General features: G+C 61.4%; 451 protein-coding genes, 1 tRNA gene, 20 pseudogenes, 2 riboswitches and 1 other annotated feature (2 of these 475 only partly in view). Of the genes and pseudogenes, 265 read left to right on the top strand and 207 right to left on the bottom strand.

All coding sequences use genetic code 11. The features are described 5' to 3' along the window. From N2A41_RS13920 to N2A41_RS13900, 5 genes are all read left to right on the top strand, one after another. Positions 1-479 carry the 3' portion of a thymidylate synthase gene (locus tag N2A41_RS13920; RefSeq protein WP_260109049.1) on the top strand. Its footprint begins 316 nt before the window's first position, so the window shows 479 of its 795 coding nt (coding positions 317-795); its start codon lies beyond the left edge, outside the window; the stop codon is at positions 477-479. A gap of 13 nt (positions 480-492) precedes the next feature. Then, complete coding sequence (locus N2A41_RS13915) at positions 493-1,011, top strand: dihydrofolate reductase (RefSeq protein ID WP_260109048.1); 519 nt, start codon at positions 493-495, stop codon at positions 1,009-1,011. A gap of 148 nt (positions 1,012-1,159) precedes the next feature. Next, positions 1,160-2,239: an FtsH protease activity modulator HflK gene (gene hflK / locus N2A41_RS13910; protein ID WP_017965047.1), complete on the top strand. Its 1,080-nt coding sequence runs from the start codon at positions 1,160-1,162 to the stop codon at positions 2,237-2,239. Positions 2,240-2,242: 3 nt separating this feature from the next. Further along, positions 2,243-3,211, top strand: coding sequence for a protease modulator HflC (gene hflC / locus N2A41_RS13905; protein ID WP_017965046.1), 969 nt, complete (start codon positions 2,243-2,245; stop codon positions 3,209-3,211). 207 nt (positions 3,212-3,418) lie between these two features. After that, positions 3,419-5,155, top strand: coding sequence for a Do family serine endopeptidase (locus N2A41_RS13900; RefSeq protein WP_260109047.1), 1,737 nt, complete (start codon positions 3,419-3,421; stop codon positions 5,153-5,155). 15 nt (positions 5,156-5,170) lie between these two features. Here N2A41_RS13900 and N2A41_RS13895 read toward each other — a convergent pair whose 3' ends face one another. The 3 genes from N2A41_RS13895 to serB are packed head-to-tail and all read right to left on the bottom strand — an operon-like array spanning position 5,171 to position 6,669. Then, positions 5,171-5,458 (bottom strand): BrnA antitoxin family protein, encoded by a 288-nt coding sequence (locus N2A41_RS13895; RefSeq protein WP_260109046.1) that lies wholly within the window; start codon positions 5,456-5,458, stop codon positions 5,171-5,173. After that, the gene (locus N2A41_RS13890; RefSeq protein WP_170276428.1) at positions 5,436-5,729 is read right to left on the bottom strand and encodes a BrnT family toxin; all 294 of its coding nucleotides are present in this window, start codon (positions 5,727-5,729) and stop codon (positions 5,436-5,438) included. Before N2A41_RS13890 ends, N2A41_RS13895 begins: the two co-directional genes overlap by 23 nt. 40 nt (positions 5,730-5,769) lie before the next feature. Further along, positions 5,770-6,669 carry a phosphoserine phosphatase SerB gene (serB, locus tag N2A41_RS13885; protein ID WP_260109045.1) on the bottom strand — a complete coding sequence of 300 codons (900 nt, stop codon included), beginning with the start codon at positions 6,667-6,669 and terminating at the stop codon, positions 5,770-5,772. On the opposite strand from serB, the gene miaA reads away from it, so the two are divergent. Then, positions 6,668-7,564: a tRNA (adenosine(37)-N6)-dimethylallyltransferase MiaA gene (gene miaA, locus N2A41_RS13880; RefSeq protein WP_260109044.1), complete on the top strand. Its 897-nt coding sequence runs from the start codon at positions 6,668-6,670 to the stop codon at positions 7,562-7,564. The two genes, serB and miaA, sit on opposite strands and share 2 nt — an antisense overlap. Here miaA and pdxR read toward each other — a convergent pair. Next, positions 7,561-9,069, bottom strand: coding sequence for a MocR-like pyridoxine biosynthesis transcription factor PdxR (pdxR, locus tag N2A41_RS13875; protein WP_260109043.1), 1,509 nt, complete (start codon positions 9,067-9,069; stop codon positions 7,561-7,563). The two genes, miaA and pdxR, sit on opposite strands and share 4 nt — an antisense overlap. Positions 9,070-9,221: 152 nt before the next feature. On the opposite strand from pdxR, the gene N2A41_RS13870 reads away from it, so the two are divergent. Both N2A41_RS13870 and N2A41_RS13865 read left to right on the top strand, forming a co-directional pair. Further along, complete coding sequence (locus N2A41_RS13870; RefSeq protein WP_162116005.1) at positions 9,222-9,836, top strand: LysE family translocator; 615 nt, start codon at positions 9,222-9,224, stop codon at positions 9,834-9,836. A gap of 20 nt (positions 9,837-9,856) precedes the next feature. Next, the gene (locus N2A41_RS13865; protein ID WP_260109042.1) at positions 9,857-10,783 is read left to right on the top strand and encodes a dihydrodipicolinate synthase family protein; all 927 of its coding nucleotides are present in this window, start codon (positions 9,857-9,859) and stop codon (positions 10,781-10,783) included. On the opposite strand, the gene N2A41_RS13860 is transcribed toward N2A41_RS13865, so the two are convergent. Further along, entirely contained in the window at positions 10,768-12,822 is a 2,055-nt protein-coding gene (locus N2A41_RS13860) for an ATP-binding protein (protein ID WP_260109041.1), read from the bottom strand. The two genes, N2A41_RS13865 and N2A41_RS13860, sit on opposite strands and share 16 nt — an antisense overlap. A gap of 323 nt (positions 12,823-13,145) precedes the next feature. Between N2A41_RS13860 and N2A41_RS13855 the strand changes: the two genes are divergently transcribed. Beyond that, positions 13,146-14,936: an acetolactate synthase 3 large subunit gene (locus N2A41_RS13855; protein ID WP_170276434.1), complete on the top strand. Its 1,791-nt coding sequence runs from the start codon at positions 13,146-13,148 to the stop codon at positions 14,934-14,936. 16 nt (positions 14,937-14,952) lie between these two features. Beyond that, entirely contained in the window at positions 14,953-15,525 is a 573-nt protein-coding gene (ilvN, locus tag N2A41_RS13850) for an acetolactate synthase small subunit (RefSeq protein ID WP_003560902.1), read from the top strand. A gap of 36 nt (positions 15,526-15,561) precedes the next feature. Here the strand turns inward: ilvN and N2A41_RS13845 are convergent, their stop codons facing one another. Continuing rightward, positions 15,562-16,410: an aldo/keto reductase gene (locus N2A41_RS13845; RefSeq protein WP_260109040.1), complete on the bottom strand. Its 849-nt coding sequence runs from the start codon at positions 16,408-16,410 to the stop codon at positions 15,562-15,564. A 152-nt stretch (positions 16,411-16,562) separates the two neighbouring features. On the opposite strand from N2A41_RS13845, the gene N2A41_RS13840 reads away from it, so the two are divergent. Then, positions 16,563-17,156, top strand: coding sequence for a LysE family translocator (locus tag N2A41_RS13840; RefSeq protein WP_222386256.1), 594 nt, complete (start codon positions 16,563-16,565; stop codon positions 17,154-17,156). Here the strand turns inward: N2A41_RS13840 and N2A41_RS13835 are convergent. After that, a complete protein-coding gene (locus N2A41_RS13835; protein WP_260109039.1) occupies positions 17,148-17,624 on the bottom strand; it encodes a DUF2269 family protein in 477 nt (158 codons plus the stop codon). The genes N2A41_RS13840 and N2A41_RS13835 overlap by 9 nt on opposite strands. Beyond that, the gene (locus tag N2A41_RS13830; RefSeq protein ID WP_260109038.1) at positions 17,624-18,898 is read right to left on the bottom strand and encodes an SDR family oxidoreductase; all 1,275 of its coding nucleotides are present in this window, start codon (positions 18,896-18,898) and stop codon (positions 17,624-17,626) included. The genes N2A41_RS13835 and N2A41_RS13830 overlap by 1 nt, the downstream gene beginning before the upstream one ends. Positions 18,899-18,995: 97 nt before the next feature. Between N2A41_RS13830 and nthA the strand changes: the two genes are divergently transcribed. The 3 genes from nthA to N2A41_RS13815 are packed head-to-tail and all read left to right on the top strand — an operon-like array spanning position 18,996 to position 20,660. Next, a complete protein-coding gene (gene nthA / locus N2A41_RS13825; protein WP_260109037.1) occupies positions 18,996-19,649 on the top strand; it encodes a nitrile hydratase subunit alpha in 654 nt (217 codons plus the stop codon). Next, positions 19,646-20,305, top strand: coding sequence for a nitrile hydratase subunit beta (gene nthB / locus N2A41_RS13820; RefSeq protein ID WP_162116013.1), 660 nt, complete (start codon positions 19,646-19,648; stop codon positions 20,303-20,305). Before nthA ends, nthB begins: the two co-directional genes overlap by 4 nt. After that, complete coding sequence (locus N2A41_RS13815; RefSeq protein WP_170276441.1) at positions 20,292-20,660, top strand: nitrile hydratase accessory protein; 369 nt, start codon at positions 20,292-20,294, stop codon at positions 20,658-20,660. The genes nthB and N2A41_RS13815 overlap by 14 nt, the downstream gene beginning before the upstream one ends. 3 nt (positions 20,661-20,663) lie before the next feature. On the opposite strand, the gene N2A41_RS13810 is transcribed toward N2A41_RS13815, so the two are convergent. From N2A41_RS13810 to N2A41_RS13800, 3 genes are read right to left on the bottom strand one after another with little or no spacing between them, the layout of a single operon-like run. After that, on the bottom strand, positions 20,664-21,446 hold the full coding sequence (locus N2A41_RS13810) for an anti-sigma factor family protein (protein WP_170276442.1): 783 nt from the start codon (positions 21,444-21,446) through the stop codon (positions 20,664-20,666). Then, positions 21,443-21,958 carry an RNA polymerase sigma factor gene (locus N2A41_RS13805; RefSeq protein ID WP_260109036.1) on the bottom strand — a complete coding sequence of 172 codons (516 nt, stop codon included), beginning with the start codon at positions 21,956-21,958 and terminating at the stop codon, positions 21,443-21,445. The genes N2A41_RS13810 and N2A41_RS13805 overlap by 4 nt, the downstream gene beginning before the upstream one ends. Positions 21,959-21,992: 34 nt before the next feature. After that, positions 21,993-22,373 (bottom strand): COG4315 family predicted lipoprotein, encoded by a 381-nt coding sequence (locus N2A41_RS13800; RefSeq protein WP_260109035.1) that lies wholly within the window; start codon positions 22,371-22,373, stop codon positions 21,993-21,995. Between the two features lie 147 nt (positions 22,374-22,520). On the opposite strand from N2A41_RS13800, the pseudogene N2A41_RS13795 reads away from it, so the two are divergent. Further along, positions 22,521-22,712, top strand: a pseudogene (locus N2A41_RS13795) (MarR family transcriptional regulator); the annotation flags it as partial. Positions 22,713-22,830: 118 nt separating this feature from the next. After that, the gene (locus N2A41_RS13790) at positions 22,831-23,319 is read left to right on the top strand and encodes an RrF2 family transcriptional regulator (RefSeq protein ID WP_260109034.1); all 489 of its coding nucleotides are present in this window, start codon (positions 22,831-22,833) and stop codon (positions 23,317-23,319) included. 15 nt (positions 23,320-23,334) lie between these two features. Here the strand turns inward: N2A41_RS13790 and N2A41_RS13785 are convergent, their stop codons facing one another. The 4 genes from N2A41_RS13785 to N2A41_RS13770 all read right to left on the bottom strand — a co-directional run bounded on the left by N2A41_RS13785 (position 23,335) and on the right by N2A41_RS13770 (position 26,798). Beyond that, complete coding sequence (locus N2A41_RS13785; RefSeq protein WP_260109033.1) at positions 23,335-24,816, bottom strand: mechanosensitive ion channel family protein; 1,482 nt, start codon at positions 24,814-24,816, stop codon at positions 23,335-23,337. 193 nt (positions 24,817-25,009) lie between these two features. Continuing rightward, positions 25,010-25,426, bottom strand: coding sequence for a cupin domain-containing protein (locus tag N2A41_RS13780; protein ID WP_162116020.1), 417 nt, complete (start codon positions 25,424-25,426; stop codon positions 25,010-25,012). A 69-nt stretch (positions 25,427-25,495) separates the two neighbouring features. Then, entirely contained in the window at positions 25,496-26,251 is a 756-nt protein-coding gene (locus tag N2A41_RS13775) for an SDR family oxidoreductase (protein ID WP_260109032.1), read from the bottom strand. 67 nt (positions 26,252-26,318) lie between these two features. Further along, positions 26,319-26,798 (bottom strand): carboxymuconolactone decarboxylase family protein, encoded by a 480-nt coding sequence (locus N2A41_RS13770; RefSeq protein WP_260109031.1) that lies wholly within the window; start codon positions 26,796-26,798, stop codon positions 26,319-26,321. A gap of 132 nt (positions 26,799-26,930) precedes the next feature. Here N2A41_RS13770 and N2A41_RS13765 point away from each other — a divergent pair, with 132 nt between their 5' ends. Then, positions 26,931-27,854 carry a LysR family transcriptional regulator gene (locus N2A41_RS13765; RefSeq protein ID WP_260109030.1) on the top strand — a complete coding sequence of 308 codons (924 nt, stop codon included), beginning with the start codon at positions 26,931-26,933 and terminating at the stop codon, positions 27,852-27,854. Between the two features lie 73 nt (positions 27,855-27,927). Beyond that, entirely contained in the window at positions 27,928-29,055 is a 1,128-nt protein-coding gene (locus N2A41_RS13760; RefSeq protein WP_018074216.1) for an ATP-dependent DNA helicase, read from the top strand. Positions 29,056-29,190: 135 nt separating this feature from the next. Here the strand turns inward: N2A41_RS13760 and N2A41_RS13755 are convergent, their stop codons facing one another. Beyond that, positions 29,191-29,883, bottom strand: a complete 693-nt coding sequence (locus N2A41_RS13755) for a MerR family transcriptional regulator (protein ID WP_162116024.1) — start codon at positions 29,881-29,883, stop codon at positions 29,191-29,193. A gap of 450 nt (positions 29,884-30,333) precedes the next feature. On the opposite strand from N2A41_RS13755, the gene N2A41_RS13750 reads away from it, so the two are divergent. Next, a complete protein-coding gene (locus N2A41_RS13750) occupies positions 30,334-31,086 on the top strand; it encodes a pyridoxine 5'-phosphate synthase (RefSeq protein ID WP_260109029.1) in 753 nt (250 codons plus the stop codon). A 214-nt stretch (positions 31,087-31,300) separates the two neighbouring features. On the opposite strand, the gene N2A41_RS13745 is transcribed toward N2A41_RS13750, so the two are convergent. Beyond that, positions 31,301-32,206, bottom strand: coding sequence for an SDR family oxidoreductase (locus N2A41_RS13745; protein ID WP_260109028.1), 906 nt, complete (start codon positions 32,204-32,206; stop codon positions 31,301-31,303). Positions 32,207-32,330: 124 nt separating this feature from the next. Here N2A41_RS13745 and N2A41_RS13740 point away from each other — a divergent pair, with 124 nt between their 5' ends. Continuing rightward, on the top strand, positions 32,331-32,747 hold the full coding sequence (locus N2A41_RS13740; RefSeq protein ID WP_162116027.1) for a winged helix-turn-helix transcriptional regulator: 417 nt from the start codon (positions 32,331-32,333) through the stop codon (positions 32,745-32,747). A gap of 9 nt (positions 32,748-32,756) precedes the next feature. On the opposite strand, the gene N2A41_RS13735 is transcribed toward N2A41_RS13740, so the two are convergent. From N2A41_RS13735 to N2A41_RS13720, 4 genes are all read right to left on the bottom strand, one after another. Beyond that, on the bottom strand, positions 32,757-33,965 hold the full coding sequence (locus N2A41_RS13735; RefSeq protein WP_170282635.1) for an MFS transporter: 1,209 nt from the start codon (positions 33,963-33,965) through the stop codon (positions 32,757-32,759). A 110-nt stretch (positions 33,966-34,075) separates the two neighbouring features. Then, entirely contained in the window at positions 34,076-34,699 is a 624-nt protein-coding gene (locus N2A41_RS13730) for a TetR/AcrR family transcriptional regulator (RefSeq protein WP_260109027.1), read from the bottom strand. A gap of 60 nt (positions 34,700-34,759) precedes the next feature. Next, positions 34,760-35,677 carry a bifunctional helix-turn-helix transcriptional regulator/GNAT family N-acetyltransferase gene (locus tag N2A41_RS13725; protein ID WP_170255031.1) on the bottom strand — a complete coding sequence of 306 codons (918 nt, stop codon included), beginning with the start codon at positions 35,675-35,677 and terminating at the stop codon, positions 34,760-34,762. Positions 35,678-35,907: 230 nt separating this feature from the next. Continuing rightward, positions 35,908-36,627, bottom strand: coding sequence for an aspartate/glutamate racemase family protein (locus N2A41_RS13720; protein WP_260109026.1), 720 nt, complete (start codon positions 36,625-36,627; stop codon positions 35,908-35,910). A gap of 157 nt (positions 36,628-36,784) precedes the next feature. Between N2A41_RS13720 and N2A41_RS13715 the strand changes: the two genes are divergently transcribed. The 5 genes from N2A41_RS13715 (at position 36,785) to N2A41_RS13695 (ending at position 42,803) form a co-directional block, all read left to right on the top strand. Then, on the top strand, positions 36,785-37,249 hold the full coding sequence (locus tag N2A41_RS13715) for an Lrp/AsnC family transcriptional regulator (RefSeq protein WP_170276453.1): 465 nt from the start codon (positions 36,785-36,787) through the stop codon (positions 37,247-37,249). A 27-nt stretch (positions 37,250-37,276) separates the two neighbouring features. After that, complete coding sequence (locus N2A41_RS13710; RefSeq protein WP_260109025.1) at positions 37,277-37,822, top strand: PH domain-containing protein; 546 nt, start codon at positions 37,277-37,279, stop codon at positions 37,820-37,822. Positions 37,823-37,936: 114 nt separating this feature from the next. Next, positions 37,937-39,202, top strand: coding sequence for an NAD(P)/FAD-dependent oxidoreductase (locus N2A41_RS13705; RefSeq protein WP_260109024.1), 1,266 nt, complete (start codon positions 37,937-37,939; stop codon positions 39,200-39,202). A gap of 439 nt (positions 39,203-39,641) precedes the next feature. Continuing rightward, positions 39,642-41,591, top strand: coding sequence for an elongation factor G (locus tag N2A41_RS13700; RefSeq protein WP_260109023.1), 1,950 nt, complete (start codon positions 39,642-39,644; stop codon positions 41,589-41,591). A gap of 129 nt (positions 41,592-41,720) precedes the next feature. Beyond that, positions 41,721-42,803 (top strand): acyltransferase family protein, encoded by a 1,083-nt coding sequence (locus tag N2A41_RS13695; RefSeq protein ID WP_260109022.1) that lies wholly within the window; start codon positions 41,721-41,723, stop codon positions 42,801-42,803. A gap of 44 nt (positions 42,804-42,847) precedes the next feature. On the opposite strand, the gene N2A41_RS13690 is transcribed toward N2A41_RS13695, so the two are convergent. After that, positions 42,848-43,894 (bottom strand): NAD(P)-dependent alcohol dehydrogenase, encoded by a 1,047-nt coding sequence (locus N2A41_RS13690; protein ID WP_011652713.1) that lies wholly within the window; start codon positions 43,892-43,894, stop codon positions 42,848-42,850. Between the two features lie 204 nt (positions 43,895-44,098). Here N2A41_RS13690 and N2A41_RS13685 point away from each other — a divergent pair, with 204 nt between their 5' ends. After that, complete coding sequence (locus tag N2A41_RS13685; protein ID WP_260109020.1) at positions 44,099-45,007, top strand: AraC family transcriptional regulator; 909 nt, start codon at positions 44,099-44,101, stop codon at positions 45,005-45,007. A gap of 93 nt (positions 45,008-45,100) precedes the next feature. Here the strand turns inward: N2A41_RS13685 and N2A41_RS13680 are convergent, their stop codons facing one another. Together N2A41_RS13680 and N2A41_RS13675 are read right to left on the bottom strand one after the other, a co-directional pair. Continuing rightward, the gene (locus N2A41_RS13680; RefSeq protein WP_222383997.1) at positions 45,101-45,466 is read right to left on the bottom strand and encodes a DUF4087 domain-containing protein; all 366 of its coding nucleotides are present in this window, start codon (positions 45,464-45,466) and stop codon (positions 45,101-45,103) included. A 23-nt stretch (positions 45,467-45,489) separates the two neighbouring features. Then, positions 45,490-45,969 carry a hypothetical protein gene (locus N2A41_RS13675; protein ID WP_260109019.1) on the bottom strand — a complete coding sequence of 160 codons (480 nt, stop codon included), beginning with the start codon at positions 45,967-45,969 and terminating at the stop codon, positions 45,490-45,492. Between the two features lie 140 nt (positions 45,970-46,109). Here N2A41_RS13675 and N2A41_RS13670 point away from each other — a divergent pair, with 140 nt between their 5' ends. From N2A41_RS13670 to N2A41_RS13655, 4 genes are all read left to right on the top strand, one after another. After that, entirely contained in the window at positions 46,110-46,775 is a 666-nt protein-coding gene (locus N2A41_RS13670) for a TetR/AcrR family transcriptional regulator (RefSeq protein ID WP_018074237.1), read from the top strand. A 49-nt stretch (positions 46,776-46,824) separates the two neighbouring features. Further along, the gene (ilvC, locus tag N2A41_RS13665) at positions 46,825-47,844 is read left to right on the top strand and encodes a ketol-acid reductoisomerase (protein ID WP_026154226.1); all 1,020 of its coding nucleotides are present in this window, start codon (positions 46,825-46,827) and stop codon (positions 47,842-47,844) included. Positions 47,845-48,145: 301 nt separating this feature from the next. After that, on the top strand, positions 48,146-49,207 hold the full coding sequence (locus tag N2A41_RS13660; protein WP_260109018.1) for a polysaccharide pyruvyl transferase family protein: 1,062 nt from the start codon (positions 48,146-48,148) through the stop codon (positions 49,205-49,207). 115 nt (positions 49,208-49,322) lie between these two features. After that, positions 49,323-50,624: a Coenzyme F420 hydrogenase/dehydrogenase, beta subunit C-terminal domain gene (locus N2A41_RS13655; RefSeq protein ID WP_260109017.1), complete on the top strand. Its 1,302-nt coding sequence runs from the start codon at positions 49,323-49,325 to the stop codon at positions 50,622-50,624. Here N2A41_RS13655 and N2A41_RS13650 read toward each other — a convergent pair. From N2A41_RS13650 to N2A41_RS13640, 3 genes are read right to left on the bottom strand one after another with little or no spacing between them, the layout of a single operon-like run. Next, positions 50,598-51,572, bottom strand: a complete 975-nt coding sequence (locus N2A41_RS13650; RefSeq protein WP_017964997.1) for a beta-xylosidase — start codon at positions 51,570-51,572, stop codon at positions 50,598-50,600. The two genes, N2A41_RS13655 and N2A41_RS13650, sit on opposite strands and share 27 nt — an antisense overlap. A gap of 32 nt (positions 51,573-51,604) precedes the next feature. Next, positions 51,605-52,204, bottom strand: coding sequence for a histidine phosphatase family protein (locus N2A41_RS13645; protein WP_170255044.1), 600 nt, complete (start codon positions 52,202-52,204; stop codon positions 51,605-51,607). Further along, positions 52,201-53,304 (bottom strand): inositol-3-phosphate synthase, encoded by a 1,104-nt coding sequence (locus N2A41_RS13640; RefSeq protein ID WP_260109016.1) that lies wholly within the window; start codon positions 53,302-53,304, stop codon positions 52,201-52,203. The genes N2A41_RS13645 and N2A41_RS13640 overlap by 4 nt, the downstream gene beginning before the upstream one ends. 146 nt (positions 53,305-53,450) lie before the next feature. On the opposite strand from N2A41_RS13640, the gene N2A41_RS13635 reads away from it, so the two are divergent. Then, entirely contained in the window at positions 53,451-55,199 is a 1,749-nt protein-coding gene (locus N2A41_RS13635) for a hypothetical protein (protein WP_260109015.1), read from the top strand. A gap of 29 nt (positions 55,200-55,228) precedes the next feature. On the opposite strand, the gene N2A41_RS13630 is transcribed toward N2A41_RS13635, so the two are convergent. The 8 genes from N2A41_RS13630 to N2A41_RS13600 form a co-directional block, all read right to left on the bottom strand. Further along, positions 55,229-55,972, bottom strand: coding sequence for a TIGR04290 family methyltransferase (locus tag N2A41_RS13630; RefSeq protein WP_162116044.1), 744 nt, complete (start codon positions 55,970-55,972; stop codon positions 55,229-55,231). A gap of 25 nt (positions 55,973-55,997) precedes the next feature. Beyond that, positions 55,998-56,123, bottom strand: coding sequence for a hypothetical protein (locus tag N2A41_RS33425; RefSeq protein ID WP_441005661.1), 126 nt, complete (start codon positions 56,121-56,123; stop codon positions 55,998-56,000). A 388-nt stretch (positions 56,124-56,511) separates the two neighbouring features. Then, positions 56,512-57,099 (bottom strand): class I SAM-dependent methyltransferase, encoded by a 588-nt coding sequence (locus N2A41_RS13625; RefSeq protein WP_260109014.1) that lies wholly within the window; start codon positions 57,097-57,099, stop codon positions 56,512-56,514. After that, complete coding sequence (locus N2A41_RS13620; protein WP_260109013.1) at positions 57,089-57,424, bottom strand: type II toxin-antitoxin system RelE/ParE family toxin; 336 nt, start codon at positions 57,422-57,424, stop codon at positions 57,089-57,091. Before N2A41_RS13620 ends, N2A41_RS13625 begins: the two co-directional genes overlap by 11 nt. Next, positions 57,408-57,659, bottom strand: a complete 252-nt coding sequence (locus N2A41_RS13615) for a ribbon-helix-helix domain-containing protein (RefSeq protein ID WP_260109012.1) — start codon at positions 57,657-57,659, stop codon at positions 57,408-57,410. Before N2A41_RS13615 ends, N2A41_RS13620 begins: the two co-directional genes overlap by 17 nt. Before the next feature lie 118 nt (positions 57,660-57,777). Next, positions 57,778-58,155 carry a type II toxin-antitoxin system VapC family toxin gene (locus tag N2A41_RS13610; protein WP_017964989.1) on the bottom strand — a complete coding sequence of 126 codons (378 nt, stop codon included), beginning with the start codon at positions 58,153-58,155 and terminating at the stop codon, positions 57,778-57,780. Continuing rightward, positions 58,155-58,364: an AbrB/MazE/SpoVT family DNA-binding domain-containing protein gene (locus N2A41_RS13605; protein ID WP_017964988.1), complete on the bottom strand. Its 210-nt coding sequence runs from the start codon at positions 58,362-58,364 to the stop codon at positions 58,155-58,157. Before N2A41_RS13605 ends, N2A41_RS13610 begins: the two co-directional genes overlap by 1 nt. 347 nt (positions 58,365-58,711) lie before the next feature. Then, the gene (locus N2A41_RS13600; protein ID WP_260109011.1) at positions 58,712-59,809 is read right to left on the bottom strand and encodes a branched-chain amino acid aminotransferase; all 1,098 of its coding nucleotides are present in this window, start codon (positions 59,807-59,809) and stop codon (positions 58,712-58,714) included. Positions 59,810-60,076: 267 nt separating this feature from the next. Between N2A41_RS13600 and N2A41_RS13595 the strand changes: the two genes are divergently transcribed. Next, positions 60,077-61,297 (top strand): aminotransferase-like domain-containing protein, encoded by a 1,221-nt coding sequence (locus N2A41_RS13595; protein WP_260109010.1) that lies wholly within the window; start codon positions 60,077-60,079, stop codon positions 61,295-61,297. Positions 61,298-61,599: 302 nt separating this feature from the next. Here the strand turns inward: N2A41_RS13595 and N2A41_RS13590 are convergent, their stop codons facing one another. The 4 genes from N2A41_RS13590 to N2A41_RS13575 form a co-directional block, all read right to left on the bottom strand. Beyond that, on the bottom strand, positions 61,600-62,643 hold the full coding sequence (locus N2A41_RS13590) for a DUF2278 family protein (RefSeq protein ID WP_260109009.1): 1,044 nt from the start codon (positions 62,641-62,643) through the stop codon (positions 61,600-61,602). Between the two features lie 205 nt (positions 62,644-62,848). Beyond that, entirely contained in the window at positions 62,849-63,904 is a 1,056-nt protein-coding gene (locus tag N2A41_RS13585) for an aldo/keto reductase (protein ID WP_260109008.1), read from the bottom strand. Between the two features lie 99 nt (positions 63,905-64,003). Further along, positions 64,004-65,140, bottom strand: coding sequence for a CASTOR/POLLUX-related putative ion channel (locus tag N2A41_RS13580; protein WP_260109007.1), 1,137 nt, complete (start codon positions 65,138-65,140; stop codon positions 64,004-64,006). A 45-nt stretch (positions 65,141-65,185) separates the two neighbouring features. Beyond that, positions 65,186-65,902: a hypothetical protein gene (locus tag N2A41_RS13575; RefSeq protein WP_260109006.1), complete on the bottom strand. Its 717-nt coding sequence runs from the start codon at positions 65,900-65,902 to the stop codon at positions 65,186-65,188. Between the two features lie 206 nt (positions 65,903-66,108). Here N2A41_RS13575 and N2A41_RS13570 point away from each other — a divergent pair, with 206 nt between their 5' ends. Genes N2A41_RS13570 through N2A41_RS13560 form a run of 3 tightly spaced genes read left to right on the top strand, consistent with a single transcriptional unit; the run spans position 66,109 to position 69,828 of the window. After that, a complete protein-coding gene (locus N2A41_RS13570) occupies positions 66,109-67,086 on the top strand; it encodes an ABC transporter substrate-binding protein (RefSeq protein ID WP_260109005.1) in 978 nt (325 codons plus the stop codon). Between the two features lie 7 nt (positions 67,087-67,093). Then, positions 67,094-68,788 carry an ABC transporter permease gene (locus tag N2A41_RS13565; protein WP_260109004.1) on the top strand — a complete coding sequence of 565 codons (1,695 nt, stop codon included), beginning with the start codon at positions 67,094-67,096 and terminating at the stop codon, positions 68,786-68,788. Beyond that, positions 68,776-69,828, top strand: a complete 1,053-nt coding sequence (locus N2A41_RS13560; RefSeq protein WP_260109003.1) for an ABC transporter ATP-binding protein — start codon at positions 68,776-68,778, stop codon at positions 69,826-69,828. Before N2A41_RS13565 ends, N2A41_RS13560 begins: the two co-directional genes overlap by 13 nt. Positions 69,829-69,848: 20 nt before the next feature. On the opposite strand, the gene N2A41_RS13555 is transcribed toward N2A41_RS13560, so the two are convergent. Continuing rightward, positions 69,849-70,211, bottom strand: coding sequence for a DUF4189 domain-containing protein (locus N2A41_RS13555; RefSeq protein ID WP_170260731.1), 363 nt, complete (start codon positions 70,209-70,211; stop codon positions 69,849-69,851). Positions 70,212-70,389: 178 nt separating this feature from the next. Between N2A41_RS13555 and N2A41_RS13550 the strand changes: the two genes are divergently transcribed. From N2A41_RS13550 to N2A41_RS13530, 5 genes are all read left to right on the top strand, one after another. Continuing rightward, positions 70,390-71,499 (top strand): endonuclease/exonuclease/phosphatase family protein, encoded by a 1,110-nt coding sequence (locus N2A41_RS13550; protein WP_260109002.1) that lies wholly within the window; start codon positions 70,390-70,392, stop codon positions 71,497-71,499. Continuing rightward, a complete protein-coding gene (locus tag N2A41_RS13545; protein ID WP_260109001.1) occupies positions 71,496-72,266 on the top strand; it encodes an NUDIX hydrolase in 771 nt (256 codons plus the stop codon). The genes N2A41_RS13550 and N2A41_RS13545 overlap by 4 nt, the downstream gene beginning before the upstream one ends. A gap of 164 nt (positions 72,267-72,430) precedes the next feature. Next, complete coding sequence (locus N2A41_RS13540) at positions 72,431-73,342, top strand: PhzF family phenazine biosynthesis protein (protein WP_260109000.1); 912 nt, start codon at positions 72,431-72,433, stop codon at positions 73,340-73,342. A 204-nt stretch (positions 73,343-73,546) separates the two neighbouring features. After that, positions 73,547-73,622: transfer RNA gene (locus N2A41_RS13535), tRNA-Lys, on the top strand. A 141-nt stretch (positions 73,623-73,763) separates the two neighbouring features. Next, complete coding sequence (locus tag N2A41_RS13530; protein ID WP_260108999.1) at positions 73,764-74,060, top strand: hypothetical protein; 297 nt, start codon at positions 73,764-73,766, stop codon at positions 74,058-74,060. A gap of 189 nt (positions 74,061-74,249) precedes the next feature. Here the strand turns inward: N2A41_RS13530 and N2A41_RS13525 are convergent, their stop codons facing one another. Then, positions 74,250-74,690, bottom strand: coding sequence for a hypothetical protein (locus N2A41_RS13525; protein WP_260108998.1), 441 nt, complete (start codon positions 74,688-74,690; stop codon positions 74,250-74,252). A 149-nt stretch (positions 74,691-74,839) separates the two neighbouring features. Between N2A41_RS13525 and N2A41_RS13520 the strand changes: the two genes are divergently transcribed. Continuing rightward, on the top strand, positions 74,840-75,142 hold the full coding sequence (locus N2A41_RS13520; protein WP_260108997.1) for a hypothetical protein: 303 nt from the start codon (positions 74,840-74,842) through the stop codon (positions 75,140-75,142). Positions 75,143-75,381: 239 nt separating this feature from the next. On the opposite strand, the gene N2A41_RS13515 is transcribed toward N2A41_RS13520, so the two are convergent. Further along, positions 75,382-75,714: a hypothetical protein gene (locus N2A41_RS13515; RefSeq protein WP_260108996.1), complete on the bottom strand. Its 333-nt coding sequence runs from the start codon at positions 75,712-75,714 to the stop codon at positions 75,382-75,384. 390 nt (positions 75,715-76,104) lie between these two features. On the opposite strand from N2A41_RS13515, the gene N2A41_RS13510 reads away from it, so the two are divergent. Continuing rightward, a complete protein-coding gene (locus N2A41_RS13510) occupies positions 76,105-76,920 on the top strand; it encodes a sulfurtransferase/chromate resistance protein (RefSeq protein ID WP_260108995.1) in 816 nt (271 codons plus the stop codon). A 1-nt stretch (position 76,921) separates the two neighbouring features. Next, a complete protein-coding gene (gene chrA, locus N2A41_RS13505; RefSeq protein WP_260108994.1) occupies positions 76,922-78,343 on the top strand; it encodes a chromate efflux transporter in 1,422 nt (473 codons plus the stop codon). Here the strand turns inward: chrA and N2A41_RS13500 are convergent. Next, on the bottom strand, positions 78,340-79,671 hold the full coding sequence (locus tag N2A41_RS13500) for a hemolysin family protein (protein WP_017964969.1): 1,332 nt from the start codon (positions 79,669-79,671) through the stop codon (positions 78,340-78,342). The two genes, chrA and N2A41_RS13500, sit on opposite strands and share 4 nt — an antisense overlap. A 164-nt stretch (positions 79,672-79,835) precedes the next feature. After that, positions 79,836-80,219, bottom strand: a complete 384-nt coding sequence (locus N2A41_RS13495; RefSeq protein WP_162116162.1) for a VOC family protein — start codon at positions 80,217-80,219, stop codon at positions 79,836-79,838. 436 nt (positions 80,220-80,655) lie between these two features. Between N2A41_RS13495 and N2A41_RS13490 the strand changes: the two genes are divergently transcribed. Beyond that, positions 80,656-80,967 (top strand): RcnB family protein, encoded by a 312-nt coding sequence (locus N2A41_RS13490; RefSeq protein ID WP_170260723.1) that lies wholly within the window; start codon positions 80,656-80,658, stop codon positions 80,965-80,967. 67 nt (positions 80,968-81,034) lie between these two features. On the opposite strand, the gene N2A41_RS13485 is transcribed toward N2A41_RS13490, so the two are convergent. The 3 genes and pseudogenes from N2A41_RS13485 to znuA form a co-directional block, all read right to left on the bottom strand. After that, positions 81,035-81,220: a hypothetical protein gene (locus tag N2A41_RS13485; protein WP_260108993.1), complete on the bottom strand. Its 186-nt coding sequence runs from the start codon at positions 81,218-81,220 to the stop codon at positions 81,035-81,037. Further along, positions 81,217-82,421, bottom strand: a pseudogene (gene zigA / locus N2A41_RS13480) (zinc metallochaperone GTPase ZigA). Before zigA ends, N2A41_RS13485 begins: the two are co-directional and overlap by 4 nt. A gap of 146 nt (positions 82,422-82,567) precedes the next feature. Then, the gene (gene znuA, locus N2A41_RS13475; RefSeq protein WP_311202870.1) at positions 82,568-83,581 is read right to left on the bottom strand and encodes a zinc ABC transporter substrate-binding protein ZnuA; all 1,014 of its coding nucleotides are present in this window, start codon (positions 83,579-83,581) and stop codon (positions 82,568-82,570) included. 102 nt (positions 83,582-83,683) lie between these two features. Here znuA and N2A41_RS13470 point away from each other — a divergent pair, with 102 nt between their 5' ends. The 3 genes from N2A41_RS13470 to N2A41_RS13460 are packed head-to-tail and all read left to right on the top strand — an operon-like array spanning position 83,684 to position 85,834. After that, positions 83,684-84,631 (top strand): ATP-binding cassette domain-containing protein, encoded by a 948-nt coding sequence (locus N2A41_RS13470; protein ID WP_260108992.1) that lies wholly within the window; start codon positions 83,684-83,686, stop codon positions 84,629-84,631. Continuing rightward, a complete protein-coding gene (gene znuB / locus N2A41_RS13465; RefSeq protein WP_170260719.1) occupies positions 84,624-85,439 on the top strand; it encodes a zinc ABC transporter permease subunit ZnuB in 816 nt (271 codons plus the stop codon). The genes N2A41_RS13470 and znuB overlap by 8 nt, the downstream gene beginning before the upstream one ends. Then, the gene (locus N2A41_RS13460) at positions 85,436-85,834 is read left to right on the top strand and encodes a Fur family transcriptional regulator (RefSeq protein WP_260108991.1); all 399 of its coding nucleotides are present in this window, start codon (positions 85,436-85,438) and stop codon (positions 85,832-85,834) included. The genes znuB and N2A41_RS13460 overlap by 4 nt, the downstream gene beginning before the upstream one ends. Before the next feature lie 275 nt (positions 85,835-86,109). Here the strand turns inward: N2A41_RS13460 and N2A41_RS13455 are convergent, their stop codons facing one another. Further along, on the bottom strand, positions 86,110-87,411 hold the full coding sequence (locus tag N2A41_RS13455) for a hypothetical protein (RefSeq protein ID WP_260108990.1): 1,302 nt from the start codon (positions 87,409-87,411) through the stop codon (positions 86,110-86,112). 192 nt (positions 87,412-87,603) lie between these two features. Here N2A41_RS13455 and N2A41_RS13450 point away from each other — a divergent pair, with 192 nt between their 5' ends. Both N2A41_RS13450 and N2A41_RS13445 read left to right on the top strand, forming a co-directional pair. Beyond that, positions 87,604-88,179 (top strand): transglutaminase-like cysteine peptidase, encoded by a 576-nt coding sequence (locus tag N2A41_RS13450; RefSeq protein WP_260108989.1) that lies wholly within the window; start codon positions 87,604-87,606, stop codon positions 88,177-88,179. A gap of 87 nt (positions 88,180-88,266) precedes the next feature. After that, positions 88,267-88,665: an ester cyclase gene (locus N2A41_RS13445; protein WP_260108988.1), complete on the top strand. Its 399-nt coding sequence runs from the start codon at positions 88,267-88,269 to the stop codon at positions 88,663-88,665. Between the two features lie 31 nt (positions 88,666-88,696). On the opposite strand, the gene N2A41_RS13440 is transcribed toward N2A41_RS13445, so the two are convergent. Continuing rightward, positions 88,697-89,068 (bottom strand): hypothetical protein, encoded by a 372-nt coding sequence (locus N2A41_RS13440; protein ID WP_260108987.1) that lies wholly within the window; start codon positions 89,066-89,068, stop codon positions 88,697-88,699. Positions 89,069-89,509: 441 nt separating this feature from the next. Between N2A41_RS13440 and N2A41_RS13435 the strand changes: the two genes are divergently transcribed. Together N2A41_RS13435 and N2A41_RS13430 are read left to right on the top strand one after the other, a co-directional pair. Then, the gene (locus N2A41_RS13435; RefSeq protein ID WP_032992435.1) at positions 89,510-89,911 is read left to right on the top strand and encodes a hypothetical protein; all 402 of its coding nucleotides are present in this window, start codon (positions 89,510-89,512) and stop codon (positions 89,909-89,911) included. A gap of 226 nt (positions 89,912-90,137) precedes the next feature. After that, a complete protein-coding gene (locus N2A41_RS13430) occupies positions 90,138-90,848 on the top strand; it encodes a methyltransferase family protein (RefSeq protein WP_260108986.1) in 711 nt (236 codons plus the stop codon). Positions 90,849-91,207: 359 nt separating this feature from the next. Here the strand turns inward: N2A41_RS13430 and N2A41_RS13425 are convergent, their stop codons facing one another. Further along, positions 91,208-91,738, bottom strand: coding sequence for a gamma carbonic anhydrase family protein (locus N2A41_RS13425; RefSeq protein WP_017964956.1), 531 nt, complete (start codon positions 91,736-91,738; stop codon positions 91,208-91,210). A 10-nt stretch (positions 91,739-91,748) separates the two neighbouring features. Then, positions 91,749-92,444 (bottom strand): fumarylacetoacetate hydrolase family protein, encoded by a 696-nt coding sequence (locus tag N2A41_RS13420; protein WP_260108985.1) that lies wholly within the window; start codon positions 92,442-92,444, stop codon positions 91,749-91,751. A 290-nt stretch (positions 92,445-92,734) separates the two neighbouring features. On the opposite strand from N2A41_RS13420, the gene N2A41_RS13415 reads away from it, so the two are divergent. Continuing rightward, the gene (locus N2A41_RS13415) at positions 92,735-93,499 is read left to right on the top strand and encodes a nucleotidyltransferase domain-containing protein (protein WP_222384031.1); all 765 of its coding nucleotides are present in this window, start codon (positions 92,735-92,737) and stop codon (positions 93,497-93,499) included. Between the two features lie 48 nt (positions 93,500-93,547). Here the strand turns inward: N2A41_RS13415 and N2A41_RS13410 are convergent, their stop codons facing one another. Together N2A41_RS13410 and N2A41_RS13405 are read right to left on the bottom strand one after the other, a co-directional pair. Continuing rightward, positions 93,548-95,530: a CHASE2 domain-containing protein gene (locus N2A41_RS13410; RefSeq protein WP_222384032.1), complete on the bottom strand. Its 1,983-nt coding sequence runs from the start codon at positions 95,528-95,530 to the stop codon at positions 93,548-93,550. Beyond that, positions 95,530-99,243 (bottom strand): FecR domain-containing protein, encoded by a 3,714-nt coding sequence (locus N2A41_RS13405; RefSeq protein ID WP_260108984.1) that lies wholly within the window; start codon positions 99,241-99,243, stop codon positions 95,530-95,532. The genes N2A41_RS13410 and N2A41_RS13405 overlap by 1 nt, the downstream gene beginning before the upstream one ends. A 123-nt stretch (positions 99,244-99,366) precedes the next feature. Here N2A41_RS13405 and N2A41_RS13400 point away from each other — a divergent pair, with 123 nt between their 5' ends. Continuing rightward, positions 99,367-99,906, top strand: coding sequence for a Pycsar system effector family protein (locus tag N2A41_RS13400; protein ID WP_017964951.1), 540 nt, complete (start codon positions 99,367-99,369; stop codon positions 99,904-99,906). Between the two features lie 73 nt (positions 99,907-99,979). On the opposite strand, the gene N2A41_RS13395 is transcribed toward N2A41_RS13400, so the two are convergent. Together N2A41_RS13395 and N2A41_RS13390 are read right to left on the bottom strand one after the other, a co-directional pair. Further along, positions 99,980-100,468 carry a RidA family protein gene (locus N2A41_RS13395; RefSeq protein ID WP_260108983.1) on the bottom strand — a complete coding sequence of 163 codons (489 nt, stop codon included), beginning with the start codon at positions 100,466-100,468 and terminating at the stop codon, positions 99,980-99,982. Next, entirely contained in the window at positions 100,462-101,187 is a 726-nt protein-coding gene (locus N2A41_RS13390; protein WP_260108982.1) for an SDR family NAD(P)-dependent oxidoreductase, read from the bottom strand. Before N2A41_RS13390 ends, N2A41_RS13395 begins: the two co-directional genes overlap by 7 nt. Positions 101,188-101,380: 193 nt before the next feature. Here N2A41_RS13390 and N2A41_RS13385 point away from each other — a divergent pair, with 193 nt between their 5' ends. Together N2A41_RS13385 and N2A41_RS13380 are read left to right on the top strand one after the other, a co-directional pair. After that, positions 101,381-102,283, top strand: coding sequence for a LysR family transcriptional regulator (locus tag N2A41_RS13385; RefSeq protein ID WP_260108981.1), 903 nt, complete (start codon positions 101,381-101,383; stop codon positions 102,281-102,283). 113 nt (positions 102,284-102,396) lie between these two features. Then, positions 102,397-103,172 (top strand): annotated as a pseudogene (locus N2A41_RS13380) (DUF1194 domain-containing protein). An 8-nt stretch (positions 103,173-103,180) separates the two neighbouring features. On the opposite strand, the gene ampC reads toward N2A41_RS13380, so the two are convergent. Beyond that, positions 103,181-104,338, bottom strand: coding sequence for a class C beta-lactamase (gene ampC / locus N2A41_RS13375; RefSeq protein WP_260108980.1), 1,158 nt, complete (start codon positions 104,336-104,338; stop codon positions 103,181-103,183). Positions 104,339-104,461: 123 nt separating this feature from the next. Between ampC and N2A41_RS13370 the strand changes: the two genes are divergently transcribed. Continuing rightward, on the top strand, positions 104,462-105,346 hold the full coding sequence (locus N2A41_RS13370; protein ID WP_162116085.1) for a LysR family transcriptional regulator: 885 nt from the start codon (positions 104,462-104,464) through the stop codon (positions 105,344-105,346). 140 nt (positions 105,347-105,486) lie between these two features. On the opposite strand, the gene N2A41_RS13365 is transcribed toward N2A41_RS13370, so the two are convergent. After that, entirely contained in the window at positions 105,487-106,176 is a 690-nt protein-coding gene (locus N2A41_RS13365) for a VOC family protein (protein ID WP_162116086.1), read from the bottom strand. Between the two features lie 257 nt (positions 106,177-106,433). After that, entirely contained in the window at positions 106,434-106,868 is a 435-nt protein-coding gene (locus N2A41_RS13360; RefSeq protein WP_222384036.1) for a 6,7-dimethyl-8-ribityllumazine synthase, read from the bottom strand. A 78-nt stretch (positions 106,869-106,946) separates the two neighbouring features. Continuing rightward, a riboswitch (FMN riboswitch) is annotated at positions 106,947-107,088 on the bottom strand. A 245-nt stretch (positions 107,089-107,333) separates the two neighbouring features. Here N2A41_RS13360 and N2A41_RS13355 point away from each other — a divergent pair. Next, positions 107,334-107,780, top strand: a complete 447-nt coding sequence (locus tag N2A41_RS13355; RefSeq protein ID WP_017964945.1) for an SRPBCC family protein — start codon at positions 107,334-107,336, stop codon at positions 107,778-107,780. Between the two features lie 120 nt (positions 107,781-107,900). After that, positions 107,901-108,212 (top strand): GCG_CRPN prefix-to-repeats domain-containing protein, encoded by a 312-nt coding sequence (locus N2A41_RS13350; protein WP_222384037.1) that lies wholly within the window; start codon positions 107,901-107,903, stop codon positions 108,210-108,212. 111 nt (positions 108,213-108,323) lie between these two features. Here N2A41_RS13350 and N2A41_RS13345 read toward each other — a convergent pair whose 3' ends face one another. Then, entirely contained in the window at positions 108,324-108,548 is a 225-nt protein-coding gene (locus N2A41_RS13345; RefSeq protein ID WP_162116089.1) for a hypothetical protein, read from the bottom strand. 236 nt (positions 108,549-108,784) lie between these two features. On the opposite strand from N2A41_RS13345, the gene N2A41_RS13340 reads away from it, so the two are divergent. From N2A41_RS13340 to N2A41_RS13330, 3 genes are all read left to right on the top strand, one after another. After that, on the top strand, positions 108,785-109,900 hold the full coding sequence (locus N2A41_RS13340) for an adenylate/guanylate cyclase domain-containing protein (protein ID WP_222384038.1): 1,116 nt from the start codon (positions 108,785-108,787) through the stop codon (positions 109,898-109,900). A gap of 70 nt (positions 109,901-109,970) precedes the next feature. After that, on the top strand, positions 109,971-110,615 hold the full coding sequence (locus tag N2A41_RS13335) for an ArsR/SmtB family transcription factor (protein ID WP_222384039.1): 645 nt from the start codon (positions 109,971-109,973) through the stop codon (positions 110,613-110,615). Continuing rightward, positions 110,612-111,841 (top strand): MFS transporter, encoded by a 1,230-nt coding sequence (locus tag N2A41_RS13330; RefSeq protein ID WP_260108979.1) that lies wholly within the window; start codon positions 110,612-110,614, stop codon positions 111,839-111,841. The genes N2A41_RS13335 and N2A41_RS13330 overlap by 4 nt, the downstream gene beginning before the upstream one ends. On the opposite strand, the gene N2A41_RS13325 is transcribed toward N2A41_RS13330, so the two are convergent. Next, positions 111,828-112,763, bottom strand: coding sequence for a LysR family transcriptional regulator (locus N2A41_RS13325; RefSeq protein ID WP_170282596.1), 936 nt, complete (start codon positions 112,761-112,763; stop codon positions 111,828-111,830). The genes N2A41_RS13330 and N2A41_RS13325 overlap by 14 nt on opposite strands. A gap of 194 nt (positions 112,764-112,957) precedes the next feature. Beyond that, a complete protein-coding gene (locus N2A41_RS13320; protein WP_260108978.1) occupies positions 112,958-113,881 on the bottom strand; it encodes a phytanoyl-CoA dioxygenase family protein in 924 nt (307 codons plus the stop codon). 97 nt (positions 113,882-113,978) lie between these two features. On the opposite strand from N2A41_RS13320, the pseudogene N2A41_RS13315 reads away from it, so the two are divergent. The 3 genes and pseudogenes from N2A41_RS13315 to N2A41_RS13305 all read left to right on the top strand — a co-directional run bounded on the left by N2A41_RS13315 (position 113,979) and on the right by N2A41_RS13305 (position 116,552). After that, a pseudogene (locus N2A41_RS13315) lies at positions 113,979-114,801 on the top strand (AraC family transcriptional regulator). 198 nt (positions 114,802-114,999) lie between these two features. Then, complete coding sequence (locus N2A41_RS13310) at positions 115,000-116,106, top strand: AI-2E family transporter (RefSeq protein ID WP_260108977.1); 1,107 nt, start codon at positions 115,000-115,002, stop codon at positions 116,104-116,106. Next, the gene (locus tag N2A41_RS13305; protein WP_260108976.1) at positions 116,103-116,552 is read left to right on the top strand and encodes a potassium channel family protein; all 450 of its coding nucleotides are present in this window, start codon (positions 116,103-116,105) and stop codon (positions 116,550-116,552) included. The genes N2A41_RS13310 and N2A41_RS13305 overlap by 4 nt, the downstream gene beginning before the upstream one ends. Before the next feature lie 96 nt (positions 116,553-116,648). Here N2A41_RS13305 and N2A41_RS13300 read toward each other — a convergent pair whose 3' ends face one another. Further along, positions 116,649-117,671, bottom strand: coding sequence for an LLM class flavin-dependent oxidoreductase (locus tag N2A41_RS13300; RefSeq protein WP_260108975.1), 1,023 nt, complete (start codon positions 117,669-117,671; stop codon positions 116,649-116,651). A gap of 148 nt (positions 117,672-117,819) precedes the next feature. Between N2A41_RS13300 and N2A41_RS13295 the strand changes: the two genes are divergently transcribed. Next, a complete protein-coding gene (locus tag N2A41_RS13295; RefSeq protein ID WP_311202869.1) occupies positions 117,820-118,614 on the top strand; it encodes a class I SAM-dependent methyltransferase in 795 nt (264 codons plus the stop codon). Positions 118,615-118,739: 125 nt separating this feature from the next. Here the strand turns inward: N2A41_RS13295 and N2A41_RS13290 are convergent, their stop codons facing one another. The 3 genes from N2A41_RS13290 to N2A41_RS13280 all read right to left on the bottom strand — a co-directional run bounded on the left by N2A41_RS13290 (position 118,740) and on the right by N2A41_RS13280 (position 121,843). Further along, positions 118,740-119,621, bottom strand: a complete 882-nt coding sequence (locus N2A41_RS13290; protein ID WP_260108973.1) for a transglutaminase-like domain-containing protein — start codon at positions 119,619-119,621, stop codon at positions 118,740-118,742. Positions 119,622-119,693: 72 nt separating this feature from the next. Beyond that, positions 119,694-120,407, bottom strand: a complete 714-nt coding sequence (locus tag N2A41_RS13285; RefSeq protein ID WP_222384047.1) for a DNA helicase — start codon at positions 120,405-120,407, stop codon at positions 119,694-119,696. 284 nt (positions 120,408-120,691) lie between these two features. Then, entirely contained in the window at positions 120,692-121,843 is a 1,152-nt protein-coding gene (locus N2A41_RS13280; protein ID WP_222384048.1) for an ROK family transcriptional regulator, read from the bottom strand. Positions 121,844-122,050: 207 nt separating this feature from the next. Between N2A41_RS13280 and N2A41_RS13275 the strand changes: the two genes are divergently transcribed. The 6 genes from N2A41_RS13275 to N2A41_RS13250 all read left to right on the top strand — a co-directional run bounded on the left by N2A41_RS13275 (position 122,051) and on the right by N2A41_RS13250 (position 128,163). Continuing rightward, a complete protein-coding gene (locus tag N2A41_RS13275; protein ID WP_222384049.1) occupies positions 122,051-123,358 on the top strand; it encodes an extracellular solute-binding protein in 1,308 nt (435 codons plus the stop codon). A gap of 114 nt (positions 123,359-123,472) precedes the next feature. Then, positions 123,473-124,363 carry a carbohydrate ABC transporter permease gene (locus N2A41_RS13270; protein ID WP_026154219.1) on the top strand — a complete coding sequence of 297 codons (891 nt, stop codon included), beginning with the start codon at positions 123,473-123,475 and terminating at the stop codon, positions 124,361-124,363. A 4-nt stretch (positions 124,364-124,367) separates the two neighbouring features. Continuing rightward, positions 124,368-125,285: an ABC transporter permease subunit gene (locus N2A41_RS13265; RefSeq protein ID WP_222384051.1), complete on the top strand. Its 918-nt coding sequence runs from the start codon at positions 124,368-124,370 to the stop codon at positions 125,283-125,285. Between the two features lie 2 nt (positions 125,286-125,287). Next, positions 125,288-126,394: an ABC transporter ATP-binding protein gene (locus N2A41_RS13260; RefSeq protein WP_260108972.1), complete on the top strand. Its 1,107-nt coding sequence runs from the start codon at positions 125,288-125,290 to the stop codon at positions 126,392-126,394. Between the two features lie 111 nt (positions 126,395-126,505). After that, a complete protein-coding gene (locus N2A41_RS13255) occupies positions 126,506-127,336 on the top strand; it encodes a glycerophosphodiester phosphodiesterase family protein (protein WP_017964925.1) in 831 nt (276 codons plus the stop codon). Continuing rightward, complete coding sequence (locus tag N2A41_RS13250; RefSeq protein ID WP_162116105.1) at positions 127,333-128,163, top strand: inositol monophosphatase family protein; 831 nt, start codon at positions 127,333-127,335, stop codon at positions 128,161-128,163. Before N2A41_RS13255 ends, N2A41_RS13250 begins: the two co-directional genes overlap by 4 nt. A 256-nt stretch (positions 128,164-128,419) precedes the next feature. On the opposite strand, the gene N2A41_RS13245 is transcribed toward N2A41_RS13250, so the two are convergent. Then, the gene (locus N2A41_RS13245; RefSeq protein ID WP_260108971.1) at positions 128,420-128,896 is read right to left on the bottom strand and encodes an RNA ligase family protein; all 477 of its coding nucleotides are present in this window, start codon (positions 128,894-128,896) and stop codon (positions 128,420-128,422) included. 389 nt (positions 128,897-129,285) lie between these two features. Here N2A41_RS13245 and N2A41_RS13240 point away from each other — a divergent pair, with 389 nt between their 5' ends. After that, complete coding sequence (locus tag N2A41_RS13240) at positions 129,286-130,032, top strand: SDR family oxidoreductase (RefSeq protein ID WP_162116106.1); 747 nt, start codon at positions 129,286-129,288, stop codon at positions 130,030-130,032. A 194-nt stretch (positions 130,033-130,226) separates the two neighbouring features. Beyond that, entirely contained in the window at positions 130,227-130,868 is a 642-nt protein-coding gene (locus N2A41_RS13235; protein ID WP_260108970.1) for a metallophosphoesterase family protein, read from the top strand. Between the two features lie 95 nt (positions 130,869-130,963). Here the strand turns inward: N2A41_RS13235 and N2A41_RS13230 are convergent, their stop codons facing one another. Further along, positions 130,964-131,317: a hypothetical protein gene (locus N2A41_RS13230; RefSeq protein ID WP_222384055.1), complete on the bottom strand. Its 354-nt coding sequence runs from the start codon at positions 131,315-131,317 to the stop codon at positions 130,964-130,966. A 5-nt stretch (positions 131,318-131,322) separates the two neighbouring features. Beyond that, positions 131,323-132,132, bottom strand: coding sequence for a DUF899 domain-containing protein (locus tag N2A41_RS13225; RefSeq protein WP_260108969.1), 810 nt, complete (start codon positions 132,130-132,132; stop codon positions 131,323-131,325). Positions 132,133-132,251: 119 nt separating this feature from the next. On the opposite strand from N2A41_RS13225, the gene N2A41_RS13220 reads away from it, so the two are divergent. The 3 genes from N2A41_RS13220 (at position 132,252) to N2A41_RS13210 (ending at position 135,308) form a co-directional block, all read left to right on the top strand. After that, positions 132,252-133,472 carry a helix-turn-helix domain-containing protein gene (locus N2A41_RS13220; protein ID WP_260108968.1) on the top strand — a complete coding sequence of 407 codons (1,221 nt, stop codon included), beginning with the start codon at positions 132,252-132,254 and terminating at the stop codon, positions 133,470-133,472. A 49-nt stretch (positions 133,473-133,521) separates the two neighbouring features. Beyond that, on the top strand, positions 133,522-134,178 hold the full coding sequence (locus N2A41_RS13215; protein WP_260056377.1) for a Vgb family protein: 657 nt from the start codon (positions 133,522-133,524) through the stop codon (positions 134,176-134,178). Between the two features lie 215 nt (positions 134,179-134,393). Next, entirely contained in the window at positions 134,394-135,308 is a 915-nt protein-coding gene (locus tag N2A41_RS13210) for a phosphotriesterase family protein (RefSeq protein ID WP_260108967.1), read from the top strand. Between the two features lie 127 nt (positions 135,309-135,435). Here N2A41_RS13210 and N2A41_RS13205 read toward each other — a convergent pair whose 3' ends face one another. Continuing rightward, on the bottom strand, positions 135,436-135,990 hold the full coding sequence (locus N2A41_RS13205; RefSeq protein ID WP_260108966.1) for a GNAT family N-acetyltransferase: 555 nt from the start codon (positions 135,988-135,990) through the stop codon (positions 135,436-135,438). 87 nt (positions 135,991-136,077) lie between these two features. On the opposite strand from N2A41_RS13205, the gene N2A41_RS13200 reads away from it, so the two are divergent. Then, complete coding sequence (locus N2A41_RS13200) at positions 136,078-137,823, top strand: sensor histidine kinase (RefSeq protein WP_260108965.1); 1,746 nt, start codon at positions 136,078-136,080, stop codon at positions 137,821-137,823. A gap of 10 nt (positions 137,824-137,833) precedes the next feature. Next, positions 137,834-138,235, top strand: coding sequence for a response regulator (locus tag N2A41_RS13195; RefSeq protein WP_017964915.1), 402 nt, complete (start codon positions 137,834-137,836; stop codon positions 138,233-138,235). Positions 138,236-138,560: 325 nt separating this feature from the next. Here N2A41_RS13195 and N2A41_RS13190 read toward each other — a convergent pair whose 3' ends face one another. Further along, on the bottom strand, positions 138,561-139,970 hold the full coding sequence (locus tag N2A41_RS13190; RefSeq protein WP_260108964.1) for an aminotransferase-like domain-containing protein: 1,410 nt from the start codon (positions 139,968-139,970) through the stop codon (positions 138,561-138,563). 90 nt (positions 139,971-140,060) lie between these two features. Between N2A41_RS13190 and N2A41_RS13185 the strand changes: the two genes are divergently transcribed. Continuing rightward, positions 140,061-140,924: a DMT family transporter gene (locus tag N2A41_RS13185; protein WP_222384061.1), complete on the top strand. Its 864-nt coding sequence runs from the start codon at positions 140,061-140,063 to the stop codon at positions 140,922-140,924. A gap of 191 nt (positions 140,925-141,115) precedes the next feature. On the opposite strand, the gene N2A41_RS13180 is transcribed toward N2A41_RS13185, so the two are convergent. Further along, positions 141,116-141,451: an antibiotic biosynthesis monooxygenase family protein gene (locus N2A41_RS13180; protein ID WP_062943321.1), complete on the bottom strand. Its 336-nt coding sequence runs from the start codon at positions 141,449-141,451 to the stop codon at positions 141,116-141,118. Between the two features lie 445 nt (positions 141,452-141,896). Here N2A41_RS13180 and N2A41_RS13175 point away from each other — a divergent pair, with 445 nt between their 5' ends. Further along, positions 141,897-142,631, top strand: coding sequence for a phosphotransferase family protein (locus tag N2A41_RS13175; RefSeq protein ID WP_260108963.1), 735 nt, complete (start codon positions 141,897-141,899; stop codon positions 142,629-142,631). A gap of 80 nt (positions 142,632-142,711) precedes the next feature. Here the strand turns inward: N2A41_RS13175 and N2A41_RS13170 are convergent, their stop codons facing one another. The 3 genes and pseudogenes from N2A41_RS13170 to N2A41_RS13160 form a co-directional block, all read right to left on the bottom strand. Continuing rightward, positions 142,712-143,239 carry a cupin domain-containing protein gene (locus N2A41_RS13170; RefSeq protein ID WP_170260678.1) on the bottom strand — a complete coding sequence of 176 codons (528 nt, stop codon included), beginning with the start codon at positions 143,237-143,239 and terminating at the stop codon, positions 142,712-142,714. Positions 143,240-143,351: 112 nt separating this feature from the next. Then, positions 143,352-143,738, bottom strand: a pseudogene (locus tag N2A41_RS13165) (cupin domain-containing protein). Between the two features lie 428 nt (positions 143,739-144,166). After that, entirely contained in the window at positions 144,167-145,384 is a 1,218-nt protein-coding gene (locus tag N2A41_RS13160; protein WP_260108962.1) for an ROK family protein, read from the bottom strand. Positions 145,385-145,579: 195 nt separating this feature from the next. Here N2A41_RS13160 and N2A41_RS13155 point away from each other — a divergent pair, with 195 nt between their 5' ends. The 5 genes from N2A41_RS13155 to N2A41_RS13135 all read left to right on the top strand — a co-directional run bounded on the left by N2A41_RS13155 (position 145,580) and on the right by N2A41_RS13135 (position 152,148). Beyond that, the gene (locus N2A41_RS13155; RefSeq protein WP_170255102.1) at positions 145,580-146,854 is read left to right on the top strand and encodes an ABC transporter substrate-binding protein; all 1,275 of its coding nucleotides are present in this window, start codon (positions 145,580-145,582) and stop codon (positions 146,852-146,854) included. A 201-nt stretch (positions 146,855-147,055) separates the two neighbouring features. Continuing rightward, positions 147,056-147,940: a carbohydrate ABC transporter permease gene (locus N2A41_RS13150; protein ID WP_162116119.1), complete on the top strand. Its 885-nt coding sequence runs from the start codon at positions 147,056-147,058 to the stop codon at positions 147,938-147,940. After that, positions 147,940-148,791, top strand: a complete 852-nt coding sequence (locus tag N2A41_RS13145) for a carbohydrate ABC transporter permease (protein ID WP_260108961.1) — start codon at positions 147,940-147,942, stop codon at positions 148,789-148,791. The genes N2A41_RS13150 and N2A41_RS13145 overlap by 1 nt, the downstream gene beginning before the upstream one ends. Before the next feature lie 58 nt (positions 148,792-148,849). Next, complete coding sequence (locus N2A41_RS13140; protein ID WP_260108960.1) at positions 148,850-149,995, top strand: ABC transporter ATP-binding protein; 1,146 nt, start codon at positions 148,850-148,852, stop codon at positions 149,993-149,995. Positions 149,996-150,009: 14 nt separating this feature from the next. Next, on the top strand, positions 150,010-152,148 hold the full coding sequence (locus N2A41_RS13135; RefSeq protein WP_260108959.1) for a beta-galactosidase: 2,139 nt from the start codon (positions 150,010-150,012) through the stop codon (positions 152,146-152,148). Positions 152,149-152,497: 349 nt separating this feature from the next. Here N2A41_RS13135 and N2A41_RS13130 read toward each other — a convergent pair whose 3' ends face one another. From N2A41_RS13130 to N2A41_RS13095, 8 genes are all read right to left on the bottom strand, one after another. Beyond that, positions 152,498-153,148, bottom strand: a complete 651-nt coding sequence (locus tag N2A41_RS13130) for a hypothetical protein (protein ID WP_260108958.1) — start codon at positions 153,146-153,148, stop codon at positions 152,498-152,500. Between the two features lie 213 nt (positions 153,149-153,361). Then, on the bottom strand, positions 153,362-153,700 hold the full coding sequence (locus tag N2A41_RS13125; protein WP_222249534.1) for a slr1659 superfamily regulator: 339 nt from the start codon (positions 153,698-153,700) through the stop codon (positions 153,362-153,364). 7 nt (positions 153,701-153,707) lie between these two features. After that, on the bottom strand, positions 153,708-154,268 hold the full coding sequence (locus tag N2A41_RS13120; protein WP_222384070.1) for a slr1658 superfamily regulator: 561 nt from the start codon (positions 154,266-154,268) through the stop codon (positions 153,708-153,710). 3 nt (positions 154,269-154,271) lie between these two features. Then, positions 154,272-156,635, bottom strand: a complete 2,364-nt coding sequence (locus N2A41_RS13115) for a SpoIIE family protein phosphatase (RefSeq protein WP_222331649.1) — start codon at positions 156,633-156,635, stop codon at positions 154,272-154,274. Beyond that, on the bottom strand, positions 156,635-157,807 hold the full coding sequence (locus tag N2A41_RS13110; RefSeq protein WP_260056361.1) for a class I SAM-dependent methyltransferase: 1,173 nt from the start codon (positions 157,805-157,807) through the stop codon (positions 156,635-156,637). Before N2A41_RS13110 ends, N2A41_RS13115 begins: the two co-directional genes overlap by 1 nt. After that, on the bottom strand, positions 157,804-158,295 hold the full coding sequence (locus N2A41_RS13105; protein WP_162116128.1) for a hypothetical protein: 492 nt from the start codon (positions 158,293-158,295) through the stop codon (positions 157,804-157,806). Before N2A41_RS13105 ends, N2A41_RS13110 begins: the two co-directional genes overlap by 4 nt. 55 nt (positions 158,296-158,350) lie before the next feature. Further along, positions 158,351-160,003, bottom strand: a complete 1,653-nt coding sequence (locus tag N2A41_RS13100) for a putative bifunctional diguanylate cyclase/phosphodiesterase (protein WP_222331651.1) — start codon at positions 160,001-160,003, stop codon at positions 158,351-158,353. 222 nt (positions 160,004-160,225) lie between these two features. Continuing rightward, positions 160,226-161,104: a LysR substrate-binding domain-containing protein gene (locus tag N2A41_RS13095; protein WP_017964894.1), complete on the bottom strand. Its 879-nt coding sequence runs from the start codon at positions 161,102-161,104 to the stop codon at positions 160,226-160,228. Positions 161,105-161,234: 130 nt separating this feature from the next. Between N2A41_RS13095 and N2A41_RS13090 the strand changes: the two genes are divergently transcribed. Next, positions 161,235-161,621: an ectoine synthase gene (locus tag N2A41_RS13090; protein ID WP_162116130.1), complete on the top strand. Its 387-nt coding sequence runs from the start codon at positions 161,235-161,237 to the stop codon at positions 161,619-161,621. Positions 161,622-161,739: 118 nt separating this feature from the next. On the opposite strand, the gene N2A41_RS13085 is transcribed toward N2A41_RS13090, so the two are convergent. After that, on the bottom strand, positions 161,740-162,213 hold the full coding sequence (locus tag N2A41_RS13085; protein ID WP_260056359.1) for a DUF4168 domain-containing protein: 474 nt from the start codon (positions 162,211-162,213) through the stop codon (positions 161,740-161,742). 315 nt (positions 162,214-162,528) lie between these two features. Here N2A41_RS13085 and N2A41_RS13080 point away from each other — a divergent pair. Beyond that, positions 162,529-162,671: pseudogene (locus N2A41_RS13080) on the top strand (GFA family protein); the annotation flags it as partial. A 217-nt stretch (positions 162,672-162,888) separates the two neighbouring features. After that, on the top strand, positions 162,889-163,332 hold the full coding sequence (locus N2A41_RS13075; protein ID WP_260108957.1) for an SRPBCC family protein: 444 nt from the start codon (positions 162,889-162,891) through the stop codon (positions 163,330-163,332). A 37-nt stretch (positions 163,333-163,369) separates the two neighbouring features. On the opposite strand, the gene N2A41_RS13070 is transcribed toward N2A41_RS13075, so the two are convergent. Both N2A41_RS13070 and N2A41_RS13065 read right to left on the bottom strand, forming a co-directional pair. Next, positions 163,370-164,296 (bottom strand): hypothetical protein, encoded by a 927-nt coding sequence (locus N2A41_RS13070; RefSeq protein ID WP_170255109.1) that lies wholly within the window; start codon positions 164,294-164,296, stop codon positions 163,370-163,372. Between the two features lie 133 nt (positions 164,297-164,429). Next, positions 164,430-164,603: a hypothetical protein gene (locus N2A41_RS13065; protein WP_017964889.1), complete on the bottom strand. Its 174-nt coding sequence runs from the start codon at positions 164,601-164,603 to the stop codon at positions 164,430-164,432. A 104-nt stretch (positions 164,604-164,707) separates the two neighbouring features. On the opposite strand from N2A41_RS13065, the gene N2A41_RS13060 reads away from it, so the two are divergent. The 3 genes from N2A41_RS13060 (at position 164,708) to N2A41_RS13050 (ending at position 165,628) form a co-directional block, all read left to right on the top strand. Then, a complete protein-coding gene (locus N2A41_RS13060; protein WP_260056357.1) occupies positions 164,708-165,133 on the top strand; it encodes a hypothetical protein in 426 nt (141 codons plus the stop codon). An 83-nt stretch (positions 165,134-165,216) separates the two neighbouring features. Then, complete coding sequence (locus N2A41_RS13055; protein WP_017964887.1) at positions 165,217-165,417, top strand: hypothetical protein; 201 nt, start codon at positions 165,217-165,219, stop codon at positions 165,415-165,417. Between the two features lies 1 nt (position 165,418). Continuing rightward, positions 165,419-165,628 (top strand): hypothetical protein, encoded by a 210-nt coding sequence (locus N2A41_RS13050; RefSeq protein ID WP_017964886.1) that lies wholly within the window; start codon positions 165,419-165,421, stop codon positions 165,626-165,628. 84 nt (positions 165,629-165,712) lie between these two features. Here the strand turns inward: N2A41_RS13050 and N2A41_RS13045 are convergent, their stop codons facing one another. Beyond that, complete coding sequence (locus N2A41_RS13045) at positions 165,713-166,597, bottom strand: SDR family oxidoreductase (RefSeq protein ID WP_260108956.1); 885 nt, start codon at positions 166,595-166,597, stop codon at positions 165,713-165,715. 91 nt (positions 166,598-166,688) lie between these two features. Here N2A41_RS13045 and N2A41_RS13040 point away from each other — a divergent pair, with 91 nt between their 5' ends. The 5 genes from N2A41_RS13040 to N2A41_RS13020 all read left to right on the top strand — a co-directional run bounded on the left by N2A41_RS13040 (position 166,689) and on the right by N2A41_RS13020 (position 170,353). Beyond that, on the top strand, positions 166,689-167,513 hold the full coding sequence (locus N2A41_RS13040) for a helix-turn-helix transcriptional regulator (RefSeq protein ID WP_260108955.1): 825 nt from the start codon (positions 166,689-166,691) through the stop codon (positions 167,511-167,513). Between the two features lie 217 nt (positions 167,514-167,730). Beyond that, the gene (locus N2A41_RS13035; RefSeq protein WP_162116136.1) at positions 167,731-167,913 is read left to right on the top strand and encodes a hypothetical protein; all 183 of its coding nucleotides are present in this window, start codon (positions 167,731-167,733) and stop codon (positions 167,911-167,913) included. A 38-nt stretch (positions 167,914-167,951) separates the two neighbouring features. Further along, complete coding sequence (locus N2A41_RS13030) at positions 167,952-168,077, top strand: hypothetical protein (protein ID WP_017964882.1); 126 nt, start codon at positions 167,952-167,954, stop codon at positions 168,075-168,077. Positions 168,078-168,338: 261 nt separating this feature from the next. Then, positions 168,339-169,877, top strand: coding sequence for an Ig-like domain-containing protein (locus N2A41_RS13025; protein WP_170255112.1), 1,539 nt, complete (start codon positions 168,339-168,341; stop codon positions 169,875-169,877). Positions 169,878-170,074: 197 nt separating this feature from the next. Further along, positions 170,075-170,353, top strand: coding sequence for a hypothetical protein (locus N2A41_RS13020; protein WP_017964880.1), 279 nt, complete (start codon positions 170,075-170,077; stop codon positions 170,351-170,353). A 123-nt stretch (positions 170,354-170,476) separates the two neighbouring features. Here N2A41_RS13020 and ftsZ read toward each other — a convergent pair whose 3' ends face one another. Next, complete coding sequence (gene ftsZ / locus N2A41_RS13015) at positions 170,477-171,496, bottom strand: cell division protein FtsZ (RefSeq protein ID WP_017964879.1); 1,020 nt, start codon at positions 171,494-171,496, stop codon at positions 170,477-170,479. Positions 171,497-171,931: 435 nt separating this feature from the next. Between ftsZ and N2A41_RS13010 the strand changes: the two genes are divergently transcribed. The 4 genes and pseudogenes from N2A41_RS13010 to N2A41_RS12995 all read left to right on the top strand — a co-directional run. Beyond that, on the top strand, positions 171,932-172,396 hold the full coding sequence (locus N2A41_RS13010; RefSeq protein ID WP_260108954.1) for a hypothetical protein: 465 nt from the start codon (positions 171,932-171,934) through the stop codon (positions 172,394-172,396). 4 nt (positions 172,397-172,400) lie between these two features. After that, positions 172,401-172,694, top strand: a complete 294-nt coding sequence (locus N2A41_RS13005; RefSeq protein WP_260108953.1) for a hypothetical protein — start codon at positions 172,401-172,403, stop codon at positions 172,692-172,694. Positions 172,695-172,811: 117 nt separating this feature from the next. Beyond that, positions 172,812-174,092: a bifunctional sulfur transferase/dioxygenase Blh gene (gene blh / locus N2A41_RS13000; RefSeq protein WP_260108952.1), complete on the top strand. Its 1,281-nt coding sequence runs from the start codon at positions 172,812-172,814 to the stop codon at positions 174,090-174,092. 39 nt (positions 174,093-174,131) lie between these two features. After that, a pseudogene (locus tag N2A41_RS12995) lies at positions 174,132-174,323 on the top strand (hypothetical protein); the annotation flags it as partial. On the opposite strand, the gene N2A41_RS12990 reads toward N2A41_RS12995, so the two are convergent. After that, positions 174,320-174,817: an HIT family protein gene (locus N2A41_RS12990; RefSeq protein WP_260111052.1), complete on the bottom strand. Its 498-nt coding sequence runs from the start codon at positions 174,815-174,817 to the stop codon at positions 174,320-174,322. The pseudogene N2A41_RS12995 and the gene N2A41_RS12990 sit on opposite strands and share 4 nt — an antisense overlap. Positions 174,818-175,042: 225 nt before the next feature. Here N2A41_RS12990 and N2A41_RS12985 point away from each other — a divergent pair, with 225 nt between their 5' ends. From N2A41_RS12985 to N2A41_RS12950, 8 genes are all read left to right on the top strand, one after another. Beyond that, positions 175,043-175,966 carry an MYG1 family protein gene (locus N2A41_RS12985; RefSeq protein WP_260108951.1) on the top strand — a complete coding sequence of 308 codons (924 nt, stop codon included), beginning with the start codon at positions 175,043-175,045 and terminating at the stop codon, positions 175,964-175,966. 198 nt (positions 175,967-176,164) lie between these two features. Continuing rightward, the gene (locus N2A41_RS12980; RefSeq protein WP_260108950.1) at positions 176,165-176,554 is read left to right on the top strand and encodes a c-type cytochrome; all 390 of its coding nucleotides are present in this window, start codon (positions 176,165-176,167) and stop codon (positions 176,552-176,554) included. Positions 176,555-176,716: 162 nt separating this feature from the next. Further along, positions 176,717-177,535 (top strand): cytochrome c oxidase subunit II, encoded by an 819-nt coding sequence (locus N2A41_RS12975; RefSeq protein ID WP_017964870.1) that lies wholly within the window; start codon positions 176,717-176,719, stop codon positions 177,533-177,535. A gap of 65 nt (positions 177,536-177,600) precedes the next feature. After that, the gene (gene ctaD / locus N2A41_RS12970) at positions 177,601-179,370 is read left to right on the top strand and encodes a cytochrome c oxidase subunit I (protein ID WP_170280784.1); all 1,770 of its coding nucleotides are present in this window, start codon (positions 177,601-177,603) and stop codon (positions 179,368-179,370) included. Further along, complete coding sequence (locus N2A41_RS12965; protein WP_260108949.1) at positions 179,367-180,080, top strand: cytochrome c oxidase subunit 3; 714 nt, start codon at positions 179,367-179,369, stop codon at positions 180,078-180,080. Before ctaD ends, N2A41_RS12965 begins: the two co-directional genes overlap by 4 nt. An 11-nt stretch (positions 180,081-180,091) precedes the next feature. Further along, complete coding sequence (locus N2A41_RS12960; RefSeq protein ID WP_170276504.1) at positions 180,092-180,811, top strand: heme-copper oxidase subunit III family protein; 720 nt, start codon at positions 180,092-180,094, stop codon at positions 180,809-180,811. Between the two features lie 7 nt (positions 180,812-180,818). Further along, a complete protein-coding gene (locus N2A41_RS12955; RefSeq protein WP_170262336.1) occupies positions 180,819-181,184 on the top strand; it encodes a cytochrome C oxidase subunit IV family protein in 366 nt (121 codons plus the stop codon). Between the two features lie 28 nt (positions 181,185-181,212). Beyond that, a complete protein-coding gene (locus N2A41_RS12950; protein ID WP_260108948.1) occupies positions 181,213-181,941 on the top strand; it encodes a molybdate ABC transporter substrate-binding protein in 729 nt (242 codons plus the stop codon). Positions 181,942-182,133: 192 nt separating this feature from the next. Here N2A41_RS12950 and N2A41_RS12945 read toward each other — a convergent pair whose 3' ends face one another. Beyond that, a complete protein-coding gene (locus N2A41_RS12945; protein WP_260108947.1) occupies positions 182,134-183,171 on the bottom strand; it encodes an AraC family transcriptional regulator in 1,038 nt (345 codons plus the stop codon). 121 nt (positions 183,172-183,292) lie between these two features. On the opposite strand from N2A41_RS12945, the gene N2A41_RS12940 reads away from it, so the two are divergent. The 3 genes from N2A41_RS12940 to N2A41_RS12930 all read left to right on the top strand — a co-directional run bounded on the left by N2A41_RS12940 (position 183,293) and on the right by N2A41_RS12930 (position 186,979). Next, positions 183,293-184,744 carry an APC family permease gene (locus N2A41_RS12940; RefSeq protein ID WP_260056348.1) on the top strand — a complete coding sequence of 484 codons (1,452 nt, stop codon included), beginning with the start codon at positions 183,293-183,295 and terminating at the stop codon, positions 184,742-184,744. Continuing rightward, positions 184,741-184,914 (top strand): hypothetical protein, encoded by a 174-nt coding sequence (locus N2A41_RS12935; RefSeq protein WP_017964862.1) that lies wholly within the window; start codon positions 184,741-184,743, stop codon positions 184,912-184,914. The genes N2A41_RS12940 and N2A41_RS12935 overlap by 4 nt, the downstream gene beginning before the upstream one ends. Positions 184,915-184,990: 76 nt before the next feature. After that, on the top strand, positions 184,991-186,979 hold the full coding sequence (locus N2A41_RS12930; RefSeq protein WP_260108946.1) for a primary-amine oxidase: 1,989 nt from the start codon (positions 184,991-184,993) through the stop codon (positions 186,977-186,979). 200 nt (positions 186,980-187,179) lie between these two features. On the opposite strand, the gene N2A41_RS12925 is transcribed toward N2A41_RS12930, so the two are convergent. Further along, complete coding sequence (locus N2A41_RS12925) at positions 187,180-187,815, bottom strand: cysteine hydrolase family protein (RefSeq protein ID WP_018074382.1); 636 nt, start codon at positions 187,813-187,815, stop codon at positions 187,180-187,182. A gap of 295 nt (positions 187,816-188,110) precedes the next feature. On the opposite strand from N2A41_RS12925, the gene N2A41_RS12920 reads away from it, so the two are divergent. The 3 genes from N2A41_RS12920 to N2A41_RS12910 all read left to right on the top strand — a co-directional run bounded on the left by N2A41_RS12920 (position 188,111) and on the right by N2A41_RS12910 (position 191,119). Then, the gene (locus N2A41_RS12920; protein ID WP_170255125.1) at positions 188,111-188,536 is read left to right on the top strand and encodes a pyridoxamine 5'-phosphate oxidase family protein; all 426 of its coding nucleotides are present in this window, start codon (positions 188,111-188,113) and stop codon (positions 188,534-188,536) included. A 279-nt stretch (positions 188,537-188,815) separates the two neighbouring features. Continuing rightward, positions 188,816-190,336, top strand: a complete 1,521-nt coding sequence (locus N2A41_RS12915) for an FAD-dependent monooxygenase (protein ID WP_260108944.1) — start codon at positions 188,816-188,818, stop codon at positions 190,334-190,336. 201 nt (positions 190,337-190,537) lie between these two features. Then, positions 190,538-191,119, top strand: a complete 582-nt coding sequence (locus N2A41_RS12910) for a dienelactone hydrolase family protein (RefSeq protein WP_260108943.1) — start codon at positions 190,538-190,540, stop codon at positions 191,117-191,119. Between the two features lie 25 nt (positions 191,120-191,144). On the opposite strand, the gene N2A41_RS12905 is transcribed toward N2A41_RS12910, so the two are convergent. After that, positions 191,145-191,519, bottom strand: coding sequence for a VOC family protein (locus N2A41_RS12905; RefSeq protein WP_222291277.1), 375 nt, complete (start codon positions 191,517-191,519; stop codon positions 191,145-191,147). Positions 191,520-191,526: 7 nt separating this feature from the next. Beyond that, positions 191,527-191,703, bottom strand: coding sequence for a hypothetical protein (locus tag N2A41_RS12900; protein ID WP_018485750.1), 177 nt, complete (start codon positions 191,701-191,703; stop codon positions 191,527-191,529). A 256-nt stretch (positions 191,704-191,959) separates the two neighbouring features. Here N2A41_RS12900 and N2A41_RS12895 point away from each other — a divergent pair, with 256 nt between their 5' ends. Together N2A41_RS12895 and N2A41_RS12890 are read left to right on the top strand one after the other, a co-directional pair. Next, entirely contained in the window at positions 191,960-192,940 is a 981-nt protein-coding gene (locus N2A41_RS12895; protein ID WP_260108942.1) for an SDR family oxidoreductase, read from the top strand. A gap of 262 nt (positions 192,941-193,202) precedes the next feature. Beyond that, a complete protein-coding gene (locus N2A41_RS12890; RefSeq protein WP_260108941.1) occupies positions 193,203-194,261 on the top strand; it encodes a helix-turn-helix domain-containing protein in 1,059 nt (352 codons plus the stop codon). Between the two features lie 29 nt (positions 194,262-194,290). On the opposite strand, the gene N2A41_RS12885 is transcribed toward N2A41_RS12890, so the two are convergent. Then, the gene (locus N2A41_RS12885; protein WP_260108940.1) at positions 194,291-194,701 is read right to left on the bottom strand and encodes a DUF4260 domain-containing protein; all 411 of its coding nucleotides are present in this window, start codon (positions 194,699-194,701) and stop codon (positions 194,291-194,293) included. Between the two features lie 543 nt (positions 194,702-195,244). Between N2A41_RS12885 and N2A41_RS12880 the strand changes: the two genes are divergently transcribed. From N2A41_RS12880 to N2A41_RS12850, 7 genes and pseudogenes are all read left to right on the top strand, one after another. Beyond that, entirely contained in the window at positions 195,245-196,384 is a 1,140-nt protein-coding gene (locus N2A41_RS12880; RefSeq protein ID WP_260108939.1) for an efflux RND transporter periplasmic adaptor subunit, read from the top strand. Then, a pseudogene (locus tag N2A41_RS12875) lies at positions 196,381-197,050 on the top strand (ABC transporter ATP-binding protein). Before N2A41_RS12880 ends, N2A41_RS12875 begins: the two are co-directional and overlap by 4 nt. Then, the gene (locus N2A41_RS12870; RefSeq protein WP_260108938.1) at positions 197,050-198,189 is read left to right on the top strand and encodes an ABC transporter permease; all 1,140 of its coding nucleotides are present in this window, start codon (positions 197,050-197,052) and stop codon (positions 198,187-198,189) included. Before N2A41_RS12875 ends, N2A41_RS12870 begins: the two are co-directional and overlap by 1 nt. Positions 198,190-198,193: 4 nt before the next feature. Continuing rightward, positions 198,194-199,411, top strand: a complete 1,218-nt coding sequence (locus tag N2A41_RS12865) for an ABC transporter permease (RefSeq protein WP_260108937.1) — start codon at positions 198,194-198,196, stop codon at positions 199,409-199,411. Between the two features lie 138 nt (positions 199,412-199,549). Beyond that, positions 199,550-200,521 (top strand): DMT family transporter, encoded by a 972-nt coding sequence (locus tag N2A41_RS12860; RefSeq protein ID WP_222291260.1) that lies wholly within the window; start codon positions 199,550-199,552, stop codon positions 200,519-200,521. Between the two features lie 522 nt (positions 200,522-201,043). Further along, positions 201,044-202,531, top strand: a complete 1,488-nt coding sequence (locus N2A41_RS12855) for a right-handed parallel beta-helix repeat-containing protein (RefSeq protein WP_260108936.1) — start codon at positions 201,044-201,046, stop codon at positions 202,529-202,531. Between the two features lie 435 nt (positions 202,532-202,966). Further along, positions 202,967-204,460 carry a right-handed parallel beta-helix repeat-containing protein gene (locus tag N2A41_RS12850; protein WP_260108935.1) on the top strand — a complete coding sequence of 498 codons (1,494 nt, stop codon included), beginning with the start codon at positions 202,967-202,969 and terminating at the stop codon, positions 204,458-204,460. 67 nt (positions 204,461-204,527) lie between these two features. Here N2A41_RS12850 and N2A41_RS12845 read toward each other — a convergent pair whose 3' ends face one another. From N2A41_RS12845 to N2A41_RS12835, 3 genes are all read right to left on the bottom strand, one after another. Continuing rightward, positions 204,528-204,809 carry a nodulation protein gene (locus N2A41_RS12845; RefSeq protein WP_130785932.1) on the bottom strand — a complete coding sequence of 94 codons (282 nt, stop codon included), beginning with the start codon at positions 204,807-204,809 and terminating at the stop codon, positions 204,528-204,530. A 183-nt stretch (positions 204,810-204,992) separates the two neighbouring features. Further along, positions 204,993-205,637 carry a DUF1109 domain-containing protein gene (locus N2A41_RS12840; RefSeq protein WP_260108934.1) on the bottom strand — a complete coding sequence of 215 codons (645 nt, stop codon included), beginning with the start codon at positions 205,635-205,637 and terminating at the stop codon, positions 204,993-204,995. Next, positions 205,634-206,182 carry a sigma-70 family RNA polymerase sigma factor gene (locus N2A41_RS12835; RefSeq protein WP_260108933.1) on the bottom strand — a complete coding sequence of 183 codons (549 nt, stop codon included), beginning with the start codon at positions 206,180-206,182 and terminating at the stop codon, positions 205,634-205,636. Before N2A41_RS12835 ends, N2A41_RS12840 begins: the two co-directional genes overlap by 4 nt. Positions 206,183-206,413: 231 nt before the next feature. Here N2A41_RS12835 and N2A41_RS12830 point away from each other — a divergent pair, with 231 nt between their 5' ends. From N2A41_RS12830 to N2A41_RS12820, 3 genes are all read left to right on the top strand, one after another. Next, positions 206,414-206,683 (top strand): pentapeptide MXKDX repeat protein, encoded by a 270-nt coding sequence (locus tag N2A41_RS12830; RefSeq protein ID WP_260108932.1) that lies wholly within the window; start codon positions 206,414-206,416, stop codon positions 206,681-206,683. An 84-nt stretch (positions 206,684-206,767) separates the two neighbouring features. Continuing rightward, positions 206,768-207,610 carry a cytochrome b/b6 domain-containing protein gene (locus N2A41_RS12825; protein ID WP_260108931.1) on the top strand — a complete coding sequence of 281 codons (843 nt, stop codon included), beginning with the start codon at positions 206,768-206,770 and terminating at the stop codon, positions 207,608-207,610. Beyond that, positions 207,607-208,383, top strand: coding sequence for a molybdopterin-binding protein (locus N2A41_RS12820; protein WP_260108930.1), 777 nt, complete (start codon positions 207,607-207,609; stop codon positions 208,381-208,383). The genes N2A41_RS12825 and N2A41_RS12820 overlap by 4 nt, the downstream gene beginning before the upstream one ends. An 84-nt stretch (positions 208,384-208,467) precedes the next feature. On the opposite strand, the gene N2A41_RS12815 is transcribed toward N2A41_RS12820, so the two are convergent. Further along, complete coding sequence (locus N2A41_RS12815) at positions 208,468-209,241, bottom strand: dioxygenase family protein (protein ID WP_260108929.1); 774 nt, start codon at positions 209,239-209,241, stop codon at positions 208,468-208,470. A gap of 333 nt (positions 209,242-209,574) precedes the next feature. On the opposite strand from N2A41_RS12815, the gene N2A41_RS12810 reads away from it, so the two are divergent. Continuing rightward, the gene (locus N2A41_RS12810; protein ID WP_260108928.1) at positions 209,575-211,158 is read left to right on the top strand and encodes a Na+/H+ antiporter; all 1,584 of its coding nucleotides are present in this window, start codon (positions 209,575-209,577) and stop codon (positions 211,156-211,158) included. A gap of 98 nt (positions 211,159-211,256) precedes the next feature. On the opposite strand, the gene N2A41_RS12805 is transcribed toward N2A41_RS12810, so the two are convergent. After that, a complete protein-coding gene (locus N2A41_RS12805) occupies positions 211,257-213,158 on the bottom strand; it encodes a potassium transporter Kup (RefSeq protein ID WP_260111051.1) in 1,902 nt (633 codons plus the stop codon). 339 nt (positions 213,159-213,497) lie between these two features. Between N2A41_RS12805 and tyrS the strand changes: the two genes are divergently transcribed. Beyond that, positions 213,498-214,775 (top strand): tyrosine--tRNA ligase, encoded by a 1,278-nt coding sequence (gene tyrS / locus N2A41_RS12800; RefSeq protein ID WP_441005711.1) that lies wholly within the window; start codon positions 213,498-213,500, stop codon positions 214,773-214,775. Between the two features lie 124 nt (positions 214,776-214,899). On the opposite strand, the gene N2A41_RS12795 is transcribed toward tyrS, so the two are convergent. Then, complete coding sequence (locus N2A41_RS12795; protein ID WP_260108927.1) at positions 214,900-216,216, bottom strand: MFS transporter; 1,317 nt, start codon at positions 216,214-216,216, stop codon at positions 214,900-214,902. A 190-nt stretch (positions 216,217-216,406) separates the two neighbouring features. Here N2A41_RS12795 and N2A41_RS12790 point away from each other — a divergent pair, with 190 nt between their 5' ends. The 4 genes from N2A41_RS12790 (at position 216,407) to N2A41_RS12775 (ending at position 219,750) form a co-directional block, all read left to right on the top strand. Further along, complete coding sequence (locus N2A41_RS12790; RefSeq protein WP_017964831.1) at positions 216,407-217,306, top strand: LysR family transcriptional regulator; 900 nt, start codon at positions 216,407-216,409, stop codon at positions 217,304-217,306. Between the two features lie 339 nt (positions 217,307-217,645). After that, positions 217,646-218,815: an MFS transporter gene (locus N2A41_RS12785; protein WP_260108926.1), complete on the top strand. Its 1,170-nt coding sequence runs from the start codon at positions 217,646-217,648 to the stop codon at positions 218,813-218,815. Positions 218,816-218,992: 177 nt separating this feature from the next. Then, positions 218,993-219,325 (top strand): hypothetical protein, encoded by a 333-nt coding sequence (locus N2A41_RS12780; protein ID WP_260108925.1) that lies wholly within the window; start codon positions 218,993-218,995, stop codon positions 219,323-219,325. A gap of 2 nt (positions 219,326-219,327) precedes the next feature. Beyond that, positions 219,328-219,750: a TIGR02594 family protein gene (locus N2A41_RS12775; RefSeq protein WP_170255150.1), complete on the top strand. Its 423-nt coding sequence runs from the start codon at positions 219,328-219,330 to the stop codon at positions 219,748-219,750. A 168-nt stretch (positions 219,751-219,918) separates the two neighbouring features. Here N2A41_RS12775 and N2A41_RS12770 read toward each other — a convergent pair whose 3' ends face one another. Beyond that, complete coding sequence (locus tag N2A41_RS12770; protein ID WP_017964828.1) at positions 219,919-220,704, bottom strand: class I SAM-dependent methyltransferase; 786 nt, start codon at positions 220,702-220,704, stop codon at positions 219,919-219,921. A gap of 303 nt (positions 220,705-221,007) precedes the next feature. Between N2A41_RS12770 and N2A41_RS12765 the strand changes: the two genes are divergently transcribed. Then, positions 221,008-221,586 (top strand): hypothetical protein, encoded by a 579-nt coding sequence (locus N2A41_RS12765; protein WP_260108924.1) that lies wholly within the window; start codon positions 221,008-221,010, stop codon positions 221,584-221,586. A gap of 275 nt (positions 221,587-221,861) precedes the next feature. Here the strand turns inward: N2A41_RS12765 and N2A41_RS12760 are convergent, their stop codons facing one another. Beyond that, complete coding sequence (locus tag N2A41_RS12760; RefSeq protein WP_260108923.1) at positions 221,862-222,182, bottom strand: low molecular weight protein tyrosine phosphatase family protein; 321 nt, start codon at positions 222,180-222,182, stop codon at positions 221,862-221,864. A 77-nt stretch (positions 222,183-222,259) separates the two neighbouring features. After that, positions 222,260-223,663 (bottom strand): pyridoxal phosphate-dependent decarboxylase family protein, encoded by a 1,404-nt coding sequence (locus N2A41_RS12755; RefSeq protein ID WP_260108922.1) that lies wholly within the window; start codon positions 223,661-223,663, stop codon positions 222,260-222,262. A 315-nt stretch (positions 223,664-223,978) separates the two neighbouring features. Between N2A41_RS12755 and N2A41_RS12750 the strand changes: the two genes are divergently transcribed. The 3 genes from N2A41_RS12750 (at position 223,979) to N2A41_RS12740 (ending at position 225,993) form a co-directional block, all read left to right on the top strand. Continuing rightward, entirely contained in the window at positions 223,979-224,335 is a 357-nt protein-coding gene (locus N2A41_RS12750) for a PT domain-containing protein (RefSeq protein WP_260108921.1), read from the top strand. A gap of 134 nt (positions 224,336-224,469) precedes the next feature. Then, positions 224,470-224,976, top strand: coding sequence for a GNAT family N-acetyltransferase (locus tag N2A41_RS12745; protein ID WP_170280810.1), 507 nt, complete (start codon positions 224,470-224,472; stop codon positions 224,974-224,976). 96 nt (positions 224,977-225,072) lie between these two features. Further along, complete coding sequence (locus N2A41_RS12740; RefSeq protein ID WP_260108920.1) at positions 225,073-225,993, top strand: ornithine cyclodeaminase family protein; 921 nt, start codon at positions 225,073-225,075, stop codon at positions 225,991-225,993. Between the two features lie 15 nt (positions 225,994-226,008). On the opposite strand, the gene dapB is transcribed toward N2A41_RS12740, so the two are convergent. Next, entirely contained in the window at positions 226,009-226,833 is an 825-nt protein-coding gene (dapB, locus tag N2A41_RS12735) for a 4-hydroxy-tetrahydrodipicolinate reductase (protein WP_260108919.1), read from the bottom strand. Positions 226,834-226,920: 87 nt separating this feature from the next. Next, positions 226,921-227,136 (bottom strand): hypothetical protein, encoded by a 216-nt coding sequence (locus N2A41_RS12730; RefSeq protein ID WP_260108918.1) that lies wholly within the window; start codon positions 227,134-227,136, stop codon positions 226,921-226,923. A 192-nt stretch (positions 227,137-227,328) separates the two neighbouring features. Between N2A41_RS12730 and N2A41_RS12725 the strand changes: the two genes are divergently transcribed. The 3 genes from N2A41_RS12725 to N2A41_RS12715 all read left to right on the top strand — a co-directional run bounded on the left by N2A41_RS12725 (position 227,329) and on the right by N2A41_RS12715 (position 229,688). Further along, positions 227,329-227,715 carry a VOC family protein gene (locus N2A41_RS12725; protein ID WP_260108917.1) on the top strand — a complete coding sequence of 129 codons (387 nt, stop codon included), beginning with the start codon at positions 227,329-227,331 and terminating at the stop codon, positions 227,713-227,715. 223 nt (positions 227,716-227,938) lie between these two features. Further along, positions 227,939-228,943, top strand: coding sequence for a carbon-nitrogen hydrolase family protein (locus N2A41_RS12720; protein WP_222384110.1), 1,005 nt, complete (start codon positions 227,939-227,941; stop codon positions 228,941-228,943). A 271-nt stretch (positions 228,944-229,214) separates the two neighbouring features. After that, entirely contained in the window at positions 229,215-229,688 is a 474-nt protein-coding gene (locus N2A41_RS12715) for a VOC family protein (RefSeq protein WP_162117388.1), read from the top strand. A 64-nt stretch (positions 229,689-229,752) separates the two neighbouring features. Here the strand turns inward: N2A41_RS12715 and N2A41_RS12710 are convergent, their stop codons facing one another. Further along, entirely contained in the window at positions 229,753-230,154 is a 402-nt protein-coding gene (locus N2A41_RS12710) for a GFA family protein (protein WP_020486097.1), read from the bottom strand. Between the two features lie 238 nt (positions 230,155-230,392). On the opposite strand from N2A41_RS12710, the gene N2A41_RS12705 reads away from it, so the two are divergent. From N2A41_RS12705 to N2A41_RS12690, 4 genes and pseudogenes are all read left to right on the top strand, one after another. Next, the gene (locus N2A41_RS12705; protein WP_260108916.1) at positions 230,393-232,273 is read left to right on the top strand and encodes an ABC transporter ATP-binding protein; all 1,881 of its coding nucleotides are present in this window, start codon (positions 230,393-230,395) and stop codon (positions 232,271-232,273) included. Between the two features lie 88 nt (positions 232,274-232,361). Then, positions 232,362-233,003, top strand: coding sequence for a glutathione S-transferase family protein (locus tag N2A41_RS12700; protein ID WP_260108915.1), 642 nt, complete (start codon positions 232,362-232,364; stop codon positions 233,001-233,003). A 113-nt stretch (positions 233,004-233,116) separates the two neighbouring features. Next, a pseudogene (locus tag N2A41_RS12695) lies at positions 233,117-233,218 on the top strand (demethoxyubiquinone hydroxylase family protein); the annotation flags it as partial. Positions 233,219-233,295: 77 nt separating this feature from the next. After that, positions 233,296-234,141, top strand: a complete 846-nt coding sequence (locus tag N2A41_RS12690) for an endonuclease/exonuclease/phosphatase family protein (protein WP_260108914.1) — start codon at positions 233,296-233,298, stop codon at positions 234,139-234,141. A 28-nt stretch (positions 234,142-234,169) separates the two neighbouring features. On the opposite strand, the gene N2A41_RS12685 is transcribed toward N2A41_RS12690, so the two are convergent. From N2A41_RS12685 to N2A41_RS12670, 3 genes and pseudogenes are all read right to left on the bottom strand, one after another. After that, on the bottom strand, positions 234,170-234,946 hold the full coding sequence (locus N2A41_RS12685) for a phosphodiester glycosidase family protein (RefSeq protein ID WP_260108913.1): 777 nt from the start codon (positions 234,944-234,946) through the stop codon (positions 234,170-234,172). Between the two features lie 22 nt (positions 234,947-234,968). After that, positions 234,969-235,882: pseudogene (gene ubiA, locus N2A41_RS12680) on the bottom strand (4-hydroxybenzoate octaprenyltransferase). Then, entirely contained in the window at positions 235,879-236,100 is a 222-nt protein-coding gene (locus tag N2A41_RS12670) for a hypothetical protein (RefSeq protein WP_017964811.1), read from the bottom strand. The pseudogene ubiA and the gene N2A41_RS12670 overlap by 4 nt, the downstream one beginning before the upstream one ends. Between N2A41_RS12670 and N2A41_RS12665 the strand changes: the two are divergent. Then, a pseudogene (locus N2A41_RS12665) lies at positions 236,099-236,475 on the top strand (VOC family protein); the annotation flags it as partial. The gene N2A41_RS12670 and the pseudogene N2A41_RS12665 sit on opposite strands and share 2 nt — an antisense overlap. A 47-nt stretch (positions 236,476-236,522) precedes the next feature. Here N2A41_RS12665 and N2A41_RS12660 read toward each other — a convergent pair. Then, entirely contained in the window at positions 236,523-237,353 is an 831-nt protein-coding gene (locus tag N2A41_RS12660; RefSeq protein WP_260108912.1) for a class I SAM-dependent methyltransferase, read from the bottom strand. 132 nt (positions 237,354-237,485) lie between these two features. Between N2A41_RS12660 and N2A41_RS12655 the strand changes: the two genes are divergently transcribed. Then, positions 237,486-238,076: a TetR/AcrR family transcriptional regulator gene (locus N2A41_RS12655; RefSeq protein ID WP_260108911.1), complete on the top strand. Its 591-nt coding sequence runs from the start codon at positions 237,486-237,488 to the stop codon at positions 238,074-238,076. Between the two features lie 89 nt (positions 238,077-238,165). Here N2A41_RS12655 and N2A41_RS12650 read toward each other — a convergent pair whose 3' ends face one another. Continuing rightward, positions 238,166-238,339 carry a hypothetical protein gene (locus N2A41_RS12650; RefSeq protein ID WP_003540843.1) on the bottom strand — a complete coding sequence of 58 codons (174 nt, stop codon included), beginning with the start codon at positions 238,337-238,339 and terminating at the stop codon, positions 238,166-238,168. Between the two features lie 331 nt (positions 238,340-238,670). Next, entirely contained in the window at positions 238,671-239,882 is a 1,212-nt protein-coding gene (locus N2A41_RS12645) for an argininosuccinate synthase (RefSeq protein ID WP_260108910.1), read from the bottom strand. 124 nt (positions 239,883-240,006) lie between these two features. Between N2A41_RS12645 and N2A41_RS12640 the strand changes: the two genes are divergently transcribed. Further along, positions 240,007-240,474, top strand: coding sequence for an Lrp/AsnC family transcriptional regulator (locus N2A41_RS12640; protein WP_260108909.1), 468 nt, complete (start codon positions 240,007-240,009; stop codon positions 240,472-240,474). 17 nt (positions 240,475-240,491) lie between these two features. Here the strand turns inward: N2A41_RS12640 and N2A41_RS12635 are convergent, their stop codons facing one another. Beyond that, positions 240,492-240,860 carry a hypothetical protein gene (locus N2A41_RS12635; RefSeq protein ID WP_162117380.1) on the bottom strand — a complete coding sequence of 123 codons (369 nt, stop codon included), beginning with the start codon at positions 240,858-240,860 and terminating at the stop codon, positions 240,492-240,494. 123 nt (positions 240,861-240,983) lie between these two features. On the opposite strand from N2A41_RS12635, the gene N2A41_RS12630 reads away from it, so the two are divergent. Beyond that, positions 240,984-241,418, top strand: coding sequence for a MarR family winged helix-turn-helix transcriptional regulator (locus N2A41_RS12630; RefSeq protein ID WP_260108908.1), 435 nt, complete (start codon positions 240,984-240,986; stop codon positions 241,416-241,418). A gap of 107 nt (positions 241,419-241,525) precedes the next feature. Here N2A41_RS12630 and N2A41_RS12625 read toward each other — a convergent pair whose 3' ends face one another. Continuing rightward, positions 241,526-241,957 carry a nuclear transport factor 2 family protein gene (locus N2A41_RS12625; protein WP_170276543.1) on the bottom strand — a complete coding sequence of 144 codons (432 nt, stop codon included), beginning with the start codon at positions 241,955-241,957 and terminating at the stop codon, positions 241,526-241,528. Positions 241,958-242,316: 359 nt separating this feature from the next. On the opposite strand from N2A41_RS12625, the gene N2A41_RS12620 reads away from it, so the two are divergent. Then, the gene (locus N2A41_RS12620; protein WP_222384275.1) at positions 242,317-243,168 is read left to right on the top strand and encodes a class I SAM-dependent methyltransferase; all 852 of its coding nucleotides are present in this window, start codon (positions 242,317-242,319) and stop codon (positions 243,166-243,168) included. Here N2A41_RS12620 and N2A41_RS12615 read toward each other — a convergent pair. Continuing rightward, positions 243,150-243,960: pseudogene (locus N2A41_RS12615) on the bottom strand (hypothetical protein). The gene N2A41_RS12620 and the pseudogene N2A41_RS12615 sit on opposite strands and share 19 nt — an antisense overlap. A 143-nt stretch (positions 243,961-244,103) precedes the next feature. Here N2A41_RS12615 and N2A41_RS12610 point away from each other — a divergent pair. Further along, positions 244,104-244,979, top strand: coding sequence for a bifunctional helix-turn-helix transcriptional regulator/GNAT family N-acetyltransferase (locus N2A41_RS12610; RefSeq protein ID WP_222384118.1), 876 nt, complete (start codon positions 244,104-244,106; stop codon positions 244,977-244,979). Between the two features lie 139 nt (positions 244,980-245,118). Here N2A41_RS12610 and N2A41_RS12605 read toward each other — a convergent pair whose 3' ends face one another. Continuing rightward, the gene (locus N2A41_RS12605; RefSeq protein ID WP_017964800.1) at positions 245,119-246,150 is read right to left on the bottom strand and encodes an aldo/keto reductase; all 1,032 of its coding nucleotides are present in this window, start codon (positions 246,148-246,150) and stop codon (positions 245,119-245,121) included. Positions 246,151-246,288: 138 nt separating this feature from the next. Here N2A41_RS12605 and N2A41_RS12600 point away from each other — a divergent pair, with 138 nt between their 5' ends. After that, positions 246,289-246,906: a TetR/AcrR family transcriptional regulator gene (locus N2A41_RS12600; protein WP_260108907.1), complete on the top strand. Its 618-nt coding sequence runs from the start codon at positions 246,289-246,291 to the stop codon at positions 246,904-246,906. A gap of 69 nt (positions 246,907-246,975) precedes the next feature. Here N2A41_RS12600 and N2A41_RS12595 read toward each other — a convergent pair whose 3' ends face one another. Next, on the bottom strand, positions 246,976-247,629 hold the full coding sequence (locus N2A41_RS12595; protein ID WP_170255165.1) for an O-methyltransferase: 654 nt from the start codon (positions 247,627-247,629) through the stop codon (positions 246,976-246,978). A gap of 88 nt (positions 247,630-247,717) precedes the next feature. On the opposite strand from N2A41_RS12595, the gene N2A41_RS12590 reads away from it, so the two are divergent. Next, the gene (locus N2A41_RS12590) at positions 247,718-248,362 is read left to right on the top strand and encodes a TetR family transcriptional regulator (RefSeq protein WP_222384120.1); all 645 of its coding nucleotides are present in this window, start codon (positions 247,718-247,720) and stop codon (positions 248,360-248,362) included. Between the two features lie 136 nt (positions 248,363-248,498). Here N2A41_RS12590 and N2A41_RS12585 read toward each other — a convergent pair whose 3' ends face one another. After that, positions 248,499-249,140: a dihydrofolate reductase family protein gene (locus N2A41_RS12585; protein ID WP_222384121.1), complete on the bottom strand. Its 642-nt coding sequence runs from the start codon at positions 249,138-249,140 to the stop codon at positions 248,499-248,501. 90 nt (positions 249,141-249,230) lie between these two features. On the opposite strand from N2A41_RS12585, the gene N2A41_RS12580 reads away from it, so the two are divergent. Next, positions 249,231-249,752, top strand: coding sequence for a winged helix-turn-helix transcriptional regulator (locus N2A41_RS12580; protein ID WP_222384122.1), 522 nt, complete (start codon positions 249,231-249,233; stop codon positions 249,750-249,752). A 21-nt stretch (positions 249,753-249,773) separates the two neighbouring features. Here N2A41_RS12580 and N2A41_RS12575 read toward each other — a convergent pair whose 3' ends face one another. Genes N2A41_RS12575 through N2A41_RS12565 form a run of 3 tightly spaced genes read right to left on the bottom strand, consistent with a single transcriptional unit; the run spans position 249,774 to position 252,396 of the window. Then, the gene (locus tag N2A41_RS12575) at positions 249,774-250,577 is read right to left on the bottom strand and encodes an ABC transporter permease (protein ID WP_260108906.1); all 804 of its coding nucleotides are present in this window, start codon (positions 250,575-250,577) and stop codon (positions 249,774-249,776) included. Positions 250,578-250,579: 2 nt separating this feature from the next. After that, on the bottom strand, positions 250,580-251,380 hold the full coding sequence (locus tag N2A41_RS12570; protein ID WP_260108905.1) for an ABC transporter permease: 801 nt from the start codon (positions 251,378-251,380) through the stop codon (positions 250,580-250,582). Further along, positions 251,377-252,396, bottom strand: a complete 1,020-nt coding sequence (locus N2A41_RS12565; protein ID WP_260108904.1) for an ABC transporter ATP-binding protein — start codon at positions 252,394-252,396, stop codon at positions 251,377-251,379. The genes N2A41_RS12570 and N2A41_RS12565 overlap by 4 nt, the downstream gene beginning before the upstream one ends. A 157-nt stretch (positions 252,397-252,553) precedes the next feature. On the opposite strand from N2A41_RS12565, the gene N2A41_RS12560 reads away from it, so the two are divergent. After that, positions 252,554-253,096 carry an NADPH-dependent FMN reductase gene (locus N2A41_RS12560; protein WP_017964791.1) on the top strand — a complete coding sequence of 181 codons (543 nt, stop codon included), beginning with the start codon at positions 252,554-252,556 and terminating at the stop codon, positions 253,094-253,096. A gap of 14 nt (positions 253,097-253,110) precedes the next feature. Here the strand turns inward: N2A41_RS12560 and N2A41_RS12555 are convergent, their stop codons facing one another. Beyond that, positions 253,111-253,257, bottom strand: coding sequence for a hypothetical protein (locus N2A41_RS12555; protein WP_168724812.1), 147 nt, complete (start codon positions 253,255-253,257; stop codon positions 253,111-253,113). 139 nt (positions 253,258-253,396) lie between these two features. On the opposite strand from N2A41_RS12555, the gene N2A41_RS12550 reads away from it, so the two are divergent. From N2A41_RS12550 to N2A41_RS12540, 3 genes are all read left to right on the top strand, one after another. Next, positions 253,397-254,068: a response regulator transcription factor gene (locus tag N2A41_RS12550; protein WP_017964789.1), complete on the top strand. Its 672-nt coding sequence runs from the start codon at positions 253,397-253,399 to the stop codon at positions 254,066-254,068. Then, complete coding sequence (locus N2A41_RS12545) at positions 254,068-255,435, top strand: sensor histidine kinase (RefSeq protein ID WP_222384126.1); 1,368 nt, start codon at positions 254,068-254,070, stop codon at positions 255,433-255,435. The genes N2A41_RS12550 and N2A41_RS12545 overlap by 1 nt, the downstream gene beginning before the upstream one ends. 182 nt (positions 255,436-255,617) lie before the next feature. Next, a complete protein-coding gene (locus tag N2A41_RS12540) occupies positions 255,618-256,517 on the top strand; it encodes a DUF3313 domain-containing protein (RefSeq protein ID WP_260108903.1) in 900 nt (299 codons plus the stop codon). A 132-nt stretch (positions 256,518-256,649) separates the two neighbouring features. Here the strand turns inward: N2A41_RS12540 and N2A41_RS12535 are convergent, their stop codons facing one another. Further along, entirely contained in the window at positions 256,650-257,237 is a 588-nt protein-coding gene (locus tag N2A41_RS12535; RefSeq protein WP_222384276.1) for a GNAT family N-acetyltransferase, read from the bottom strand. 178 nt (positions 257,238-257,415) lie between these two features. Next, entirely contained in the window at positions 257,416-257,892 is a 477-nt protein-coding gene (locus tag N2A41_RS12530; RefSeq protein ID WP_260108902.1) for a BA14K family protein, read from the bottom strand. Between the two features lie 182 nt (positions 257,893-258,074). Here N2A41_RS12530 and N2A41_RS12525 point away from each other — a divergent pair, with 182 nt between their 5' ends. Then, a complete protein-coding gene (locus N2A41_RS12525; RefSeq protein ID WP_260108901.1) occupies positions 258,075-258,947 on the top strand; it encodes a hypothetical protein in 873 nt (290 codons plus the stop codon). Positions 258,948-259,259: 312 nt separating this feature from the next. On the opposite strand, the gene N2A41_RS12520 is transcribed toward N2A41_RS12525, so the two are convergent. The 3 genes from N2A41_RS12520 to N2A41_RS12510 form a co-directional block, all read right to left on the bottom strand. Further along, entirely contained in the window at positions 259,260-259,469 is a 210-nt protein-coding gene (locus N2A41_RS12520; protein ID WP_222384277.1) for a hypothetical protein, read from the bottom strand. A 192-nt stretch (positions 259,470-259,661) separates the two neighbouring features. Further along, on the bottom strand, positions 259,662-259,898 hold the full coding sequence (locus tag N2A41_RS12515) for a hypothetical protein (RefSeq protein WP_260111049.1): 237 nt from the start codon (positions 259,896-259,898) through the stop codon (positions 259,662-259,664). Between the two features lie 87 nt (positions 259,899-259,985). After that, complete coding sequence (locus N2A41_RS12510; protein ID WP_027689170.1) at positions 259,986-260,822, bottom strand: alpha/beta fold hydrolase; 837 nt, start codon at positions 260,820-260,822, stop codon at positions 259,986-259,988. Positions 260,823-261,400: 578 nt separating this feature from the next. Between N2A41_RS12510 and N2A41_RS12505 the strand changes: the two genes are divergently transcribed. Next, complete coding sequence (locus tag N2A41_RS12505) at positions 261,401-262,357, top strand: S1C family serine protease (RefSeq protein ID WP_260108900.1); 957 nt, start codon at positions 261,401-261,403, stop codon at positions 262,355-262,357. 37 nt (positions 262,358-262,394) lie between these two features. On the opposite strand, the gene dusA is transcribed toward N2A41_RS12505, so the two are convergent. The 7 genes from dusA to uvrB form a co-directional block, all read right to left on the bottom strand. Next, complete coding sequence (dusA, locus tag N2A41_RS12500) at positions 262,395-263,396, bottom strand: tRNA dihydrouridine(20/20a) synthase DusA (RefSeq protein ID WP_260108899.1); 1,002 nt, start codon at positions 263,394-263,396, stop codon at positions 262,395-262,397. Positions 263,397-263,606: 210 nt separating this feature from the next. Beyond that, entirely contained in the window at positions 263,607-263,819 is a 213-nt protein-coding gene (locus N2A41_RS12495) for a cold-shock protein (protein ID WP_003540801.1), read from the bottom strand. Between the two features lie 759 nt (positions 263,820-264,578). Beyond that, on the bottom strand, positions 264,579-265,046 hold the full coding sequence (locus N2A41_RS12490) for a DUF3828 domain-containing protein (protein WP_222384133.1): 468 nt from the start codon (positions 265,044-265,046) through the stop codon (positions 264,579-264,581). Between the two features lie 220 nt (positions 265,047-265,266). Continuing rightward, positions 265,267-268,062, bottom strand: a complete 2,796-nt coding sequence (locus tag N2A41_RS12485) for a metal-binding protein (RefSeq protein WP_260108898.1) — start codon at positions 268,060-268,062, stop codon at positions 265,267-265,269. A gap of 380 nt (positions 268,063-268,442) precedes the next feature. Further along, positions 268,443-268,829, bottom strand: a complete 387-nt coding sequence (locus N2A41_RS12480) for a GNAT family N-acetyltransferase (RefSeq protein ID WP_260108897.1) — start codon at positions 268,827-268,829, stop codon at positions 268,443-268,445. Positions 268,830-268,893: 64 nt separating this feature from the next. Further along, complete coding sequence (locus N2A41_RS12475; RefSeq protein WP_222384136.1) at positions 268,894-269,202, bottom strand: hypothetical protein; 309 nt, start codon at positions 269,200-269,202, stop codon at positions 268,894-268,896. 98 nt (positions 269,203-269,300) lie between these two features. Next, entirely contained in the window at positions 269,301-272,339 is a 3,039-nt protein-coding gene (gene uvrB / locus N2A41_RS12470; RefSeq protein WP_260108896.1) for an excinuclease ABC subunit UvrB, read from the bottom strand. Positions 272,340-272,686: 347 nt separating this feature from the next. On the opposite strand from uvrB, the gene N2A41_RS12465 reads away from it, so the two are divergent. Continuing rightward, a complete protein-coding gene (locus N2A41_RS12465) occupies positions 272,687-273,994 on the top strand; it encodes an IS4 family transposase (protein ID WP_017963437.1) in 1,308 nt (435 codons plus the stop codon). A 156-nt stretch (positions 273,995-274,150) separates the two neighbouring features. Here the strand turns inward: N2A41_RS12465 and N2A41_RS12460 are convergent, their stop codons facing one another. Next, positions 274,151-275,941, bottom strand: coding sequence for a glycoside hydrolase family 15 protein (locus tag N2A41_RS12460; protein ID WP_260108895.1), 1,791 nt, complete (start codon positions 275,939-275,941; stop codon positions 274,151-274,153). A 247-nt stretch (positions 275,942-276,188) separates the two neighbouring features. Between N2A41_RS12460 and N2A41_RS12455 the strand changes: the two genes are divergently transcribed. The 4 genes from N2A41_RS12455 (at position 276,189) to N2A41_RS12440 (ending at position 278,168) form a co-directional block, all read left to right on the top strand. Beyond that, positions 276,189-276,530, top strand: a complete 342-nt coding sequence (locus tag N2A41_RS12455) for a hypothetical protein (RefSeq protein ID WP_170255184.1) — start codon at positions 276,189-276,191, stop codon at positions 276,528-276,530. A 190-nt stretch (positions 276,531-276,720) separates the two neighbouring features. Then, positions 276,721-277,041, top strand: coding sequence for a DUF982 domain-containing protein (locus tag N2A41_RS12450; RefSeq protein WP_170255185.1), 321 nt, complete (start codon positions 276,721-276,723; stop codon positions 277,039-277,041). A gap of 136 nt (positions 277,042-277,177) precedes the next feature. Next, the gene (locus N2A41_RS12445; protein WP_026154197.1) at positions 277,178-277,567 is read left to right on the top strand and encodes a hypothetical protein; all 390 of its coding nucleotides are present in this window, start codon (positions 277,178-277,180) and stop codon (positions 277,565-277,567) included. A 223-nt stretch (positions 277,568-277,790) separates the two neighbouring features. After that, on the top strand, positions 277,791-278,168 hold the full coding sequence (locus N2A41_RS12440; protein WP_162117354.1) for a hypothetical protein: 378 nt from the start codon (positions 277,791-277,793) through the stop codon (positions 278,166-278,168). A 115-nt stretch (positions 278,169-278,283) separates the two neighbouring features. Here N2A41_RS12440 and N2A41_RS12435 read toward each other — a convergent pair whose 3' ends face one another. Continuing rightward, positions 278,284-279,081: a class I SAM-dependent methyltransferase gene (locus tag N2A41_RS12435; RefSeq protein ID WP_260108894.1), complete on the bottom strand. Its 798-nt coding sequence runs from the start codon at positions 279,079-279,081 to the stop codon at positions 278,284-278,286. Positions 279,082-279,153: 72 nt separating this feature from the next. Further along, the gene (locus N2A41_RS12430; RefSeq protein ID WP_260108893.1) at positions 279,154-279,921 is read right to left on the bottom strand and encodes an adenylate/guanylate cyclase domain-containing protein; all 768 of its coding nucleotides are present in this window, start codon (positions 279,919-279,921) and stop codon (positions 279,154-279,156) included. A 940-nt stretch (positions 279,922-280,861) separates the two neighbouring features. On the opposite strand from N2A41_RS12430, the gene N2A41_RS12425 reads away from it, so the two are divergent. From N2A41_RS12425 to N2A41_RS12405, 5 genes are all read left to right on the top strand, one after another. Then, positions 280,862-281,650, top strand: a complete 789-nt coding sequence (locus N2A41_RS12425) for a DUF899 domain-containing protein (RefSeq protein ID WP_260108892.1) — start codon at positions 280,862-280,864, stop codon at positions 281,648-281,650. A gap of 280 nt (positions 281,651-281,930) precedes the next feature. Further along, complete coding sequence (locus N2A41_RS12420) at positions 281,931-283,688, top strand: phospholipase D-like domain-containing protein (protein WP_260108891.1); 1,758 nt, start codon at positions 281,931-281,933, stop codon at positions 283,686-283,688. 197 nt (positions 283,689-283,885) lie between these two features. Then, positions 283,886-284,263: a response regulator gene (locus N2A41_RS12415; protein ID WP_017964764.1), complete on the top strand. Its 378-nt coding sequence runs from the start codon at positions 283,886-283,888 to the stop codon at positions 284,261-284,263. A gap of 81 nt (positions 284,264-284,344) precedes the next feature. Continuing rightward, positions 284,345-284,605, top strand: coding sequence for a hypothetical protein (locus N2A41_RS12410; RefSeq protein WP_260108890.1), 261 nt, complete (start codon positions 284,345-284,347; stop codon positions 284,603-284,605). A 141-nt stretch (positions 284,606-284,746) separates the two neighbouring features. Beyond that, positions 284,747-284,802: a sequence feature (sul1 is cis-regulatory element that is thought to sense ions involved in sulfur or methionine metabolism; They are found in Alphaproteobacteria), on the top strand. 70 nt (positions 284,803-284,872) lie between these two features. Beyond that, positions 284,873-286,339 carry a SulP family inorganic anion transporter gene (locus N2A41_RS12405; RefSeq protein ID WP_260108889.1) on the top strand — a complete coding sequence of 489 codons (1,467 nt, stop codon included), beginning with the start codon at positions 284,873-284,875 and terminating at the stop codon, positions 286,337-286,339. A gap of 16 nt (positions 286,340-286,355) precedes the next feature. On the opposite strand, the pseudogene N2A41_RS12400 reads toward N2A41_RS12405, so the two are convergent. Further along, positions 286,356-286,490 (bottom strand): annotated as a pseudogene (locus N2A41_RS12400) (LysR family transcriptional regulator); the annotation flags it as partial. 223 nt (positions 286,491-286,713) lie between these two features. On the opposite strand from N2A41_RS12400, the gene N2A41_RS12395 reads away from it, so the two are divergent. From N2A41_RS12395 to N2A41_RS12380, 5 genes and pseudogenes are all read left to right on the top strand, one after another. Then, complete coding sequence (locus N2A41_RS12395) at positions 286,714-287,517, top strand: class I SAM-dependent methyltransferase (protein WP_260108888.1); 804 nt, start codon at positions 286,714-286,716, stop codon at positions 287,515-287,517. Between the two features lie 525 nt (positions 287,518-288,042). Beyond that, a complete protein-coding gene (locus N2A41_RS12390; protein WP_222384145.1) occupies positions 288,043-289,293 on the top strand; it encodes an MFS transporter in 1,251 nt (416 codons plus the stop codon). A gap of 222 nt (positions 289,294-289,515) precedes the next feature. Further along, positions 289,516-289,584: pseudogene (locus tag N2A41_RS33420) on the top strand (DMT family protein); the annotation flags it as partial. Positions 289,585-289,803: 219 nt separating this feature from the next. Next, complete coding sequence (locus N2A41_RS12385) at positions 289,804-291,315, top strand: DUF1800 domain-containing protein (protein ID WP_260108887.1); 1,512 nt, start codon at positions 289,804-289,806, stop codon at positions 291,313-291,315. Between the two features lie 112 nt (positions 291,316-291,427). After that, positions 291,428-292,612 carry a DUF1501 domain-containing protein gene (locus N2A41_RS12380; protein ID WP_222279206.1) on the top strand — a complete coding sequence of 395 codons (1,185 nt, stop codon included), beginning with the start codon at positions 291,428-291,430 and terminating at the stop codon, positions 292,610-292,612. 273 nt (positions 292,613-292,885) lie between these two features. Here N2A41_RS12380 and N2A41_RS12375 read toward each other — a convergent pair whose 3' ends face one another. Then, the gene (locus N2A41_RS12375) at positions 292,886-293,473 is read right to left on the bottom strand and encodes a hypothetical protein (protein ID WP_017964756.1); all 588 of its coding nucleotides are present in this window, start codon (positions 293,471-293,473) and stop codon (positions 292,886-292,888) included. Positions 293,474-293,492: 19 nt separating this feature from the next. Then, a complete protein-coding gene (locus tag N2A41_RS12370; RefSeq protein WP_170262013.1) occupies positions 293,493-293,879 on the bottom strand; it encodes an acyl-CoA thioesterase in 387 nt (128 codons plus the stop codon). 290 nt (positions 293,880-294,169) lie between these two features. Here N2A41_RS12370 and N2A41_RS12365 point away from each other — a divergent pair, with 290 nt between their 5' ends. The 6 genes from N2A41_RS12365 (at position 294,170) to N2A41_RS12340 (ending at position 301,433) form a co-directional block, all read left to right on the top strand. Continuing rightward, positions 294,170-295,987: a methyl-accepting chemotaxis protein gene (locus N2A41_RS12365; protein ID WP_222279208.1), complete on the top strand. Its 1,818-nt coding sequence runs from the start codon at positions 294,170-294,172 to the stop codon at positions 295,985-295,987. A gap of 663 nt (positions 295,988-296,650) precedes the next feature. After that, positions 296,651-298,219: a peroxidase family protein gene (locus N2A41_RS12360; RefSeq protein ID WP_260108886.1), complete on the top strand. Its 1,569-nt coding sequence runs from the start codon at positions 296,651-296,653 to the stop codon at positions 298,217-298,219. Between the two features lie 185 nt (positions 298,220-298,404). Beyond that, positions 298,405-299,712, top strand: a complete 1,308-nt coding sequence (locus N2A41_RS12355; RefSeq protein ID WP_260108885.1) for an extensin-like domain-containing protein — start codon at positions 298,405-298,407, stop codon at positions 299,710-299,712. Positions 299,713-299,852: 140 nt separating this feature from the next. Continuing rightward, entirely contained in the window at positions 299,853-300,200 is a 348-nt protein-coding gene (locus N2A41_RS12350) for a CAP-Gly domain protein (RefSeq protein WP_222336138.1), read from the top strand. Between the two features lie 383 nt (positions 300,201-300,583). Continuing rightward, positions 300,584-300,709, top strand: a complete 126-nt coding sequence (locus N2A41_RS12345; protein WP_260108884.1) for a hypothetical protein — start codon at positions 300,584-300,586, stop codon at positions 300,707-300,709. A 103-nt stretch (positions 300,710-300,812) separates the two neighbouring features. Next, positions 300,813-301,433, top strand: coding sequence for a hypothetical protein (locus tag N2A41_RS12340; protein WP_260108883.1), 621 nt, complete (start codon positions 300,813-300,815; stop codon positions 301,431-301,433). 26 nt (positions 301,434-301,459) lie between these two features. Here the strand turns inward: N2A41_RS12340 and N2A41_RS12335 are convergent. Then, positions 301,460-302,259, bottom strand: a pseudogene (locus N2A41_RS12335) (class I SAM-dependent methyltransferase). Positions 302,260-302,531: 272 nt separating this feature from the next. Here N2A41_RS12335 and N2A41_RS12330 point away from each other — a divergent pair. Continuing rightward, positions 302,532-302,927, top strand: a complete 396-nt coding sequence (locus N2A41_RS12330) for an Ohr family peroxiredoxin (RefSeq protein WP_222279214.1) — start codon at positions 302,532-302,534, stop codon at positions 302,925-302,927. A 117-nt stretch (positions 302,928-303,044) separates the two neighbouring features. After that, positions 303,045-304,106 carry a DUF3095 family protein gene (locus N2A41_RS12325; RefSeq protein ID WP_222279216.1) on the top strand — a complete coding sequence of 354 codons (1,062 nt, stop codon included), beginning with the start codon at positions 303,045-303,047 and terminating at the stop codon, positions 304,104-304,106. Positions 304,107-304,144: 38 nt separating this feature from the next. Here N2A41_RS12325 and N2A41_RS12320 read toward each other — a convergent pair whose 3' ends face one another. Then, positions 304,145-304,558 (bottom strand): NUDIX hydrolase, encoded by a 414-nt coding sequence (locus tag N2A41_RS12320; RefSeq protein WP_222279217.1) that lies wholly within the window; start codon positions 304,556-304,558, stop codon positions 304,145-304,147. A 231-nt stretch (positions 304,559-304,789) separates the two neighbouring features. Here N2A41_RS12320 and N2A41_RS12315 point away from each other — a divergent pair, with 231 nt between their 5' ends. Further along, complete coding sequence (locus N2A41_RS12315; protein WP_222279219.1) at positions 304,790-306,091, top strand: epoxide hydrolase family protein; 1,302 nt, start codon at positions 304,790-304,792, stop codon at positions 306,089-306,091. Positions 306,092-306,123: 32 nt separating this feature from the next. Here the strand turns inward: N2A41_RS12315 and N2A41_RS12310 are convergent, their stop codons facing one another. Beyond that, positions 306,124-306,630, bottom strand: a complete 507-nt coding sequence (locus N2A41_RS12310) for a MarR family winged helix-turn-helix transcriptional regulator (RefSeq protein ID WP_170262006.1) — start codon at positions 306,628-306,630, stop codon at positions 306,124-306,126. A 314-nt stretch (positions 306,631-306,944) separates the two neighbouring features. Here N2A41_RS12310 and N2A41_RS12305 point away from each other — a divergent pair, with 314 nt between their 5' ends. Then, positions 306,945-307,724, top strand: coding sequence for an alpha/beta fold hydrolase (locus N2A41_RS12305; RefSeq protein WP_222279599.1), 780 nt, complete (start codon positions 306,945-306,947; stop codon positions 307,722-307,724). A 129-nt stretch (positions 307,725-307,853) separates the two neighbouring features. Here the strand turns inward: N2A41_RS12305 and N2A41_RS12300 are convergent, their stop codons facing one another. Continuing rightward, positions 307,854-308,336, bottom strand: coding sequence for a methyltransferase family protein (locus N2A41_RS12300; RefSeq protein ID WP_222279221.1), 483 nt, complete (start codon positions 308,334-308,336; stop codon positions 307,854-307,856). 219 nt (positions 308,337-308,555) lie between these two features. Here N2A41_RS12300 and N2A41_RS12295 point away from each other — a divergent pair, with 219 nt between their 5' ends. Continuing rightward, a complete protein-coding gene (locus tag N2A41_RS12295) occupies positions 308,556-308,948 on the top strand; it encodes a VOC family protein (protein ID WP_163881872.1) in 393 nt (130 codons plus the stop codon). A 201-nt stretch (positions 308,949-309,149) separates the two neighbouring features. Further along, the gene (locus N2A41_RS12290) at positions 309,150-310,514 is read left to right on the top strand and encodes a chloride channel protein (protein ID WP_260111041.1); all 1,365 of its coding nucleotides are present in this window, start codon (positions 309,150-309,152) and stop codon (positions 310,512-310,514) included. A gap of 68 nt (positions 310,515-310,582) precedes the next feature. Here the strand turns inward: N2A41_RS12290 and N2A41_RS12285 are convergent, their stop codons facing one another. The 13 genes from N2A41_RS12285 to N2A41_RS12225 all read right to left on the bottom strand — a co-directional run bounded on the left by N2A41_RS12285 (position 310,583) and on the right by N2A41_RS12225 (position 322,388). After that, complete coding sequence (locus N2A41_RS12285) at positions 310,583-311,575, bottom strand: dihydroxyacetone kinase subunit DhaK (protein WP_260111040.1); 993 nt, start codon at positions 311,573-311,575, stop codon at positions 310,583-310,585. A gap of 51 nt (positions 311,576-311,626) precedes the next feature. Beyond that, positions 311,627-312,034, bottom strand: a complete 408-nt coding sequence (locus N2A41_RS12280) for a hypothetical protein (RefSeq protein ID WP_010001912.1) — start codon at positions 312,032-312,034, stop codon at positions 311,627-311,629. Position 312,035: 1 nt separating this feature from the next. Next, a complete protein-coding gene (locus N2A41_RS12275) occupies positions 312,036-313,613 on the bottom strand; it encodes a putative PEP-binding protein (RefSeq protein ID WP_260111039.1) in 1,578 nt (525 codons plus the stop codon). Further along, on the bottom strand, positions 313,597-313,953 hold the full coding sequence (locus tag N2A41_RS12270) for an HPr family phosphocarrier protein (protein ID WP_170255213.1): 357 nt from the start codon (positions 313,951-313,953) through the stop codon (positions 313,597-313,599). Before N2A41_RS12270 ends, N2A41_RS12275 begins: the two co-directional genes overlap by 17 nt. After that, positions 313,953-314,351 (bottom strand): dihydroxyacetone kinase phosphoryl donor subunit DhaM, encoded by a 399-nt coding sequence (gene dhaM, locus N2A41_RS12265; protein WP_170255214.1) that lies wholly within the window; start codon positions 314,349-314,351, stop codon positions 313,953-313,955. The genes N2A41_RS12270 and dhaM overlap by 1 nt, the downstream gene beginning before the upstream one ends. Next, positions 314,348-314,968 (bottom strand): dihydroxyacetone kinase subunit DhaL, encoded by a 621-nt coding sequence (gene dhaL, locus N2A41_RS12260; protein ID WP_162117328.1) that lies wholly within the window; start codon positions 314,966-314,968, stop codon positions 314,348-314,350. Before dhaL ends, dhaM begins: the two co-directional genes overlap by 4 nt. 46 nt (positions 314,969-315,014) lie before the next feature. Then, a complete protein-coding gene (locus N2A41_RS12255; RefSeq protein WP_170261997.1) occupies positions 315,015-316,658 on the bottom strand; it encodes a dihydroxyacetone kinase subunit DhaK in 1,644 nt (547 codons plus the stop codon). Between the two features lie 53 nt (positions 316,659-316,711). After that, positions 316,712-317,719, bottom strand: a complete 1,008-nt coding sequence (locus N2A41_RS12250) for an ABC transporter ATP-binding protein (RefSeq protein WP_162117326.1) — start codon at positions 317,717-317,719, stop codon at positions 316,712-316,714. Next, positions 317,712-318,809 carry an ABC transporter ATP-binding protein gene (locus tag N2A41_RS12245; protein WP_260111038.1) on the bottom strand — a complete coding sequence of 366 codons (1,098 nt, stop codon included), beginning with the start codon at positions 318,807-318,809 and terminating at the stop codon, positions 317,712-317,714. The genes N2A41_RS12250 and N2A41_RS12245 overlap by 8 nt, the downstream gene beginning before the upstream one ends. A 3-nt stretch (positions 318,810-318,812) precedes the next feature. Continuing rightward, positions 318,813-319,025: a hypothetical protein gene (locus N2A41_RS12240; protein WP_162117324.1), complete on the bottom strand. Its 213-nt coding sequence runs from the start codon at positions 319,023-319,025 to the stop codon at positions 318,813-318,815. Continuing rightward, positions 319,022-319,975 (bottom strand): carbohydrate ABC transporter permease, encoded by a 954-nt coding sequence (locus tag N2A41_RS12235; protein ID WP_170255216.1) that lies wholly within the window; start codon positions 319,973-319,975, stop codon positions 319,022-319,024. Before N2A41_RS12235 ends, N2A41_RS12240 begins: the two co-directional genes overlap by 4 nt. Beyond that, complete coding sequence (locus N2A41_RS12230; protein WP_260111037.1) at positions 319,972-320,940, bottom strand: carbohydrate ABC transporter permease; 969 nt, start codon at positions 320,938-320,940, stop codon at positions 319,972-319,974. Before N2A41_RS12230 ends, N2A41_RS12235 begins: the two co-directional genes overlap by 4 nt. Before the next feature lie 122 nt (positions 320,941-321,062). Further along, complete coding sequence (locus N2A41_RS12225; RefSeq protein ID WP_260056265.1) at positions 321,063-322,388, bottom strand: ABC transporter substrate-binding protein; 1,326 nt, start codon at positions 322,386-322,388, stop codon at positions 321,063-321,065. A gap of 570 nt (positions 322,389-322,958) precedes the next feature. Here N2A41_RS12225 and N2A41_RS12220 point away from each other — a divergent pair. The 5 genes from N2A41_RS12220 (at position 322,959) to N2A41_RS12200 (ending at position 329,532) form a co-directional block, all read left to right on the top strand. Continuing rightward, positions 322,959-324,404: an MFS transporter gene (locus tag N2A41_RS12220; protein WP_260056264.1), complete on the top strand. Its 1,446-nt coding sequence runs from the start codon at positions 322,959-322,961 to the stop codon at positions 324,402-324,404. 277 nt (positions 324,405-324,681) lie between these two features. After that, on the top strand, positions 324,682-325,746 hold the full coding sequence (locus N2A41_RS12215) for a sensor histidine kinase (protein WP_222384163.1): 1,065 nt from the start codon (positions 324,682-324,684) through the stop codon (positions 325,744-325,746). 228 nt (positions 325,747-325,974) lie between these two features. After that, complete coding sequence (locus tag N2A41_RS12210) at positions 325,975-326,526, top strand: DUF924 family protein (protein WP_017964725.1); 552 nt, start codon at positions 325,975-325,977, stop codon at positions 326,524-326,526. A gap of 92 nt (positions 326,527-326,618) precedes the next feature. After that, positions 326,619-329,153: a mechanosensitive ion channel family protein gene (locus tag N2A41_RS12205; protein WP_222279248.1), complete on the top strand. Its 2,535-nt coding sequence runs from the start codon at positions 326,619-326,621 to the stop codon at positions 329,151-329,153. A 112-nt stretch (positions 329,154-329,265) separates the two neighbouring features. Continuing rightward, entirely contained in the window at positions 329,266-329,532 is a 267-nt protein-coding gene (locus N2A41_RS12200) for a hypothetical protein (RefSeq protein ID WP_017994411.1), read from the top strand. Positions 329,533-329,553: 21 nt separating this feature from the next. Here the strand turns inward: N2A41_RS12200 and arsK are convergent, their stop codons facing one another. Genes arsK through N2A41_RS12165 form a run of 7 tightly spaced genes read right to left on the bottom strand, consistent with a single transcriptional unit; the run spans position 329,554 to position 333,944 of the window. After that, positions 329,554-330,792, bottom strand: a complete 1,239-nt coding sequence (gene arsK / locus N2A41_RS12195) for an arsenite efflux MFS transporter ArsK (RefSeq protein ID WP_222279250.1) — start codon at positions 330,790-330,792, stop codon at positions 329,554-329,556. After that, positions 330,789-331,514, bottom strand: a complete 726-nt coding sequence (gene arsH / locus N2A41_RS12190; RefSeq protein WP_222279252.1) for an arsenical resistance protein ArsH — start codon at positions 331,512-331,514, stop codon at positions 330,789-330,791. The genes arsK and arsH overlap by 4 nt, the downstream gene beginning before the upstream one ends. Beyond that, positions 331,489-331,917 (bottom strand): arsenate reductase (glutaredoxin), encoded by a 429-nt coding sequence (arsC, locus tag N2A41_RS12185; RefSeq protein WP_260111036.1) that lies wholly within the window; start codon positions 331,915-331,917, stop codon positions 331,489-331,491. The genes arsH and arsC overlap by 26 nt, the downstream gene beginning before the upstream one ends. Beyond that, a complete protein-coding gene (locus N2A41_RS12180; protein WP_170280871.1) occupies positions 331,914-332,621 on the bottom strand; it encodes an aquaporin in 708 nt (235 codons plus the stop codon). The genes arsC and N2A41_RS12180 overlap by 4 nt, the downstream gene beginning before the upstream one ends. Further along, positions 332,618-333,061, bottom strand: coding sequence for an arsenic resistance N-acetyltransferase ArsN2 (gene arsN2 / locus N2A41_RS12175; RefSeq protein WP_222384168.1), 444 nt, complete (start codon positions 333,059-333,061; stop codon positions 332,618-332,620). Before arsN2 ends, N2A41_RS12180 begins: the two co-directional genes overlap by 4 nt. Beyond that, positions 333,061-333,591, bottom strand: a complete 531-nt coding sequence (locus tag N2A41_RS12170) for an arsenate reductase ArsC (protein ID WP_222384169.1) — start codon at positions 333,589-333,591, stop codon at positions 333,061-333,063. The genes arsN2 and N2A41_RS12170 overlap by 1 nt, the downstream gene beginning before the upstream one ends. Continuing rightward, the gene (locus tag N2A41_RS12165) at positions 333,588-333,944 is read right to left on the bottom strand and encodes an ArsR/SmtB family transcription factor (RefSeq protein WP_222384170.1); all 357 of its coding nucleotides are present in this window, start codon (positions 333,942-333,944) and stop codon (positions 333,588-333,590) included. The genes N2A41_RS12170 and N2A41_RS12165 overlap by 4 nt, the downstream gene beginning before the upstream one ends. A gap of 42 nt (positions 333,945-333,986) precedes the next feature. Here N2A41_RS12165 and N2A41_RS12160 point away from each other — a divergent pair, with 42 nt between their 5' ends. Next, a complete protein-coding gene (locus N2A41_RS12160; RefSeq protein ID WP_222384171.1) occupies positions 333,987-334,511 on the top strand; it encodes a DUF6428 family protein in 525 nt (174 codons plus the stop codon). 102 nt (positions 334,512-334,613) lie between these two features. Here the strand turns inward: N2A41_RS12160 and N2A41_RS12155 are convergent, their stop codons facing one another. Beyond that, complete coding sequence (locus N2A41_RS12155) at positions 334,614-335,597, bottom strand: squalene cyclase (protein ID WP_260111047.1); 984 nt, start codon at positions 335,595-335,597, stop codon at positions 334,614-334,616. A 373-nt stretch (positions 335,598-335,970) separates the two neighbouring features. On the opposite strand from N2A41_RS12155, the gene N2A41_RS12150 reads away from it, so the two are divergent. The 4 genes from N2A41_RS12150 to N2A41_RS12135 all read left to right on the top strand — a co-directional run bounded on the left by N2A41_RS12150 (position 335,971) and on the right by N2A41_RS12135 (position 339,273). Next, on the top strand, positions 335,971-336,801 hold the full coding sequence (locus N2A41_RS12150) for a response regulator (RefSeq protein ID WP_032985103.1): 831 nt from the start codon (positions 335,971-335,973) through the stop codon (positions 336,799-336,801). 186 nt (positions 336,802-336,987) lie between these two features. Next, positions 336,988-338,319 (top strand): diguanylate cyclase, encoded by a 1,332-nt coding sequence (locus N2A41_RS12145; protein WP_162117308.1) that lies wholly within the window; start codon positions 336,988-336,990, stop codon positions 338,317-338,319. A 170-nt stretch (positions 338,320-338,489) separates the two neighbouring features. Next, positions 338,490-338,936: a CBS domain-containing protein gene (locus N2A41_RS12140; protein WP_260111035.1), complete on the top strand. Its 447-nt coding sequence runs from the start codon at positions 338,490-338,492 to the stop codon at positions 338,934-338,936. A 19-nt stretch (positions 338,937-338,955) separates the two neighbouring features. Next, complete coding sequence (locus N2A41_RS12135) at positions 338,956-339,273, top strand: hypothetical protein (protein WP_222279266.1); 318 nt, start codon at positions 338,956-338,958, stop codon at positions 339,271-339,273. A gap of 67 nt (positions 339,274-339,340) precedes the next feature. Here N2A41_RS12135 and N2A41_RS12130 read toward each other — a convergent pair whose 3' ends face one another. The 7 genes and pseudogenes from N2A41_RS12130 to N2A41_RS12100 all read right to left on the bottom strand — a co-directional run bounded on the left by N2A41_RS12130 (position 339,341) and on the right by N2A41_RS12100 (position 346,746). After that, positions 339,341-340,360 carry a GlxA family transcriptional regulator gene (locus N2A41_RS12130; protein WP_003540607.1) on the bottom strand — a complete coding sequence of 340 codons (1,020 nt, stop codon included), beginning with the start codon at positions 340,358-340,360 and terminating at the stop codon, positions 339,341-339,343. Positions 340,361-340,655: 295 nt separating this feature from the next. Then, entirely contained in the window at positions 340,656-340,856 is a 201-nt protein-coding gene (locus N2A41_RS12125) for a hypothetical protein (protein WP_260111034.1), read from the bottom strand. Positions 340,857-341,184: 328 nt separating this feature from the next. After that, complete coding sequence (locus N2A41_RS12120; protein WP_222294705.1) at positions 341,185-341,832, bottom strand: MarC family protein; 648 nt, start codon at positions 341,830-341,832, stop codon at positions 341,185-341,187. A 108-nt stretch (positions 341,833-341,940) separates the two neighbouring features. Further along, positions 341,941-342,339: a hypothetical protein gene (locus N2A41_RS12115; RefSeq protein WP_170280875.1), complete on the bottom strand. Its 399-nt coding sequence runs from the start codon at positions 342,337-342,339 to the stop codon at positions 341,941-341,943. A gap of 51 nt (positions 342,340-342,390) precedes the next feature. Continuing rightward, the gene (locus N2A41_RS12110; RefSeq protein ID WP_260111033.1) at positions 342,391-344,547 is read right to left on the bottom strand and encodes a mechanosensitive ion channel family protein; all 2,157 of its coding nucleotides are present in this window, start codon (positions 344,545-344,547) and stop codon (positions 342,391-342,393) included. A 50-nt stretch (positions 344,548-344,597) separates the two neighbouring features. Then, positions 344,598-344,769 (bottom strand): annotated as a pseudogene (locus N2A41_RS33390) (alpha/beta hydrolase); the annotation flags it as partial. 156 nt (positions 344,770-344,925) lie between these two features. Then, on the bottom strand, positions 344,926-346,746 hold the full coding sequence (locus tag N2A41_RS12100; RefSeq protein ID WP_260111032.1) for an adenylate cyclase: 1,821 nt from the start codon (positions 346,744-346,746) through the stop codon (positions 344,926-344,928). A 147-nt stretch (positions 346,747-346,893) separates the two neighbouring features. Between N2A41_RS12100 and N2A41_RS12095 the strand changes: the two genes are divergently transcribed. The 3 genes from N2A41_RS12095 to N2A41_RS12085 all read left to right on the top strand — a co-directional run bounded on the left by N2A41_RS12095 (position 346,894) and on the right by N2A41_RS12085 (position 349,447). After that, positions 346,894-347,154, top strand: coding sequence for a hypothetical protein (locus N2A41_RS12095; RefSeq protein WP_260111031.1), 261 nt, complete (start codon positions 346,894-346,896; stop codon positions 347,152-347,154). Between the two features lie 165 nt (positions 347,155-347,319). Continuing rightward, complete coding sequence (locus tag N2A41_RS12090) at positions 347,320-348,429, top strand: HlyD family secretion protein (protein WP_222294700.1); 1,110 nt, start codon at positions 347,320-347,322, stop codon at positions 348,427-348,429. Continuing rightward, positions 348,419-349,447, top strand: a complete 1,029-nt coding sequence (locus N2A41_RS12085) for a DUF2955 domain-containing protein (protein ID WP_222387315.1) — start codon at positions 348,419-348,421, stop codon at positions 349,445-349,447. The genes N2A41_RS12090 and N2A41_RS12085 overlap by 11 nt, the downstream gene beginning before the upstream one ends. A gap of 356 nt (positions 349,448-349,803) precedes the next feature. On the opposite strand, the gene N2A41_RS12080 is transcribed toward N2A41_RS12085, so the two are convergent. The 5 genes from N2A41_RS12080 to N2A41_RS12060 form a co-directional block, all read right to left on the bottom strand. Beyond that, positions 349,804-350,331, bottom strand: coding sequence for a CYTH domain-containing protein (locus N2A41_RS12080; RefSeq protein WP_222387316.1), 528 nt, complete (start codon positions 350,329-350,331; stop codon positions 349,804-349,806). Between the two features lie 273 nt (positions 350,332-350,604). Next, positions 350,605-350,937 (bottom strand): hypothetical protein, encoded by a 333-nt coding sequence (locus tag N2A41_RS12075; protein ID WP_222387317.1) that lies wholly within the window; start codon positions 350,935-350,937, stop codon positions 350,605-350,607. 103 nt (positions 350,938-351,040) lie between these two features. Then, positions 351,041-351,886: a polyphosphate kinase 2 gene (gene ppk2, locus N2A41_RS12070; RefSeq protein ID WP_222387318.1), complete on the bottom strand. Its 846-nt coding sequence runs from the start codon at positions 351,884-351,886 to the stop codon at positions 351,041-351,043. Between the two features lie 6 nt (positions 351,887-351,892). Further along, positions 351,893-353,611: a SulP family inorganic anion transporter gene (locus N2A41_RS12065; RefSeq protein WP_222294693.1), complete on the bottom strand. Its 1,719-nt coding sequence runs from the start codon at positions 353,609-353,611 to the stop codon at positions 351,893-351,895. A 199-nt stretch (positions 353,612-353,810) separates the two neighbouring features. Then, positions 353,811-354,275: a hypothetical protein gene (locus tag N2A41_RS12060; protein ID WP_222294691.1), complete on the bottom strand. Its 465-nt coding sequence runs from the start codon at positions 354,273-354,275 to the stop codon at positions 353,811-353,813. 760 nt (positions 354,276-355,035) lie between these two features. Between N2A41_RS12060 and N2A41_RS12055 the strand changes: the two genes are divergently transcribed. The 5 genes and pseudogenes from N2A41_RS12055 to N2A41_RS12035 all read left to right on the top strand — a co-directional run bounded on the left by N2A41_RS12055 (position 355,036) and on the right by N2A41_RS12035 (position 358,225). After that, positions 355,036-356,448, top strand: a complete 1,413-nt coding sequence (locus N2A41_RS12055; RefSeq protein WP_222294689.1) for a DUF3300 domain-containing protein — start codon at positions 355,036-355,038, stop codon at positions 356,446-356,448. A gap of 20 nt (positions 356,449-356,468) precedes the next feature. After that, entirely contained in the window at positions 356,469-357,425 is a 957-nt protein-coding gene (locus N2A41_RS12050) for a DUF2950 domain-containing protein (protein WP_260111030.1), read from the top strand. 81 nt (positions 357,426-357,506) lie between these two features. Next, a complete protein-coding gene (locus tag N2A41_RS12045; RefSeq protein WP_017964693.1) occupies positions 357,507-357,740 on the top strand; it encodes a DUF2171 domain-containing protein in 234 nt (77 codons plus the stop codon). A gap of 51 nt (positions 357,741-357,791) precedes the next feature. Then, positions 357,792-358,000: pseudogene (locus tag N2A41_RS12040) on the top strand (DUF2945 domain-containing protein). 39 nt (positions 358,001-358,039) lie between these two features. After that, positions 358,040-358,225: a DUF3008 family protein gene (locus tag N2A41_RS12035; protein ID WP_003560205.1), complete on the top strand. Its 186-nt coding sequence runs from the start codon at positions 358,040-358,042 to the stop codon at positions 358,223-358,225. Positions 358,226-358,262: 37 nt separating this feature from the next. Here the strand turns inward: N2A41_RS12035 and N2A41_RS12030 are convergent, their stop codons facing one another. Beyond that, positions 358,263-358,982: an MgtC/SapB family protein gene (locus N2A41_RS12030; protein WP_222387322.1), complete on the bottom strand. Its 720-nt coding sequence runs from the start codon at positions 358,980-358,982 to the stop codon at positions 358,263-358,265. A gap of 284 nt (positions 358,983-359,266) precedes the next feature. Here N2A41_RS12030 and greA point away from each other — a divergent pair, with 284 nt between their 5' ends. Continuing rightward, on the top strand, positions 359,267-359,749 hold the full coding sequence (gene greA, locus N2A41_RS12025; RefSeq protein WP_260111029.1) for a transcription elongation factor GreA: 483 nt from the start codon (positions 359,267-359,269) through the stop codon (positions 359,747-359,749). Positions 359,750-359,841: 92 nt separating this feature from the next. On the opposite strand, the gene N2A41_RS12020 is transcribed toward greA, so the two are convergent. Beyond that, the gene (locus tag N2A41_RS12020; protein WP_260111028.1) at positions 359,842-360,735 is read right to left on the bottom strand and encodes a LysR family transcriptional regulator ArgP; all 894 of its coding nucleotides are present in this window, start codon (positions 360,733-360,735) and stop codon (positions 359,842-359,844) included. A gap of 100 nt (positions 360,736-360,835) precedes the next feature. On the opposite strand from N2A41_RS12020, the gene N2A41_RS12015 reads away from it, so the two are divergent. Continuing rightward, positions 360,836-361,444, top strand: a complete 609-nt coding sequence (locus tag N2A41_RS12015) for a LysE/ArgO family amino acid transporter (RefSeq protein ID WP_222387325.1) — start codon at positions 360,836-360,838, stop codon at positions 361,442-361,444. Between the two features lie 107 nt (positions 361,445-361,551). On the opposite strand, the gene N2A41_RS33325 is transcribed toward N2A41_RS12015, so the two are convergent. Then, positions 361,552-361,740, bottom strand: coding sequence for a hypothetical protein (locus N2A41_RS33325; RefSeq protein WP_311202848.1), 189 nt, complete (start codon positions 361,738-361,740; stop codon positions 361,552-361,554). 73 nt (positions 361,741-361,813) lie between these two features. Between N2A41_RS33325 and N2A41_RS12010 the strand changes: the two genes are divergently transcribed. Continuing rightward, the gene (locus N2A41_RS12010) at positions 361,814-362,755 is read left to right on the top strand and encodes a LysR family transcriptional regulator (protein ID WP_018074580.1); all 942 of its coding nucleotides are present in this window, start codon (positions 361,814-361,816) and stop codon (positions 362,753-362,755) included. A gap of 99 nt (positions 362,756-362,854) precedes the next feature. After that, on the top strand, positions 362,855-363,010 hold the full coding sequence (locus N2A41_RS12005; RefSeq protein ID WP_003540537.1) for a hypothetical protein: 156 nt from the start codon (positions 362,855-362,857) through the stop codon (positions 363,008-363,010). 74 nt (positions 363,011-363,084) lie between these two features. On the opposite strand, the gene N2A41_RS12000 is transcribed toward N2A41_RS12005, so the two are convergent. Both N2A41_RS12000 and N2A41_RS11995 read right to left on the bottom strand, forming a co-directional pair. Further along, the gene (locus tag N2A41_RS12000) at positions 363,085-363,462 is read right to left on the bottom strand and encodes a hypothetical protein (protein ID WP_260111027.1); all 378 of its coding nucleotides are present in this window, start codon (positions 363,460-363,462) and stop codon (positions 363,085-363,087) included. A 20-nt stretch (positions 363,463-363,482) separates the two neighbouring features. Further along, positions 363,483-364,484 carry a glycine betaine ABC transporter substrate-binding protein gene (locus N2A41_RS11995; protein ID WP_017964684.1) on the bottom strand — a complete coding sequence of 334 codons (1,002 nt, stop codon included), beginning with the start codon at positions 364,482-364,484 and terminating at the stop codon, positions 363,483-363,485. Positions 364,485-365,120: 636 nt separating this feature from the next. On the opposite strand from N2A41_RS11995, the gene N2A41_RS11990 reads away from it, so the two are divergent. The 3 genes and pseudogenes from N2A41_RS11990 (at position 365,121) to N2A41_RS11980 (ending at position 368,537) form a co-directional block, all read left to right on the top strand. After that, the gene (locus N2A41_RS11990) at positions 365,121-366,575 is read left to right on the top strand and encodes a cobyric acid synthase (RefSeq protein WP_260111026.1); all 1,455 of its coding nucleotides are present in this window, start codon (positions 365,121-365,123) and stop codon (positions 366,573-366,575) included. Between the two features lie 247 nt (positions 366,576-366,822). After that, positions 366,823-367,119: pseudogene (locus N2A41_RS11985) on the top strand (SDR family oxidoreductase); the annotation flags it as partial. Between the two features lie 158 nt (positions 367,120-367,277). Beyond that, positions 367,278-368,537, top strand: a complete 1,260-nt coding sequence (locus N2A41_RS11980) for an adenylate/guanylate cyclase domain-containing protein (protein WP_260111046.1) — start codon at positions 367,278-367,280, stop codon at positions 368,535-368,537. Between the two features lie 4 nt (positions 368,538-368,541). On the opposite strand, the gene N2A41_RS11975 is transcribed toward N2A41_RS11980, so the two are convergent. Further along, positions 368,542-370,332: a chloride channel protein gene (locus N2A41_RS11975; protein ID WP_260111025.1), complete on the bottom strand. Its 1,791-nt coding sequence runs from the start codon at positions 370,330-370,332 to the stop codon at positions 368,542-368,544. Between the two features lie 259 nt (positions 370,333-370,591). Further along, a riboswitch (cobalamin riboswitch) is annotated at positions 370,592-370,988 on the top strand. A 536-nt stretch (positions 370,989-371,524) separates the two neighbouring features. Here N2A41_RS11975 and cobU point away from each other — a divergent pair. The 4 genes from cobU (at position 371,525) to cobO (ending at position 377,942) form a co-directional block, all read left to right on the top strand. Further along, complete coding sequence (gene cobU / locus N2A41_RS11970; protein WP_260111024.1) at positions 371,525-372,049, top strand: bifunctional adenosylcobinamide kinase/adenosylcobinamide-phosphate guanylyltransferase; 525 nt, start codon at positions 371,525-371,527, stop codon at positions 372,047-372,049. 4 nt (positions 372,050-372,053) lie between these two features. Further along, entirely contained in the window at positions 372,054-373,103 is a 1,050-nt protein-coding gene (cobW, locus tag N2A41_RS11965) for a cobalamin biosynthesis protein CobW (protein ID WP_260111023.1), read from the top strand. A gap of 4 nt (positions 373,104-373,107) precedes the next feature. Next, positions 373,108-377,223, top strand: coding sequence for a cobaltochelatase subunit CobN (gene cobN / locus N2A41_RS11960; RefSeq protein ID WP_260111022.1), 4,116 nt, complete (start codon positions 373,108-373,110; stop codon positions 377,221-377,223). A 68-nt stretch (positions 377,224-377,291) separates the two neighbouring features. Then, entirely contained in the window at positions 377,292-377,942 is a 651-nt protein-coding gene (gene cobO, locus N2A41_RS11955; RefSeq protein WP_222387331.1) for a cob(I)yrinic acid a,c-diamide adenosyltransferase, read from the top strand. Between the two features lie 5 nt (positions 377,943-377,947). Here the strand turns inward: cobO and N2A41_RS11950 are convergent, their stop codons facing one another. The 3 genes from N2A41_RS11950 to N2A41_RS11940 all read right to left on the bottom strand — a co-directional run bounded on the left by N2A41_RS11950 (position 377,948) and on the right by N2A41_RS11940 (position 379,806). Beyond that, positions 377,948-378,742, bottom strand: coding sequence for a helix-turn-helix domain-containing protein (locus tag N2A41_RS11950; RefSeq protein ID WP_260111021.1), 795 nt, complete (start codon positions 378,740-378,742; stop codon positions 377,948-377,950). Next, positions 378,742-379,155, bottom strand: coding sequence for a nuclear transport factor 2 family protein (locus N2A41_RS11945; RefSeq protein WP_017988609.1), 414 nt, complete (start codon positions 379,153-379,155; stop codon positions 378,742-378,744). The genes N2A41_RS11950 and N2A41_RS11945 overlap by 1 nt, the downstream gene beginning before the upstream one ends. A gap of 63 nt (positions 379,156-379,218) precedes the next feature. Beyond that, complete coding sequence (locus N2A41_RS11940) at positions 379,219-379,806, bottom strand: TSUP family transporter (RefSeq protein ID WP_260111020.1); 588 nt, start codon at positions 379,804-379,806, stop codon at positions 379,219-379,221. A 99-nt stretch (positions 379,807-379,905) separates the two neighbouring features. Here N2A41_RS11940 and N2A41_RS11935 point away from each other — a divergent pair, with 99 nt between their 5' ends. The 8 genes from N2A41_RS11935 to N2A41_RS11900 all read left to right on the top strand — a co-directional run bounded on the left by N2A41_RS11935 (position 379,906) and on the right by N2A41_RS11900 (position 386,797). Next, on the top strand, positions 379,906-380,325 hold the full coding sequence (locus tag N2A41_RS11935; protein WP_260111019.1) for a cobalamin biosynthesis protein: 420 nt from the start codon (positions 379,906-379,908) through the stop codon (positions 380,323-380,325). A gap of 70 nt (positions 380,326-380,395) precedes the next feature. Further along, the gene (locus N2A41_RS11930) at positions 380,396-381,349 is read left to right on the top strand and encodes a nucleoside hydrolase (RefSeq protein WP_130754025.1); all 954 of its coding nucleotides are present in this window, start codon (positions 380,396-380,398) and stop codon (positions 381,347-381,349) included. A gap of 186 nt (positions 381,350-381,535) precedes the next feature. Continuing rightward, entirely contained in the window at positions 381,536-382,375 is an 840-nt protein-coding gene (gene cobA, locus N2A41_RS11925) for a uroporphyrinogen-III C-methyltransferase (RefSeq protein WP_260111018.1), read from the top strand. Next, positions 382,372-383,679, top strand: a complete 1,308-nt coding sequence (locus tag N2A41_RS11920; protein ID WP_260111017.1) for a cobyrinate a,c-diamide synthase — start codon at positions 382,372-382,374, stop codon at positions 383,677-383,679. Before cobA ends, N2A41_RS11920 begins: the two co-directional genes overlap by 4 nt. Next, a complete protein-coding gene (locus tag N2A41_RS11915) occupies positions 383,676-384,740 on the top strand; it encodes a threonine-phosphate decarboxylase (protein WP_260111016.1) in 1,065 nt (354 codons plus the stop codon). The genes N2A41_RS11920 and N2A41_RS11915 overlap by 4 nt, the downstream gene beginning before the upstream one ends. Next, complete coding sequence (gene cbiB / locus N2A41_RS11910; RefSeq protein ID WP_260111015.1) at positions 384,737-385,717, top strand: adenosylcobinamide-phosphate synthase CbiB; 981 nt, start codon at positions 384,737-384,739, stop codon at positions 385,715-385,717. The genes N2A41_RS11915 and cbiB overlap by 4 nt, the downstream gene beginning before the upstream one ends. 298 nt (positions 385,718-386,015) lie before the next feature. Beyond that, positions 386,016-386,216, top strand: coding sequence for an ECs_2282 family putative zinc-binding protein (locus N2A41_RS11905; RefSeq protein WP_018074603.1), 201 nt, complete (start codon positions 386,016-386,018; stop codon positions 386,214-386,216). Positions 386,217-386,365: 149 nt separating this feature from the next. Further along, positions 386,366-386,797 carry a L,D-transpeptidase gene (locus N2A41_RS11900; protein ID WP_222387544.1) on the top strand — a complete coding sequence of 144 codons (432 nt, stop codon included), beginning with the start codon at positions 386,366-386,368 and terminating at the stop codon, positions 386,795-386,797. Between the two features lie 69 nt (positions 386,798-386,866). Here N2A41_RS11900 and N2A41_RS11895 read toward each other — a convergent pair whose 3' ends face one another. Further along, entirely contained in the window at positions 386,867-387,589 is a 723-nt protein-coding gene (locus N2A41_RS11895; protein WP_260111014.1) for a Crp/Fnr family transcriptional regulator, read from the bottom strand. Positions 387,590-387,998: 409 nt separating this feature from the next. Here N2A41_RS11895 and N2A41_RS11890 point away from each other — a divergent pair, with 409 nt between their 5' ends. The 7 genes from N2A41_RS11890 to N2A41_RS11860 all read left to right on the top strand — a co-directional run bounded on the left by N2A41_RS11890 (position 387,999) and on the right by N2A41_RS11860 (position 394,469). Continuing rightward, complete coding sequence (locus N2A41_RS11890; protein WP_003540486.1) at positions 387,999-388,277, top strand: acyl carrier protein; 279 nt, start codon at positions 387,999-388,001, stop codon at positions 388,275-388,277. A 204-nt stretch (positions 388,278-388,481) separates the two neighbouring features. Beyond that, complete coding sequence (locus N2A41_RS11885; protein WP_003540474.1) at positions 388,482-388,964, top strand: 3-hydroxyacyl-ACP dehydratase FabZ family protein; 483 nt, start codon at positions 388,482-388,484, stop codon at positions 388,962-388,964. Next, entirely contained in the window at positions 388,961-390,166 is a 1,206-nt protein-coding gene (locus N2A41_RS11880) for a beta-ketoacyl-ACP synthase (protein WP_260111013.1), read from the top strand. Before N2A41_RS11885 ends, N2A41_RS11880 begins: the two co-directional genes overlap by 4 nt. A gap of 12 nt (positions 390,167-390,178) precedes the next feature. Continuing rightward, positions 390,179-391,465 carry a beta-ketoacyl-ACP synthase gene (locus tag N2A41_RS11875; protein WP_260111012.1) on the top strand — a complete coding sequence of 429 codons (1,287 nt, stop codon included), beginning with the start codon at positions 390,179-390,181 and terminating at the stop codon, positions 391,463-391,465. Positions 391,466-391,522: 57 nt separating this feature from the next. Continuing rightward, positions 391,523-392,551: a zinc-binding dehydrogenase gene (locus tag N2A41_RS11870; protein ID WP_138390969.1), complete on the top strand. Its 1,029-nt coding sequence runs from the start codon at positions 391,523-391,525 to the stop codon at positions 392,549-392,551. A gap of 4 nt (positions 392,552-392,555) precedes the next feature. Then, positions 392,556-393,491: a lipid A biosynthesis lauroyl acyltransferase gene (locus N2A41_RS11865; protein ID WP_260111011.1), complete on the top strand. Its 936-nt coding sequence runs from the start codon at positions 392,556-392,558 to the stop codon at positions 393,489-393,491. A 261-nt stretch (positions 393,492-393,752) separates the two neighbouring features. After that, on the top strand, positions 393,753-394,469 hold the full coding sequence (locus tag N2A41_RS11860) for a PAS domain-containing protein (RefSeq protein WP_260111010.1): 717 nt from the start codon (positions 393,753-393,755) through the stop codon (positions 394,467-394,469). 54 nt (positions 394,470-394,523) lie between these two features. Here the strand turns inward: N2A41_RS11860 and N2A41_RS11855 are convergent, their stop codons facing one another. The 3 genes from N2A41_RS11855 to N2A41_RS11845 form a co-directional block, all read right to left on the bottom strand. Next, on the bottom strand, positions 394,524-394,886 hold the full coding sequence (locus N2A41_RS11855; protein ID WP_017964658.1) for a VOC family protein: 363 nt from the start codon (positions 394,884-394,886) through the stop codon (positions 394,524-394,526). Next, positions 394,887-395,285: a polyketide cyclase gene (locus N2A41_RS11850; RefSeq protein WP_018480786.1), complete on the bottom strand. Its 399-nt coding sequence runs from the start codon at positions 395,283-395,285 to the stop codon at positions 394,887-394,889. A 70-nt stretch (positions 395,286-395,355) separates the two neighbouring features. Continuing rightward, complete coding sequence (locus tag N2A41_RS11845; protein ID WP_260111009.1) at positions 395,356-395,994, bottom strand: AraC family transcriptional regulator; 639 nt, start codon at positions 395,992-395,994, stop codon at positions 395,356-395,358. Between the two features lie 210 nt (positions 395,995-396,204). Here N2A41_RS11845 and gndA point away from each other — a divergent pair, with 210 nt between their 5' ends. The 5 genes from gndA (at position 396,205) to N2A41_RS11820 (ending at position 400,355) form a co-directional block, all read left to right on the top strand. Further along, positions 396,205-397,656 carry an NADP-dependent phosphogluconate dehydrogenase gene (gene gndA / locus N2A41_RS11840; RefSeq protein WP_260111008.1) on the top strand — a complete coding sequence of 484 codons (1,452 nt, stop codon included), beginning with the start codon at positions 396,205-396,207 and terminating at the stop codon, positions 397,654-397,656. 85 nt (positions 397,657-397,741) lie between these two features. Continuing rightward, positions 397,742-398,500 (top strand): carbon-nitrogen hydrolase family protein, encoded by a 759-nt coding sequence (locus N2A41_RS11835; protein ID WP_260111007.1) that lies wholly within the window; start codon positions 397,742-397,744, stop codon positions 398,498-398,500. Positions 398,501-398,513: 13 nt separating this feature from the next. Beyond that, on the top strand, positions 398,514-399,008 hold the full coding sequence (locus tag N2A41_RS11830; protein ID WP_260111006.1) for a GNAT family N-acetyltransferase: 495 nt from the start codon (positions 398,514-398,516) through the stop codon (positions 399,006-399,008). Between the two features lie 56 nt (positions 399,009-399,064). Beyond that, positions 399,065-399,574 carry a GNAT family N-acetyltransferase gene (locus N2A41_RS11825; RefSeq protein WP_260111005.1) on the top strand — a complete coding sequence of 170 codons (510 nt, stop codon included), beginning with the start codon at positions 399,065-399,067 and terminating at the stop codon, positions 399,572-399,574. Positions 399,575-399,737: 163 nt separating this feature from the next. Beyond that, a complete protein-coding gene (locus N2A41_RS11820; RefSeq protein ID WP_260111004.1) occupies positions 399,738-400,355 on the top strand; it encodes a class I SAM-dependent methyltransferase in 618 nt (205 codons plus the stop codon). A 48-nt stretch (positions 400,356-400,403) separates the two neighbouring features. Here the strand turns inward: N2A41_RS11820 and N2A41_RS11815 are convergent, their stop codons facing one another. The 3 genes from N2A41_RS11815 to N2A41_RS11805 are packed head-to-tail and all read right to left on the bottom strand — an operon-like array spanning position 400,404 to position 402,689. Then, positions 400,404-400,949: an AAA family ATPase gene (locus N2A41_RS11815; protein ID WP_260111003.1), complete on the bottom strand. Its 546-nt coding sequence runs from the start codon at positions 400,947-400,949 to the stop codon at positions 400,404-400,406. Positions 400,950-400,964: 15 nt separating this feature from the next. Continuing rightward, positions 400,965-402,041, bottom strand: coding sequence for a D-alanine--D-alanine ligase family protein (locus N2A41_RS11810; RefSeq protein ID WP_260111002.1), 1,077 nt, complete (start codon positions 402,039-402,041; stop codon positions 400,965-400,967). 33 nt (positions 402,042-402,074) lie between these two features. Further along, the gene (locus N2A41_RS11805; RefSeq protein ID WP_260111001.1) at positions 402,075-402,689 is read right to left on the bottom strand and encodes a C39 family peptidase; all 615 of its coding nucleotides are present in this window, start codon (positions 402,687-402,689) and stop codon (positions 402,075-402,077) included. A 601-nt stretch (positions 402,690-403,290) separates the two neighbouring features. On the opposite strand from N2A41_RS11805, the pseudogene leuS reads away from it, so the two are divergent. After that, positions 403,291-405,807, top strand: a pseudogene (gene leuS / locus N2A41_RS11800) (leucine--tRNA ligase). A 58-nt stretch (positions 405,808-405,865) separates the two neighbouring features. On the opposite strand, the gene N2A41_RS11795 reads toward leuS, so the two are convergent. After that, positions 405,866-406,909: a LacI family transcriptional regulator gene (locus tag N2A41_RS11795; protein ID WP_260111000.1), complete on the bottom strand. Its 1,044-nt coding sequence runs from the start codon at positions 406,907-406,909 to the stop codon at positions 405,866-405,868. A 453-nt stretch (positions 406,910-407,362) separates the two neighbouring features. Between N2A41_RS11795 and N2A41_RS11790 the strand changes: the two genes are divergently transcribed. The 11 genes from N2A41_RS11790 (at position 407,363) to N2A41_RS11740 (ending at position 421,546) form a co-directional block, all read left to right on the top strand. Beyond that, positions 407,363-408,598 (top strand): ABC transporter substrate-binding protein, encoded by a 1,236-nt coding sequence (locus tag N2A41_RS11790; RefSeq protein WP_222387532.1) that lies wholly within the window; start codon positions 407,363-407,365, stop codon positions 408,596-408,598. 182 nt (positions 408,599-408,780) lie between these two features. Next, entirely contained in the window at positions 408,781-409,686 is a 906-nt protein-coding gene (locus tag N2A41_RS11785; protein ID WP_018480776.1) for a carbohydrate ABC transporter permease, read from the top strand. Then, complete coding sequence (locus N2A41_RS11780) at positions 409,679-410,623, top strand: carbohydrate ABC transporter permease (protein ID WP_222387531.1); 945 nt, start codon at positions 409,679-409,681, stop codon at positions 410,621-410,623. Before N2A41_RS11785 ends, N2A41_RS11780 begins: the two co-directional genes overlap by 8 nt. Positions 410,624-410,627: 4 nt before the next feature. Then, positions 410,628-411,719 (top strand): ABC transporter ATP-binding protein, encoded by a 1,092-nt coding sequence (locus tag N2A41_RS11775; protein WP_170255704.1) that lies wholly within the window; start codon positions 410,628-410,630, stop codon positions 411,717-411,719. A gap of 231 nt (positions 411,720-411,950) precedes the next feature. Next, positions 411,951-414,410, top strand: coding sequence for a beta-mannosidase (locus N2A41_RS11770; RefSeq protein WP_260110999.1), 2,460 nt, complete (start codon positions 411,951-411,953; stop codon positions 414,408-414,410). A gap of 37 nt (positions 414,411-414,447) precedes the next feature. Further along, positions 414,448-415,209: a sugar phosphate isomerase/epimerase family protein gene (locus N2A41_RS11765; protein WP_017964640.1), complete on the top strand. Its 762-nt coding sequence runs from the start codon at positions 414,448-414,450 to the stop codon at positions 415,207-415,209. Positions 415,210-415,218: 9 nt separating this feature from the next. Further along, positions 415,219-416,352, top strand: a complete 1,134-nt coding sequence (locus N2A41_RS11760) for a Gfo/Idh/MocA family protein (RefSeq protein ID WP_170261114.1) — start codon at positions 415,219-415,221, stop codon at positions 416,350-416,352. Between the two features lie 311 nt (positions 416,353-416,663). Further along, positions 416,664-417,695 (top strand): L-glyceraldehyde 3-phosphate reductase, encoded by a 1,032-nt coding sequence (gene mgrA / locus N2A41_RS11755; RefSeq protein ID WP_162117694.1) that lies wholly within the window; start codon positions 416,664-416,666, stop codon positions 417,693-417,695. A 96-nt stretch (positions 417,696-417,791) separates the two neighbouring features. Then, complete coding sequence (locus N2A41_RS11750; RefSeq protein ID WP_260110998.1) at positions 417,792-419,405, top strand: glycoside hydrolase family 43 protein; 1,614 nt, start codon at positions 417,792-417,794, stop codon at positions 419,403-419,405. A 456-nt stretch (positions 419,406-419,861) separates the two neighbouring features. Further along, the gene (locus N2A41_RS11745) at positions 419,862-420,788 is read left to right on the top strand and encodes an ABC transporter ATP-binding protein (protein WP_222387524.1); all 927 of its coding nucleotides are present in this window, start codon (positions 419,862-419,864) and stop codon (positions 420,786-420,788) included. After that, positions 420,785-421,546: an ABC transporter permease gene (locus tag N2A41_RS11740; RefSeq protein WP_018074633.1), complete on the top strand. Its 762-nt coding sequence runs from the start codon at positions 420,785-420,787 to the stop codon at positions 421,544-421,546. Before N2A41_RS11745 ends, N2A41_RS11740 begins: the two co-directional genes overlap by 4 nt. Before the next feature lie 283 nt (positions 421,547-421,829). Here the strand turns inward: N2A41_RS11740 and N2A41_RS11735 are convergent, their stop codons facing one another. From N2A41_RS11735 to N2A41_RS11725, 3 genes are read right to left on the bottom strand one after another with little or no spacing between them, the layout of a single operon-like run. Continuing rightward, positions 421,830-422,531 (bottom strand): TIGR02281 family clan AA aspartic protease, encoded by a 702-nt coding sequence (locus N2A41_RS11735; protein WP_260110997.1) that lies wholly within the window; start codon positions 422,529-422,531, stop codon positions 421,830-421,832. Further along, complete coding sequence (locus tag N2A41_RS11730; protein ID WP_260110996.1) at positions 422,528-422,746, bottom strand: DUF1289 domain-containing protein; 219 nt, start codon at positions 422,744-422,746, stop codon at positions 422,528-422,530. The genes N2A41_RS11735 and N2A41_RS11730 overlap by 4 nt, the downstream gene beginning before the upstream one ends. An 18-nt stretch (positions 422,747-422,764) precedes the next feature. Next, positions 422,765-423,547 (bottom strand): adenosylcobinamide-GDP ribazoletransferase, encoded by a 783-nt coding sequence (locus N2A41_RS11725; RefSeq protein WP_222359281.1) that lies wholly within the window; start codon positions 423,545-423,547, stop codon positions 422,765-422,767. Positions 423,548-423,704: 157 nt separating this feature from the next. Here N2A41_RS11725 and cobT point away from each other — a divergent pair, with 157 nt between their 5' ends. Then, positions 423,705-424,721, top strand: a complete 1,017-nt coding sequence (gene cobT / locus N2A41_RS11720) for a nicotinate-nucleotide--dimethylbenzimidazole phosphoribosyltransferase (RefSeq protein ID WP_222387521.1) — start codon at positions 423,705-423,707, stop codon at positions 424,719-424,721. A 139-nt stretch (positions 424,722-424,860) separates the two neighbouring features. Next, positions 424,861-425,250: a diacylglycerol kinase gene (locus N2A41_RS11715; RefSeq protein ID WP_260110995.1), complete on the top strand. Its 390-nt coding sequence runs from the start codon at positions 424,861-424,863 to the stop codon at positions 425,248-425,250. A 105-nt stretch (positions 425,251-425,355) separates the two neighbouring features. On the opposite strand, the gene N2A41_RS11710 is transcribed toward N2A41_RS11715, so the two are convergent. After that, entirely contained in the window at positions 425,356-426,891 is a 1,536-nt protein-coding gene (locus N2A41_RS11710) for a sensor histidine kinase (protein ID WP_260111045.1), read from the bottom strand. Between the two features lie 106 nt (positions 426,892-426,997). On the opposite strand from N2A41_RS11710, the gene N2A41_RS11705 reads away from it, so the two are divergent. The 5 genes from N2A41_RS11705 to N2A41_RS11685 all read left to right on the top strand — a co-directional run bounded on the left by N2A41_RS11705 (position 426,998) and on the right by N2A41_RS11685 (position 431,881). Further along, positions 426,998-427,555: a thermonuclease family protein gene (locus N2A41_RS11705; RefSeq protein WP_260110994.1), complete on the top strand. Its 558-nt coding sequence runs from the start codon at positions 426,998-427,000 to the stop codon at positions 427,553-427,555. 4 nt (positions 427,556-427,559) lie between these two features. Then, positions 427,560-428,192: a uracil-DNA glycosylase family protein gene (locus N2A41_RS11700; protein WP_017964626.1), complete on the top strand. Its 633-nt coding sequence runs from the start codon at positions 427,560-427,562 to the stop codon at positions 428,190-428,192. 69 nt (positions 428,193-428,261) lie between these two features. Then, positions 428,262-428,750, top strand: a complete 489-nt coding sequence (locus tag N2A41_RS11695; protein ID WP_003540387.1) for an Lrp/AsnC family transcriptional regulator — start codon at positions 428,262-428,264, stop codon at positions 428,748-428,750. 715 nt (positions 428,751-429,465) lie between these two features. Next, positions 429,466-430,533, top strand: coding sequence for a porin (locus tag N2A41_RS11690; RefSeq protein ID WP_260110993.1), 1,068 nt, complete (start codon positions 429,466-429,468; stop codon positions 430,531-430,533). Between the two features lie 451 nt (positions 430,534-430,984). Next, positions 430,985-431,881, top strand: coding sequence for a LysR substrate-binding domain-containing protein (locus tag N2A41_RS11685; protein WP_260110992.1), 897 nt, complete (start codon positions 430,985-430,987; stop codon positions 431,879-431,881). A gap of 144 nt (positions 431,882-432,025) precedes the next feature. Here the strand turns inward: N2A41_RS11685 and N2A41_RS11680 are convergent, their stop codons facing one another. Beyond that, positions 432,026-432,709, bottom strand: coding sequence for a DNA alkylation repair protein (locus tag N2A41_RS11680; protein ID WP_260110991.1), 684 nt, complete (start codon positions 432,707-432,709; stop codon positions 432,026-432,028). Further along, entirely contained in the window at positions 432,706-433,575 is an 870-nt protein-coding gene (locus tag N2A41_RS11675) for an NAD(P)-dependent oxidoreductase (RefSeq protein ID WP_260110990.1), read from the bottom strand. The genes N2A41_RS11680 and N2A41_RS11675 overlap by 4 nt, the downstream gene beginning before the upstream one ends. A gap of 207 nt (positions 433,576-433,782) precedes the next feature. Here N2A41_RS11675 and N2A41_RS11670 point away from each other — a divergent pair. The 10 genes and pseudogenes from N2A41_RS11670 to N2A41_RS11625 all read left to right on the top strand — a co-directional run bounded on the left by N2A41_RS11670 (position 433,783) and on the right by N2A41_RS11625 (position 440,902). Continuing rightward, positions 433,783-434,102 (top strand): annotated as a pseudogene (locus N2A41_RS11670) (hypothetical protein). Positions 434,103-434,303: 201 nt separating this feature from the next. Next, a complete protein-coding gene (locus tag N2A41_RS11665) occupies positions 434,304-435,269 on the top strand; it encodes an aliphatic sulfonate ABC transporter substrate-binding protein (RefSeq protein WP_260110989.1) in 966 nt (321 codons plus the stop codon). 370 nt (positions 435,270-435,639) lie between these two features. Next, positions 435,640-436,830, top strand: a complete 1,191-nt coding sequence (ssuD, locus tag N2A41_RS11660) for an FMNH2-dependent alkanesulfonate monooxygenase (protein ID WP_017964620.1) — start codon at positions 435,640-435,642, stop codon at positions 436,828-436,830. A gap of 86 nt (positions 436,831-436,916) precedes the next feature. Continuing rightward, on the top strand, positions 436,917-437,753 hold the full coding sequence (gene ssuC, locus N2A41_RS11655; protein WP_260110988.1) for an aliphatic sulfonate ABC transporter permease SsuC: 837 nt from the start codon (positions 436,917-436,919) through the stop codon (positions 437,751-437,753). A 10-nt stretch (positions 437,754-437,763) separates the two neighbouring features. Beyond that, positions 437,764-438,591, top strand: a complete 828-nt coding sequence (locus N2A41_RS11650) for an ABC transporter ATP-binding protein (protein ID WP_017964618.1) — start codon at positions 437,764-437,766, stop codon at positions 438,589-438,591. Positions 438,592-438,841: 250 nt separating this feature from the next. Further along, entirely contained in the window at positions 438,842-439,165 is a 324-nt protein-coding gene (locus tag N2A41_RS11645; RefSeq protein WP_017964617.1) for an ArsR/SmtB family transcription factor, read from the top strand. Then, positions 439,162-439,572 carry an SRPBCC family protein gene (locus N2A41_RS11640; protein ID WP_017964616.1) on the top strand — a complete coding sequence of 137 codons (411 nt, stop codon included), beginning with the start codon at positions 439,162-439,164 and terminating at the stop codon, positions 439,570-439,572. Before N2A41_RS11645 ends, N2A41_RS11640 begins: the two co-directional genes overlap by 4 nt. Positions 439,573-439,629: 57 nt before the next feature. Further along, a complete protein-coding gene (locus tag N2A41_RS11635; protein ID WP_017964615.1) occupies positions 439,630-439,851 on the top strand; it encodes a hypothetical protein in 222 nt (73 codons plus the stop codon). An 11-nt stretch (positions 439,852-439,862) separates the two neighbouring features. Continuing rightward, on the top strand, positions 439,863-440,333 hold the full coding sequence (locus N2A41_RS11630) for a DUF1801 domain-containing protein (protein ID WP_017964614.1): 471 nt from the start codon (positions 439,863-439,865) through the stop codon (positions 440,331-440,333). A 101-nt stretch (positions 440,334-440,434) separates the two neighbouring features. Continuing rightward, on the top strand, positions 440,435-440,902 hold the full coding sequence (locus tag N2A41_RS11625; protein ID WP_017964613.1) for a DUF1801 domain-containing protein: 468 nt from the start codon (positions 440,435-440,437) through the stop codon (positions 440,900-440,902). Positions 440,903-440,956: 54 nt separating this feature from the next. Here the strand turns inward: N2A41_RS11625 and N2A41_RS11620 are convergent, their stop codons facing one another. The 4 genes from N2A41_RS11620 to N2A41_RS11605 all read right to left on the bottom strand — a co-directional run bounded on the left by N2A41_RS11620 (position 440,957) and on the right by N2A41_RS11605 (position 443,401). Then, complete coding sequence (locus N2A41_RS11620) at positions 440,957-441,433, bottom strand: SRPBCC family protein (RefSeq protein ID WP_017964612.1); 477 nt, start codon at positions 441,431-441,433, stop codon at positions 440,957-440,959. Beyond that, entirely contained in the window at positions 441,430-441,771 is a 342-nt protein-coding gene (locus N2A41_RS11615; RefSeq protein ID WP_260110987.1) for an ArsR/SmtB family transcription factor, read from the bottom strand. The genes N2A41_RS11620 and N2A41_RS11615 overlap by 4 nt, the downstream gene beginning before the upstream one ends. Then, positions 441,768-442,454, bottom strand: coding sequence for a glutathione S-transferase family protein (locus tag N2A41_RS11610; RefSeq protein ID WP_017964610.1), 687 nt, complete (start codon positions 442,452-442,454; stop codon positions 441,768-441,770). Before N2A41_RS11610 ends, N2A41_RS11615 begins: the two co-directional genes overlap by 4 nt. Positions 442,455-442,582: 128 nt before the next feature. Further along, the gene (locus tag N2A41_RS11605; RefSeq protein ID WP_026154181.1) at positions 442,583-443,401 is read right to left on the bottom strand and encodes a class I SAM-dependent DNA methyltransferase; all 819 of its coding nucleotides are present in this window, start codon (positions 443,399-443,401) and stop codon (positions 442,583-442,585) included. A 132-nt stretch (positions 443,402-443,533) separates the two neighbouring features. Between N2A41_RS11605 and N2A41_RS11600 the strand changes: the two genes are divergently transcribed. Further along, positions 443,534-444,259 carry a DUF2270 domain-containing protein gene (locus N2A41_RS11600; RefSeq protein WP_017964608.1) on the top strand — a complete coding sequence of 242 codons (726 nt, stop codon included), beginning with the start codon at positions 443,534-443,536 and terminating at the stop codon, positions 444,257-444,259. 60 nt (positions 444,260-444,319) lie between these two features. Here the strand turns inward: N2A41_RS11600 and N2A41_RS11595 are convergent, their stop codons facing one another. From N2A41_RS11595 to N2A41_RS11580, 4 genes are all read right to left on the bottom strand, one after another. After that, entirely contained in the window at positions 444,320-444,586 is a 267-nt protein-coding gene (locus tag N2A41_RS11595) for an usg protein (protein ID WP_017964607.1), read from the bottom strand. 220 nt (positions 444,587-444,806) lie between these two features. Continuing rightward, on the bottom strand, positions 444,807-445,637 hold the full coding sequence (locus tag N2A41_RS11590) for an ABC transporter permease (RefSeq protein ID WP_017964606.1): 831 nt from the start codon (positions 445,635-445,637) through the stop codon (positions 444,807-444,809). Beyond that, entirely contained in the window at positions 445,634-446,440 is an 807-nt protein-coding gene (locus tag N2A41_RS11585) for an ABC transporter permease (RefSeq protein WP_017964605.1), read from the bottom strand. The genes N2A41_RS11590 and N2A41_RS11585 overlap by 4 nt, the downstream gene beginning before the upstream one ends. A 113-nt stretch (positions 446,441-446,553) precedes the next feature. Continuing rightward, positions 446,554-447,327: a transporter substrate-binding domain-containing protein gene (locus N2A41_RS11580; protein WP_017964604.1), complete on the bottom strand. Its 774-nt coding sequence runs from the start codon at positions 447,325-447,327 to the stop codon at positions 446,554-446,556. A 330-nt stretch (positions 447,328-447,657) separates the two neighbouring features. On the opposite strand from N2A41_RS11580, the gene N2A41_RS11575 reads away from it, so the two are divergent. After that, a protein-coding gene (locus N2A41_RS11575; RefSeq protein WP_260110986.1) for an OmpA family protein crosses the window boundary here: on the top strand, positions 447,658-448,017 show its 5' portion. The gene runs 1,869 nt beyond the window's last position; the window shows 360 of its 2,229 coding nt (coding positions 1-360); the start codon lies at positions 447,658-447,660; its stop codon lies beyond the right edge, outside the window.

Genomic DNA, 448,017 nt, shown 5'->3' with positions numbered 1-448,017 from the left:
GCGGCCATATCGACCAGATCGCCAATCTGATCAAAGGCATTGTCAACAATCCGAATTCGCGCCGCCACATCGTTTCGGCCTGGAATCCGGCCGAAGTGGACGAAATGGCGCTACCGCCCTGCCATTGCCTGTTCCAGTTCTATGTGGCTGACGGCAAGCTTTCCTGCCAACTCTACCAGCGCTCGGCCGATATCTTCCTCGGCGTGCCCTTCAACATCGCCTCCTATGCGCTGCTGACGATGATGGTGGCTCAGGTGACCGGGCTGAGGTCCGGCGATTTCGTCCACACGCTCGGCGACGCCCATCTCTATCACAACCATTTCGACCAGGCGAAGCTGCAGCTGGCGCGCCGGCCGAAACCGCTGCCGTTCATGCGCATCAATGCTGATGTGAAGGATATTTTCGGTTTCAACTTCGACGATTTCGAGCTGATCGGCTACGAGGCCGATGCCAGCATCAAGGCGCCGATCGCCGTCTGATCCGGGATATTTCATGGCTGACATCCGCAGGACCATTATCGCCGCCGTCGCCCGGAACGGCATTATCGGCCGCGATGGCGACATGCCGTGGCGGCTTTCCAGCGATCTCAAGCGCTTCAAGGCGCTGACATTGGGCAAGCCTGTGGTGATGGGCCGCAAGACCTACGATTCGATCGGCAAGCCGCTGCCGGGACGGCCGAACGTCGTCATCTCGCGGCAGGCGGCGATAGACCATGCTGATGTCAGCATGACACATTCGCTGCCCGAGGCGATAAAGGCGGCCGAAAGGCTGGCGCTCGAAACCGGCGTCGACGAGATCTGCATTCTCGGCGGTGGGCAGGTTTATGCCCAGGCGATCGGTCTTGCCGACCGGATGTGCATCACGCATGTCGAGGCCAATCTTGACGGAGACGCGTCGTTTCCCGCGATCGATCCCGACATCTGGCAGGCAGGGGAGGCGATCGCGGTTCCGGCCAGCGAAAAGGACAGCTATCCCACGCGTTTCGTCGTCTACGAACGCCGGCAGGCCTGAAAATGAACTATTTTCCAATTAAATTGACCAAGTTTCTCACGCTGCGTTGAAAGCCGATGCGGCGATACCTATAACGGTCACCAACGCGTCCGCCGGTCAGCCCCCACGGTTTCGGATGCGTGGAGACTTAACGAACAACGAGGTTTTGATGCCCTGGAGCAATCAGAATGGCGGCGGCGGCCCTTGGGGCGGCGGCGGCGGTAATAATCAGGGACCATGGGGACAGGGGCCGAACCGGCCGCGCGGTGGCGGCAAGGGCGGACCGCCCGATCTGGAAGATATCATCCGGCGCGGCCAGGACCAACTGCGCAACATCATTCCCGGCGGCTTCAACGGCGGCGTGGCGGTGATCGTCGCGGCGATCGTCGCCGTCTTTTGGCTGATCCAGTGCATCTACGTCGTGCAGCCGGACGAACGCGGCGTCGAGCTGCGGTTCGGCAAGCCGAAGGAAGAGATTTCGATGCCGGGCCTGCATTTCCACCTGTGGCCGATGGAAACCGTGGAGACGGTCAAGGTGACCGTGCAGCAGCTGAACATCGGGGCGACTTCGGCATCGTCTTCGAATGGCCTGATGCTGTCCAGCGACAAGAGCGTCATTAACGTGCAGTTCGCCGTCTTTTACACGGTGAGTGACCCGAAGGCCTATCTCTTCAATGTCGAAAATCCGGCAGAGACCCTGCAGCAGGTTTCCGACAGTGCCATGCGTGAAATCGTCGGCCGGCGTCCGGCGCAGGACGCCTTCCGCAGCAATCGCCAGCCGATCGAAGTGGATGTGCTCAATATCCTGCAGGACACGATGAACCGCTATGGCGCAGGCGTGACCGTAACCGGAGTGACGATCCAGAACGTGGCGCCGCCGCGCGAAGTCGCCGATGCCTTCGAAGAAGTGCAGCGTGCCGGCCGTGACCGTGACAGCACGATCGAAGAGGCCAACCGCTACACGAACCAGAAGCTCGGCCAGGCGCGAGGCGATGCGGCGCGAATCCGTGAAGATGCCGCCGCCTACAAGGACCGTGTCGTGAAGGAGGCGGAAGGTGAAGCGCAGCGTTTCACTGCGATCAACGACGAATATTCCAAGGCGCCCGACGTGACCCGCAAGCGGTTGTACCTCGAAACGATGGAGCAGGTGCTGAAGAATTCCAGGAAGGTCATCATCGACGAGAAGCAGGGTGTCCTGCCCTATCTGCCGCTCAATGAGCTCGGCAAGCCGGCGCAGCAGGGAGGTTGAGTCATGACATCGAACAGACTTCCCATCGTTTTCCTCATCCTTGCCATCGTGCTGGTCGGGCTCTATTCGTCCATCTTCGTGGTGAATGCGCGCGAGCAGGCCATCGTCGTCCGTTTCGGCCAGATCCAGACGGTCAAGACCGAGCCTGGCATTTACTTCAAGCTGCCCTTCGGCTTCATGGACGCCGACCGGGTTCAGCTGGTCGAAAAGCAGGCGCTGCGGCTCGATCTCGACAATATCCGCGTTCAGGTCCAGGACGGCCAGACCTTCGATGTCGATGCCTTCGTGATCTATAACATCTCGGATGTTCGCCGCTTCCGCGAAACGGTATCGGGCGATCGCGAAGCCGCGGAAGCGCGGTTGAGAGCGCAGCTCGATTCATCGCTTCGCCGCGTCTACGGTCTGCGTGACTACAATGCGGCGCTCTCGGAAGAGCGTGTCGCGATGATGCTGGAGATTCGCGACGATCTGCGCACCGATGCCGAAAATCTCGGGCTGCATATAGACGACGTTCGCATCCGCCGCACCGACCTTTCGCCGGAGGTCGCGCCGAACACCTATAATGCCATGCGTTCGGAACGCCTCGCCGAGGCGGAGCGTATCCGTGCGGAGGGCAATGAGGAAGGCCAGCGGCGCCGGGCCATCGCCGACCGTCAGGTCGTCGAGCTCACCGCAGGCGCGCAGCGCGATGCGGAAATCCTTCGAGGCCAGGGCGATGCGGACCGCAACCGCGTCTTCGCCGAAGTCTTCAGCAAGGATCCAGCCTTCTTCGAGTTCTATCGCTCGATGGCGGCTTATTCCTCTGCCCTCTCGTCGCAGGACACGACGCTGGTGCTGTCGCCGAATTCGGAATTCTTCCGCTATTTCGACAATGCCGCCGGCAGTTTGCAGCCGCCGGCAAATCCTGCCGCACCGGCTGCGGTAACTCCCGGCGCGGCTGCTCCCGCAGCTCCCACCCAGCCGGCGAACTAACGGCAAGGGATGTCATTCGCATCCCGACGATCATGGAAGGGCTGGCCCGAGTGCCGGCCCTTTTTTCGTGGAATGGTCGAGATAATTTGGCTTTTGCGAGGCCACGTCACATTGCACGGGGATTTCGCGAAAAGGTGATTTCGCCCTCCATCATTCCGCCTTATGCTGGTGCTCAATGTGCGCATGTACCCCCTATGAGGAAGCTTGATGGCCCCCACGATTCGCTCGCCCTTCAGACGAACGCTCGCGCTTATGGCCAGCGCTGCAATTCTTGCGCATGCCGGCATGAACGGGGTCGCGTACGCCCAAACCGCACCTCAGACGACCACACCCGGGGTTACGACACCCGCTCCGGCTGCTCCTGAAACGACCGCTCCTACACCCACACCGCCGGCCGCGGCTGCTCCCGCACCGCAGCAGGCCGCCCCGATCCAGGCCGTCGTGCCCAACAGCGGTCCGGCTTCGGTCGCCGACCTCGCAGAGGGGCTGCTCGATGCCGTGGTCAACATCTCGACCTCGCAAAATGTGAAGGACGACGAGGGTGCAGGCCCGGCGCCGCGCGCGCCCGACGGCTCACCTTTCCAGGAATTCTTCAACGATTTCTTCAATAAGCAGCAGGGCAACAAGGGCGGCAACCACAATGTCAGTTCGCTTGGCTCAGGCTTTGTCATCGATCCAGCCGGCTATATCGTCACCAACAATCACGTGATCGAGGGTGCCGACGATATCGAGATCAATTTCGCCAATGGTACGAAGCTCAAGGCGAAGCTGATCGGCACCGATACGAAGACCGATCTTTCGGTGCTGAAGGTCGAGCCGAAGACGCCGTTGAAATCGGTGAAATTCGGCGATTCCAGCACGATGCGTATCGGCGACTGGGTGATGGCGATCGGCAATCCGTTCGGCTTCGGCGGTTCGGTGACGGTCGGCATCATTTCCGGGCGTGGCCGCAACATCAATGCCGGTCCCTATGACAACTTCATCCAGACGGATGCGGCGATCAACAAGGGCAATTCCGGCGGTCCGCTTTTCAACATGAAGGGTGAAGTGATCGGCATCAATACGGCGATCATTTCGCCGAGCGGCGGCTCGATCGGCATCGGCTTCTCGGTGCCATCGGAGCTTGCTTCCGGCGTCGTCGACCAGCTACGCGAATATGGCGAGACGCGGCGCGGCTGGCTCGGCGTGCGTATCCAGCCGGTGACCGACGATATCGCCGACAGCCTGGGGCTCGACACAGCAAAGGGCGCGCTGGTCGCCGGCGTCATCAAGGGTGGCCCCGTCGACGACGGCTCGATCAAGGCGGGTGACGTCATTTTGAAATTCGACGGCAAGACTGTCAGCGAAATGCGCGATCTGCCGCGTGTCGTGGCGGAAAGCACGGTCGGCAAGGAAGTCGACGTGGTGGTGCTGCGCGACGGGAAGGAGCAGACCGTCAAAGTGAAACTCGGCCGGCTCGAGGACAGCGATCAGGCGGCGACATCCGACGATTCAGCGCCCGACGGCTCGCAGGATAACGGCGTGATCACCCCGGATCCCGGTGAGAACAACGACATGGACCAACCTGACACCGGCGATCAGGCCCAACCAGCGCCGGGTGCGCCCGACCAGCATAAGCGCCAGGTGTCGCCGGATGCGGCAACGCCGAAGAACGTGCTCGGGCTGTCGCTGTCGCTGTTGAGCGCCGAGACGCGCAAGGCCTTCGGCATCGCCGAGAGCGTCGACGGCGTCGTCGTGACAGAGGTGACGCCCGGCTCCGCTTCCGCCGAAAAGGGGCTGAAGCCCGGCGATGTGATCGTCGAGGTGGCGCAGGAGTTCATGAAGTCACCGGATGCGGTCGCCGCCAAGGTGCATGCGCTGAAACAGGAAGGCCGCCGCAATGCCCAGCTGATGATCGCATCGGCGAATGGCGATCTGCGGTTCGTGGCGGTGCCGATGGAGTAAGGAAAAAAGGAGCGGTCAGCCGCTCCTTTTTTGATCCTTAGCGACGTGAGTGCGCAACGCGGCGTTGATGTCCGTCTGGTAGCCACGGCCGCCCGCATGGCTCTTGAACCAGTCTAGGATATCGGCATCCAGACGGATGGTAACCGATTGCTTCAGCGGCCGGTACAAATCGCCCTTGCGAGCTAGGCGCCACTGTTCATCGGTGATCTCAGGAATGTCGCCGGTGTCGATATCCTCGTCGGGAAGCTTCTCCAGTGCCCGAAGTTCGGCGAGCTGCGCGTCAGTCAAAGGTCGATTGCTCATATCGTCTTCTTTCGTGAGATGTCGCCTTTCGAGCGCTGATCACTCGAACGGTCTCTTCATCCTCGGCACCGAAGATGACATGGACGGCGACCAGTACAGTCACAAAACCCACGGCGCCGATCGCCAGCCATCTTTGTTCGCCGTCATGGGCCGCGTCTGGAATGAGAAGATACTGCGGATCATCCCAGATCAAGCACGCCGTCTCGAAGGAGACGCCATGCTTGGCCTTGTTGATTCGGTTTTTCTCGTCGTTCCATTGAAACCGCGGCATGTCATATCCAATAAAATTGTACGTACAAATTTGTAAAACATCAAGAGGCTATCGGGAAAACAAATTCGGTCTTCCGGTAGCCCTGGATGTAGAGCAGGGCGGTCAGGTCGCCGTGGTTGATTTGAATCCGCGCTTGAGCAGCGACGGTGGGCTTGGCGTGGAGGGCAACGCCGGAGCCGGCCAGTTGCAGCATGCCGAGATCGTTGGCGCCGTCGCCGACGGCGATCGCTTCTTCCGGCGAAATGCCGAGGCGGGCCGAAATCTCATTCAGCGCATCGACTTTCGCCTGCTTGCCGAAGATCGGTTCGGCGACGAAGCCGGAGAGAATGCCGCCGTCTTCGAGCAGCGTGTTGGCGCGGTTCTCGTCGAAACCGAGGGTGGCGGCGATGCGGCTGGTGAAAACGGTGAAACCGCCGGAGACAAGCGCGGTGTAAAGGCCTTTCGACTTCATGGTGGCGATCAGTTCCGGGCCGCCCGGGGTGAGCGTGATGCGCTTGGCGATCACCTCGTCGACGACGGATATCGGCAGGCCCTTCAGCAGAGCGACACGCTCACGCAGGGCAGGCTCGAAGGCGATCTCGCCGTTCATGGCGCGGGCGGTAATGATCGCGACCTTCTCCTTCAGACCGACTTCGGCGGCGAGTTCGTCGATGCATTCCTGGCCGATCATCGTCGAATCCATGTCGGCGATCAGCAGCTTCTTGCGGCGGGTCTCCTGCTCCTGGATGACGAGGTCGATGGGCGCGCTTGATATGACGGCAAGGATATTGGCCTCGGCCGCTTGCATGTCCGTGCCGTCACGCAGCGCGATATCGCAGGCGATGCCGTCGGCCAGCCAGTAGAGACCGGAAGCGTTCACGGCCTTGGCCGCCTGCTCGGCGATTTCGGGTGTCAGCACGGGATTTGACGGATTGGCAACAAGCGTGGCAACGAGGGCCATGATGGAAAACCTTCTGAGCTCAGTGAACGCGATCCTGATAACCGGGCCGACCGCCAGCGGCAAGTCCGCGCTCGCCGTCGAATTGGCCAGGCGCCATGACGGCGCGGTTGTCAACGCCGACAGCATGCAGGTCTACGACACGCTGCAGGTGCTGACCGCGCGGCCGTCGGAGGAGGAGATGCAGGGTGTGCCGCATCATCTGTACGGCCACGTGCCGGCAGGTGCGACCTATTCCACAGGCGCCTGGCTGCGCGATGTCGCAGCACTGCTGCCGGTGCTGAGGACCACGGGGCGGCTGCCGGTCTTCGTCGGCGGCACCGGGCTTTATTTCAAGGCACTAACCGGCGGCCTCTCCGATATGCCCGAGATACCCGAGGCGCTGCGGGACGAACTCAGGACGCGGCTGTTGCAGGAGGGACCGGACGGGCTGTATGCGGAGCTCGCCGAAGCCGATCCCGCTATGGCGGCAAGCCTCAACCGACAGGACGGGCAGCGCATCGTCCGGGCGCTCGAAGTGATGAAGGCGACAGGACGGTCGATCGCCGATTTCCAGGGGCGGTCGGGGCCGGAGGTCATCGACGCGGCTGAGGCCCGCAAGATCGTCGTGCTGCCGGACAGGGCAGTGCTGCATCAGCGCATCAACAAGCGTTTCGAGAAGATGCTGCAGCAAGGCGCAGAAGAAGAGGTGAGGGCGCTGCTCGCGCTCGGCCTGCCGGCCGATGCGCCTGTGATGAAAGCAATCGGCGTGTCGCAGATTGCGGCGATGGTCAGGGGCGAGATGACGCGCGAGGAGGTGCTGGAGAAGGGGGCTGCGGCGACGCGGCAATATGCCAAGCGGCAGATGACATGGTTTCGCAACCAAATGGACGATAGCTGGGAGCGGCTGACAGTTTAGGTTTCAGTTTGTTGCGGGCCTCCTGCTTGAGACATCTGCTGGCTCAGCAGATTGACGAGTCCGCCAATCGCCGCCTGCAGCTGTTCCGGCAGAAATCCGCCGAAGCCCAGCATCAGGCCGGGGCGCGCCGGCCGCGTGGCATACATCGGGGAGATCGCACGCACGGCGAGGCCGGAAGACAGGGCGCGGGCTGCGAGTTGCACGTCGTCGACCTCCTCGGGCAGCCACAGAAGAATATGCATGCCCTGGTCGCTCTCCTGGACGCGGCACCCCTCAGGCAAGGCCCGATCGAGCGCCGAGAGCAGAACAGCGCGGCGTTCGGCATAGAGGCCGCGGATGCGCCGGATATGCGCTTCGAAATAGCCTTCCCGCATATAAGCCGCCAGAACGTGCTGTTCGCCGGTCGGCGAATGCCGGTCGAGAATAGCTCGGGCGCCGGCAAAGGCTTCTGCGAGCGGAGAAGGGGCGATGACGTAGCCGAGGCGCAGGGAAGGAAAGAGCACCTTGCTGAAGGTGCCGAGATAGATGACGCGTGACGGACGCAATCCCTGCATCGAGGGAAATGGGTGTCCGGCATAACGCAGCTCACTGTCGTAGTCGTCCTCGACGATCCAGGCGCGATTTTGATCGGCCCAGGCGATCAAGGCATTGCGCCGCGCCATGCTGAGCGGCATCCCGATCGGATATTGGTGCGAAGGGGTGACGAATGCGGCGCGGGCCTGCGGACATAGTTCGAGGCCGCGTTCCACGTTCATTCCCTGTGCATCGACCGGCAGGCGGTGCATCCGTACGCCGAGATCGTCGAGCACTGCCGTCAAGCCGGGATAGGCCGGGTCCTCGGCCCATACCGGATCGTCGCGCGAGAGAAGGACCCGGCCCGCCATATAGAGGCCTTGCTGGGTGCCTGACGTGACGATGACCTGTTCCGGCTCGCAATGAACGGCCCGCGCGCGCCGGACGTGGTCGGCAATGGCAAGCCTGAGTTCGAGCAAGCCCATAGGATCGTGATAACCCGAGGGTGCGGCCTGTCGCGACGCGCGCACGCGGTTGCCGAGACGGCGCCAGTTGTCGTCGGGCGCAATACCGCAAGCCGGGACGGCGATGGCAAAGGGAACGGGCGGGTGCGGGGTGAGCGCACGGGCGATGGCGATCAGCCGGGCAGCCTGGGAAGGCAAGTCGACAGCATCCGCGATTGATGGCACTGCCGGCGCGGGCGGGAGCGCCGGCGTTGCGTCCATCAGATGAGCGGCAATACGAGTTCCGGATCCGACCCGCGCTTCGAGATAGCCTTCGGCGGTCAGCTGATCGAACACCTCGACGACAGTGCCGCGCGCGATCTTCAGCGAAGCCGCAAGACTCCGCGTCGAAGGAAGGCGTTCGCCTGGCCTCAGCTCACCGCAGGCGATTGCATTCCGCAAGGCCTGGGCAAGCTGACGGCTGACATTGGCCATTCGATCGATCGCGTTGAGCGATGGGATTTCGATGGTGCTGCGCCGTTTGGACATTTCAAAATGGTCCATAAAAATTATTCAAAATGGAGCTTCATGGTGGACCAATTTTAAAAGAAAAGGAAGCGGATTGGCGACTTCCCGAGGGCGTATTTTTCGTCTTCGGCGTGGTGCCGTGCGCGAGCGCAAACTTCTGGAAAATAACGCAAATGCAGGATCTTCTCGTCGTCTACATTGCCTACGCAATCGCTGCGGGCAGTCCCGGACCAAGCAACATGGCCATCATGAATATGGCGATGCGGCAAGGGCGTCGACCCGCGCTCGCCCTTGCCGCCGGGGTTATAACGATGTCGACATGCTGGGGGCTGGTCGCGGTCACCGGCATCTCGACACTTCTGGTCCGCTATGCTCATGCCCTGTTGCTTCTCAAGATCGGAGGCGGGTTGTACCTTCTCTGGCTCGCCTGGAGGGCGGCCCGCTCGGCCGCCGTCCCTGATAGACCGGCAAGCGAGGTCGTTCGACCCGCCGCGCAACTCGGCACACTCTATCGTCGCGGCGTTCTGATGCATCTCGGCAATCCGAAGGCGGTTCTGGCCTGGGTGGCGATCATGTCGCTCGGCCTGAAGCCCGGCGCTTCGCCGGAGATGGCCGTCACGGCTTTCGGTGGGTGCGTGCTGCTCGGGATCTCGATATTTGCCGGCTATGCCGTGCTCTTCTCGACGGCGCCGATGGTGCGCGGTTACGCCCGTGCGCGGCGGTGGATCGAAGGCAGCCTCGCCGTCTTCTTCGCGGGCGCCGGATCGCGCCTGCTGTTCTCACATTGACCGGATTTCAGGATCGCATCATGTCTGTCGCCTCTCCGTTTCATGGCCTTTCGGCTTTTCCGCCAACGCCCGCCGATAGGGATGGCCGGGTCGACACCGAAGCTCTCTGCCGACTGCTGGAACAACTGTGCGATACAGGCGTCGCTTCGATAGGCCTTCTCGGCAGCACCGGGATCTACGCCTTTCTCACATGCGAGGAGCGACGGCGAGCCGTCGAGGCCGCGGTCGAGTGCGTTCGCGGTCGTGTTCCCCTCGTCGTCGGTGTCGGTGCTTTGAGGACAGACCACGCCCGGAGCCTTGCGAGGGATGCCGAGGCCGCTGGTGCAGATGCGCTTCTGCTTGCGCCGGTGTCCTACACGCCGCTTACTCACGACGAAGCCTACGAGCATTTCCTTGCGGTCACCGAGGTGGCGAAGCTGCCGCTTTGCATCTACAATAATCCCGGGACGACCCACTTCACCTTCAGCCGAGACCTTCTGCAGCGCCTGTCTGACATCGAGACGATCAGGGCGGTGAAGATGCCTCTGCCAGTTGACGGCGATTTCGAAGGCGAACTGGCGACACTGCGTGAGAAGACTAAGCTTGCGATCGGCTACAGCGGCGACTGGGGCGCTGCCGAAGCGCTGCTTTCAGGTGCCGACGCCTGGTACAGCGTTATCGGCGGAGTGCTTCCGCGCGTCGCCCTTGCCCTGACCAGGGCCGCGATTGCGGGCGAGGGCGGCGAAGCGCGTCGGCTCGATGCTCTTCTCGAGCCGCTCTGGCAAACGTTCAAGGCGTTCGGAAGCCTTCGTGTGGTCTACACGCTGGTCGACCTTCTTTCACTCACCGGGGCAGAGCTCCCACGCCCTCTGTTGCCGCTCGGGCCGATGGACCGGCAACGGGTGCTCGAGGCCGTCGAGCCACTGATCGCCCTGGAGAGCGAGCTGAAACCTCAATCCTTGTTGTAGAGACTGCTCAGCGGTTTTTTCAGAATGCTTTCGCGCAGCGATGTGCCGGGCTCCCGGCGGGAGACTGCGGGCTGATCCGCCGGCGGTGCCGGCCGGGCAAAGACCGGCTCATCGCGGCGCATCTCACGGCGGAGCGCGTCTAGCCTGGGATCGATCGCGGGTGACGTGGCGGGGTCCAGCCGCGGCGTTTGCGGCAGCAGTTCGCGGCGGTAGGATTCGAGCGGTGCGGAGGCGGGCGGCGCGGAGGCGGGCGGCGCGGCGGAAGAGACAGGAGGCGTGTATTGCTTCGCGTCGAGATCCTCGTCGGTTGGATCAGCGTCGTCGAAGTCTGCCGCGGACGCGGCATAGCTCTGCTGGAAATTCGAAATGTCGGGTCCGACGGTCACGGCCCGCATGCGGGTGACGATCTTGCGCAGATCGACCGTATCCGGATCTTCCTCGCTGTTCTTGCTGTTGGCGCTGCTCGCCTTCGGCAGGAGCTTTTCGTCGACGCGGGAAAAGCGCATGCGCATCGGCACGCTGATCGCCTCGCCGAAGGCGATCGCTTCGCCGTTGCCGATCGAGGAGATGAAGCTCGTCGTCGAGATCGACGAATTCGGAATGGCCGAGCGGATGATTTCCTGGTCTCGGTCGTTGGCAAGGCGCATGGCAAAGAGCGTCGAACATTGCGACAGGATCGTCTGATCGAGCTCGCCCGGCCGCTGGGTGATGATGCCGAGCGAGACGCCGTATTTGCGGCCTTCCTTGGCGATGCGGGCGATCGCCTGGCGGGTCGGCACGAAGCCGAGGCTTGGATCGGAGGGGATATAGCGGTGCGCTTCCTCGCAGACGACGAGCATGTGGATCGCGCCGTCGCTCCACAGCGCCACCTCGAAGGCCATGCGGCAGAGTACGGAGGCGACAGAATTGACGACCTCGGAGGGGATGCCGGCAAGCTGGAAAGTGCAGATCGGCCGGTTCTCGCCGGGGATGCGGAAGATCTGCGCGATGGTTTCGGTGATCGTGTCGCTGATCGTGTTGTTGGAGAACATGAAGTGATACCGCGGATCGTTGATCGCAGCGATGAGACGCATCTTCAGCGACCGCAGGAAGGGCTTTTCCGAGCGGCCTTCCAGGCGGCCGATGCGCTCGTCGATCAGCGCCAGCAGATCGGCCATGCGGTAGGGAACCGGCGTGTCGGCAGTGATCGAGCTCTTTTCCGTCGTGCGGCGCACCAGCGAGTTGTCGCTGCCGCGGAACGCACGCTTGGCCTCCGGCATGATATCGCGCAGCATGTCGAGCTCTTCAGGCACCGGCGGGCGGCCGCGAAACACGACCTCGGCAAATTCCTCCAGCCGCATCAGCCAGAAGGGCAGGTCGAGCGTATCGGTATCGATGGTGACGGCGTGCTCGGGAAAGGCGGCGGCAAATTCGTTATGCGGATCGAGGATCAGGACGCGCAGCTTCGGATCCGCCGCGATCGCCTTGTGCAGGAGCAGCGACACGGCCGTCGACTTGCCGACGCCGGTCGAGCCGACGACGGCGAAATGCTTGGAGAGCATCGTGGGGATGTGGATCGCCGCATCGATGCCTTCGTCCTGCGTCAGCTTGCCAATGACGGCGGTCGTACCTTCGCCGGCATCGTAGATGCGCATCAGGTCGGCGGATCGGATGCGGTGGGCGATGGCGCCGAGATAAGGATAACGCGAGATGCCGGTCGAGAATTCCTCGCGCCCGTCCTCGTCGACACGGACTTCGCCGAGCAGCTCGGTTTCGATCTTGAAAATATTGTCTTCGCCTTCGCCCCAGGCATGGCTGCCGGTGTTCATCTGATAGACGAGTGCGACGACGCGGTTGCGGCCGACACTGATCGAAATCAGCCGCCCCACGGACCAGAGTTCGGTCAGATCGGTGCCGCCTTGTTCGGCGACGGCGGCAATCGTCGCCCGCGAACCGCTGCATGCGACGACGCGGCCGAGAAAGCGATTTCCCGGCGTATGGCCATCGCGGCGATCGTGCTCGCCTGCCTTGCCAGACATGCGCAAGTCGTTGTTGAGCAAAGGGCTACTCCCTGCGGTAGCGTAAAAGAATAAAGTCGATCCTTTAACAAATCCTTCATCCTATCGATTTTCGGGGATGCAGGCGGGGGGCAGTTTTTTATTGCGGCATGCGTTGACGCTGCGAAATTTTCTGTCTATCACTTCCGACCATGAAAATCGCAACGGCTCTTATCGTGGTGGGAAAGCGCATGGGCAGGATGGTGTAACCATCCGGCGATAGCCACCCATGCGCTAGATGACAGGCTCCTCAGGGGCCTTTTTTTATGCCCGAAATTCGGGCTTCCGGCCACAAACGCAATCCCAGCATCAAACGGAACAGATAGATGAGCACGGACAATCAGGCGGCAGGCAATCGGATGACGGGGGCGGAGATCGTTCTCAAGGCGCTGAAGGACAACGGCGTCGAACATATTTTCGGCTATCCCGGCGGCGCGGTCCTGCCGATCTACGACGAGATCTTCCAGCAGGAAGACGTCAAGCACATCCTCGTCCGACACGAGCAGGGCGCCGGCCATGCAGCCGAAGGCTACGCCCGCTCCACCGGCAAAGTCGGCGTCATGCTGGTCACCTCTGGCCCAGGCGCTACCAATGCGGTCACGCCGCTTCAGGACGCGCTGATGGATTCGATCCCGCTCGTCTGCCTGACCGGCCAGGTTCCGACCTCGCTGATCGGCTCCGACGCCTTCCAGGAATGCGACACGGTCGGCATTACCCGCCCCTGCACCAAGCACAACTGGCTGGTCAAGGACGTCAACGAGCTTGCCGCCGTCATTCACGAGGCCTTCCGCATTGCCCAATCCGGCCGTCCGGGCCCTGTCGTCGTCGATATTCCGAAGGACGTGCAGTTTGCGACCGGCACCTACACGCCTCCCGCCGACTACACGATCCAGAAGAGCTACCAGCCGAAGATCCAGGGCGACCTCAACCAGATCCATGCGGCAATCGAGCTGATGGCGAATGCGCGCCGTCCCGTCATCTATTCCGGCGGCGGCGTCGTCAATTCCGGCCCCGAGGCTTCCAAGCTGCTGCGTGAGCTGGTCGAACTCACCGATTTCCCGATCACCTCGACGCTGATGGGCCTCGGCGCCTATCCCGCTTCGGGCAAGAACTGGCTGAAGATGCTAGGCATGCACGGCTCCTACGAGGCCAACATGGCGATGCACGATTGCGACGTCATGGTCTGCATCGGCGCGCGTTTCGACGACCGCATCACCGGCCGTCTCAATGCCTTTTCGCCGACCTCGAAGAAGATCCATATCGATATCGATCCATCCTCGATCAACAAGAACGTCCGCGTCGATATCGGCATCCGCGGCGATGTCGGCCATGTCCTCGAAGACATGGTCCGCCTGTGGCGGGCGCTGCCGAAGAAGCCGGAAAAGGGTCGCCTGGACGACTGGTGGACCGATATCGCCCGCTGGCGGGCACGCAACTCCTTCGCCTATACGAAGAGCAATGATGTCATCATGCCGCAATATGCGCTGGAGCGGCTCTTCGCCCACACCAAGGACCGCGATACCTACATCACCACCGAGGTCGGCCAGCACCAGATGTGGGCGGCACAGTTCTTCGGTTTCGAGCAGCCGAACCGCTGGATGACTTCGGGCGGCCTCGGCACGATGGGCTACGGCCTGCCGGCAGCACTCGGCGTGCAGATCGCCCATCCCGACAGCCTCGTCATCGACATTGCCGGTGACGCCTCGATCCAGATGTGCATCCAGGAAATGTCGGCGGCGATCCAGCACGATGCGCCGATCAAGATCTTCATCATGAACAACCAATATATGGGCATGGTGCGCCAGTGGCAGCAGCTGCTGCATGGCAATCGTCTTTCCAACTCCTACACGGAGGCGATGCCCGATTTCGTCAAGCTGGCGGAAGCCTATGGCGCCGTCGGCCTGCGCTGCGAAAAGCCGGAAAATCTCGACGACACCATTCTGGAGATGATTGAGGTCAGGAAGCCGGTCATTTTCGATTGCCGCGTCGCCAATCTCGCCAACTGCTTCCCGATGATCCCCTCGGGCAAGGCTCATAACGAAATGCTGTTGCCGGACGAAGCCACCGACGAAGCGGTCGCCAATGCGATCGATGCCAAGGGCCGCGCGCTCGTCTAAAAGAGGAAACATCGCCATGAACGCACACCTACAGCCCACGGGCTCCGCCTATTTCATCTCGCCGGAAACGGCGGCCGTCGAAAGCCACACGCTTTCGGTTCTCGTCGACAACGAACCGGGCGTTCTTGCCCGGGTTATCGGCCTGTTCTCCGGCCGCGGCTACAATATCGAGAGCCTGACCGTCTCCGAGACCGAGCATCAGGCGCATCTTTCCCGCATCACGGTGGTCACACGCGGCACGCCGCAGGTGCTGGAGCAAATCAAGGCGCAGCTCGAGCGAATCGTGCCGGTGCATCGCGTGGTCGACCTGACGGTGCGTGCCCGCGAACTCGGCCAGGATCGGCCGATCGAGCGCGAAGTGGCGCTGGTCAAGGTGATCGGCGAGGGCGAGATGCGCGCCGAGACGCTGCGCCTTGCCGATGCCTTCCATGCCAAGGTGGTGGATGCGACGGTCGGTCACTTCATTCTGGAGATCACCGGCAAATCGTCGAAGATCGATCAGTTCGTGGCGATCATGAAGCCGCTTGGCCTCATCGAGGTGTGCCGTACCGGCATTGCGGCGATGAACCGCGGCGTGCAGGGCATGTGAACCCGGCACTGCAACGGTGTTTAAAGCCGCTGGAGGTCAGAGCATCTCCAGCGGCTTTTTTCGTGCGGGCGGCGGAAAGGCGGCGTCGAGGGCATCCCAGTCGTCGTCGGTGATATCAAGCGAGACGCAGTCGCGGTTTTCCGCTGCGCGTTCGGCATTTGCCGTCTTTGGAATGACGATGACGCCGTCGCGTTCCAGCAGGAAGGCGAGGGCCAGTTGGGCGGGCGTTGCCTGATAGGCCTTGGCGATGTGGATCAGCTTGGGATGGTGCAGGATGCTTCCCTGGTCGATCGGCGAATAGGCCATGATGGGAATGCCGCGGCTCTGGCACCAGGGCAGCAAATCGAATTCGATGCCGCGGCGGGAAAGGTTATAGAGCACCTGGTTGGCGGCGACGTTGGCGCCATTGGGCACTCCAAGCAGTTCCTCCATGTCGTCGGTGTCGAAATTGGAGACGCCCCAGGCACCGATCTTGCCCGATGCCTTCAACGTTTCGAAGGCCGCGACGGTCTCTGTGAGCGGATAATTGCCGCGCCAGTGCAGCAGATAGAGATCGATGCGATCGGTGCCCAGCCGTTCTAGACTGCGCTCGCAGGCCTCGATCGTACCATGCAGGCTGGCATTCCAGGGATAGACCTTGCTGACGATGAAGACCTCGTCGCGCCGGCCCCTGATCGCCTGGCCGACGATCTCCTCGGCGCCACCGTCGCCGTACATTTCGGCGGTGTCGATCAGCGTCATGCCGAGATCGATGCCGGCCTTGAGGCTTTCGATCTCGGCCTTGGCATGGCCGGCATCCTCGCCCATGGCCCAGGTGCCCTGGCCGAGCGCCGGCACCTCGGTGCCGTTCGGGAATGTGATCGATGGAATCGGGTCGTCCTGCATGGTTTTCTGTCCCTTTGACAGGAGATTGGGCCGTGTCGCCATCTTTCAAGTAATCCTGTCACCATGACAATGATGTAATGGCATCGATGGTTTAGGACAGTTATGCTGACCTAAATAAACAGGCCGCAGGAAAGCTGGCTTCGGGAGGTCGCATGCCGCTGGATACATTTCTCGCCCTCGTTCTCTTCGCCTTCACGACCTCGATCACGCCGGGGCCGAACAATATGATGCTCTTCGCATCGGGCGTGAATTTCGGTTTCCGCAGGACGATCCCGCATATGTTTGGCATCGGCGTCGGGTTCTTTTCGCTGCTCATCGGCGTCGGCTTCGGGCTCGGCGCGCTGCTACACACGGTGCCCGTAGTCTATACGGCGCTGAAGTTTGCAGGCGGCGCCTATCTCGTCTGGATCGCCTGGAAGATCGCTACCTCGCGCTCGCTCAGCGAAGGCAGCACTGGCGTCGAGCCGATGTCGTTCGTCGCGGCGGCGGCCTTCCAGTGGGTCAATCCGAAAGCCTGGGTGATGGCGGTCACCGCGATGGCGACCTATACCAATCCGCAACTCTACCTCGCGAGCGTGCTGATCGTCGGTCTCGCTTTCGCGGCAGTCAATGTGCCCAGCGTGTCGACCTGGGCCGGCTTCGGCTCGGCGCTCAGGGAATGGCTTTCGGATCCCGTGCGACTGAAATGGTTCAATATCAGCATGGCAGTGCTGTTGGTGCTAAGCCTCTGGCCGATGCTAAAATAGAGCGATCGACGGCTTTGTCAGCATCAGCCAGAGAATGCCGATGATGGCTGAGAAGGCCGGAAAGCCGAAAGCAAACCAGATGCGGTAGAGGCTGAAATAGGCCGGCGGCAGGGCTTTTCCCGCCGCTGCTGCGGCGCGGGCAAGATCGCGCAGCCGGATCTGGATCCAGACGACGGGCAGCCAGAACAGGCCGGTCACCACATAAAGCAGCACCGACAGCGCAAGCCAGCCCTCCGACAGCTCCCAGCCGATCGACCGGGCCAGCAGATAGCCGGTCACCGGCTGGAGAATGGCTGCGGTGGCGGTGAAGAGGGTGTCGGCGACCACCACCGTTGCCGCAACATGGGCGATCAGCTTGGGATCGCGTGTCCGGTGCGCCATCGCCATGAAGAAGGCGATGCCGGCGCCGGTGCCGAAGAGCATGGTTGCGCCGACGACATGGGCAAGCAGCAGCCATTCCTCAAGCATCAGCGTTCATCCAGGGTGGCAAGTGCGATGAGTGTCAGCAGCATCGACGGCAGCACCTTGACGAGTGGACCGAGCGGATCGAGCCAGAGGGCGGGTTCGAGCAGGCTGGCGCCGGCAAGATAGGCGAACGACACGGCCAGCATCCCGAGAAGGGCACGGTTCGCCAGCGGGCGAAGGAGGACGGCAGCGCCGAGAGCGATGTCGATCAGGCAGGTTGCAAGCGTCAGCGCCGTTGCTGCGGGCTCAGGCATGAACGGCAGGAAATGCGCGGACGTATTCTCCAACGCCAGCAGCGGGATCAAACCTGAGAGCAGCCAGAAAGCGGACAGGCCCGATATGACGAGCGGCTTCAGAAGATAGAGCCTGGCAAACCAGAGATCCTGTACGCCGGAGGGATTGGCCGCGAGCGTTGCTGCCGCGGGTGTCAAGGCAAGGCCGCCCCCTTTTTTCGAGCTCCGCACGCCTTCGGTTATGACAGTCATCGCCGTCGAGCGCAGCGGCGAACGCCAGCCGAGCAATCCTGATAGATCGGCAAGCCACGTCACCGGGCCGGCAAGCCAGCCGGGAAGAGCAAACACGCGGGCGGGCGGCAGGCCGAGCCACTGGCGGTGAAGGCTGACGAGATCGGCGAGCGTCAGAACTTCGTTGGCGGCAAGATCGACATCGCCGGAGATGCCGCCGGAGACCGCCCGCGACACGGCTTCCGCCACATCGTCCACAGAGAGTGTTTCGACCGGACTTTCGGCATGAACCAGTGGCAGCACCAGGGGAAAGGCGGCAAGCGCCCGCAGCAGCGCCGAACCGCCGTGGGCATTGCGGCCGAGAACGAGGGCAGGGCGCAGGATGAGGTGAGGCAGACCGCTTGCCGCCAGCGCCTCGTCGGCTCGCCGCTTGGTGGCGAGGAAGGGAAGATCGCTCGCGGCTCCCGCCGTCTTTGCCGATATCTGCACGATCAACGGGCGCGATGAGCCTTTTGCGGCGGAATAGAGCGCCAGCATCGCCTCTGCCTGCGTGCCCGACAGATCATCCGACAGGCCGTCCTGCAGGGCGCCGGCGCAATTGACGACGACATGCTGGTCCTTGAGGATCTCGTCCCAATCCGTCGCTTTCGTCATGCGCGAGAGATCTGCGCGTCGCCAGTCGATCGCTGGCTGTTTCAGGCGTGCACGCGTGGGATTGCGGCCGAGGCCAGTCACGGCGTGGCCGTCGGCAACGAGCCGGGCCGCGACGACGGAGCCTATGAAGCCGGTGGCGCCGAGAATCAGAATGTTCATGGCAGGAGATTAGCGGAAAAGCGTGAGTGGCATAGGAGGGCTTGGCGGGCGTGTGGTGTATGATAGAAGTAGCGGGCAGTTTCGGGAGGGCTTCGCCTTGCACGACCATGACGACGACCATGCTCACGGAGATGAGCACGCCCACGGGCACGATCATGACAACCATTATTCCGACATGCAGGCGCGGGTGAAGACGCTGGAAACGCTGCTGACGGAGAAGGGGCTGATCGATCCGGCGGCAATCGATGCGATCGTCGAGACCTACGAGACAAAGGTGGGACCGAGAAACGGCGCCCATGTCGTCGCCAGGGCCTGGAGCGATGCCGATTTCGCCGACTGGCTGAAGCGCGATGCGACGGCGGCCATCGCCAGCCTTGGTTATGCCGGCCGACAGGGCGAGCATATGCGCGCCGTCTTCAACACGGCCGAGACCCATAATCTCGTCGTCTGCACGCTCTGCTCCTGTTATCCCTGGTCGGTGCTTGGCCTGCCGCCGGTCTGGTACAAGGCGCCGGCCTATCGCTCGCGCGCCGTCATCGATCCGCGTGGCGTGCTGGCCGAATTTGGGCTGACGCTGCCGGAGGACAAGAAGATCCGCGTGTGGGATTCGACGGCGGAGCTGCGTTACCTCGTCATTCCCGAACGGCCCGGAGGGACCGACGGAATGGACGAGCAGACGCTTGCGGATCTCGTGAGCCGCGATGCGATGATCGGCGCGGCCGTGGTCCGCCAGCCGGAGAGCGCCACATGAACGGACCGCACGATCTCGGCGGGCAGATGAGCTTTGGTCCTGTCGCGCCCGAACAGGACGAGCCTTATTTCCATGCCGAATGGGAAAAGCGGGCGCTCGGCATCACGCTTTCCTGCGGCGCGTTCGGCGCATGGACGATCGATGAAAGCCGGCATGCGCGGGAGAATATTCCGCCGGCTGATTATCTCGCTGCCAGCTACTACGAGATCTGGATCCGCGGCATCGACAAGCTGCTCGAACGGCACGGCTTTGCGACGCGCGCGGAATTGCTGTCCGGCCATGCGCAGCAGGCGGGGGCGGTTCCAAAACGCGTGCTGAAGGCGGACATGGTGCCCGGCGTTCTGGCAAAAGGCGGCCCTTGCGATCGTCCTGTCGAGACCGCGCCGCTCTTCGTGGTCGGTGAGACGGTGAAGACCAAGAATTTCAATCCGGTCACACATACGCGCCTGCCGCGTTATGCACGCGCCAGGACCGGAATGGTCGAGGCGGTGCAAGGCTCTTTCGTCTTTCCCGACGATAATGCCCATGGCAAAGGCGAGAACCCGCAATGGCTTTACACGGTGGTCTTCAGCGGCGGCGAGCTCTGGGGCGAGGGTGCCGATCCATCACTGACGGTATCGATCGATGCCTGGGAGAGCTATCTTGAGCCGGCATGAGATATCGCCGCTCTCGCAATCACCCGGGCTGCCGAGGTCGCCGGAGGGCGAGCCGGTTTTTCCCGAGCCATGGGCTGCCGAAGCTTTTGCCATGACCGTGCACCTGCATGCAAACGGCCTGTTCAGCTGGAGCGAATGGGCTGAGGTGCTTTCCGCGCAATTGCACAAGCCTGGCCGGGCCGAAGATGGCAGCGACTATTTTGATTGCTGGGTGGCGGCACTCTCCAAACTCATCGTCGACAACGGCATCGCCGATACGGAAACGATCCTGGCCCTGCAGCAGAGCTGGCAGCGGGCGGCAGAAGCGACGCCGCACGGCCGGCCGATCGAGCTCAGCAACGATCCCTCGCGCTGATCCTCACGACGGGAATTGTCGGTAGCACTCCTCAGCTACCTCCCGCAGCGTCTCGCGGGAGATTTCGCCGGTGACGGCGTAGCCGAGTTCGCCGTCGATCCAGTAGAAGGTCTCGAGATTGTCGGATGAGGCGAAGCGGAAACTGGTCGTGCGATTTTCCGTGTTGCGGCCGACCAGGACGGTCAGTCGCTCGCCGGCTTGGTTTTCATACATGAACATGGCGCCCGGCCTGCCATCGACCGGCAACAAGCGGCCGCCGACCAGCTTGAAGCCGAGCGACTGCAAATTCGGGATCTTGAGATTCTCTATCGCCAGGCGTTTGCCGAGCCAAGTGGCGAGATGGGCCTCCTCGTTGGCGAAGACTTCGACGGGGTGGCGAACCTCGGTGGCATAGACCATGAAGGCGGTCTCAGCCTGTTTCGGCAGGGTTTCGGAGGCGGCAAGCTGCAACTCCGGTTTTTCCAGAAGGGCCGGACCATAGTGACCGCTGACGGCGCCGAGCGCGAAGACGAGGAGGGCGGCTGCGGCGATCGCGGCGCGTTTCCGCCCGGAAGAGATGCCGCGCGGCGGCGAAACAAGGAGAGCGTCGGTTTCCTTTGTTTTTTCATAGCCTGCAAACAGCGATCGGATGCCTGTATTCTGCGCCTGCCATTCGGCGACCATCGCCGCCTCGTCGGGATTGTCGGCCAGGAAAGCCTCGATGCGGGGGCGTGCCGTTTCCGGCAGCTGGCCGTCGGCATAGGCGTGGAGGTCGGCTTCGGTGACGCTCGGATTGGTCTCGTTCATTTCGGTCTCCGGAGCGTAATGATATTGTCGGCTTTCAGCCGCTCGGCGACACGCTGGCGGGCGCGCGACAGGCGAGACATGACGGTGCCGATGGGGATATCGAGCGCGTCTGCGACCTCGCCATACGTGTATCCCTCAATGACCACGAGCATCAGCACGGCGCGGTGTTCCTCCGAAAGGCTGTTCAGCGCATCGTCCAGCCGCGCGCGCTCCTGCGGATCGGCCGACACTTCAGGCGCGGCCAACTCAACTGCGGCGTCGAGTTCGACGAGGCTGTCGCGCGCCTTGCCGCGCCGGCCGTTGCGATAGAGATTAGTCATGATGGTCAGGACCCAGCCGCGCAGGTTGAGGCCGCGCCACTGGCCGCGGCGCGTGAGAACCTTCTCGACGCAATCCTGGAGCAGGTCCTCGCCATCGGCATCCGAGCGCGTCAGGCTGCGCGAATAGCGCCTGAGCGAGGGCAGGAGGGCCAGGATCTGGCCCTCAAAGGTTTCGGGTGCGGGTGTTTTCACGCCAGCAACTCGCTTGTGATCGGGATCTTGGCGATCAAGGCTTGGCGAGATCCCAGTTGCCGCCGACGCCATCGCCGGTGATGTCGCCCATCTTCTTGTCCTTGACCCAGAAATAGAGCGGCATGCCGTCCTTGGCCCATTGCTTCTTGCCATCCTTGCGCTCGATGATCGAATATGCACCATCGGCCTTGGCATCGGAAGCCGCCATCAGCGGAGGCCAGTTCTTGGCGCAATCGCCGTTGCAATTGGAAACGCCCTTCACGTCCTTCTTGAAGGTGTAGAGCGTCATGCCGTTTTCGCCGGCAAGCACCTTGCCCTTTTCGGATTCGACGGTCTTGACAGGAGGGGCGGCGAAAGCAGCAGTCGCGGCAAAGGCGGCGGCAGCCACGACGGACAGGAATTTCACGGGTTTCATGATGTCTCTCCTCAGATTGGGCACGCAATCTTGCGATACCTGAGATGAGACACGAGGCGCGGTGGTTTTATTCCAGGCGCAGCAAATGTTTTCACGGCGGGCGAGGTAGGCCGAAGCCCGTTTCACCCGCGCATGTCCCGTCGGGCGCTCGAGACGGAGCCGATGGCGATCCTGGGCGGGCCTTCCGGCTGTCGAACCTGGTGCGTCCCAGCATCGAGGCGACATTTGCCGATTTTGGCCTCGACCGCGGCGAATTCGACGTGATCGCAACGCTTGCCGTTCCGGACCGCCTTACCTGATGACCGCGACGAGATGTATTCGGCGCTGATGATCTCGTCGAGTGTCATCGTTCAAGGAGCAAGACGCTGCTTTTGCAGGTCATTTACATCGGGCCGGTTTTCGGATATGATATGTCCTTAATTCCATTGGCAGAACCAGCCATCACACGAGTTGCTGAATGATCCTGAAAAGCCAGGTCGAGTGGGCGCTTCACTGCTGCGCCATTCTCGCGGGCCTGCCAGAGGGCAGGTATCTTTCGACCAAGGCGCTCGCTGAGCTTCATGGCCTGCCGAAGGAATATCTCTCCAAGGCGCTGCAGAGCCTTTCGCAGGCGTCGCTGGTCGAGACCACGCTCGGGCCGAGCGGCGGCTACCGGCTTGCCCAGGCTCCGTCGGAGATCAATTTTCTTGAGATCGTTGAGGCGGTCGAGGGGAAGGCGCGCAGCTTCACCTGCACGAACATCCGGGAAAACAATCCCTGCCGGCCGGCCAGTTATTGCGACAGCAAGCCCTGCGCGGTCGCCCGCATCATGTGGGAAGCCGACGAAGCCTGGCGCGATACTCTGAGGCGCGTGCGGCTTTCCGATCTGGTCGGCACCTTGTCCGAGGAAGTGCCGGCCGACATTTGGCGGAGCACGTTCGAATGGGTGCTCAAGCGCGCCGGCTGAGCGGGGTACTGGTCTCTATGCCTTGAAGATAGTCCTGATGGCTTTCAGGATGGCATGGGCCCTGCGGGCATGTTCCGGGGGCAAGGAGGTGCTATTGCGGAATCGCTCGGCGCGGCTGGCGAGGTGGTCGGCGATTTCTTCCGCCAGCGCCGGACGTTCGCTTAGTAGCGGCGCGAAGGCCTCCTGGTTGATCTCATAGGCGGTAACGGGGGTTAGAGCCTCCAGTGTGCACACTTCCTGCATGCCGGCGAGCAGTCCGGTCTCGCCAAAAAAGTCGCCCGGCGCGAGCCGTCCGCGTTCCTCGCCTGCGTTCCTCGCCGCGATGATGCCGGCGCGCACCATCATCAGTGAGGGCAGCATTTCGCCCTCGCGCACGATGACGTCACCCTTGCGGAACTGTCGGACAGCCGTGATATCGGCGAGTTTTGCCTTTTCATCCGATGTCAGTGTCGTAAAGACCGGAATGGCCTCGATCAGTTCGCGTGGTGTCACGCGGGGTGGGCGCGCGTCCTCTTCCGTCGGGAGGCCGGTCGTGACGATCGCGGCGCTGGCCGGAGCGGCGAGGAGCAGGCTGGCGGATTTGCAATGGCGGTAAACGAGATCGAGCACCTCGCTTCGCGCAATGGCGCGCCGGTTCGGGCTCGTCACCCTGAAATAGAGATCGATTTCCAGCGCAGCGGCATCAAGTCCCTTGAGCGCGACCACCGGCGGCGGCTCGCGCAAGATCGAATTGCAGCTTGCCAACGCCGCTTCCATAACGCGCTGGATCGCTTCGGGCATGCGCGTCGGTGCAACGCGGACGGTGAGAGTCAGCAGATGGGTTTCGTCGGGCCGGCTGATGTTGGTCAGTCCGAGCTTCGCCAAAAAACTGTTCGGCAGAACGACGACATTGTTGGCACCGGTCAGGATGTGTGTGGCGCGCCAATTGCTTTCGACGACGCGTCCCTCCGTGCCGTCGCTGAGAAGGATCCAGTCGCCGATGACATATGGCCGGCCGAGTGTCAGGGCGATGCCGGAGAAGACGTCGGCGAGCGTATTCTGAAGCGCCAGACCGAGAATGATGGCGACCACGCCCGAGGTGGCAACGAGGGTTCCGATCGGCACGCCAAAGACGAAGGCCAGAACCGACAGAGCCATACCGATATAGACGACGCCGATGACGAGATCCTGGAGCAGGCGGGCCTCCCGCGGATTGCCCTCCAGCACCAGATACAGCCTGATGAAACCGATGACGGCCCATGCCAGATGGATCCACCAGAGCGATTTGGCAACAATGACGAGCAAAGCCTGCGGATCCTCGGACTCATATCCTTGAAACCGGTGGGGTTCGATGCCGCTGACGACAAGGATCAGCGTCATCACCGCAAAGAAGAGGATCTGCACCACCAGCCGCGTCGTCGGCCGTTGGCGGGAAAGGAAGTACCAGACGGCGATACCGGCAAAGCCGACTGTTATCAGGGATATCAAAGGCTTGCCGAAGAGCACGTCGTGAATCATCTCTCAGTCTCCGGGATGGCGGGCGGCACATGATTCAGTATGTCGGCCGCCCGCGCAAGCATCGGCCGGCGCGAATGACCAGCGCATCGGCCCGAAAATCGGAATCAATTTTCGGAAACTCGATGCGGGGATTGAAAGTGTTACAGCCTTCTTTGCGCGTCTGGTAAGAGGCGCGGCGCTGCAAGACGGATCGTCAGTTCTTCAGCGGGTAGGTCAGCTCTTTCTGGCTGGTGTCGACGACGAAGACGGCGAGCAGGCGGGCGGGCTTGGTGTCGCTGCCGTTGGCGCTGACACCATGGCGGTCGCCCGGCATTTCGGAGAAGCTCTCTCCGGCCTGGTAGACCTTGACCGGCCCATCATTGACCTGGCTGCGGATCGAGCCTTCGAGCACGGTGGCGTAGATGAAGGCCGTATCGGGATGGGTGTGGCCTTCGGAGAAGCCGCCCGGGCCATATTCGACCAACACACCCTTGATGCTTTTACCCGGTACGTTCGGAAGTTCGTGCTCATAGACGAGCGTGACCTTGGCAGCCTTGTTACCGTCCTCGGCGGCAGCGCCGGTGAACGCCAGGCAAGCAAGAGCGGCGGCGAGGAAATGTGATCTGATCATTGGAATCTCCACGGTTGATAGGGTTGAGCCGGGCGCAGCCGCGTGGCCGCGTCCTCAGGGCAAGTCGGATCACTTCGGCTGGGCGGACTTCGCAAACCACTGCTCGACGGTGATCGAGCCGAGCCGCGGGTCGTTGTCGGAAACGAGCGACTGGTCGTTGAGTCTCGCGCCGAAATATTTCGCCTCGGCATCGGCCTCGACGGTGCGCGGGTCCTTCATGGCCTTCAAATACCGGGCGACGAGTTCGCTGAGGCGCGCCCGTTCCGGACCTGATATCTCGATCGTCGCATTAGCGGGCGATGCCAGAGCCACATCCGCCATGACGTCGGCGACGTCGTCGGAAACGATCGGCTGAATGTAGGCGGGCGACAGGCGGACAGTCTGGCCGACCGTGCCCGATTGCACGATGCCGGCAAGGAATTCCATGAACTGCGTCGAATGGACGATGGTGTAGGGAATTCCCGATGCCTTGATCAGTTTTTCCTGGGCGAGTTTGCCGCGGAAATAGCCGCTTTGCTGCAGACGCTCGGTGCCGACGACGGAGAGAGCGATATGATGCTTGACGCCGGCGAGTTTTTCGGCGGCGAGAAGATTGTGGCCCGAGGTCTCGAAGAATTCGAGCACGGCCTTGTCCTCGAAGGACGGCGAATTGGCGAGGTCGAGCACGACTTCGGCGCCTGAGAGCGCCTCCGCCAGTCCTTCTCCGGTGATCGTGTTGACGCCGGAGTTCGGTGAGGCTGCGATCACTTCGTGGCCGCGCTTGCGCAGGCGTTCGACAGTCTTTGAACCGATGAGGCCGGTTCCGCCGATGACAACGATTTTCATAACAGATCTCCGTTCGCTGCCGCGGCGCGGCAGCGTAAAGGTGAATCTTCTCAATAAATTGCCTGGGTTAGTTCAGGCCAGCCTTATCGAGGCCGTAAGCCTTGTCGGCCGCGCCGGGTACGGTCTTGAAGCCGACATTGACGCGGTTCCAGGCGTTGATGGCCATGACGACAAAGGTCAGGTCCGAGATTTCTTTCTCGGAAAGCTGGCCGCGCACCCGTTCGTAAATTTCGTCGGGAACGCCGCCTTCGGGCAGCTTCGTCAGGGCTTCGGTCCAGGCAAGGGCTGCGCGCTCGCGGGGGATGAATAGGGTCGATTCCCGCCAGATGGCGATGTGATAAAGCCTGAGTTCGGTCTCGCCGAGGATCTTGGCCTGCTTCACATGCATGTCGAGGCAAAAGCCGCATCCATTGATCTGCGAAGCGCGGATCTCGACGAGGGCCTGCAGCTTCTCGTCGATCACGCTGCCCTTCAGCGCCATGCTGAATTCCATGAATTTCTTGAAAAGCTCGGGGGACTGCTGGGCGTAGTTCAGTCGCTGGGTCATGTAACTTCTCCTCTAATTAAGGATATTAAATATCCTTATGGATAGAGGATATCCTTAATTGCTGGACTGTAAAGCCATTCTCGCTTAGTCTGGCTGCATAAAGCCTATGCGCAAAAGTATGAGGGGCAGGGGATGGATATCGTTTCGGCATTGCGGACCTTTCAGCGCGTCGTGGAGACGGGGTCGTTCTCGGCGGCGGCGCACGATCTCGACGTGACGCAGCCGGCGGTCTCGCGACAGGTCGCAGCCCTCGAAGGCCATTTCGCCACCCGCCTCCTGCATCGCACGACGAGCGGCCTGTCACTGACGGCAGAGGGGGAGCGGATGTTGCCGATGGCGCTGCGGATTCTCGAAGCGATTGAGGAGCTTGGCGATGCGGCCGGATCGGACGGCGCCATGGCCTCGGGAAAGGTCAGGCTCAGCGTTCCAGCACCACTCGGCCTCTATCTCAGCGAGCGGCTCGGCGATCTTCTCGCCGCCCATCCAAAGCTCTCCCTCGAACTCATCTTCAGGGAGCAGGGCTCGGATATGATCGAGGAGCGCCTGGATCTCGAAGTGCGCTTGGGCCAGGTCGCCGACAGCAGCCTCGTCTGCCGGCGGATCGGCTGGACGACCGCCTTCCTCGTTGCATCTCCCGCTTATCTCGCGCGCAGGGCGGCTCCCCGCGCACCGAAGGAGATCAAGGACCATGAATGCCTGTGCTACAACAGGGCAGGTGAGGCCAATAGCTGGTCCTTCTCGAACGGTTCGGAAGACATATCGGTCCGGATCTCACCGCGGCTGACCGCCTGCAATGCCGTCGCCATTCACCGGGCAGCCCTTGCTGGAGCGGGTCTTGCGGTACTTTCGCACATCATCGCTATGCCCGATATCGCTGCCGGCCGGCTGGTCCCCGTAATGAGGGATTTCCAGCCGAGCCGGCTGCCGGTTACCGTCGTCTATCCCTCGCGGCGCAACATGCCGCTGCGCGTCAAGACGGTTCTGAATTTTCTCACCGAGGCTATGGGGCAGGACCCGTCGATGTGCGCCAGTGGCGCGGACCGGCAGTGGAACTGATGATCGTCCGGCCGGGCGATTTGCCGTTTTCCGCCTTGCCTAAAGCTCGCGAATCCTGCCAAGTCCTGCGGTCATGCAATTTGCGCCGCAACAAGATGAAGCCCTGAAGGCTGTTTCGAAATGGCTGAAGGAAGGGCGCTCGCCGCTCTTTCGCCTGTTCGGCTATGCCGGCACGGGAAAGACGACGCTTGCCAAGCATTTTGCCGAAAATGTCGATGGAGACGTGCTGTTTGCCGCCTTCACCGGCAAGGCGGCGCAGGTGCTGCGCTCGCGCGGCGCCTCGAACGCCCGGACGATCCATTCGCTGATCTACCGGCCGCGCGGCGAGGAGGCGGTGGAAGACGAGGAAACAGGCAAGACCTCGATCGCGCCGATGTTTTCGATCAACCGGCAAAGCCCGGTCGCCAAGGCGGCGCTGATCATCGTCGACGAATGCTCGATGGTCGACGAGGCGCTCGGCAAGGATCTGATGAGCTTCGGCACGCCAATCCTGGTGCTCGGCGATCCCGGCCAGCTGCCGCCGGTCACAGGCGGCGGCTACTTTACCAATCAGGAGCCGGACTACCTGCTCACCGATATCCACCGGCAGGCGCGCGACAATCCGATCATCAAGCTCGCCATGCAGGTGCGCGAAGGCAATGAAGTGATGTACGGCGATTACGGTACGGCCAAGGTGATTTCGAAAAATGAGGTGACTCAGCAGCTGGTCCTCGATGCCGACCAGGTGCTCGTCGGTACCAACAGGACACGACGGCGCTACAATCAGCGCCTGCGCGAACTGAAAGGCTTCAATGCCGATTATCCCCAGACCGGCGACAAGCTCGTCTGCCTGCGGAACGATCCGGCCAAGGGCCTGCTCAACGGCTCGCTCTGGCAGGTGATGACCTCATCCAAGGAAACGACGAAGCCCGGCATCAATCTGCTGGTCCGCCCCGAAGACGATGACATGGATCGGGGAGCCGCCAAGATCAAGCTGCTGAAACAGGCCTTCGAGGACGTCGAGGGCGAGATCCCCTGGAACACCCGAAAGCGCTATGACGAGTTCGACTACGGCTACGCGCTGACCGTTCACAAGGCACAGGGTTCGCAATGGAATGATGTCGTGCTCTTCGACGAGAGCTGGGCGTTTCGCGATACACGGGAACGCTGGCTTTACACTGCGATCACGCGCGCGGCGGAGACGCTGACGATAGTCCGCTGACCCTATCACTCCGGCGATCCCGATCAAATCGATGATCCCGTTCACACTCGTGAACCCGGGCGCACGCGCGACCAGATCGCATCTGCTGATCGGACAGAAGAAAGAGGAGATGGTGGCGGCCGTCGGGGGCGTGATTCAGGCCTGCACGATGCCGAGCAGAACTGCCTTGGCGATGGCCTGGAAGCGGTTGTTGGCGCGGAATTTCAGGATGATTCCGGCCTCCAGGTCACGGGTTTCGTCATGCTTCAGGTCGAGCGCCCGGGCGATGCGCTGGGTGGAATAACCCTCCGCCATCAGTTCCAGGCAACGCCGCTCCTGTGCGGTCAGGCTGGCACTGTCCTGATTGTCGTTCAGCGGCGGATCCTCGATGCTGCCGTCGAAATCAAGGAGGTCACCGACCTGCTGGAGCTGGCGGTGCAGCGTCGACATCTCGGCCGTCAGCTCGCGCTTGCGCACCTGCAGGGCCTCGCGGAACATCGCTTCGGCCGTTTCCTGCGAATCGGCGTTGCGGAGTTCGTCCATCAGTTCCTGGATGACGGCGATCGGCATGCCGGTTTCGCGGCAGACTGTAATGACGGCCATGCGCATCACGTCGTCCTGGCCATAGACCCGCATCAGGCCGATGCGATTGGCTGAAATCAACCCTTTCTCTTCATAAAAATGCAGTGTCCTGTGCGTGACGCCGAATGCGTTTGCCATGTCGGCAATGGGCACCGGACCGTCCGGTAGATCCGGCGGTAGCGCGGCCGAAGGCAGGAACCGGTATTTCGACCGGGCCTCCGAAGCGATACCGGCGGTGGCAAACAGGCGTTTGGAACCGTCTGGCATGAACCCTCCTGGGGCATGTTGTTGCACCTCATGCGGTTTTGCCAGTTGCTTCCCGTGCGCGGCGAGTGGGGTTTCCTCTAGGCGTTCTTCTCAGTGGGAAAGAAGCAGTACGCGGCGTACTCTACGCGATACGATGTCCACGTTATGCGTGAACAATCTTTTTTATAAGTGCTAAAAATAATCTCTTTTAAATGGGATAGCAACTTTACCGGCATATTTTGCCGGGTTCTTGGGTGTGTTGCACAAAAACATGTGCTGCACTGCGGGATCCCGCGGTCCTCTTCAAAGATGACGGGATTTACTGTCTGCGGTAAGCGTGCGGCAAATGCTCAGCGTAATTTCGGTGCCCATCAGCGATCGGCATCGCATCCATTTGTGAATCTCGTTGGCCATCGCGGAGCACTTGGCTTAAAAGCAGGTCTCCCATTTCCGTGACCGATGGATCTCGCCATGCCCGCCAAGCTCTCCGTGAACCTAAACGCCGTCGCCATGCTGCGCAACCGGCGCGATCTGCCCTGGCCAAGCGTCGAAGCGCTCGGGCGCATCGCACTCGCGTCCGGCGCCAGTGGCCTGACGGTGCATCCGCGCCCCGACCAGCGGCACATCCGCTTCTCCGACCTGCCTGTCATCCGCAACCTGATCGACGACGAATTCCCCAAGGCCGAGTTCAATATCGAGGGTTATCCCACAGAGGAATTTTTCGAACTCTGCGCAGGCGCGGCACCCGAGCAGGTGACGCTGGTGCCTGACGATCCCGCGCAGGCGACCTCCGATCACGGCTGGGATTTCCGCAAGCATCGGGCGTTCCTGACCGATGCCGTCGCGCGGCTGAAGACGATGGGATGCCGGGTGTCGTTGTTTGCCGACGGTGACGGGGACGCACAGGCGGTTGAGATCGCCAAGGCGGTCGGCGCCGATCGGATCGAACTCTATACCGGCCCCTACGGCGGCTGCTTCGATGCACCGGAGCGGGCGGCCCCGATCCTGGAAGCGCTTGGACGGACGGCGGATGCAGCCCTCACAATCGGCCTTGCCGTCAATGCTGGTCACGATCTGACGGTCGAAAACCTGCCGGCGCTGGTCAGGCGCATTCCCGCTCTTGCCGAGGTCTCGATCGGCCATGGGCTGACCGCCGATGCGTTGGAATACGGGATGGCGGAAACGGTGCGCCGCTTCTGCCGGGCCTGCGGGCAGGCGGTTTGAGGACTCGATTGCTGGCCACCCCCCTCTGCCCTGCCGGGCATCTCCCCCACAAGGAGGGAGATCAGCAGGAGACTGGATCATTGCTCCCTCTCTACCGTATCGGAGCAGACGTGCGGTAGCTGTCTGGGGAAGCCGTCACTCCCATCCAATCTCCCCCCTTGTAGATGCCCGGCAGGGCAGAGGGGGGCAACGCAAGCCACTGCCCGTAAATCCCTCAGTGCCCGCCAACTCCAGCGGCCGTCAGCGCCGCCTTGTGTTCCACGAAGAAATCTTTCAGCGGCTGCGGCTGTTTGCCGGTCAGCTTGGTGAAGTCTTCGGTGACGATGTCGAACTTGCCGGCGCGGGTGTTGGCGTCGGCAGAAACCAGCATGTCGGCGACAAAACCGGGGAGGCCGGCGCCGCGCATGCCCTGGCCGAGCTGTTCGTCATTGACGTCGATCACTTCGAGCGGCTTGCCGGCGACGTCGGAAACGATGGCGGCGATCTGCCGGCTGTCCAGCGACTGCGTGCCGGTCACCGTATAGGTGGCGCTCTCGGATGTGCCGGAGGCAAGGGCCGCGGCGATCGCCAGGGCGCAGTCGTCACGCGAGATGGTCGAGATCTTGCCGTCGCCCGTGGCGCTGTACCATTTGCCGCCCTGCAGGTTGTGCGGCATGCCGTGCAGGTAATTGTCGTGATACCAGGCGTCGCGGATGATCGTATGGGCGACACCGCTTGCCTTGATGGCGTTTTCGCTGCCCAGATGATCGGGCGCGAAGGTGACGAGCGAATTGTCCGGCGCCGGCATCGAGGTATAGGCGATGTGCTTGACGCCTGATTTGACTGCTGCCGCGACGGCACCCTTGTGCTGGGCGAGACGCTTGCCGGGGGTGTCGAGCGCATCGGTGCTGATAATCAACAGTCGATCGACGCCGGCGAAAGCCGTCTCCAGGCTTGCCGCATCGTCGAAATCGGCCTTGCGGATAACGACGCCCTTGTTTTCCAGATCGGAAAGCTTTTCCGGCTGGCGCGTTGCCGCGACGATGTTGCCTGGAGCGACCTTGTAGGTCTCGATGAGGTGATGGATGACACGCTGGCCGAGCTGTCCGGCGGCGCCGGTGACCAGGATGGTTTCGCTCATACGTCGGGTTCCTTCTATGTTTCAGAGGTGGTCTCAAAAAGAGAGTAACACTAGAATAGGAATTGACTTCGCGGTGTAAAGGAGGCAGTTTTTCGGCTGTACGTTACTAAAAGGGAACCAGCAGATGAGTGGCGCAGTCCTCAGTCTGAAGAACAGGATGCCGGGGACGCGGCGCGAGATCGATCTTGCCGGTCTTGATTTCGGCAATTGCCCGGTCAGGGACATGATGCAGCAGATCGGCGGCAAATGGTCGACTCTGCTGCTCGATGTGCTGGCGGATCGGCCTTATCGATTCGGCGAGTTGCGGCGGATGATACCCGATATTTCGCAACGCATGCTGACGCAGACGCTGCGCGACCTGCAGAGAGACGGTTACATCCACCGCGAGGTTTTCCCGACCAAGCCGCCGAGTGTGGAATATTCGATGACCGAACTCGGCCGCTCGCTGTACCAGACGCTGGCGCAACTGTTGAACTGGGCGGAAGCGAACCATGATGCCGTTCGCGCCGCCCGTTCTCAGTTCGATTCCGTCGACAAATAGGCCGGCTTCTTACTCGCCGCGTCCTTCCGTCAGGAACAGCAGGAAGGCCAGCGCCGGGAAGCAGAAGCCGATCCAGGCCGTCATCGTCCAGCCGCCGGTCGCATAGGCCCAGCCGCCGAGTGCTGAGCCCAGGGCGCCGCCGGCAAAGAAGGTCGCCATGAACAAGCCGTTGAGCCGGCTGCGGTGTTCCGGGTTCAGCGCATAGATGGCGCGCTGGCCGCAGACGAGATTGGTCGTTACGCCGAAATCGAGAAGGATCGCTGCTGCCGACAGGAGCAGCAAAGCGCCAAGCGAGCCATCGCCGGCGAAATGGCTGATCAGGAAGGCGGCCATGCCGAGCAGCATGGCGAGCGTCGAGGCGATCTTTGTCATGCCGCGGTCGGCAAGCCTGCCGGCGATCGGCGAGGCGACGGCGCCGGCAGCACCTGCGAGGGCGAAGAGGGCAATGCCGTTCTGCGTCAGGCCGAAGGCCGGGCTTGCAAGCAGCAGCGGCGTCGTCGTCCAGAACAGGCTGAAGGCACCGAACATGCCGGCCTGATAGAGCGCCCGGCGCTGCAGCACGCGCGAGGTGAGCGCCAGATGGCCCATAGAAGCGAGCAACTCGCCATAACGCAGTTTCGTCTTCGGCACGCGAACCGGCAGGTTGATGCGCAAGACGACGGCGAGCACGAGCATGAGCGCTGCGGTGACGTAGTAGACCACGTGCCAGGAGGAGGCCTCGGCGACGAAGCTTGCGAAGGGGCGGGCGAGCATGATGCCGCAGAGCAGGCCGCTCATGACATTGCCGACGACTTGGCCGCGCGTGGCATCCGGCGCCATGTTGGCAGCGAAAGGAACCAGGACCTGAACTGCGACAGATGAAAGACCGATAGAGAGCGAAGCGACGAGGAAGGCCGCGGGCGTCGACGACAGCGCCGCGCCGATGAGCGCGACAGCGGAGACGGCGATCAGCATCAACACCAGACGGCGGTTTTCGGTGAGATCGCCGAGCGGCACGATCAGCAGCAGGCCGAGGCCGTAGCCGATCTGCGTTAACGTGACGATCAGGCCGGTGGCGGCAGGCGTGAAGCCGAGATCGGCACTGATCGGGCCGGCCAGCGGCTGGCCGTAATAGAGATTGGCGGCCACCAGCCCGCAGGCGGCGGCGAAAAGGAAGGTTAGCCAAGGGGATAGCGCCCTGGGAATGGCCCTATCCGGCGTGGTGGCTGAAATGCTCATCAGAAACTCCGGTATTCAAAGATTGAAAGGATTGAATGCAAAAATGCTGGCTGCGGCCACCCGATCCTTGACCGAATACCGGTATTTCTCTCGTCCACGATGTGGACTGTTCAGGTCACGAGCTTCATCGCGGCCTCGGCCGCGGACAGCATCTCTTCCCTGCTGCGTCCTGTTTTGCCGATGACGCGCAGGCCCTTGGTAAAGCAGAGGAAGGCGAGGGCGGCGGCATCGGGGTCTGCCGTCTTCGGAATGCTGCCGTCTGCCTGGCCGATGCGGATGAGATCGGCCATCAGCTTTTCGTCCGCGGTAAAGGCAGTCACGACGTGGGCAGCGGCTTCCTCGTCAAGCAGGGCGAAGTCGTTGGCGCCGCCGACGACGAGACAGCCTTTGCGGCCGGCCTCGCCATAGGAGACCTCGGCATAATACATCACCATCTGGAAGACCTTCTCGCGACCGGTCTTCGCAGACGCGATCATCGCTTCCAGGCGCCGTCGGCCGAGTTTTCGATAATGGGCGAAAGAAGCCAGAAAGATGCCGCGCTTATCCTTGAATGCCTTGTAGATGCTCCCCGAAGCAAGGCCCATTGCTTCGGTCAACTCGCTGATGGAGGCGGCGTGATAGCCGCGTTCGGAAAAGACGCGGAGCGCCGCATCCAGTGCTGCTTCCATATCGAACTCGCGCGGACGGCCACGGCTGCGGGTCTTTGCTTCTGGTGTGAGATTGGCAACGGTCATAGCGCCTAATTAGGGAATGAACGTTTCCAAATCAAGTGAAATTTCTGCGACGCAGCAAATTCAGAGATCGAGCACCCAGGTCTGGCCGTTCGCTTCGGGGCCGAACATGCGATGTCTCTCCTCGGAGACAAGGCGGAATCCCGCCTTGACGTAGATGGCGCGGGCGGTCTCCAGCATATCGTTGGTCCAGAGCGAAAGCTCGCGGTAGCCCTTCTGTTTTGAGAAGCGGATGCATTCATCGACCAGCAGCTTGCCGAGACCGAGGCCGCGGGCTGATTTGTCGACATAGAGCAGGCGGAGCTTGGCGACGCCGTCGCCGCCATTGGTGATGAGCACCGAGCCGACATTGACGCCGCCGCGCTCGGCGATCCAGCAATATTCTTTGACCGGATCGAAATTGGCGAGGAATTTGCCGGCGACCTCGGCGACCAGCGCCTCGAAGCGCAGATCCCAGCCATATTCCTCGGCATAGAAGCGGCCCTGGCTCTGGACGATCCAGCCGATATCGCCGGACCGGTGAGCGCGGATGATTGCCGGCGCAGGTTTTGCCGCCGGGTCGAGCAGGGCGCGAATCGTGCACATGGCGGAGACGGCCGCCTCCGGCTCGCCGCTCGCCAGGCGGTCGAAACGGGCGGCGATCTGCGCATTGGAGCGCCGGCCGAGTTCCTCGAACGTCTCGCGTCCCTGGTCGGTGACAATGATGACCTGGCTGCGAAGATCGGCCGGATCGGGGCTGGTCTCGATCAACCCCTCGGCGCGGAAACGCTTGAGAATGCGGCTGAGATAGGCCGGGTCGAGCTGCAGGTCGCGGACAAGTGCGGCGGCGCTGACGCCATCATGCGAGCCGAGCTCGAAGAGGATGCGGGCATCGGTCAGCGTGAAGGGGGTGTCGAGATAGGCCTTGTTCAAGAGGCCGAGGAAGTTCGTATAGAACCGGTTGAAATCGCGAGCGGTTTCGATGAGCGATAGGCTAGACATGATGATCTCCAAATGGAGATCCTGGTCAGACTGCTGACGAACCGTGTGCTCTTCACTCGGCGTCATCCTCGGCCTTGTGCCGAGGATCTGCTGCACCGGCTGCAGATGCTCGGGACAAGCCCGAGCATGACGAAAGAGCAGTTGACCGACTTTGTCAGCGGCCCGGCAAAGATCTCCAGACGAAGATCTTGTCTGACATTTATTGGACTGAGTCAACTAATTTGACGATATCAGGCGGCTTCCTCTTCTGTTGTCTCGTCCATTCCCAGCGCGAAATCGACAGCCGCCCGCGCATGGATCGCTGTGGTGTCGAAGCCCGGCAGCGGCAAATGGTCGGGGTCGAGGATCAGGCAGATCTCGGTGCAGCCGAGGATGATGCTGTCGGCGCCGTTATCAACGGCGCGAGCGATGACATCGAACAGTTTTTGACGCGAACTGTCGAGCACCTTGCCGGCGCAGAGTTCGTTGAAGATAATATCGTGCACGGTGGTGCGGTCGCCGGCATCGGGCACCATGATGTCGAGGCCGAGGCCCTTCATCCGGTCACCGTAGAAGCCGTGCTCCATCGTGTAGCGGGTGGCAAGCAGCAGCGGGCGCTTACAGCCGCTCGCATGCAGCGATTTTGCCGTCTCGTCGATGATGTGGATCAGCGGCACGGAGATCTTGTCTGCGACCTTGTCGGCGATCAGGTGCATGGTGTTGGTGCAGATGAGGATGCAACGGGCACCGGCGATCTGCAGGCGCAGCGCCACATCGCCGAGGCGCGAGGCGGCCATATCCCAGTCGCCGGCCTTCTGGAGCGCGACGATCTCTTCGAAATTGACCGAATGCAGGATGAGTTCAGCCGAGGCGAGGCCACCCTTGCGGTCGCGCACCATCTCGTTGACGAGGCGGTAATAGACCGCCGAACTTTCGAAACTCATGCCACCGATCAGTCCGATCATTTCCATTTCTACAAGCTCCCATGCTTCTCAACTGTCGGGAATGATGCCGCGATTCCGGCGCGACGTGTTTGCGTTGTTTGTCATCTCTGTGAAATATGTGATATTATTTTGCGTGGATTTACGAGTTTATGCAAAAATTCGGCGAGAGGTTCAGTTTAGACACATGCTTGACGATCGCGATAGGCGCATTCTCGACATGCTGCAGAAGGATGCAGGCATATCCGTGACCGATCTTGCCGAGCGTGTGGCGCTTTCGGTTTCGGCCTGCTCCCGGCGCATCCAGCGGCTGGAGGAGAGTGGCCATATCGCCCGGCGCATCGTCGTGCTCGATCGGGAAAAGATGGGCGTGCCGACGACGCTCTTCGCACTGGTCAAGACGGCGCACCATTCCGATGAATGGACGGAGACCTTCCGCCGGATCATCGGCGACATCCCCGAAATCGTCGAAGCGCACCGCCTGACCGGCAACCATGATTACATCCTGAAGATCGTGCTGCCGCGCGTCGAGCATTACGACGTGATCTACAAGCAGATTGTCCGCAAACTCGAACTCTTCGACGTTTCGGCATCGATCTCGATGGAAGAGTTGAAGCATGGAACGGCGATACCCGTGGGTTATGCACGGTGAGCCGGTGTTTTTAAGAGCTGCAATCATATGGGCAATGGCAATATCAATCGTGATTTCATGCGGGGGGAAAAGCTTCTCTGGTCAGGGCGTCCCGCACAGGGATTTTTCCTGACATCACGAGATCGCCTCCTCATTCCGTTTTCGCTTCTCTGGGGCGGTTTTGCGAATGTTCTCGCATTTGCCGCCGTCATTGGGGACGGGCCGGTTTCTACGAAATTGTGGCTTAGTCTGTTTGCGCTGATGGGCCTCTACATCATCGCGGGACGTTTTTTCGTCGATGCTGCCGCGCGGGCGAGGACGGAATACATGGTAACCGACAGACGCGTCATCATTCGCAGAAGCGGGTTCTTTCGGAATTTATACACCAGCGGGCATGAACTTCTGCCCTCGATCAGCTTTGAAGAGGGCACCCGCGGCAGGGGTACGATCAAGTTCGGCGTCCGGTCCAACCGACGGATGAGCGGCTGGACGCCGGCCCTTGCCAATGAACCTCAGCTTTTGGGGATCGACAATGCACAACACGTTTACAGCATTCTGCAAAAAGCGAGGTCGGACTGCAGGCGAAGCCAATAAACCCTGCGCCGTCGACTATCGGCGGCGCAGGGCAGGCATGCCGAAACGGCAGTTGCAACCATCGCGGCGAAGGCCACATTGGCTTTGAGCGAAAATGGCGCAAAGGGGTAGGTCATGAGCGATCATCATGTCGTCGTTGTCGGCGGTGGTTTCGGCGGGTTGCAGCTCGTCAACGGGTTGAAGAGTGCCGGCGTCAAGATTACGCTGGTCGACCGGCGCAATCACCATCTCTTCCAGCCGCTGCTCTATCAGGTGGCGACCACCATTCTCTCCACCTCGGAGATCGCCTGGCCGATCCGCCGCCTCTATGCCGACCGGCCTGACGTGACGGTGCTGCTCGGAGAGGTCACCGACGTGGACAGCGGTGCGAAGACGGTTTCCTTACGCAACGGCATGACTCTTGGTTACGATACGCTGGTGCTGGCGACCGGGGCGACGCATGCCTATTTCGGCCATGACGAATGGGAGCCGGTGGCGCCCGGCCTGAAGACGCTGGAGGATGCGACGACGATCCGCCGGCGCGTGCTGCTCGCCTTCGAGCGAGCGGAGATGGAGAGCGATCCCGCTGCACGCGACGCGCTGCTGACCTTCACCATCGTCGGGGCCGGGCCGACCGGCGTCGAGTTGGCCGGCATCATTGCCGAGCTCGCGCATTTCACGTTGCCCAAGGAGTTCCGCAACATCGACACGCGCAAGACCCGCGTCGTGCTGGTCGAGGCCGGCCCGCGGGTGCTGCCGACCTTCGCCGAGGAGCTTTCGGCCTATGCGCAGAAGGCGCTGGAAAAACTCGGGGTCGAGATCCATCTCGGCAAGCCGGTGACCGAGTGCAACGCCCACGGCGTGAAGATCGGCGAGACCTTCGTTGCCAGCCGGACGATCGTCTGGGCAGCCGGCGTCACCGCCTCGCCGGCGGCGCAATGGCTTGGCGTGCCGGCCGACCGGGCAGGGCGCGTCATCGTCGAAAAGGATCTGAGCGCGCCGGGCCTGCCCGATGTCTTCGTCGTCGGCGATACCGCATCGGTCATGCGCGAGGACGGCAAGCCGGTGCCGGGCATTGCGCCTGCCGCCAAGCAGCAGGGCGGTTACGTCGCCAAGGTGATCCGCGCCCGCCTGTCCGGCAAACCGGCGCCGGCGCCTTTCCGCTATTGGCATCAGGGCAGCCTGGCGACGATCGGCAAGAGTGCGGCGATTATCGATTTCGGCCGGATCAAGCTGAAGGGCTGGATCGCCTGGTGGATCTGGGGACTTGCTCATATCTACTTCCTGATCGGCACTCGCTCGCGCTTCTCCGTCGCCTGGAGCTGGCTGTGGATCTATCTGAGCGGCCAGCACAGCGCGCGGCTGATTACACAGCGGGAGACGATGCGGGAGGAGGGGTAAACTCTCTTTCGGGTCATGTTGGGGACAGCAGGAGAGGGCATGCCGCGGGGGCACCCCCCTCTGTCCTGCCAGGCCTGGGGTCGAGACGCGTGGCTCGACCCGTCCTTCGAACCCCCCACAGGTGGGGAGATCACAAGTGGCATGACCTTCCTGCATCTTGAATGTAAAGCCGAGCTGAATCGCTGATTGTTTGGGAAGCCGTTTGCGCGCAGTCAAGAGGGGGGCGGCCACGGCACGCCGGTCCAGGAAACCAGCCACGCGTGAACGTCATACGCCCAAGCTTGACATATCTCCCGACACGCCTCTACCATTCCGCCCGCGCCTCCGAAGAACACCGGGGGTTCTGCATCCAGCCGTCGCCATCACCAGGTAGAGGTTCCAATGCGCCGATTCACTTCTCACGAAAATCACATTCGAAATTCTGAGAAGTTGGTGGTTCATGCGCACTTTGAATCTGGGCATCCTCGCCCACGTGGATGCAGGCAAGACTAGCCTTACCGAAAGACTGCTTTTTGACGCCGGCGTCATCGACAAGCTCGGCAGCGTTGATATCGGCAATACACAGACGGACACTCTCGAGCTCGAACGGCAACGCGGCATCACGATCAGGACCGCGGCGGTGTCGTTCACGGTCGGCGACAGGATTGTCAATCTCATCGACACGCCCGGTCACCCGGATTTCATCGCCGAGGTCGAGCGGGTGCTCGGGTTGCTGGATGCCGCGGTCGTCGTCGTTTCGGCGGTCGAAGGCGTGCAGGCCCAGACGCGGGTGCTGGTGCGGGCGTTGCGGCGGCTTGGCGTTCCCTTCATCTTCTTCGTCAACAAGGTCGATCGTCTCGGCGCCCAATATGAGGACGTGCTGAAGGCTCTTGCCAGCCAATTGCTCGTTCGCCCCATCGCCATGTCTTCCGTCATCGATGCCGGCAGCAGGCTTGCCAGAGTGGAGGCGTTGGCCCCCGGATGCGAACCGCTTTTCACGCCGCTCTGCGAAGCACTCGCGGAGAATGACGAGGCGCTGCTGGACGACTACGTCTTGGCGCCCGATCGCCTGACGGCGGATAGGCTTGGACGCTGCCTGGCCGATCAGGTCGCGAGCGGTCTGGTGCATCCTGTCTTCGCAGGTGCGGCAACGACTGGCGTCGGCGTGCCGGCCCTGACATCGGCCATCGCGACGATATTGCCCGGCCGGCGCCTCGATCCGGACGGGCCGATTGCCGGAAAAATCTTCAAGATCGAACGCGGTTGGGGTGGTGAAAAGCTGGCCTATATGTATCTGACGTCGGGCACGGTCCGGCTCCGGCAACATCTGGATTTGCCCAAAGGCCCGGAAAGAGTGACCGCGATCGAGGTTTTCGAGGCTGGCCGGGTTCATGGCGCCGCAAGCTTCCGCGCCGGGCAGATCGCGCGCATCAGCGGCCTTGCCGGCGCCCGTATCGGGGATGCAGTGGGCGGCGACCTGCTCGCGGGTGGGCGGCCGCAGTTTGCCCCGCCCAGCCTCGAAACCCGCGTCCTTGCCCGGCGGCCCTCCGACAAGGCGGCCCTCTGGCTGGCGCTGAACCAGATGGCGGAGCAGGACCCGTTGATCAATCTGCGCCGGAACGATGATGCCGACGAAATCTTCGTATCGCTCTATGGCGAGGTGCAGAAGGAGGTCGTCCAATCGACCCTGCTGACGGATTTCGGTCTCGAGGCTGGGTTCGAGGAAAGCACCGTCATCTTAGTGGAAAGGCTTGCAGGAACCGGGCAAAGCCTGCAGGTCCTCTTCAAGGAGCCCAATCCCTTCCTGGCAACCGTCGGCCTGCGCGTCGAGCCGCGCCCTCCCGGGGCGGGCAACAGCTTCGCGCTCGAAGTGGATGTCGGCCAGATGCCTGTAGCCTTCTATCGAGCGGTCGAGGAGACCGTGTTCGAAACCCTGAAGCAGGGGATTTTCGGCTGGCAGGTTATTGATTGCCACGTGGCGATGACGGCAGCTCGGCACAGCTCGCCTGTAAGCACCGCCGCCGATTTCCGGCAACTCACGCCTTGGGTGCTGGCAGATGCACTGTCGGCCGCGCAAACCGTCCTATGCGAACCGATCGACCGCTTTCATCTCGAAGCGCCCGCGGAGAGCTTGAGCGGTGTGCTCACTTTGCTTGCGAAATCGGCAGCGGCGATGATGGATTCGGCGATCGCCGATGGCGTCGCCCGGCTCGAGGGCACCGTGGCGTCTCAGGTGATCCAAAGCGTTCAGCAGCAATTGCCGGGCCTGACAAGCGGGGCCGGAACCATGGAAACCTCTTTCGATCACTACGCCCCGGTTGCCGGCCAGCCGCGCTTGCGTGAGCGCTCCGGCCCCGATCCGTTTAACGGTGCCGAATATTTGCTGCGTCTGCGGGGTGTCCCCATTTGAGTACAGCCCTGATCTGGAGGTGGTTCGGCGGTGTATAGTGAGCGTTGATGCACGGTTATTCCCTCGCCAAATGTCTTCGCATCGAATAATGGTAGCTCGCGGGCTTGGAATAGAGCGTGAGATTTTTGCATGACAAGTGACGTAGCAGCTGAGGGAAAGCATCGTTTCTGGATGCTCGATCTGTTGCGTGGGGCATCTGCAATACTTGTACTCGTTTATCATTCCAGCAACGCGTTTCCCGTTGCTTATGCCGCTGTCGATCTTTTCTTCATGTTAAGCGGCTTCGTTTTGGCGGAAAGATACAGCGAGAGCCTGCTACAGGCGGGCGGCCGCCGAGACTTCATCAATCACCGCATTGCCCGACTGTATCCCGTCTACTTCGCCTGCACATTGCTGGGCGCTGTTTCGGTTTTCCCATTGATTGGCCATCTCGAAAACTGGAGCATCAACACTTTTGCCGTTTCCTCCGTTACCAGCCTGCTCATGCTTCCGGCGCCGTCTGACACCGTCCTCGGCATTCTGCCCTTGAACGGACCGGCATGGTCGTTGTTTTTTGAAGTCGTGGCCAACGTGGTCTTTCTTGTTACTGCGGCGCGTCTCCGAGTGGCTGTTTTCATCGTCGCGCTGTCAGCGCCAGCATTCGTCCTTGCTTTATGGCACTTTCGGTACCCGCCGGGCTCCGTCTGGGGCGATATTCTCGGAGGCTTTCCACGGGTGCTGGTATCTTTTTACGGCGGCGTACTTATCAGTCATCTTTGGCGACGAGGCTTCCGCATCAGGCTTGCCGCCTCGGCCAGTTTGATTCTGGTGGCCGCGCTCACGGCGCTTTATTCGGGGTTCATCCTCACCGAGAGGAAATACTATCTGCTTCTGATATTTATCGCTCACCCCATGATCATCTGGTTCGGCTTGGGGCTGGCAAGAAACGCGCGGCTCGGACGCTTCGCCACCTGGATGGGTGAAATTTCCTACCCGCTCTACCTCGCGCACGTACCGCTACTGATCTTGCTCGCAACGTTCGGAGTGGGTGATTGTTTTGCTCTGCGCAATTATCTCGGGCTCGGAAATACCTCGTGGGGTGGCGAATGCAGCCGAGACGCTCTTTCCTTGGCCGTGTTCCTCTTGCCGTTGTCATTATTGGCGGCGCACCTCATCGCCATCTGGATCCAGTCGCCTGGCCGTAGGTTTTGGCTTCGCTGGAGGCCGATCTAGTCGCCTGTCCGGCGGCGGCTCCCGAAGGAGTCGCCGCCCATTCTTCAAGCCGCCAGCGAGGCGATGTCGATGACGAAGCGGTAGCGGACGTCGCTTTTCAGGACGCGTTCATAGGCTTCGTTGACCTGCTGGATGTTGATCTTCTCGATCTCGGAGACGATGTTGTGCTCGCCGCAGAAGTCGAGCATTTCCTGGGTTTCCTTGATCGAACCGATCATCGAGCCTGATATGCTCTTGCGGCCGGGGATGATCGAGAAGGCATGCACGGGGATCGGGTTTTCCGGGGCGCCGACCACCACGAAGGAACCATCCACCTTCAGCAGGCCGAGATAGGCATTCCAGTCGATCTCGGCGCTGACGGTGCAGATGATCAAGTCGAAAGTCCCGGCGAGCTTCGTGAATGTTTCCGGGTCGTTGGTGGCGTAATATTCCTTGGCGCCGAGCTTCAGCCCATCTTCCTTCTTGGAAAGGCTCTGGGAGAGAACGGTGATATCGGCGCCCATGGCGGCGCCGAGCTTGACGCCCATGTGGCCGAGGCCGCCCATGCCGACGATCGCAACCTTCTTGCCGGGGCCGGCATTCCAGTGGCGCAGCGGCGAGTAGAGCGTGATGCCGGCGCAGAGCAGCGGCGCGGAGGCATCGAGGGGCAGATTGTCCGGAATGGACATGACATAGCCTTCCCGAACGACGATCGAGTCGGAATAGCCGCCCTGGGTGCGTGTCTTCCGGTCGGCTTCGAAGTCATTGTAGGTGCCGGCGAGCCCCGGCATATACTGTTCCCGATCAAGGTCGCGCTCGGCGCAGCCGATGCAGGAATCGACGAAGCAGCCGACGCCGACGCGATCGCCGACCTTGAATTTGGTCACATCGGAACCGACGGCCGAGACGATGCCGGCGATCTCATGGCCCGGCACGATCGGATAGACGGCGTTCTTCCATTCGTTGCGGACAGTGTGGATGTCCGAGTGGCAGATGCCGGCAAACTTGATGTCGATAACGACGTCGTCGGGGTTCGGGTTGCGGCGTTCGAAGGTGAAAGGGGTCAGCGGCTTGGAAGCGTCGGTCGCGGCGTAGCCTCTTGCAATAGGCATGGGAACCATCCTTTTCGATTGTGGTGGGGGTTGAAAGAGATGGTGGACTATTGCCCGGAACGGCGGCAGAGAGTTAGAGCGATCCTCTCAGCTTTTTGCACGATCCTGCAAAAGTGAGGCGCCGGCCTGTTTGTGAAATGGCCAAGGCACTCTAGATAAGAGCGGTATCGCCGGCGTCAGACAATTGACAGAAAGAGTTGCCGCATGACTTTGCCCTTCAGCCCCTATCAGGAAATTGTCGATATCGCGATGCGCTTCGCGGCTGGTGACGGCGAGTTTGCGACTGATATCGGCAATCTTCACATCAGCCGTCGGTCCAAGCCCAGCGATCCGCTGCACAGCAGCTACCGGCCCTGTTTTGCCTTTGTCCTGCAGGGCGCCAAGAGCTTGCGCCTCGGCACGGAACTTATCAGCTACGGGACTGGCGACTATCTGCTGACCTCGCTCGACCTGCCGGTCGCCTGGCGCGTCACGGAGGCAAGCCCTGAGGTTCCGCATGTCTGCCTGGGGTTGGCAATCGACTCGGAAAAACTGCTGGAATTGCTCAGCCGGATCGATATTCCGCGCCCAGCCGCCGATACTGACGGACAGCGCGGGATGGCGGTGAACGTCGCTCCACCGGAGCTCCTGGATGCTGCCGTCCGCTTGCTGCGCTTGCTCGATCGTCCAGGCGACATTCCTGCCATGGCGCCGCTGATCGAGCAGGAAATCCTCTACCGGGTGCTGACCGGGCCGGATGGCGCGCGGCTGATCAATATTGCCACTGCAGACAGCCACAGCAACAGGGTCGCGCGCGCCGTCGCATGGCTGAAGGAGAATTTCGCGCGGCCACTGCGCATCGAAGACCTTGCCGACCGCGTCAGCATGAGCGTGTCGTCCTTCCATCATCACTTTAAATCGGTCACGGCGATGACGCCGGTGCAGTATCAGAAGCAGCTTCGCCTGCACGAGGCACGCCGGCTGATGCTCGTGGAGCGCCTCGATGCGGGCACGGCCGGCCACCGCGTCGGATATCAAAGCCCGTCGCAGTTCAGCCGTGAATACAGCCGCCTCTACGGCGCCTCGCCAGCTCGCGATGTCGACGGCGCCCGCGACGTCATGGCGGCGGAATAGAGGCCGCGCGCGGCGGCAGGACCCCAAGACGTTCCGTCACTTTGAAACGGCGCATACCCGAAAACCGTATCCGGCTTTCGGGTGAGGCGCTGGTTAGCCGGGGAATTTCAGGGCCCTGTCGGCACGGCATTTGGCGAGCTTTAGCTGGCGGAAGGAGAGGATGCGCGTGATGCGGTCCTTGCCATCCGTTTCCACACTCACGCAGGCGCAGGCGTAGCCGTAAGTACCGTTGGTTCTGACATAATCATGTTCGGAGATGTCGGGGATCAGCTCCATGCCTTCGACCTCGCCGGCATCGTCGCCCTGGGTCATGATCGTCCAGGTGTTCTCCGCGTCCTCCAGCCACCAGTTGGCGGGCGTCGGATTCTCGATCCAGCCGCAGCGGGTCTCGGCGGCCCGCGCATTGGCTGCGACGACAAGAGCTGCAATCATGACCGCGGCGGCTATTTGGTATTTCATCGGCTTTTCCTCATCGCCGGATTTTAATTGTTGATCGCGATGATCGCCCAATGGCTCGCCTCGCAGCTGTTGTCCTCACAGACCGCGCCCATCCAGACGGCGCCACCGGCCAGCATGACGCCGTCGCTATTGACGAAGAGATCCTCGTATTGCTGGCGCCCGACGGCGCGGCGCGTTCCCGGCGTCACGAGATCGTCGAAATTGTCGATGAAATCCTCAGCGTTCTCGACATCGTAGGTCTCGCCGTTGGCCTTGATCGTCAGCGGGTATTCGGCAAGGCCGGCGATGGTCTCGGCGTCGCCTGAGCGCATCGCCTTGACAAGCTGGCGCAGCGGCCGGTCGAAGCCCGCGGCATCGCCGTGCAGTTCCTCGATGCGGTTATAGACGTCGCTGTTGGACTGCGCGAAAGCGCCTGAGCCGCCAAGGAGAATTGCTCCGAGTAGGAGAAGAGCTGCAGACAGGCGTGACATCGAAGCCTCCGGGCAAATGGTATAGCGCGACATTATGCGATCGCCGAGGATTCGCGCCTATCCAATTCTGGTGTTTCATCGCGGTTTCCCCTATTAAAAAATCAATCAGGACTTCTTGACGAGCTGATCGGTTTATCGCATAAACCTCACGAACCGTACTGTACGGTACGTATATGGGAGCCATGATCGTGTCCGTCGATACCGCAGAGCCGAGCGAATTTTCGCCGCGCCAGAACGCCGTTCTGGAGCAGGCGTTGCAGTTGCTCGTCGATGGCGGCGAGAAGGCGCTGACGACTTCGGGTGTGGCGCGCGCCGCCAATTGTTCGAAGGAAAGCCTCTATAAATGGTTCGGTGATCGCGACGGGCTGCTGTCTGCGATGATCGCCTACCAGGCGAGCAAGGTGCGCACCTTCGAGCGCAACGGCGAGCGGCTGACGGCGGCGAGCCTGCACGACCATGTCGTCATTTTTGCGCGTGACTTGCTGGAAGTGCTCGCCGGCGACGTCTCGCTGGCGCTGAACCGGCTGGCGATCGGCCAGTCGAACCGCGACGGCTCGAAACTCGGCAAGCTGCTGCTCGAGCGCGGCCGCCGCCAGATCGACCGGCGCGCCATGGCGCTGATCGATGCCGGGAAGCGGGCGGGGCTCCTGCGTTTTTCCGATGCCGACGAGGCTTATCACACGCTTTACGGCCTTGTTGTTTCCGACCTGCATGTGCGCATGCTGCTCGGCGAACCGGGCCTCAAGGATACCGCGCGCCAGGCGGAGAGGGCGGTGACCGCCTTCCTCAGGCTCTATGGCACGGACAAGGTTCTGGCGGAGATGCCGGTTCTCGGCTGATTCCGCTTTAATGACAGTCAACAAGACAAGCAAAGGGAAGGAACTTCAAATGCGCGTCTATTACGATCGTGATGCCGATCTCAACCTCATCAAGGCCAAGAAGGTCGCCATCATCGGCTACGGTTCGCAGGGCCGTGCCCATGCGCTGAACCTCAAGGACAGCGGCGCCCAGAACGTCGTCATCGCGCTGAAGGCCGGTTCGCCGACCGTCAAGAAGGCCGAAGCCGACGGCTTCAAGGTCATGACGGTTGCCGAAGCTGCCGCCTGGGCAGACCTGATGATGATGGCCACCCCGGACGAACTGCAGGCCGACATCTATAAGGCTGACATCGCCGGCAACATCCGTGACGGTGCAGCCATCGCCTTCGCTCACGGCCTCAACGTTCATTTCGGCCTCATCGAGCCGAAGGCTTCGGTCGACGTCGTCATGATCGCACCGAAGGGCCCGGGCCATACGGTTCGCGGCGAATACCAGAAGGGCGGCGGCGTTCCCTGCCTCGTTGCCGTTCACCAGAACGCGTCCGGCAATGCGCTTGAACTGGCGCTCTCCTACGCCTGCGGTGTCGGCGGCGGCCGTTCCGGCATCATCGAAACCAACTTCCGCGAAGAGTGCGAAACCGACCTGTTCGGCGAACAGGTCGTTCTCTGCGGCGGTCTGGTCGAGCTCATCCGCGCTGGTTTCGAAACGCTGGTTGAAGCCGGTTACGCGCCTGAGATGGCCTATTTCGAGTGCCTGCACGAAGTGAAGCTCATCGTCGACCTGATCTATGAAGGCGGCATCGCCAACATGAACTACTCGATCTCCAACACGGCCGAATGGGGCGAATATGTCTCCGGTCCGCGCATCATCACCGCCGAGACCAAGGCCGAGATGAAGCGTGTCCTCAAGGACATCCAGACCGGCAAGTTCACGTCCGATTGGATGCAGGAATACCGCGCCGGCGGCTCGCGCTTCAAGGGCATCCGCCGCCTGAACGACAGCCACCAGATCGAGGAAGTCGGCGCCAAGCTGCGCGGCATGATGCCCTGGATCGGTAAGAACAAGCTGGTCGACAAGTCGGTCAACTAAGCGGTCCTGTGACATAAAATGAGAAAGTCGGAGTGAAAGCTCCGGCCTCCAGACTGCTGACAACCCCCGGCTGAGCTGGGGGTTATCTACTTCATCGCGACATGCAGAAGAAACGGCTCCCGAACAGGCGGCAATCGCGCACCGGCTGGTCACGTCACGCCGCGACAGGTTCCGGTTCGATGCGAATTGGCGCTCTCAGGAGAACTTCTCGTCGCGGACCAAGAGGCGAGCTTCGGTTTGTTGGGAACGGAACTGGAACTGAACGGTTATCGGAGGGTATTCGATATGCTTCAGGGACCAAATGCTTAAGGTCGGGATTCTTACCTTTCATCGCTGCATAAACTACGGCTCCTATTGGCAGGCACGCTGTCTGGCCGAAGGCCTCGCGTCCATGGGAGTCGAAGCCGTTCTCCTGGAACACATGTCCGATCGCGTGAACCGCGCCGAATGGCAATGCGCGCTGCAACCGCTGCTTCCTGTTGCAACGCCGAAGGAAGACCACCCGCTCTATAAAGCGAAGATCCGGAAATTCTTTCACTCCTTTGCCACCTTACCTCTTTCATCGCCTTTTCCCTTGGAGAATCCGGCCGCAATGGACGAGTTTTCGCTCGTCGTCGTCGGCAGCGACGAGGTGTGGAACCTTCGCCATCCCTGGTATGGCGGGTATCCAGTGTTTTATGGTGAGGGCCTGCGATGCGGGCGCACTATCTCCTATGCCGCGACATTTGGAAGTCTGGCATCGTCGGAGCGGCTGGAGGGTTGGGCGGAAAAGTTGCGAAAGTTTTCTCATATTTCAGTCCGGGATCTCCATTCGGAGCGGATCATCCGCGAGACGTTGGGACGGGAGCCAGAACTCGTTCTCGACCCGTGTCTGCAATTTCCGCAGATGAAGACTGCGAGCAGAGATGACGGGGATGCGGCATCTTATATAGCCGTTTACGGGCACAGTTTTCCAACCTGGTTCCAAAATGCGGTGCGCCGGTGGGCAGGAGATCGGGGCTACCCGCTCGTCAGCATCGGCTATCGGAACGATTGGGCCGACGAGCAATGGATCGATGCCGGGCCGGAGGACTTCGCCAGGTTCATATCCGACGCTAAGGCTGTCGTGACGAACTTCTTTCATGGGTGCGTGTTTTCGCTTGTCAACGAAAAGCCGTTTGCATGCGTCCTCTCCGATTATCGCTCCAACAAGATTCGCGATCTGATGCAGCTTGTCCGCGCCGAGCATCATGTCCTCACCGAGGATATGATTCCATCGCATCTAGATGTTATTCTTGATAACCCACTTCCCGCGGCTATCTCGCAACAAATAACTTCCTTGCGTCATAGATCCACCGCCTATCTCAGCCATGCCTTGCAATAGCTCCCAGCAGCAGGATCATCTCACTGCGGGCATCGGCCCCGGGGATATTGCGGCCTCCGGCCTCTGCATCGGCTGCGGCTCCTGCGTCGCAAAGTCAGCACGGCCTGATGTGCGCATGGGACTCGACCGATACGGGCAGATGAAGCCCACAGCCCCACGGACTTGGTTGCAGGGCGGTGATGAAGAGTTTGCCCGAATTTGCCCGTTTTCGCCAATGGCTCGCGACGAGGACGAATTGGCGGCCGAATATTTTCCCCGCGCGAAAAACCAAGACCCTCTACTGGGTCGTTTCGAGGCTGCTTTTGTCGGCCATGTCGAGGAAGGGGAATACCGTTCGAAGGGCAGTTCCGGGGGCATGGTCACCTGGGTGGCGGCGGAGCTGCTGCGCCTGGGGCTGGTTGACGGTGTGGCTCACGTCAAGGAGAGCGATGATCCGCTGTTGGAAGGGCGCCTGTTTCATTATTTGCTGTCACGCAATCTGCAGGAACTTCAGGCCGGCGCCAAATCTCGATATTATCCAGTCGAACTTTCCGGAGTGCTTCAGTCCATTCGCGAGGCGCCCGGCCGGTATGCCGTGGTTGGTATTCCCTGTTTCATCAAGGCGGTGCGACTAGCCTGTGCCGATGACCCAATATTGAAGGAGCGCATTGCCTTCACGCTTGGGCTGTTTTGCGGCCATATGAAAAGCGCGCGCATGGCTGAAAGCTTCGCGTGGCAGATGGGTGAGGATATCGGAAAGGTTAAACGGCTCGACTACAGGATAAAGTCCCCGGATCGACCTGCGAATTGGTATCGGACGCAACTGACACTCGAAAACGGAGATACGCGTGCCCAAGACTGGTGGCATCTGGCCGATGGGGACTGGGGGGCGGGCTTTTTTCAGAATTCCGCCTGCAATTTCTGCGACGACGTCGTTGCGGAAACGGCCGATATCGCTTTCGGGGATGCCTGGAAGGAGCCCTATTCCTCGGATGGACGCGGGACGAATGTGGTTATCGTCCGCTCAAAGGCCCTTCTGGATGCGATCTTTGCGGGGATAGATGACAAGAGGATCGCACTGTCTCACGTCGACGCCGATTTTGTTGTAGCGACCCAAGCTGCGGGATTCCGTCAGCGTCGCGAGGGCCTCTCATTCCGTTTGACCTGGCCACGTAAGGGTATGCGCCCGCGCAAACGTGTCCGTGCCGGCAGCCATAGTCTGTCTTCGCAGCGCAAGGCGGTCTACATCATGCGCTACTGGATCAGCTTTTGGAGTCACCGGGTCTTTTCAATCGCCCGTTTCCTACGCAGCCCCAGACTTTACATCCTGTGGGCTCGTGCGGCCTTGGCATGCTATCAGGGGGTGGCTTATTCCCGAGGGCCGATCGGCAGGATAGCCCGGAGCCTGGGTTTAGCCGGCTCCGAGGGACGCACGTGATTCGAGGCCCAGCAATCGGGCAGCTGACTTGGCAACGCGTGACATATGTCCGCTTTCCTGGCGCGGTGCGTAGCGCTCAACCATTTCCTCGCAGAACCCGGCAAATTCTTCGGGCACCAGAGGCGGACTCGTATGGTGCGGCGCGATACCTCTATGCTCGGGCGTGAAGCAGAATGTCGCCGTTACGTCGAAGTCTTCGAGGGCACGCATCTGCCGGTCGAACCAGTCGAGGGCATTGGGCCGGAATCGGTCCGCCCAGGAAAGCCCGGTGCGCACAGATTTTACTCCCAAGCGCTTCATCCAGGCGGCGGCTTCATCCAGCCGCGGGTCTTCGAAGTGGAACCATTGCACCAGCCCGAAATCCGGCGTGTGTTTGGCAAACTCCTCAAGCGCCGGTTTGGGCGTTCCGTCTTCACGCAGAATGCCCATATAGTAGTGCCGGTAATAGGAGGAGCCTTCGGCTTCGCGATGACGGGTGGTTGCCTCCCATGATCGGGGGAGGTCGTAGAGGCTGTACCATTGCAAGCGCTCGACTTTACCCTTGAGCAACTCGGCAGTTCGTTGCAAACCCCACAACTGCACTTCCTCGGCGCCGAATGTCGAGACACCCACTTCGCTGACCCAGATCGGCAGATCGGTGACAGCGCGAATTTCGTTGATCTTCTCCGGCCACTCATGGATCTGCCAGAGGTTCCAGTCGAGCGGGAATCCATGCAGCGCGACGGCATCGAGGTGATCGAGCACGCCGTAATTTTTCATGCGGCTGATGAAGAGGGGGTCGATTGGAGATATCCCGCCGAGTACCTTCGTCAGTTCCGGATTCTTGGCTCCGATGGCATCGGCGGCGAGGATTGCCATTTGCGCAAATAGGCTCCATTCAGGATCGATTTCCGGATCCCAGTGCGATTTGTTGTTCGGCTCGTTCCAGATCATTGCAGCTTCGATCATTTGACTTCCCCGGGCAGGATTTAACGAACGGGTTATAAGGTCACTTCGTTGAGCGTCATCACTTTTGCACCCCAGTCACCGATCACAACTGTCGTGACGGAGGCGGGCGCAATATCAAATCTGGGCCAAGCATCGATCGGCAATCCCAGGACGTGACTCACACCCGCCTTGATGACATCGGCATGAGAGACCAGAGCTATTCGGTTTTTGTCACCGCCGCTGGCCAAAGTCTCCATTAGGCCGAAGATCCGAGTTTGAACGTCCAGCATCGTCTCGCCTCCTGGCGTGCGGGTGAGGCTACGTGTGGTATTCCACCGCCGCCACAGAGGATCGTCATTAAGGACTTCGAACGTCTTTCCGGACCAGTCGCCGAAATTCACCTCGTCCAAAGCATTGTCTGTTTGCGGTAGAGACAGACCACAGGCCGATGCGATACCTTCTGCCGTCTCCCGTGTACGTTCGCGCGGGCTGGTGTAGATCTCAGTGATGTCCTCGCGGCGCAGCCTCTGCCCGAGACCCTGAACTTGCGAGCGGCCGGCTTCGCCAAGCGAAATCCCGGCCGTACAGCCGGCCAGGAAATTCCCGACATTGTCGTGGGCGGCGTGGCGGACCAGGAAGAACGTTACCGTCATTCCGCGGCCCCGCGCAAAACATCCTCCAGGTCATCGATGAAATCCTGCGTTCGCCGGCGGGCCTCGTAATCAGTGAACTGCTGCGGCGGCGATTTCATGAAATAGCTCGACGGCCCTGTCAGGGCTCCGCCAACGCCTCGGTCGAGGGCCAATTTCGCGCAGCGTATCGCATCGATGACCACGCCAGCGGAATTGGGGGAGTCCCACACCTCAAGCTTGAGCTCTGCGTTGAGCGGCACGCCGCCGAAAGTGGTGCCTTCAAGCCTGATATAAGCCCATTTCCGATCGGTGAGCCAAGGGACATGGTCGCTCGGTCCGACATGTACATCGTCTGCTGGAAGCGGAATATCCAATTGGCTGGTGACCGACTGGGTCTTGGAGATCTTCTTCGATTCCAGCCGCTCGCGTTCCAGCATATTGAGAAAATCGGTGTTTCCGCCGAAATTGAGCTGATAGGTGCGGTCCACACGGACGCCCCGTTCGCGGAAGAGATTCACGAGCATTCTGTGGACGATCGTTGCCCCCACCTGGCTCTTGATATCGTCGCCGATGATCGGCAGCTTTCGGGCAGCGAACTTCTGCTGCCATTCCGGTTTGGAGGCTATGAATACCGGAATGCAATTGATAAAGGCGCAACCTGCCGCCAGCGCCTGTTCGGCGTACCACTTCGTTGCCTCTTCCGAGCCAACGGGAAGATAGGAAATTAGCACTTCCGTCTGGCTTTGCCTGAGGATTTCCGCCACGTTCGCTGAAGGCTCGGTCGATTCCTCGATCCGATCCCGAAGATACTTCCCTATCCCATCCATCGTCCTGCCGCGCCTTACCTCCACGCCAATCGGAGTGACATCTGCAAAACGGTGAGTGTTGTTCGGCTCGGCGTAGATCGCTTCCGCGACATCTCGCCCTACCTTTGAAGCGGCAACATCGAAGGCGCAGGATATCTCAATATCGTGCACATGATAGCCGCCGAGATCAGTATGCATGAGGCCTGGAACCGGCTCGTTTTCCCGGGCGTTATCATAGTATGTAAGTCCTTGAACCAATGACGAGGCGCAATTGCCAACTCCCACCAATCCAACGCGAATGGATTTCGAACGCATGGTTCCCTCCAGGGGCTGCTTTCTGAGGCATCTACAAAGCTAACAAGCGGGAGCCGCAACGGTTCCCAGTTCTTCCGATTTTTTCAATTGCGACTAACGATCATCCAGCCAGTTCGGGCAGGCAACGTGGCAAAGAGGAGGACCGGATGCTGGTCTATGGCGATGTCGAGCACATCGAGAGCGCAGCAGCGGTGCGCGCATCGATCAGAGGATTGATGATGGCGTGTATCGAAATGCAGCCAAGCCGTCAGCGCCACGAAACTCTAGTCCAGGCGTTCATCCTGACCGGAGAATTGGTCCAGGCACTGGCCGATCTAGAATTCGGGAAAAAAGGCGCCGACGATGTGTCCGAGCTTCAGGACGCCGGCGCGAAACTTTTGCTCATGCAGGCGCGGGAGGTCATGCAGTCGTGGCGAGACGGATTTGCCGGGATTTTGTCCTTTCCAAAAGATTGGACAGCCAAACTCGAATCTTTAGACAGCACCGATCCGGTACGGATGAAGCGGGCAGAGGGCTACGCCTTTTATGCTTTGTATCCCGAGAGCTATATCGAAGCGGCTTCGATCTCGAAACTAACGCCTCAGACGGTCGTCATCGGGATACGGAGCATCGGGACCGGACTGGCGGCCATGGTTTCCGCAGCCTTGGGTGCCGAGCCTGCCTATTCGCTGCGGCCGACGGGCCACCCGTTCGAGCGGCAGGTAAATGCTACGCCCGATTTTTCCAAGCGCATCCTTGCCCATCCCGATACCGATTTTGCTATCGTCGATGAGGGGCCGGGGCTATCGGGGAGTTCGTTCGGCTGTGTCGGGGACTGGTTGCAGGCAAATGGCGTGGCGTCCGGTCGGCTTCACTTTTTCCCAAGTCACGCCGGTGAGCCGGGTCCGCATGCGAGCAAGACGCATCTGACCCGTTGGCGAGACCGACCACGCCATGTCGTCAGCTTCGATGATCTTACTCTGAAGGCCCAAGACCCAAAACATCGGCTGCACACATGGGCGGCCGATGTCGTTAGCGTTGCGAGATCGTCGTGGCGGGATCTGTCCGGTGGCGCATGGCGCGGCGTTCGGTATCGCGATCCTTCGCATTGGCCGCCGAGCCACATGCAGATGGAAAAACGCAAGTTCCTGATGGAAGCCGAAGGAGAAGCCTGGCACGTCAAGTTTGCCGGGCTTTGCGGGAGCGACGTGGACAAGGCGCGCAGAGGCTCTTTGCTGAGCGAAGCCGGCTTTATTCCGAGGATTGTCGGCACCTGTTACGGATTCATCATCGAAGAATGGATAGATGGAACGCCCCTCGACAATAGCGGTGTAGGCAGGCGCCACATGGTGGATCACCTCGGACGTTATCTTGGTTTTCGGGCCCGTCACCTCCCGGCACGAAACGGCGGCGCGTCGATCCAGAAACTTTGCGAAATGGCAATTTTCAATATCGCGGAAGCGGCAGGATCGAACACAGCAGAAATATTGAGGCGCGCAATAGGCATGCCCGAGCGGCTAGCCGGACGATTGCGACGGGTCGATACGGACAACCGGCTTCACCCATGGGAATGGCTGACGAGCACCACCGGGCGGATCATAAAAACGGATGCGCTCGACCACAATGCGGCCCATGATCTGATTGGGTGCCAGGACATCGCCTGGGACGTCGTGGGTGCTTGCGTGGAGTTCGAACTGTCGAGCAAGGAGCGCGAACGTCTTGCCGATCTCGTCGCTCGGCAAGCGGATTGCGACTTGCGCGACGATGTACTCAGGTTTTTTGAGGCTTGTTATCTCGGTTTTCAGATAGGACTGTGGTCGCAGGCTAGGGGCAGCGTCGACTGCGCCGAGACAGCGCGCATTGAACGCACCATCAAACGTTACCTGGACCGCCTGCCCCAATTGATCGATATTTGACTGCAGAAGCGGTTTGGACCTGAATTTCTTCAGCAAAGTGCCGGAGGCGGTTCCGCCATGGGATGGCGCGTCCCATGTTCCACCAGATAAACTTCCCGTTCCGGATTTGCACGAATGACAAAGCCAGTGCTTCTCAGCATCGCTTCGACCGCCGCCTTGTTCGGAATGAACCAATTGGTGGGGTCGCCGGCGTAACGTTCTTCCACGAAATAAAGCTTCGGAAAGCCGCGCTGCTCAAATATTGTCGCGTCGGAGAAGTCGTAATTTTCCTCGAGTGCCGCGACTTCCTCTTCACCCCGCTGCATGCATTGAAACAGCATCTTTCCGCCGACAACATGCTCATGCAGAAGGTCGAGTGCCAGTAGCGGATGCCGCAGGTGATAAAGGACACCCATGAAAAGGACCAGGTCAAATCTCTCCCTGAGTTTTTCCACCTCGTACACCGACATCAGCTTGAACTCGATATCCTCACCTGTCTCTCTGGCTGCGAACTCAGCTTGCCTGAGATAATGCGGGTCGGAATCGATTCCGACGACCCGCCCGGCATTTCTCCTTTTCATTTCAAGCGAGTAGAACCCGGCGTTGCAGCCGATGTCCAGAACGCTGCATCCGTTGAGATCTTCAGGCACAACCTGCTGAAAGTGTGCCCATTTGAAGGACGGATAGTCACCGAGGAAATGATCCGGCGCGGTTTGAACGCCGTTAATTCGCAGATTGTGAAACCATGGCCTCAGGGCTGCGATGTCGCTTTCCAGTCGAGCTTTCTCATTCATTCCTTACTCCAATCCGCAGCGTCGATCATTCCTTAGAATGCGCCGCCGAGATGTGTGTTCGGTTGCGCTTGAATTTTCTAACAGCCGACCGTATCTGCTCAACGGACCGAGGGCCGATCCCCGAGAGTTTGAGAAGTTCGGCGTTCTTCATGTCTGCCAATTGGCTCATTCGGTGAATTCCGCTTCTGGCGAGCGAACGGGCAATCCATCCTGGGAGACAGGTGGTCAACAAGAGATCTTTGGTATCTCCCCGTCCAATCCTCGTCCGCTTTTGAGATACCTGCGGCATGTTCAGCTATAGCCGGCTTCGTCAGATTGTGATCGAACCCCCTTGATGGTTTTCGGTTCCCGCTGAAGAAGAAAAATCCGACGATCGTGCGCGAGTTTCTCGATGTCTCAGCCGACACGAAACGACTGGGAGCCAACACACTCAAGGAGAAGGGTTTGTTCTCTATTGACGGAGGGGGAGCGGCGTTTTCACCTGAAATCGCGACGGCGCCAAGAACTGCGTGCCGAACATAGGGCGGAAGCTCTGGCCTTTATCGTTGCGCGCCCACCACGAGCCAGCGGGTCGGCTTGCCGTCATAGCCGCCGCCGTCGCTTTCGCTGATGGCGATATTCCGCCAGCCGCCCTTCGTCAAAAGCTCCGACAGCCATTCGGCTGAGGGGTAGTTGTAATAACGACCGAAGCCGTCATGGCCTTCCGCATCGCCTGCCTTGAATGTCGCGTGAATGATGCCGCCAGTCCTCAGGGCACGCCGGATGCGGGCGAAGACGGCGGGCAGCTCGGGCCTCGGGACGTGGAGAAGGCTTGCCTGTGCCCAGACTCCGTCGAAGGCGCTATCGGCGTCGAGCTCTTGGAACAACATGACCCTGATCGGCCTGCCGATCAGCACTTCGGCCTTTCTTGCAAGCTCGGCCGAGCCATCCGTCGGCGTCACGTCGAAACCGTGCGCCAGCATGTAGGCGCTGTCCTGCCCGCCGCCGCAGCCGAGTTCGAGGATGGCCGCACCCGGCGCAAGCCCAGCGAGAAAGGCATCGAGCTGCTGCTTTGGCAGGCCGCGCGCCCGGTTGGCGTAGGTCTCGGCATTTTCCTCATAGAAGTAAAAGGTGCGCTCAAGAGGCATGCTGTTCGGCCGATCGCGGGCGTTGGTTGGATTGAAGATGTCTTTCGGGAAGCCGGTCCGCGTCGATGATGTCAATGACGACCATCCCTGCCGATGTCACCCGGTAGAAGGCGACGTGGCGCATGTGGAGGAGGCGGCGAAGGCCGACGCCGAGTTCGTCGCACTCTTCTCCCATGGAGGGAGCATGGGAAAGAAGCACGAAAATCCTGTCCCAGTCGAGAAGATAGGCGTCTGCCTGCGCCTCGCCGAAGTTGAGGCAAGCATATTCGTCGATGCCTGATAGCACCGCGTCCGCCTTTCGGGTCAGCCTATAGGCTATTGTCACGCAGCTTCGCCTTCGTTTCCGACAGGATGTCGGGAATGCGTCGATCGCTCGGGCCGCTTTCCTCAGCCTGTCTCAGGATGTTGCGCAGTTCGTCGTCGTCAAGCTTGTGATGGAGCTGGTCCTTCAGAATGAGCTCTGTCAGGAATGCGTCAGCACTGCTGTATCTGCCGCTTGCGACACGGTTTTCGACGTATTCCGCCAGATTATCCGGAAGCGAGATCGTCATTTTCGCCATTGGATTCGGTGCCGCCTGCACATGCCGGTTTTCAGCCATTCCAGATGCCAGATTATCATTTCCCGGTTTGTGATAGAACCGTTGTGCCCAGCCGTCGAGGGCTTGGGTCACATGCGGATCAGTCTTTTTTATCGATATAGATGACGCGTTCGAGATCCTTGAAATGGGCATCGCAGGTCAGGATATCGGCATCGTGGCGCTCCGAGGTTGCATAAATGATCGCATCGGCGGTGGCGAGTTTATGGGCTGCCGATATTTCGGCAGCACGGCGAGCAAGCGTCGTGTCGAGAGAAACAACCATGCATGTTGCGGTATAAGCGATGAAGCTGTCGACGGCTTCCTCGTCCTTTTCGCGTGCCAGCCATTTGGAAAGCTCGAGCTGCACGATCGTCGGAACGATGCATTGATCGCGTTCCGGGATTTCGGCCTGCAGCTGGATTCCAGCAGCACTTTTCGTCAGCCATTCTATCCATGCGGAGCTGTCGATCACGCGCATCAGAAACGGTCGTTCCGGTCGCGGTAGTTTGTCTTGTCTGCACCTTCGGCGATGCCGCGAAGATCGGCAAGCGTCGGGACCGGCATTAGCAATACGCCTTTGCCTTTGGGAATGAACACGAATTCCTGTCCCGCCGACCAGTGTTGTTGTTCGCGCACTTCCTTGGGAATGGAGATCTGGAATTTTGTAGAGAGGGTTGCGGTTGCCATTCTTGCCTTTCCTCTATCGATTAATAGATAGTAAGAAATCACTTGGCATCGGTCAATGGCGAACCGTTTTGGCGTCGGTACTATTTCTGTCGCCAAATGGGAAGTTGACGATGGTTTTTCCCGGCTGACTTGGCCCCAAAAAACCGGGCGGCGTCCGTTTCGAAAGCGATCCGCGGATTGCTTAATGGCTGTCGGCTCGAAGAACATACGTAATGTATCGTGCAGATCGAAACGAACTCCGACGAGGGCGGAATAGATCGCCAGCCCGACGGCTTTTCCGGGCGAGGCGGAAAGCGGCGTCCACCATGTCGGTGCTGACGCCGCCGTTGGTGTGGAACGTCCGGATTTCAGGCCGGGATGAGGCGCGTCCAGCCGTGCTCATCGTTCGTTACGCCCTTCTGCAGACTGACGAGCTGCTGGCGCAGTTCGCTGGTCAACTTGCCGGTGTGTCCGTCTCCGACTGGAAATTCGCCGCCGGCATGTCGAACCAGGCCGATGCCCGCCAGGACCGCGGCAGTGCCGCAAGCGAAGGCTTCGGCGAGCCTGCCACTGGCAGCGTCGTCTTGCCATTCCGCGAACGAGTAGGGGCGCTGCTCGACGCGCAAGCCCCTTTCTTCGGCGAGTACGATCACGGAGGCCCGGGTGATGCCCGGCAGAATCGTGCCGCCAAGGGGCGGGGTCACTACTGATCCATCGTTCATCACGAAGAAGATGTTCATGCCGCCGAGTTCTTCGACCCAGCGGTGCTCTGCGGCGTCCAGGAAGACGACCTGATCGCAACCCTTCTTCGACGCCTCGGCTTGCGCCACGAGGCTGGCTGCGTAGTTTCCGCCGCATTTTGCCGCACCCGTGCCGCCGCTGGCTGCACGGGTGTATTCGGTCTCGACCCAAAGGGAGACGGCCTTCGCGCCGCCCTTGAAGTAGGCGCCGACCGGAGAGGCGATGATGCAGAAGATATATTCCTGAGCCGGACGAACGCCGAGAAACGCCTCGTTGGCGAACATGAAGGGGCGAATGTACAGGCTGGCGTCGCCGGACGGAATCCAGGCCTTGTCGACGCGGACCAGTTCTTCGACCGCCTTCAGGAAGAGTTCTTCCGGCACGGGAGGCATCGCCATGCGGTTTGCCGACTGCATGAAGCGGCGGGCGTTCTCTTCAGGCCGAAAGAGCAGGATCCGGCCATCATCTGCCTTGTAGGCTTTCATGCCTTCAAAAATTTCCTGAGCATAGTGCAGCACGGCGCTTGCAGGATCGAGCTCCAGAGGACGCCTCGGCGTAACCTTCGCATCATGCCAGCCCTTGTCGGCAGTCCATCGTGCCAGGACCATATGATCCGTGAAGACCTTGCCGAAGCCGGGCGTCGCCAGTGCCTTTATGCGGTCGGCGTCGGAGACGGGAGACTTGTGGAGTTCGATTTTGATTTCAGGAGGGGTCGTCGCGGTCATTGCTGGCACCTTGATAGTACATTGAATAGTGGCGGCGACACTACTGCCGCCGGGCTGGTCTTGGAAAGGTCTGAATCGGCCGGTTTCGGCTTTGATCAGCGGAATAATCGCTTGATGGGGCTGACATCGAGCAGCAAATTCTGGATCGAGCGCCTTGATATCGGATGGCGTCTACACTTGTCACCGTGACAAGAAAATAGGTCAGTATTATTGACATAATTTCCGCGGCATGATTTGTCGGCGGTATAGAAAATACGAGGAAACTCCATGCTGAACTGGGACACCATGTTTGCGTCGCGCTCGTCGCGCATGCGCGCATCCGAAATCCGCGAGCTCTTAAAGCTTCTCGACCGGCCCGACATCATCTCCTTTGCCGGCGGCATTCCTGATCCGGCGCTGTTTCCGGATCGGGAATTCAAGCAGGCCTATGCCGATATCTTCGACGGCGCCGCCGTCAATTCGGCGCTGCAATATTCGGTCAGCGAGGGCTACAAGCCGCTGCGCGAATGGCTGGTCGGGCAGATGGCGGCTCTCGGCATCCCTTGCGAGCTCGACAATGTCTTCATCGTGTCCGGTTCGCAGCAGGGTCTCGATTATCTCGGCAAGCTCTTCCTGTCGCCTGATGACACCGCACTCGTGACATGGCCGACCTATCTCGGCGCGCTGCAGGCCTTCAACGCCTATGAACCAGCCTACGACCAGCTGACGCCGAACGGTAATCGGACGCCCGAGTCCTACCGCGCGGCCGCTTCCGCTGCCGGCGGCAAGGTGAAGTTCGCCTATCTTTCCGCCGACTTCTCCAACCCGACCGGCGAGACCGTCGATCTCGACGGCCGCAAAAAGGTCTTGGCACTGGCAGAAGATCTCGACATCGCCCTCATCGAGGATGCGGCCTACCAGTCGCTGCGTTACGACGGCGATCCGATCCCGCCGATCCTGGCGCTCGAGATCGCCGAGAAGGGCCATATCAACGATACGCGCACGATCTATTGCGGCAGCTTCTCGAAGACGCTGGCACCCGGTCTTCGCGTCGGCTTCATCGTCGCAAACGCGCCCGTCATCCGCAAGCTGGTGCTGATGAAGCAGGCGGCCGACCTGCATTCTTCGACGATCAACCAGATGACGATATCAGATGTCGCCGAGCGCGGCTTCGATGCGCAGGTCGCCAAGATCAAGGCCGCCTACAGCAAGCGCCGCGACTGCATGCTGGCCGCACTTGACAAATACATGCCGGAAGGCACCAGTTGGACGAAGCCGGAGGGCGGCATGTTCATCTGGATCACGCTGCCCGAGGGCATGGACGGCGCCAAGCTGCTGGCGAAATCACTCGAAACCGCCAAGGTCGCCTTCGTGCCCGGCAAGGCGTTCTTCGCCGATGGTTCAGGCGCCAACACCTTCCGAGTCAGCTTCTCCTGCGCCAACGAGCAGATGATCGAAGACGGCATCGGCCGCCTGAGCGCGCTGATCTCGGCCGAAATCGGCGGCTGACGTGAGAGGTTGAGGAGAGGGCGTGCCGTGCGGCCCCCTTCCGACCCTTCGGGCCCCCTTCTCCGCTGGGGAGAAGAGGAAGCAAGCCGTAAGCTTTCGCTTCCATAACGAACGCTTTCGAGGAGGCGAGGCGTTGCCGCGAATCTCTTCTCCCCAGCGGGGAGAAGGTGGCGGCAGCCGGTTGAGGGGGTGAGCGGCAGAGAGCCGCGAATGCACTGAGCGCAGGCGAAGAGCAACATGTGGCACAAGCCATACAGCTCCATAGGCTCCCCGTTTTGCAAACCAGGCAGCCAGGGCGCCGATCAGAAGATCGTCGTCCAACCTTCGTTCGCCGTCTCGCTCTTGCCGTAGCCGACCCGGTCGGCCACGGCGCCGTCGGCATTGCGCAGGATGATGTCGCCGCCCCTGTTGGCAAGCTGCGGGCCGCCGGCTGCGGCATCGAGCGCTATGGTGCGCAACTCGCCGGCGCTAAGCGATCCCGACAGCGTCTGGCTCCTGCCGTTTTCGTCCTCCAGCTTCCAGCCGTCGAGCGATGCCTCCATGTCGGAGCGGTTGATGATCGTTACCGTTTCGGCCTCGGTGCCGCCTTCGCCGTTCACCGGGTTGATCAGCGCGGCGACGATGCGCAGCGACGAGGCGACGATCGGCTGCGGCCGGCGTGTGCCTTCGCCGCGGCCCTGGCCGCCGCGGCTGTCGGAAAGCGGATGACCGGTCATCGCATCGGTGTTCCAGTTCTGCGACTGGAAGCAGAGGAAGATCGCCGCCCATTCGTCGGTATCGTTGAAATGGACGAGCAGGGCGCCATCCTGGTTCGGCCCGTTGGTGGCCTTGAAGCTGCCGCCGTCGCCCTGGTTCATGTGGATGTCGTGGATGCCGTTGCCCGGTTCGAAGTCGAAATATTGGTCCGGCTTGTTGTTCTCAGGCCCCCAGGCCTCGCCGAAGGCGTAGAAGTGTACGTCGGAATCGACAATGCCCTCCTGGACGATCGGCTCGATGAAGTCACGCAGGTCGTTCTTCGGGCCGGTGAGCTGAAAGGGCGCGACATTCATGTCCTCGCGCTCGATCAGCCCGCCGCGGACATAGTCGATGGCAAGCTCCGGACGGTCCTTGCGGATGTCGGTCAGGCCCATCGGCAGGGCTTCGAGCGCCTCGGTCAGCGCCGGGTGCTTGAAATCGACGATATTGGCGTAGAGCAAGTCGTGTGGCGATTCCTTGGAGCGGACGTTGAGCGCGATGCGGTAGCTGACGCCGTTCGCCTCAATGCGGATCTCGATGTGCGGATCGTTGTCGTCGTCAAGAGCGAGTGCGCTCGCCGTACCCTTCAGGACGTTGTAATTCTTCAGCATGGAGAACCTCGCGGGAGTGGCGGGGTCTTACGATAACACGGCGAAAGCGCATCTTTTGTGACGGCTAAAGTATGGCGCGATCTTTCAGATTCGCCTGCCACACTTTAGGTCTTTGATTGAGCATGTCGCGGTCGCAAAACCGCTGCATACTTTTGCGCGACATGCTTTGTCTTCCGCCGTGCAACGCCGGATCCGCTATCGCCTATTACTGGAGATGCGGGCCGAAAAGCTCCAGGTCGGCTTCACCAAGCCTGTCGCTAACCGTGTTCAGCTGATGCCAATAGGGATAGATCACCGGCGGCAAGCTGACCGCGTCGAGGCGCTTGCGTTCGTCGTCCGTGAGTTTCAGCTCGGCAGCGGCGATGTTGTCGCGGAACTGGGCTTCGGTGCGGCCGCCGATGATGACCGAGGTCACGGCCTTGCGGCCGATCAGCCAGGCGAGCGCCACCTGTGCCGCCGAAACGCCGCGCTCTTCGCCGATCGCGACCAACGTCTCGACGATATTCCAGAGCCGGTTCTCGTCGCGGATCGGCGGTTCGGTCCAGCCGGCGAACTGGCGCGTGCCTTCGGGCGCTGCCTGGTTGCGGCGATGCTTGCCGGAGAGCAGGCCGCCGGCGAGCGGGCTCCAGACCAGCACGCCGAGTCCCTGATCGATCGAGATCGGCAGCAGCTCGTATTCGGCGTCGCGCGCCTCCAGCGTATAGTGGATCTGCTGGCTGACGAAGCGCTGGTACCGGTGCTCGTTGGCGATGCCGAGCGCCTTCATGATGTGCCAGCCGGAATAATTCGAGCAACCGACGTAACGCACCTTGCCCTGCCTGATCAGGGTGTCGAGCGCTTCCATCGTCTCTTCCAGCGGCGTCTGGCCGTCCCATTCATGCACTTGGTAAAGGTCGATGACATCGGTTTTCAGGCGCTTGAGGCTCGCCTCGCATTCGCGGATCAGGTGGTAGCGCGACAGGCCCTGGTCGTTCGGGCCGTCGCCCATGCTGAAGCGGGCCTTGGTGGCGAGCAACACGCCCTGCGGTCGCTTGCCGCCGAGCACATCGCCGATGATGTTTTCGCATTCGCCCGATGAATAGGCATTGGCAGTGTCGATCAGGTTGATGCCGGCATCGATGCATATGTCGATCATCTTGCGCGCCTCGGCGACGCCGAGGTCGCCGACGGTCTTTGCCCAGCCGACGCCACCGAAGGTCATCGTGCCCATGGTCAAAGTCGAGATCTTCAGGCCGGAACGGCCGAGCAGACGATATTCCATTGAAATTCCTCCCTCATCGAAATGTGAGTGACGTAGCGCAAAGCACGGCAATGGCAAATTGCCGCGCGTTCACGCCTGCGTGAACTCTCACACGCGGGTTCACTGGCGGGCGAGGATGATCAGGCGATCGGCCTCGGCAAAGGCCAGAAGATCCGATTTCCCGGGATTGACGACGACGCCGGAAAGATTGCGGGCGTCGGCTTCTCCCTGCCGCTGCCGTTGATAGCCGATCGCGACCTCGCCGCGGCGTAGCGCCGCAAGGCAGATCGTATAGAAGGTCAGCGGCTTGTCGATCGAAACGTAGTCGGTGACCGGGCGCATGTAGATTTCCGAGCCGTCCTCGTCGAGCAGTTCGTCGAAGATCGCCGCCATCTGGCCGTTCTCGGAGGCCTGCGCCAGCATCAGGCTGACGAGCTTGTTGCTGACGACGAAATCGTCGGCGCGGGTTACGGCGGCAAGCTCACGGTTGCGCACGTCGATCATCTCGCTGACGATGCCGATGTGGCGGCCGGTCTTCTCGGCGATCCGGCGTAGCTGCAAAAGGGTGACGAGCGTGCGGGTGTCGGCGGGTTGTGCGGCCATGTGGTCGGAGTAGCCAAGCACAAGCACGTGGTCGTAGCCGGGAATATCGAGGTCGTCGAGTTCGGCGCGGCTGCTGGTGTCGGTGACGCGGCAGGTGACCGCCATGTTGTCGCTTGCAAACGTCAGGCCACGAACCTCCTCCTCGATATCGGGCGTATCGGCGGCGATGGTGAGTTGCGAACCCGGGGCGACATAACGCGACAGCTCGCGGGCGATGATCGGGCCGCGGCGGTTCCAGCCGAGCATCAGCGTGCGCTCCGCCTTTGCCTCGCGTGTCACTGGAGCCCGGATCGCCTCCTTGTCGACACGCATCTCGGCGGCGGCGCTTTTGATCGCGGCATCGTCTTCGGCGATGATGATGGCGCGCTCGCCGGGCAGGAAGTTGCGGTTTGCCGGCGGGTTGAGATGGACCGCGCCCTCGTTGTCGCAGAAGCCGATCGGCGTCGAGGTCTCGTACATCATCACCGCGGCGCCGAAGCTTTTACCGGAGAGTTCGGGCTGCTCGAGCGTATAGATCTCACAGCCTTCGAAATCGAGCAGTTCGGAATAGACGCCTGACAGGCCCGACTGGCGGCTGGAATGGGCGACAATGCGCGAGATCAGGTCGTCGGCAAGCACCAGTTGCAATTCCTTGCCGCCGACGATGCGCGCCACCTCGGCATTCCTGGTGTCGCGGATTTCGGCGGCGATCTGGTAGGGCTACTTGCGGCGGCCGGGATCGTTGACGAGGGCGAGCACCGTCTTGATGACTTCGGAATCGGCATGGTCGCCTTCCGGCGACAGCACGATGATCGAGCGCGAGGTGTGCGGATTGACGATGCTGATGTCGTAAAGATCAGTCGGATCGCCGCTGCGGCAGATGATACGGGTGTTCCTGAGATTTTCGATCTTGTCGGCAAGCTCGTCCTCCATCTCCACCTTGTCCTTGGCGGCCATGATGACAATGCGCGGGCGGCGCCGGCTGGTGTTGGCAATGACGAGTTCGGAGATGACGTCGAAGATTGAGGGCGACCAGTTGAAGATGATCGTATGGTCGTTTTCGAGCACCTGCGAGCGGCCCTTGCGCAGGTCATCCAGCTTTTCCTCGATGCCGGAACTCAGCACGCCGATCAGGGCCGAGAAGACGAAGATGCCCGATATGGTGACGACAAGGGAGACGCCGCGGAAGGGCCAGCCGATATCACCGCCCATCGTGCCGGCGTCCATAGTGCGCATCAGCGATTCCCAGGCACCCTCGACGAAGCTCATATGCTCGCCGCCGTCGGGCGCAATACCGGTCAGCGCAAGCAGCAGACCTGCAGCGATGATGACAACCAGCGATATCACCGCCAGCCAGCCGATCAGGGCGATCGGGCCGGCGGCCATGCTCTTGTCGAACTGGTAGCGCAGGCGCGCGCGCCAGGGTGTCCGTCTCATTCTTGCCATCCCCTCGAATCGGCCCGGATCGGGCCGCGTCCATAGGCGATTCCAGAAATCGAGGGGGCGATCAACTGTATTGTCGGCAGGGCAGGCGAACCACCAAGGAAGGTTGTGGGAATGGGCCGCGTCGGCTGCGGCGCGCTGTCACATGTCTGTCAACGACCCCTAATAAGGGAGGGGTATCGAAATCGAGGATCTTCCCCATGAAAACCATCGTTTCCGCCGCAGCGCTTCTCGCCGCGAGCCTGTTTGCCATTCCGGCGTCCGCCGCAAACCTCGTTCTCTATACCAGCCAGCCGAACGAAGACGCACAGGCGACGGTCGACGGCTTCATGGCTGCCAATCCCGATATCAAGGTCGACTGGGTTCGCGACGGCACGCCGAAGATCATGGCCAAGCTGCAGGCCGAGATCCAGGCCGGCAACCCGGTTGCCGATGTTCTGCTGATTGCCGACGTGGTGACGCTGGAGCGCCTCAAGCAAGATGGAAAGCTCATGGCCTACAAGTCGCCGGAAGCCGCAGGGTACGACGCCGCCCTCTACGACGCCGACGGTTACTACTACTCGACCAAGCTGATCACGACAGGCATCATCTACAATACCTCGGCCGCGATGAAGCCGGCGAGCTGGAAGGACTTGACCAAGCCGGAAGCCAAGGGCCTCGTCACCATGCCGAGCCCGCTTGCCTCGGGTGCGGCCCTCATCCACGCCCAGACGCTCGCCGCCGTTCCCGGCCTTGGCTGGGACTTCTACAAGTCGCTCGCGGAAAACGGCGCAATCGCGGCCGGCGGCAACGGCGCCGTGCTGAAGTCCGTCGCCTCGGGTGAGAAGGCTTACGGCATGGTCGTCGATTACCTGCCGATCCGCGAGAAGGCCAAGGGCGCTCCGGTCGAGTTCGTCTTCCCGAGCGAAGGCGTTTCGGCCGTCACCGAGCCGGTCGGCATCCTTGCCAGCACCAAGAACGCCGATGCCGCCAAGACGTTCGTCGATTACGTGCTCTCCGAAAAGGGCCAGGAAGGCTTCCTGAAGCTCGGCTACATCCCGGCCCGCAACGGCATGAAGCTGCCGGAAGGCTTTCCGGCGCGAGACACCATCAAGATCCTGCCGATCAAGGCGCCCGAAGCGTTGAAGAATACCGATGAGGATCTCAAGACCTTCTCGGGCATCTACCGCTCGAACTGATCCTTTCATGCACGGATACATCAAAACCGGAAACAGCCAGCCCGCCTGGCTGTTTCCTTTTGTCGTCATCATCGTCCTGATGCTCAGCGTGCTGCCGCTCGCCCGTCTTGCCATGGTCGGGATCGCGGCTTTCGCCAATGGCGGCGTGATGACGGTTCTGAGCGAAGCCTCGCTCTGGTCCGCAACCTATTACACGATCGTCACTGCCATTTTGGGCACGATCATCTCGCTTGTCATCGGCTGCCTCTTTGCTTTCCTGCTGACGCTGACCGATATCCGCGGCAAGGGGCTGCTCAGCTTCTTCTTCGTGCTGCCGATGATGATCCCGCCGCAGGTGACGGCGCTGGCCTGGGTGCAGATGTCAGGCCCCTCCAGCCCGCTGTTGAAGGCGCTGCACATCGCTCCGCCGCTCGGCTCGCCGCAGCCGCTCTATTCGGTGGGCGGCATCGCGCTGCTTAATGGCGTGCAGCATGCGCCGCTGGTCTATCTGGCGCTCCGAGCCGGGCTGATGACGCTGCCGCGCGACGGGGTCGAAGCCGCGCGGCTTTCCGGCGCTTCCAGCCTGCGGGTTTTCCGCGACATCATTCTGCCCCTGTCGCTGCCCGGCATCATCGCGGGTGCGGCGATCTCCTTCGTCTCCTGCACCGGCAATTTCGGCATTCCCGCCATTCTGGGCATTCCGGCCTCGATCTTCACGCTGCCGACGTTGATCTTCACCAAGTTTTCCGCCTTCACCAGCCGTACCTTCGGCGACGTCGCCGTGCTCTCGGCAATCATCGCCAGCATCTCGGTCGTCGGGTTGATGATCCAGGACCGGGCGCTGCGCGACCGCGACTACCGCGTCATCGGGTTATCCGGGGCGAGTGCGGCCTTCGAACTCGGCGCCTGGCGCCTTGTTTTCACACCGCTCGTATGGGCGATCCTGTTCTTCATGCTGGCAGCACCCTTCTTCGCGCTTGTCGCCGGCGCGCTGGTGCCGGCCTATGGCGTGCCGCTCACCTTTAAAACCATGTCGCTGCATGCTTTTGAGGAGATCCTGTTTCGGCAGGCGGTGACGCGCACCGCCTTCATCAACTCGCTGTCACTTGCCGGCGCGACCGCGCTTTGTCTCCTCGTGGTGACGATGCTTGCGGCCTATGCGCTGGCACGACGCAGGGATCTGGCTTCCCGCATCGTCTCGAGCCTGATCGAGATACCCTATTCATTGCCCGGTATCGTCATCGCGGTCTGCTTCATCCTGGTGTTCGCAGCACCGATTCCAATCCTGCACGTCTCGCTCTACGGCACGATCTGGATCATCCTGATCGCCTATTTCTCCTCCTTCTTTGCCGTCAGCCTGAAGCCGGTGGTCAGCGCCTTCCACCAGCTCGATCCGGCGCTGGAAGAGGCGGCGCGGCTTTCCGGGGCCGGCTTCTTCCGCCGGCTTTTCGATATCATCGTGCCGCTGATTGCGCCCGCCGCCGGCGCATCGGTCATCCTCGTCTTCCTGATCGCCTGCAACGAGCTGACGATCTCGGCGCTGCTCTGGTCGGCCGGCACGCAGACACTCGGCGTCGCCATCTATAATCTCGACGACAGCGGCAGCTCCGACCTTGCCTCGGCGCTTTCGGTGCTCGTCGTCCTCATGGTCATCGTGCTGATGTTGCTGCTCGAACTTTTGGCGAAACGGCTGCCGAAAGGAGTGGTCCCATGGCGAGGCTGACCCTCAACCAGCTCGGCAAGGATTTTGGTACAGGTCGGGCCGCCGTCAGCGGTTTTTCGCTCGAGGTGCGCGAGGGCGGCTTCCTGGCGCTGCTCGGGCCTTCCGGCTGCGGCAAGACGACGGTACTGCGCATGATCGCCGGTTTCGAGACGCCGAGCGACGGCTCCATCCATCTCGGCGAGCGATTGCTTGCCGATGCCGCGCAGTCGCTGCCGCCGGAAAAGCGCAACATGGCGATGGTCTTCCAGTCTTATGCGCTTTGGCCGCATATGAGTGTCGCCGACAATGTCGGCTATCCCCTCAAGGTGCGCGGCATTTCGGGCGAGGCCTACCGAACGAAGGTGCGCGACGCGCTCGGCATCGTGCGGCTTGCCGACTATGCCGAACGGCCTCCAGCCGATCTCTCCGGCGGCCAGCGCCAGCGCGTCGCGCTCGCCCGCTGCCTGGTGACATCACCCGACGTGGTGCTGCTCGACGAGCCGCTCGCCAATCTCGACCGGCATCTGAAACAGGAGATGGAGGAGACTTTTCGCGAGTTCCACCAGCGCTCGGGCGCAACGATGATCTACGTCACCCACGACCAGAGCGAGGCAATGGCGCTCGCGACCGACGTCGCCGTCATGTCGGAAGGGGGGCTGCTGCAGGTGGCGGCTCCCGTCGAGATCTACGCGCGGCCGGAAGGACGCATCGTCGGCGGGCTGATCGGGCGAGGCGCGATCGTGTCGCTGCCGCGTGCTGCTGGTGACAACAGGGCGCTGGATTGGCAGGCGCTGGAGCCGATGTTTGCTGGCACTGTTACCAGGGCAGCCAACGGCGACAGGGTCGATGTCCTCGTCCGGCCGGAAGATGTTATGGTCTCCGGCGAGAATACCGCCGGCGAGGGGATCGCGGCGATGGTCGAGTCCGTGCTCTTCGAGGGCGAGCGTTATGCGCTGAAGCTCGTCCTCACCGACAATCAGGTGCTGCGGGCCTATGCCCGTTTTCCCGTCCGGACGGGTGACAGCCTCAGGCTATCGGTACGCGCGGCGTGGCGGCTTTGAGACGCCGTGCCCCGCCAAAATCATTCGCTGCCGGAACATTGCCAGCGGATGACGCGGCAGCCGCCGGTTTGCCGGTTGCAGCTGCCGATCGCCTGGCGCTGGGCCTCGCGGCCATCATAACCCCAGCCGGAGCCCCAGCCGCTGCGACGGCCGACGGCTACCGCGCCGCAGCCGTTTCGGAACCAGATAGCGATGCGACAATCGTTGGCGCTGCTGTCGCAATTGCGTCGGGCAACGGTTTCTGCGTCGCCGCGAGTGTCATAAGCATAGGACCAGCCGGTGGCGCTCGTCGAGGGCGAGTAGGCGATGGCGCCGTAGGTGTCGGCAAGGGCCGCGCCGGCGAGGGACGTCAGAACCGCAAACGATGCAAGAACCCGCTTCATGAAATGCCCCGCGCCGGAATGATGATTGCCCTCTGCGGAGAACTATGTCAGCAGCCTAAGTCACAGGCAATCGCCTTCGGGGCTGTAAGCGGGGTGGTTGTCCGCATATTTCTTGGCTCCGCCATCTTTTCCTGCGGCTTCTGCTGGTTAAGTTACTCCCCGCAACCGGATCCTTCCCATGTCGCTTCGCCTGGCCACCTTCAATGTCGAAAATCTGCTGACCCGTTTCGATTTTACCGGCTTCCGCAACCAGTTACGCCAGGATCGCGTCATCAAGCTTTTCCAGGTGTCGAGCGAGGGCGTCTATCAACAGCTCGAGCAGGCCCGGGTGATTGCCGCCGCCGACGATACCCGGCAGATGACGGCGCTCGCGATCGCCGATGCTGACGCCGATATCCTCTGCCTGCAGGAAATCGACAACATGGCTGCCCTTCAGGCCTTCGAATACGGCTATCTCTTCCGCATGGTCGGAAACGGCTACCGCCAAAAATACCTGGTCGAGGGCAATGACAGCCGCGGCATCGATGTTGCCGTCTTGATGCGTGAGGAAACGCGCGACGGCCAGAAGATCGAGCTCAGGGATATCAGAAGCCATGCGATGACGACCTATCGCGACTTTGATCTCTTCGACGAGGACGTGGCGCTCACCAACCGTATCGACGACAAGATCTTCAAACGCGATTGCCTGGAGCTCGATCTTCTGATCGGCGGCCGGCCGTTTTCGCTCTACGTCGTGCATTTCAAGTCGATGGGCAATCCGCGCGACGGGCTGGACGGGCGGCAATCGACCATGCCGATCCGCCGCGCCGAGGCGCGCGCCGTGCGCCGCATCATCGAGGATCGCTTCGGTGCGGAGCAAGCCGGCACGAAGAGCTTCGCCATCTGCGGAGACATGAATGACTATCAGGAGCGTGTCGACGTCATCGGCCGCCGGGGCACGGGCTATCGCTTCGGACATCACAACGAGTCCGAAAGCGCGCTCGACGTTTTCAGTAGCGACGGCTTTGCCGAAAATGTGGTGCGCCGCCGGGAACCTCTCGACCGCTGGACGCTCTATCACGCTCGCGGGCCACAGGAGCAGTGGCTTTGCCAACTCGACTATCTCTGGCTTTCGCCAGCACTTGCCGCCCATAATGCCGGCCGCCTGCCCGAAATCATCCGCAGCGGCCAGCCCTACCGCACCATCTTCCCGCCGGGGCAGGAGGTGGAGCGTTATCCGCGCACCGGCTGGGACAGGCCGAAGGCGTCCGATCACTGCCCTGTCGTCATGACACTAGATCTCCCATGAAAACGTATTTGAACATGAATTTTCCGAATACCGATTTTTCCGATTTCGCCGGCTGGCCCCCGGAAGCCACGGTCTTCCCGATCGCCGGCGTGGATCTGCGCATCCTGCCCAGTCCCCATCCCTTCGCGGTCGCCGAACAAGCGGCGATCCGGGAGAACTGGGCCAGGGAGACGGCCGCCAATCCGGCGCTGTTCGATGGGCGCATGGTGTTTCAGCAGCGGCTCTCGCTCAATGAAAACGGGATTGCGGGCGAGGGCCACGTCATTCCCTTTTCCGCCTTCATGTGGTGGCGCCGGCAGCCGCAGCGTCAGGGCGGCATTCACATCTTCGCCTATCCGGTGCTGGAAACCTCGGACGGTGCGCTTGTGGCGATCCGTATGGGCGCCCATACAGCCAATCCCGGCCAGGTCTATTTCGCCGCCGGCTCGCTGGAACCGGAGGATATCGTCGACGGGCGCTGCGACATCGAGGCAAACATGCGCCGCGAGGTCCATGAAGAAACCGGATTGGATCTTAGCCGTTCGGTGGCGGGGCAGGGGCTCTTCGCCAGCCATTCCAACCGGACGGTGACGCTGTTGCGGCTCTTCCGCTTCGATATGACGGCGGACGAGATGGTCGAACGGATCGAGAGTCACATGCTCGTCGCCGAGGACAAGGAGATCGCGGGTGCAGCGGCGATCCGCTCGGCCGATCACTCGGCGCACCCCTATAATATCGCCATGCTGCCCGTGATCGACTGGTATTTCGGCAAGGCCGAGCGGAGTTGATGTATCCCCCCAAAGCCATGTAGCGTTTCGGGATAACGACATGCATCACCTAAAGATCGAAAGCGCGTCATGTGATTCCGGTTGACGTGACGCGTTTTAGCGCCTTGCACTCGTTCGCCCGGTCGGGCAGGTTGGCGGCGCGATGACGATTCAAGGAGGCCGATGTGGCGCGAAGCTACAGCGTCTATGACGTGTTCACCGATCGAAAGCTTGCGGGCAACCCGCTGGCGGTGATCTTCGACGGAGACAATCTCAGCGACGAGGCGATGCAGGCAATCACCCGGGAGATCAATCTCTCGGAGACAGTCTTCGTGCAGCCTTCGACCAACCCCGCCTATGCGGCGCGTCTGAGGATATTCACGCCTGGGCGCGAGCTGCCCTTTGCCGGCCATCCGACGGTCGGCACGGCGGTGGCGCTGGCTGAACGGGTGCACGGTGCTGCGACGCGCGATCTCGTCACGGTGCTCGAGGAAAATGTCGGGCCGGTGCGTTGCGCGGTGCGGCTGAGAGAGGGTGAGGCGAGCTTTGCCGAATTCGACCTGCCGCGGAAATCGCAGCCCGCCAGCATGCCGCTCGACAAGCTCGGGATAGCCGATGCGCTGTCGCTGAAGGTGACCGAGATCAGCTTCGAAAATCACGTCCCGTCGGTCTGGAGCGCCGGCGTTCCCTTCCTGCTCATTCCGGTGCACGACGTCGGAGCCACGCAGCGAGTGGAATTCGATCCGCAACTCTGGGAAAAGATTGTGCCCTTCGTCGATGGCGCGCTTGCCTCGGCCTATGTCTATTGCCGCGGCGGCGTCAACCACGTGGCGAAGTTCCATGCGCGCATGTTCGCAAGCGGCATGGGTATCGCCGAAGACCCGGCCACCGGCTCGGCGGCGGCCGCACTCTCCGGCGCGATCCACCATTTCGACCGGCTGACGGACGGGCATCACCCGATCATGATCGAGCAGGGGGTCGAAATGGGCCGGCCGTCCTTCATCCACCTGCATATCGATGTCGACGCGGGAGCGATCTCCAACGCGCGGATCGGCGGCCAGGCGGTACGGCTGGCCAGCGGCACGCTCGACCTTTGATTTCACTGGCGCTGAGGACGCTCTATCACTTTGAATCGGCGCATAATCCTTCCCAAAAATCGATTCCGATTTTCGGGCTTCTGCGCTGTATTTCAGCCATGCCGAAAAATCTTCGCGATTAACCAAAGAAATTTCGCCTATGCGCTGGACAAGCCTGCCGATCCTGTTTATACGCCCCGTCACACCGCGCAGCCAAGCGCGAACGGGTGATTAGCTCAGTTGGTAGAGCAGCTGACTCTTAATCAGCGGGTCGTAGGTTCGAGCCCTACATCACCCACCAAATCTCTTGAAAAGATAGATGTATTGAAATCAGGCCGGATTTTCCGGCCTGCTGGAAGCGGGCGACATTGCTAGCCTTGCCCAAATGACTGGTCGCAGTGATCTGTGCGCGCTAGTTTCCCTCACACACTGGGAGGGTCCCATGAGAAGCGTCATTCTAGTCGTTGCCTTGTCTCTGCCGTTACCGGCCTTTGGCGCAGGCGTCATGAACGTCAAAGCGAGCGAGCATAGTTGCAGCGAGCTTGCTCAGATCATTCGCCAGAACAAAAAGGTCTTTGTTCGCATGGGTTTCGGCGGCCGCAGTTTCCGTTATCCGCCCGCCCAGTGCAGTATGGGTGACAAGCGCACCACGACCAGTTTGCGCGATGGCGAGGGAAAGCAATGCATCCTTGATTATTCCTGCGTCTTCGACCCCGCGTCGCCTTATAACTTTCCCTAGAACGGGATGATTTTAGGCCGGGTCGGCCTGAAATCCGAATCCTTTTCTAGATTAAAGAGTTAAAGCAGGATGTCGTCCGAAAACTGCTCACACTTTTCGGCATCATGCTCTGGACGCTTCCGTTGTGAGAGGGAGCGAGCGGGAAGTGCGGGCGGCGGTCAACTTCAGACGGCGCCAACCGAGGTCACGTCAATCGCTGCCGCTCAGTTTCATGCCGGCGAGCCAGAGAGCGGCGACGATGAAAAACGACAGTACCGCCATCATTGCTATGGGCGGTGCGTATTCCTGGAAGGAATGCGAGGCGTTTAGTCTGATGACGTAAACAATCACAACCACAAGTTTGATCGCGATCAGCAGGGCCAAGGTCGCGTTTTTGGCGTAACGCGTGGTTTTCGGCCAATCGAAGCTTCTGGCGGGTGGCGCATCGACCTTCTGTGCTGGAACGGTCCTTGTCCGCTCCGGCTCTGGCAATGCAAGGTGTCTACGCCCAAACGTCGGTTTCATGGCCGGCAGCATAGACCAAACATCTTGATGGATCGGGGATGCGGCAACATCCTTGTGGAGTAGCGAAGGAGTGTCCCGTCCACCTGGATTCGCTGTCTCAAAGAGCCCGCGCGGTTGGTCGCTCATCCGACAATTTCTGTTTCGACACACGCCGTTATCGAGCGTGCCGGGAGGCAAAGGGGCAGGGCTGCTCAGATGTATAATTCGGAAGGTTTGCGGACTGGCGGCATCGGGTGCGATGCCTTAACTTCGCTCTATCACATTCAGGAGTTTCCATGAAAAGCGTTGTTCTGGCCGTCGCACTGCTGTTTCCGTCCGTCGCTCTTGCCGTCGAGGCGGCGGAGGTCAATGCCAGGGATCACAGTTGCGAAGAGCTTGCGCAGATCATCCGCAAGGACAAGGCAATTTTTGTGCGGATGGGCTTTGGCGGTCGCAGCTTCCGCTATCCGCCGGCCAGGTGCAATCTCGGCGACAAGTATGACACCGCAAGGGTGAGGGATGCCAATGGCAAGCTTTGCCTCCTCGACTACGAGTGCGTGTACGATCCGCAGTCTTTCTATAACAGGATTCCCAGATAATCCCGATCAGGCGTTGCCAGTACGGCTGTTGGTATGGATGACGAGGTCAAGAAAAAAAGGCCGGGCGAAATTCGCACCGACCTTCCTCGATCAGTCTCGATAACGGCTGCCAGTACCTCCGTGGTCAGCGGTCAGAGACAGATTCAGCATCCCGTAAATAGGGTTTGCTTAAATATCTTCAAGCGCTCGCGGCAGAAAAGAAGCCGGCACTGGGCCGGCTTCTGCTGGCCGGGCAGCGATTACTGCTGTGCCGGGGCAGCCGGCGGCGGAGTGGCCGGTGCTGGTGCCGGTGCGGGCGTTGCTGGTGCCGGTGCGGGCGTTGCGCTGTTATTGGTCGGAGCGATCGGCTTGGCCGGCGCCGGCTCGGATTGGGTCGTGGAGGCTGTCGTGTCCGGCGATGTGCCGGGGGTGCCCCACTGCGAATAGGCGAATGCAGCGACAGCGATCACGGCCAATGCAGCGACCCAGACAATCCACGTATTACTGCTGCGCGCGCTCGGCGTGGTGCGCAGATCCAAATTTGAGTTCAGCGGGCGGTTCGGGTCGTTGGCATTATTGGGGTCGTACGTCATGGTACTTTCTCCTCTTTCGGTCAGAGAAGAATGCCGAAGCGGGCTTTTTGTTCCGTTCTGGGCCGAAGCGCTTGTACTGATTGGGTTTTCGTACCTTCATTCGCGCTCTTCACTGGCACTTCGTGCATTCGCGGCTTTGCCACTCACCTCTCATCTGCCCGCCGGCTCGCCTGGAGGCGACCGGCAAAGACCGGGTGGAAGACCTGCCGGCTGATCGGGTGCCGTGGTGGATGGCAGGCCGCTGCCGCGGACGGCAAGCCGCCATGGCGCAATGCGCTTGACACGATGGGGTCTGTTTGCGCATGGTTCAGACATGGGGTCGCGATCACCCCACGAGGCGTCATGCTGAAGAATCGCGTCCAGTAAAACCGATCAACGGAGGGACGCGTCATGCCGTCATTTCTAGAAATCTCACCTGAAAAGCTCAGCCGCCTCATCGGGACGCCTGGGGCTCCCGTCATTATCGACGTGCGCACGGAGGAGGACTTCGCGCTCGATCCACGCCTGGTGCCGGGCTCGATCCGGCGCGCCTATGCCGATGTCGTGTCCTGGGTTGGCGGCGTCAATGCCGAAGCCGTCGTCGCGGTCTGCCAGAGAGGCGGCAAGCTCAGTCATGGTGTTGCCGCCTATCTCCGCCATGTCGGGATCGACGCGGAAAGCCTCGAAGGTGGCTTCGAGGCGTGGATCGTGGGCGGACCGGCCGTGCCAGAGGAAAAGCTGCCGCAACGCGACGCTGAGGGGCGCACCGTCTGGGTGACGCGGGCGCGGCCGAAGATCGATCGCATCGCCTGTCCCTGGCTGATCCGGCGCTTCATAGATCCGAATGCCGTGTTCCTGTTCGTGCCGGCGCCCGAGGTTTTGGCCGTCGGCGAGCGTTTCGCGGCGACGCCCTTCGATATCGAGGATGTGTTCTGGAGCCATCGCGGCGAATTCTGCACTTTTGACGTCATGATCGAGGAGTTCGGGCTGGCTTCGGAACCGCTTCTGCGCCTGGCGCGTATCGTCAGGGCGGCGGATACCGCAAGGCTCGACCTCGCCCCTGAGGCGGCGGGACTGCTTGCGGCATCGCTCGGCCTCTCCAGGATGTATTCCGACGATCTGGAGCAACTCGAGGCCGGGATGCTTCTCTACGACGCTTTTTTCCGCTGGTGCCGCGATGCGACCGAGGAAACCCACAATTGGCCGGCGCCAAAGAAGAGGGTATGAGATGGTTGAGATGACGGATAGTGCGCCCGGCGGCAAAATGGCGGAGGACGACGCGGGAGAGGAGCATCATCACGGCGTCTCGTTTGGCGAGGCCTTCAGGGTGTGGCTGCGCGTCGCCGCCCTGAGTTTTGGCGGCCCCGCCGGCCAGATCGCCGTCATGCACCGGATCATCGTCGACGAGAAGCGATGGCTCGGTGAGCACCGTTTTCTGCATGCGCTGAACTATTGCATGCTGCTTCCCGGACCCGAGGCGCAGCAGCTCGCCATCTATATCGGCTGGCTGATGCATCGGACAGTGGGCGGTCTCGTCGCCGGCCTGCTGTTCGTACTGCCTGGGTTCCTGTCGATCCTTTGTCTCAGCTATATCTACGCGGCTTACGGCAACGTCGGCATCGTCGCCGGCCTGTTCTTTGGGCTGAAGGCAGCGGTGCTCGCCGTCGTCGTGCAGGCCGTGATCCGCATCGGCGGCCGGGCGCTCAAAAATCGCGTCATGGTCGGTATCGCGGCCGCGGCCTTCATCGCCATCTTCTTTCTCCATGTCCCGTTCCCGCTGATCGTGCTCGCCGCCGGCATTGCCGGCTTCCTCGGCGGCAGGTTCGGGCTTGCCGCCTTCCGGACGGGCGGCGGCCACAAGGCGGGAAGCGGCCCGACACTGTCGGACGCGGAGTCGGCGCTTGGCGAGGGCATACCGGCGCATGCGCGCCCGAATCTTGCATGGTCGCTGCGCATCTCGGCCGTGCTGCTTGCCCTCTGGCTCGCTCCGCTCGCAGCGCTTTACGCCACCTTCGGTGCTGACAACGTCTTTACCGAGATCGGCCTGTTCTTCAGCAAGATGGCGGTCGTCACTTTCGGCGGGGCCTATGCCGTGCTTGCCTATGTCGCGCAGGAAGCCGTGCAGCATTTCGGCTGGCTGAAACCGGGCGAGATGCTGGATGGTCTCGGCATGGCCGAGACGACGCCGGGGCCGTTGATCATGGTCGTCCAGTTCGTCGGCTTCATGGGCGCCTACCGCGATCCGGGAGCCTTGAATCCGATGCTTGCTGCAACGCTTGCGGCGGTCCTGACGAGCTGGGTCACCTTCGTGCCGTGTTTCCTCTGGATCTTCCTCGGCGCGCCATTCATCGAAAAACTGCGCGGCAACATCGCGCTCGCCGGCGCGATGTCGGCCATAACAGCCGCGGTGGTCGGGGTCATCCTCAACCTCGCTATCTGGTTTGCTTTACACACGCTGTTTGCCGAGGTTGCGATCGTCCACCTTGGCGGCTTGCGGCTCGATATCCCCGAGCTGCAATCGGCCGTGCCGGCGGCAATGGCGCTGTCTGCCGCCGCCGCTATCGCGATCTTCCGTTTCAAGGCCTCCGTGATCGCGACGCTGCTAGCCTGCGCGGCCGCAGGGATGCTCTGGACGCTGGCGGTCGGCTAGGCCTCCACCCCATCCGCGGAAATGCGCGTCGCGAGCATCTTGTCGATACGCATGCCGTCCATGTCGAGAACCTCGAAGCGCCAGTTGTCGAAGACGAAGGTCTCGCCGGCTTCGGGGATGTGCTGGAGCTGATGCAGGGCGAAACCCGCCAGCGTATGGAAATCGGCGTCCGGACGATCGCGCAGGCCGAGCCGTTCGAAGGCGTCGAAGGCCGGCATCATCGCGTCGATCAAGAGCGACCCGTCTTCCCTGACGACGATGTCGGGCTCTTCGTTGGATCCCGGCAGGTCGCCGGCGATGGCTTCGAGCAGGTCGGTCTGGGTGACGATGCCTTCGAGGCTGCCATATTCGTCGATGACGATGGCGAGGCGAACGGGTGAGGCCTTGAAACTGTCGAGCACGCGGACGACCGAGGTGCCCTCATGCAGCACCAGCGGCTGCTTGATCACCTCCATTGGCCGGATCTTGCCGCCGTCGAGAACCTGGTCGAGAAGGTCCTTCTTCAACACCATGCCGATCGGCTCGTCGATCGAGCCGCGGGCGACCAGCAATTGTTCGTGACTGCATTCGCGGATGGTCTTCAGGATCTCGGCCTCGCTGTCGTCGGCGTCGAACCATTCGATATCGAGGCGCGGCGTCATGATGTCGGAGATCGGCCTGTCACCGATGTTGAACACCCGCTCGACGAGCTGCTGCTGCACCTGGTTGAGAAGGCCGGCCTCCTGGCTCTCGGCAACCAACAGCTTGAGCTCCTGCGGCGAATGGAACGACGATTCGCCGGTTCCGGCTCGAAGACCCACACCCCGCAGCACGAGGTTGCCCATGCCGTTCAGAACAAAGATCGCCGGCTTGAATAGCACCAGGAACAGACCGAGCGGACGCACAACGGCAAGCGAAGTGGCTTCGCTGCGTTGAAGCGCCAGGCTCTTCGGTGCGAGCTCGCCGAGCACGATATGAAGTGCTGTGATGATGACGAAGGCGATGACGACGGCAACAGTATGCGCGCCCGCCGTCGCCCATTGCCCAGGCAGCCATGATAGCAGCGGCTCGATCAGGTGGGCAAGCGCCGGTTCGCCAACCCAGCCGAGGGCAAGCGACGAGATGGTGATGCCGAGCTGGGTGGCTGCAAGATTGGAGTCGAGATTATCGACGGCGCGCTGAAGTGCCGAGGCGTTCATGCGGCCTGCCGCAGCGAGTTCGGCGACGCGGCTACGCCTGACCGACACCAGGGCGAATTCGGCGGCAACGAAGAAGCCATTGGCGGCGACGAGAAGAAACACGGCTAGTATCCCGATATAGTCGGAGAGCCCGCCGGCGGAATCGGACATGTTTTCCCTGCCTTCGAGTTGATGGGAGTCCGAAACTACACGCTCGCACACTGGTGGCAAGGCGTTCCAGCCAGCCTCGCGGCGAGAGACCGTGATCGAAATACTGCGTCGGTTTGCGGATGACCGCAAATGCGTGGCAACCCGCATGACCGGCGTCGCGCCATTCACCGCTTGGGTGGTTCGAAGAGCTCGATCGGGTTTCCGGCCGGATCATCGACCAGGATCTGCTTGCCGCCTATGCCCTGCACGATCTCGTTGCGGAAACGCGCGCCGGCCTGACGCAGCGCGGCGACTTCTGCTTCCAGGTCCTTGACCTCGATCTGGATGCGATTCCAACCGCCGGGCTCCGGCTTTCGCCCATCTGGCATTGCTTGAGATGCTCCGCCAGGTCCCGTCATGCCGCTGACGAACAGACGAAAACCGTCTCTGGTCAGGATGGCGAAACTCGGCGCGGGGCGAAGTGCGACGGAGAAGCCGAGATGTCTCGTGTAGAATTCCACCGCGGCGTCGACGTCGTCGACGATGTAGCGCATGCTGATACCAGGCATGTTTTCCTCCATTGTGGTCTTCGTTGTCTTGATCTGATCGTCCCCTCGCGGGGGATATCCAGAACTCTCCTGTTTCTTGGATGCGTCGGTTCGAAACTCGATTATGCGCCCGTTTCAAGTTTTTTTATGCATCTCGTTATGCCAAATCGCCGAGCGCCTTTGGGCGAGACCAGATCGAATCGAGAGCATGCCGCCCGCCGCCAGCAGCGGGACAACCCTCCACGGCCGCGCCTTCCAGGCTATGAGCAGCAAAAGCCGAAGGCTTCACAGGACGAAGCCAGCCTGCCGCGCCAGATCATCGTGTATAAGTCTAATCTAAAGTATAAGCTTCGACATGTAGCTACTGGATTCCATTACAAAAGTTTAATTTCTATTTCAGTTTCGGTTCATCTTCTCGGCCCTAGTTTGCCCCGGTGTCCAACACGAGGAACCCCACATGAAAAAGATTTTTGCAGCCCTTCTTTCCGCCTCCTTCCTTCTTTCCCCGATGATTGTTTCCCAGGCTAGCGCCGACGATCATCGCCGTCCCCCCGTCGTCGTGCAGAAGAAGGTAGTCGTCCGGTCGCACTGGAAAAAGGGATACCGCGTCAATACCAGCGAGCGTCGACGGTTCTCCGATGTCAACGACTATCGCCGCTACCGGCTGGCGCCACCGCCACGCGGTTATCGCTGGGTCAGGGCCGATCACGACTACCTGCTGATCGGCGTCACCAGCGGCATTATCGCCAGCGTTATTGCCGGTCGCTGATCGGCAGATGAACGGGAAGAGGGCGGCTTCGACCGCCCTTTTCGTTTGCCGGCAGGCGAATCTCTCGTCAGAAGGGCTTCCTGAAGGGAACGATGCGCTCGGCGAGGCTTCGGAACAGGCTGCCGGATCGTCGTTGCCGATCGGGCCGTTCGCCTGTCGCCTCGACGGTTTCGGGATGAAGCCCTTCGATCGGCGGTAGCGGCTCGCATTCGGTGCAGACGCAGAGCGTGCGTTTGATTGCCTTCGCCTTCATGTCGCCTGCCTGTTCCAGTTGGCGAAAGGATCGGGCAGGTCGCGCCAGCGCTCGGGCACGAAGGCATCTGTCCTGATAAGACAGGCGTCGAGTTCCTTCCTGATCCAGGCTTGGTCCATCGGATCGGCACCGATGAAGACGATTTCCTGGCGGCGGTCGCCCCAGACGGGGTCGAGATAGGGGCCGATGGCGTTCATGAAGGTCGGCCCCTCGGGCCACTGCTCGGACGGTACGGAGGCCCACCAGAGGCCCATCTTGCCGGTGCGGACGATCGCGCCCGCCTGGCTGATCTCGCCGACGTGATGCGGGCGGGTCGCCAGCCAGAAGAAGCCTTTGGCGCGCACCACGCCCGGCCATGCCGTGTCGAGAAAGGCCTGCAGCTTGGCCGGATGGAAAGGGCGTTTTTCGCGGTAGACGAAGGAGCGGATGCCGTATTCCTCTGTCTCGGGCATATGATCCTTGAAACCGTGCAGTTCCTTGTACCAGAGCGGATGGGTTTCGGCCCTGTCGATGTCGAAGCGGCCGGTGCCGAGCACCTCCCGCAACGCCACTTGGCCGAAGTCCGCCTCGATCAGCCGCGCATCGGGATTGAGGCCGATGATGATCTTGCGGGCGGCGTCGCGTTCCTTTTCGCTTGCCGTGCCGATCTTGTTCAGCACCACGACGTCGGCGAATTCGATCTGCTCGACCAGCAGGTCGACGATGTTTCTGTTGTCGCCGTCACCGGCCGTTTCTCCGCGGTCGGCGAGGAAATCGGCCGAGGCATAATCGGCAAGCAGATTGACGGCGTCGACGACGGTCACCATGGTGTCGAGCCTTGCGACGTCGGAAAGGCTTTGGCCATTCTCGTCGCGAAATTCGAAGGTGGTGGCGACGGGCAGGGCTCGGCGATGCCGGTCGATTCGATCAAGAGGTAATCGAAGCGGCCCTGATCGGCGAGCTGGCGCACCTCTTTCAGCAGATCGTCGCGCAGCGTGCAGCAGATGCAGCCATTGGTCATCTCGACCAGCTCTTCCTCGGTGCGGGAGAGATTGGCGCCGCCGTCGCGCACCAGGGCAGCATCGATATTCACCTCGCTCATATCGTTGACGATGACGGCGACGCGTAAGCCCTCGCGATTGCTCAGCACGTGGTTGAGCAGCGTCGTCTTGCCGGCGCCGAGGAAGCCTGAAAGCACCGTGACGGGAAGTCTGTTGTCCATAAGAACCTCATAGGGTTTGTCTTTATGTTATATCATTACGTTCGGTGCGCCGAAAAAAGGCGGAACGGGGTTGTCCGCCTTTTCCGCCTCAGCTCTCTCCGGAGCGTCGCGTGTCCGATAGGACGCGCGGAGCGGCGCATGAAGGTTCATGCGCTGGAGAGACAATCCTTCATGCTGTTGGCGATGCCGCGCATGAGGGTGAAGTAGAGATCGGGGCCGGCCTTCAGTGTTGCCGCTTCGGGATCGAGCACGCCTGACTTGGCGCGCGTGCCTTCGATGACGACATTGACGAGGCGCGGCTCGAACTGCGGTTCGGCAAAGACGCAGGTGGCGCCGAGTTCACCGACCTTGCGGTGGATTTCCGAAACACGCTCGGCGCCGGGAATAGTTTCCGGGCTGACGGTGATCGAGCCGGCGACGCGGATGCCATAGCGGTGCTCGAAATACTGGTAGGCGTCGTGGAAGACGATGAAGGGCTTGCCCTTGACCGGGGCGACGGTGGCGGTGATTTCCTTGTCCAGCGCCGTCAGCCTGTCGTCCAGCGCCTTGGCGTTTGCCTGATAGGTCAGCGCATTGGCGGGATCGGCGGCAACCAGCGTCGTGGTGATCTCGCTGGCCATCGCCTTGGCGTTCATCGGATCGAGCCAGAGATGCGTGTCGAATGTGCCATGCTCGTGATCGTCGTGGTCAGCGTCGGGGCTATGCGCGGCGTCGGCTTCATGATGCTCGTCACCATCATCATGCGCTTCGAAGGCGCCGCCCTCACGGAAAGGCAGCTTGACGAGGCCGGGGGCGTTATCGAGTTCGGCGATGCTGGCATCCCGACCCAGCGCCTGCAGCGGCTTTTCGAGAAAGGCCTCGAGGCCGGGGCCGACCCAGAAGATCACCTTGGCATCCTGCAAAGCGCGAGCATTCGACGGCTTCAGATTGTAGGTATGCGGGGAGGCGGCGCCATCGACGATCAGCTCCGGTTCGCCGACACCCTGCATGATCGCCGACACCAGCGAATGGATCGGTTTGATCGAGGTGACGACGACAGGCGCGTCAGCTGCTCGCATAGTGCCGGCGAAGAGAAGGGCGGGGATCGCCAGGACCGGGATTGCGAGGGCCGGCATTCTGAGGGCCAAGATTTTAAGGGCAGGCCCCAGGGCGCGTTTCATCAATATGCTCCGCTTGAATTGCAGTTGTTATGTTATTACATCAATTGCGTTATGCTATAACGTGTGCAATAGCAGGACGCAACAGCACTTTCGGAAAATTTGATGCTCTCTCCCGCAAAGACCCCCGCTGGTATCCGGGCCGAACCGCTGGTTTCGCTTGAAAATGTCGGCATCCTGCGTAATGGCCGCTGGCTGGTGCGTGGCGTCGATTTTTCCGTCTCGCGCGGCGAGATCGTCACGCTGATCGGGCCAAACGGCTCGGGCAAGTCGACCAGCGCCAAGGCAGCGATCGGCGTGTTGAAACCCGACGAGGGCAGGGTGGAGCGCAACGCCGGCCTCAAGGTCGGTTATGTCCCGCAGAAGCTCACGATCGACTGGACGCTGCCGCTTTCGGTGCGCCGGCTGATGACGCTGACCGGGCCGCTGCCGGAGCGCGACATTCTTTCGGCACTCGAATCCGCCGGCATCGCCCATATGCTCGATGCCGAGGTGCAGCATCTCTCCGGCGGCGAATTCCAGCGGGCGCTGATGGCGCGCGCTATTGCCCGCAAACCCGATCTGCTGGTGCTCGATGAGCCGGTGCAGGGGGTCGATTTTTCCGGCGAGATCGCTCTCTACGACCTGATCAAGTCGATCCGTAACGCCACCGACTGCGGCATCCTCTTGATCTCGCACGATCTCCACGTCGTCATGGCCGAGACCGACACCGTCATCTGTCTCAACGGCCATGTCTGCTGCCGCGGCACGCCTGAATCCGTCAGCCGCAGCCCGGAATATGTGCGCCTGTTCGGCAGCCGGGCGGCGCAGACGCTTGCCGTCTACAGCCATCACCACGATCATACGCATCTGCCTGATGGGCGCGTGCAGCATGCCGACGGCACGGTGACGGATCATTGCTTCCCCGATGACGGTCATCATCATGAACATGGCCATACCGGTCATGAGCACCATCACGGTCATCCCGGGCATTACCATAGCCATGACCCCGGGCATGCCGAACATGACCACGCCCATCCGCACACGCATGCGGAGGGAGAGCGCCATGCTTGACGATTTCTTCGTGCGCGCCATCCTTGCCGGCGTCGGCCTAGCGCTGACGACAGGGCCGCTCGGCTGCTTCATCATCTGGCGGCGTATGGCTTATTTCGGCGATACAATCGCCCATTCGGCGCTGCTCGGCGTCGCACTGTCGCTGCTCTTCGAACTCAACCTGACACTGGCCGTCTTTGCCGTTGCCGCGCTCGTGTCGGTGCTGCTGCTCTTCCTGCAGAAACGCCAGGCGCTGTCGGCCGATGCGCTGCTCGGCATTCTCTCGCATGCCACACTGGCGATCGGCCTCGTCATGGTCGCCTTCATGAGCTGGGTGCGGATCGATCTCATCGCCTTCCTGTTCGGCGATATCCTTGCCGTTTCCACCACCGACATCGCGCTGATCTGGGGCGGCGGGCTGTTTGTGCTCGTGGCAATGGCCTGGCTCTGGCGGCCACTCTTGGCGGCAACCGTCAATGCCGAGCTCGCCGAGGCCGAGGGGCTGAAGCCGGAGCGGGCGCGGCTGTTTTTCATGCTGCTGATGGCCGTCGTCATCGCCATTGCCATGAAGATCGTCGGCATCATGCTGATTACCTCGCTGCTGATCATTCCGGCGGCTGCGGCGCGGCGCTTCTCTGCGACGCCGGAGATCATGGCGGTATTCGCCTCATTGATCGGGGCCGCCGCCGTTGTCGGCGGGCTCTTCGGCTCGCTCACCTACGACACACCTTCCGGCCCCTCGATCGTGGTCGCGGCGCTGATCCTCTTCATGCTCAGCCTGCTTCCCGTCAGGCGCCACCGCGCGGTTATGCAAGGACAAGGCTCATGACGACACCGCAATTGACCAAGAACCAGTCGCTGGTCTTCGACGTGCTTGAAAAGGCCGAAGGGCCGCTCAGCGCCTACACCATCCTCGACAAGCTGCGCGACCACGGTTTTCGTGCACCCCTGCAGGTCTACCGGGCGCTGGAGAAGCTGCTCGAATACGGCGTCGTGCACCGGCTCGAAAGCATCAACTCCTTCGTTGCCTGCGCCCATCCGGGCGACGACTGCCACAGCCACGGCATCGTCGCCTTCGCCATCTGCGAAAGCTGCGGTCAGGTGATGGAGTTCCACGATCACGAGGTCGACCACCGGCTGATGGGCTGGGTGCGGGGGCAGAAGTTCAAACCAGCGAGGACGACGATCGAGATTCGCGGTTTGTGCAAGGCTTGTGCGGCGTAAGCGGCCACTTTATCCGTCGGCGCCCTATCCTAACTCACCGACGGGACTTTGACGGGGCGCCATCATCTCCACCCTCATTGCTGTGACATCCCTCGGGTCGAAGCTGAAGCTCGGGGACAGGAATGAGCGAGGGCGGGGAGGCGGCGTGCCCGAGGGTGACCATCCACGCGTTGGTTTCCTCGCATTCTTTGCTGCCGATCGATACACAAATCAATGATTCAAAAAGGTGAGGCCGCGAGAACGGCCTCACCTTTTGCATTTCTGTGCGGATAAGCTTAATCCGGCTTGGATTCAGAGCCGCCCTTGCCGGAGCCGCCGTTATCGCTCTTGCCGGAGCCGCCATTGTCGCTCTTGCCGGAGCCGCCATTGTCGCCCTTGCCGGCGCCGCCGTTATCGCTCTTGCCGGAGCCGCCGTTATCGCTCTTGCCGGAGCCGCCATTGTCGCCCTTGCCGGCGCCGCCGTTATCGCTCTTGCCGGAGCCGCCGTTATCGCTCTTGCCGGAGCCGCCGTTATCGCTCTTGCCGGAGCCGCCGTTGTCGCTCTTGCCGGAGCCGCCATTATCGCTCTTGCCGGAGCCGCCATTATCGCTCTTGCCGGAGCCGCCATTGTCGCTCTTGCCGGAGCTGTCATTGTCGCTCTTGCCGGAGCTATCATTATCGCTTTTGCCGGAGCCGCCGTTGTCGCTCTTGCCGGAGCCGCCGTTGTCGCTCTTGCCGGAGCCGCCGTTATCGCTCTTGCCGGAGCCGCCATTGTCGCTCTTGCCGGAGCCGCCATTGTCGCTCTTGCCGGCGCCGTTATTGTCGCTCTTGCCGGGGCCGTCATTGTCGCCCTTGCCGGGGCCGTCATTGCCGCCCTTGCCGAGGCCGTCATTGCCGCCTTTGCCGGGACCGTCGTTGCCGCCCTTGCCGGGACCATCGTCGTTGCCACCCTTGCCCGGGCCGTCATTGCCACCCTTGCCGTGCCCGTGATCTTTTCCGCCCCCGTCGTGGCCGTGATGATCGCGGTCCTTGCCGTCGTGATTGTCTTTCCCACCGTCGCCACGGCCGTCCTTGCCGTGCCCGTGATCTTTCCCGCCCTTGCCGCCGCCGTGATGATCATGGCCCTTGCCGTGATCGTCCTTTCCGCCATTGTCGCCGCTGCCGCTGCCGCTGCCGCTGCCGCTGCCGCTGCCGCTGCCGCTGCCGCTGCCGCTGCCGCTGCCGCTGCCGCTGCCGCTGCCGCCGCCATTGCCATTGCCGCTGCCGTCGCCATTGCCGCTGCCGGCATCGTCGCCGTTCCCGTTCCCGTTGCCGTTGCCATCGCCATTGTCATTATCGCCAGCATTCCCATTGCTGGCGAGTGAACCGGTGCTGGATGTCTTCTTGCCGCTGCCAATGTTTTGGTTGCCGCGATCGTTATCGTTCGGATTGAACCTGCTATCGGACCGAATTGCACTGGTCGGCATGCACAGCCTGTATTCGAGTGTACCGCGAACTGCGGCCTTGCAATTAACGACTGCCGGGGCTGCCGTTGCCAAGCTGCTGCTTGCCAGAAGGGAAGCAACGGCGATGCTGAATTTCGCTGCTCTGCTGATCATTTCAATCCATCTCCGAAGGTTAACCGAATGTTAATGGGGAGAACTCCTACACTAACAATCAATTAACACGAAGAATAGATAATGGTTAATCTGTCTCAATCGTTTAATACAGTTAAATTCGCAAGTATAAAATTTTACTAAATTTTTATTCTACCTATGTTATCGTCTCACGACAAATAAAAGGAATCGGCTATGAAGCGCCTCTTTTCGCTCGCTGGCTTTTTATTCATTCTTCTGCATTTTCAAGCCGTTGCGGGATCATCGCTTCCCGCAACGCGAAGCATCGGCGCACCCGTGGGATTCGCCGCAGCCTGCGCCAAGTACAAGTGGCTGTGCGGCAGGATGGCGACGCAACAGCTGAACGATCAGGCAGGCATGGCGCTTCTGCAAAAGGTCAATCGCGCCGTAAATGGACGTATCATTCCCGCGGAAGATAGCCCGTCTTCCCGAAATAGGGATGTCTGGTCTCTGCCGGTTGCCGGCCATGGCGATTGTGAGGACTACGCTCTCCAGAAGATGAAGGACCTGATCGAAGCTGGTTTTCCATCGAACAGGTTGGCGCTTTCCGTGGTGATTGGACCGCAGGATCAAAACCATGTCGTTCTCATTGCCCGGACGGACGGCGGCGATTATGTGCTCGACAATCTGACTAGCGCCGTGCGGCTCTGGCGCACGACAGGCTATACGTTTCTGGCCACTCAGGATTTCCAATCGCGAACGGGCTGGCGGGTGACGCTTGCTGGTCCCCGTGCAGGCGAGTTCTCTTGAACTGAGAGTATCGAGGCGACGCGTTCGCCGCTGGCCGGCGCAGATCCCGGCGCTATCTTTGCCGGAGTACAAGCCAGGGACGATCGCGTGACGAAGACCGAACTCGCGGAGATATACCGCGGCTACATCGCCTGCCTGAACAGGCAGGACTGGCCCAATCTCGGGCAGTTCGTCGGCGACGATGCAGTTCATAACGGCCGGCGCCTCGGGCTGCCGGGTTATGCCGCTATGCTCGAGCGGGACTTCGATGAGATTCCCGATCTCTATTTCAAGGTGCTGATGCTCCTTTGCGATCCGCCATACATCGCCTGCCGGCTCGGCTTCAATTGCAGGCCGAAGGCAAAATTCCTCGGCCTCGATGTAAACGGCAGGCGCCTTTCCTTCACCGAGAACGTCATCTACGAATTTCGCGGCGGCAAGATCGTCGAGGTCTGGTCGGTCATCGATAAGGCGGCGATCGAGTCCCAGCTTGCGGGCTCGAATTGATCGCGCGGACGGTTTCCGGTCTGCGTTTCGATCAGATGATGGCGACGCGTTCGCCGAAGGGCGTGTCGTCGTCGAAATTGCGGGTGCCGATCCGATCGCTTTCGCCTGACAACACCGGCTGTTCCGCCTGTTCGCCGGCCTCTTCCCCGTCTTCCGATGCCGCATGCCCGTCCCGCTTTTGCGGATGCTGCTCGTGATCGACGATCAGATCCGCGTGCGGGACGATATCGCTTGCGGCTTCCTTCTCCACGGCCCTCTTCGCTGCCAGCTGATCGGCCGTGATCTGCGACTGGCGGGCAGCGACCCAGGCATTGTCGGGTTCGGAGCCGATCGAGGTGCTGGTGCCGACCTTGGTAGCTTCGGACCGGGCGGTGGCGGAGATGGGATTGATCGCGTCGACCATGATGCTCTCCTGCTGGAACAGGATGATTTAGGCTTGGTCGGCCCAAAAATCTGAATCCTATTCTAAATTAAATAGTTAGAGGATGATGTTGTCCGAAGACGGCTTACGCTTTTCGGCATCATGCTCCATGGCGAACCGGCGAAACAGCCAGCCGTTTCCCGGATGAAAACGGCGCCGTCTTCGGGCCTGTCAGAGAGACATATCGGGGCCGCGCCGAGAAACACAAGGGGACATCGACGTGACTGCTATTTCGGACAATGACGAAATCGGTAGCAGAGTACGAGAAATTCGACAAAGAATTGTGCGCGCAGGGGGTGCGCGGTGCGTGGTTAATGTAAGAATCGGAAACACTTTGTGACTAAGTGTCTCCAAAAGCTGCGTTTTTTGACTTGCTGCGCGCGAAGACATGACGGATATTGTTTAAACGTTGAGGAAGCCGTCATGATTAGAATGATTGAAAACCCCGCCGAACTGGCTGGCGAAGATATCACCGGCAAATATATTCTCCGGAGGCTGAACTACCACTGGTTCGCTTACGGCAAGGCGGCTATCGTGACCGCCTGCAAGGGAACGATCCTGCAGCTCGAGCGGGAAGAGACGGTCTATTCCGAGCGTTGGGGCCGCCGCGCCTATACCGGCACCGGCAGACGTTACCCCGGCGGCATCTGTCCTATTTCTGCGGTCGCCTGCGTTTGCGATACGCCTGATGACGTCAATGCCGTCATTCAACTGGATGTCGAAGCACAGGACGAATTCTATCAACTGATCGCAAAGGCCGAAGCCAGGGTTCAGGCGCTTGCCTCTTCCTCACGAAACAGCCAGTTTCTCGAAGCTGCCGAGTAGGCGGCTCTTTACCGAATCCGCCTTCAACCATCATTGCGGCGACGGCAGAATTTTTCTGACATCTCCGAATGTTGGATGCAAAAGCGTCGCTACGATCAAGCGCGGCTTTCGTTCGCTACGCTGCCATCGGGTGCGTTCCGTCTCCTCAATCCGGTGCGGTTGTGTTAGACTTAAGCGGCAGCCGTTGGGATGCAGACAGCTCGTTCCCGGTTGAACGGAAGCGGTCATGACAGAGCAGAACACTCGGCCCAATCACTCATTCGCAGCGACGGCGCCATCGCTCGGCTCGCTCGCCATCACCATTGCCGTGATGTTTGCCGCGCTATTCTGGCCGGCCGGCACGCTCGACTGGCCGCGTGGCTGGATCTTTCTCGGTCTCTTCCTTGCACTGACATGTGTCGCGATCATCTGGATCTGGCGGACAAATCCGGAGCTGTTTGCGGCGCGCAGCCGATATCAGAAAGGCACCAAGCCCTGGGACGCGGTGGTGGCGACGCTGACAATCATTCTCTTTGTCGCCATTCTTCCGGTCGGCGCGTTCGACGACGGGCGTTTCCACTGGGCGCCGCAGCCAGATTGGGTCGTCCTCATCGGCTATCTGCTGATGACATCAGGTTATCTCGGCCTGATCTGGGCGCAATCGGTCAACCGGCATTTCGAACCGACGGTGCGCATCCAGACCGACCGCGACCACAAGGTAATCGATACCGGACCCTATGCCGCCATCCGCCATCCCGGATACGCAACCGCTATCGTGCTCAGCGTCGGCATGGCGCTGTCGCTTGGATCGCTCTACGCGCTGATCCCCGCCGGCCTGCTCATCATCGTCCTCTTCGGCCGGACGCTGGGAGAGGAGGCAGAATTGCGCAAGGGGCTCGAAGGCTATGCTGAGTACATGGAGCGTGTGCGCTGGCGGTGGATTCCGGGAATTTGGTAAGCGGCTCGCGTGTCCGGAGTACGTCCAGTTATTTGCCCTTTCGCTTGCGCTCAGTGCATTCGCGGCTTCGCCGCTCATCCCCCTCATCTGCCTGCCGGCATCTTCTCCCCGCCGGGGAGAAGCGGAATCGTGGCGGCGTCTTGCCCTTCCTGACTGCGCCGTTTGCGGAAACGAGCGAAAGCGACTTGCTCTCCCTCTTCTCCCCAGCGGGGAGAAGGTGGCCCGAAGGGTCGGATGAGGGGGATGAGCGGCAAAGCCGCGAATGCAGTGAGCGCAAGCGAGGGGCAAAATATAGGGCATACCACTCTCGTCAACCCTTGCCCGCGTCAGAGAACAAGCCACCGGTCGCGTTGCCTGATTCAACCGATCTGCCTTAGATCCCGCGCAAACCGCTGCCAATTCGCCACGTAGTTTTCCGCCGAGCGACGGATGCTCTCGACAGCCTGCTCATCCAGCACTCGCACGACCCGGGCGGGTGCTCCGACGATCAGCGAATTGTCGGGGAATTCCTTGCCTTCGGTCACCAGCGTATTAGCGCCGACGAGGCAGTTGTTGCCGATCTTCGCACCATTCAGGATGGTTGCGCCCATGCCGATCAGCGTGTTGTTGCCGATGGTGCAGCCGTGAAGGATGGCATGGTGGCCGATGGTGCAGCCTTTGCCTGTTGTCAGCGGGAAGCCCATGTCGGTATGGGCCATCACACCTTCCTGGATGTTGGTGCCTTCGCCGACGGTGATCTTCTCGTTGTCACCGCGCAACACGGCGCCGAACCAGATGCCGACATTCTCGCCGAGCTCGATCTGGCCGATGATATTGGCATCCGGTGCGATCCAATAGAGGCCGGCAGCGGGCAGTTTCGGCGTCGATCCGCCAAGCGCATAGACGGGCATGGCTCTCTCCTCAGACGACTTCGACCGATAGGGTGGCGACGCCGTCGATGCCGCAATTGATGCGATCGCCCCTGGCCACTGCGCCGACGCCGGCGGGCGTGCCGGTCATGATGATATCGCCAGGTGCGAGAGTGAAGAGCTTCGACAGTTCGGCGATGATCTCCGGCACCTTCCAGATCATCTGGTTGAGATCGCCGTCCTGCACGCGCTTGCCGTTCTGTTCCAGCCAGATCTTACCTTCAGCGGGGTGGCCGAGACGGCCTGCCGGAACGATCGACGAGACGGGGGCGGAATGTTCGAAGGCCTTGCCGACCTCCCAGGGACGACCGAGCTTCTTTGCCTCACCCTGTAGATCGCGGCGGGTGAAATCGATACCGACGGCATAGCCGTAGATGCAGTCGAGCGCGTCCGCGGCCTCGATATTTGCGCCGCCTGATTTCAGCGCCAGCACGCACTCGACCTCGTAATGCACGTCTGATGACAGCGGCGGATAGGGAAAAGCCTTACCCGACGGCAGCAGGTTGTCGGCATTCTTCTGGAAGAAGAAGGGTGGCTCGCGGCTCGGATCATGGCCCATCTCGATCGCATGGTCTGCATAGTTCCGCCCGACGCAATAGACGCGGCGCACCGGAAAACGCTCGGCGCTGCCCTCGACCGGCAGCAGCACCGGTTGCTGAAGCGGGATGACGGTGACGGGATCGGACATTGGCGGGCTCTTCCTGTTTACGAGTCTTTGCGCCATCTTAGACGGAAAACATCGCGCCGGGGAAGCGTCCTTGGGGTCCGACTTCGGTGCATTGACGCTGTCACTATCCAGCGGTATCGTTACTGCCATGAACAGGACTTTTGCTGTTTCGACGACGTCTACGACCACCGCGCCGCGGTGGGAGGTAGACGCGTGAACTGAAATCTGTTCATTGCTGCTGAAACCAACCCGCCGGAAAAAACGAGCGGGTTTTTTGTTCCCGCTCGTTTCCCGTATTCGAGGACGAGATCGTGGACGATATCCAGAAACATGTTCTTGCGGAGCGGGCGCTGGCCGTCGCCCGCCACTGCATCGCCAGCCGCTATCCCAGGGCCGCATTCGCCTATGTCGCCGGCTCCATCATGCGCGGCGAAGGCACCACCTTTTCGGATATCGATCTGGTCGTCGTGTTCCCGTCGCTTAAAAGAGCCTGGCGGGAATCGTTCACTGAGGACGGCTTCCCGGTTGAGGCCTTCGTCCACGATCCGCAGACGCTGGCGCATTATCTCCATCAGGATGCAGACAGCGGTTATCCCATCATGGTCAACATGGTTGTCACGGGCAGCATACTGGGGCCGGATATCGACAACGCCCGCGTCATGCAGGCATGGGCGGCAAGGATGCTGGCGGCGGGGCCGAAACCTCTTGCCGGGGCAGACTACGACTTGCTGCGCTATCAGGTCACCGATCTGGCCGACGATCTGCGCGGAACGCGCCCGCCCGAAGAGATCGCTGCCATCGCGGCGCTGCTCTATCAGAAGCTCGCCGACCTGATGCTTCTCGGACGTGGCGCGTGGGCTGGCCGGGGAAAGTGGGCGCCCCGTCTGATCAGGGAGCTCGACGCGCAATTGGCGGCCGAATTCGACGCGGCATTCAGTCTGGCGGCTGCGGGTGACGGCGCCCGATTCCTGGCTTTGGCCGACCGGGAGCTTGCCTTGCATGGCGGCCGCTATTTCGACGGATACAGGCAGGAGGCGCCGCTGGAAGCGCGCCGCCTGGAAACGAGCGGCTCATAAAGGAACATCCATGCGCCATTATCAGGCCTGACAAGACGTCGTCGCCGGTCATTCCTCGCCGGATTCGGCCAGCGCGTCGCGGACGATCGCGTAGTAGGGGGTAAGCTCGGGGATATCGGCGGCCAGCCTGTCGAAGGCGGGGTCGGATGGTGCAAGCGTGCCGGCGTATTTCGCTTGCGTGAAGGCCCGATGGGCGGCAAGGGCTTCGGCGTCGGCCTTGTGCACGACGGTATAGACAGGCGAGGGCACGGTGCGGCCCTTGACGATGATGCGGTCGAGCTCGACGACGGTATAGGTGCCGGCGACAAGTCTTGCAGTCTCCTCGCCGAGCAGCAGCGCCACGCCATAATTCTTCGAGGCGCCTTCGAGGCGGGAGGCGAGATTGACGCTGTCGCCGAGGCAGGAATAGTCGAAGCGGCGGGTCGAGCCCATATTGCCGACGATGCATTCGCCGGTGTTGATGCCGACACCCATCTTCAACACGTGCGGCCTGCCGCCGCGCGCTGCCGCCTCCCGCTCCAGCTCATGGTTCAGGCTCGATATCGCCGCCTGCATGGCGAGCGAGGCTCTGACTGCATGGAGTGCATGATCGGGATCGTCGAGCGGCGCGTTCCAGAAGGCCATGATGCAGTCGCCCATATATTTGTCGATCGTGCCGCCGTGATCCATCACCACGTCGGAGAGCGGCGTCAGCAGCCGATTGATCAGGCCGGTCAGTTGCTCCGGATCATCTTTCAACGTCTCGGCGATGGTGGTGAACCCACGCACATCGGAAAACAGCACGGAGAGCGTGCGCCGCTCGCCGCCAAGCTTCAACTGCGAGGGGTCGTGCGACAGGCGCCTGACCAGATCGGGCGAGATATATTGGGCGAAGGCGCGGATGATCTGGCGCTTGTTGCGACGTTCTTCGGCATAATCGAAGGCGGCTTGGCCGAAGGCGACCGAGACATAGGCAACGACTGGCCCGAGCGGCGGGACGAAGATATGGGCAAAGCGGATGCCGGCAAAACTCGCGGCAGCGAAGGCGAATACGGCCACGACGCTGGCGACGATCGTCAGCCATCCAGTCGAACGCCAGACGGTGGCAGCGGCGAGCAGCACGGAGATCAGGATGCAAACGGCGACCAGCGGAAGGCTGGCTTCCGCGATCGACAGGCCACGGCGGATATTGTCGTAGATCGTTGCCTGGATCTCGACGCCGGAGGTCAGCGTGCCGGTGTGGACGGTATAAGATGTCGCGAAGGCATCGACGCCGCCCTTGTCGATGGCAGGGGCATTCTGCAGGCTGAGACCGACGAGCACGACGCGGCCCTTGAAATAATCCGGCGGCAGCAGGTTCTCAGGGTCGAGCGCCTGGTAGTAGGAGACTGTGGGATAGCTGCGGGCCGCGCCGAAGGATTGGATGAGCCGGCCAGCAGGCAAGGCTTTGGGTGCTGCTCCCGACGCCTTCATCAGCATGGCGGCAAAGCCGTCCTCATAACCTGGAATGCGCCGGAACGCACCGTCGCCACTGAGATCGACGGAGGCGATGCCGGTCACAGCACCCGCTTCAGTCAGTTGCGGCAGCGGCGTGGCGCGGATCAGTTGCGAGGACTGGGGCGTCTCGATCAGCGTTTCGTCGCCGGCGAGCACGACATCCGGGCCGACAGCCCTCGTGATCGCGTCGTCGTTGTCGGGGTTCGAAGGTTCGGCCATGATGATATCGAGGCCGATGACACGGGCACCGGCCGTGCGTAGCTGCCTGACAAGCTGGGCATGCAGGCTGCGCGGCCAAGGCCATTGCGCATTGATGTCGGCAAGCGAGGGCTCGTCGATTGCGACGATCACAGGCCCGCCGGGTGGCGGACGGGGATCATCGACGGTCGAGAGATAGTCGAAGCTTCTCAGCTCCAGCAGCGACCAGGCGGGCAGGCGCGACAAGAGTGAGATTGCGACCAGCGTCGCAAGCGCCAGTATCAGCAGCCTGAGATGGCGGCTCTCGGCTTGCCGGCTGGCTGACCTGACCTGCCGAGGCTTGCCTCGCACCCGCATCAGAAGCGAACTTTGAGCGTGCCCCTGAAGGCGCGGCCCCAGCCGGGCACGCCGGGCGTGAGCTCGAAATCCTCGTCGAGCAGGTTATAGGCGGCCGCTTCCAGCGCGATGCGCTTGTCCAGCGGTTCCCAGATCAGGTGGGCGTCGAGGCTCCAATAGTCGTCGAGCTTGGTGCCGAGATCGTCGCCGTCGCGCTCGCCGACATAATTGGCGGCCACCGTCGCCTTGACCTTGGCCTCGCTGACCCAGGTCAGGGCGATCTGCCCGGAATTCTTCGGAATGTAGGGCAGCGAGCCGCCGTAGTTCGGCTCCGGCGGATCCTTGTTCTCCGATTCCATATAGGCATAGGTGGCGGAGAGGCCCAAACCATGGCCGAGCGCGACGTTGGCGGTCACGGCGGCGCGGTCGATGCTGCCGCGTGATAGCGGCAGGCTGTCGGCTGCCGGAAGCGAGATCAGCGGAAAGTCGATCGAGAAATCATGCAATTCCTGGTGCTGGTATTCGACCGAGGTGAAGAAACGATCGGTCCACTCGGCATCCCATTGCAGCGCGACCGTATCCGTATAGCCCTGCGGATTGGCGGAAAACTGGTTGGCCTGCAGCCCTAATATGCCGATCGGTGCAAGCGTCGGCACTCCGCTATCGAAGCTCTGACGCATGAAGGCGGCACGCAGCCAGTGGTTTTGAACCGGTGCCCAGGCGAGGCCGAAGCGCGGCTCCAGCCGGCTGATATCGATGCCGTCGCCCTCCAGGCGCGTGGCGAACAAGGCGTATTCGCCCTTCAGATCCGGCGTGATCTCATGCAGCACATCGACATAGGCGCGGCCTATATTGACGGTGTTCTCGTTGTGCTCGAGGGGCGCCGTCAAGCCCAGAAGTGTCGTATCGACGGTGCTGCTGACGTCCATCCAGCCGCCTTCGATACCGTAGCGCAATGTCAAAGGTCCGGCACCTATGGAATGGCTCAAGGCACCGATATAGGTTTTTGATTCCGCCTCCTGCGTGACGTTGGTAAAGGGAATGATAAAGGGAACCCCTGCGCCGATAAACAGCGGGTCCACATCAACATCAAGGACGTTGCTCGTCTTCGACTTGCTGCCTGAATAAAGCAGCGCTCCATTCAACACGTTTTCATAGGCAAACGTGTGGCTCCAGCCAATGCCGGCACTCGTGCTTTGGCTGTCAGTGTCTTGCGCTGTATAAAGAGGCAACGGGAGAGGAACGCGGAAGAGGAGTTCCATGAACCCGGTGTTTGATGACAGCGCGTTCAGCGTCCCATCGTTCTTGGCATGGTTGACATAGGCCACTACGCGATCGTCCGGCGTCACTGTTGCCGTCAGGTAGCCATTGCCGCCGACGAGCTTGTTATCGGTCGAGAAGCCACCGAAGTCGCGATAGTCCCCGTCGAGCGCCAGTTCTTCCCATGTCAGGTTGCCGTAGAAGCTGAGAGGGATCGTCTCGTTGGAGAAGCCCTGGATCTCAGCCTCGCCGATGCCTCTGGTATGGCCGTCGACGCTGTTGATGCCGCCGCCGAGCGAGCCTTCTATGAAGGGTGTGCGCAGCAGCGTTGCCGAGCGCGAGCGACCGGAGAGCATGTGCGGATCAAGCAGCAAGCCCTGGATAAAGGATGAATAGCTCGATGCATTGTTGCGATACTGGATGACATTGTCATCACTGAAGCTCGTCGCGTTGACGAAGGGGAAGATGCTGCCCTTGATCGACTGATCGATATAGCCGCTGCCTTCGAAGGGACTGAAGACGGCATCGCCATAATAGCGGCCCCAGGCATCCAGGCCCTGTAGGCGGAAGGCATTGTTCAGCGTCGAGCCGGCATCCTGGTTGGCGCCGAGCGCGCTGTAGTCGCCGCCGCGCGCCCTGGAGCGGCGGAGAAACTCCTGGGCGTTGCGGATCGCGCCGTCGGCGTCGTAGTCATCGATGTCGACAGCGGTTCGGAAGGAGGAGATGACGGGATCGTTCTTGTCGAGCCTGTCGGCATTGTCGACCGCCTGCGCGGAGGGGATGCGGTCACCCTTTTCGTAATGGGCGGCGGCGAGCATCAGTTGTGACTGCGAATGCGCCGGATTAGCGGTGCTGGCCGCCAGCAGATCCGCCAGCGCCTTGTCGCGTTCGCCAGTCTGCAGATAGTAGCGGCCGCGGGCGAGAAGCGCGATGTCGAAGGACGGATCGACGGCAAGCGCCGTATCGATTTCGCGCTTGGCTTCCTTCATGCGCGATTGATCGAGATAGAGGATGGCGAGATTGGCGTGCGGCACGGGATCCTGCGGATCGAGCGCGATTGCCTTCAGGAAGGCGGCCTCGGCCTCGCCATTGGCGTCGCGGGCGCTCTGCAGCAGGCCCATCGAGTTCAACGATCCCGACGCCCCCGGCGCAAGCTCGATGGCGCGGTTCAGATCGGCTAAAGCGCCGTCGATGTCGCTTTCGTAGCTCGCTTTGTAGGAGGCGCGCGCGGCAAGGGCGATCGGATGGTTGGGATCAAGCGAGAGGGCGCGGTTCACCGCCTCCTGCATCTGGGCGCGGTCGTCGATCAGCTGCGCCAGCTGGGCGCGGATCGCGGGCAGGGTGGGATCGTTCGGAAAGCGCTTTTCGGCTTGGCTGATCACATCGAGGGCAGTGCGCGGGTTTTGCAAAAAGCCGGCGGTATAGGCCTGCATGATCGCGCCATAGGGGCCGACAGCAGCCGAAGGCGGCTTTTCGACATGGGCGGGATCAGCAAGCGAACGGGCGAAATAGCCGCCATATTGGGCCATGTTCCGGCGGCTGGCGTCGAGATGCGGCAGTGCTGCCGCAAACAATCTTGCCGCTTCGTCGTAGCGTTTTTCGGAGCCGGCGATCGTGGCATCGATCAGGTCGAGGCGGGCCTTCTGGGTGGTCGTCAGCTTGCGGCGGCGAATCTCGTGAAGCGTGGCGGCCGTAACCTGCCGGCCATCGAAGGCGCTCTGCACTTCGGCAAGCTCCAGCCAGTCCTCAGTGGTGCGCCGTTCCGGCGGCAAAGCCAGCAGCCGGCGGCGCTCGTCGGCCATGCGGCCTGCCGGCAGCGGCGAGGTCGGCATCAGCCCGAAGCCGTCGCGCAGGTTCAGGTAGAACAGCATCTGCTCGCGATCGTCGGGTGTGACGATGACGAGCTTGCGCGGCGCCTGGCCGATCGTGGCGACCGCTCCCTCGCCCTCATTTACCTCGACGCTGCCCTGCGGGTTGGTGAGCGCGACGCGGCCTTCGAGCACGATCATCGAGGTCTTGGCGCCCTCGACCGTCATGGTCCAGTCGGTGCCGCGGATGGCGGCTGCGGCCGCCGGCGTTTCCACAGTCAGGCCCTGGCCACCGCGCTCGGCGCGCGCCCAGATCGTTCCCGATTGCAGCTCCAGCGTCGTGTCGCCGCTCGCGGCCATCTTCTTGACCTGCAGCGAGGAATTGCGGCCAAGGCGAACCTGCGTGTGATCGGAAAAGACAATGGCGAGCTGGCCGTTGGCGTTGGTGCGCAGCACGTCGCCGGTCAGTAGGTCTTGATTGATGTCGACGACGCGCCAGTTCGACACGTCGATGAAGCGGACCTCCTCGCCGGTCTTGCGGGCGATGACGGAACCGGCGACCGGTGTTGCACGCTGCACGGGGTCAGCCGCCGCCGGCGAAAAGCCCGGCACGACAAGCGCAAGCGCCACCCCGGCGCGACAGATGTTTTTCCAGCGACCCAGCATGACCCCAACCCCCGCTTCCCCTTTGTCCAAGTAGAAAAGAAAAGTCAAGCATATTGCACACGTGTTCTTGAATTCCGTGTGAAGTGTAATATCAGGGAAACACTTATGGGATGGAGTATTCGGGTGAGCGAATTCGAGAGTGCAACTGAACTTATGCCAAGCGAACCATCGACGGGTGACATCGGCGCCGGGTATTTCGATCATATCAAGAAAATCAATGACATATTTTATGATCAGATCAAGATCTCTGACCAGAAAGCCGCTTATATTTTCACTTTCATGCTGGCATTCCTGGTGAGTTCCAGCGATGTCAGGGCCGTCTTCAGCCTGGCGCGCTACGTGAGCGGCACGCCCGGCAGTATGCTGTTCTCCGGCCTGCTTGCCGCAGCTTCGGTCTTTTCGATGCTGTCGGCGATCCTCGTCGTACTGCCGCGCCATTTGAACAACTCGACGTCATTGTTCTGGGGCGCCTGGCACGGTCATCGCGACCGGTTCTTCGATGCGGCGCTGCGGCGCGACGAGCGCTACCTTTTCGAACAGTACCTCGAAAACGCCGACATCCTCTCCACCATCGCCCGCAACAAATACCGCTGCGTCACTTTTGCGTTCCGCGGGCTGATGGTGAGTGTGATCGCCTATGTGCTGCTGTTGGTGGCGGTGTGAGCGTAGCGCGCCCCAGCGGCGTCGAAGAGCGAGATTCGCTCCACCGGGCGCGCCGAAACGCGCCCGGCCGTTTTCATCCCTCGACCTCAAGAACAAGTTCGAGTTCGATCGGCACGCCTAAAGGCAGGCTGGCGACGCCGAGCACGACGCGGCCTGAGAGCTTTTCCTCGCCGAAGACCGAAAGCAGCATTTCGGATGCTCCGTCCGCAACCTTCGGATGGTCGCGGAAATCGCCTTCGGTCGCGATATAAACGCCAAGCTTGACGATCCTGACGGCCCTGTCCAGCGAGCCGAGATAGTCCTTGGCGGCTGCGAGCGCGTTCAGCGTTGCGGTTTCGGCCGCCTTCCTGCCGTCCTCGGCCGTCAGTGCACCGCCGACGCGGCCGATATAGCGCGGCTCATGGCCGACGACCGGCAGCATCCCGCTGAAGAAGACCAGGTTGCCGGTCCTTATCGCTTCGACATAGGCCCCGAAGGGTGTCGGCGGCGGGGGAAGCGTGATGCCGAGTTCCTGCAGCCGTCGTTCCGCGCCGGCTGCCTTAGCTTTCGCATGGTCTACCATCTGCCCAGATGTGCGCCGCCGTCGACGTGCAGCACCTCCCCGGTTACGCGCGGCGCTTCGGTGAGGAAGATGACGGCGTCAACGATCTCCTCGACGTTCGATATGCCTGCCATCGGCGACAGCGTCTTCAGGAAATCCTTCGGATTGTCCTTGTGCAGGGGCGTGTCCACCACACCGGGAGCGACGATATTGAAGCGAATGGCCTCGTTCGCATATTCCATCGCCAGGTTCTTGGAGATGGCGTTGATGCCGCCCTTTGTCATCATCGAGACTGAGGCGGAGAAGCCGGCGATCGGATGATCGGTCAACGGCGTGGTGATGCTGACGACGCTACCGCCGGTTTTCTGCGCGAGCATCTGTCGGACGACCAGCTGGGTCAGATGGATGAAGCCCTCGAGATTGGTCGAGGACATTTTCTGGAAGTCGGCCATCGTGAACTCGACGAACGGCTTGGCCAAGAAAATGCCAGCATTGTTCACGAGCGCGTCGATCGAGCCGAAGCGATCGATTGCGGTCCTTGCCACCCGCGCGGCGGTTTCGGCATTGCCGATGTCACCGTCGACGAGCACCAGCCTGTCGGAGGCTTGGAAAGCGTTCGAAGTGCTGACCTGGCGCGAGGTGGCGACGACATTATAGCCGCGCTGGATGAAGGCGTTGACGAGGCCGGCTCCGATACCCTGGGAGGCGCCGGTGACGATGACTGTTTTTCTCGTAGTCATGCTGATTTCCATAATCTGGTTCGGGCAACGCGGACCTTGCGGTTGCAAAGGCGGGGTCGCTCGAGATGGGGCTGCTGCGAATGCGCCTCCATCCGGTTGTCTTGTTTTCGCAAGGTGAATATGGCGAAAACTCCATTACGCGATTAGATGGAAATATCTGGATTCTCTTTTGCATCCATGCAAAAATCAGAACATGGCTGATCTGAACGATATCGCCGTTTTCGTGAAGGTGGCGCAGTACGGCAGCTTCAGCCGCGCTGCCCATTCCCTCGGCATGCCTGTATCGACCGTCAGCCGGAAGGTCACATCGCTGGAAGAGCAGCTCGGTGTGATGCTGCTGCAGCGGACGACCCGCAAACTGAGCCTGACCGTGCAGGGCCAGGCCTATTACAACAGGTGCAGCGAACCGCTCGCCCATCTGCTTGATGCCGAGCAGGCGCTTACCGAGACACAGAGAAAGCCGGAAGGTCTGCTGAAAATCTCCGTGCCAGTCATCTTCGGACAGGAAGTCTTCCACGAATTCGTCTCGGCTTTCCTGAAAACCTATCCAAAGATCCAGGTCGATCTCTTCGTCACCAACCTGTTCCTCGATCTGATCGCGGAGAACATCGATCTCGGCATCCGTTTCGGCGGACTTAAGGATTCCTCCATCGTGGCGCAGCGGCTCGGCAAGAGCGTGCGCTATCTGGTCGCCGCACCGGACTATCTGAAGGGGAGGGTGCTTCCCTTGAAGCCCGAAGATCTGAAGGACCATCAATGCGTGCTCTTGAACGGCCGCAACGGCGAGGCGGAATGGCATCTGGTGAGCGGTCGCAAATCGGTTCGCCTGCATGTGTCGGGGCCGGTATCGAGCCGGGATTTCGATGCGGTAAGCGCCTTCACCTATCGCGGACACGGTATCGGCTTGCTGCCTTCGACCTATTGCGACGAACAGATCAGAAAAGGTGAACTCGTCCGCCTGCTGCCGGGCTGGTCGTCCGAGGAAATTTTCGTGCACGCCGTCTATCCCACGCGCCGCTTTCTGCCTTCCCGATTGCAGGTCTTTCTCGAGGCGCTGAAAGCATGGAAGACCCCCTTGTGGCTTCCCTTGCATTGAAGGCCTTCCGATCCATCACCGAAAATTGAAGCCGTACGCGGGGCCGAGCGATCTGCGTCGGCCAAGCTGTGTTAGAGTTCGCTGGCTTGGATGGCGCAGGGATTGGATTGCCAATGCTGACGACACTTGCGGTGGTTATGGGTCTTTCCGGCCTCGTCTCGTCGCCCAGGCGGGGGGAAGCGAGGTCGATGTGACCCTCGTGCTTGCCGTCGACACCTCGCGGTCGATGGATTTCGAGGAGATCGGCATCCAGCGCGAAGGTTATGTCGAAGCGCTGAAGCACAAGGAGTTCATCGACGCGGTGAAGGGCGGGCTGACCGGCCGCATCGCCATCAGCTATTTCGAATGGGCTGGCTATGTCGTCCAGGATTCCGTGATCGACTGGCAGGTGATCGAGACGGAAGAGGATGCGATCGCTTTTGCCGGCAAACTCGAAGCCCGGCCGATTGCCACGCAACGGCGCACATCGATCTCTACCGCGATCGCCCAGGGCGCCAGCATGATCGTTTCCAGTCCCTTTCAGTCCAGGCGACAGGTGATCGATGTCTCCGGCGACGGTCCCAACAATTCCGGCGATCCCGTCACCCCCACTCGGGACAAGGCGGTTGAAGCCGGCATGGTCATCAACGGCCTTGCCATCATGCTGCGGCCCTCCGATGCGCCCAACGGGCTCGACAAATATTATGCGGATTGCGTGATCGGCGGCCCCGGCGCCTTCGTGCTGCCGGTCCGCAAGATCGAGGATTTCGCCGTTGCCGTGCGCCGCAAGCTGGTGCTGGAGATCAGCGACCTATCCCCGCCGGCGATGGTGCAGAAAATCGCCGGCGCTGAGGCGGGCACTGACTGCCTGATTGGTGAGAAGCAATGGCGGGATATCTTCGACCGCTGATGCCCGGATTAACGCGCCGTAGTTATATCAGTCAGTATCTGGTATGCGGCAGAGACACGGTCCTCGTTGGGATAGTTTTTGTTGGCCAGAATGACGATACCAACTCGCTCTTTCGGGATGAACGCCACATATGCGCCGAAACCATTCGTGGAGCCGGTTTTGTTGATCCACACATCGTCGCGCGGTTCCATCGCCGGCTTCAGCTGCTTGACGGGAATAGTCTTGAGCATCGCGCTGGAATTGTTGTCCATTAAGGTCGTCAACGTCGCGGGATAGGAATACTGCTCCCAAATAAGGTCTTGCGTCATCGCGCCGACATGGAAGTATCCAGTGTGCGTATTGGTGATCGCCTGCTGGAGTTTTCCGTCCAACTTGACCAGTCCCATGTTTGCGTCGATGAACCGGATCATGTCGCTTGCTGTGGATTTCACTCCATAGGCCTCGGACGAAAGAGTGGCGGGTGTCATCCGAGCCGGCTCACCGCTTCGCTTGTAGCCTTGGGCATAGTCGGCCATTCTCGATTTCGGCACATTGATATACGTGCTCGTCAACCCGAGAGAAGGAAACAATTGGTCTTCCATAAGAGCTGTGAAATCTTTGCCCATGCTTTTCGCCGTTATGTATCCGAGCACGCCGATGCTCGGATTGGCGTATGTTCGGTGCGTTCCGGCGGCGTATGAAGGTTTCCAACTTGCGAAATACTCCATCAGCTGTTTTTCGGTTTTGACTTCATCGGGAACTTGCAGCGGAAATCCGCCAGCCGTGTGCGTGCCAAAATTCATCAACTCGACATTGCCGAAGGGTCTTCCGTTCATCGACGGAAGATATTTTCCTGCCTTGTCCGACAGCGAAAGTCGGCCGGTCACGTCCGCGTGGGAGGCGAGGGTGACTGTAAAGGTTTTGCTGATCGATCCCAGTTCGAACATGGTCGCCGGAGTGACGGGCCTGTTAGTGTCCTTCGACACGACGCCGTAGTTGAAGATGTGGTTCTGCCCGTCAACGGCGATGGCAACGGCCATGCCCGGAATGCCGTATTTATCCATAATTGGTCTTATCGCGGCGTCCGAGATGGCTTTCAGTTTCACTTCGTCGGCCGCAAAGCCACTCGTGGAAATACATGTCGAGACCAACGTAGCCGATAGAGTTTTTATCCAATTGCGATTCATTTTCATCCTCCGCAGGCAGCTTTCAATCAACGCAAAGGCGCATGAGGACGGCATTTAACGGCACTGTTTTGCGGCAGCAAACGATGATATCTCGGAGGAGATCCAAGAAAATCTAGGGCTAAGATGGTTCGGCAATTCCTCCCTTTAAATGGCTTGAGGGCCTTCGAAGCATCGGCAAGACATCTCAGCTTTACCCGTGCCGCGATTGAGCTTTGCGTTACCCAGGCCGCTGTAAGCCAACAGGTCAAAAGCCTGGAGAGGCGATTGGGGGCTGCGCTTTTTCAGCGCCTCCCAAGAGGCTTGAAAATCACTGCAGAAGGCGAAGCTCTTTTGCCGACCTTGACCAATTCCTTCGATCAGATGGCGATCACGTTGGACCGGATTGAAGCCGGGCAGGTGCGGGAATTGCTGTTCCTTGGCGTGGTCGGGACGTTTGCCGTCGGCTGGTTGTTGCCAAGGCTTTCGGATTTTCAACGGCAGCACCCGTTCATCGATGTGCGCATTTCGACAAACAATAATCGCGTCGATATGGCGGCCGAGGGACTGGACTTTGCCATTCGCTTCGGCAGCGGTTCCTGGCATGGCACAGAAGCGCTGCGTCTGTTCGACGCTCCGCTCTCTCCTCTGTGCACGCCCAAATTGGCCGAGCGTTTGAGGCGGCCTGCAGACCTGGTCGAGGCGACGCTTTTGCGGAGCTATAGGGCGGACGAATGGAGCACCTGGTTTGTCGCAGCGAACGTTCCTCCGGCGCCCCAGATAAACGCAGGCATCGTCTTCGACTCTTCCCTGGCGATGATGGAGGCGGCCCTGCAAGGACTGGGGATCGCTCTGGCCCCGCCTTCGATGTTTTCCAGACACCTATCCTCGGGGGCTATCAGACAACCTTTTGCTACCACCATATCGTTGGGGAGCTATTGGCTAACCCGACTTCAATCGAGGCCGCCAACAGCGGCCATGCTCGCATTTTCCGGTTGGGTAACGTCGCAGATGTCTCCCGCGTCCCAATGACGGCTTCTGGCGGATCCCGGTACTCGATCTGACGCCGGCAAGGAGATCGGTAATGTTAGGCTAAGACACGATAGAGCATTTCGGCATGGGCGCGCCATACCGAAATGCCGTTGCTTCTCAGAGGATGTCGCCGCCATTGCCTATAAGGGCAGTTGCTTGCCGGCTTGTTCGCTGACCATGTATTCGGCGTACCAGTCCGGCCAGTTCTCGTCGTGTTTGCCGCCGTTCCGTTTCTCGTGTTCACCGTGAGCGGTCGCCGCGCGGCGCAGCGCTGACGCAAGGTCTGTCGACGTCGTGAATTTCGTCTCGTCGGCATCGATGCGTCCCGGCAACCGCGTGGTGACCTCCTGGAACAGCCAGCCGTTGCCGTCGGGATCCTTGAAAGATGCAAAGGAGCGATAGCTGCGGTGATCGGGATCGCGGCCGGCGATCCGCAGCCGCCCGAACAGATAGGGCTCGTCCTTGCCGGCATAGATGCCGGCCGCGTCATGGAACACTTGGCTCACCTCGACGCCGCGGGCGATGAGATCGCGGCGGGCGGCCTCGATGTCGGAGACGATAAGATAAAGCCCCTGGGCTGAGCCGGGGGCTGCGGCGGTGACGTTCTTGCCGAAGATGATCGCGCAGCCGGAGCCGGGCGGGGTAAACTGGATCACCCGGAAATCGGCATCATTGGCGAAGTCGGCGTCGAGCCGCCAACCCAGCCCGTCGTAAAAACGTTTGGCGCGGTCGACGTCGGAAACGGGGATGACGACCACCTCGAGCTTGGTGTCGACGGGCTGAGTTCTCGGGGTCTCGATGGGGGTTTCGCTGCGCAGTGCATTGCTCATCTTAAGCTCCTTGGGTTCTGGATGTCTTGAGAATTGCGGACACGTGACGGGCCAAGTTGACCACGGCGCGGTGGGGTCGTCGAATCAATTATTCTGTCTGATTTGGCCGGTATTAGCGGATTCCGCTGCGACACACGGCGCGTCGCTTTCATTCCTGCGGTTGGTGAGGTCATGTCGATCCGATGAGGCGGCGGGGTCGGTCCCCCGCCACTTCGTCTGTCGTCCTGCGGCTCGTCGAGCCGGCGTGCAGGAAGTTCCTACGCAGCAAGGGCGGCGCGGGTTTTGCCGATCGTCAGAGCCGCCTTTGCTGCCTCGCGCCCTTTCTCGACGAAATGTGCGCGGTAGATCTGCTTGTGATGCTCGGTTTCCTGATACTGATGCGGCGTCAGCGACACCGACAGCACCGGCACGCCGGTATCCATGCCGGCGCGCATCAGCCCATCGACGACGGCCTGGGCGACGAATTCGTGGCGGTAGATTCCGCCATCGACGACGAAGGCGGCGGCAACGACAGCGGCATAGCGTCCAGTTGCCGCAAGATCGCGCGACAGCAGCGGCATCTCGAATGCGCCGGGAACATCGAACACATCGATCTGCTCGGGCGGAATAAGCTGATGAAAGCCATCAAGGGCGCGGTCGACGATGTCGGCGTGCCAGCTGGCTTTGATGAAGGCATAGCGGGTGGGTGCCATGGTAATCTCCTTTGGCGAAAAGACACATCACCCAAGGCGATCACGAACGTCCCCGACAGCCGCAAGGGCGGCAGGAACGCACGTTCTCTTTCATCCGGACTATGACCGTCGGCTCAGGCATCTCACCTGATCTGCTGACCCTTCCTGAGAAGGCGCTCGCGGGCTCGCAATCTGATTACATACCGCCGGTAGGGACTTGCACCCCGCCCTGAGAACGGCGCGAACAATAGGGGGAAGGCGACGGGCTGGCAATAGGTCGAAATGCTTCGCGGCCAATGTAGGATCAGGGCTCCGAAGCGGCGATTTCGCTTGTTGGTTGATCGCGACGGGCAAGCCCTCTTGCTGAGGATGCGCTTGCGCCTACATGCATCCAGTGAGGACATTCACGTCAGAATAGCACGGCAAGACAGGATGCGCCGTCTCCACCGGAGGCGGGCAGGGCCGTGGCAACCACGGGAGAGAGAGATGCAAGACCCCTTCGTCGTCCACCGCGAGGCGCATATCGCGGCGCCGCCGGCCGCGGTGTTCGCGCTGATGACCGACCCGGAAAAGATCCTGCGCTGGATGGGAACGGAGGCGCAGGTCGAGCCGCAGCCTGGCGGGCTCTATCTTGTCAACGTCACCGGCGCCCGCTTTGCGCGCGGCTCGTTTCGAGAAGTGGTTCCGGTTCATCGCCTTGCCTATAGCTTTGGCTGGGATGGCAGCGAAGTGGTGCCGCCAGGGTCGAGCCTGGTCGAGATCGACCTGATCGAGCAGGGGGGCGGAACGCTGCTGCGGCTCACCCATAGCGGCCTGCCGAGCGCCGAGCAATGTGCCGGCCATGCGGAAGGCTGGGCGCATTACCTGGGGCGGCTGACCGAGGTCGCCGCCGGGCGTGATCCGGGTCCCGACGCTTTTTACGGCAGAACTTGAGCGGTTTCCTCGCGGGCCAACCACGCTCTCTGCGCGCGTCAAACATGAACGCGCAATTCATCTCCAGTTCAATTTAGCGGCCATAAGCTCGGGGTGGCTGGATTGAAAATGGAGTTCTCGATGAAGGCACTTTCTATCGCGGCTGCCTTGCTTGCCGGCAGCCTCTCGTTCGGCACCGCGGAGGCGATGCCGCTTGGGACAATCAATGTGCAAAGCAATGTCACAAAGGTCGACTACGCCTGCGGTCGCGGCTGGCATCTGACGCGCTGGGGCGAATGCCGGCCAAACTGGAGACGCCCGCCGCCGGTAGCTTTCTACGGTGGTCCGCCCCGCTGGGGCTGGGAGCGGCGTCACCGGGATTGGGATAGTCCGCGCTGGCGCCATGAGCGGCGCTGGGATCGCGATCGGCGTTGGCGGGATGATGATGATTAAGGGTCTCGCTTAGGTGAAAATGGACGAAGGCCGGAGCGATTTCGCCCGGCCTTTTCTGATGAGATAGGTTCGTCGACGCTGACCGGCAGCGTCCTCCCGATTTGTCTACGGTCAGATCCTGCTGACGAGCCAGTGCTTGTCGTCGATCAATTCCTCGAGCTCGACGGGATCCTTGACGCCGAATTCGAACCATTCGACAAGTTCCTTCGCCTTGCGGCTGCTCTCCTCCGCCGTCAGTTCGACCTGATATCTTTCGCACCATCGCCGAAGGATCGACGTCAGCAGCGTCATGTCGTTCCCATCCAGCGGATCTTTCGGCCAGAATGTCGTACCCATCGCACCCCTCAATCACACGATGATGAACGACCTTATAATGGAATCAAAGTCGCGCAAGTTTAAAGTGTTTATTTTTTGTTTTCCACCGCGGTGGTTTTCGACAGGGGATGCGGTCGTCCTTTTGGGGGCCACAGGTTGAGTCGATGGGAACGTCCTCATGGACATTCGGAGTGGCTGCCTGCGCTCACCCGGGGGACATCCTTGCGGCCGCCCCGGTCAGCGTGCGATGTTAAGCCATGGATCTGCCGTCTCCCCTTGCCTGGCTGGTTGACGAGGCCGGTGCCTCACCCAGTCCCGAATGGTTTCTGGCCGAACTCGGACGCCGGCTGCTGGCCGATGGCTTGCAGCTTTTGGGCGGCGCGCTGACGCTGTCGGTGCCGCATCCGATCATCGCGCGGCGCACCTGGCTGTGGCGGGCGGAGACCGGCGCTGTCATTGAGGCTTTGGCCTTTGCCGCGGCTCCGCGGAGCGAAGCCGGGCGCGAGTGGCTGGCCGGGCTCGGGCCGGTATGGGAGGACCGGATCGGGCCTGCGCAGGATAATCGGTCGGACAGCCCGCTGCTCGGCTGGGCGAGGGTTTCCAGCGGGGAAGGGGCAGGTGCATTCGGCCCGGCCGAGGCTGGCCTGCTGCGCGAGGTCGCGCGTTTTGCCGCAGCGCCGCTCGCCGCTTTGGCGGCGCGCGAGGCGCGGGCAGCGCTGCTTGAAGCCTATCTCGGCCGCCGTAGCGCCGCGCGAGTGCAGGCCGGCGCGCTTGCCCGCGGATCCGGCGAGACCATCCGCGCCGCCCTTCTTTGCGCCGATCTGCGCGACTTCACCGCCCTCTCCGAGGTGACCGAACCTCACGTGATGATATCAGCACTGGACGCCTGGTTTGACCGCGTCGCCGGCGCAGTGCATGCCTTCGGCGGCGAGGTGCTGAAATTCATCGGCGACGGCGTGCTGGCGATCTTTCCGGTCACGGCTACGTCAGGCGAGCGCGACGCAGGCCGAGCGGATCGCGAGGCCTGCGAGGCCGCACTTCGGGCGGTCGCCGCCAGCCGTGCCGGCATGGCCCATCTCGATCAGCTGCGCCAGGCGCAGGGGCTGGCGCCGCTGCCCTTCGGCGCAGCACTGCATTTCGGCGAGATCCTGTGGGGCAATATCGGCGCGGCCGACCGGCTGGATTTTACCGCCATCGGTCCCGCCGTCAATCTGGTCAGCCGGCTGGAGGGGCTCTGCAAGCCGCTCGGCCGAAGCGTGCTGATCTCGGGCACGGTGGCAGCGAATACGGCGACGGCGCTGACGCCGCTCGGAGAGCACACCTTGCGCGGCATCGCCGACCCTTGCGCTGTCTTTGCCCTGCCGACGGATTGAGCTGCGGCAGCCAAGACAGTTTTGCAAAGAAAGATTTGCAAAAATATGTTTGTAATACTAGGCTGGCGGCATGAAAACACCGCGCCCGCAGCCTGCTCAATCAGTCACCGCACCCCGCACTATCAGCCGCGTCGTGCCCGATCCGACCGCGCTGAAGGCGCTGGCGCATCCAGTCCGATTGCGCATGCTCGGCATGCTCAGGGTCGATGGACCTGCGACGGCGACGCAGCTGGCAGTGCGGCTCGGGTTGAACAGCGGCGCCACCAGCTATCACCTGCGTCAGCTTGCCCAATACGGCTTCATCGAGGAAGCGCCGCATGCTTCGCGGCGCGATCGCTGGTGGCGCGCCAGCCACGAGCTCACCTCGGTGCCGGCAAGCGAGATTGAGGGCGAAACGCTGGATCTCGATCTCGCCTTCAACCAGGCCGCACTCTCGCTGCAGGTCGGCCAGATGCAACAGGCGCTGGAGGAATATGCCGAGCTGCCGGCAGAATGGCGCAAGGCGAGTACGGCCAGCGACATCATCATTCCGATGACGGCGGAACAGGCCGAAGCCCTGACCAAGCGGCTGACCGATATCATTCTCGAAGCGATGCGGGTGGCTCCGCCTTTGGGAGAGCTGGCACCCCAGGATATGGTTCCGTTCTCGATCATGCTGCACGCCTTTCCCTATCCGGGCCGGCTTCCGCACCGCGAGGGGGATGACGAGCCATGAGAAGGGGTGGGCCATTCCTGGCGCTTGCCGCAGCCGAGACGCTTTCGCTTTCCGGCACGCGGCTGTCGACCATCGCTATTCCCTGGCTGGTGCTGAGCACGACGGGCAGCCCGGTTCTGACCGGGCTGACGGCGATGATGGAAATGCTGCCCTATGTCGCCGCCAAGGCGCTCAGTGGGCCGCTGATCGACCGCGTCGGCCCGACGCGCATCGCCGTCGTCTGCGATACCGCCTCGGTGGCCGTGGTGGGGCTGGTGCCGCTGCTCGATCTCTTTGGCCTGCTTGATATGCCGCTGCTCCTGCCTGTCGTCTTTGCCATGGGCGTGCTGCGCGGCCCTTCCGATGCCGCCAAGCAGGCGATGGTTCCCGAAATCGCCACGTTGGCGGCCATGCCGCTCGAACGGGTCACCGGCGTCGTCGGTGCTATCGAGCGGCTGGCCTCGACGGCGGGGGCAGCCGGCGCCGGCGCGCTGATTGGTCTGATCGGCTCGGGGCAGGCGCTCGTCGTCAATGCCGTCACCTTCGCCGCCGCTGCGCTGATTGTGGGAGTCGGCATCCCCGGGCCGACACGCGGCGCGCCAGAGGCTCGGCCCGGCGGGATGTCCTCCTATTTCAGCGATCTCAGGGAAGGCTGGCGCTTTCTGCGCGGCGATGTGGTGCTTGTCAGCATCGCCACCATGGTGGCGACCACCAACCTACTGGACCAGGCTTATCACGCCGTGCTGCTGCCCGTCTGGACACAGAGGTCGGGCCATGGCCCGGAATTGCTGGGGGCGATGTTTTCGGCCTTCACCGGCGCCTCGATCGCTGGTGCTGCAATTGCCGCTGCGATCGGCGAGCGGATGCCGCGCCTGATGGTCTATACCGTGGCATTCCTGCTGACCGGATTTCCGCGTTTTCTCGTTGTTGCGCTGGATGCGCCGCTCGCCCTCATCTTCATCACCCTGGCAGCCGCAGGATTTGCATCGGGTTTCCTCAATCCGATCCTGTCTGCGGTGATCTTCGAGCGCATCCCCAAGCCGTTGACCGGCCGCGTTACCGCGATGAACGCCGCCCTCTGCTTTGTTCTCATCCCCTTTGGCGGTCTCGTCGGTGGCGCGCTGATCAGCATGATCGGTCTTGCCGCGGCGCTTTCGCTCACAGGCTTCGCCTATTTCGCCGCTACCCTCTTTCCCCTGGCGCTGAAAAGCTTTCGCGGATTCGACAAGGCTATCACCCAGAGCTAGCGTCGCGGTTGCGTGCCTGGCCCTGGTCTCCAAGCTCCTCGACCATCAGATCGATGAAGCGGCGGACACGCGGCTCCAGCAGGCGCTTGTCGGGATAGAGAGCGACGATCTTTGCGTCGGCAGTTTCGAGGCTGGGCAGGACCTGCTGGAGGCGCCCGGCGACGAGATCGTCGGCGACGAGAAAATCGGGAAGGAGGGCAATCCCCAGTCCCGCCAGGGCGGCGTCGCGGATCGCCTGTACGCTATCGAGCCTCAGACGGCTGCGCCCTTGCGCTTTGACCCAGGGACCGCCTTCGCCGCGAAAGCGCCAGCCCTGCCTTTGATTGCGGCTGGCGAAGATGAGGCAGTCGTGGGCCGTAATATCGTCGATATCGCCCGGCTCGCCGCGCTCGGCAAGGTAGGACGGCGAGGCGCAGAGCCGCGCCTTGTAGCTGGCGATGATGCGCGAGACCAGGCGGGTGTCCAACGTCGTCGTTGCGCTGATCCGGATCGCCAGATCGAAGCCTTCCTCGATAATGTCGGCCAGGCGATCGGTGAAGTTCACTTCAACCTGGATATCGGCCCAGGCCCGAAGATATTTTTCAAGCAAAGGCAGGACGACGAGCCGCCCGAAGGCATCGGGAACGGTGAGCCTGAGAACACCTCGCGGCGTGCTGTTCTGCCCTGCCACGCTCGCCTCCGCCTCGTCGACCGATGCAAGGATCTGCAGCCCGCGCTCGTAGAACATCCGGCCTTCGTCGGTCAGGCTCAGCGTTCTCGTCGTGCGGTTGAGCAGACGCGCGCCGAGCCGGTCCTCCAGACGGATGACCGCCTTGCCTGCCGCGGAACGGGACAGGCCCATCGCCTGGCCGCCGGCGATAAAGCTCCCCGCATCGACGACGGCCATGAAAACCAGGATATCGTTCAGGTTCGTACGCGGCATGAGGCAACTCGAGCGGTTCGGCTACGTCAATAAGTCGGGCAATCATGGGATCGTTCAAGGCCCGGAACATCAACGCCGATCGCGGCAGTAAGGTCCCCACGCTTCGCTTTATGTAGACGTCCCTTCGCCAATCAACCTGCTACAGCAGCCATCGCCCCGGATCGCAGGTCAAAGATGGGCACTGGAAAGTCGGGCTACAGCATGTCGCCGAGGCTCCAGTGGTTGTTCCATCGGACGTCGATCTCGTCGTCGACATTCTGATATCTTATGTCGGTGGAGAGGCGCAGCCGCCGGCTGCGGTCCTGATTGATGGTCGAGGCGTGGATCATGTAGGGCGAGTGGAGCACCACGTCGCCGGCCTCGTAATCGGCGGCGAGCCAGCGGGTGTCGAAACGCTCTGCCATGTCGGGGAGATCCTTCGAGACCCAGCCGCCTTCGCTCATGTGGCTGTTATAGGCACTGATCTGCTCTTCCGGAGAAAGATCGCCGCTTGCCGCCCTGAATTCGGCTTCCAACTTGGTGCCCAGAGCATGCGAACCTTCGAGATAGACCAGGCCGCCCATCTCGGCGGGGGTGTCGCCGATCGGTATCCAGGCCGTCACCAGGCGGCTGGTGCCGCCGCGGAGATAGACGAGATCGTAGTGGGCGGGCGTGGCTGTCAGCGATCCCGGCTGGACGAAGCGCATGATCTTGTGCTTGTGCAGATAGGAGATGCCCTGCAGGAAATCGTCCATAAAGCCGGCGAGCAGTGGTTGCGCACAGAAGCCTTCATAGGCGGCGGAGCGGACGAGCGACATCAGGCGCCGGTCCGCCAGGCTTCTGTCGAAGCCACCGGCAGGCGCGATCCCCAGAGAAAAATCGCTGCCCGGCTCGACCAGTCCGGTTTCGGCAAGGCGTTCGAAGACCCAGTGGCGGAAATCGATGACATCGGCCCGCGGCAGAAGGCCTTTTAGCCAGACATAGCCATCGTGCTGGTAGCGACACCGGATGGCGTCGACGCCGATGGCGGGATCGGTCGGCATCAGCCAGCCCGTCCGCTCCGCAGGCAAGGTTTTGCCATGGGCGGCAAGGGGAAATTCCGGCCTTCGGATCTGCACGGCCTCCGCAGCAATTGACATTTCACTCCTCCGTCGCTTGAGTTGCCTTACCATCAATTACCTGACCCGGCGCGCCAACCGACATAGAGGAAATTCGTAGCTGGACTTTTCGCTCACCATGAGAGACCCAGAGGCCATCTATAGGACGCCGCTTGCCGTTGCCGGCGGACTTGCTGTTACCGGCAGTGGCAGGCAGCATGCCCGCCGTGCGGTGACGGACCGGAAATTGCCGAGTTTCGCCGTCGTGCTGGTGGAGCGCGGGCAGGGCTGGCTGGACACCTCGGCCAGCGGCCACCTGAGCCTCACCGGGCCGATCCTCTTCTGGCTGTTTCCGAACCGCGTTCATTCCTATGGCCCCGATGAAGGCGGCTGGGACGAGCGCTGGGCGCTTTTCGAAGGATCGTTTACGCGAGACTTCGTCCGGTTGAGGCTCATGACCGAGCGACAGCCCGTCGTGGGCTTACCTCACGTAGATGAGATGGCGCGGCTATTCGGCATCCTGCATGCCGACCTGCTCGACGATAGCAACCTCGGGCAGGCATCGGCGGCCTTGATGCTGCATCGCATCGTCATATCAGCCGCAAGACAGGCAAGCGGCGCGGCCGATCAGCCGAGACAGGCCCGACATGGCCGAAATCGTCGAGACGCTGCGGCAACGCGCAATGCAACCGCTGGACCTTACAGCCTTCGCCGCCGAGCACGGCATGTCGCCGGCGACGCTGCGCAGGCGGTTCGTGCTCGAAACTGGGCTGCCGCCCAAGGCATTTCAGCTTCGGGTGCGGATGGACCAAGCCAAGCAGCTCCTGGCAACCACCGACGAAAAGATAGAAACGGTCGCCGCCACGGTCGGTCTGGATGACCCGTTCTATTTTTCGCGTGTCTTTCACGAATACGAGGGCTGCAGTCCCCGCGAGTTCCGCGCCAGGTACACCAGGGTTTGAGAGCCCGGCGGTAGTGACCGTATCCGGTTTACACAAAGTCATGTATGATGGGGGCATTGGGGACGACCTTTCATGGCGTCGGCAAAATCTTCGCCGCACCACCAATTGCAGGTTCGATACCGGGTGGAAGGTTTCGTTGTCCGATTGGGGAACGTCCGGTTTCGCTCATTTGCGGAGATTCCGGACCGGGAGGGGAAAATGACGTACAGCGCATCGAATGTCGATCTCGCGCCGTCGAGACCGTCTATCATCCATGTGGCGGTTCAATTGGGACTGGTCGCGCTTCTGGTCTATGTCTGCGCCAGGATCATGGTGCCGTTCCTCGGCATTCTGCTTTGGTCGGTGATCCTGGCGGTCATGCTTCATCCCTTGCATCTGCGCCTGTCCGATCGGATCGGCAATCGCTGGTCCGCATCTCTCATCGGGATCGTCGGCGTTGCCGTCGTTCTGGTGCCGATGTTCGTCGTGATTACGTCGCTTGGGTCTTCCATCTACTGGCTTGTTTCCGGCTTGCAGAACCACAGCCTCACGATCCCGCCGCCTCCAACGCGGCTTGCCGACCTGCCGGTGGTCGGAGCGAAGCTCTCGGCGGGCTGGTCGCTTGCTGCCGCCAACCTGCCCTCGGCACTGCGTCAATACGGAGAGATGCTGAGCAAGCCTGCCGCGTGGCTCGCATCCTTCGCCGGCGGCCTGGCCTCTGGCGGCCTGTCCTTCGTTCTTTCCATCGCGATTGCCGCCGTGCTTGTCGCCTATGCCAAGGGTGCTGCGGCATTTGCCCTCAGTCTGCTGGAGCATATCACCAACAGCAGGGCGCGGGGTGCCCGGCTCATCCATCTGACCGCCACAACGATCCGGAGCGTGGCGGTCGGCGTGGTCGGCGTGGCGGTGATCCAGTCGATGCTCGTTGGCATTGGTTTCTTCGCCATCGGCCTTCCCGCGGCCGGTGCCTTGACGCTCGTCACGTTTCTATTGGCAGTCGTGCAGATACCGCCGCTGCTGCTGACGCTGCCTGTCATGGCTTATGTCTTTGCTACGGAAGCAACAACGCCGGCAATCATCTTCGCCATATGGTCTTTCATCGCCGGGCTGAGCGACAATTTTCTCAAGCCATTGATGCTCGGTCGTGGATCTGATGTGCCAATGCCGGTCATCCTGGTCGGTGTCATCGGAGGGATGATAGCCGATGGCCTTCTCGGCATATTTGTCGGCCCCGTGCTGCTGGCCGTCGGCTTCGTGTTGCTGATGGAATGGCTGCATGAGCGCCCGGTCGAGGACGGACCCCGGATCGAGGGTCCGGCCCTATGATTACAGTCATTGGCCTCGGGCTGCTTGCGATGTCGATATGCCTCGTGCTGCAGGCAGCGGCTTCATTGCTGGCGGCGCGTTATTTTGTTCATGCTCGCGCACAGCCCGTTGGCCGAAAGCCCTGGCGGACGATCTTCGTGCAGTTCTCGGTTCTGATGATCGTGCTCATGCTGGGCAATATCCTCCAGGTCGCTTTCTGGGCACTGCTATATCGCGTGCTCGGTGCCTTCGAGGACTTCGAAACTGCCATGTATTTTTCGGGCGTCACCTTCACGTCGCTCGGTTATGGCGACGTGGTGCTAGATGGCCGTATCCGGCTGCTTGCGCCGCTGCAGGCAGCCAATGGGCTGATGATGTTCGGGATCACGACGGCGCTGTTCTTCTCGGCTATCCAGCAGGCCATGGGGAAAATGGCCGCGGCAAATCGAACGGCGCATGAGACGTAGCGTGCTGGAGCAATTCAAAGTGTTACAGCGTCCTTTGCGCGTCCGAAAAGACGCGCGGCGCTGTAGCCGGCGAAGACAGCCTGTCGTGCCGCGGCGTCAGCGCCAACTCATCGCAGGCGCGACGTGGGTGAGGATCGCTTCAATGACATGGGCGTTGTAGTCGACGCCGAGCTGGTTGGGGACGGTCAGCAGCAGAGTGTCTGCCTCGGCGATGGCTTGGTCTTCGGCGAGTTGCTTGATCAGGGCGTCGGGCTCTGCGGCGTAGCTGCGGCCGAAGATCGCCCGGGTCTTCTCGTCGATGAAGCCGATCTTGTCTTCACCGTCGTTGCCATAGCCGAAATAGGCGCGGTCGCGGTCGTCGACCAGTGCGAAGATGCTGCGGCTGACCGAGACGCGCGGCTGGCGCGTGTGGCCGGCTTCTTTCCAGGCCTCGCGGTATGCGCGAATCTGGTCGGCCTGCTGGACGTGGAAGGGTTCGCCCGTCTCATCGTCCTTCAGCGTCGAACTCTGCAGGTTCATGCCGAGCTTGGCTGCCCAAACGGCGGTGGCATTCGAGCTTGCGCCCCACCAGATCCGCTCGCGCAGGCCCTCGGAATGCGGCTCTAGGCGCAGGAGGCCGGGCGGGTTTGGAAACATCGGCCGTGGGTTCGGTTTGGCAAATCCTTCGCCGCGCAGCACTTCGAGGAAGACTTCGGCGTGATGGCGGGCCATATCGGCCTCGCTCTGGCCCTCTGGCGGGGCATAACCGAAATGGCGCCAGCCATCGATCACCTGTTCGGGCGAACCGCGGCTGATGCCGAGCTGCAGGCGGCCGCCGGCGATGAGGTCGGCCGCACCGGCATCCTCGGCCATATAAAGCGGGTTCTCGTAGCGCATGTCGATGACGGCGGTGCCGATCTCGATCCGCTTGGTTCTCGCGCCGACGGCTGATAGCAGCGGGAAGGGTGCGGCCAGCTGTCGGGCGAAATGATGCACGCGAAAATACGCTCCGTCGGCGCCGAGCTCCTCGGCCGCGACGGCAAGGTCGATCGACTGCAGCAGCGCGTCGCCGGCCGAGCGCGTCTGCGATTGGGGCGAGGGCGTCCAGTGTCCGAACGAGAGGAAACCGATCTTCTTCATGCCGATGCCGCACCTTGGTCTGTTGCGTCTGGGGTTGATGCGTCATGGCACAGTTTGGGGCCGGAAGACAATCGGAACCGGATGGCTGGATCGATGAAAACCAATTGACATAAACGCGTGTTGCAGCCTCTGCTTATGCGGCGAGAGCATGGAGTTTTTGATGGATCAGCGCAGGGGCTCTTCCTTTTCGGAAACCGACGTTGTCGCAAATTACCGGTATCGGCCACCTTACCCCGATGCCGTATTTCGAAAGCTTCTGGCAATTGCGCCGCGATCACAGCATCTCCTGGATATTGGTTGCGGGCCTGGAAAAATCTCCCGCCCGCTGGCGGGTGCGTTTACAACAGTCACGGCGGTTGATCTCTCGGAGCAGATGATCGCTCTCGGCAGATCGCTGCCGGGCGGTAACGCGCTGAATATCCGGTGGGTAGAAAGTTTCGGCGAGGACTTCCCGACCGGCGGTGAATCTTTCGACCTGACGGTCGCAGCGGCAAGCATCCACTGGATGGATCATGGCAGGCTGTTTCCGCATCTTTTGGCAAACGCCACAGCAGGTCACGTCATGGCCGTGATTTCCGGAGACGACCCGTTCGAACCTCCATGGCAATCGGATTGGCATTCTTTCCTGCGGAAGTGGGTGCCGGAGGTCAAGGGTCAGCCTTTCGATCACGACAAGAGGTCCGAGGGCATGCGAAGCTACCAGAGCCATCTCAACCTCTGCGGCAGCGAACAGTTCGTGTCAGAGCGTCCCTTTGAGCCGAGCGTCGCGGATTTCATCTCCTGCCAGCATTCGCGCGATACGTTTGCACCTTCGAAACTCGGCGACCAGATCGCAAGCTTTGACGCGGAACTCTCGGAGCTGTTGCGCTCTTATTCGACTGATGATCGGTTGAGCTTCATTGTCCGCACCGGGATTGTCTGGGGTGAAATCAAGCCGATCTGACAAGAGACGATGTTCCTATGACGAGTACAGGAATTGTCCCTATGACGAGTACAGGAATAGTGTGCCTACGGCGGTGTAGCGCGCGAACGTGTCATGCACCGACCGATGATAGTCTCATTGCGTGATCACGCGCCGCCGATATCCTCCAGTTGCTTGCGCACGCCATTGAAGACCTGCGCCGGCACGCGCAGTCCGGCATCGTACTGGTAGAGCGCCCGCAGCTCCCCGAAGCGTTCGTCCACGTCGGTCGTCAGGGCGGAGAGACGATCGAAATGCGCCAATCCATCCGGAGATATTTCTTCCTCGGGCTGCGGCATCGCTCCCCAATTGTCCCAGGGAAGCATCTCCATATTGTTGAGGGCGGCGAAGTCGCGCACGAGATTCATCGCGATGAACCATAGGCCCGACTCGTCGAAGATGCCGAAACTGGCGGGGTCGGCGGAGCGGGCGCGGCAGCGCTGCCAGGTTTCGCCAGCGCTGAGGAATTTGCCCGGCGGCTGGTCGAGGGGATCGAAATCGAGCTGCAAGGCGGCGCGCTGACGATCGTCGATCTGGAAGTCCGCAGAGATCCAGCGCTCTCCGTCCCAATATTCGGCGATCCAGTGATCGATGCCCTTACCGACCTCGAAATACATGCCGAAGCCGCAGCGGGCACGCGCCGGGACGCTCTGGGCCTTGAGTGCCGCGCAGGCGAGGACGGTGAAATGGCGGCACACGCCGATGCTGCGCTTCTCCGGTGGGCGCGGGATGTCGAGCGGGGCGGGATCGATTTCCATGATCGCATCGAGTATCTCTCGCGCCGGCCGCGTGTGTGACTGCGCCCTTCGCGCCGGGGTGAGCGGCTGATTGTAGTGCGGAGCCCAGGCTTCATGCAGCAGCGCGCCTTGCACGGCCGCAGCAACGGTTTCGACGCCCTTGAGCGCAGCAAGGGCAGGGGCATGCGACCCGGCCGATGTCATCGGGCCGGGGCGCATGTAGAAATCGACAGGGCTCTGATATCCGCTCATGTCGGGCAGTATGATAAAACCGGCGTGGCAGGGCAAGGTCCCGCGGGCCCGCGACGGGGTCACGGCAGGTCCTTATCGCGCAGCCTGAAATGCCACCTGGCCGTTGTTCAAGAAGCACATCTTGTCGAACAGTTTCAAGTCGAGCGGGTTCGGCAGCCTGATATCGGCGATATCAGGCAGGGGCTTTTGCGATCGCTCGTAGGATCGATCGATCTGGGAGATGAAGACCACGATCAAGCCGCGCTCGCGGGCGAAAGCCTTCAGAGTGCGGACCTGGACGGAGAGTTCGGGGTTCTCCCGCCTCTGGTCGAGCAGTTGTAGATAGTCGATGACGACGAGCGTGCCGCGCGGTGCGGCCGCCAGTCTCTCGGCGATGTAGGCGGAGCTGATAGCATCGGAGCCGTCGAATTCGAACAGACGCTCGAATCGTGCCCGGTCGACACCGATGGCGCGGAAGCGATCGACAATATCCTCTTCCGTATATTCCAGCGAGAAGAACACACCTGGACGGCCTGATTTCATCGCCTCGACGGCGAGTTCGAGCCCCATCAGGGTCTTGCCGTGGCCGGGCCGGGCGCCGACGAGCAGGAGATCGCCGGGCCGCAATTGCTGAAACAGCTTGCCGGCGGGTGCTTCCGCCGCTGCTTTTGCCGCAAGCAGGCTCCAGCCGCCGTAGCCTTCTTCCAGGGCTATGCGGTCGAGCGCCTGGTGCAAGGGCATGTCCTCGGCTCGGGAAAGCTTTCTGGCTTTACGCTTCAGGTGATAGATAGGCGCAGACATCTTCATTCATAAACCTCCTATTGCGAGCGGTTTTCGCAATCCCTCCTTATGCAAGATGCTCGAACAGTCGGCTCGGTTCAGGTGGCCCCGCATGACGTCTGCTTTCCCGACGGAGGGGGGAGGCGTGGGCTGTGCCAGAATCAGATCATAGCGCAGGACCGCGCGGCCGAAAATCGCCTGCTTCGCGTTTCGAGGGAAAATGCGTGATTTCCTCAAGCGGAAGCAGAGAGAGTTGCCGTAAGAGGCCGAGAGGGAATCGATTTCTGCCGACGGCGGCGAAGTCGCTCGGATCAATAATAGGCCGATTTGAACGGGGCGATGGCGGCTCCCATAGCCGATGCGTCGCTTGCTATCTCGGAGATGATCAGCTTCGGGCGAGGGCGTGGCACGCCGTAACGGGGGCGGTCGAAGATCTCGGTGCGGTCGATCAAAAGCTGTGCCAGGGCGGAGGGAATTTGGCCGCCGAAGACGATCCCTTGCGGATCGAAGATCGCCCAGATCGCGTTGATGAGGCGGCTATAGGCAGGCGCCACCTCGTCCACCCATTCCACGACGCCTGGCCATTTCGGGTCGAAATGCTTGCGCATGTAGCTGATCGAGGGAACGTCGACGCCATTGCGGGTGAGGTTTTCGATCAGATATTGCAAAGCCGGCCGGCGCTTATTCTCCTCGGCGTCGTACATGCCCGAGAATTCGCCGGCATTGCCGATGCCGTTATGCAGCAGCTCGCCGTTGCTGACCAGGCCGCCGCCGAAGCCGTAGTTGAAGCTCAGATAAGCGAAGTGCCTGATATAGCGGCCGGCGCCGAACATGGATTCGGCGACCGTTCCCGCCTTGCCGCCATTGTGCACCCAGACCGGCTTGCCGAAAAATTCCGACAGTAGCGGCCCAAGTTCGATGAGCGACCACTCGTGCAGCGGCAGCGGGGCGTTGTAGCGGGTGCCGCTGACGTGGAAACCGGCGATGGCAAAGCCGATCCCGAAGAAAGTCTCCTCGGAGAGGTCGTTCTCTCTCTGGTGTTCGACCAGCTGCTCCAGGACGAGATCGAGCGACTGGGCCATCGAACGTTCCCGCAGGATGATGCTGCTTTCGGCCAGCACCTTGCCAGATATATCCATCAGGCAGATGCCAATCACGTCGGTATTGACCGAGATGCCGCAGGAATAGGCGTAGCGACCGTTAAGCCGGAGCGTTGGGCTCGGCTGGCCACGACCGGCGCCGGGTTTCGGCGAACCGAAGGAAATGATGGCGCGTTCCTCCAACTGGTCGATGATCCGGTAGACGGATTGCTGGGTGAGGTCGGTGTGGCCGGTGACTTCGGAGCGCGACAGGCCGGGGTGACGCCAGATCAACCTCAGCAGATCGCGTTCGTTCGAGGAGACGACGCCCCCGCCTTCGCGAAGGAAGTGCTGGGCGATCAGCGGCTCCGGGAAATAGGTCATATCAGCACTTCCTTCGTCAATAATTACTATAGGCGTGTAGTAATTATTGCTGTTGTCTCCAGTACTTGCGTCCATGCGCTATAGCAGCAGCCCTGCTTTGCGACAAGCGGCTTGCGCCCGTCACCAAATTGTTACACGTGATGTGTAATAAAGTGCTGTCACGGCGTCGGCGCTGGAGGCCGGCCAATCAAATCAGGTGAGGGCAAGATGAAGATTTCCATTCTGGCGGCTGCGGCCGCGCTGATGGCGGGCGCATGTTCGGCGCAGGCCGCTAATATCGAATTCTGGTACGGCAATACGGGCGTCGTCGAAAAGGCGATCCAGGACCAGTGCAGCGCTTTCAATGCCGCACAATCGGAGCATCACATCACCTGCGTCGGCCAGGGCAGCTACGAAGTGTCGATGCAGAAGGCAATCGCCGCCTTCCGTGCCAACAACCATCCCGTCCTCATCCAGTTCTTCGACGCCGGCACGCTCGACCTGATGCTGTCAGATGCCGTCGTGCCGGTCCAGGCGGAGCTGCCCGAGGTCAAGTGGGGCAATTATATCGCTGGCGCGCGGGCCTACTACGAAACCTCCGGTGGCGCGCTTTTCGCGCAGCCCTACAATGCCTCGACGTTACTGTTCTACACCAACAAGACCGAGCTTGAGAAAGCCGGCATCACCAAGACGCCTGCGACCTGGGAAGAGATCATCGAGGCCGCCCGCAAGCTTAAGGCTTCAGGTAATGCCTGCCCCTTCACCACCGATGGCGATACATGGCGCGTGCTCGAACAGTTTTCCGCCCGCCATGGCCTGCCGATCGCCTCAAAGCATAACGGCTATGACGGTCTCGACGCCGAATATGTGTTCAACACGACCTTCGCCGCCAAGCATCTCCAGAATCTGATCGACTGGCGCAAGGAAGGCCTCGTCAAGCTCAATGCCGATACCAAGGCCGGCAACTTCACCGCCGCCTTCAACACCGGCGAATGCGCCATGATGGAGAATTCCTCGGGTTCCTATACCGCCTCGGCGAAGGCGTTCGAAGGCAAATACGAGCTCAGCATCGGCATGGCGCCGATGTATGATGGCTACGAGCGACACAACACCTTTGTCGGCGGCGCCTCGATCTACATCATGAAAGGTCACGACAAAGCCGAGATCGAAGGTGCCAAGGCCTTCCTCGACTTCCTGCGCCGTCCCGAACAGCAGATGTTTCTGACCGCGGCCACCGGCTACGTCCCCGTCACCAACGACGTGATGGATGCGATCGCCAAGAGCGGCGAGGCGAACTCGCCGAAATATGCGACGGCGGCCGTCGGCATCGAATCGATGAACCAGCCGCGCACGCCGGATACCCGCGGCATCCGTCTAGGCTTCTACGTACAGTTCCGCCAGGTGTTCATGGAAGAGACCCAGAAGGCATTTGCCGGCCAGGAGACCATGCAGGTGGCGCTCGACAACGCCAAGAGGCGTGGCGACGAGCTGCTGCGTCGCTTCGAGCAGACCTACAAGGGCGTGAAGATGCAGTGATCCCGACATCTCACGCGCGGGACGTTTGGACGTCCCGCGCACGGGCGCGCGTGCTCCCGTGTCCGGCATGTGACCCATACACCCATGCCGGTCCTCCCAATGCAGGGCTTCTCCATGATGTCGGAATCTTCTCTCTTCAGCCATCGCTGGCTGCCGCTTTTGCTGGTGGCGCCGCTCATGCTGCTGATCGCATTTTTCTTCTACGTGCCTGTTTTTCAGGCCTTCTACTGGTCATTCTTCCTCGAACGCCCCTTCGGTGGCGGTTCGATGTTCGTCGGCTGGGACAATTTCGCCCGGGTGTTCTCCGATCCGGAGTTCTGGGAGGGCTGTTGGCGCACCATCGTCTTCATGGTCACCGCCTCCTCACTCGCGGTGGTGGTCCCGCTGATCCTTGCGGTCGCGGCCGACCGGAAGATCCGCCTGTCGTTGCCGGCGCGCAATGTGCTGGTCTGGCCGAAGGGGGTTGCCGGCGCTTCGATCGGCGTCGTCTTCGCTTTCATCTTCAATCCGTTCGTCGGCGTGCTCGCGCCACTCAACTCAGCCTTTCCGGGCATCTGGGCGCCCGGCATCGACGGCACGGATGCCTTCATCACGCTGATCGCAGCGCATGTCTGGGGCGGCATCCCGTTCAATTTCGTCATTCTGCTCGCTGGACTGCAGTCGATCCCGAAGACCATGCACCAGGCAGCCGCAATGGATGGGGCGGGGCCGTGGCGGCGGATTTTCGACGTGCAACTGCCGCTCATCATGCCGCAGCTCTTCCTGACGCTGGTGCTTGAGTTCACCGAAAGTGTCACCTCGGCCTTCGCGCTGATCGATACGATCACCCGTGGTGGTCCGGGCGGGGCCACCACGTTGCTCGTCTACAAAATCTACACCGACGGTTTCAGCGGCTACGACCTCTCCGGCGCCTCGACCCAGACGGCGATCCTGATGGTCTTCGTCGTCCTCCTCACCGCCGCCCAATTCCTCTTCCTCGGCCGGCGCATCAACTACGAGCGGTGACCCCATGATCGAAAACGCACGTTCCCTCAATATCGCAGCCAGCCTCGTCCTCATCGTCGGCATCGTCTATATCCTCGGGCCGCTGTACCTGACCCTGACGACAGCCTCGCAATCCTATGAATTCATGTTGCGCAACGGGCTCGCCTGGTATCCCGGCGACCAGTTTTTCGCCAATGCGGCGCACATCTTCACCGAGACGCACATCCCGATCCAGATGCTGAACAGTCTGGTGGTCGCCTTCGGCGACGCATTCGCGACCTGCGTCCTGTCGCTTCTGTCGGCCTATGCCATCGTCTATTTCCGTGTTCGCTGGGCGGGTGTGGTCTTCGCGCTGATTCTGGCGACCATCATGCTGCCAATCGAGATCCGCGTCATCACCACCTACCAGGCCGCGTCGAACGTGTTTTCGCCGGTTAACGCGCTGCTCGATATCACCGGTTTGAACGGGCTGATCGCCCAAGTCTTCGGCGCGCCGGTAAAGCTTGAATGGAGCGTGCTGAACACGCATTTCGGACTGATCGCGCCGCTTGTGGCGCATGGCACCGGCACCTTCCTGTTCCGCCAGTTCTTCCTCACCTTGCCCAAGGATCTGCTCAAAGCGGCGCGCATGGATGGGGCGGGGCCGATCCGCTTCCTTTTCGATATCCTGCTGCCCTTGTCGCGTACCAGTTTCGGCGCGCTTTTCGTGCTGACCTTCCTCAGCGGCTGGACGCAATATCTCTGGCCGCTGGTCGCCGCCTCGACGTCAGACATGCAGACCGCCGTCGTCGGGCTGGCGCGGCTCGTGCCGGATTCGGACGGAGAGATTCCCGACTTTCCGATGATCATGGCCGGCGCCGTCATCGTTTCCATATTTCCGCTCGCGATGATCGCGCTGCTGCAGCGCTATCTCGTCCAGGGCCTTACTCTCACGGAGAAATAGCCATGAACGCCATCGACATAGCCATTCGCGCTGCTGCCGCCAACATCACGCTGTCAGGCGTCACCAAGGCCTATGACGCGGAGACCGTCATCATTCCGCCGATGGATGTCGAGCTCAGGGCCGGTGAATTCAGCGTCGTGCTCGGTCCCTCCGGTTGCGGCAAGTCCACGCTGCTGCAGATGATCGCGGGGCTGGAGCGGGTAAGCGGCGGCACGATCGTCATCGGCGGCCGGCAGGTGCAGGATCTGGAGCCGAAACACCGCGGCTGCGCCATGGTGTTCCAGAACTATGCGCTCTATCCGCATATGAGCGTCTTCGACAACATCGCCTACAGCCTCAAGGTCGCCGGTATGCAAAAGGCCGAGCGCATCGAGCGGGTCGGGGCGGTGGCGAAGATGCTCGGGCTGTCGGATTTCCTCGGCCGCAAACCGGTACAGCTTTCCGGCGGCCAGCGCCAGCGCGTCGCGATTGGCCGCGCCATCATACGCGAGCCCGGCGTGCTTCTATTCGACGAGCCGCTCTCCAACCTCGACGCGCAGCTCAGGCACGACATGCGTGTCGAACTTGCCGAACTGCACCGGCGCATCGGCGCCACCACCATCTTCGTCACCCACGATCAGGTGGAGGCGATGACGCTGGCCGACCGCATCCTCATCCTCAACAAGGGGCGGATCGAACAGTTCGACACGCCGAAGGCGATCTATCACCAGCCGGCCTCGGTCTTCGTCGCCAAATTCATCGGCGCGCCGCCGATGAATATCCTGCCGGTCACCGGCGACGGCACGGTGCTCAGGCTCGCCGACGGGCAGGTGGTGGCGCAAGCCCGGCTCACCGGAGACTATAAGCTCGGCATCCGGCCAGAGGATATCCTGATCGGTGGCGGGGCCAACGGACATGTGGTCACGTCAGCTCTGCGGTTTCGCGAGGATCTCGGCTCGCACGCGATCCTGGCAGCCGCGCTCGGCGGCTCAGTCATCAGGATCGCGACACCCTTCGGCGTCGAGATGCCGGATCACAGCCAACTCTCTCTCAATTTCCCTGCCTCCCGCCTGCATCTCTTCGATGCGGAAAGCGGCAGGGCCATACCAGGCGCATTCGGCGCAAACTAGAACATTACCGTTTTTCTCCGAAACACGGAAACGTTCTATCTCTTTGTTTTACACAATTCCGGACGCAAAGCCGCTGCGCACTTTTGCTGGAATTGTTCTAGAGGAAATCCCATGAAATACATCGACCACATTGCCGACCCGTCGCGCGCCTGCGCCATCGTCGCCCATCGCGGTGCCTGGCATCAGGCTCCCGAAAACAGCCTTGCGGCAATCGAGAATGCGATTGCCGGCGGCTATGACATCGTTGAGGTGGATATCCGCCAGAGCGCCGATGGCGTGCTGTTCATCCTGCACGACGACACGCTAGAGCGCATGGCTGGCATCGATCGCATCCCCGAGGAGATGACGATCGCCGAGATCACCAGCCTGCGGCTGCGCATGGCCGATGGCGGGCCGGACCAGCCGTTCACGACGCAGACCGTTCCGACGCTGGAACAGGTGCTCGAAACCGTGCGCGGCCGCATCTTCGTCGATCTCGACCTCAAGGACCTTGAGATGATGGGCATCGTCGCGGCCAAGGTCAAAGAGATTGGCATGGCCGACCAGGTCGATCTCAAGGCTCGCGCCGACACGCCGGAGGCGCTGGCTTGGCTCGCCAGGCAGCCCGGGATCGACGGCATTCCGTTCATGGGCCAGGCGTTCTTCAGGGTCGGGAGCGCCGAAGAGACCGCCAAGGCAGTTATCGCGGCGCGCCCCTTCATGTGCGAAGCCAAGTTCGATGCGCTTGAGACGCTGGCCGGCCAGCACGCGCGTCTGCGTAACGCCGGAATCTCGCTCTGGGTCAACACGCTCGATCCGGTCTCCTGCTGCGGCTTGACCGATAGTGCGGCGCTTGCCGATCCCGACGCGATCTGGGGACGGATGATGGCGGCCGGCATCAGCGTCATCCAGACCGACCAACCCGCCGCGCTTAAGGCCTATATCGAGGCACGCCGCGCATGAGGGAGGTGTCGGATGACGTATTCTTCGCCGTGATGGAGGATATGCGCCGGGCGGCGAAGGCGGAAATCCTGCCCCGCTTCCGCGGCATCACCGCCGAGGGCATTCGCACCAAGACCGCGCCCGACGATCTGGTGACCGATGCCGATCTCGGCGCCGAGCGACGGCTCACCGAGGCGCTTTCGGCGCGCTTTCCCGAGGCACTGCTCATCGGCGAAGAAGCGGTTTCGGTCGATCCCGCCGTATTGGCGCGGCTTGCCGACGCCGATCTCGCCGCGATCATCGATCCGGTCGACGGCACCTGGAATTTCGCCCACGGCCTGCCACTGTTCGGCATGATCGTGGCGATCGTCTCCGGCGGAGAGACCGTGGCCGGGCTGATCCACTATCCCGTGACCGGCGAATTCCTCGCCGCCCGGCAGGGGCGAGGGGCGTGGCATATTGCCGGCGACGGCACGCAGACCCGGCTCAGCGTCGCGCCGCCGAGGCCGATCGGGGAAATGCACGGCTTCGTGCCGCTGCATATGTTTCCCGCCGAGGAGCAGCCGGTCTACGCTCGGAGCATGCTGCACTTTGCCCGCACCACCACATGGCGCTGCTCGGCCTATGAGTACCGGTCGGTGGCATCGGGGGCGATGAGTTTTTCGCTGAACGCCGAGCTCAAACCCTGGGACCACGCCGCCGGCGTGCTGATCCATCACGAAGCCGGCGGCTACGGGGCATTGCTCAGCGGTGAAGCCTATCGTCCCGCGATGACCAAGGGCCGGCTGCTCTTGGCGCCGGATGCCGAGAGTTGGAAGGCGATCCGCCGCAGTTTTACGGAGGGGTGATCGCGGGTGTGGTTCGGCATTGCGCCGGTGTGAAGTTTGGCAGAAGCGCCACCCCATCCGCCATGCCTGTGACAATCACAGGAATGGCGGATGGGGTGGCGAGCGGCCGTCAGTGATTCGCCAAGCGATTGGGAATGAGTTCCGACTGCATCCAATGCGTTTCACTTTGAACGTGGTTGTCCCGCACATATTTGCCCATGCGAACTGGCATTTCGGTTTCTGGGAAGGCATCAGCGATCCGAACGACAAACCCCTCCTAGCTGGTCCTATCCAGCGAGGCCGCAGTATCCTCGAACAGGCCGGCTTTGTATGGTCCCCGATACAGAGTCGACACGGGAACGATGCTCAGTTCTTCGAACCGAGCCAGAGTCAGATCCCAGGACTGAACTTCGCCTTCGATAATCCATGCAAAGCCGAGGAAGTATGACGGCAGATCATCATAGCCGATCGAGTGCCGGGCATAGAGGTTCTCGCCCACGATGCGTTCGCCGTCTGCCAGTTGCGGGCTGATCCCGGCGGCAAAGGCTTTAAGCCAATCGCGCGACGAATGGTAACGGCTGTCGGGGCTGCGGGCGTGAGACCCACTCCGATGAATTGTCGTGTTCTCACCATCCATTTTCTCGGTGATGACAAGATCGGCGATCATCAGCCCGTCAAGCTTCGCCATGACCTTATCGTCGCTTGTCGCTCCGGGCGAAATCGGCAGGTGATAGGTTCGTCCGTATTTTTTCATGGGATGAACGCATACCCGGTGGCGACCGCACAATGCAAGGTCGCCTTAGGGCTACAAGCTGCCCTTGATGGTACGCAACGCCCGGCTTTATTGATGCGCCAAGCGTCCGTGGATCGGCATCTTCGGCGACTGTCACGGCGATCGCTGACGGGTGCCCTGTCTGGTTGTCATCCTACGATCCATTGCGGTTTCTTCGAGCGGTCTCTGCTGCCCCCGGAACCGCGCCTGCGCGACGATGGTCACGAACGCCTTGAGCTCCGCGGAGTCGCTGCCGCGCATTATGCCTCGAAGTCCACATAGTCTGTTCGATTTATATAGCATTGTTGCTATGATCATCGCAGCCTAATTGCCGATAATTTCACCCTGAACCAAAAGACGGGAGAGCCGGTATGCAGACAGACAAAAAGCTCAGTGGCAGGGTCGCCCTCATTGCCGGCGCTTCGTCTGGCATAGGTGCGGCGACCGCTCTGGCGCTGGTGGAGGAAGGGGCAAGTGTGGTGATCGCCGCCCGCCGCATGCCGCGCCTCGAGGCGTTGGCGGAGCGCATCCGCGAGCGCGGCGGTGAGGTCCTGCCGATCGAGGCCGACGTGTCCGACGAGGCACAGGCTGTGGCGATGGTGGAGCGGGCGATCGGCGATTTCGGCAGGCTCGACATGCTGCTCTGCGTCGCCGGCGTCGGCGTTGCCGCGCCGTTCCGGAACACGACCACCGCCGAGTATCGGGAGATGGTCGAGGTCAACTTCCTCGGGCTGCTCTATCCGATCCATGCGGCGTTGCCGGCGATGCAGCGGCAGGGGACCGGCCATATCGTCATCGTCTCCTCCGGCACCGGCCGGTACATTCATCCCTCGACGGTCTATTCCGGAACCAAGCATGCGGCGAGCGCTATGGCGGAATCGCTGCGGCGCGAGATTGGCCGGGATGGCATTCGCGTCACCTGCATCGAGCCCGGCGCCGTCAGGACCGAGTTTACCTCTCATATGCGCGCCAGTGTCCGCGAGGCGGTGGAGCAAAGGCTGGGCGACATGGAGCAACTGGAGGCCGCGGACGTCGCCGCGGCCATTGTCTATGCGGTGACGCAGCCGCGCAGGGTCAATGTCAATATCCTGACGCTCTACCCCACTGAACAGGCTTGAGCGTTGTGGCGATTGCCTCAAGCGGAAGGAGAGCCAACCGCCATAAATGCCGGAGATTGAGTCGGCTTTCGCGACGGCGACTGGCTTTCGTTGGTGATGGGCGGGCGGCGAGCGGTGCGAGCCTCGGCACAATGTCCTGGCGCGCCTCCACGTCCTTGGCCGCGGGCCGTCGCAGCAGCCGAGAGGGTTGAAACATGCGCTACACATTCGCCGTAGGTGATATCCACGGCTGTATCGATCCCCTGAATAGGATGATCGATCTTATCGAGGCCTATGCGCCTGAAGGGACAGTGGTCTTCCTTGGCGACTATATCGATCGTGGGCCTGACAGCAAAAGTGTCCTCGACCGGATCATTGCCGGTCCATCTGAGCCGTGGAGATGGATCTGCCTGAAAGGCAATCATGAGGATATGATGGTCGCAGCCTATGCCGACGGTCAGAGCAGAGCCGTGTGGCTCGGCAACGGCGGGCTGGAGACCGAAATATCCTATGGGGGCAGGGTTTTGCCTCAGCATCTTCAATGGGCGGCCGATCGTCCGCTCATGCATGTCGATCGGCATCGTATCTTTGTCCATGCCGGTGTCGATCCGGCATTTCCGCTGGACCGGCAGAGCGAGGACGATCTTCTATGGATGCGGTTCGTGGCCGGTGAGCCAGGCGAATATTGGGGCAAGCACCTCGTCCACGGCCATACGCCATCACTGTCCAACCCCATGACGACGGGAAACCGCACAAACATCGACAGCGGCTGCGTCTTCGGCGGCAAGCTTTCCTGCGCGGTCTTCGACGACGAGTTTGCTGGCGGGCCGATCGATTTTATCGAGGCGAGGGCGTGAACGTGGGAGGGCCGGCAGGGAGATATTACGGGAGGGGCAGTGCGGCTTGCTGCCTCTTCTCTCCAGCGGGGAGAAGAGGGCGCGACGCCACCCACTCAGACCCGCCAGCCGGCGGCGGCGAGCCGTAGCCAGGGCGCCAGGTGGAAGCCGCTCATCAGCAGGTACATCGGCACCATTCCGCCAATCGGGAAGGCATCCGGCGCCGTCATGCAGATCATGTCGATGCTGCCGGTCGTGGCTGTCAGCAGCGCCATGACAGCGAATGTCGGGGCGGCGGCGAGCGACAGCCAATCGGCGGTGTGGGCGGCGATCCGGCCGCCCCGGCTAGCGATGCCGCTGCTCGGCTTAGCAACTGATCCGTCTGCTGCGGCGGCCAGCGAGAGCCATTCGGCGGCGTTGAGAGCGACGTTGCCGTCGCCTCGCTCTGGAGTGTGGGCGGAAAGCAGCATCGGCGTCACTCCTTGCCGTACCGGTCGTGGTGGCGCCACCAGATGCCGGTTTCGTTGCGGCCCTTGGGGGCGCGGTCGAGCCATTGGTACATGCCCCATAACCCGTCCAGGCCGCGGGCATAGCTGGAATAGCTGTGGTAGACGGCGCCGTCGGCAAGCTCGAAGGCGCTGACTCCGGGCCGGTCGCGGGTGTAGGTCGCGACATCCGTTTCGGTCATGGCGGCGATCTGGGCGACCGGTCCCTCGCTGCCGCGCAGTTGCCATTCCTGCACGGTCCTGCCGGCCAATGGTTCGGAGGCGGACTGTTCGGGAGCGGGCGGCTCGCGGCGGTAGTTATATTCTATCCCGCCCTGGCGCTGCTGATCGGGGGTGAACCAGACGCTGAAATCGCTGTTGAAGTCGCTGCCGGAGGAGGAGGCCCAGGGAAAGCTCCAGTCCATGCGCTGCCGGAATGCCAGAAGCTTTGCCAGCGGCGCGCGCGAGATCGCGGTGAAGGCGACGTCGTCGTTTTCGAGATGGACGAAGAAGCCGTTGAAGCCGTCGGCGATCGACGAGCAGGAGGGGCATCCGGCGGTATAATCCGGCCCGAACATGAAATGATAGACGAGGAGCTGCGAACGGCCGCCGAAGAGATCCTTCAGCGAAACGTTGCCGGCCTCGGTGTCGAAGCGGTATTCCTTGTCAATCCTCACGCGGGGCAATTGCTGGCGCTTCATCGCCAGCGCGTCGCTCTGCCGCGTCAGCGCCTTCTCCTCTTGGAGCAGGTCGAGCCGCGCTTCCAGCCACTGCTGCCGTGTTCCGAGTTGTATCGTCATGGGTCTTCTCCTTTGCCTGTTTCTCGTCGTACCATCCCGGCGCGGGTTGCTTGCCGGTCGACGACAAAGCTACGGCCGGGCAGGGCAAGGGTGGGAGTGACAAGTGTGACGGGATTTGAATGGACTCGCTGATCACGGCAGCTGCGCGGGCGCTGGCAGTGGGAGACGCGCTCGGCGCGCTGAAGCGGGTGGCATTGCGCGACGATGCGCCGGCGCTGGCGCTGCGCGGCATTGCGATGGCGCAGCTCGGCGATCTCGTCCGTGCCAAGGCGCTGCTGAAGAGTGCGGCGCGTGCTTTCGGCCCGCGGGAGGCGGTGGCGCGAGCCCGCTGCGTGGTCGCCGAGGCCGAGATCGCGCTGGTCTCGCGCGATCTCACCTGGCCGCCAAAAGCGCTGGAGGCGGCGCGCAAGGTGCTCGAAGCGCATGGCGACAGGGTCAACGCCGCCCACGCCAGGAATGTCGAGCTTCGCCGGCTGGTGCTGATCGGCCGGCTCGACGAGGCCGAGCGGGCGCTCGAAACACTCGACCCGACGCCGCTGCCGCCGGCGGCAAGGGCTGCCCACGAACTGGTGGTCGCGGGTATCGCGATCAGACGCCTGCAGACGAAAGCGGCGCGTGCGGCGCTTGATAGGGCAAGGCAGGCGGCGCGCGAGGCCGGTATGCCCGTATTGACGGCGGAGGTGGAAAATGCCGCCGACGTACTCAACGCACCCGTGGCACGGATGATCTCGCGCTGGCGGGAAAACCCGCTGCGGCTTGAGGAGGTGGAAGAGTTGCTAGGTTCGGGTGTGCTCGTCGTCGATGCCTGCCGTCATGTCGTGCTCGACGATCAACTTTCCGTGTCGCTGGCAACGCGGCCTGTGCTCTTCGCGCTCGCCCGCGCGCTTGCCGAAGCCTGGCCGGGGGATATGGCCAGGGGTACGCTGGTCGCGCGTGCCTTCCGCGGCAAACATGCCGATGAATCGCATCGTGCCCGGCTGCGCGTCGAGATCGGCCGGTTGCGCGCCGAGTTGCGGGCGCTCGCCGAGGTTTCGGCGACGAAACGCGGCTTTGCGCTTTCGCCTCGGCGCGCCGGCGAGACCGTCGTGCTGGCGCCGCTGGTCGAAGGCCAGCATGGGGCGGTGCTCGCCTTTCTCGCCGATGGCGAGGCGTGGTCGAGTTCGGCGCTGGCGATCGCGCTCGGCGCCAGCCCGCGCACCGTGCAGCGGGCGCTGGATTCTCTTGCCGGGGAGAGCAAGGTGCAATCCTTCGGGCGCGGGCGGGCAAGGCGTTGGATGAGCCCGCCACTGCCCGGTTTCCCGACGATCTTGTTACTCCCGGGACCTTTGCCAAGCGACTAATATGGCCTGACAGATGAAGATGGCCCTACGGGCGAACAGGATAGAAGAGATGAAAAAATCGGCTGCGACCATCATCCGTGAATATGGACCTTTTCCCGGCGCCGAGCGCGTCAACGGCGTCACCTTCGATGGTGAGCACGTCTGGTTCGCCTCGGGCGACAGGCTGAACGCGCTCGATCCCGCAAGCGGCGAAGTGGTGCGCTCGATCGAAGTTGCATCGCATGCCGGAACGGCCTTCGACGGCGAGTTCCTCTATCAGATCGCCGAGGACGTCATTCACAAGATCGACCCGAAGACCGGACGTATCGTTTCCACCGTCCCGGCGCCCGGCAATGGCGGCGATTCCGGCCTTGCCTGGGCCGAAGGCTCGCTCTGGGTCGGCCAGCACCGGGGGCGCCGGATCCATCAGATCGACCCGGAGACGGGCAAGATCCTCCGCACCATCGAATCCAACCGCGTTGTGACAGGCGTCACCTGGGTCGACGGCCAGCTCTGGCACGGTACCTGGGAGGGCGATGACAGCGACGTCAGGCGCATCGACCCCGAAACGGGGGAGGTGCTGGAGCGGCTTGATATGCCCGAGGGAACCGGCGTCTCCGGTCTCGAATCCGACGGCGGAGACTGCTTCTTCTGCGGCGGTGGCGGCAGCGGCAAGGTCCGCGCGATCAGCCGGCCGGCGCAGAGCAAGGAGGCGAAGGGGAAGTAGCCGATGCGACGCCGAAGAGGCCGATGCAGCATATCTTTCCCCAGCGACATTCAGTTCGTCAGCAATCCGGGAGCCAAGTTGGAAGTCGACACCAAGGGTCAAGTTGTGGGAATTTCAATCGAGTGAGCGATTGATTTCGTTACGTGACGATCTACTTTCGCGGCAGTGTCGGTCGAGGCCTGTACGCAAAGCCGGTATGATCGCGGGGAGAGACTTTGAAACATCTGCGCACGACGCTCGGGCCTAAGAGCAAATCCGAACTTGGGATGATCCTCCCGCACGAGCACGTCTTCGTCGACCTCAGGACGCCGGACCAGCCCGGTTATGCCGAAGCGGTGACCGAAGACGTCGTTCGGCTGATGGCTCCCGAAATCGAGCGGATCAAGAAGCTCGGGGTGACGGCACTGGTCGAATGCTCGACAGGCGGCGTCGGGCGCCGCGCGGATATCGATCTTGCCGTGTCGCTCGCGACGGATTTTCCGATCGTCGTGCCCACCGGCAATTACCGCGAGCCCTGGATTCCCGAATGGGTCCGCCAGGCTTCCGAGAAGGAGCTGGAGGCGTGGATGCTTCGCGAGCTGACGGAGCAGATCGACGAGACCGGATTCCAGGCAGGCTGGATCAAGCTCAGCGCCGGCGATGACGGGATGACGGCGCTCGAGACGAAAATACTGCGGGCAGCAGCGCGCGCCGCGGCCCAGACAGACGCCGTCATCGGCAGTCATACGATCAGAGGACGGGTCGTCATGGACCAGCTCGATGTCATCGAAGCGGAGGGCTACAGGGCCGACAGGTTCATCTCGATCCACACGCAGGAAGAAAAGGACTTCGCCTATAACGTTGCCGTCGCCGAGCGAGGCGCCTGGATCGAGTATGACCATGTCGGCCGGGGCGGGGACAACGAGGTGGCTGAGTTGGTGATCAGGGCGCTGCAGGCGGGCTGCGGCGATCGCATGTTGTTGAGCCATGACCGCGGCTGGTTCGATCCGGCGTTGCCGATGGGCGGGATACCCAAACCGTATACCCATCTTTCCACGGTCTTGCTGCCCGAGTTGAAACGGCGGGGCATAGACGACGGGACCTTGATGCGCCTGACCCATGAGAATCCATTCGAGGCTTTCGCCCGATAGGGGAAGTGGCCGGGCGACTGGAGCCTGCATAATCATGTCGCGATACCTCGAATTGCCTCAAAACCCGGTCCAGCGATCGCCCTCGCTAAGCCCGATGCATGGCGTCGCATTCGTCAGCTGGATTCCTTCAAGAATTCTCGGCGATAACAGCCGCCCCGCGCTCGTCGAACAAAAGCGCCATGCTGATCGCATCGATGAACCGACCGTCGATACGTGCCGCACGTCGGACGATGCCTTCGCGGGCAAATCCCATCTTTTCGTAGAGAGCGATAGCACGGGCGTTGTCTTCATAAACATCGAGTTCGACCGGGGCAAAACCGCTTTTCTGTGCGGCTCTCAATGTCGTCTCGATGAGCCGTCGTCCGAGACCCTTGCCCCGATAGGCGGGAAGAATCCCCATTCCGAGTTTTCCGCGATGGGCGTGCGACGGGAAAAAATGCCGGCTGATGTCGCACCAACCGACGACCTGGTGCTGCGCGATGGCAACGAATTGCGGATTGCCTTTCGCAATCATGCCCATCACGAACTCGCGCGTCTGCGGCAGTGGAGTTGCTTCCAGCATGGACAGGTATTTTTTCTCCCGCGCGACCACGTCGAGCGCGTGATGAAAGCTGTCAATATGAACGGGAGCGATCGGTTCGAACCTGATGCCTGGCGTATCCGATAATGCTGCTGCATCCATATGCTTCTCCTTCAACGGTTGCGAAATGCCTATCGGAGACCTGCCGCAGACCCGCACGGGAGCGCATAATTCACGGTCCGTCAACCTTTGCGTGTCAATTTCTCGGCGGCGGGCGCCATCAAAAGGTTGCAGGTATTGAAGGTTGGGCTCACATCCCACATTACATTCGTCTTGGTGACGCTCACCTGTGCGGCTGCTGCGTTGCTGTGCGGATTTGCGTGGCTTGCCGCGGTGAAGGTCGATGATCTCTCTTTGCGCCGGCAGGCCGACTTCGTCGGCCAAGGATTGGAAGAGCAGATCGCGGCCCTTCCCCGGGAGCAGGAAAGCGTCACAAAATGGGACGATGCCTTCCTTTATGCCAAGCAGCGGAACCATGAATGGCTGCTCGATAACGTCGGCCGGTGGACGAGCCGGTATTTCGGGCACGACAGGACCTATATCTTCGACGATGCCAATCGCCTGATGTTTGCATTCCGCGACGGCGCGGATGCCATGCCGCCCCGCCTCGGTAATGACGCCGGCCGAGAAATGACCGCGCTTGCCGGAGAGATGCGCGCCGCTCTCGTCGAGCGGGCTGCAAAGCCCGGCACAGAGGCGCTTGGTCAACTGGCTGTGGTTCGCACGATCATGATCGGCAACAGGCCGGCAATTGCCAGCGCACGTCCCATTCTGCCGAGCTCGGCCCGGATGCAGATCGAGGCGGGTCAAGAGTTCATCGCCATCTCGGTCAAGTTCATCGATGGGAAAGCTGCCGAAAGCATCGCCCATTATGCGCGGCTCGAAGGATTGCATTTCGCGCCTTCGAAGGGTGAGGACGAGCGGGCGCAGGCGCCTGTGTCGTCCCATGACGGCGGTACGATCGGCTATCTCGTGTGGCCGCCTATCCTGCCCGGATTCATGCTGCTTCGGCAGATCGCGCCGGCGGGGCTCGGCTGCCTGGCGCTGCTGATCACCGTCGTGTTCTGGCTCGGACGAGGTCTGCATCGGACCTCGCTGACCCTGCTGGACAGCCAGGCGCAGCTCACCCACCACCGCAACCATCTGGAAGAGATGGTGGCCGATCGAACAGCCGAGATCGAAAGGCAGAGAGAGGAGCTGGATCGCCTGCTGGTGCACGAACGCCAGGTGAATGTGCTCCAGCGCCAGTTCGTCGCCATGGCTTCGCACGAGTTTCGCACGCCGCTCGCCATCATCGATGCCGCTGCCCAGCGGCTCTGCCGCTCGATCACCAACGTCAGCGGCGATTACGTTCACGAAAAAGCCGGCGTGATCCGCAGCGCTGTCGTACGCATGGTCGACCTGATGGAGAGCATCCTCGCCAGCGGCCGGCTCGAAACCGGGCAGATCACACTGAAGCGCAGCCAAGGCGATCTGAAGGCCCTGCTCGTCACCTGTTGCGACAGGCAGCGCCAGCTCAGCCGCTCGCATCTGTTCCATCTCGATCTCGAGCGCATACCTGATGTATTGACATTCGACCGCAGCGCGATGGAACAGGTCTTCACCAACCTGATTTCGAACGCCGTCAAATATTCGCCGAACGCGCCTAATATTCATCTTCGCGCCCGGACCGACGAGAAGACGGTGGAGATTGCCATCTCCGACGGCGGCATCGGCATGGATGCCGAGGATCTGCCGAAGCTGTTCCAGCCCTATTACCGTGCCCGCAGCGCGACGGGCATTGCCGGAACCGGCATCGGCCTCAACGTCGTCAAGCAGGTCGTCGAACTGCACGGCGGCACCGTCGAGGTGACGAGCGAACTCGGCAAGGGCACAACATTCACCATTCTTCTGCCAATAGAGTTTCTGTTGTCGGATCAACAAGTCGCAGCTTAAGGAAGAGCTCATGGTTACAGTCCTGTGCATAGAAGACGAAGTCGAGATCAGGAACCTCCTCGTCGAAGAATTGAGCGAAGCCGGTTACAAGACGCTCGTGGCCTCGAACGGCGCCGAAGGGCTGGAAATGATCCTGTCGAAATGGCCCGATATCGTCATCAGCGATATTTCGATGCCTGTGATGGACGGGCACCAGCTTCTGGCGGAAATTCAGATCAATCATCCGCAGCTCTCCAATATTCCCTTCATCCTGCTGACAGCGCTGACCGACCGGGAAAACACGCTTGCCGGCCTTCGCGGCGGAGCGGCGGACTATCTGACGAAGCCGCTCGATTTCGATCTGCTGCTCGCCAAGCTCGAAGGCTGCGTGACCCGTCTTGCCAACGACAAGGCGGTTCACCGGTCGTTCTGAGGGTTACCGGGCGGGACGAGGGAAGAAAGCACATGTCTTCCATTTCCGCAAAAGACGCTTTCCGGAAGGGCGAGGCGTCGCCACGAATCTCTTCTCCCCAGCGGGGAGAAGGTGCCGGCAGGCGGTTGAGGGGGTGAGCGACGATAGGAGCGAATGCGCTGAGCGCAAGTGAAGGGCAATGAATGGTGTGCCGTGCAGCCCCCTCATCCGACCCTTCGGGCCACCTTCTCCCCGCTGGGGAGAAGAGGGAGCAAGGCGCTTGCTGTTGCCTCGCCACAGACGTTTCGCGGGGCAAGGCGCTTGATCCGCGACGGCTCGCCTTCCATTATCCCCTTCCTGCCAGCGCATCACCCAGCACCTCGAACACCCGCGGATCGAGCGTTTGAGACACGTTGAAGCGCATGAAATTCGTGGCCGATTGCGACAGGCTGAATGCGTTTCCGGGAGCCAGAACGATCCTCTTTCCCAGTGCGGCGCGCGCCACATCAGCCGCATCGATGCCGTCTGGCAGCCGGCACCAGAGGAACATTCCGGCCTGAGGCTCCAGCCAGGGCGTTATGCCGAGATTCTTCAGCCTGGCCGAGACCTCGCTCATCGCCCGGGAGAGCCGGTGTCTCAGCGTCTCCATGTGTTTGCGATAGCTGCCGTCGCTCAAGACGTTCAGCACCAGTTCCGCCGTTAGCCGGCCGCCGCCGAAGGAGGTGGCGATCTTGAGGTCTGTCAGGCCATCGATCCATTCCGGTTTCGCCACGACGAAACCGCAGCGCGCCGAGGCTGACAGGGTCTTTGAGAAACTGCCGATGTGAATGACCCGCTCGAGCCCGTCGAAGGCGGCAAGGCGGGGCGCCGGCGTGTATTCGAAATCGGCGAAGATATCGTCCTCGATGATGGTCAAGTCGAACTGGTCGGCGAGTTTTAGAACCCGGTGAGCCGTAACGGGAGACAGGGCTGCGCCGGTCGGATTGTGGATGGCGGAGTTGGTGATATAGAGCCGCGGACGCTCATCGGCGACGACTTGCGCAAAAAGCTCGATATCGGGACCAGACGGTGTGTAGGGCACGCCGACGATCTTTGCTCGATGAGCACGCAGCAGCGCATGGAAATTGAAATAGCAGGGATCGTCGACCAGCACCGTGTCGCCGGGTTCCAGCAGGAAGCGGCAGAGCAGATCGATTGCCTGCGTGCCGGAATCGGCCAGCATGATTTGGTCCGGGGAGGCTTCGATTCCCCGTTCGCCCATGCGGCGGGAAATCAGCTGGCGCAATTGCGGCAAGCCGAGCGGCGAGCCGTAATCGGCAAGCGCCGGCCCGTCGGCGCGGGCAAGTGTTCTGAGCCCGCGGCGCATGCCGTCTCCCGGCAGCCAGGAGGACGGCAGCCAGCCGCAGCCGGGCTTCAGGTCGGCTTCGCCGGCCTCCAGCGATTGCCGCGATATCCAAAACGGATCGACCGCGCGGTCGAGCTTCGGCCCGGCCTCGGCAAGCGCAAAGGGTGCTGTCTGGTTGGCAACGTAGAATCCCGAGCCTGGCCGGGCCAGAATCGCGCCTTCGGCGACCAAGCGCTCATAGGCATCGACGACGGTCGAAGTTGACAGCTTCAACGTCGCAGCCAGCCCCCGGACGGAAGGCAGTCTTGCGCCCGGCGTCAAGCTGCGCCCGGCGATGCGTTGCCTGATCGTCGCGGCGACCATCTCCACGCGTGTACGTCCTTCGCTCATCTGTATTGCTTTCTGCATCACTACAGTTTCGCAAAATCGTATCAGACTGTCACTGTCATGACCATCCGTGTTGGCCGATAAGAGTCAGAGAATGAAGGAGTGCAGCGCATCATGGACCGCATGGCATCGGGATGGATCAATGGTTTTATCGGGGTGGTGATCTTCAGCGGATCGCTGCCGGCGACGCGCGTGGCGGTGATGCAGTTCGATCCGGTTTTCCTCACCGTGGCGCGCGCGGCGATCGCCGGCTTCATCGCCCTCGGCCTGCTGATCGCTTTCAGAGAGAAGCGGCCGAGCCGAGGTGATATCCTCTCCTTGGCGGTCGTGGCGCTCGGCGTCGTTGTCGGCTTTCCCCTGCTGACGGCCTTGGCGCTGCAGCATGTCACTTCAGCCCATTCGATCGTCTTCATCGGCCTGCTGCCGCTCGCAACCGCGATCTTCGGCGTGATCCGTGGCGGAGAACGGCCGAAGCCGGCATTTTGGGCCTTTTCGGTTCTCGGCAGCGCGCTGGTGGCGGGATTTGCACTGACACAAGGCCTGACGGCCTCGCCGGTCGGCGATCTGCTGATGCTGGCGGCTGTCATTGTCTGCGGCCTCGGCTATGCCGAAGGCGGCAGGCTTTCGCGCACGCTTGGTGGGTGGCAAGTGATTTCCTGGGCGCTTGTGCTGTCGCTGCCGGTGACGGTCGCGGTGGCACTTTTGCATCGGCCGGCAACCTTCTCCGGCGTCGAAACGCCGGCGCTGCTCGGCCTTGCCTATGTCTCGCTGTTTTCCATGCTGATCGGCTTCATCTTCTGGTATCGCGGCCTTTCGCAGGGCGGCATCGCCGCCGTCGGCCAACTGCAACTGCTCCAGCCGTTCTTCGGCCTGGCGCTCGCCGCAACCCTGCTGCACGAGCCCGTGACCTCAGCCATGCTCGCCGTGACCGTTGCCGTCATCCTCTGCGTCGCCGGCGCCCGCAGGTTTGCGCGGTAGGCCTGTCAGTCGCTTTACAGAGGATAAGTTTAGGAGGGCGAGACCGCTACCGCGTTCTCTTCTTAAGCGGGGGAGGTGCCGGCAGGCGAATAAGACGCTTCGCCAATTCGGCCGTGAAGTCATTCAGCATCTGAGTATGAGGAGATCGAATCTGCTCTTGGGCTGTCGTAGAACTCCTTCAACAAGCCAACTCATGTCTCTTCAATATTGAATCCATAGGCTCGCTCGACGAGCGCAATACGGATTTCATACCGAGTATACCAGTCTGACCGACCGCGATTTTGCGCCTCAACGTGATCGACGACGGATTTCCAGGCTCGAATGCTGTCCTCATCCTTCCAATACGAGATGAGTATGCCGAAACCGTCGGCCCCGCGTGCGCTTTCGAAGCCTAGATAGCCCGGCTGCTGTTTTGCGAGTTCCGTCATCGCATAACCCATCTCGCCATAGCCGTTGTCGACCTTTGTTCGTTGAGAGGAAAAACTGACCATGTAGTATGGCGGTTCAGGCAAAGCGGCGATGGACATTTGGGCTCCGATCCGTTGCTATGAACGTCATCATGCGCGGCTCAGCGCCGCGATCGCAATGCTCTCGGCATACTGCGAAAGCGAGTAATCTTAGATGCGGCGGATTGCCTTTCATCGTGAGGCATTCCGCCATGGCTGCCATGATATCGGAGCGCGGCCGCTGCCGAGAAGATATGCGGCGGGCCGATGTGCGACAAGGGAATGACACGTCCAACTGACGAGTTTTGTTTTGGCTTGACGGGGATGATCGTGTCAGCCTGCGCGATCGGCACCCCGCGATACGCTTTAATCCGGCGATAAAATCAGTGTGATTGGCGCCGATCTTGTGCCGTCGGCGGGTGCGGGCCTCGACATTCGTTACACTGTTTTCGCCGACATGACAGACTGCGATGACGGTGAACGCGACAATTCCGCGAGCTGTCCTGGCTTCAGAGGAGGTTCTGCAATGACCGAAATCGGTCGGATCCTTGGTTCGGGTAAAGAGGCCGAAGTCTTCGAATATGGCGCCTTGGTGCTGAAGCTGTACAGGCGAGCCGCCTCCAAGGCGTCGTCATTCAGGGAGGCCGCGAACCTGTCGATCCTTGAGAGGCTCGCGCTGCCGGCGCCAAAGGTTCACGCGGTCGGTGAATTCGATGGGCGCTGGGGCGTGTTGATGGATCGCGCGTCCAGCTACTGTTTTGCCGACCAATTCGTCTCGACGGCAGGAAGAGCGCCACTTGAAGACATGGCGCAACTGCATCGAAGAATTCACGAAAAACCCGGCGACGGGTTGCCGTCTCTCATGGCCAGGCTTTTCGCCAGGATCCGCCGGGCCGAGCACTTGGATTCTTCATCCAGAAATCGGCTTCTGGCGCAACTCGAATCCCTGCCAGATGGCGACAGCGTGTGTCATGGCGATTTCCACCCCTGGAATGTTCACGGCTCGGGGCAGGGGTTCATGATCGTCGATTGGCTCGACGCCTCCTGTGGCAATCCTCTGGCCGATGTCTGCCGAACATACGTGCTGTTGCACCATGCGATGCCGGACCGAGCGATGGGCTATGTCGAAGCTTACGCCTCGCTCACCGGATCGGAAGTCAGCGGCATTCTGGCCTGGCTTCCCCCGATTGCCGCCGCCCGGCTGACGGAAGGCGTTGCGCACGAAAATGACGAGCTGTTGCGGTTGGCTGGCGTGAGTTGATAACTGTCGAAGCTCCAGCCGACCGTTGGTCTCCGCTTTGCGCGAGGCCACCATTGCGGCCGGCTATCGGCCTGGCTGATCTATTCGCTGCTTCCTCTGTCCTTTGCTTCCCGCACCAGGTCCGGCATTCCGTCGTGCGGACCGAGGGCGTGAGTGGGATGGTCATCCCACCAATCATCGAGCAGCGGTCGGCGGTGAGGATGGAGTGGATAGAAGATCCGGTTTTCGGCCTTATGGCGCTCCCCGACGACGAGGAGGTGCACTTCGGCTTGCGTGTTGTTGAGGAAACTATGGGCGATCCCGGTGCCGGCGGGAAATCCGACAGCGTCGCCGGGCCTCAGCCGATAGAGGTAGCCATCGAGCCAGACGTCGGGTGCGCCTTCGATGACATAGACGAATTCTTCCTCGGCGCTCTCGGCATGCGGAAAGGATGTGCGCCGGCCAGGCGGCAAGCGCTCGTGATGAATGCCCAATTTCGCCAGGCCGAAAAAGCGTCCGAACGGCGCACCGATGCTCATCAGCTCGTCGTCATCGTCATAATGCGAGTTGTCAGGCTGTTCGATCTCGCTCCAATGGACGACAAAGGCCGGCCGCTCCAACGTTGCCATGGTAATCCTCCTGATGTGAGAGGTTCAGATGACTGGGGACACCTGCATGCTGCCGTGAATGGAAGGCGGCCGCAAGGGTGAAACGGCGGCTCCCACGCAGCACACGAACGGCTCACTTGGCGGGCACGACGAGCGGCGCCCCTTTGCGAACGATGTAGGTCGCCAATTCCGACGCCTTGCCGCTGCCGACATTCTTCGCAGAATGAACGACGCCGGTGGGATTGAACAAGGATTGGCCGGCTTTAAGGGTAACCGGCTGCCTGCCTTAGAGTTGGTATTCCAGCGTTCCCGCGATAACGAAGGCGATCTCCTCGCCGCGATACGAGTGACTGGGGGCGAGAACGCCGGGCGCGAAATCGACGCGCACCTGCACGACCTCGTGTCCGGGCACGTCGATATCGTTCTTGAGGAGATCGGTGCGCTGCAGCGGCTGTTCTGCGTGTGCTGCAGCTGCGCCGCCGAGAACGAGGGCGAGCGCGATAGCCTGGATCATTTTCATGTCGTCATCCTTCCTGAGTTGACCTTTCCGACCGGTTGGCCGTATCGGGATTTAAGTCGATCAGTGAACCAGGGATGTGTCGGCGAACCCCCATTTTTGTAAGCCAGTATATCTGCGGCGCGGCTGGGTTGTTTTGCGTGAGATAACTGTCCAAGATGGGCCGGCATCGGTTGGCCTACGTTGCTTGTGATAGGGTGTGCCCTGGAGCCCCCTCTGCCCTGCCGGGCATCTCCCCCACAGGTGGGGAGATCACAAGTGGCTTGAACTTCCTGCCCATCTATAGTTTCGTCGTGCTGGCCGCTCATTGTTTGGGAAGCCGGTGAGCCCAGCCAATCTCCCCACCTGTGGGGGAGATGGCCGGCAGGCCAAAGGGGGGCTTTGCACGGCACGCCTTACCCGGCAAGCAATCCCGCCGATCTCTCGCGGCTTTACGCCGCCGACGACGAACCCGCGGTCATGACACTCGCCAAGCTGGCGATGTCGGTAACGCCGCCCGACGCCTCGAAGTCAAATATTTTCTGGGTGACCAGCGCAGCCGCACCTCGCGCCCAGGAATTGTCCTCCCAGTCGGGCAGGAGGGGAGGCGCAGTCCGGAAAGTCCGGGCGGCGAGCGCTTCGCGCAGCGGTGTCAGGAAAGGATCGCCGAGGGAGACGGCTTCGCCGCCGGCGACGATGACTTCGGGGTCGGTGATATTGACGAGATTGGCAAGGGCGGTGCCGATGCCGCGGCCGGAATCGGCGACGAGGGCGAGGGCGACGGTATCGCCTGATGCGAGCGCAGCCGACAGTTCCGGTAGACCGAGTTTCTCGCGACCGGTCGCTTCCCGCCAGCGCCGGAGCATCGAGGCTTCGGAGTGATAGGCCATCAGACAGCCGCGTTTGCCGCATTCGCAGAGCCGGCCGTTCTCCTCGTAAAGCGTGTGGCCGAATTTGCCGGCAGCACCATTGGCACCGCGATAGAGCTTGCCGTCGATGACGAGGGCGCAGCTGATGCCGACGCCGACGGCGAGAACGGCCATGTTGCGATGCTGGCGGCCGAGCCCGAAGAGTTGCTGGGCGATGGCATAGGCATTGGTGTCGTCTTCCAACCAGACCGGCACATGGACGCGGCTGGCGACCAGCGAGGCGAGGGGGACATTGTCCCATTTGAATCGGTAGCTGCGCACGCAGGCCGTCTGTTCGTGGTTGATGACGCCCGGCATGGAGATGCCGATGCCGGCGAGCTTCGCGTTCGGCCGGCCGGCGAGCTTCACCAGTTCGGGAACGGTGCCCGCCAGCAGGTCTGCGACCCTATCGGGCTGGTGGCCGTCGAGGCTTACCCGCATGGCGGCGACGGGGTTGGTGGCAAGATCGGTTGCCACGCACTCTACCGAATCCACCATCAGCTTGAAGCCGACGGCAAGCGCGTGTTCGTAATTGATATCCACCGGGATCGGCCGGCGGCCGGTGAGGCCGGGCACGGTCTTCCCTTCGATGACGATGCCTTCCTCCAGAAGGTCGGCGACGACGAAGGTGACGGCGGCCGGGCTCAAGCCGATGACGGTGGCGATGTCGGCACGACTCCTCGGCCCCTCCCGCCGGAGGAGGTTGAGGATGAGGCGTCGGTTCATGGCTCTTGCCGTGGTCTGGTCGCCTTTCAGTTTCACGATGCATTCCTTAATTTTGTAAATTAATTATTGCGGGCCGGTTCGATCTATGCATAAGTTCGGCCGCGGATCAACTCAGCCAAGCGGATTATCGCAGGAATCGCGGAGCGGATCGCAGCATTGAATGCCTGGTCGGTCGTTTCATGGAGGAGGCGACGGTCGGGAGATGTCGATCGATCAACTGGGAGGAATTCAATGACGTTTTTGAAGCAATTTCCGTCGACCACCCGCAGACGCTTCCTCAAGGGCGCGGGGCTGGTTTCCGCCGCAGCGGTTAGCGGCAGCTTTCCGATCCCGGCGATCGCGCAGGCCCAGGAGGTCACGATGATCTCTGCCGAAAACAATGGCGCCGCACTCGACGCGCTGAAGGCGATCGCCGCGAGCTTCAGCAAGGAAGCCGGCGTCAACGTCGTCATCAACAATATGGACCACGAGGCCCACAAGACGGCCATTCGCAACTATCTCGTCGCCGGCGCGCCTGACGTCTGCTCCTGGTTTTCGGGCAACCGCATGCGCGCCTTCGTCAAGCGCGGCCTGTTTGACGACATCTCCGACCTTTTCGAGAAGGAGAAGTACAAGGACGTGCTGGGTGCTACGGCCGGCGCCGTCACCGACGGGGGCAAGCAATATGGCCTTCCCACCGGCGGCACCCTCTGGGGCATGTTCTACCGCAAGGACGTGTTCGAGCAGCATGGTCTCACCGTGCCGAAGACGGCCGAAGAGTTCATGGCCTATGGCGACAAGTGCAAGGCCGCGGGCATCACGCCGGTCGCGATCGGCACCAAGGAATTATGGCCGGCGGCCGGTTGGTTCGACCAGATGAACCTGCGCATCAACGGCCTCGACAAGCATATGGCGCTGATGAACGGTGAGATGAGCTATCTCGATCCCGCGCTGACGGCGGTTTTCGATCAGTGGGAGGCGATGATTTCGAAGGGGTTCTTCACGGAGAACCACACGTCTTTCGGCTGGCAGGAGGCCGCGGCGCTCCTGGCGCAGAAGAAGGCCGGGATGATGAACCTCGGCGCTTTCCTGCGCTCGGCCTTCACCGCCGAAGATCTGCCGCAGCTCTCCTATGCGACCTTCCCGGTGCTCGATGCCAAGGTCGGCCACTTCGAGGAATTCTCGGTCAATTCGATCCACATTCCCGCCAAGGCCAAGAACAAGCAGGGTGCACGCGAATTCCTCGCCTATTTCTACAAGCCGGAGAATCTGGCGGCCTACCTGGAGCCGGGCGGCAACGTGCCGCCGCGCAGCGATCTGCCGCCGAGCAAGGATCCGCTGGTCAATATCGCCGTCGAGACGATGAAGACGGTGCAAGGCACGTCGCAATATTACGACCGCGACAGCGACCCCGACATGGCGCAGGCGGGGCTCGTCGGCTTCCAGGAGTTCATGGCCAAGCCCGACCGGCGCAAGGCCATCCTCACGCGCCTCGAAGGCACGCGCAAGCGGATCTATAAGATCTGAGCCTGGAAGGCATTTTGACGCTTGCCCCTCACCCTAACCCTCCCCCGTAAGGACGGGGAGAGGGGACGTGCCATACGGGACGTTGGCGAGGGACGAAGAGGTTGCGGCACATCCCCTTCGCCCCGTTTACGGGGAGAAGGTGGCGGCAGCCGGATGAGGGGCAGCTTCACCGCTTGCTCTGTCGTAAATGAGGCTCCTGAAATGCTGACATTATGGCGCCGCCAGCGTTGGTGGCTTACCCCGACTTTGCTCATCGCGCCCGCGATCGTGCTGTTCTTCACGGTTATCCTGCTGTCGGCGGTCAGAAGTCTCTGGATCAGCCTGCACGACTGGGATGGCTTTGGCCCGATGGTCTGGATCGGCTTCGGCAATTACGTCGAACTCTACAACGATCCGCAATTCTACGTGTCGCTGAAGAACAACCTGATCTGGCTGGTGATGTTCATGGCGGCACCACCTCTCGGGCTCGCCATCGCGCTGCTGGTCAACCAGAAAATCCGCGGCATGCGCTTCCTGAAATCGCTGTTCTTCATTCCGCTGGTGCTCGCCTCGGTGACGGTCGGCGTGGTCTTCACCTGGGTCTATACGCCGGAGTTCGGGTTGCTCGCGCTGATCTTCAGGGCGTTCGGGGCGACGGCGCCAGCGGTTCTCTCCGACGAGCATTTCGTCACTTTCGCGATCGTGATTGCCGCGCTCTGGCCGCAGATCACCTTCTGCATGGTGCTCTATCTCGCCGGCCTCAACAATTTGAGCGAAGAGCTGATCGGGGCAGGGCGCGTCGATGGGGCGAGGGGCTGGAACATGTTGTGGCACATCGTGCTGCCGCAGCTGACTCAGGTTACCTTCATCGCCATTGCCGTTACCGTCGTCGGGGCGCTCAGGTCCTTCGACATGGTGTCGGTGATGACGAACGGCGGTCCTTTCGGTTCGTCCTCGGTTCTCGCCTACCAGATGTTCGAACAATCGATTTTCTCCTACCGCTTCGGTTACGGCGCGGCGATCGCCTCCGTGCTGTTCGTGATCATGGCCGCCTTCATCGTCTGGTACCTCAGCCGCATCATCCATACCGAAGAAAGGGGAGGCTGATGTATCCTCGTCCCATTCCCGATGGCGCCATCTGGCAGCGCCGCCTCTACGTGCTCGCCGTCGTCATCGTCCTGCTGCTCTGGCTCTGCCCACTGTTTGCGATCATCCTCACCTCCTTCCGCTCGACCGAGGATGTCATGGGCGGCAATCTGTGGGGATGGCCGACCGGGATCGGCGTCATCGACAATTATACTGATGTCTTCACGCAGACACCGATGGCCCGCTACTTCCTCAACAGCCTGACGATCACCATTCCCTCGGTGATCGGCGTGCTGGTGCTCTCCACGCTCGCCGGCTATGTGCTGTCGCGCTACCGCTTTCCCGGCAACATGCTGATCTTCGCGCTGTTCGTCGGCGGCAATTTCCTGCCGCACCAGATCATGATGATTCCGGTGCGCGACCTGATGGTCCGGCTCGACCTGATCGATACCACGGCATCGCTGATCATCTTCCATGTGGCCTTCCAGACGGGCTTTGCCACGCTGTTCATGCGCAATTTCATCGCAGCACTACCCGACGAGCTGTTCCAGGCGGCGCGCGCCGAGGGGGCGTCTCCCTTCCAGACGTTATGGCATGTGGCGATCCCGCTGGTGCGGCCGGCGCTGGCCGCACTCGCCATCCTGATCTTCACCTTCATCTGGAACGATTATTTTTGGGCCGTGGTGCTGACCGTCAGCGACTCCGTCAAGCCTGTGACTGCCGGCCTTGCCAATCTCCGCGGCGAGTGGGTCTCGGCCTGGAACCTGATTTCCGCCGGCACCATCGTCGTCGCCGTGCCGCCCGTTATCATGTTCTTCCTGATGCAGCGGCACTTCATCGCCGGTCTGACGATGGGCGCGGTGAAGGGATGAGCGATCTCGACAACGGGCCCTTGGAAGTTCCGATTTCAACAGCAGAGAGCCAGGACGCATGACCAGTCTCGAACTCCGACAAATCAACAAGAATTACGGCGCCTATCATGCGCTGCGCGGCATCGATCTTTCCGTAGCGCAGGGCGAGTTCATCGTCATGGTCGGCCCCTCCGGCTGCGGCAAGTCGACGCTTTTGAAAACGATCGCCGGCCTGGAGGAGATCTCCTCCGGCCAGATCCTGATCAACGGCCGCGACGTCAGCAAACAGGAGCCAGGGGACCGCGGCATCGCCATGGTCTTCCAATCCTACGCGCTCTATCCGCATATGACGGTGGCGGAGAACATGGGCTTCGGTTTGCGCATGGCCAAGCGCCCTAAGGCCGAGATTGAGGCCGCCGTGGCGCGCGCCGCCAAGATCCTGAGGATCACCGATCAGCTGGAAAAGCGGCCGAAGCAGCTTTCCGGCGGTCAGCGGCAACGCGTGGCGATCGGCCGGGCAATCACCCGTTCGCCCGATGTCTTCCTGTTCGACGAGCCACTGTCGAACCTCGATGCGGCGCTCAGAACCCAGATGCGTGTCGAGCTCAGCAGCCTTCACGCCGAACTCGGCGCCACCATGGTTTATGTCACCCACGACCAGGTGGAGGCCATGACCATGGCAAGCCGGATCGTCGTCTTGAACCAGGGTGTGATCGAGCAGGTCGGCTCGCCGCTCGAACTCTACCGCAACCCAGACAATCTCTTCGTCGCGGGCTTTCTCGGCGCGCCGCGGATGAATTTCCTCGGCGTTACCGTTGACGAGGTTTCCGGCCGCTATATTACGGTTTCGGCGCCGGGCCTCATGCCGGTGACGATCGAGCTGGCGGAGGCGACGGTGCTGGCGAAGGGCGCCAGCCTGACGCTCGGTGTAAGGCCGGAAAACATATCGGTGGTCGCCGACGGGGCGCAGGGCGGGGCGATCAACGGCCAGGTCCGGCTGGTCGAGCATCTCGGGCGCGAAACCATTCTCTACATCGATGCCGGCAATCTCAGGACCATCGCCTCGGAAAGCGGCACCGGCAACATCACGGTGCAGCTCAGCTACGTCGCGCCTTTTGCCGCCGACCAGAACGTGGCGCTGAAGCTCGACGCCAGCGAACTCTATCTCTTCTCGCCCGATGGCGGACGCACGATCAGCGCCCGCAAGACGATCCTCGACAGATAACAGGAAACATCACCGTGTCCGACAAGACCGCAAGCCTTTCCGTATGGAACCCCGTCAAGACCGACCGCTTCCTCGTCGGCGCCCCGCATTATCCCGAGCACGTCGATGAAAGCTACTGGGAGCGCGATGCCGAGCGCATGGCGAAGGCCGGCTTCAACGTGGTCAGAATGGCCGAATTCGCCTGGCATATTCTCGAGCCGAAGCTCGGCATCTTCGATTTCGACCTGTTCGACCGCGCCATCGCCATGCTCGGGCGCTACGGCATCGACACGATCATGTGCACGCCGACGGCAACGCCGCCGCGCTGGCTGACCGTGGCGCATCCAGAGATTCTACGAGTCGACGGCAAGGGGCGGCCGATGAGCCATGGCTCGCGGCAGCACTGCGACACGGCAAGCCCGGTGTTTCGCGAACACAGCCGGCGCATCACCAAAGCGATGGCCGAGCACTATCGCGACAATCCTTTTGTCGTCGGCTGGCAGACCGACAACGAGCTGAACACCAGCATGCCGGAAAGCTTTTCCAAGGCGACGCTCACCGAATTCCAGGCCTTCCTCGCTGGCAAATACGGCGAGATCAGCAAGCTCAACACGGCGTGGGGCGGTGATTTCTGGGCGACGGCCTATGACAGCTTCGACCAGGTGGTGCTGCCGATCGAGTTCGGCCCGACCTTCCCGAGCCCCGGCCATCTGCAGGATTATCATCGTTTCCTCGCCTTCTCGACGGCACGATTTCAGCACGACCAGGTGGAGATCCTGCGCGCCGTCAAATCCTCCTGGTTCGTCTTTCACAATCTCGGCGGTCTTAGGGATATCGACTTTCGCGGCCAGTTCACCACCGATCTCGATTTCATCGGCTACGACATCTACCCGATGCTCTACGACGAGTTCCAGCGGCTCGGAAACCACGCCAAGGTCCAGGCGCTGCATCTCGATATCTGCCGCGGTTTTTCCGGCAACTATATCGTTCCCGAGCAGCAATCGGGCTTCGGCAGCCAGCCGGGCTTCTGCACGCTGACGCCGGAGCCGGGCGAACTGCGCCGCATGGCACTTTCCTCGGTCGCCCATGGCGCTGACGGGTTGATGTTCTTCCGCTGGCGTCCCGCGCATTTCGGCGCCGAGATTTACTGGATGGGCATCATCGACCACGACGACGTCGCCCGCCATCGCTATGACGAGGCCAAGCGCTTCGCAACCGAGATGACCGCCCTGTCGCCCAAGATCCTCGGCACTTATGTGCGCATGGATGTCGGCATTGCCGGCTCCGACTTCGATAATCAGGAAGCCCACAAGACCTATCCGATCGGCCTGCCGAGCCCGCAGGACGATGCGATCCTGCTGCACCAATATTGCTACGACCGCGGCATTGCCTGTGGCTTCATTCATCCCGAGGACGATCTTTCCAAGCTGAAGCTGCTCTATGTCCCCCACTGGGTGATGTGGAAGGACGAATGGACCGAAAGGCTGAAATCCTTCGCCGAGCAGGGCGGCACCGTCATCATCGGCGCTCGCACCGGCACGCGCAACGAAGACAACCACGTCATCCGCGAGACCGCGCCCGGCACCTCGCTGTCGCAGCTCACAGGCGTGCGCGTCGAGGATTTCGGCCGCCTTGCCGCTCCAGGCGCCAACGGGCTCTTCGATGTGATGGAGCGTTCCGGCGGGCTTGTCATTCCTCCGAACAAGCCGGCGGAATCACATCGGCGCGAACGCCGCTTCAAGATCGGCAATCGCGAGCTGGCTGCCGGCTATTTTTATGAGAACCTCGCGATCGCAGGCGATGTCGAGGTGGTCGCGGCCTGGTCCAACCGCTATGCCGAGGGCCAGCCGATGGCGACGTCGCGCAAGCTCGGCAAGGGGCAGGTGGTCTATGTCGGCACCTATCTCACCCCGGATCTGACGGCAGCGCTTGCCGAACGGCTGTTTGCACCTGTCGGCATCGAGCCGCTGCTCGGCGACCTTCCCGAGGGCGTCGAGGTGACCATGCGGATGAACGAAGAGCGCCGGTTGCTGTTCATCCAGAACTACACCGACCAGCCGGCCGCCATCGGCGGCGTTCCCGCTGGCCGCGACCTTCTCGGTGACGAAAAGCCGGTTGCCGGCAGGCTCGATCTCGAAGGCTACGGCTGCGCGATCATCGAGCTCGCGGGGTGACGCGGCTTTCGCGTGCAAGGCAGGGCCGCAGACCGGCCTCTGCCTGATCAAGGCGGGTTCGTAAACGACCGATAGTTTTCAATACGGCGACACCGTTGTCCGTCGGGATGTCGACAAACTTGACTGCCGACGTGAAACGAATTCGGCACGCTCGAAGGCTCATCACAACATAGGGACTTCGAGGCGGCGGGTGATCGACCGTCATCTTGGAGCAATCGAGCAAAGGGTTCTGCGTCTGAAATTGATAAAAAAAGAGCATCTCCATACTCAAACAGAACGGAGATGCTCTTCGTAGTTTAGTGCGGAGCCATACTTGTCGGCTCCACACCGCTCGCAACTGATTTATCGGCTATTCCTCGGATGTCGCCGGCGCGGGGTTCTCCAGAGAGGTGCGGATTTGATCGATCTTCCCGTTTGCTTCGCCAACCCCCAAGATGGTTTTGGCTTCGTCCAAAACCGCCGGGCTGACTTCACCGGTTTTCGTCGCTGAAGCCAATGCGTCCTCCAGCGCCTGATCCCCCAACAGAGGGTCATCGGCTGCGGGCTCGATTCCATTGTCGAGTTCATACTGGGCATAAGTCACGGCATAGGCCGCAATGGCCGTCATGCGTGGGTCGGACGTATGCATCAACGCCTTGTAGTTTCGCTTCAAGGAGTTCAGGCCCGCAAGTTGCGCCGACAGGTTCTTTTCTTTGGTGCTGACTTTGGTCTCGTCTGCCTTGACGGACTTGGACTTGCTTTCCGCCTCGGTGGATTTGCCTTTCACACCTTGAGATTTGGAGTTGCCATGGGTTGAACCGCTATCCTGGCTGCTGCTGCCATGGTTGCCGCTGTTTCCGCCGCCGCCGCCGTGACCGCCGCCGCCATTGCCCCCACTGTTGCCGCCACCGTTTCCACCGCTCTTTGCCAGCGCGGTCATGTCGATCCCGGCAATCGTTGCCGGGCTTGCTGCAAGAGCCAGCGAGAGCACGGCCAAGGACGCTAAGGTTGCTATCCGCATTGTTTTCCTCCAAATCCGATCAAGCGCCGTGCAGATGCACCGCTTGCACAGATACGAGAGGTTAGACGGTGATCGCCGACCGCACATCGGACCGAGGTCCGATGTCGGTCACGTCTATGGTCCTAGATGGCGTGGAATACTTAACGAATCCCTTTTTCATCCCCGCGCGGCGGCGAACACCTCTCGGCGCAGGGCACTTTCGCCCAAAGAGAATCACGCCAGGCGCAAATCGAGAAGCGGGTGCAGCTTCTTGAGATTCGGGAGGGACTTCGCTTGCCAAGGATATTGATTGGTGCCTTTGACTATGAGCAGGAGGTCGCCCATTTTTCTGGCTTCAATTGTCAACTTGGCCAGGAGATTTATGCCAGAGGAATTGAGGAATTCGAGGCCTGTGAGGTTGAACGTCACCTGTTTGTGCCCCTCATGGAGCAGGCCTGATACCAATGAGTAAATGGGCGCATAGGCGTCCGGTCCTGCCAGCCGGAATACGCCATCGAAATACACCTCGTTTTTCTCAGCCCATACACGGAAGTTTTCGTCGCTGATTTCCATTCTTCGCTCACAGATTGGAGGAGGGCGGCATCGCCACAGCTGCAGTCGTCGTCAGTATGATACGCTGGTCGTAGTTCTCTTCGAATGCCCATGCCATTTTTGCATCGTAATCGCTCAGAAGGGTGAGCAACCCCAATCCCGAACCGCTTTCTGCCGATATGGCATTGGTTTCGATTTGCTCAAGAAGAAGTTCCCCGGGGTCCCTCGATTGGAGGCGATGCAGCAGTTGCTGAAAGCGAGATGACGTCACGCCATCGATCGCGTTCTTCACCCTTATTAAAAAAGTACCGTCGAATATGCCGGCTTCAATCAGGATCTCCCCAGGCTGTCGAAACTTAACGGCATTTTCGATCAACTCATTGCTGAGATATCCGATGTCATGATGCGCCTGCACATAGTCTTTTCTTGAACGGGAATACCGCAGAGCCATGACCTCCGCGATAAAGTCCGAAGTCATTCCTGAGTGCTTCCATCCAAGCTGAAGCGGTCCGTCGCTTAACGTGAGGCGGGTGCTTGAATCCAGACTTATGCCCGCCAGAGATTCGATACCATATACCGTTGGCGTCATGTCTCACCTATGCCGCACTGCGAGAAGCGTGATGTCGTCGTAGATCTTCTGAGATCCAATGAAGAGCATCAGTGTCGTTACAATTCCGGAAACGATTTTCTCAGCGCTCTGATCCTTCAAGCGAAGTGCTTCGCGGCACAGACGTTCGATGCCGAATAGTTCTCCCGCGTCGTTTTCGGCTTCTGTTACGCCGTCCGTATGCAAGAGTATGAGGTCCCCTTTATCGAAGGCTATTTCACGGGTTTTAATGAAGGCAGAAATGTCGGCTTCCAACCCGATCGGTATGCCGAGATCCATCGTATCTATGCGCTCGACTTCGCCGTTCGCCCGCACGACAACAACTTCCTCGTGTTGTCCCGACAGGATCATCTCTTTTCCGTCGTAATCAAGAAACGCCAGGGTGAGATGCTTGTCGATTTTAGTCCTCACGATATTTTTAAACAGGGCGCTGTTCAGGTCCGTGAGAAATTTGACTGCATCGGTGTTTCCGGCTTCCTGCAGGGCGCGGGCGACGGACTGAACCATCAACATCAACACGCCGCTTTCGAGCCCGTGTCCGGTGACGTCGCCGATGCCAATCTTCAATCGGCTTCCGTTCTTCAATACGTCGTAATAGTCGCCACCGACTTCTTCCGCCGGTCTCATATAGGCTGCGATCTCGAGGGCCTGAAATTCTTCAAGCTCCTGATGCAGCGGAAGAACCATGAGCTGGATTCTCTCGGCGACGGCCAGCTCTGTTCCGAGACGTCGATTTTCACGCTGGAGCTGTGCGTTCAGTGTCGAAATCTCTTCCTTTGCATCTTCGATTTGAGCGGTTCGCTCTTCGACGAGCTGCTCGAGATTTTCGGTGTGATAGCTGATCTCTTCGGCCATGCGATTGAAGGCTTCACCGGCCTCACCGACTTCGTCCCTGCTTGTGATGGCCACTCTGACGGAATAATCCTTCGCCTGAATCCGTTTGGCGGCCCCTGCCAGGGCGCTGATTCCGCTGGTTATTCGTTTCGAGGCCGCAAAGACCGCGATCGTCACGATCAGCAGGGACATCAGGATCGCCAGAATTTGGTAGAGCACGATCCGGTTCGTCGCTTCGGAAATCTTGGCCTGGGCCGCATAGAGCGAGGCATCGATTTCTCGCTCGGGCACAACGACCCCCAGCAACATCGACTCTTGCCGAACCGGGCCACTGACCCAGAGATTGGTCGCCGGCAGTTTCTTGACGATAGCGATATAGGGGACCTCGTTGCCGTCCTGCTGCAACAACAAATGTTGGATGCCCTGTTCGCGGTCGAGGGCCAGTTTTGCTATCGCAGGCTGGGAGCTTCCCTTCAGGGAGCGCTCCAGGCCGGTCAAGGCGCCGGCTCCGCTCGGATCGCTCGCAGAACGCAGACCGAGGGTTTTTTCTCCTGTGCTGTTGATCGCCACAACGTTTCCGTCGGACATTGCGAGAAATCCAAAGCCGGACTGGGCCACTTTCACATTCTCAACAATCTGCGCGAGCTGGTCGAGGGTGATATCGGCGCCGGCCGTCCCGGCGACATCCTTCCGGTCGGCTGTCCACAATGGATGAAAGAAACTGACGATCAGCTTTCCGGTAATGGCATCGGTATATGGAGCGGTCTGCGTGATATCGTCCGCGACCGGCCGCGTTTTCGCGTCCTTGGCCCAGCTCTGCCAGGACTCGTAAAGCCCGGGGAAAAAGAAGTCCCAGAAATCGGCTTCGTTGTGCCCCGAATAAAGGCGATCGAAGGTCTGAGCCTGGTCGGTGTAAGGCGCCGTCCTGAAGATTGGCCGTTCTTTCGGTCCGATGTAGTACATCTGCAGCTTGGAAGCGCCGTGCTGCAGCAGGCTCGGCGCAACGATGTCAAGAACCGCGCTCGTCTCTAGATCGCGCTGAATGTCGGGTTTCGGCCGATGGTCAGGTCCGAGCAAGTAACCCCAGACGCTCACAACCGAAGCGGAGCCGGGCAGGTTCTGAGACCATTTTCCCTTCTCATCGTAAACAAGGCTGACGCTGCCAGGCGATGTGCGGGCGATTGCCGCGCCGACGTCCGAATTGCGGGCGGGATCATCGATCTGCGCCTGGAGCACGCCTGCCAGCGTACTGACGTCGCTATGAACCTGCCGCAGGAGCAAACTCACCTGGGCTGCGGTGGAATCGGCATAGGTGCGGATGTATTCCTGGCTTGCTGCTTCGAGACCCTGTCCGACTTCGAGGGTGGCGTCGCGCGACAGCCTCTGAACATTCCAAAGCGCTAGGCCGCCGCTGACCAGCAAGTCGAAAAGGACGGCGCCACCGACGACTAGGATGAACTTCGCCCGAAATGAGCCCAGTCGTGCCGGTCTCTTCGATGATGATCTCCCGTCCATCACAGCGGCTTTCGGCCGGAAGCGGCCCAGATCGGCCAGCCTGCGTAACCCTTGGGGTGAAGAGCAGCAAAGATATGATCTCTGAATCCTTGCCGGAACCTGCGAATGAAATCTGATGAGTCCCCCCGCCGGACGGCCATCTCGCCAGCATAGACATTCTCCCAAGCTTCGATGATGTCTGCGAAGTCTTGGGGATCCCCGTCAAGGTTCGTGACCATAAAGCAATCGACCTTGATGCTATCGAACCCGGCGTCAGCAAGAAGATGGCGGCTTTTCGGCCCCATCTCGACATCCATGTCGAAGTGCTTGAACAGTTTGGCGACCTCCTCATAAGTCCATTTTATGGATTCAGCATGTGGCTCGCCCAGACAATGCGAATTTTTTTCATTGGTGATGTAGACGCGGCCACCAGGTTTACAGATGCGGTAAAGCTCCCTGAGCAGCGTCTCGGGACGGTTGAAAATCTGCAGTGAATGTCGGCAGGTGACAAAGTCGAATTGATTGTCTCGCAGCAGCATTTGCGACGCGTCACCATAGGTGTATTCGATTCCCTGCAGATCGAAGTCGGCAGCGACCCTGCGTGCATACTCGAGGCTGCGCACGGAGTGATCCAACGCGACAAGTCGTGCCGGTTTAAATTCTCGTTGAACCAACGCCGCGAAGTCCCCAATTCCGCAACAGATATCCGCGATGACAAGACCGCTGCGCAAACCGTGGCGAGGCAACAGTTCGCGTTCGTGCTGCCATGTCATCTTCGTCTGGGTGCGCAGAATGGGAATGAAGCTCTCATCCTCGACAAAGCTCTGGCCGGGATAAAACGCCGAATCGTAGACTTCAACCGACAGGTTTGGTTGTGCTGCCGCCAAGGTCTGGAACAACGAGGTCGACCATGCCACCACGCTCGACGTAACGATGACGATCTTCCGTTCAGGCATGGTCCGGCAGCTTTCCGTGAGCACCTCGGAAAGGGCTGCGAAGGCCGTCATGTTGATATGCGTCAGGCGTTTGACATTGAGATAAACGACGCCGCTGTAATTTTCCAAACTTTGCCGCACGAGTTCGAGAGCATCGGCAATCTCGTCGGAGCTTTCAGGCCGCATCTTGCCGGACAACAACAGCTCCTGATTTGTCGGATCAAAATGAACGGTGAAGGGGCGGGCAAGCAGGGTCATCGGAAATCCTCGGCCGAGGGGAAATCCGCGATGATTTGCATCCTGCGGGCGCCGTCTTGCTCAATTCGGATAGCGGCGCGGAATATGGTTGCCAGATCTCTGAGCAAAATCGTCCCGCCGGACTTCAGGTCAGACCCGGCGCCCGGTAGAGACTGGCGTTCACTTGATTTCATACTCGTACTCTCGCGGTCCTCGCGGGCAAAGGCAATTCTCAGCCGGTTGAACGTCGCGCCCCGATAGAGGCTGAAACTTATCCTTCCCGGCTCACCCGTCGAGCGAAAGGCTAGTTCAACGAGCTCGTTGGCTGCGACGGAAAGAAAATTCGAATATCGAGCGGGATCGCTGTGACCTTGGCCGAGAATGTCTGAGAGATATTCGGTAATCCTGTCGCAAAACTGCCACTGAGATTTGAACGTCGCAACGTTCAATTCCAGCGATACCATCGGCGCCAATGCATGGTCATCGAAGCCAGATGCTTCCTCTTCCAATACAGCCTCCATCAGTTGTCTGGAGCGTCAGATGCCCTCAAAAATCACTCGTTCTTTATACCAGAACGTGGCTCACGGATGTTTCAGCCCGGTTGATGAACTCGCCGATCGCCTCGACCGGAAGCGGCCTGCTCACCAGATAGCCCTGAAGCCTGTCGCAGCCCACACTGCCCAACCATTCCGCCTGAGCCGGAGTCTCGACCCCTTCGGCCGTCACCTGCATGTCAAGACCATGTGCGAGGTTGACGATACAGCGGACGATCGTCTGGCTTTTCGGATCGCTTTCCAGATCGGTGATAAAGTATTTGTCGATTTTGATCGTGTCGAAAGGGAATGTCTTCAGATAACTCAGGGAGGAATATTCGGTCCCGAAATCATCAAGCGAGATTCGTATGCCCAGCACGTTGAGAGTGTTCAACGTATCGATATTGTTGACGGTCCGCTCAAGGAGCACGCTTTCGGTTATTTCAAGCTCCAGACGGTCGGGCGGTAGCCCGACCAGGTCCAGCGTCTGGGACACCCGATCCGTGAGGCCGCTCGTCAAGAATTCAGCCGCGGACAAATTGACAGCGACGATATAGTTCTGCGGCCACTTCATTGCCTCGCGACATGCCTGCTCCAAGACCCAGGCACCTATTTCCGGCATCATTCCATCGGCCTCGGCCATCGGAATGAATGCCGTTGGTGGGATTATTCCAAGGAGAGGGTGGTGCCATCTGAGCAATGCTTCGAAGCCGACAATGCTGCCGCCCTCGGCAATGGGTTGGTACTCTACAGAGAATTGTTGTTGGACCAGAGCCATGCGAAGGCTGCGGCGCAGCAGTTCGCGTTGTTCCAGCAACTCAAGCATTGAGGGATCAAAGGGTCTCGCGCGACCGCGCCCGTCCTTCTTCGCGGCGTAGAGTGCGACGTCGGACGCCTTCATCAGCTGCTCCGGACTTGTACCGTCCGGTGGAGCAGCTGATATGCCGATGCTGGCACCGACAAATAGCGCGATGCCATCTATCGTGAAGGGCTTTTTGAATGCATCAACCAAAGCTTCTGCTAGCTGGTGTCCTTTGGCGGGATGTCCCGGGCCTCTTGATATGACGGTGAATTCGTCACCCGCCAGTCGATAGGCTCTGTCGTCCTCGGTAAGGCACTCTTGAATGCGGCCTGCAGCGAGCTGAAGAAGCTTGTCGCCGGCCGGATGCCCAAGCGTGTCGTTAACGGGTTTGAAATCGTCAAGATCGAGTTGCATCAGGGACAAAGTCTCGTTCGAACCGGCGGTCTCCTGTAGCAATATAGTGAGGTCCTCACTGAACTGGCGTCGGTTCGGCAGTCCAGTGAGTGGATCGTGGGTGGCCAGGTGCAAAAGGGTTGCGCGTTCATCGTCGACAGATTCCTCGGACCGAACTACGGCAAACAGATCTCCGATCCGATAGATCGTCAGTCCGTGCGACGCTGGCGTGCCAAGATTACCCGATATTCGCAAAGGCTGAGCGCTGTCGCCCAATGAACGGAGGGCGAGCGTAATCGCCGATTTGTCCAATTCTGGAAAATGCTGCCAAAACGACACTGCTGGTTTGACAGAAGCAGGCAGCTCATTGCCCAGCAAATTCTCGACGGGATTGAAATCGCGGTCAAAGAACAAAAGCCGGTCGATCGAGCTCGAAGCTTTTGACTGTGTTTGTCCGAGCGCCGAGGGGGCCGCATGAATTTTCCGCATGTCCAGGCCCTCCCTAGTCGCATGTAAAACCAGATAATGTAGCAAATCAGATCCCGCACAACCTGTGCACGCCAAGATTTACATTAGGTATTTCTGATTAACAATCCCCAACCTCTGCCCAACTCGCACACGGATGGGCTTATGCCATGTCTTTATTACCGCGACCCATTTGCATCCATCGTCTCGGCGGCGACCCTCTCGACAAACTGAGGGCAGGGGATCTCACGCTCCCGATCCGCACTCTGTCATGAACCAGTCGATGAAGCGGCGCACCGGCTTTTTCGCCCAGCTGTTCGATATGACGTAATAGCCCTGGTTCTCAGCCGTCGCGATGTCGGAAAGCACCAGCAGATCGCCGCGCTCGATCTCCCGGCGGAACACCTCGACTGGGCAGAGCGCCACACCATGCCCGGCGATCACGGCCGTCGCAAGCATGTTGAAATCCTGGAATATCGGGCCTCGAAGCGGCTCCGGCGCTTTCTGGCCGGCCTTGCGGAACCATTCCTTCCAGCCGTCGATGGATTCGTCGTGCAGCAGATCGGTGCCGCCGAGCGAGACGTCGCCGATCGTCCAGTTGCGTTTGGTAATGTAGTGGCGGCTGGCGACAGGCTGGTTGCGGCGGGAGAAGAGCAGGCGGCTTTCCCTGCCGCCGCTCAGATCCTCGCCCATGGTGATGAGCACGTCGAGGCTCTCGTCGTCGAAGCGTTCTTCGGCGCGGGCATAGACGATCCTGACGTCGAGATCGGGGTTGCTTTCCTGGAACGAGGGCAGGGCAGGGACGAGCCAGCGCGATGCGATCGAGGGAATGCAGCCGACGGTGATGGCGCGCATGTCGTGATCGCGTCGCATGTTGCCGGTCGCATGCGCAATCGCCGCCAGCGATCCGGAGATGGCCCGGTAATATTCGCTGCCGGCTGCGGTCAACGCAACGCCGCGGCCCGATTTCTGCAGCAGCTTGCGGCCGAGCCAGTTTTCCAGATGCTTGATTTGATGGCTGATCGCCGCATGGGTGACGTGCAGCTCGTCGCCCGCTTTCGAAAGGCTCATCAGGCGGGCCGTGGCTTCGAAAGCGCGCAAGGCATTCAGCGGCGGCAACTGCATGTGTAAAATTTCCTAACAGATGACGCAGGAATCATCATTTGAAAACGCCGGCCATTTCAATAGCTAATTGTGGTGGGCGATGAAAATGAATCATCGCTACATCTTCAATAATTTGTCAGGAGAATCGGCGATGTTCGTCAGAAATCTGAAGGAGGTGGAACTCACCGAGCGTTTCGTCGACTGGGGCAACGGCACGAGCCACCGCCTGCTGACCAAAGACGACGGCATGGGCTTTACCGTGTGCCATACCGTCGTTCGCGCCAATAGCGAGGCCCTGCTTCAGTACCGCAATCATCTGGAGGCCTGCTATTGCATCAAGGGCGAGGGCGAAGTGGAGGATATGGACGGCAACGTCTTTCCGATCCGGGCCGGCGATATCTACGTGCTCGACAAGCACGACCGCCATTATCTGCGCGGCGGCAAGGATCAGGACCTTATTCTCGTCAGCATCTTCAATCCGCCGCTGGCGGGAACCGAACGGCACGACCTGCACAACAAGAGCGGGTCCGAATATTGAGCGATCCCGTCGTCGACGTGGCGAGGTGAACAGAGCCCGGCAAATGGCGGGCTCTGCTTCCGGCGCGAACGGTAAGGCGTCCGCTGCCTATTCGTGGCGACATAAGCGCTGCGTTGCCTTATTGCTGCGGCGGCTGCTGCCCCTGCTGCTGTTGTTGCTGGCCCGGGGGCGGCGTGCCGATCTTTTCCAGAACCTTCTTGGCCAGAGCCGGGTCACTCTGCGCGGCCGTCAGGATCGACGAGTATTCCTCGACGGAGATATCGGGAGAAGCCTGGACGGTATCGACCATCTGCTTCTTGGCTTCTTCCTGCAACTGCTGCTTGGCGGCCTCGTCCTTCGTCGCGCCGATCTTGGCGGAATATTCCTGTCTCACCTTGTCGACCTGCAGATAGGCAACGGCGAAGGCCTCGATTTTCTGATCGCTGACGGGAGCGGTCGCACCGCTGCCGCCGGGCTGTCCCTGCGGTTGCGCCTGCGCCGGCTGCTGTTGCGCCTGGGCCATGTCGACAGCGGATGCCGGGCTGAAAGCAAGCAGACTGAAGACTGCCGCGCTCAATGTTGCGACAGATGTGTAACGAGTGATCATATTCATTCCTCTTCAAGTGCATGATTTGGTTGGCAGCAGGACCGCCTCGGTCAATCGCTCAGCCCTCAAAGGCAGGGCGAGGTCGTGACGATGGAACCTTTAAGAGGGCACGGTGCGGCGATAAGGGGGCGATTTGCTGACGATTGAGCGGCAGCTTTGTGACAGTCGGCTCGTTGGCACGCGTGGAAAATTCCAGTCATTGTCGGACTCTGCGGCCCGGATCTTCGGCGGTGTTCATCGCTTATCTGGATCAGAAATGCCGGCAGGAACGTGGCGACGACTGCCTCGGCGTGGCGGTAAATCTCCTGATTCGTCAGAACGGCCTTTCCCGGCCTCGTCTTCGTAACGCTAAGCAGCCTCGACCGGCCCGAACTGATCGAGCCGGGGTGGAGATGTTCACCCGGCGCCGGCTGGCCTGGGCAAGGCCGCTCGATCTTCCGCAGTTCGAAGGCATGCCCGGTTGAGCCGCGATGCCCTAAAGCGCGTCCCAATCTTTCAGCGTTTTCTCTTGCGCTTTAGGTCTTTGTTTCCACGCATATCGTTATCGCAAAACGGCTGCACACTTTTGCGTGACATGCTTTTAGCAATTTTTCTTGAAGAAAAGTTCGATCCGGTGTCGGATCGGCCAAGCCCCACCCGTCCTAGGTTCGTCCATTCAGTCCATTCAAAAGGATCATGACCATGCCGAGTACCATACGCCTGCACCGCGTTCTGGCGACCAGCCCGGAGAAAGTCTATCGCGCATTCCTGGAGGCGGACGCGCTTGCCAAGTGGCTTCCGCCGAACGGCTTCCTCTGCACCGTGCATCATTCGGAGCCGGTTGTCGGCGGCACGTTCAGAATGTCCTTCCGCAACTTCACGACGGGCAATAGCCACGCCTTCGGCGGCGAATATCTCGAGCTCGTCCCGGGCGAACGCCTGCGCTACACCGATAGGTTCGACGACCCCAACCTGCCTGGCGAAATGGAAGTCACCGTGACGCTGAAGAAGGTTTCGGTCGGCACTGAGGTGGATATCGTGCAGGCAGGTGTGCCTGACGTCATTCCGCCCGAGGCTTGTTATCTCGGCTGGCAGGAGTCGCTTCGAAACCTCGCGAGAATCGTCGAACCCGACATGCAGGAATAGCAAAAGATCGCGCCGGATTGAGTCGATCCGGCTGAGATCATCTGATGGCGCGTTTGGCGAGAGCGTGCCGGGCGGCCGTGGCGCCCCAGTCGTCGGAAAGGTCCTGCCCTTCGATTTCGGCTTCGGCGATCGGGGTCGCGCGGATCAGCGGTACGGAGCCGAAAGGCAGGCCATCGATCCGGCCTGCGTCGCGGCTCAGCATGATGCGGGACATCGGGAGATAATCCTCGGTCAGTCGGCAGAACAGGATGGCGCCGTGCTTCTCGACATCGCGGGCGACGCGATGACCGTCTGCCACGAGGTCTCCGATGTTGATCAACAGGTTCGCCCAGTTTTCGATCCCCGCCGTATCCAGTCTCGCAGCGTCGAATTCCATGAAAAGCTCGCATTCGACGCCGTTCTCCGGCTCGGATATGCCGGCCCAGGGGGTCGACAGCCCGTCAGTGGCAAGTGTCAGTCTTCCCGGCGTGTGGATGGCGAGGATGCGGCGATGCGGGCCGAACCATTTTGTCTGGGCGTGAATATTGGCCGTTCCGCGCTCGACGGCGAAGTCCTCCTGCAGTGTGCCGCGGCTCTGCCAGAAGGCGCGCCGCGCAGCCGCAGCAATCTCGTAGATCGGGTCGTCGGGGCCGCGCGGTACGATCGTCTGGTCATAACTGGTTTCGAGCGCGATCTTCGCCTGCATGAACGGAAATTTCGGCTTCTTCCAGCGGATCACCATCTTGTTGAAACGTGGCCCCTCTGAGGCAGCGAGCTTTTCGACGACATCCGCGATGCTGTCGAGCGGATGCCTGGAATCCTCCGGGACATGCTTTCCCTCGGCATCGAGGTAGCCGCCCGTCCGGGAGGAACGCCCCGCCTGCATCGTGGTGGCGGTCCATTCGCCGCTGACCGCGCCTGCCGGCGCCTTGCCGAGAGCCGGGGCAAGTTCCCGGATCGCATCGTCAATCGAATAGGATGCCACGTCGCCCCTCCGCCTTCGCCCGAAGATCGTATCCCGCGGCCGCTCGGCCGCGACCAGAAGCTAGCGCGGCGGCGTCTCCATTCAATAGCGGCTGGAGCAGGGGGCTTTCCTGGGAGGTGAAACGCACCGGCGATTATTTGCTTCCGTCATTCGGCCGCGCTTTGGCGCTGTCGTTGGTCGTCGACGAGGCAGTTTTTCCGTCCGGTTGCTGCCCGAAATATGTACCGCCGAGATGGCCCCCGGCGCTGGTGTTCTTGACCTGCTGTTCGGCGCGTTTCCGAAGTTCACGAACGTTGGTCTTGCTCATTTTTCGGCTCCATGGTTGAGGTGGACCTCTGATCAACCGATGGCGGACGACACTGTTCCATATTTTCTGCTGGAACCCTTCGTCCTTCGGATGGTTTATCCGCCATGAGATTCCTGGCCATCATCATAGCGGGCCTGGCGCTCGTGGCACCTGCAGCGCACGCCTTCGCGCTCCTGAACAAGATCGGGATGGCGAAGGCGGACTATTTTATCGCGCAGCAGGCCTATGCCGGATGGTGGATCGTCGGTCTGCTCCTGCCGCTGGCGCTCGTGGCCAATATCGGCAACGCCGTGACCCTCAGGGCTGATGGAAGCGCAATGATGTTGTCGGTTGCGGCAGCCGCGCTGATCGCGCTCAATCTCGTCATCTTCATGATCTTCACCCAGCCGGCGAATGCGGCGACGGAGAACTGGACCGTGCAGCCGGAAAATTGGGAAAGCCTTCGCACCCAATGGGAATATTCGCACGCGGTCAATGCCGTGGTCACTTTGCTTGCTTTCTGCTGCGCCACGCTTGCCTCGCTACGATAAAGCGCGCTTCGCGCGAAAGTATTGCCGCGGGAACACTTGCTGGTCTTTTCGGTTTTCCCTGTTCCAACCAAGGAGGAACCACGATGGGCATGACGACACCGAAAGACGGCGCCCCCGGCACGACCGATCAGTCACCCCGCTGGGAAGGGCCGAAGGCAAATAAGCCCCGCGGCTACATGAAGGCCAAGGACGATCCGGATCGCGACCGCGATGCGTATGGCGAAAACAATCGCGACCCCGAGACGAGAGATCTCGGCGACGCGCTGAAGCAGAAGGGCGATTGACATGGGCAATCCGAAAAAAGATGCCACCGGCCAGTTCGCCAAGTCGCGGGCTGACCGGAAGAGCAGCGGCGTCGCCAGCGCCAAGCCGACCGTCATTACCGGCTCCGAGGATGCGACGGTGAACAAGAACCCGCCTGGCAAGAACAAGCCCGAAAAGGATTGGGACATCAATTATGACCCCGCCGACATGAACGAGGGCCGCTCGCGTTAGGCAGCTGTTTTTGGGAAGGCGCTCCGACGGGGGCGCCCACCTCTTCCTTCCAGGCCCCGAGCGCCTCAGCAAGGATGGGCTCTCTTAAAAATAGGCCGGATGGTCGATGTCGGCGAGCAGGCCGGGTTCCTGCGGCTGCCAGCCGAGCAGCGCGCGGGTGTGCTCGCTAGAGGTTGGGATGTCGAAGCCGGCGAACATGGCGAACCAGCCGAAATGCTCGGCCGCTTCTTCCCGTGAGAGCGACACGGCGGGCACATCGAGCCGCCGGCCGATGACCTCGGCGATCTGCCTGAAGGGAACTCCCTCTTCCGCGACTGCTAGGAACGGGCCGCCGGCGGCGCCGCGCTCCAGCGCCAGCCGATAGACACGAGCGGCATCGAGCCTGTGCACGGCCGGCCAGCGGTTCTGGCCTTCGCCGATATAGGCAGAGACGCCCTTCTGCCGGGCCAAATCGATGAGGATCGGCACGAAGCCGTGGTCCCCATGGCCATGCACCGAGGGCGGGAGCCGGACGGTGGATGCCCGCACGCCACGCGCGACAAGCGATACCGCGGTGATTTCGGAGGCGCGAGGGTAGGTCTCAGATGTCGGCATAGGCGGATCCTTCTCGGTGCCGACGCGGCCGGGGGCAAAGCCGAGGCCGGCTGTGACCAGCAGCGGATGATCGGAGCCTTGGAGGGCTTCGCCGAGTGCCTCGATGGCGCGCCGGTCGGCGGCGCAGTTCTCTGCGAATTTCGAGAAATCATGGTTGAATGCCGTATGGATCACGGCGTCTGCCTCAGCCGCACCGCTTTTCAGACTTCCCAGATCGTCGAGCGTGCCGTGATGGACTTCGGCGCCGGCAGCGGCCAGTTGATCCGCTCCCTTGTCCGAGCGGGTGAGGCCGAGCACCTGATGGCCAGCGGCGATCAATTCATTGACGACAGCCGAGCCGACCCAGCCGGTGGCCCCAGTGACGAATACGCGCATGTGATATCTCCAGTTTTTGCCGGAGACAGATATCGGCTCTGTCGATATCATGGTAAAGTAGTGACATTATCATGGTATAAAGGCTAACAGGATGGGCGAGTTCGTCACCTCGGATAACCGGCTCGGTACCTATTTGAAGGACCGTCGCGTGCGGCTCGATCCCGCCGCCTTCGGCTTCGCGCAGGAGAGACGGCGCACGCCCGGCTTGCGCCGCGAGGAGGTGGCGAGCCGCGCCAATATCAGCCCGACCTGGTACACTTGGCTGGAGCAGGGCCGTGGCGGCGCGGCGTCTGCCGATGTGCTCGACCGGATCTCTCGCGCGCTGATGCTGACTGATGTCGAGCGCGAGCATCTTTTTCTGCTCGGTCTTGGACGCCCGCCCGAGGTGCGCTACCGCAGGCAAGAGGGGGTGACGCCGCGGCTGCAGGGCGTGCTCGATGTGCTGGACCCGAGCCCGGCGTTGATCCGCACCGCGATTTGGGACGTCGTCGCCTGGAACCGGGCGGCAACCGTGCTTCTGACCGATTACGGCGCGCTGCCGCCCGAGGAGCGCAACGTACTGCGCTTCATCTTCCTCGATCCGCGTGTGCGTGCCGCCCAGTACGACTGGGAAAGTGTGGCCCGTTTCGTGGTCGCGGCCTTCCGCGTGGACGCGGCCCGCGCGGGTGCTGCGGCCGAGGTCGAGCCTCTCGTCGACGAACTCTGCCGCAAAAGCCCGGAATTCCTGGCGATGTGGAGGGATAACGACGTGCGCACCCACGGCGAGGGCGCCAAACACATCCGCCACCCCATCCTTGGTCCACTCGCTTTCGAATATTCCGCCTTCCAGGTGGATGGCCGGCCGGATCTCAGCATGGTGGTGTACAACCCGGCGACGGCGGAGGATGCGGCGAAGATCAGGGGGTTGGTGGGCTGAGGCGAGTGCGGTTGCTTGAAGGAACCTCGGCAGCGCTTCTATTAATTGTTGCCGATCCGGGAACTCACCGCTGTCCCGGTCGTAAGTGTGGCGGACCGTGCGGAACATTTATGGCGAAGGCGAGCCCGGAGGGAGACCGAAGGGCACCTTCCGACCATCAACGACCGTTGATCGGCGATTTCGGGGCGAGAACGTTTCAAGCATATAGGAGGACATCATGGAAGACAGAGAGCAGCGGTCGGACAAGATGGCCGGGACGCCAGACAGACACCCGGGCCGTGAGCCGCCGATCCGAGAATCGAGCGAGCAGCAAGGCATGGCGCCTAGCGTCTTTGACAAGGACCGCGTCATGCCCATCGGCAAGCCGGGCGTCAGAGTCAAAGGCGACAAGAAGGGGTGATTGGTTTGCCTGATGCCGGTAAACCCGCACGCAGCGGGATGATGATTTTCGTGCTCGTCATTTTCGTCGTCGCCATTCTCCTGGCGCTCGGATATCTGCTGTTTGCCCATCCCGGCGAGGCGCCGTCGAACGCGCCGGCCGTCCAGTCTGCTCCGACCCAGTAGCGGGTTATGTGCGTCCGTCTCGGAGGTGACCGGCCGCCGACATGTCTCACAAGCGCCGGTAGCCTTCAGCTTCGGCGCCTTGAGAGGAGGCTGTCTTCAGCTTTGACGTCGCTAAGGTTAGAGCCAGGGCGAAGCCCCCCGAACGTGACAAAGCTGTGAAATGCTAAATTACTACCTTTGCTAGAAAATTTGTTGACCGAGCCGATCTCAGCTGCTTTCCTCCCGATAGACCAAGGCGAATGGATCTTGAAGGAGATATCCATGACAGTGATAAAACCTGTAGCGGTCGATGATGTCAGCAGCGCTTCCGAGAATGACGTGATCTCGGGCAATCTGCTGGATAATGATCTGGCCGGCGGCTCCGGCAACATGTTCCTCAACTTCTTCGATGGCGAGCGAGTTCTTGCCAAGACGGCCGGGCAGGTCACCGATATCGAGGGCGAACACGGCACGTTCCACATCAAGGCCGATGGCTCCTACACCTATACGCTGAACGAGGCCGCCGAGGTGGGCTTCGTTGACGGAATAACGCTGACGGAGACGATCGGCTACAAGATTTCCGACGGCGCCGGCAATACCGATTTCGGCCATTTCAAGCTCGACATTCATGGGGTCACGAGCCCGCCTGTCGCGGTCGACGACGCCTTCTCCTTCCGCGAACGAAGCGAGATGGCCCGCAACGTGCTTGCCAATGATCACGCGGGAGAGGCGGGCACGCTCTTCCTGCGTTCGGTCGAGGGCACGAGCATTCCTGCCGGTCAGGGGCAAGGGCAGACGACCGACGTGGCGGGTGAATTCGGCATCTTCCATTTCGCAGGCGATGGAAGCTTCACCTACGATCTCAATCCGGCCGTGAAGGCTGGCCTCGATGATGGCGAGCATGTCACCGAGAAACTCCAATATTACAAGGTCTCCGACGGCGCCGGTCACGCAGATGCCGGCGTGATTACTCTGACCGTCGACGGCGTGACGGACGGGAAGTCGTTGAATACCCATCATGTCGAGGCCCAGGCGGAAGTGGTGCGCCCCTTCTTGGACCATTACGAACTCCAGGGGGTCGCGATCGATCCGCTAACCGGCAAGTATTACGTCAGTTCCGGCCATGGTTTCCCAGATGGTCCCATGGTGAGCATTTACGACAACGCCGCGGCATTTGAAGCCGACCATGCCAGCGGCGCCATCTCTTTTGGCGACTATGACAAGGGCGAATATGACATCGGCGGAACCTATTTTTCTGTCCGCGGCGGTGAAATCATCGGCCGAACCAACGAGGCGAGAGGCCAGGAGGATCCTTTCCCCGATCAGACCTATCTCGCAAAATGGGATGCCGCAGACGGATCGCTCGATCAGCGGGGCGATCCAATCCCGGGCCTTATCGGCGAGAATTGGGCGGGTACGTTCGACTGGGGTGGATTCACGGCCGTCAATACGATGCAGGATTCGACTGGCATTTATGTCGTCGGCCGCATCAATGATTCCACCTGGCAGGTCTCCAAAATCGATCCCGAAACGCTGAGCCCGATCGAATCCAAGACCTTCGCCGCCGGCGGGCTCGGCTACGGCTTTGCCGTCGACGGCACCTTCTTCTTCGGCGATTCCTCCAGCAGCGAGCATATCGGCACGGCCTTCGACTTCGAAACCGGGGTCAAGACAACGGTTGACGTCAACATTGCCATACCGGGAGACGACTTGATCACCAACGTGGTCTATGACTCAGCGGTAGATAATCTCTACATCACCAACACCGGGATCGACGAAATTTCCGTGGTGCACAATATCTCGGACGTCCTGTTCGTCTAGCGCATGATGCCGAAAATGCGCGATTTTCGGAAAGCACGCGTCTCCGGCTGCCCCGGCAGCAAGAGCGGCGGGCCGTGCGGAACAAGGATGGCGGCCGACGTCTTCAGCCGGCCGCGTGGACCGGTTTCGGCCGATGATTTGGAACCATGATCCCGCCGTACTGTTTAACTGGGAGGCGCCGAAGCGCCGATAACGGGATGCCGATTGCCGGCCAACCCGGTAATGACGATCGGCCTTTCGGTTCGCCTATGGAGGAACACGACATGCAGACGACCCGATCGAAAGAACTGGCGGACGAATACCTGCGGCTTGGCGGCAAACGGCTGGCGAAGATCGATGACAATATCGTTAAAATCCGCCACTGGGAGGATGACACGCCGGAGGCCGAGGCCTTCTGGCAGAAGCACATTGAGCCGCTGGATGATAAGCGCCGCGTAGAGGTCGAAACGCACCTTCCCACGATCAACGACAGGTGATCGCGAATCAACGACTGGTGATCGCGGCGACTTCCCGGAGCGCATGACATTGAAGCACGACAGCGCTGCGCATCTGAAAAGACGCGGCAGGCTGTCGTGCTTGGATATGTCGCGCCGCTGCGCTTACTGCAGCGTGCGCGTCTGGATCTGTTCGGCGGCGTGAGGCGCGGATGCGGGCAACGGGCTGCCTTCCAGTCCGGTCGCCACCACCGAGACACGGAACTTGCCGTCGAGGCTGCGGTCGAAGATCGCGCCGACGACGATATCGGCATCTTCCTGGACTTCGTCGCGAATGCGGCTTGCCGCTTCGTCCACTTCGAACAGCGTCATATCCGAACCGCCGGAGATCGAGATCAGCACGCCCCTGGCGCCCCGCATTGAGATATCGTCGAGAAGCGGGTTGGCAATGGCGGCTTCCGCCGCCTTCATCGCGCGGCTTTCACCGGAGGCTTCGCCAGTGCCCATCATCGCACGGCCCATGCCTGACATGACCGACTTCACGTCGGCAAAATCGAGGTTGATCAGGCCTTCCTTGACGATCAGATCGGTTATGCAGCCGACGCCGGCATAAAGCACGCGGTCGGCCGTCATAAAGGCATCGGCGAACGTCGTTTTCGCATCGGCGATGCGGAAGAGGTTCTGATTGGGAATGACGATGACCGTATCGGCCGCCTGGCGAAGCGCCTCGATGCCGATTTCCGCCATCCGCATGCGGCGGTTGCCTTCGAAGGTAAACGGCTTGGTGACGACGCCGACCGTCAGAATGCCGGCGGCACGCGCAGCGCGGGCGATGACGGGTGCGGCACCCGTGCCCGTTCCACCGCCCATGCCGGCGGTGACGAAGCACATATGCGAGCCGGCCAGGTGATCCATGATCTCATCGAGCGACTCTTCGGCAGCCGCATGGCCGACCTCAGGCAGCGAACCGGCGCCGAGACCCTCGGTCACATTCGCGCCAAGCTGGATGCGGCGCGTCGCCTTGGAGGTGGCCAGCACCTGAGCATCCGTGTTTGCGGCGACGAATTCGACGCCTGCCAGCTTTTCCGCGATCATATTGTTGATCGCATTGCCACCACCGCCGCCGACGCCGATGACTGTAATATGCGGCCGTAGTCCAGAAATGCCGCTCTTGGCGTCCGACATCGCGCTCTCCTTTGATGCTTCGTTCATGCCCACCCTCGTTTGCGGACGGCGAATCGCGCGTCAGGATACGCGAGCAAGAAGGCAGAGGCGAGGCGAAAGACTCGCGCGGCAATTCGGGATCGTCGAGCGTCGCCTCGGTCATGCGCGTGTTGGAGCGCGCGGCGGCGTTTCCACCCGCACGGAAAAGAAGGCTGCGGCGGCATCAGCGCGTCGTCGTGCTCGCGGCCGTCACCGTCCAGGGACGCTTCGACGACGGCTTCTTGCATGCGAGCCACCTTGTTCGCGAGGATGGACGAACCGAAGCGCTGCGTCTGCCGAAAGGTCCCCCGCACAGACGATTTGGAGATTTCGATCACAGAGGCTGACGGGCGTGAACCAAAGCCGCGCTGCGGTGTTTACCCACGCAGTTGATATCTCCGACACAGGAACGTTCCCATGAAAAGACTTCTTCTCTCAGGCATTGCCCTCGCCGCGCTCTCCGGCGTCGCATTCGCGCAACAAACGCCCATCCCGCCATCGGCCGGCACACCGCCCGCCGTGCCCGAATCCAGCACACCGCCTTCGCCGCCGCCAGCGCCTCCATCTGCCTCCGGTGATGATGGGTCGACGATGGATGGGCCGACGATGGACCGGCCGGACGCGAGAGAACGTCCCGATGGCCCCGATCGCCAATGGCATGGCCCGAGAGGCGAGATGGGCTTCCGCGATGACGGCGGCTTCCGTGGCGACAGGGGCTTCCGCGGTCATCACCCGATGCTCCCGCCGCCCTCCAAGGCGGCGCATTTCCGCATCGAGGACGGCAACACCAGGATCGACCTGAAATGCGCCGAGGACGAACCGATGAAGGCCTGCGCCGATCTCTTGCTCCAGGTCATGGACCGCCTGCAGGGCCAGGACTGATCGTATGCGCGTGAGGCTGATGCTGCCGCACGAGGATGCTGTCGCCCGCGTCTTGCGGGCGGCTTTGGAGGTTATCGGAGGCGTCACTACGACCTGGATCGTAATGATCGGAGAGCGCATGACACGCGTGCCGCCGCTCCATCCGCTCGCAATGCTGGTCGATCCAGCGGCGCGGCGGCCGATCTGGGCCTGCCAGCCCTGTGTCGCCTCTCGAGGCTACATACAGGAGGACATGCTCGACGGCGGCATCGTCGTCAGCGCCAGCGCCATGCATGTCGAGATCAGGCAAGTGCGGTGACGCTGTCGTTTTGACAGCGCACCGGCCGGGCCGAAGCTATTCTTGCGCTCTGAGATATACTTGTGCGATTGTAGTGTAATACATGCGATACTGCATGATGCGGGCGCAGGGGCTTCGATGACATCCGTGAGGGTCAATGAGTTGATAACGGTAGCGGGGCAGCCCGACGCCGCAGGTTTTGCCGCCTTCGCGGCTGATGGCTTTGCCGCCGTCATCAATGCCCGGCCGGATGGCGAGGAGCCGGGGCAGCCAGGCCATACGGCGGAAAAGGCTTCCGCCGCCGCCGTCGGGCTCGCCTACAGCTTCGTGCCAGTGAAGGGGGCCGAGATCACCGAGGCTGATATCCGCGCCTTCCAGACGGCGGTGACGCAGGCGAAGGGGCCGGTCGTCGCCCATTGCAAGAGCGGTACGCGGGCGCTGACGCTCTATGCACTGGGCGAGGTGCTGGACGGGCGGATGAAGCACGGGGATATCGAGGCCTTCGGTCAAAACCTCGGCTTCGATCTTGCCGGCGCGCGCCGCTGGCTGGAAAGGCGGTCGGGGCAGGCGGCTCATGTGAAGGCCTTCTTCGAGCCCCGCACCTGCAGTGTGCAATATGTCGTTTCCGACCCGGCGACGAAACGCTGTGCCATCATCGACCCGGTGCTCGATTTCGATGAAATGTCGGGGGCGACCGGAACGGCCAATGCCGACGCCATCCTTGCTCATATCGAAAGTGAGGGGCTGACGGTCGAGTGGATCCTCGACACGCATCCGCATGCCGATCATTTCTCCGCCGCACATTACATCAAGGGAAAGACCGGCGCGCCGACGGCGATCGGCGTGCATGTCACCGACGTCCAGACGCTCTGGAAGGAGATCTACAACTGGCCGGCGCTTAAAACCGACGGCTCGCAATGGGACCGGCTGTTTGCCGATGGCGACACGTTCGAGATCGGCACGCTTAAAAACCGCGTGATGTTTTCGCCCGGGCACACACTCGCCTCGATCACTTATGTGATCGGTGACGCCGCCTTCGTGCACGACACGGTGTTCACGCCGGATTCCGGAACTGCGCGCACGGATTTTCCGGGCGGCAGTGCTAGCTCCCTCTGGCACTCGATCCAGGCGATCCTATCGCTGCCCGAGGAGACCCGGCTCTTTTCCGGCCACGACTATCAGCCCGGCGGCCGGCACCCGCGCTGGGAAAGCACGGTGGCGGCGCAGAAGCGCGCCAATCTTCATATTGCGGGTGTTGACGAGCCCGGCTTCGTGGCGCTGCGCCAGGCGCGAGACCGCACGCTGCCCAAGCCGAAGCTGATGCTGCACGCGCTGCAGGTGAATATCCAAGGCGGGAGATTGCCGGAGCCGGAGGGGAATGGCCGGCGATATCTGAAGATACCGCTGGATGCGTTGTAGCTGCATGGCGGCGAGGAAATGGCCATCGCCATGACCCTCGTTGCCTATGAAGGCGTGCGGCTTGCCGCAACAGTAGTGCTTCGGTCCGGTGAGGGCGCGTTTTCGGCAGCGGTCGTGGCTGATGTTCTGTTGATCAATTCTCTCGCGGCGATTGGGCTCATCTGCCTGCATGCCGGCGCGGCAGCCGGCCGTGCGCTCGTTGCAAGACAGCCGGGAACGGTGTTGTCTTAGGCTTGAGGCGCCGGAAACCGCATTGTCTCACGCAGCAACTCGATGGCCTCTGAGACCGATGGCCCTTTGACCGATGGCGGCTCTGCGCGTCCGCAGAACTCCCGCCAGACAAACAGCGTCAGTTCCGCGCCGTCCGTTGCGGTTTCCCCCGGTTCCTCTGCGAAATTCTCGAGCAGACGATATCGAGCGTCCCTCCAGAACAACTCCTCCACCCAGTCATATATCGGGATCACATGGAAATGGATCGGATAACCGGGCGCGTGGCCATACCGGCCGATATAGACGCGCTGTGCATTCAATTGCCGTTTCAGCGTACTCTGAGCCCTTGCGAGCAATGGGCCGAATTCGGCCAAAGCGTCTTCAGGCAAATCCGACAGATCGTTGGTGTCGGTCTTGGAGCTGATCATGAGGTAACCGGGAAGGGCGGAGTTCATGCGGTGGTTCACAAGCCATCCGGCCGTCTCGACAACGTGAAAGTGCTGAGGGATTTCCACGGACTGCCTCTTATCCTGAGCACCCTTCAGGGGCTTCGATGAATTGAGCTGGAGACCGGTATTTTGGCGATGTGCGAAAGGGCGCTGTAACACATTGGATTGGTGCATCATTTTATTCTTAAATCGACACCGATTTAAGGTATGGGTTGAGATGGCAGGCGGCAACGGTTATCTCAAGCCGACCGGCAAGCGGATCGTCCGCGAACGACAAGGCGCATAGCTTCCATGATCCCCGATTTCCTCGTCACCCATTCCGGTGGCTTTCATGCCGACGAATTGCTGTCGAGCGTCATCCTGACCCGGCTTTTCCCGCAGGCGCGTATCGTCCGCAGCCGGGCGCCGGAGTGGATCACGCCGGGCGAAGACCGGATCATTTATGATGTCGGCGGAGCCTATGATCCTGCTGCCGGGATATTCGATCACCACCAGCGCGCCGCGCCGCTACGCGACGATGGCCAGCCCTACAGCTCGTTCGGCCTGATCTGGAAGCATTATGGCCGTGATTATCTGGCAGCCTCCAGTCTTCCCGAAGCACATGTGGAAGTGATGCATGGCTCTTTCGACGCCAGCTTCGTGCTGCCGATCGATCTGACCGACAACGGTGCGCTTAGCCCGTCGGGGCCGCTGGCCGGGCTGACACTGCCGGCGCTGCTGGAGACCCTGAAACCGGTTTTCGACGAGACGGACCCTGAAGCCGACGATCACGCCTTCCACGCGGCCCTTGCGATTGCCCGCAGTTTCGTCGAGGCTAGGATCGCCCAGAGTGCCGCAAAATTGCGGGCCGAGGCGATCGTGCATCGGGCAATCGAGGCGGCGGGAGAGGGGCGTGTTCTGGAATTGCCGAGGGGGATGCCCTTCCGTCCCGCCATCGTCAAGGCTGGCGCCGATCACCTGCTGTTCGTCGTTCATCCGCGCGAAAAGGACTGGTGCGTGACCGGCATTCGCCGCGGCGACGAGGGCTTTGAACTCCGGGCCGACCTGCCGGCGACCTGGGCCGGGCTCACCAATGGCGCACTGGAGGCGGTTTGCTGCATAGAGGGGGCGAGCTTCTGCCACAACGGCCGCTTCATCGCCGCCGCGAGGACCCGCGAGGCAGCGCTTTCCATGGCGGAGTTGGCGGTGAACGAGGCGCTTTCGATCGGGGCATAGTCGCGGCAGCTGAGGTGGCGCGGGACCTGCATCATCTGCGCCGGATCCGCCGACATCAGATTGCGTCCATGTGGCCCACTGGAACGGATTGACTTGCACCCGCGAAGGACTAAGCTTTAAGGATAGAACCACTACCCGCACGCGAATGATTGTGGAGGGTGCGAGTGGGTGGCGACCTTTGGGAGGATGAGGTTTGCCATGGATTACCGTGTTGTTCTGCTGATCGCCGCATCCGCTATTACCCTTTTCCCCGGTAGCGCCGGGGCGCAGGCGGGCGATCCGACGGCGGGTGCTGTCGTTTTCAAGAAATGCGCGACCTGTCATATCGCCGATTCCGATACGAACAAGGTTGGCCCGTCGCTGAACGGGCTGTTCGGCCGGAAGGCCGGAACGCACCCTAATTTTGCCTATTCGGCCGCAATGAAGGCGGCCGGAGACGGCGGTCTCGTCTGGGACGAGGCGACGCTACGCGACTATCTGCACAATCCTAAAGCGAAGGTGAAGGGCACCAAGATGGCCTTCGTCGGCCTGAAGGACGACCAGGAGATCACCGATCTCATCGCCTATCTCAAGCAATATTCAAAATGATGGGCAATATTCCAACTGCGGGCATTACTGCAAATGACGGGTCGCGGCCGGTGGCGCGTGCCTAAATTGGCGTAATTGCCGATATTTTCTATCTGTGCGATAATAAAGACGAACTTTTTGCGGAATGCGGTTTCACGGGTCACTGCTCGAGGAGGAGCGGACATGGCTGTCGTGCTGATCCTCGTCCTGATTGTCGTCGGCTCCGTGCTGTTCCATGTGCTGAGCCCGTGGTGGTGGACGCCGATCGCGTCCAACTGGACCTATATCGACAGCACCCTCGTCATCACCTTCTGGATCACCGGCATCGTCTTCGTGGCGGTGGTTTCGTTCATGGCCTATTGCGTCTTCCGCTTCCGGCACAAGCCAGGCAACCGGGCGCATTACGAGCCCGAGAACCGCAGGCTGGAATTGCTGCTGGGAGGGGGAACGGCGGTCGGCGTTGCGGCGATGCTGGCGCCCGGCCTGATCGTGTGGAACCAGTTCATTACGGTGCCCAAAGATGCTGCATCGGTCGAGGTCGTCAGCCAACAGTGGCAGTGGAGCTTCCGGCTGCCCGGAGCCGACGGAAAGCTCGGCCGGGCCGAGACGCGCGACGTCACCCCCGAAAATCCGCTTGGCCTCGACAAGAATGATGCAAGCGGCCTTGACGACGTCATCATCGAGGGCGGCGAGCTGCATCTGCCGATCGGCAAGTCGGTGCACATCTTGCTGCGTTCGGTCGATGTGCTCCATGATTTCTACGTGCCGGAGTTCCGCGCCAAGATGGACATGATCCCCGGCATGATCACCTATTTCTGGTTCACGCCGACCCGGACGGGGACCTTCGAGATTCTCTGCGCCGAACTCTGCGGCGTCGGCCATCCGCAAATGCGCGGCACCGTCGTCGTCGACGAGGATGCGGACTACCAGACTTGGCTCGGGCAGCAGCAGACATTCACCCAGTTGACAGCGTCATCGGGAGAACCGCCGCCGGCAAACTGAACCGGCGTAGCGGTCACAGATCGCTTGCCGGTTCGGTTAACCGGCGGGGAAAGGGAAGAGAGATCATGGTCGAGATTCCATCCGGCAACATCCCATCCGCTGAAGTCGAGGATGTCGAGCTCTATCATCCACATAGCTGGTGGACGAAATATGTGTTCAGCCAGGATGCGAAAATCATCGCCGTGCAATATTCGATTACCGCCATCTCGATCGGCCTGGTGGCGCTGGTGCTCTCCTGGTTGATGCGGATTCAGCTCGCCTTTCCCGGCGCTCTCTCCTTCATCGATGCCGATCACTATTACCAGTTCATCACCATGCACGGCATGATCATGGTGATCTATCTCCTGACCGCGCTCTTCCTCGGCGGCTTCGGCAATTACCTCATTCCGCTGATGGTCGGCGCCCGCGACATGGTGTTTCCCTATGCGAACATGCTGAGCTACTGGATCTATCTGCTTGCGGTGCTGATCCTCGTTGCCGGCTTCTTCGCCCCCGGCGGCCCGACAGGGGCCGGCTGGACGCTTTATCCGCCGCAGTCGGTTCTGTCAGGCACACCCGGCGGCAAGGACTGGGGCATCCTCTTGATGCTCTCCTCTCTGATCGTCTTCATCATCGGCTTCACCATGGGCGGGCTGAACTATGTGGTGACGGTGCTGCAGGGGCGGGCGCGCGGCATGACGCTGATGCGGATGCCGCTTACCGTCTGGGGCATTTTCACCGCCACCGTCATGGCGCTGCTTGCCTTTCCCGCCCTTTTCGTCGCCTGCGTCATGATGCTGTTCGACCGCGTGCTCGGCACCAGCTTCTTCATGCCCGCCATCGTCGAGATGGGCACGCAGCTGCAGCATGGCGGCGGCAGCCCGATCCTCTTCCAGCACCTGTTCTGGTTCTTCGGTCATCCGGAGGTCTATATCGTTGCTCTACCCGCCTTCGGCATCGTTTCGGATCTGATCAGCACGCATGCGCGCAAGAACATCTTTGGCTATCGCATGATGGTCTGGGCGATCGTCATCATCGGTGCGCTGAGCTTCGTCGTCTGGGCGCACCACATGTATGTCAGCGGCATGAACCCGGCCTTCGGCTTCTTCTTCGCCACCACGACGCTGATCATCGCCGTTCCGACGGCCATCAAGGTCTATAACTGGGTGCTGACGCTCTGGCGCGGCGACATCCACCTGACGCTGCCCATGCTCTTTGCACTCGCCTTCATCGTCACCTTCGTCAATGGCGGCCTGACCGGCCTCTTCCTCGGCAACGTCGTCGTCGACGTGCCGCTGTCGGACACGATGTTCGTCGTCGCGCATTTCCACATGGTCATGGGGGTGGCGCCGATCCTCGTCATCTTCGGGGCCATCTATCACTGGTATCCGAAGGTGACGGGACGCATGCTCGACGAGGTGCTCGGCCAGATCCACTTCTGGATCACCTTCCTCGGCACCTATGCAATCTTCTTCCCGATGCATTATCTCGGCCTGCTCGGGGTGCCGCGCCGCTATTTCGAGATGGGAGAAACGGCCTTCGTTCCGCCTTCGGCCCATACGCTGAATATCTTCATCACCGTCATGGCGCTTGTTGTAGGGGCTGGGCAGATGGTGTTCCTGTTCAATCTGGTCTGGAGCCTTTTCCGGGGCAGGGAGGCCGGCGGCAATCCATGGCGGGCAACGACGCTCGAATGGCAGACGCCGCAGACGCCGCCCGCCCACGGCAACTGGGGCAAGGATCTGCCGGTCGTCTACCGCTGGGCCTATGACTACAGCGTGCCCGGGGCGACCGAGGATTTCATTCCGCAGAATGTGCCGGCAAGCGACGGCATCACCCGGGAGGTTCCGGCATGAGCGTCGTGCTGATCTTCCTGGCCGCCATCGCCGCCATCATGATCTGGTGGCTTTCCGGGCAGCGGTTGACCTCGAAGCCCTGGCTCGAAACCGGGTCGGTGCAGATGCCGGATCATATCGGCACTGAGCGGCAACAGCCGCCGGCGGTGAAGATCGGCCTCTTCGTGTTTCTCGGCGTCGTCGGCGCCGTCTTCAGCCTTGCCGTCAGCGCCTATTTCATGCGTATGGCGTCGGCCGATTGGTGGGGCATGCCAATCCCCCGGCTGCTCTGGGTGAACACCGCAGCACTCGCCTTGAGCAGTGCGGCGCTGCAATGGGCGAGACGAGAGGCGGGGCAGGGCCGCATGGAAAGCCTGCGGCCGGCGCTCATGACAGGACTTGGCCTTGCCGTCTTCTTTCTCGCCGGGCAGATCCAGGCATGGCGGGAGCTAACGGCGGCCGGCTATGTGCTGGCCGATAACCCCGCCAACAGCTTCTTCTACATGCTGACCGGCCTGCACGGCCTGCATATCCTCGGCGGACTCGCCGTGCTCACGCATACGACGGTCAGGGCATTTTCAACCGACGTCACGCCGGACAGGCTGCGCCTCAGCGTCGATCTTTCCGCCATCTATTCGCATTTCATGCTCGCCGTCTGGCTGCTGCTCTTCGCGCTCTTTGCCGGCTGGGCGAATGATTTCGTCGATCTCTGCCGCACCCTTCTGAATTAGGAGCTTTGCAGATGGCACAGACTATCGAGACACACGGCGAGCCAGGCCTCAGGCCGGCCGGTCTGCGCGGTGTCGCGGCCGATTTCAGCTCGGATCAGCGCGCCTTCAAGACCGCCTCCTGGGGCAAGGCGATGATGTGGATCTTTCTCTTGAGCGACACCTTCGTCTTCGGCTGTTTCCTGATCGCCTATATGACCGCCCGCATGTCGACGCCCGTTCCATGGCCCAATCCGAGCGAGGTCTTTGCGCTCCATATCGGCGGCCAGGACGTGCCGCTGATCCTGATTGCGATCATGACCTTCGTGCTGATCTCGAGCAGCGGCACCATGGCGATGGCGGTCAATTTCGGCTATCGCCGCGACCGCCGCACGACGGCGATCCTCATGCTGCTGACAGCGCTTCTCGGCGCAACCTTCGTCAGCATGCAGGCCTTCGAATGGACGAAGCTGATCACCGAAGGGGTGCGCCCCTGGGAAAACCCGTGGGGGGCGGCACAGTTCGGATCTACTTTCTTCATGATCACCGGCTTTCACGGCACCCATGTCACGATCGGCGTCATCTTCCTCATCATCGTCGCCCGCAAGGTCTGGCGGGGCGATTTCGATGTGGAACGGCGCGGCTTCTTCACCAGCCGGAAAGGCCGCTACGAGGCTGTCGAGATCATGGGCCTCTACTGGCACTTCGTCGACCTGGTCTGGGTCTTCATCTTCGCATTCTTTTATCTGTGGTGAGGTCGTCATGAGCGAGACAACGGCGCATGCACAAGTCCAAACGGTGCATGCACAGGCACACACCGGACAGCAGCATCCGCTCCGGCTCTATTTCCTCGTCTGGGGCCTGCTCTTCGTGCTCAGCGCGGGGTCCTACATGGTCGATTATCTCGGCGTCCAGAGCTACTTGAGGTGGACGCTGATCCTGGTGTTCATGATGCTGAAGGCCGGGCTGATCGTCGCCGTCTTCATGCACATGGCCTGGGAACGGCTGGCGCTCGTCTACGCCATCCTGCTGCCGCCGCTGCTGGTGCTGGTTTTCGTGGCGCTGATGGTGTCGGAGGCGGACTATACGATTTTCACGCGGGTGGCGTTCTTTGGGACGGGGCCGTAGGGTCGGTTGGACAAGATCGATTTCGGTCATGACTCAGGAAATCCGGCTCTTTGGCGCTATTGCGGTCCGACCTGCCGTCCTTGCTCTCATATCCCGGTTCGAAACTGCCACAGGATTCACGGTTGCGGTCAAGTGGGAGCTCAATCCTGTCGTCAAGAAGCAGATTGAAGCCGGGGAAGCTTTTGACCTCGTCATCACCAATCCGAACCTGGTTGAGGATCTGACCGCCTTGGGAAAAGTCAAGGCGGGGAGCGAGGTCGCGTTCGGCCGGATCGCAATGGGGGTAGCGGCCAAGGCAGGCAATCGGCCGCTCGACATTGGGTCGGTGGGAGCATTCAAACATGCGTTGAAGAGCGCCAGATCAATCGCCTACGCCAGTGAAGGAAGCAGCGGCGCCTATTTCTCCGGTTTGCTGGAAAGCCTGGGAATTGCCGATGAGGTGAAGCCCAAGCTGGTGGCCATATCAGGAGGGCAGACAGCGGCGGCCATCGGCCGTGGCGAGGCCGAGTTGGGCGTCGTTCCCGTGACGTCGATTCTCGCCGCTGCTCCCGAGGTCATGCTTATGGGTCAATTTCCGGCAGAACTCCAAAGTTACATCGACTTCGCCATCGGCATCAGCGCTGATTCAACCGACGCAGACGCTGCCGAGCAACTGTCGGAATTTCTGACGTCAATCGCCGTCGACGACATCCTGGCGGCAAAGGGCGTCGAGCGCCGTCACCGGGCAGGCGCAACGCTCAAGAGAGCCTCATCCTGAGGTGCCCCGAAGGGGCCTCGAAGGACGAGGCAGGTGTTCCGGCGTTAGATGCAATGGCGCAAGAAGCGGCGCTGCGGCGTGTCCTTCGAGGCGATCCTTTGGATCGCAACGTACAAGGATGAGGCGCGTTGGAGAATGCCGCGATCTGGCGTGGGCAGCTATCGGGCGATCTCCGTTGCCATGCTTCTTCGATCAACCTGTCGAAGATGGGTCGTTCCCCTTCTTTTCCCAGGATCGCAGTGCACGCCATAGCACCGTGTTGTCTGCATAACCCAGCACACTGGCAATCTCGGACATCGGTGCGGCATGTCGGTCGCCGAGATAGTGGGCGGCAAGTGTCTGGCGGTGCTGGCGAACGAGATCGCGAAGCGACACGCCTTCCTCCGACAGCCGGCGCTGCAGGCTTCGCGGCGACATCTTCAGTTCGGCGGCAAGGGTTGCGACCGTCACCGGCTTGCGGCCGAGATAGATGCCGATCAGAGCCTGGACCTTTTCCGTGACGATATCGCCGGCCGCTGGCTCGTTGACCAGATCGCCGATATGCCGCTCCAGGATCTCGACCAGGCTTTTGTCTTCCGCACGGTGCACACGATCAGCCTCCGCCCTGTTCATGACGATCCGGTTGCCGGATTGGGCAAACAGGATGGGCGCGCCACAGATGCGTTCCAGCACAGCGGCGTCGCGAGGGGCGTGATGCTCGAGTTGGATTTCGATCGGCCGCCAGCCACGGCGGAAGCACGAGCGGACGAGTTGACAGGAGGCGGCGATCGTGAATTCGCTGTCCTGCCGGCGCGGCCACATCGCTGGATCGACGATCCGGTAGCTCCAGACAAAATCGCCATTTTCCTCGAACACGCCGGAACTGGTCGCGCCTTGTACCGCGTTCACATATTTCGACAGCCGTTCGAAAGCGCTGCGAATGGTCGGCGAGAGCGCAAAGAGCATGCCGATGGGGCCGATGTCGGCGGGCTTGAACCCGGTGCCCATGCGAGCTCCCAGTGCCGGTTCGCCGGTTATCGTCGCGGCCTCCTCGAACAGCGCGACATAACGCGCCATGGGCAGGACAGCGTAGGGATCGTCCAATTGCGAGCGCAAAATGCCGTGCGAAGCGAGAAGGAGGTCGGTTTTCCCGGATCTTTTATCGATTTGTTGCACCAGCGGGATCAAGACGGAGGCTCGAATTGAAGCAACTGTGGGCATGCGGCTGATCAAATGCGATGCAACTGCCATTTTCAGCGTCTCCGGTGACCGTCGTGGCGCGAATTATCGATTCATTGGCATAAACTGCAATTTCGGGGCCAGATCGCCGCGCTTACCTTCTTGGCAACAAACAAGCAAAGAGGGGTTCTCCATGACACTGGAAGCAAGCATGCCCGCACCATTATCGCCGGAGCGTCGTCTGGCCAGGAACTCGGTCGGCCTCGCCCACATCGTGTTCTTCGTCGTTGCCGCGGCCGCGCCGCTCACGGCCGTCGTCGGCGCTTCGCCGGCTGCCTTTGCTTTTGGCAATGGCGCCGGCGTCCCCGGCGCTTTCGTGCTCGCCGGCCTGCTTTACCTGCTCTTCTCGGTCGGCTTCACCGCCATGAGCCGGCATGTAGGCGGGGCAGGCGCTTTCTACACCTATATCACCCATGGCATCGGCAAGCCGGCTGGCGTGGGTGGCGCCTTCATGGCGCTGGTCACCTATAGCGCGGTTCAGATCGCCATCTACGGCCTGTTCGGTTTCTTCATGGCCAATGCCATAGCGCCCCTCGGTTTGGTCCTGCCCTGGTGGGCTTGGGCTTTCACAGCACTGGTCGTCGTGCTGGTCTGCGGTCAGCGCAACATCGCCTTCTCAGGCGCGATCCTCGGCGTCTGCATGATTGCTGAAATCGCCATATTGCTGGTTCTGGATCTTGCGATCGTCTTTTCAGGTGGCGGACCGGAAGGCATCAGCTTCTCCTCCTTCATGCCATCGTCGGTCTTCGCGCCCGGCCTTGGTGCGGCGCTGGTCTTCGTCATCGGTTCGTTCATCGGCTTCGAAGCTACGGCCATTTTTGGCGAGGAAGCCGAAAATCCGGAAAAGACCATTCCCCGTGCCACCTATGTCGCGGTGCTGCTCATCACACTCTTCTATGCCTTCTCCACCTGGGCAATCGTGCAATTCTACGGTCCAAGCAAGGTGCAGGCCACTGCTGCTGCCGGCCTTGACAGCTTCTACTTCGCCGCCGCCAATTCCGTGCTCGGCGCATGGTCGAGCCAGGTGATGAATGTGTTGCTGATCACCAGCCTGTTTGCCTGCATTCTGTCCTTCCACAATACGCTCAACCGCTACTTCTTCGCCCTGGGCCGTGAAGGCCTGGCCGCACAGGTGCTCGGCAAGGTTCACGGCAAGCATGGCTCACCCTATACTGCGGGTCTGCTGCAAAGTCTGATCGCGGCCATCGTCCTTGCCCTATTCGTCATCTTCGGCGCCGACCCCTACACTGTCGTGTTCTCGTGGATGGCAGCGCTTGCAGGTATCGGTATCTTGCTGGTGCAGGTGCTGGTCTCCGTCGCGATCGTCATGTTCTTCCGCAAGACGCCGAACGGATATAGCGCCTGGACCACGATGATCGCTCCGGCGCTGGCGCTGCTTGGCCTCGTTGGTTCGCTGGTGCTGGTCAGTTCCAATCTTTCACTCCTTTCCGGCAGTGAAAGCCCGATCGTCAAGGCTTTCCCCTATGCCATGGTGCTGGTGGGCATTCTTGGCGCGCTGTTTGCGGTCCAGATCAAGAGATCCAAGCCCGCTCTCTACGCCTCCCTTGGAAAGGTCTTCGAATGAGTGCCGTTTTCGAACTTGCACCCGTCGATCGCCTTCTCGTTCTCGCGGTCGCGATCCTTGCCGGCGCAACATTGCTGGTTGCCATTGAGGCGCACGCCTTCTGCTCAGTGTTCTGCATTCATCGAGGCACGATGATGATCGAGACGCAGATCTGCTCCGGTCGATCCTGATCACCGCAGCTAGCGGCGCGCCATGGTGCGTCGTCTCTTCCGAAACCAAGAGGCCCAAAACCAAAGAGGTATATCCATGGACGCCGTTGTCGCAGTCACCCATCCGCTCGATCCTCTGAGCCTCGACGAGATCGCTTCTGCCGTTGCCATACTCAAGGATACGCAGACACTCGCACCCACCTTCCGCTTTCCGATAACCCGGCTGGAGGAGCCGACCAAGGCGGATCTTGCCGCCCATCGCTTGGGCGACAGGCTGCCGCGCCTCGCCTTCATCCTGGCGTTGGATATCAGCAATGGCGAAACGTTCGAGGGCATCGTAGACCTGACTGCCGGCACGGTGTCCTCCTATATCCGGCTGCCTCTCGATGAATTGCCTTATGGCCAGCCGCCGGTCATGCTGTGCGAGTTCGAAACCGTTGAAGGCACCGTCAAATCCGATCCGCGCTGGATCGCTGCCGTCAAGAAGCGCGGCATTACCGACGAGGATATTCCGCTCATCCAGATCGATCCTTTTTCCTCGGGCTATTTTGGCCGCGAATTCGAGAGGGGAAAGCGCATCGTCCGCGCCGTGTCGTACTGGCGCGAGGATATCCGTGACAACGGCTACGCGCATCCGATCGAGGGCGTGGTGGCGGTGGTCGATCTGATCACCAACCGAGTGGTCGATCTCGTCGACGATGAGAAGATCATTCCGGTTCCGAGGAAGAAGCGCAATTATGGCCGCGAAACCTTCCCGGAACCGCGGCCCGATCTCACGCCGCTGTATATCGTTCAGCCGCAAGGGCCGAGCTTTACTGTCGACGGCTGGAAAGTCGAATGGCAGAACTGGAGTTTCCGTGTCGGTTTCACCCCGCGCGAGGGCCTCGTTCTGCATGAACTCGGCATCAGGGATCAGGGCAGGCTGAGACCCGTCGTCTTTCGCGCCAGTATCACCGAAATGGTCGTGCCCTATGCCGATCCGACAGCGAACCACTATTGGAAGAGCGCCTTCGATGCCGGCGAATATGGTCTCGGACGCCTGGCCAATTGTCTCGAACTCGGCTGCGACTGCCTCGGCCATATTCACTATTTCGACGTGCCGGCGGCGGACGATTTCGGCCAGCCTTTCATCATGAAGAATGCCATCTGCATGCATGAGGAGGATTACGGCATCCTCTGGAAGCATTACGAATTCCGCAACGGTGTTTTCGAAGTGCGCCGTTCGCGCCGCCTCGTCATCTCCTTCTTCGCAACCGTCGGCAATTATGATTACGGCTTTTACTGGTATCTCTACCAGGACGGCGCGATCCAGCTCGAAGCCAAGCTCACCGGCATCATCCAGACGGCGGCGGTCGCGACCGGAGAAACCTATCCATGGGGCGGCATGGTCGATGACAATCTCGGCGGTCCGACCCACCAGCATTTCTTCAATGCGCGCCTGCACATGGATGTCGACGGCGGCGACAATACCGTGACCGAACATGAGTTCGCGCCGCGTCCCCGGGGTGAGGATAATCCCTATGGCAATGTCTTCGACACCAGGAGCCGTGTGCTGAAACGCGAACTCGATTCGCCTGCACTCGCCAATGGCGAGACCGGCCGTTACTGGAAAGTCTCCAACACCAACATAAAGAACAGCGTCGGCAAGGCGCCGGGCTACAAGATTGTCGTCATGCCGTCGCCGGTCATGCTTGCCCAGCCGGATTCGACCGTTGCCCAGCGCGGCGGTTTCGCCAAGAAACACATCTGGGTCACGGCCTTCGATGCCAAGGAAAAATATGCGAGCGGCGATTATCCGAACGTGCATGCCGGTGGCGACGGCCTGCCGAGTTACGTCAAGCAGAACCGCGAAATCGAGAATGCCGATATCGTGTTCTGGCATTCCTTCGGCCATACCCATGTCTGCAAGCCCGAGGATTTTCCGATCATGCCCGTGGAATATGCCGGCTTCACGCTGAAACCGAACGGCTTCTTCGCATCCAACATCGCCATGGACCTGCCGCCGGAAGGAAACAGCCAGAGTGTCGACAATCGCCTGCAACGTTCGGCCGATGACACCGGAAATGGTTCCTGCTGCCACATGTAGCTGCAATGCTCGACGGCCTGGCCCACGACTAACATCTTCCCGGTGAGGCGAGGCGCTGTAGAGATACAGAATGTGTGCCCTACTGTCCCACCCCCGGAGGCTCCCTATGGCTGGGGGTCTTCTTGTTTCATCACACACAGGGGCTGATCCAAGGGTGCGCGCGTTCGCCGCAAAGCCTCACACGGCAGGTCGGGAGAGCGTCAGCTCTGCCGGGCTGCTGCGATGAAATCGGCCGACTGGCAGATCAGCGCATCTCCCATGAAGGCCATGTTGGCGAATGAGCGTTCGGCGGCCTCGGCATGCCCGGCGCCGCAGGCGTCGCTGATGACGAGCGGCACAAGCCCGAGGTCGGCACCGTGGCGAACCGTCGGCTCGATGCCGATTTCGGTGGCGACGCCGCAAATGGCGAAGCTGGTCAGACCCAGATCGCGCAGAATGATCGACAAAGGCGTGCCTTCGAAAGCCGAAAAGGTAATCTTGTCGATCACCGCCTCGTCGTAGCGCGGCTGAAGTTCAGGCACGATCTCGAAGCCTTCGCTTCCTCTGAGAAACCAGGGCTTGATGGCGGCCGGATCGTCGATCCTTTGCCAGGCCATGGCCTGACGGCGCTGGAAGGCGCCCATCAGAGCGAGCGGCATCGACATGTGCCGCATGAAGATGACGGGAAAGTTCGATGCCCGCGCGGCGGTCAGAATCGACAGGACACGGGCGGTGATGCCGGCGCCGTCAGGCATTTGCCGCATGATACCGATCTGCATGTCATAGACGACGAGAGCCATTTGATCCGGCCGGCAGAAATCGCCGATGGTCTTGCCGGGGTGTTTGATGGAATGCATGCTCGGCCTCCTCTTTTCCTGCTTATGTAGAGGCGATCAATTGCGTCCGGCAAGCAGAAGGTGACCGTTTCCGGGGCGAGGTGGACATTGTCGGCGACGAACTACCTGCCGGAAATGGTCTATGCCGGGTTCTCGTTCGCTCTGAGCGGCTGCGAATACGCGACCCCTCCAGGCTGAAGGGGAAGCCGACGTCACATCTTGACTCGCTCCGGCGCTGTGTCAGGCTTCAGATATGAGCATGCATCGAGTTCGCATGATCTCGATACCCCTCTATGTCACCTTGGGGATTTCAGCCATGGATAACGCTCAGGGCAAGAAAGTGATCTTGGAGTTCTTGCGCCGGCACACCCTGGCTGTGATCGCGACATCGCATGCGGACGGCAAGCCTGAAGCTGCGGTCATTGACTTTTCGGTGCGTGACAACCTCGAAATCGTGTTCGATACCTTCGAACAGACACGCAAGTTCGAAAACCTATCGGATAGGGGAAGCGTCGCACTTGTCGTCGGCTGGGACAAGAACATCACGGTGCAATATGAGGGCGATGCCATGAAGGTTTCCGCCTCCGACGTGCAGGAATACCAGAAGGCGCATCTTGAAAGCGTTCCAGTCGAGAGAGAGTTTGTCGAGAAGGGCGCCGTGTTGTTTAAGGTCGTTCCTCGCTGGATACGATATTCCGATTTCACCAAGGACCCTGTCGAACGTTTGGAGCCCCGCTTTTAGGTGCCACGCGAGCGTGCACTGACGCTCTACCCCAACCTTCCTCAGAAAGGCATATCTTCTGTTGCCGATCGATCGCCCGGCGGCTATGTTGCCGATGTCGGAAAAGGCATGATTTGGTGTGGTTGGCCCAAGTCCTTTCGGAAACGAAAGCTCTGTTCCTTGCCTCGTGCATGAGTTCTCCACGACGAACACGGACGCTACTCAAGCGTCCCACTGTTCGTCCGTGTGGTTCTCGAAACGACGAACTGCTCCGGTCGAACGACCATAAAGGAGTAGTTCATGCCCGATTTTCTCATGATTCATGACGTTGTGATTGCTGGTGCCGGCCCTGTCGGTCTATTTCTCGCCTGCGAACTGCGGTTGGCCGGCCTCTCGGTGTTGGTGCTGGAGCAGGCCGAGGACCCGCATTCGCCGTTGAAACGGCTGCCGTTCGGCATGCGCGGCCTTTCCGCGCCGACCATCGAAGCCTTCTACCGTCGCGGGTTGCTGGATGACATCTTGGCGCCGCAGCGCGAAAAAGATCAATCGACTTCAGCGCATTGGATGCAACAGCCGCGCCGCCCGGGCGGCCATTTCGCCGGCATTCAGTTCTTCCACGACACCATCGACACCTCGAAGTGGCCCTATCGTCTGCCAGGTCCGGCCGGCACCAGCATGGCGGTCGAGATGGAGCGCCTTGAATCCATCCTGGCCGCGCGCGCAAGCGCGATGGGCGTGGAGATCCGGCGCGGGCTCGGTGTCGACGGTTTCGACCAGTCGGATGAAGGCGTGACCGTTCGCGGCGGTGGTGAGAGCTTTCGCGGACGGTGGCTCATCGGCTGTGACGGCGGGCGCAGCACCGTGCGCAGGGCAGGTGGCTTTGAATTCGTTGGCACCGATCCCGAGTTCACCGGCTATTCCGTTCTACTCGAGATGGCCGATCCGGAGAAACTCGCCCCGGGCCGCCATTACACGCCGACGGGGATGTATACCTACCAAAAGCCCGGCACGATCGCGATGGTCGATTTCGATGGCGGCGCGTTTCACCGAACGCAGCCGATCACGCCGGAGCATGTGCAGCAGGTGTTGCGGCATATCTCCGGCACCGATGTCACGCTGACGGGCCTCGATCTTGCCACCACCTGGACGGATCGCGCCTATCAGGCGACGGCTTACCGCAAGGGCAGGGTGCTGCTTGCGGGCGACTCCGCGCACATCCATTCCCCCTTGGGCGGCCAAGGCCTGAATCTCGGGCTCGGCGACGCGATGAATCTTGGATGGAAGCTTGCAGCGACGATCCGCGGCGATGCGCCGGAGGGCCTGCTCGACAGCTACTTCTGCGAACGGCATCCAGTTGGAGCCCAGGTTCTCGACTGGTCGCGCGCCCAGGTCGCGCTGATGCGGCCAAGCCGGAGTTCGCGCGCGCTCGAAGCCATCATCCGCGATCTGATCGACACGCGCGACGGCGCGACATACTTCGCCGAGCGCGTCTGGGGTGTGTCTCTCCGCTACGATCTCGGCGGCAGTCACCCGCTGGTCGGCCGCAGCGCTCCGGACTCCGAGCTGGCCGACGGAACGAAGCTCGGCGATCATCTCAGGGAGGGCAAGGGCCTGCTTTTGGACTTTGACGCCGGCGCACCGCTGCAAGCGCTGGCAGGCCGCTGGAATGGGATCACCTATGTTGCAGGCGATGCGAGGGATCGGATGGGGCTGAGCGCGCTGCTCGTGCGCCCCGACGGCTTTGTGGCGTGGGCTGGTGAGGCTGTGCCTGACATTGAGGAAGCCGCGCAGGCCGCATCGCGGTGGTTCGGCAAAGCCTGAAACTATGAATGGGGCAATCGATGTACAGGTCTCGGAAAGCTTCTTCAGCCTTATCAGTCCGGTAGAGCGTCACGGAGATTTCCCGTTATCGGTTTTCGGCGGGTTTGCAGACGTTGCTTCGCAAGTATCCGCACTCTTCCCGGCAAGGCTGCGACGCTGTAGAGTGGCGATGCGCCCGACCGTCCCGCCCGGAGGCTCCTCATGGCTGAGATCCTGTTGTTCCATCACGCACAGGGGCTGACTCCGGGTGTGCGCTCGTTTGCCGACGATATCAGGGCAGCCGGTCACATCGTGCACGCGCCCGATCTGTATGACGGGCGCACCTTCCCGAGCATCGAAGCGGGGATCGCCTATATCGGCGAGATCGGATTCGACGCCATGCGGGAGCGCGGCGTGCGCCTCGCCGACGAATTGCCTGCCGGGCTCGTCTATGCCGGGTTCTCCTTCGGTGTGCTGCCGGCGCAGAAGCTGGCGCAGACACGGCCCGGCGCCCGCGCAGCTCTGCTCTTTTATTCCTGCCTACCGATCAGCGGCGAGTGGGCCTTCGGGCCCTGGCCGGGCGGTGTCGCGGTGCAGATTCACGGCATGGACAACGACCCGATTTTCGTCGGCGAGGGCGACATCGATGCCGCCCGCGAGATCGTGGAGAAAGTCGAGGACGCGGAGCTTTTCCTGTACCCCGGTGATCAGCATTACTTCGCCGACAGTTCGCTGCCGTCCTATGATGCGGATGCAACCGCGCTGCTCACGCTCCGCGTGCTCGAATTCCTAAATCGTGTCTGATACAGACATTCCGGCCCGGATAGGACTATTCGGACGCCACGCAGAAATTGTTGCCTTCGGGATCATTCAAGACCGTGTAGCCATCCGCTTCCCGGACGAAGGTCGCTCCGAGGGATAAAAGCCGCTCTACCTCCCTGGCCCGATCGGGGGTGGCAATATCGAGATGAAGTCGGTTGCGGGCGGGACGTTCCCCGTGGCGAAGGTGAAAGCAAAGGCGGGTTCCGGGACCTTCGACCATCACGGTCGGGTCAGTCTCGGGTGTCAATCCGAGAGCGGCCAGGCGGGCCAGTTCTTCGTCGTCATATGGCATCACCTCGTAGCCATCGAGCGCCTCCGCCCAGAACCGGGCGACGCGCGAGGGAATGTCGCAATCAATGACGATTTCTTTCAGCCTTGCCATGGACCCTTCAAGAATTGTTGGGCCGGCGACGGCAAACGCGTTCAACGAGAGCGCCACCGATGGCCGGCAGCAATGCGAAAAGCATGAGCTGCGGTGTCTCCGTCAGCGCCAACAGGCTAGACATGAGGAAGGCGACCAATAATCCTGCCAGCACCCCGGCTGCGTAGGGCAGATAATCCTTCAAGAAAGCCTCCGTCTTGTGCCGATCTCAAACAGAAGGGGCATTATTGGCTTGAGATAGAGATCTTTGCGGTATCGGCAATGGCTGGTTGCGGCCGAACCTCACGTCGTCCGATCGGCGGCGTATCTCAACGTTGGTGGGGACAGGTCGGCCAATCGACGTGACGCGGTGCGCGTGCTTTTGCGGGAGACGACCAATTTCTTTCGCGCTATGAAGACTGACCGCATATCCCGTCACATCCGACACCGAGGTCCTTCATATGGCTTTGAGAATTCTTTTCGTTGGCGGTACCGGCCAGATTTCATATCCATGCGTCGAGCGCGCTGTGGCTCAGGGCCACCATGTCAGCGTCTATAACCGCAGCTTAAGAGGCGACCCATTGCCTGCGGGGGTTACCGCGATTGTCGGCGACCTGGCGGCACCGGCCTATGCCGACTTGGCCAAGGCCAATTACGACGTCGTGTGCCAGTTCATTGCCTTTACACCCGATCAGATCGCGCGTGACGTCGATGTGTTTGCCGGGCACTGCGGCCAGTACATATTCATCTCTTCGGCCTCGGTCTATGAAAAGCCGCCGCGCCACTATGTGATTACCGAGCAGACACCGGCGATCAACCCCTACTGGCGCTATAGCCAGGACAAGATTGCCTGCGAGACGCTGCTCAAGAATTCCGAGAAGCTCGCCTGGACCATCGTCCGTCCCAGTCACACCGTTCGCACGGGTCTGCCCATCATGATGGGCGACAGCGATGTCATGGCGAGACGCATGCTGGATGGCGAGCCCACCATCGTGGCGGGCGATGGCCACACGCCCTGGACACTGACCCGCTCGGTTGACTTCGCAGTGCCCTTTGTCGGGCTTTTCGGCGAGCAGGCGGCGTTGAACGAGATCTTCCACATCACCTCGGACCGCGCCCACATTTGGAATGATATTCAAAAGACGATCGCCAGATTGTTAGGCGTCGAGGCCAGGATCGTCCATGTACCGACCGACACTTTGATCAAGTACAATCCGGAATGGATTGGTCCGTTGCTCGGTGACAAGGCATGGTCGGCGATCTTTGACAATTCAAAGGTCAAAAGCGTGGCAGGCGACTTCACCTGCGCCGAAAGCCTTGATGAAATTCTGGCGGAGCCGATCATGCATCTCAAGCAGCGCCTGGCCAAGAACCGGCCGCCAAAGGGCGATCTCGATGCTTTGGTCGATCGGATTTGCGCTGCGCAAAGCGCTCTCGGCTAGCAGGTCCTCGTAGAGCAACTTTCCGAAAGACCCGGCGCAGACGGTCCTGCCCGCGCTGATCACCCGGACTTGCGATGTTGCCGATCTCGACAGCCTGTCGGATTGGCTGGAAGACAATCATACCGACCTGATCGGCGATTGAGACTTGTGGCTGGCGACCCGAGGGCCGGTGAGGGTGGCACGGCATGCCGTTCACAAAAAATCCCTGCCTAAAAAGCGTCCTAAAACATGATGGAGGTCGCGCCGGGTGAGGATCTCGGCAATGATGGCCAACTTTTTTCCACTCCGATCCTGTCAGGCCATGCTGTTCATTCCGCTTCCCTTCGTCGTTGCTCTTCTGCTGCTCATCCTCTTCGTCACCGTTCTCAGGCGCGACGAGGAGGCGCAGCCCAATCGGCCGTTTCTGGCACTGATCCTACTTGCCGTGCTGCAATCCGTCCTCTCCGGACTGCGCTGGGGCTACGGGGTGCAGGCGGTGAGCGTGAGCGTGATCGCGCCGGTCACCGCGGCGATGGTGCCGCCGCTTGCCTATGCCGGGGTTTTCAGTCTGGTGAGGACGAGCCGGCGGTCGCTGCCGGCGTGGATTGCGCTGCATGCCGTGCCCGCTGCCGTCATCCTCTTGTTGATGGTGGTCTGGCGGGATGTGATCGATCTCGCGCTGGTGCTTGTTTTCGTCGGTTATGCCCTGGCGATCCTGCTTCTGATGCGGCCGGGCGCGGATGCGCTTCGGCTTGCGCCCTTCGAGGGAGCGGTGCCGGCCTATCGGGCCATCATCTTCGCGGCGGCGGCGCTGTGCCTGTCGGCCTCGGTCGATATCTTCGTCTTTTTCGATTTCACATGGGCACATGGCGAGCATGCGCTGACGCTGATCAGCCTCAGCAATCTCGCCGTCCTCGGCATCCTTGGCATCGCGGCAGCCGCCGCCAGCCGAAGCCGGGCGCCCGCCGAGACGGCGGAGGCGGCGCTGAAGCCCGAAACGGCCGAGGATAAAGAGACGATCGCCATGGTTGATGCGCTGATGGAGGCAAAGAGGCTCTATCGCGACGCCAATCTCAATCTCGACCGCCTGGCCCGCAAGGCCGGAATTCCCGCCCGCCAGATCTCGGCGGCAATCAACCGGGCGATGGACAAGAACGTCTCGCAATATGTCAATGACTACAGGATCGGCGAGGCCTGCCGGCTGCTTGCAGTGACCCAGAAATCGGTGACCGAAGTGATGTTCGAGGTCGGCTTCCAGACCAAGTCCAACTTCAACCGCGAATTCCGCCGCGTCACGGATATGACGCCGGTTGCCTGGCGGGAGAAGAAGGCCGAGCGGTGAGGGGCAGGCCCGACGGGCTTTGGTCCTCGTCAGGTTCGCTTGCCTATAACGCCCAGATGGGTGTGGGTGAAGGCGGATGCGTATTTCAATCCATACCCCAGGCTTCGGTCAAAGCCGGCATGAGCCGCCAGAATGAGGGCGATCTGCCAGAGCAGGTCGATGCCCAGCAGCCAGCTCGCGCCGGCGAGCAGTATGGCCGAGATGTAGCTGTGAACCATATTGTAGACGATCGCTCCCAGCCGGGCATTGAGAACATAGGCCGCGAAGCTGAGATCCGGCGCGAAGAACAGAATGGCATAGAACCAGGGGTTGCCGCCGGAGACGAAATAGGCCGTTGTCGCGGCCGCCATGATCGCGAAAGCCTCGAGCCGCAGTACCTCACGCACGCCGCCGGTCACCGATCCTGCCGAAGGAGAAATGATGTTCGCTGCCTGGTTCATCGGTTCTGTTCCTTCATGACAATTGTCGCAGCGCTGCCGGCGACCTGATGCGGGATTTCCTAGCATGAACATTGCGGGTGCCAAATTCGCGATCGATGAACAAGCGTTATACATATTTGTATCTTTGGCTCGTAGGTACCGACGTTTTCGAATGCCGAAATCCCATTCGTCTGGATGGTCATTGCCGTACAATTCCGCAATTGTGAAAGACGTGCCGTGCCGGCCCGGCGCCGGGGGATGGATAGGAGGTCGCTGCCGCACATATCTTCTCACAGCAGGAGAGGCGCTGGCAGGCGAAGGGGTGAGCAGTGGAACTGCGAACGCTCGGAGCGTAAGCGAAGGGCAATGAAGGGCGTGCTGTGTGGCCGCTCATCCGACCCTCCACCGACAGGGAGGCTCGACCCGCCCCACGGGACTCCCGGAGAAGAAGCGAGCAAGCCTCCGCCTCCGACAATTGCCGCCACCACGTACACAATCGCGATCGAGGACTGTCGGAAACGCGTTCGAGGTCGCGGTTTTGCTGCCGTTGGTCATTCTGGCGGCATGAACACGACATCAGAACATGATCGAGACCTGGCCGCCAAGCTGAGATCACTTTCGATCGAGCCTGCGCCCTTCAAGACAGAGCCGCCGGAGCCCCGTGTCCGGCGGCGTGTGATCCCCGGAGCAATGCTGGCCCTTGCCGCGACCGCATCGCTGGCGGTGGTTCTTTTCTATCGACCCGATACGCTGGAGCGCATCGAGACTGTGCTGGCGGGTTTCATAGGCAAGGACGAGGCCGCAATGTCGGTCGATGGAACCGACGTGCCCGCCGCCGATCCGATCCGGGCTCTGCCCTCCAATAACCCATCGGACAGGGCATTGCCGTCCCGGGAAGTCACCGGCTCCGGCTACGTCGTGGCACCCGATATCGCGACCGTCTTCTCCAAATATGAAGGTCGGATCGTTGCCGTCGAGATCGAGGCAGGCGACAGGATCGTCGCGGGCCAGGTGCTGGTGCGGCTCGATGATGCCGGTGCCCGCTTTGCGCTTCAGGGCGCCGAGATCGCCCGGCAATCGGCGGAGCTGGCGCTGACGGCGAAGACTATTGAATTGGCGCAGGCGCGGTCTTCCCTGACGCGCACAGAGCGGCTGGCCGGGCGCGATACGATGTCGGCGCAGACGCTGGAGGAGGCGAAGACGGCGTTCGACACTGCCGAAAATGCCGCCCTGCAGGCACGGCAGGACGTGGCCAAGGCCGATCTCGATATCGACAGGGCGCGCGAGCAGGTGGAAGCGCTGACCGTCCGGGCGCCGATATCAGGCACCGTCACGCGGCTGACCGCGCACGTCGGCGACACCGTGCTGTCGCGCGAGGACAGCGTGCGGGAGAATGAAAGCCTGCTTGCGATTGCCGACATGACCACCATGGTCATCGATGCCGATGTGGCCGAGGCGAATATCGCGTTGATGCGGCCAGGCTTGCGTGGCGAGGCGGTGCTCGACGGCTTTCCCGACCGGCACTTTGCGGTCGAAGTATCGAAGATCGCGCCGATGATTTCGCGGGAAAAGGGGACGGTGACGCTTCGCCTGACACTCTCCTCGCCGCCGTCAGACATGCGCCCCGCCATGGCCGCGCGCATCCGCCTTGTGGTGGGTAAGGCCGCGGATACCACAGACAATCAGCAAGGAGCAGAGCGATGACCGACACTCAAGAACCCTATATCGCGCTTCGCGGCGTCAAGAAGGCATTCAAGATCGGCGCGGAAACGATCCCGATCTTTTCCGGACTCGACCTTTCGATAGAACGCGGCGATTTCGTCGCCGTCATGGAACATGCTCGGCGGCATCGATAGCCCCGACGGAGGGGAGATCAGGGTCGGCCGCAGCCATCTCGAACAGATGGGCGAAGGCGCCAGAGCCGCCTGGCGGGCACACAGCATGGGCATTATCTTCCAGTTCTACAATCTGCTGCCGATGCTGAATGCGGGCGAGAATATCGAGCTGCCGCTGCTGTTGAAGCCGCTCAAGCGGAAGGAGCGGCGGGCGCGGGTCGAGACCGTCATGGATCTGGTCGGGCTTTCGGGGCGGCAGCGGCAGTTTCCATCCAGCATGTCCGGCGGGCAGCAGCAGCGCGTCGGCATCGCCCGCGCCATCGTCGGCGATCCCGACCTCTTGCTCTGCGACGAACCGACCGGCGATCTCGACCGGAAGTCTGCAAACGATATCCTCGATATGCTGGGCTTTCTCAATCGCGAGCTTCAGAAGACCATCATCATGGTCACGCATGATCCCGAGGCTGCCTCCTTCGCCCGGCGCACGCTGCATCTCAACAAAGGCGAATTCGTCGAGCAGGAAAGGTTGGCCTAATGACCTTCTTCCAGCTGATGCGCCGCAATGCATGGCGCAAGCCGCTCAGGGCCACGCTTCTGATGTTCTCGGTCGGCGTCGCTTTCCTGATCTATGGCTTGACGGCGAGCTTCGTCAGCGGCAGCCAGGGGGCGGCCGGCGCCAGCGACAGTCTGCTCGGCGTCTTCAACAGATCGGGGCGGGCACAGCCGCTGCCGCTTGCCTATCTCAACCGGATCGCCGCCGATAGCGATGTCGCCGCCGCCGCCTACATGACGCGCATGCGGGGCTTCGTCGGTGTCGAGAAGAATGTCGTGATGACGAGCGCGGTCGATCCACGATTGATCGCCGCAGCCAATGGCGACGAGCTCGGGCTGACGCCGCAACTGATATCACTGCTGGAAGAGGGCCGTGACCGGGTGCTGGTCGGCCGGGCGCTGGCGGAGGCGCAGGGCTGGTCGGTCGGCCAGCGCATCGGGATCACCAGCCACCTGACAAGGGAAGACGGCAGCCGCAACTGGAGTTTTGAGATCGCCGGCATCTTCGAAGGGGCCGACGCCAGCACCGACACCTATTTCATGATCGCCCGCTATGATGCCGTCAATGCGGCGCGCGCCCGCGGCAAGGATACAGTCGATGGCTTCGTCGTGCGACCGCGACCGGGCGTTTCATCCGGCGTGCTGGCGGCAAGGATCGACGCGCTGTTTGCCAATTCGGCGGCACCGACGCGCACTCGATCGGAAAGGCAGTTCCTCGAGGCTTTCTTGCGGCAGTTCGCCGATATCGGCCTGATCGTCAGCCTCGTCGTCGGCGCCGCATTCGTGACCATCCTGATGATTGTGGTCAACACCATGCTCTTTGCCGTGAGGGAGCGCAGCTTCGAAATCGGCGTCATGAAGGTGCTCGGCTTTTCCAGCGGGCGGATTATGGCACTGATCCTCGGCGAGACACTGTTCGTCTTCGCCGTCGGCGGGGCTGGCGGGCTCGTTCTCGCCAAGCTCGCGACGCTGTTTGCCGGGCCGGAATTCGGCCTCGCCTTCACCTCGTCCGCGCTGCTGAAATCCGTCGCCATCATCGCCGGTCTCGGCCTCCTGACCGGGCTGTTGCCCGCCGCCAATGCCATGCGCCTGCCCATCGTCAACGCCTTCAGATCGAGATAGTCCAATGTCATCAGCGCTCAAGCAGATCTTTCTCATGTTCAGAGTCAATCTCGGCAGCCTGCCGCGGCGGCTGTGGATCTCGCTGTCGATGGTGTTGTCGGTGGCCCTAGTGGTGGCGGTGCTTGCGGGTTTTCTCGCCATGGCCAGGGGCTTTGAGGCAGCCCTCCAAGGCACGGGTTCGCCTGGCATCGCCGTCATTCTCGGCGGCGGCACCAACCAGGAGACCGGCTCGGATGTGCCGGCCGAAGCGATCCGCAGCCTGACCGCCGCAATCGGCGAGATCGGCGTGGCGCGGGATGCCGCCGGCTTGGCGCCTGCCGGCGAACTGGCGCTGTCGCGCGAGATCGTCGTTCCCGTCGATGTCGTCAGAGCCAGCGACGGCGCTGAGCAGACACTGTCGCTGCGGGGCATGGATCTGGCCGGCCCCGGCTTGCGCGATCGCGCCACGCTCTCCCAAGGGCGGCTGTTTTCGCCGGGCGCGCGCGAAATCGTCGTCGGCGGCCGCATCGCCGATGAATTCTCCGGCTTCGCCGTCGGCGACAAGGTGCGACTCGGCGCGGTCGACTGGACGGTCGTCGGGCATTTCACGTCAGGCGGCAGCGCCTTCGAATCGGAGATCTGGGCGGATCTGGAGGCGGTGCAATCGGCCTTCGACCGGCAGGGACAGGTGCAGAGCCTGCGTATGCGCCTCGATGGGGCGGGTGCTCTGGACGTGCTGAGACAGCATCTTTCTGCAATTCCCGGCGCGCCGCTCACCGCCGTCTCCGAGGCCGATCTCTATGCCGCGCAATCCGAGCGCACCGCGAGCTTCATCCGCCTGTTCGGCTGGCCGCTGGCGCTTTTGATGGCGGTCGGCGCCACCGCTGGCGCGCTGAATACGATGATGAGCTCGGTCTCCGACCGCACCGTCGAAATCTCAACGCTGCGCCTGCTCGGCTTCGGCCGCCTGTCGGCCTTTACTGCCACCTGGGTCGAGGCCGTGGCTCTCTCGGTCGTGGGGGCCGCCCTCGGCATCCTTGCCTCGTGGCTCGCCTTCAACGGCTGGCAGGCCAGCACGATGGGCGCCAACAACACCAAGATGGCCTTCCAGCTCGACGTCACCGCCGACGTCGCGCTCACCGCTGGGCTGCTGGGGCTTGCCATCGGCATCATCGGCGGAGCGTTGCCGGCGCTTGCCGCGACAAGGTTGCCGCTGACCTCGGCATTGCGGGCGAGGGGATAGAGGCTGGTTGTCTAAACCTTCCGGGCGGGTCACGTCATCGCGGCGACCGCCCTGATCGGCCCGAGGGAGACATCCGCTACAGGCGGAGCGCCGCCGCCTCATCTGTGCAGCCCGCGGAAACTATGGCATAACTAGGCCATGGCAATGAATGTCTTGGCGGTCCATCGCGACACGGTTGGGACGGAACAGGCGGCAGACAATTCGCTTGCTGCCGGCTATTCCGTGGGCATTCTCTGTTGGCTGCTGTCGGCCGGCGTCTATATCGCCGCGAAATGGGTTTCTTCGGAGATGCCGCCTTGGGCGCTCTGCTTCTGGCGCGTGCTGATCGCCTTCGCGATCCTGATGCCGATCGTGCGCCGGCATTTCGCCGACATGGTCGCGCTGGTGCGGGCTCGCGCCCTCGAACTGCTTGCGATTGGCGGCGTGGGACTGGCGATCTGCCAGGGCATGATTTTTGTCGGCCTCGAACATGCCGATGCCACCACTGCCGGCATCATCATTGCCCTGATCCCGATCATCACCATGATCCTTGCCCGCTTGATGCTGGCCGAGCCGATGGGACGCTGGCAGGTGATCGGATCGATCTTGGCCTTTCTCGGAATCGTGGTCATCATCATCAAGGGTAGTCCGGACGCGCTGATGCGGCTCGACTTCAACCCGGGTGAACTGTGGATCGTCGCCGGCGCGTTCTGTTTCAGTCTCTATACTGTCCTGCTCCGCCGCGCGAAATTCGATATGAATCGCCTTGCGCTCCTGGTGCTGCTGCTCGGTGCGGCGGTGCTGACGGCGCTGCCCTTCTACCTGTCCGAGCTATTCTCAGACGAACGCTCGACGCTCAACGGCAGCGGGCTTATCGCGCTCGCCTATGTTGCGATCCCTGGCGGGGCGGTCATGTACTACCTCTTCAATCGTAGCATCGAGACGCTGGGGGCGGCTCGGGCTGGCGTCCTCCTCTACATTCAGACCATCTTCATCGCTGTGCTCGCCTATCTGATCCTTGGCGAGCAGTTGCAGCGCTATCACCTCGAAGGCGCGGCACTCATCATCGCCGGCTTGCTTCTCATCATCCTGCTGAAGCCGAAGATCAAGGCCGAAGCGGCTACTGCATAATTCCTTAAATCGGGATCGATTTAAGGATAAAATTATGCAGCAATTCAAAGTGCTACAGCGTCCTTTGCGCGTCTGAAAAGACGCGCGGCGCTGTAGGGCCTGAGGTCTCCCCATCGCTGCGACATGGTTCCCGCTGACCTCGGCTTTGAGGGCGAGGGGGTAGGGTTTCACCTTGGAGCGCGCCTTCGCTTGCGCTCATGGCGTTCGTCGCTGGCGCTCCTCCCCCTGAGCGCAAGCGAAGGCACGAATCACATGACGCGCAGACAGAAGGCGACGTACACCCCGCGCAAACACGCAGCGATTTATTCATCTCTAAGTCGCCGATTTCTCGGCCAAAGTTGTAACGTTCGTCACACCAGGCCATTGCCTGTGGAATAAGGTCCGCGAGGCGCGCATTGCCCCATTGACAACATCTTATCGCCTTTTTGCCGTGGCCGGTTGCCCCCGCCGCATGCGATCGGCCGATCCTGGGCGGTCCCGGCGGCGACATTAGCGATCCGACGAACAGGGCAACATGGCGATATGACAGTCTACTATGTGAACTCAGCGACTGGTTCCGACCGCAACGGTGGAACGGGCCAGAACTCGGCTTTTGCGACTTTGTCCAAAGTGGAATCCTTGAAACTGAAACCCGGCGACAGCGTGCTTCTTGCCAAGGGAAGCGTGTTCAACGAGCAGTTCGATATCAAATATTCCGGCAGCGAGAATGCGCCGATCAAGATCGGCAGTTACGGGACGGGCGCTGCGCCCGTCATCCACAGCAGCGGCGACGGCATCCACAGTCTCTATGCCTCGAACATCGTCATCGAGAACCTGAAGATATCGAATACAGCAGGTGCGGGCATCTATGGCGGCAGTGTCACGAACTGGACGGTCCGCGACGTCGAGATCGCCAAGACGGGATTGTCGGAAAACGCCGGCGCCGTCACCTTTCGGAGCAGCAAAAACATCACGGTCGAAGACAGCAAGATATCGGGCGTCAGAGGCGACGGCTTCTGGATCGAAAAGGTCGCAGGCATCAAGCTTCTCAACAATACCGTCACCAACGCCCATGGCGCGACGGCCGATGCCGTGCAGATGAACGACAGCAGCAACATTCTGATTAAGGGCAATCATCTCGACCAGACGCATGCCGATAGCCCGAAGGGCGTCATCGCGCTCGTCAGGCCGGTGAATGCCCTGGTCGAGGATAATGTGCTTACCGGCGGCGGCTTCGGCATCAGCGCGCAGGCCGGCAAGAATGTTGCCATCCACGACAACGACATATCGGGATTTCACGGCTACAGCTGGTCCTTTGCCGTCGGTCTCGGCGACAAGGGCGATACGAGAGACTACGATATCGAGGGCAACCACATCCATGACGGCGCCCGGGGCGTGGTCATCTCCGCTGCCGGCAGCCCGAGCTATGACCGCACGAATATCAAGGTCCACGACAATGTCTTCGACGACCTCTCACAGGCGGCGTTGAAGGTCGACAGGCCCGCATCCGGCTCCTTTTCCAACAATACCATCGAGAGCGGCGTCAAGGCCACCAGCATATCGCCTGATATCGTCGACACGCACACCTTCTCCGTCAGCAACAACCATACGGTCGCCAATGTCGAGACGGCGCTGGCGAGCCCGGTTGCCAAGACTGCCGCGGCGACACAGGCGGCCGTAGATCCGACGGTTGTCGCTGTCCATGACAATTTGAAGATCCTGACCGATACGGGCGCTGCCCATCATGGCAATCTCCTCGAAAACGACAGCTCGGACAATGACACCCTGGTGCTTCGGCGCTTCGGGGACGAAACCGTCGGCAAGCACGGCCTGACGCTGACCGGGGAATACGGCGATATCCATGTGGACCGGGAAGGCAACTACGCCTACACGCTCGATGAAACGAAACTCCCTGACCATAGCGGACATGTAAGCGAATCCTTCACCTATGGGATCAACGATGGAAGCTCGCATCATAGCGACGGGGATACGTTGACCGTCTTCATCCACCTGGATGGCTTGCTGAGCTGAGGTGAGCGTGCCGGGAGCGGCGCTACGCCCGGAGACCTTCCTTCCGGGGAGGCGTTGCTCTCGCCACCAAATGGCTTCGCAGCGTCCCTCATCCGGCTGCCGCCGGGTGAGGGTAAGGGGCTGCAAGCGGCCTCAACCTTTCCGGCTGGCGACTGACCTGAAACAGAACGTCTACACTCCTGCGACCATACGTCGCCAAGGAGGACGATTACCGTTTATTCACCTTTCGGTCGCTTTTTGGTAGATTTTTTCGTATAAGTTGTCATTTTTAGGATACCGCCTCCGCCAGGCGTTCTCGGGACCAAGGCAGGCCCACAGGGTCTGCCGACCGTCGTGAAGGCAACTCGAAGGCCACGGCCTTTAGCCCCGACCACATCCGATCCACGTGTCGCAGCCGATCCAGACGGCTGCGCGGCAATTCGAGAACAAGGCGATATGACGATCTATTATGTGAATCCGGCGATAGGCTCCAACGGCAATAGCGGAACGAGCGAGGACACGCCGTTTTTGTCGTTCTCGGCGGTGGAAAGCTTGAAGCTGCAGCCGGGCGACAGCGTGCTGCTTGCCGCCGGAAGCGTGTTCAATGACCAGCTCGATCTGAAATATTCCGGCACAGTGAGTGCCCCGATCACCATCGGCAGCTACGGGGTCGGCGATGCGCCAGTCATCCATAGCCCCGGCGATGGTATTCACAGCCTTTATGCATCGAACATCGTCATCGAGAATATCAAGATATCGGACACTGGCGGGGCAGCCATCTATGGCGGATATGTTTCGAACTGGACCGTGCGCAACGTCGAGGTCGATCATACCGGTTTGGCGGGCAAGTCAGGTTCCGTCACGTTCAGGACCGGCTCGAACATCACCATCGAAAACAGCACGATCAACGACGTCAACGGCGACGGCGTCTGGATCGAGAAGATCAACGGCGTCAATTTTCTCAACAACACCGTCACCAACGCTCACGGCACCGCCGCAGATGCCGTGCAGATGAACGACAGCAGCAACATCGTGATCAGCGGCAATTACCTCGACCAGACGGGTGCAGCGACGCCGAAAGGCGTCATCGCGCTCGTTCGGCCTGTCAATGTCCTGGTCGAGGACAACGCGATTATCGGTGGCGGCTTCGGGATCGGCGCACAAGCCGGCACCAACGTCGCTATTCACGACAACGATATTTCAGGTTATGGCGGCTACAGCTGGTCCTACGCCATCGGCCTCGGTGACCAGGGCGACACGCGGGATTACGATATCTCGGGCAATTACATCCATGACGGCGTATGGGGCGTGGCGATCAGCGCTGTCGGCACCCCCACTTACGTTCGCGAAGATATCAATATTTACGGCAACGTTTTCGATGACCTGTCCTCAGCGGCGTTGAAGGTCGACAGGCCAGCATCCGGCTCGTTCCACGACAATGTCATCGCCAGCGATGTCACGCCCTCCAGCATCTCCCCCACCATCATCGCCGCGAACACTTTTCCCGTCAGCAACAACACGACGCTCGACGAGGCCCAGGCGACGATGCTTGCGAGCAGCGATAGTCTCGCGGTCGGCGATGTGACGCACACGGACACGGCGCCTGCGCTTGTCGCAGCCCATGACAGCCTGAAAATCGCCTCCGATCTGGACGCCGCCCATTACGGCAATCTCCTCGAAAACGACAGCTCGGCCAATGGAACCCTGCTGCTTCGCCGCTTCGAGGGCGAATACGTCGACAAGGACGGCGTGACGCTGACCGGCAAATACGGCACCATCCATGTCGACAGTGACGGCGATTACACCTATACGGCCGATGCGGCGAAGCTCGCCGGGCTCAGCGGAGACGTGAGCGACACCTTCCACTACAAGATCTCCGATGGGACTTCGCTGCATTTTGACACGGATACGCTGAGCGTCTCCATCCATGTGAATGACTTGCTGAGCTGATAGGGATTGCCGACAGCAAATGGCGTTGCATCATCGCGGCGGCAGTCCGCCCAGCACTTGCGAAGTCTCATTGATCGCCGAGCAGGATCCTGATGACGTCGACTTCGATTTCCGCGCAGATGATCTCGTATTCGGTGATGATTGCGGGATCGGCCGATCTATCCCGGCGCATGCGATCGAGGACGGCGCAGGCTTCGCCGTAGGCGCCGCATAATTCGTAAAAATGGGGCTGGCTCGCCGCGGCTGTTCTGATCGTCGCCCGCGTCGCAGGCAGCCTCATCATCAGCCTGGCCAGCCCCTGTTCCGCGGCTTGCCGGGTGATATGGGCTACGCCTTCTTTCCTGACCATGCCGTCATTCCTCGCCGCCTGTCTTTTCCCATTCAGGGGGTACGCAAGACCCATCCCCAGAGTAGTACGCAGGAATGCTGCATCTGGTTTCATGCCGGATGAAGGATTAGCGTCGCGGTGCTGCGCGTCTTCGACCGAACTCGGCATTACGGGACAATCGGCACAGCAATCCTACGGCCGGTGCTACCAGCGCAGGAGGCGAGGCCCAAAGAGGGCGCCGATTGCACCGGTCAAGAGGATGCCGAGCGAATACCAGAGGGTGACGAAGGGCAGGCCGTTTTCCGTGCAAAACCAGGAATAGACCCAGGCGCCGGATGCGCCGGCGGCGATGCCGGCGATGAAGCCTGTGATGCCGAGGTTGCTCGGCGCGCCGCCACGGAGAACCCAGGCATTTGCAATCAGGATCGGTATGGCAAAGGCAAAGATCAGCAGCGGGCAATGCAGGGCGGAGGAGCCGAGCACCAGCACGGGGTAACTTGCGGCCGGCGACAAAGCGAGCTGGATGACTGCCATGGCGGCGAGAGCGAGTATGATGGCCGCGGCAATTCCGAAAAAGCGGCCTTCCGAGCCATCCGGCCGGGACAGGCGGTAAACGGCTGCGAAGGCGGCGATTGCGAGCAGGGCATTGTAAGCGGACTTGATCCAGAAGACCGGCAGCATCAGAGCCTGCGCCATATCGGTGCGAAGGCCGACGACGATCAGCATCAGCAGCAGCGAGACTGCTAAGGCCGGCAGGATGGCGAGCGCGAAGCGGCGTTCGAGCGCATGTCTCGGCACCGGCTTCAGATCCCGGACAAGGCTGTCGATCACGTCCTCAGTTTCTCTCACATTCCACCTCGCAATCTTGCCGCCAGCGCCTTGATGCCCCTGTGAACGCCGACCTTGACCGCCGATTCCGACTGTCCGGTGCGGCTTGCCGTGTCGGCCACCGACTGCCCCTCGATCTTGACCTGCCGGATCAACTCCTGCTGGTGCTGCGGCAGGCCGTTCAACAGCCGTTCGACATCCATGCGCGCTGCAATCGCATCCTCCCTGAAGTCGTCTACGATCTCTTCGTCCAGTTCTATTTCCGCCTTGTACCGGCCGCCATGCTTTCGGTGGTGGTCGATCAGCTTGTAGCGGGCGATCGAGAAGAACCACGCGGTGAACGGCCGCTCCCTGTCATAGGTCGCCCGGCGCGAATGCAGCGCCAGCAACGTCTCCTGCACGAGATCTTCCGTGTCGGACTTTGCGGAAGTGCCGATCCGCCCGCCGTAATAACCGACGAGCAGGGTTCGCAATGTCACGAGCAGACGCCGATAGGCTATCTCGTCCCCATCGAGGGAAAGAAGCATCAGCATCTTCAGTGCTTGTTCCGAATGGGTGCTCGTCATGTCGTCTGCAATATCATTCGGGTGGATGACGTTTTGGTTACAGGCGGTTCAAAATCTTTCGGCGGCAATTCAAAGTGTACAGCGTCCTTTGCGCGTCTCCAAAAACGCGCGGCGCTGTAGCGCTATCACATAAGCGTGAGGCTGTAACCGTCTTCGCAAGGAGATCGAATTCAGGACTGTGAGTCGTCGGCGGGTGCCGGCGGACATGTCAATCGATCCGAGGAGACCCTCATGACCAAGATCCTTTCCAGCCTTGCCGCCTGCAGCTTCGTCATCGGCCTGTCGCTTGCCGGCGCCGCCAGCGCCCAGAGCAGCGATGCCATGAAGAAAGACAGCATGAAGACCGATGCGATGTCGAAGGACGCCATGTCCAAGGATGCAATGTCGAAGGACGCAATGGCGGCCGGCAGCACCAAGGCCGACTGCATGCACAATGCCGGCATGGAGAAGGACATGATGAAGAAGGACACGATGATGAAGGCCTGCGACGCGATGAAGTAAGTTTGGCCGCGGCCGCTGAAACTTTATCGTCGGCGGCCGCGTCTTCTTTTGTCAGGCCTTTCATGTCGATTTGGAGGAACTATAATGGCCACGACCGATGCCGGCATGGCGAGCGGACGCACACTCTTTTACCGCCATCGCCTGCTGGTGCGCCTGTCTCACTGGATGAATGTGCTGTGCATGACAGTGCTGCTGTTCAGCGGCCTGCAGATATTCAATGCTCATCCGGCGCTCTATTGGGGCCAGTACGGCGCTGATGACGATCCATCCTTCATTTCCATGGAGGCGGAGCAGGAAGGCGATGCGCTGAAGGGGGTGACGCGCGTGGGTGGATTGAGCTTCGACACGACGGGCGTTCTCGGGGTTTCGAATGTCGACGGCGAGGCTGCAGTGCGCGGTTTTCCGAACTGGCTGACCTTGCCGAGCTATCAGGATCTGGCATCGGGCCGGCGCTGGCATTTCTTCTTTGCCTGGCTGTTTGTCATCAACGGCTTCATCTATCTTGCCTACGGTTTTGTCAGCCGGCATTTCCGCCGCGATCTGCTGCCAGCGGCCGAAGAGCTGAAGCCTTCGCATCTCGGCCATGAGATCGCGAGTCACGCTCGGTTGCGCTTTCCCAAGGGGGCCGAGGCACGCCATTATAATACGCTGCAGAAACTCGCCTATGTCGCCGTGATCTTCGTGCTGCTGCCACTGATGATCGGGACAGGGCTTACCATGTCGCCGGGCTTCAATGCGGTCGCGCCCTGGCTGCTTGATCTGTTCGGCGGCCGGCAATCGGCCCGCACGCTGCATTTCCTGACCGCTTTCTCGCTCGTCGCCTTCGTCGCCGTGCATGTGGCGATGGTGCTGGTCTCGGGCGTGTTCAACAATCTGCGTTCGATGATCACAGGCTATTACGACATCGGGCAGGGAGGAAAGTCATGAGCCGCATCATTACAAGGCGTCGCTTCCTGATCGGCGCAACCATGACGGCATCGGCGCTGGGGCTTGCCGGCTGCGATGCCCTCGTCGAAAACGATCGAACGAAATCGGTTCTGAAGATCGCCGAAGGCTTCAGCATGAAGACGCAGCGCTTCCTGCTCGGCGACGACGCGCTCGCCCGCGAGTTCACCGAAGCCGATATCTCGCCGACCTTCCGCGCCAACGGCACGAGCATGCCTGATAATGCCCGCTATATCGACTGGATGAACCAGCGGTTTTCAAGCTGGAAGCTCGAGGTCGGCGGGCTGGTCGACAGGCCGATGCAGTTGTCGCTGGCGGAGCTGAAAGCCCTGCCGGCCCGCACGCAGATCACCAGGCATGATTGCGTCGAGGGCTGGAGCGCGATCGGCAAATGGACCGGCGTGCCGCTCGGTGCGCTGCTGCAGGCGGCGGGCCTGAAACCCGAAGCCCGCTACATCGTCTTCCACTGCGCCGACGAATACGAAAAGACGCTCGACGGCAGCGGCTGGTATTACGAAAGCATCGATTTCGTCGATGCGTTCCACCCTCAAACGATCCTTGCCCACAGCATGAACGGCCGCGATCTCGAAGTCGCCCACGGCGCGCCGCTCAGGCTCCGGGTCGAGCGTCAGCTCGGCTACAAGCAGGCAAAATACCTGACCGGCATCGAAGCCGTCGCCGATCTCGGCCAGCTCTACGGCGGCAATGGCGGTTTCTGGGAGGATCGCGGTTATGAATGGTATGCGGGCATATAGTCCCCGACCGACATGCCGACCTTGACGCCTTCCGCATGTCGGGTTCCACCGCCGAAGAGGTAGTCGTGGTCGAGGGTGCGGAGCTCAGGCAGAGAGACCGATGGTGATGGTGGCGGACAGCACGCCGCTGTCGAGCTTCTCGAAATCGAAGATGTGGTCGGCGGCATCCTCCGGGATGATGCCGTCCTCGTCGTTGCGCGTATCGCGGGCAGGGCGCCCGAGATAGTCAGGATGCTCGCCATAGATGATGTCGCTCAGCGCATCGTCGAAATAGATCTGGCTGACGAGAAGCTCCTTGCCGTCGACGAGGATACGGCAATGAACATGCGGCGTGCGGCCCTTGTACCATCCGGGATAGGCCGTCAAAAAGCTTGCCTGCCCCTTGGCATCCGTCAGCTGGCGGCCGCGGAAGGCGAGCCCGCTGATTGCCTCGGCATCGCCGAACGTGCACATCTCCGCAGCCTCACGGCCGGAATAGATGCCGCGGTGATCGGTATGCCAGATTTCGATATCCGCATTTTCGACCGGCCGGCAATCGGCGGCATGGACGATGCGGACGGCGAGCCGCAAAGGCAGCCCGGTCTTTCCTTCCGAGACGTCCTGACGGGTAGGAATATTGTTGACATGGCAAGGGCCAAGGGTCTGGGCGACGGTGACGATGCAGTTCGGACGGCTGCGGAAGAGCGGCTTGGGCAGCTTTTCCAGGGCGATCGACTTTGTGCCGCCGCTTACGAAATCGGTTCCCCTCCATTCGAATGTCCTGGCGGCAACAGCGATATGCCGCCGTGGCCAGATTGCCGCAGCCACGGATGATGCGACAGTGGCCGCACTTCCAAGCACAAGGGTCCGCCTTTTCATCTGTCTTCCTTTGCCTCAAGACGCAGGATTTAAGGAGGATGCGCAGCAAACTCCAATTAAATCCAGGCAATGATCGATGGCAACGCGATCATCGGCGTCAGATGTCTGCCGTAGGGCTGCGGTCCAGAAGCGGAGATTCCGTCCCGCGCATTGACGAGAAGGCGTATTCTTCCCATGCTCGCACACGGAAGAGTTGCTCTAAGCTGTGCACTGGGGTTCGTCGCGAAAATGCAGGGTAACGCTTTGAATTGTTGTACAATTCTTTTAAACGACTCCAGATTTGAATTATGCAGAAGGAATCCGAAATTCGTTGCTGAGCCAGGGCAGAGGCATATGGAACCAACCCACTTATTCGAGCTCGTCATCGCGATGTTTCTGGCGATCATCGCGCTGCACTATGTTGCCCACCGGCTCGGACTGCCGCCGTCCGTCGCGCTGCTGACTGGGGGCGCCTTGCTGGCCTTTGTACCGGGGTTGCCGGCGATATCAGTCGATCCGGAGCTGGTGCTCGTCATCTTCCTGCCGCCGTTGTTGATGGACGGGGCCTGGTCCATTGCGGCGGCGCGGTTGCGGCGGCATGTGATCGGCATCGCCTCGCTTGCCGTCGGCGCGGTGTTCTTCACCTGCGCGGTCATCGCCGTCGTCGCCCATCTCATCTTTCCATCGATTCCCTGGGCAGCTTGCGCAGCCCTCGGTGCGATCGTTGCGCCGCCGGATGCAGTTGCGGCGCGTGCCGTGCTGCAGCGCGTCAGGCTGCCGCGGCGGCTTCAGATTCTGCTGGAAGGCGAGAGCCTGCTCAATGATGCGAGCGGCCTGGTGCTCTTCCGTTTTGCCGTTGCCGCTGCCGCAACCGGAGCCTTCAGCGCGACGGAGGCGGCCGGCAGTTTCCTCGTGCTGGCGCTCGGCGGCGCCATCATCGGCATCGTGGTGGGAACGGCGTGGTTCAAGCTTGTCCGGCGCCTCGGCGACGAATATCTCGTCATCGCGGCCTCGGTGCTGCTTTGCTGGATTGCCTATCTCGCCGGAGAACAGCTGCATGTTTCGGGCGTCATCGCCACCGTGACCGCGGGCCTCATCATGAGCTGGCATCAGCACACCGTGCTATCAGCCGCAATGCGCGTGCGCGGCGTCTCGTTCTGGACGGTAATGATCTTCCTGATGGAAGCGGCGGTCTTCATCCTGATCGGGCTGTCGCTTCGCGATGTCGTCGAACGCGGCGGCGGCTTTACCACCGTCATCGCGACGATGGGGCTACCGATGCTGGCGATCCTCGTCGCACTCGTTCTGGCGCGGTTTGCCTGGGTCTTTGCCTGCGATTTCGTCGTCAGGTTCTGTGCTTCCCTGGGCTTCGCACGGGCCCAACCGCTTGGCGTCGGCGGCGCTGTCGTGCTCAGTTGGGCGGGCGTGCGCGGCGTGGTGACGCTCGCTTTGGCGCTGAGCTTGCCCGAGGAGTTCCCGGGCCGCGACTTCATCCTCGCCACCTCCTTCGCGGTCATTCTCGGCACCGTGCTCATCCAGGGTACGACATTGGGGCGGGTGATTGCCTGGGCGCGACTGGTGGAGCCGGAGTCGGAACATGCGCGCCTGACGATGAGCCAGGCCGAAGCCGCCATGGCGCAGGCGCAGTTCGGCATCGTCCAGAGCCTGGCCTATGACGCGGAAGGAAAACTCATCCACCCGCAATTGCTGGAGCGCTACCAGCGCCGCGCCACGTCGATCATCGACTACGCCGAGAAAACCGAGCAATACATACCGGCGCTCCATGCGCATTTCGACGTCGTTCTCGAAGCGGTTGCCATCGGGCGTCGGGAACTCATACGCCTCCATCGCGCCGGCGAGATCGACGATGAGACGCTGCTGGAGCTGGAACGGGATCTCGATCTCGAGGAGCTGAGTGCGATCTCGGCCAAGGCGTGAGTTCAGCGCCTCGCGCCTTCGACATCATTTTCAACGCATTGCGATATCGAGGCTGACACAAGCGCGGTCCGGACGACGAGGCCGCGCGGCGTCCTGCCCTAAATGGCGATCTGTTCGCCGAGTTCGACGACGCGGTTGGATGGCAGATTGAAATAATCGGAGGGATCGATCGCCAAGCCCTCCAGCGCCATGAATATGCGCTCCTGCCAGCCGGGCAGCCCGGTGTTCGGCGTCCTGACGAGGTTCCGGCGGCCGAGATAAAAGGAGGTTCTCATGATCTCGAACTTGAAGCCGCCCTCGCGGCAGAGAGCCAATGCCCTGGTGACATCGGGGTCGTCCATGAAGCCAAAGGTGATGTCGAGGCGCACAAAGCGCGGCGAGAGCTGGCTGATCTTGACGCGTCTGATATCGGAAACATAAGGTTCGTCCTCGGTCCAGACGGTCAGGATGACGTTCTGTTCGTGGAGCACGTGGTTGTGCTTGAGATTGTGGAGCAGAACATTCGGTGTCCGGTCCGGAACGCTGGTCAGGAAGACAGCCGTTCCCGGAACGGTGACCGGCGAATGGTCCGACCTTCGCTCGATCGACCTGATGAAGGAATCGAGCGGGATCTCGTTGTTGGCCCGCAGTCTCTTCAGATAGGCTTGGCCTCGGGTCCATGTCCACATCAGGATCATGATTGCCAGGGCAAGGGCGACCGGAACCCAGCCGCCATCGTGAATTTTCAACAGATTGGCCGCCAGGAATACCACTTCGATGATGAATAGCGGCAGCAGTGCGACTGCGGCAAGGACAAGGGAGTATCCCCAGGCGGCCCGGAGAAACTGGAAGGCCAGCATCGTCGTGATCACCATGGCGCCGGTCACCGAGATACCGTAGGCCGTCGCCAGCGACTCGGAATCGCCGAAGGAAAAGATCAGCATCAGCACGCCGATCAGAAGGAGAAGATTGACGCTCGGCACATAGATCTGGCCGGTGTTGGTCTCAGAGGTGAACTTGATCCTCAGCCTCGGCAGGAAGCCGAGGTGAACGGCTTGGCGGGCCAGCGAAAATGCGCCTGTTATCACAGCCTGGCTGGCGATGATCGTCGCCATCGTCGCCAGGAGAACTATCGGCAGCAAGGCCCAGTCAGGATACATCAGAAAGAATGGATTGATGGCGGCTTCCGGATGGGCGAGAACCAGTGCGCCCTGGCCGAGATAGTTCAAGAGCAGTGCCGGAAAGACCAGAACGAACCATGCCATCTGGATCGGGCGGCGCCCGAAATGCCCGAGATCGGCATAGAGCGCCTCCGCACCCGTCACCGTCAGAAAGACGGCGCCGAGCACGATGAGGCCGACAAGGCCGGCATGAGTGAGGAACAGGAATGCATTCACCGGATTGAGCGCGCCCAGAATCCGCCAATCGTCACCGATATGGAGCAGGCCGCCCGCCGCCATGGCCAGAAACCACAACACCGTTATCGGCCCGAAAAACATTGAGACGGCGGCCGTTCCCCTTGATTGGACGGCAAAGAGAACGATCATGATCGCCGCCGACAGAGGCGGGACGTATCCGGCAAAGGCGGGCGTGATCAATTTCAGGCCTTCGAGCGCCGACATGACCGATAAAGCAGGCGTGATCATCGCATCGCCGATGAAGAGGGCGGCGCCGATCAGGCCGGCGAAGAAGAGCAGCGGCACGTTTCGTCCCATTTTCTTCATCAGGAGGGCGAGAAGTGAAAGCGTGCCGCCTTCGCCGTCATTGTCTGCCCTGAGAAGGAAGAGCACATATTTGAAGGTCACGATGATCGTCAGTGTCCAGACCATCAGCGAAATCAGGCCGATGACCTCTGCCTCATGCACGCCATCGGCGGCAAAGGGCCTCAGCGCCTCGCGGAAGGCATAGAGCGGGCTGGTGCCGATATCGCCATAGACAACGCCGACCGCGCCGATGACCAGCCCGACAAAGCCCTTCCGGCCGACGCCATCCCCCGTCTTATCCATATGCGTCGACGTCATCGTACCCCGTTCATCCGACTTGCCTATGAGCACAAACATATGCCGCATTGCAGAACGGCAAGCAAATTGATGCGGGTGCGATTTTTTTTGCCAGGGGCGGAGGCGGATGCGGGGATGGGAGGGCGTCGTCGCGATCCCTTCAGCCTCGTCAATTCATATCCCCTTGTGATTGCGCTGTCGCATGGTAAATATGGATGCATGACCTGCACCCTGAACCTATCGAGCTTCTATTACACGCTGCTCCCATAGAGCGGCGCAAGGTCATATTCCTGACACTCGAGACGCCGCACGGTCGGCGGCACGTGTGTCAACAGATGGTCTCCGGCCTCATCGGCTCAAATGGAGACCCTCGTGACACCATCCTCTCAGCCCACCGGACCCAGATCCGACTTTCTTCGCACTCTGAGCGAGCGCGGCTTCCTGCATCAATGCACCGACTTGGAAGCGCTCGACAGCTGGCTTTGTTCAGGAGCCGGCACGGCCTATAGCGGCTTCGATCTCACCGCCGACAGCTTGCATGTCGGCCATCTCATTCCGATCATGATGCTGCGGTGGTTCCAGAAGACGGGTTACAAACCCATCGCTTTGCTCGGCGGTGCGACAAGCCGCCTGGGCGATCCGAGTTTCCGCGACACGTCGCGTCCTTTTCTCAGCCAAGAGCAGATCATGAAAAACTTGATCGGCATCCGGAGGGTCTTCGAGCGCTTCCTTGCGTTCGGGGACGGCCCGACCGATGCTGTCATGGTCAATAATGCCGACTGGTTGGGCGGGCTCAACTATCTCGATTTCCTGCGCGATATCGGACCGCATTTTTCAGTCAATCGGATGCTCACATCGGAGAGCGTGCGCCAACGGTTGGAACGAGAGCAATCGCTGTCATTGCTGGAATTCAACTACATGGTCATGCAGGCTTACGACTTCCATGTCCTCGCGGAAAGCCGCGGCTGCCTGCTTCAACTGGGTGGCTCCGACCAGTGGGGCAATATCGTCAGCGGCGTCGAATTTGGACGGCGGATTGGCGGGCGAGCGCTGTTTGGATTGACTGCCCCGCTGCTGACGACGTCGTCGGGTGCGAAGATGGGCAAGAGCGTTTCGGGCGCGGTTTGGCTGAACGCCGATCGGTTGTCGCCTTATGAGTTCTGGCGATTCTGGAGAAATGCGGCAGATGTCGACGTGGGTCGTTTTCTCAGGCTGTTCACTGAGTTGCCCTTAAGTGAAATTGCACGCCTCGAAGTGCTTCGGGATTCCGAGATCAACGAAGGGAAAAAGATCCTTGCCGACCAGATCACGAGCCTGTGCCACGGGGCAGATGCGGCAGCGCAAGCTTCCGAAACCTCCCGGCGCACCTTCGAAGCAGGCGAGGTGCCGACGGGTCTTCCGACAATCAATCTCCCGGATAGCCTTCGCGGTGATTTTCCGTTGGTCGACGCTATGGTCGTTGCCGGGCTCGCCAGGTCGAAAAGCGAAGCACGTCGATTGATCGTCGGCGGCGGGGTGCGGGTGAATGGCGGCAGCGTGAAAGACGAGACAACGCGGCTTGGCGACTCCGACGTCCAGGACGGCGTGATCCGGCTGTCAGTCGGCAGGAAGCGACACATCCTCCTTCAGCCGGCCTAGCGTGGTCTGTTCATTGGGGAGCAGGCAAATTCGACCACCTGTCGCGCTCCCCATTGATACAAGTTTGATGTGGCGGAGGGTGCGGCAGCGCCCTCTTTCACCCGGACGACCACGAGCCGCCTGTTCAAGTCGCTCCAGGCCGTCTCGCGACTTCGTAGCGAGCCCGGCTCAGGCTGACCAGGCTCGCTATTGCCGCGCAGCCGCCTGCAGTGACGATCGCAAACTCGAGCGCGCTCGACAACGGCAATGTTGCGAAGATGATCGACATGCAGATCCCACCCAGGGTTTGGCCGAGAAGCCGCGCGGTGCCTTGCATGGCGCCGGCGGCGCCGCTTCTGGCTTTCGGCGCCGACAGAAGGAGAATTCGATTGTTCGGCGTTTGGAACAGTCCGAAACCGAGGCCGGCGATCACAGTGCCGACGAGAAACGCGATACCTCTCGGGTCGGGCGGGGTGAATCCGACCACCAGGAGGCCCAGGGCGAGTAGCGCGCCGCCGATGGCGCAAAGCCATGCCGTCTTGACGCGGTTTGCCAAACGTCCCGAAATGGGCGCGATGATCGCGGTCGCGGCAGGCCAGGGCATCATGTATAGACCGGCCAGAACCGGCGTCATGTGCAGCGTGTGTTGAAGGTAAAAGGGTAGCGCGATATAGCTCAGCATCTGGCCGCAGAAGCAGGATACCGAGGCGATGACCGCCACGCGGAATGCCGGTGCCGCCAGCAGGTCCGTGGGAACGATTGGTGCGTCACTGTTCCGTTCAAGGCGCAGCAGGGCGAAAAGGCAGGCCAGCGAGGCGGTAATGAGGACAGCACCGCTTATCGGCGCGATCGCTATCCGGTCGGCGCCGCAGAAGAAAAGGATGAACATCAGCGTGTTGGCCAGCATCGCCTTCGCGTTCAGCTTTCGCTTCGCGCCCTGAATTTGCCCGAGCTGACCGCCGCCGAGCAGAACGATGGCGCCGAGTGGTATATTGACTGCAAACAGCCAAGGCCAGGTGGTGACGGAAAGAATGGCGCCGGCAATGCCGGGGCCGGCAGCGGAAGAAATGGCGATGACCATGGCATTGATGCCGATGATCGGACCGAGCATATGTTGCGGCACGGCCGAGCGCAGGTTCATCATGGCAAGCGCCATGATCGCGCCACCTCCCAAGCCCTGCGCGAAACGAGCAAGGATCAGCAAGGGAAGGTCGCCCGCAAAGGCGCAGGCCGCGGAAGCCGCGGTGAACAGCGCGACGCCGATCAAGAAGACCCGCCGCGCGCCGTAGATTTCACCCAGCGCACCACATGGAAGAATGGCGACGAGCACGGCCAGCTGATAGGCCGAGACGACCCATACGGTGCTACCCGCCTCGGCGTGCAGCGAGACCGCGATCGAAGGTAAGGCGACATTGGCAATGGCTCCGTCCAAAACGACAAGAACAAGCGTCAGAAGCAACATGGCAATAGCCAGGTACCGTCGAGGCGACGTCAGGCCGTCTTGAGAAACTGGTGCGGCATAGGTGAGGGACATGAGAACTCCTCGATGTTGGTGGATGGTCGACTACTTAGGCTTTGCTGATTGCACGCGCCAGACGCAACAAAATCAATTGACTGTTGCGTATTGCGCCATACCTGAATAGAATTCAGCCATGTCCGATCTCGATCTCAACCTCTTGGTGGCACTGGATGCGTTGCTGCGCGAGCAAAGCGTATCGGCCGCCGCTCGTCGGCTTGGCCTCAGCACGTCCGCCATGAGCCGGACGCTGTCACGGCTGAGGACTGCGCTGGGTGATCCGATCCTTGTGCCGGCCGGGCGCGGCATGGTTGCGACGCCCCATGCCCTGGCGATTGGCGCCGAGGTACATTTGTTGAAAGAAGCCGTGCAAGCCGTGCTTAGTCCGCCGTCGACCGTGGAGATCCGGGAGGTGCGCCGCCATTTCACGATCCGTGCCAATGAGGCATTCGTGCTTCTCTACGCCGCGGGTCTCAGCGCCGCCGTGACGAGCGCTGCGCCGGGGATAAGGCTTCGCTTTGCGCCGAGATCGGACAAGGATGTTCAGGCTTTGAGGGACGCAGCCATAGATTTGGACATCGGTGTCCTCCCGCGAGACAGCGGGGAATTGCGTTGCCAAACCCTTTTCGAGGATCGATATGTCGGTCTCGCAAGGCTAGGACACCCGATCTTCGATGCAGATCGGATAACGGCGGAGCGTTATGCTGCCTGGGGCCACGTGCTCTTCTCGACGCAAGCGGATTTTGCCGGTCCGATCGACAGGGCGCTCGCCGAATTGGGCCATGTCCGTGATGTCAGACTGATCGTGCCAAGCTTTCCCGCGGTGATAGCCGTTGCGGCGGCATCCGATTTGATCGGCTCGATTCCGAAGTCTTATTGCAAGTCCGCCGCGATAAGCCATATCGAAACCTTTGACCTGCCCGTGCCCGTGTCGGGTTTCAACATCGTGCAGGCGTGGCACCCCCGCATGGACGCAGATCCCGTGCATCGCTGGCTGAGGGCGCTGATTTTTGAGACCTTCCACTCAATGAACTGAGTGGGTAGCCCGCCAAAGCAAGCGCTTCGTTCCATTCCGCAGATGTGATCAGCGATGTTGTTCAGTGCAGTCCCGGTGATGCAGGGAGCGAGAATTGCTGCTCGGTAGCGCCGAATGATGATCGCTGATGGCGCCAATAAGCGGACATAGTCGTGAGCGGCTGCCAACCACTTAGAAATTATCGGCGGCTGAACCATTGCTGACAGAGGCTGTCAGCAATGGTGGTCGATAATCCTGAGATCGCGGGTGTCCGAGCCAGTCGCCATTTCGTCGCCTGTTTAGCTATGCCGTCGGATGCCTGGGCTTCAATCCCGCCCCAATCGGAGCAGAGTCCCCGAGATGAAGCCGCACCATCGCATTTTCTTCATTCAGTTTGCCGTGGCCCTTTCCCTGGGGGCGTTTGTTTCGCGGCTGCCCGACCTTCAGCTCAAGTTCAGCCTGACCGAAGGGGAGCTTGGCCTTCTGCTCGCCGTCCTGTCCTCCGGGGTTCTCTGCGGCTTGACGTTCTCGGTGAGCTTCATCGAGAGGTTCGGTGCGCGCACCATGGCCTTCGTCACCGTCTTCGGTGCGTCGCTGTTTTTGGCGCTGATCCCCTGGATGCCATCAGCTCTTCTGGCGGTGCCATTGTTCTTCATTGCCGGCGTTTTCACCGGAGCATTCGAGATCAACGCCAATATCGAAACCGATCGCCACGAGGCGCTGCTTGGGTACCGCATCATGAGCCGGGCTCACGGCATGTGGAGCGTCGGCTTCTGCATCACCGCCCTTGTTGCCGCCGGCATGCGGCAGGCTGCCGTCTCCATCGAACTGCATAGCTTCATCACCCTCGCCACCGTCGTGATTGCCGGGTCGATCGTTTTCTCCGGGATCGAGAATGCGCCGCGGCGGCAGGACGCTCACCTCGGAGATACTCCGATCATCGCTTTTCCGACGATCGGACTGCTCCCCCTTTGCCTTGTCGCCGCAACTCCGCTTCTTGCCGAAGGCGCAAGCGTCGATTGGTCGGCGATCTACATGCGCGACGTATTTGCGGTCGAACCCTTCGTCGGCGGGCTCAGCGTGACCATTTTCTCCTCGTTCATCGCCATCGGGCGGCTCGGCATGGACCCTGTCATCGACCGCTTCAATCCGCGGCCGGTCGCAATCACTCTCCTTGGGATCGCGGTCATCGGTCTCGTCATGGTTGCGACGGCGACACATCCTGTTGTCGCGCTCGCAGGCTTCGGCCTGACGGGTATCGGCTGCTCTTCAGTCTATCCGCTTGCCATCTCGGCTGCGGCCCGGCGCGCGGATCGCCCCGCACCGGTTAATGTAGCGGCGCTGGCGCAGACGACGTTTCTCGTGTTTTTCGCAGGGCCGCCGCTGCTCGGTTTCGTTGCCGAACATTTCGGCATCCGCTTTTCGTACTGGATGGTTGTCCCGGTTATCGGAGCCGCACTCCTAGTCACCAAGGCGCTTGCCGCTGCTTCCGCGCCGGTCACAGGGCAGCCCGAACCGGTGCAACCGTAGGGTTGAGACGCTTGCGCCGCCCATCCACGATCCCAAGGTCGTACATGTTCGAAACGGCAGGGCGCAACCACCGGCCTTTGCTGGTGAATGGAGCGAGGCGCAATGTATTTCCCATCGCGTCGAAGTATTACAAATGATCTCCTGAAATATAGCTCATATAGGTGACGAGCCAAGGTCATGCCCAACCGTCGACTCTGGACGAATGGTCTTGTCGTTCAAGTACTTGCGGGCGCGGTCGATCTCCTCGGAATGAAACTGGTTCGGATGGTGAAGTTCCAGCCTTTCGTGCTTGCAAAACATATGTTTGCGGGTTTTTCGATCGTCGCCTTCTGCCGCAAGGTGAGGCTCACAGGCGTCGTTCCTGCGCCTCGCTTCGGACAAATTTCTGCCGCCAAAATGCCAGTATCAGTTGTTTCTAATTCACGCCATAATTCGCATCTACGTTGCCTCGCCTGTTTTATTCTTCGCCACATTTCGGATTTTCAACATTATACAAACAATGGTGGGTAACTATGAAGGTTATTCTCGTCATCGTCCTCACGGCGCTTGCCGTGCCCTGTGAGGCGGACATGCTCGGCACGGCATCCCGATACAAAAGCATGCATGAACGCTCCATCTCCTTCCTCGGCATCAACCCGCGCCGGGTATCGTGGTGCGGCGCATTTCTAGCCTTTGTCGCCAAGCGATCTTCGCGACAGCCGCCGCCCAACCCCAACATGGCAGCGTCGTGGAGGACGTTCGGCCAACCGGTCGGCGTCCGCTCGGCCAGGCGAGGGGATGTCGTGGTGATCCGCACCGGCCGGCGCTTTCATGTGAGCCTGTTCGATCACATCGACCCGGGCCGGCAGTACGTCTACCTGTTCGGCGGCAACCAATCCAACCGGGTCCAGCTGTCCAGATATCGCGCCAGTTCGGTCGTCGCCGTGCGACGATGATGCCGTAAGGAACGTGAGCAGGCATCGCTTCCGAAAAAGGCGAAGTATCACTCTTTGAAAACCTCTTGTCAGAATCGTTGGCTGAGAGGTTTTAAAGGGGTAACTTTTATAAAAGAGGCAGGCAGTTTTTGCAGCTGATGTTTCGGGCTTTCCCGGACCAGTGGGTTTTCAGGCCTTGCGCGCCCTGACGTGGAGGAAGATCGGCGCGATGCGGGTATCGGCAACCATTGGCTCGGCGAGCGCCACCTCGACTGACGCCATGGGCTCGCCGAAAGCTTCGATCGTCAGTCCCGCTTCGACGATCATCGACACCCAAGTCGACAGCGTCCGGTGAAAACGCGGAATGGCAAACGGCGTCAGCGTCGCCCGTTCCGCTTGCGGTATGGAGGAGAAAATCCAGCGCTCAATCCGGCCGTCGCGCTCGTCGAAATAATCGGCGATCTCAACCGCGACAGGCTGGCCGGCTTCATTGCGAATATTGCGGCGCGTCGGCGGCACGAAACAGGGATGCAGGATCGAAAACTGCAGGAAGCCGCCCGGCTTCAGGACGCGGTGGATGCCCTTCAGCACTTGGCGCTGGTCGGCCATGTCCATCATCGACATGAAGGCGGTGACGAAGTCGAAGCTCGCTTCCGGGAAATCGATGCTCTGGCCGTCGCCGAGCACGTAGTCGATGCCGAGCGGCGCTTGCGTCTCGGTCTCGCGGGCATAGCGAATGAAGGTCGGGGCGATGTCGAGACCGGTCATGCGGGCGCCGAGGCGGGCGACGGCACGGGTATTGGAACCTTCGCCGCAACCAAGGTCGAGCCCAGCAAGGTCCGCCACCGGCGGCAGCATGTCAAGAAAGGCCGGGGTGTTCAGCGCGTCGCGATATTTGTCATAGCCGGCGCGGCTATAGATCGTCCAGGTCTCGGCATTGCTCTCCCAATGGGCGGCGACATCATTGGCGTTCATGGCTTTCCTCCTTGCTCGATCGGGATGGGCGGGGAGCTATAACCGCAGCCTATGGCAATGGGAAGACGGGCGAAAAAGGAGGCAGGCAATGCTGCCTGCCTGGACATTCGGGAACGCTAATCGCCCGGTACAGAACATCGGATTGAGCATCCATTGCCGCGTCCGCGTCAAGGACGGAAGCGAGGCCTTTACACTTCCGAGCGCTCACGGCCGGCGAAGGCGGTGATGCGCCTCGACATAGCTCTTTTCCCAGGCGCGGAGTAATGCAAGTTTGAGCCACGTGGAGAAATGGAGGAAAGGATTGTGACTGCTCTTTCACATGAACAGCAGAGCGAATTGAAAGCTTTATGGCACAGTCGAGACTTCCGAGCCTGGTTCGCCCGGCTGCAAGAAATCGCGCCCGAAGAAGTGGAGAAACTGCCAAGTTTTATGCGCGACGCGTTTCTCAAGCTCAACGACAATCAAGACAACTGCTTCGCAATATATGTGCCGCCCGAATGCGCACCAGAAAAATTGGCCCATTATGAGGTTGCGCCCGACGACGAACTTGTGGTCGATCTCCCGTATCGCGACAAAGCGTCCGGTGAAACGCGCTTTGAACAGGGAACTGCCGCGATGTTACGGCAATTGGTTGAACTGGCAGAGCGTGATCCTAAGATCGTTTATCTTGTCATGGAATATTGGGAGGCACTTCAGAAAGGTGAAGAGCTGAAGCAAGAGGTGGGTGGTGACGAATTGTGGCTCTCTCTACTGGAAGCTTATGATCATTTACTTGCAAATGTATTTGGTCATGGCAATGGGCGGGGACGCGTCGGGGTGAAATTGCTGAATATCTCGATTCACATGATCAGAACCCACGTTCTCTCTAATCGCGAGGCATGAGAAATCGATGATAAAGGGGCGGGCTGTTTGATCAAGGCAGTTGGCACCACCTCAGTGGTTTGCGGTAGTCGAAGTGGACGACTCGGCCGACAATAGGTGCTCTGATGACTTTCTTCAGGGCATTTTTGGCATCGCGCTCGGTTCCTGCCTTTCTGCCGGCATTTGCCGCTGATGGCAGAAATATAAGGTCAAGAAATGGGCAGCGTAAACGGAAGGTTCGTTGCCGAAATTGGGAAGGACGTCGCCAAGATGACTCGGGATCGAGACCGTCGAACCTAGAGATGCCGAGGTACCTTCGCCTTCAACAGCCGAACGAGCGAAGGATCCATGAAATCGTAGTCATCAGGAATATGAAGGCAGATCAACCGCTTGTCCTTGAGAGCTGACCTGTACTTGCCCTGAACTTTCGCACGGTGTGCCTTCTCCATGACGAAGACGATATCAGCCCATTCGATCAGTTCTGTCGACAGCGGGTTTTCGGCATCCTTGTTGGTGCCTGCCGAGGAGACTTCGACATCAGGCCAGCTCGCGAAGACCTGTTCGGCCGTCGGGCTGCGAAGCTTGTTCTGACTGCAGACGAACAGGACGTTTTTCACGTTTCGATCTCTCTTGGAGTGAGCGAGGCCCGCGATAGCACAATTCCGCGCCCGGGCGAACCAAGGGAGTTGGTGCGTCACCCCTGGCTGACGCTCTTGAACGCAGCGATGATGCTTTCTGCGGCGCGTTGCGCCTCATCTGACGTCGTTTGGAAATTGGTGACGGAGAGGCGGAGCACGTCGCGGCCGCGCCATTTGGCGCCGCCGGCGAAGATGATGCCGTCCGTCTGGATCTTTTCGATTGTCTTTCGGGTCAACGCGTCGCCTTCTTCGGAGGGCCGGTCCGCTCCGAAGCGGATGACGAGTTGGTTCAGCGCCACTTCGTTCAGAATGGCGATGCCCGGTTGCTGCGACAGGAGATCGGCCATCAGCCGCGCTGAGGCGCAGCACTGGTCGATGAGGGTGGCGATGCCGTCACGGCCGAGATGTTTCAGCATCGCCCAGGTGGCAAAACCGCGCGCCCTTCTCGAAAGCTCGGGCACATAGTGGGAGGGATCGCGTTCGCCTTGGCCGGCGAGCGGCAGATAGCTCGCGGCGATCGTCATGGCGCGGCGATGGGCGAGCTCGTTGCGGACGATCGCATAGCCGCAATCATAGGGCGTCTGCAGCCACTTGTGGCCGTCGGTCGCCCAGCTGTCAGCCGCTTCGATGCCGCGGCTGAGGTGGCTGGTCTTCGCTGAAGCCTGCGCCCAGAGGCCAAAGGCGCCATCAACATGCACCCAGGCGCCTTTCGCCTTTAGCGGCGGGATGATCTTGCCAAAGTCGTCGAAAGCGCCGGTATTGATTTGCCCAGCTTGAAGAACGGCGATCAAGGGACCGGCGACGGAATCGAGCGCCCCCAGGAATGCCGTCGGGTCGATCCGGCCCAACACGTCGGTGGGCAGGCGCAGCACGCGATCATGCCCGAGGCCAAGGAACTGAAGCGCGGAGAAGACGGTGGTGTGGGCGTCGCCGCCGATCAGCACGGTAATCTCAGGCGCACCGAACAGGCCCTTTGCATCGGCATCCCAGCCCACCTGGCGCAGCACCTCGCCGCGTGCGGCGGCAAGGCAGGTGAAGTTCGCCACCGTCGCTCCCGTGACGAAGCCGACCGAGCTTTCCGCCGGCAGCTTCAGGAGATCGAGAAGCCATCTCGCCGCGACGGTCTCGACAGCCGCCGCGGCCGGTGCGACGACATGGTTTCCGGCATTCTGGCCCCAGGCGCTGGTGAGGAAATCGGCGGCGACGCCGACCGGATGGGAGCCGCCGATGACCCAGCCGAAAAAGCGCGGCCCTGTGGTTGCATGCAGCCCAGGTTCTGCGCCATCCGAGAGGCGCCTGATGACATCAAGCATATCGGAACCGGCCGCCGGCAGCGGCTCGTCGAAACAGGCAAGCGAGGCTGCGTAGTCATGGGTGGGCATATGGCGGGCGGGCGCTGCCTGCCGGAACACCGCGGCAAGGCGGGCGGCTTCCTGAAACAGAGATGCGATTGCCGACATGCGGATCCCCCTGCCGCCGCCGATCCTGAAGGGCCGCCCTCAAAAAGCAGGCTGCTTGCAGCATGCAATCTAGCCCATATCGGCGACACTGTCTTTCCCCGTGAGATCCGGGCCGGGGTCCCGCGGCTCTTCCTCGTCCTTGCCCAGACCCTCAAGACAATTTGAGCATCGGGGAGAGGCTTGCTAACTATATATAATAATTACCTTATTCAGTGCTGTCCATTTTTCAAAATTTGGAGCTCTTGCTGAAAAATGATTGCCTTCGTCGCAAGTATCGTTCAATAATGCGGAAATATCATTTGCACCATTGTCAAGTTGGTGCTGCCAAACAGCGAGGGATATGCACTGAAATATTTCCTTCTCTACGCGCTGACATGCACGTTGGTCGGGATAGTTCTTGTCTTCACCATCGGCGAAGTTGTGCGGTTCAAGATCGACAAGCCAACCGATCAATCGGTGGCCGAACCAACTGATGAGCCAGTTGCCGCCGTCCAACCAGTCGATCCCTTGGTCGTCCGATCCACTGGCCAACCGGTCGACGGGCCAGCCCGTGAACCGATGGTCGGGCCAACCGGCGAACCGGCTGCGAGGCCGACCGATCAATCGGTGGTCGGCCCGAGCGATGAACCGGTCGTCCGGAAGGGCGGCCGGCTCGGTAGTCCGGTGCAGTGATCGGCGCTTGAGATGATGGATTTCTAGTCGATCTCATAACTCTAAGCATAGGCCGAAGGACGAGACTTGCTGACACCGGTTGACGGCTGCGGCCATCTGTATTGAGAGTACCTCTCATCTTGCAGGAGGTCCCGATGGATGGAAGCGGCACGACGATCAGACATATCCAGGCCGACGAAGTGGAGGCTTTCCGGCGCATCCGCCTGGAAGCGCTTCGCGCCGAACCTTCCCTCTTTGCAAGCCGCTACGAAGACTGGGCGGCTCTTTCTCTCGAGGAGTGGCGCAATCGCTTGACTGAGCCGGTTTTCATCGCCTTTCAGGATGGCGAACCCGTTGGCATAACGGGCCTGCTTCGGCAACGATCGAGCAAAATGGCCCATCGCGCGACGATCATCATGGTTTACGTCAGAAGGAGCCTGCGCGGAACGGGCCTTGCGGGCAAGCTGCTCAGCGCGGTGGCCGATCATGCGCGCGATATCGGCATCCTGCAGCTCGAACTCTTCGTCAGCGCGGAGAACCCGGCGGCAATACGCTTTTATGAGCGGCAAGGCTTCACAGAGATCGGCCGGATTCCCGGCGGGGTTCTGGAAGAGGGCAGGGAGATCGACGACGTCATGATGGCCCGCCGGCTGGTCGGTTAACTCCCACCGAATATCAGCCCATATCCATTTGTCTGACCTATTGACCTCAAGCGGGGTTGGGGTTGCAGCATGCCGGCATGGGCTGGAGGTTTCGCCGTGACGAAAATTCTGAAAGACGAGGATCTGGTCGGCAGCCCGCTGATGGTAGTCGCGATCGATGCGCTTGAGACCGCTTTTCTCGCGAGAGCCGGCGATCGACTGATCTCTCCGCCCCGGCACCATGTCTCGTTTCCCGATCGAGGGGATCTCGTCTTCACCGTCGGCGGCATCCTCGGCGACAAACCGCTCGCGGGCTTCCGGGTCTATGAAACATTCGACGGGGCGGAGCATTCGCAGATCGTCGCGGTGTGGTCGGTCGACGACGCCAGGCTCAAGGGCATTATTCTCGGAGAGCGTCTCGGCAACCTCAGAACCGGTGCGATCGGCGGTCTCGCCATCCGGCATCTCAGCGCGCCTGATGCCAGGATCGTCGGGATCCTCGGAAGCGGAGCGCAAGCGCGAACCCAGCTTGCCGCAGCGGCCGCCGTTCGAAAACTGAACCGCGCCCGCGTCTATAGCCGCGACGAGAGGAATCGCGCCGCCTTTGCAGCTGAGATGCAGCACACGTTGGGTATTGAAGTGGAGCCTGCCGGCAGCGCCTCTGAAGCCGTCGATGATGCCGACATCGTCATCTGTGCGACGACGAGCCGAATGCCCGTCATTCATGCCAGGGATTTGAAGCCCGGCGTGCACGTCAGCACCGTCGGCCCGAAAACGCGTGAGGGATACGAACTCGGCCTGGATATCGCCGATGCCGCAGCCGTGATCGCAACGGACTCTCCCGAACAGACGCGCGCCTATGCTTCGCCCTTTTTCCTGGACGGCTCCGGCAATGAGCACCGCATGGCCGACCTTGCCGATATCATGGCCGGGAAAGCAGCGGGGCGAGGATCGCCTGGCGATACGACCTTGTTTTGCTCCGTCGGCCTGGCTGGAACCGAAGTCGTCGTCGCCTCGGCAATCCTCGATATGCTGTGAGCCTGTTTTCCTTATTCACGCCAGACCCAGCACATCCCCCATGGCGTATTCGCCGGGCGCGCGCCCTGCGATCCAGCGGGCGGCGGCAAGCGCGCCGCGGGCGAACATGCCGCGATCGAGAGCCGAATGCGAGAGCGTCACGACCTCCTCGGCGGCGGCAAACAGGACGCTGTGTTCTCCGACCAGCCCGCCGGCGCGCAACACGGCGAAGCCGATTTCGCCGGGCGGGCGCTCGCCGGTGATGCCGTCGCGCCCGCGCCGCTCGACGGATGCAAGGGAAACTCCACGGCCCTCGGCGGCGGCTTCGCCGAGCATCAACGCCGTGCCGGACGGCGCGTCGATCTTCCTGTTGTGATGGGCCTCGAGGATTTCGATATCCCAGCCATGTGCGGGAAGGGCGCGGGCGGCCTGGGCGACGAGACCGACCAGCATGTTGACACCGATGGAGAAGTTGCCGGAGCGCAGGATCGGAATTCTGCGGGCGGCCTCTGCGATCCGTTGGAACTCATCCGGCTCGAAACCCGTCGCCCCGATCACCAGGGCCGGTCCGCCGGCCGAAGCGCACAAGCCGGCAAGTTCGGCGGCCGCACCTCCCGTCGTGAAATCCAGGATCACGTCGGCCGCCTTAATCGCGGTCGAACGGTCGATCAGCCCGGCGTCAGTGGAGCCCTCACGGCCGATGCCGCCGACGAACGCAAAAGCCGGATCGGCCGCCAGCAGCGGCAAGATGGCGCGCCCCATGCGGCCGTTCGCGCCGGCGATGGCTATTTTGATTGGTGAGGTCACGGTCTTTCCTTGGCTCGCGATGTTTCCGGCTGAACGGTTATTTGCATCCAGCATTCGCGCCGGAGAAGGCGAGCTGCAACTACCCCATTCCGCTCCCGGCGCAAAACCGCATTTCCTGTGGTCCCTCTGGTCGTCTGGCGCTTACCAGTTGCCGGGGTCGGCGGTGTGATCGATGGTGGCGAATTCGTCGGCCTTTTCCCGGTCCAGCTTCACCTCTGTGGCAGCGTTCGTCTCGTCGACGACCCAGTAGCGGTCGGGGGGCGGTTCCGTTGATAGTTCCTGGTACATGAGCAAGGCGGCCTCCTCGGCGGTATCGGCCTCGATCTCTCGGGTGATTGATACGGTGAATTTGTGCATAGCTTCGGCCTTCTCGATCGGCGCACCGGCGTGTGTGCAGCTTGCACAGTCTGCCACGAGTTTTGTGTCGATGACACTAAAACTGCTCGCTTAGAATTTGAATCACTCGACGGCTTCAGGTCTTTGTTTTTATGAATGTCGTGGTGCCAAGCCGCCACGCCGTTTGGGCGAACTCAGCCGAGGAGATAGATCATGCGCCTGAACCAAGTAACCGTGACGATGCCTGACCTCGATGCGGGCTGGAAGTTCTACTGCGCTCTCGGTCTCAAGGCCGTCGTCGACGCCCGTCCTCGCTATGCGCGTTTCGTCTGCCCGAATGGGGACAGTACCTTCTCCCTGCATCAGGGCGAAGGCGGCGGTGGCGGCACTACTGTGTATTTCGAGTGCGAGAAGTTGGACGAGACGGTCGGCAGTCTCAGCGAGGCTGGTGTTCGTTTCGTCACCGGACCGGAGGACAAGAGCTGGCTCTGGCGCGAGGCCGAGCTGTTCGACCCCGGCGGCAACCGCATCATTCTTTATTTCGCCGGTTCGAACCGCCTCGATCCGCCGTGGCGGGTGGATCAAGGTCAGCCCGCTTGAGGTAGGTGCTCGGCAGCCGATCCCGGCCACTCCCCGAATTGACGAATCGCGATCGCCTCGGCATCTTTGTGTCGGCGTGGCCTAACGCCGAACCTCCCAGGACCTTCCCCAGCAGGGTCTTCAACCGGAGGCAAAGGGACTTTCGTCTCGGGTCGTGAACCTTGGTCCTGATGTTTCGGGCCTGTTGCTGGGGAGCGATGTCCGGAACGTGAGAGGCCCTGATATGACTGAGAATGGAAATTTCAAACGGCGGGTGCGTGCGCGCGCCGCCAAGACGGGTGAATCCTACACTGCCGCCCGCATGCATGTTCTTCCCAGGTCGGCGAACGATGCACTGCCTGAGGCAAGACGCTTGCGTCTCGCCGTGGCCCAGACCACCCATGCAGACGATCCACGCGATGCCGACAAGCTTCGCCAGAGCGGACAGGAGATGCGCCTGCTGATGCGGCGGGCGCGAGAGGCGGGGGCACGGCTCATCCACTTTCCCGAAGGGACGACATCATCGCCGAACAAGCGCATCATGTCGGAAATCGGGCCGAGGGAGATCGGGCCCTCCGATTGGCGGCGGTTCGAATGGGCCGTGTTGCGTGAGGAGCTGGATGCAACGCGCAAGCTGGCGCGCGAACTCGGCCTCTGGACGATCATCGGCTCGGTGCATCCGCTGACGGCGCCGCACCGGCCGCACAACAGCCTGTATGTCGTCTCCGACCGCGGCGAACTGGTGACGCGTTACGATGAGCGCCTGCTGTCGAACACCAAGATCTCCTTCATGTACACGCCGGGTTCGATCCCCGTGACCTTCGAGGTCGACGGCATCCGTTTCGGCTGTGCGCTTGGCATGGAGTGCAACTTTCCTCAAATTTTCACCGAATACGAGCGGCTCGATGTTCATTGCGTGCTGTTTTCGTCCACCGGGGGGACGCCGGCCAACGATACCTCCTTCGTCGCCGAAGTGCAGGGGTATGCGGCGAGCAACAGGTACTGGGTGAGTTTCTCCATACTGGCACATCCCGGCTTAGCCGATCCGGTGTCTTCCGGGATTGTCGCTCCCGGTGGCCGGTGGGCCGCGCAATGCCCTGCGGATGGAACGGCGGCGATATCGCTCGCCGATATCGACGACAATCACGGCGATATTGCCCGGCCGTGGCGGCGCAAAGCGCTGAGCGGCCTCTATGAGCCGCATCGCGTGGCCGGCGATCCGCGTAGCGACGGGCGGGATAGGTTTTAGAGCCGCGTCGCGTCGGCGGAATTCCGGCAAATTGAATGTAGCCGATGCTATATGCACTTGCGGAATCCTACCAGCGGTTCCGCAATCGCCTCATATCCGCTTGTCCCGAAGTCCACGCATTGAACCTGAACGGTGGCAACGGTCACCCCCGGGACCTCATTTAGCAGTGCCGCGCAATCGTCCGCGTGAAATCGCTTCCATGGGCTGGAGAAAGACGGTTTGCTTCTTATTTCACCGGGAAATGCGAAACGAAGTGCGAAAGGACCGCGCAATGGCAAAGAACACGATCTGCGTATGGTACGACAAAGACGCTGAGGCCGCCGCCCGCTTCTATGCCTCGACTTTTCCCGACAGCGCCGTGCGTGCTGTCATTCGTGCACCGGGAGATTATCCTGAGGGCAAGCAGGGAGACGTCCTGGTTGTTGAATTCACCGTTGCGGGTATTCCCTGCATCGGCCTGAACGGCGGTCCCGCGATCAAACACAACGAAGCCTTCTCCTTTCAGATCGCAACGGACACTCAGGAAGAAACCGACCGCTATTGGAACGCGATCGTCGGCAATGGCGGTCAGGAAAGTGAGTGCGGCTGGTGCAAGGATAAGTGGGGCGTGTCCTGGCAGATTACGCCGCGCGTGCTCTCAGAAGCCCTTTCGGCAGGCGGTGGCCAGGCAAAGCGTGCTTTTGACGCGATGATGACCATGAGGAAGATCGACATTGCGGCGATCGAGGCGGCCCGGCGCGGCTAAGGTGGCCTTGCGCAGGGTCTCGCATCTGGCGGGGTCCGGCCGCGTGTCGATACTCGCAATCGGCTCAGAACCAGAGATCGCGCACGCAGCGCCCCTTGGATGGAAGGTCTTCAAACGTGTCCAGGCCGTCGAAATGATCGATAGGCAGGTCCTGAACGAGATCCGGCGGCGCAAGCCGCATGTTGACGGCGATGCGCCGGCGGCCATCCTTTCCAAGCCGCAGGCCGCGCCAGCTCAAGACACAGGCGCAGGATGGGCAGAACAAGATTTCGAGAGACGGTTCGCCTTTGTCGGCGCGGGTGTAAGAGGCGGTCTCACCGGCGAGTGCGATGCGCTCTCCTTCGTAGTCATAAGCCCACAGCGTGCCGTAGCGGCGGCAAAGCGTGCAGTTGCAGGCGGTGATCGAGCCCGGATCACCTTCGAGTGTCCAGCTTGCCTTGCCGCAATGACATGAGCCCGTCAGCATGAGCGTCGATTCAATCCTGTTCCCCCTTCAAGTCCGGCATCCTGCCCCACTCGCGCGATGACCGCAATTGGCGCTTTCCGGCTCCGCTTGCGTCTCTGGCTTCCTAACCGGCGTTCGCGATACGTCAGGCTTGTAAGGCTTTTTGAAATTTCTAATTGAGATTGCGGCGTGAAGATGGTTTTCTGCGACCCAGCGTAGCTGAGTCCGCGCCTCCTCCCGATTTTGATCCGAGTGGCCCATGTCGATTTCAGATGCGATTTACCGTCCCTTCGAAACCTTGATCCGGCCGCTCGACATCCCCTACCGGCCGATGCCCACCAAGGGACCTGTCGCGGTTCTTTTGCACTTCATCGCGATGTTTCGGGGCGTCATCATTACCATGGCGCTGACCTCGATGGCCATCGAAGTCATCAACCTTACGATCATCTGGGGTCTTTCGGTGATTGTCGACGGAGTGACGACACAAGGCGTGGAGCTCTTCGTCGACAGTAAATTCCGGCTGCTGGCAGTCCTCGCCTTTCTGCTTTTTCCCGTGATGCCGGTTCTTTTCTACATCACCAATATTCTCAACTCGCATACGATCGGCATCAGCCTGCCCGTTGCGATTCAATGGCAGGGGCACAAGGCGGTCGAGCGGCAGGACCTCGCCTTCTTCCATGATCTTTTCGCCGGCCAGGTCGCATCCCGGCTCGGCCAGGTCGCCAGTGCCGTTCAGCAACAGATCCTGATCGCGTTCCAGACGGCACCCCGCTTCCTGCTTCAGATCATCGGCTCCATTGTTCTTCTGCTCGCGCTCTCCTGGCAGCTTGCGCTGCCGGTCATCGTCTGGGTTGCTTTCAACGTGCTCTTTACGATCAAGGTCGTTCCTGATTTCACCGAGCGTGCCCGCCGCTCGGCAAAGCAGAACAGCCTCATCTCCGGTGCCCTGACGGACATCTACGGCAACATCCAGATGGTCAAGCAGTTCGCCGCAGAAGATAGCGAGGCGGGTGCGCTGAGAAAGATCATGTCCGCAGGGGTCGATACGCTTCATCACGAGCAGCGGATCTACCGGACAACCGAACTCGTCGTCATCAGCCTCAACATGGTGCTCTGGCTCGTCATGCTCGGCATTAGCTTCTGGGGGCTGTTTGACCGATTCCTGACCGTGGGCGATTTCGCCGCAACGGTTTACATCCTTCAACGCCTCTCGGCAGGGTCCTTCACATTCCTGCAGATGGGACAGCAGGTCTTCCGCGCGCTCGGGACGATCAAGGATGCGATGCCGGTCATGACAACGCCGCCTACCATCACCGACCGGCCGGATGCGACTGAACTGACGGTCAGCCGCGGGGAGATCCGTTTCGAGAACCTCCGCTTCGCCTACAAGTCGGGCAAGCCTGTCATCGATGACCTGTCGCTGACGGTTCGGCCCGGCGAAAAGGTGGGGCTCGTCGGCCTCTCGGGTGCCGGCAAGACAACGCTGGTGAGCCTGCTGCTGCGTTTTTACGACATAGAGGATGGTGCGGTCCTGATCGATAGGCAGGACATCCGCGAGATCACGCAGGCAAGCCTTCGCCGCGCCATTGGGGTCATCGCGCAGGACGTCGCGCTGCTGCACCGTTCGGTCGGCGATAATATCCGCTACGGCCGGCCGGAAGCGACGAAGGACGAGATCGAAGCGGTGGCGAAGATGGCAAGCGCCGATGTCTTCATCGCCGATCTTTCCGACGGGGAAGGCCGCAGGGGCTACGACGCCTTCGTCGGCGACCGCGGCATCAAGCTCTCCGGCGGCCAGCGCCAGCGCGTGGCTATCGCCCGCGTTCTCCTGAAGGACGCGCCGATCCTGGTGCTCGACGAAGCGACCTCCGCCCTCGACAGCGAATCCGAAGCCGCCATCCAGGAAAGGCTGAACCTCGTCATGGAGGGAAAGACGGTGATCGCCATTGCACATCGCCTGTCGACCATCGCCAGGATGGACCGGATCGTCGTGCTCGATCGCGGGCGCATCGTGGAAGAGGGCAGGCCGGACGAGCTGGTCGAACGCGACGGTTTGTTCGCGCGCCTGTGGAAACGCCAGACCGGCGGTTTCATTCCGGAAGATATCGATGAGCCCTTGCCGGCCTCGCCGGCGACCTGACCACCTGACTGAAAGAATGTGTCGGTGATGTCGGAACGCGGGTCGTTCGTCCGTCCTTTTTCCGTGAAACAAAAAATGGAGATGCCGGATGGGCGACCTTACCCTCACCACCTTCGACTGGGTCCCCGAGCCTCCCAGGGGTTATGTGCGTGACCTGCGTGTGCGTTGGGCGCTGGAAGAGAGCGGCCTGCCTTATCGTGTCGAGAGCGTACCGTTTCGCGACCGCAAGCCCGAGCATTTCGCGCACCAGCCCTTCGGCCAGGTGCCGTGGCTGACCGATGGCGACATCTCGATTTTCGAGAGCGGCGCCATCCTGCTCCATCTCGGCAATCGCAGCGACGCGCTGATGCCCGCCGATCCGCGCGGTCGCGCCGAAGTTTTGGAATGGCTGTTTGCGGCGCTGAATTCCGTCGAGGCGGCAAGCCTGCCCTGGTCGATACTGATCTTCTCCGGCATCACGGGTGATGCGCCGGCATATGGGCTCATGGACTCGTTTCTCAAGGACCACCGGCTGAAGCACATGGAGCCGGTCCTGGCAGGGCGCGAATGGCTGGCGGGCACCTTCTCCGTCGCCGATATCCTCATGGCCGATGTGCTGCGGCTCATCAACCGGTTCGACGGGTTGGCGGAATATCCCGCCTGCCGTGATTATGTCGCGCGCGCCACGGCCCGCCCATCTTTCGCAAAGGCGCATGCCGACCAGATCGCCCATTTTGCCGCGGCAGACTGAGCAGGCCGGCGCCCAAAGCGTAGGAGACCGGGACCTTCTCCGTCGCCGCACCCCTTGACGGCCACGGCGGCCGTCCTGCCCCTTGCCCGCAAGGGAACCGGGGCAGGGTAGTCATGATCAATTCGTCGAGCAGGTCGGGCAGGCGCGACCCCGATGTCACCATCCGTCGCATTCTGAAGGTCGACCATGCGGGCGAGTTCGGCGCTATCAGGATCTCAAGAATTATGCAGTGGAGGGAACATATGCGCCCTCCGCTGCTTTGACTCGCATCCAAGTGAGCAGGTCCAAAGCCATGCACGTGCGGGTGATCACGTTCAATGTCTGGAATGTCGAGGGCGACAGCCGGCGGCATCGGATTATCAATCAGGAGCTTCGCCGTCTGAAGCCCGATCTTCTGGCATTGCAGGAGGTCATTCAAACGCGCGAGAAGGCGAGCCTCGATACCATCGTCGACGGGCTCGAGATGCACATCACGCACCAACAGGACGTGCAGGCTTTCCAGCCGCCTTATTCCGACAGATATGGCGGCACGGCGATCGCGACCCGCTGGCCGCATAGGGTTGTCGAGGTGCTCGATCCAAGAATGCCACAGGCGCCTGATGTGCCCTGGGCGACCCTTGCCGCTGTCGTGAATCTTGGGGATGTTGGTAGCCTGCTCTTCATTGCGACGACTGCGGCCTGGCGCCCGGCTGCCGAGGTCGCGCGCGAGCGTCATGCAGTTGCGATCAGCGATCTCGACGCTAGGCATCGGCAAGTCCTGCCGACCTTGATTGCCGGCGACCTCAATGCAGAACCGGATGCCGCATCTATACGGTTCCTGACCGGGCGACAGTCACTCGAGGGAAGAAGCGTCTGCTATTACGATGCCTGGGAAATAGCCGGTATCGGGACCGGCAAGACCTGGACCGGCGTCAACCCGAATGCCATGGCTGGCGCCGAACGGATCATCGGACAGAGAAACTATCATCGACGATTTGACTACGTGCTGGTCGGATCGTGGGATGCGCATCCTAAGGGTCGGGCAGAGATCCAGTCGGCCGAATGCGTCCTCGATCGGCCGGTGGATGGAATATGGCCAAGCGATCACTACGGGGTCATGGTCGATCTCGACGTCCGGTCAAATGCAAAGGCCGGCTGACGAGATCGTGGGCACCTGCCCCGGTGCGCTACTCGACAAGCCCGAAGATGGGGCCGTAGCCGCCGTGCCAAGACCGGTCGTTGCGGCCCATCTCGGGATTGTAAAATCCGACACCGCGTCCGCCATCGAGAAACAAGGCATCCGGGCATTTCAGATGGTCGCGGAAGAGCCGTGCGAAATCGTGGAAATTCACCCCGTCTTCGCTGATCGCGAAACGAACCGTGCCATGCTCGCAGACGCCGACACCGCTGCGGCGGGTTCGCTCCGTCGAGCCGACGATGAAGATCGGGTTCAGCTTGTTGGCGATGACAAGCATCGGGCCGGATTGCGTGGCGAACCGCACCTTGGGCCGACGCTTCAGAAATTCATCGCTCGGGAGTATCCCGGCACCTGCCTCACCCAGAAAGAACACGCCGTTCGGCTTCTTGTAGAAATTCGGCATCTGACCGGCGGAGCTTTCGGCCTTTGTCGTATTGGCGGGCTGCAATTCCCTGCCGTTCTCGACATAAAGTCCCATCGGCGAAAAATCGGCCCGGTACATCCCGGCGTTGACGGCCAGGGCTAGGGTTCGGCCCTCGGCACGAACGGCCTCGGCTAGGCTTGAAAAAGCGCGGTATGGCGCGCCATCGGCATTCTTCCAGAACAATCGCAGGTCGGCTTTGCCCGGTTCCAGTGTGCAGACGACGTATTTTGCCCCTTCGAAGCTTTCCTGCTCGCATTGTTCGGCATGCGCCTGATGCAGGGATGTCATCATTGCTGCAAGCGTTATGGCCGCCGCGAGCACGGGATGTTTGAGATAGGTCATCTGTGCCACGTCATCGAGTTGCTTACCATGTGCCTGGCAAGGCCGTGCAGGCGAGCAATACCCCGGTCAAGATATTCGCCAGGAACAGGCGATAATTCACCTCCGGACGGGCAAGATCGATCCGCCGGGTCTGCCAGGCGAGGTGGACGGCGATTACCAGCATTCCGATCGCATAAGGCGGCGACATTTCCAACAGCCAGCCCCCCGAGTGACCACGCGCCGACCGCCAGGGCATAAAACAGGCCGATCAAGGACTGGCCGTGCCGGCCGAACAGGATTGCCGTCGATTTCAGGCCAAGGCGGGCCTCGTCCTTCAGATCGACATAGGCATAGATCGTATCATAGCCGATCTGCCAGGCGATGGCCCCGGCCCACATCAGCACGGCGCCAACCGGGATATGTCCGGCAGCCTCGGCCCATGCCATCAGCATCCCCCAATTGAACGCCGCGCCCAGGACGGCCTGGGGCCAGTGGGTGAAACGCTTGCAGAGTGGATAGACGAAGACAAGCGGCAGGACACATATCGCGATGAGGCGCGTGTGGGGCGTCAGGAAAAACAGAAGCGAAGCCGCCAGTGCGAGTTCAACGGTCAGGAAGATAAAGGCCTGTCGCGTGACGATCTCTCCACTTGCCAGAGGTCGAAAGCGAGTCCGCTCGACATGGCCGTCAAACTTCCGATCGGCGATGTCGTTGACCGTGACCCAGCGCTTCTCATCAGAAGAGCGCCGAGAGAGAAGATTGCCAATTGCCTGAGATCCGGGTGACCGTGTGATGCCTGGATAAGGGCGGCCCAGCACGGGAAGAGCGTCAGCCATATTCCGACCGGGCGATCCAGCCGCGCCAACCGCGCATATGGCCGCCATGCGATGGGCAGCCGGCGATCCACCCAGTCGCCACGGTGGATATCGCTGAGATCGGGCGGCTCAGAGTCGTCATGATGTGATCCAAATTTCCTGTCGCAAATAGCCATGAAGCCTCAGGTTTTTGTCGCCAGCGGCGCTGCCCAGAATAGGAATTTTTGCAGACACGGCAATAACCGTCCGTTGCGATTGGTCGCTGACCTTCTGCGGAAAATGCGGCCAGCTGTTCTTGTTGCGTTCGCATGCTTGCGGTATGAATTCTTCCGATCTTGGAGCAGCAGAAGGGAAGATCATGAGCGTCTACGCAACCGTCGGTGCACTCGATTCCGTCAAATCGAATGGTTTTTATGATGCGACCCTGGCAACGATCGGTTGGAGCAAACATCGGGAATTTCCCGGATGGAGCGCCTATTCCGAAGGCGGGAAGGGTGACGGTTTCGTTCTATGGGTTTGCGAACCGTTCAACGGGAACCGGCGAGCGCCGGAAATGGCTCGATGGTCGCATTCATGGCCAAGTCCCGCGCCGAGGTGGATGCGTTTTACGATGCTGCCATGACGAACGGCGGAACGGACGAGGGCGCACCTGGTTTACGTCCGCACTACGGGCCGAACTGGTATTCCGCCTACGTGCGCGACCCCACCGGAAACAAGATTGCTATCGTCTACAATAGCGGAGGTCAGCTCGATTGCCGCAACTCGACGTCTCGGGGATTTTCCTATGTGCCGGCGAATATGACGTGGGGACCGGCGCCGCGGTCCGGCGCATCCCGGGGCAGGCCGAAGAAGCGTCTTGCCATTTCGGTCGGGCCGATATCTGCCAGGGATGTAAAGCCCAGGCTCAGCAATCGGTTCGCAAGATCCTCGGGATCGAAGTGCGTCAGCCACGGCTCGCCGGCTGCGGCTGTGCGCGCGCCCATTTCCGCGGCGCGGGCGCGGCGTTCGGGCGAATAGTTTTCGAGGGGTTCGCTGTAGTCGAAGACGATGGATGCGCTCGGCAGGCCGGCGACGAAGCGTAGCAAGGCAAAGACCGACGCCTCCGTGAGATATGGCACGACGCCAAGCCAGATGAAGAAGGACGGTGCCTCGGGCTCGAAGCCGGAATCGACGAGACGCGTTTTCAAATCCTCATGTTCGAAATCGACAGGAACGAATGTCGGCAGGCTTTGCGTCAGTCCGATCTCGCTGAGCCGCATCTGCTTCCAGCTCTGCGTGGCGGGATGATCGACTTCGAAGACTTTCAGGCCGTTATGGGGATTGCGCAATGCAAAGGTGTCGAGCCCGGCGCCGAGGACGACGGCTTGCCTGACGCCCTTTGCGACGGAGAGGCCAAGGCAGTCTTCGGCATATCGGCTTCGCGCCGCCATGAACAGGCGAAAGGATCGCGTGGCGGGGTCCTGGGCTTTCAAATCTGCCTCGGCGCAGCCCCCCTCGCCGAGGATGCGGCGGGCATAGGGGTCCAAGAAGATGGCGCCGCCATCCGCGCTCTGATGTGCTGCTCGATAGGCTGCCGCACCCATCGCGGTGCGGCTTGGTTCGGATGCTCGCATGAAGGCCTCTTTCTCTGTAAATCTGCTGCTGGCGCCGGCGGGAAGCTTGCCGGCACCCGAACCGCGGCGGATACCTTGTCACTACGGGAAGACTAGAGCATGATTTTAACACTGTAAAGATTAGATCGAGACATGGCCACATACGACGGACCGCCCCGCTATCATCATGGCAATTTGCGCCCCACACTGCTGTCCGTGGCGAGGGCGCTGCTGGAGGAGCGAGGCCCGGCGGCGCTGAGCATGCGTGAGATCGGCCGCCGCGCCGGCGTCTCGGCTCCGGCGGCATACCATTATTTCAACAGCTTGGACGCCATCGCGGCGGCACTCGCCGAACAAGGGTTTGCCGAGCTGAGCGAAGGCATCGATGCGGCGCTAGCCGGTCCTCGGCGTCATCTGCTCGCCGGCGGCATCGCCTATGTCGCCTTCGCTCGTGCCAATCCCGGTCTCTACCGGCTGATGTTCGGGGAGGGCTTTCAGGCCTATTCCAAAGGAAACGAGGCGATACGCGCCCTGCGGATGGAGGTCTATCGGCAGATGAAGGACGACCTCGAAAAGCGGCTGACACCCGGAGACGTGCCGAACGCCGCGCTCTTTCTCTGGTCGCTGACGCATGGCCTTGCCTTGCTGATGATCGACGGTCAGGTCGAACCCGGTGCCGACCCCGACGCCAAGGTCGAGGATATCCTGAAGCTCGTGGGCATGGGGCTGCCTGCCGCGAGATAACACGCGCCGGCTTTATCCATCTCGCATAGGCGATCCAGCCAGGATCACTTGGATCCTATTGTGGACGGCGATGCCGGGACGTTCAATTCCTACCAGGCGGTACGGGCGGTGCCGAGTGCGGTCGTATGAGAAGATGAGACCTGGGCAACGTGCGCCTTGAGCGACACGACGCAGTTTCCCGGAACGCTGAGATTGTGCGACGTCAGGTGTTTCAGCAATGTCTCGGCGTCGCGCTTCTCGGTTAGCGGAAATGTCACAGTCATGCGAGTTCTCCAACGAATAAACTGAGCATCCGCAGAAATTAATGTCTAAATTCTTTTGCGCTGCAACAAGAAAAATTTAACGATAAAATTAAAATCGATTAGCTTTCGGAGCGGCTATTTTAAAATCGTTTGAAATTGGATCCGGGGCATCTCCATGGATGCCTTGACCGCTTCGGACAGCCGCGAGGGAATATGCCGTCAATGTGGCATTGACCTATCCCTCAAGATCCGAACGGGCTCGTTTCGTCGGTTTCCGCGGTCGAAGTTGCCGGGGAAAGGCGTTTGGAGTGTCGTGAGCGTTAAGTGCGCCGGCTGACGTAAGATCGGGCCGTCATCTGCCGTTGCGGGCGGCCCAGCTCCTGAGCCGTAATCCGTTGAGCCTGATGAAACCTTCGGCGTCGTGATGATCGAAGGCCACGGCGCTTTCTTCAAAGGTGACGAGGTCGGCGGAGTAGAGTGAGCAGGGGGAGACGCGGGAGATGACCGAGGCGCTTCCCTTGTAGAGCCTGAGCGTCACTTCGCCGCTGACGAAAGCCTGGCTGTGGTCGATCAGGGCTTGCAGCATTTCGCGCTCGGGAGCGAACCAGAAGCCGTTGTAGATCAGCTCGGCGTAGCGGGGCATGATCTCGTCCTTCAGATGGGCGGCGGCGCGATCGAGCGTGATCGATTCAATGCCGCGATGGGCCGTGAGCAGGATTGTCCCTCCCGGCGTTTCGTAAATTCCCCTCGACTTCATGCCGATGAAGCGGTTTTCAACGAGATCGAGCCGCCCGACACCATGCCGGCCGCCCAGTCCATTGAGCTCGGTCAGCAATGCAGCCGGCGTCATGGCCTTGCCGTTCACCGAAACTGGATCACCCCTCTCGAAACCGATGGTGATGATCTCGGGGGCATCGGGCGCGTCGACGGGATCGACCGTGCGCTGATAGATATGATCGGGCGCGACTTCCGCCGGATTTTCGAGACTCTTGCCTTCGGTCGAGGTGTGCAGCAGGTTGGCGTCGATCGAGAACGGCGCCTCGCCGCGCTTATCGCTCGGCACCGGGATCCGATGCTTCTCGGCATATTCCAGAAGCTGCATGCGGGAGCGGATGTTCCATTGGCGCCAGGGAGCAATGACCTTAATCGATGGGTCAAGCGCATTGACGGCCAGCTCAAAACGGAGCTGATCATTGCCCTTGCCTGTCGCACCGTGGGCAATGGCATCCGCGCCGACTTCCCGGGCTATGCCGACCAGGTGCTTGGCAATCAGCGGCCGTGCGATAGAACTGCCCAGCAGGTACTGCCCCTCATAGAGCGCGTTCGCCCGCAGCATCGGAAAGACGAAGTCGCTGACGAATTCCTCGCGCAGATCGACGATGCGGATGTCCCTGACCCCCGCCATCTCCGCCTTGGCTTGCGCCGGCTCGAGCTCCTCGCCCTGGCCGAGATCGGCGGTGAAAGTCACCACCTCGCATCCGTAGGTCTCCTGGAACCATTTGAGGATGATCGAGGTATCCAGTCCGCCCGAATAAGAAAGCACAATTTTCTCTATCTTGGTCATCAACCCATCTCCATCTCGATGCTGGTACGATAGGCCAAGTCCTGCGCAATGAGCTTGCGAAACATCCGGGAAATTGCAAAAGTTTAGCATATCATACCACTACAGTTTGAATCGGAGCTATGAAATGCCAGTCATCCTGGACCCGATCGACCGCCATATCCTGCGCGTGCTTCAGCGTGACGGGCGTATTTCGAACGTCGATCTGGCGAAGGAGGTAGGCCTGTCGCCGTCACCGTGCCTGCGTCGCGTCCGGCTGCTGGAAGAGGCTGGGATCATCGATCGCTACGTCGCCGTGCTGGACCCTGCAAAGGTCGGGGTGGGGCTGACGGTTTTTGCCCGCGTCTGGTTTAAGACCCAGGATGCCGAGGTCACACTCCGCTTCGCCGAAGCCGTCAGGCGGTTTCCCGAGGTAATGGAATGCTACCTGACGACAGGGGAATGCGACGCTGTGCTTCGGATCGTCACCGCCGATCTGCATAGCTATTGGCGTTTTCAGGCCGATCACCTGATGCGCATTCCGAGCATCCTCAGCGTCAAGACCGACGTGCCGATGGAAACGCTGAAGCGAAGCTTCGAACTGCCGTTGAGATAGGCGTCGTGGCCCGATCCCTATCCGAGAGAAGAGGCGCTCCGGCTCCTTGCCAGCCAGACGAGGCCAGTGACGAGGAGCAGGATCATCACGGCATGGGTGATGTAATCGAGCGTGGTTTGCGGGCCGACGCCGACGGCGATGGTGAAGGCGCCGATGAGAGTGCCGAGGAGGGCGAAGGACTGGGCCGAGATCGCAGCCGTTCGGCTCCACGATCGGTCAAGGCCGAGCGAGATCAGGCCGAGAAGGAGGGCAGCTGCTATCAGCGCTTCGGCAATCATCGCCTGCCGGTGTTCGTGGCCTTCGAGGACGAACCCGGCATGGGTGAGCGAGGCAATGGCATAAAGACAGGTTTCGATCAGGAAGAGGATCGCGACGGCTGAACGCATGGCATGGCTCCTTGGCAAGGTGGACGCCCAATGGGCCTTCCGGGGGAAATCGCCAATAAGGTTTGATCGATACGATAATTTGAGTAATAAAACTATTTTTCAAGTGTGTTGCGAGGATATTTGATGCCTTCTGCCTCCAACCGCCATGCCAAAGCCGCCGCCTCGGCGTGGCGGATGATGTTCGATCTCTTGATGAAATCGGCGCCACAGCGGCTGGAAAGCCTTCAGGCGAGGGGGCTGACGCCAAACGATTCCAGGGCTCTGTTCACCTTGCACGACGAGGGGGAGCCGATCAGCGCGCTCGCCCGTCAATGGGGGTGCGACGCCTCGACTGCGACGTGGCTGGTCGATCGGCTGGAGCGAGCGGGCCTTGCCGAACGCGTGACGCCGGAACACGACCGCCGCGTCAAGCTGGTACAACTGACCGGCAAGGGCGCAGCCACCAAGGATGAGCTTTTGGCGGAGCATTATCGCCCGCCGGTGGAACTCCGGCACCTTTCGGCCGGAGAGCTCGAAGAACTGGCCAGGCTGCTTGCCAAGACCGAAGGCGGGCACTGACGGGCGAGGGATCGTATCGTCGTCGCGGAGGCTAGATCATTCCTGGTTTCTCCGTGGCACGGAGGTGGTCTAACTTTTTGTTTTTGCGCGATTGCGGACGCGCTGTGTCAGACGATTCCGTATTCTTTCAAGAGCGCTTGCTCGTCGCCAGAAACCCAACCAAATATCTTCGGCTCTCCATTCAGCTTTTGAACGAGATAATGGACATCGAAATCTATCGAGATATCCGGCGCATCCCGTCGAGCGTAGATCCCCGTCCAGGCAACGTGAGCCACGCAATGACACTCATCGATCGGGGAGAGCCTGAGATCGCGTATCCGCATCTCTTTCGTTCCTGTCGCTCGATACCGCTCATAGCCCTGCTCCATGAGCCGTCCGAGTTGATCGTCGTTTTTTCCGGCCATGACCCCGGCGGGCGAGGCTGCGATGAACGCGGAAGCGTAGAACGACGCGTTCGCATCCAAGTCCACATCACCATTCAGCGCGCGATTGAAGAACCGCTGATATCGCGCGAACAGGTTCCTGACCGCAGTCTCCATCGATCACCCTCACTTTCAATGGGGCATCCCGGGTAGCAGTATGCTTGTGCGTCTTGCAATTGCCAATGCCAGCTAAGAGTTCAAAGAGCATATCGCGATCCCAAAACCGCCGCACACTTTGGGCGAGATGCATTAGCCGGCACAGGCTGTCAGGGCTGTCGATCCGAAGAGCGGCCTGACCTTCGACTCTGCTAGCTTCGCCTCGAATCCGCAGTGCGGGGGAAAGCGTGGTGTTGATGCGCACGATGCTGGTCGCCGCCGCGCGCGATCCACCAACGCGAGCTCAAGGCATTTCGTGATTGGCTCCTTGCCGAAATCGGTCATTCTTGAGATGCCGGGTGCCACAGCGCCTCGGCCGAATGGAGTCCACGATGAAAAGGATAAAGCTTGACCAGCTGTTTGGCCGCGAAGCGTTTGGCGATGATCCTGCCAATTATCACCGCGCGCGACCGGCTTATCCGCAAGCGACCTGGACGGCCCTGCGCGAGCGCGCCGGTCTCAGGGCCGGCATCGATATATTGGAGATCGGCGCCGGTTCGGGGCTGGCGACGATGGCGCTGCTCGGTCACCGGCCGCGCAGCCTCGTTGCCGTCGAGCCCGATGGCCGGCTTGCGGATTACCTTCGCGTCTCGATCGACAATCCCTGTCTTGATATCGTGGAGGCTGCCTTCGAGGCCGTCGATCTCAAGCCGGCCTCCTTCGATCTGGTCGCTGCCGCGACGATGTTTCACTGGCTTGACCCGACAGCTTCGCTAGAGAAGATCCATGGTCTGCTTCGGCCGGGCGGAGCCGTCGCCCTGTGGTGGAACGTCTTCGGCGATGCGGGCCGGCCGGATGCCTTCCACGACGAAACGGTGCATCTGTTCGCGAGTCATCCGTCGAGCCTGTCGAGCGGCGATGCGGAGCGACTGCCTCACGGGCTGGACGCTAACGCGCGTGTTAGGGAACTGGCCGCCACCGGCTTCATTGCCGACGAGCCGCAATTTCTCTCGTGGACGCTGACGCTCGATCCGGCAGCCGTCCGCCGGCTCTACGCAACCTATTCCAACGTGACCATACTGCCGCCGTCCGAGCGCGTCGCGCTGCTCGATGCCCTGGAAGCCATTGCCGCATCTCGTTTCAGCGGACGCGTCGAACGCAACATGACGACGGCGATCTATATCGCACGGCGACGCTCCTTAGAGGCAGACCATTACTCGACCTGGATATGAATATGGTCGTCGTGGCGGGCGGCGCGGCAGCCTTGAAAGCGGATATGGCTGTCGGTGATGCCGAGCGCGTTCTTCAGATGCGGCTCGATGAAGATCTTCTGCAGGCCGAAGCGCGTCACACCTTCGTTTGCCAACCAGCCGATCGCCGCCGATGTGCGCTGCTCCTCGATCCGATAGGCCGGAAACAGAGGCTGCAGCGCATCGAAGTTCCAGCGGGTGGTGAGCGTCGTTGCGCCCTTCGCATGGCAGTTCGTCGCCGCGGGCGGGTTGCTCAAAGGCGAAATAGCCGATGGGGGAGCGGGTGGCGCCATTCAGGAAGGCACCGTCCACATCCTTGTAATAGTAGGCGAAGTCGAGCTTCTTCCCATCCGCATGCGACAGATGAGGGAGCAGCGGAAAGCCGTTCACGAAGGGGAAATTCGCATCCAGCGCGACGGTGACGGTTCCGGGGAATTCCCTGTCCATGTGGACGGCAAGCGCCTTTGCCAGATCGTGCACTTCTGGGGTGACGTAGTTGCGGTTCAGCAGGCAATAGATCGGGGAGCGGACCACGAGACGGTCCGTCGCGCCGGCGATGCAGGAAAGGGGAACTCGCCCGAAGATCGGCGCGGCGAAGCTCGCCGCAATAGTGGCGCTGGCATAACAAAGCAGGAAGATCGCAAGCTTTGCCAGAAACCGCCGCAAGCCCCAGGCGTGGGAGGCGGCCAGCGCCACGACATAGGCGATGCCGCCGATCTGCGTCAGCAGCGTCAGAATGAGGGCGATCAGGAGGTGAAGGGTAAAACGGAACACGGGAAGGCCTTGCGGACGTTGTCGTTCCCATAGGCGAGGCGATGGTGGCGCGCAAGGAGGATGGCGGGGTACGCGGCTCATTTGCGCGTCCCCTGGAGTGCTTTGAATTGACAGGATCAATTATCTGACTAAAGTCAGACAATATGACCTACGATCCTGTCTCTCGTGTCCGACGCTTCAACCGTGCCGTCACCTCCGAAGTCGGCGCTCTCGATACGTCTTTCCTCGGACGCGGCCGTCCGCTGGGCGCTGCCCGTGTCCTCAATTCGATCGGCCGGGGACAAACGGATGTTGCGGTGATCCGCGATTATCTCGGTCTCGACTCCGGCTTGATGAGCCGTCTGCTGCGCAGTCTGGAAGAGGAAGGTCTCATCGAGACGCTACCGAACCCTCAGGACGCGCGCCGCCGCGTTGCCCGATTGACCGAAACCGGCCATTGCGAGTTTCAGGCCTATGAGGAGCTTTCCGATGCGCAGGCGAAATTGTTTCTGGCGCGCCATCGCCGCCCGGACGAACTGCTGCGCGCCATGGATATCGTCGCTTCTTCGCTGAGGCGTGAGCAGATCGTGCTCGAGGAGAAAGACCCGCGGCACGAAGACGCCAGCTATTGTCTGCGCGAATACTACGGCGAACTCGCACGCCGCTTCGAGAAGGGTTTCGATGTATCGCTTTCTCGCGATCCCGACGCCAAAGATATGGTCCGCCCGCGCGGTGCGTTCCTGGTGGCCATGTCAGATGGCCTGCCGATCGGCTGTGTCGGTCTGAAGGGCAATGGTGGCAAGGTTGCGGAGATCAAAAGGCTCTGGGTCGCCCCGTCTGCGCGTGGCCTTGGGCTCGCAACGCGCCTTATGACGGCCGCCGAGAACATCGCCCGCGAGCTATCCATCAAGCTCCTGCGCCTGGATACGAATAGCGCGCTGCCCGAGGCAACACAGCTTTATCGCGGAACGGGTTGGAGTGAGATCGACCGTTTCAACGACGACCCATACCCGGACACGTTCTTTGAAAAGCGCCTTTAAGTGAAGGTCGCTTTTTGCTGCCCGAAGTAGGGAAGGCGCCGCTGCTGGTCCTTTGCATGGCTCAGGGCGTTCGGCCCTGCGATCGATTCACTGGATCGATCGCTCCTGCTTTGCAGGACCGGGCCTCACTCCCTGCCGGTCAGGCGGCGAAGCGCTCCGTTATCGGGCGGCGGCGCAGGTTCGGCTGCGTTACAGCAGGCGGATTATAGGCCGCCTCCAACGGGCCGGTGTCGGTGCCGGGCGGGACGATCGCGTCGATCCGGTCGAGGATTTCGTCCGTCAAGCTCACCCCGGCGCCGGCAAGCAGATCGTCGAAGTGCTCCATCGTGCGCGGGCCGATGATCGCCGAGGTGACGGCCGGATGGGCGATGGTGAAGGCCATCGCCATGTGCGCCAGCGAGAGCCCTGCCTGCTGGGCGAGCGGGATGAGCCGTTCGACCGCGTCCAGCCGACGCTCGTCGTTCATCTGCCTGGGGAAGCGTTTGGCGCGGGCGCTATCGGGCTGCGGCGCGCCCTTTCGGTATTTGCCGGTGAGCATGCCCATCGCCAGCGGGCTCCACACCATCGCGCCCATTCCGTAACGTTCGCAGGCGGGCAGAACCTCGCGTTCGATGCTGCGGTTGAGGATCGAATAGGGCGGCTGCTCGGCGCGGAAACGTGCCAGCCCGCGGCGCTCGGAAACCCATTGCGCCTCGATAATTTCCGAGACGGGGAAGGTCGACGATCCCACGGCACGCACCTTGCCCGCCCGTATCAGGTCGGTGAGGGCCGAGAGTGTTTCCTCGATGTCGGTATCGGGTGCCGGCCGGTGGATCAGGTAGAGATCGATATGGTCGGTCTGCAGGCGGCGGAGCGAATCCTCGACCGCCCGCGTCAACCAGCGGCGCGAATTGCCCTGCCGGTTTGGGTCGTCGCCCATCGGCAGATGCGCCTTGGTGGCAAGCACGACGTCGTCGCGCCGGCCCTTGAGTGCCTTGCCGACGATCTCCTCGGATTCGCCGCGGCTGTAGATATCGGCGGTGTCGATGAAGTTGATGCCGGCATCGAGAGCCTTGTGGATGATCCGGATCGAATCCTCGTGGTCGGGATTGCCGGCAGCGCCAAACATCATGGCGCCGAGGCAATAGGGGCTGACCTTGATGCCGGTTCTTCCAAGCGTGCGGTATTGCATGGTCTGTTCCTTTTATTGTGGAGGCGGACTTCGTGCGCAACGATGTGGCCAACACCGTCGCGCTGTGTTAATTTGCATAAACGGAACCGTATTCCGTTTTTATACGGAACAATGTTCCGTTTTGCAAGCGAGTGAATAATGAGCGACGAGAGAAAGGAGCAGGAGGACGGCGTGAAGCCCGGGGAAAGGGCGAACAGGCGCGTGCGCGCCGACGCCAAGCGCAATCTCGACGGGCTGCTTCAGGCTGCATTGACCGTGTTTGCGACCTCCGGCGTCGATGCCCCGGTGCGTGAGATCGCGGAGAAGGCCGGTGTCGGAATCGGCACCGTTTACCGGCATTTTCCCGAGCGTTCCGACCTCGTCGTCGCCGTCTTCCGCCGCGAAATCGATGCCTGCGCTGACGCTGCGCCCATCCTTGCCGCCGAACATGCGCCGGGCGAGGCGCTGGCCAGATGGATGCAGCGTTTCGTGGATTTCATCGCGGCCAAGCGCGGGCTTGCGGCGGCCCTGCATTCCGGCAACCCAGCCTTCGATGCGTTGCCCGCCTACTTCCAGCAGCGGCTGCAGCCCGCCCTTCGCTCGCTTCTCGACGCCGCCGCTGCCGCCGGTGAGGTCCGCACCGATATCGCCGCCGAGGATCTTTTGAATGCGGCCGCAAGCCTCAGCATGCACGCCTACGCCCAAGGGTCCGAACATGCTCGGCGTATGGTTTCCCTGCTGGTCGACGGGCTGCGCTACGGCGCTGTACAGCGATGAAGGTGTGCCGATGAAACAGGCCGTTGCCCGGCCGGCACGCGCGCTCGGCCGGGCAACGGCCTTGCGTCATCAGGTCCGCATCGACAGTTCGATATCCTCTTCGAATGGTGTCGAGAGGTAGCCGGCCGCGGGCGAGCGTACGCGGGCGAGATAGTCCGGGCAGAGGTCGGCATTGTCGGCGACGATGAGAGCGCCAGGCCTCAGGCGGTCTTCCACCAGTTCCAGGATATCGCGATAGAGCGCCTTGGCGCCATCGAGGAACAGCAGGTCGATCGTTTCCGGGAGATCCGTGCTCAGGGTCTCAAGGGCATCGCCTTCGCGGATCTCGACGAGATCGATGAGGCCGCCGGCCGCCAGGTTGGCGCGGGCGCGGGCCAGCTTCGACGGCTCGAACTCGCTGGTGATCAGCCGGCCGCCGCCATTGTCGCGCAGCGCGGCGGCGAGATGGAGGGTCGATATGCCGAAGGATGTGCCGAATTCGACGATCGTTCGTGCGCGGCTGCTTCGCGCCAGCATGTAGAGCAGCACGCCGGCCTCCCTGGAGACGGGAAGCCAAAGATCTCTAAGGCGCCCGTAAAGCTCGAGATATTCGGTCTTGCTGCCGATCAGGCGCATTCGCTCATCGCCTGACAGGCCCGACATTGCAGGGCTCGTTGCCGCGGCTGCCTCCTCGAATAGGCCGTCGAGCAGGGGTGCCAGCGGGGCGGTGGTCAGTGTCGTCATGTAAAATCTCCTTGATGACAGGTTCTTGTGTAGGACGAAAAATACGAGTAATTCGTCGCATCTGCTATTCGCATTGCGGAGCGCTGCCATGACCGATCGTCCAAGAGCCCGGATTTCCTCACGAAAACAGCCCAAGCAGGCCCGATCGAGCGAGCTCGTGGCGGCGATCCTGGATGCCGCTGCTCAGGTTTTGGCGCGGGAAGGCGCCCAGCGCTTCACCACGGCGCGGGTGGCCGAAAGGGCCGGCGTCAGCATCGGATCGCTCTACCAATATTTCCCCAACAAGGCGGCGATTCTCTTCCGGCTGCAGAGCGACGAATGGCGGCAGACGACGGACATGCTCGGCGGCATCCTTGCCGATGCGCAGAGGCCGCCGCTTGAACGGCTGCGCCGCCTCGTCCATGCCTTCCTCCGCTCGGAGTGCGAGGAGGCGGCGATGCGCGTGGCGCTCCATGACGCAGCACCCCTTTATCGCGATGCACCGGAGGCGCAGGCGGCGAGGGCATCGGGAGACCGCATCGTCGAACTGTTCATGCAGGAAGTACTGCCTTCTGCGCCGGAGGCGACCCGGGCGCTTGCCGGCGAGCTGATCACCACGACGCTCGGCACGGTCGGCAAGCAGTTCTCGGAGGCTCCGCGGAGCCTTGCCGAGATCGACGCCTATGCCAACGGCATGGCCGACATGTTTTGCGCCTACCTCGAACGGCTTGGGTTCGGCCGGGACCGGGCATAACGTTCCCGGCGGCACACCCGCCTCGTCCTACATTTTGGAACTGCCCGTCTGGTTCCACAATGGCGATCTCGTATGCCTATGGTTGCCGGAGGCACCCTGCGGCATCACTTAGCGTGAAAGATCCCGAAGGGCTCGTTTATTTGGCCAGCACGATATGCGTGGCGTGTTCGGTCGCGACATGCTCGGCGACGCGGAAGCCGAGGGCCGGGAGGTCGATGCCTTCAAACATCGCCTCGCCCTTGCCGAGCACGACCGGCGAGATGGCGAAATGCAGTTCGTCGATCAGACCGGCCTGCAGATACTGACGGACGGTGCTGACACCGCCGCCGATTTTCACATCCTTGTCGCCGGCCGCGGCCCTCGCCTTGTCAAGCGCTTCTTCGATGCCGCCGGTGATGAAGTGAAACGTCGTGCCGTCCTCCATGGCGATCGGTTTGCGGGGATAATGCGTCAGGATATAGGTCGGCGCGTGATAGGGCGGGTTCGGTCCCCACCAGCCTTTCCAGGCGTCATCCGGCCAATTGCCGCGGATGGGGCCGAACATGTTGCGCCCGAGAATGAAGGCGCCGAAATTGGCCATGCCGCGGGCCGCATAATCCTCGTCAACGCCCTCAGAACCGCCGTCCTTTCCGGTCATCGTGCGGAAGGTGCGGGTACGGAAAAACCATTCGAACATCTCCGTTCCCCGCTTGCCCAGCGGATCGTTCATGCTTTGCTCCAGCCCGGCGCCGAAACCATCCACGGAAAGGGAAAATGCTGCGACACGCACCTTGGACATGCTGCTCTCCTCCATCTGATTGCAAATTGAAACTAGTTGCCTTGTTGCATAAGTGATCCTATATTGCAACCAGTTCTCAAGGAGAATATCGTGGATATCGAACTGCGGTCGGGTTGCCCGATCAACCTGACGATGGAAGTGTTGGGCGACCGGTGGAGCCTCATCATCATCCGGGACATCATGTTTGGCAACCGCCGCCATTTCCGCGATCTTCTGACCCATTCGGAGGAGGGGATCGCCTCCAACATTCTGGCCGCCAGGCTGAAGCGCCTGCTCTCGCTCGGGTTCATCAGCAAGCGGGACGATCCGAGCCACAGTCAGAAAGCGATCTACAGCCTGGCGGAGCCGGCGATCCAGCTGGTGCCCGTCTTCGCCATGATCGGTGCGTGGGGGCGGCGACATATGCCTGTGAGCGAGGAGCTGAGCATTCGCGCGCAGCTTCTCGAAGAAGGCGGGCCGCCGCTGTGGGACGCATTCATGGAGGATCTCCGGCAGATCCACATCGTCGATCCGATCGGCGGCGCCAATGGTACATGCACCTCACCGGTACTCGCCAAGTTGACGGCGGCGTTCCTCGAGGTCCGCGCGAGAGCGTTGTCGCAGGCATCCTGATATCGAGGGAAGTCGGTCCGATCAGCCGCCGGCACCCTGGTATTTGCCGGTGGCATACCGCCAGTGAGCGATTGCGATCAACACCCAGATCGGGCCGGCCATGAGAGCCAGGGGCCCAGCCCAGTCCCCGAGGATCGGGATGGGCTTGCCGAGAAGGGCACCGACGGGGACCGAGCTGGTGAGGGCCAACGGGACCGCGGTGATCAGGATGGTCTGGATGCCGCCGGGAAAAATATTGAGCGGGTAGCGCGTCAATTCCCAGAAGCCGAAGAAGATCGAGAACAGATGGTTGGACCGCACCCAAATCAATGCCGTGGCGCCGATCATGGTGATGAGGGCACCCGTCAGCAGCGTCGCGCTGATAAGCGCAGCAATGAAGAATGACGCGGACCAGACCGACCAGGTCAAGTCGACGGACAGAACGGCCCAAGCCATCAGCGCCACTGCGAGGATGACGTGGCCGGCATAGCCGATATTGAGGCCGGAAAAGACCAGATAGGCCCAAGGGCTGAAAGGCTTGACCAACAGCGTGTCGTAAGTGCCGAGCCGCACCAGTTCTTCGAGCTCGCGCAATTGCACGAAGCTCATCGCGGCACCCAGCGAATAAGCGAGCAGCTGAAAGCTGAACAGCAGCGCAAGCTCCGGCCAGGTCCAGCCGCCGAGGGTGTCGAAGCGGGCAAGCAGGATGCCGATGGTGGCGAAGACGCTGCCATAGGAAAGGATCTGCGCAAGACGGTCGAGCCAGAAAGCGCCGCGATATTCCATTTTGGAGCGGACATGCATCCGGACCAGCAGTGGAAGGACGCGCAGGTGGTGCATGAGCATGATCAACCTCCCTGCACGGTGATGCGGGTGGAGGCGCGGCGCCACAGCCAGAGGACTCCGGCCAGGAACAACGCGGCCCAGGCAAGGCCCAGGCCGAGATGGAGCAAGACTTCGGCCGTGGAAAGCCTGCCGAGATAGACGGCATTGGGGTAATAGACCACCCAGGCGAAGGGCAGGTGGCGGGCAATCCTGGCAAGAGGTTCGGGGAAGAACCAGAAGGGCACCAGCAGGCCGGAGAACAATTGCAGCAGAGCGCCCAGGATCCAGTCCAGCGAGAAGCTCGTCATCAGCCAGAAGGCGATGAGGCCGAAGAGCGCCGACATCAGGAACAGCAGCGCAAAGGACAGCGCCCAGAAGGCGACGAACATCAGGCCATCGAACAGGCTCGCCGGCGGCAGCATGCCGTAAAACAACGCGGTGAAGGCGACGGTCGGAATGACCTGGGTCATCAGGCGATAACCGAAGCTGCCGCATTCGTTGGCGAAGAGATAGAGCGGAAAGGACAAGGGCTTGAGCAGCCAGACCGCGATATCGCCGGTCTTGAGTGACCTGCCGATCTCGCCGATGATCCTTTCGGGGCGGGTGGCGCCCATCACCGCGCCGCCGAGCAGGGCATAGGTGACCATCTGCTGCAGGGAAACGCCCTCGACCACGATGCCGCCGATGCCGGCATAGGCCGCCTGCCAGATGGCGACACGCGCGAAGACCTGTACGAGTTTGCCGAAGATATTGGCCCATACTTCATTGCGGTAGGCGAGCTGCGAATGGAAGGAACTGCGCGCGAAGGCGAAATAGGCGCTCATGATGCCCGGGCCTTGGCATTGCTATGCCGGTCGGCGTTGCGGCGCTGGTAGAAAGTGCGGATGACCTCTTCGATGTCGGGCTCGTGCAGCGCCACGTCCTTAAGGTCGCGCCCGCTGCCGACCTCCGACAAGACTGCGACCAGCGAGATGTCTTCACGCTCGATGAGATAGTTCTTGCGCCGGCCCTCGTCGCTGACGAGAGCCGCGGTGCGCAATGGCAGCGGTCCAGGGTCACTGGCAAATTCGAGTGTCAGCCGCCGGGCCGAGCCCAATGCCGCGCGCAGGCTCTTCAATTCGCCGTCGAAGATGAGCCTGCTATGGTCGACCATGATCAGCCGCGGGCAAATGGTCTCGATGTCCTGCAGGTCATGAGTGGTGAGGATGATGGTGACGCCGCGCTCGCGGTTGATCTCGGCGAGAAAACGCCGCACGGCATCCTTGGCGACGACATCAAGCCCGATGGTCGGCTCGTCGAGAAAGAGGATCTTGGGATCGTGCAGCAGTGACATCACGATCTCGGCGCGCATGCGCTGGCCGAGGCTGAGCTGGCGCACCGCGCGGTCGAGAAAGGGCGTCAAGTCGAGCAACTCGCTGAAGCGCCTGAGATTATCCGCATAACGCGCGACTGATATGTCGTAGATGCGCTGGTGCAGGGTAAAACTGTCGATCAGCGGCAGGTCCCACCATAGCTGGCTGCGCTGGCCGAAAACGACACCGATCTCGCGGGCATTGTCCATGCGCTTCAGATGCGGCGTTCGGCCGAGCACCGAGAGCATGCCGGCGCTCGGCACCAGGATGCCGGTCATCATCTTGATCATCGTCGATTTGCCGGCGCCATTGGGGCCGAGATAGCCCACGGCTTCGCCCGCCGCGATGTCGAAACCAATGTCGGAAACGGCCAGAACTTCCGTATATTGGTTGGTCACCAGTGTCTTCAGCGCGCCCAGCAGGCCCGGAAATCTCTTGTGCTGCCGAAAGCGTTTGCTGACGCCCCGCGCCTCGATCAAAGCCGTCATATGTATTTCCTCGAGGGTGATTCCAGCCGATTCGGCAGCAATACCCAGGCTAACGCGGGGCTCGGCCAGTTCAAGCAAAAGTCGCTTTTTTGGCGTTACTCAATCGAACCTAGCCTTTTGCGTTGACAGCCATGATCAATCGATTCCTGTTAGGATCATGAAGATTCTCGCAATATCCGGCAGCGCCCGGCGCAATTCCACCAATACCGCCATGCTGCAGGCTGTCCGCGCCGTTGCGCCAAGCGAGATCGAGATTTCGATCTTCGACGGCGTGGGGCGGTTGCCGGTATTCTCGCCTGATCTCGAGGGGGAGAATCTACCGGAGGCGGTGCGGGATTTCATCGATTTGATCGCTCAGAGCGACGGGGTGATCATTGCCAGCCCGGAATATGTCCGATCCATCCCCGGCGGCCTCAAGAATGCGATCGACTGGCTCGTATCCGGAGATGAGATCGTCCATAAACCGATCGCCCTGCTGCACGCATCGCATCGCGGTGATGACATGCTGGCAGGCCTTCGCACTATCCTTGCGACAGTCACCGACCGGTTTGCGTGCAATATTTTCCTCAGGCTTCCTCTCATGAAGCTGGAGCCGGCCGAGGTGTTCAAGGCCGTCGGGGCAGCAGAGAACCGTTCCAGAGTGCAGGCTTATCTTCAGGCATTCTCGGCCTATTGCATGGCAGACAGCAAGATCGCCTGAGGTCCGCCGCTGCATCATCGAACCTCCATCAGCAGGCCGTTCTCGAACGCCGTCTTTTCGTGAAGCGTGTGCAGAATGACGAGCGGGGCTGCGAGCAGTACGGCGAGGATAAAAGCGGAGAGGACGTGTCTCGTCAGGAAACGGAGGATAGGTCGGATCATCTTGATCTCCAGCTACCGAGAATATTCCTTGTGCTGGACCTCGACGATTGCGGCAGCATGACCGGCTGCCTTGCGAGCTCCGCAATGCTGCCGCAACCCTTGTGGCGGACAGAGGGGAGAACGAGACAATGGACAGGCGATGCGGATACTGTTGATAGAGGATGAGAGGGAGTTGGCCGAGGCGCTGTCGTCCGCACTCGGCAAACATGGGATCGTCACCGACCACACGGTGCATCTGGCCGACGCCGTCGAGCTGACGCGGCAGAACCTCTACGATGCGATCCTGCTCGACCGGCGCCTGCCCGATGGGGAGGGGCTGAGCTTCATTCCCGAGCTCAGGCGGACGGGGAAGGATACGCCGATCATCGTGCTGACGGCGCTGAACGAACCGAAGGAGCGGATCGAGGGCCTCGACCTCGGGGCCGACGACTATCTCGGAAAGCCGTTCCTGGTCGAGGAGCTGATGGCGCGGCTCAGGGCCGTGCTGCGGCGATCGCCTGAATTGGCCGAACTCAAGATCACCGCCGGGCGGATGGTGATCGACCCGCTGCATCTCAGCGTCACCGTCGATGCCGTGCCGCTCGATCTCCCCCGGCGCGAACTTCTGGTGCTGGCGGCACTCGCAAGGCGCAAAGACAAGACCGTACTGCGCTCGACACTGGAGGCGGCGGTTTATAACTACGAAGAGGAAATCCAGTCGAATGCGCTCGACGCGCATATTTCGCGGCTGCGCAAGCGGCTGATCGATGCCGGCGCCGGCGTCGCGATCCACAATATCCGCGGTGTCGGTTATCTCATGAAGGAGGAGTGATGCGCCAAGCTACCAGGTCGAACCTTTCACTCTGGTGGACGCTCAGCTGGCAGCTCAGTATCGTTTTCGTGGCTGTTGTTGCGACGGTGATCATCGGTCTTTGCATTTACGCCACCAGCATCCTCTCGCCCAATGAAGGAATGCAGGTTCAGCTGACTGCAGCCCTCGAGGAAGCTCTTACGCGTGACTCGCAGGATAGGATCGCTATCGCGGATAGCCCGCGTCTCAGGTCGTTCAAGGCTGAGAACAACAGGCTCTGGTTTTTCGTCGCCACACCCAGTGGAGAAACGGCCTCCTACGGCGTAATACCGGCGCCCTATGCGGACCTAGCCCGGTACGTCTACCTCATCAAAGACGCCGACATACGAGGGGCGTCCGGTACGACCGAGGTCGCCTCCATCGACCGTGTCGACACGGCAGAAGGCGAATACAGAGTGATGTACGGCGGAAACGCCAGCAGAAGCTCCGCATTTCTGGCAATACTCGGCAAAACCTACCTCATTTACACACCACTTTTGGCCATCGCTTTGCCCGGGGTTTTTCTAACGATCCCCCGCGTCGTAGCGCGCGCTTTGGCCGGCGTGAAGGATATAGCGAGCAAGGCATCGGAAATCGAACCCCGCCGGCAAGGAGCCCGATTGCCGGTGGATGGTATCCCCACGGAAATCGCACCATTGGTGATTGCTTTTAACGGAACGCTTGAGCGGCTTGAGATCGAGTTTAAGAAACGCCAGCGTTTCCTGATCGATGCGGCACATGAGCTGCGGACGCCGATCGCTATCATGCAGACGCGCATCGACGGCATGCCCGATGGGCGCGAGCGGCAGCGGCTGCTTGACGACGTGGCGCGGCTGGCCGAGGCAGCCGAACAATTGCTCGATTTCGAGCGGAACCACCAGGCGGCCGATCTCGACGAAACGGTCGATCTCGTCGAGATCGGTCGGATGGTGGTCGCCGATCTTGCGCCGCTGGCCATTGCCGGCGGCTACCAGATCTGCTTTCAAAGTGAGGTGGAGAGCCTTGAACGCCGCGGCAGCCCTTCGGCTCTGCCGCGGGCGGTCAGCAACCTGGTACGCAACGCCATCGATCACTGCGTCAACAGGGGCATGATCACGGTTTCGGTGTCGGGCTCGGTTTCCGGGGTGGGGCAGATCAGTGTCGCCGACGAAGGGCCGGGCATTCCGGCCGAGCATCGGGAGCTGGTTTTCGAGCCCTTCTATCGAGTCACTCCGAAGAGCAAGGGCGCCGGTCTCGGCCTCAGCCTCGTCAAGCAGATCGTCGCAAATCATGGCGGCGAGGTCAGCATCGAGAGCAGTGCTGTCGGGACGCGGGTGACGATCGAACTCGCACAGGGCAGGCCTGCTTGAGCAGCATCCGCCTTGGTTCTGATCGGTAAAGGCTCAGGGAAGTGATCTGTAATGTTGCGGCAATTCTCGACCGCCACTTTCGCCCGACCCTAGAGCGCCGCGCGTCCGACAGGACGCGCCAAGGACGCTCTAGAGTTTAAACCTGCGCATAACCGCGAAAATCGATCTCGATTTTCGGGGTTATGCGCTATCGACGACGGAGACCAGACAGCGTGCGCAGCAATCCATTTCCATTTTCCTTCCAATTGGCGTCGAGAGGCTTGTCCCTCGCTCTGCCGGTGGCGCTCGCCATGGCCGCGGCCGGGTGCAGCTCGGTGCCGCTGAAAGAGGCCGGCACGCTTTCTTCCTACGGCAATCTCGGCGCGCCGAAGGGCAAGCTGTCGAAATCGCGCGTCTATGTCGATGGCGCGCGCCTTGGCCCGGCAAAGACGGTGAGCATCGTGCCGACGACTTTCGCTTTCAGCGCCGCGATCCGCGTTAAATCGGACGCGGACCGGGTGATGGTGGCGAACGCGCTGGACCGGGCGCTCTGCATTTCGCTCAGCGACAAATATCAACTGGTCTCTGCCGGTCAGCCGGCGGACCTGACAATCCGCTCGGTCGTCACCGACATCGTGCCGACCAACAAGGCGATGGCTGGTGTTTCGACCGTCGTGACCGTCGGCACCGGTTTCATGCTGCCGGTCGCCGTGCCGCGGCTGCCGGCCGGCCTCGGCGGACTGGCGGTCGAGGCGGAAGCCGTCGATAGCGGTGGCGTGCAGCGGGCGGCGATCGTCTGGTCGCGCGGGGCAAACTCGCTGCAGAACAGCCCCCGCGTTTCCGAAGTCGGTGACGCCTATAGCCTGGCTGCGAAATTCAGCAGCGAGTTTTCGCGCATGCTGATCAAAGGCAATGAGCCGAATGGAGTGGATATCTCGCTGCCCTCAGGGCAGCGGATGAAATCCTGGCTCGGCGGAAAACCGAAATACGCCGCCTGCGACGCCTTCGGCCGGCCGCCCGGACTGATGGGGACTGTGGCCGCCAAATACGGCGCGCCGCCGCAATGGACCGAGAAGAAGCCGAAACCAGCGGTAACCAATTGAGAGAATCCGGCGCCGGCGCCCGACAAGCCGCCGCGACCAGCACTCAGTCCGCTCCAGGCTGACGGGACGGACGAAGCAAAGGCAGGCAAGGCTTGTGCTCCGTCCGTCTGAAAATGCGCCGCGCATTTCACGTCAGCCGGCGGCTCTGGGCTTCAGCCAGAAATACAGTTTGATCTGATCGGGCCTGTCGGAGGGATGCGGGCCGCGCATGAACAATTCGCCGCCATTGCGCTCGATCACGCGCCGCGAGGCGTCATTGTGCTCGTTGCAGAGGATGACCAGTCGGTCGAGGCCTTCCTTCGCCGCAACGGTTAGCAGAAGGCTCAGGGCGGCCGTCGCGCGGCCATTGCGTTGTTTCCACGGCACGAGGGAATAGCCCACACGGCCCGGCACCTCGGGCGGCAGCTCTTCGGTGCTAGCTTGAAAGCGCAGGCTGATGCTGCCGCAGAATTCGCCGTCCCAGATCCAGAACAGACGGGTGGTGAGAGGCGGCGATCCGGATCCGGCGCGCCACTTGCCATCAGGAATGAGATCGTCGAGAAACCTCGATCTGTCCTGGCGCAGCCGCTGAAGCTCACCGTGAACATAGGCTTCATCGCCGGCGCGGCGCGGATCGGGAGACCAGCCGGCGGCGAGCGCCGCTTCGAAGCCTGACAGGTTTTCCAGATCAGGGGGAAGCAGGACGATGCGGGTGCCGGGCTTTGCTGTCTCTGCAGATATCGATCACCCGCGCTCTGTCAGGCGGCGGGGCGACTCGGCAGGTTCGATCCGCGCGGCTGGAGCCGGAAGACAAGCACGGCTGAGGGCCGTTGGAAAGCAGGCGAGGTTGTTTTGGGACACATCGGCATCAAAAAGCCCCGCATCTTCATGCGAGGCTTGTTCCGATGGATGGGCCGGATTACTGGCACTGGCGGCGCGGGCCGTAATTCGGCTGGTAGGTATTGTCATAGGCGCGGTATGACCGGTAGCGGCTATAGCAATAGTCGGCGTGCGAACTATAGGCATTCGTGCGCGGCTGGGAAGCGATGATGCCGCCGATGAGCGCGCCGGCCGCCAAACCGCCGATGATTGCGCCGGTGTTGTCGTGGTCGTGATACCGGTGGTTATAGCGCCGATTCCAGCCATAGCGGTCGTCGCGGTAGTAGTCCCGGTCGCGATAGTGGTGGCGGTTGCGATACCAAATGCGATTATGGCCGAACTGACCCGGGCAGTTGGTGAAGTTATTGCAGCCAACGGTCATGATGCGAGCGTCGGCGCTTTGAGGCGCCAGCTGCGCCGATTGCACCGGGCTCGGCACGAACGCCGGGCCTGCCGAGGCCGGCATTCCGGAGAAGGCCGTCGCTATCGACAGGGCAATGATGGCGATTCTGTTCATTTCACTCACCTTGGGTAAACGGATCTATCAAGGGCATAACGCAGGGGAAGGGGAATGGTTCATTTTGAGAAATTCAGCAACAAGTTCAAATTGAAAGTAGATAGTCAATTAGATCTTTATGGATGGGCCTGCATCAATGACCGAGATGTAACAGCACTCCTGTGCATGTCGTAAGGATTAGCATGCGGCTCTCCAGAATTCTCGGTGTTCTCTGTCTCTCGATGAGCTTGGCGATTGCACCTCTCAACATCATCTTCACCGATTTGTATCCTGCTTTCGCCAAGGGCGGCAATGGTGGTGGCAACGGTGGTGGCGGCGGTGGCCACGGCGGCGGAAACAGCGGCGGAGGTCATGGAGGCGGCAGCAGCAATAGCGGCGGCGGAAAGGGCGGCGCCAGTTCGAGCGGGAAGACAGAAAGCGGCCGGACCGGAAGCACGGGCAAGGCCGCCAAGACGAAATCGGCTAAGCAGACCGTCAGTACGCAGGGCACGTCCAAAAAGACGACCATCGCCAAAGCGCCTGCGACAAAACCTGCAAAGAAGCCAGCAGCAGAGCTCGCCGGTCTCAATTCGCTGAAGCGCAACTTCCACGCTCTCATGAAAACGGCCGATCCTCGGATGGCCGCGATTGCCGCCTTCAGCACGGCGTACGCTCAATATGAACTCACCAACGGAGTGGCGCCACCGGCCGACGATCCGCTATTGGGCGATGCCGCCCTGACTGCGGCGCTGGCCGCCGCAACCAAAACAGGCACGGTCACGCCGGCGGCTTTGGGCTGGGCACAGGAGACGCTCGGTGTCGGAACAGCTGTCGGGACGATCGACCAGATGAGAGACGCCTTGGCGGCGGCCGCCCCGACACCGGAAACCCCGGCAGCAGAGACCGAGACAGCGATCGGCGAGACGGCCGACGGGAGCGCGACGACAGACCCGGTCGCGACTGAGGAGACCTCTGAGACTGGAATGGAAGGCACAGCGGACACCACTGAAGCCGCCCAGAGTGTTGACGAAACCGAGACCTCTGCCACAAGCACCGAGACGACAACGAACCCGTAATCCTCTTTGAGGAACCTTCGGGATTTGCCGAATTCATTGCCCCTCCGACGACGGGGCAATGCTGTTTGTCGTTGGCGACATGCACTGTGTCAGCACTGCAGCCGTGCAACTGCCCGCGGGCTTCAGACCCCGGCTTCGTTGCCGGCCGTTGCGTATGTATGTCGGCCCGCTCGAACTCACCGCCTACGCCGACAGCCTGCTGGCCTCACCGGACGGCGCTGGTGCGGGCTGTCAACAGGTCCATGGCTAAGGCACTGGCGAGCGAACGGGATTGGTGAAAGTTCTTTTGAACCTGAAGGCGCTCTATCAGGCTCACCTTCCGCCGGCCAGCAACCGAAGCTGGCTTTCGTCATGCACACCCTGGCGGTAAAGCTCGATGATGAGGGCACCAAGACGGTCGGCCTCCTTGCCTGTTCTGTCGATCTTTAGCCCGCTACAGAGGGCTTCGTGGACACGCCTGCACACGTGCAGATCTTCGGAGGCGAGCGGTTCGTCACGTGTGCTAAACAGCTTGTCTGACATCGCAATCCCTTTTTTGGATGCCGTGAATCGCTTTCGTGGAAAAAAGATAATTTCGCGATCTTTGCTCTGCAAGATGGGCGAAGGTCCGAAATTCAAAAACAATTTTGGCCGCCGGGAAGATACGGGCGCGGGCGGCGGCACGAGATGAGTCCGATCAAGGCGTCGGCCGGACGGATGGTGCGAGCGTGAGATCTACTTGGTTGCGGGGCCCTGGCCGCTTTGTTGCGCCAGGCGCAGCTCTTTCAGCCGCTTCGTTTTTTCGCGGCGGGCCCGCTGCTCCGCCTCGATGGTTTCCTTGGCGGCTCGCTCGGTGTTTTCGAAACGATCCTGTCGGTAAGCCTTTGATGAGGGTTCACGTTCTCTTTTCATGGCCGCTAAACGCAAATCGGCGAAAACGGTTTCATGGGAAAATGCGTCACTGGCTGTCAATCGATCGACATAGCCGGCGTGCCTACGTCTGGAGTCACAGCCATAATAGCAACCGGGCGCCTCGTCGGCGCCCGGCAACATTGCGGATCAGCCTTTGATGAAGGCGAGGATGTCGGGATTTATGATGTCGGCATGGGTGGTGCACATGCCGTGCGGGAATTTCTCGTAGACCTTCAGCGTGGCGTTCTGCAGGAGCTTGGACGAGAGCAGGGCGGAGTCGGCGATCGGCACGATCTGGTCGTCATCGCCGTGCATGACGAAAGTCGGCACGGTAATGATCTTCAGGTCTTCGGTGAAGTCGGTTTCCGAAAAGGCCTTGATGCCGTCGTAATGCGCCTTGGCGCCGCCGATCATGCCCTGGCGCCACCAATTGTTGATGACCGGTTCCAGGACCTTCGCACCCGGCCGGTTGAAGCTGTAGAACGGGCCGGCCGGCAGGTCGTGATAGAACTGTGCGCGATTGTCGGCGAGCTGCTTGCGCAGCCCATCGAAGACTTCGATCGGCAGTCCGCCGGGATTGGCTTCCGTCTTCACCATGATCGGCGGCACGGCGCCGATGATGACGAGTTTGGCGACACGGCCCTGCGGCTGGCCATGGCGGGCGACATAATGGGTCGCTTCGCCACCGCCGGTGGAGTGGCCGACATGGACGGTGTTCCTGAGATCGAGATGCTCGACGACGGCTGCGGCATCGGCGGCGTAATGGTCCATATCATGACCGTCGCCCACCTGGGTCGAGCGGCCGTGGCCGCGCCGGTCATGGGCGACGACCCGGTAGCCCTTCTCAAGGAAGAACAGCATCTGGGCGTCCCAGTCGTCGGAGCATAGCGGCCAGCCGTGATGGAACATGATCGGCTGGGCAGTCTTCGGCCCCCAATCTTTGTAGAAGATCTCGACGCCGTCCTTGGTGGTAACCGTGCTCATCTTTTGGCTCCGTTGGTGGGGTTGGTTGGATTAATGCGCTCAGAAGTTTGCGCTGTTGCCTGCAGAATTGACAAAACCACGAGCGCCGCTGGGCCGGGGGCTAGGGGCGAGAAGGTCGCGTCTGATCAACCCGAATATGTTGATGTGCTTATCGAATGCCTCTTTCTATTCTATTGATATGACAAACGTTTGTATGTTTCCACGAGGATGGGTGTGAACCCGCCCATTTCGCATGGCTGCTTTGCACTGCAAACATTCTTTTGATCCACAGTATCTTGGCTGTTGGCCGTCTCAGGCTAGTTCGTCAGGGGCGTAGCGAAGGGACTGATTTAACGGCGAACGTCTGTAATGAGCCATTTTTTTGATATTCGTTCAATATATCCGTCCGGCTAGTTCAATATATCTGTCCGGGGAGGTGGGCTCCCGTTCTGCCGTGCATGCAGCTGCCGGCGCTCACTTGAACGCGGTTCATCGCCCAACCATCTAATCCTCATACAACAGCGCCATGGCGGACCGTCGCAACCGCGACGGCTTTGCCGGCGGCGGGACGGCCGTTATTGCCGCCTGAGGATCAAATAATGGGTTACATGGATAAGGACATAGCGCCTCAGAATGATGGGGCGCTGATCGATGCCTATTCGCAATCGATCGCAGCAGCAATCGACATCGTCGGGCCGGCGGTCAGCCGTATCGAGAGGGCGGCCGGCCGGCAGGGGCACGGGTCGGGTTTCGCCGTCTCGCCTGACGGCCTGATCATCACCAACAACCATGTCGTCGATGACGCCAAGGTCGTTCGCATCACCACGCCCGATGGCTTCGTTACCGAGGGCCGCGTGCTCGGCCGGGATGTGGATGCCGACATCGCCCTCATTCGCGCCAATACAAGCACCGGCGCCTGGGCGAAGCTCGGAGATTCCCAGCGCCTGCGCAGGGGCCATATCGCGATCGCGATCGGAAACCCGCTCGGCTTCGAGTGGACGGTTACCGCCGGCATCGTCTCGGCGCTCGGCCGGTCGATGCGGGCGGCCAGCGGCCGGCTGATGGAGGACGTGATCCAGACCGATGCGGCGCTCAATCCCGGCAACTCGGGCGGGCCGCTGGTGTCTTCGGGCGGGGAGGTCATCGGCGTCAACACTGCCGTCATCCAGGGCGCGCAGAGCATCGCCTTTGCCGTGGCATCGAACACGGCCAATTTCGTGGTTTCGGAGATTCTCCGCTATGGCCAGGTCAGACGTGCCTTCATCGGCATAGCAGGCGATACGATCGTGCTGCCGCGCCGGGTGGCCCTTGCGGCGGGCACGGTACAAACGACCTCCGTTCGCATCCGCCGCGTCGAGCCGGACGGGCCGGCGGCAAAGGGCGGCCTGCAGGAGGGCGATTATATCCTCGCCATCGACGGCAGTCCTGTCGGCGGCGTCGACGATATCGTCCGATTGATGGATGGCAGCAGGATCGGCAGGGATACGGAGATCCAGGTGTTTTCGGTGGCGGGCCGGATCGAGAAGAAGATCTTGCTGCCGATGGCGCGGTCCTGACGCCGCACTTCGGCGCCATGACGAGACGTCACCTATGTCAGGCGCTGACCGCCTCCTGCTCCGTTCCCGAAAAATCCACCGCCGCAAAGGCTGCCGCCAGCACCTCCGGCCCGGCGCCGGTTTTTGCCGCATCGGTCGACAGGATCTGACGGTAGCGCCTTGCGCCGGGCAGGCCGGTGAAGAGGCCGATCATGTGGCGCGCCACGTGCTGCAGCCGGCCGCCGCTGGCGATGTGACGTTCGGCATAGGCCATCATCCGGTCACGCAACGCGTCCCAGTCCGGTTCGCTTGCAGGCGCGCCGAAGAAGCGCTGGTCGATGTCTGCTAGGATCGCGGCATTCTGGTAGGCGGCGCGGCCGAGCATGACGCCGTCGATATGTTCGAGGTGGCTTGCCGCCTCGTCGAGCGTGCGGATGCCGCCGTTGATACCGATGAAGACATCGGGCCAGCGCTGTTTCATTCGGTAGACGATCTCGTAGTCGAGCGGCGGGATCTCGCGGTTTTCCTTGGGGCTCAGGCCCTTCAGCCAAGCCTTGCGCGCATGGATCCAGATCGCATCGGCGCCGGCATCGAGAACGCGGGTGATCAGCTCGGGCAGCGCCTGTTCCGGCTCCTGCTCGTCGACGCCGATCCGGCATTTCACCGTCACCGGCACGGTTGCAATCCTCTTCATCGCCGCGATGCATTCGGCCACCGTTTCCGGCGTCAGCATCAGGCAGGCGCCGAAGGTGCCGGACTGCACGCGGTCGGAGGGGCAGCCAACATTGAGGTTGATCTCGTCATAGAAGTAGGGTTCGGCAATCTTCACTGCCTCGGCAAGCTTTGCTGGGTCCGATCCGCCGAGCTGTAGTGCCAGCGGATGCTCGGCAGCGTCATGACCGAGCAGCCGGTCGCGCGGGCCGTGGATGATCGCATCCGCCACCACCATCTCGGTGTAGAGCAGCGCCTCGCGGCTGATCTGTCGGTGGAAATAGCGGCAATGCCGATCCGTCCAGTCGATCATCGGGGCGATCGCAATAATCGGCCTCTTCTGCGTCATCGACGTTCCATTGTTCCTTATTCCCAGGCGCCGCACTGCGGTGCCCTCTGCCGCAGCGCGGCGCGGTCACCGCCGTATGGGGCGGGCATCCATAAATCGCGCATATAACACTTGCCGGTGCGATCGACAAATGACCGCCGATCACCACACACACACAGAAACGGCGCCCCTTGCGGAGCGCCGTTCATGCCGCGTGAGCGGAAGTCTGACTTACGAAGCCGAGATGTTGACAGCCTTCGGGCCCTTGCCCATGCGGTCCGGCTCGGTGTCGAAGGTAACCTGCTGGCCTTCGCGCAGCGACTGGATGCCAGAAGCCTGCAGCGCAGAGATATGGACGAAAACGTCCTTTGCGCCGCCGTCCGGCGTGATGAAACCAAAACCCTTGTCCTGGTTGAAGAATTTTACGGTGCCCTTGGTGGCCATTGGGATCGTCCTTTTCCCTTAGTCTGTGTAGTATCCGCGCCCCCGAGAGGAAGCGGACGGCTTTAGCTTTCGCCCCGATCGATTGGGACGAAGGGTCAGTCGGAGAAGTCACGTACGGGGAAAGAACGTCTACGTAGGCGGGTATTCCCGCGCCGCCTTCCAAACGGAAGGGATTACCACATCAGTCCAGTCACCGGCATGCAAATGCCCGAGTAAGTCAATTCGTGCCAGCATTTCGGGCAAAAAGCAAGCGGGATTATTGTGGCATGCCCGCATCGATGTCGGGAAATGCCGAAGATTCAGATACTTGACTATGGGTTACCGGATTCTTGCACGGCTGTGCCAAAGCGGGATTCCGTGCCGAAACGGGATGAGCGGCGGATTCGATAGCCGGGCAGGGATTTCGTGGGGCGGTCGGGGCGGCGGGCACACCGATCAGTGTTCATGGTGAGGCGGATCGCAGAGTCTGCTCTCCAGTGTTCCTCGCGCCGTCTTTGCTCCGCCCTCATCCTTGTACGTAGCCCACAGGGCGAAGCCTCGAAGGACGGGGGCGGCCACCGGCGCCGTTGCCTTCGATTCTGCATAGGGGCTTTGTGGAATGCGGGTGGGAGGAGCTTCCACGCCCGCCCTCGTGGTTCGAGACGGCCCCTGGGCCTCCTCACCATGAGGGCTCTCTTTGGCGCCTGCGGCTTTTATTCTACAGCCAGTGCAATTGTCCACTCCATCCTCGTCGTGGGCGAGGCCCCAACGGCCGCCCACCTACTGCGCATCCCCCAGCAACCCGCTCAGGCTCCAGGGATTATCACCTTTCTGGTTGGCGATGTCATCGACCTTCCAGCCGCCGTGTTCCCGGACCAGGGTATAGAAGAGCGTCACCTCGTCGCCGTTCTCGAACTCCACCTCCACCTCGGCCTTGTCATCCAGCAGGATCGGTTGGCCGATCCTGACGTCGCTGGCCGCGCCATCCTGACCCGCGATGACGGGATCGAAGTCGATCGCGCCGACATCGCCCTCCGGCGTGTTGTCGAGATCGGTCTGGAGGAGTTCGTTCAGGTGGTCGGAGAAGAAAATCGAATAGGGCGAGGGCGCCTCGGCGTCGCTGTTGTCGGTGTCGTAGCTGTAGAGCGCCTCGAGCAGCGCCTTCGGCGTCTTGTAGGTCGCCGCTGATGCGGGCAAGGCTGGGAGCGCCGACAGGGCGAGGGCGAGGATGAATGTGGGCAGGCGCATGCGAACTCTCCTCGGATGGGCGGTGAATCATAGCGGAATCGGGCGCGGAGGTGGAGCGGCATTTTTGGAGGGTGCGGAGGGGCCGCCGAAATTCCTGAAATCAGGAGCTGCCCGACATCCGGTCGAGGAGACCGATCGATAGCAGCCTGGACGCAAGCCTCACCTGGTGTTGAAAGCCGTTGGTGGCGCATCTTTGCCTCCAGCAGCCATCCTGTCGAGGCTAGATCAATGCCTCATGCGACAGCGCAAACGACGGCTCGAAGACGTCCTTCACGGCGAGCGTGAAATCGTGGCTGGTGACGTTTCCGGCCGCGTCGTAGGCTTCGGCGGTGAAGGTCAGGCTATGGGTGCTTTCGAAATCGATCGCCGCCTTCGTCTGGATCTTGTTGCCGACGAGCTTGAAGACGCCGTCGGCATCATCGGTCAGCCGCCATTTCACCGTGCCGCCTTCCGGATCGACCGCCGACAGGAGCCCGACCGAGCTGCCGATCGCGATATTCTCGGAGACCGAGCCGCGCGAGAAGGCGAGATTGGTCGGCGCCTTGTTGACGGGGGCTTCGTTGACGTCGAAGACATTGATCGTGATGTCCTTTTCGACCGTGACCTTGCCATCGGAGACAGCCACCTTGATGGTGTGCGACTTGTCCGTCTCGTAGTCCAGCGACTTCGAGGTGACGATGCGGTCGCCCTTTATCCGGAAATGATCGTTGGCGCCGTCGAGCAGCGTATAGGTGAGAGCGTCGCCATCGGCGTCCTTGGCGCTGAGCAGGCCAACCGTGGTCCAGATCGGCGTATCCTCGGAGAGGGCGGTCTTCGAAAGCTGGATATTGGTCGGCGCGGCATTACCATTCGGCGTAAAAGTTTCCGTGGCGAAATCGTAGATGCCGTCGGCAAAGCGCGCCAATTCGACGTCTGTCAGCGTATCCGTCCCTTCCGCGGCGCTCGTCAGGATATGATCGCCATTATTCAGTGCGAAGGAATAATTGACGAAATTGCCGGAGAAGATTGCCGTATCGATGCCGTCGCCGCCATTGATGGTGTCGTCGCCGGCGCCACCGGTCAATTTGTCATTGCCGGCGTTGCCATCGAGGATATCGTTGCCGCCGTTGCCGTCGAAAATATCGTTGCCGTCGGTGCCTGTGAATTCGTCGTCGCCCTTGCCGGTCTTGACGTCAATGCCGGAGATATTGCCGGCAATGAAAGATCCGAGATCTCCCAGTTCGTCGGAGAGATCGAGATGGGCGCTGTCCGTCAGGGCCACTGAGGCGCGAAAATCGCCGAACGGATCGGTTGACCAGACGATCTTGTCAAAGCTTTCGAACTGCGCGCTCGATCCGGCAACCGACCATCCGGCCGTTTCAAGAATCTCCACGTTCTTGATCGTCAGGCCCTGGAGTGAGCTTATCTGCAGCGTATCGATCCCGGCGCCCCCATCGATCGTTCCGGAATTCATAGGAGCGAATGTCTCAAGAGTTATGGCATCGTTACCGTCGCCCGCATCGATATCAACCACTTCAGAGGCAAGGCCAAAAAGCTCACCATCGGAGATCGTATCGTTACCCGCGCCGCCTCTGATGATGTCATTTCCGATGTCGCCCGAGAGCAGGTCGTTGCCATCGCCGCCATTCAGCGTGTCATTGCCATTTCCGCCCTGGATCGCATCGTTTCCGGCGCCACCGTTCAGCGTGTCTGCGCCGTCACCGCCTGCAATGGTGTCGTTGCCTGCGCCTGTGGTGATCGCATTGTCACCGCTTGAGCCCGTCACATTTGCGGAGCCGGAGCCTAGTTCGTCGGCAAGGTCCACCGTCCCGGAATCCGAGACGACCAGATTGACCGCGACGAGAGGATTGATTTCGGAGTCGCGGATGACGTCGTACGCTTCGAACTCAGCGCCGGTCTTGGTAATCGTGGCACCGTTCGTGTCCAGGATGTTCAGCGGAGTACCCGGCTCGGTGCTGTTGAGCGTGAAGGTTTCCGTCGCGAAGTCGTAAACGCCATCGGCAAAGCGCGCGAATTCGACGTCTGTCAGCCTATCCGTGCCTTCCAGCGCGCTCGTCACGACACGGCTGCCATTGTCGATCTCGAAGGAATATTCGGCAAAATTGCCGGCGAAAACAGCCGTGTCGATGCCGGCGCCGCCATTGATAGTGTCGTTGCCGTCGCCGCCGGTCAATTTGTCATTGCCGTCGTTGCCATTGATGAGGTCGCTGCCGCCGCTGCCGTCGAAAATGTCGTTGACGCCGCTACCCGCAAACTCGTCGTCGCCGTCGCCGGTTTTGACGTCAATGCCGGAGAAGCCACGGACAAGGGTCCCGAGATCTCCCAGTTCGTCGAAAAGATCGAGGTGCGCGCTATCCGTCACTATCAGTGAGGGATCAAAATTAAAGACCGGATCGGTTGATCTGGCGATCTTGTCGAAGCTCTCGAACTGTGCGCTCGAACCGCTAACCTGAAAGTCCGCCAATTCAAGCACTTCGACGTTCTCGATCGTCAGGCCCCGGAGCGCCGAGGCACGCAACGTATCGATCCCAGCACCGCCGTCGATCGTTCCCGATATCAGTGGAGCGAATCTCTCTATGGTTATCAAATCGTCGCCGTCGCCGCCGGCAATGTCGACGATTTCTGGCTGGAGGCTGCCATCAGGTCCGAGCACAAAGCCAAAGCCACCATCAGTGATCCTGTCGTTGCCGTCACCGCCGATCAGCTTGTCGTTGCCGGCGTTGCCGTAGATCGTATCGTCGCCGCCACCGCCGCTCAGCGTGTCCGCGCCTTCGCCGCCTGAGATGTCATCGTTGCCGGCGCCCGTCGTGACCGTGCTGCTGCCGCTCGATACCGTCACGTTCGCCGATACCAAGCCCAGCTCGTCGGCCAGATCCGCCACGGACGAATCGGAAACAGTTAGGGAGACAGGTGCGGAAGGGCTGGCTTCAGAGTCGCGGATAACATCGTAAGCTTCGAACTCAGCGCCGGTCTTGGTAACTGTGGCGCCGTTCGTGTCCAGAATATTCAAGGCCATATTATATATCTTTCCCCAAAAGATGCGTTGTACTCGGCAATATGAGACATCCCCCGAAAGAACTGTTTTATTGCTCGGCGGACGACAACCCCCGGGGATCTATGCCAATCCCCGATTAAGTTTTCAATGCAAAATTGTATCTTTTCATTGCTTTTTAATGAAAAGCTAAGGATGAAATACTGGGAAGCGATTTTTAATTGGAGAACTCAAGGCGATACTTGGGTCTCCCAAATAGTATTACCTTTCATTTTTGAGTGAGATGCTCTCGCGAAAATTGTGTTTCAGCGGGTTCTTCGGCGGTGGCGCGCCGCGCGACCTTCCGCGTCACTATCGCAGGTTGTTGCTGGCTTCGACTTGTCCGGCTTTCCGCGCGGGAGGTGTCACTCGAGTTTGATGAGGCCTGCTTCCGTGGGTCTGAAGCCGCAGGCGCGGTAGAGGCCGGTCAGATGCGGCTCGAAATCGACATGCAGCCATTCGGCGCCGCGCTCGCGAGCGAGGTTCGTCGCTTGGCGGACCATGCGCGTCGCGATGCCTTGTCTTCGCATATCAGGATGCACCGATGTATCGAGGATGAAGGCATGCATGCCGCCATCCCATGCGACGTTGACGAAGCCGATGAGCTGGTTGTCGTGGTAGGCGCCGATATGGGTGAGGCTGCGGGAGAGGATGGGGGTGAAATCGCGGTTGTGCGGACTGCCCCAAACGGCGGAAAAGAGCGCGTTCAGTTCCGCAGGCGAGGGGAAGGGGTCGATGCGCAGGTCCAGCATGGGCGGTTCCCTTCCTTCAGCGGGCATGGAGGTCTTCCGGATCAGGGGCGGAGGCGTCATGGGCTCATTCCGTCACAGTGACGAGCCGGCCGTCGCGCCGCTCGAAAATCCTGTCGGAGAGAAAGTCGACGCCGCGGTGTTTCGCCATGTCGATCAGCTGCCGGGCCGTGATCAGCGCGGAGGGCGCTTTTCGGTCGATCACGGCGACCTCGTCGCGCTGGCGCAGGATCAGCAAGGCGCCATCAGGGAAATTCTGATCCACCACCGCCCAGAATTCATCCGTCAGCACGATGGCCGGCGTCAGCGGCGGGTTGTCGTCGATCCGGTAGGCGATCATGTGATCGTTGACCCGTTCGTCCTGGAGCTTCGACATTGCCCGCAGACTATTCCTCTGCGCGGCCTGGCGGATCTCGGCGACGGAGCGCACGCCGAGATCGGCGCGCGAGAGCCGACCAGGCTCTGCGCCTTGCTTTATCGCCCCGGCCGCCCAGTCTTCCCCTTCGTCCGCCCCTTGCGCTTCTGCTCGCCCGGGTCCTCATAGCTCCCCACGCCCGTCTTCCCGCGCACGACCGGCCGCACGTCGTCGCGCTCCGGCTGCCCTTCGAGCAGCGGTGAAAACCGCTTCGTGCTTTTGGCGGCATCTGGCTTTTCCGGCAGTGCGCCGGTGACCGGCTTTTCGGTTCGGCCGACCGTCATTTCGTCGAGGTCGTTTTTGCGGAAGAGGGTCTTCTTGGCGGGTTCGGTAATGTCGCGGCCCATGTCGTCGAGGTGCGGCTTGCGGAAGAGAGGGGTGGCGGTGTCGGTGCCTGGGCCCATGTCGTCGATTGAGGGTTTGGCGAAGTAGGAGGGCGTGGCCCCCTCATCCGCCCTTTGGGCACCTTCTCCCCGCGGGGGAGAAGGGGACTTGCCGCGGGCTTTTCCTTCCATCGCCTTCGACTCCTCGCGCGCCATGGGATCGTCCATGACCGCCAGCTCGGCAGCCTTGAGGCGTTTGATTTCGTCGCGGAGGCGGGCGGCTTTTTCGAAGTCGAGGTCGGCGGCGGCGTCGCGCATGCTCTTTTCGAGCGCGTTGAGATGGGTCTGCAGGTTGTTGCCGACGAGGTTGCCGCCATCGGCGAAGCCCTTGCCCGAAACACCCGAGATATCGGCGCGGACGTGGTCGCGTTCGTAGACGGAGTCGAGGATGTCGGAGATCCTGGCCTTGACCGATTCCGGGGTGATGCCGTGTTCCTGGTTATAGATCATCTGCTTTTCGCGGCGGCGGCCGGTTTCCTCCATCGCCCGCTTCATCGAGCCGGTGACCTGGTCGGCATAGAGGATGACCTTGCCGTCGACGTTGCGCGCTGCACGACCAATGGTCTGGATCAGCGATGTCTCCGAGCGCAGGAAGCCTTCCTTGTCGGCGTCGAGGATGGCGACGAAGCCGCATTCGGGAATGTCCAGGCCCTCGCGCAAGAGGTTGATGCCGACGAGCACGTCGAAGGCGCCGAGGCGGAGATCGCGGAGGATCTCGATACGCTCCAGCGTGTCGATGTCGGAGTGCATGTAGCGGACGCGCACGCCCTGCTCATGCAGATATTCGGTCAGGTCCTCGGCCATGCGCTTGGTCAGCACGGTGCAGAGGGTGCGGTAGCCCTTGGCCGATGTCTCACGGATCTCGCCGAGCACGTCGTCGACCTGGCTGCGGGCCGAGCGGACCTCGACCGGCGGGTCGATCAGGCCGGTCGGGCGGATCACCTGTTCGGCGAAGACGCCGCCTGATTGTTCCATCTCCCAGGCGCCGGGGGTGGCCGAAACGGCGATGGTATCGGGGCGCATGGCGTCCCATTCCTCGAAGCGCAGCGGCCGGTTGTCCATGCAGGAGGGCAGGCGGAAGCCGTATTCGGCCAGTGTCGCCTTGCGCCTGAAGTCGCCCCGATACATGCCGCCGATCTGCGGCACGGTGACATGGCTCTCGTCGATGAAGACAAGGGCGTTGTCGGGGATATATTCGAACAGCGTTGGGGGCGGATCGCCGGGGTCGCGGCCGGTGAGATAACGCGAATAGTTCTCGATGCCCTGGCAGGAGCCGGTGGCTTCGAGCATTTCGATATCGTAGCGGGTGCGCTGCTCCAGGCGCTGGGCCTCCAGCAGGCGGCCGGCTTTTTCCAACTCGGCGAGGCGAAGCCTGAGCTCCTCCTTGATCGACTTGATGGCGCCGTTCAGCGTCGGGCGCGGGGTGACATAGTGCGAATTCGCGTAGATCTTCACCGATTTCAGGTCGCCGACCTTCTGGCCGGTGAGCGGGTCGAATTCGGTGATGGCGTCGATCTCGTCGCCGAACATCGAGATGCGCCAGGCGGCATCCTCCAAGTGGGCTGGGAAGAGCTCGATCGTGTCGCCGCGCACCCGGAAGGAGCCGCGGGTGAAATCCATATCGCGGCGCTTGTATTGCTGGGCGACGAGGTCGGCCAGCAGCTGGCGCTGGTCGAGCCGGTCGCCGACCGACATCTGGAAGGTCATCGCCGTATAGGTCTCAACGGAGCCGATACCATAGATGCAGGAGACCGAGGCGACGATGATGCAGTCGTCGCGTTCGAGCAGCGAGCGCGTCGCCGAATGGCGCATGCGGTCGATCTGCTCGTTGATCGAGGATTCCTTCTCGATATAGGTGTCGGAGCGCGGCACATAGGCTTCCGGCTGGTAATAATCGTAGTAGGAAACGAAATATTCCACCGCATTGTCGGGGAAGAAATTCTTGAATTCGGAATAGAGCTGGGCGGCCAGCGTCTTGTTCGGCGCCAGGATGACCGCCGGGCGCTGAGTTGCCTCGATCACCTTGGCCATGGTGAAGGTCTTGCCGGAACCGGTGACGCCGAGCAGCACCTGGCTGCGGTCGCCATTCTGCAGCCCCTCGACGAGATCGCGGATGGCTGTGGGCTGGTCGCCGGCCGGCTCGTAGTCCGACTGCATGCGGATGGCGATGCCGCCTTCTGACTTGTCGGGGCGGGCAGGGCGGTGCGGCGTCCAGATCTTGCCGTTCTTGTGCAGCGGATTGCCGCTCTCGATCAGCGCCGACAGAGCCTCGACCGTCGCGGTGACGGCGGTGCCGGCCTGCAGCGACGAGGCCTCCTCCAGCGTCGTATCCATGCCGGAGACGGGATTGAGGCCGGCGGCCGCGCGCGTCTTCGGATCGGTCGAGCCGCCCATGGAGGTGCCGCGCGCACTCTTTGAAGCGCTCACGCTGTCGGCGCTTTGCGCCTTCGCTCCGCGAGGGCCTCGCAACGGCTCGGACGCCCGTTCGGGCTTGCGGCCTTCGGCCGATTTGGCGGCGATTTCCACCTTCTTGCGATGTTTGCCGGCCTTGGAGGCGATCTGGCGCTGGGTCTCGACGCCCGAGGCTTCGGCATCGGCCTCCAGCTGCTTCACCCAATCGGCAACCGAGCCTGAGAGCGGGGCTCCCTCAAAAGACGATTGGGGAGCTTCCTCGAAGCCATTCGGGGCGGGGGATTTCTTCGGAGATCTGGCCATGGCGGGAATATGGAGGGAGTCAGGGCGAAAGTGAAGAGGGAAAGAGTACAAAAGGGAAACGAATGAATCGTTCGGATTTTTGAATAGTGGGGTGGTGGCTCAACGTGCGATATCAAAGAGCCCGCCCCACACCAAAAGACCCCGCCCCAACCCCCTCCCCACAAGGGGCTAGGGCATATACATAAGTCGGTGCGACGGATTGACTCGGTTTGCGGGGGTCGGATTCCTTTACTGCGGGCCGTATGATTGTTTTGGCGACGTTTTGATTTGGGAGCGTCGCCGATGGATGTAGGGCATGATTTTTCGTTGGGCCGGTTTGGAGATCGTCGTCTCGATAAAGGGGGGCGGTGCTGCTCCGTCGCATTGTGCTGCGCGAGACGGTTTGCCTTCGCCAGTTGGCCGAGGGCAACCATTCGCAGGAGATCCGGTTCGGGCGTTTTCTCAACAACAGTGCGGTGAGCGTGGAAGAGATCATTGCCGGCTGGAGCCAGGAGACCCGGTCTGCGGTTGAGGGTCGCCACGTGCTGGCGCTGCAGGACACCAGCGAGATCAAGTTTGCGACGACGCCGGACAGCCGGCGGGAATTGGGCAAGATCAAAAAAGGCAATTGCTTTGGCCTTTTGCTGCATCCGATGCTGGCGCTCGATGCCGACACCGGCAGCTGCCTTGGCCTGGTGGGCGGCCGGGTCTGGACGCGGGGTAGCGAAGAGCTTACGCCGCATGCCGAGCGGCCGTTGAACGAAAAGGAATCGCGGCGCTGGGTGGAGACGGCAGAGGCGGCCAAACTGGTGCTTTCGCGTGCGGCCCGGGTCACGGCGATCGCCGACCGGGAGGGTGACTTCTTCATCATGTGGGCGCGCCTGCCCGATCGGCGCTTCGATCTTTTGTCGCGCGTCATGCATGACCATGCGCTCATCGACGGTTCCAAACTGCGCCGCGCGGTCGAAACGGTGGCGTTTTGCGATACTCAGACGATTGATCTGCGCGAGCGCGCCGACCGTCCGGCGCGGCAGGCGACGGTGTGCCTGCGCTTCGGCGAAGCGACGATCCGGCGGCCGCAAAACCTGCGCGAGGCCGGCCTGCCCGATGGCGTCAGGCTGAGCTGGGTCGAGATCGTTGAACCGGCCGCCCCCGACGGTGTCGAGCCCTTGCACTGGCTGCTCCTGACCACCCATTGGCTCAGCAGCCCGGCCGATGCCTGGCAGATCGTCGCCTGGTACAAGCAGCGCTGGATGATCGAGCAGTTCTTTCGGGTGATGAAGAACCAAGGCTTCAAGATCGAGGACAGCCAGTTGCATCTGGCGGCACGGCTGGAAAAGCTCGTCGCCATCGCCGCCAAGGCCGCAGCAATCGTCCTCCAGCTCGTCCAAGCCCGCAGCGGCGGCGATCACCAGCCGGCAAGCCTGACCTTCACGGCAGCCGAGATCGATACCCTCGCCGCCCTCGAAAGCCGTTTCAAGGGCACAACCAAGCTGCAGTCCAATCCCCACTCTAAGGCCTCGCTGGCTTGGGCCGCCTGGATCATCGCCAAGCTCGGCGGCTGGAACGGCTACGCCTCGGCCAAGCCGCCGGGCCCAATCACCTTCTTCAACGGCCTCAAATACTTTCGAGCCGTCGCCGATGGATGGGCTTTGCGAGATATGTATATGCCCTAGCACAAGGGGGAGGGGCTTAACTTGCGGCACCCGCTTTTCCAAATCTTCAGCGTTTCGGAAGAAGCGAGGGCAGTGCCGCCGGGTTAGTCCCTCCCCCTTGTGGGGAGGGGTTGGGGAGGGGTCTTTTTCGACGGTACAAACCGGGCTGATCCCCCATCAAGCCGAACGCTGGTCCGCCGGCCCCTCCTGGGGCGCGAGGTTCAACGCACTGTTGATCAACCCGACATGGCTGAAGGCCTGCGGGAAGTTGCCGAGCATGCGGCGGGCGGCGGGATCATATTCTTCCGCCAGAAGCCCGACATCGTTGCAGATAGAAAGCAGCCGCTCGAACAGGCGCAGCGCATCGTCGCGGCGGCCGATCATGCCGAGGGCGTCGACGAGCCAGAAGCTGCAGGCGAGGAACGCGCCTTCGCCTGGCGGCAGGCCGTCGTCCACCTCCTGCGTTTCGTAGCGCAGCAGCAGGCCATCGCGCAGCAGCTTGCGCTCGATCGCCTCGACTGTCGCGACATAGCGCGGATCATCAGGCGGGATGAAGCCGACCATGCCGAGATGCAGCAGGCTGGCATCAAGCGCCTTGGAGCCGTAGGCCTGCACGAAACAGCCGAGTTCGGGATCGAAAGCCTTCTCGCAAACCTCGGCATGGATGTGATCTGCGAGCGTGCGCCAACGTGCGGCGGCCTCGGGCTCGCCGTCCGCCTCGGCAATCTGGACGGCGCGGTCGAAGGCCACCCAGGCCATGACCTTCGAATAGGTGAAATGCTGGCGCTGGCCGCGCACCTCCCAGATGCCTTCATCGGGCTCCACCCAGATTTTTTCGAGAAAGGGCAGAATGGCCGCCGCCAGTTCGCGTTCGCGGTGATGCGGCGGAAGCCCGCCCTTGCGGGCCTGCAGCATGGCGTCGGCCACCTCGCCGTAGACATCGAGCTGCACCTGTTCGGCAGCGGCATTGCCGATGCGCACGGGTGTCGAGCCCTCGTAGCCACTCAGCCAGGGAACCTGCCATTCCAGCAGGTTTCGCTCGCCGGCGACGCCATACATGATCTGTATCTGCGCCGGCGCGCCGGCGACCGCGCGCAGCAGCCACTTGCGCCAGGCACTGGCTTCCTCGTAATAGCCGAGTTTCATCAGGGCGAGCAGGGTCAGCGTCGCGTCGCGCAGCCAGCAATAGCGGTAGTCCCAGTTGCGCGGCCCGCCGATCTTTTCCGGCAGGGAGGTTGTCGCCGCGGCGACGATGCCACCCGTCGGCATGTAGGTCAGTGCCTTGAGCGTGATGAGCGAGCGTTTGACCTGTTCCGTCCACCGGCCCACTTTCGGGCAGGTCGCGGCAAAGGATTGCCAGAATTCCTCCGTGTCCGGCAGCGCATATTCCACCTGCCGCTGAGCCGGCTGCGGCATATGCGAGGGGGACCAAGTCAGAGTGAAGATCTGGCTCTCGCCAGCGGCAAGCTGGAAGGAGCCGACCGTGCTCAGGCCGCGGCCTTCGAGCGGGACGGCGCAATTCAGGGTTAGCCTGTCCGGGCCGGCAATGGCGGTGATGCCGCCATCCTCGCCATGCGTGACCCAGGGAACGGTTCGGCCGTAATCGAAGCGAAGGTTGAGCTCCATATCGAAGGCGACAGTGCCGCTCTTGCCCTCGACGATGCGCATCAGATCGCTCGTGCCATCGCGAAGCGGCATGAAGTCGATGAGAACGGCGGTGCCGGTCTCGGTCTGAAACTCGGTTTCGAGAATGAGCGTGTCGTTGCGGTAGCGGCGCGTGACGCGGACATTTTCACCTGACGGTGACAGCGACCAGAAGCCGTTATCCTCGGCGCCGAGCAGGGCGGCAAAACAGGCGGGGGAATCGAAGCGCGGAAAACAGAGCCAGTCGATCGAGCCGTTCTTCGAGACGAGTGCGGCGGTTTCGCAATCGCCGATGAGCGCGTAGTCCTCAATGGGTACCGACACCGCAGCCTCCTTTGCACAGCAGTCGGGCTTTTAGGTAGAGGCCGTGCGCGGAGGTCAAGCACGGAAACTAACGGGCGGTCGGCGTGCCGGCTATCATGTAAACTCCGGATATCAATTGGGGGCATGTCAGCAATGCCAATCCGAAACGGGAAGTGTCCCGATAAAAAAAGTCTGTGGTTGAAGGCTCTGCCGGCTCCCGCATTGCGGGCGGCGATGTTACAGCTGCTGCGGGAATTGGGGACCATTCATGAACAAGATCATCATTGCATTCGCGGCCGCCGCGGCAGTGGCCGGCTGCGCCAAACGTCCTGACGCCATCGTCCAGGTCGATATTCCGATGGCGGCCTATACGAACCTCAGTTGCGAGGCGCTCGCAGTGGAACAGAAGAAAGAGAAGGCCAAGCTCGACGACCTGTCCAAGCAGCAGATCAGCGCAGCGAACGGTGATGCTTTTGGTGTCTTCCTCGTCGGCGTCCCCATTGGCAGCGTCGCCGGGGGAGACAAGGAAGGCGAAATTGCCGCGTCCAAAGGTAAGGTTTCGGCCATGCAATCCGCTGGAATGAGCAAGGGCTGCAAGCTGCCCGGCTGACGGCCGGGGCGGCAACCATCAAAATCGGCCCGGCCAAAGTGGGCATTGGCCGGGGCGATCCCGCTTTCAATATCCATTCGCCACCCGTTGTTTCTTCACCCGAAGCTCGACGGCATTCGTGAAATGTCGCGCGGCGATCGTCCGCACCCTCGTATCGGAACCGAAATCGGTCTTCCGCAGTTAGTTTCCTGTGACTTCAGCTTCAGGTGCAACTGCCATTAGCGACCATTCCGCATTCTGGAAAAAAACGATCTCGATCGACCTCGATACCGGCGAACGCCTGGTTCTCCGCTCACCGCAGGATGCGCTTTATGCACTCGTCTCGGACTGGCCGGTCAATGGCGGCGTCCATCAGCAGAGGGCGATCGATTTCTGCCGCGCCTGGCTTGCCGGGCGCATGCCGGCCGAGACGGTGCGGCAGGCCTTCATCCTGGCCGCGTTGGAAGCCGGCGTTACGATCAATGATGATGAAGACGGCGCAGAAGCCTCCGCCTTGAACCCTGCGGTATAGGTGGAGTGACGCTGCTAGATCTGCGCGTCCGCAGCGCCAACAATGTTTCCTTTCATGTATTGCAAATATTATTCCCGCCGTGTTTGTAGGAAATACGGAGCGTCGCCGCGTTCCGATTCTTTGGGGATTCAACTGAATGAGAATGAAAGTCCTTGCTTGTGCCGCTCTGCTGATACTGGCCGGCTGCAACGCCCCGGTGTCGCAATCCATTGCGGATTCCCAGCGTCCTCCCTCGAATGACGTCCGGCAGAACTTCATCAATATAGTGTTCAAGAGAAGTTATCGGCACGAAGCAGGAGAAGTCGTATGGGCCCGCATTTCCAGCGTGGTGGTGCTTGAACCTGAGAAAAAGATCTATGCTTACTGCGTGCGTTTGGTGCCCAAGCGCGGCTGGGGAGACTGGGCCTACCTCGGCGTCTCCTTCACAGATGGCAAAATATTAGGCGCAACGGTGAATGACGATCGCTGCCGCGACAAGCGGCTGCGCTATTACCCGTTTCCTGAACTGACCGGCATGAAGACCTGACGCAGGGGCGAGGGCTCCGACCGCGCCGCCGCTCAAGGCTTTGTTGAGCGGTGCGCGACAGGCATTTGGTGTCGTTGAGGCGCGGCATCCTGCGACCATCCTGATGCTGAGGTGCGCAGCCCGCAGGGCGGAGCGTCGAACTACAGGCTGCGACATTGCTGCTTTCAGCCATAGCCTCCGGGAAAGCCGGTCCAACAACTTTGATAGAGGGAGATCCAACTGAATGAAAATCAAAATCCTTGTTTGCGCTGTCCCGCTGGCACTGTCTGGCTGCCAGACTCCGGCGCCGCAGTCCGTTGTCGATTCCCAGCGGCCGCCTTCCAACGCGGTTCGACGCGAATACGTCGACGCTTTGCGTGGAACCATCAAACCGGGGAACTTCGTAAAGGCTGAGATTTCAAGCGTGGTTCTGCTTAATCCGGAAAAGCAGATTTATGCTTATTGCACGCGCACGACGGAACGTGCCAACCCGAACTGGTCCTATATCGGCCTGGGCTTGCAAGACGACATGATATTGTACCTGAAAAAGAACGACCATCGCTGCCACGACGAACGGCTGCGTTACTATGATTTTCCCGAATTGCGGAATATGAAGTACTGACAAAAGAGGCGAGGCTTCGGAAGCGTTACCTTTCGGCCCTGGGAGAAGATACCGGACTGCGGCCATGCGATGTTGTTTTCAGAAACGCACCGGTGAAACAGCCTCCGGCGGCGTGCTAAGCGGTGCCGCGCACCGCAAAGGCAACGCTCTCGAATCCGCGAGGGCCATCCTCGCTCCCGCCGCCAAGATAGACCGCTCGCATCGCTTCCAACAGACGATCGCGCCTTGCCCTCGGCAAGGCATCGAAATAGGCCGCGAAGGTTCCCTGACCATAGACCTTTGGAAGCCAAAAGTCGTCGAAGCCAGCGTAACGCATCGTGATCGTCAACGTCGTCTCGGCAACATCGGCGAAGCCCGCGTTTTCGAACACCTGACGCAACTCGTCTTCCGCCGTCAGCGGCCGCCTTCCCGTGGGGATGTCCTTGCCTGAGGCTTCGGGCTCGATGGCGCGGACCGTGTCCCAGAGCAGGCGCCAGCTCGGCATGCCATCATAAGACCAGACGGCAGCGGCAGCGATGGCGCCCGGTTTCGAGACGCGGCGCATTTCCTGCACGGCCCGGTCGGCATCGGAGACGAAATGCAGCACCAGCAGGGAATAGACGGCGTCGAAAGTCTGGTCTTCATAGGGCAGGGCGCAGACGTCGCCTTGTTGGGCATTGATCCGGGGATCGTCAGTGCGCATGCGCAGGGTGGCCGCGAAGTCTTCCTCGAAATCGATGGCTTCGATGGCTTCCAATTCGGGGTAAGCGGAGAGGGAGAGTGTCAGGCTGCCGGTGCCGCAGCCTGCGTCAAGGACGCGACCACAAGATGGCACGCCTGCGAAATCAAGGAAGGGTGCTGCCAGCCGCTGGCTCCAGCGCCCCATGCCGGCCTCATAAGCCTTGGCACCCTTGGCGACGAAAGTGGATGGCATGGGCTTTCCGACACCTCCCGGTCAGTTGACGAAGCAATGCCGTGAGAAAAGGCCTGCAGCGTTGGCAGTCGTTCAGCGCTTGATCAGAACGCTGGCCTGCACCGGCTGCTCGATGCCCTTGAGCACAAGCATGCGGGTTTCGGCGCCTGCGGCGAGATCGGCGGCCTTCGCGGCTGTTTCGGCCGAGATCAGGATCTCCCCGGCTGCGGCGCGGGATTCCAGCCTTGCGGCCTGATTGACGACGCCGCCGATGGCGGTGAAATCGCTGCGGAAGCTCGAGAATTCGCCGATCTGGACCTTGCCGGAATGGATGCCGACGCCGACGCCGAGAGTGCGGCCGGGCAATGCCTCGAGCGCCAGGCCGTTCAGGGCGGCGGCGCAGTTTTGCTGGATCTCCTGTGCGGCCAGGATCGCAGCGCCGGCGTGATCCTTTCTGACGATCGGGAAATTGAAGATCGCCATCAGGCCGTCGCCCATCTGCTTGTTGACGATGCCGTCATGCGCCCAGATTGCCTGCGCGCAGCGATCCTGGAATAGGCTGACGATCCCGCTCAGTTGCACCGCATCGATGCGCTCCGACAGATCCGTGAAGCCCCGGATATCGGCAAACAGGATGGTGGCGTCGACGGTGATCTGGCGCTGCTTCTTGACATATTGGAAGGAGCGTTCGCAGATCGTGCAGATATCCGGATTCATCTTGCTGCGGGTGATGCCGAAGGCGCGGAAGGGAAAGGCGAGGGGGCCGCCGATCGGAATCGGCATATGCATTTGGTCCCAGCAGCCGCGGCAGATCCTGGCGCTGCCGTGCCTGGCTGACTCCCTTGATGAGGCCGTCGTCATATCTCGCAATCCATCGCCTAGCCAAAAAATAAGCTTCCGATACTCGGTTGTTTTTGGCAACTCTGTTGATAGCCTGAGGGGATAATGGCTCGAACAATTTCGTCTGGCGCCGTCCCCCTATGGGCGACTTCGCGCAGAGATGTCGTTGTCAAGCCGCTCAGGCGACGGAAGGGAGGAACGATGAAACGGCTTTTTGCATTTGTCTCCCTCCTGACATTTGCCGCCATAAACGGGCATTTTTCAAAAACCGTGTTCGGGTTGATAACCGCCGCAGCTGCACAACCTGATCGGGGCGAGACGTTTCCGTCTCTGCCTGGTGTAGCCGCCACCGATAAACTCCAGATAGCACGCGGTGGACCACGGCCTAGCGGGTTATGGATCGTATGTTCGGAAGGGCCCCAAATCAGGCTCGCGCTGAATACACGCCTTCCTATAGAGGAAGAATTTGCTCGCAATGGGACTCGTTCCGAGTCGCGAGCCCGTCTTATCGTTCTCGCTGAAAATATACGAACATTTCAGGCCATCAAAAACGCTCCCAGCATTCTTTTCCAGGAGGCAATGTGGCGTCGCGATGATGAAAACGATGTGGTACTGACGTCATCGCTGTCGGCTGAAGAGCTTAGCATTCTATCCCGGGCGTTCTTGCCCGCTCCCCCCGCGGTTGTCAGAATAGACGTCGCGGAGACTGGAACGGAAATGCGTGGAACAGCGGACGGGGGAGCCATCGCGGAGTTCGCCACGCATTGCCTCACAAGGGAATAGCCGCCGGACGGCAACTCGGGATACCTGCGCGCCAAGGCTGCGACCGACGGTTCCAGGGAATACTGTCACACTTGTTACTCCCCCTGTTCGATTTCCGATGCGAAACTATCTCAGACCAATGCGCGATGAACCGGGCGTCCAAGCCTGGGAAATCGCCTCAATGAGGAGATTGAAAGCCATGACTGCTTCAGCCGAGAATGCCAAAAGCGGACAAGCCATGCACAAACCACCGGTCGTGTCGCCGCAGGCCTGGGAGGCGGCCCGCGCGCAATTGCTCGTGAAGGAAAAGGCTGAGACCCGCGCCCGCGACGCGCTGGCCGCCGAGCGCCGGCGCATGCCGTGGATGGCGGTGGAGAAGGCCTATGCGTTCGAAGGGCCTCAGGGCAAGGTCAGCCTGCTCGACCTGTTCGAAGGCAGACACCAGCTCATCCTCTACCGCGCCTTCTACGAGCCCGGTGTTTTCGGCTGGCCCGAGCATGCCTGCCGCGGCTGCTCGATGGTGGCCGATCAGGTTGCCCATGTCGCCCATCTCAACGCCCGCGACACGACGCTGGTCTTCGCCTCCCGCGCGCCACAGGCCGACATTGCGCGGCTGAAGGCGCGGATGGGTTGGACGATGCCGTGGGTGACGATCACCGATAGTTTCGACAAGGACTTTGGCGTCGACGAGTGGCACGGCACCAATGTCTTCTACCGCGACGGCGAGCGCATCTTCCGCACCTATTTCATCAACAACCGCGGCGACGAACAGATGGGCGGCACCTGGAACTACCTCGACATCACGCCGCTCGGCCGCCAGGAAGTCTGGGAGGATTCGCCCGAGGGCTATCCCCAGACCCCAACCTACAAGTGGTGGAACTGGCACGACAGCTACGTGCCGGATGCCGAGCCCGACAAGAAATGGGTCGAGGTGTCCGATGCCGGCGAGGCGGCGTTCAGGGCCGAGAGCGCAAACGAGAAACCGTAGGGTCGGTCCGGCCGTATCCTCCGTCCCGTCGGGACAGGAGGGTACGGCCATCCGCCCGCGATTTATTTCGGCGTTCTTTTCGGAGTAGTGGGGCACAGCGTGCTCACCTTGGCTTTCCTGTCGTCGAAGATGAAGCCAACGATTGAAGACCGGGCGCTATCCCAGAACGCGCTTGTGCATGCCGCCGCCATGCACTTTCTGCGCGCAAAATTTCACCGACATATCTCCTTACTGTCACGGAACCATGCTAGATTTCGCCCGATTTCCAGGGGAGGCGGGCATGGATACGGATTTTCGTGTGACCGGCAGGAATGCCGCTTCGCTTTTTGCGCTGACCATCCATCGCTGCGACGGCATGGTGCTGCTCGGCATGGACTGGAAGAACGGCCGGCCGCCGATCGATTTCGTCGGTTTCGCCATCCAGTATCGCGAGCCGGGCACGGACTTCTTCAAGACGGTACATAACCGCATCGGCTTTCCCGGCCAGCCGGTTCCCGAAGACGGCATCCGCACCACCGAGGCGCCGATCCAGAAGTTCCGCTGGGTGCATTTTCCCTTCAATGCCGATCTGCCCGGCAAGTTCACCTATCGCGTTACGCCAAAGTTTATGGGTGCCGCGGGCGCGCTGACCTCGGGCGAGGCGCAAGAGGCGGAGCTGGCGCTGATGCGCGAGACCATTCCCGGCAAGCTCAACGTCGCTTTCACCCGCGGCTTCGTCTCGTCGCAGGCCTTCGTGCGCAATTTTGCCGCCGATGAGCCGACGATCATCACCCTGGTGCCGCCGGATGGCGACCAGGGGCTGGACTTTGTGCCGACCCATGCCGATGCTCAGCGGGCGCTCGCCTGGATGGGCTTCGAGGCGCGGGCCGAAACGCTTGCGCTGCTGGATAGAGCGCGCGAGTCTGGCGCCGAGGTGCGCGCCATCGCCTATGACCTGAACCTGCCCGAGGTGGTCACCCGGCTGGAGGCGCTGGGGGACAAGCTCAAGATCATCATCGACGACAGCGATCGCACCGAGGGCCACGGGCGTCCGAATTCGCCGGAGACGAGGGCGGCGGAGCGGCTGATCGCCTCGGCGGGTGCTGCCAACGTCAAGCGCCAGCATATGGCCAACCTGCAGCATCAGAAATCGATCGCGGTCCGCGGCGGCACCTCGACCGTGCTCTACGGTTCGACCAATCTCAGCTGGCGCGGGCTCTATGTACAGTCGAACAACAGCCTCGCCGTCCACAGCGACAAGGCGATCGAGGATTATTTCACCGCCTTCGAGAGCTATTTCACTGCCAAACGCGCCGAGGATTTCCGCGATTCGCCAAGTTCCGCCGGCTGGATTGATCTCGGCCTCGACGGCGTCGACGCCAAGGTCGCTTTCTCCCCGCACAGCGATGCCAATGGCCGGCTCGACGAGATCGGCGCCGATATCGATACCGCAGAGTCCAGCGTGTTCTTCTCGCTCGCCTTTCTCGGCCAGATGACCAAGGGGGCGATCGGCCCGGCATTGGGGCGCGCCCTGGAGCGCCCCGATATGCATGTGATGGGCATTGCCGATGCCGAGGTGCGGGCCGGCAATCTGGGCTTGGCCGTGCTAACTCCCGACAACCGTCGGCGGGTGGTGCGGGCATCGGCCCTGACCGGCAACGTGCCGCCGCCGTTTCTGACCGAGCCCTCGGGTCTTGCCGGTGTCGACGGCAACCAGCGCGGCACGCGCATGCACCACAAATTCGTCGTGCTCGACTTCGACAAGCCGACGGCGCGGGTCTATCTCGGCTCCTACAATTTCTCCGAACCCGCCGATGATGAGAACGGCGAGAACCTCGTCCTCGTCCGTGACCGGACGGTGGCGACCAGCTACATGATCGAGGCGCTCAGGATGTACGATCACTACATCTTCCGCGTCGCCTCCGAAGCAAATGACGGCGCCGCCCGCCCGCTGGAGCTCAAACGCCCGCCGCAGCCCGGCGGCACACCCTGGTTCGAGCGCGACTGGACCGACCCCATTCGCGCCCGCGACCGGGCGTTGTTTTCGCGGGCGGAGTAATGTTGCCGGTCACGACGGCCCTTGAACCTCAAGTGGCTGCCGCATGGCCGAAGCGCCGGCCTGACGTCCAAAAGTCAAATTAATACCTCGCCGGTTGCCCAACATATTCTTCTCAGGGTGGAAACATTCAGGGCACGGTTGCGTTGTAACCGCTACCGGTAGTGCGCCTGACCGCCCGTCTATGAGGAGGCTTATTCATGAAAGTCATGATCGTCGAAGATGAGAATCTTATCGCTCTGGAACTCGAGCGCATTGCGCAAGAAGCCGGACACCAGACCATCGGACCGGTATCGACGGTGGAGCAGGCTCTCGCCCACGCTCAAAGAAGCGATGTCGCGCTCGTCGATCTCAGTCTCTCCGATGGGCTGAGCGGCGCCCTGCTGGCGCGTCGGCTGATCGACCGCCATGGGGTTGACGTCATCTTCGTGACCGGGAGTCCCGAGAATGTCGGTCACGGTATCGAAGGCGCGCTCGATGTGATCTCCAAGCCCTTCACCGACGAGCGGATCGCCAGCGCGCTCTCGCGGGTGGAGGAGCGACGTAAAAACTTCGACAGCAGCAAAGCTGCTTTGTGAACCGCAGCAAGCTGCCGTTGTGATAAGAAGGAGATCGACGTCATTCAGGCTGCCGGTGCCCAACCCGAGGAGATAGTCCGGATGAAACACGCGCTCATTGCCGTTCTCTTCGCTCTCTTCGCTCTCTCGGGCTGCGCCAGCGCAGGGGATCCGCAGCCTCTTCCCGGCAGCCTCACCTATGGCGGAAAGGTCCTGCGTTCGCCCTATCGTCCGGGAACGGTGGTCAAGAATACCTTCCTTGGCGATTTCGGTTACCGTGTGTTCGAGACCTATGTCGTCCAGCCGGACGGGACGCTCAAGCTCACATCCCAGAGCACGGGGCCGGACTTCCTCTGGCAGTGAGGGGCTCCGCAATCCGCCTGGGCGCAAGGTGCGTGCGCTCCGATTATCTCAAGGCGTTGCGTATCTGCTTGCGCTTTTTCGTCCCTTCGCAATTGAATGTTGCGCTGCAGTAAAGATCCCGTCTATACCGCAGGCATTCACCACGGACCCGGTGAGACCCCGGGTGGCTCTTCTGGCCGCCGATCCGCCAGACAACGCAAAACCCGCATGCCATCACGCGACCGCTCGACAGAGTGGGTCCGGCCATGCTTTGCGAGTATCCTTCCTATGCTGCTTTCCTCCATCCGTCGTGATTGGTCCGCCAATCCCATGCGCGAAATGCTTGCCGGAGCGGTGGCGACCTTCGCCCTCATCCCCGAGGTGATTGCCTTTTCTTTTGCGGCGGGGGTTGACCCCGAGGTCGGCCTGTTCGCCTCTTTCGTCATCAGCATCGTCATTGCGTTTACCGGCGGATGCCCGGCGATGATCTCGGCCGCTGCCGGATCGGTGGCGCTGGTGGCGGCACCGCTGGTGCATGCTCACGGCTTGCCCTATCTCTTCGCGGCCGGGCTGCTGGCGGGGCTGCTGCAGATCGTGTTCGGCCTGCTGCGGCTTGGCGTGCTGATGCGCTTCGTGTCGAAATCCGTCCGCACCGGCTTCGTCAATGCACTCGCCATCCTGATCTTTGCGGCGCAGATGCCACATATTATCGGCGCCGGCTGGATGGAATATGCCATGCTGATTGCCGGGCTCGTTATCATTTACCTGACGCCGCGGACTACCACCGCGATCCCGTCGCCGCTGATCTGCATCCTGATCCTGACCGTCGCCTCGATGGCGCTCGGGCTCCCCGTTCTCACCGTTGCCGACCTCGGCAAACTGCCGGATTCGCTGCCCGTCTTTGCCTGGCCGGCGGTGCCGCTGACGCTGGAAACGCTTCGGATCGTTACAGGACCTGCGCTTGCCATTGCGATGGTCGGACTGCTGGAATCGATGATGACGGCGAGCGTCGTCGACGATCTCACGGATACGCCGAGCTCGAAGAACCGCGAATGCACCGGTCTCGGCCTCGCCAACGCGGCCGCCAGCCTGTTCGGCGGCATCGCCGGCTGCGGCATGATCGGCCAGACGGTGAGCAACGTGAAATATGGCGGGCGCGGCCGGCTCTCCACGTTGTTTGCCGGCGCGTTTTTGCTGATCCTGATGGTGCTCCTGAAGCCGTGGGTCTCCGAGGTTCCCGTCGCTGCGCTGGTGGCGATCATGGTCATGGTGTCGATCGATACGTTCGACTGGTCGTCGCTGAGAGCGGTTGTCGTCCATCCCCGGATGTCGAGCGCCGTCATGGTGGCAACCGTCCTCGTCACCGTCTTCACCGCCAACCTGGCGCTTGGTGTAACGGTCGGCGTGCTGCTCAGCGGCGTGTTCTTCACCTTCAAGGTCGCCAGCCTGCTGCGCGTCGACGTGGCGCCCGATCAAGCCGCCGGGCGGCTGATCTATCGCGTGTCCGGCCAGGTGTTCTTTGCCTCCGCCGACGTCTTCGTCGAAGCCTTCGACGTTCAGGATGCACTCGGTAAGGCCGTATTGATCGACGTGTCCGAGGCGCATTTCTGGGACATCACCGCCGTAGCCGCGCTCGACAAGGTCGTGCAGCGGTTCGCGGCGCACGGCATCGCCGTGGAGGTCGCGGGCCTCAACAAGGCGAGCGCGACCTTGATCGGAAGCCTCGACGGCAAGGTAGTGCTGAAGGAGGTGTGACGGCGCGAGGGCTACCGGAGACGATCACGTAATCGTCGCTGTTGCCGGTTATCGCGTTCAGCCGTCTAACGGCCAGTTCGATGAACGCCTTGACCAAAGGCGGCAAGTGCCGGCTGCTGGGATAGACGCCATGCAGGCCGCCGGTCAGGGTGCTGGCGTCGGCGACGTGATCGATGTCGCCGACCAGTGATATTTGATGGAGGCGGATCGCCGGCGCTCGCCTCATAGCCGCGTTGGAAAAGAGGCAGCAATAGCCAACCTCCCGGGATCATTGGCCTCGAGCCGAGGATCCACCCCATGGTATCCCGCTTGTACAGTCGCCGGCGAACGCTATTGTTTGATCGAAGACCTGTGTCCTTGAGGGGGAGGCTTTAATGCCATCAAGTTTCAATGTCGAAAGTGCAGATGGTTACGAACGGCTGATGGGGCGCTGGAGCAGGCGGCTGGCGCCGATGCTCATCGATTTCGCTGGTCTCTCGGATGGCGAGCGCGTGCTTGATGTCGGCTGCGGCACCGGCAGCCTGGCGTTTACGCTGGCGGAAACGCCAAGTCTGCAGGAGATCGCCGCCGTCGACTATTCGCCGGTTTTCGTCGAGGCCGCAACGCGACGCAACACCGATCTGCGCGTCACGATCCGGCAGGCCGATGCCTGTGCGCTTCCCTTCGAGGATAACCGCTTCGACCGGGCGATGTCGCTGCTCGTGCTGCATTTCGTGCCGGAGGCGGGAAAGGCAGTATACGAAATGCGTCGTGTGGTGCGCCCGGGTGGCGTGGTCGCGGCCGCCGTCTGGGACCATTATGGCGGCATGTCCGGCATGCGGATGATGTGGGATACGGTGGCGATGCTCGACGAGAACGCGCTGGCGATGCGCCGCAGATATTGTTTCCAGCCGATGATGCGGCCGGGGGAAATGAAGGAGAGCTTCATCGCGCAGGGCCTAGCCGAAGTCGAGGAGACCTCGCTGCTGATCCGGATGGAATATCTTTCCTTCGAGGATTATTGGGATCCGATCGCCGCCGGCGAGGGACCGCTCGGCAAATATGTTGCCGGTCTGGACCCGGCGAGGCGAAATGCCGTCGATGCCGCCATCAGGGCCGCTTACGAGGCTGGCGAGCCGAATGGGCCGCGATCGTTCGCATCGGTGGCGTGGGCGTGCCGGGGCAGGGTGCCCGGATAGATTAGCGGGAGCGCCACCTCCTCTAAAACGAGAATCGTGCTGCTTGCTCCCTCTTCTCCCCAGCGGGGAGAAGGTGGCCCGAAGGGTCGGATGAGGGGCGGCACGGTCCTACGTCATTGATTGCTCTTCGCTTTCTCGCGATCCATTGATTGCCCTTCGCTTGCGCTCAGTACATTCCGCGGCTTAGCCGCTCACCCCCTCATCGCTGCCGGCACCGACCGGGGTCGAGCCACGGGTCTCGACCCATCCTTCGGACCTCCGCTGGGGAGAAAAGGCAGGCAGCGGACCGCATGCGCCAACGTGAAAGGCAGGGTGCTGGAAGGTGTACGCCTTCCAATATAGCGCTGGAGGTGCCACCCGATCACGGCAATCGTGATGGAACACGGGCAGCATTGCTGACGTTATTGCCCGCTGTCTGCGACTGCAAACGCAGCCGCAACAGCATCACCGCCCGGTTCGGGCACCCCTTCCGACGGCATCCGGAATTGCCCGCCTCGCCGCCGCTTTCGGACGGAGGAATATCAAATGTCCGCTTTGGAAAGCCTGCGCCGACTGGCGCCGCAGCAGCGCAATGCCGTCATCGCCAGCTATCTCGGCTGGACGCTTGACGCCTTCGATTTCTTCATTCTCGTCTTCGTACTCAAATATATCGCCGAGGAATTCCACACCGACGTTCCCGCCGTCTCGGTGGCGATCTTCCTGACGCTTGCCATGCGGGCGCTTGGCGCGCTGGTCTTTGGGCTTGCGGCCGACCGTTACGGACGGCGCATCACGCTGATGGCGGACGTGCTGCTCTATTCGATATTCGAATTCCTGACCGGCTTTTCCACCGGGCTCACCATGTTCCTCATCTTCCGCGCGCTCTACGGCATCGCCATGGGCGGCGAGTGGGGTGTGGGCGCTTCGCTTGTCATGGAGACGGTGCCGGAGGAGAGCCGCGGCATCGTCTCGGGCATTCTGCAGGCGGGCTATCCCTCGGGCTATCTCATCGCCTCGATCGTGTTCTTCCTGCTCTTTCCTGTGATCGGCTGGCGCGGCATGTTTTTCGTCGGCGCGCTGCCGGCGCTGCTGGTGCTCTATATCAGGCGCAATGTCGAGGAGAGCCCGGCCTTCCTGAAACGGCAGGCTACGGGGCGCCGGCCGTTCCTGACGGTGCTGCGCGAAAATATCCCGCTGTTCATCTGGTCGGTGCTGCTGATGACGGCGTTCAACTTCTTCAGCCACGGCACGCAGGATATCTACCCGACCTTCCTCGAGACGCAGCGCAACTATTCGAGCTATACGGTCGGCGCCATCGCCATCGTCTACAATATCGGGGCGATCTGCGGCGGGCTGTTTTTCGGGTCGCTGTCGCAGCGGATCGGCCGCAGACGGGCGATCGTCATCGCCGCCATGATCGCCGTGCCCGTCGCGCCGCTCTGGGCCTATGCGCCCGGGCCGGTGCTGCTCGCCATCGGCGCTTTCCTGATGCAGTTCTTCGTCCAGGGCGCCTGGGGCATCGTGCCGGTGCATCTGAACGAGTTGTCGCCGGATGAAGTGCGCGGCACCTTCCCCGGCTTTGCCTATCAGCTCGGCAACCTGCTGGCGTCGGGCAATGCGACGCTGCAGGCGGGGCTCGCCGCCCGCTGGGACGGCGACTATGCCTATGCGCTTTTGATCGTCGCAGCCGTGGTGGCGCTCGTCGTCGCGGCCCTCGCCGGCTTCGGCTACGAGAAGAAGGATGTCCGCTTCGGCGCGGAGGAGGCTAGGGAAGCGCATGGCGCGATGCGAATCTAGCGCTGCCTGTGGCTATGGAGGCCGGCGGCGATGGCTGCCGGCCTTTCAACTCTTGAGCACTTCGAAACTGCAGATGCGACGCCGATCGCAACAGGGTGATTATGGAAGGCAAGGCGCTGCGCGAGCTGCCGGTAATCCCCATCGGTCGCATGAGACGATCGGTCCGAGTCTTGAGAGCTTGCGAATGGCAGTGTGCTAGGTAGGGCTGCCGGCATTGATCTCCTGCTATGGAACCATGCGATCGGCTTTGCCCTGATTGCAATTGGTGCATCCTTCATCTTTCGTGCATAAACTTTAGCCTTTTCAATAGATTACAAATTGTCCATGTCTAGATATCGCCACATTTCCTACAGATTGGCGTCGCAATCGGCTGGCAGCCTGTCACCTCACGCATTTCTGTTTTCTCCGAGTCAAAGAAATGCTCTGACTTTTTGTTTGCGCAATTCCGGACGCAAAACCGCGACGCACTTTTGCTGGAATTGGTTAGCAGTGATCAGGAGGTGATCTGCCATGAGCCTGTCTTTCCCGACTATGGCGGCGATCCGGTTCGGCTATGGCTTCCGGCCGGGCGAGGCGCCGCCGGACAGCAAGGACGAGCTCATCGGCCAGCTGCGCAAGGGGGCGGCAGCAACGCCGGACTTTCCCCTCGGCGGCCCCGACACGCGCCACCAGGCGATTCTCAGCCTGCAGGCGCAGTTGCAGCAGATCCGCCAGGATGCCAAGACGGTAACCGACGATGCAACGCAGCGCGAGATGCGCAAGGGGGTGCAGCGGCAAGTGCAGCAGCAGTTCCAGCACGATGCGAACCTGCGGCTGATACAGGCGGTGCTGTCGCCGTACGGGTTCTATGAGAGGCTTTCGACCTTCTGGACCGATCATTTCTCCACCAGCGCCAACAAGAGCCTGCCGATGCGCCTCATCGTGCCGCTCTACGAGGCCGAGGCGATCCGGCCATTCATATCAGGCAAGTTCGGCGATCTCCTGCGCAGCGCCACCGCCCATCCGGCCATGCTGATCTATCTCGACCAGGCGGATTCGCTCGGTCCGGATTCAGCCGGCGGCATCAAGCGCAACAAGGGGCTGAACGAAAATCTCGGCCGGGAACTGCTGGAACTGCACACACTCGGCGCCGGCAGCGGCTATACCCAGGCGGATGTGACCGCAGCAGCCATGGTGCTGACAGGCCTCACCATCGACCGCAAGGAGATGGACATCGCCTTCCGGCCGAATATATCGGAGCCCGGCGCGCATGAGGTGCTGGGCGTCAGCTATGGCGGGCGCAGGCGCTCGCGCGACGATTATCTCGACCTGCTCGACGATCTGGCGCTGCATCCGAAGACGGCGGCGCATATCAGCCGGAAGCTCGCGGTGCATTTCATCGCCGACCAGCCCGACGAGGGGATGGTGTCCGATATGGCCGAAGCCTGGAAGAAGACGGATGGCGACCTGACCGCCGTCTACACTGCGATGCTCGACCATCCCGCCGCTTGGCGCGACGAGGGCGCCAAGGCCCGCCAGCCTTTCGACTATGTCGTCGCCGGCCTGAGGGCTTTGAATGCGGGACCGGTCAACGGCATCGTCGGCAGTTTCCTGGCGGCCAACCAGCAGGGTACGGACGAGGGCGACATGGCGGCGAACACGCCTGGCATGGCAGGATCGCCGGTGCCGACGGACCCCGCCGGCGAGGCGAGGGAGAAGCGCCTCAAAGCCTTCCGGACGGCGCGGGCGCTGGGGCAGGACGCACTCAGGCGCATGGGGCAACCGACCTGGCTGCCGCCGAGCCCGGCCGGTTTCGAGGAAGGCTTCTCCGCCTGGATCACCGGCAGCCAGCTCGCCGAGCGGCTGGCCTGGGCGAGGCGGGCCGCAGCACAGTTCGGCCGGGACGAAGATCCGCGCGAATTCTTGAAATCGACGCTTGCCGATGCGGCGCGCGACGAGACGATCCGCGTGGTATCGCAGGCGCCGAACAAGATCAGCGGGCTGACGCTGGTGCTGGCATCGCCCGAATTCAATCGCCGCTAAGCAGACTTTCGTTGGCAAGCCAATGCTTCGTCTGCTTAGCTCCTTTGTTTTATCGCAGGTTTGGCCGGAAAACCATTGACCACTTTTCCGAACCTGCTTAGGAGGCCCGCCCATGACGCTGCCCACGAACCGGATTTCGCTGTCCCGCCGCGGCTTTCTGGCCTCTGCCTGCTGTCTTGCCGCTGCCCCCGTCTTCACGCCGGTCACGTTCGCGGCAATGCCGGGTGACAACCGTTTCGTCACCATCGTGCTGCGCGGCGCGATGGACGGGCTGGATCTGGTGCAGCCCTATGGCGATGCCGGTTTCGCGGCGCTCAGGCCGACCCTGGCGCTGACGCCCGAGACCGGGCTTCTCGATCTCGACGGGCATTTCGGCCTCAATCCGGCGGCGGCCGAGCTGATGCCGCTGTGGAAGAACCGGGAACTCGCCTTCGTGCATGCGGTGTCGACGCCCTACCGCGACCAGCGCAGCCATTTCGACGGGCAGGACATGCTGGAATCCGGCGGCGAGCATGTCGCCGAGGAAAAGACCGGCTGGCTGAACCGGGCGCTCGCCGTCATCCCGCGCTCGGACGGGCGCAAGGCGATCGACATCAACACCTCGACGGAACTGATCCTCTCCGGGCCGAACAATGTCGACGTCTGGGCGTCGGATTCCAATCTGACGCCGGCGCGCGACGAGATGCAGTTCCTGGCCCGGCTCTATGCCGGCGATCCGCCGTTCGCCGAAGCGCTTGCCGAGGCGACGCGGGCCGACACCGCCTCGATGGTGGTCGAGCCGGAGGGCCAGCACGGCGCAAAGATCGCCGACGTGGCAGCGCTCGCCGGTAACATGCTGAAAGGCGATTATCGCATCGCCAGCTTCTCGATATCAGGCTGGGATACGCATATCGGCCAGGCCGGCCAGTTCAAGCGGCCAGTGCAGGACCTCGCCCAGGCGATCAATACGCTGAAGGCGACACTCGGGCCCGAGATCTGGTCGAAGACCGTGGTGCTTGCCGTGACCGAATTCGGCCGCACCGTGCGCCAGAACGGCTCAGCCGGCACCGACCACGGCACCGGCGGCTGCGCGCTGCTTGCCGGCGGCGCCATCAACGGCGGGCGCATCCTCGGCCGTTGGCCGGGGCTCAGTGACGGCCAGCTGCTCGACGACCGCGACCTGATGCCGACCGCCGACGTGCGCGAACTCGCCGCGGCAATGCTCTACCGGCAGTTCGATGTCAGCGCCGATGATTTGACGGGGAAGATCTTCCCGGGGCTGGGATTCGACAAAGGCTCGCAGTTTTTGAAGGCGTGAGGGGTGGCTCGACGCCGCGAAGCGTGAGTGATCGGAGCGGTGAATCGATTGCGGGGCCGAACGCTCTGAGGGAGGCGAAGCGTCGGGCGGCCGCCTGTACTTGGCGAGGCACAGCCTCTCCTCCGTCGTTCCTGTGACAGCACAGGAACGACGGAGGAGAGGCTGTGCGTCGCCGAGGAGCAAGCCGCTGCCCGGCCCTTCGCTTGGGCTCAGGGCGTTCGTTGCTGCAATCGATTCACTGGATCGATTGCTCGGGCTGCGCCCGACCGCAACTCACCCCAAAACATCATAAAGCCTGAAGATGAAGCTGACCTGGTAGATCAGGTTGGCGATGACGAAGGTGGCGTGGAAGCGGCGGTTGGGGGTCCAGGCGGCGATGGCGCAGAGGATGATGTAGATGATGTTGCGCGCGGGATATTCCCAGCCGAGCGCGAGGATGCGCTCATGGCCCTTGATCGCCGTGTCGAGAATATCGACGGCGTAGGTGAGGCCGAGGATGCCGAAGAACCATTTGCGCCGCGAGATGAAATATTCCTCGTAACCGCCATATTCGTCGAGCGAGGCGGGGAAGAGCAGGGCGCAAAGCAGGAAAAACAGGCTGCAGAAGCAGATCAGGAAGAGATAGATGCCAAAGCCGATCGCAGGCACGGCCTGCAGGCGATATTCCCACCACCAGATATGGATGATGAAGAGGAACATCGACAGCGCCCAGCCGAGATGGATGGCATAGACTTTCGCCTTGGCGGGATGCTGGACGATGCCGGCAAGGCCGGTGAGCACCCTGGCGAGCGAAAGGCTGATGACCATGCCCATCACCACCTTGATGTGAAGGAAGACCTCCGGCGAGCTGACAGTTTCCATGCTTTCGATCCTTGGCCTGTCACTCCTCGGCGACTTGCTTCGGTTTGCCCTCTTCGTCGAGCGCCACCATGATGAAGGTGCCAGCTGTGACCTTTTCCATCTTGGCGTAACGTGCGCGGTGCGCCCAGGCTTCGACGCAGAGCGTGATCGAGGTGCGGCCGACGCGGTCGATATCGGTATAGACCGACAACGTGTCGCCGATCTTGACCGGCAGTTCGAAGGCCATCTCCTTGACCGCGGCGGTGACGACACGACCCTTAGCGCGTTCGGCCGCACGGATGCCTGAGGCAAGGTCCATCTGCGCCATGACCCAGCCGCCGAAGATATCGCCAGCCGGATTGGCATCGCCGGGCATGGCAAGCGTCCTGAGCGTCAGTTCGCCTCTCGGCTTGGCGGCATCGGTCATCAAGGGTTCTCCATCTGATGCGGGCCATGGGCCGGCGATTCACTGAGGAGCACCCTAATGCAAAGGCCGTGGGCTGTAAAAGATGGCAAGGCGGAGCGCTGAAGGTAGCGGACGGGAAAAATGTTGCAGCCGTTGTGGATTGAAATTTCGTTTGATTTCAAACGGTTGATTTCTGCCGCTTTGGTCTGACCTTACGTTATTTAATAATCTTCTAATTAAGCTTTACGCTCCAGTAATTCCGGCAATTCAGAATGGGATTGATCTCACTTACAAGAATCGCTGGGAACCTCATGCGCAACGTCAAGATTTCCACCCGTCTTTACTGCCTCGTCGGATTCACGCTTGCCGTGCTCGCGGCTACGATGGTCTTCTTTCTGAACTATTCCTATTCCGAGCTGGAAGCGGAGCGGAAGGCGGGGCTGGCGCAAATGGATGCCACGGCGCTCGGCATCTTCGACAAATATTACAAGATGGAGCAGGCGGGTACGATGACCCGCGAACAGGCGCAGGCCGCCGCCAAGGACGTGATCGGCGCGATGCGCTACGGCGCAGACGGTTATTTCTGGATCAACGACATGCGTCCCACGATGGTGATGCACCCGATCAAGCCGCAGCTTGATGGTACCGATATCTCCCAGATGAAGGATCCGACCGGCAAGTTCCTGTTCGTCGAGTTTGTCAACAAGGTGAAGAAGGACGGCAAGGGCTTCGTCGATTATCTTTGGCCGAAGCCGGGCGCCGACCAGCCAGTGCTGAAATATTCCTATGTCGCCGGTTTCGAGCCCTGGGGCTGGATCGTCGGCACCGGTGTCTATGCGGATGACCTTGCCGCGCTCTATCGCCAGAACGCGATCTGGGCCGCACTGCTCTGCCTGCTTGGCGCCGCCGCGACAATCGCCATCGCCTATGCCATCGTGCGCAGCGTGACAGTGCCGATCGCGCGGCTGAAGGCGGCAATGAACGCGATTGCGGCCGAAGAAGCATCTGTGGAGATCGCCGGCAGCGACCGCCGCGACGAGATCGGCCAGATGGCCAAGGCGCTGCTGGTGCTGCGCGATTCCGTCGACGAGCGCAGGGCGCTGCGAGGGCGGGAAGACGAAAGGCAGCGCCAGATCGAAGAAGAGCGCCGCGGCAACGAGGCAAGTCTGCGTTCGGCCTCCGAGCGGCAAACCCAAGCGATGCAGGCGCTCGGCGTCGGGCTGGAGAAGCTTGCGGGCGGCGACCTGACGGTTGCGATCGGCGATATCGGCGAGGATTACGCCAAGCTGAGGGGCGATTTCAACGCCGCCGTCGACGCGCTGAACGGCGTGATCCATGCGATCGCCGAATCGAGTCATGTCGTCAACGAAAGTGCTTCCGACATCAGCGAGGCGACCGGCAATCTGTCGAAGCGTACGGAACAGCAGGCGGCCGCACTCGAAGAGACGGCGGCAGCGCTCGACGAGATCACCGCGACCGTCAAGACCGCATCCGAGCGCGCGAACGAGGCGCGCGAGATGGTGACTGAGACCAAGGCGAGCGCCGGAAAATCCGGCGAGATCGTCCGCAATGCGGTCACCGCGATGGGCCGGATCGAGGAATCCTCCAACCGCATCAGCCAGATCATCTCGGTCATCGACGAAATCGCCTTCCAGACCAACCTGCTGGCGCTGAATGCCGGCGTCGAGGCCGCCCGTGCCGGCGAGGCGGGCCGCGGCTTTGCCGTCGTCGCCCAGGAAGTGCGCGAACTTGCCCAGCGTTCCGCCAATGCAGCCAAGGAGATCAAGGCGCTTATCAGCCGCTCGGCGGCCGAAGTCGAGGGCGGCGTGGCGCTGGTGCGCTCGACCGGTGATGCGCTGCTGGAGATCGAGGCGCTGGTCAATCGGGTCAACGATCACGTCGCGTCGATCGCCACGGCGGCGCGCGAGCAGTCGACCGGGCTGAACGAGATCAATAGCTCCGTCAACCATATGGACCAGATGACACAGCAGAACGCCGCGATGGTCGAGGAAACGACGGCGGCAAGCCGCACGCTTGCCGACGAAAGCACCCAGCTGAAAACGCTACTCGCGAATTTCCGCCTGCGCGGCGGCGAACCTCAGGCCCAGCGTTACACGCGGGCTGCGTGAGACGTACTGACGGCCTGTCGGCGATGTCGAACGGCCCGCACTTCAATAAACCGCATAGGAAAAGAGCCGTCGCGACGGCTCTTTTTCGTTGAGCCGGTTACTCCTCTTTCGTCATGCTCGGGCTTGTCCCGAGCATCTGTCAGCTATGTATCAAGGCCGTACAACAAAGGCCGAGGATGACGGAGAAGAGGTAGGCGGACTTTGTCAGCATTCATAGTCGTTGCAGCTCTCCTCTATACTCGCTCCCGACTATTGACGATCGACCTTGGCGGCAATTCCAAGCTTTTCAGAGAACTATACGTTGCGGAAGTTCTTGGTAAAAAAGAAGCATATTCAATCAGTAAGCGAATGTCGTTGCAATTATTCTGCTGACATGCTTCATTCAGGTTGTACTTGAGGGACGAGGGCATTTCGAAGCTAGCGATAGCTACCGTAACGGAAGCCAACACAATTCTCCAATTTCTCTAAATATCCGAGACCACAGTTCCGGCGGCTTTGGCATGGCCGCTGCCTGTTCCCCTGCATCGGGGATCGATGAAACCGACCTTTTGCCGCCTGCAGTCGTCCGCATCGATGCCGCTGCCCTCAATCACTCCGCTGCCGGAAACCTCCAGGGTTTTTCCGTAATCGCATTCCAGCTTTGCAAACCGAGGGAGGCCCGAAATGGCTCAGAGCAAGCATGGTTCGCCTGTGAGAGGTATGGATAACGTCGCGCAATCGAGCGTTCGCGATCAGAGGTTCGGGAGGATGTTCCGCAACCTGCCGTCCGCCGCATTTACCGAAGCGGCGCTCGTCGATCTCGCGAAAACGATGTTCCAGGGGGAGTTCGCGGAGAAGATCAAGGATCACGAGCCCGTCGATGTTGCGCTCAACGAGAGGGAGCCTGAAGACGAAAATCCGGCGATCCCTGCCGGTTTCACCTATTTCGGGCAGTTTCTCGATCATGATATCACCTTCGATCCGGCCTCGTCGCTCGATCGCTTCAACGATCCCGATGCCCTGCAGGACTTCCGCACGCCGCGTCTCGATCTGGATTCGGTCTATGGCTCGGGGCCATCGGACCAGCCTTTCCTTTATGAGGACGACGAGCTTCACATGCTGCTCGGGACGGACAAGGATTTCGACAAGGCGCGAAACAACCGCCCCGATCTGCCGAGGAACAGTGCCCCGATCCGCCGCGCGCTGCTCGGCGACAAGCGCAATGACGAAAACCTGATCGTCTCGCAGCTCCACACCACCTTCCTCAGATTTCACAACAAGGTGGTGGATACGCTCGGCACCAGCGATTTCGAGCTCTGTCAGCAGACGGTCCGCTGGCATTACCAGTGGATCGTCCTGCATGATTTCCTGCCCAGGATAATCGGTCAGGAGACTTATGAGCGCGTCATCGTCGGACGAGGCGAAAAGCCTGTCATTCGCTTCTACAATCCGCAGGGCCGGTATGCCTTTATCCCGGTCGAATTCTCGGTCGCGGCTTACCGATATGGCCATACGATGGTGAGGCCGAGCTATTCCCTCAACAGGATCGTGACGAAGGCCAGGCCCGACGAGCAGCCATTCAATGGAAAAATGGCAAAGTTCAACCGCATTCCGATATTCTCCTTGACCGACGTGGCGCAGGAGCCGCTGGCGAATTTGAACGGGTTCCGTGAGCTTCCCGACTTCTGGTCGATCGATTGGGCCTTCTTCTTCGACGGGGTCGCTCCGGATGGAGCGCCGCCCCCGGGCGCCATTCTGCCGCAGCCCTCCTACAAGCTCGATACGCTGCTGGTCGATCCGCTGACCAGCCTGCCGGATCATCAGAAGGAGCCGATCAAGGCCCACAGGGCGCTCGCCGCCTTGAACCTTTTGCGCGGCTGGCGCCTCGGACTGCCTTCCGGCCAAGCAGTCGCCCGCCACATGGAAATGGAGGCGCTGTCGGACGAACAACTGTTCGACAGCGAGGATGCCGAGAGGAAGGAGGCGCGTGGCAAATTGCTGATCGATCATCCCGGCATCTTCAATGGCAACGCGCCGCTGTGGTTCTACATCCTGCGCGAGGCGGAGATAGCAGGGAATAGCCAGCATCTCGGACCGGTCGGCGGCACGATCATTGCCGAGGTCCTCGCCGGCCTCATCCGCGAGGATCGCCACTCGTTCCTGGCGCAATGGCCGAAGTGGCGGCCGACATTGCCGAGCGCTGTGGCGGGTCATTTCACCATGGCCGATCTGATCAATTTCACGAACAGGTAGCCGATCTCGCGCAGCGCGAAACTGCGCTGGGCCTCGTGACTCAACCTTGAAAAGGCCGCGAGAGCGGCCTTTTCGCGTTCATCGCCTTCAGATTGCGCGGGTAAGCTTTCGTTCACCGTTTTTTATTAAATTTGGAGTGAGTTTTTTCGGTCACTGCCCAGCCAGCCTGCGGAAGCGATAAGAGTATGGCGTTTGTTTCCTTTCCTCGGCGAACCCTTTTGCCCGTTATCCTCTCGGCGGCGCTGACGACCTGTTCGATCAGCGACGGACTGGTGCCGCCGGCCAATGTCGACAATGGCACTAGGGTCAGCTCGATCTCGCCGTCGCGGGGGGCAGCGCGCATGGCACCTGCCGTGCGCATGGCGCCGGTGGAGAGCCAGGCCACCTATCCGGTTTCCAGCGCGCCCGTCGGCAATAGCCAGGGCTCGGTCGATTATCTCGATACGCCAAACCTTGCCGGCACCGGCCATGCCGCCCAAGCCGCACCACAGGCGCGGCGGGGCAAGCTGCCGATGATCGACAGCGACGAGGCCTTAGCGCAGCAGAACCAGAACTGGGGCGGCACGCAGGTGCTTGCGATCCCGTCCGGCGGCGTCAACATGGATGACGATCTCGGGGCCGAGCCGGTTGTCGGGCTGGCGCAGGAACAACAGCAGCAGATCGCCGAGGGCAACGCCACCGAGCCGGTTGTCGACGGCATCGGCACCGATAGTCCAACGCAGCTCAACCAGCCCATGCGCCAGCCCCCGCAGCAGGCAATGCCGCAGCCGGCGGCCGAGGCACAGATGAGCCGGGCGCCTGCCTGGAACGACGGCAGCCCTGTGGTGGCGCCGACCCGTGTTCCCGAAGAGGACGAGAGCGAAGAGGTCGCGATGCTGCGGCCGAACAATCCGATGATGAGTGAGCCGGCAGCGCCCGTCGATCCCAGCGTCATGCCGTCCTCCGAGCTTGCCTGCCGGCGCGAGCTGAAGCGCATGGGCGTGCTCTTCGACGACAAGCCGCCGATTTCGAACGGGCCGGCCTGCCAGGTGCCTTATCCGGTGTCGCTGAAGGGGCTTTCCGGCAATATCGGCGTGCGCCCGGCCGTGACGCTGAACTGCCAGGTGACGCTCGCTTTCGCCAAATGGGTGAAGAACGAGCTGGCACCGTCCGCCCGCTATCGCTACTGGAGCGGCATCAAGACGATCCAGCCGCTCGGCGGCTATTCCTGCCGGCGCATGAACAACAGCCGGCAGAAATACAATCCGATGTCGGAACACGCCCGCGGCAACGCCATCGACGTCGGCAAGTTCGTGCTGAAGAACGGCCACGAAATCGACGTGCGCAAGAAGGGGCTGTTCTCGCTGCGCGAGGGGCGGCTGCTGAAGGCGGTGCGCAGCGACAGCTGCCGCTATTTCAACACCGTGCTCGGGCCGGGCAGCAACCCGGAGCACTGGAACCACTTCCACTTCGATCTTCGCTCCCGCAAGAGCGGCAAGGCCTATTGCGACTGATGCATGCCGCCTTAAAGTGTGCGGCATGGCTGCGGCTGGTGCCGCAGCAATCGGGGCCTGGCTGCGAGAAAACGGTTCATCCCCGCCGCAGGGCACGCTATAGATCGGCCAAGCGGATTGCCGTTTCGAGAGTTTGATCCATGAGTTATGATTTCCATGTCGGCCAGAAGGTCGTCTGCATCAACGATACCTTCAAGCATGTGAGCATCGACCAGCTCATCCGCAAAGGCGAGATCTATACGATCCGCTGGGTGGGCGAATATACCCATTATATCGACGGCACCTTCATCGGGGTGAAGCTCGCGGAAATTCATCGCGGCAATGACGACGGGCCGGAAGGTTATGGGGCGGCCGACATGCCCTATCGCGCGACGCGTTTCCGGCCACTGGTGAAGGACAAGATCGGATCGCTGCGCAAGCTTCTGGCCCCGACGCCCGATGCGCCAGTCGAACCGAAGGAAAAAATCAGGAAGAAAGAGAAGGTCTGAGCGCTGTTGCACCGGGATCTCCCGGCGACCCGCCATTGCTGACCGATACATCCGAAGCAGCGGCTGCACGGCGGCTTCGGCACAACCCATCTTGGCCTGCGCGAGGACGTGCTGGCGCGTTTCAACGATTGGCATCCCTCGCTCGTCGACCTCATCGCCAGAAGCGAGGCGCCGTTGATCGCAAGGCCGCTTTATGCCTTGCCTTTCGGCCACCGCTGGCAGCGCCGGCCAGGCCTCACGCTGATCGGCGATGCCGCGCATCTGATGTCGCCCTTTGCCGGCGAAGGCGCCAATCTGGCGATGCTCGACGGCGCGGAACCGGCGCAGGCGATCATTGCTGACGGGATGATATCGAGGCAGCACTCGCCTCCTACGAAGCGGCGATGCTTCCCCGCAGCGAAGATGCGGCCGCACAATTGGCCGCCGGCCTCGACATGTGCTTCAACGACCAGGCGCCGCGGCCGCTTGTCGATTTCTTCCAGAGCATGCGTTCGGGCGTGGAGGCGTGAACGGATAGTGGCGGTTAGTTAACTGCAGGTTGGCCGACATGATGTGATTGTGCCTTCAGTTTGCCTGTGCAACAGTCCGCGTGGGACATGTTGAGGAGCGGCCATGAGACCGATTTCGAAAATCCTGGCGCTCTGCGCCGCCATCATCTTCATGATCGCGGCCACGGGAACGGCGGGGGCCGATCCGCTGGTTTTCACCTATCACGGATGGCAGGTCGATCTCACCAACGCCAAGGGCGCGGAGCCCGATCGGGAGATGGCCGCGACGGTCAAGCGGCAGCTCGATATCGTCGAGCATGTCAATCTGAAACCCGATGTCCTCACCTTCATGCGCACGATCAGGATCTGGGCCAACCCCGCCGCCGCAAAAGCGGGGCCCGGCCACTACAGCAGCAAGACCGGCATCGACCTGCGCGTCAAAAGTCTTGCGCCCGACAAGCCGATCATCCTGCATGAACTTCTGCATGCCTATCACGACCGGATGCTTCCGGGCGGATTCGGCAATACCGATGTCGCGCAATTCTTCGATATCGGCAAGCGGGTCTGGCCGGGCGATTCCTACATGATGAGCAATGGTCACGAATTCTTCGCGGTCACGGCCAGCGTCTACCTGTTCGGCGACATCGATCGGCCACCTTATTCGCGCAACCAGATGCGGGAGAAGCAGCCACGATACTACCAGTGGCTTGCCGCGCTGTTCGACGACGGCCGGCCGCGGTCGTAAGGGCGCAGCAGACACCGCGATACGGATCAGGCCGCCTTTCTGCTGAGGAACAGCGCGGTCTCCCTGCGGACCTCAAGCACGCCGTTGCGTTGGCTGAAGGCATCGGCAATGGCTTGACGGAATTTGGTAAGCTGGAGCTCGCGGGCGCCATCGCCCGGCGGGTAGGAGGTGAGCGCCAGGAATACATCCTCGGGCTCAGTGATCTTCAGGCTTGCCGGATGCTGCGACGTGGTCACGTTTCCAAACTGCGACCGCATCGATCGTTCGGCAGCGTCATATCCGAAGGCTTCGGCAGCCGGATCGGATGGGGCACTGCCGAATACGGTCGTCAGCGCGTAGATCTCGCGCATATTGCCGGCGCCGTTGGTTGTGACCGCGAGCAGGCCACCCGGCCTGAGCACTCTTGACATATCCGCGATGCCCGCGGCCGGGTCGGGCAGATGATAGAGCATATGCATCGCGACCACGGCATCGAAAGCGTCATCTTCGAAGGGGAGCGCGGCGGCGTCGGCCTGGCAAGCCGCGGACGGAGCCGAATGGCAGTGCGCTGCAACGCGCCATTGCCTCGTCGACCATACCGGCTGAAAGGTCGGCGAGCGTCAGGTGAAGGTCCGCCGGCAGCAGACCTGCCGTTGCCGCCCAGAACCAAGGCTGGCCCACAGCCGACATCGAGGACACGATCGCCTGGCTTCAGGGACAATTGCGCGGCAACCCATGGAAACCAGGCCGTCTCGGCGATGGTGTATTGGCTATGCAGTCGAGCCCGCGCGGCGAGCTTCCGGCTGTCGCCATACTGTCCCGCATTGTCTGCCGTTATGGAGGACATGGCATCTCTCCGGGCTTTTTCATGAGAGCCACCTCGCGCTTGCCGGCAGAGCCTATAGAGGGCTCTGTTCCCAGGCAAGACGTGACTTTGCGCAGCGGGTCGGCCTGCTCGCACAGCTGCCGTTGAGGATTACCTTGATGTGATGAGTTTGGCCTGAGAAATAAATCGCATCCGATTAAATCGGAATAGTGTTGACATCGGTTTTGGTGCGGCGTATTAGAGCGCATCCGATTTAATCGGATGCGTAGTAAATCGAACCGAAGGATATCACCATGACCGAGAAGCTTCTCTTTACCGGCAGAACCCACATCTCCGGCGGCCGCAACGGCTCCGCACGCAGCAGCGACGGCACGATCGACATCAAGCTGCCGCAACCGCATCCGGCTGCCGAAAACCTGTTCGGCATCGCCTGGTCGGCCTGCTATATCGGCGCCATCGAACTTGCCGCCGCCCAGAGAAAGATCACGCTGCCCGCCAGCCCTGAGGTCGATGCGGAGATTACTCTCAACGCCGACAACGGCTCCTTTTTCCTCAGGGCGCGCCTCAATGTCAGCCTCTCCGGCATCGATCGCGACATTGCGCAGCAATTGATCGAGGCGGCCCATGGCATCTGCCCTTATTCCAAGGCGACACACGGCAATATCGACGTCGAAACCACGCTTGTCTGAGCGGGGAAGGGCGGACCTCACCGCCCGAGGATTTGATAGGGAGGGCCTGCCGATCGGCCGGCAGACCCCTTCCTGAGGTAGCAGGCACCGGAACCTTGCCGATCTGGAGAACATGCCATGATCAATAGCCATGCCCAGCCACACCAGGCCTATGACGAGTTTTCGCTCGTGCTCGACCCAGCCGCCTATGAGCCGCTGCCCGAGGATTGGCTGATCGGCATCACCGACGTCGTCAACTCGACGCCGGCGATCAAGTCGGGACGCTATGAAGATGTCAACTTCGCAGGTGCATCTGTTATCGCCGCTCTCGGCAATGCCTGGGGTTCGTTCGATTTCCCCTTCGTGTTTCGTGGAGACGGGGCGGCATTCGCCTTGCCGCCGCACGGCATCATGGCCGCGACCTCGGCGTTGCGGCAGGTCGCGAGCTTTGCAAGAAGCGATCTCGATCTCACCCTTCGTATCGGGCTGCTCACCGTGCGCGAAATCCGCAATAGTGGGCGCGACGTAAGAGTTGCGCGCTATGCGGCTTCGGAAAACGCGACCTATGCGATGTTTGCAGGGGGAGGGCTCAAATGGGCGGAGCAGCAGATCAAGAGCGGCCGGTATCTGGTCAAGCCGGGACGCTACGCGACGAAGCCGGATCTGACCGGGCTGAGCTGCGACTGGACGCCATTCCCGAGCCAGCGGGGCGAGATCCTGTCGCTGCTGGTGGAGCCGAATGACGATACGAGCCCGGAGGTTTTTGCGGCGCTGGCAAAGCGCGTGCTTGCCGTCTTCGATGCGCAGTCGCACCGGTGTCATCCGGTTCCCGTGGATATGGCTATCGCCAGGGATGTTGCCATGCCCAAAGGCAGCGGCAAGCGTGTCGATGCGAAACGCTGGTCGGAGGTTACCGCCAATTCGGATTTCCGCAAATTCGATGACGGTTTGCGCCTGACGCTGGACTGCACGCCCGAACAGATCGACAGGGTCGAAGCGATCCTCGCTCCGGCAAGGGCGCGCGGCGAGATCAATTTCGGACTGCACCGCCAGTCGCATGCGCTGATGACTTGTCTCGTGCCATCAGGTAGCCCGGATTCGCACCTGCATTTCCTCGACGGAATGGGCGGCGGTTATGCCAAGGCGGCCGAGATTATGGAGGCCGGTGCGCTTTCCAACGTCCAGCATCATGCGCGCTGACCCGTTCAACCGGCGAGACGTGGTGACCGCCAACAAACCTAAGCGGGAGTGCCTGTTTCCCGTACGGCGAGGTTTGCGAGAATTTCAGTGAGCTGAGGCGGCGCTAATTTGGCTTCTTTTGTCGCGATGGCGGTGAACCATCTGAGCTCGGTGTGTTCGTCACCGATAAGTCGCGGCTGGCCCTGCCATTTATCGACGTGATAGACATGGAATGTCGCGGATGCTTCGGGCTGGTCTTCCGAGGTGAACCGTCCTGCAAACTGCCAGAGCTCCGGCGTCACGCCTATTTCTTCCATCAATTCCCGGCACATCGCCGTCTCAGCGTCTTCGCCCTCTTCGATATGGCCGCCCGGGAGGCTCCAGCGATCCGGGTGCACCTTGCGCTCGGAACTGCGCCTGGCCAGAAGAACGGTTCCGTTCCGGCTCAAAACGCCCATCGCGATGTCGGGCATGCATTCTCCTTTCCTCATCATCTCGCGCCGATGCTGCCCGCAACCACGGCTCTTTGCAATGACCAGTCGTCCATCGAGACAGTCGAGGCATAGCCTGACCGGGTAGGTTGACCCCCGACATTGCCTGGGAGCATAGTCCCCGGACAGACGCGAATGACCTGCTGATGCGAACGAGGTCGGTCAGTCGATCTTCGTCCGTTTCCGAACAGATCAAACGGAGAGGAGAGCGTCATGCCACCCACATCCCTATCAACGCCCACACGGCGCGAGCTGCTTGCCGCCACGGCCGCCGCCGGAGCCATGAGCATGCTTGCCGGGACGCGTAGCGCTCAGGCAAACGGCGACGGGCTTAGCCCCTTCAGCGTCAATTTCCCCGAGGATCAGCTTGACGATCTGCGCCGGCGCGTCGCGGCCACCCGTTGGCCTGACAAGGAGACCGTCGCGGATGATACGCAGGGCGTGCAGCTCGCGACGATCCAGAAACTCGCGAAGCATTGGGCGACGGATTACGACTGGCGCAAGATGGAGGCGCGGCTCAATGCGCTGCCGCAGTTCATCACCGAGATCGACGGGCTGGATATTCACTTCATTCACGTGCGCTCCCAGCATAAAAATGCGCTGCCGCTGATCGTCACACATGGATGGCCTGGCTCCATCATCGAGCAGTTGAAGATCATCGAACCGCTCACCGATCCGACAGCGCATGGCGGGAGCGAAGCGGACGCATTTGACGTGGTGATCCCGTCTTTGCCGGGCTACGGCTTTTCCGGGAAACCGACGGGGTCGGGGAACTGGAACCCGCCACGCATCGCGCACGCCTGGGTGACGCTGATGCAACGTCTCGGCTATACGAAGTTCGTGGCGCAGGGTGGCGACTGGGGCAACGCGGTCACCGAACTGATGGCGGTGCAGGAGCCGCCCGGATTGCTCGGCATCCATACGAACATGGCGGCCACGGTTCCGGCTGACATCGCCAAGGTTCTTGCCGCCGGCGGCATGCCGCCAGCCGACCTTTCGCCGGACGAAAGGCGCGCCTTCGATCAGCTCGACGACTTCTACAAGAATGGGCTGGGTTATGCCATCGAGATGAACAACCGACCGCAGACACTCTACGGGATCGTCGACTCGCCGATCGGGCTTGCTTCGTGGATGCTAGATCACGACATCCGCAGTTACCGGATGATCGCCCGCGTTTTCGACGGAGAGCCCGAGGGGCTGACGAAGGACGATATCCTCGACAACGTCACGCTTTACTGGCTGACGAACACAGCAATCTCCTCTGCACGCCTCTATTGGGACAATGCGCACCATCCGTCGGGCGGGTTCTTCGACCCCAGGGGCATCAAGATCCCGGTGGCGGTCAGTGCTTTTCCCGATGAGATCTACCAGGCGCCGCAGAGCTGGGCGGAGAGGGCCTATCCGAAGCTCATCCACTATAACCGGCTGCCGAAGGGCGGTCACTTCGCCGCCTGGGAACAGCCGATGGCTTTCACTGCCGAGCTTAGGACGGCGTTCCGGCCGCTGCGGCAATAGAGCCAAGCGGGATCAGGCGACTGATGCCGCGATCACGATTTCCCCGGTTCGCCCTGCGTTGACCGCAGCAGGTTGTCGCGCAGCGTCGTCACCGATTTCTGCACGACGGGAAAGTCGTCGCCGAGACCGATGGCGCCAATCAGCGCGTCGCCGGGATCGGTTTCAACGAGTTGGCGCCCCGCCGGCGTCAGGCTGACCCGCACCTGCCGCTCGTCGGCGGGATCGCGGTGACGGGTGATATAACCATTCGACTCCAGCTTCTTGAGGATGGGGGTCAGCGTGTTGGATTCGAGGAACATCTTTTCCCCCAATGCGCCGACGGTCTGGTCATCCTCTTCGGAGAGAGCCACCATGGTGATATATTGGGTATAGGTCAGGCCAAGCTCGTCCAGGATCGGCTTATAGGCGCGGCCGAAGGCGAGATTTGCCGAATAGACCGCGAAGCACAGGAAATTCGAAAGTTTTCGGCCTTCCTTGCCCGCTGGCGGGGAGGCGGGCGCGGGACTGCCAGTCTGTCTTGCGGTTTTAGATGCGGGCATGGGTTTATCCTACTAGGTTCTGAATGCTAGGACTTATATATATCGTATCCGATTAAATCGCAATTGACTCGACTGCTGTTTTTGGACAGCCTATCCGGCCGTCGCCCCCAGCTTCCGGAGCGGCGGCCAGTGTCGGGGCGGCGAACTGGTTTTTGGTTGCAGCAAAAAGAGATGACGCGTTTGGAGCTAATTTCCGATACTTTCCCGATCAAAGCTCGGCCATCGCGAGCTTTGGAGATTTGATGTCGGGCCTTCTTATCGCCACCCTGTCGGCAACGGTTTCAGCAACCACCGGACGCACAAGGAACCAGATCATGATGATGAACAGACGGACCTTCTCGGCTGCCCTAGTTGCCGGCGCCGCCGCTTCTCTGCTTGCTACCCGCGGCATGGCCGCGACATCCGCTCCCGTTAAGGCGCGCAACGTCGTGCTGGCGCACGGGTTGTTTGCCGACGGCTCGTGCTGGACCGAGGTGATCGCGCGCCTGCAGGCGGCTGGGCTCAATGCCACGGCGGTGCAGAACCCGCTGACGACGCTGCCCGAGGCCGTCGCTGCCGTGAAGCGGGTGCTCGACCGGCAGGATGGGCCGACGGTTCTGGTCGGGCATTCGTTTTCCGGCATGATGGTCACCGAGGCCGGTGTGCACCCTGATGTTTCGGCGCTCGTCTATGTGGCGGCGCGGGCGCCTGATGCAGGTGAGGATTATACCGCTCTCGCCAAGACCTTTCCGACGCCGCCGGCTTCGGCCGGCATCGTGTTCGACGGCGACGAAGGTCGGCTGAGCGAGGAAGCCTTCTTGCGCGATTTCGCAGGCGACTTGCCGGAGGCGAAGGCGAAAATTCTCTATGCCGTGCAGCAGCCGTTTCAAAAGGCGCTGCTGACCGGCAAGACGACACAGGCGGCCTGGCGTTCGAAGCCGAGTTGGTATGCCGTTTCGACCGAGGATCGGACGATAAATCCCGATCTCGAACGCTTCATGGCCAAGCGCATGGGGGCGAAGACGATAGAGGTGAAGGCCAGCCATTTGTCGCTGATCTCCCACCCTGACGAGATCGCCCGGCTGATCATCGAGGCGGGGCAGAATACGAACTGACCCCAGCGGCCGGCGAAGCGGCCATGGCGTTCGCCGGCTTGCTTTGGCGATGGCCATGATGCCGCGAGGGTCGTGTCTCGACCCGTTTCCGTCATTCGGGTTTCAGCAGGTCGACGCTTCTTCGTCTCGCTACAGCCACCGCCTGATGCGGGCCTTGTAGGCGAGATAAACGTCACCGAATTTCCGCTCGAGATAGGCCTCCTCGCGAGCGACCACGCCGTAGCGGATGACAAGGTAGAACGGCACCAACAGGAGGATGAGCCACAGGCTGTCGAAGGCGACGGCGAGGCTGATGAGGCCGAGGAACATACCGATGTAGATCGGGTTGCGCGTGAAGCGATAGGGGCCTTCGTCGACGATCGTCGTCGTCGGCCGGCTGAGCTGGACCTGTGTCCCCGCCCGGCGGAAGGTTGCTGCCGCCCAGATCAGTAGCGCCAGGCCGGCAAGGAACACGATGCCGCCGAGCACGCCAGCCGGCACGGCCGCCGGCATGAACGGCAGCGCATAGAGCCAGTTAAGCGCGAGCCCGGCGATGACCGTCAGCGCCCAAGCGATCGGCGGCCGCACCGCGGCGCCTGAAGTGTCGCGCAAATTGCCGTTCGCCTCGTTCATGCCGCCACCCATCCGATCTCGTGGTCCCCGGAATTCCAGCGCATGGGGAGCGTGTTTCGTGCCATTTGTCGCGGCTCCTCCACCGATGGAGTTTACCTCGTTTCGAAAGAGATTTGAAGGCGGAGAGGCGCGGTCGAAGTTCGGAACAAGAGGCGGCCGCGGGTGTTAACCGGCAAAGCTTCCATCGAGTTTGCAGCTCCCCATTTGCGAGAAACCACTATGGCCATCCACTTCAATCATACCATCCTGTCGGCTCACGACAGCAAGGCCTCGGCAGATTTCCTGGCCGATATGTTAGGGTTGCCGGCGCCGCGGCGCTGGGGGCCGTTCCACATGGTCACAACCGACAACGACGCCAATCTCGACTACATGGAAACGGAAGGTCAGATCGTTCGCCAACATTACGCTTTCCTCGTCGGCGACGCTGAATTCGAGGCGATATTCAACCGAATTCGCGAGCGGAACCTGAGCTACTGGGCTGACCCCGGTCAGCGGAAGCCCGATGAGACCAATGACCACGACGGTGGGCGCGGTGTCTATTTCGAAGATCCGAACGGCCATCTGCTTGAAATCATCACGCGTCCCTATGGCAGCGGCGGCTGGAATCCGTGAGCGTGGCGCCAAGGGAGCCGCCGCCGATGGGTCTGCTCGCCGCAAGTGCTGCGTCCATCGGTGCCCTTACGCGCGCTAAGGAATCAGGTATTCTTCGGCGACATAGCGGGCCTGCGCTCGCCTTGCTGCCATCCGTGGGCAATGAAACCTGGTATATATCATCGCTTGCTTGTAATGCCGCAACTGGAATAGAGACGTTCCTTGCCCTCTCTCATCAGGAAATCCAAGCTTCTGCGCCGCTCCCGTGTTTTCTGGGGCTCGTTTTCCCTTTGGCGGCCGAGGCTGGTTTTCTGGTGTGGGGCATTGGCGATCGGGGTGATCAGCGTCGGTTTCGCAAAACTCGCCGATCTCGCGCAGAAGGCCTTCGGCAGCCTGACTGCCTCGGGGGAATGGGCATTCGTTCTGCCGCTGATGCTGACGCCGCTCGGCTTCGTTGTGGCGGCCTATCTTGCGGCAACCCTCTTTCCCAATTCGCAAGGCAGCGGCATTCCGCAGGCGATCGCCGCCAGGCACCTGAGGGATGAGGCCGACCGCACGCGGCTGCTGTCGCTGCGGATCGCCTTCGGCAAGATCGTGCTCACAGTGCTTGGGCTGTTTTCCGGCGCCTCGATCGGCCGCGAGGGGCCGACCGTGCAGGTGGGTGCATCGATCATGCTCGCCGTCGCCCGCTTCGGTGGCGTGGCGCAGGCGCGTGGGCTGATCCTTGCCGGATCGGCCGCCGGCATCGCGGCGGCGTTCAACACGCCGCTTGCCGGTATCGTCTTTGCGATCGAGGAGATGAGCCGCACCTATGAATCGCGCGCCAACGGGCTGGTGCTGACGGCCGTCATCCTTTCCGGGCTCGCGGCTCTCGGGCTCTCCGGCAGCTACAATTATTTCGGCTTTGCTTCGGCCGCGCCGACCGTCGCGCGAGATTGGGGACTGGTTCTCGTCTGCGGCGTCGGCGGCGGCGCGCTGGGTGCTGCCTTCAGCGGTTTCGCGTTGCATTTCGGGCAGCGTATCCGGCGCTGGGCGCAGCCGCAGCCGCTGAGGCGCATGCTGGCGCTTGCCGGGCTCTGTGGTCTTGCCGTTGCGATCATCGGCGTCGCATCCGGCGGCGCGACCTTCGGCACCGGTTACGAGCAGGCGAGGGGCGCCGTCGAGGGTCACGCCCTGCCATTGCTTTTCTTTGTCGAGAAACTCGCCGCCAGTTTCCTGTCGATGATTTCAGGCATTCCGGGCGGGATCTTTGCACCCTCGCTTGCGGTCGGCGCCGGTTTCGGCAGCACGGTCGGATCGCTGCTCGGCACCAGCATCGCGTTGGCGGCCATCCTCGGGATGGCCGGCTATTTCGCCGGCGTGGTGCAGGCGCCGATGACCGCCTTCGTGATCATTCTGGAGATGACCGGCGACCATGAGGCCGTCATTCCGATCATGGCCGTCTCGATGATCGGCTATATCACCTCGCGCGTGCTGTCCCGCGAGCCCCTCTATCACGGCCTCTCGCGCGTCTTCATCGCCGCCGCCATCCGGGCGCGGCGCGCGGCCGATAGAGGCGAGGAGACAATGGTTCTGCGGGGCGAGTGACGGCGTCGGGCGATGGTACGCTTTTGCCGGCTGGCAGAGGCAGAGTCTTGCGCCGCCCGGCTTACTGGTCATGGCCAACGCAGCGCCGCCGTCGCCACCGGCGCGTCCCAGAGTGCGATCTCCTCGTCGGTCAACAAAGCCAGGGTGACGGACAGTCCCTGCATATCGAGCGAAGTGACATAGGTTCCCACAAGCGAGCGCTCGATCGGGATGCCTCGTTCCTCGATGAAGCGGCGGGCGCCGGCATAGGCGAGGTAGAGTTCGGCCGGCGGCGTGCCCCCGAGGCCGTTGACGAAGAGCAGTGCTTTCGCGCCCGGCGTCACTGCGATGTCGCTGGCGATGGTCTCGCAGAGATGGCCGATGATCGCGTCGGCGGCGGCGAAGAGCTGCCTGGCATGGCCGGGTTCCCCATGGATGCCGACGCCCATTTCCATCTCGCCGGGCCCCAGCGAAAATGTCGTGCGCTCGGTCTGCGGCACCGTCACGCCGTTCAGCGCGACACCCATCGAGCGGATGCGTGTGTTCAATCCCTCGCCAAGCTGCTTCAATTCGGTCAGCGACATGCCGCGTTCGGCCGCAGCACCCAGGAGTTTTTCGACGATCAGCGTTCCGGCAACACCGCGCCGGCCATTACCTTCGCCGGACCTTGATGTCTCGATATCGTCGCTGACGACGACCATGTCGAGGTTGTGGCGGTCGCCGGCCATCTCGATCGCCATTTCGAAATTCATCAGATCGCCGTCATAGTTCTTGACGACGAGCAGGCAGCCGGCGCCGGTATCGGCCTCTTCGATCGCGGCGATGATCTGGCTCGGTGTCGGAGAGGTGAAGATATGGCCGACGCAGGCGGCATCCAGCATGCCTTGGCCGACGAAGCCGATATGCATCGGCTCATGGCCGGCACCGCCGCCTGATATAAGCGCCACCTTGCCAGCGGTGAGATGGCGGCGGCGGATGCATCTGCGCTCGGGCCCGAACACCACCAAGGCCTCATGGGCGCGCACGAAGCCTTCGACGCTTTCGGCGACCATGGTTTCCGCAGTGTTCATGAACTTCTTCATCAAGCCCCTCCCAAGGCCAAAAGTATTACGCTACGTCAACCAGCGCACTCGTCATTCAGCACCCGATATCGCGACGATCTTCTGCACCAGATCGGAGATCGCCTCTTCCAATAGGCGGTTTTTCCTGTCGTCGCCGAAGTCGGGCACCATCAGCGAAAGGTGCCGCAATTTCTCGGAATGGCCGAGGTCCGGCAGCTTGCCGGGATGGGCGGCCTGATAGGCTTCGAGGAAACGTTCCTCCTCAGTGGCACTAAAATGGCAGACGCGGACGATCGTCGCGAGATGGCGCGCCGGCAGCGGCGTTGCATAGGTCGGGCTGGTGATCTGAGTGACGAAGCTGCGATGTTTTCCAAGCGCCGTCGCCAGGCGCTGGCGCGTGCCGGATGGCCTGTTGTCGATAATCTGCGCCAGAATGGACTTGTAGGCGATAATGGCGTCTTCGGTGTCTTCGCGCGCCATTCTACTCTCCGGCTGCCCTTGTGCCATCGGCGTTGAGGCCGATGATCGCCGATCTTATCGCGGGACGCCGGGCCGGCGCCACGGAAAAATGCCGGAGGCCGGCGGCGAGCAGCCCGGGCAGATAGTGCGGATTGCCGGCCATGTCGCCGCAGATGCTGAGTGGCTTGCCGGAAGTCAGCTTCACCGCCTGGGCAATCAGCCGGAGCACTGCGGGTGCGGCCTTGCCGGCATCGGCATCGATATCGTCGCGAGAGGAGGCGGCGAGATACTGGGTAAGATCATTGGTGCCGAACGAAAAGAATGCTGCTGACCCGAAAGTATCGAGCATCAACGCTGCGGCCGGCACCTCCACCATCATGCCGATCGGCGGCATCCGGTGGAGCAGGGATCGGCGGCCGAGCTTTTCGGCTTCCTCGCGGAACAATTCGCGCATCCTGTCGATCTCGTCGGGAAAGGTCACCATCGGCAGCATCACCGAAAGCTTGCCGAAGATGGCGGCGCGCAGCAGGGCGCGGGCCTGCACGCGGGCGATTTCCGGCCGGGCAAGCAGCAGTCGGATGCCGCGCAGGCCAGAGGCCGAGAGACTAGGCAGGTCTTCGAACCCGGCGAGCGGCTTGTCGCCCCCGATATCCAGCATTCTTATGGTCACCGGCCTGTCGCCCGCCTGTTCCAGCACGCGGCGATAGATCGCCAGCTGCCGTTCCTCATTGGCGGCCTCGGCGATCGAGGCGACTGAAAATTCAGAGCGCATCAGGCCGACGCCTGCCGTCGCCGGATCGAGCGCGTCGATCTCTGCGGGGTCGTTGATGTTGATGGAGAGCAGGATCGGCACGCCGTCCGCCGTGCGCAGTTCGCCGTATTCGGTTTGCGCGCCGGCGGCAGAAGTTCGTGCGGGCATCGGCGATGGGATCAGTATGCCGCCGGCCTTGAGGACGACCGCGCCGGCATCGCCATCCACTCTGACCGGATCTCCGTCCGCTGCCGAAAAGCGGCCGGTGCCGATCACCATCGGTACCGATTTGGCCCGGGCGAGCAGGGCGACATGGCCTGCGGTGCTGCCTGAAAACAGCGCGATGCCGCCGCCTTTCGACCAGTCATGGGCGAGAAAGCGGCTCGGCTCCATATCCTTGCCAACGAAGATCGAACCGGGCGGAAAATCGGCGATCGGGGTGCCGGCGAGCGCCCCAAGCACACGGTTCTTGATGTCGAGAATATCGACGGCGCGTGCCCGCATCTGCTCTTCGTCGGCCGCTTCGAGTTCGCCGATATAGGCGTCGAGGGTGGCGACCCAGGCAAAGACGACGTTCTCGTCGGCTTCCATGCGCGCGCCGGTCGCTTCCGCGATGGTCGGATCGCGCAGCACCTCGATCTGGAAATCGATGATATCCCGGCTTTCGGCATCGGCTCCGTCGGCAAGGCGCTCGAGTTCGCCGATCGAGATGTCGATCGCCTTCTCGAGCGCGCCGTATCCGCCGGCCGTGCTGGGCGCGGGGGCGTCCGGCCGCTCGGCCAGAAAGGCCGGGCCGGATGCGATGCCCGGGGATGCACTCTTTGCTGTCAGCCTAAGCGGTGCGGCCATGTTTCTTTTCCTCATCGAAGTTGCGCTCGATGAGTTCCTTCAGCGCGCGGATCGCCTCTTCGGCGAGAATGCCGTCGGCGCGGATCCGGAGGATCGATCCTTTTCGGATTTTTGCGCTCATGATCTTGATGATGCTCTTGCCGTTCAGCCAGACGTCGCTGCCGTTGACGGCGATCTCGATCGAACAGGGGAAGGACTTGGCAAGCCGCGTGAAGGTAACGGAGGGGCGGGCATGCAGCCCGACGCCGTGCTTGACTTCTACCTCCGTCTGGCAATTCACCTTGAATGGCTCGGGCAATGGCTCGGGCTCCTGTTTTTCACTACGCAATCCGCTGGTCATCAGGGGGACAGTTCCTCGGCTGTGGCGACGACCTTGGCCAGCGACGCGCCCCCCGACGCCTCGGCGGCGGCGATGACGGCGCCTTCGACCAGCGGCGCGTTGCAGATGGAGACGAGGGCCGAGCGGGGAAGGCCCAGCATTTCGATCGCCATCTCGCTGTTGGTTTCGGCGCCGCCGAGATCGACGAAGACGGCGACGCCGGCATCGGACCAAGCGGCTTCGATTGCCCTCAGGATGCCGCCGGCATCGGTGCCGAGTTCACCATGGACATTGCCGCCCGACCAGGCGAGCGGCACGCTGTCGCCCACCATTTGCCGCACCATATCGGCGATCCCCTGTGCCACCAGCGGCGAGTGGGAGACGATCACAATGCCCACATTTGCGGTCTTTCCATTCATTGCGGACGATGCTCCCCGAGATAGCGGCAGATCGCCGTGGTCAGCAGCGCGCAGCTCGACGCGCCGGGATCGACATGACCGATCGAGCGGTCGCCGAGATAGGCGGCGCGCCCGCGCATCGCCTTCATGTCAGCGGTGCGGTTGGCGGAACGCTCGGCCCTGCGGGCGATTGCGCCGAGCGGCGAGCGGCTGGCGAGTGCCGCATGCACGGGATAGAGCACGTCGAGCAGGGTTTTGTCGCCGGCATGCGACCGACCGCGTCTTGCGACGGCATCGATCGCCTGTTTCAGCACCTGCGAGAAATCGGCCTTCTCGTCGTTTTTGCGAAGCTCGCGGCCGATCTCCATCAGCAGCGTGCCGTAGAGCGGCCCGGCCGCACCGCCGACATTCATTACTAGGGTCAGGCCGATCTTTTCCATGGCGTCGGGCAAGGGCAGGCCGGACAGGGTTTCGCCTTCGGCGCTCACCGCCTCGCAGCCGCGCCGCATATTGGTTCCGTGATCGCCATCGCCGATGGCGCGATCGAGCGCACAGAGGTGATCGCTGTTTGCCGCGATCGTCGCGCGACATACCTCGATCAACCCTGCCACAAGCACCGGTTCCGCCTGCACTGTCATCCTCCCTGTCGCCGCGCCCCCCGCAGGCTCTCAAACTTTACTCCGGTCAGGCGAGGCTTGCCACCACGCCGAACGCGCCGGCAACCGCGACGGCGCCGGGATCTGCAACGCCCGCCAGATCCCTTTCGCCGACATAGGAGGCGCGTCCGGCTCTCGCCTTCATCATCGTCTTCGTCGACTCGGCACCGGCTGCCGCTGCCTTTGCCGCTGCGACGACATCGCCGGATGCAAGCGCCTGCAAGGCAGGTGACAGCGCGTCGACCATCGTCCGGTCGCCGACCGCGGCTCCGCCATAGAACGTCATCCTGTCGAGCCCGGCAAGAAGAGCGGCTGATATATCGGCCTTGTCAGCCATCGCCTTTGCTGCGGCGGTGAAGAAGATCGACAGCAGCACGCCGCTCGATCCGCCCATGCTGGTGCCGAGGATATCGCCGAGCGAGGCAAGCGTTGCCGCCGGCCGGTCGAGCGGCAGCGTGTCGAGGCGGGCCAGCACGCTGCGGGCGCCCGTCGCCACCGTCGAGCCGGTATCGCCATCGCCGACGCGGCCGTCCAGCCAGTTGAGGTCGCTTTCCTGCAAGATCAAATGCTCGCAGAGCGCCGTGATCAGGCGCCGGTTGCGATCATTTTCTCCGGCCGTGCCGTTGGCGCTGTCCAGTCCGCCTGATGTTCTCGGTGCGGCGATGACCTCGATCTCGTGGCGTTCGACGGCCGGCGTCCAGGCATGCGGCTCGACCGCTGCCGTCAGCGCGGCCTCGCGCACGGCGTCCAGCCGGATCAGCGACAGCGAGAAGCCGTTCATGTTGAGCGCGGTCATCATCGGCGAAGGCCCGATGATCAGCCGGATGCGATCGGCAAGTGCGGAGGACAGAACGGCCTTGGCAATGATGGTCATTTCGAGCGGCGGCACTGCGCCGAGATTGTTGATGAGGAGCGCATAATTTGCCCCTTTGTGCAGCGCAGGCGACAGGCGTGCCACCATGGTGGAGACGATATCGACGACCGGCTGCAGCGTGATGCGTTCGACGCCGGGCTCGCCATGGATGCCGAGGCCGAGTTCGCCTTCGTTTTCGCCCAGGCGATCCTCATGTGCCTGGCCGGGCACGCTGCAGGTGGAGAGCGACATGCCGAGCGAGACGATGTCACCGGCGGCTGCCGCGGCATGGCTTGCCACCGTCTTCAGGTCCTCTCCCTTTTCGGCGTGATAGCCCGATATCTTGTGAACGAACAGCGTGCCGGCGACGCCGCGCGGCTGGTTGATGCCGGGAATGGCGATATCGTCGGCGACGATGACCATCTCGACGTCGAAGCCCTCGGCGCGCGCTTTTTCGGCGGCAAGGCCGAAATTCAGCCGGTCGCCGGTGTAGTTCTTGACGATCAGCAGGGCGCCCTTTTCGCCGGTCACGGCGCGGATCGCCGTCAGCACGGCATCGACGCTCGGCGAGGCGAAGATTTCGCCGGATACGGCAGCCGTCAGCATGCCCTTCCCGACGAAGCCGGCATGGGAGGGCTCATGGCCGGCGCCGCCGCCTGAGATGATCGCCACCTTCGACTTGTCCCAGTCCGCACGCAGGATCACCTTGATGTCGGGAAAGCTGTCGAGGCGGGCAAGACGACCCTTGCTGCTCGTCAGAAGCAGACCGTCCAAGGCTTCGGTGACGATGCTTTCCCTGCGGTTGAAGAAGTGTTTCATCGATTGAGACCCGTCTGTTTGTTTTTCATGCCATCATCAAGTCTGTTTGCCGGTCAGGACAGGCGCTGTCCAGCCGCATCGAAATAAAGCGGATCGCGCAGCGTCAGGCTGATCCGGTCGCCCGGCGCGATCGCCAGATATGGATCTGCAAGTGTGACGAGCTTGTGATTGCCGACTCTGATGTGCAGATGGTTCTGGTCACCGAGATGCTCGATCCAGTCGATCTCGGCATTGGCGTCCTTGCCGACAATGATATCGAGATGCTCCGTGCGGGCGCCCACGGTCTTCGTGCCGGGCGGCGGCCCGCCGCCCGGCAAGAGGTCCGCCGGCAGAAGATTGATGTGCGGCTGGCCGAGACGGGCCGCGACATGCAGGTTGGCTGGATTGCCGTAGATCTCGCGCGGCGTTCCCACCTGCATCAGCCGTCCCTCGGCAACGATGCCGATGCGGTCGGCCATGGTCATGGCTTCAACCTGATCGTGGGTGACATAGAGCAGCGTCGAGCCGAGTTCCTTCTGGATGCGTTTCAGCTCCAGGCGCAGTTCGGCGCGCAGCTTGGCGTCGAGCGAGGAGAGCGGCTCGTCCATCAGGTAGATCGCCGGCTTGCGCACCAACGCCCGGCCGATCGCGACACGCTGCATCTCGCCGCCGGAAAGCCTGGTTGAGCGGTTTTCCAGCTTGTGGTCGATCCGGACCATGCGCGCCACTTCGCGCACGCGCCGGTCGATCTCCTGCGCACTCAGCTTGCGGACCGGCGCCTTCAGCGGGAAGGCGAGGTTTTCGTAAACCGTCATGTGCGGATAGAGCGAATATTGCTGGAACACGAAGGCGACGTCGCGCTCGGCGGGTGCCTCAGTGGCGACATTGCGGCCGCCGATCTCGATGCGGCCGCTATCGGGCTTTTCGAGGCCGGCGATCAACCGCAGCGTCGTGGTCTTGCCAGCGCCTGTCGGACCGAGCAGCACGACGAACTCGCCGTCGCGGATCGAAAGATCGAGGTCGGCCAAAGCCTGGGTGTCGCCAAAGCGCTTGGCGAGGTTCCTGAGGACGACATCAGCCATGCCGGGTCTCCTGATAAAGCGAGGATGGGACCGCGCGGCCCGAGGTGCAGTCGAAGAGCGCGAGTTTCGCCGGGTTGAATTCGAGGCCGACCCTTTCGCCAATCTGGAAGCTGCGATTGGCGGGAACGCGGGCCTTGATCATGCCGCCCGGGGTTTCCACAGCCACGACCTGATTGGTGCCGAGATATTCGCTGCCATAGACGGCGCCGCGTAGCGCCGAGGCGTCGCTGAAGCGGATATGCTCCGGCCGCACGCCGAGCGCCAGCTGGCTTTGGGCCATGTCCTGGTGGATCTCGGGAACGGCGACATCGACGCCGTCGAGCAGGATGGAGCGATCGCCGCTTTTCAGGCCGGAGGTGAAGCGCATGAAGTTCATCGACGGCGAGCCGATGAAATCGGCGACATACATGGTCGCGGGCTTGGCATAAATCTCCTGCTGCGTGCCGAACTGCTCGATGATGCCATGGTTCATGACGGCGATCTTGTCGGCCATCGCCATCGCCTCATGCTGGTCGTGGGTGACGTAGACGGTGGTCGCGTGGATGCGGTTGTGCAATTCGCGCAGCTCGTGAACCATGATCTCGCGGAATTCGGCGTCGAGCGTGCCGAGCGGCTCGTCCATCAGGAAGCATTTCGGGCGCCGGACGATGGCGCGGCCGAGCGCCACGCGCTGCCGGTCGCCGCCGGCAAGACCGGAGACCGAGCGGTTGAGAATATGGTCGATCTGCAGCAGACGCGCGGTCTCCTCGACACGCTGACGGATTTCGGGCTTGGGCATGCCCTGCGACAGCAGCGGGAAGCCGATATTCTTGCGCACGTTCATATGCGGGTAGAGCGCGAAGAGCTGAAAGACGAAGGCGATGTCGCGGGCGCTGGCGCGGTTGAAGGTGACGTCCTCGCCGTCGAGATAGATCTTGCCGCTCGACGGCAGCTCGAGGCCGGCGATCATGCGAAGCGTCGTCGTCTTGCCGCAGCCGGAGGGGCCCAGAAGCGCCAGGAACTCGCCGTCATGGACGGTGAAGCTCGAATCCTGAACGGCGACGAAGCTGCCGAATTCCTTGCGGAGATTTTCGATCCGGATGTCCGCCATGGTTCACTCCGGGAATTTCGAGACGATGATGAACATGACGGTGCCTGCGAGCAGTGTCACCAGCGAATAGGTGTAGAGCACCAGCAGGAAGGGCTGGAACAGCATCAGGAAGCCGAGTCCGATCAGCACGGTGGCAATGGTCTCCATCGGGCCGCGTCGCAGAAAGAACGGCCGTTTCGGGCGAGCAGGAGTGCGTGTTTCGATCAGGTGGGTCATTTGCGGACGGCTCCGAAGGTGATGCCGCGCAGCAGCTGCTTGCGCAATAGAATGGTGAAGACCAGGATCGGGATCAGGAAAATTGTCGTGCCGGCGGCGACGGCCGGCCAGTCCTGCCCGCCTTCGCCGATGATCGTCGGGATGAAGGGCGGCGCGGTCTGGGCCTCGCCCGAGGTCAGAAGCGCGGCGAAGGCATATTCGTTCCAGGCGAAGATCAGGCAGAAGATCGCGGTGGCGGCGATGCCTGTGGTTGCCTGCGGCAGCACGACCTTGCGGAAGGCCTGCAGCCTCGTATAGCCGTCGATCATTGCCGCTTCCTCGTATTCGCGCGGGATTTCGTCGATGAAGCCCTTGAGCAGCCAGACGGCGAGCGAGACATTGACGGCGGTGTAAAGCAGGATCATGCCAAAGGCCGTGTCCGACAGGCCGAGTTCGCGATACATCAGATAGATCGGGATGGCGACGGCGATCGGCGGCATCATGCGCGTCGACAGGATGAAGAACATCAGGTCGTCGGCGAGCGGTATCTTGAAGCGGGAAAAACCATAGGCGGCGAGGGTGCCGAGGAAGACCGCGAGGAAGGTGGAGCCGAAGGCGATCACCAGCGAATTGACGAAGCGCGGCAGGAAGTTCGATGGGCCGGCGATCACCATGTTGCGCTTGCGCGTCACCTCATCGCAGGTGCCGACCGGCGCCGGCAGCGAGGCGATATAATCAGGCGTCTGGCGCGTGCGCGTGGTGAACAGGTTGCAATAACCTTCCAGCGACGGCGTGAAGACGATCTTCGGGGGATAGCTGATCGAATCCGGCGGCGACTTGATGCTGGTCAGGAAGATCCAGACGAGCGGGATGAGGGTGATCAGCGCATAGAGGACGACGATGGTGCCGGCGATGCGCTTGCTGGACAGGCTCGGTTCGACGACCGAATGGGCTGAGTTGGCGGCGCTCATCGTTGCTTCACCTTGTTCAATGCCTTGACGTAGATGTTGGCGAGGCCGAACACCGCGACGAAGAGGATGATGGCGAAGGCCGAGGCCCGGCCGGTCGCCCAGCTTTCGAAGGCGGCGCGTTTCAGCGTGATCGAGGCGACCTCGGTAATCGAGCCCGGCCCGCCGCCGGTGAGCAGCGTCACCATGTCGAACATCTTGAAATTCTCGATGCCGCGGAAAAGCACGGCAAGCATGATGAAAGGCAGGGCCATCGGCACGGTGATCGACCAGAACTGCCGCCAGGGCGAGGCACGGTCGACCTCGGCCGCCTCATAGATATAATCGGGGATCGAGCGCAGGCCAGCGAGGCAGATCAGCATCACATAAGGCGTCCACATCCAGGTATCGACGATGATGATCGCCCAGGGCGCCAGCGTAACGTTGCCGAGCATCTGGATATCCGATGTCGGAATGCCTGTGACCAGCGACACGGCATAGGCGAAGAGGCCGATCTGCGGCTCGTAGAGAAAGCGCCAGAAATTGCCGACGACGGCGGGCGACAGCATCATCGGGATCAGAATGATCGTCGTCCAGAAGGCGTGGCCGCGAAACTTGCGGTCGATCAGATAGGCGAGCTTAAAGCCGATCACCGTCTGCAGTACAATCGTCCAGAAGACGAAATGCGCGGTGGTCTGCATCGCCTGCCAGATATCGGGATCGTTGAGAACGCGCTGGTAGTTTCCGAAGCCGACGCCTACGACCGGCGCATTCGGCCGATTGGCGCGGTAATTAGTGAAGGAGAGATAGACCGCCCAAAGCAGCGGAAAGATGTTGATCGCGAGCAGCAGGGTGATGGCAGGGGCAATGAATAGCCAGGCGATCGCCCTGTCGGAAAGGCCGCGGACGCGCCGGGCGACCGAGGAAGGCGTTGCCCTCGCGGTTGCATCGGCCGCCTTCTCGACGATGGAGGAATGGGAAATGGTCAAGTCTTCACCTGGTCTTTTTGGGGTACGGGTCTTTTGGGGTATGAGAGATCTGGCGGCCCGGCTCGTCTGCCGATCCGGGCCGCCATCCTGTCGAGGATGGCGCGCATCAGGGATGCCACGCGTCAGATCTTGCCGTCGTCCTTGAAGACGTCGCTCCAGTCTTTCACCAGACCGTCGAGCGCTTCCTTGGCGGTGCCGTTGCCGGCGACCACGTAGTTGTGAACGCGCTTCTGCATGGCCTGCAGCAGCGAGGCGTAGCTCGGCTCTGCCCAGAAGTCCTTGACGATCGCCATCGAGTCCAGGAAGGCCTGGGCATAGGGCTGGCTCTTGGCAAAGCCTGGCGCGTTGACGACGGAATTCAAGCAGGAAAAGCCGCCGAGTTCCCACCATTTGGCCTGCACGTCCGGCTGTGCGAACCACTTGATGTATTGCAGGGCGGCATCGCGCTTGTCGGAGTACGAGACCACCGAGATGCCTTGGCCGCCAAGCTGGGCGAAGTGGGCCTTTTCAGCCGGATTGGGGAAGAAGCCGATCTTCTTGCCGCCGACCTTCTCGTCCTTGTAGAGGCCGGGCCAGGTGAAGGCGAAGTTCATCTGCATGGCGACCTGGCCGGATTTGAAGGCGTCTGCGGATTCGACCATGTAGACGTTGGAGCTGCCGGGCGGGGTGCAGCAATCATAGAGCGACTTGTAGAATTCGAGGCCCTTCACAGCATCGGCCGAGTTGACGAAACCTTCCATGTCATAGGGCTTCTTCGGGTTCTCGTACTGGAAGCCCCAATCGTAGAGCACGTTGGTCACGCCCATGGTGATGCCTTCGGAGCCGCGCTCGGTATAGATCGAGGCGCCGTAGACGGTCTTGCCGTCGATCTGACGCTTCTGGAAGAATTCGGCGATCTGCTTCAGCTCGTCGTAGGTCTTCGGCGCTGCGAGATCGTGGCCGTATTTCTCCTTGAATTCTTTCTGCAGTTCCGGCTTCTCGAACCAGTCCTTGCGGTAGGTCCAGCCGACGACGTCGCCCATGGCGGGCAGCGCCCAGTAGTTCGGGGTGTTTTTCGGCCATTCCGAGTAGCCGACGACCGTCGCCGGCACGAAGTCATCCATCTTGATGCCTTCCTTGTCGAAGAAGTCGTTGAGCTTGACGTAGTGGCCATTCTCGGCCGAGCCGCCGATCCACTGGCTGTCGCCGATGATGAGATCGCAGAGCTTGCCGTGGGAATTTAGCTCGTTGAGGAAGCGATCGGCATAATTCGTCCAGGGAACGAATTCGAACTTCATCTGCGTGCCGGTCTTGGCGGTGAAATCCTTCGACAGCTCGACGAGCGCATTGGCGGGGTCCCATGCGGCCCAGCACAGCGTCAGTTCATCGGCTTTGGCGAGATTGGGCAATGCCGACGACATGACGAATGCCGTGGCCAGCCCGAAAAGGGCTTTCGATGTTTTCTGCATAAGTTCCTCCCAGAACCAAGGGCCGGCTCCCCGCCGGCGTAGCATGTTCACCCACTTCAGAGAATGCTCACATGAACTCCTCAATCATCATGTTTAGCAATATGTTTAGTGATACCAATTTTTATAAACATTGCAAGCGCCATTCGTTGCTGCAATGCGACAGGTGTAGCGCCACATGGGCAGATAGTTTTGGGGCCGATCTTTTTTCGGCAGATCGCGAAAAAATCTTTGGCGAGCGTACAGATGCAGCGACATCTGGCCTCGCTGCGACATCGATCGCACGATATGGACTGCACGCCGCTCCTGCTTTTCCCCGGAGCGGTTCAAGCTTGGCCTCGCTTCGGTGGGGCCTTTTTCTTGAATCCTTTCTTGGGTCGATAGCGGTCAGCTATCCAGCCGCATCGGGAATATTCCTGCGTAGTGCGAGATTTAGCCTTTCCGGCCGGATGCAACGGGCGTATTCAGCCAGTGCGCGGCTTACCAAGTCCGCGCTCGCCCGCGCGGCAGATCTCCGATCGGCTTCCTTCCCGTTTCCCTGCCGCGTCATCCGGAATTTTAATTGGCAGATCGATGACCACGGCAGAGACGAGCGAGAATGTGCAAGAGGCCGAAGGCGGCCGCCAGGCGAAGATCGTGGCACTGGTCGTTGCCGTTTCCTTCTTCATGCAGATCCTCGACGGCACGATCGTCACCACCTCGCTGCCGCAGATGGCGGCAAGCTTTAACGTGCAGCCGGTGTCGATGAGCATCGGCATCACCGTCTACATGCTGACGATGGCCGCCTTCATTCCACTGTCCGGCTGGCTCGGCGATCGGTTCGGCGCGCGCCGCATCTTTCTGATGTCGATCGCCGTCTTCACCGGCGCCTCGCTGTTTTGCGGGCTGTCCGGCAGCCTTGCGGAATTCGTGCTGTGGCGCGCCATCCAGGGCGCGGGCAGTGCACTGATGACGCCGGTCGGGCGCATCATCGTGCTCAAGAACGCCCGCAAGTCGGAACTCGTCCAGGCGATCGCGCTGATCACCTGGCCGGCACTGACGGCGCCGGTGCTCGGCCCGGTGCTCGGCGGCTTCGTCACCACCTATGCCAGCTGGCACTGGAACTTCCTGATCAACATCCCGATCGGCATTGTCGGCATGGCGCTGGTGCTGCGCTTCGTGCCGGAGCAGCGCGAGACCAATCCCGGCCGGCTGGATCTCGTGGGCTTTATGCTGAGCGCTGCGGGGCTGACCTTCCTGCTCGCCGCCCTCGAACTCTCGGTCAAATGGGACGGCGGGCTTTTGCCCGTGATATCAATGCTGGCGGCGGGCATCGTGCTGTCGGTCATGGCGACGCGGCATTTCCTCGCCGTCGACAATCCGCTGCTCGACCTTTCGGCCTTCCGCATCCAGACCTTCTCGATGTCGACATTGTCGGCGGGCACGGCCTGCCGGATGGCGATCAATGCGACGCCGTTTTTGCTGCCTCTGCTCTTCCAACTCGGCTTCGGCCTGAGCTCGATTGCCGCCGGCACCTATCTGCTCGTCTATTTCCTCGGCAATTTCAGCATGAAGGCGGTGACGACGCCGCTGCTGCGCTTCTTCGGCTTTCGTACCGTGCTTGGGGTTAACGGGCTGATCGCCGCGCTTTCGATCGTCTCCTGCGGTTTCCTGTCGCCGACGACGCCGCCGTTTTTCATCCATGCGCTGCTTTTTCTCGCCGGTCTCTCACGGTCGATGGAATTCACCGCGCTGAACACACTCGCCTTCGCCGATATCGGCCCCGCGCAGCGAAGCTCGGCCTCGACGCTGTCGAGCATGCTGCAGCAGGTATCGATGCTGCTCGGCGTGGCAGTGGCGGCGGCCGTGCTCAACATCGCCTCTGCTCTCAGGGGCGCCGGCAATCCCGTCCTTGCCGATTTCCGCTGGGCTTTCATCGTAGTCGGCGTGATCGGCGTCGTCTCATCGCTGCGCTTCCTGCAATTGCCGGCGGAGGCTGGAGCCGAAGTATCGGGTCATCGGAAATTCCAGAAAAATTAGCTTATCCACGGAACCAAACGGGTCGCTTGGCGTTGATGCATCTCATTTCAGGTTTTCGTTTTCCCATCTCCTTCAACGGCTTCCATAGGGATGCTCGCCAGCTAGGGTCATGTTCTGAAAATGCCGGATTCCCGACATCCTCCTTCCGCGCCGCCTGCGACAAGAGCGAGGGACAACCGCTGTTTACCCCAGGCGGCCAATGCAATACGACATTGCTATGCGGACGACTCGGACGCTTGCGGGCGGTCGTCGCTGCGAGAGAACGCCGGGAGACGGAATGAACAATTCTAGCGGCGATGCGGATGCCCTGATCCACATCCTCTATATCGACGACGACGAGGGGCTTGCTCTACTGATGCAGAAAAACCTCCGTCGGCGCGGCTTTTCGGTCGAGTGGGCCGAGAGCGGCGCTGCAGGCCTTGCGAGACTGGGCGAAGGCGGTATCGACGCCGTCGTGCTTGATCATGTCCTGGCTGGCGAGACCGGCCTCGATATTTTGCCCAGCATCGCGGCGATGCCGGATCACCCGCCGGTCATCTATGCGACGGGTTCGGACGATATCAGCATCGCGGTCGCGGCGCTGAAGGCCGGCGCCGACGATTACATGCTCAAAGGGATCTCGGCCGACTATTTCGACCTGCTGGCCGCCGCCCTCGAACAGGCGCTGGAGCGGACGCGTTTTCGCCGCGAGACGGCGCAGGCGCAGGAGATGATCCGCCAGCAGCGCGACCTTGCCGAAATGCTGCTCGCCGAAGTCAATCACCGTATCGCCAATAGCCTTGGCCTCGTCGGCGCGCTGATCCGCATGCAATCCTCGATGACCACCGACCAAGTGGCGATCGACGCGCTGCACGAAACGCAGATGCGCATCAACGCCATCGCCAGCGTGCACCGCCGGCTCTATACCAACCGCCAGGTCGGCTCGGTGCAGGTCGACGAATATCTGGACAGCCTGCTCACCGAACTCGAAACCTCGATGCGCGACGACAAGCGGCCGCACCGCATCGTACTTACCGCGCAGCCGGTCAATCTGGCGACCGACAAGGTGATTACGCTCGGGCTGATCGTGAGCGAGCTCGTCACCAATGCCTTCAAATATGCCTATCCGAAGAGCGTGCCGGGCGAGATCCGCGTCATGGTCGACCAGACAGATGGCGCATTACGCGTCATCGTCGAGGATGACGGCGCCGGTTTCGATCCGTCGAGCCCGGCGAAAGGAACGGGCCTCGGCACACGCATTCTGACAGCAATGGCCGCCAGCCTGAAATCGGATTTCGCCTATGACCCCGGCCACGACGGAACCAAGGCGACGCTGGTGTTTTCGTTGGATGAGGGGAAGTAGGGGATTTTCCCCGTCCGGGCGCTGAGTTTGCAGCCCCCTCATCCGCCTGCCGGCACCTTCTCCCCGCTGGGTAGAAGGGGGAACGAGGCGCTGCCGCAAGTCTCTTCTCCCCTCGGGGAGAAGGTGGCGGCAGCCGGATGAGGGGGCCTCACGCCACGCCGTTTACCCTATATTTACAACAGTTTGCAGACGCCGCATTAACAAGCTTTACGCTAGGGGAGAGAAAGCATGACGACTATCCGTACGCCACGCGAAGTCTATGATTTCTGGTTCGTCAGATGCGGCCGGGAGCTGTGGTTCCGCGCGACGCCGGACCTCGACGCGGAGATCAGCACGGTCTTTCGCGATACCCATCTGGCCCTTGCAGCGGATGTTGGCGCCGAATGGCGGGCGGATGCGGAGAGCCGGCTGGCGGCTGTGATCGTGCTCGACCAGTTTCCCCGCAATATCTATCGCGGCACGGCGCTTGCCGTTGCGACCGACGGGTTGGCGCTTCGCGAAGCCAAACTCGCACTGGCATCCGGCGCCGATCTGTTGGTAGAAGCCGCGTGCCGCACCTTTTTCTACATGCCCTTCGAACATGCCGAAGACCTTGGCGAACAGGAGCGATCGGTAGCGTTGTTCGCCGCGCTTGGCGATGAAGAATATCTCGATTATGCGATCCGCCACCGCGACGTGATCGCTGCCTTTGGCCGCTTTCCGCACCGCAATGCCATGCTCGGGCGGGAGTCGACGGCGAGGGAACGCGACTATCTCTCCAAGCCCGGCGCCGGTTTCTAAGTCTTTCCAGGGAGCTTCCGCCTTTCTGTCGCCTTTCTTTACTAAGACAAGCTGGCATTCTATTCCGATGACAACCTTTCCCGGAGGCGCTTTTGCGGCTGAGACCGATCCTGCTTCGCACCATTCTTCTGCTGATGCTGGCGGTTGCCGGCGCGCATTTCAACGGTGCTGCGGCTTTCGCGCAGGAGCCGCAGGCACCGGCGTCCGCGCAGGCGCCGCTTGCCGATAGCCCGCTCGACCAGGCGACAAAGGAGATCGACAAGGCGAAGGTCCAACTGACGGCGCTTCAGGACGGCGTCAAGCAGAATGCCGACAATGACGACGCCCTCGTCGGGCTTGCGACCAAGGCCGATGAACTCAGCCGCGCCGTTATCACCATATCGGTCAATCTCAGGCCGCGTTTCGACCAGATCAAGAACCGGCTTGCCGAGATCGGCGATCCGCCGAAGGACGGGCAGCCGCCTGAAGCCGAGATCGTCACCCAGGAGCGCAACGCGCTCGCCGCCGAACGCGCGCAGATCAACGCGCTGACGGGCGATGCCGAAAACCTGTCGATCACGGTGACGAAGCTCGTCAACGAGATCACCGAGATGCGGCGGCGGCTGTTTGCCGATACGCTGCTCAGGCGGACCGAGATTTCGGTCTCGGTGCTCGACGATGCCGCCAGCGCCTTCGTGCACGAGGCCAGAGAATTCTCGCAGGCCCTGTCCAGTTGGGCCACCTTCGTCTGGAAATTCAAGCGTTTCCCGATGTTTGCCGCGATCTTCCTGTCGCTTGCCGCGGCCCTGATCCTTCTCTCCGGCAGCTACCGGCTATTCGGCTCCTACCTGCAGCGCGACGAGGCTGTCGAGAACCCCTCCTATATCGGCCGGCTGTCGATCGCCTTCTGGTCGACGTTGATCCGCACGCTGGCGCTCTCGGTGCTGCTCGTCACCTCGTTCTTCTTCCTCAACGGTTTCAATGTGCTCAGGCCCGACATCGCACCTGTCATCGGCGCGCTGTTCGGGGCGATCGGGCTCGTCTATTTCGTCGGCCGCTTCGTCAATGCCATTTTCGCACCGCACGAACCGCGCTGGCGCCTCGTTCGGCTTTCCAATCTCGGCGCGCGCTCGATCGGCTACTGCTTGCTGGCAATGGCGATCGTCAACGCGCTCGATTATCTGTTCGGCACGATCGGCGAGGCGATGGGCTCGCCGCTGGTGCTGACCGTGGTCAGAAGCCTGATCGCCGCGCTGATCATCGGCCTGATCCTGATCGCGGTCTCGTTCGGAAAACCGATGCTGGCGAAGAACGGCGATCCCGATGCGCCGGGAAGGCATTGGCCGCGCGGCATGGCGATCATCCTGCGGATCGTCGGCACCGGCCTCATCCTCACCGCGCTCACCGGTTATGTCGGGCTCGCGCGCTTCGTCGCCACGCAGCTCATCATTACCGGCGCGGTGGTTGTCACCATGTATGTCGGCCTGCTTTCCGGCAAGGCGATCTCCAGGCAGGAAAGCTTCGGCGACACCTTCTTCGCAAGCTTCCTGACGCGCCGTTTCAAGCTCGGGCCGGTGGCGATCGACCAGGCCGGCCTGCTTGTCGGTCTTGCCATCTATGCGGTGGCGCTTCTCGTCGGCATCCCGCTGATCCTGCTGATGTGGGGCTTCCATGTGCAGGACCTGCAGATTCTTGCCTACAGGTTGTTCACCGAGGTCAGGCTCGGCGGCATCAGCATCTCGCTGCTCGGCATCTGCACGGGAATCCTCTTGTTTGCCGGTGTCTATCTGCTGACGCGCTGGCTGCAGCGCTGGCTCGACGGCAATGTGATGGCCAGAAGCCATGTCGATCTCGGCGTGCGCAATTCGGTAAAGACGGGCATCGGCTATCTCGGCGTCGGCATCGCGGCGATCATCGGCGTTTCGGCGGCCGGCATCGATCTGTCGAGCTTCGCGCTCGTCGCCTCCGCACTTTCGGTCGGTATCGGGTTCGGCCTGCAGAACATCGTCTCCAACTTCGTCTCCGGCCTGATCCTGCTCGTCGAACGGCCATTCAAGGTCGGCGACCATGTCGTTTCCGGCACGGCTGAAGGCATCGTCAAACGCATTTCGGTGCGCGCCACGGAGATTGAGACCTTCCGCAAGCAGTCGATCATCGTGCCGAATTCGGAGCTGATCAACGGCTTGGTCGGTAACTGGACGCACCGCAACAAGATCGGCCGCTCGGAAATTCCCGTTTCCGTCAGCTACGACGCGGATCCGCAGAAGGTGATGGATATCTTGCTGGAACTGACCGCCAAGATACCGCTCGTCATGCGCAATCCCGAGCCGCATGTCGAATTCCTGCGCTTTGGCCCCTATTCGCTGGATTTCGAACTGCGCTTCTTCCTCGCCGACATGGGCGACGGCATGACGGTGCGCAACAATCTGAGGATCGAGGTCCTCCAGCGCTTCAGGGCCGAGGGCATCGAGATCCCGCTGCCGCGGAGCGATCTCACTATCCATCGGGACGCTCCTCCCGTCCTTCCCGTTGCAGGCAGGGATCAACCCAACGAGCAGGAAAAATCGGGGGATGTGCTCATGGAGGAGGAAGAGCGGCCGGTGCGGCAATTGCGCAGCAAGACGGCGGACGGCAATCTGAAAGGCTGAACGGGTCATTCAGCCATCATTCACAGCTATCTGTGCATGATCTCCACTATCGGGATCGCTGCCGGGGGCAGCACCGATCGTTCGAGGGGAGGGCGCGCCAGCGCCACCGCACATGATGGCAAGATTTGCCGCCGTTCTGCTTGTCCCGCTGCTTGCCGCACCCGCGGCTGAAGCGGCGTCCATCACCAACACCGATCCAGCCGCCGTCGTGCTCGTCATCACCGAGAGCGGCCAGCGCGTCGAGGTCGTGGTCGATGCCGGCGCTTCGGAAAACCTCTGTGCTTCCGGCTGTTTCATGACGACGCCCGACGGCGACCGTATTGGGCTCGACGGCGGCGAGACGATCGACATCGTCAAGGGCTCGGCCGTCGTCAAGTAGCGCCTGTCCCGATTAATGCGCTCAAGCTTCTCCGGGATTGGGAACAGTTTCCGGCCGGGCAACAACCGGGCGCGTCAGCCGCATGATGGCGAAGAATGCGGCAAGGGCGATGGTGCCGAGCAATGCAGCGATCGACAGCGACCACGATGCGCCGAGATTGCCCATCAGGAAGGCGAGCGCGAACGGCGCCATCGAGGAGACGACGAGACGCACCGACATGATTTGTCCTTGCCGCCGGCCGTAGCCATCGCTTCCGAAGAGCGCGAGCGGCAAGGTTCCGTAGACAATGCTGTTAAGCCCCGAGCCAAGGCCGAAGACGACGGCGAAGGCCAGCGCACCGGGCACCGAGGGTGCGGTGGCGATCAGGATGGCAAGGGCTGTCGGCAGCAGGATGGCGCAGATGATCGCGAGCATCACTTGCGACAAGCTCTCGCCAAAGACCATGTTGATGAGGCGGCTCAGCACCTGTGACGGGCCGAAGAGCGTTCCGACCACCACTGCCATGGCGCCGAGGCCGAGGGCCGACATCACAGGCACCATGTGAACCAGAAGTGCCGAGTTCACGACGCTTTCCAAAGCAAAGCCCGTCACCATCAGGATAAAGGCCGGCCTGCGCACCGACGGCGGAAGGCTCGGCTCGACGCGTTTTGCAGCCTCCTCTCCGGTCCGTCTCCTGGTTTGCCTGACGCCACGGGAGAGCCAGGCATGAATGGGAAGGCAGGCAACGAGATTGAGCGCGGCGAAGATCAGATAGACGTTCTGCCATGAGAGATGCGCATGTAGCGCCGTGGTGATCGGCCAGAATATGGTTGAGGCAAAGCCGGCGATCAGGGTCAGATACGTGATGCTGCGCTGGGCGACCTGCGGCCTGATCTGCACCAGCAGGGCGAAGGCTGCGCCATATTGCACCAGGTTCGAGGCGATCTCGATGCCGATCAATGCCACGACGAAAGCGATTTTTCCCGGCGCGAAGGCGCAGGCGACGAGGGCGGCGGCGGCAATCGCCGAGCCCGACGTCATGATCCTGCCTGCGCCGAAGCGATCGATCCACGTGCCCATGAGAGGTGCGGCCAGACCGCCGATCAGAAGGGCCACAGAGAGCACGCCGAAGATCCATTCCGATGACCAGCCCAGATCACGGGCCATGTCGGGGGCGAGGATGCTGAAGCTGTAATAGAGCGATCCATATCCGATGATCTGCGTCAGCCCGAGCGCGGCGATGGCCGCTACCGGCAGTCGTTCGGTGCTGACGATTGTCATAGGGATCTGAGGCTCACGCGCTGTTCGAGCTTTTCGACTTCTTCCTTCCGCTCGCTGTAGCGGTCGGTCAGATAGTTCGAGGCATCGCGGGTCAGCAGCGTGAATTTCACCAGTTCCTCGCAGACGTCGACGACGCGATCGTAATAGGACGAGGGTTTCATACGGCCGTCAGAGTCGAATTCTTGGAAAGCTCTGGCTACCGAGGACTGATTGGGAATTGCGATCATCCGCATCCATCGGCCAAGGATGCGGAGCTGGCTTACCGCATTGAAGGACTGGGAGCCGCCGGAGACCTGCATCACCGCCAGCGTCTTGCCTTGCGTCGGCCTGATCGAACCGACCGACAGTGGAATCCAGTCGATCTGCGCTTTCATGATGCCGGTCATCGCGCCATGACGTTCGGGGCTGACCCACACCTGGCCTTCAGACCATGCCGACCATTCGCGCAGTTCCTGAACTTTTGGGTGGCTCGCCGGCGCCGCATCAGGCAGCGGCAGATCTTCCGGGTTGAAGATGCGCACTTCGCAGCCGAAATATTCGAGCAGCCGCGCGGCCTCCTGTGCGAGGAAGCGGCTGTAGGACACCGCTCGCAGCGAGCCATAGAGGATCAGGATGCGCGGCTTGTGCGTCGAGAACGCCGGCCTGAGCGCGTCCACATCCGGTTGACGCAGATGCATTGGCGATATGGCAGGCAGATCAGACAATGCGCTTGCCTCCGACATCGAGCACTTTCTCGCCGTCTTCCTTGGTGAAGGCGCCCTGATGCGTTTCTGGCAGGATTTCGAGGACAAGTTCCGACGGCCGCGACAGACGCGTGCCGAGCGGCGTCATGACGAAGGGCCGGTTGATCAGGATCGGGTCTTTCAGCATCGCGTCGAGCAGTTGCTCGTCGGTAAGATCAGGGTTGTCGAGGCCGAGCTCCGCATAGGGCGTGCCCTTTTCGCGGATCGCCTCGCGAACGCTCAAACCTGCATCCGCAATCACCTTGATTAGCTGCTCCCGCGACGGCGGGTTTTTCAGATATTCGATAACGTTGGGCTCAATGCCGGCGTTCTGGATCATCGCAAGCGTGTTGCGCGAGGTGCCGCATTCGGGGTTGTGATAGATCGTAACATCTATGGTCATGAGGCGGATTCCGTCTTGGTGAGGGTTTCAGGACCGCGGGCCTCCATCAGCAGCCATCCCGCAAGCATCAGCGCCAGCAAGGCGCCGAGGACTTCAGCGGCGATAAAGCCCGGTAGATCGATCGGGCGGATGCCGGAAAAAGTGTGCGTCAGCGATCGAGCAATCGCGACGGCGGGATTGGCAAAGGACGTCGAGGCTGTGAACCAATAGGCGGCGGTGATATAAAGGCCGACCAGCCATGCCACGGCGTCGGCGCGAAAGCGCACACCGGCTAAGATGACGAAGACCAGGCCGAAGGTTGCCGTCGCTTCAGAGAGCCATTGCGCGCCGCCGGTGCGCAGGGTTTCCGAGGCCTGCAGCACGGGAAGGGCAAACATCGCATGAGCGAGCATGGTTCCGGCAATGCCGCCGACGATCTGCGCGGTGATATAGGCGGGAACGGAGGAGGCAGGCAGTTCGCGCCGGAGCGCAAACACCAGCGACACGACCGGATTGAAATGAGCCCCGGAAATCGGGCCCAAGATCGTGATCAGGACGACGAGGATTGCCCCCGTTGCCAGCGTATTGCCGAGCAGCGCAAGCGCCGTATCGTCCGTCAGGCTGTCCGCCATGATGCCCGAGCCGACGACGGTTGCTACGAGCAGCAGCGTGCCGATCGCTTCGGCGACCAGTCGTCGAGACGGGGGGAACACCGGCGCGCTCATGCCAGCAGGCTCCGGACCATCAGGGCGGCCGATGCCGGGCACAGGCTTGTGGCCTGCCGCGTCGTCAGGATCTCGGCCGGCGCTTCATCGAGGCCGATCGGACGAAAGCCGAGCGATTGAAAGAAGGGGGCGGCTGTTTCTGTCAACAGATAGGCGGCGGTTGCGCCTTTCCTTTGGGCCTGATCGAGCAGGCCAAGGGTGATCGCATGGCCGAAGCCAAAGCCTTGCTGATCGGACAGCACGACAATGGAACGCAGGAGCACAGTCTCGCCATAGAGTTCCAGCCCGCCGAAGCCGACCGTCTCGCCGCCACGCGAAAACCGATAGAAGCTTCGGCCGGCGTCTATGAGGTCATCGACCGGAAGCCCGGCGCCTGCGAGCGCGCCGCGAAGTCTGTCGTCGTGCCCTTCCAAGGAGTGCTGGTTCAAATCGAAACTCATCAGCTCGCCTTGGGCTGTTTAGTGCTGGCGCCTTCCATCGTGCCGATCTGGCGCAGGTGCGATTCCAGGGCGAGCTTGTCGATCGAGGAAAGAGGCAGGCTCAAAAAGGCGCTGATCCGGCTCTTGAGGAATCGGGCGGCCTGTGCGAAAGCGCGGCCCTTGTCGACTTCGCTGCCGTCGACGGCAGCGGGATCCTCCACGCCCCAATGAGCGGTCATCGGGTGACCGATCCAGACCGGGCAGGCCTCGCCGGCGGCGCTGTCGCAGACAGTAAAGATGAAATCCATCTCTGGAGCGCCCGGCTCGGCGAACTCGTTCCAACTCTTCGAGCGGAAGCCGGTTGTTGGATAGCCCTGCGCCGCAAGCTCCTTCAGCGCATAGGGATTGACCTCACCCTTCGGCTGGCTACCGGCCGAATAAGCCTTGAATCGACCCCTGGCTTCGGTCTCCAGAATGGATTCCGCCAGGATCGAGCGGGCAGAATTGCCCGTGCAGAGAAACAGCACATTATAAACACGGTCAGTGGTCATTGCAGTTTCTCCTCCATTTTAGGAGTGCAGCAGGCCGCGACCTCCGCGGCGGGTGCGCAGATTTCCGGGTGCCCGGAACAGCAATCTTCCATCAGAAAGCGAACCAAGCCACCAAGTGCCTCGTAGTTTGCGGTGTAAATGATCGACCGGGATTCACGCTGTTGCGCGATCAACCCCGACCGCTCCAGCTCTTTCAGATGGAAGGAGATATTAGAGGGAGAGACCTCCGCCTTCTCAGCGATCGCGCCTGCCGCCATGCCGTCGGGACCCGAAACCACGAGCATGCGGACGATATGAAGGCGGGTTTCCTGCGAGAGCGCGCCGAATGCGATGAGGGCTTGACGTTGATCCATATTTCAATAATCCTTGAACCATTGAAGCGAGGATTAGCGCAAATGAACGTCATCGACAACAGCAAAATTCAAGAGAACGACATCGATCTCGGCCTGCTGCTCAATGTGCTTACCGGAGCCAAGGGTTCTCCGCTGATTTTCTATTATGGCGGCAAGGCGGTGAAGCCTGGCTATCATGTCACCGAGGTCAAGGCCGGCCAATTCTCAGGCCTGGATTGCGGCGCCAATCCAGAAGCGTGGGCGGAAATCTTCATCCAGCTCTGGGATATCGAGGAAGGCGACCGCACGCATATGCCGGCCGGCAAGTTCCATGCAATCATCCGCAAGGTTTCCGATCACGTGCAACTGGATGGTTCGGCGAAGCTGACCTTCGAAGTCAGCGACGGCGTGCGGCCAATGCAGCTTTATTGCGCGGCGATGCCGGTTCTTCGCGCCGGCGCTGTCCATGTTTCGCTTTCGCCGCGGCCGGCAAGCTGCAAGCCGCGCGATCGCTGGCTGGCAGAGGAAAACAGCAAGGCAGCGGCCTGCTGTGGGCCGCAATCGGCAGCGAGCGGCTGCTGCGCGTAAGGACACATAAGATCGCGCGGCAGGGCAGGGTGGCAGCAAGATCGGATTTGACTGACCACCAGTCAGTCATGGGTGCATTTCCTGCGCGTGCTGGGTCTGCCATCAGGCATTGATTGAGGGCTGGGCATCCCACCATCTGAGCACCCGCATCGCCCGGAGCGTCACCCACCGCGAGGGCTTGCCTTGCCCGTCATCGACCTCGAACCACACCCGACCTGCAGGGCTGTCGTCGAGCGGCCAGGTGCCGTCCTGCAAGCGTCTGGAACGAAGGTGGTCAATTGCCTCGCCGAGGCGCGGATCGGGGTGGGTACCGGTCAGGATTGCGCTGGAGCGGAAATAATCGAGCGCGCGCAAAATGTCATAGCGCCAGCGGTTCGGATGCAGGAGGCGCAGGAAGCGTTCGTCGGCCGGCTCGCCGGTGCCGAGGCGGCGGAAGAGGTTGCGGGCCAGCAGAAACTCCTCGCCCGTCCTGCGCGCCTCTCGAGACCGATGCGTGCCACCGGTCGCTCTCTCGTATTCCAGCAAGCCTTCCAGCACATTGATGGTGCTGGCGAAAGACGAGCGGACAGAGCCATTGATCCGCTCGCAGTTCCAGCCGCCGTCGTCGAGACGCTCGCCGGCCAGCCTGTCGACGATGGGCGAGACGTCGATCCCGAAATAGGCGCCGTCGGCGACGGTGCGGCCGTTGATGCACTCTTCGACTTCGCCTTCCCAATAGGGTTGGCCGCCTTCTTCCCAACGGGCGTTGGCGCTGATCAATTTGACAGTGCGCCTGGCGCAGCCGCAGGCGGGATCGAGACCGAACTCCCGCAATTGCGACAGCGAGAACGTCGTGGCGGTCCACGGCTGGCCATGCTCCTTCCACTCCCGAGGGTCGAAACCGGCGGGCAGGAAAGCGCCGCCTGCCCACTGCCCGTCCTCGTCCTGGCAGGAGAGCAGCCTGGCCCCCCAGCCCTCGGTCTCGACTTTGGCCCGCTCGGCCATCCACTCCCGCTTCGTGGCGTCGAGCAGGTCGCGCATCACCTGCCAACGGATCGACGGGTCGGAGTCGAGAAGCCATGCGATCACCGGGTCGGATTGGATCATGAGGCGAACCTGTCGGCGGGTCGGGGTGAATGGTTTGTTTATAATCGCTTCTGCCAAGCGGTGCCAGCCGAAGGGGCGCGCGGGAAGTTGTCTAAATCCGACGTGGTCGCGGCGTGACGACGCAAGGAAGTAACGAAGCTGAAGATCAAAATCCTCGCATCGACCTACGATGCGACGTTTGTCGGCGAGAGCCCGTTCGATGCCGAGAATGCGGCACTTCGCGCCCGATTTCTTAATCATATCCGCAAAGAAATCGGAGGCGACCCCATCGGGCCGCCTCTTCATTTATATCCAGGCGCGCCGATTAATAATTATTCAAATCAATTGATGTATCAGCTTGATCCCGGGACAGATTTTACATCAAAGGTTTACTATGGCGTTTCTAGGTATTTCGGGGATGCAATATTCCGGGGAAATGTTTGCCGGTGCGCGTATTCTTGTCGCGGAAGATTCCAACGTATTCACATCGATGATCAGCAAACGCCTCAAGGAGCTGTTCGACATCGATGTCGAGATTTGCCGCAGCTTCGAGGATCTGCAGGTTTCCTACGACAAGTCTTCCGATCCGATCACGCTGGCGATCTCGAACATCAACCTGCCCGGCGCCGAAAACGGCGAAGCGCTCGAATATCTGGTCGATCTCTCAATCCCGACCATAGTCTTCACCGGCACCTTCCATGAAAAGATGCGTGACAAGCTGATGGCCAAGGATATCGTCGACTATATCCTCAAAGACAATATCTTCGCCGTCGACCTGCTGGCGGAATCGATCTGCCGCTTCCTCACCAATCATCGCCACCACGTGCTGATCGTCGACGATAGTGCGACTGCGCGCGCCCTGCTGTCGAGCCGGCTGAAGCGCTACAATTTCCGCGTCAGCGTCGCCGAAAGCGGCGGCAAGGCGCTGGAAATCCTGAAGGGCAATCGCGATATCGGCCTTGTCATCACCGACTACAATATGCCCGACATCGACGGCTTCGAGCTGACGCGGCGCATCCGCGCCAATATCGGCTCGCACGAGCTGCGCATCATCGGCGTTTCCTCCTCTTCGAACCGGCTGCTTTCGGCACGATTCCTGAAGGCCGGCGGCAATGATTTCATGCTGCGTCCCTTCATCGACGAGGAGTTCTACTGCCGCGTCAACCAAAACCTCGATACGCTGCTGCAGATTCAATCGATGCGCAAGGAACGGGCGGTTGCCTGACGGCTCTTCCAGTATCGGTATCGCCAGCGGGCCGGATATCACGCTCCGGGACAGTCGCAGAATTTCTGCAATTACAGGTAATGTCGCCGTTATTTATCCCCTTCACTCGCACACGCCTCTCGGTTATCGTCCCCGCCGGGGAAAGGGCCGAGTCGAGCCCATGGGACGCATCGGGGAGTAGAGGCTGTGGCTTTTCAAGCGGATTTCCAGCGAGATGGCATCGGGCTGCGCTCCGGCGGGCTCAAGATACTTCTGGTTGAAGATTCCCGGATGTTTTCCGCCGTGCTCTGTCACCGGTTCCAGACGGAGCTCGGCCTTGCCGTCAAATCCTGCCCGTCGCTGAAAGCTCTTCGAAAGGAACTTGCCGACGACGGTCACGGCTACACCATGGCCGTCGTTGATCTCAACCTGCCGGATTCGCCCTATGGTGAAGCGCTCGACTGCACGATCGAGCACGATATCCCGGCAATCGTCTTCACTGCGACATTCGATCTCAACACGCGCAACAAGATCATGGAGCGCAATGTCATCGATTACGTGCTGAAGGACAATGAATTCGCGCTCGACAATCTGGTCGCCACCGTCCGGCGGGCGATCTCCAACCGCAAGACGCGGGTGCTCGTCGTCGACGACGTCGTCTCGGCGCGCCAGGTGCTCGTCGACCTGCTGAAGGCACAGCAATATCTCGTCGTCGAGGCAAATTCGGGGCTCGAGGCGCTGGCCGCGCTCGAGGCCTACAGCGATATCGAACTCGTCGTCACCGACCACCATATGCCCGATATGAGCGGCTATGAGCTGACGCGGCGCATCCGCCATCGCTTCGGTTCGGACAGGCTGCGTGTCATCGGCGTTTCCTCCTCCAACGACCGCATGCTTTCGGCGAGTTTTCTCAAGGCCGGCGCCAGCGATTTCGTCTACCGGCCCTTCGTTGCCGAGGAGCTGCAATGCCGCATCGCCAACAACGCCGAAACTCTGGCGCAGATGCGGCAACTCCGGGCAGCGGCGGCCTGCGATTACCTGACTGGTCTCTATAACCGCCGCTATTTCTACGACAACGGCCCGAAGCTGGTGAATGAGTGCCTGCGGCTGAAGGTGCCGAGTTCCGTCGCCATTCTCGATATCGACCATTTCAAACGGCTGAACGACACCTATGGCCACGAGATCGGCGACAAGGTGCTGAAGGCTGTCGCAAACAGGCTGTTTACGATCTTCGAGGGCAGCGACAATCTTCTGTCGCGGCTCGGGGGCGAGGAATTCGCCATCCTCTTTCCTCAGATGGATTCCGCTGCCGCGACCAAGCTCTGCGACGAGATCCGGTCGGACATTTCGCGACTGAAAGTCACGGCCGACGACGAGGAACTCGGCGTCACGATCTCGATCGGCATCGCCGAGATCGCCGGTTACGAGACCTTCGAGAATTACCTCAACGCCGCCGACCAGTTCCTCTACATGGCCAAGCATAGGGGCCGCAACCAGGTCTATTCCGACGTCAAGATGACGGAGGAGGCGGCGCAATAGCGCGCACCTCATTTCAGCTCGCCTATCCGGAAACGCGAGCTGAAATGCGTCGGCGGTGCCGGTGGCGTTGCGTTGGGCTTTGTTTCCGAAAACCTGTTGACGATGGCGGCGTGGAACAAATGCCTGAGCCGCAAGTTTAGCGGATTCAACCGAAATACGGAGGATTCATCATGCAAGTCAGGGAAGCCATGACGCGCGACGTTCTGGTCGCTCGCCCCGACCAGTCAATCCAGGATGCCGCACAAATGATGGCAGACATTGATGCGGGTGTGGTTCCGGTTGGCGATCGGGACCGGCTGGTGGGAATGATCACGGATAGAGACATTGCCGTCCGCGCGGTTGCCCGCGGCAAAGGGCCGGATGCCAAGATTGCGGATGTGATGACTGCCGATGTGAAATACTGCTTCGAAGACGATGATGTTGATGACGTGCTTGAGAACCTCGGCGATCAACAAATTCGTCGCCTGCCGGTTGTCAATCGGAACAAGCGCCTCGTCGGCATCCTGTCGCTTGGAGACATCGCGGTGACGTCCAGTGACGGGGCTGCAGCATCGGCGCTTTCCCACATCTCCAGGCCAGGTGGCGCACACTCCCAGACCGGCGGCGCGAGAGGCTGAAGCGGCGCGGGAAAAGCCAATGCGTATCCAAGCTGCATTGATCTTTGCGATGGTCGCATTTTCAAGTTCAAACGTTATTGGACAGACAAAAGAACAACCGTCGGCCGGCTCGGAACGTTGCACTGCATCGCCTGCAGATCAAAACAATCAGTCGGCAGCGGAGGACGCCGGGAAGGCGGCCAAGGATGGTTCGCTGTCGCAAAAGATGGACGATTGCCAAGGTGTACTGAAGCCGCCCCCGACCGGAGACAACGATTTCAGCAAGCCCGCGCCTGAGGAAGGCAAGACACCGGTCATTCGGCCCGACAATCTACCCGGGCAGCAACAACCGAAGTGACGGTTTTGCTGCCGTTAGATCGTTACTTGTCGAAGTGGCCGCGGCGGTTGCGGCCTTTCTTGATGTCTCACGCGGCGACCGCCTGTCTTGCCGTCGCCATGGTCATCTTGCGCTCGGCGCGCTCCTGCTGCGGCGAGCGGTGGTAGAGTTCGCGATAACACTTGGAGAAATGCGAGGCCGAGACGAAGCCGCAGGCGACGGCAACCTCGACGACGGGCATCGAGGACTGCACCAGGAGGTGGCGCGCACGGTCGAGGCGGATTTCCAGATAGTAGCGGGCCGGCGAGCGGCCCATCTCCTGACGGAACAGCCGCTCGATCTGGCGGCGCGAGAGGCCGGCGCCGTCGGCGATCTCGATCAGCGACAGCGGCTCGGCGAGATTGCCTTCCATCAGTTCGATGATCGACAGTACCTTGGCGTTCTGCACGCCGAGGCGGGCGCGCAGCGGTAGACGCTGGCGGTCGTGCGGGTTGCGCACGCGGTCGGTCAGGTGCTGCTCGCAGATGCGGTTGACTAGGCTTTCGCCGAAATCCTCGCCGACGAGGTTGAGCATCATGTCCAGAGAGGCGGTGCCGCCGGCGCAGGTGTAGAGATTGCCGTCTATCTCGTATAGATCGGCATAGACCTCCGCCTGTGGGAAGGCTTCCGAAAAGCCCGGCAGGTTTTCCCAGTGGATGGCGCAGCGCTTGCCGTTCAGGAGACCGGCCTGGGCAAGCACATGCGCGCCCGTACAGAGGCTGCCGACGGCGACGCCGCGATTGTAGCATTCACGCAGCCAGGCATTGACCGACTTGTTGTTGAACTGCTCGACATCGATGCCGGAACAGACGAGCACCATGCCTGGCCGGTTTTCGCCGCCGAGATGACGGCGCTCCTCGGCAAGCGAGGAATTTGCCTCGACGCCGATGCCGCAGGAAGAATAGACCTTTTCTCCATCGACGGAGGTCAGCCGCCAGGTATAGGCCTGGTAGCCGAGCATGCGATTGGCGATGCGCAAGGTATCCACGGCCGCCGAAAAGGGCAGCATGGTGAATTGCGGTACCATAAAGAAGACTACCGAACGCTTCTTGATCTGCATCCTGTTCATAGCGAAATCCATGCTCGAGGGGCGATGACACATTCGTTGCGCGGAATGCGTCGCGCCGATGTCCTGAAAGCGACACTGGCATGGAAAAATGCGGCCGGGAAGAGCAAATATGCGACATCGCCCGCGATTTGGCCGGTGAAACCGCCGGAATGGCTGCGGGCAGGGCAAAAGACAGGCTCATAGGCGACTGAAATTCAATGTTGAAAATGGCTTAGGAATGGATGGTGAGGCCACGAAAAAGGCGGCGTTGCATGGTGCAGACGCCGCCCTTATTTTGGGAGGAATGTCGCATTCATTACATGGTCCGGTGTTTGCTGTCGTCCGCGCTCGGCCAGCCGATATCCTTGCGAATGTCGAAGGGCATGGCTTCGATTTCGCGGGCCGTCTGCCAGCGCGTCCAAGCGAGCACCAGCTTACGGGCATAATGTCCCAGATCGAAGCGGCCTTGGCCGGAGGTGAGGGACTTACCACCACCGCGATAGGTGAGCGTGGTCATTTTCCAATTCCTTTCTTGGGTCAGGGCTATGGTCGTTAATGGGAGGTTCGTCCATGTCCATGATCCCAATATGGGCTTTGAAAACTCATCATTCAAACGAATAGAACTTATGGATAACATCAGAGATATTGAATGATCGCGGTGCGCCCGGTGGTCGGTGGCGACACCATTGTCGTCTGTTCCCGACCTTAATCCTCGGGCTTTCCACGCAGGGGGACAGCAAATGCGCAGCTGAGCATGGTGCCGAAAACCGAGCGGCTTTCGGCTCCACTTTTTGATTTAAATCCCGGTTCAGTTTTTTAGACCGCCGGCCGCAAATCATCCGCATCTAATGCGCAGCGGTTGGGGTGATGATGCCAAGACCGCCAAGCCCGCTGACGACCAATTGGACTGCGACTGCGGTCAGCAGAATGCCGAAGACGACCTCCGAGACGATCAGACTGGCAGGCTTCATGCGCTTGGCGAGCGCGTCGATGTTGGTAAATACCAAATAGTCCAACGCAGCGACGATCAGGATCAGGCCGATGACGAGTATCGCGCTGGCAATCGAGACGACTTCGCCGGAGGCGATGATGACGACGGTGATGCCGACAGGATTGAGCAGGTAAGGGACCGCAAGCGGAAAGACGGCGATCTTTTCGGGATCGACGGGAAGCCCCGTTTCCTCATGCGGCTTCTCTGTTGGTCCTGATGCCATCTTGATCGCGATAAGCGCGAGGATGATACCGCCGGCGACGGCGACGGCACCGCCCGTGATATGGAGAAGCCGCATCAGCAAAGCGCCGGTGGCAAAAAGGATCAAGGCTGTGACCGTTGCGACCAAAACCATCTGGCGGCCGATGCGCGCCTTGGTTTCGGTATCGAAGGCATGGGTCTTCTCCAGAAACGGCACCAGGGCAATCTTCGGCCCCAGGCCGACCAGAAGCAGCAGGAGAAGTTTTCCGACGAGCGCGGCATCGATGACTGTGAAATCCATGGAACGTACCCTCTAAAATTTGTGACCTGGAAATTGAGGTCCTCCCCACTCAGGGGAGGGCAGGCGACTAAGAGAACCAAACGAGCTGGCAGTTTTCCGCCGGATCGCTCAGCGCGGGCACACGTCCCAGAAGCCCGTCGTCTTGGCGGGCGAGGTGTAGTACCAGCATTGACCGGACTGCGGCGGCGTGCCTGCCAGTGAAACGGCGGCAGCTCCGGCGACGAAGCCGATGGCAGCACCTGCGGCGATTGCCGTACCCGGGCGCCAGTAGCGGCGAGGGGCGACGACCACGACGCCGCGCCGGACGGGCGGCCGAACGGCAGGACGGGTGCTTCCGACTGCAGCGCATCCGCGCGGTCCGCAGGCCGCAGCACCGCAGCCTCTCGGGCCGCATGCCGCTACGCCGCGACGGGCTTCGGCCGTCGTGGGAGCGAGGACGGGTGCGCAGACCGTCATGATGACGGCAAGTGTCGCAAGCATGTGCGTAGGGATAACGAGGATCTTCATTTCATTTACTCCCATTGCTCTCGTGTGTTCACTTCCTCGAAGATTCCGCCCTCAGGCCGGGTTTGCGGCTGCGGCTGCGTTGTGTGCTGCTAGCGTCTGCTGGGCAGCGGCTGCGACAGCGTCGTCCTTGCCGCCCGAGACCTGAACTGTGGGCACGGCGAGCTTGATGCCGTTTTCGTTGAACGCCTCGTGGATCATCCGCAGAGCTCGACGCTTCAGCGTGAACTGTTGGCCGGGAAGGGTCATGACTTTCATGCGCAGGAGCAGGCCGGAGTCCCCCAGGCTGTCGATCCCCTGCATCTTCAGCGGCTCGATCGTCGTCGGCTTGAACTCCGGATCCTCGAAGAGCTCCAGGCCGATCTTCTTGATGATCTTGCGGGCCTTCTCGATGTCGGAATCGTAGGTGATGGTGATCGTCATCTTCTCGATCACCCAGTCGCGGCTCATGTTCTGCACAGCGCCGAGCTCGCTGAAGGGGACGATGTAGACCGCACCGCGGTGGTGCCTGAGCTTGATGGATCGCAAGCTGAACGACTCGACGGTGCCCTTGTAGCTGCCGCTCTGGATATATTCTCCGACCCTGAAGGCGTCGTCGAGCAGGTAGAACATCCCGCTGATGACGTCCTTGACCACCGTCTGCGCGCCGAAGCCGATCGCGACGCCGACCACGCCGGCACCTGCGATCAGTGGTCCGATTTCGACCCCGAGCGATGAGAGCGCCATCATGATCGCAATGGCGACGAAGAGGATCATGAGGAAATTGCGAAGGATCGGCAGCAGGGTTCTGAGACGGGTGCGCCGCCGCTCCCGTTCGCTGCCGACTTCAAGGACGGCTTCGGTGTCGCCTAGCTTGCGATCGATCAGCACTTTCACGACGTTCCAGGCGAGGTCGAGGACCAGGAGAATAATCCCGGCGCTCAGGAGTCCACGCACGAGGCGCAGGGCCGGCGAATCCTGCATTGTCATCTGCGTCAGCCTGATGCCCAGGGCGTCTGCGAGCAGAACGATCGCTCCGACGATCAGCGCCGCCCTTATGCCGCGCTCCACGATCACCGACACGACGGTGCCTCTTTTGTGGCCGTCCTCTTCGGCCGCGGAAGACCGCAGGATATTGTCGACCGACGCCTTGGTGAGGGCGATAGCGCCGGGCAGCGCTGCACAGACCACCGCGATCCAGAACAGCTTCATGGCTCCGACCACCCACAGCAGCCAGACGGCAACGAAGTAGACCGTCCAGAGCCAGTTCCGCGCCCGCAGGCCGATCCGGCCGGCTTGACCGGCAGCCAATTGAACCGGACGTCTCCAGACGGCTTCGATACCGATGACGAGGAGCACGAGGCCGAGGGCATAGGCGACGAGTTGTCGGGCCGGGACGGAAAAACCGAGCGTGCCGAGCAGTCGGATCGTCACCCAGCCAAAGGCATACCAGCCGATGAGGTAACCGAGGCGTTTTGTCCAATGGTCGGCGGCATCCCTCGTGATCGGCACGACACGAAACCGACCTTCTTCCTCGGCTCGCGGCGCCAGAAGTACGTCGAAAAGCGCGCTCGCCAGACGGAAGACGACGATCGCGAAGAGGTAACCGACGACGATTTCCCGGACAATCGGCGGCCATTGGAACAAGAGGAAGAATCCGATGCTGCCGAGCCCGAACGACAGAACGAAACATGCCGCCCAAAGAAGCCTCGCGGCCAGTGCGATCACCCTCTGGTGAACTGTGGCGAAGGGCGCGCGTGTCATCCAGGAGCGCCAGCCGGCGCTGATCCACCAGAACAGCCATTGCGCGGCCAGCCCGACGGCAACGAAGGCCGCGACCAGAAAGATCGGCCGCGTCCCGCCGTTCGCCTGGACGTCCTGGTCGAGTATGGCCGCACCATGCATCGTCTCCGAAGGAAAGAACTTGATAGCCCCGAGAAGGCCGGAGGCGTGGACACGGAACCGCATCGCGAATTCCGAGAATGAAGGGTCGGCGTTCGGCGTTGCGACGGGCGGTTCCGTCACGGCCCTGGCTGCTTCCGACTGCTGCTGCAGGAAGCGCTGGACATCCGGATCCGAGAGCATGCCGATAAAGCGCTGGACACTTTCAGGCTGCGGGCCGGCCGGCGTCGTGCTCTGCGCCACGGCAATGGAGGCACAAAGGAGAATGGATGCCAGGGTGAGCCCCGTGAGAAGTAGTCTAACCATGCGGATCTTGGAAAGTAATGGCATCGTCTATCCTGATCTCGATGAAGCTGTTGCGTCTGCCGGTTGCTGAAACGCTATTGCCTGCATGTCTCCTTTGATCGGCCTCCGGCAGTGCGCTCGGACGCCTTCGGCGGCGTACCCACAGGACCGCGCCCCGATGAGCTGCACGACCTCAGGCGGTTCCGCGAATTTTCCGTGGTTCAGCCTGTCGCCCACCTTGACCTTGGTGAGATCGGCCATCGCGACATCTTGTGCTCACTGCTGTTCCTCGTCGCCACGTCAAGTTTGAGCAGGCCTCGACGCCGCGCGCTGCGGCTGTCGAAGTCGGCACTGAGGCGAGACTATGCGAAGATGAGATGCCTTACCCGTATGATCGGGTATGTTACGGTCGGGGAGGCAGCATCAGCGGGGTTGCAGGTCCGAGGTGTCGGCGGTCGACGCCATTGCATTCGGATCGGACACGGTCATTCCCGCCTTGCGAAGTCCTTCGATCAGACGGTCGCGATCTTCAGGCTGCATGTTGCGCATTGCGAGTTCCGTTACAACGTTCGGCAGGAAGTCAGGTCGCATGCTGACGAACACCTGTCCTTCTCGTCGGGCGTCCTCCATCATGCCCGCCTCCGCATAGATGATGGCCGCGACAACATGGAAGAGAGGGAACTTTTGCATGTTCGCCTGTCGGATCTCCAGCACGGCGGTGTGGTTGTCGCGGAGCATGTAGGCGGCCAAGGCTCGCGTTCCATGGTAGAAGCCGCCACCTCCTGGGTTCAGAGCAATGGCCTGGTCCAGAAGGTCTGCTCCGCGCTGCCACTGGCCAGCGATTGCAAGCCGGGTTCCGAACTCGCCCATCAGTTCGGTGTCGTTGGGGTTGGTGGCGAGCGCCTGCTCGCCAACGCGAAGTGATTCAGCAAGCTGCCGGTCGAAGAACAGCGCCGTCATCTGCGCTTGAAGTCCGCGCGTATTGTTCGGATCGATCTGCGTTGCGTGGCTGGCGGCGTCGAGTGCACGCTGTATGGCTGTATCCTGGCCTGATCTTGGATTGAACTTGTATCGGTCCTCATCGAGATAGACGATCGACAGCATCGCCCAGGCGGTCGCATATTTCGGAAAGCGCGCCAGTGCAGCCTCGAGGCAATCCCGGACGCGCGCATGCGCTTCGGCGCTGAGCTCCGAGCGATAGGCATAGAAGCGCAGAGTGCACTCATACGCACCGAGATCATCAGGCGGTGGACTGGCGGCGTCGACCTGTGCCATGACGCCGTAGGGTTGGGCGATGGCAGTCGCAACCTTTCTGGCGACATCCGTCTGGATCGCAAACAGGTCCCCCGATGCGAGATCATTGTCATAATTCTCCGACCAGAGGATCTCGCCGTCCGACGTATCAAGCAATCTGGCCGTCACACGAAGGCGCTTTCCCGACGTGCGGACACCGCCGGCAAGGAGATAGCGCGCGCCGAATTCGGCCCGGATCTTCGATGTGCCCACATCCGCGGAAAGTGACTTGGACGTCTCGCGACCGAAGACCTTGATCTCCTTGAACCGTGGCAGGATGGTCATCAGTTCCTCGGTCAGGCCGGCAGTGTAGAGCTGCGCCTCTGGCCCTTCGCCAAGATTGGCAAACGGGGCAACTACGAGGGCCGGACGATCGGGCAATAGGTTTGCGGCGCGTTCGAGCGACGGAGCGGTAAATCGCGCCCCGATCCAATAGAGCGAAATAGCCACTGCAGCGAGCGCAGCAGCACCCGGCCACAAGACCCGCCGTGCGCGCCACCAGCGTCCGGGGCGGACCTCAGAAGGCGATGTTTCGCCAGCGTCTTCGTCTCCAATGTCGACTGATGCCGGACAGGACCAGGCGAAGGTTGGAACATATCCGCCTTTGGGAATGTCGATCCTGACGGGGTCATGCTGCCCGGCGACGAGATAATAGCGCTCAAGCGACCGCCGCAGCCGTCCGGCCTCGATCCTGACCACCGGATCGTCCTGGGTGAAGCCGGGATCCCGGCCGAACACCTCGATCGCGATCGAATAGGCTTTGATCCGGTTACCCCGGCCCTCGAGGCTTTCCGAGACAACATAGCGGAGAAACGTGGCGGCGCGACCGACGCCTGGAAATTCAGGGCTGGAGACGACACGTTCCAGTTGTTCCCGGATATCGTCGGCGTGAGGCGCCGGCCTTGAAGAAATGGGCGCCCCAGACCCCTCTGTTGGTATCGACGTCTGCATGTCTGTCCCCAATCCCCCATGGAGTCATATCACTGCCAGACCGTATGTTACGGTAACATACTCCTCGAAGCGATCGTCGTCCATGAAGATCGGGATCTGGCACACGTTGCAGTGGCAGCGTTCGGGATGCCGTTAAGGAGTGAAACCATGGACGAAGGCGTGACCGCAGTCCGTCGGCAGTTTCCAGCCAGGATCAACGCGATCGACGATCTCTCTGCCCGCAGTGAGGACTTTCGGGAAATCTGCAGGGACTTTGCCGACGCCCAGTCCGCGCTGGAGAAGTGGAACCTCTCAACCGATCAGAAGCGCGACGAGCGTGTCGCCGAATACCGCGAGCTGATCGCAGAGCTTTCCAAGGAGATAGAGGGCGCACTCAACGACGCTTCGGTACCGCCACCGGCTCGCTGACGCACGCGACGAGGCCGGCGGCAGGCCATCGAGAGGCGTATGTTACGGTTACCTACTTGCGTTCCCTCTCCCGGTAACCACCATCGCGACAGATGTCCGGCGCTGAATTTTGCGCCCTGGAACTTTGCGCTTCCACGAAACGAGATGCATCCGAAGGATATAGCCGTGGTTTCCGAAAACTTGGACGAGCCTGCCATTCCCGCAACGCCTCGGAATCCACTCCGCAGGATAGCACTCATCGTCCTCCTGCTGGCGCTCGCCCTGTTCGTTCTCTCCATCTTCATGGAGCGGCGTACGCCGTCGACATCGCAGGCCCAGGTTCAAGCCTATATCGTCGGCATCGCGCCCGAAGTCACCGGCCGGGTCGTGGAAGTGGGCGTCGCCGACAATTCGCGGGTCGAGGCCGACCAGGTTCTCTTTCGTATCGATTCAGAGCGCTATCAGCTCGCCGTCGACGAGGCGGAAGCTGCGCTTGCAAGCGTCGGCCAGTCGATCGGGGCATCGACTGCATCAGTCGATGCCGCACAGGCCAAGCTCGTCCAGATGCAGGCGGACAGAGACAATCTGCGCGACCAGTATGCGCGGGCCACCGAACTCGTGAAGCGCGGCGTCTTCTCCAGAGCCCGGTTCGATACCGCAAAGTCCGCCTATGAGCAGGCGGAAGCTTCCGTCTCAGGGGCGCAGGCCGACCTTGCCAAGGCGAAAGAGCAGCTCGGCCCAGCGGGAAACGATAATCCGGAACTGCGTGCAGCTCTTGCCGGATTGGAGAAGGCCCGGCTCGATCTGGTGCGAACGATCGTCCGCGCGCCTTCGGCCGGCGTCGTCACCAATCTTCAGCTGACCATCGGCAAGGTGGTCTCAACCGGCCAGCCTGCGATGACCTTCATCGACGCCGGCACCATCTGGATCAGCGCGGCATTCAAGGAGAACAGCCTGGAGAAGGTCGCCGTCGGCAACAGAGCGGAGATCCTTTTCGACGCGCTTCCCGGTCGACTGTTTCCAGCAACCGTCGAGAGCGTGGGCTTTGGCGTATCGCAAGGCAGCACGGACCCGAACACGGGATTGCCGACGATCAGAAGCGATACCGGCTGGGTCCAGGAGGCACAGCGGTTTCCAGTGCGCCTCACCATCGACGAGGCGCAGAGGCCCAAGGGCGGCGGCGTGCGCTATGGCTCGCAGGTGACGGTCGTCATCTACACCGGCGACAACCCGGTCACCAATGCCTGGGGATCACTCTGGATCCGCATCATGTCGGTATTGACCTATGTCAGCTGACAGGAGCCCTGCGATCGAGGAACAGAAACGCAAGGGGCTGCGGGTCGCGTTCGCAGTCTCCATCGGCTTCACGCTGGCAGTCTATGCCGGGGCTATCGTGCCCTTCCTCGGCCCGCTCTTTGCCGCCCAGTTTCTGCTCGGTAGTTCGCGGCCCATGCCGCTTGTGAAGACGGTTGGCGCGGCGATGGTCATGCTGGTCGCCGGGATCGCGATGATGGTTCTGACCGACGTCCTCGGCGAGCGTCCCGCACCCTTCCTTCTGGTCTTGGGGTTGACCTATTTTGTGTGTTTTGCCGGGCAGTCGACGGGAAAGGGAGGGCCGGCCGTCTTTCTCGTGCTCGTCGTCGCGATTATCGTGCCTCTGCTCGGCATCCTCAACAAGGAACTCGCCAACTCCATCCTGTCCATCCTGGTCACCGGGGTGTTGTCGGGCACGGCTCTGATGTGGTTTGCCCATGCGGTCTTTCCCGAGCCGTTCTCCCAACAGATCGAGGCGGCGCCGATCGAAGAGCGGCCGCCGGCCTTGGGTCGGGCACTGGCCAACACGGTCATCCTGCTGGGCTCCGTCGTGATCTGCCTGACGAGCGACAATCTGACCGCTGCGGCGGTCATTCCGATATCCGTAGCGTCGCTGCTCGGGCAGCTCGACGTTGCAGCGAGCGCGCGGGCGGCGATCGGGCTCGTGCTCGTCAACCTCTTCGGTGGCGTGCTCGCCTCCGTTGCGTATGCGGCGCTATCGCTGCGCCCCAATCTTTTCTCGATCTTCCTCATCGTTCTCATCGTCGTCCTCCTCATAGGAGGGCGCGCGGCGGCCCGCTCGAAGGACGCACCGATATTTGCCGGCGCTCTGACGACCTTCCTGATTCTCTTCGGCCTCGGGGTCTCGCCTCTGCCCGGCAGCGCCGCAGAATCCTTCGCCACCCGCATCGTCTATGTCGCAGCAGCCTTGATCTACGCGCTGCTGTTTGCCGTCATCCTGTGGCCGCGGACGGGGGAAACAAAGAGGATATCGGCATGACTCAGGCGGTCTCTGAAGGCACCTTATCTTGAAGACGTCGGCTGCCTTGAGTTCCGCGATATTCTTGGCGCTAGCCGCTTCAGCGGTTTCGGTTGACGCCACCGAGAGAACAGAAGACTTCACCAATGTCCGCAAGCACTGCGAACTCGCCCATCTGTGGAAGGATCCGCCCGACCCCAATGGCTTCAGCGAATGCATGAAAGAAAGGCGCTATCGCCTCCATTTCTCGCCGACCTGCCAGACCGGGAGCCGCAGGGCGCAGTGCTACGACCTGCAGCGCTGACTGCCGATGCGTTAGCGTGAGGTTTATTGCTTGCAACCGGGCACGGAGGAACTGCTGCCCGTTACCAAGACACTCATTGTTCCCTCCTTTGAGAAGGCTGCCCATCAGGTCGCAGCCTTGGTACATTCCGGCTGCGGTAGTCGTTGCGTTGCACGAGCATTGCGAGCGTACGATTGGAAAATGCGGCATTTCCGGTCACTTCCGGGCCGAGCCACGGCGGGCAGGGAGGTTGATCGCTTTCGTCGGCAAGCTCGATTTCTGCGACAACCAATCCGTCGTGGACGCCACTGTAGACGTCTACCTCCCAAAGGCAGCCACGATGGTTCACCTCATAGCGGGTCTTATCCACCACGCTCGTTGCAAAGGCGATCATTTCGAGGGCGTCGGCATAGGGAATCTCATATTCGAACTCCTCGCGCCGCAGGCGCCCGGTCCGGAGTTTAACGGTCAAGACGGCGTGTGCCTTATCGATGATCCTGACCCGCACGAAGCGGTTTTTCCTCGCCAGCAGGTAGCCCTGGCAGAATGCTGCGCCTTTGGAAGCGTGGTCCCGCCAGCTATCGTTTACGACCAGATATTTTCGCTCAATCTCTGCGGTCATCTTGCCCTCCTTTGTCGTTCCGAACGACGACGAACCTGGACTTCCCACCAGGCTCCGCTGTCCGAACTTTAATATCGAGTAGGCAGGGATGCAGCCTACCTCCCGCTGGATCGTGCCGTTGATCGCCATATGCCGGACAAACATACGGGACGAAGGTTGCTAGAGCATGATGTCGAAAAGTGTGAAGCGGTTTTCGGGCGACATCATGCTCTATTTCTTTGATTTAGATGGGGACTCAGACTTTAGGCCGAGCCCGCCTAAAATCACCCGCATCTAGCGCTTCAGATCGAGGATCTGTCCCGACGCCCTGAGCTGCTCCAGTGTTTTACCGAGACAACTTCCACCGATCGGTTCGCCCAAGGCTTTGGCGGTCCCGCCTACAGATATCGTTCCGGCAAGCTTGCTCGGATTGACATAGGTGGCCACGCCATCCGCCTCCAATCTCGTGAGATAGAAGATCTGGTACAGGCCTTTATATTCGCAGGCTACGGCGATCGGAAATTGATCGAACGGCCCGGCCGCCTGCGCTCCCGAAACGGATATGCCCGCCAAGGGAAGAATCAAGGCAATGGGGATAGACAGCACACGGATCGATGGATGGATCATCACACACTCCTGTTGATTGATGACATCACCGCGCCGGACAGCCGATGCTGTTCCGGGCGGACCTTCCTCCTGAAATTGCCGTGTCGTTCCCGCGCGGCTTCGATTATTGCATCTGCTCGGCGACCACATCCGGCACGATATGCCGGATGCTTTTGTCTTCGACGTAGTCAGCGGGCCGCTTTTGACGTTTCCCAAGGTCCGGTGCGTTGAACTTCATTGTTTCGTACGGAATGGACTTCAGGATGTGCGAGATGCAGTTGATGCGCGCGCGCTTCTTGTCGTCTGACGGAACGATCCACCATGGGGCGTGCTGGCGGTCCGTCGCCCGGATCATCTCGTCGTAAGCAACCGTGTAGTCCCACCACCGTTGGTACGACTCGACATCCATTGGGCTGAGCTTCCACTGCCGCAGCGGATCCTCGATCCGCCGCCTGAAGCGCCGATCCTGTTCCTTCTCGCCGACCGTCAGGAAATATTTCAGCAGGGTGATGCCGCTTTCGACGATCGAGGCTTCAAAACCGGGAGCCAACTCAAGAAAGCGCCGGGCCTTTTTCTCGGAGCAGAATCCCATCACCCGGTCGACGCCGGGGCGATTGTACCAACTGCGATCGAATATGACGATTTCGCCCGCAGCGGGCATATGTGCGAAGTAGCGCTGCATGTACATTTGCGTCTTTTCGCGATCGGTCGGGGCCGGCAGCGCGACCACGCGAAAGACCCGTGGACTGACGCGCTCGGTAATTCGCTTGATCATCCCGCCTTTGCCCGCAGCATCCCGGCCCTCGAAGATGATCACGATGCGAGCGCCCGATTTTTTCACCCAGGACTGTAGATGCGCGAGCTCGACCTGAAGCTTTGCGATTTCCTTGTCGTAATTCCAGGACTTCTTGCCTTTCTTTTCGTCTACTTCTGTGTCGTCGTCCTGCCGATTGTTCATCACTTCCTCCATGACCCTTTACTGATGACCTCCGGCCAAAGGCCGGTCGCTTCCTTCCCCAAGGCGCGCGGCGCGCAGCGCGTCCTCCGTGTCGCCAAAGAACTTTCCGGCTCCGATGCCGTCGACGACGCCGGCGCGGCCCAGCAACTCCGTGACCTCGGCGTTCAGGTGAGCGACGCCGAAGACGATGCCCCGCCCGGAGAGGTTTGCCTGCACGGCATCGAGTGCTGCGGCCCCGGTGCTGTCGATATGCGCAATGGCACTGGCGTCGAGGATGAACCAGCGTGTTTCGGCCGGTAGGCCGTCAGCGACGGTGCGCAACCGGATCCGGACATAATCGGCGTTGTAAAACAGCAGATTGCCCTGGACGAGACATATGGCGATGCCTGAAATGCTCCGGGCCTCCGGAAAGCGCTGCATGTCGTAGAAGCCGTCGCGTCCGGCAATGCGGCCGAGAAGCGTGTCTTTCGGAAACATCGTCTTGCGCAGGAGATAGATCAGGGTTGCGGCGATCGCGACGATGACGCCGTTCAGGACTCCGAAGCTGATGGCTCCGAACATGGCGATCAGGGCGAAGACGAACTCCGCGCGGCTGATGTGCCATATCTTTCTCAACTCGCTGACGTCGATCAGGCTGATTGCGGCTGCCGCCAGGATCGCCGCCAGGGCAGGGATCGGCAGGATGCGCAGAGCGCCATTCAAGAACAGCAGCGTCGCCATCAGGGTCACGGCGGAAACGAGACCGGCTGCCTGCGATCTGCCGCCGACTGCAAGATTGATCGCTGTACGCGAGTCGGACACGGCGATGGGAAATGAACCAAACAGGCCGGGGGCGATGTTCGCCGCGCCCAGCCCGATCAGTTCCTGGTTGGCGTCGACCTCCTCGCCGGAGCGCGCCCCGAAGCTTCGTGCGGCGACGATACTCGAGCCAAAACTGATCAGAAAGACGGCTGCCGACCCAAGGACGATCCTGTCCATGGGCATTTGAGAGAATGCATGGAGGGAGAATGACGGCAAGCCGGTGGGGAGATCGCCAACGACGCGGATGCCTGCGGCTTCGAAGTTGAAGATGGCGGAGAGAATCACGGAAACGACGACGACGACGACGGGTCCCGGTACAGGCAGCCGCGTGGCTTTCACGATCCACAACAGTGCGAACATGGCAAGGCCGAACAGTAATGTCGGCCAATGGATCAAGGCACTCTTGCGAATGATCTCGGCAATCGGCGGCAGGAGACCGTCGGACTCGATACGCACCCCGGTAAAGCGGCCGATCTGCCCGACAAGGATGGAGATGGATACGCCGGCAAAGAAGCCGACCAGAATCGGGCGGGAAAGAAAGCTTGCGAGGACGCCCAGCCGCAGCAGCCGTGCTGCAAAATAGAAGGCTCCGACGCCGAGCGCCAGGGCAGACGCGATCGCAACCGGATCGGCTGATGTGCCGGCAGGTTGCGCGGCGATGACAGTTCCTATGACCGCCGCAAGAACCGCCATGGTCCCGGCGTCCGGTCCGACCACCAATAGGCGCGACGGCCCGAACAGAGCGTAGGCAACGGGCGCGACGATACTCGCATATATCCCGGTTTCCGGGGGGAGGCCGGCGATGGCTGGATAAGCGATCGCACTCGGCAGGCCGACAGCTGCAATCGACAGCCCCGCAGGAATATCGCTTCGCAGCCAGTCCGCGCGAAATCCCTCCAGGCCCCTGAATATCGGCATATGAAAACTTTGAAGCATGCCACTCCCCCCGGAAATTCATTCATCTGCTGAGGCGAACTCAGGCTACCAGTGGGGCAGCCTCCGATCGCTCCAGACTGGGCGCAGATTGGGCTTTGACGAAGATGGTCTTGCCAAGCAGCATCAGCTGAAGGGTTGACTCGGGCTCTGATGCGCCGGCCGAAACCATGGCTGACAAAACGCATAGTTGCGCAGCAGCCTAGCCGACGGGGGCCTCCCAATTCAGGAAGAAGCCGATGTCGCCCGGCATGCCGCCCGGAAAACTGATGACCATCGCTTTCAGCTTGTAGCCGTGCGGCCGGGCGACTTCGACGAAAAGATCATAAATTTCCTTGGCTTTTCCTTGAAGCGTCGTCGGCCACTCTGGCCGGGCACTATTGATCGCGCGGCCGCTATCCGTGCAGAAGCTCGACGGAAAGCTATAGACCATGGCTTCGGATTTGCCGTCGGCGGCTGCCTTCATGACGACGCGCCTGATAATGTCACGTTCCTTGTCGCCGACGTGTTTGCGGAAGAAGTCATCGACGAACTCCGCGTGTTTTTTTGCTTCACGCTCTTTGACTTTGTCATCACGCTGCATTTCTATCAGCTGCAGTTCCAGAGCTTTCTGTCGCAATTCTTCCGCGCTAAGCATCTGAGGATTTGACTTTTCACTTTCAGCCATGACGTTCCCTCCCAGTGATCCAAGGCCAAGACCAAATATTACAGCATCGATAAGTCAAACTAGACCGTATGATACTGTAGGTTCTGGTTACCTACAGCCTGCCGATATTTTAGCCGTCAACACCCTCCCACTGGGACGAGTATGCGGCATGAGCGAAATGCATGAAGCAGGAGTGTGTCGGCTCCATCTCTCATTGACGTGCCAAACGGGGCGGCAGGGCACCGCGCTGAGATGGAACGTTAGGCACCGGTTTCGAAACCGGGGTGCAGCGTTATTCCGCCGTCGATATAGATCGTCGCTGCGACGATGTAGTCGGTGAAATCAGGCGCAAGCCGCATCGCCGTTCGGCCGATCTCCTCCGTCGCACCGATGCGTGTACGGAATTGAGCTTCATCAAGTCGGCACAGTTTCCGAGGTTCGCCACGCGCTGGTCTTGGTCGGCGTGCGAATGGCGCCTAGGGCGATGCTGTTGGCGCGGATGTGTTTCTTCGGCGTGCCATTGACTTCGTGATCAAGCGACCCGCAGTCGATTTTAGTTTGCGCGCTGAACTCCGCTTTTGCAAGTGTGTTACTGTAACATACGTCCTAGATCAGTCCCGCGACTACGCCTGGGGCTGTCTTTGCTATAAATTTGGAGCAAAAGACGGCTTGGCCGATGTTTAGCTATCAATCCTCCTCCACTCGGAGGAGTATGCGGCACGAGCGAAGATACAATAGTCGACAGCCTGCACACCATGTCTGACCGCAAGGAGGATTTGAGATGGCTAGACCTCACGCATTGTTACTCGCCACGGGCCTGTTCCTGCCCTTTGCAGGTTTCCCGTTTTCGCCACATCCGACGCCGATCGCCGCCGCGCAGGAGCCGACCGCTTCCAGTCCCGCCGCGGCGGCGGAAGACGATGCACCGGCGCCGCTGAGTGAGGACGAACTCGAGATCCTGGTGGCGCGGATTGCACTTTATCCGGACGAACTGGTCGCGCTCGTCACATCGGCGTCGCTCTATCCGCTGCAGGTCGTGGAAGCAGCCCGGTTTCTCGAAACCTTGAAGAAGCAGCCCGAGCTCAAGCCGAAGACGACGTGGGACGGCAGCATCGTATCGCTGCTGAACTATCCCCAGATCGTCACGATGATGAGCGACGATCTGGACTGGACGCAGTCGCTCGGAGAGGCGCTCTCCGTCCAGCAGAAGGACGTTCTGATCGCCATACAGCAACTGCGCGACAAAGCGGTCGCCGACGGCATCATCAAGACTGACGACAAGATCAAGGTCAGCCAGGAGAACGACAACGTCGTGATCGTCTCCGCCAGTCCCGACAAGATCTACGTTCCGCAGTATGCGCCGGAGATGCTGTATGAACCGAACTATGCGGCTGAGCCTATCGGCTACTATTCCGAGCCGTATCCGAACTACTACTATCCGACCGCCACCTTTTTTGCGGGCGTGGTGACCGGAGCGGTATGGGCCGCCGCCGTCGACTGGAACCGCTGGGGCGTATGGGGCGGGCGCTGGAACGGCAACGTCGACATCGACTGCAACAATTGCCTCAACAACATCAATGGCAAAGTGAATATCAACGACGTCGACTGGAAGAATGTCGATCGCAGCAAGATCGGGTTCGACGGCGCTCAATTCAACAAGATGGACCGCAGTTCCTTCCGGAGCAGTATCGAGGCGAATCCCGGCAACAGGGTCGGAGCCAGAGGCAACGACCGTGCGAACACGATCCGCGACCAGCCAGGCAAAATCAGCGTCAACGATGTCCGCAAGAGCAAGATCGATGCGGACAGGATCAGTGCTGCCCGCAACAAGCCAGGCAATACGGGAGCGGCTCCTGGAGGCGGGAAGGCAGCGCAGGCCGCGCAGAACCGCAGGCCCGACGCGAGGCCGACGAACAGAGCTGGCGAAAAGGCAAGGTCCGGGGCCAACGCCAAACGTCCAGTCGCAAAGGCGAAGCCAGCGTCCCGCGTCGACAACCGGCCCAGAAAGCCATCAGCCCTCGGTCAGGTCGACAGCGGCAGGCGCGCGCAGATGCAGTCCAACCGCGGCAGACAGGCCATGGCCGGGAGCAATCGCGGCGGCGGTAGAGTAATGCACGGCGGTGGCGGCGGCCGCGGTGGCGGTGGTGGTGGCCGCGGTGGTGGAGGTGGTGGCCGCGGCGGCGGTCGTCGGTGACCGAAAGAAGGAGGAAAGTGATGACCAAGTCAGTCAGAAACATGCTTCTGGGTTCTGTGTTCGCTCTTGCGGCTCTCGCCACCAATCCGGTTTCGACATCTGCGGCAGAGCCATCCGATGCGACCGTCATCTCGGGCTTCGCTTCGCAGAGCGATCCTCCGGTATTCGAGACGCCGGAACAAGCCGTCGAGGCCTTCAAGGCGGCCTTGTCGGCTGATGATTTCGACAAGTTTACGGCGCTGCTGGGAATTGATGCGGCGAAAGCGAAGGCAGACGAAGGCGTGATGGACACCTACGCACAGATCCGGGACGGCACAAGCAAGAAGATCGTCGTGAAGGACGTCGATGGCCGCAAGATCATCGAGATCGGCGACAAACTGTGGCCTCTGCCATTTCCGATCGCGAAGGGCGACGATGGCAAATGGGGTTTCGACACGTATGCCGGGTTCGAGGAGATCATCGATCGTCGCGTCGGCGAGAACGAATTGCAGACCATCGACACGATGCGGGCCTATGTCGACGCCCAAAAGGAATATTCTTCCGCCGACCACGACGATGACGGCGTCCTGGAATATGCCCAGAAACTGATCAGCAGCGACGGCAAAACTGACGGTCTCTACTGGTCGCCTGATCTGGGCGAGGGTGACAGCCCGGCTGGCAACGCCCTCGAAGACAATGCGGCGCTTGATAAAGCGAAGGCCGGCGAGGGCTATTACGGCTATCGCTACAGGATTATCGAAAGCCAGGGGCCGAACATCGCGGGCGGAAAGTTCGATTACGTGATCAACGGCAACATGATCGCAGGATTCGCACTGATCGCCTGGCCGATCCGATATGGCGAAACCGGCGTGCACACGTTCCAAGTGAATGCTAACGGCACGGTCTACCAAGCCGATCTCGGCCGGCAGACCGAAAAAATAGCTGCCGGCATCAGGACCTTCAACCCGGATGATAACTGGGAGTTGACTGATGATTGAACACGGTCGCTCGTGTTTGGAACCAAGTCCGCTCCACGTCGTTGCCGCTTCGTATCCGACAATGATGCAAAGGAGGAAACGATGATTTCCGCAGATCAGATCCGTGAACATATGGAAGTTCGGGCTGCCGACGGCACCCATGTCGGCACAGTCGATCATCTCGACGGCCCCACGCGCATCAAGCTGACGAAGACCGACTCGGGGGATGGTAAGCACCACTTGATCCCGCTCGATTGGGTCGACCACGTGGACGCCCACGTCCACCTGTCGAAGAACGCCAGGGATGTCCGAAGCCAGTGGGCCACTATCAACTGACAATCGGTCGGCTGCGGCTTATAAGCCGCAGCCTCCTTGCAAGCGGCCGTCATGTCGAAGCAATTGAAGATGGGCGATGAGGTCAGCTGGAATACCAGCCTGGGAAAACAGAGGGCAGGGCGGTCAAAAAGCAGAGCAGTCCGACGAACATCAAAGGCCACAGCGTGAAGGCATCGAAGACCGAGCCGCAATATATCGTCGAGAGCGACACGTCGGAAAAGCGTGCCGCCCACAAACCTGACGAGCTCAAGAAACTTTGACGCCGGCGGCCGTTCTGTTCGAGCAAAAAGGAGATCGATATGCCAGCCAAGTCCAAGGCCCAGCAGAAGGCGGCAGGCGCCGCACTTTCGGCCAAGCGTGGCGAGACACCCAAGAGCGAACTCAAAGGCGCCTCGAAACAGATGGTCGAATCCATGAGCGAGAAACAGCTCGAGGAATTTGCCTCAACCAAGAGGAAAGGAAAACCTCAGCACGTTTCGAAATGAGAGATGTGGAACCGCCGCCGGCGTGTCACCGCGAAGCTTATATCGTCATCGACTTCATGGAGAAATCCGCGACCTCATGCGTGTTCGAAAGCGCGTTCAGGATCGCGCGTGCCGACGCGTCGGGGTCCCTGGCGAGCCATCGCAGCTCGAACGTCACCTCGGCGCCGCTCTCGGCGGTTCGGTGGAGTGACAGGAAGCCTGCATGGCATCTGAGCGGGTTCAGAACTTCCGATAGCTCGGGGACATTGCCGTTTGAGGCGCGGACGACAAGCGTTGCCTTCTGTTCGCAGCGCAGCCAGGCGTCCAGACGCTTCAAGGGCGACAGGACGATAAAGCCAACCGCCGTCGCCGCGATGCCGGTCAGGATCTGGCCCCCGCCGAAGCAGAGGCCGACCACCGTCATGAACCACAAGGTCGCCGCCGTCGTGACCCCGGTCAGCATGTCGCCGCGTTTGAGGATCGCTCCGCCGCCGATGAAGCCGACGCCCGTCAGGACGCCGAGCGGAAAGCGCAGCACGTCCATCTGCGTGAACGAGCCAGGCGTCTTTCCGTATGTCGACAGAAGAAGGTTTGCCTGGATCATCGCCAGGCAGGCGGCAAGCGCCACCAAGATCGTGGTTCTGAAACCTGCCGCATGACCGCCGCGCTCGCGATCAAGGCCGATGAGGCCGCCGGCAATCAATGTCAGCATGATCCGCGCGCCGATATCCCACCAGCCTGGCGTCAGCGGCATGGCATCCGTCAGGAGCGAAGGCATGTTTTGGTCCAGACTTTGTCCTGGCCCTCTCGCTGCTCGCCGGGCATTTGCTCCTCCTCGGCCGTGGTTATCAGAGTGTATCCGATGCGCCACGGCGCACCGTGGTATAAACGCCATGCGGCGCAGGACGTTCCTAACGCTCCCAAGTTGGGGGCGTGACAGGAAAAGCGGCCGTCGATGGGCCCGATTGGCGGTTCGTCTGCAGTCGGTGTATGGTTCCAACAGAGATCTGGGCAATCGCCCATCAGCTACGAGACCGCATCGCCCTAAAACGGAGTCCGAGATTGGCCGTCGCTTTCACCAAGGAAGAGAGTTTCGAAACCGCTTCGGAAACCCTGCTGCCCGATCGTCCGATCTCGCCGCATCCGAACCTCGTCACGGAAGCGGGATTGAAGGCTCTGGAATTGCAGTTCCAGCAGGCTCGCGAGGCCTATGATACTGCGACCCCCATCGAAGACGTGAACGAACGGCGGCGGCAGACGGCCAATCCCTTGCGTGATCTTCGCTACTTAGCCGCAAGACTTCGCACCGCCCAGCTTATGCCTGACCCGACGTCAACCGACAGGGTTGCCTTCGGCAGCACGGTGACTTTCCACCGTGACGACGGGCGCGTGCAGACCTATCGCATCGTCGGGGAGGACGAGGCCGATCCGAAGGCCGGGACCATTTCCTATGTCTCCCCGGTGGCGCGGCTCCTGATGGGCAAGGCTGTTGGGGATATGGTGCAGACAGGCGGCCAGGAACTGGAGATCATCACCATAACATAGGAGAGCGCTATTCGCGTAGAGACCAGCGAGTTCGGCAGCCGCACCGCTTACGTCTGACAAAAGCGCACTCGGTCGCCGAGATGAGTGAAGCGTCAGAGATTGCGTTTCGCGACCTTGATGACCTCCCGCGTCAGCTCCGCCAAGCGATCGGCGGCAAAGCGGTTTATCTGCCAATAGAGTGGGACGTCCAACGGCGTATCGGGAACCAGCTCCACCAGCCGTCCCGATAACAGATGCTCGCGGGTCAGCTGGGTGGGGTTCATTCCCCAGCCCATGCCCGAGAGGCTGGCTTCGACGAAACTTTGCGGCGACGGCAGCCAGTGGGTGGGGTGGTCGAGATCGTGTCCGAACATCCGCCTGATCCAACTGCTTTGCAACCTGTCCTTCTGATTGAAGGTTAGCGCCGGGGCGCTGCGGATTGCCTCTGATGTCACGCCATGCGGAAAGTGACGGGCGACGAAGTCGGGGGTTGCCGTCGCATGGTATCTGAGAACGCCGAGTGCAAAACGCCGACATCCGCGGACCGGCTTTTCCAGGCTGGTGACGGCAGCGATCACCCGCCCGCGCTGCAGCCATTCGGCGGTGTGGTCCTGATCGTCGACGGCGACGTTCAGCAAATAGGAAGAGCTCCTGGTGAAATTCGCCATGGCCTCGACGAACCATGTCCCGAGGCTGTCGGCATTCGTCGCGATTTGAAGCGTGACCCTTTGGCGGGGCTCGTCGGGATCGACGAGTGCCGGCAGCTGCCCGAAGAGTTCGGCTTCGAGCATACCTACATTCTCCATATGGCGGCAGAGCCATTCTCCCTTTTCCGTCGCCGTGCACGGCGCGCCCCTAACGATGAGGACGACGCCGAGACGCTCTTCGAGCTGCTTCACGCGCTGGGAAATGGCCGAAGGCGTCACGTTCAGCACGGTCGCGGCTCTTTCGAAGCTGCCTGTCTGGACAATGGTTGCAACTGCGTGAAGAGCGGGATAGTCGATCATGGATTAGTTTTACTTAATTGGAGTAAGGTGGATTAATTAGCCTAATTCTCCCAATAGCGATAGCGCAACCTCACCGAAATGAGGGGCGTTGGCCGAAGCGATGAATTTTTCGATTTATGGAACCGGCCTGATGATGGGCCTCAGCCTGATTGTCGCCATCGGCGCGCAGAACGCCTTCATCCTCCGCCAGGGCTTGCGCAACGAACATGTCTTCGCCATCTGCCTCGCATGCGCGGTATCGGATGCAGCGCTGATCGTGCTTGGCGTGACCAGCCTCCAACAAATCGCCAGGTTGATGCCCTGGCTCGATCCCGTCATGCGCTACGGCGGAGCCGTATTTCTGGTCTGGTACGGGGCAAGAAGCCTCTATTCCGCCTTGCGGTCGTCCACCGCTCTCACGGCCGCGGAAGCCAAACCATCGAGCTTCCGGCAGACACTGGCGACCTGCCTCGCACTCACCTGGCTCAACCCGCACGTCTATCTCGACACCGTGGTACTGCTCGGCACGATATCGACACGATATCCGGGAGAGCAGGCTTCATTTGCGGCAGGGGCGGTGACGGGTTCCTTCCTGTTCTTCTTTTCGCTCGGATATGGCGCTACACGGCTGCGGCCGATCTTCTCGAAACCCTCATCCTGGCGCGTGCTGGAAACGCTCGTCGCTTTCACGATGTGGATCATTGCGTTCAAACTGCTGGGCGGGCTGTGATCGCCGTTCGGCTGTCGGTCGGCCGCTACGGTGCAGGTCGAGCGGACGTCGCAAGTGGACCGGCATCAATCTGGCCAGCTCAGCGAATTCAAAACGATGAAGCGTCTCTACCGCGTCCCATCGCATGCGCGGCGCTCCGGGAGGGTCAACTCCATTTCGCGCTGGCAATCCGCCAGCAGATGTGGCGGAAAGCGCCTTAACTCGCGGAGCGCATGCTCATGGTTGGCATCCCTGCGTCTCTGCGCCTTGAATGCGGAAAGGGCCTGTACGATATTCCAGATGCTTGTTTGAGACATGTCGGGCCTCCTTGGCTGCATTTTGCTGCCGACACGCGAAATATCGGGTTCAATTGACATTCAATCAAACAAAATGATATGGGGTTATAAATCAGAAAAATTGAAAGATGCGACGATGAGCATTCCCTTTCGCCGTCCCATTCCGCTGCTCGACAACGATGTATTGCGCACCTTTGTTGCCATCGCCGAGACGGGCAATTTTTCGACCGCCGCCGAGGCGGTCTTCCGCACACCGTCGGCGGTGTCGATGCAGATCAAGAAACTTGAAGAGCAGCTTGGTGCGACACTGTTTCTGCGCGACGCACGCTCGGTTTCGCTGACGCGCCATGGCGAGATGTTGCTGTCCTATGCCCGCAACATCCTGGCGCTGTCGAACGAAGCGGTGTCGCGCTTCATTATGCCGGAGCTCAGCGGCGTCGTGCGGCTCGGCGCGCCGGAAGATATCGGCGAACGGCTGCTGCCGAGTATTCTGAAGAGTTTCGCCGAGAGCTATCCCGGCATCATGGTCGACGTGACGATCGACATGAGCATGGGGCTGAAGAAGCGCATGGAGGAGCAACGCCTCGACCTGGCGTTGATCAACTGTGCGACACGGCCGTTCCCGACGGGCGGTGAGGTGGTGTTCCGCGAGCGTCTGGTCTGGGCCGGCGCCAAGTGTGGTTCGGCGCATCGCCGCGATCCCCTGCCGATCTCGATCTGGGAGGATGGCTGCATCTGGCGCCAGGAGGCGCTCTCCCAGCTCGAACGCAACAAACGGCATTATCGCGTCGCCTATCTCAGCGGCCACACGATGGCGCAGCGCGCCGCCGTGCTTTCCGATCTCGCCATTGCGCCGCTGCCGCTGTCCTATGTCAACGAAGACATGGCGATCCTCGGGCCTCAGGAAGGGCTGCCGGAGCTCGGCGCCTTCGATATCCGCCTGCTGACCGCCTCGCAGGTATCGGGGCCGATCGAGACGGTGGCCGACAGCATTCGCGGCGCCTTTGCCGAGAGAGCGAAAGCGGTCGCCGCCTAGCAGCATCATAGCCAGTGAACCTTTTGGTTTGTCGTGCGTTATTGGCGCGGGACGGCAATTGTCGCCGTTCGGGGTTGATTTCAAACAAGGATATCCGAGATGACGACAACGGCCAAAATTGCCGCAGCCTTGATGGTTCTTCTTGCCCTTTCTTCCTGCGGCAACACGATCCGCGGCATAGGAAAGGATACGGCAAATACCGTGAACGCCACGCAGGATGCCGGCCGCTCGGTCGACCGCGCCGCGAAGAAGTGATGACGATTCAGCTTTCTTCCGAGGATTGCCGGATCAGATATTGACCGCGGGATCAGATATCGGCCGGGGCCGGATCAGATGACCGAGTTCGGATCATTCCAAGGGGTGACCGGGGGATAAGCCTTTTCCAGCCCGCCGGATCGGTCGAGACCGGTCCGGAAGGCCTGGTAGGCGGGATGCTGGCTGGAGCGGGCGGTTTCCTTCAGCCGGATCTGCAACCGGTTCGGCGCCTGGGTTCCGAGCCAGATTCCCAGATTTTCGAGCTTCAGCGAGTTCAGGAAACGCGATCCGGCGGCAAGATCGAGATGGCGGCGCAGGCCGTCGAGCAGGTTGTCGTCCTGGGCAGCGTTTTCCATGAGCCGCGCCAGATACGACTTGTCGGTCTCCGATAGTGCGGCGAGCTTTTCCGCAACGGTATCGCGGTCAGGAAAGGGAATCATCGAATCGTCCATGCTTGATCGTGTTTTTGCCGTTATAAGCTCGCCTTGACCTTCTCGGCTACATCGACTGGCACCCATTTGGTCCACAGACTCTCGTAATTGCGAAGGAAATAGATCGCGGCACCCTCATTGCTTTCGCGGTTTTCGTCCTGCCAGGCGAGCACCTGATTGATCGTCGCATTGTCCCATTTGCGGGTCTTGAGATAGGTCGTGACAGGCCCGGCGCGGCTGGCGAAGGACCTGGTCATCAGTGTGAAGGCGCGCGAGACGGGGTAGGAGTTGACCTCGGGCCTGGCGCAGCCGGCAACTGCGGTACAGCGGTCCCATTCGCTCTTGTTGTGGCCGACGCCGAAGCTCAGGCGCGTCATGTCGTATTTGCCGAGGATGGCGGTCGGCGCCCAGTAATAACCGAGCCAGCCGACCTTGTTGTCGAAGGCGCGGGCAATCGATGCATCGAGCCGTTCGGGACTGCCGGTCTCGACGAGCTCGAAGCCCTTCTTGTCGGCGGCAAGCGCCTTGAACAGATTTGTGGTCGATATCTGGCAGCTCCAGTCGGCGGGGCAGTTGTAAACTGCGCCTTTCGATGGGTCGTCCTCGGCGGGGAAGAGTTCGGGATGTTTCAGCGCGTCTTCGACCGAGCGGATGTCGGGGTGGGCGTCGGCGATAAATTTCGGAATCCACCAACCCTCGACGGCGCCGTCAGCCAGGATTTCGGCCCCCTCCACTAACCGGCCGCTGTTGACGGCCTGATCGAGCAGGGACCTGACGGAATTGATCCAGTATTCCGAGGCGATGTCGGGGGTGCCTTTCTCATTCATCGAGGCGAAAGTCGGCAGAGTGTCGCCATCGACAATGGTGACCGAACAGCCGTATCCCTTTTCCAGGATGATCTTGTCGAAGCTCGCCGCGATGCCTGCCGAGGCCCATTTCATTTCGGCGATCGAAACGCTGCCGCACTCAGCGGCTTCAGCCGGCGCGACGGTAGAAAGAGCCGCGGCAAAGACGGCCGGAATCAGAAACGTCTTCATCGTCATTTCCCGAATTCTTCTTAGGCGGACGCGCAGGCTCTGAAATCCACCGACAAATCTCTCCGGCACCCGAAGCAATGCCTGCCGGCGATACCGCAACAGGCTTTCCGGTTCATGGGCAGGCCATGTTCAACAATGGAGCATCTTGATGAAGCCTACGCGTTCGCTCACAGAAATCAACCATCTTCTGCTCATGGTTGCGTGACTAAATTATTGAATTCGAAGAATTTATGTCGGCATCCCGAAAATGGCGCCCTCCGGCGAAATGCACGCTCTTCGCGACCGGCGGCGGATCTTCGGCAGAAATTTTGGCGAGAATGTCAAAAAAGATCAAAATTAACACTTGCGTAAGCCTTCAATAACTCTCCGGTAAGAATGTGCCGTTATCAGTTGGGGCGTGGCAGCAATGACCGCCGCTTCTCCGGTTCAGGTAGTGCGTACCGGAGAAAGCGAGCTTCGCCGTGTAAGGGCGAAGACGCCTGAGTTTTCGGCAAACCGCGCAGAGCCAAGGCCATGCGCGGTTTTCGCGTTTGCGTGGGAGCCAAGTCTTGCGCCGGGCCAAGTCTTGACCCGAGCCAAGCTTGACCCGAGGTTGCCGCCCATTGTAGGCCTCGCCTGAACGAGAGGCGAATACAGGCCATCATGGCAAGAGCGATCATGCTGCAGGGGACCGGCTCCGATGTCGGCAAGACGGTGCTGGTTGCGGGCCTTTGCCGGTTGGCGGCCAATCGTGGGCTGACCGTCCGGCCGTTCAAGCCACAGAACATGTCGAACAATGCGGCGGTCGCCGATGATGGGGGCGAGATCGGCCGGGCGCAGTGGCTGCAGTCGTTGGCCGCGCGCGCGCCATCCTCGGTGCACATGAACCCGGTGCTGCTCAAGCCGCAATCGGAAAATGGCAGCCAGATCATCCTGCAGGGCAGGATATTTGGGCAGGCGAAAGGACGCGATTACCAGCGGCTGAAGCCTCAGTTGCTCGGCGCCGTGCTCGAAAGTTTCGAAAAAGTCGCTGCAGGGGCCGACCTCGTTATCGTCGAGGGCGCCGGATCGCCGGCCGAGATCAATCTCAGGCCCGGCGATATCGCCAATATGGGCTTTGCGACGCGGGCCGGCGTGCCTGTCGTGCTCGTCGGCGATATCGACCGCGGCGGTGTCATCGCCTCCCTGGTCGGCACGCATGCGATCCTCGATGATAGCGACCGGGCGATGATTTCAGGCTATATCATCAACAAGTTCCGCGGCGACGTCTCGCTGTTTGACGACGGCATCCGCGCCATCGAGGGTTTTACCGGTTGGCCGTGTTTCGGCATCGTGCCGTGGCTGAGGGGGGCTGCGCGCCTGCCGGCCGAAGATTCGGCCGTGCTCGAACGGCTGGCGAGGGGCGGGACGGGCGCGCTGAAGATCGCCGTGCCGGTGCTGCCGCGTATCGCCAATTTCGACGATCTCGATCCGCTGAGGACCGAGCCGGATGTCGAGCTGGTCTTCGTGCGATCAGGCGAGCGGATACCTGCCGATGCGAGCCTCGTTGTGCTTCCCGGCTCGAAATCGACGATATCGGATCTCGCCGACTTCCGCGCCCATGGCTGGGATCACGATCTCCAGGCGCATGTCAGGCGCGGCGGCCGGGTGATCGGCATCTGCGGCGGCTATCAGATGCTCGGCCGCATGGTGCGCGACCCGCTCGGCATCGAGGGCGGGACGCTCGAGATGCCGGGGCTCGGGCTGCTCGACATCGAGACTGAGATGGCGCCGGAAAAGACCGTGCGCAACAGCCATGCCCGCTCGACCGAATATGACGCGCCGCTCGCCGGCTACCAGATCCATCTCGGCATCACCCGCGGCCCGGATTGCAATCGGCCTTCGGCTATCATCGACGGCGCGCCGGATGGGGCACTGTCGGCCGACGGCCGGATCATGGGCACCTATCTGCACGGGCTCTTCGGCAGCGACGCCTACCGCGCCCGACTGCTTCAAAGCTTCGGCCTATCAGGCGAGCGGAGGAATTATCGCGAGAGCGTCGAGCAGGCGCTCGACGAGATCGCCGGAGAATTGGAACGTCATCTCGATCCGCGCTGGCTGGCCGGGTTGATTGGCTAGGCTGGGTGTGTCGTGGGCGGCTGCCGCATCGTTCCTAGTCTGTGGGATGACAAGGATCGCGGCTGGCTCCCTCTTCTCCCCAGCGGGAGAAGGTGGCCCGAAGGGTCGGATGAGGGGGCGACGCGGCACTACGTCATTGATTGCCCTTCGCTTTCGCTCAGCGCATTCGCGGCTCCGCCGCTCACCCCCTCAACCGCCTGCCGGCACCTTCTCCCCGATGGGGAGAAGAGAATCGTGGCGGCGCCGCGTTCCCCCTGCAGCAAAGAAGGGACTGACCAGACTGATGCGCGGCATGGCGGTCGAGTTCGGCCCGGACGGCATCACCAGCAACGCGATTGCGCCCGGCTGGTTTGCTACCGAGACGAATGCGGCGATGGCTGCGAACGAGGAATTGATGCCCTTCGTGCGCCAGCGCATCACGGTCCAGCGCTGGGGACGCCCAGACGAGATCGCCGGCGCGGCGCTGTTTCTCGCAAGCGCCGCCGCTTCCTTCGTCAACGGCGATGTGCTGACGGTCAACGGCGGCATGACGGTCAGGATGTGAGATATTCGTAGGCGCTACGGCACCGTCTTTCATTTCTGCGGCACTCTCCACTGATTCTCGTCGGAGTCGAATGACGGTAATCGCCTCTTCGTCTGCCCTGCGGTTGTCGTTGCCGGAGTCCATGGCTAGAAATATCTGCCTGACTCGACTATTGGTTGATATGGCAACGCCTCGGTTGGTCATCGCCGTCCATTTGCCCGATTTCCGACCATAAACTGTGTCGGTCATTTGGAGGTTCGGAAATTAACAATCATATTCAGTGGCTTATAGAACACGGAATCACAGCCGAGCATATTGGCGAGTTGATAGCCGGATTGTGCGATCGGCTGATCGAGGATGGCTTTCCGATTTGGCGGGGGAGCATCTCAATGCCGTCTATTCATCCCATGTATGGCGGCGTCTCGGCCAATTTCGTGCGCGGCGGTGCGACCACGATCGAGAATGCCGAATATGGCACTGCCGGAGTGCTGAATTTCGAGAAGACCCCGATCTATTTTCTTTTGCGCCGTGGCGAAACGTCAGGTCGCTGGAACATCGCCAAGGGTGAGGGTGTCGATGACTACCCGCAGCTTGCGGAATTCGCGCATGGCGGCGGCACGGATCACCTGGTCAGCCTGCTGGAGTTCCCGAAGGAGGCCGCGCTGCGCGGGGTCAGTCTGTCTCTCACAAGCGACAGGCCGGACGGATTTTCTGACGATCAACTGGCGATCGTCGCGAAGCTCTTCCCGGCGCTGGGGTTGGCTTGCTACCGCATCGCGGCCTCGAAAACCGCTGCGGATATCCTCGCCGTCTATACAGGCGCCAAGACAAGCGCGCGCATCCTCGCAGGCGAGATCCAGAGAGGAAAGGGTGGCTCCATCAATGCTGCGATCCTGCTTGCGGATCTCAGGAATTTCACGGCGTTGACCGAAGTCTATCAGCCAGGCGAAATCGCCGGGTTTCTGGATGAGCATTTCGAGCTGATCGGTCGGCATGTCGAGGAGAATTCCGGTGAGATCCTCAAGTTCATGGGCGACAGCGTGTTGGCGATCTTTCCGACCGATGCCGAAGACCGGCAAAAGGCGTGCATGGCCGCACTGGCTGCCGCGAGGGATATCCTGGAAGCCAACAAGGTGCTGAACGGTCAGCGGAGGAATGATGGAGGTCCTGACATCGGCGTCGATGTCGTGCTGCATCTCGGTGAGGTCTTCTATGGAAATATCGGCGCGCGCGGCAGGCTTGATTTCACGGTCATCGGCAGCGCCGTCAACGAGGCCTCGCGGCTTGAAAAGCTCTGCGGCATGCTTGAGCAAGACCTGCTGATGTCGGAGAGCTTCGCGACCACCTGCGCTGTGGCCTGCGAGTATCTGGGTTCGTTTGAATTGCGCGGCGTTTCGAAGCGGGCAGAGGTGTTCAAGCTCGCCGGCCCCGGTTCATAGCGGCTCATATCTCGCCTGACACTTCACGGCGGCGGCGGTCGAGTTCTTCGCTGTAGCGGCGCAGCGTATAGCTTTCGCTGAGCTGGCCGATCACCTTGCGTTCGATCAGGTTGTTGACGACGGCGAGCGCTTCGCTTTCGCTCTTGTCGAAGATCGCCGCCGCCTGTCTGGCATTCATCTGCGGCTGCAGGAAGTCGTTGCGGTAGTGGATGAAATCGGCAAGCGTCTTGCCCTCGTCCTGGGCGTCGGTCGGGTTGGCGTAGATCTCCGGCACCAGCACCAGGCCCGCATATTTGTCGCTCTCCTCGACGAGGATGACGCGCTGGGTCGAGCCGATCGGGAAGGCCTGCTTGAATTCCTCCAGCGTGATGCCCGCCTTCGCCTTCTTGACGTCGGCGCGCATCAGCTTGTCGACCGTCAGATTGCGGATCCAGCCGACGTCGTGGGCGCTGCGGATGCTTTCGCCGCGCAGATGGAACCGCCATGTGGCGAAGGAGTAGCCGAAGGTCGAGCGCACGACGAGAGAGGAGGTGATGACGGCAGCGAGCACCAGCGCGGTGATCGGAAAATCGCCGGTGATTTCGAGCGCCAGGAACGTCATGGTCAGCGGCCCGCCGATGACGGCGACGGCAAGCGAGCTCATGCCGACCACGGCATAGATGACGGGCGTCAGCGTCGCATCGGCGAAGTAGGGGCCACAATAGGCAAAGAGCTTGCCGAGCAGGGCGCCCATGAACAGCGAAGCGAAGAATAGCCCACCCCTGAAGCCGGAGCCGATCGAGATCGCCGAGGCGAAGGATTTCAAGAGGAAGAGGCCGATCAGCGTTGGGATTGCCACCTCACGGGAAAGATTGAGATGTAGCGCGCCGTGGCCGGCCGAGAGCACCTGCGGCGAGATCATCGCCAAGAGCCCGACGATGATGCCGCCGAGTGCCGGACGGAAGGGTGGGGCGATTGAGCTCTTGCGCGCCAGCTCCTCGACAAAAGCGACGCCCTGCATGATCAGGATGCCGACACCGGCGCAGAAAATGCCGAGCAGCAGCGCTGGGATATAATCGGCCGGCACGACTGAGCCGAAGCTGCCGATATCGATGGTGAAATCGCTGCCGGCAAGCAGCCTTGCGATCAGAGTCGAGACAAGGGCGGAGACGACGACAGGCGTCAGCGAGACGATCGTATAGGAGCCGATGATCAGCTCGAAAGCGTAGAAAGCACCGGTCAGCGGTGCGTTAAAGGCGGCGGCGATGGCGCCCGCCGCGCCGCAGCCAACCAGGGTGCGCAGGTCCGAGCGGCGAAGCTGCAGCTTCAGGCCGAATTTCGAGGCGAGGCCGGCGGCAAGCTGGGTATAGCCGGCCTCCAGGCCGACCGAGGCGCCGAAACCGTTGGAGATCAGGTTCTGCACGGCAACGATGATGCTGTCGGTCAGGGACAGGCGGCCGCCATGCAGCGCATTGGCCTCGATCGGGTCGACCATCGGCTTCTTGCGCCGTTTCGCCAGCACTAGAAGCAACAGGCCGAGCAGGGCGCCGCCGATGACGGGGGCGGTGAGCAGCAGCATCTTGCTCTCGATCTCGGACGCGCTCAGCCGTTCGCTGTCGGCGATGCCGAAGACCAGCTGATGCAGCTCGTTGGAGACGTAGCTCATGCCGGTGACGGCAAGACCCGAGATGATGCCGACGACGGCGCCCGCCAGCGACAGGCCGACCTCGCTACGGCGGGTCAGCGCGCGCAGGCGTCCCGGATCGAAGAAAACACGCAGCGCGCGGAAACGGCGCCGATCCAATTTCATAAGCATGGCTAGACAACTAGGCGAGGAGAGGCCCGGTCAAGGGCGGAGATGATCGCGCAGCCCGCTTGCGACGCAATTGCGGCGAAAACTCGGCGGGCGGGATAAATATTTGTGACGTAAGTCTCTGATAAATGACGATGTTTTAGGTAGAGTAAGTCGTGTTGGAGCAAGCATACCGGCTGCCCGTCAACTGGTCGACCGCCAAGGTCGGTTGACTTCACCCCTGCGCTTGCCTAACCATCCCGATAACGGATGGTCGATTGACCATCCTGACATAACGGATGGTTCCGGATCGGTGTTACGCCCTTCCGGATGAAAAGGGAATGTGACGGGGCGGACCCAAGCCGGGCGCCTTCATCACAGCCGACCCCGCGACTGTAGAGCGGTCAGGGTCTTCCATCCGGCACTAAGCCCTTCCGGCCGGCGGCTTGCAATCATGCAAGCGGGCGGGATAGGCGATATGCCGGAAAAGCCACTGGAAATGCATGGTGATCAACCGGGGTCGGACGCCTCTCAAGTCTACGAATCGTCCACCTTTTCACTGATGCGGCCGGGAAGGCGAGGATGATCCGCTGGCACGATCAGGGCGACCGGTTTCCGGTCTGCCCCGATCGCGGCCGATAACCGCGAGCCAGGAGACCTGCCATACGTGCCGGGCAAGAAGCCCACACCTGGGCACTATGCCCGTTGCCAGCACGGAGGTTGTCTTGGCTGAACGATTGAATTCGGCGCGGCCTGGTGCGGCGCTATTTGCTTCCTCTTCTCCCCAGCGGGGAGAAGGTGGCCCGAAGGGTCGGATGAGGGGGCCGCACGGCACGCCCTTCATCATTGCCCTTCGCTTGCGCTCAGTGCATTCGCGGCTTCGCCGCTCACCCCCTCAACCGCCTGCCGGCACCTTCTCCCCGCTGGGGAGAAGAGATGTGCGGGGGCGCCTCGCTTCCTCTCATTCGCGAGGGGGGACCGAAAGACGGGTTGAGCCCTGTGGCTCGGTGCATTTGCGAGGCACTTTCCTCTCCTCCCTCATTCCTGTGCTGGTCACAGGATTCCAGTGCGCCCAAGTCCTTGGGCGCGAAAGAATCATTTCACGACAGCACAGAGTCATTCACGGCGCGGACGCGCCGTGGCTGGATTCCTGTGACGAGCACAGGAATGAGGGAGCGTGGTGGAACGTTGCGTTTCCTCTGGAGGCCGCTTTCGCATGACGGCCTCCCCATCCAACACCGTCTTCATCCTCGGCGGCGCACGTTCCGGCAAATCCCGTTTCGCCGAAGCCCTCGTCACCGCGACCGGCCTCGATCGCCATTACGTAGCCACCGGCCGCGCTTGGGACGAGGAGATGCAGGCGCACATCGCCCGACACCAGGCCGACCGCGGCCCGTCCTGGACGACGCATGAGGAGCCGGTCGATCTTGTCGGCAAGCTCACCGCCATCGATGGCCCGGGGCGCATCGTTCTCGTCGACTGCCTGACGCTCTGGGTCACCAATCTGATGATGGAGGAGCGTGAGATGGCGGCGGAATTTGCTGCGCTTGCCGATTTTCTGCCTGCCGCGAAGGCACGGCTCGTTTTCGTTTCCAACGAGGTCGGTCTCGGCATCGTGCCCGACAATCGCATGGCGCGGGATTTTCGCGATCATGTCGGCCGCTTGCACCAATCGATCGCGGCGAAGGCCGCCGAAGTTTATTTAATCGCGGCAGGCCTGCCGTTGAAAATGAAGGGTTAAGTCCATGAACCAGCAGAAGATTCCCGCAACCGTGATCACCGGCTTCCTCGGCGCCGGCAAGACGACGCTGATCCGCAACCTGCTCACCAATGCCGGCGGCAAGAAGATTGCGCTGATCATCAACGAATTCGGCGATCTCGGCGTCGACGGTGATGTGTTGAAGGGCTGCGGTGCGGAGAATTGCACCGAGGACGACATCATCGAACTCACCAATGGCTGCATCTGCTGCACTGTCGCCGACGATTTCATCCCGACGATGACCAAGCTGCTGGAACGCGAACATCGGCCCGACCATATCGTCATCGAAACCTCGGGCCTTGCCCTGCCGCAGCCGCTGGTCGCCGCCTTCAACTGGCCCGACATTCGCACCCAGGTGACCGTCGATGGCGTCATTACGGTGGTCGACAGCGCCGCCGTCGCCGCCGGCCGTTTTGCCGACGACCATGATGCGGTCGATGCGCGCCGCGCGGAGGATGAATCGCTCGATCACGAAAGCCCGATCGAGGAACTGTTCGAGGATCAGCTCACCTGCGCCGACCTCATCGTGCTCAACAAGACAGACCTGATCGATGCTGCCGGCCTTATCAGGGTGCGCGACGAGGTCGCTTCCCGCACGGTGCGCAAGCCCGTGATGATCGAGGCGAGGAACGGCGAGGTGTCGGCCGGCATTCTGCTCGGCCTCGGCATCGGCACGGAGGACGATGTCGCCAATCGCAAGTCACATCATGAGCTGGAGCACGAGGACGGCGCGTCGCACGACCATGACGAATTCGACAGCTTCGTTGTCGAGCTTGGCCCTGTTGCCGATCCCGCTGGCTTCATCGAGTCCCTGAAGACTGTTATTTCAGCCCATGACGTGCTGCGCCTCAAGGGTTTCGTCGATGTCTCGGGCAAGCCGATGCGCCTGCAACTCCAGGCCGTTGGCAGCCGCATCGACCATTATTTCGACCGCGCCTGGGCAACTGGCGAAAAGCGCGCCACGCGGCTCGTCGTCATCGGCCTGCACAAAATGGATCAGGGCGCGGTGAGGGCGGCGATCGAAGCGCTGGCATAACCCGATGCATCTGCTTCTGGCTCAACAAGGAACGATCAGCGACGGTGAGGAGGCAATCGACCTCGGGCAGTCCCCGGGCGATATCCTGTTCCTGTCGGCGGCCGACAGCGAGCTTGCCGCGATCGCCGCCGCCTATCGCGATCGCCGGACAGCACCTTCGCTGCGACTCGCCAGCCTGATGAGCCTCAAGCACCCGATGTCGGTCGACACCTATGTCGAGCGCACCGCGCGGCATGCAAAGCTGATCATCGTGCGTGCGCTCGGCGGCGCCAGCTATTTCCACTATGCGCTGGAAGCGCTGCATGCGGCGGCGGCGCGCGCCGGTGCGCTGATTGGGGTGCTGCCGGGTGATGCCAGGCCGGATGCGGGGCTGGTGCCTTTCTCCAATGTTCATCTCGACGATCTCAACGCGCTCTGGGCCTATCTGATCGAGGGCGGCGATGCCAATACGCAGGCGTTTCTCGATTATGCTGGGGCGATGCTGTCGGATGGCGAAAAGCCTGCGCCGGCGGTGCCGCTGATGAAGGCGGGTATTTGGTGGCCGGGGCGGGCGTTGATCGGGGTTGAGGCGTGGCGGCGGGTTGTTATATCGTCTTCGGAGGCGTCTTTGGCTGTGGCACCCCCCTCTGTCCTGCCGGACATCTCCGCCACAGGGGGGGAGATCAGGGATGAGAGGCCTCGTTCCATCTCATGCGCCGAAGGTGTTGCGGCATTTTCAAACGGTTCTTGTGCAGGAAGCCCAAGCGACTTGCCGATCTCCCCCCTTGTGGGGGAGATGTCCGGCAGGACAGAGGGGGGTACTCCAAACTCGGCGATAGAAGCGGGATCCCAACCCATCGTCGCCATCAGCTTCTACCGCGCCCTCGTCCAAAGCGGCGAGACCGGGCCGATCGAAGCTCTGATCGAAGCGCTGATGACACTCGGCCTGCGCCCGCTGCCGGTCTTTGCCTATAGTCTCAAAGATCCGGTTTCGACAGGCATTCTCGAAAGCGTATTTTCGGCGCTGAAACCTGATGTCGTCATCAATACGACGGGCTTTGCGGTCTCGGCACCGGGTGCCGACCGGCAGCCGACGGTGCTGGAGGCGAATGAGGCGATCGTGCTGCAGGCGATCCTGTCCGCCTCGTCGAGGGAGGCATGGGCGGCTTCCTCGCAGGGCTTGTCGGCGCGCGATCTCGGCATGAACGTGGCCCTGCCTGAAGTCGATGGTCGGGTGCTGGCGCGGGCGGTCTCCTTCAAGACGGCGGCCCGCTACGACGCGCGGGTCGAGACCAATATCGTCGCCAGCCAGGCTGATGCCGGCCGGGTGCGTTATACGGCGGAGCTTGCCGCCAATTGGGCGCGGCTGCGGAAGACATCAGCCGGCGACCGGCGCATCGCGCTCGTCATGGCGAATTACCCGAACCGCGATGGTCGGCTCGGCAACGGCGTCGGCTTGGATACGCCGGCCGGCACCATCGAGGTGCTTCGCGCCATGCGCTCGGCGGGATATCCGGTCGCCGAGATTCCCGCCGACGGCGATCTGCTGATCCGCCATCTGATGGAAGGGCCGACCAATTCCGGTTCCGACGGAAAGATCATCCGCGAAACGCTTTCCTTGAGTCTGTACAACAGCTTCCTGCAATCTCTTCCCAATAAGATTCAGGATGAGGTGAGAGCCCGCTGGGGAAGCCCGCAAGACGATCCGTATTTTCGCGAGGGCGTCTTCGCTCTGCCTTTTGCGCGCTTCGGTAAGGTGCTCGTCGGCATACAGCCGGCACGCGGCTATAATATCGATCCGAAACAGAGCTATCATTCGCCGGATCTCGTGCCGCCGCACGGCTATCTCGCCTTCTACGCTTTCCTGCGCCGCAAATTCGGCGCCCATGCCGTCATCCATATGGGCAAGCACGGCAATCTCGAATGGCTGCCGGGCAAGGCGCTGGCGCTGTCTGAAAGCTGTTATCCCGAGGCGATTCTTGGACCGCTGCCGCACCTTTATCCCTTCATCGTCAACGATCCGGGTGAGGGCACGCAGGCCAAGCGCCGAAATGCTGCTGTGATCATCGATCATCTGACCCCGCCTTTGACGCGGGCGGAGAGCTATGGGCCGCTGAAGGATCTGGAGGCGCTGGTCGACGAATATTACGAGGCGTCTGGCGGCGATCCCCGCCGCATCCGCCTGCTCAGCCGCCAGATCCTCGATCTCGTGACCGATATCGGTCTCGACCGGGATGCCGGTATCGCCAAGGGCGAAAGCGAGGGCGAGGCGCTGAAGAAGCTCGACGCCTATCTCTGCGACCTCAAGGAAATGCAGATCCGCGATGGGCTGCATGTGTTCGGGGTGTCGCCCGAGGGGCGGCTGCTGACCGACCTCACTGTGGCGCTGGCGCGGGTGCCGCGCGGGCTTGGCGAGGGCGGTGATGCGAGCTTGCAGCGGGCGATCGCTGGGGATGCGCTGAAAGATCTCTCCCAACTGAAAGACCCCTCCCCAACCCCTCCCCACAAGGGGGAGGGACTTACCTCTGCGCTTGCCGCAGCCCGTATTGCCAAAGCTGATGTTGAGACGGGGCGCCCAGCAAGCCCCTCACACCTGTCGGGAGGGGTTGGGGAGGGGCCTTCCTTCGACCCTCTCGACACCGACATGGCCGCCATCTGGACCGGGCCACGTTCTGAGATCCTCGCTGACCTCCTCGATACCCCATGGCGAACCAACGGCGACACCGTCGAGCGCATCGAACTGCTGGCGGCGAAGTTCGTTTCCGGCGAGAGCAAATGCCCCGAGGACTGGAAGGCGACACGGGTGGTGCTCTCCGAAATCGAAACCCGCCTCAAACCCTCCATTCTCGCCTGCGGCCCCGCCGAAATCGAAGCTCTGCTCAAGGGCCTCGACGGCCGCTTTGTCGCGCCCGGTCCATCCGGCGCGCCGACGCGAGGGCGGCCCGACGTCTTGCCCACCGGCCGCAATTTCTACTCGGTCGACAGCCGTGCCGTGCCGACGCCGGCTGCCTACGAGCTCGGCAAGAAATCGGCCGAACTGCTTGTCCGCCGCTATGTGCAGGATCACGGCGAATGGCCTGTCTCCTTCGGGCTGACGGCTTGGGGCACGTCGAACATGCGCACTGGCGGCGACGATATCGCCCAGGCGCTGGCGCTGATCGGCGTCAAGCCGCTCTGGGACATGAGCTCGCGTCGTGTCACCGGTTACGAGATCATTCCGCCGGCGATGCTTCGGCGCCCGCGCGTTGACGTGACGCTCCGCATTTCCGGCTTCTTCCGGGATGCCTTTCCCGAGCAGATAGCGCTGTTCGACAAGGCGATCCGCGCCGTCGGCGCGCTGGAGGAGGATGCTGCCGACAATCCCATTGCCGAGCGCATGCGAGGCGAGGCGGCAAGGCTTGGCGCCGCCGGCCTGGACGAAGTCTCGGCAAAGCGCCGGGCGGGCTATCGGGTCTTCGGCTCGAAGCCTGGCGCTTACGGCGCCGGCCTGCAGGCGCTGATCGATGAAAAGGGCTGGGAGCGGCGCGCCGATCTCGCCGAGGCCTATCTTGTCTGGGGCAGCTATGCCTATGGTGCCGGCGAAGAGGGCAGGGCCGAACGCGGCCTGTTCGAGGAGCGGCTGCGCTCGGTGCAGGCTGTCATCCAGAACCAGGACAATCGCGAGCACGACCTGCTCGACAGCGACGACTATTACCAGTTCGAGGGCGGCATGGCCGCCGCCGCCGAGCGGCTCGCCGGCGCGCGCCCTTCGATCTATCACAACGACCATTCCAGACCGGAAAAGCCGGTAATCCGTTCGCTGGAAGAGGAGATCGGCCGCGTCGTGCGTGGGCGCGTCGTCAACCCGAAATGGATCGCGGGCGTCATGCGCCACGGCTACAAGGGGGCAGCCGAGATCGCCGCCACCGTCGATTATCTCTTTGCCTTTTCGGCGACGACGGGCGCGGTCGGCGAGCATCACTTCGAGGCGGTCTACCAAGCCTTCGTCGCCGATCCCGGCGTGCGCGATTTCATGATCGAGAAGAACCCGGCGGCATTTGGCGAGATGAAGAAGCGGCTGCTCGAAGCGATCGACCGCAGTCTCTGGACGCCGCGCAGCAATTCGGCCCGGTTCGACTTAAATCAAAAAAATAGAGCGTGATGTCGTCCGAAAACCGCTCACACTTTTCGGCATCATGCTCTAGCCAGACAACAGAATGAGGTGACCCAATGAGCGACGAGACCCCGGACAGCGAGATCGCAGAAGGCAGAGTTGGCAAGGACGACGCCCGCCATGCCGAGAAGATGGCGAAGAAGAAGGCCGCGCGCGACAAGATCATGGCGACCAAGACCGATGGCAAGGGCCTGATCATCGTTCACACCGGCAAGGGCAAGGGCAAGTCGTCTGCCGCCTTCGGCATGATCTTCCGCCATATCGCCCACGGCAAGCCGTCGGCCGTCGTGCAGTTTATCAAGGGCGCGATGTGGACCGGCGAGCGCGACCTGATCGAGAAGCATTTCTCCGATCTCTGCCAGTTCCACACCATGGGCGAGGGCTTCACCTGGGAAACCCAGGACCGCGCCCGCGATGTCGCCGCAGCGTCGGCTGCCTGGGAAAAGGCCAAGGAGCTGATCCGCGACGAGCGCAATTCCATGGTGCTGCTCGACGAGATCAATATCGCACTGCGCTACGACTACCTCGATATCAACGATGTCGTCGCCTTCCTGAAGAGCGAGAAGCCGGCCATGACACACGTCGTGCTGACGGGGCGCAACGCCAAGGAAGAATTGATCGACATCGCCGATTTGGTGACCGAGATGGAGCTCGTCAAACACCCCTTCCGCTCCGGCATCAAGGGCCAGCCGGGCGTGGAGTTCTGAGGCGGTCAGTTGAGCGCGAGACTGCGCAGGATGGCAGCCGTTTCCTCATCCGCCGGGAAGAAGGATTCGACCGCGAGTTCCGACAAAGTGATTTCGACGGGCGTGCCGAAGACAGTCGTTGTCGAGATCAGGGAAAGCAAGCCGGCCTTGGTCGAAAGCTGAAGAGGAACGGCGATGCCGGCATAGTCGGTATGGACCTCGCCAGCAGTTTTAGGCGCTGGATAGGACAGCAACTCCTTCAAAAGCTTGTCCAACATTGGATCGCCCGAAGCCGAGAACTGTTGGCGCAACCTGCCGATAAGGTGGGCGCGCCACTCGGAGAGGTTTTTGATATGGGGCGCCAATCCTTGTGGATGCAGGCTGAGGCGCAGTACGTTGACGGGTGGCGTGAGCAGAGACTGGTCGGCAACGGCTGAGAGCAGCGGAGCGATGGCCGCATTGGCCGCGATGAGTGTCCAATGGCGGTCGACGGCGATTGCTGGGAAGGGCTCGTGCCCTTTCAGCACCATGTCGATGGCGCGACGGGCCGGTTCCAGTGCGGGATCGTCGAGGGCGCGTTCGGCAAAAACAGGAGCGAAACCCGCCGCGAGCAGCAGTGGGTTCCGATCGCGAAGGGGTACGTCGAGCCGTTCGGCAAGATGGAGCAGCATATCGCTGCTCGGTGTCGAGCGCCCGCTCTCGATGAAGCTCAGATGCCGCTGCGAGATCTCCGCCTCCAGCGCGAGGTCGAGCTGGCTCATGCGGCGGCGCTGGCGCCATTCGCGCAGATGGTCTCCAAGGGAGCGGGCGGTCGGCGTCATCAGGCGGCTTCCGGCAGCAAATCTATGAAACCGCGGACGGATTTCAGCTTACCGCCTTCGAGTTCGGCGAAATCCGTGCCCTTGATCAGCGCATCGCCGTTTTCCGGGCCGAGGCCCCAGGAGAAGCGCAGGTTGTCGCCGTAGCCGTCGGCCGCCCCGATCAGGGCGAAGCGGAAGCCGGGGAAGCGGCTTTGTACCGCCTCGACCAGCGAATTGATCTGCTCATGGCCTTCGCCGCGCATCAGTGGGTCGATATAGGTGGCGGCTTTGCTCCAGCTCTCGGCGATGAGAGCGCGACGGCGAGCGGCATCCGTCTCATTCCAGATGGCGAGATAGCGCTCTGCGTTGGTGTTTGCGTCGTTCATCGGGTCATCTCCTTTTGATCGCCCGTCAGTTCCAGGCAGTCCGATCATGCGGGAAGGCGATGCAGCTTATCAATTACGCCAGAGGTAATGGAAGATGGTCGAGGGGTCGTGTCAGACGCCGAGCCAGACACGCAGCGGATTTGCCGGGTCGGCGAGCAGCTTTACCGCAAGGGCGATGCAGACGATCACGAGCAGCGGCTTGATGAGCTTTGCGCCGATGCGCATGGCTAGCCGCGAGCCCAGCTGCGCGCCGAGGAACTGGCAAGCACCCATCAACAGGCCGATCTTCCAGAGTATGGCGCCGAGCCTTGCGAAGACGATCAGCGCGCCGAAATTCGAGCCGAGATTGAGAAGCTTGGTGTGGGCCGTCGCCTTCGGCATGCCGAAGCCGGCGAGCGTGACGAAGGCTAGCATGAAGAAGGAGCCCGTGCCGGGGCCGAAGACGCCATCGTAGAAGCCGATGACAGGCACCAGCGTCAGGCCGAAGGTAACGGGGGTCATGCGGCGGTGGGTGTCGAGGTCGTTGAGGTTCGGCTTGACGGCGACGTAGATGGCGATCGTCACCAGGAGCACCGGCATGATGGCGTGACAGCACCTGCCTGGAACGATCGTGGCGAGTGCGGCGCCGAGCGAACCACCCATGGCAAAGAAAGCCGCCGCGCAGAGCAGCAGCAGCAGATGGAGGGTGATATCGGGCAAGGTGGTATACCGGGCAGGGATTTCGGACGGCCTTGTTGCATTTGCCGTCCCAAGCTGCAATGGCTGCAAAGACATGGCAGGGCTTATTTGACGGTTTCCATGAGCGATTTCTCTTTCGATACGGCGAGGCGCCACGTGCTCGGGCTCGGCTGCGAGCGCGGCACGCCGCCTGCCGAGATGCTGGCGCTTGCGATCGAGGCGCTCGACGCAGCCGCCATAAGCGCGGCGGAACTCACAGCCATTGCCTCGATCGAGAGCCGAAGGCTGGAGCCGGCGATCCTTGCCGTTGCCGCGCGTTTTTCCGTGCCTGCCGTGTTTTTCGGCGCGCTGCGGCTGGAGGAGGAGACGCCGCGACTGGCGAATCCTTCTGCAATCGTCTTTGCCCGCGTCGGCTGCCATGGGGTCTCCGAGGCAGCTGCGCTGGCGGCTGCGGGGCCGGATGCCGAGCTTGCTGTCGCCAAGCTCAAATCGGCGCATGCGACGGCGGCCGTGGCCAGCAGCGGGTTGCAGAAAGCCTGATGGAGGTTATGCTGGCCGCAACGCGCGGCGCCGTCCGGCTGCTTCACGGTTCACATCTAGAGGATATCTCATGCACAAGGTCATTTATGACACTGACCCTGGCGTCGATGACGCCATGGCGCTTCTCTTCCTGCATCGTCATCCCGAAATCGACCTTCTCGGCATCACCACGGTTTTCGGCAACGCCTCGGTCGAGACGACGACGCGCAATGCGCTCTTCCTCAAGCGCGAATGGAATATTCCGGCACCCGTTTCCAAAGGCGCCAGCGTCACCATCGATTCCGCGCGCGCGGAGCGGCCATGGCCGGCCATGGTGCATGGCGAGAACGGCCTCGGTGATATCGACGTGCCCGAGACGATCGACCTGCCGCTCGATCCGCGCCCGGCGCATCGCTTTATCATTGACACGGTGCGCGCCCATCCGGGCGAAGTGCGACTCGTCGCCGTTGGCCGAATGACCAACCTGGCGCTGGCGCTGAAGGAAGATCCCGAGATTGCGACGCTGGCCAAGGACGTCGTCATCATGGGCGGCAATTTCTATGTGCCGGGCAATGTCTCTCCGGTCGCCGAGGCCAATATCCACGGTGATCCCGAAGCTGCCGACATCGTCATGACCGCGCCCTGGAAGGTCGCCGTCATCGGCCTCGACGTCACCGCGATCACCACGATGAGCCGCAGCTATCTCGGCGAGATGGCGGCCAGAGGTGACAAAGCAGTCAAGCAGCTCGACGCGCTCTCGCAGTCCTACATCGATTTCTATAAGCACGCGGTTGAAGACGGCATGATGGTGCATGACAGTTGCGCCTGCGTCTATGTCGTGGTGCCGGAGCTGTTCTCGTCGATCTCGGGTGCGGTGCGCGTCGTCTGCGGCGGCATTGCCGACGGTCAGACGATCGTTAGGCCGGACGCCCGGCGTTTTCCGCCTGACGGCGCTTGGGATGGGCTGCCGAGCCAGGTCGTCTGCACCGGTATTGAATCGGAGAAGGTCCTCGACCTCATCCGCAACACGCTGCTTGCAGCCTGACGGATGGGAGAGCCGGCGGCATCGCGCCGGCTTTCGATATATGATAATATATTCAGATTGTTGTGCGGGTTTTTCGAGAATTCGAATCCGCCTCTTCGCAAAGTGAGTCATATCAATCTCAGCAACTTCAAGTGAGGTGATGGGCGCGGCGTTGACCTTGCCCTTTGCGGGGCCTAGATCAGCAGAATGATCGATGCCGCATTCTCCCATCTTCCGGCGCTGGAGCCGGGCAGCGTCTGGCTCGTCGGCGCCGGTCCCGGCGATCCCGGCCTTTTGACGCTGCTAGCCGCCAAGGGGCTTTCCGAGGCCGACGTCATCGTCCACGATGCGCTGGTCAACCAGGAATGCCTGGCGCTGGCGCGGCCGGAAACGCTGGTGGAATATGCCGGTAAACGCGGCGGCAAGCCTTCGGCGAAACAGCGCGATATCTCGTTGCGGCTTGTGGAACTTGCGCGCGCCGGCAAGCGGGTGCTGCGGCTGAAGGGCGGCGATCCCTTCGTTTTCGGCCGCGGCGGCGAAGAGGCGCTGACGCTGGTCGAGCACAACGTTCCTTTCCGCATCGTGCCCGGCATCACCGCCGGCATCGGCGGGCTTGCCTATGCCGGCATCCCGGTGACGCATCGCGACATCAACCATGCCGTGACCTTCCTCACCGGCCATGATTCCTCCGGCATCGTGCCTGACCGGATCAACTGGGAGGCAATCGGCCGTGGCTCACCCGTCATCGTCATGTACATGGCGATGAAGCATATCGCCGAGATCAGCGCCCGCCTGATGGCCGCCGGCCGGCCGCCATCAGAACCCGTCGCCTTCGTCTGCAATGCCGCCACTGGCCGGCAGCAGGTGCTGGAGACGACGCTTGGAGAGGCGACCGAGGCCGTTGCTGTCTCCGGGCTGGAGCCGCCGGCGGTGGTCGTCGTCGGCGAGGTGGTGCGGCTGAGGGCCTCGCTCGACTGGCTCGGCGCACTCGCTGGACGGCGGCTGCAGCCCGATCCGTTTCGCCGGTCCGGCAAGGTGCGGGCATGAGCGGCCTCCTGATCGCAGCCCCTTCCTCCGGCGCAGGCAAGACGATGGTAACGCTCGGGTTGCTCCGAGCGCTTCGCCGGCGCGGCATTGCGGTCGCGCCCGGCAAAGCCGGCCCCGACTATATCGATCCCGCCTTCCATGCGGCGGCGAGCGGCACGCTCTGCCTGAATTTCGACCCATGGGCGATGCGTGGGGAATTGATCTCGGCCAATGCCGCGCTTCACCGCTCCGGCGACCGCATCCTCGTCATCGAGGCGATGATGGGGCTTTTCGACGGAGCCGCCGACGGAAGGGGAACTGCGGCCGACCTTGCCGCTCAGCTCGGGCTTTCGGTGGTGTTGGTCGTCGACGCCTCGCGCATGTCGCAGTCGGTGGCGCCGCTGGTTTCCGGTTTTGCCGGTTTCCGTGCCGATGTCCGCGTCGCCGGCGTCATCCTCAACAAGGTCGGCAGCGGCCGCCACGAAGCGATGCTGCGACAGGCGCTGGAGGCTATCCGCATGCCCGTCATCGCCGTCATCGGCAGCGACAAAGGGCTTTCTTTGCCGGAGCGGCATCTCGGGCTGGTCCAGGCCGGCGAACATGCTACGCTCGACGCTTTCATCGACCATGCGGCGGATGCGGTCTCCGAGGAATGCAATTTCGAATTCCTGCTGCGCATTGCAAAGCAGGGGCTCAACCGGCCATCGGCCGCCAATATCGACCGGCTACCGCCGCTGGGCGCACGCATCGCCGTGGCCCGCGATGTCGCCTTTGCCTTTTCCTACGAGCATATGCTGCTCGGCTGGCGCCGCCGGGGTGCTGCGATCTCTTTTTTCTCGCCGCTCGCCGACGAGGCGCCGGCTGGCGATGCCGATGCGATCTATCTGCCCGGCGGTTATCCCGAGCTGCATGCCGGACGGCTGGCAGAGGCGCAGAATTTCCGCGCCGGCATGCTCGATGCGGCAGCGCGCGACATCCGGATCTACGGCGAGTGCGGCGGCTACATGGTGCTCGGCGACGGGTTGATCGATGCGGAGAGCAAGCGCCATCAGATGCTCGGCCTGCTGCCCGTCGTCACCAGCTATGCGGAGCGAAAGCGCCATCTCGGCTATCGCCGAGTTGTGCCGCTCGACGGCGCCTTCTTCGCACGGATGATGACGGCCCATGAATTCCACTATTCCAGCGTCGTCTCAGAGGGCGAGGGCAAGCGGCTGTTTCAGGTACAGGATGCGCTCGGAACCGATCTCGGCATGGCCGGGCTGCGGCGCGAGCAGGTGGCGGGCTCCTACATGCATCTGATCGACCTTGCCGGAGCCTCCGCATGAGCGCACCGATCGCGCATGGCGGCGGCATCACCGCCGCTGCCGCCGCCTTCGGCGGCAGGCCGGAAGACTGGCTCGATCTTTCCACAGGCATCAATCCGTGCCCCGTCGCGCTGCCTGACATTCCGGCGCAAGCCTGGCACCGCCTGCCGGACAGGCACCTCGTCGATGAGGCAAGGCGCGCGGCGCGCGACCACTACGGCAGCGGCGAGATTCTGCCGCTACCAGTGCCCGGCACACAATCGGTGATCCAGCTTCTGCCACGCCTGGTCGAGGCGGGCAGGCTGGTTGGCGTCGCGGATGAGCAAGTCGATGTGACGGACAACAGGATCGCCGTGACGGACGATAGGATCGCCGTGGTGTCGCCAACCTATGGCGAGTATGCGCGCGCCTTCACCTCGGGCGGCTTTACCGTCGACGCTGTCGATAATCTCGCCGCGATCGGGATCGAGCATAGGCTGGCCGTCGTCGTCAATCCGAACAATCCTGACGGACGGGTATGGCCGGCCGAAACACTGATTGCTCTGCACGACAGGATGAAGGCAGCAGGCGGGCTTCTCGTCGTCGATGAAGCCTTCGGTGATACGGATCCAGCGCTCAGTCTTGCATCCCGTGCGCCGCAGCTTACCAATCTCATCATCTTCCGCTCCTTTGGCAAGTTCTTTGGACTTGCCGGCCTCCGGCTCGGCTTTGCGATTGCGCGCGGCGATATTCTCGTGCGTTTCGAAGACTGGCTCGGACCTTGGGCGGTCTCCGGACCGGCCCTTTCGATTGCCGGTTCGCTGCTGCGATCGGACGTTTCTGCTATCCGCAGCCGCATCAATGAACGTTGCACCGGCCAGCATGCGGTGCTGAAGGGCGGGGGGGTGCGGATGGCTGGAGGAACGGCACTCTTCACCCTTGTCGCCGATGCGAGAGCCGGCGACATTTACATGCATCTCTGCCGCCATCATATTCTCGTCCGCAAGTTCGAGTATGCGCCGAATTGGCTGCGTTTCGGGCTGACTCCCGATCCGGCGGCAGACAGGCGGCTTGGCGAAGCCCTTCAGAGATTTGAGCGATGACGATCGACGAAAACCTTCTCGTACTGCTTCTGGCGCTGCTGCTCGACCGGATCGTCGGCGATCCGCAATGGCTGTGGTCGCGGATGCCGCATCCCGTCGTCGTCTTCGGCGCGGCGATCTCCTATGCCGACCGGCAGCTCAACCCAGCAAGCCTCACGAGCTCGCAACGCCGAATGAACGGTATCGCCGCCATCCTGGCGCTGCTTCTTTTGACGGTGGCCGCAGGCTTTGTGTTCAACCGGTTCTTCGCGCTGTTCGGCCTTGTCGGCATCTTGCTGGAGACCGGGCTGGTGGCGATCTTCCTGGCGCAGAAAAGCCTTGCCGATCACGTCGCGGCCGTTGCCCTCGCGCTGCGCGACGAGGGGCTTGCCGGCGGGCGGGCCGCCGTCTCCCGCGTCGTCGGACGCGATCCCGAGACGCTGGACGAGCCAGCCGTCTGCCGCGCGGCGATCGAAAGCCTCGCCGAGAATTTCTCCGACGGCGTCGTTGCGCCGGCGCTCTGGTATGCCGTCTTCGGCCTGCCGGGGCTCTTCGCCTACAAGATGCTGAACACGGCGGATTCGATGATCGGCCATAAGTCGGAAAAATACATCGACTTCGGCTGGGCTGCCGCCCGGCTCGACGACGTCGCCAACTGGCCGGCCGCGCGCCTCTCCATCCTGCTGATTGCCGGCGGCGCCTGGATCCGGCGGGGAACAAGCGCCGGCCGTGAGGCGATCCGCGTGGCGATGCGCGACGGGGCCTTGCACCGCTCGCCGAATTCCGGCCGGCCGGAGGCGGCCATGGCTGGCGCGCTGAACGTCCAGCTCGCCGGGCCGCGCATCTATGGCGGCGTCATCGTGCGCGAACCGATGATCAACGACGCCGGCCGCGACATGGCGACGTCGGGCGACGTCGAGGACGGCGTATCGGTGTTTTATGCCAGTTGCATGGTGCTTGCGGGCATTACGTTCGGGCTGTTTCTGTGTTTTCTGTAGGGTCGTGCCGTGCATACGGGATGTAGGGTGTGCCGTGGTACCCCCCTCTGCCCTGCCGGGCATCTCCCCCACAGGTGGGGAGATCACAAGTGGCTTGAACTTCGTGCCCCTTTACGGTTTCGCCCTGCTGTGACACCAGTTGTTTGGGGAAGCCGGTGCGTCCAGCCAATCTCCCCACCTGTGGGGGAGATGCCCGGCAGGGCAGAGGGGGCTCACACGGCACGCTCCCCGGTAGACAGCTCCCGCTCAAACGTTTATGCGAAACGCCTCATATCTCCATCAGACCGGAAGCAGAGCGATGACAGTTCAGGTTGAATTACCGTGCCCGAAGTGCAAGAGCACCAAGATGAAGTTCGAGCGGCCCGAGATCCGGGAGACCGACATCATCACGTGTGCGGCCTGCGGGCATAATCTCGGCACGATGGCCTCGATCCGCGAGAAGATGAACAAGGCCTACCAAGGACTCAAGAAGCCTTCGGCGGCGCGCAAACTCCAGTGAGGCAGGCGCCGCTGTCTTCCGGCGCCAGCTCCCGCTTTTTCGCTCGTTATAATTGTGATTACCATTCGGATTAAAGCAATATAATAAGTATTGCCGTAGTCTCTCTTTCGTGAGGGCGCAATTAAGCTGCGCGAGTTCGAAGAGGGGTTATGATGAAGACGATTTTGGCGGCCGCGGCCGCAAGTTTATTGCTGCAGTTTTCTCCCGTTGCCGCTGAGGCAGCAACGCTGGTCGCCAATGTCAGCATCGGCAACCAGATGATGACCGTTTCCGAGAACGGCTTCGTCAAGTATCGCTGGAAGGTTTCGACGGCGCGCAACGGCTATGTCACGCCAACCGGTTCGTGGAGCGCCAAGTGGCTGTCGCGCGATCATCGCTCGCGCAAATACGACAATGCGCCGATGCCGTTTGCAGTGTTCTTCAACGGCGGTTACGCCGTTCACGCCACCTTCGATTTGAAGCGTCTGGGTACGCCGGCCTCGCATGGCTGCGTTCGCCTGCATCCCGATAACGCCGCCCAGTTTTTCTCGCTGGCGCGACAGGCCGGCCTTGCCAATACCCGCGTCGTGATCACGCGCTGATCTCGGCTCGGCGCCAGACCCCGAATTCGGCATCTGATCCGTTTTGCGCGCTGATCCCGGATCCGCGTTCTATGCGCTGATCATTCGCTCCAGCTCATCCATGTCGGGCACGATGATATGTCGGAAGTTCTCGATTCGAATGACGCCGCTCTTGCGCAGCCTGGTCATCTGGCGGCTGACGGTTTCGATCGTTATCCCCAGAAAATCGGCAATCTCGGCGCGGGACAGCGGCAGGTCGAAATCGGTGCTCGTGGCGGTCTGCGGTTCGGCGTGTGTGGCGATCAGGTAAAGCAGGCTTGCGACTTTCTCGCCTGCGGTGCGCCGGCCGAGGGTCAGCATCCATTCGCGCGCGGCGTCCAGCTCCTTTAGCGCCTGATCGTGCAGACTGCGCTGCAGGTCCGGCGTCTCAGATATCATCCGGTCGAGCAGGTTGCGGGGAAAGACGCAGATTTCGGCATCGGTCGCAGCCTCAGCCGACAGCGAGCTTTCACGGATGAAGGGTCTGCCGACGAAATCTGGGGCGAATTGCAGGCCGACGATCTGCTGGCGCCCGTCCTGCATCACCTTGCAGAGCTTCACCACCCCGCGCACGATGTTCGAATAGAAAGAGCTTTCCGACCCTTGGGCGATGATCTCGCAGCCGGCCCCGATCTTGCGGCGCAGAGAGTGGCGGTTGAGCTCTCTCAATTGACCGCTCGACAGGGCGCCGCAGACGGCGCCGTGCCGCGCCTGGCAGGAAGCGCAAGCGACGGGAGTGCCGGTCTCGAAAGGCTCGCTGCGGGCAATATCCATGTCCTGATCCCTTTTGAAATCTCGTATGGCTGGCACGACTGGCGCGTCCGGCATCGCCAGCATGCCCCAGCGCCGCTTGAGGATTATCAATTTTGCCGGGATCGCTGTTTGATCTAGATCAAAGCATGCCCGCCCGTGGGTTTTGTCGGGAACCGCGCTTGCCCCGGTGCGAGGGCCATCCATGGGTTTGATTCGGACGGCTTCTCCGATCTGCCGGCGGGCGGACCTTCCACAGAGGCCTCGCCTTCCGCTTCGACGCCTGTTCGGGTGACGGCAAATGCCGGCATTCCATTGCTGTTTAGGCAACACCCAGCCGGCAAATTGCCGCGACGCCGGGACGAAAGCATTGGCTTTTGAAATGGATTTGCCTATGAGGGGGTTTAAATCGTCATTTCATGAGGTACAGCGCGTGACCGCTACATTCGATAAAGTTGCCGACATTATTGCAGAAACCAGCGAGATCGACCGCGCGACGATCACGCCGGAGAGCCATACGATCGACGACCTCGGTATCGATAGCCTCGATTTCCTCGACATCGTCTTTGCGATCGACAAGGAATTCGGCATCAAGATCCCGCTCGAAAAGTGGACGCAGGAAGTCAACGAAGGCAAGGTTTCCACCGAAGAATACTTCGTGCTGAAGAACCTCTGCGCCAAGATTGACGAGCTCAAAGCAGCCAAGGCCTGAGCGACATAACCGTCTTTTTTGAACGCCCTGCCGCCGTGAATATGGCGGCCGGGCGGTTTCGTTCCTAACTAGTGCGTGCCGCCCAAAAGTGCGCAGCGGTTTTGGGACAACGGCATGCATAAAAACAAAGACCTAAAGTGCGAACCAGATGCGCTTTAGGCATCACCGGCGGGCGGATCTGGCCTGTCGGGCCGGAGGATCCGAATGCTGCTGGAATATTTCCAGATGATTGACCGCGTCGAAGCGGTGGACCTGAAGAAGGGCACGCTTAAGGCGCGATCCGTCGTGCCGGCCAAGAGCCCCGTCTTCGAGGGTCATTTTCCCGGCATGCCGCTCGTTCCCGGCGTGCTCCTGATCGAGACCATGGCGCAGGCCTCCGGCATGCTGGTGCTTGCCGTCACCAATTTTGCCGCCATGCCTTTCCTGATGACGGTCGACGGCGCCAAGATGCGCACTTTCGTCGAACCGGAAGCCGTGCTCGACATCGAGGCGGTGCTCGAGCATGACGGTTCGGGTTTCGCGGTCACCAAGGCTAAGATCACCAGCGGCGGCAAGAAGGTCTGCGATGCGCAATTGAAACTGCGCACCATGCCGTTTTCCGAGGTGCCGCTCGGCGATATCGTGAAGAAACGTGCCGGCGAGATCGGGCTTCTCGAAGCGATCGCGGCGCAGGGAGTGATTGGATGAGCAAGGCTGCAAACGACGTCGTCATCTCGGGCATCGGCATCGTCACCTGTCAGGGCGTCGGCAAGGATGCGCATATCGCGCTGCTTTCGTCCGCAAGCAGCCCGAAGGCGATCGTCGAGACCGAGAAGTTCAAGCCCTACCCGGTGCATCCGCTGCCCGAGATCGACTGGTCACAGCAGATCGCCAAACGCGGCGACCAGCGGCAGATGGAGAACTGGCAGCGCATCGGCGTTTTCGCCGCCGGCCTTGCGCTCGACGATGCCGGCTTCAAGGACGATATCGAGGCCTGCGGCACGATGGATATGATCGTGGCGGCCGGCGGCGGCGAGCGCGATATCAATGTCGACACATTGATCGTCGATGAGGCGCTGAAGCGCAATGACCGCGAATTGCTGCTAAACGAGAAGCTGACGACCGAGCTGAGGCCGACTCTGTTCCTCGCCCAGCTTTCCAACCTGCTCGCCGGCAATATCTCCATCGTGCACAAGGTTACCGGTTCGTCGCGCACCTTCATGGGCGAGGAAGCAGCCGGCATATCCGCCGTCGAGACCGCCTTCTACCGCATCAAATCAGGCGAATCCTCGCATGCACTTGTTGGAGGCGCCTTCGCGGCCGAGCGGCCTGACATGATCCTGCTCACCGAGGCGATCGGCGCTCATGCGCGCGGCGACTGGGTGCCGCTCTGGTCGCGCAAGCTGAGCGACGGCGGCGGTATGATCACCGGTTCGGCAGGCGCCTTCCTGGTGCTGGAATCGCGCAAACACGCTGGAGCCCGCGGCGCCCATATCTATGCCGTCATCGACGCGGTCGAGGGCGACCGCGGCAACCGCAATTCCGGCAATCTCGAAGTTCGGCTGGAGCGGCTTTTGGCACCGGCTGCAGGGCTTGCCACTGAGAGCACGGCGATTTTTTCCGGATCGACCGGCATGCACGATCTTGCCGCTCGCGAGCGGGCGGTGCTCGAACATCAATTGCCCGACGTTGCGATCCGCGGCTTCGGCGGGGTCACCGGCCATACGATCGAGACGCAGTTCACGCTCGGTCTGGCGCTCGCAGCCCTTGCCGTCGATGGCAAGGTCAAGGTTCCGCCCTTCGATGCCGCCCATGAGGCGCCGATGCGGGCAGGCGCCACCGCCGCCGTCGTGACCACGGTCGGACACCAGCGCGGCGAGGGCGTTGCCGTTCTTTCCGCAGATGCGTGAGGAGTGAGAGATATGACAGCTTCCGTTTATAGAGATCACCTCGGCCGTCCGATCGTGGCTGTTACCGGCATGGGCATCATCACCTCGCTCGGTCAGGGCCTCAGCGACAACTGGGCAGCGCTTTCGTCTGGCACGTCGGGCATCCACGAGATCAACCGCTTCCCGACCGAGGGCCTGTCGACGCGGATCGCCGGCACCGTCGATTTCATCGGCATCCCGGTGCCGAACGCCGTCGAGCGCTCCTATGCCTTTGCCCGCGAAACGACGATCGAGGCGCTCGCCGATGCCGGCCTTTCCGGCGATTTCAACGGCCCGCTATTCCTCGCCGCTCCGCCGATCGAGCCGGAGTGGAGCGCGCGCTTCGAACTTGCCGACCGTTCGCCGGGCTCCGACCATCCGGGTGACGCTTATGAGCGATTCCTGACGGCGCTGCGCCAGCGTCCGGACCCGGCCTTCCATGAGGCAGCACTGTTCGGCGCTATTTCCGAGCGCCTTGCCGACCGGTTCGGCACCCGCGGCCTGCCCGTGACGCTGTCGACCGCCTGCGCCTCCGGCGTCACGGCGATCCAGCTCGGCATCGAGGCAATCCGCCAGGGCCGCACGGATCGCGCGCTGACGGTCGCGACCGACGGGTCGCTGAGTGCCGAAGCTCTGATCCGCTTCTCGCTGCTCTCAGCCCTTTCGACGCAGAACGATCCGCCGCCCAAAGCTTCCAAGCCATTCAGCAAGGATCGTGACGGCTTCGTCATCGCCGAAGGTGCTGCGACCCTGGTGCTGGAATCGCTGGAATCAGCAGTCGCCCGCGGCGCCAAAGTGCTCGGCATCATGAAGGGCGCCGGCGACAAGGCCGACAGCTTCCACCGCACCCGGTCTTCGCCCGATGGCGGCCCGGCAATCGCGACGATCCGCGCGGCGCTTGCCGATGCCGGCATCGACGAGAGCGGCATCGGTTACATCAATGCGCACGGCACCTCGACGCCGGAGAACGACAAGATGGAGTATGGGGCGATGTCCGCCGTCTTCGGCGAACGGATCGTCGGCATTCCGGTTTCGTCGAACAAGTCGATGATCGGCCACACGCTGACGGCGGCGGGCGCCGTCGAGGCAGTGTTCTCGCTGCAGACGATGTTGACCGGAACGCTGCCGCCGACCATCAACTACAACAACCCCGATCCTTCGATCGTTCTCGATGTCGTGCCGAACAAGAAGCGGGAAGCTCAGGTTTCAGCCGTGCTTTCCAATTCCTTCGGCTTCGGCGGGCAGAATGCCAGCCTTGTCATGGCGCTCGAACCGGCTTAAGCGGTTCCCGACAATTTTTATGACAAGAAGAACGCCTTCAAGGCGAGGGATTTTGCCATGCGCGCTTTGCAACTGATCGACGACCGCAAGCTTGAGATCACCGATCTGCCGGAACCGGATGCCCCAGGTGCCGGCGAGGTGACGCTGCGCGTCAAGGCGGTGGCGCTCAACCATATCGACGTCTGGGGCTGGCGCGGCATGGCATTTGCCAAGCGCAAGATGCCGCTGGTCATCGGTGCGGAAGCTTCCGGCGTCGTCGAAGCGATCGGACCGGGCGTCGCGAATGTGCTGCCGGGCCAGCTGGTGGCGATTTATGGCGCGCGCACCTGTGGCCTCTGCCGCCCCTGCCGCGAAGGCCGCGACAATCTCTGCGAACATGTCTCCGGCGTGCACGGCTTCCATCTTGACGGCTTTGCGCAGGAGAAGGTCAACCTGCCGGCGCGCCTGCTGGTGCCGGCCCCTCCCGGCGTCGACGCGATCGGCGCGGCGCTAGCGCCCGTCACCTTCGGCACGGTCGAGCATATGCTGTTCGACAATGCCAAGCTTGAGCCGGGTGAGACGATCCTCGTCCATGCCGGCGGCTCCGGCATCGGCACGGCGGCGATCCAGCTCGCCAAGAAGATCGGCTGCACCGTCATCACCACGGTCGGTTCGGACGATAAGATCGAGAGGGCCAAGGCGCTTGGCGCCGATCACGTCATCAACTACCGCACCGACCGTTTCGAGGGCGTGGTGCGCAAACTCACCAAGAAGAAGGGCGTCGACGTCGTCTTCGAACATGTCGGCAAGGACACCTGGGCGGGCTCGATGCTCTGCATGAAGCGCGGCGGGCGCCTCGTCACCTGCGGCTCGACCTCGGGCGTTTCCACAGAGATGAACCTGATGATGCTGTTCCAGCAGCAGCTGAAGCTCTTCGGCTCCTTCGGCTGCCGCATGGAGAACATGGCGGATGCGATGCAGAAGATGGGCCGCGGGCTCGTCCATCCCGTCATCGATACCGAGGTCAGCTTCAGCGATATCGACCGGGCGCTGGAGCGGATGGAATCGCGGCAGATCTTCGGCAAGATCATCCTGAAGATGGATTGACTGCGTGAAACTGTTCATCACCCGGATCGTTCTGGCGCTCAGGAATTTCCAGCAATGGCTGGTGGCGCAGGTGATGTTCGGCTTCCTGAATTTCCTGAAGCTGTTTCCGGCCGATGGCGCGATCCGCTTCGCCGACAGGATGATGCGCCGCCTCGGCCGGCTGACCAGCCGCCACAGACTGATGCTGACCAATCTGCGCAATGCCTTCCCTGAGAAGAGCGAGGCCGAGATCGAGGAGATCGCACTCGCCAGCTGGGGCAATATGGGCCGGCTTGCCGCCGAATACGTCTTCCTCGACCAGCTGTTTGACTATGATCCCGAAAAATCGGAGCCGGGCAGGGTGGAGGTGTCGGGCGTCCCGATCTTCCTCGACCTGCGCGATAATCCGCGACCCTTCATCGTCTTTACCGGCCATACCGCCAATTTCGAGCTGCTGCCGGTGGCGGGTGCTGCCTTCGGGTTGACGGTGACGGTGCTCTTTCGGCCGCCGAACAATCCTTATGTCGCCAAGAAGGTGTTCGACTTCAGGAGCGCGCGGATGGGCAAGCTGGTGCCGTCGCATGCCGGCTCATCCTTCGCGCTTGCCCGTCAGCTGGAAGCGGGCCAGGGCGTGGGCGTGCTGGTCGACCAGAAATTCCGCAAGGGGCTGAAGGGCACCTTCTTCGGACGTGACGTCAAGACCAATCCGCTGCTGCCGAAGCTGGTGCGCCAGTTCGACTGCGAGGTCTATCCGGCGCGCTGCATCCGGCTGCCCGGAAATCGCTACCGGCTGGAAATCGAGCCGCGGCTGGATATGCCGCGCGACGCCTTGGGTAATCTCGACCTGCCGGCCGCCGCCCAGCTGCTCAACGACAAGGTGGAAAGCTGGGTGCGGGAATATCCGGACCAGTGGCTCTGGTATCACGACCGCTGGCAGATCAAGCAGACGCTCGCGCCGTAGAACGGGATGATCTAAAATAATAGTTTGAGCGTGATGTTGCGCGAAAACCGCTCACCCTTTCGGCATCATGCTGCAAAAACGTCCACCCTCATTTATCAGCGGTGAAAAGCGGCAGGTGCTCTCGGATTGAAACTGAGGGCACTTCATGTTACCCGTCACCACCAAGGCGCGAATAATGTCTACTGAAAGGCGCATTTTTGGGAAATGCAGCCATGTGAGGTTTCGGACTCGTCTCTTGGGACAATGAGAGTGGGAGGCGTCTTGCTGGAGCTTTTTCGAGCTTTTTCTTTGCGTTGCGTGCAAATCGAGGAAGCCATACGCCTGGGCGACGACCAGCGCGTCACGGCGCTCGACCGTCATGTCGAGCCGCTGGTCGAGGCAATCCTCGCCTGCCGGGCAGCCAACCTGCTTGAAGTTTACATGCAACTGCAGTTTGTGAGCCATCTGATCAGCCAGGATGCCGACGACAGCGCCAGCGTTACGGAGCACACGTCGGTGCTTTCCTATCTGCTCGACCGCTATTTCGGGGCGCATGGGCCGGACTGGCGCGTGCCTTCGCCGCAGGATGTGCGCATCGAGCCGCCGCCGGCCTATGTGCCGGATACCGACAATGGCCAGTTCCTCAACGCGGTAATCCTTGAAAGCCTGCCGGATCGCGTGGCGGTGCTGACCAGGGACTATCGCTACCTCTATTCCAATCCGGCCAACAGCGTCCATCTCAATAGGAAGCCGATGGAACTCATCGGCCGTCACCTTTCCGAGTTCATCGGCGAGGAGCGGTTTGCCGAATGCGCCAAGCACAAGCTCGACGCCTGTTTTGCCGGTGACCAGATCGACTATAGCTATGAGCGCTCGGCAGGCAGCGGCGGGTCGCGGCAGGTGCGCTGTCGCATGTCGCCGCTGCGCGATGCGGGCGGCACGGTGATCGGCGCCCTGCTCGTCATGGAAGATCTCGATCGGCTGTCGCAGGCTGCCTGATCCCGGTCGGCAGCCTTAGGCAGCTGACCAACTCGGGTTCCTTGGGTAGTCTGGCTAAGCCGCCGCCCAGACGGCGAGCTCGTAACCATCGCGGTCGAGGAAGTGGAAGCGACGGCCGCCGGGAAAATCGGTGATCGGCCGGCAAATCGTGCCGCCGGCTCTTTCGACTGAGGTCAGCACTTCTTCCAGATCATTGGCATAGACGACGACTAGCGGGCCGCCCCCCGTCCGCACCGGTCCGAAATCGGTAAAGCCGCCCTTCAGCCGGCCATCGTCGAATTCGCAATAGTTCGGGCCGTAATCGGTGAAACGCCAGCCGAAGGCCGAGCCGTAAAAGGCTTTGGCGGCAGCGATGTCGGCGACGTTGAATTCGACGTAATCGATACGGCGATCGTGGTTTTCTGTCTTCTCGGCCATCTATCTCTCCATCAGGGCTTTCAGCATGGCGAGATCCTTCTCGACATGGGCGGCATCGGCGGAAAACTGCGCGTCGGTCATGCCGGGCAGGCGCAGCAGCGTGAACATGACCTCGCAGCCATCGCCGTTCGGCACGATGCGCAGCGCATTATAGACCCTGAGGCCGGATTCGATCGTCACTGTATGATCGATCACGCCGAATTCATTGGCAGGCACGAAGCTCACCTTGACGCTGCCAAGAGCGCCGTGGGCGATCCAGTCGGCGCCGTGCGGTTCGAGGCCGGTCGCAAGGCCGGAAGCCCAGAGCGGCATGTTCTCCGGTTTGCCGGCGAAATCATAGACGTCGCGCCAGTCGCGCTCGATCGACAGGTGGATGATTTTCGCGGGCATTGTCGTCATCGGCTGCAGGTCCCTGTCATTTGGTTTCGTCAGAATAACAGACCGGCCGGCAGCGTCTTGAACAAAACAGTCAGTCGGCTCTTTGCCGCAAGCTGAGCTGGTCGAGAATGACTGCGGGCGTCAGCGTCGAGAGCTCGCCGACCTCGCGCGTCATGTGGGGCTGGTCGGCAAAGCCCGCTTCGAGTGCAAGGCGGGCAAGCGGCATCGTCTCCGACCTGCGGCAGAGGTCGAGGAAACGCTGGAGCCGGCGGATCCGTTCCAGCGTCTTTGCGCCATAGCCGAAATGATGGTGGCAGCGGCGACGCAGCTGCCTTTCGCTCATGCCGAGCCTGTCGAGCAGGCCGGATGCCGCGCGGCCGCTGTCGGCGGCGGCAAAGATCACGGCAGCCTCTCGGGCGGGCTCTTCCTCATGGCGCGCGGCCCCTTCGAGCAGGCGGCCAAAACGTGCGCCAATGACAGTCGCGCCCGGCCGAATGACGGGAAAGGCCGCCGTCCTGTCGGGACCGGCGACAACCAGCCGGCCGTCGATCCAGAGGAGATCGCAATAACCGTCCGGTACGATCGCCACCATTGCCGGCGGTCCGGCATGCCGCGCATGCGACCAGAGGTGGCTGAAATGGCGTCGCAGCGCCGGCGGCGTCGCATATTCGCGGTAGCGGCCGGCGCGGGCCGCCAGGAGAGCCGTCTCTTTTCGTTTTCCCGATGCCAATGCGATATCTCCCGAGGCACTGATGATACCATGAGATAGGGCTTTACGGGCAGGTCGCACAAAAAACTTGCGGCTTCCGGATTGGCGGCAGCTGGTGGGTTGTCGGACAAGCGGGGATATTGCAAGCCTCATTTCATTGGCTTTTGCGAACCGATTAGACCCTTGCGAGACTTGCCGTTTGACCGAGACAGTGCCACAACACCGGTCCAAATGACACATCGGAGGTTTGTCGTGGAAAAGGCAGAAATCGGACTGATCGGCCTTGCGGTCATGGGCTCCAACCTGGCGCTCAACATCGCGGAGAAAGGCAATAAAATCGCGGTGTTCAACCGCACGCCGGAGAAAACCGACGAATTCTACGAAAGCGCCGGCGATCTGAAGAAGCAGATTATTCCCTGCAAGACCATCGAAGAGTTCGTCGATGCGATCCGGCCACCGCGTCCGATCATCATCATGATCAAGGCGGGCGAGCCCGTCGACCAGCAGATGGAGCTGCTGCGCCCGCATCTCTCCAAGGGCGACATTATGATCGATGCCGGCAACGCCAATTTCCGCGACACCGTCGCCCGCTTCGACCGGCTGAAGAATACCGATCTGACCTTCATCGGCATGGGTGTTTCCGGCGGCGAAGAAGGTGCGCGCCATGGCCCGTCGATCATGGTCGGCGGCACCGAAGAGTCCTGGAGGCGCGTCGAGAAGGTGCTGACCTCGATTGCCGCCCGCTACAATGACGAGCCCTGCGTCGCCTGGCTTGGCAATGACGGCGCCGGCCATTTCGTCAAGACCATCCATAACGGCATCGAATATGCCGACATGCAGATGATCGCCGAAATCTACGGCATCCTGCGCGACGGCCTCGGCAAGAGCGCCTCCGAAATTTCCGGCATCTTCGGCGAATGGAACAAAGGCCGGCTGAACTCCTACCTGATCGAAATCTCCGAGAAGGTGCTTGCCGCCACCGATCCGGTCTCCGGCGGGCCGATGGTCGACATGATCCTCGACAAGGCCGGCCAGAAGGGCACCGGCAAGTGGTCGGCGATCGAGGCGCAGAACATGGGCATTCCGGCAACGGCGATCGAAGCCGCCGTCGCCGCCCGCAGTCTCTCTTCGATGAAGTCGCAGCGCGAAGCCGCCGAAAAGATCTTCGGGACGCAGGCTGTGTCCTTCCCGATTACTTACGGCCCCGCGCTGAACAAGGATCTGGAACTGGCGCTTTTCGCCGCTAAGATCGGCGCCTATGCGCAGGGCTTCGCGGTGATGGCGGAAGCATCGCGCGAGTTCAACTGGTCGCTGCCGATGCCGACGATTGCCCGGATCTGGCGCGCCGGCTGCATCATCCGCTCGCAGTTCCTCGACGAGATCACCTCGGCCTTCACCAAGGCACCTGACGCTGCAAACCTGATCGTCACGCCAGCCTTCTCCGACATGGTCAAGGAATCGATCCCGGCGCTTCGCCGCGTCGTCGGCGCCGCGATTGCCGCAGGCCTGCCGGTTCCTGCACTGACCTCGGCGCTGACCTATTTCGACGCCTATCGCCAGGGCAGGGGAACGGCAAACCTCATCCAGGCACAGCGCGATTTCTTCGGCGCCCACGGCTTCGACCGCCTTGATGGTAAGGACTTCCACCACGGCCCCTGGGGCAGCGGTGCCTCGACCTTTTGAGGTTCAGCCCGATTTTCAAGAAGAGGCCCGGCCACAGTGCCGGGCCTCTTGCTGAGATGCCGCGGCCGAGAACCCGGAGGTCTAAGTGACGAGCATTCGGATAGCCGCCGCCCAGACGCCGGAGTTTCGGGAGAATGTCGAGGCGGCAATGGATTATGCGGTTAGGGTCGCGGCGTTCGCCGAGGCTGATGGCGTGGCCCTGCTGGTCTTTCCCGAAGGTTTTCTCCAGGGCTACCTGACCGATGAAGCATCGGCGCGGCGCGTTGCCCTCGATCTGGCATCGGCCGAGTTCGCGGCGGTCCTCGATCGGTTGCCGAAGTCGGGACCGGTACTGGTGATGGGGCTGATCGAGATCGATGATGGGCGATTGTTCAACACCGCCATCGTCGTCGAGCGCGGTGTCCTCCTCGGCCGCTACCGGAAAACCCACCTGCTGCGCGGCGAACGGGCTTTCGAGGCAGGAAAGGAGAGCCTGCTCTTTCCGATCGGTGCCCTGCGCTTCGGAATCAACATCTGCTACGACACGAATTTTCCCGAAGCAGCGGCAAAGGCCGCCGCGTCTGGCGCGTCGCTGATCGTATGCCTCTCCAACAACATGATGCCACGGGAAAAGGCGGAAATATTCAAGCAGATGCATAATGCCGTTCGCGGCGAAAGATGCCGCGAGACAGGTCTGTGGCTGATATCGTCCGACGTAACGGGTGAGCGCAATGGGCGCATCGCCTGGGGACCGACGGCGGTGCTGAACCGGCAAGGGCAAGTCGTGGCGCAACTGCCGCTGGAGGAGCCCGGCTTGCTGGTCTTCGACTTTCCCTGCATAGCACCTGTGAGCTATCGCCCTTGAGGAATTGACAGATATGCTCATCCGATACGAAACGCCTGATGATATTGATGCGATCCATGATCTGACCTCGACCGCATTCAAGCCGATGCCCTACAGCGACGGTACGGAAGCGAAGATTGTCCGAAGACTTCGCGCGAAGGGCGATCTCGAGATATCGCTGGTAGCAGAGGAGGACGGCGAGATTCTCGGCCATGTGGCGTTTTCGGCGGTGACGATCAACGGTGCGCATGACGGCTGGTTCGGGCTGGGGCCGATATCGGTCAAGCCGGAGAGACAGCGACAGGGTATCGGCAAGGCGATGATTGCACGGGGTCTCGAATTGTTGAAAGAGCGCGGCGCCAGCGGATGCGCCCTGATCGGCAATCCCGAGATATATAGCCGTGTCGGTTTCAGCAGCGACGGACAACTGAAGCATCTCGACCTCGATACGCGGCTCGTGCAGAGGATTGTCTTTCGGGGATCTCCACCAAGCGGGACGTTGCAATTCGTTCCGGCATTTGAAAGCTAGAATATTCCGTTCAACGGCCGAAACTCCAAACCCAAGCTGACAGAGAAGGTGACGACATGTCCGAAGCGGGCACGGTGACCATTCGAACCGAGCGTCTCAAGCTCCGCATGCCTGAAATCGGCGATTTCGCCGCCTATGCTGAGATCATGGCCTCGCCGCGATCCGTCGGAATGGGCGGCCCGTTCGATCTGCGCGCGGCTTGGGGAATGTTCTGTCACGACGTCGCTCTGTGGCAGCTTTTCGGGCACGGAGCGCTTACGATCGAGCTTGGCGAAACCGGCGAATGCGTCGGTCAGGTGGGGATCAATCACGGACCACTCTTTCCCGAAAAGGAACTGGGCTGGTTCGTCTATGAGGCATACGAAGGCAGAGGCTATGCGACCGAAGCGGCGCTCGCGCTGCGCAACTGGGCCTTCGCGACGCTCAAGCTGCCGTCGCTCGTCAGCTATATCGCTCTCGGCAACGCGGCATCCGTTGCCGTTGCGGAGCGGCTGGGCGCGCGTCTCGATTCCAGAGCACCCCGAACGGAGCCTGCCGATCTCGTTTACCGGCACCTCGCTTCCTGAAACGCGGAACATGATCTTGGGCGCACTGCGATTGGTTGCAGACGTCTCAGTTCTTACATGTTGATCAGCTACTGCTTAATTCAAATACTACAGCGTCCTTTGCGCGTCTGAAAGACGCTCGGTGCTGGAGGATATCGGGTTCTACAAGAGACGGGGATATCGGATGACGGGCGAGAAGCGGGAACACTGGGACGAGGTCTACCGCACGAAATCTGCCGACAGCGTCAGCTGGTATCAGCCGATGCCCGGGCCTTCCTTGCGGGCGCTTGACGAGCTGCAACTGCCGCCCACGGCCTCGCTGATCGATGTGGGCGGCGGCGCATCGAGCCTTGTTGACCGTCTTGTCGAGCGCGGGTGGTCCGACCTCACCGTCCTCGACATCGCTGCGCCGGCGCTCGAAGTCGCCAAGGCGCGACTGCGGGATGAAGCCGCCCGCATCGCCTGGGTGGTTGCCGACGTCACGTCATGGCAACCCGACCGCCACTACGATGTGTGGCACGACCGCGCCGTTTTTCACTTCCTCACCGAGCCCGAGCAGCGGCTGGCCTACCGCCGCGCGCTCGAAAGCGGCACAGCGCCAGGCAGCGTCGTGATCATCGCGACTTTCGCGCCGGACGGGCCGGAACGGTGCAGCGGCTTGCCGGTCCAGCGTTACGACGCGGTGGCGCTTGCGACCGAATTCTCGTCCACCTTCGCGCTTCAGCGTGACTGGCGGGAGGAACACACGACACCCGGCGGTGGCCGGCAGTCGTTCCAGTGGTGCGTTTTTCGCAGGCCCTAAACCCTTTTTGAGAAGGCGGGCGGCTGAGCAACACTATAACGATGTCGTCTACTGCTGCCTCGTTTCCCGAGAGAGGCAGTCGAGGATGAAATCCGCGCGGTCGGCGACCACGATTTTCGGCAGCGTGACGACGTCGTAGCCGAGCTTCGGATAGACGGCGGCAAGTCGATCATATTCGGCGACCGCCTCGTCGAAGCCATGGCGCCGCTCGGGGTCGGTCGTGTAGATTTCGGGCCACGGCGGCGTGAGAAAAACCCTCGGGTGATAGCGGTGGGCGGCGCTCAATTTTTCCAGGACCGGTTCTCCAGTCAGGTGCTGCAGCGCTGCCGCCGCATCGATCAGCCCGCGATCGAAGAACGTCCAGCCGGCCTGCTCACGCGCCGTCGTGTAGTCAGCCATCGCCATCTCGATTGCGCGGCGGGTAAAGGCCGCCATGTCGACCCAGGGCAGGGCCGCGCCGCCGCCCTCGAGTTCCTGTTTGACGATCCGTCGGCCGGGCTCTTCGACGATGGCATGACCGCGGGCGGCAAGTTCCGCAAGCAGTGTCGATTTTCCACCGCCGGAACATCCCGAAATCAAGACCAGCCCGTTCATGATCGAGCTCCCGTCTCAGGCGGTCCGGCGGGCGCGCGCCAGGCCGTGGTCCACCAGTCGGTCGATGATTTCGGCGTAGGTGATGCCGCTTGCGGCCATCGCCTTGGAATACATGCTGATATCGGTAAAGCCGGGGATGGTGTTGATTTCATTGACGAGGAACCGCATGTCATCGGTCAGGAAGAAGTCGATGCGGGCCATGCCGTCGCAGCCGACGGCCCGGAAGGCTCTTGCGGCCACGTCGCGCATGGCGGTCTCGATCTCCTGCGGCAGTTCGGCCGGCACTTTCAGCGCCGCACCTTTCTCGTCGACATATTTGGCATCGTAGCTATAGAAACCGTGGCTTTCCGCCAGCACGATCTCGCCCGGCCGGGAGACAAAGAGTTCTCCTGCTGGATCTTCCAATACGCTGAATTCGATCTCACGGCCGCGCACGAATTCCTCGGCGAGCAGCGTGCGATCGTGGCGGAAGGCCTCAGTAAGGGCGGGCGCGAATTCCTGGCTGGCATGGACTTTGGCAACGCCGACCGACGATCCCTGGCGCGCAGGCTTGATGAAGAGCGGCAGGCCAAGCTCGCCTTCCAAGGCTGCCAGTGAAGGGGCGCCACCCTCATGGATCGTCACCGCGCGCGCCACCGGCAGGCCCGCCGCCCTCAGCAGGCGTTTGGCGATGTCCTTGTCGAGCGCTGCGGCGGAGCCGAGGATGCCGCAACCGGCGAGTGGAACGCGGGCCACCTCCGCAGCACCCTGCACCGATCCGTCCTCGCCATGCTGGCCGTGGAGAACAGGAAACAGGATGTCGACCTTTGGTAGGTCATGCGGCGCCCCACGAGCTGGGATTGCCAGCACGCGGCCGCGCCCACCCGGCACCAGGCAGATTTCCGTGCCCGATGAAGGCGTCGCCAGTATGCCGTCCTCGAAACTGCTCAGCAGCCATTGCCCCTCGCGGGTGATGAAAATAGGGATAGCATCGTATTTCTCGGGCTTGAGTGCGCCCATGACATTGGTTGCCGAGAGCACGGAAACTTCATGCTCGGCCGAGCGGCCGCCGAAGAGAACGGCAATGCGCAGCCTGTTTGGGGATGGGGTCATGAAAGCCTCCGAAACGATCTGGTGTTGAATAGGTCAGGCGTCGACCGATATGCCGCGATTGGCGAAGAAACGGTCGAAGACCGCAAGCGGCAGAGTCACATCGGCCTGGCTCGCTTTGTCGTGGCCGGACGGGTTGTGAAAGCGAATCGTCTCCTGCGAGGCTGACGTCACCAGCACCAAGTGTCCGCCTTTCGACGGTGGTTCTCGCTCCGGCCAGCGGATGCCTGAGTTCACCGATGCGATAAAGAACGGCTGCTTCGACAGAAGCTCTGGAAGGTCTGATGTCTCGACACCGGTCACCGTCTCCGCGCTAAGCCCGAAGCGCTCGACGACGAAGCGGACGAAGGGCGCGTAAATCAGCCCTTTGATCGAGGCATCGATCTCGCTGACGACATAACCGCCAAAGGCAGTGCAGGCGCGGGCAAGTTCGAGTGTCGGATGGATCTCGCCGCGGGCGGCAAGGATCATCTTCAGGCAGGCCATGCCGCAGACATTGACCGCCCAGCGCGCATATTCCTCGATAGTCGCGGCTCCCGAATGGCGCCAGAGCGGATCGCTGAGCAAGGCCTGCGATCCCTGGGCAAGCACCGGCAACGTCATGCCCGGTGTTTCCCACTGGCTAAAATAGGGCACACCGTTTTGCTGCATCCTGTCGATTCCCCCGTGGCTTGTCTCTGAGATGGCGGGCAATCTGGGCTTTTTTCGAGCCGATGCGGCACACCCTGATCATCTAGTCGCTGGCGCCATCCGTCCACCGCGCTATCCATGCGGTGACGCGGCGCGGCGAGGCAGTCATCCGAAGATCGCGGCGGTGCTCCGATCAGCTGGTAAGAAACCTGGCGGATCTGAACGGAGCTTTTCGTGCAAATACACTCTTGGCATGAGCGATCTTATCGGGCACTCTTGGCTTATGACTATGGCAACTCAAGCACCAATCGCCCGCAGAAGCGGTACACGACTTATGACCACGGCCTCCTGATCGGAGCCGGGTCGACGCTGTCGTTTGCTTTCCGTTTATTTGCCTGAGTTACCATCCATGGACATCAGATCGTTTCCCAAGCCGTATTGTGCTTTTTCCGTTCTGCAGGCGGTAATGAGATTGCTTGCTGCAACTCCGCACGTGCTTCGACTTAGCCGCGGCTGCCGGACGTCACCGGAGCACCGGCAGCTGTAGCTGCTCCTGAACCAAAGAACGCCTCCATTTTTCAGGACACGCCGCCGCAAAGCCGGCCGGCGCCAGGAGTAATTCATGCCTTATGATCCCACAAAGATCGAACTGAAGTGGCAGGCCTATTGGGCGGACCACCATATCTTCCGAGCGGAAATCGATCCGGCCAGACCGAAATTCTACGCACTCGACATGTTTCCATATCCGTCCGGTGCGGGCCTGCATGTCGGCCATCCTCTCGGCTATACGGCCACTGATATCATGTGCCGATACAAACGCATGCGCGGCTTCAATGTCTTGCATCCGATGGGATGGGACAGTTTCGGCCTGCCGGCGGAGCGCCACGCGATGCGGACTGGCGTGCATCCCGATATCACGACGAAGCGCAATATCGAGACGTTTCGCGGGCAGGTGCGGAGGCTGGGCTTCTCCTATGACTGGAGTCGTGAGTTTGCCACGACCGACCCCGCTTATGTGCGCTGAACGCAGTGGATCTTCCTGAAGCTGTTAGAGAAGGGCCTCGCCTATCAGGCGGAGGTCGCGGTCAACTGGTGCCCGGCCCAGAACGCGGTGCTTGCCGACGAGGAGGTCAAGGACGGGCGTTATGTCGAGACCGGCGATCCCGTCATTCGGCGCAGGATGCGCCAGTGGATGCTGCGCATCACGGCCTATGCCGATCGGCTGCTGCAGGGACTGGACGGCCTCGACTGGCCCGAAAACCTGAAAATCATGCAGCGCAACTGGATCGGACGCTCCGAGGGCGCCGAAATCCGGTTTCCGCTCGAGCACGGCAAAGAGGTCATCACCGTCTTCACGACGCGCCCCGAGACCCTGTTCGGAGCAAGCTATATCGTGCTCGCGCCGGAGCATCCAGCAGTTGCCGCCATCGTCGAGCCGGAAATGCGCGAGGCGGTGGCCGCCTATATTGCCGAGGCCGAAGGATTGGAAGAGACGGCGCGGGCCGATGCCGGGCGCGAGAAGACGGGCGTCTTCACCGGCGCCTATGCGATCAACCCTGCCAACGGAGCCCGGCTGCCGGTTTGGGTGGCCGATTACGTGCTGGCTGGCTACGGCACCGGCGCCCTGATGGCGGTGCCGGCTCATGACGCGCGCGACCACGCTTTTGCCCATGCGCACGAGCTGCCGCTTATTCGCGTGATCGACAGCGAGGACGATATCGAAAAGGCGGCTTATGAGGGCGAGGGGACGATAGTCAACTCCGGCTTCCTGAATGGTCTGGCCTCGCCGGAGGCTAGGAAAGCTATGATCGCTTGGATGCAGGCGAGCGGCGCAGGCTGGCCTAAGGTCATCTATCGCCTGCGTGACTGGTTGTTCTCCCGCCACCGCTACTGGGGCGAGCCGATCCCGGTGCTGCATCTGGCGGACGGCTCGGTGATGCCGCTGCCCGAGGAATGCCTGCCCCTGCTGCCGCCTGAACTGGACGACTACGCTCCGACGCCGGATGGCGAACCGCCGCTTGCCCGTGCGCAGGCCTGGGTCGAAACGATCGTGCCGGGCACCGACATTCCGGCACGGCGGGAGACCAACACGATGCCGCAATGGGCGGGCTCCTGCTGGTATTATCTCAGATTCCTCGATCCGGAGAACACCAGCGAACCCGTCGGGCGCGAAGCCGAGCGCTATTGGATGCCGGTCGATCTCTATGTCGGCGGCGCCGAACACGCGGTCCTGCATCTGCTCTATGCCCGCTTCTGGCACAAGGTGCTTTACGACATCGGCGTCGTTTCGACGGAAGAGCCGTTCCAGCGGCTGTTCAACCAAGGCATGATCCTTGCTCATTCCTACCGCGACGCGGCAGGCCGGTATTACGAGCCGTCTTCCGTCGTCGGCGAGGAGGGTAGATGGTTCGCTGGGTCGGTCGAAGTGCAGCGCGCCGTCGAGAAGATGTCGAAGTCGCAGCTGAACGTTGTTAATCCCGACGATGTCGTCCATCAGTTCGGGGCCGACGCCTTGCGCCTGTACGAGATGTTCATGGGACCTCTGGACGCGGCAAAACCCTGGCAGACCGCTGGCGTGATCGGCGTGCGTCGGTTTCTGGAGCGTGCCTGGCGTATTGTCTGCGACGAGAGCGACGGATTGTCTCCAGTGGTGCTGGAGGTGGCTCCCAGGCCGCAGCTTCTGCGCTTGCGCCACCAGACGGTGAAGGCCGTGACGGCGGATATCGAAGCAATTCGGTTCAATACCGCGGTTTCCCGGCTGATGGAACTGGCCAACGCACTGACGTCGGAAGCAGCGCGTCCGCGCGAAGTGGTGGAGACATTCGTGCTGTTGCTCGCACCCTTTGCGCCTCACATTGCGGAGGAGTTGTGGAGCAAGCTTGGTCACGGGGAAACACTGACATGGGTTTCCTGGCCCACCTTCGATCCTGCAATGATCGAGATGGAGACCCGCGAATATGTCGTGCAGATCAACGGCAAGGTTCGCCACCGCTTCGAAGCCGCCGCCGATCTCGGCGAGGCGCTGCTTGCAGCAGCGCGATCCGAACCTTCCGTCATGGCCTTGCTCGACGGCAAAACGGTGGTCAAGGAAGTTCTGGTCCCGGGGCGACTGGTGAATTTCGTCGTCGACGACCTGTGATGATCCAAAGCTGATCGTCGAGATTTGGGCCCGACGATCCGTTCCCTCAACCGACCGCCTACCTGCTGCTCTCCGGCCAGGTCGGCTGGCTTACGCTCTGCAGCAGTTCCGGTTCGACGCCGTCGATGCGGGCGATGACGGCTTTGGCCATTTCGCGGCCGGCTTGGCGCACGTCTTCCTGGGCGGTGATGATCTCGGGGCGGATCCAGTTCAGGATCGGAACCGATTGCTTGGAGACCATGTCGAGATCGCGACCGAGTGCCTTGCCGGCGGCCTCGATGCCGGCATTGACGGCGATTGCAGCACTGCCGGCCGAACAGACGATGCCGTCAGGGGCGTTGGCCGAGCGCATCATCACCTCGACGATGTCGCGGATGTCGGCGAGCGGTGCGTCGGTGTTGACGCGCAACGGCACTTCCTCGGCGCCGTAATCATGCAGGCCGGTCTGGAAGCCGATGCGGATGTGGGCGTAGTAGGTGAGCTTGCTCGGCGGCTGCAGCAGGGCGATGCGGCGCCGGCCGCGCTTGACGAGCTTTTCCACGGCCTGATGGGCGAAGGCCTCGTTGTCGAAATCGTGGAAGGGGTGCGTGAGACCCGCATCGGTGCGCCCATGCGTGGCAAAGGGCATGCCGCGCTCGCTCAGCAGCCTTACGCGCGGATCGTCCGGCTCGATGCGGGAGATGATGACGCCGTCGGCCGAACCGGTATCGAGGATATAGCGCACCGGCAGCATCGGGTCCTTGCTGTGGGAATGCGGCGTGATGACGATATGATAGGGCGTGCCGGATAGCACCTCGGAGATGCCGAAGACCATCTGGCTCGAGAAGCCCATGATCTCCTCGTCGATGCTGAGAACAAGGGCGATGACGTTGGTCTTGCCGGTGCGCAGGCGCACACCTGCCCTGTTCGGCTGGTAGCCGAGCTGGCGGGCGACCATGCGCACGCGCTCCTTGGTTTCCGCCCCAATATCCGGCGCATCCTTCAGCGCGCGCGACACCGTCGTCACGCCAAGGCCGGTCATGAAGGCGATCGTCTTCAACGTCGGGCGCTCGCGCGCTGCCGGCGTCGATGCCGCGTTCCCGAAATTTCCCTTGTTTTCCATCCCTTTAGGCCGTCCTGCGCGAATTGGTGACGCTTATAGAGGCTTTTTCCAGCGTCGTAAGCCCGCCGCATGCCAAAATCGCACCTCCCTGAGGAATGCAATCTGTAACGATACAGTAGAAATGTCGAGTGCTTTTTGTTGTGTGCATTGCAGCATGGTACGCATAGGTTGAATCGGCAATTCGTGCTCTGTTTTTTTGCGATTGCGAAAAGACTTAATCGCGCGGCTAATTTTATCACGTATAATTACTACTGAAATTCAAATAGATAGATTGAAAATGCATGTGCGAGGACGGCCGGCTGAATATCGCTTCAGGGGATGCGGTGCTTCTGATGAAAACAGGCAGAAGTAGCAATTCGCGTTATCGCGGAAAAATTTGCCTGCGGGCAGTTGCGTGGAGAAATCGATTGATCTAAGTTTTTCCGGCAACGTTTCAGTGAGGGAGGAGAACTCATGAAAATCCGTATATTGGCGACCATGCTTGCCGCCTCGGTCGCGCTTCCGTTCGGCGCCGCCAACGCCACCGATCTCGAAGTCACGCACTGGTGGACTTCGGGCGGTGAATCCGCTGCCGTCGCCGAGCTGGCAAAGGCATTCGACGCCACCGGCAACCACTGGGTCGACGGTGCTATCGCCGGTTCCGGCGGCACTGCCCGTCCGATCATGATCAGCCGCATCACCGGCGGCGATCCGATGGGCGCCACTCAGTTCAACCATGGCCGCCAGGCCGAGGAACTCGTTCAGGCCGGCCTGATGCGCGATCTGACCGATGTGGCGACCGCCGAGCACTGGAAGGATATCATTCGTCCGTCGAGCCTGCTCGATTCCTGCACCATCGACGGCAAGATCTACTGCGCTCCCGTCAACATCCACTCCTGGCAGTGGCTGTGGCTTTCGAACGCCGCCTTCAAGAAGGCCGGCGTCGAAGTTCCGAAGAACTGGGATGAGTTCGTCGCTGCGGCTCCGGCTCTCGAAAAGGCCGGCATCATTCCGCTCGCCGTCGGCGGTCAGCCGTGGCAGGCGACAGGCGCCTTCGACGTGCTGATGGTTGCGGTCGCCGGCAAGGATACCTTCAACAAGGTCTTCAAGGACAAGGATGCGGAAGTTGCCGCCGGTCCTGAAATCGCCAAGGTGTTCAAGGCGGCCGACGACGCTCGGCGCATGGCCAAAGGCAGCAACGTCCAGGATTGGAACCAGGCCACCAACCTTGTCATCACAGGCAAGGCCGGCGGCCAGATCATGGGCGACTGGGCACAGGGTGAGTTCGCGCTCGCCGGTCAGAAGGCCGGTACCGACTATACCTGCCTCCCGGGCCTCGGCGTGAACGAGATCATCTCGACCGGCGGCGACGCCTTCTACTTCCCGCTGCTGAAGGACGAAGAAAAGTCCAAGGCGCAGGCGGTGCTTGCCAAGACCCTGCTCGATCCCAAGACCCAGGTTGCCTTTAACCTGAAAAAGGGTTCGCTGCCGGTTCGCGGCGACGTCGATCTCGCTGCCGCTAACGACTGCATGAAGAAGGGTCTCGACATCCTGGCCAAGGGCAACGTGATCCAAGGCACCGACCAACTGCTTTCGGCCGACAGCCAGAAGCAGAAGGAAGACCTTTTCTCCGAATTCTTCGCCAATCCGTCGATGACGCCGGAAGACGCTCAGAAGCGTTTCGCCGGGATCATCGCTTCTGCTGACTGATCAGCAGATTCGCTGCCCTTGCGGTCCGGCTCCCATGGGGCCGGATCGTTCCGGACGGTCGGTGATGGTCCGGCGGGCGGCGGCGTCTCTCTGGTATCTTCAGCAGGTTTCAGAGGTGGAGACGACAGGCGGCGCCTTGCCGTTCTGTTAGTTGTCGCAGTTGCGATTGAGGAGAAGTGTTTATGACGGGTCAAGCGCGAGCAGGCCGGCCAAACAAGTTGCTGCGCAATCTGAATGCCAAGATTGCGTCCATCCCGATGATCCTGACAGCGCTGGTGATCTTTGTCGGCGGCACGTTTTGGACGATCTTTTATTCTTTCACAAATTCCAAGCTCCTTCCGCGGCTGAGCTTTGTCGGATTCGATCAGTACCAGCGCCTCTGGGCGGCACCCCGCTGGGTGACAGCGATCGAGAATCTGGCTGTCTACGGCATCCTCTCGCTGATCTTCAGCCTGGTCATCGGTTTCATGCTCGCCGCGCTGATGGACCAGAAAATCCGCTTCGAAAACACCTTTCGCACCATCTTTCTCTATCCCTTCGCGCTGTCCTTCATCGTGACCGGCCTCGTCTGGCAATGGATTCTGAACCCCGATTTCGGTATTCAGGCGGTGGTCCGCTCGATCGGGTGGACGAGTTTCACCTTCAATCCGCTCTATACGCCTGAAATCGTCATCTACGGCATTCTCATTGCTGCGCTGTGGCAGGGAACGGGTCTCGTCATGTGCCTGATGCTTGCCGGCCTGCGTGGGATCGACGAGGACATCTGGAAAGCGGCGCGCGTGGACGGCATTCCGATGTGGAGGACCTATCTCTTCATCGTCATCCCGATGATGCGGCCGGTCTTCATCACGACGATCGTGATCATCGCCTCCGGCATCGTCAAGGTCTACGACCTCGTGGTCGCGCAGACATCGGGCGGGCCGGGCATCTCTTCGGAAGTGCCGGCGAAATATGTCTACGACTACATGTTCCAGGCGCAGAACTTGGGGCAGGGCTTTGCTGCCTCGACCATGATGCTCGTCACAGTCGCGATCATCATCGTTCCATGGGCTTATCTGGAATTCGGCGGAGGGCGCAAACGTGGCTGATATAGAAACGCTCAACACGGTTGTTGCCGGGATGGACGCCGTTGCACCAAAACTCGGCGAAGGCCCCAGCGGCCCCCGGCCACGCCCGGCACTGTCGGCGCGCAACATCATGCTCTACGGCACGTTGATCATCGCAGCGCTTTACTATCTGCTGCCGCTCTATGTGATGGTGGTGACTTCGCTGAAGGGCATGCCGGAAATCCGGCTCGGCAACATCTTTTCGCCGCCGGTGGAGGTCACCTTCGAACCCTGGGTGAAAGCCTGGGCGCAGGCCTGCACCGGCCTCAACTGCGATGGCCTGTCACGCGGTTTCTGGAATTCGGTGCGCATCACGGTGCCGTCGGTCATCATCTCGATCGCGATCGCCTCGGTGAACGGCTACGCGCTGGCCAACTGGCGCTTCAGAGGCTCTGAGCTTTTCTTCTCAATCCTCATCATCGGGGCATTCATTCCCTATCAGGTCATGATCTATCCGATCGTCATCATCCTGCGCGAAATCGGCATCTACGGCACACTGACCGGCCTCGTCATCGTGCATTCGATCTTCGGTATGCCGATCCTGACGCTGCTCTTCCGCAATTATTTCGTGTCGCTGCCGGAGGAACTGTTCAAGGCGGCGCGTGTCGACGGGGCGGGCTTCTGGCAGATCTTCCTGCGGATCATGCTGCCGATGTCGCTGCCGATCTTCGTCGTCGCGATGATCCTGCAGGTGACCGGCATCTGGAACGACTTCCTGTTCGGCGTGGTCTTCACCCGGCCGGATACCTATCCGATGACCGTGCAGCTCAACAACATCGTCAATTCCGTCCAGGGCGTGAAGGAATACAACGTCAACATGGCGGCAACGATCCTGACGGGTCTCGTGCCGCTCATCGTCTACTTCGTGTCGGGACGGCTTTTCGTCCGCGGCATCGCCGCCGGCGCAGTGAAGGGTTGATCTCATGAATATGAATGCAAGCGTCTCCATCAAGGATCTGTCCCTGAACTTCGGTGCGGTGAGCGTGCTGAAGGATCTCAACCTCGACATCAATGACGGCGAATTTCTCGTGCTGCTCGGCTCGTCCGGCTGCGGCAAGTCGACCTTGCTGAATTGCATCGCCGGCCTGCTTGATGCCTCGGAAGGGCAGATCTTCATCAAGGGCAAGAACGTTACCTGGGAAGAGCCTAAGGACCGCGGCATCGGCATGGTGTTCCAGTCCTATGCGCTCTATCCGCAGATGACCGTCGAGAAGAACCTGTCCTTCGGTCTTCGCGTCGCCAAGGTGCCGCAGGCAGAGATCGACAAGCGGGTGGCGCGTGCCTCCGAAATCCTGCAGATTCAGCCGCTGCTGAAGCGCAAGCCGGCCGAGCTTTCCGGCGGCCAGCGCCAGCGCGTGGCGATCGGCCGGGCACTGGTGCGCGATGTCGACGTTTTCCTGTTCGATGAGCCGCTGTCCAATCTCGACGCCAAGCTCCGCTCGGAGCTGCGCGTCGAGATCAAGCGCCTGCACCAGTCGCTGAAGAACACGATGATCTATGTCACCCACGACCAGATCGAGGCGCTGACGCTTGCCGACCGCATCGCCATCATGAAGAGCGGCATCATCCAGCAGCTCGATGATCCGACGACGATCTACAACAGGCCGCGCAATCTGTTCGTCGCCGGTTTCATCGGCTCGCCGTCGATGAATTTCCTGCACGGCGAGCTGGTCAAATCAGGCGGCGGCATTGCCTTTTCAGCCAACGGCGTCATTTTCTCGCTCGCTGCCTACGACGCTAGCGAGATGCTACAGCCCGGCCGCAAGGTGGTGCTCGGCGTTCGTCCAGAACACATCAAGGTCAACGAGAATACCGGCGGCGAAGAACATGACGCCACCGTCGATATCGAGGAGCCGATGGGCGCGGACAATCTGCTGTGGCTGAAACATGCCGGTCACACGATGTCGGTACGTGTCAACGGCGCACGCCGCTTCAATGTCGGAGCCAAGGTTAAGCTCAGCTTCGACATGACGGTCGCCTCGGTCTTCGACGCCGAAAGCGAGCTGCGTCTCTAGAAGGTTCTGCGGGCGGGGCGAGTTCGGCGAGAGGGCCAACTCCACTCTCCGTCATCCTCGGGCTTGACCTGATGATCCATGCCCGTGGCTGCTGGTGGATGCGGTGTGGATCCTCGGGTCAAGCCCGAGGATGACGAGAGTGAGGCGGCCGGAAGGAGCCCTGACGAACGACAACTACCGGACGACGACCAAACGCCGTCTCTTTCAAAATCATAAATCGGAAACGATATCGTGACGCATCGATCAACTACTCCCAACATCGACCTTTCCGGTTCGTGGCAGCTTGCCTCCGTCGACGGTGAGATCCGCACGGCGATCATGCTGCCGGGCGACGTGCACACGGCGCTGCACCGGGCAGGACTGATCCCCGATCCCTATTTCGGCCGCAACGAGGAAAAGGTGCAGTGGGTCGCGGAACGTGAATGGGCTGTCGAGCGCAGCTTCACGCTTCCTGAGGTCGAGGGCGACTGGTATCTCGATATCGACTATCTCGACACGGTCGCCAGCGTCCACGTCAACGGCTTCCTGGCGCTCGAAGCCGATAACAGCTTCCGCCGCTACCGGCCCGATGTCTCCAGCATGCTGAAATCAGGCGACAACAGCATCCGCATCGTCTTTGCCTCCAACATCGCCGTCGGCGCTGCGCGACAGAAGCAGCAGCCCTTCTACATTCCCTACAGCACGGGCAACTCGCCGATCCCCGACGGCAACATGCTGCGCAAGCCGCAATGCCATTTCGGCTGGGACTGGAATATCGCCATTGCGCCGCTCGGCCTTTACGGGATGATCGCGCTGAAGAAGCTCGAAACCGCGCGCATCGAACATGTGGTCACCCGCCAGACCCATAATAACGACGGCTCGGTGGACCTCAAAGTGACGGCGACGCTGTTTTCCAAGGGGCCAGACATTGCCCAGGTCTATTTCGAGCTCGACGGCGAGCGCGTGCGCCTGGATGTCGGTGTCAATGGCGAGACCCATGTCAACCACCTCTTCCATATCGACAATCCACGCCTCTGGTGGCCCTCCGGCAGCGGCGAGCAGGCGCTCTACAGGCTTTCCGTCGAGTTGCCGACCGATGAGGTGACCAAGCAGATCGGTCTTCGCACCGTCGAGCTGATCACCACGCCGGATGCGTCAGGCAGCCGCTTCGCCTTCAAGGTCAACGGCCGCGAGATTTTCTGCCGCGGCGCCAACTGGATCCCGGCCGACGCGCTGTTTTCGCTGTCTTCGCCTGAGAAGACCGAGGATCTGCTGCAATCGGCCAAAGCCGCCAATATGAACATGATCCGCGTCTGGGGCGGCGGCTTCTACGAGCAGGATCATTTCTACGATCTCTGCGACCAGCTGGGCCTCATGGTCTGGCAGGACTTCATGTTCGCCTGCAACCTCTACCCCTCGACCGAGGACTTCCTCGACAATGTAACGATCGAGGTCGATTACCAAGTGCGCCGGCTTTCCTCGCATCCGTCGATCGCGCTCTGGTGCGGCGACAACGAGCTGGTCGGGGCGCTGACCTGGTTCGAGGAATCGAGGAAGGACCGCGACCGCTATCTCGTCTCCTATGATCGGCTCAACCGCACGATCGAGCAGGCCGTGAAGAAGGCGCTGCCCGGCGCGCTCTGGTGGCCGTCGAGCCCGGCGTCCGGCTATCTCGATTTCGGCGATGCCTGGCATGCCGACGGTTCCGGCGACATGCATTACTGGTCGGTCTGGCACGAGAACAAGTCGTTCGACAATTACCGTTCGGTGCGTCCGCGCTTCTGCTCGGAATTCGGCTTCCAGTCCTATACCTCGCTGCCTGTGATCAGGACCTATGCCGAGGAGAAGGACATGAACGTCGCTTCCCCCGTCATGGAGCTTCACCAGAAGAATGCCGGCGGCAACGAGCGCATCGCCGCCACGATGTTCCGTTATTTCCGCTTCCCCAAGGATTTTCCGAACTTCGTCTATCTGTCCCAGATCCAGCAGGGGCTGGCGATCAAGACGGCGGTGGAATACTGGCGGTCGCTCAAACCCCATTGTATGGGTACGATCTACTGGCAGCTCAACGACACCTGGCCGGTGGCATCCTGGTCGAGCCTCGATTACGGCGGCCGCTGGAAGGCGATGCACTACCTCGTCAAGCGCTTCTTCCAGCCGGTCGCGGTCGCTGCCATTCCTTCCGATGACAGAGAGACGATCCGCCTCTCGCTGGTCAATGACACGCTTGCCGATGTCAGCGTTGATCTTGCAGTCTCGATCCTGACGGTAAAGGGCGAACGCCGGCACCTGAAGGACGTGCAGGCTGTGTGTTCGCCGGATGCGGCCGTCACTGCCACGAGCATTGACGTCTCCGATATTCCCGAGGGAACGCTGCTTGCCTGGCACTTCACCGCGTCGAACGGTACGGGCGGCGAGGGGCATTACGTCAACGGCACATACAAGGCGCTGGAGCTGGAGCCCTCGGGCCTGACAGTTACCCACGAATATGTCGAGGAGAATGGTTCCGTCGACATCAACGTCACCGCTAGTGGACTTGCGCTTTTCGTGATGATCGAAACCGAGACCGACGGCAAATATTCCGACAACGCCTTCGATCTTGCGGCCGGCGAGAGCCGCCGCATCACCTTTACCCCGGCACGGCCGCTTGATCGTGGCGCGCTTCCGGAGTTCCGGTTCTACGACCTGTATTCCTGCCAGTCGGCGGATTGATCTTGCAAGAATGGGCACGAGGCCCAAGGAGAACATGATGACGAAACTCAGCTACCAGCTCTATAGCGCCCGCAACTTCCAGCCCTATTCTGTGATTTTCGAAAAGCTCGGCAAGGCTGGCTATGCCGAAGTCGAAGGCTTCGGCGGCATCTATGCCGATCTCGACGATGCCGGGCTGAAGAGCCTTCGCGCCGATCTCGACAAGAATGGCCTGGTCATGGCGACCGGCCATTTCAGCCCTGATTTTCTGGAGAAGGAAGTTCAGAAGTCGCTTGATATTGCCAAGATCCTCGGCATGGATTCGATCTATGCGCCACATCTGGCGGCCGAAGAACGCCCGTCCGACGCTGCCGGCTGGGTCGCCTTCGGCAAGCGCCTGCAGGAGATCAGCAAGCCTTATAAGGCTGCCGGCTACGAATTCGGCTGGCACAATCATGATTTCGAATTCTTCAAGCTGCAGGACGGCTCGCGGCCGATCGAGCACATCTTCGAAGGCGCGCCCGATATTTCCTGGGAAGCCGACATTGCCTGGGTTATCCGCGGCGGCGCCGACCCCTTCGCCTGGATCGAGAAGCTTGGGTCCCGCATCACCGCCGTGCACGTCAAGGACATCGCGCCGGCTGGCGAGGCGACGGATGAGAGCGGCTGGGCCGATGTCGGTCACGGCAAGGTCGAGTGGGCCAGGCTGATGACGGCGTTGCGCGCCACCAAGGCCAAGCACTACGTCGTCGAACACGATAACCCGAATGACATCGATCGCAACATCAGCCGCTCGATCGCATCCTTCCAGACCTACTGAGGCTTCATCATGACCAAGGAACTTGGCGTCGGCATCATCGGATGCGGCAACATCTCCACCACTTACTTCTCGCTGGCACCGCTCTTCAAGGGGTTGAAGGTGCTCGCCTGCGCCGATATCAACGTGCAGGCGGCCGAGGCGCGGGCCGAGGAATATGGCGTCAAAGCGCAGACGATCGACGAGCTTCTCGTCAATGACGAGATCGACGTCATCGTCAACCTGACGATCCCGGATGCGCATTTCCGGGTATCGAAGGCGATCCTCGAGGCCGGAAAACACGTCTATTCCGAAAAGCCGTTGGTGCTTTCGCTCGAAGAGGGCGAGGAGCTTCGTCGCATCGCCAAGCAGAAGAACCTCGCCGTCGGCTGCGCCCCCGACACGTTCCTCGGCGGCGCCCATCAGCTCGCCCGCAAGTTCATCGACGACGGCGGCATCGGCCGGGTGACATCGGGCGCCTGTTACGTGATGAGCCCCGGCATGGAAATGTGGCATCCGAACCCGGATTTCTTCTTCCTGGCGGGGGGCGGCCCGATCCTCGATCTCGGCCCATATTACATCGCCAATCTGATCAACCTGATCGGCCCGGTCAAACGGGTGGGCGGCATGACCTCGATGGCGTCGCCCACCCGCACGATCACCAGCGCGCCGCGCAATGGCGAGATCATCCCAGTCAAGACGCCGACGACGATCCAGGCGCTGCTCGAATTCGTCAACGGCGCCACGGTGACGCTGACGGCAAGCTGGGATGTGTGGTCGCACCGCCATGCCAATATGGAACTCTACGGCACCGACGGTTCGCTCTACGTTCCGGATCCGAACTTCTTCGGCGGCGTGGTTGAGGCAAGCGGCCGTGACAAGGACATCAAGCCGCTCGATGCCTGGGAGCATCCATTCGGCAAGATCAACCAAGAAAACCCGAGCGGATCGCGCGCCAACTACCGCACCGCCGGCTTGGCCGACATGGCGATGTCGTTGATCGAGGGCCGCGATGCGCGCTGCTCGCTCGACCGCACGCTGCACGGCGTCGACGTCATGACATCGATCCTGAAATCGGGCGAAGAGGGCCGTTTCATCGACCTGACCACGACCTGCACGCAGCCGGCCGCGCTTGGTATCGAAGAGGCGCAAGCGCTCTTGAAGTAGAGAGCACGCGCGCCTTGGGCTTGGCGTATCGGCGCGCTTGCTACAATAGTTTCGTCAACCGTGGGCCTGTCCCACGGCTGTGCTGTTCGCGCCGATGGCTGCCCCTCACCCTAACCCTCTCCCCGTAAAGACGGGGAGAGGGGACGCGCCAAACGCAGCGTCGAGGTTGAGGAAGGCGGCGCGGCTTGTCCCTTCGCCCCGTTTACGGGGAGAAGGTGGCGGCAGCCGGATGAGGGGCGGGTGTCGGCAATCTCTTGGGCGATAATGTCGCACGACGAACCTTATAGCTATTTTATCAAGGAGACATTCGGATGAGCTGGCAACCGGCCGCAGACCGCTATTCGAAAATGAAATATAACCGCACGGGCCGTTCCGGCCTGAAGCTGCCGGCCGTCTCGCTCGGCCTCTGGCACAATTTCGGCGGCGACACGCCGCATGACCGCAAGATCGATATGTGCCGCACGGCCTTCGACCTCGGCATCACCCATTTCGACCTCGCCAACAATTACGGCCCGCCGCCCGGCAGTGCCGAAACTGCCTTCGGCGAAATCCTGCGCACCGAATTCGTCGGGCTTCGCGACGAGCTGATCATCTCCTCCAAGGCCGGCTATGACATGTGGCCTGGCCCTTACGGCGAATGGGGCAGCCGCAAGTATCTGATCGCCTCCTGCGACCAGAGCCTGAAGCGGATGGGCCTCGATTATGTCGACATCTTCTATTCGCACCGCTTCGACCCGGAAACGCCGCTGGAAGAGACCTGCGGCGCGCTCGATCATATCGTCCGTTCCGGCCGAGCGCTCTATGTCGGCATCTCCTCTTACAATTCGCAGCGCTCGCGAGAAGCCGCCGCAATCCTCAAGGAGCTTGGTACGCCGTGCCTGATCCATCAGCCGAGCTATTCGATGCTCAACCGCTGGGTCGAGGACGACAGGCTGCTCGATACGCTGGATGAGATCGGCATGGGCTCGATCGTCTTCTCGCCGCTTGCCCAGGGCATGCTGACAACGAAATATCTCGGCGGCATTCCCGAAGACAGCCGCGCGGCGCAGAACCACTTTCTCAAGCGCGACTACATCCGCCCCTCGATCATCGACAATATCCGCAAGCTCAACGAGATCGCCGAAAGGCGCGGCCAGACGCTGGCGCAGATGGCGATCGCCTGGGTGTTGCGCGGCGGCCGCGTGACCTCGGCGCTGATCGGCGCCAGCCGCTCGTCGCAGATCGTCGATTGCGTCAAGGCGCTCGACAATCTCGATTTCAGCGTCGAGGAACTTGCCGAGATCGACGTTTATGCCCGCGAGGCCGACATTAACCTCTGGGCCAAGTCGGCCGAACGCGACTAGTCATCTCAGGCCCGGAGGCAAGTCTTCCAGGCCTTTTTCTGCTATAATCTGACGTACGTACAGCAAAAAGCACCGCTGGTCGGAGGAGACCCTGTCATGATCCGCAACCCCATCCTGCCCGGGTTCAACCCCGATCCGTCGATCTGCCGCGTCGGTGCGGATTATCACATCGCCACCTCAACCTTCGAATGGTATCCCGGCGTGCAGATCCACCATTCGCGCGACCTGGTGAACTGGACGCTGGTGCGCCGGCCGCTGGAGCGGCGATCGCAGCTCGACATGCGCGGCAATCCGGATAGCTGCGGCATCTGGGCGCCGTGCCTGTCCTATGCCGACGGGCAGTTCTGGCTGGTCTATACCGACGTCAAACGCTACGACGGCAACTTCAAGGATGCGCCGAACTATATCGTCACGGCACCTACGATCGAGGCCGATTGGTCCGAGCCGGTCTATGTCAATTCCTCCGGCTTCGATCCCTCGCTCTTCCACGACGATGACGGCCGGAAATGGTTCGTCAACATGCAGTGGAACCACCGCACCGAAAGCTATGGCGGCTCGCCGAAATCGCCGGCCTTTGACGGCATCCTGCTGCAGGAATGGGATCCGGCGACAAAGGCGCTGAAGGGTCCGATCAAGAACATCTTCGCCGGCAGCCCGCTCGGCCTCGTCGAAGGACCGCATCTCTTCAAGCGCAACGGTTGGTATTACCTGACCACCGCCGAGGGCGGCACCGGCTACGACCACGCCGTCACCGTGGCGCGGTCGCGTGATATCGACGGGCCCTATGAGATGCATCCGAACATACATCTCATCACCTCCAAGGATCATCCGGGCGCAGTGCTGCAGCGAGCAGGGCATGGCCAATATGTCGAGACGCCGGAGGGGGAGGCCTATCACACCCATCTTTGCGGCCGGCCGCTGCCACCGAAACGGCGCTGTACGCTGGGGCGCGAGACGTCCTTACAGAAATGCGTCTGGCGCGACGATGACTGGCTCTATCTTGAAAACGGCACCTCAGTGCCCGATGTCGATGTGCCGGGCCTCTTTGGCGCGGTGCCGGTGGAAAAGCCGATGCGCAGCGAATACAGCTTCGATGGCGGCACGCTGCCCGCCGATTTCCAATGGCTGCGGACGCCAGAGCCCGCGCGCATCTTCAACCTGACGGATCGTCCCGGCCATCTGCGCCTGATTGCGCGCGAAAGCATCGGCTCCTGGTTCGAACAGTCGCTGGTTGCCCGCCGCCAAGAGCATCACAGTTTCCGTGCCGAGACCGTGATCGAATTCTCGCCCGACACCTACCAGCAGGTGGCGGGGCTGACGCATTACTACAACCGTCACAAATTCCACGCCGTCGCCGTGACGCTGCACGAAACACTCGGCCGCTGCGTGACGATCCTCTCCTGCAACGGCGACTACCCGAACGGACGGCTGAGCTTTCCCGCAGAAAGCGGCGTGGCGATTGCCGCCGAGGGCCGTGTCCAGCTCGCCATGGAAATCCGGGAGAACGACCTGCAATTCTTCTGGCAGACCGAAGGCAAGGGCGCCTGGCAGCCGATCGGCCCGGTCCTCGATGCCGGCGTGATCTCAGACGAGGGCGGACGCGGCGAACACGGCTCCTTCACCGGCGCTTTCGCCGGCGTGTTTGCCTTCGATACGTCAGGCCGGGCGAAGATCGCGGATTTTGATTGGTTCAATTACGACGAGCTGTGAGGAGCGCCCCTGGTCGCATTCATCCGCGGTGGACCACGGAAAGGATGAGGTGCGGAACGAAAAAAAGAAAGCCGGCGCAAGGCCGGCTAAGACGAACGCGGCTGAACAGGGGATACTGGCCGGTTCCAAGCACTTCGTGACTGAACAATAACTTTCTCTACATGCCGAGGCAGCAAAAATGGGCGCAACGAGAACACCCGGAAACGGCTCCGCAAAGGAGTGGGCGGCGGGGCGGATGCCGGTGCTGACCTCGGCTCTCTTATCGGGCACGAAGATCACCGGATGATGACATCTGAAGCCGGTCGCAGCCTTTCTTTCGCCGGCCAACCGCTTCGGCAGGCCTAACTGTGTTCGCAGCGCGCGAATGCAGTGTTCATGGGCTTAAGGATGTTAAAGCGTTACAAAGGGACTATATAGCGGGCCGAAGTAACCTCCGAGAATCCGCAAGAGTCCTGCATGGCCCCCATCATTTCCGTTCAAAATCTTACCAAGACCTACGCCAATGGGTTCGAGGCCCTGAAGGGCATCAATCTCGACGTCGAAAAGGGTGAGATTCTGGCGCTGCTCGGGCCGAACGGCGCGGGCAAGACGACGCTGATCTCGATCATCTGCGGCATCGCCAATCCGAGCGGCGGCCGGGTGCTGGTCGCCGGCCACGACGTCGTGAAGGATTTCCGCGCCACCCGCGGGATGATCGGGCTGGTGCCGCAGGAGCTGACCACCGATCAGTTCGAAACGGTGTTCAATACGGTGAGCTTTTCGCGCGGTCTGCACGGCAAGAAAGCCAATCCTGCCCATATCGAGAAGGTGCTGCGCTCGCTCTCGCTCTGGGAGAAGAAGGACAATATGCTGCGCCAGCTCTCAGGCGGGATGAAGCGGCGGGTGCTGATCGCTAAGGCGCTATCCCATGAGCCGGATATTCTTTTCCTCGACGAGCCGACCGCCGGCGTCGACGTGACGCTGCGCAAGGACATGTGGCATGTCGTCGAAGAGCTTCGGGCCTCCGGCGTCACCATTATCCTGACCACCCATTATATCGAAGAGGCCGAGGAAATCGCTGACCGCGTCGGCGTCATCAATGGCGGCGAATTGCTGCTCGTCGAGGACAAGGCGGCGCTGATGGCCAAGCTCGGCCGCAAGCAGCTCATCCTCGATCTCACCGAACCGCTCAACCGGCTGCCGGATTGTTTTGCCGGCAATGGACTGACGCTGGAGGCAGACGGCAACCGCCTGACCTATGATTTCGACACTGACGACGAGCAGGAAAGCATTGCAGCTCTGCTGACCAGGCTCGGCGAGAACAATATCCATTTCAAGGATCTCTCGACGCGGCAAAGCTCGCTCGAGGACATTTTCGTGGCGCTGGTGGGAGCGAGCAAATGAACGTCGAGGCCGTCAAATCCATCTATTTCTTCGAGATGGCGCGCACGCGCCGCACGCTGCTGCAGAGCGTCATCTCGCCCGTGATCTCAACCTCGCTCTATTTCATCGTCTTCGGTGCCGCTGTGGGATCACGTATTCAGGAGGTGGAGGGCGTGTCCTACGGCGCCTTTATCACGCCCGGCTTGATTATGCTGACGCTGCTTGGCCAGTGCATCAGCAACGGCTCCTTCGGCATCTATTTCCCGAAATTCACAGGCACGATTTACGAGGTGCTTTCGGCGCCGGTGGCGATGACTGAGATCCTGCTCGGTTATGTCGGGGCTGCGGCGACCAAGGGCATGATCATCGGCTTCATCATCCTCCTGACTGCCAATCTCTTCGTCGACGTCAGGATCGAGCATCCCTTCATGATGATCCTATTTTTCTTGTTGACGGCGATCACCTTCAGCCTGTTCGGCTTCATGATCGGCATCTGGGCCGGTAATTTCGAGCAGCTGAACCTCATTCCCATGCTGGTCGTGCCGCCGCTGACCTTCCTCGGCGGGAGCTTCTATTCCGTCAGCATGCTGCCGCCGTTCTGGCAGGCGGTCAGCCACCTCAACCCGGTGCTCTATCTCGTCAGCGGCTTCCGCTGGAGTTTTTACGGGATCGCCGACGTCAACCCGGCGATCAGCCTGGCGATGATCACGGTGTTCCTGGTGATCTGCCTGGGAACGCTCGGCTGGATATTCAAGACCGGCTACCGGCTGCGGAACTGATCCGGCCCTGAAGAACGCCGCAATTTCAACATGAAAGATTGCTCAGCAAGACGTCATCGGTCATGGGGCAATCAATGGTCAGCAGCAATGTGCTTGGATGTCTCGCAATCGCCTCCATCCATTGCCTAGCCCCGCAGCAAAGTCGGTCGCAGGAGGCCGCCGACCCCATCAAGGTTACCTTTGCTGTGGTGGTCGAGGGAACGGAGCCTGTTTCTGCCGAGGTGTCATGCCTTCCAGTTCAGCTGCCAGATCCGGTCCTCGCCGTAAAGCGGCGGAGCCGCAACTAGTCGCGCATGCGGAGTTCGTCGGTCCGCATCTGCAGCGAGCCCAGCGTTTCCAGGAAGCTCATGCCGAGCAGGCTCTGGTCGAGCCGGCCGTCTTCGGCGACGCTGGCTGCGACATTGTTACGGATGATCGGGCCGATCGCCACCTGGTCGAGGGTGACGGGTGCCGCCCGGCCGCGGCCGTTGGCGGTCATGACCGTCATGGAATAGGTGAGGCGGGAGAGATCGATGCCGATCCGTTCGGCATCTTCGCGCGACAGCGCCACCATGCTGGCGCCGGTGTCGACGAGCATCTCGATCGTCTGGCCGTTGACCGCAACATCGGCTTCGAAATGGCCGTTCAGCAGCTTGTGCAGAATGATCTCCTGGCCGCCCTCGCTTGTCGTGACGACGACGGCGCGGCCGGGAACGAGGCCGGCGAGCAGCCTGTTGCCGACGCCGAGCGCTTCCTGGCGATAGAGATAGACGGTCACGAGTGCCAGGATGATGACCAGCCAGATCATCATATGTCGCATCGTTTCGCCGACGCTGCGCCGGCTCGCCCAGATGCCGGCCGATAGCATCAGCGCGATCGGCAGCAGGTAGACGACACGGCCGAAGTCATCAGTCTGCAGGCCGACGATGCGGCTGCTGTCATTGTTGACGATCAGCACGGCAAGGCCGATGCCGATTACGACGAGGAAGACGGTCAAACGAATCATAAAGGCCGCTCTGGCCCGGCGACGAGGCTTGATTTCATATGGTTCGACACCGTGGCGGCGCTTCCGAGCCTTGCCGGCAGCAGTGCCATGATCCGTCTTCGCTCGGTGTCGGAGTACCTCATCCAACTGCCGATTTCCTCAAGAGTCCGGCCGCATCCGGCGCAAAATCCGGTGGCGGAAACGAGGGAGCAGAGGTGAATGCAGGGTGTTTGCATGAAGGATATATCGGAATTTCAAAGAGCCGTGGCAAGGGCGCAAAGAGTGGCGATCTCGCAAATCTGCTGCGTCGCGCCCAGCGTATCGCCGGTGTGGCCGGCAAGCTTGCGGCGGATGAAAGCGGTGAAGGCAAGACCTGCGATACCGGTGGCGAGCAGGCTTGCGATGAGCGGCCGCAGGCCGAAAGCCGGCCAGATCAGAAGCGCTGCGACGAGGCCGGCCGAGGCGAGCGCAAACTGCATCGCCGCCTCGTCCGGCTGGCCGGTCGAGGCGGCGACGCCATCGGCCTTTGCCGGCGGCAGCCGTTGCCAGTGCCAGGCGATGGCGCCGCGACTGAGGGCCGCGACGGCGGGAATGGCAAGGGCGGCAGCGAGCGGCGAGGAATGGCCGGCGATAGCGGCAAGCGCGGCTGCGCGGATCGCGAAGGAGAGGATCAGCGCTATCGCGCCATAGGTGCCGATCCGGCTGTCCTTCATGATGAGGAGGCTCTGCTCGCGGCTCTTGCCGCCTCCAATGCCATCGGCCGCATCGGCCAGGCCGTCCTCGTGCAGCGCCCCGGTGACGATGACCTGAACGGAAAGCGCGATCAGGGCCGCCATCAGCGGATCGGCGCGCAGCCCCAAAAGCAGGAGGAGGGCGAGTGCGGGGACGAAACCGATGACGATGCCTGCGAGGGGAAAGGCGCGCACCAGCCGGCCAAGCCTGCCGTCATAGCCTTTGAACAGCGATTGCGGCAGGGGAATGCGGCTGAGGAAGGCGACGGCGCGGGCGGTATCGACCGCATGATCCTTGATCTTCATTCTACTTCGTTCCGGCCGGAGGCCTCGGCTTATGGTCGCGGCGGCGCTTTTGGAGTTGTTCGCCTCGTCCGCCCGCTTTAAGAGAGTTGCCACCCGCAAGGAAGCTGATTTGCGTGGAAAAGACAAGAATACCCGGATTCATAGGAAAACCGCACAAATGAGCGTTTCAGGCCTGCCGTTCGACGATTTCCGTATCCTGCTCCGCGACCTGCCGGGGCCGGATGCCCGCGCGCTGGTGGCTGCCCGCGAACGCGACGCGCAGCTGACCAAGCCGCCGGGCGCGCTCGGACGGCTCGAGGAGATTGCCTTCTGGCTTGCCGCCTGGACGGGCCGCACACCCGCCGTCAATCGGCCGCTGGTGGCGATATTTGCCGGCAATCACGGTGTCACCAAACAGGGCATCACGCCCTTTCCGGCCACGGTGACGCAACAGATGGTCGAGAACTTCGCGGCCGGCGGCGCTGCGATCAATCAGATCTGTGTTGCCTATGATCTCGGGCTGAAAGTCTTCGACCTGGCGCTCGATTATCCTACCGGCGACATTACCGAGGAGGCAGCGCTTTCCGAGCGCGATTGCGCCGCGACCATGGCCTTCGGCATGGAGGCGATCGCCGGCGGCACCGACCTGCTTTGCATCGGCGAGATGGGCATCGGCAATACGACGATTGCGGCGGCGATCAACTATGCGCTCTACGGCGGTTCGGCGCGCGACTGGGTGGGACCCGGCACCGGTTCGGAAGGCGAGATGCTGGAGCGCAAGATCGCGGCGGTGGAAAAGGCGGTGGCACTGCATGGTGACCATCTCGATGATCCGCTCGAGATCATGCGCCGGCTCGGCGGCCGTGAGATCGCGGCGATGGCCGGCGCCATTCTTGCCGCCCGCATGGAGCGCATCCCGGTGCTGATCGACGGTTATGTCGCGACCGCGGCGGCGGCGATCCTGAAAGCCGCCAATCCATCCGCCCTCGATCATTGCCTGATCGGACATGTCTCCGGCGAGCCCGGACATTTGCGCTCGATCGAGATGCTCGGCAAGACGCCGCTTCTGGCGCTCGGCATGCGGCTCGGCGAAGGCACCGGTGCGGCGCTTGCCGCCGGTATCGTCAAGGCGGCTGCTGCCTGTCATTCCGGCATGGCGACCTTCGCTCAGGCCGGTGTGTCGAATAAGCATTAAGACCGCGGTGGGCGCCGTCGATCCGTACGCGTTCGCTTGCGCGCCTCAAGTGGATTCGGTATTTGCGTATTCGCTCATCAAAGAGGAGACGGCAAAGCCTCTCCTTGTCTGTGATGCAACGGGAAGAGGAGAGGGCATCTTGACGAAGCCTGCGGTGACGAAAGAGACCGGACTTCGGCATTTCATCGCCGCCGCCAGCTACTCTTGGGCGGGCTTCCTGCGGGTGCTGAAAGAGGCGGCCTTCCGCCAGGAACTCGGTTTCTTCGCCGTTTCGATCGCGGCGTTGGCGCTGGTGGGAGCGACTGCGGACGAGATCGTCGTCGCGGTGCTTCTGTTTCTCGGGCTCTTTTCGATGGAGGCGATGAATACCGCCGTTGAAGAGGTGATCGACCGGATTTCGCCCGAGATTTCAATCGTCGGCAAACATGCCAAGGATCTCGGCTCCTTCGCGGTGACCTGCATGATCGCCGCCTGCAGCCTCTATCTCGGCTTCGTCCTCAGCAAGCACCTGTTCTTTGAATCCGGATGATTTCACGCTGGATCGGCCTGAAGTCACCCGGATCCAGGTCTAAAAATTGGAGCATGATGTTGCCCGAAAACCGCTCACAGTTTTCGGCATCATGCTTTAGCTGAATCAGGCAAAACTCTTGCGTTTGCGCGCGACGGCCTGAGCCTCCTCGACGGCCGGCAGGCTCTGGAGCACGCGCTTGGCAGGCAGGATGGCGATAACTTCGGTGCCTTCGCGCAGCTTCGATTTCAGCAGGAACTGTCCGTCATGTTTGGCAAGGATCGCCTGGACGATCGGCAGGCCGAGGCCTGTACCCTGTTCGGCGCTCTTGATGGCGATCGAGCCCTGGCCAAAGGCCGACAGGACGACGGGAATCTCTTCTTCCGGAATACCGGGGCCGTTGTCCTTGATCGAGATGTACTGTCCGCCGCCAGCTGTCCAGCCGACCTTGACGTGGATCTCGCCACCCTGCGGCGTGAACTTGACCGCATTGGAGAGAAGGTTGAGCACCACCTGGCGCATCGACTTCTCATCCGCCCAGATGGCCGGCAGCTGCCGCTCGAACTGGTCCGAAATGGCAATGTTCTTGGCGCGGGCGCGCAGCTGGACCATGCCGATGCAATCTTCGGTGATATCGAGCAGCGAAATCGCCTCCTCGCTCAGTTCGTATTTGCCAGCCTCGATGCGCGACAGGTCGAGGATCTCGTTGATGAGATCGAGCAAATGCTGGCCGGAGCGGTGGATATCGCCGGCATATTCCTTGTAGGTCGGATTGGCGAGCGGTCCCATGACTTCGGCCGACATCACCTCCGAAAAGCCGAGGATGGCGTTGAGTGGGGTCCTGAGCTCGTGCGACATGGAGGCAAGGAAGCGCGACTTGGCGAGGTTTGCCTCCTCGGCGCGGCGGCGAGCCTCGTCCGACATCGATTTCGCCACTTCCAGCTCGGCGATCAGGTCGTCCTTCTCCGACTGATAGGAGAGAATCCTGAGGTTCGACTTGAAGAGCCGATCGCTGATATAATTGAAGAAGACAAGGGTGGTGGTGAAGGCCCCGGTCAGGCTGATCTCGAGGAGGTCGCGTGACAGGCCGCTCTTGGCGGCGAGTGCCAGGACCGCAGGTGAAAAGGCAGCGAGCACGGCCGGCGTCAGCATGAAGTTCGACATCGCCGTGACGGAGAGCGCAATCAGCAACGTCGCGCCCTTATAAAGAATGAAGCTCGACGGCGCGCAGGTGTCGCAGCCCTGCAGCGCAAAGACGGCCCAGCAGCAGCCGAGGAGGAACTGGCCGGAGAGCAGCAGCCGGCGCCATTTGCGGGCGCTGTCGGAGGTAATCTCCTGCCGGCGCGCGCGCCTTGCGAGCAGGATATTGCCGGCGTGGCAGGTGAGCGTCAGCAGCGCCCAGAAGAGCAATTGCGTATCTTCAGTGAAATAGACGCCAAGCGCGGTGATGATGACGACGAAGAGCGGCATGATCGTCGCGCTCTGCAGCACCGACGCCACATACATCTTGAGCACGTCAAGATCGAAGGAGGAATTGGACGCGTGACCGGACTGAAGACGTTCGCGCGTCTGCCGCACGGCCTTGGAAACGGCCTTGTTGCGGTGGCTGCGCGACCTGTCGACGATGATCTTGTCGGTCGATGTGCTTACGCCGGTACTCATGTGCACGTTGAAACTTCATCCCAGGGTGGATAAGAGCTTAACCGACAATTCTTAAGAAGATGTTTGCCATCTTTGCCAAGGATTTGTTTTTTAAGGAGGCGAAAGCGTGACAAGGGGCCTGCGCCTGATTCGCGACGGCGTGACCGCTTTTGCTCTGCTGGCGCTCGTGGCGCTGATTGCCGCCAAGCTCAACGATGCAGCAAAAATCGAGCATACCGGCGCCTTTCATGCTGCCGACGGCGACAGTCTGACATTGGGAGACGAACGTCTGCGCCTCGAAGGCGTCGATGCGCCGGAGCTCAACCAGAGCTGCGAGCGGGCGGGGAAAGCCTGGGCCTGCGGGCGCGCGGCGCGCGCGGCGCTGCAGGAGATGGTGCTGGCATCGGGAACACTCTGTCAGGGCAGCCGGCGTGACCGCTACGACAGGCTGCTCGTCATCTGCCGGAGCGGGGCAGGCGGCGACATCAATGCCGCCATGGTGCGCGAGGGCATGGCCATTTCCTATGGCGATTATGGCAAAGAGGAGGCCGAGGCGAGAGCTCGGAAGGCGGGCCTCTGGGCCGGAACTTTCGAGCGGCCGCGCGACTTGCGCGATCATGCGCGCCAGAGGTCTGGTTTCGACGGCGCCTTGCGCTTCATCGCGCAGATCGTCGGATGGGAGTAAAGTCATGACCGACGAAGCCATGCTGGAGACGCTCCGGCGGGAGATCGCCTCCTGCCGGATCTGTCGTGACGCACCGGCGAAAGGCCCCGAACACCGGCTGCCGCACGAGCCGCGGCCGGTGGCGGTGATCTCGTCGAGCGCGCGCATCCTGATCGCCGGGCAGGCGCCGGGACTTCGGGTGCATGAGAGCGGCCTGCCATTCGACGATGCCTCGGGCGACCGGTTGCGGTCATGGCTAGGCGTTGACAGGGCAAGCTTCTACGACCGCGGGCGATTCGCCATCGTGCCCATGGGCTTCTGCTTTCCTGGCTATGACGACAAGGGCGCCGATCTGCCGCCGCGGCGCGAGTGCGCGCCGTTCTGGCGGCAAAGAGTGATCTCAGCCATGCCGCAAATCGAACTGGTGCTGGTCATCGGCCAATATGCGCAGGCCTGGCATATGGCCGGTGAAAGGCGGGACAATATGACCGAGACGGTGCGAGCATGGCGTGACTGTCTTCTGTCCGACCGATCGCCGGCCGTGCTGCCGCTGCCGCATCCGAGCTGGCGCAACAGCGGCTGGCTGAAGCGCAATCCCTGGTTTGAGAAAGAATTGCTCCCGGTCTTGCAGGAACGGGCGAAAACGCTGCTTTCCTGAAACAAAATTCTTTTAGTTGCGCGGAATCGAGTTATACAAAGAAAATAATTCGAAAGGACTGTTGTGCGCATGGACCGCCTCGACCGAAAAATACTGCGTCTTCTGCAAGAAGATTCGACGCTCGCCGTTGCCGATCTTGCCAAGAAAGTGGGTCTCTCGACGACGCCATGCTGGCGGCGCATCCAGAAGATGGAAGAAGACGGCGTCATCAAGCGCCGAGTCGCCATCCTCGATCCGGAAAAGGTCAATACCAAGGTCACCGTCTTCGTGTCGATTCGCACTGCCACCCATTCGATCGAATGGCTGCGCCGCTTTTCCGAGGTGGTCGCCGAATTCCCCGAAGTGGTCGAATTCTACCGGATGAGTGGCGATGTCGATTATCTCTTGCGAGTCGTCGTACCCGATATTGCCGCCTATGACGCCTTTTATAAGCGGATGATCGCCAAGATCGAGATTCGCGACGTTTCCTCCGCCTTTGCGATGGAGCAGATCAAGTATTCGACGCAGCTGCCGCTCGACTACATGATTCTCGATAATGCCAAATCCAACGAGGATTGAGGTCAAGCGTGCGGCCGTGACCGCACGCGAGACTGCAAAGTCCAGCGCGGCCTCATACCAGGCGTGAGTCTGCGACCTCGGATATGCCCGTTGGAGGCGACTTGTGACATCCTGGCCGCACGTGGGAATGCCAGTTAGGAAGGCCGAGTTTGGGATGTGCGGTCCCCCGACTGAAAAAAGCCTCAAAAATAGCGAAAAAACGCTCAAATCGAACCAATTTCCTGGAAAAATGAATAGCCTGGTAAGGATTCTGGGGTTATGGTCGATGAAACCAGTGGGTGATATGTCATAATTTTGTCTCATTGGTATCGAATTCAGAACACTATGTTCTAAACCGCCACCTTGTTTGTGCTTGTTAGCCGGCGGTAGAGTTTATGTGCTTCACCAGTATGTTCGACGGGGTCGGACGGTGGAGAATTTGACAATGGGGTGTAGCGTGTGCGGCTTGCGATGGAGGGTTTCCGTCGCGGAGCTGTTTTGCATGTTTTTTGTATAAATATTTGAAATTGTTGTATAAAGATCACGTTGCCGGGGAAAGTAGCCCGTGAGAACCCATCTGGCGTGTATCGAGAATTGCTTGATAGAGCCTTGTATGTGATGACGGTTTGGCGGTTCGATCGATCCGCACGCCGAGATGGCTGTTCAAACTGGGCCGGCTTCAAATCGACTACCCGATCTGAAGCCAGCCCCGATCGACAAAGGAATGGATTGGTAAATGAACATCAGAATGGTTTTGCTTGCATCAGCAGCAGCATTTGCTGCATCGACGCCGGTTCTTGCAGCTGACGCTATTGTTGCTGCTGAGCCGGAACCGGTTGAATATGTTCGCGTCTGCGACGCTTACGGCACCGGCTACTTCTACATCCCGGGCACCGAAACCTGCCTCAAGATCGAAGGCTACATCCGTTTCCAGGTCAACGTTGGCGAAGATGTCGGCGGCGATTCGGATTGGGATGCCGTCACCCGCGGTCAGGTTCAGTTCACGGCCAAGAGCGACACCGAGTATGGTCCGCTGACCGGCGTCATCGTCATGCAGTTCAATGCTGACAATGCCACCGATCAGGAAGCCATCCTCGACTCCGCTTACCTCGACGTCGCGGGCTTCCGCGCCGGTCTGTTCTACAGCTGGTGGGACGATGGTCTCTCTGGCGAAACCGACGACATCGGTTCGGTCGTAACGCTGCACAACTCGATCCGCTATCAGTATGAAAGCGGCACCTTCTACGCCGGCCTCAGCGTCGATGAACTGGAAGACGGCGTTTACCAGGGTACCTTTGCTCCCGGCGTCATTCCCGGCACCACCGTCTTTACTGCGGACGATGGTCCGAACAATGTCGGCGTTGCCTTCGGCGTTGGCGGCAAGGCTGGTGCGTTCAGCTACCAGGTCACTGGCGGCTGGGACGTCGACAACGAAGACGGCGCTATCCGTGCAATGGGTACGGTTGACATCGGTCCCGGCACGCTCGGCCTCGCCGGCGTATACTCTTCCGGCCCGAACTCGTACTACTCCTCGGCTGAATGGGCTATCGCTGCCGAATACGCTATCAAGGCAACCGACAAGCTCAAAATCACCCCGGGCGTTCAGTACTACGGCAACTACTTCGGCGGTGGCACGGAAGTTCCGGAAAACTTCGACGGTCTCGGCGATGCTTGGAAGGCTGGTCTGACGGTTGATTACCAGATCGTCGACAACTTCTACGCCAAGGCTTCGGTTCAGTGGCTCGATCCGGAAGACGGCGACGACACCACGACGGGCTACTTCCGTCTGCAGCGTTCGTTCTAATCCACTTGGTAGATATGCTCCCGGTCTTCGGACCGGGAGCACTTAAATCAGTTTCTGATCCGAGTGACCTCCGATCAGCTACGGGGACGGGTCCGGTCTTCCCTGCCGGACCGTCCTTGCAGCGTTTTTGACGCACAGTCTTCAAGGCAGTCTTTCTGGATCGTCTTTTCAGGTGAGCCGAACGGGTACGTTTTGTATCGTATGTCGGCATTTTGTTAGCCTCGGCTATTGAGGCACCCCGTTTTCAATTTTTCAACCGAGCTGGATCGGCCGAGATATTGCCGTGCGGACGGCTGTCGATTGATTGACTTCGTCCGCATCGGCGAGCTTGCCGCAACGGGTCGTGAAAAGAAAATCCAATGCCGACAATGTGATTACAGCTTTTTGGGAGAGAGGATGCAACCTTTGCTGAGGGCTGGCATTAATTCACACTCTCGGATAGCTTGTTCTTATGGACGATCTCAACGACTACTATTATTTCGCCGCTGTCGTCTCCAGCGGCGGTTTCGCGTCTGCAAGTCGCGATCTCAAAATACCACGTTCGAAACTCAGCAGGCGGGTCAGCCGTCTCGAGGATGGGCTTGGCGCAAGGCTTATAGAACGCTCGACGCGTCACTTCCGGGTGACAGAGATCGGCCAAGCTCTTTACGAAAGATGCCGGACCGTCCTGCAGGAGGCCGACCGCGCCAAGTCGATCGTCACCGAGGCCCAATCCGATCCGCAAGGCGTGGTGCGGATGGGGTGCCCGCTCGCTCTCGTCGACATCTCGGTCGGGGGCATCCTGCCTGAATTCCTGGAACGTTACCCGAAGATCAAGCTGCAGATCATCGGCTCCGAGCGGCGCGCCGACCTCATCAACGAACGGATCGATCTCGAGGTGAGAGCGACCAACGAGCCGGAGACGCAGACGAGCCTGACGATGCGCAAGCTCGACCGGGCGCGACGCATCCTGGTCGCAAGTCCCTCGCTCGTCGAGCGTACAGGCAGTTTGAATTGTGTTGACGAGCTCGCCGACCTTCCGACGCTGGCAATGACGTCATGGGTGTCGTTCCACACGTGGGAACTGGTCGGTCCGAATGACGCCAAACAGGTGATTCGTCATCAGCCGCGGCTCACCTGTCGCAGCATGACCGCCATCCTCGACGCGGCCCGGGCCGGTCTCGGCTTCGGGCTCCTGCTCGAAAGCGCCTGCGAGGCCGATCTCCAGGCTGGCAAGCTGGTGCGGGTGCTGCCGGAATGGCAGTCGGAGGAGAGCCAGTTCTACATCGTTTTTACGACGGCCAAGGGCATGCCGCCGGCGGTGCGGGTGCTGATCGATTTCCTGGTCGAAAAATCCAGGCAGCATTGACGAAGAGGCGAGGGGCTTCAGCTAAAGCGCGTTGCCATCCGTTCAGATTCGCTTCTCGCGCTTTAGGGCGTTATTTTACGCATGTCGTTATCGCGAAACCGCTGTTGAGTTTTGCGCGACATGCTTTGGGCGCTGACATCCGCCTTATCTCAAGCGCGTCAGCAGCTTTTCGCCGGCCAGTTCCCTGACGGCATCCTTGCCGATCCAACGGGCGGTTTTATCAGGGCTTTCCGCCAGGGCCCTTGCGAGTGCCAGCGCCGGCGCATGGCAGGCCAGATTGCGCTTGCCGACATTGCGCAGCGCCCAATTCACCGCTTTGCGCACGAAGTTTCGGGGGTCGCCGGAATGAGTCTTGATCAGCGGCAACCAGGCAAGAATGGTGGCGTCGGGGTCCTTTTTCCGGTGGACGGCACCGCCGGCAATCATGGCGAAGGCTGTGCGTCGGACGAATTCGCGCTCGTCGGCAGCGAATTCCCAGATGAGCTTGTCCAACCGGGCCTCGACAAAGAGATCGGCGGCGCAATCGACGATCTCCCAGGAGTTGAAATCATCGGCCCAATTTTGGGCTTCTTCTGTCGTCAACCGCTTCGGCTCGGCTGTGTAGAGGGCAAGCAGGCGGGCTTCGCGAATATCGCTTCTCCAGAGCTGCATTGCCCTGACGTGATCCTTCTTCGCCACCCTGGCGACCGCCCTGATATCGGGATTGGAGATACCGAGGGCGCGATCGGTGACGATGCCGAAGCGCGCCATGCCGGCAATATTCTCCTCCGAGCGCAGCGTTTCGAGATGCGCGATCAATTCGGCCGCATCGGAGGAGGGGCCGATCATTTCTCCAGGCGGGCAAGCAGCGAGGATGTATCCCAGCGATTGCCGCCCATTGCCTGCACGTCGCCATAGAACTGGTCGACGACGGCGGTGACCGGCAGTTTGGCGCCGTTGCGGCGGGCTTCGGTGAGCACGATGCCGAGATCCTTGCGCATCCAGTCGACCGCGAAGCCGAAGTCGTATTTGCCTGCGTTCATGGTCTTGTGGCGGTTTTCCATCTGCCAGGAGCCGGCTGCACCCTTGGAGATCACCTCGACCACCTTTTCTATATCGAGGCCGGCGCGCTTGCCGAAATGCAGCGCTTCGGCAAGTCCCTGGACGAGGCCGGCGATGCAGATCTGGTTGACCATCTTGGTCAACTGGCCCGAGCCTGCCGGCCCCATCAGACCGACCATGCGGGCATAGGCTTCGATGACAGGCCTGGCGCGTTCGAAGACGGCCTCGTCGCCGCCGCACATGACGGTCAGGACGCCGTTTTCAGCGCCGGCCTGGCCGCCGGAGACGGGTGCGTCGATGAAATCGACACCTTTCTCCTTTGCCGCCGCATAAAGTTCGCGGGCGACCTCAGCGCTGGCGGTGGTGTTGTCGATCAGCACCGTACCGGACTTCATGCCGTGTAAGGCGCCGTTCTCGCCCAATGTCACCGATCGGAGATCTTCATCGTTGCCAACGCAGACGAAGACGAAATCGGCGCCAGCGGCGGCCTCGGCCGGAGTAGGGGCCGATTTGCCGGAGAATTTCTCGGCCCAGGCGGCGGCTTTTGCCGGCGTGCGGTTATAGACGGTGACATCGTGGCCGCCTTTCGTCTTCAAATGCCCCGCCATGGGGAAACCCATGACGCCGAGACCGATGAACGCGACTTTTGCCATATGTCCTATCCTTTTCCTCAAGTGCAGGCCCGAGGATTAACCGAAACGGCGCGAGCAGAAAAGCCCGTGAAGACGGACTTCCTTGCGATTGACGCATATGAGGCTGGCTACCGTTGGCCGAGCCTAGATTGGAGGGAAGGCATTATGTTCCGGGGGTGACATGAGCGAATTCCGACGATCAAGCCACGGTGCAAAGGCCGCAACGGAATGCAGGCGATGCTTATTCCATCGCAGCAGATGGTCGCAAAGCAGATTCGATCGGCACCGGAAAGTGTCCTCACCGAAGTCGGCCTCCTCCGCCGCCGTCTTGCCGCTCAATATGGGGCGGACGCCTGTTGTCCGGTGACCGTGCAGCGGCAGTTGCGTGTGATCGCCGAGCTGTCCTTCGGCGCGCTGGAGAAGGGCGAGCCGGTTTCGACGGTTACGCCCTATTGGCGCATGATCGATCCCGCAAGCCTGCTTGCGAAGCGTCTTGCCGGCGGCCCACCTTCATCCGCGAGCGGCTGGCCGCGGAAGGTCGGGAGTGAGCCGGGATTGTCGGCAGTATAGGGGGACGCGCGAAAAAATTCCGCTCAAGGGCGATTTCCGGGCCGCAAAATTTCAGCAAGGGCGGAATCTTGCAAATAAAGTTGGCGATAAAAATTATAGATTTAATCATCATGGCATTCATCACTGACAGGGTCGACCAGCCGAAAACAGGCCCGGCACCACCAAAAAAGGGGAAAGTCATGATTTCACGTCGACAAACGCTCGGGCTTTTCGCAGCCGCTGCGACCACGGCAATCCTGCCGGCTGTCCGGCCGGCACGCGCTGCCGCCACCGAATTCCGTATCGGCTGGCAGAAGAACGGCGTGCTGGCGCTCGCCAAGCGTCGCAGCGCACTTGAAAAGCGGCTTGCCGATCACGGCATTACCGTCAGCTGGTCGGAATTCACCTCCGGCCCGCCGCTTCTCGAAGCGCTGGGCGCCGGCGCTCTCGATTTCGGCGCGACCGGCGATGTGCCGCCGCTCTTTGCCCAAGCGGCCGGCGGGCAGCTCTATTATGTCGGTCTCTACAAGGGCAGCCCGGCAGCCTCGGCTATCCTCGTGCGCAAGGATTCGTCCATCAAGACGCTTGAAGACCTCAAGGGTAAAAAGGTCGCTTTCAAGCGCGGCTCCAGCGCGCATAATGTAACCGTCAAGGTTTTGCGCAAGGCAGGCCTGAAGCCCGAAGACGTCGAGCAGCTCGATCTTTCGCCGCCGGATGCCGCCGCTGCGTTCAAGAATGGCAGCATCGACGCATGGTCGATCTGGGATCCTTATCTGGCGATTGCGGAAGCTGATCCGGAGACACGTATCCTAACGACCGCTGAAGGAATTGTCGATTCCTATAGCTTCTTCCTTGCCAATCGCGATTTCACCGATGCCAACGGGCAAGTGGTCGTCGACGTGATCGATGAGCTCGCCAAGGTCGGGAAGTCGGCACAGAGCAATCTCGACGAAACGGTCGAGGAGCTTTCCGAAATTACCGGCGTGCCGGCCGACGTGACGCGCGTGACATTGACGCGTAAGGGCGCCGATCTCGGCAGCGTCTCGACCATCACCGATGCCGCCGCCGCCTATCAGCAGGCACTCGCAGACGAATTCCATGGGCTCGGCATCCTGCCGAAGAAGCTCGCAACCGGCGATATCGTCTGGCGTCCCAAGGCGAGCTGATTTTCCGCCCGGTGCCAAGATTTCCGCGAGGCGGCATGGAGAGGGCCTCCATGCCGTTAAACCGGAAAAATATTCTCCAAAACGGATTACAATAGCAAATTGATATTGTCGATCTAATTACTGGTCTATGTCAGTATCCTCTCGATCGGAGCGGATACCGAAAAGTATCGGCCAGCCGCCATCCGATCGACAGGGACATTTCAGATGCTCACGCACAGTCAGACAGCCGGCCTTACTACAGCCTCCGCTACCACCACCATGATCCTCCCAAGCATCCGTGCGGCGGCGTCATGCGGGCAGACGGTCTGTGCGTCGTCACGTGCAGAGAGCCATCTCGACCGCGAATTCCGTAGCTAAAGGACCGTCTTCCATGACCACCACCTCCCAAACAGGCACATCTGAGCCCATCAATTTCCTCTGGTTCATCCCGACATCGGGCGACGGCACCTATCTCGGCTCCTCCGAGCTCAACCGCGCGCCGGAAATCGGTTACCTTACGCAGATCGCCCAGGCCGTCGACCGGCTCGGCTATTCCGGCGTGCTGCTGCCGACCGGGGTTGCCTGCGAGGAGTCCTTCGTGACGGCGGCAGCCCTTGCCGCCAAGACCGAGAAGCTGCAGTTCCTGGTGGCAATCCGCCCCGGCACGGCGTCGCCTGCCTATTACGCGCGTCTTGCAACGACGCTCGATCGTATCTCCAATGGCCGGCTGCTGCTCAACATCGTCGTCGGCGGCAGCCCGGCGGAGCTCGCCGGCGATGGCATCCATCTCGAGCATGACGAGCGCTACGCCCATGCCGAAGAGTTCTTCACCGTCTTTGAGGAACTGCTGGAAAAGGGAACGGCAAGCTTCGACGGCAAATACATCAAGGCGACCAATGCGCGTCTCGGCTTTCCCTCGGTGCAGAACCCGCGCCCGCCGCTCTATTTCGGCGGTTCGTCGGATGCCGGCATCGATTTCTCCGTCGGCCGTGTCGACAAGTACCTGACCTGGGGCGAGCCGCCGGCACAGGTTGCCGAGAAGATCGCCTACGTGCGCAAAGCCGCCGGCGAACGCGGCCGCGAGGTGAGCTTCGGTATTCGTCTGCACTTCATCGTGCGCGAAACCGATGATGAGGCATGGGAGGCCGCCGAGCGGCTGATCCGCCATCTCGACGACGATACGATCCGCGAGGCGCAGGAGCGCTTCGTCCACGAGTCCGACTCGGTCGGCCAGAAGCGTATGGCCGCCCTTCATGGCGGGCGCCGCGACAAGCTCGAAGTCTCGCCGAACCTCTGGGCCGGTGTCGGCCTGGTGCGTGCCGGTGCGGGCACGGCGCTTGTGGGATCGCCGAAGACGGTGGCTGCGCGCCTTCGCGAGTATCAGGAGATCGGCATCGATACGGTGATCGGCTCCGGCTATCCGCATCTCGAAGAGGCCTATCGCGTCGCCGAACTGCTTTTCCCCGAGCTCGGCATTACCCGCAACCAGCAGCGCCTTGGTTTCAACAACGAGTTCGGCCGCAAGCAAGTCTTCGCAGGCGGAAGCCATGGCGGCAATCTGAAAGTCGTCTCCGGCTCCTGATCTCGAACGAAGACGCAGAGCGTGACGCCGTCGCAAGCCGCTTAGGGCTTGCGACATCCTGCTCCCGATAAGCGCGAGGACAATGCATGTCGACTTTCGATACTCCCTTTATACGGTCGGTCACTTCCGAAAAGGCCGGGAAGGCGGGGTTCCGCCTGCCACTGCCCGGCCTGGAGAAGCTGACGCCCTATCTGGTGCCGGTGGCGACCGTGGCGTTCTGGCAGCTTGCCTCCTCGGCCGGCTGGATCTCGTCGCGCATCATGCCGTCGCCGGCCGATGTCGGCCTCGCCTTCTGGTCGACGACGGTTTCCGGCCAGTTGCCGAAGGACGTGCTGGTGAGCGCCGGCCGCGCCTTTGCCGGCCTTCTCGTCGGCGGTTCGATCGGCTTCCTGCTCGGTATCGCCAATGGCGTATCGCGTATTTCCGAGCAGCTGACGGATACCACGCTGCAGATGCTGCGCACCATTCCGCACCTGGCAATGATCCCGCTCGTCATCCTGTGGTTCGGGATCGGCGAAGAATCGAAGCTGTTTCTCACCTCGCTCGGCGTGCTCTTCCCCGTTTATCTCAACACCTATCACGGCGTGCGCAATGTCGATCGCGATCTGATCGAGATGGGCAAGGTCTATGGCATGGGCAACTGGACGCTCTTCCGCAAGGTGATCTTTCCAGGCGCGCTGCCGTCGATCTTCGTCGGCCTGAGATATGCGCTCGGCATTATGTGGCTGACGCTGATCGTATCGGAATCGATCGCAGCATCCTCAGGCATCGGCCACATGGCCAACAATGCCCGCGAATTCATGATGACTGATGTCGTCGTGCTCGCCCTCGTCATCTATGCCGTGCTCGGCAAGCTTGCCGATGTCATCGCCCGGATTCTTGAGAGGCGGCTGCTCGCCTGGAACCCGGTCTATCAGAAATAGGAGAGACGCCATGACATCGATCGCGCATGAGCGTTTTCACGCCGTCGCCGACGAGCCCGCTTATACGCGCGAAAGCGCGCCCGCGGGCGGTCGTAGTGCGCCCGCGGCGATCAGCCTGACGGGGCTTGAAAAGAGTTTTGGGGCCAACCGCGTGCTGCGCGGCATCAATCTGCTTATTCCGGCCGGCCAGTTCGTCGCCGTGATCGGCAAGAGCGGCTGCGGCAAGAGCACGCTGCTGCGCATCCTGATGGGCCTCGACGAGCCGAGTGCCGGCGCGTTGCATTTCGAGGATGCCGATGGCGCGCAGGTGAGGCCGAACGCGCGTATCGTCTTCCAGGAGCCGCGGCTGCTGCCCTGGCTCAGCGTCGCTGACAATGTCGTTGTCGGGCTCGGAGACGGCATCGACAACCGGGCTGCGGCGAAGGCGGCTGAGTCCGTGCTTGCCGAAGTCCAGCTCGGCGAAAAAACCGGGGAGTGGCCGGCGCGGCTCTCCGGCGGGCAGCGGCAGCGCGTGGCACTGGCGCGGGCGCTGGTGAGCCGGCCGGGCGTGCTGGCGCTCGACGAGCCGCTCGGCGCGCTGGATGCGCTGACGCGGATCAGCATGCAGGAACTCATCAACCGTGTCTGGCGCGAACTCGGCTTCACCGCCGTGCTCGTCACCCATGATGTCAGCGAGGCGGTGCATCTCGCCGACCGGGTCGTCGTGCTCGACGAGGGGCGGATCGCACTCGATCTTCCCATTCCCTATCCGCATCCGCGCCGGCACGGCCATCCTGGCCTTGCCGAGCTGGAGGGCCGACTGCTTGCCGCGATCCTCGGCACCGACAGCGGCGGTTGATCCCAAGGCTATTCGCGACGCTACATGACCTCGGCATAGACGAGGCGTGTCGGTACGAGCATGCATCACCAATGGCGAAGATGTATAGCCGCATGGGTATGAGGGAATCAGCCGTCTCTGTCGAGATGCGGCTGCGGCACGCGTCAAAATCAGCAACAATAGTTTCCCTAGCTCGCCCCACGTCCAGCTTGACACACTCATACCTTCATGGCTATACGTTAATCTATAGCCAACAGGATATGGATTGTAGATGTCGGACACCCAAGACGTGCTGTTCAGAACGCTCGCCGATCCGACCCGGAGGGGTCTTTTCGAACGGCTGTGCCGCGAAGGAGAAAAGACGGTCGGGGCTCTGACGGCTCGGGCCGGGGTCTCGCAACCGGTCGTCTCAAAACATCTCGGAATCCTGAAACAGGCCGGATTGGTGCGTGATCGTCACGAAGGTCGCCAGACGCATTACAGCGCGCAGCTCGGTGCGCTGGCGCCGCTGGTCGACTGGACAAGTGAGATGGCCGGCTTTTGGCAAAATCGATTTGACCAGCTGGAAGATCTACTGAAAAGGATGGACCAATGACCGAAATATCTACCGAGACTCGTTCCATCGTCGTCGAACGAGAAATCCCCTTTCCGCCGGAAAAGATCTGGCGCGCGCTCACCCAGCCACATCTGATCGCGGACTGGCTGATGAAGAACGACTTCGTGCCGGTCGTGGAACACCGTTTCAAGCTGAGCGCGGATTGGGGCTCTGTCGATTGCCAGGTCCTGGAAGTCGAGCCGAACAAAACCCTATCTTACACCTGGGCTGCCTATGATCTCGCGAGCGTCGTCACCTGGACTCTCACGCCCACAAGCGCGGGCACGCAGCTGCGTATGGAGCAGTCGGGCTTCCGACCGGATCAGCGGCAGGCCTACGGGGGCGCCAGGAGCGGGTGGGAGCGGTTCTTTGCAAATCTCGAGCAGGTCCTGGCGCGGATAGAGTGAGGCCGCGCCCAAACGGATCACGCCATCCGCTTCGTCTCGTTTTCGCAGGAGGCTCCGTTGAATTGGAATAACCGGCTTCGGCAGATCCACCGTTGGCTGTCCATTGCCTTTACGCTAGCCGTCATAATTAATATCATCGCGATGGTGCAGGAGAAATTATCCGTCTGGGTGGGGATCATGGCGCTGCTGCCGCTGACCTTGCTCCTGCTCACTGGTCTCTACTTGTTCGCGCTGCCGTATGCCACCAAGTGGCGCAGCGCGGGACGCAGCGGAGGGTAAGAGTGAAGGCAATGTCCGGGAAGACATCCAAGACCGCAGCGAAGGTTACGAAGAAGACAGCTGCCACGCCGGATACCGCTGGGCCGACCCTTCTCTCGGGCGGCAACCCTCAGATCGCCAAGGGCTACGGCGACGCTCCCGTGCAAGCCTACATCGCCGCCATGCCGGGCTGGAAAAGCGACATCGGGCATCGCCTCGATGCGCTCATCACGCGCACGGCGCCGGGGGTGTATAAGGCCGTGAAATGGAACTCGCCGCTCTATGGCATGGAAGGGCAGGGCTGGTTCCTCGGTGTCCATTGCTTCGCGAAATACATCAAACTCGCTTTCTTTCGTGGCACGTCGCTCAGTCCCATCCCGCCCGGCGAGTCGAAGCAAAAGGAAGTGCGTTACTTCCACATCCATGAGGAAGACCAACTCGACGAGGCTCAGCTCGCCGCCTGGGTGGAGCAAGCCAGCCAATTGCCCGGTGAACGAATGTAAGCGGATGCGTCGATTTAAAGCGTTAGAGCGTCCTTTGTGCGTCCAAAATGACGCACGGTGCTATAGGTCATCAGCACTTAAGGGATGGAGGAGCGATATTGATGAAGAAAGCCATGGCAACCATGAAGAAGAGCGGCACCAGCGAAGAGAAAGACGGAGACTCTCCTTCTCGTTTGATCGACGCGAGAATCGAGGAGTTGAGTGATTGGCGAGGCGAGACGCTCGCCCGGGTCCGAACTCTGATCCGGCAGGCCGAGCCCGACGTGATCGAGGAATGGAAGTGGAGAGGCGTTCCGGTCTGGGAGCACGCCGGCATCATCTGCACCGGCGAGACCTACAAAAGCGTGGTGAAGCTGACCTTCGCCAAAGGCGCATCGCTGGAGGACCCTTCAGGCCTCTTCAACTCCAGCCTTGACGGCAATACCAGGCGCGCCATCGACTTCCATGAGGGCGATGAGATCAACGAGCAGGCACTGAAGGCGCTCGTTTGCGCCGCCGCCGCACTCAACACATCAACGCGGGCTGCCGCTCGCCCCGCCGGCGCCCGAAAAAAACCTAGCAGCGCTTGAGTTTGGCAATATCGCCTGAAACGCGTCGCACCGAACTTGATTTGGCGACATGTGTCAGTGGATCGGGCTTTCCTCGCGCTCGAGGAAGAGTTGCAGATTGTCGAGGCCGATTTCGGTGCCCTGGAGGCGAGCGCCGTTGTCAGCGTAGCCGTCGAGGAAGACCACCTGTTCGATGAAGACCATTTTCGTGCCGCCGGGTTCGGCTTCAAAGGCGACGGTTGTCAGCGATGCGGAGATGCGGCTTTCCCCAAGCTTCATCTCATAGGCATAGATGATGCGGGCATCGGGCACGATATCGATGTAATGGGCATCATAGGCGTGCAGAAGGCCGTCAGTATCGGCGACGTAGTTCCGTTCCGTGCCACCGGGGCGGAAATCGAGCTCGTAGTCCAGCGGCACCCATTCGCCGTGGCAGGCGAACCATTGGCGTTTGGCCTCTGGCGCCGACCAGGCGCGGAAAACGCGGGCGACGGGCGCCTTCAGGTGACGCTCGATGACGAGAGTGGCGTGTTCGGCGGATGGTGTCGTCATTCGGGAAATGTCTCCGGTTCATCAGCAAGAAATTGGTCGAGGCGGTCGAAGGTGGTGGTCCATTGGATCTTTCGCTGTTCCACCCAGCGCTCCACGGTGGCAAGCGCGTCCTGCTGCAGGCGGTAGGTGCGCACGCGACCGGCCTTTTCGGAAAGGACAAGACCGCTTTCCTCCAACACCTGCAGATGTTTCAGCACCGTCGGCAGGGCAACGGCAAGCGGCGCCGCCAGTTCGGTGACGGAGGCGGGGCTGCGACCGAGCCGGTCGATCATACCGCGGCGGCTGCGGTCGGAGAGCGCGTGGAACATGCGGTCGAGATCCGCCTGGCTTTCGATCATCCGGCCGCATCCCGAAAGCGCGCCGGAAGCCTTTCCTTATAGGGATAGAATTTGAAGTAGGGGCGTGCCTCTTCCAGCACCCGTCGAAAGGATGGCCGGGCGAGCAGCCGATCGTAATAAGCATGAAGGTTTGGCTGCTCCGAAGTGAAGGGCATCAGCGTCTCGGCATAGAAGAGCGCTGGGGCCGCTGCGCAATCGGCCACGGTCAAGCCGTCGCCTGATATCCATTGCTTGTCGGCGAGCTGCTTTTCAATCATTGCATAGGCGGTGGCGAGTGTCGCCTTGGCGGCGGCCACTTCGGTTTCGTCTGCCGTGCCCTCGGGGCGCCGACGATTGCTGACCAGCGTCTGCATCGGTGCCTGGACATAGAGATCGAAGAAGCGGTCCCAGAGACGGACCTGCAGCGCCCGGTCGATCTCCAGCGGCAGCAGGCGAACGGGGCCGGGATAATATTGCTCGAGATATTCGATGATGATCGATGTCTCGGGAATGGTGCTGTCGCGCGCCTCGTCCCGCAGCAGCGGCATCTTGCCGATCGGCCAGAAGCGAAAGAGATCGGCGCGCGAGGCTTCGTCGGAAAGATCGACGATGCGATTGTCGAAAGGGGTAGCGTTTTCATAAAGCGCGATCAGCACTTTGTGGCAGAAGGAGGCGAGCGGATGCCCATAAAGCACGAGCGACATGCGGCGACCTTTCCTATCGTTGCGGTAAACTTTACCGATCGACTAACTATCTGGTCGCGACACATTTTGCAACAAATACTTCGCCAATCGTGCAAGTATTCCGTCAGCCAATATATCAGGTGTCGGCGTCAGCCAATATACCGGGCGATCACCAGATGGCCGGGTGTCGGCTGGCCGTCTTCCATGCGCACGTTGATATCCGATATTTCGACGAGTTCGAAACCCGTGGCCGTCAGGCGTTCTCTCACATAGGCGTCGGCATGGGAGAAGCGCTGGTGCGGGCCGACCATATAGGCGCGGCCGGCGAGTATTTCCTCGGGCAGGGTTTCCGAGGAGAAGATGAATAGGCCGCCCGGCGTCAGGTTCTCGGCGGCGCCGAAGAACAGCGGTTCGAGCGCGCCGAGATAGGGCAGCACATCGGTGGCGGCGATGATGTCGAAGGCTTCCTCGTCGTTGTCGTCGAGGAAATCTTCGACCTCGGCGACGAACAGCGTCTCGTAGAGATCCTTCTCATGGGCGATCTCGACCATCTTCTCCGATATGTCGATGCCGGTCATATCGGCGCAGAGGTCGCGTAGCGCGCCGCCGGTGAGGCCCGTGCCGCAGCCGAGATCGAGCAGCCGCTTGAACGGTCCAAGCTTCAGCGCCTGCAGGCGCTGGCGCACCAGCATCGGCACATGATAGCCGAGCTGCTCGACCAGCACGTCCTCGAAAACCTCGGCATGCTGGTCGAACAAGGTCTCGACATAGGCGTCGGGCGCTTTGACCGGCGTTTCGCCGCGGCCCATCGCGGCAATGCGCACGGCCGCACCGCCGTGATCGTCGGGATCGATTGCCAGGACTTCCTGATAGGCTGCAACGGCGGCATCGACATCGCCGGCCTTTTCCAGCGCCAGCGCGCGGTTATAGGCCTCGCCAAGAGCTTCTTCGTCGATCTTCTTTGCCATCGCAGTCCGTCGTCCTTTTGTTTCAGGCCGTCCTTTTGTTTCAGGCATGCGTCTAAGACGGCTTTCGATGTTTTGCAATGGCGCGATTGCGGGCGCAGAATAGCCGAAAAGAAGACCAAGGGAGGAAAGGCCATGAAAACGGAGCCAGAGAGGATATCATCGGCAAGGGAAGAAGATGCCGGCCGGGCATTCCTGCTGCCTAGTACACCAGGCGAGATCACCAACACGCTCAGCCATTATTACCGCGGTGAACTCGGGCGGATGACGAGCTGGCGCGACCGCATCGACCGGACGTCCAACTGGGCGATCACCGTGGTCGCCGCACTCCTCTCGGTGTCGCTGTCGACACCGACCTCGCATCACGGGGTGCTGCTGTTCGGGATGATGCTGGTGACCCTGCTTCTGATGATAGAGGCGCGGCGCTACCGCTTCTTCGATATCTATCGCGCCCGCATTCGCCAGATCGAGCGCTGCTATTTCGCGCAAATCCTGGCGCCCGATGCCAATGCCGGCAGCGAATGGGCGGTGGTGGTCGCCAGCAGCCTGCGCAAGCCGCGCTTCCTGCTCAGCTATCAAGAGGCGATGCACCGCCGGCTCAAACGCAATTACGGCTGGATGTATTTCATCCTGTTGCTCGCCTGGTGCCTGAAGATCTCGACGCCGAAACTGCAGACGGAAGGCATGCCGGCGTTGCAGGCGCAGTCATGGAGCTACGTCATCGACAATGCCGCACTCGGGCCGGTTCCCGGCCTTGCGGTCATTGCCATCGTCGTCGCCTTCTATCTCGGCATTCTCGGTTTCGCGCTTCGCCGGGATCGCGACGAAGGCGAATTCGGCCATGGCGAGGCGCATGTCTGACGCGGTCAGAACATATCGCCTGAACCGTTCATACTTTTCGGCATTATGCTCCAGAGCCGATCAGTGCAGGATGAACTCGCCCTTCAGTGCCCGCCACTCGGTTGGCGAGATCAGCTTGCGGTGGATGTAGCGCACCGAATGCAGTGGCCCGTCCAGCTTCTCTTCCCAGAATTTCAGGAAGCCGCGCATTTCGGGAAAGTCGGGGGCGAGGTCGTAATCCTGCCAGACATAAGTCTGCAGGATCACTGGGTGGTCCGGCAGATGATAGAGGATCTGGGCGGTCGTCAGACCATAGCCCTTCAGTTGTTTTTCCATGTCCTTGTGCATCGTATTCCACTTCTTCTTGTTCCCACTCGCGCGCTTATTAGCGCTAGATGATATGGAAACATGCGAGTGGTTAACGGAAGCTTTACAGATACTTCGTAAAAGGACAATTTATTTTTAATATCAATGGTTTGGCAGCAGCATTCCGAGAGTGCTGCCAACTGGCTCTTGTTTGATGAATGCCGTTGTCCCAAAGCCGCGACACAGTTTTCGGCGTCACGCATCAGCGCTTGAGATGCCGGGTCAGGCGGCGCTCGAACCAGGCCCAGAGATGACGCAAGGCCTCGACGATGGTGAGATAGAAGATCGCCGCCCAGAGATAAGTCTGGTAGTCGAAAGTGCGGGAGAAGGCATAGCGGGTTTCGCCCATCAAGTCGAGCACCGTGATAATGGCGACGACCGCCGAGCCCTTGATCAGAAGGATGATCTCGTTGCCGTAAGGGCGAAGTGCGACGATGAGAGCCTGCGGCAAAATGATCTTGCGGAAGGCGATGAACTTGTGGATGCCGAGAGCGGCGGCCGCCTCGTGCTGGCCATGCGACACGCTTTCGATGGCGCCGCGCAGGATTTCCGCCTGGTAGGCCGCGGTATTGATGGTCATGGCAAAGAGGCCACAATACCAGGCATCGCGGAAGAACCACCAGATACCGACGGACTCAAGCTGCGGCCGGAATACGCCGAGGCCGTAATAGACCAGGAACAGCTGGGCAAGCAGCGGCGTGCCGCGGAAGAAATAGATGTAGCCGTAGGCCAGCGCATTCAGCAGACGGTTCTTTGACATGCGCGCCACGGCAAGCGGCAGCGATAGGATGGCGCCGCAGATGACGGAAATGAAAACGAGGCTCAGCGTCACCCCGAGGCCGTGGAGGTAACGCGGCCCGTAGCGGATGAATTTTTCCGGATCCCAGCCATTGATGACGGAAATGACGAGAAGTGCTGCGAGCACAGCCCAGATGGCCACGAGAATATAGCCGGCCATGCGGGCCGGCGTCATCGGCTTCATCACCGCACGGGGCGCGGGCTGCGGTTGGATCAGCGTTTCGGCGTAGCTCATCGACGGATCTCCGAACGCTTGGCCCAACGCTCGACATAGACGAGCAGAAAGGAGGAGAGGATGGCGAGCACCAGATAGAGACAACAGGCCAGACCATAGAAAAAGAAGGGTTCTTTGGTCACCCGCACCGCGACGCTCGTCTGGCGCAGGATATCGGCAAGGCTGATGATCGAGACGTAGGAGGTGTCCTTCAGCAGCACCATCCAGAGGTTCGTCAGGCCCGGCAGCGCGATGCGCACGAGTTGTGGCAGGACGATGAGGCGTAGCGTACGGCCGCGATGCAGCCCAAGCGCGTCGCCTGCCTCATATTGACCCTTGGGAATGGCGCGGAAGGCCGATAGCAGTACTTCCGAACAGTAGGCGGAGAAGACGACCGAAAGCGCGATGACGCCGGCGAGGAAGGCGTTGATCTCGATCGGCGGCCCATAATAACCGACGAAGCTCAGCAGAGACTGGATCAGCATCTGCATGCCATAGTAAATGATGAAGAGCGTCAGAAGCTCCGGCAGGCCGCGGAAGATCGTCGTGTAGATGCCGGCCGCCAGCCGCAGCGGCTTTTCCTCCGACTGCTGGCCGAGCGCCACCAGGAAGCCGATGGCGAGGCCGATCGGCAGGGTGACGATCGCCACCGAAACGGTGACCTGCAGGCCAAGCGCGATCTCGTCGCCCCAGCCGGTATCGCCACAGGCAAGGATCGTCGACCGACCCAACCAAGTGAAGATGCCAACGGGTCCGCACAGCGGATCGAAAATGTGCACAATCCAGCTCCAGAAGGAGCCCAGCGCGGAAAATAATCCGCCCATGCGAGAATTCCCCTCACGGCTTTTGCCGTTTTGATCTTGCCATCTTTGTCAAACAAAAATGGCGGAAGAGCAAGCCTTCCGCCATTACCTTCATCGGCCAGATAACGATTTTCTTATTCGCCGTAAACGTCGAAGTCGAAGTACTTGTCCTGGATCTTCTTGTATTCACCGCTGGCGCGGATCGCAGCGATCGCCGTGTTCAGCTTTTCCTTCAACGGGTCGCCCTTGCGGATGGCAATACCTGCGCCGTTGCCGTTGATTTCCTTGTCGACCGGCAGGATCGTCAGGATCTTGCAGCAGGCGCCGGCGTCGGACTTGACCCATTCGGAAAGAACGACGACGTCGTCGATGACGGCGTCGACACGGCCGCTGGCAACGTCGAGCTTGTATTCGTCAGCAGTCGGATAGAGCTTGAGCTCGGTGTCGGCGAGATGCTTCTCGGCGTAGTTGGCGTGCGTCGTGGAGGTCTGCGCGCCGATCACCTTGCCCTTGAGGCCGGCGACGTCCGATATCGTCGAATCTTTCGGCACGGCAATGGCCGGCGGGGTGTTGTAGTACTTGTTTGAGAAGTCGACGAGCTTCAGACGCTCCGGCGTGATCGACATGGAGGAGACGATCATGTCGAACTTCTTGGCGTTGAGCGCCGGGATGATGCCATCCCAGTCGGTGCTGACGAAGGTGCATTCGGCCTTCATCTCAGCGCACAGCGCCTTGGTGATGTCGATGTCGAAGCCTTGGATCGTGCCGCTGGCGTCGACGAATTCGAAGGGCGGATAGGTCGAATCGGTGCCGATCACATATTTCTCGCCATCGGCCATGGCCGATCCGGCAAAAAGGGACATCGCCGCGATCGAGGCTGCCGCGAAGATACGGGTAGGGTTAAGCATGAGGATCCTCTCTGTTGGTAGCCGTCGCTCCTTTTTCTGTTGGGCTGACGGCGCAGTTCAACGGTGCTGAGACCGCCTTGCGGCGATAATCAGACTTTTTTTCATGGAATTGCAACACAAATCCCATCGCAATTGGGCGGTGCAAATAGCAGGGGAGATGAACGTCGGCAGACTGCAACATTCACGCGAGGTTAATCCGCGGCTTCCTAGAACTGGAACAAATCGGCGGCTCGGCGATTGCCATTTCGCCGTTCCGCCTCATTGCGACGTTAGGGGCGGAAGCAGGGCCTGTCGGCCTTCAGGAAGCTCAAACAGGATCGAGGAAACCCGATGGGCAAGAAATCAAGTTTGTTTGCGAGCGCAGCCTTCCCGCTGCTATCCCTCTCGCTGGCGCTGCAGCCGGCATCGGCAATGGCCGCCGCGCGCGACGTCACGACTCAGGCTCAGTCCGTACGGCAAGTCGAGCAAGGCAGTTTCGAGGTGGCGCAGGATGCGCCACAGGATGCGCCTTCCGAGGAGGAGTTGCTGAAGAAGAAGCGCAAGCAGAAGGAAGAGGCTCCGGCCGAAAAGGCGCCGGCCGCCGAGCAGCCGAAGGAGGCGCCCGCCGAGAAGCCGAAGGCCGAGCGCAAGGAGGCGCCGGCGCCCGAACCCAAGGCAGAGCCGGAACCGCCGAAGGCCGAAGCGCCGAAG

This window comes from Rhizobium sp. SRDI969, from assembly GCF_025152725.1.
Lineage (GTDB): Bacteria > Pseudomonadota > Alphaproteobacteria > Rhizobiales > Rhizobiaceae > Rhizobium > Rhizobium leguminosarum_I.
The sequence above is the reverse complement of the archived record's forward strand: the minus strand, read 5'-3'. Positions and strand labels throughout refer to the sequence as shown.

Coding starts and splice junctions, on each gene's coding strand:
- N2A41_RS13915 (WP_260109048.1), top strand. CDS start 493: ATGGCTGACATCCGCAGGACCATTATCGCCGCCGTCGCCCGGAACGGC.
- hflK (WP_017965047.1), top strand. CDS start 1,160: ATGCCCTGGAGCAATCAGAATGGCGGCGGCGGCCCTTGGGGCGGCGGC.
- hflC (WP_017965046.1), top strand. CDS start 2,243: ATGACATCGAACAGACTTCCCATCGTTTTCCTCATCCTTGCCATCGTG.
- N2A41_RS13900 (WP_260109047.1), top strand. CDS start 3,419: ATGGCCCCCACGATTCGCTCGCCCTTCAGACGAACGCTCGCGCTTATG.
- N2A41_RS13895 (WP_260109046.1), bottom strand. CDS start 5,458: ATGAGCAATCGACCTTTGACTGACGCGCAGCTCGCCGAACTTCGGGCA.
- N2A41_RS13890 (WP_170276428.1), bottom strand. CDS start 5,729: ATGCCGCGGTTTCAATGGAACGACGAGAAAAACCGAATCAACAAGGCC.
- miaA (WP_260109044.1), top strand. CDS start 6,668: ATGATGGAAAACCTTCTGAGCTCAGTGAACGCGATCCTGATAACCGGG.
- serB (WP_260109045.1), bottom strand. CDS start 6,669: ATGGCCCTCGTTGCCACGCTTGTTGCCAATCCGTCAAATCCCGTGCTG.
- pdxR (WP_260109043.1), bottom strand. CDS start 9,069: ATGTCCAAACGGCGCAGCACCATCGAAATCCCATCGCTCAACGCGATC.
- N2A41_RS13870 (WP_162116005.1), top strand. CDS start 9,222: ATGCAGGATCTTCTCGTCGTCTACATTGCCTACGCAATCGCTGCGGGC.
- N2A41_RS13865 (WP_260109042.1), top strand. CDS start 9,857: ATGTCTGTCGCCTCTCCGTTTCATGGCCTTTCGGCTTTTCCGCCAACG.
- N2A41_RS13855 (WP_170276434.1), top strand. CDS start 13,146: ATGAGCACGGACAATCAGGCGGCAGGCAATCGGATGACGGGGGCGGAG.
- ilvN (WP_003560902.1), top strand. CDS start 14,953: ATGAACGCACACCTACAGCCCACGGGCTCCGCCTATTTCATCTCGCCG.
- N2A41_RS13845 (WP_260109040.1), bottom strand. CDS start 16,410: ATGCAGGACGACCCGATTCCATCGATCACATTCCCGAACGGCACCGAG.
- N2A41_RS13840 (WP_222386256.1), top strand. CDS start 16,563: ATGCCGCTGGATACATTTCTCGCCCTCGTTCTCTTCGCCTTCACGACC.
- N2A41_RS13835 (WP_260109039.1), bottom strand. CDS start 17,624: ATGCTTGAGGAATGGCTGCTGCTTGCCCATGTCGTCGGCGCAACCATG.
- N2A41_RS13830 (WP_260109038.1), bottom strand. CDS start 18,898: ATGAACATTCTGATTCTCGGCGCCACCGGCTTCATAGGCTCCGTCGTC.
- nthB (WP_162116013.1), top strand. CDS start 19,646: ATGAACGGACCGCACGATCTCGGCGGGCAGATGAGCTTTGGTCCTGTC.
- N2A41_RS13810 (WP_170276442.1), bottom strand. CDS start 21,446: ATGAACGAGACCAATCCGAGCGTCACCGAAGCCGACCTCCACGCCTAT.
- N2A41_RS13800 (WP_260109035.1), bottom strand. CDS start 22,373: ATGAAACCCGTGAAATTCCTGTCCGTCGTGGCTGCCGCCGCCTTTGCC.
- N2A41_RS13790 (WP_260109034.1), top strand. CDS start 22,831: ATGATCCTGAAAAGCCAGGTCGAGTGGGCGCTTCACTGCTGCGCCATT.
- N2A41_RS13785 (WP_260109033.1), bottom strand. CDS start 24,816: ATGATTCACGACGTGCTCTTCGGCAAGCCTTTGATATCCCTGATAACA.
- N2A41_RS13780 (WP_162116020.1), bottom strand. CDS start 25,426: ATGATCAGATCACATTTCCTCGCCGCCGCTCTTGCTTGCCTGGCGTTC.
- N2A41_RS13775 (WP_260109032.1), bottom strand. CDS start 26,251: ATGAAAATCGTTGTCATCGGCGGAACCGGCCTCATCGGTTCAAAGACT.
- N2A41_RS13770 (WP_260109031.1), bottom strand. CDS start 26,798: ATGACCCAGCGACTGAACTACGCCCAGCAGTCCCCCGAGCTTTTCAAG.
- N2A41_RS13765 (WP_260109030.1), top strand. CDS start 26,931: ATGGATATCGTTTCGGCATTGCGGACCTTTCAGCGCGTCGTGGAGACG.
- N2A41_RS13760 (WP_018074216.1), top strand. CDS start 27,928: ATGCAATTTGCGCCGCAACAAGATGAAGCCCTGAAGGCTGTTTCGAAA.
- N2A41_RS13755 (WP_162116024.1), bottom strand. CDS start 29,883: ATGCCAGACGGTTCCAAACGCCTGTTTGCCACCGCCGGTATCGCTTCG.
- N2A41_RS13750 (WP_260109029.1), top strand. CDS start 30,334: ATGCCCGCCAAGCTCTCCGTGAACCTAAACGCCGTCGCCATGCTGCGC.
- N2A41_RS13745 (WP_260109028.1), bottom strand. CDS start 32,206: ATGAGCGAAACCATCCTGGTCACCGGCGCCGCCGGACAGCTCGGCCAG.
- N2A41_RS13740 (WP_162116027.1), top strand. CDS start 32,331: ATGAGTGGCGCAGTCCTCAGTCTGAAGAACAGGATGCCGGGGACGCGG.
- N2A41_RS13735 (WP_170282635.1), bottom strand. CDS start 33,965: ATGAGCATTTCAGCCACCACGCCGGATAGGGCCATTCCCAGGGCGCTA.
- N2A41_RS13730 (WP_260109027.1), bottom strand. CDS start 34,699: ATGACCGTTGCCAATCTCACACCAGAAGCAAAGACCCGCAGCCGTGGC.
- N2A41_RS13725 (WP_170255031.1), bottom strand. CDS start 35,677: ATGTCTAGCCTATCGCTCATCGAAACCGCTCGCGATTTCAACCGGTTC.
- N2A41_RS13720 (WP_260109026.1), bottom strand. CDS start 36,627: ATGGAAATGATCGGACTGATCGGTGGCATGAGTTTCGAAAGTTCGGCG.
- N2A41_RS13715 (WP_170276453.1), top strand. CDS start 36,785: ATGCTTGACGATCGCGATAGGCGCATTCTCGACATGCTGCAGAAGGAT.
- N2A41_RS13710 (WP_260109025.1), top strand. CDS start 37,277: ATGGGCAATGGCAATATCAATCGTGATTTCATGCGGGGGGAAAAGCTT.
- N2A41_RS13705 (WP_260109024.1), top strand. CDS start 37,937: ATGAGCGATCATCATGTCGTCGTTGTCGGCGGTGGTTTCGGCGGGTTG.
- N2A41_RS13700 (WP_260109023.1), top strand. CDS start 39,642: ATGCGCACTTTGAATCTGGGCATCCTCGCCCACGTGGATGCAGGCAAG.
- N2A41_RS13695 (WP_260109022.1), top strand. CDS start 41,721: ATGACAAGTGACGTAGCAGCTGAGGGAAAGCATCGTTTCTGGATGCTC.
- N2A41_RS13690 (WP_011652713.1), bottom strand. CDS start 43,894: ATGCCTATTGCAAGAGGCTACGCCGCGACCGACGCTTCCAAGCCGCTG.
- N2A41_RS13685 (WP_260109020.1), top strand. CDS start 44,099: ATGACTTTGCCCTTCAGCCCCTATCAGGAAATTGTCGATATCGCGATG.
- N2A41_RS13680 (WP_222383997.1), bottom strand. CDS start 45,466: ATGAAATACCAAATAGCCGCCGCGGTCATGATTGCAGCTCTTGTCGTC.
- N2A41_RS13675 (WP_260109019.1), bottom strand. CDS start 45,969: ATGTCGCGCTATACCATTTGCCCGGAGGCTTCGATGTCACGCCTGTCT.
- N2A41_RS13670 (WP_018074237.1), top strand. CDS start 46,110: ATGGGAGCCATGATCGTGTCCGTCGATACCGCAGAGCCGAGCGAATTT.
- ilvC (WP_026154226.1), top strand. CDS start 46,825: ATGCGCGTCTATTACGATCGTGATGCCGATCTCAACCTCATCAAGGCC.
- N2A41_RS13660 (WP_260109018.1), top strand. CDS start 48,146: ATGCTTAAGGTCGGGATTCTTACCTTTCATCGCTGCATAAACTACGGC.
- N2A41_RS13655 (WP_260109017.1), top strand. CDS start 49,323: ATGGGACTCGACCGATACGGGCAGATGAAGCCCACAGCCCCACGGACT.
- N2A41_RS13650 (WP_017964997.1), bottom strand. CDS start 51,572: ATGATCGAAGCTGCAATGATCTGGAACGAGCCGAACAACAAATCGCAC.
- N2A41_RS13645 (WP_170255044.1), bottom strand. CDS start 52,204: ATGACGGTAACGTTCTTCCTGGTCCGCCACGCCGCCCACGACAATGTC.
- N2A41_RS13640 (WP_260109016.1), bottom strand. CDS start 53,304: ATGCGTTCGAAATCCATTCGCGTTGGATTGGTGGGAGTTGGCAATTGC.
- N2A41_RS13635 (WP_260109015.1), top strand. CDS start 53,451: ATGCTGGTCTATGGCGATGTCGAGCACATCGAGAGCGCAGCAGCGGTG.
- N2A41_RS13630 (WP_162116044.1), bottom strand. CDS start 55,972: ATGAATGAGAAAGCTCGACTGGAAAGCGACATCGCAGCCCTGAGGCCA.
- N2A41_RS33425 (WP_441005661.1), bottom strand. CDS start 56,123: ATGAAGAACGCCGAACTTCTCAAACTCTCGGGGATCGGCCCTCGGTCC.
- N2A41_RS13625 (WP_260109014.1), bottom strand. CDS start 57,099: ATGCCTCTTGAGCGCACCTTTTACTTCTATGAGGAAAATGCCGAGACC.
- N2A41_RS13615 (WP_260109012.1), bottom strand. CDS start 57,659: ATGGCGAAAATGACGATCTCGCTTCCGGATAATCTGGCGGAATACGTC.
- N2A41_RS13610 (WP_017964989.1), bottom strand. CDS start 58,155: ATGCGCGTGATCGACAGCTCCGCATGGATAGAATGGCTGACGAAAAGT.
- N2A41_RS13605 (WP_017964988.1), bottom strand. CDS start 58,364: ATGGCAACCGCAACCCTCTCTACAAAATTCCAGATCTCCATTCCCAAG.
- N2A41_RS13600 (WP_260109011.1), bottom strand. CDS start 59,809: ATGACCGCGACGACCCCTCCTGAAATCAAAATCGAACTCCACAAGTCT.
- N2A41_RS13595 (WP_260109010.1), top strand. CDS start 60,077: ATGCTGAACTGGGACACCATGTTTGCGTCGCGCTCGTCGCGCATGCGC.
- N2A41_RS13590 (WP_260109009.1), bottom strand. CDS start 62,643: ATGCTGAAGAATTACAACGTCCTGAAGGGTACGGCGAGCGCACTCGCT.
- N2A41_RS13585 (WP_260109008.1), bottom strand. CDS start 63,904: ATGGAATATCGTCTGCTCGGCCGTTCCGGCCTGAAGATCTCGACTTTG.
- N2A41_RS13575 (WP_260109006.1), bottom strand. CDS start 65,902: ATGAGACGGACACCCTGGCGCGCGCGCCTGCGCTACCAGTTCGACAAG.
- N2A41_RS13570 (WP_260109005.1), top strand. CDS start 66,109: ATGAAAACCATCGTTTCCGCCGCAGCGCTTCTCGCCGCGAGCCTGTTT.
- N2A41_RS13565 (WP_260109004.1), top strand. CDS start 67,094: ATGCACGGATACATCAAAACCGGAAACAGCCAGCCCGCCTGGCTGTTT.
- N2A41_RS13560 (WP_260109003.1), top strand. CDS start 68,776: ATGGCGAGGCTGACCCTCAACCAGCTCGGCAAGGATTTTGGTACAGGT.
- N2A41_RS13555 (WP_170260731.1), bottom strand. CDS start 70,211: ATGAAGCGGGTTCTTGCATCGTTTGCGGTTCTGACGTCCCTCGCCGGC.
- N2A41_RS13550 (WP_260109002.1), top strand. CDS start 70,390: ATGTCGCTTCGCCTGGCCACCTTCAATGTCGAAAATCTGCTGACCCGT.
- N2A41_RS13545 (WP_260109001.1), top strand. CDS start 71,496: ATGAAAACGTATTTGAACATGAATTTTCCGAATACCGATTTTTCCGAT.
- N2A41_RS13530 (WP_260108999.1), top strand. CDS start 73,764: ATGAGAAGCGTCATTCTAGTCGTTGCCTTGTCTCTGCCGTTACCGGCC.
- N2A41_RS13525 (WP_260108998.1), bottom strand. CDS start 74,690: ATGAGCGACCAACCGCGCGGGCTCTTTGAGACAGCGAATCCAGGTGGA.
- N2A41_RS13520 (WP_260108997.1), top strand. CDS start 74,840: ATGAAAAGCGTTGTTCTGGCCGTCGCACTGCTGTTTCCGTCCGTCGCT.
- N2A41_RS13515 (WP_260108996.1), bottom strand. CDS start 75,714: ATGACGTACGACCCCAATAATGCCAACGACCCGAACCGCCCGCTGAAC.
- N2A41_RS13510 (WP_260108995.1), top strand. CDS start 76,105: ATGCCGTCATTTCTAGAAATCTCACCTGAAAAGCTCAGCCGCCTCATC.
- chrA (WP_260108994.1), top strand. CDS start 76,922: ATGGTTGAGATGACGGATAGTGCGCCCGGCGGCAAAATGGCGGAGGAC.
- N2A41_RS13500 (WP_017964969.1), bottom strand. CDS start 79,671: ATGTCCGATTCCGCCGGCGGGCTCTCCGACTATATCGGGATACTAGCC.
- N2A41_RS13495 (WP_162116162.1), bottom strand. CDS start 80,219: ATGCCTGGTATCAGCATGCGCTACATCGTCGACGACGTCGACGCCGCG.
- N2A41_RS13490 (WP_170260723.1), top strand. CDS start 80,656: ATGAAAAAGATTTTTGCAGCCCTTCTTTCCGCCTCCTTCCTTCTTTCC.
- N2A41_RS13485 (WP_260108993.1), bottom strand. CDS start 81,220: ATGAAGGCGAAGGCAATCAAACGCACGCTCTGCGTCTGCACCGAATGC.
- znuA (WP_311202870.1), bottom strand. CDS start 83,581: ATGAAACGCGCCCTGGGGCCTGCCCTTAAAATCTTGGCCCTCAGAATG.
- N2A41_RS13470 (WP_260108992.1), top strand. CDS start 83,684: ATGCTCTCTCCCGCAAAGACCCCCGCTGGTATCCGGGCCGAACCGCTG.
- znuB (WP_170260719.1), top strand. CDS start 84,624: ATGCTTGACGATTTCTTCGTGCGCGCCATCCTTGCCGGCGTCGGCCTA.
- N2A41_RS13460 (WP_260108991.1), top strand. CDS start 85,436: ATGACGACACCGCAATTGACCAAGAACCAGTCGCTGGTCTTCGACGTG.
- N2A41_RS13455 (WP_260108990.1), bottom strand. CDS start 87,411: ATGATCAGCAGAGCAGCGAAATTCAGCATCGCCGTTGCTTCCCTTCTG.
- N2A41_RS13450 (WP_260108989.1), top strand. CDS start 87,604: ATGAAGCGCCTCTTTTCGCTCGCTGGCTTTTTATTCATTCTTCTGCAT.
- N2A41_RS13440 (WP_260108987.1), bottom strand. CDS start 89,068: ATGGTCGACGCGATCAATCCCATCTCCGCCACCGCCCGGTCCGAAGCT.
- N2A41_RS13435 (WP_032992435.1), top strand. CDS start 89,510: ATGATTAGAATGATTGAAAACCCCGCCGAACTGGCTGGCGAAGATATC.
- N2A41_RS13430 (WP_260108986.1), top strand. CDS start 90,138: ATGACAGAGCAGAACACTCGGCCCAATCACTCATTCGCAGCGACGGCG.
- N2A41_RS13425 (WP_017964956.1), bottom strand. CDS start 91,738: ATGCCCGTCTATGCGCTTGGCGGATCGACGCCGAAACTGCCCGCTGCC.
- N2A41_RS13420 (WP_260108985.1), bottom strand. CDS start 92,444: ATGTCCGATCCCGTCACCGTCATCCCGCTTCAGCAACCGGTGCTGCTG.
- N2A41_RS13410 (WP_222384032.1), bottom strand. CDS start 95,530: ATGCGGGTGCGAGGCAAGCCTCGGCAGGTCAGGTCAGCCAGCCGGCAA.
- N2A41_RS13405 (WP_260108984.1), bottom strand. CDS start 99,243: ATGCTGGGTCGCTGGAAAAACATCTGTCGCGCCGGGGTGGCGCTTGCG.
- N2A41_RS13395 (WP_260108983.1), bottom strand. CDS start 100,468: ATGGTAGACCATGCGAAAGCTAAGGCAGCCGGCGCGGAACGACGGCTG.
- N2A41_RS13390 (WP_260108982.1), bottom strand. CDS start 101,187: ATGACTACGAGAAAAACAGTCATCGTCACCGGCGCCTCCCAGGGTATC.
- N2A41_RS13385 (WP_260108981.1), top strand. CDS start 101,381: ATGGCTGATCTGAACGATATCGCCGTTTTCGTGAAGGTGGCGCAGTAC.
- ampC (WP_260108980.1), bottom strand. CDS start 104,338: ATGAATCGCAATTGGATAAAAACTCTATCGGCTACGTTGGTCTCGACA.
- N2A41_RS13370 (WP_162116085.1), top strand. CDS start 104,462: ATGGTTCGGCAATTCCTCCCTTTAAATGGCTTGAGGGCCTTCGAAGCA.
- N2A41_RS13365 (WP_162116086.1), bottom strand. CDS start 106,176: ATGAGCAATGCACTGCGCAGCGAAACCCCCATCGAGACCCCGAGAACT.
- N2A41_RS13360 (WP_222384036.1), bottom strand. CDS start 106,868: ATGGCACCCACCCGCTATGCCTTCATCAAAGCCAGCTGGCACGCCGAC.
- N2A41_RS13355 (WP_017964945.1), top strand. CDS start 107,334: ATGCAAGACCCCTTCGTCGTCCACCGCGAGGCGCATATCGCGGCGCCG.
- N2A41_RS13350 (WP_222384037.1), top strand. CDS start 107,901: ATGAAGGCACTTTCTATCGCGGCTGCCTTGCTTGCCGGCAGCCTCTCG.
- N2A41_RS13345 (WP_162116089.1), bottom strand. CDS start 108,548: ATGGGTACGACATTCTGGCCGAAAGATCCGCTGGATGGGAACGACATG.
- N2A41_RS13340 (WP_222384038.1), top strand. CDS start 108,785: ATGGATCTGCCGTCTCCCCTTGCCTGGCTGGTTGACGAGGCCGGTGCC.
- N2A41_RS13335 (WP_222384039.1), top strand. CDS start 109,971: ATGAAAACACCGCGCCCGCAGCCTGCTCAATCAGTCACCGCACCCCGC.
- N2A41_RS13330 (WP_260108979.1), top strand. CDS start 110,612: ATGAGAAGGGGTGGGCCATTCCTGGCGCTTGCCGCAGCCGAGACGCTT.
- N2A41_RS13325 (WP_170282596.1), bottom strand. CDS start 112,763: ATGCCGCGTACGAACCTGAACGATATCCTGGTTTTCATGGCCGTCGTC.
- N2A41_RS13320 (WP_260108978.1), bottom strand. CDS start 113,881: ATGTCAATTGCTGCGGAGGCCGTGCAGATCCGAAGGCCGGAATTTCCC.
- N2A41_RS13310 (WP_260108977.1), top strand. CDS start 115,000: ATGACGTACAGCGCATCGAATGTCGATCTCGCGCCGTCGAGACCGTCT.
- N2A41_RS13305 (WP_260108976.1), top strand. CDS start 116,103: ATGATTACAGTCATTGGCCTCGGGCTGCTTGCGATGTCGATATGCCTC.
- N2A41_RS13300 (WP_260108975.1), bottom strand. CDS start 117,671: ATGAAGAAGATCGGTTTCCTCTCGTTCGGACACTGGACGCCCTCGCCC.
- N2A41_RS13295 (WP_311202869.1), top strand. CDS start 117,820: ATGGAGTTTTTGATGGATCAGCGCAGGGGCTCTTCCTTTTCGGAAACC.
- N2A41_RS13290 (WP_260108973.1), bottom strand. CDS start 119,621: ATGAGCGGATATCAGAGCCCTGTCGATTTCTACATGCGCCCCGGCCCG.
- N2A41_RS13285 (WP_222384047.1), bottom strand. CDS start 120,407: ATGAAGATGTCTGCGCCTATCTATCACCTGAAGCGTAAAGCCAGAAAG.
- N2A41_RS13280 (WP_222384048.1), bottom strand. CDS start 121,843: ATGACCTATTTCCCGGAGCCGCTGATCGCCCAGCACTTCCTTCGCGAA.
- N2A41_RS13275 (WP_222384049.1), top strand. CDS start 122,051: ATGAAGATTTCCATTCTGGCGGCTGCGGCCGCGCTGATGGCGGGCGCA.
- N2A41_RS13270 (WP_026154219.1), top strand. CDS start 123,473: ATGATGTCGGAATCTTCTCTCTTCAGCCATCGCTGGCTGCCGCTTTTG.
- N2A41_RS13265 (WP_222384051.1), top strand. CDS start 124,368: ATGATCGAAAACGCACGTTCCCTCAATATCGCAGCCAGCCTCGTCCTC.
- N2A41_RS13260 (WP_260108972.1), top strand. CDS start 125,288: ATGAACGCCATCGACATAGCCATTCGCGCTGCTGCCGCCAACATCACG.
- N2A41_RS13255 (WP_017964925.1), top strand. CDS start 126,506: ATGAAATACATCGACCACATTGCCGACCCGTCGCGCGCCTGCGCCATC.
- N2A41_RS13250 (WP_162116105.1), top strand. CDS start 127,333: ATGAGGGAGGTGTCGGATGACGTATTCTTCGCCGTGATGGAGGATATG.
- N2A41_RS13245 (WP_260108971.1), bottom strand. CDS start 128,896: ATGAAAAAATACGGACGAACCTATCACCTGCCGATTTCGCCCGGAGCG.
- N2A41_RS13240 (WP_162116106.1), top strand. CDS start 129,286: ATGCAGACAGACAAAAAGCTCAGTGGCAGGGTCGCCCTCATTGCCGGC.
- N2A41_RS13235 (WP_260108970.1), top strand. CDS start 130,227: ATGCGCTACACATTCGCCGTAGGTGATATCCACGGCTGTATCGATCCC.
- N2A41_RS13230 (WP_222384055.1), bottom strand. CDS start 131,317: ATGCTGCTTTCCGCCCACACTCCAGAGCGAGGCGACGGCAACGTCGCT.
- N2A41_RS13225 (WP_260108969.1), bottom strand. CDS start 132,132: ATGACGATACAACTCGGAACACGGCAGCAGTGGCTGGAAGCGCGGCTC.
- N2A41_RS13220 (WP_260108968.1), top strand. CDS start 132,252: ATGGACTCGCTGATCACGGCAGCTGCGCGGGCGCTGGCAGTGGGAGAC.
- N2A41_RS13215 (WP_260056377.1), top strand. CDS start 133,522: ATGAAAAAATCGGCTGCGACCATCATCCGTGAATATGGACCTTTTCCC.
- N2A41_RS13205 (WP_260108966.1), bottom strand. CDS start 135,990: ATGGATGCAGCAGCATTATCGGATACGCCAGGCATCAGGTTCGAACCG.
- N2A41_RS13195 (WP_017964915.1), top strand. CDS start 137,834: ATGGTTACAGTCCTGTGCATAGAAGACGAAGTCGAGATCAGGAACCTC.
- N2A41_RS13185 (WP_222384061.1), top strand. CDS start 140,061: ATGGACCGCATGGCATCGGGATGGATCAATGGTTTTATCGGGGTGGTG.
- N2A41_RS13180 (WP_062943321.1), bottom strand. CDS start 141,451: ATGTCCATCGCCGCTTTGCCTGAACCGCCATACTACATGGTCAGTTTT.
- N2A41_RS13175 (WP_260108963.1), top strand. CDS start 141,897: ATGACCGAAATCGGTCGGATCCTTGGTTCGGGTAAAGAGGCCGAAGTC.
- N2A41_RS13170 (WP_170260678.1), bottom strand. CDS start 143,239: ATGGCAACGTTGGAGCGGCCGGCCTTTGTCGTCCATTGGAGCGAGATC.
- N2A41_RS13155 (WP_170255102.1), top strand. CDS start 145,580: ATGACGTTTTTGAAGCAATTTCCGTCGACCACCCGCAGACGCTTCCTC.
- N2A41_RS13150 (WP_162116119.1), top strand. CDS start 147,056: ATGCTGACATTATGGCGCCGCCAGCGTTGGTGGCTTACCCCGACTTTG.
- N2A41_RS13145 (WP_260108961.1), top strand. CDS start 147,940: ATGTATCCTCGTCCCATTCCCGATGGCGCCATCTGGCAGCGCCGCCTC.
- N2A41_RS13140 (WP_260108960.1), top strand. CDS start 148,850: ATGACCAGTCTCGAACTCCGACAAATCAACAAGAATTACGGCGCCTAT.
- N2A41_RS13130 (WP_260108958.1), bottom strand. CDS start 153,148: ATGCGGATAGCAACCTTAGCGTCCTTGGCCGTGCTCTCGCTGGCTCTT.
- N2A41_RS13125 (WP_222249534.1), bottom strand. CDS start 153,700: ATGGAAATCAGCGACGAAAACTTCCGTGTATGGGCTGAGAAAAACGAG.
- N2A41_RS13120 (WP_222384070.1), bottom strand. CDS start 154,268: ATGACGCCAACGGTATATGGTATCGAATCTCTGGCGGGCATAAGTCTG.
- N2A41_RS13115 (WP_222331649.1), bottom strand. CDS start 156,635: ATGGACGGGAGATCATCATCGAAGAGACCGGCACGACTGGGCTCATTT.
- N2A41_RS13110 (WP_260056361.1), bottom strand. CDS start 157,807: ATGACCCTGCTTGCCCGCCCCTTCACCGTTCATTTTGATCCGACAAAT.
- N2A41_RS13100 (WP_222331651.1), bottom strand. CDS start 160,003: ATGCGGAAAATTCATGCGGCCCCCTCGGCGCTCGGACAAACACAGTCA.
- N2A41_RS13095 (WP_017964894.1), bottom strand. CDS start 161,104: ATGCAGTTGCCGCCGCTGAATGCCTTGCGCGCTTTCGAAGCCACGGCC.
- N2A41_RS13090 (WP_162116130.1), top strand. CDS start 161,235: ATGTTCGTCAGAAATCTGAAGGAGGTGGAACTCACCGAGCGTTTCGTC.
- N2A41_RS13085 (WP_260056359.1), bottom strand. CDS start 162,213: ATGAATATGATCACTCGTTACACATCTGTCGCAACATTGAGCGCGGCA.
- N2A41_RS13075 (WP_260108957.1), top strand. CDS start 162,889: ATGCCGAGTACCATACGCCTGCACCGCGTTCTGGCGACCAGCCCGGAG.
- N2A41_RS13065 (WP_017964889.1), bottom strand. CDS start 164,603: ATGAGCAAGACCAACGTTCGTGAACTTCGGAAACGCGCCGAACAGCAG.
- N2A41_RS13060 (WP_260056357.1), top strand. CDS start 164,708: ATGAGATTCCTGGCCATCATCATAGCGGGCCTGGCGCTCGTGGCACCT.
- N2A41_RS13055 (WP_017964887.1), top strand. CDS start 165,217: ATGGGCATGACGACACCGAAAGACGGCGCCCCCGGCACGACCGATCAG.
- N2A41_RS13050 (WP_017964886.1), top strand. CDS start 165,419: ATGGGCAATCCGAAAAAAGATGCCACCGGCCAGTTCGCCAAGTCGCGG.
- N2A41_RS13045 (WP_260108956.1), bottom strand. CDS start 166,597: ATGCGCGTATTCGTCACTGGGGCCACCGGCTGGGTCGGCTCGGCTGTC.
- N2A41_RS13040 (WP_260108955.1), top strand. CDS start 166,689: ATGGGCGAGTTCGTCACCTCGGATAACCGGCTCGGTACCTATTTGAAG.
- N2A41_RS13035 (WP_162116136.1), top strand. CDS start 167,731: ATGGAAGACAGAGAGCAGCGGTCGGACAAGATGGCCGGGACGCCAGAC.
- N2A41_RS13030 (WP_017964882.1), top strand. CDS start 167,952: ATGATGATTTTCGTGCTCGTCATTTTCGTCGTCGCCATTCTCCTGGCG.
- N2A41_RS13025 (WP_170255112.1), top strand. CDS start 168,339: ATGACAGTGATAAAACCTGTAGCGGTCGATGATGTCAGCAGCGCTTCC.
- N2A41_RS13020 (WP_017964880.1), top strand. CDS start 170,075: ATGCCGATTGCCGGCCAACCCGGTAATGACGATCGGCCTTTCGGTTCG.
- ftsZ (WP_017964879.1), bottom strand. CDS start 171,496: ATGTCGGACGCCAAGAGCGGCATTTCTGGACTACGGCCGCATATTACA.
- N2A41_RS13010 (WP_260108954.1), top strand. CDS start 171,932: ATGAAAAGACTTCTTCTCTCAGGCATTGCCCTCGCCGCGCTCTCCGGC.
- N2A41_RS13005 (WP_260108953.1), top strand. CDS start 172,401: ATGCGCGTGAGGCTGATGCTGCCGCACGAGGATGCTGTCGCCCGCGTC.
- blh (WP_260108952.1), top strand. CDS start 172,812: ATGACATCCGTGAGGGTCAATGAGTTGATAACGGTAGCGGGGCAGCCC.
- N2A41_RS12985 (WP_260108951.1), top strand. CDS start 175,043: ATGATCCCCGATTTCCTCGTCACCCATTCCGGTGGCTTTCATGCCGAC.
- N2A41_RS12980 (WP_260108950.1), top strand. CDS start 176,165: ATGGATTACCGTGTTGTTCTGCTGATCGCCGCATCCGCTATTACCCTT.
- N2A41_RS12975 (WP_017964870.1), top strand. CDS start 176,717: ATGGCTGTCGTGCTGATCCTCGTCCTGATTGTCGTCGGCTCCGTGCTG.
- ctaD (WP_170280784.1), top strand. CDS start 177,601: ATGGTCGAGATTCCATCCGGCAACATCCCATCCGCTGAAGTCGAGGAT.
- N2A41_RS12965 (WP_260108949.1), top strand. CDS start 179,367: ATGAGCGTCGTGCTGATCTTCCTGGCCGCCATCGCCGCCATCATGATC.
- N2A41_RS12960 (WP_170276504.1), top strand. CDS start 180,092: ATGGCACAGACTATCGAGACACACGGCGAGCCAGGCCTCAGGCCGGCC.
- N2A41_RS12955 (WP_170262336.1), top strand. CDS start 180,819: ATGAGCGAGACAACGGCGCATGCACAAGTCCAAACGGTGCATGCACAG.
- N2A41_RS12950 (WP_260108948.1), top strand. CDS start 181,213: ATGACTCAGGAAATCCGGCTCTTTGGCGCTATTGCGGTCCGACCTGCC.
- N2A41_RS12945 (WP_260108947.1), bottom strand. CDS start 183,171: ATGGCAGTTGCATCGCATTTGATCAGCCGCATGCCCACAGTTGCTTCA.
- N2A41_RS12940 (WP_260056348.1), top strand. CDS start 183,293: ATGACACTGGAAGCAAGCATGCCCGCACCATTATCGCCGGAGCGTCGT.
- N2A41_RS12935 (WP_017964862.1), top strand. CDS start 184,741: ATGAGTGCCGTTTTCGAACTTGCACCCGTCGATCGCCTTCTCGTTCTC.
- N2A41_RS12930 (WP_260108946.1), top strand. CDS start 184,991: ATGGACGCCGTTGTCGCAGTCACCCATCCGCTCGATCCTCTGAGCCTC.
- N2A41_RS12925 (WP_018074382.1), bottom strand. CDS start 187,815: ATGCATTCCATCAAACACCCCGGCAAGACCATCGGCGATTTCTGCCGG.
- N2A41_RS12920 (WP_170255125.1), top strand. CDS start 188,111: ATGGATAACGCTCAGGGCAAGAAAGTGATCTTGGAGTTCTTGCGCCGG.
- N2A41_RS12915 (WP_260108944.1), top strand. CDS start 188,816: ATGCCCGATTTTCTCATGATTCATGACGTTGTGATTGCTGGTGCCGGC.
- N2A41_RS12910 (WP_260108943.1), top strand. CDS start 190,538: ATGGCTGAGATCCTGTTGTTCCATCACGCACAGGGGCTGACTCCGGGT.
- N2A41_RS12905 (WP_222291277.1), bottom strand. CDS start 191,519: ATGGCAAGGCTGAAAGAAATCGTCATTGATTGCGACATTCCCTCGCGC.
- N2A41_RS12895 (WP_260108942.1), top strand. CDS start 191,960: ATGGCTTTGAGAATTCTTTTCGTTGGCGGTACCGGCCAGATTTCATAT.
- N2A41_RS12890 (WP_260108941.1), top strand. CDS start 193,203: ATGATGGCCAACTTTTTTCCACTCCGATCCTGTCAGGCCATGCTGTTC.
- N2A41_RS12885 (WP_260108940.1), bottom strand. CDS start 194,701: ATGAACCAGGCAGCGAACATCATTTCTCCTTCGGCAGGATCGGTGACC.
- N2A41_RS12880 (WP_260108939.1), top strand. CDS start 195,245: ATGAACACGACATCAGAACATGATCGAGACCTGGCCGCCAAGCTGAGA.
- N2A41_RS12870 (WP_260108938.1), top strand. CDS start 197,050: ATGACCTTCTTCCAGCTGATGCGCCGCAATGCATGGCGCAAGCCGCTC.
- N2A41_RS12865 (WP_260108937.1), top strand. CDS start 198,194: ATGTCATCAGCGCTCAAGCAGATCTTTCTCATGTTCAGAGTCAATCTC.
- N2A41_RS12860 (WP_222291260.1), top strand. CDS start 199,550: ATGGCAATGAATGTCTTGGCGGTCCATCGCGACACGGTTGGGACGGAA.
- N2A41_RS12855 (WP_260108936.1), top strand. CDS start 201,044: ATGACAGTCTACTATGTGAACTCAGCGACTGGTTCCGACCGCAACGGT.
- N2A41_RS12850 (WP_260108935.1), top strand. CDS start 202,967: ATGACGATCTATTATGTGAATCCGGCGATAGGCTCCAACGGCAATAGC.
- N2A41_RS12845 (WP_130785932.1), bottom strand. CDS start 204,809: ATGGTCAGGAAAGAAGGCGTAGCCCATATCACCCGGCAAGCCGCGGAA.
- N2A41_RS12835 (WP_260108933.1), bottom strand. CDS start 206,182: ATGACGAGCACCCATTCGGAACAAGCACTGAAGATGCTGATGCTTCTT.
- N2A41_RS12830 (WP_260108932.1), top strand. CDS start 206,414: ATGACCAAGATCCTTTCCAGCCTTGCCGCCTGCAGCTTCGTCATCGGC.
- N2A41_RS12825 (WP_260108931.1), top strand. CDS start 206,768: ATGGCCACGACCGATGCCGGCATGGCGAGCGGACGCACACTCTTTTAC.
- N2A41_RS12820 (WP_260108930.1), top strand. CDS start 207,607: ATGAGCCGCATCATTACAAGGCGTCGCTTCCTGATCGGCGCAACCATG.
- N2A41_RS12815 (WP_260108929.1), bottom strand. CDS start 209,241: ATGAAAAGGCGGACCCTTGTGCTTGGAAGTGCGGCCACTGTCGCATCA.
- N2A41_RS12810 (WP_260108928.1), top strand. CDS start 209,575: ATGGAACCAACCCACTTATTCGAGCTCGTCATCGCGATGTTTCTGGCG.
- N2A41_RS12805 (WP_260111051.1), bottom strand. CDS start 213,158: ATGACGTCGACGCATATGGATAAGACGGGGGATGGCGTCGGCCGGAAG.
- tyrS (WP_441005711.1), top strand. CDS start 213,498: ATGGAGACCCTCGTGACACCATCCTCTCAGCCCACCGGACCCAGATCC.
- N2A41_RS12795 (WP_260108927.1), bottom strand. CDS start 216,216: ATGTTGCTTCTGACGCTTGTTCTTGTCGTTTTGGACGGAGCCATTGCC.
- N2A41_RS12790 (WP_017964831.1), top strand. CDS start 216,407: ATGTCCGATCTCGATCTCAACCTCTTGGTGGCACTGGATGCGTTGCTG.
- N2A41_RS12785 (WP_260108926.1), top strand. CDS start 217,646: ATGAAGCCGCACCATCGCATTTTCTTCATTCAGTTTGCCGTGGCCCTT.
- N2A41_RS12780 (WP_260108925.1), top strand. CDS start 218,993: ATGCCCAACCGTCGACTCTGGACGAATGGTCTTGTCGTTCAAGTACTT.
- N2A41_RS12775 (WP_170255150.1), top strand. CDS start 219,328: ATGAAGGTTATTCTCGTCATCGTCCTCACGGCGCTTGCCGTGCCCTGT.
- N2A41_RS12770 (WP_017964828.1), bottom strand. CDS start 220,704: ATGAACGCCAATGATGTCGCCGCCCATTGGGAGAGCAATGCCGAGACC.
- N2A41_RS12755 (WP_260108922.1), bottom strand. CDS start 223,663: ATGTCGGCAATCGCATCTCTGTTTCAGGAAGCCGCCCGCCTTGCCGCG.
- N2A41_RS12745 (WP_170280810.1), top strand. CDS start 224,470: ATGGATGGAAGCGGCACGACGATCAGACATATCCAGGCCGACGAAGTG.
- dapB (WP_260108919.1), bottom strand. CDS start 226,833: ATGCTGGATGCAAATAACCGTTCAGCCGGAAACATCGCGAGCCAAGGA.
- N2A41_RS12730 (WP_260108918.1), bottom strand. CDS start 227,136: ATGCACAAATTCACCGTATCAATCACCCGAGAGATCGAGGCCGATACC.
- N2A41_RS12725 (WP_260108917.1), top strand. CDS start 227,329: ATGCGCCTGAACCAAGTAACCGTGACGATGCCTGACCTCGATGCGGGC.
- N2A41_RS12720 (WP_222384110.1), top strand. CDS start 227,939: ATGACTGAGAATGGAAATTTCAAACGGCGGGTGCGTGCGCGCGCCGCC.
- N2A41_RS12715 (WP_162117388.1), top strand. CDS start 229,215: ATGGCAAAGAACACGATCTGCGTATGGTACGACAAAGACGCTGAGGCC.
- N2A41_RS12710 (WP_020486097.1), bottom strand. CDS start 230,154: ATGCTGACGGGCTCATGTCATTGCGGCAAGGCAAGCTGGACACTCGAA.
- N2A41_RS12705 (WP_260108916.1), top strand. CDS start 230,393: ATGTCGATTTCAGATGCGATTTACCGTCCCTTCGAAACCTTGATCCGG.
- N2A41_RS12700 (WP_260108915.1), top strand. CDS start 232,362: ATGGGCGACCTTACCCTCACCACCTTCGACTGGGTCCCCGAGCCTCCC.
- N2A41_RS12690 (WP_260108914.1), top strand. CDS start 233,296: ATGCACGTGCGGGTGATCACGTTCAATGTCTGGAATGTCGAGGGCGAC.
- N2A41_RS12685 (WP_260108913.1), bottom strand. CDS start 234,946: ATGACCTATCTCAAACATCCCGTGCTCGCGGCGGCCATAACGCTTGCA.
- N2A41_RS12670 (WP_017964811.1), bottom strand. CDS start 236,100: ATGATCTTCCCTTCTGCTGCTCCAAGATCGGAAGAATTCATACCGCAA.
- N2A41_RS12660 (WP_260108912.1), bottom strand. CDS start 237,353: ATGCGAGCATCCGAACCAAGCCGCACCGCGATGGGTGCGGCAGCCTAT.
- N2A41_RS12655 (WP_260108911.1), top strand. CDS start 237,486: ATGGCCACATACGACGGACCGCCCCGCTATCATCATGGCAATTTGCGC.
- N2A41_RS12650 (WP_003540843.1), bottom strand. CDS start 238,339: ATGACTGTGACATTTCCGCTAACCGAGAAGCGCGACGCCGAGACATTG.
- N2A41_RS12645 (WP_260108910.1), bottom strand. CDS start 239,882: ATGACCAAGATAGAGAAAATTGTGCTTTCTTATTCGGGCGGACTGGAT.
- N2A41_RS12640 (WP_260108909.1), top strand. CDS start 240,007: ATGCCAGTCATCCTGGACCCGATCGACCGCCATATCCTGCGCGTGCTT.
- N2A41_RS12635 (WP_162117380.1), bottom strand. CDS start 240,860: ATGCGTTCAGCCGTCGCGATCCTCTTCCTGATCGAAACCTGTCTTTAT.
- N2A41_RS12630 (WP_260108908.1), top strand. CDS start 240,984: ATGCCTTCTGCCTCCAACCGCCATGCCAAAGCCGCCGCCTCGGCGTGG.
- N2A41_RS12625 (WP_170276543.1), bottom strand. CDS start 241,957: ATGGAGACTGCGGTCAGGAACCTGTTCGCGCGATATCAGCGGTTCTTC.
- N2A41_RS12620 (WP_222384275.1), top strand. CDS start 242,317: ATGGAGTCCACGATGAAAAGGATAAAGCTTGACCAGCTGTTTGGCCGC.
- N2A41_RS12610 (WP_222384118.1), top strand. CDS start 244,104: ATGACCTACGATCCTGTCTCTCGTGTCCGACGCTTCAACCGTGCCGTC.
- N2A41_RS12605 (WP_017964800.1), bottom strand. CDS start 246,150: ATGCAATACCGCACGCTTGGAAGAACCGGCATCAAGGTCAGCCCCTAT.
- N2A41_RS12600 (WP_260108907.1), top strand. CDS start 246,289: ATGAGCGACGAGAGAAAGGAGCAGGAGGACGGCGTGAAGCCCGGGGAA.
- N2A41_RS12595 (WP_170255165.1), bottom strand. CDS start 247,629: ATGACGACACTGACCACCGCCCCGCTGGCACCCCTGCTCGACGGCCTA.
- N2A41_RS12590 (WP_222384120.1), top strand. CDS start 247,718: ATGACCGATCGTCCAAGAGCCCGGATTTCCTCACGAAAACAGCCCAAG.
- N2A41_RS12585 (WP_222384121.1), bottom strand. CDS start 249,140: ATGTCCAAGGTGCGTGTCGCAGCATTTTCCCTTTCCGTGGATGGTTTC.
- N2A41_RS12575 (WP_260108906.1), bottom strand. CDS start 250,577: ATGCTCATGCACCACCTGCGCGTCCTTCCACTGCTGGTCCGGATGCAT.
- N2A41_RS12570 (WP_260108905.1), bottom strand. CDS start 251,380: ATGAGCGCCTATTTCGCCTTCGCGCGCAGTTCCTTCCATTCGCAGCTC.
- N2A41_RS12565 (WP_260108904.1), bottom strand. CDS start 252,396: ATGACGGCTTTGATCGAGGCGCGGGGCGTCAGCAAACGCTTTCGGCAG.
- N2A41_RS12560 (WP_017964791.1), top strand. CDS start 252,554: ATGAAGATTCTCGCAATATCCGGCAGCGCCCGGCGCAATTCCACCAAT.
- N2A41_RS12555 (WP_168724812.1), bottom strand. CDS start 253,257: ATGATCCGACCTATCCTCCGTTTCCTGACGAGACACGTCCTCTCCGCT.
- N2A41_RS12550 (WP_017964789.1), top strand. CDS start 253,397: ATGCGGATACTGTTGATAGAGGATGAGAGGGAGTTGGCCGAGGCGCTG.
- N2A41_RS12545 (WP_222384126.1), top strand. CDS start 254,068: ATGCGCCAAGCTACCAGGTCGAACCTTTCACTCTGGTGGACGCTCAGC.
- N2A41_RS12540 (WP_260108903.1), top strand. CDS start 255,618: ATGCGCTATCGACGACGGAGACCAGACAGCGTGCGCAGCAATCCATTT.
- N2A41_RS12530 (WP_260108902.1), bottom strand. CDS start 257,892: ATGAACAGAATCGCCATCATTGCCCTGTCGATAGCGACGGCCTTCTCC.
- N2A41_RS12525 (WP_260108901.1), top strand. CDS start 258,075: ATGCGGCTCTCCAGAATTCTCGGTGTTCTCTGTCTCTCGATGAGCTTG.
- N2A41_RS12520 (WP_222384277.1), bottom strand. CDS start 259,469: ATGTCAGACAAGCTGTTTAGCACACGTGACGAACCGCTCGCCTCCGAA.
- N2A41_RS12510 (WP_027689170.1), bottom strand. CDS start 260,822: ATGAGCACGGTTACCACCAAGGACGGCGTCGAGATCTTCTACAAAGAT.
- N2A41_RS12505 (WP_260108900.1), top strand. CDS start 261,401: ATGGGTTACATGGATAAGGACATAGCGCCTCAGAATGATGGGGCGCTG.
- dusA (WP_260108899.1), bottom strand. CDS start 263,396: ATGACGCAGAAGAGGCCGATTATTGCGATCGCCCCGATGATCGACTGG.
- N2A41_RS12495 (WP_003540801.1), bottom strand. CDS start 263,819: ATGGCCACCAAGGGCACCGTAAAATTCTTCAACCAGGACAAGGGTTTT.
- N2A41_RS12490 (WP_222384133.1), bottom strand. CDS start 265,046: ATGCGCCTGCCCACATTCATCCTCGCCCTCGCCCTGTCGGCGCTCCCA.
- N2A41_RS12485 (WP_260108898.1), bottom strand. CDS start 268,062: ATGGCCTTGAATATTCTGGACACGAACGGCGCCACAGTTACCAAGACC.
- N2A41_RS12480 (WP_260108897.1), bottom strand. CDS start 268,829: ATGCTGGACCTGCGCATCGACCCCTTCCCCTCGCCTGCGGAACTGAAC.
- N2A41_RS12475 (WP_222384136.1), bottom strand. CDS start 269,202: ATGTCGAAGCTCCAGGACGAACGGGTCAACGATCACATGATCGCCTAC.
- uvrB (WP_260108896.1), bottom strand. CDS start 272,339: ATGGCCAGATCTCCGAAGAAATCCCCCGCCCCGAATGGCTTCGAGGAA.
- N2A41_RS12455 (WP_170255184.1), top strand. CDS start 276,189: ATGAACAAGATCATCATTGCATTCGCGGCCGCCGCGGCAGTGGCCGGC.
- N2A41_RS12445 (WP_026154197.1), top strand. CDS start 277,178: ATGAGAATGAAAGTCCTTGCTTGTGCCGCTCTGCTGATACTGGCCGGC.
- N2A41_RS12440 (WP_162117354.1), top strand. CDS start 277,791: ATGAAAATCAAAATCCTTGTTTGCGCTGTCCCGCTGGCACTGTCTGGC.
- N2A41_RS12435 (WP_260108894.1), bottom strand. CDS start 279,081: ATGCCATCCACTTTCGTCGCCAAGGGTGCCAAGGCTTATGAGGCCGGC.
- N2A41_RS12430 (WP_260108893.1), bottom strand. CDS start 279,921: ATGACGACGGCCTCATCAAGGGAGTCAGCCAGGCACGGCAGCGCCAGG.
- N2A41_RS12425 (WP_260108892.1), top strand. CDS start 280,862: ATGACTGCTTCAGCCGAGAATGCCAAAAGCGGACAAGCCATGCACAAA.
- N2A41_RS12420 (WP_260108891.1), top strand. CDS start 281,931: ATGGATACGGATTTTCGTGTGACCGGCAGGAATGCCGCTTCGCTTTTT.
- N2A41_RS12415 (WP_017964764.1), top strand. CDS start 283,886: ATGAAAGTCATGATCGTCGAAGATGAGAATCTTATCGCTCTGGAACTC.
- N2A41_RS12410 (WP_260108890.1), top strand. CDS start 284,345: ATGAAACACGCGCTCATTGCCGTTCTCTTCGCTCTCTTCGCTCTCTCG.
- N2A41_RS12405 (WP_260108889.1), top strand. CDS start 284,873: ATGCTGCTTTCCTCCATCCGTCGTGATTGGTCCGCCAATCCCATGCGC.
- N2A41_RS12395 (WP_260108888.1), top strand. CDS start 286,714: ATGCCATCAAGTTTCAATGTCGAAAGTGCAGATGGTTACGAACGGCTG.
- N2A41_RS12390 (WP_222384145.1), top strand. CDS start 288,043: ATGTCCGCTTTGGAAAGCCTGCGCCGACTGGCGCCGCAGCAGCGCAAT.
- N2A41_RS12385 (WP_260108887.1), top strand. CDS start 289,804: ATGAGCCTGTCTTTCCCGACTATGGCGGCGATCCGGTTCGGCTATGGC.
- N2A41_RS12380 (WP_222279206.1), top strand. CDS start 291,428: ATGACGCTGCCCACGAACCGGATTTCGCTGTCCCGCCGCGGCTTTCTG.
- N2A41_RS12375 (WP_017964756.1), bottom strand. CDS start 293,473: ATGGAAACTGTCAGCTCGCCGGAGGTCTTCCTTCACATCAAGGTGGTG.
- N2A41_RS12370 (WP_170262013.1), bottom strand. CDS start 293,879: ATGACCGATGCCGCCAAGCCGAGAGGCGAACTGACGCTCAGGACGCTT.
- N2A41_RS12365 (WP_222279208.1), top strand. CDS start 294,170: ATGCGCAACGTCAAGATTTCCACCCGTCTTTACTGCCTCGTCGGATTC.
- N2A41_RS12360 (WP_260108886.1), top strand. CDS start 296,651: ATGGCTCAGAGCAAGCATGGTTCGCCTGTGAGAGGTATGGATAACGTC.
- N2A41_RS12355 (WP_260108885.1), top strand. CDS start 298,405: ATGGCGTTTGTTTCCTTTCCTCGGCGAACCCTTTTGCCCGTTATCCTC.
- N2A41_RS12350 (WP_222336138.1), top strand. CDS start 299,853: ATGAGTTATGATTTCCATGTCGGCCAGAAGGTCGTCTGCATCAACGAT.
- N2A41_RS12345 (WP_260108884.1), top strand. CDS start 300,584: ATGCTTCCCCGCAGCGAAGATGCGGCCGCACAATTGGCCGCCGGCCTC.
- N2A41_RS12340 (WP_260108883.1), top strand. CDS start 300,813: ATGAGACCGATTTCGAAAATCCTGGCGCTCTGCGCCGCCATCATCTTC.
- N2A41_RS12330 (WP_222279214.1), top strand. CDS start 302,532: ATGACCGAGAAGCTTCTCTTTACCGGCAGAACCCACATCTCCGGCGGC.
- N2A41_RS12325 (WP_222279216.1), top strand. CDS start 303,045: ATGATCAATAGCCATGCCCAGCCACACCAGGCCTATGACGAGTTTTCG.
- N2A41_RS12320 (WP_222279217.1), bottom strand. CDS start 304,558: ATGCCCGACATCGCGATGGGCGTTTTGAGCCGGAACGGAACCGTTCTT.
- N2A41_RS12315 (WP_222279219.1), top strand. CDS start 304,790: ATGCCACCCACATCCCTATCAACGCCCACACGGCGCGAGCTGCTTGCC.
- N2A41_RS12310 (WP_170262006.1), bottom strand. CDS start 306,630: ATGCCCGCATCTAAAACCGCAAGACAGACTGGCAGTCCCGCGCCCGCC.
- N2A41_RS12305 (WP_222279599.1), top strand. CDS start 306,945: ATGATGATGAACAGACGGACCTTCTCGGCTGCCCTAGTTGCCGGCGCC.
- N2A41_RS12300 (WP_222279221.1), bottom strand. CDS start 308,336: ATGAACGAGGCGAACGGCAATTTGCGCGACACTTCAGGCGCCGCGGTG.
- N2A41_RS12295 (WP_163881872.1), top strand. CDS start 308,556: ATGGCCATCCACTTCAATCATACCATCCTGTCGGCTCACGACAGCAAG.
- N2A41_RS12285 (WP_260111040.1), bottom strand. CDS start 311,575: ATGAAGAAGTTCATGAACACTGCGGAAACCATGGTCGCCGAAAGCGTC.
- N2A41_RS12280 (WP_010001912.1), bottom strand. CDS start 312,034: ATGGCGCGCGAAGACACCGAAGACGCCATTATCGCCTACAAGTCCATT.
- N2A41_RS12275 (WP_260111039.1), bottom strand. CDS start 313,613: ATGGCCGCACCGCTTAGGCTGACAGCAAAGAGTGCATCCCCGGGCATC.
- N2A41_RS12270 (WP_170255213.1), bottom strand. CDS start 313,953: ATGACCAGCGGATTGCGTAGTGAAAAACAGGAGCCCGAGCCATTGCCC.
- dhaM (WP_170255214.1), bottom strand. CDS start 314,351: ATGAATGGAAAGACCGCAAATGTGGGCATTGTGATCGTCTCCCACTCG.
- dhaL (WP_162117328.1), bottom strand. CDS start 314,968: ATGACAGTGCAGGCGGAACCGGTGCTTGTGGCAGGGTTGATCGAGGTA.
- N2A41_RS12255 (WP_170261997.1), bottom strand. CDS start 316,658: ATGAAACACTTCTTCAACCGCAGGGAAAGCATCGTCACCGAAGCCTTG.
- N2A41_RS12250 (WP_162117326.1), bottom strand. CDS start 317,719: ATGGCTGATGTCGTCCTCAGGAACCTCGCCAAGCGCTTTGGCGACACC.
- N2A41_RS12245 (WP_260111038.1), bottom strand. CDS start 318,809: ATGGCGGACATCCGGATCGAAAATCTCCGCAAGGAATTCGGCAGCTTC.
- N2A41_RS12240 (WP_162117324.1), bottom strand. CDS start 319,025: ATGACCCACCTGATCGAAACACGCACTCCTGCTCGCCCGAAACGGCCG.
- N2A41_RS12235 (WP_170255216.1), bottom strand. CDS start 319,975: ATGAGCGCCGCCAACTCAGCCCATTCGGTCGTCGAACCGAGCCTGTCC.
- N2A41_RS12225 (WP_260056265.1), bottom strand. CDS start 322,388: ATGCAGAAAACATCGAAAGCCCTTTTCGGGCTGGCCACGGCATTCGTC.
- N2A41_RS12220 (WP_260056264.1), top strand. CDS start 322,959: ATGACCACGGCAGAGACGAGCGAGAATGTGCAAGAGGCCGAAGGCGGC.
- N2A41_RS12215 (WP_222384163.1), top strand. CDS start 324,682: ATGAACAATTCTAGCGGCGATGCGGATGCCCTGATCCACATCCTCTAT.
- N2A41_RS12210 (WP_017964725.1), top strand. CDS start 325,975: ATGACGACTATCCGTACGCCACGCGAAGTCTATGATTTCTGGTTCGTC.
- N2A41_RS12200 (WP_017994411.1), top strand. CDS start 329,266: ATGATGGCAAGATTTGCCGCCGTTCTGCTTGTCCCGCTGCTTGCCGCA.
- arsK (WP_222279250.1), bottom strand. CDS start 330,792: ATGACAATCGTCAGCACCGAACGACTGCCGGTAGCGGCCATCGCCGCG.
- arsH (WP_222279252.1), bottom strand. CDS start 331,514: ATGTCGGAGGCAAGCGCATTGTCTGATCTGCCTGCCATATCGCCAATG.
- arsC (WP_260111036.1), bottom strand. CDS start 331,917: ATGACCATAGATGTTACGATCTATCACAACCCCGAATGCGGCACCTCG.
- N2A41_RS12180 (WP_170280871.1), bottom strand. CDS start 332,621: ATGAGCGCGCCGGTGTTCCCCCCGTCTCGACGACTGGTCGCCGAAGCG.
- arsN2 (WP_222384168.1), bottom strand. CDS start 333,061: ATGAGTTTCGATTTGAACCAGCACTCCTTGGAAGGGCACGACGACAGA.
- N2A41_RS12170 (WP_222384169.1), bottom strand. CDS start 333,591: ATGACCACTGACCGTGTTTATAATGTGCTGTTTCTCTGCACGGGCAAT.
- N2A41_RS12165 (WP_222384170.1), bottom strand. CDS start 333,944: ATGGATCAACGTCAAGCCCTCATCGCATTCGGCGCGCTCTCGCAGGAA.
- N2A41_RS12160 (WP_222384171.1), top strand. CDS start 333,987: ATGAACGTCATCGACAACAGCAAAATTCAAGAGAACGACATCGATCTC.
- N2A41_RS12155 (WP_260111047.1), bottom strand. CDS start 335,597: ATGATCCAATCCGACCCGGTGATCGCATGGCTTCTCGACTCCGACCCG.
- N2A41_RS12150 (WP_032985103.1), top strand. CDS start 335,971: ATGGCGTTTCTAGGTATTTCGGGGATGCAATATTCCGGGGAAATGTTT.
- N2A41_RS12140 (WP_260111035.1), top strand. CDS start 338,490: ATGCAAGTCAGGGAAGCCATGACGCGCGACGTTCTGGTCGCTCGCCCC.
- N2A41_RS12135 (WP_222279266.1), top strand. CDS start 338,956: ATGCGTATCCAAGCTGCATTGATCTTTGCGATGGTCGCATTTTCAAGT.
- N2A41_RS12130 (WP_003540607.1), bottom strand. CDS start 340,360: ATGAACAGGATGCAGATCAAGAAGCGTTCGGTAGTCTTCTTTATGGTA.
- N2A41_RS12125 (WP_260111034.1), bottom strand. CDS start 340,856: ATGACCACGCTCACCTATCGCGGTGGTGGTAAGTCCCTCACCTCCGGC.
- N2A41_RS12120 (WP_222294705.1), bottom strand. CDS start 341,832: ATGGATTTCACAGTCATCGATGCCGCGCTCGTCGGAAAACTTCTCCTG.
- N2A41_RS12115 (WP_170280875.1), bottom strand. CDS start 342,339: ATGAAGATCCTCGTTATCCCTACGCACATGCTTGCGACACTTGCCGTC.
- N2A41_RS12110 (WP_260111033.1), bottom strand. CDS start 344,547: ATGCCATTACTTTCCAAGATCCGCATGGTTAGACTACTTCTCACGGGG.
- N2A41_RS12100 (WP_260111032.1), bottom strand. CDS start 346,746: ATGCAGACGTCGATACCAACAGAGGGGTCTGGGGCGCCCATTTCTTCA.
- N2A41_RS12095 (WP_260111031.1), top strand. CDS start 346,894: ATGGACGAAGGCGTGACCGCAGTCCGTCGGCAGTTTCCAGCCAGGATC.
- N2A41_RS12085 (WP_222387315.1), top strand. CDS start 348,419: ATGTCAGCTGACAGGAGCCCTGCGATCGAGGAACAGAAACGCAAGGGG.
- N2A41_RS12080 (WP_222387316.1), bottom strand. CDS start 350,331: ATGACCGCAGAGATTGAGCGAAAATATCTGGTCGTAAACGATAGCTGG.
- N2A41_RS12075 (WP_222387317.1), bottom strand. CDS start 350,937: ATGATCCATCCATCGATCCGTGTGCTGTCTATCCCCATTGCCTTGATT.
- ppk2 (WP_222387318.1), bottom strand. CDS start 351,886: ATGGAGGAAGTGATGAACAATCGGCAGGACGACGACACAGAAGTAGAC.
- N2A41_RS12065 (WP_222294693.1), bottom strand. CDS start 353,611: ATGCTTCAAAGTTTTCATATGCCGATATTCAGGGGCCTGGAGGGATTT.
- N2A41_RS12060 (WP_222294691.1), bottom strand. CDS start 354,275: ATGGCTGAAAGTGAAAAGTCAAATCCTCAGATGCTTAGCGCGGAAGAA.
- N2A41_RS12055 (WP_222294689.1), top strand. CDS start 355,036: ATGGCTAGACCTCACGCATTGTTACTCGCCACGGGCCTGTTCCTGCCC.
- N2A41_RS12050 (WP_260111030.1), top strand. CDS start 356,469: ATGACCAAGTCAGTCAGAAACATGCTTCTGGGTTCTGTGTTCGCTCTT.
- N2A41_RS12045 (WP_017964693.1), top strand. CDS start 357,507: ATGATTTCCGCAGATCAGATCCGTGAACATATGGAAGTTCGGGCTGCC.
- N2A41_RS12035 (WP_003560205.1), top strand. CDS start 358,040: ATGCCAGCCAAGTCCAAGGCCCAGCAGAAGGCGGCAGGCGCCGCACTT.
- N2A41_RS12030 (WP_222387322.1), bottom strand. CDS start 358,982: ATGCCTTCGCTCCTGACGGATGCCATGCCGCTGACGCCAGGCTGGTGG.
- N2A41_RS12020 (WP_260111028.1), bottom strand. CDS start 360,735: ATGATCGACTATCCCGCTCTTCACGCAGTTGCAACCATTGTCCAGACA.
- N2A41_RS12015 (WP_222387325.1), top strand. CDS start 360,836: ATGAATTTTTCGATTTATGGAACCGGCCTGATGATGGGCCTCAGCCTG.
- N2A41_RS33325 (WP_311202848.1), bottom strand. CDS start 361,740: ATGTCTCAAACAAGCATCTGGAATATCGTACAGGCCCTTTCCGCATTC.
- N2A41_RS12010 (WP_018074580.1), top strand. CDS start 361,814: ATGATATGGGGTTATAAATCAGAAAAATTGAAAGATGCGACGATGAGC.
- N2A41_RS12005 (WP_003540537.1), top strand. CDS start 362,855: ATGACGACAACGGCCAAAATTGCCGCAGCCTTGATGGTTCTTCTTGCC.
- N2A41_RS12000 (WP_260111027.1), bottom strand. CDS start 363,462: ATGGACGATTCGATGATTCCCTTTCCTGACCGCGATACCGTTGCGGAA.
- N2A41_RS11995 (WP_017964684.1), bottom strand. CDS start 364,484: ATGACGATGAAGACGTTTCTGATTCCGGCCGTCTTTGCCGCGGCTCTT.
- N2A41_RS11990 (WP_260111026.1), top strand. CDS start 365,121: ATGGCAAGAGCGATCATGCTGCAGGGGACCGGCTCCGATGTCGGCAAG.
- N2A41_RS11975 (WP_260111025.1), bottom strand. CDS start 370,332: ATGCTTATGAAATTGGATCGGCGCCGTTTCCGCGCGCTGCGTGTTTTC.
- cobU (WP_260111024.1), top strand. CDS start 371,525: ATGACGGCCTCCCCATCCAACACCGTCTTCATCCTCGGCGGCGCACGT.
- cobW (WP_260111023.1), top strand. CDS start 372,054: ATGAACCAGCAGAAGATTCCCGCAACCGTGATCACCGGCTTCCTCGGC.
- cobN (WP_260111022.1), top strand. CDS start 373,108: ATGCATCTGCTTCTGGCTCAACAAGGAACGATCAGCGACGGTGAGGAG.
- cobO (WP_222387331.1), top strand. CDS start 377,292: ATGAGCGACGAGACCCCGGACAGCGAGATCGCAGAAGGCAGAGTTGGC.
- N2A41_RS11950 (WP_260111021.1), bottom strand. CDS start 378,742: ATGACGCCGACCGCCCGCTCCCTTGGAGACCATCTGCGCGAATGGCGC.
- N2A41_RS11945 (WP_017988609.1), bottom strand. CDS start 379,155: ATGATCGGACTGCCTGGAACTGACGGGCGATCAAAAGGAGATGACCCG.
- N2A41_RS11935 (WP_260111019.1), top strand. CDS start 379,906: ATGAGCGATTTCTCTTTCGATACGGCGAGGCGCCACGTGCTCGGGCTC.
- N2A41_RS11930 (WP_130754025.1), top strand. CDS start 380,396: ATGCACAAGGTCATTTATGACACTGACCCTGGCGTCGATGACGCCATG.
- cobA (WP_260111018.1), top strand. CDS start 381,536: ATGATCGATGCCGCATTCTCCCATCTTCCGGCGCTGGAGCCGGGCAGC.
- N2A41_RS11920 (WP_260111017.1), top strand. CDS start 382,372: ATGAGCGGCCTCCTGATCGCAGCCCCTTCCTCCGGCGCAGGCAAGACG.
- N2A41_RS11915 (WP_260111016.1), top strand. CDS start 383,676: ATGAGCGCACCGATCGCGCATGGCGGCGGCATCACCGCCGCTGCCGCC.
- cbiB (WP_260111015.1), top strand. CDS start 384,737: ATGACGATCGACGAAAACCTTCTCGTACTGCTTCTGGCGCTGCTGCTC.
- N2A41_RS11905 (WP_018074603.1), top strand. CDS start 386,016: ATGACAGTTCAGGTTGAATTACCGTGCCCGAAGTGCAAGAGCACCAAG.
- N2A41_RS11900 (WP_222387544.1), top strand. CDS start 386,366: ATGATGAAGACGATTTTGGCGGCCGCGGCCGCAAGTTTATTGCTGCAG.
- N2A41_RS11895 (WP_260111014.1), bottom strand. CDS start 387,589: ATGGATATTGCCCGCAGCGAGCCTTTCGAGACCGGCACTCCCGTCGCT.
- N2A41_RS11885 (WP_003540474.1), top strand. CDS start 388,482: ATGCTGCTGGAATATTTCCAGATGATTGACCGCGTCGAAGCGGTGGAC.
- N2A41_RS11880 (WP_260111013.1), top strand. CDS start 388,961: ATGAGCAAGGCTGCAAACGACGTCGTCATCTCGGGCATCGGCATCGTC.
- N2A41_RS11875 (WP_260111012.1), top strand. CDS start 390,179: ATGACAGCTTCCGTTTATAGAGATCACCTCGGCCGTCCGATCGTGGCT.
- N2A41_RS11870 (WP_138390969.1), top strand. CDS start 391,523: ATGCGCGCTTTGCAACTGATCGACGACCGCAAGCTTGAGATCACCGAT.
- N2A41_RS11855 (WP_017964658.1), bottom strand. CDS start 394,886: ATGGCCGAGAAGACAGAAAACCACGATCGCCGTATCGATTACGTCGAA.
- N2A41_RS11850 (WP_018480786.1), bottom strand. CDS start 395,285: ATGACGACAATGCCCGCGAAAATCATCCACCTGTCGATCGAGCGCGAC.
- gndA (WP_260111008.1), top strand. CDS start 396,205: ATGACACATCGGAGGTTTGTCGTGGAAAAGGCAGAAATCGGACTGATC.
- N2A41_RS11830 (WP_260111006.1), top strand. CDS start 398,514: ATGCTCATCCGATACGAAACGCCTGATGATATTGATGCGATCCATGAT.
- N2A41_RS11825 (WP_260111005.1), top strand. CDS start 399,065: ATGTCCGAAGCGGGCACGGTGACCATTCGAACCGAGCGTCTCAAGCTC.
- N2A41_RS11820 (WP_260111004.1), top strand. CDS start 399,738: ATGACGGGCGAGAAGCGGGAACACTGGGACGAGGTCTACCGCACGAAA.
- N2A41_RS11815 (WP_260111003.1), bottom strand. CDS start 400,949: ATGAACGGGCTGGTCTTGATTTCGGGATGTTCCGGCGGTGGAAAATCG.
- N2A41_RS11810 (WP_260111002.1), bottom strand. CDS start 402,041: ATGACCCCATCCCCAAACAGGCTGCGCATTGCCGTTCTCTTCGGCGGC.
- N2A41_RS11805 (WP_260111001.1), bottom strand. CDS start 402,689: ATGCAGCAAAACGGTGTGCCCTATTTTAGCCAGTGGGAAACACCGGGC.
- N2A41_RS11795 (WP_260111000.1), bottom strand. CDS start 406,909: ATGGAAAACAAGGGAAATTTCGGGAACGCGGCATCGACGCCGGCAGCG.
- N2A41_RS11790 (WP_222387532.1), top strand. CDS start 407,363: ATGAAAATCCGTATATTGGCGACCATGCTTGCCGCCTCGGTCGCGCTT.
- N2A41_RS11785 (WP_018480776.1), top strand. CDS start 408,781: ATGACGGGTCAAGCGCGAGCAGGCCGGCCAAACAAGTTGCTGCGCAAT.
- N2A41_RS11775 (WP_170255704.1), top strand. CDS start 410,628: ATGAATATGAATGCAAGCGTCTCCATCAAGGATCTGTCCCTGAACTTC.
- N2A41_RS11765 (WP_017964640.1), top strand. CDS start 414,448: ATGACGAAACTCAGCTACCAGCTCTATAGCGCCCGCAACTTCCAGCCC.
- N2A41_RS11760 (WP_170261114.1), top strand. CDS start 415,219: ATGACCAAGGAACTTGGCGTCGGCATCATCGGATGCGGCAACATCTCC.
- mgrA (WP_162117694.1), top strand. CDS start 416,664: ATGAGCTGGCAACCGGCCGCAGACCGCTATTCGAAAATGAAATATAAC.
- N2A41_RS11750 (WP_260110998.1), top strand. CDS start 417,792: ATGATCCGCAACCCCATCCTGCCCGGGTTCAACCCCGATCCGTCGATC.
- N2A41_RS11745 (WP_222387524.1), top strand. CDS start 419,862: ATGGCCCCCATCATTTCCGTTCAAAATCTTACCAAGACCTACGCCAAT.
- N2A41_RS11740 (WP_018074633.1), top strand. CDS start 420,785: ATGAACGTCGAGGCCGTCAAATCCATCTATTTCTTCGAGATGGCGCGC.
- N2A41_RS11735 (WP_260110997.1), bottom strand. CDS start 422,531: ATGATTCGTTTGACCGTCTTCCTCGTCGTAATCGGCATCGGCCTTGCC.
- N2A41_RS11730 (WP_260110996.1), bottom strand. CDS start 422,746: ATGCAAACACCCTGCATTCACCTCTGCTCCCTCGTTTCCGCCACCGGA.
- N2A41_RS11725 (WP_222359281.1), bottom strand. CDS start 423,547: ATGAAGATCAAGGATCATGCGGTCGATACCGCCCGCGCCGTCGCCTTC.
- cobT (WP_222387521.1), top strand. CDS start 423,705: ATGAGCGTTTCAGGCCTGCCGTTCGACGATTTCCGTATCCTGCTCCGC.
- N2A41_RS11710 (WP_260111045.1), bottom strand. CDS start 426,891: ATGAGTACCGGCGTAAGCACATCGACCGACAAGATCATCGTCGACAGG.
- N2A41_RS11700 (WP_017964626.1), top strand. CDS start 427,560: ATGACCGACGAAGCCATGCTGGAGACGCTCCGGCGGGAGATCGCCTCC.
- N2A41_RS11695 (WP_003540387.1), top strand. CDS start 428,262: ATGGACCGCCTCGACCGAAAAATACTGCGTCTTCTGCAAGAAGATTCG.
- N2A41_RS11690 (WP_260110993.1), top strand. CDS start 429,466: ATGAACATCAGAATGGTTTTGCTTGCATCAGCAGCAGCATTTGCTGCA.
- N2A41_RS11685 (WP_260110992.1), top strand. CDS start 430,985: ATGGACGATCTCAACGACTACTATTATTTCGCCGCTGTCGTCTCCAGC.
- N2A41_RS11680 (WP_260110991.1), bottom strand. CDS start 432,709: ATGATCGGCCCCTCCTCCGATGCGGCCGAATTGATCGCGCATCTCGAA.
- N2A41_RS11675 (WP_260110990.1), bottom strand. CDS start 433,575: ATGGCAAAAGTCGCGTTCATCGGTCTCGGCGTCATGGGTTTCCCCATG.
- N2A41_RS11665 (WP_260110989.1), top strand. CDS start 434,304: ATGATTTCACGTCGACAAACGCTCGGGCTTTTCGCAGCCGCTGCGACC.
- ssuD (WP_017964620.1), top strand. CDS start 435,640: ATGACCACCACCTCCCAAACAGGCACATCTGAGCCCATCAATTTCCTC.
- ssuC (WP_260110988.1), top strand. CDS start 436,917: ATGTCGACTTTCGATACTCCCTTTATACGGTCGGTCACTTCCGAAAAG.
- N2A41_RS11650 (WP_017964618.1), top strand. CDS start 437,764: ATGACATCGATCGCGCATGAGCGTTTTCACGCCGTCGCCGACGAGCCC.
- N2A41_RS11645 (WP_017964617.1), top strand. CDS start 438,842: ATGTCGGACACCCAAGACGTGCTGTTCAGAACGCTCGCCGATCCGACC.
- N2A41_RS11640 (WP_017964616.1), top strand. CDS start 439,162: ATGACCGAAATATCTACCGAGACTCGTTCCATCGTCGTCGAACGAGAA.
- N2A41_RS11630 (WP_017964614.1), top strand. CDS start 439,863: ATGTCCGGGAAGACATCCAAGACCGCAGCGAAGGTTACGAAGAAGACA.
- N2A41_RS11625 (WP_017964613.1), top strand. CDS start 440,435: ATGAAGAAAGCCATGGCAACCATGAAGAAGAGCGGCACCAGCGAAGAG.
- N2A41_RS11620 (WP_017964612.1), bottom strand. CDS start 441,433: ATGACGACACCATCCGCCGAACACGCCACTCTCGTCATCGAGCGTCAC.
- N2A41_RS11615 (WP_260110987.1), bottom strand. CDS start 441,771: ATGATCGAAAGCCAGGCGGATCTCGACCGCATGTTCCACGCGCTCTCC.
- N2A41_RS11610 (WP_017964610.1), bottom strand. CDS start 442,454: ATGTCGCTCGTGCTTTATGGGCATCCGCTCGCCTCCTTCTGCCACAAA.
- N2A41_RS11605 (WP_026154181.1), bottom strand. CDS start 443,401: ATGGCAAAGAAGATCGACGAAGAAGCTCTTGGCGAGGCCTATAACCGC.
- N2A41_RS11600 (WP_017964608.1), top strand. CDS start 443,534: ATGAAAACGGAGCCAGAGAGGATATCATCGGCAAGGGAAGAAGATGCC.
- N2A41_RS11595 (WP_017964607.1), bottom strand. CDS start 444,586: ATGCACAAGGACATGGAAAAACAACTGAAGGGCTATGGTCTGACGACC.
- N2A41_RS11590 (WP_017964606.1), bottom strand. CDS start 445,637: ATGAGCTACGCCGAAACGCTGATCCAACCGCAGCCCGCGCCCCGTGCG.
- N2A41_RS11585 (WP_017964605.1), bottom strand. CDS start 446,440: ATGGGCGGATTATTTTCCGCGCTGGGCTCCTTCTGGAGCTGGATTGTG.
- N2A41_RS11580 (WP_017964604.1), bottom strand. CDS start 447,327: ATGCTTAACCCTACCCGTATCTTCGCGGCAGCCTCGATCGCGGCGATG.